The following is a 456,074-nucleotide window of genomic DNA, read 5'->3' as shown; positions in this document are numbered from 1 at the left end:
CTTCCAGCGGTAGTAATCCACCGACAGCGACAGGTTGGCCATCGGTGCCCAGACCACGCCGGCGTTCCACACATCGGCGGTGATCGGTTCCAGCTCCGGGTTGCCCGACTGCACGCCGAAGGTGGACTGGCCTGCATACGGGCAGCCGACGGTGTCGGCGGGCTCGAAGCCGAGCTGGGCACAGCGGTAGTAGTCGGTGGCGGCGGTGTAGAAGCCGCTTTCACCCTGGAATGCATCGGGCAGCGACGGCGCACGGAACGCGGTGCCGTACTTGCCGCGGAACAGCAGGCTTTCAATCGGACGGAACTCGACGCCGATGCTGTACGTCGACTTGTCGACCGTGTTGTCGGCGATCTTGAAGGCGTCATAGCGGCCCGAACCGGTGACGGTGAGCGAGTCGAGCAGCGGCAGGCGCAGTTCGCCGGTCACCGCGTAGTTGCTGCGATGGCCGGCGCCGGCCACCGAAGTGGTGCCCCAGACATCACCGTTGAGCAGGCGCGCATCCGGGCTGTAATCCCAGCCTTCGCTGCCGCCTTCGACGACGATGCCCAGGCCGGCGTCGCCACCGGGCAGGGAGAACAGCCCGCTGTTGGTCAGCTGCACGCGGCCCAGGTTCTGCCAGGTGCGGCTCTGATTGTAGGTGTAGCCGGTGAAGCTCTGGAATGCGCCTGCCGGCAGCTGCGAGTAGAACGCGCCCCAGTTCGGGCTGTAGATGTTGTAGCCATCATCGGTCTGGCCAAGCACCGGGCCGAACACGTTCTGTTCGAACCAGCTGTCGATCGGCTCGGCCCAGCGTGCGAAGCCGCGCTCGGTCAGCTTGTATTCGCCGCGGCTGAAGCTGGCGCTGTAATCCCAGTTGGTGCCGAAGGTGCCGCGGCCGCCCAAGGTGATCTGGTAGGCCTTGTTGCGGTTGGTTTCCTGGATGTCACGGTAGCCCTGGCCGCCGATGTCCTCCGGCGCGAACGCGCGCTGCAGGCTCATGTACTGGTCGGTGTCCTGGTCATAGATGTAACCGAAGCCCGGCCCGGTGCTCCAGAACGTGTAGCCGGAACCGGTGACGTAGTTGATCTCTTCGAGGCTGTAGAGCGCCTCGGCGAACAGTTCGAAGTTCTCGTTCACCTGGAAGTTGAGCGAGGAATAGAACTGGCTGCTTTCCTTGGCGTTCTTGATGGTGCGGTAGCCGGCGCTGTACTTGGAACCGCAGGACTCACCAGCGGCACGCACGCCGAGTTCGGTGGTGCCGCCGAACTGCCCGGCCACGCTGGCGCAGCGGGTCGGGTCCATCATGACGAATGCGTTGTTTTCGTCGGGCAGGTAGACGAGGAAGTCGTTGGACGGCACCTGCGCGCTGTAACCGCCGGGGTTGTTCACCTTGGTCAGGTCGCGCTGGTAGCCCCAGATCGGACTGGATTTTTCGTACTGCACGTTGAACAGCGCGTTGAAGCGGTCATCGGCGCTGTTGAAGCCCTTGGCCACGCTGACGCGGACGTTGTTGCCGCCGCCCTCGGTGTAGGCGCCGCCGCGCACGTTGATCGTGCCGCCATCCATGCGCTTTTTCAGGATGATGTTGACCACGCCGGCGATGGCATCAGAGCCGTACAGCGACGACTGGCCGCCCGGCAGGATCTCGATGCGTTCGACGATGTCGATCGGGATGCCGCTGATGTTGTTGAAGGCGTCGCTGCCGTTGTACAGCGCCGGGTACTGCAGCATCGGGCGGCCGTTGATCAGGTACTTGGTGTAACCCGGATCCAGGCCGAACATGCCGGCCGCTTCGGCACCCTGGGTGAAGGCCGCGGAGGACTGGCCGCCCTGCAGGCCGCCGGTGGTCAGCGAGGACTGCTGCAGGACTTCGGCGATGCTGGTGAAGCCGCGCGTCTGGATGTCCTCGGCAGTGACGGTCAGCACCGGGGTGTGGTTTTCCACCTGGGTCTGCGGGATGAGCGAACCGGTGACGGTCACGCGACCGAGGTCGGTGGTCTCCTTGCTGTCCTGGGCGAGGGCGGGAAGGGCGGTGGCGAGCAGGCTGCCGAGCAGCGCGAGCGAGAGCGGGTGGCGGACGACATTGGTGCGACGACGAGTCATTGCGATATCCCATCCATTAAGTAAGTGCAGGCAGCCCCCGTTACCGGGGCATTCAATCAGCCTTCAGTTTCCAAGCTGTGGAGCCGAACGTAACACGGCATTAACGTTAATGGCACGAAATTGCAAGGAATCTTCGCGTATCGCGCCTAATTCTTAAGCAGAATCAATGAGATGGATATTTATTTGCCGAGTCTGGCGGTTCGTCTTCAAGTCGGCTTAATAATAGATTCACTTATTCTTAACTATTGAATTTAAAATGACTGTCGCGTTTCACCTAAATGCGGTCGACTGAATCAGCGCTGCCGGGAGATTCTGCTGAAGGTGGCATTCCTCGTGCAGCGCGCGTTCAGTGCCTTTCGCCTACGCGCGCAGGACGGGAAGGGCTGCGCGTGGCTGAACTTGTATGATGGGAGGTTGCCCGCCCCATGAACCGCTTCCGGAGTCCGCAGTGAACAGCCCCGCCCGTCGTCCCCATGCCAGCCAGGTGCAGAAGGGCCTTTCGCCCCATGCGCGCATCCGCAACGTCATCGCGGTGGGATCGGGCAAGGGAGGCGTGGGCAAGTCCACCACTTCGGTGAACCTGGCCGTGGCGCTGCAGCAGCTCGGTGCCCGCGTGGGCGTGCTCGACGCCGATATCTACGGCCCCAGCGTGCCGGCCATGCTCGGCCTGTCCGGGCGCCCGGAAAGCCCGGACAACAAGAGCATCGAGCCGATGCGCGCGTTCGGCGTGGACACCATGTCCATCGGCTACCTGGTGGAAGACGAGACGCCGCTGATCATGCGCGCACCGCGGGCGACCGCCGCCCTGACCCAGCTGTTCGAAGACACGCTGTGGGACGACCTGGACTACCTGCTGATCGACCTGCCGCCGGGTACCGGTGACATCCAGCTGACCCTGGTGCAGAAGATTCCGCTGGCCGGTGCGGTCATCGTCACCACGCCGCAGGACATCGCCACGCTGGATGCGAAGAAGGCGCTGAAGATGTTCGAGAAGGTGGAGGTGCCGGTGCTGGGCATCGTCGAGAACATGGCCGTGCACACCTGCAGCAACTGCGGCCACATCGAGCACCTGTTCGGCGAGGGCGGCGGCGAGCGCATGGCCGCGCAGTACGGCGTGCCGCTGCTGGGGTCGCTGCCGCTGCAGATCGACATCCGCGAACAGGGGGATGCCGGCAGCCCGATCACCGTCGCCCAGCCCGAGTCGACCGCGGCCCAGGCCTACCGCCGCGCCGCCGAGCGTCTGGTGGAGGAGGTGGGCAAGCGCCCGCGTGCCTCGATCCAGATCCTGTCCTCGCTGCTGTAAGGCCAGGCCAGCGGGGCTGCGGCGTGCGTGCCCGGCCCCCTGCTAGAATCCACGCGCCCCCTCGTACCCAGGACAAAGCATGAGCATCAAGAGTGACCGTTGGATCCGCCGTATGTCCGAGCAGCACGGCATGATCGAGCCGTTCGAGGCCGGGCAGGTGAAGCACGCCAACGGCGAGCGCATCGTCAGCTACGGCACCTCCAGCTACGGTTACGACGTGCGCTGCTCGCGTGAGTTCAAGGTGTTCACCAACATCAACTCCACGATCGTCGACCCCAAGCACTTCGACCCGGGCAGCTTCGTCGACATCGTCGGTGATGAGTGCATCATCCCGCCGAACAGCTTCGCGCTGGCGCGTACGGTGGAGTACTTCCGCATCCCGCGCGACACCCTGGTTGTGTGCCTGGGCAAGAGCACCTATGCCCGCTGCGGCATCATCGTCAACGTGACCCCGCTGGAACCGGAGTGGGAAGGCCACGTGACCCTGGAATTCAGCAACACCACGCCGCTGCCGGCGCGCATCTACGCCAACGAAGGCGTGGCCCAGATGCTGTTCTTCCAGGCGGCGGCCGACGACGTCTGCGAGACCTCGTACAAGGACCGCGGCGGCAAGTACCAGGGCCAGACCGGCGTGACCCTGCCGCGCACCTGATCAACCTATCGGTAGCGCCGGGCCATGCCCGGCGTTTTCGTATGGGCCGCGTGGTGCATTCGCCGGGCATGGCCCGGCGCTGTCTTATTTGCCGCGTCCGAACAGCATCGCGATGCCGACGCCGACCAGGCCGACCGGCCACCAGGTCAGGAACAGCTTGGACAGGTTCAGGTGCGTCCAGCCCAGGTTGCTGGCGAGCATGAACAAGCCGATCAGGATCAGCAGGATGGCGGCGACGAGATTGAAGCGCATCGGGTCGTCAAAGGCTCAGGGATGGGCCGGATATCCTAGCCGTTCCTTCCAGTAGGCGACATGCTGGTCCAGTGCGGCCGGCTCGTAGCGGTGCGCCGGACCACTGCCCCAGACCGGGCCCGGCCACGCCGGATCGCCGTCGTGGCGGCCGATCACGTGGAAATGCAGCTGGCGCACGATATTGCCCAGCGCGCCGATGTTGATCTTCTCCACCCCGTCCGTGCCGTGCAGGGCCTTGCAGGCGCGGTTGAGTTCGGTGCGCAGTTTGTCCTGCTGTTCACCGTCCAGCTCGATCCATTCGGTGATCCCGGCCAGGCGCGGCACCAGCACCAGCCAGGGGAATCGTTCGTCGTTCATCAACCGCACTTGCGACAACGGGCCTTCTGCTACCAGGACGCTGTCGGTGGCCAGGCGTGAATCCAGTTCGAAATCGCTCATCCAAGATGCTCCGTGAAGAAGTCCAGGGTGCGTTGCAGCGCCAGGGCGGCGCTGTCTGGATCATACGCATGTCCGACCTCCCGGTTGAAGGCGTGGTCGGCCGGATAGACGTAGGTGGCCATCTGCGGCAGCTTCTCGCGGTGGGCCTGCACGGCGTCCGGCGGGATGCTCCTGTCCTGGGCGCCGAAGTGGAAGATCACCGGTGCCTTGGGCGTTTCGTCGAGGAAATTGACGTTGCGGCCGCCGTAGTAGCTGGCCGAGGGCAGGCCCAGGCGCATCGCCGCCAGCAGCGCCACGCTGCCGCCCCAGCAGTAGCCGACGGTGCCGACCTTGCCATGGGGGGCCAGGCGCGTCGCCGCGGCACGGACCACTTCCAGCGCCTTTTCCATGCCCAGGGTGTTGACCCGCTCCAGGCCGTCCTTCACGCCCTCGGGGCTGTAGGGCAGGGCATCGGGGTCGGATTCCGGGCCGTCCACCAGGTCGAAGAACGACGGTGCCAGCACGGCGTAGCCTTCGGCGGCGAAGCGCTCGGCCACCCCGCGCATGTGCGCGTTGACCCCGAAGATTTCCTGTATGACCACCAGCGCCGCGCGCGGCTTGCCTTCGGGCAGGACCTGCCAGGCGCGGACCGGGCCATGATGCGTATCCAGGGTGATCCATTCGGACATCGTCGGGAACCTCGTTGCAGGGGACAGGCCTGCATTGTCGACGCTGGCCGGGTTAGCGGCGTGTCAGCGGCTGTGCCCGATCAGGCGGCTGGCCATTCAGAGCCCGGCCACCAACCCCGTTATACTGGCGCCCTTTCAGGCCCCGGCCCCCAGGTCCCCCTGCCATGCCGGCAGGGGCCCAGGCCCCCAGAGTCCCGCGATTTCCATGTCCCAGCTGAACCCCAAAGTCGGCTTCGTCAGCCTTGGCTGCCCGAAGGCCCTTGTCGATTCCGAGCGCATCCTGACCCAGCTCCGCTCGGAAGGTTATGACATCGTCCCGTCCTACGATTCGGCCGACGTGGTGGTTGTCAACACCTGCGGCTTCATCGATTCGGCGGTGACCGAATCGCTGGACGCCATTGGCGAGGCGATGAACCAGAACGGCAAGGTCATCGTCACCGGCTGCTTGGGCAAGCGCCCGGAGCAGATCCGCGAGGCGTACCCGAACGTGCTGGCGGTGTCCGGCCCGCAGGACTACCAGAGCGTGATGGAAGCGGTGCACGAAGCGCTGCCGCCCAAGCACGATCCCTTCGTGGATCTGGTGCCGGACTACGGCATCAAGCTGACCCCGCGCCATTACGCCTACCTGAAGATTTCCGAGGGCTGCAACCACAAGTGCAGCTTCTGCATCATCCCGTCGATGCGCGGCAAGCTGGTTTCGCGCCCGGTGGATGAGGTGCTGCGCGAAGCCGAGCGCCTGGTGCGCGGCGGCGTGCGCGAGCTGCTGGTGGTTTCGCAGGACACCTCGGCCTACGGCGTGGACGTGAAGTACGCCGAGAAGATGTGGCGCGACAAGGCCTACCAGACCCGCCTGAAGGCGCTGTGCGAAGGCCTGTCCGAGCTCGATGCCTGGGTGCGCATGCACTACGTCTACCCGTACCCGCACGTGGACGAAGTGGTGCCGCTGATGGCGGAGAACCGCATCCTGCCGTACCTGGACATCCCCTTCCAGCACGCCAGCCCGCGCATCCTGCGCCTGATGAAGCGCCCGGGTGCGGTCGAGAAGACCCTTGAGCGCGTGCAGAACTGGCGCCGCATCGCCCCGGACATCACCGTGCGTTCGACCTTCATCGTCGGCTTCCCGGGCGAGACCGAGGCCGAGTTCGAAGAGCTGCTGTCGTTCCTGGACGAAGCACAGCTGGACCGCGTGGGCGCGTTCGCCTATTCGCCGGTCGAGGGTGCTACCGCCAACGACCTGCCCGATGCCGTGCCGGAAGAAGTGAAGCAGGAGCGCCTGGCCCGCTTCATGGAGAAGCAGGCGCAGATTTCCGCCGCGCGCCTGGAAGCCAAGATCGGCACCGTGCAGCAGTGCCTGGTCGATGCCATCGAAGGCGATATCGCCGTGGCCCGTTCCAAGGCCGATGCGCCGGAGATCGACGGCCTGGTGCACATCCAGAACGCCGACCAGGTGCCGCTGCGCGTGGGCGAGTTCGTCGACGTGGAGATCACCGAGAGCGACGAGCACGACCTGTACGGTGACGCGCTGGCCAGCGCCACGCGTCCGGCGTTCGACCTCAAGGTGCTGTGACCGCAGCGACGGCCGCCGGCGGCGACGCAGGCGGCCCTCGTCGCTTCATCCCGCCGCCGCGTGCGGCGGTCGATGCGCGGGTGTTCGAGCATCCGCTGTTCGATGGTGTGCGCGGCTTTGCCGATCTGCTGGCGGGACCGGGTTGGCCGACCGTCACCGCGCTGGATGCCCGGCTGGCCCTGCCTGGGCTGCAGCTGGTCGAGCAGGATGCCGCGCTGCTGGCCGATGGCCTGCACTACGAGGCCCGCATCGCCCAGGGCCGCCTCGCGACCCGTGCGGACAACTGGCACGACCTGTTCAATGCGCTGGTCTGGGCGGGTTTTCCCCGGCTCAAGCGCGTGCTCAATGCACGGCAGTGCCTGCACATCGCGGCGATGGCGCCCGGCCAGCGCAACCGCGCGCAGGCCGCGTTGACCCAGTTCGATGAAACCGGCGTGGTCGTGCAGGTGCGCGATGCCGGCGTGCTGGCCGCATGGGACGCGCACGACTGGCACGCACTGTTCGATGCTTCGCATTGGCAGGGCGGTGGCATCGCTGTGGTGGCGGTGTTCGGCCATGCGCTGATGGAGCAGGCGCTGCTGCCGGGCCGGCTACTGGTCGGCAAGTGCGTGGTGGTGCAGGGCGATGGTGAGGCGGGATGCATCGAGACGGTCACCCGAGCCATCGACGAGGGCCGGGTGCTGGGCGATCCGCTGCAGCTGCGGCCGCTGCCGTTGGCCGGTATTCCCGGCTGGCATGAGGTGCAGGATGCCGCCTTCTACCGCAACGCCGATTACTTCCGCCCGCTGCGCTTCGGCCGCCACTACCCGCCGCCGCTGACGCTGCTTCGGTAGAGTCGACTGTTAGTCGACTGCTCTTCCTGCACCTATGAAAATCCCGCGCTGCGCGCGATAGTCGACCGACAGAGAGTCGACTAACAGTCGACTCTACCGCGGCGCGTACTCCACCCCGACCACCGCGAACGTGAACTGCCCGCCGGGCAGCTCCACCGCGAATTCGTCGTCGATGCGCTTCTTCAGCAGCGCCCGCGCCAGCGGCGAGTCGATGCTGATCCAGCCCAGCCCGGCATCGGTCTCGTCCGGGCCGACAATGCGGTAGCGGCTGGTCTCGCCACTGTCCACGTTCTCCAGCTCCACCCACGCACCGAAGAACACCGCCTGCGGATCGGTCGGCGTGGTGTCGACCACGCGCAGCGATTCCAGGCGCTTGGTCAGGTAGCGCACGCGGCGGTCGATCTCGCCCAGCTGCTTCTTGCGGTAGGTGTACTCGGCATTCTCCGAACGGTCGCCTTCGGCAGCGGCCGCGGCCAGCGCCTTCACCACCTCGGGGCGGCGCACGCGCCACAGGTCATCCAGCTCGGCTTTCAGCCGGGCGTGGCCGGCAGCGGTGATCAGGGCGGTGCTTTTTTCTGCGGGGGGACGCCAGCGGGACATGCAGTACGACTTCTTTTCAGGATGACGAATAGGCAGTGGGGTCGGAGCCCGGGGTCAGATCCCTTTCCAGCGGAAAGGGCTCTGACCCCGGCAATGGAAGATCAACGCTTGCCGCCGAAAATGCCACCGAGGATGCCGCGCACGATCTGGTTGCCCAGCTTGGTGCCGACCGTGCGCGTGGTCTGCTTGGCCATGGTTTCGATCATGCCCTGGCGGCGCTTGGTGCCGAAGATCGCGTCCTTGATCGACTGGCCGAAGCCGCCTTCCTGCGCCTCGTCCTGCTCGCGGCTGCGGGCGGCCGGGGCTGCGGCCTGCTCGGTGGCCTTCTGCGCGCGCTGGGCCAGCAGTTCGGCGGCCGATTCGCGGTTCACCGCGGTGTCGTAGCGGGTGCCGACCGGGCTGCCCGCACGCACCTGCGCGCGCTCGGCCTCGGTGATCGGCCCCATGCGGCAGCGCGGCGGGGCGATCATCGTCTGCTGCACCGGCATCGGTACGCCCTTGTCCTGCAGCGTGGACACCAGCGCTTCCCCGGTGCCGAGCTGGCTGAGGGCCTTGGCCACGTCCAGCTTCGGGTTCGGTACGAAGGTCTCGGCGGCGGTCTTCACCGCCTTCTGGTCGCGCGGGGTGAAGGCGCGCAGCGCGTGCTGCACGCGGTTGCCGAGCTGGCCGAGGATGTTGCCCGGCACGTCGTCGGGGAACTGCGAGCAGAAGTACACGCCCACGCCCTTTGAGCGGATCAGGCGCACCACCTGCTCGATGCGCTGCACCAGCGAGGCCGGTGCGTCGTCGAACAGCAGGTGGGCCTCGTCGAAGATGAAGACCAGCTTGGGCTTTTCCAGGTCGCCCACTTCCGGCAGCTGCTCGAACAGTTCCGACAGCAGCCACAGCAGGAAGGTGGAGTAGAGCCTGGGCTTGAGCACCAGCTGGTCGGCGGCGAGGATGCCGACCACGCCGCGGCCGTCGTGGTTGACCCGCATGAGGTCGGCCAGTTCCACCGCCGGTTCGCCGAAGAAGCCTTCGCCGCCGTCCTGGGCCAGGCGCAGCACCGAGCGCTGGATGGCCGCGATCGACTGTGCGCTGACCAGACCGTACTCGGTGGAAATGTCCTTGCGCTCCTCGGCCACCAGGCCGAGCAGGGCGCGCAGGTCGTCCATGTCCAGCAGCAGCAGGCCGCGGTCGTCGGCCAGCTTGAAGACGATGTCGAGCACGCCGGACTGGGTGTCGTTCAATTCCAGGATGCGCGCCAGCAGGGTCGGGCCCATCTCGCTGATGGTGGTGCGCACAGGGTGGCCGAGCTTGCCGTACAGATCCCAGAACACGGTAGGGCTGGCGGCCGGGGCGTAGTCGGCCACGCCGATCTCGGCGGCGCGCTGCAGCAGGGTATCGGCGCCGGTGCCGGGTACGGCCAGGCCTGACACATCACCCTTCACATCGGCCAGGAACACCGGCACGCCCAGCCGCGAGAAGCCCTCGGCCAGGGTCATCAGGGTCACGGTCTTGCCGGTGCCGGTGGCGCCGGCCACCAGGCCGTGGCGGTTGCCGAGTTTCGGCAGCAGGGTGACAGCCACATCGTCGGTGATGCCTTTGCCGAGCAGAATCGGATCCATGGTCCAGCCCTAGTGGTGAATGCGCCCAATGTTAACCGCCGACGGTAGCGGGCCGACGGCCGGGTTGCCCGGACCTTGGCGGCACCGCTACTCTGCCTGCCTGTTTCGCACACAGTGCCACCAATGCCCGTTCCTGTCCTGATTTCCCGTGGTTGGCCGCTGCTGGCGCTTGCCGGCCTGGTATCCCTGGCGCCCGACGCCCATGCGCAGCGTGTTTCGGCGCGGGACCAGGCCAAGGCCGATGCGCTGCAGCAGCGCATGGCCACCGCCGAGAAACGCTACAGCGATGCCCTGCTGCTGGTCGCCAATGCCGACCCCAAGGGCAGCAACGAAGCCGACGCGGCGCTGGAGGACATGGAAGATGTCATCAGCGAATGCGTGAAGCAGAAGGGCTGCCAGATGAGCAACATGCTGGCCACCTACAAGCGCCTGCTGAAGCGTGATGCCGACGCGGCCGCCAGCGATGACAGCGCCGACGAGGGCGGCGACCGCCTGGAGGCCGACCCGGACCACGTGGGCCCGTTGACCGCCGACGTGCCCGAGGCCGCCCGCGCCGCGGCCCTGCTCAACGACAAGCGCCACGCCTTCGACAACATGGTCGACTACAACCCGGCCGTGCAGGCGGGCATCCGCCGCTGGCTGACCGACATGCGTCCGGCCCTGCTGACCAGCTACGAGAACTACCAGAACCTGCGCGCGGTGATGTGGCCCGAGTGGGAAAAGCGCGGCCTGCCCGAGGCGCTGCTGTTCGGCATCATGGCCAAGGAATCCAATGGCCGCGTACATGCGTCCTCGCGCGCTGGTGCGGCCGGCCTGATGCAGTTCATGCCGGCTACCGGCCGCCGCTTCGGCCTCGGCCCGGACGGCACCGGCTTCGATACCCGCTTCGACGCGCGCAGCGCCGCCGAAGCCAGCGCCAGCTACCTCAACGAGCGCCTGCGCGAACTGAACAACAACGTGGAAATGTCGGTGGCCGCCTACAACGGTGGCGAAGGCCGTGCCGCACGCGTGTTCAAGCAGAGCGGCGGGCAGAGCTTCTGGACCGACAGCGTCTACAACCAGTTCCCCGGCGAGACCAAGGACTACGTGCCGATGGTGATCGCCGCGGCGTGGATCTTCCTGCACCCGCAGCAGTACGGCGTGGAGTTCCCGAAGATCAGCGCGCAGCCGGCCACCCTGCGCCTGGCCAAGTCGACCACCATCTACGAGCTGACCATCTGCCTGGGCAGCCACGGCACGCGTGACGGCTACATGCGCGCGCTGCGCAACCTCAACCCGCGCTATGAGGCCGATGGCTGGATTCCGGCCGGCACGCTGATCAACGCCACCACCCGCATCGCCGGCCTGTACCAGCGCAACTGCGTCAGCGGCCCGCGCGCGGACCTGGCCCGCACCCTGATCACCGCCGATCTGAACGCGGCCATCGTGCGCCCGACCGCCGCCAGCTACACCGGCAGCGTGGCCGTGGGCGGCGTGGTGCCGCTGGCCGACCCGAACGCCAGCGCCACGGTGCCGACCGCACCGACCGCGCCGGTTGCCGCGCCGCGCCCGGCGGCGCCCAAGGCCAAGCCTGCCAAGACCTACAAGGTCGGCAAGGGCGACACCCTGGGCCGCATCGCGGCGAAATTCCAGTGCGAAGTGCCTACCCTGGCGCGCGCCAACGGCCTGAAGGCCCCCAGCTACAGCCTGCGCCCCGGCCAGGTGCTGAAGCTGCAGGGCTGCGACAAGTAACCGAACCGGAAGAGAGCCATGGACCTGGAAGCAACCCGCGATCTGTTCGCCAACCTGCGCGAGAACACCGACTGGGATCTCGCCGCGCCCCTGCTGTGGGGCTATTACTTCGTGCATTCCACCCCGGACCGCCTGCAGGCGCTGGCGACCACCCTGGAAGCCCAGGGCTATGAGGTGGTGGAACTGTTCGAGCAGGAGCCGGAGGAGGGCGATGCGCCCTTCCACGTGCTGCACGTGGAGCGCGTGGAGATCCACGACGAAGCCTCGTTGGACCTGCGCAACCAGGAACTGGCCGCCCTGGCCAGCCAGACCGGCGTGGAAGACTACGACGGCGTCGACGTCGGCCCGGCCCCGACCCTGCAGTGAATCCATCCACGCACGGCGTGGATCTACCTAGGCGGTAGTGCCGGCCGCTGGCCGGCATCCCGGTGAATCCATTCGACCTGGTAGTGCCGGCCGCTGGCCGGCACCACGGTGAATCGATACCGCCCGGTCAGCGCAGCTTTGCCAGCGCCTGGCCCAGCTGCACCGGGCTTTCGGCGCCCAGCTGCGGGGCGAACTCGGCCACGCCCGGCGGCAGCAGCACGATCACGGTCGAGCCGTAGTTGAAGCGCGCCATTTCGGCGAAACGCTCCAGCTGGATGCCCTGGCCGCGGTAATCCTTGCGGGTGATGCGGTCGCCGTAGGCCGGGATCTCTTCGCCGCTCCACACCGTTTCCACGCCGGACACCAGCAGCGCACCGACCATCACGCTGACCATCGGGCCGAAGCTGGTATCGAAGTGGCAGACCAGGCGCTCGTTGCGGGCGAACAGGCGCGGCACGCCGTTCACCGCGGCCGGGCCGACACTGAACAGGCGGCCCGGCACGTGCACGGTCTCGCGCAGGGTGCCGGTCCAGGGCATGTGCACGCGGTGGTAGTCACGCGGGGACAGGTACACCGTGGCATACAGGCCGTCGTTGTACGGCTTGGCGTCCTCGTCGCTGCCCAGCAGCTCGGCGGCGGTGAAGGACTGGCCCTTGGCCTGGAAAATGCGGCCGGCCTCGATCTTCCCCAGCTGGCTGATGCGGCCGTCGGCCGGCATCACCAGGCTGCGCGGATCGGCATCGGCCACGCGCGCGCCCGGCTTCAGGGCGCGGGTGAAGAACTGGTTGAAGGTCGGGTAGCTGCGCGGGTCCGGATTGGCCGCTTCGTCCAGGTTGACGTTGAACTTGCGGGTGACGGTGTCGATCAGCCAGCGCGACACGCGCGGGTCGTCCGAGTACGCCAGCGAGCGCGCCATCGAGGACAGCAGGCGGTGGGGCAGGGCGTACGTCAGGGCGGTGGTCAGGCTCATGGGGCGGATTTCTCGGTCAGCTTCTGCAGGTCGCGGGCGATGGCCGGCGCGTTGAACGGGGGCCGCACCAGGCCGGCAAGGCGGCCCTGCGGGTCGAGCACGGCCAGGCTGGCCGAGTGCTCGACGGTGTAATCCTCTGGATTCTCGTCGAAATGCTTGCCCGGCACCTTCTGGAACACGAAGCCCAGCGAGGTGGCGAAGCGCTCCAGCGAGGGAATGTCGGCGGTGGCGGCCAGGGTGTCCTTGTGGAAACCGTGCACGTACTCGCCCAGGCGGATGGCGTTGTCACGGTCCGGGTCCACCGACACGAACAGCACGCGCGGGCGCAGCGTGTCGGGCAGGGCTTCCCACTGCTTCTGCGCACCGGCCAGCTCGGCCAGGGTGGTGGGGCACACGTCCGGGCAGAACGTGAAGCCGAGGAACACCAGGGTCCAGTGGCCCTTCAGCTCGCCGGGGATCAGCCGGGTGCCGTCGGACTGGGCCAGGTTGAAATCGGGCAGCTCGCGGGTGTGCGGGTACAGGGTGATCGCTTCGGTGGCCGGCTGGTTGGCCGGCGGCTTCGGCGCGAACACCTGCTGCGCGGCCAGCAGGCCCAGGCCCGCCGCCAGGGCGATCAGCAGGATGATGCCGACGTTGCGATTGAACATGGGAGCCCCCGCAGGAAGTAATCCCCATCATACCGGCTGCAGCCTGATCGTTTCCGTCGCAACGGATGCCGCCGCGGGCGCCAGCCTCTATAATCGTGGGCCACTTTGCCCGCAGTACCGCCATGACCGCTGAAACGGCCGCCGAACTCCACACGATCATCGACCTGATCCGCTACGGCACCAGCCGTTTCAACGAAGCCGGGCTGACCTTCGGGCACAGCTACGACAACGCCCTGGACGAGGCCACCCAGCTGGTGCTGCACAGCCTGCACCTGCCGCACGACCTCGGCCCGGCCTACGGCCAGGCGCGCCTGCTGCAGGCCGAGAAGGTCCGCGTGCTGGAACTGTTCCAGCGCCGCATCGACGAGCGCGTCCCGGCCGCCTACCTGACCGGTGAAGCCTGGTTCGCCGGCCTCAGCTTCAAGAGCGATTCGCGCGCCCTGGTGCCGCGTTCGCCGATCGCCGAGCTGATCGAGTGCGGCTTCGAGCCGTGGCTGGCCGGCCGCGATGTCAGCCGTGCGCTGGACCTGTGCACCGGTTCGGGCTGCATCGCCATCGCCATGGGCCACTACTACCCGAACTGGGAAGTGGACGGCGTCGACCTGAGCGATGACGCGCTGTCGCTGGCCGAAGAGAACAAGGAACGCCTGCAGGCGCACAACGTGACCCTGCTGAAGTCGGACCTGTTCAACGGCCTGACCGGCCGCCACTACGACCTGATCGTCACCAACCCGCCGTACGTCACCAACGACGAGACCGATGCCCTGCCGCAGGAATACTCCTACGAGCCGGAAATGGGCCTGCGCGCCGGCGACGACGGCCTGGACCTGGTGTTGAAGATCCTGCGCGACGCCCCGCTGCACCTGAGCGAGGACGGCCTGCTGATCTGCGAAGTGGGTGAATCCGAGCAGCACCTGATCAAGCTGCTGCCGGAAGTCGACTTCGCCTGGGTGGAGTTCAAGGTCGGCCAGATGGGCATCTTCGCGGTCGAATGCCGCGAGCTGATCGCCCACAGCGCACGCATCACCGAACTGGCGGCGCAGCGCCCGTGAGTTCCAATTCGTTCGGCAAGCTGTTCACCGTCACCACGTTCGGCGAGTCGCACGGGCCGGCCATCGGCTGCGTGATCGACGGTTGCCCGCCGGGGCTGGCGCTGGATGCGGCCGAATTCACCCACGACCTGCAGCGTCGCGCCACCGGCAAGAGCCGGCATACCTCGGCGCGCCGCGAGGCTGATGAGGTCGAGATCCTGTCCGGCGTGTACGAGGGCCTGACCACCGGCACCCCGATCGCGCTGCTGATCCGCAACACCGACCAGCGCAGCAAGGATTACGCGAACATCGGCCAGCAGTTCCGGCCGGGCCATGCCGACTACAGCTACTGGCACAAGTACGGCATCCGTGACCCGCGCGGTGGCGGCCGTTCTTCGGCCCGCGAGACCACCATGCGCGTGGCCGCCGGCGTGGTCGCCAAGAAGTGGCTGGCCGAGCGCTTCGGCGTGACCGTGCGCGGTTACCTGTCGCAGCTGGGCGAGATCCGTCCGGGCGGTTTCGACTGGTCGGCGGTGGAAGACAACCCGTTCTTCTGGCCGCACGCCGAACAGGTCCCCGAGCTGGAGGCGTACATGGATGCGCTGCGCAAGTCCGGTGATTCGGTCGGTGCGCGCGTGGACGTGGTGGCCGACAACGTGCCGCCGGGCTGGGGCGAGCCGATCTACGGCAAGCTCGACGGCGACCTCGCCGCCGCGCTGATGAGCATCAACGCAGTGAAGGGCGTGGAGATCGGCGATGGTTTCGCCAGCGCCGCGCAGAAGGGCACCGAACACCGTGACCTGCTGACCCCGCAGGGCTTCGCCAGCAACCATGCCGGCGGCATCCTCGGTGGCATTTCCACCGGCCAGCCGGTGGTCGCGTCCATCGTCCTCAAGCCCACCTCCAGTCTGCGCCTGCCGGGCCCGTCGCTGGATACCGAGGGCAACGTGGTCGAAGTGGTCACCACCGGTCGCCACGACCCGTGCGTCGGCATCCGTGCCACCCCCATCGCCGAGGCGATGATGGCCCTGGTGCTGATGGACCAGGCCCTGCGCCACCGCGCCCAGTGCGGTGACGTCGGCACCATCACCCCGCGCATTCCCGGGCAGATCGATGGCTGATACCCGGCCGACGGTGTGGGTGAGCCAGCCGCTGATCGACGCGGCCATCGCGCCGCTGCGCGATCGCGTGCAGCTGCTGGCCACCGACACCGTCACCGCCTGGTCGCCGCAGCAGATCGCCCAGCGCCTGGCCTCGGTCGACGGCGCGATCATCACCCTCAACGAGCGCATCGGTGCGGCCCAGGTGGCCGATGCCGCGCAGCTGCAGGTGATCGCCAACGTAGGCGTCGGCTACAACAACCTGGATGTCGACGCGCTGAGCGCGGCCGGCATCCTCGCCAGCAACACACCGGACGTGCTCACCGAGACCACGGCCGACCTCGGTTTCGCCCTGCTGATGGCCACCGCGCGCCGCATCACCGAATCCGAGCGCTGGCTGCGTGAAGGGCAGTGGGGGCAATGGTCGTTCCAGACCATGCTCGGCGCCGACATCCACGGCAGCACGCTGGGCATCCTTGGCATGGGCCGCATCGGCCAGGGCGTGGCCCGCCGTGGCGCGCTCGGCTTCGGCATGAAGGTGCTGTACCACAACCGTTCGCGGCTGCCGGCCGAGACCGAAGCCGCGCTCGGCGCGACCTACGTGGACCTGGACACGCTGCTGGCGCAGTCCGACCACCTGGTCACCGTGCTGCCGTATACCCCGGCCTCGCACCACATCATCGATGCGGCCGCGCTGGCGAAGATGAAGCCGTCGGCCACCCTGGTGAACATCGCCCGCGGCGGCATCGTCGACGAACTGGCCCTGGCCGATGCACTGGCCCATAGCCGCCTGGCCGCCGCCGGCCTGGATGTCTACGAAGGCGAACCGAAGGTGCGCCCGGAACTGCTGGCGCTGCGCAACGTGGTGCTGACCCCGCATATCGGCAGCGCCTCGCTGGGCACCCGTACCGCGATGGTGCAGCTGGCCGTGGACAACCTGCTGGCCGGCCTCGGCCTGGCCGGCGAAGCGGCGTGCATGCCGAGCGCGATCAACGCCGACGCGGCCCTCGCCGCGCGTGGCGTGCTGGGCAAAAAAACCGGGAAACGATAGGGAACCTCTGCGCGCCCCGCCTGAGGAGGTTCCCCGAACCCAGCTGTCGTGCGTGAGTTTTCCCCCTTCCCGTTTTCGTGAGAGTTCCCCCATGAGCAATGCACAACGCAGCTTCCACGTCGCCATCGTCGGTGCCACCGGCGCCGTCGGCGAAACCATGCTGGCCATCCTGGCCGAGCGCAACTTCCCGGTCGGTACCCTGAGCCTGCTCGCTTCCGAGCGCTCGGCCGGCGGTGAAGTCGAGTTCGAAGGCCAGAAGGTGAAGATCCAGGATCTGGCCACCTTCGACCCCAGCGGCGTGGAAATCGCCCTGTTCTCGGCCGGTGGCAGCGTCTCCAAGGAGTACGCGCCGAAGTTCGCCGCCGCCGGTGCGGTGGTGATCGACAACTCCTCGGCCTTCCGTTACGACGATGACGTGCCGCTGGTGGTGTCCGAGGTCAACCCGGACCAGGTCGGCAACCGTCCGCGCGGCATCATCGCCAACCCGAACTGCTCGACCATGCAGATGCTGGTGGCGCTGGCGCCGCTGCACCGCAAGTACGGCATCGAGCGCATCAACGTCTCCACCTACCAGTCGGTGTCCGGCGGCGGCCGTTCGGCGATGGAAGAGCTGGGCAAGCAGACCGGCCAGCTACTGTGCTTCCAGGAGATCGATCCGCAGCGCTTCCCGGTGCAGATCGCCTTCAACCTGATCCCGCACATCGACGACTTCCAGGACAACGGCTTCACCAAGGAAGAGATGAAGCTGGTCTGGGAAACCCGCAAGATCCTCGGCGACGAGAGCATCCTGGTGAACCCGACCGCGGTGCGCGTGCCGGTGTTCTACGGCCACTCCGAATCGGTGGCGATCGAGACCCGCGACAAGGTGACCGTGGCCGAAGCGCGCGCACTGCTGGAACAGTCGCCGGGCGTGGAAGTGGTGGACCGCCATGAAGCCGGTGGCTACCCGACCCCGGTCACCCATGCCTCGGGCACCGATGCGGTGTACGTCGGCCGCATCCGTGAAGACCTGTCGCACCCGCGCGGCCTGAACCTGTGGATCGTCTCGGACAACGTGCGCAAGGGCGCGGCATTGAATGCCGTGCAGCTGGCCGAGCTGGTCGCCGCCGAACAGCGCTGATCCCTCGCTGTTGCTTCACCGGTAGTGCCGGCCGCTGGCCGGCATTGCCCTGGTGGGCGGGTCTGCCCTTCGTAGAGTCGAGCTTGCTCGACTGTTTTGCAGGCAGTCGAGCAAGCTCGACTCTACCGGGTGCCGCCCCCTGGGTGGGTGCGGACCGTGGTCCGCACGCTTTATAGTGTCGCCCATGAATAAACGGGCCAAGGGCGCCTCGCGCCCGCTCCTCTATCTCTCTGCCGCGCTGCTGGCACTGGCCAGCAGTTCGGCCATGGCCCTGGGCCTGGGTGACATCCGCGTGCTGTCGCGCCCCGGTCAGCCGCTTCTGGCCGAAATCCCGGTGGTGTCGGCCGATCCTTCCGAACTGCAGAACCTGCGCGTGGCGCTGGCCTCGGCCGTCACCTTCGAGCGGGTCGGCCTGCAGCGGCCCACCGGCCTGGTCAGCGAACTGCAGTTCGAGCTGACCACCAACAGCCAGGGCAGGGCGGTGGTGCGGGTGACCTCGCAGGCACCGGTGGAAACTCCGTCGCTGAGTTTCCTGATCGAGGCCGACTGGGGCCAGGGCCGCCTGGTCCGCGAATACTCGGCGCTGGTCGATGCGCCCGCCAGTGCGCTGGCCGTGGCCGAGCCGGAAATCGTCGCCCCGGCCGGCATGCTGTCCAACACCATCGCCCGCGACACGCCCGCGCCGGTCGCGCCGTCCACGCAGGCCGCATCGCCGGCGGCGCCTGCCGTCGCCGCCCGTGCGCCCGCACCGCGCCCGCGCGCCGCCGCGCCCGCGGCCAAGGCCGGCGCCGACGGCAACATCACCGTTCAGCAGGGCCAGACCCTTTCGCAGATTGCCGGTGAGCTGGCCCGTAGCAACCAGATCAGCCGCGACCGGGCGATGATCGCCCTGCTGCGCGCCAACCCCGAGGCCTTCATCCGCGGCAACGTGAACCTGCTCAAGCAGGGCGCGGTGCTGCGCGTACCCGGCAGCGATGCGCTGGCCGCGATCGATGGCAACGAAGCCGCCGCGCTGGTCCGCGAGCATGCCGCGCAGTGGCGGCAGGCGCGCACCGTGCCGCTGCCGCGACGGCCGGGGCACGTCTTGAGATCGCTCCGGCGCTGGCGTCCGATGCCACGCACGCGGGCACAACCACCGGCACCGGTGCCGGCAGCGAGGGTGACATGCTGGGCAATGAACAACTGCGGCAGGCCAGGGAAGACGTTGCCACCCGCGATGCCGAGATCGGGGAGCTGAAGCAGCGCGTGGCCGAGCTGGAAAAGCTGAAGGAGCAGCAGCAGTCGTTGATCGCGATGAAGGACAACGACCTGGCTGCCGCCCAGCAGCGCCTGGCGTCGCCGCCCGGTGCACCCGCCGGTGGCACGCCGTGGTACTGGCTGGGCCTGCCGCTGCTGTTGCTGGTGGCCGGCGCCGCCTGGCTGCTGCGCCGGCGCAAGCCGTCGCCGCTGCCGCCGCTGCGCGAGGAGGGCGATGCCGTGGCGCTGGCCGCTGCGGTGCCTGCCGGTGCTGCGCTGGATTCGCTGGCCGAACAATCGTCCTGGGTCACCGGCCACGAAGATGACGGCCGCCAGGAACCGTCTATGCCGGCCTGGGCCATCGAAGAGGATCATGTCGTCCACGCGCATGACGCGCAGGCCGACGAGGCGCCGTCTGCACTGGTCGAGCCGGAGGACGAACCGGTGGCGCAGCCCGCTGCCGATGTCGAGGCCTCCTGGCAGGTCGGGGCGCTGGTCACCGACGAGGGCGACGAACTGCCGCCGGCGGTGACCGACGCACCGCGCTGGGACGAACCCGAGGCCGTGGCGCCGGAACCGGCCGACGCGGCCCCCGTGCCCGCCGATGCGATCGGCGTGCCCGACTATGCCCTGCACGCCGAGCAGCAGCCGGAATTCCGTGGCGTGTTCGATCTGCCGGCCGAGCAGGCCGAGCAGGCGCAGCCCGTGGAGGCAGCCAGCGAAGACCTGGACCTGGCCGCAGGCTCCAGCAGCAACGACTGGGCCCCGCGCGCGGGCCAGGAGCGCCTGGAACTGGCCATCGCCTACCTGGACCTCGGCGATGCGCAGACCGCGCGGACCCTGCTGGAAGAAGTCGCCACCGATGGCGACGTGCACTGCCAGGCCCAGGCGCGCGAACTGCTCGCCCGCCTGGACTGACCACTGGACCACAGGGGCCGCCCATGAGCCGCGAAAACCGCATCGACTACGTTGAGTTCGCCTCGGTCGACCCGGCCGCCAGCCGTGCCTTCTTCGAGGCCGTGTTCGGCTGGTCGTTCGTCGACTACGGCGAGGACTACACCGCCTTCGACGATGGCCGCCTGCAGGGCGGTTTCTTCCGCGGCCAGCCGCAGCGTGCCGAGGCCGGCGCACCGCTGCTGGTGCTGTATGCCGACCTGCTGGCACCGGTCGAAGCCGCGGTGCGCGCGGCCGGTGGGCAGGTCGTCCGGCCCGTTTTCTCTTTCCCCGGTGGCAGCCGCTTCCAGTTCGTCGAGCCCGGTGGCAACGAACTGGCGGTCTGGTCCGAACGCGACCCGGCCTGAGCGCCGCTCCACCCGCAACATCGAGGTAGCAGCACATGCGTTACGCGCTCGGCGTCGAGTACGACGGCAGCGATTTCAGGGGCTGGCAGAACCTGGGCGAGGGCGGACCCAGCGTCCAGGCCAGCCTGGAGAAGGCCTTGTCCTCGGTGGCCGACGCGCCGCTGCAGGTGGTCTGTGCCGGCCGCACCGATGCGGGCGTGCACGGCCAGTGCCAGGTCGTGCATTTCGATACCGACGTGGCGCGCGACCCGCGCGCATGGATGCTGGGCACCACCACCCGCCTGCCGCGTTCGATCGCGGTGCGCTGGTGCGTGCCGGTGGCCGATGATTTCCACGCCCGCTTCTCGGCGCGTGCGCGCCGCTACCGCTACCGCCTGCTCAACCGCGAGGTGCGCCCGGCGCTGGACCGGCAGACCCTGAGCTGGGAACGGCGGGCGCTGGACGAGACCCTCATGCATGCCGCCGGCCAGGCCCTGCTCGGCGAGAACGACTTCAGTGCGTTCCGCTCGGTGCAGTGCCAGGCCCTGCATGCGCGGCGTGAACTGCAGTCCCTGCAGGTCAGCCGCCAGGGCGAGGTGATCGAGGTGGCGGTGCGTGGCAATGCATTCCTTCATCACATGGTCCGCAATATCGTCGGTTCGCTGATCATGGTCGGCAGCGGCGAGAAACCGGTGGAGTGGATCGCCGAGCTGCTGGCCGGCCGTGATCGCACCGTTGCCGGCCCTACCGCACCTCCGCAGGGGCTGGTGTTCCTGGGGCCGCTGTACCCCGACAACTGGCAACTGCCTGCCGAGGTCACCTTATGAGCCGCTCCTACTACCGTACCCGCATCAAGTTCTGTGGCATGACCCGCGCCGGCGATGTGCGCCTGGCCGGCGAACTGGGCGTGGACGCGGTGGGTTTCATCTTTGCCCGTGAAAGCAGTCGCCGGGTAGCCCCGGCCGAAGCCCGGGCGATGCGCCAGGCGATCGCACCGATGGTCGACGTGGTGGCGCTGTTCCGCAACAACAGCAAGGAAGAGGTGCGTGAAGTGCTGCGCACCGTGCGTCCAACCCTGCTGCAGTTCCATGGTGAGGAAGACGAGAGCTTCTGCCGCAGCTTCAACATGCCCTACCTGAAAGCCATCGCCATGGGCGGTCGCGAGGACGTCAACGCACGCACGCTGCAGCTGCGTTACCCGAGCGCGGCCGGCTTCCTGTTCGACAGCCACGCCCCGGGCGGCGGTGGCGGCACCGGCGTGGCCTTCGACTGGGCGCGCATTCCCACCGGCCTGCACCGCCCGTTCCTGCTGGCCGGCGGGCTGAACCCGGAAAACGTGAAGGACGCCATCCTCGCCACCCTGCCGTGGGGCGTGGATGTGTCCAGCGGCATCGAGGTCGAGCCGGGCATCAAGGACGGCTACAAGATGCGCACGTTCGTCGAGGAAGTGCGCAGCGCCGACTGCACCGTGCTGGAGTAATCCCGGCGCGGGCCCCGCGCGTGACCGCCTGCGGGCGGCACGCGCCTTCACATTTGTCCCTGCACACCCTCTTCACATAGGATGAAGGGGAAGCCATGGCCATGAGGGCCGTGGTGGGATCGACGGAACCGCCCCCCGGCGGATTCCGAACGGGGGCGTCACGCGCCCACAGCCCGGGAAGGCAAAGCGATGCAGGAATTCCTCACCGTCGTGTTCGGTTACCCGACCTTGCCGTACAGCATCGTGCTGGCGGTATCGCTGGTCTATTGGGGACTTGCCGCTTTTGGCCTGGTAGATGATGGCTTCGGCGATCTCGGTGCCGATGGTGCGCTGGACGGCGGCACCGACCTCAGTGGCCTGTCGGCCCTGCTGCAGCGCTTCGGGCTTGGCGGCGTGCCGGTCATGGTCGTGGTCACCCTGCTGGGGTTCTTCGGCTGGGCGTTGACCTATTTCATCCATCTTTTCATCCTGCTGCCGCTGCCGGACGTGCTGCGCTGGGGCTTCGGCACGCTGGTGGCCGTTCTCGCGCCGCTGCCGGCCGTGCCGATCACCGCAGTGCTGCTGCGGCCCATCCGCAGCTTCCTGCAGCGCCTGCAGCCGGTTGCGCAGGCCTCCCTGCTGGGCCGGGTGGGCGTGGTCGCCTCGCCGCGGGTGGACGCCCGCAGCGGCCATGCCAATGTCGATGATGGCGGCGCCGGGCTGATCCTGCAGGTGCGCAGCGACATCGAACTGCAGCGTGGCGAGCGCATCGTGCTGGTCGAGCACGTGGCCGAACAGCACTACTACCGGGTGGTCCGCGCCGACGCGGTCGCCCTCGATTTCCAGGACAACCTGCTTCCGGGCAACAAGGAGAATCACTGATGAGTTTCGCTGGCGCGGCCCCCTTCCTGATCGGGATCATCGTCGTCGTAGGCCTGCTGCTGGGCCTGGCCGGACTGTTCAAGGCGTTCTACCGCAAGGTCGACCAGGGCGTGGCCCTGATCGTCAACGACATGAGTGCCACGCCCAAGGTGCACTTCACCGGTGCGCTGATCATCCCGGTGCTGTACCGCGCCGAGCTGATGCGCATCAGCCTGATCACCCTGCAGATCGACCGCCGCGGCAAGGAAGGCCTGATCTGCCGCGACAACATGCGCGCCGACATCGCCGTGGCCTTCTACCTGCGGGTGAACGAAACCCAGGCCGACGTGCTGCGCGTGGCCAAGGCCATCGGTGCCGACCGTGCGTCGGACAAGCACGCGGTCGATGAGCTGTTCAACGCCAAGTTCTCCGAGGCGCTGAAGACGGTCGGCAAGAAGTTCGACTTCACCGAGCTGTTCGAGAAGCGCCAGGAATTCCGCGACGAAATCATCGCGGTCATCGGCAACGACCTCAACGGCTACGTGCTGGAAGACGTGGCCATCGATTACCTGGAGCAGACCCCGAAGTCGCTGCTGGACCAGTTCAACATCCTCGACGCGCAGGGCATCCGCAAGATCACCGAGCTGACCGCCGCGCAGAACGTGGTGACCAACGAGCTGGAGCAGAACGAGAAGCTCGCCATCACCAAGAAGAACGTGGAAGCGCGCGAAGCCCTGCTGGCCCTGGAACGCCAGCAGGCCGAGGCCGAGGCGCGGCAGAAGCGCGAGATCGAGACAATCCGCGCACGCGAGGAAGCCGAGACCGCCAAGGTGCAGGAAGAGCAGCGCCAGCTGTCCGAGAACGCGCGCATCGAAGCACAGCAGCTGATCGAGATCCGCGACCAGAACCGCCTGCGCGAAGTGGAAGTGGCCGAACAGAACCGCCAGCGTGCGGTGGCCATCGAAGCCGAGCGCGTCGAGCGTGCGCGCCAGCTGGAGCAGGTCACCACCGACCGCGAAGTGCAGCTGCAGGGCGTGGAGCGCGACAAGGTGGTCGAGCAGGGCAAGATGGACGTGGCCAACATCACCCGCGAACGCATCTCCATCGACAAGACCGTGGCCCAGGAAGAAGAGCGCATCAAGGAAGTGCGCGAGGTCTCCGAGGCCGACCGCCAGAAGCAGGTGCTGATCCTGGAAGCCGAAGCGAAGGCGCAGGAATCGCTGGTGCGCGAAGTGAAGGAAGCGCAGGCCCGCGAAACCGCCTCCAAGCACCGTGCCGTGGAGCTGACCACCCTGGCCCAGGCCGAGCACGAAGCAGCCGGCAAGCAGGCCGAGGCCAAGCGCCTGCTGGCCGACGCATTCCGTGCCGAACAGGCGGCGCCGGGCCTGGCCGAAGCGCAGGTGCGTGAAGCCTCCGCGCTGGCCATCGAGAAGGTCGGCATCGCCGAAGCCCGTGTGATCGAAGCCAAGGCCGAAGCCAACCTGAAGCAGGGCAGCAACGAGGCTCGCGTGCTGGCCGAGACCCTGCAGGCCCAGGCCCAGGGCGAGGAGAAGATGGGCCTGGCCCGTGCCACCGCCACCGAATCGCTGGGCAACGCCGAAGCCGGCGTGGTGCAGAAGAAGCTGCTGGCCGAAGCCGAGGGCCTGGTGCGCAAGTTCGAGGCGATCGCCTCGCTGAGCGACCAGGCACGCGGCCACGAAGAGTTCCGCATGATGCTGGACAACAGCCTGAAGCAGGCGCTGGCCTCCATCGAAGCGGGCAAGGAAGTCTCGCGCGAGAACGCCAACGTCATTGCCAGCGCACTGCGCAACGCCGACATCGACCTGGTCGGTGGCGACGGCGGCATGTTCGAGAACCTGGTCAAGGCGGTGTCGCTGGGCAAGTCGATCGAAGGCTTCGCCGGCAAGAGCCCGATCGTGCAGGAGCTGATGCAGCGCTACCTGGGCGTGGCCGTGGCCGAACCGGCACCGCGGCAGATCGCCGGGGACGCCGAGGTGGCGCCGACCATGTCGGCCGCCGTGGTCGACAGCGCCCGTTGATGCACCGGGCGATGGCCGCTGCGGCCATCGCCCGCCCGCGCCGGCCGCGACCACGGCCGGCCGTCCGTGAGCCGGAAGCCTGCTGATGTCTGAAACCCATCCGTCCGCCGAAACCCCCGCGCCGGAGGCCGGCGGCAACACCGTCGACCAGGCCGTCGCCCAGGGCGGTGCCTACGAAGTCCTGCGCCGCCGCCTCAGCGAGCAGGGCCAGCGCCTGCAGGCCCTGGCCGAGACCCTCAACCGCCAGCGCCTGTCCGAATTCGGTGACAGCCGCCTGGAGGTCATTGGCCGCTTCCGTATCCGCAGCGAAAACAACTGCGTTGGCCGGGATATCGTCCAGGTCGGGCCCGACCGCCTGCTGTTCGGCTACAACGTCTACATCGGGCTGAAGACCCACACCCGCATCGAGGATGTGTTCGGCCTGTACCGGCTGGTGCAGGGCAAGGATGGCTACGACGTGGCTTCGCTGGAGCTGAGGGGCAGCTTCCTCGACCAGCCCGGTTTCGTGCACGACTTCAACGAGCTGTATTCCTACTACAAGCATGCGCGCCTGCTGCAGCTGATCGTGGTCGGCGACAAGCTGCTGGCCTCGTTCCAGATCGGCGAGCGCAGCAGCGATGTGCGCGTGTTCCGCTGGGCGCTGTCGCGCGAAGGCGAGCTGACCTATCTCGATGCGCGCGGCGAACGCGATATCGCGCTGCCGCCGCCGTTCGATTTCGAATGGACCAAGGCCACCCGCGACCTTGCGGTCAACGGCCGCCATTCGCACCTGAACATCCTCGACACCCTGTTCGTGGAAACCACCGGTGGCGACCTGACCATCAAGGTCGAGAACAACACCGAGACCGGGCAGGGCATCTACAGCGAACCGGTGGAGGACAGCACGCAGTCGCTGGACGACGCCCAGTTCGAGTTCGCCCGTGTCGGCTCGCTGCTGCTGCTGAAGGTGCTGCCGTACCGCGAGACCGTCTGGCGCGGGCTGATCTACAACACGCTCACCGGCGACATCGTGCGCAACGACGCCATCGTCCAGGCCTGTGTGCAGCTGCCCGAAGACCACGGCGTGATCTTCCCCGGCGGCTATTACCTGCAGGGCGGCGAGCACAAGGCCTTCGATGCCTCGATGGCCGGCATGCAGTTCAAGCGCAGCATCCGTTCGCCCAATGGCGAGGACGTGCTGTACATCTTCTATGAGCGCGAAGGCGGGCGCTCGGCGCTGTTCGTCTACAACACCATCCAGCGCGTGCTGCAGAACCCCGTGTTCGGCCACGGCTATGCGTTCATGCAGGATGGGCGCATGGTGCTGTTCCATGCCGAGGGCACCGAGCCCACGCGCATCCACCCGATGCAGGTCTGGCAGACGCCGTTCAGCAGCGACGAGTTCGCCGCCAGCCGTCCGCCCGGCAACACCTTCATGGGCCGCATCGGCAATGCCGAGCTGGTGCGCGGCATCTCCAACCTGTTCAACCTGGCCCGCGAGATCGACGGCCAGGATGTCTCGGTGCAGCGCTACCAGCGCCTGGTGGCCGACACCCGCCGCCTGTTCGACGCCCACCACTGGCTGGGCGACGAGGCCTGCGACGGCGCCGAGGCGCTGCTGCGGCAGATCAGCGCCACCGGCGAATCGGTGCTGGACGAATACGAGAAGGTCCAGTCCATCCGCGAGCAGTCGGCGCAGGCGATGGTCGAGGCGGAGGCCAGCTTCAAGGCCCTGCTGGGCCGGCTGCAGCCGCAGAACTGGAACGAGGTGCAGGCCTTCGTCGAGGCACTGAACGAGATCACCGCGCTGCGCGGTCGCCTGCTGACCATCCGCGAGCTGCGCTACATCGACACCGCGCGCATCGAAGCGATGGCCGCCGAACTGGTACAGGCGCAGGACCGGGTCGGCGCCGCCACCGGCGAATTCCTTGCCGGCGATGCCGCGCTGGCGCCGCTGGGCAGCCGCCTGCAGGTGCTGGACGAAGCCGCCCAGCAGGCAGCCAGTGCGCGCCAGCTGGACGAGCAGCTGGACGGCATGCGCGGCATGGCCAGCGATCTGGACATGCTGTCCGAACTGATGGCCGGGCTGAAGGTGGACGATGCTACCGCGCGTACCCGCGTGGTCGAATCGATTTCCGCGCTGTACGGGCGCCTGAACCAGGCGCGCACGCGCGCCGAGCAGCGACGCCGCACCCTCGGTTCGGCCGAGGCCGTGGCCCAGTTCGCCGCGCAGTTCGCCCTGTTCTCGCAGTCCATCACCAGTGCGCTGGCGATGGCCAGCGACCCGGAAAAGGCCGACGAGCAGCTGTCGCGCCTGCTGGTGCAGCTGGAAGAACTGGAAAGCCAGTTCGGCGAGCACGAGCAGTTCCTCGGCGACATCCTCAGCAAACGCGAGGAGCTGGTCGAGGCCTTCGAGACGCACAAGCAGGCGCTGCTGGATGACCGGCAGCGCAAGGCGCGTTCGGTGCTCGACGCGGCTAACCGCATTCTCGATGGGCTGGCCAAGCGCACCGAGCGCTTCGCCACGGCCGATGAACTCAACGCGTTCTTCGCCGGCGATCCGCTGATCCTCAAGCTGCGCGAACTGGCCGAGCGCCTGCGTGCGCTGCGCGACAACGTCAAGGCCGATGACATCGAGGCGCGCCTGAAGGGCGTACGCGACCAGGCGGTGCGCCAGCTGCGCGACCGCAGTGATCTGTACGAGGCCGGTGGCAACGTGGTCCGGCTCGGTCCGCGGCATCGTTTCAGCGTCAACACGCAGGCGCTGGACCTGACCCTGCTGCCGCGTGGCGACACGCTGGCCATCCACCTCACCGGCACCGATTTCCTGGAAACCCTGCACGATCCGGAACTGGATGCGCTGAAGCCGTTCTGGCCGGTGACCCTGGATTCGGAATCCAATGCGATCTACCGCGGCGAGTACCTTGCCGGCAGCCTGCTGCTGGCCGCGCAGGCCGGCCGCGACGGCCTGGACCTGGCCCAGCTGCAGCACGACGTCGCCAGCCCCGAGGCGCTGGACCAGCGCGTGCGCACGTTCGCCGCACCGCGTTACCGCGAAGGTTACGAGCGTGGCATCCACGACCATGACGCCGCGCTGATCCTGCGCGCGCTGCTGCCGCTGCAGCAGTCGGCAGGCGCGCTGCGGCACGCACCTCGCGTGCGCGCACTGGCCCTGCTGTTCTGGGCGGCGCAGCAGCGCGAGGACGCGGTGAAGCAGTGGCCCAGCCGCCAGGCCGGTGCGGAGACCATCGCCCGTCTGTTCGGCTCCGACGAAGGACGCAGCGCCCTGCGCACGGAAATGGCGGCAGCCATCGCCACGTTCGCGCAGGCCGAAGCCTTGCCGTTCGACGATGAAGCCGCCGAGGCGGCGGCCGCTTACCTGGGCGAAGAACTGATCAACGGCGAGCCGGTGTTCAGCACCAGCAAGCATGCACAGGCGCTGCTGGATGCGCTGGCCCAGCAGCTGGAACAGGCCGGGCAGCGCGAGGCGCTGGAGCGTGCGCTGCAGCGTGCACAGGAGCCGCTGGCCGCGCGCTGGGCGCTGGCCGGGCAATGGCTGCGCGCGCTGGCCGGTCTGCCTGCCCAGGCCGCACATGCCGGCTATGCCGACGAGGCCGCGGCACTGCTGCTGGTGCAGCGCCAGCTGCGCACGCGCGGCAGCGACGCACCGCTGCGGGTCGACGTGGCGGGCCTGCTGGGCGAACACCCGCGCATCCACGGCGGCACGCTGTCGCTGTCACTGGATGATTTCCTGGCACGCCTGCAGCACCACCTGAAGCGTTTCGTGCCCGATTTCCACGCTTACCAGGCGGTACGCCAGGGCATCATCAACCGCGAACGACAGACCCTGCGCCTGTCCGAATTCAAGGCGCGGCCGCTGTCCTCGTTCGTGCGCAACAAGCTCATCAACGATGTCTACCTGGGCGTGATCGGCGACAACCTGGCCAAGCAGATGGGCACGGTGGGCGAGAACAAGCGCAGCGACCTGATGGGCCTGCTGATGATGATCTCGCCGCCGGGCTACGGTAAGACCACGTTGATGGAATACGTGGCGCACCGGCTCGGCCTGGTCTTCATGAAGATCAACGGCCCGGCGCTGGGCCACGAGGTGCGCTCGCTGGATCCGGAACAGGCGCCCGACGCAACCTCGCGGCAGGAGCTGGAAAAGCTCAACCTGGCCCTGGAGATGGGCAACAACACCATGCTGTATGTCGATGACATCCAGCACACCCATCCCGAGTTCCTGCAGAAATTCATCTCGCTGTGCGATGGCACCCGCCGCATCGAAGGCGTGTGGCGTGGCCGCACGCGCACCTACGACATGCGCGGCAAGAAGTTCTGCGTGGTCATGGCCGGCAACCCGTACACCGAGTCGGGCGAGGTGTTCAAGATTCCGGACATGCTGGCCAACCGTGCCGACATCTACAACCTCGGCGACGTGCTGGGCGGCATGGAGGCGGCGTTCACCCTCAGCTACATCGAGAACAGCCTGACCTCCAACCCGGTGCTGGCACCACTGGCCACCCGTGACATGGCCGACCTGTACCTGCTGGTCGACCGTGCGATGGGCAAGGACGTGTCGACCAACGGGCTCAGCCACGCCTACAGCGGCGCGGAGGTCAACGAGATCACCGCCACCCTGCAGCGCATGCTGCGCGTGCGCGACGTGGTCTACCGGGTCAACCAGCAGTACATCGCCAGCGCCGCGCAGGATGACCGCTACCGCACCGAGCCGCCGTTTCGCCTGCAGGGCAGCTACCGCAACATGAACAAGCTGGCCGAGAAGATCTCGCCGGTGATGAACGAGGACGAGCTGCAGCAGCTGATCTCCGACCACTACCTGGGCGAGGCGCAGCTGCTGACCACCGGTGCCGAGGAGAACCTGCTGAAGCTGGGCGAGCTGCGTGGCGTGCTGGATGAGGCGCAGGCGCAGCGCTGGGCGCAGATCAAGCGTGACTTCCTGCGCAACAAGGCCATGGGCGCCGACGACAGCGATGTCGGTGGACGCGTGGTCGCGCAGCTGGCCGACATCGCCAGTGCCCTGCAGCTGCCGCCGGCCGCGCCCCTGCCGGCTGCGGAGCCGGCGCCGTGGCCGGCACTGCTGGAGGCGCTGCAGCGCCTGGCCGAAGTGCGCCCGGCAGAGCACCCACCATCAGAGCCCGCACCCACGGCGCCAGTGGAGCCGGTGCAGATCGCTGCGCCCAGCGCTCCGGCCACGCCGCTGGCTGATGACCTGCAGGCCGGGCTGGCGCCGCTGGTGCAGCTGCTGGTCGCTTCGCAGGCACGGCAGGAACAGGTGTCGCAGACCCTGGCCGCATTCGCCGGGTGGGCCCGGCAGCAGGTCGAAGGCGCGGCCGGCAGCAACGCCGCGGCGGTGCGCCGTCCGCGCGTGCGCCGCGCCACCACGCCGGAGGAACGCGCACTGGATGAGGCGCTGATGCGCCACTTCTATGGCGAGTCGCTGCCCGCCGATGCCGATGAGGGCACACCGATGCCGCCGCCGCTGCCGTGACTGACACTGCGCCCCTGCCAACGCCGCAGCGGCCGGACACGGCCGATGTCGCGCGCGTGGGCGAGTACGGCGCGCCGTTGCTGCAGGCGCTGGCCGCTCGCGAAGCTGCGCTGCCTGCGACCGCGGGTGACGGCCTGGTGGCGGCGCTGGCGCGCATCGCGCTGGCCCTGCAGTCGGCCGACCCGGCGCGCCTGCGTCGGCAGGAAAGCTGGTGGGGCCGCCTGCTCGGCCGCGATGTCGAGCGCGAAGCCGAGGGCCGTGGGCTGCAGTCGCAGCTCGGCGTCCTTGCCCTGCAGGCACGCGAACAGGCCCAGCAGCTGCAGCAGCACATGGACCTGCGGGCTGCCGCGATCAGCGCCGCAGGCCAGGCCGCCGAAGCACTGGAGGCCTGGGCGGATGCCGGCGCCGCGTGGCGCCCGACGCTGGATGCCTCCGGCCGCGCCGCGCTGGCGCCGCGCATCGACCACCTGCAGCGGCTGGCGGCACTGCGCCGCATCGAAGCCGGCCAATGGCAGCTGCTGCAGGAACAGGACGCGGTGCTGCTGCAGCGCTTCGCCCGCATCCATGATGTCCTGCTGCCGGCCTGGCGGCAGGCCGCAGTGGCCGCGCAGGCCGCCACCGGCGCGGTCCGCGCCGGGCAGGCGGCCACGCTGCACGCACAGATCGATGACGAGGTCGCGGCGGCTCAGGCTAGACTGCGCTGAGCCGGCCGCCGCTGCCGCTAACCCACCTGCAAGGAGACTGCCCGATGACCCAGGACAGCCAGCACCCCGGCACCCTCGTGCCGACCCCGGCCACCCCTTCCGCACTGGACGAGGGCGCGCTGCAGGCCCTGGGCCTGGTCCGCGAGGATCTTCCCCGCATCGCCGAGATCCGCAAGGAACTGGACGACCTGCGGCCGGGCAACCTGCAGGTGTTCGGCCGCGAAGCCGCGTCGCGCACCGCCGCGTTTTCCAGCCAGCTGCTGGACCAGGTGCGCAACCGCGACCTCGATGCCAGCGGCGACAAGCTCGGCGAAGTGGTGCGCATCGCGCGCAGCCTGAAACTCGATGGCTTCGCCCAGCGTTCGAAGGTGCCGGTCATCGGCGGCCTGATCGACCGCCTGCGCGTGTCCAAGGGCGAGCTGGTGCAGAAATTCAGCGATACCAATGCGCAGATCGAGCAGCTGCTGGGCGACGTCGGCGTGCAGCAGGCGCTGATGGGCAAGCGCGTGGGCGAGTTCGACCGCATGCACGAGATCGTGCGCGAGGAGCGCCACGCGCTGGGCCTGTATGCCGCCGCCGGCAAGCAGCGCCTGGCCGAACTGCAGGCAGAGCAGCTGGCGGGGCAGGGCAGTGATGACCCGCAGCAGCGCATCCGCCAGAGCGAGGTCGACAATGCGATCCGCCTGATCGAAAAGCGCGTGTCCGACCTGCAGTTGATGCAGCACGCCGCCGACCAGTCGCTGCCGATGATCCGCCTGATCCAGGCCAATGCGCTGCAGCTGATCGAGAAGTTCAACACGGTGCGCGAGATCACCATCCCGTCGTGGAAGCGCCAGTTCGCCATCCAGCTGTCGCTGGGCGAGCAGAAGGCCGCGGTCGAACTGTCCACCGCCATCGACGATGCCACCAACGAGATGATGCGCCGCAATGCCGACCTGCTGCGCCAGGCCTCGGTGGATACCGCGCGCAGCAACCAGCGCGGCGTGATCGACGTGGCCACGCTGCGCCACGTCCACGACCAGCTGATCGCCACGGTCGAGGAAGTGCGCAGCATCCATCGCGAGGGCATGCAGCAGCGGCAGCAGGCCGAAGTCGAACTGTCGCGCCTGCGCGAGGACCTGCAGCAACGGCTGGCCGCACCCACCGCGCCCTGATTGCGTGCCGGTTCCTGCTGTCGACCGCGTGCCCAGCACCGGCAGCAAGGCGGTGGCGACGGCGCGGTTCGCGCAGGGCCAGCGGGTCTGCGTGCAGGCCATCGGGCGTGCCGGGCAGAACCCGCAGTACTACTTCGTGACCTCGGTGCCGGCCAGCAGTGTCGCCGCCTGCAAGGCGGGCAGCGCGCTGTGCGGCACCTATGGCGACCGGCCGATCCAGCACCTGCAGCGCGATCGCAGCCACGCCTGCCAACCGGCGTCGGCGCAGTGCGCACAGGGCTGGGTGAGTGCCAAGGCGCTCGACGTGTTCTCCAACGGCCTGTAACGCCGCACTTGCTGCCGATTTCGTAGAGTCGAGCTTGCTCCCGATTTCGTAGAGTCGAGCTTGCTCGACTGGAACGAAAGCAGTCGAGCAAGCTCGACTCTACGCGCGAAGGCGGTCGAGCAAGCTCGACGCTACAGCTGCTGCGTGGCCCAATCAGCCAACGCCTCCACCCGCGGGTCGGCCGGGCCATCCGGCCGCGCCAGCACCCAGAATCCGCCGGTCGCAGAGAAGCCCCACGGCGCGACCAGGCGCCCGGCGGCCAGGTCCTCGGCCACCAGCGGCTCCGGCGCGATGGCCGGCCCCAGTCCGGCAACGGCCGCTTCCAGCAGGTAGTACAGGTGCTCGAAGCCGGTGCCCAGCTGCAACCGCGCCGGGTCCAGCCCGTGCGCCTGCGCCCATGCCGGCCACGCCTGTGGCCGCGAGCTGGTGTGCAGCAGCGTCTCCTGCAGCAGCGCGGCGGGCGCTACATGGCGCAGGCGCTGCGCGGCAGGATGCGAGGGCGCCACCACCACGCCCACCCGTTCCGGCGCCAGCTCGCGCACCTGCCAGCCCCGCGGCCACGGCCCCTGCGCCAGCAGCAGCACCGCATCCAGCGCCGCCTGCGCCTCGGTGAAGGCGCCATCCAGCGCCGACCACTGCAGGTTCACCCCGGGCAGGGCCGCCTGCAGCGCAGGCAGGCGGGGAATCATCCAGCGTGCCAGCACGCTGCCGCTGCAGCCCAGCACCAGCGCCGGGGAACGCGCCGGCTGGCGCAGTTCGCGCACGCAGGCCTCGATGCCGGCGAAGGCTTCGCCGCAGGCCACGTGCAGGCGCTGCCCGGCCTCGGTCAGGCGCAGCCCGCGGCCGGCACGCTGGAACAGCGGCAGCCCCAGGTGGCCCTCCAGCAGCTTCAGCTGCCGGCTCACCGCACCATGGGTTACGTGCAGGGCCTGCGCGGCGCGGCCCACGCCCCCCAGGCGGGCGGTGGCCTCGAAGGCACGCAGGGCGTTGAGCGGTGGCAGCAGGGAGGTGCTCATGTGAGATTTCCTGACGATATGCGCCAGATAATATCGATATTCCGGTCAGGATCCGTGCGCTAGAGTATCCACCTGTCTCGAACCAGCGGTCGCTTCCATGTCTGCCTCCCCCATTGCCGACTACCACGCCTTCCCGGACGCCCAGGGCCACTTCGGCCGCTACGGCGGCAGTTTCGTCGCCGAAACCCTGGTCGGCCCGCTGCAGGAACTGGCCCAGGCCTACGACCAGGCCCGCCAGGATCCGGCGTTCCAGCTGGCCTACGACAAGGACCTGGCTCATTACGTGGGCCGGCCGAGCCCGATCTATCACGCCCAGCGCCTGAGCGACCATGTCGGCGGTGCGCAGATCCTGCTCAAGCGCGAGGACCTGAACCACACCGGCGCGCACAAGATCAACAACACCATCGGCCAGGCCCTGCTGGCCGCGCGGATGGGCAAGAAGCGCATCATCGCCGAGACCGGCGCCGGCCAGCACGGCGTGGCCAGTGCCACCGTCGCCGCGCGCCTGGGCCTGGAATGCGTGGTCTACATGGGCGCCACCGACATCGAACGGCAGAAGATCAACGTCTACCGCATGAAGCTGCTCGGCGCGACGGTGGTGCCGGTCACCTCCGGCTCGGCCACCCTGAAGGACGCGCTCAACGAAGCGATGCGCGACTGGGTGACCAACGTGCAGGACACCTTCTACATCATCGGCACCGTGGCCGGCCCGGACCCGTACCCGCGCATGGTGCGTGACTTCAACGCCATCGTCGGCCGCGAAGCGCGCGAGCAGATGCTGGCCGAGTACGGCCGCCTGCCCGATGCGATCACCGCCTGCGTCGGCGGTGGCAGCAACGCCATCGGCCTGTTCCATGCCTTCCTCAACGATCGCGAGGTCGAGATCTTCGGCGCCGAAGCGGCCGGCGACGGCATCCACACCGGTCGCCACGCCGCCTCGATCGCCGCCGGCCGCCCCGGCGTGCTGCACGGCAACCGCACCTACGTGCTGTGCGATGACGATGGCCAGATCATCGAGACCCATTCGGTGTCGGCCGGCCTGGACTACCCCGGCGTCGGCCCGGAACACGCCTTCCTGTCCGACAGCGGCCGCGCCACCTACCTGGGCATCACCGATGAGGAGGCGCTGCAGGCGTTCCACCTGCTGGCGCACGCCGAGGGCATCCTGCCGGCGCTGGAATCCAGCCACGCGCTGGCCCAGGCCATCAAGCTGGCCCGTGAGCGCCCGCGCGACCAGATCGTGCTGTGCAACCTGTCCGGACGTGGCGACAAGGACGTGCACACCATCGCCGCGCGCGAAGGCCTGGTGCTGTGAACTACGTGCTGCGCCACGGTGGCGCGCTGGTGCTGGCCGTCGGTCTGGGCGGCTGCACGCCGCCCGATCCGCCGGTGCTGGCACCCGCGCCGGCATCGCCCGCAGCGATCGCTCCGGCACGCCAGCTGGCCAGCAATGATGATGACGCCGCGCATCGCCCGATCGAGGATGCGCCGGTAGCCACCACCGCCGACAGCGCCGAGGACGAAACCGCCCCGGCAGTGGTGTCGGTGGCGCTGGACCATGCCGGCGACGTGCTGATCGGCCAGCCTTTCAGCGAGCTGGAGGGTGAGGCGCAGTGGCACTCGGCCGGGCTGGGCGAGGCCACGGCCGGGCGCTGTGAGTATTACGAGCGCGGCACGCTGCCCGAAGGCGTGGCGATGATGGTCCAGGACGGCGACGTGGTTCGCTTTGACCTGGCCCCCATCGACGACTCGGGCCAGGTGGTGGTGCAGCCCGGGCCGTTCGGCCTGCGCCTGGACATGCCGCGTGCGCAGGCCCTGCAGCTGCTGCCACGGGGCGCCCTCGCGCGGCCCTATGGCGAAGATGCCGAGGCCGGCGAGACCCTGCTCTGGCAGGACCCCGGTTCCGACCTGGCGATCCGCGTGGAGATCGTCGACGGCACCGTTTCCCGAATGTACTGGGGCGCCAGCGGCGCCGTTGACCTGATCGAAGGATGTACCTGACATGTCCGTATCCCGACTCGATGCCTGTTTCCAGCGCCTGCGCGAGCAGCAGCGCAAGGCGCTGATCCCCTTCATCACCGCTGGCGACCCGTCGCTGGAGGCCACCGTGCCGGTCATGCATGCGCTGGTCGAGGCCGGTGCCGATGTGATCGAACTGGGCGTGCCGTTCTCCGATCCGATGGCCGATGGCCCGACCATCCAGCGCAGTTCCGAACGCGCGCTGGGCCGTGGTGCCGGCAGCCGCTACGTGCTGCAGGCGGTGGCGCAGTTCCGCCAGCGCGATGCGCAGACCCCGGTGGTGCTGATGGGCTACCTCAACCCGGTGGAGATCCACGGCTATGCGGCCTTCGCCGAGGCTGCAGTGGGCGCCGGCGTGGACGGCGTGCTGCTGGTGGACCTGCCGCCGGAAGAAGCCGGTGAAGCCCAGCAGGCCTTCGATGCGGCCGGCCTAGCGCTGGTCCTGCTGGCCTCGCCGACCACCAGCGAAGCCCGCGCGGACAAACTGCTCGCGCTGGCCCGCGGTTACCTGTACTACGTCAGCTTCGCCGGCGTCACCGGTGCCTCCGAGCGCCTGGACAGCGATGCCGCCAGCGCACGGCTGCAGGCCCTGCGTGCACGCGCCAGCGTGCCGGTGGTGGCCGGCTTCGGCATCAAGGATGCGGCCAGTGCCGCGGCCATGGCCCGCCAGGCCGATGGCGTGGTGGTCGGCAGCGCCCTGGTGGCGGCGCTGGCCGATGCCGGATCGGCCGAGGAGGCCGCCCAGCGTGCCGGTGCCTTCCTGGCCCCGCTGCGGCAGGCGCTGGACGCCTGACCCACGCGTGCGCCAAGGGTTGCCGGCCAGCGGCCGGCACTACCGGCGATGCGCTGGACGCCTTGAAGGTAGCGCCGGGCCATGCCCGGCGACGCTAAACGTACGTCCCAGCATGGTTTTTTCCTGCCGGCCCGTTCCCCACAAGGGGTGCACGGGCGGGCGCAGCAGAGCTAGACTGTCCGCCTTTGCGGCCCTCGGGCCGCCCTGAACGGAAGTGTCCTCCCGCATGAGTTGGCTCAGCAAGTTGATGCCGTCTGGCATCCGCACCGACAACACCCCCAGCAAGAAGCGCAGCGTCCCCGAGGGCCTGTGGGAAAAGTGCAGCAGCTGCGGCAGCGCGCTGTACCGCCCCGAGCTGGAAGAGAACCTGGAGGTCTGCCCGAAGTGCGGTCACCACATGGCGATCCGCGCCCGCGCGCGCCTGGCGGCCCTGTTCGACGCCGACAGCACCACCGAGATCGGTGCCCGCCTGGGCCCGACCGACCTGCTGAAGTTCAAGGACCAGAAGAAGTACAGCGAGCGCATCAAGATCGCGCAGAAGAACACCGGTGAGTACGACGCGCTGATCGCGATGCGTGGTCTGCTCAAGGGTCGTCCGCTGGTCGCCTCGTCCTTCGATTTCGCCTTCATGGGCGGCTCGATGGGTTCGGTGGTCGGTGAGCGCTTCGCGCTGGCCGCTGAAACCGCCGTCGAGATCGGTGCACCCTACGTGTGCTTCTCCGCCAGCGGCGGCGCGCGCATGCAGGAAGGCCTGTTCTCGCTGATGCAGATGGCCAAGACCTCGGCTGCGTTGGGCAAGCTGCGCGAAGCCGGCCTGCCGTACATCTCGGTGCTGACCCATCCGACCACCGGTGGCGTGTCGGCCTCGTTCGCCATGCTGGGTGACATCAACATCGCCGAGCCGCAGGCGCTGATCGGCTTCGCCGGCCCGCGCGTGATCGAGCAGACCGTGCGCGAGAAGCTGCCGGAAGGCTTCCAGCGCTCCGAGTTCCTGCTGGAGCACGGTGCCATCGACCAGATCTGTGACCGCCGTGAAATGCGTGATCGCCTGTCCGACCTGCTGGCCATGCTCGGCCGCCAGCCGGCGCCGGAGGTGGCGTGATGGCGGGCCGCAGGTACTTCGGTACTGACGGCATCCGCGGCCGCGTCGGGCAGAGCCCGATCTCGGCCGACTTCGTGCTGCGCCTGGGCAATGCGCTGGGCCGCGTGCTGGTCGAACAGCGCGGCCCCGGTGGCCGCCGCCCGATCGTGGTGATCGGCAAGGACACGCGTATTTCCGGCTACATGTTCGAAGCCGCACTGGAAGCCGGCCTGGTGGCCGCCGGTGCCGACGTGCAGCTGCTGGGGCCGATGCCGACCCCGGCGGTGGCCTTCCTCACCCGCACCCTGGGCGTGGATGCCGGCGTCGTCATCAGTGCCTCGCACAACCCGCACTACGACAACGGCATCAAGTTCTTCTCCGCCCAGGGCGAGAAGCTCGACGATGCCACCGAACTGGCGCTGGAAGCCGCGCTGGACGTGCCGTTCGTGACGGCCGAATCGGAAAAGCTGGGCAAGGCCGCGCGTGCGCGCGAAGCGGTCGGCCGCTACATCGAATTCTGCAAGGCCAGCGTGCCGCGCACTTTCGACCTGCGCGGCGTGCGCCTGGTGCTCGACTGCGCCCACGGTGCCACCTACCAGATCGCACCGCTGCTGTTCCGTGAGCTGGGTGCCGAAGTGATCGGCATCGGTGCCGAGCCCAACGGCGTCAACATCAATGATGGCGTGGGCTCGACCCACATCGACAACCTGGCCGCCAAGGTGCGCGAGACCGGTGCCGACCTCGGCATCGCCTTCGACGGCGACGGCGACCGCGTGCTGATGGCCGACGACCAGGGCAACCCGGTCGACGGCGACGACCTGCTCTACATCCTGGCCCGTGCGTGGCAGGCCGACGGCCGCCTGCGCGGCCCGGTGGTCGGCACGCTGATGAGCAACTACGGCCTGGAAAAGGCCCTGGGCGAACTGCAGATCCCGTTCGTGCGCAGCAACGTGGGCGATCGCTATGTCCACCAGGCGCTGATCGAAGGCGGCGGCGTGCTCGGTGGCGAAGCCTCCGGCCACCTGCTGTGCCTGGACCGGGCAACCACCGGCGATGGCATCGTCAGCGCCCTGCAGGTGCTGGTGGCACTGCGCCGCACCGGCCAGAGCCTGCGGCAGGCGCTGCAGCCGCTGGCCAAGGTGCCGCAGAAGACCGTCAACGTGCGCCTGGGCGATGTCTCGGCCAAGGCCACGGTGCAGGCCGACAGCGTGCAGTCGGCGCTGGCTGACGCACAGCAGGCCGTGGCCGGCCGCGGACGCGCGTTCCTGCGTCCGTCCGGCACCGAGCCGGTGGTGCGCGTCACCGTCGAGGCCGACGAAGCCACGCTGATGCAGGACACGCTGGATCGCCTGTCCGCTGCGGTGAAGGCGGCGGCATCGGCCTAAGCCACCTGCCGCCGGGCCAGACTGAAAACGCCCCGGGAGACCGGGGCGTTTTTTGTTCCGCAGCGATGGGGTGACGGCCTGGGCCGCTCAGGGCCCCGGCACCATCTTCTTCTGGCGCGCCTTGAAGCCGTTGAAGAACGGCGCGATCAGCGGGTTGTAGCTCTGCGCGATGCGCTTGCGCAGCCAGTTGGCCGGACGGTTGCGGATCGCAAAGCGGTAGATGCGTTCCGGGTCGCCACCGACCACGTTGCGGCCGAACGGGTGGGTGGTGTGCAGGTAACGGAAGCCGTGCTCGCGCGCGACCTCGACGTGGTCCTGGTCGAAATCGCCGTAGGGCCAGCACAGCGTGTCGGACACTTCGCCCAGCTTGTCCTGCAGCACCTGCCGCGAGATCGCCAGGTCCTGGCTGATGCCGGCCCGGCGCTGCGCGCGGTCCAGGTCGTCGCGGCGCAGCCAGCGGGTGTGCGTGTGGGTGTGGCAATGCACTTCGAAGGTGCCCGCCTCGATTGCCTCGCGAGCCTCGCTCCAGCGCATCATCACGTCGTCGCTGCGGTCGTTCTCGAAGATCGCCGCTTCGCAGCCACGGTGGTCCGGCGTCGCAGGCAGCGTCGCACCGGCGACACCCGCATGCGGGCGCACCTCGCCTTCGCCCATCCAGCCGGTCACCACGAACACCACCGCGTGCATGCCGTACTTCTGCAGGATCGGGTGCGCGTACACCCAGTTGTCGAGGTAGCCATCATCGAAGGTGATGACGATGGACCGGCGCGGCACCGGCTTGCCGGCCAGGAAGCCGGCGTACTGGTCCAGGGTCAGCGAGGTCCAGCCGTTGTTGGCCAGCCACGCGATCTGGCTTTCGAAGTTCTCCGGCGAGACGGTGATCATCCCCGGCGAGGGGCTGACGTGATGGTGCATCAGCACCGGAACGGTTCGCGCATCAGCCATGTCCCAGCTCCTTCAGCCACTGGTGGTAGTAGTGTTCGGTGGTTTCGCCATGCCCGGCGGGGCTGAAATCGTGCGCATTGCGCATCCAGTCCCAGCCGGCACGGCCCATCATCTGCCTGCGCTGCGGATCATCCACCAGCAGGCGCAGGGCGGCGGTCAACGCGCCATTGTCGCCCAGCCGGGTGAGGATGGCATTGCTGCCTTCGGCCACCATTTCCGGCACGCCGCCGACCCGCGTGGCGACGATCGGCACCGCCACGTAGGCGGCCTCGAGGAAGACCGTGCCGGCCGCCTCCTTGTGCGAGGCGAGGGCGAAGATGTCGAAGCCGGTCATCAGCCGGCAGGCGCTGTCGCGGTAGCCGAGCAGGTGCACCTGCTGCTGCAGGCCATGTTCCTCGCGCATCTCCAGCAGGCGCTGCATGACGGCCTCGCCGTTGCCGACCACCACCAGGTGCAGGCGAGGGTTGGCCTTGCACAGCGGCGCGATCGCACGCAGCAGGTCGGCATGGCCCTTCGGTTCGCGCAGCACCGCCACGCAGCCGACCACGATGTCCTCGTCGCTGAAGCCGAGCTCGGCGCGGACCTCGGCGCGGACGTCCTGCAGGCATTGCCACGGGTCTTCCTTGCGGATGTCGGTCCAGCGCGGCGGTACCGCGATGGGCGGCACGATGCCGATGGTGTCGCTGGCGATGCCACGCTCGGCCAACAGCTGTTTCACGAAGCGGCTCACGGTGATCACCCGGTGCGGCAACCCGGTATAGGTCAGCAGCGAGTTGACCGGACTCATCAGGTGGCGTGAGCGCACCACCAGCGGCGTTCGGCCCAGGCGTGCACCGGCGGCGGCGATCAGCGTGTCGCGGCGGCTGGTGGTGTTGACCACGTCGTAGCGCTCGCGGCGCACCAGCCGCGACACCGACCAGATACCGCGCATCAGCCGCGCCATGCCGCCCATGCGCAGGGTGTGCACGGTGAAGCCATCATCGCGGGCCAGCGTGGCCAGCCGCGCGTCGGGCTGGCACAGCAGTGCGACCTCGTGGCCGCGTGCACGCATCACCTGCATGTGGCGAAGGATGTAGATCTCCTGGCCACCCATTCCTTTGGCGGCTTCGGTGTGGAGAATGCGCAGCGGGCGGTTCATCGCGAATCAGTCCTGTAATTCAACGGTTGCGGAAGCGGGTAAGGGCATCCCACGCGGTACGCAGGCTGGCCGGGTCCGGCGCCTGCTGCGGAAGGGGCAGGTAGTTCTGGTCCAGTGCGGTCGCGTTGCCGAACTTGTCGAACACGTAGATCGCATCGCCGTGGCGGACCGCGCGCTGCGACCAGCTCTCCACCACCAGCGAGCGTGGGCCCTGCGGCACGGCCAGCAGGTCCTGGCCGGTGCTGAAATCGCCCAGCGCGTTCTCGCAGCCCAGGGCATGCCGCATCAGTGTCGGCACCCAGTCCTCGTGGGAGCTGGTGCGCGCGTCGTGGCCGCTGCCTTCGCCCGGCCAGCGCAGCACGAACGGCACCTGCAGCTGGTGGTTGGAGAAGTTGCCGTTGTGGCCCCAGTAGTTGAGCTTGAGGTCGTTGAATTCCTCGGCGTGGTCACCGGTGACCAGCACGATGGTGTCCTGCTCCAGGCCCTGCGCGCGCAGCTGGTCAAGCAGCTCGCCAACCAGGCTGTCGGCGTAGTGCACGGCGGTGTGGTAGCGGTTGAGCTCCGGCGTCGGGTCATGGTCCGGGCCGAATTTGAGGAAGTCGATGTCGGCCGCCATCGGCGTGGCTACCGGCGGGTAGCCGGCCGGCATGTGGTACGGCGCGTGGGTTGAATCGAGGAACACGAAGCCGAACCACGGGCGCTGCGCGTCCTGGCTGCGGGTGATGTCCTGCTGCAGCGAGGCAACGATGCTGCGGTCGCGCCCGGACGAATCCAGTTCCGTCGGCCCTTGGTGCAGCTGGTCGCGCACGTCGGCAAAGGCGGTGCGGTCGAACTCGGGGCTGTACAGCGGCGCGCTGCCATAGAGGTGCAGGTCGTAACCCTGCTGCTGCAGCACCTTGAACAGCTGCGAGCCGCGCTGCTCATCCAGCATGCTCGGCCAGTAGCCACCGGGCAGGCCGTACAACAGGCCGAACAGGCCGTAACGGGTCGCGTTGCCGGTGCTGAAATGATGGTCGTAAACGCGCGCCGAGTCCGCCAGCGCCGCGGTGTGCGGCATGTACTGCGGGGTCAGTGCGTCGTGCCGCAGCGATTCCAGCACCACCATCAGCACGTTCGGGCGACTGTGGCTCTGGCAGCGCAGCGGCTGCAGCGGGTACTGCAGCTGGGCATGGCGCGGGTCGGGCAGGCCGGCCTGCTGCTGGCTGTGCACGCCGAGCCGGCGCATGAAGCTTTTGGCGGTGATCGGCTGCGCCCAGGGCAGGTAGTTCCACTGGCCGATCACGGCGCGCTCGCCGAGCGCATCGTAGTAGGCGGTGGCGACCTGGCCGCCGCCCATCAGCAGGGCGATGGCGGTCCACGCCTGCAGCACGCGGCGGCGGTGCGGTGCCGGCGACAGCAGCTTCCAGCACGCCCAGGCCAGCAGTGCCTGCGCGGCGAAGATCGCCGCCACCAGGCCGCCCGCCTGCAGCCAGGTCTTCCACGACAGGCTGACCTGGTCGTGCAGCGCGCCGCCGAACACCATGTTGGCGACCATCGCATTGAGGTGGAACCGGTACAGGGCGAACACCTTGGCGTCGACCAGCAGCAGGCACAGCCACAGGCCCTGCACCGTGATGGCTGAAAGCGTCAATGTGCGCGCGCTGCGCGGCCACAGGCCGATCACCAGCGGCAGCGCGCCGGCCAGCGCGCCCAGGGCAAGCAGGTGGCCGGGCAGGGCGACCGCCAGGTAGGCCAGGCCGAGGGCGCCGCCGGGGTTGTCACCCAGCGGCACGTTGCCCAGCGTGATCAGCAGGGCCAGCACTGCGTTGGCGGCGACGAAAAGCGACCACCACGCCAGCCGGCGCCAGCGGCGGTCAGGTGCGGAAAGCGGGGCAGGGGCGGAATCGGGCGAGGCGGCGGACATGGTGCAGGAGCGGGGCAGGCAGGGGGCGGGGGCGTGCTGCATGGGCGCCCGGAGGGGCCGCCTGCTCGCGCGGGTGGCGCATTGTATCGGTTTGTTTCAATGTATCGATGGCGTACTTCGGCCGATCTGTCACAATGTTCAGGCTGGCCGGCAGACAGCTGCCGGCTCTTTGACCCAACGACAAGCCAGGAACCGCTGTGAGCCAGATCCCGACCCTCGACATCACCCGTTTTGACAGCGACCGCGAGGCCTTCGTGGCCGAGCTGGGCGCGGCCTACCGCCAATGGGGATTCGCGGGCATCCGCAACCACGGCATCCCGCAGGCTGACATCGACGCGGCCTATGACGTGTTCAAGGCCTTCTTCGCCCTGCCGGACGAGGTCAAGCGCCAGTACCACGTGGCCGGCAGCGGCGGCGCCCGCGGCTACACCCCGTTCGGCGTTGAAACCGCCAAGGGCTCCAAGCACTTCGACCTGAAGGAGTTCTGGCACATCGGCCGCGAGATCGCCGACGACTCCAAGTACCGTGACGTGATGGCGCCGAACCTGTGGCCGTCCGAGGTCGAGGGTTTCCGTGAGCGCGGCTACGGCCTGTACCAGGCGCTGGACAACCTGGGCTCGCGCGTCCTGTCGGCGCTGGCCCTGCACATCGGCCTGCCGGAAGACTTCTTCGCCGACAAGACCAACTTCGGCAACTCGATCCTGCGTCCGATCCACTACCCGCCGATCACCACCGACGACATCCCGAACGTGCGTGCCGGTGCACATGGCGACATCAACTTCATCACCCTGCTGGTCGGCGCCAGCGCCGCGGGCCTGGAAGTGCAGTCGCATGATGGCAAGTGGGTGCCGTTCACCTCCGATGCCGACACCATCGTGGTCAACATCGGCGACATGCTGCAGCGCCTGACCAACCACGTGTACCCGTCGACCATCCACCGCGTGGTCAATCCCCCGGGTGAGCTGGCCCGCCAGCCGCGCTACTCGGTGCCGTTCTTCCTGCACCCGAACCCGGATTTCCTGATCGACGTGCTGCCCTCGTGCATCACCCCGGAAAACCCGAGCCGGTACCCGGAGCCGATCACCGCCCACGGCTTCCTCGAGGAACGCCTGCGCGAGATCAAGCTGAAGTAATGAAGAAGCCGCCGAAAGGCGGCTTTTTCATTACGGGTAGCGCCGGGCCATGCCCGGCGAGCGCAGCGGAGGGTGTTCGGCAGGGCTGCGCCCTGCACCCGCAGAGGCCAAAGCCAAAGCGGCTCTGGGATATTGCTGGTTGGGCGGGACGGTGTGGGTTGGCAGGACACGCCGTGAACCCGTCCATGGGGGCTCGATGGCGCCATCCATGGCGCCAACGGTCCTGCCAACCCACACCGCCCCACCCCCGACAGTTTCCCGGTGACGGTGGGTATGGGCGGCTCTTGGTAGGTGTCGACCTTGGTCGACACATCTGTCAGATCGACGTGGGGCCGGGGTGCTGCTTTTGCTTTTGCTCTTGTTCTTGCTCTTCTTTTTTCTTTCCGTGGCGGGGGGAGCCGCCGGAATGTGTCAGAGGCCGGGCGGGTGGGTTGCGCAGGGGCGTGAGCCGCATGGATGCGGCGACCGAGCCTCCAGGGACGGATTCACGGCGTCCCCTGCGCAGCCCACCCGCCCGGCCAAGCCGCCGAATCCAACCGGGCTGTTCGCGACGAAGCCAACCCCACCCAACCCATCCCACCCGCCACGAGGGGCTGTGCCGTTCGCTGAAAATCCATGTAACCGCTTACAAGCAAACGGGTTTTTGCCGTAACGGGTATCATGGGCGGCTGACTTCATACAGGAGCCACCCGCTCATGCGCCGCAAGATCGTCGCCGGAAACTGGAAGCTGCACGGCAGCCGTCAATTCGCCACTGACCTGCTGGGCCAGGTGGCTGCGGGGCTGCCCAAGGCCGGGGTCGAGGTGGTGATCCTGCCGCCGCTGCCCTACCTGGGAGAGCTGGTCGAGGACTTCGGCGAGACCGGCCTGGTGTTCGGTGCCCAGGACGTCAGCAGCAACGAGAAGGGCGCCTATACCGGTGAGGTCTGCGCCGCCATGCTGCACGAGGTCGGTGCCCGCTACGGCCTGGTCGGTCACTCCGAGCGCCGCCAGTACCATAATGAAAGCAGCGAGCTGGTCGCGCGCAAGTTCGCCGCCGCCCTGCATGCCGGCCTGGTGCCGGTGCTGTGCGTCGGCGAGACCCTGGAACAGCGCGAGGCCGGGCAGACCGAGGCCGTCATCGCCGGCCAGCTGGCCCCGGTGCTGGCCCTGGTCGGGGGCGAGGGCTTCGCCAATGCCGTGGTCGCCTACGAGCCCGTCTGGGCCATCGGTACCGGCAAGACCGCCAGCAAGGAGCAGGCGCAGCAGGTCCACGCGTTCATCCGTGGCGAAGTGGCGCGCATCGATGCTAGAATCGCTGATTCACTGCCCATTCTTTACGGCGGCAGCGTGAAGCCCGACAATGCCGGGGAACTGTTCGCGCAGCCGGATGTCGATGGTGGGCTGGTCGGTGGCGCCTCCCTGGTGGCCGCGGACTTCCTGGCCATCGCGGAGGCGGCGGTCGCGAACTAATCCTTGTAAGTATTGTCCGAGGGCGGATTCCCAATGCTGATGTTGATCCTCAATGTCGTCTACGTGCTCGTGGCCGTGGCCATGATCGCGCTCATCCTGATGCAGCGTGGTTCGGGTGCGGCGGCTGGTTCGGGCTTCGGCGCTGGCGCCTCGGGCACCGTGTTCGGCGCGCGTGGCGCGTCCAACTTCCTGTCCAAGTCGACCAAGTGGCTGGCCGTCGTGTTCTTCGGCATCAGCCTCTTCATGGCCTGGTATGCCGGCCACGGCAGCCGTCCGGCGGCCGACCAGGACCTGGGCCTGATGTCCGCCCCGGCGGCCAGCGCTCCGGCCGCTCCGGCAGGTGAACTCCCGGCCGTTCCGAAGGCCGATGCGGTCCCGGTCGCCCCGGTTCCGGCCGCGAATGTGCCGGCTCAGGCGGAATCTTCGGTTTCTGGTGAAGAAAAGCCTTCGGAAGGCTCCCAGAAAGACTGAAGACGGTTACAATATGCGGCGCATCGGGTTATCTGACTGATGTGATCGTTTGCCCAGGTGGCGGAATTGGTAGACGCACTACCTTGAGGTGGTAGCGACTTAGGTCGTAGGGGTTCGAGTCCCCTCTTGGGCACCATTTGTAAGTAAAGCGGGTTCTCCTGGCGCGCAATGCGCCAGCCGTTTCCCGTCCACTCCCCCATGCCAAAGCGCCTGCAGGCGCGGCGGCAGAGGCAAGAGAGAATCGCTGTGCTGGCCGAATATTTGCCGTCTCTGCTGTTTCTGATCGTCGCGACCGGTATCGGCATCACGCTGATGCTGATCGGTCGATTCCTCGGTCCCCGCCGCCCCGATCTGGAAAAGCTCTCGCCGTACGAGTGCGGCTTCGAGGCCTTCGAAGACGCGCGCATGAAGTTCGACGTGCGCTACTACCTGATCGCGATCCAGTTCATCGTCTTCGACCTGGAAATCATCTTCATCGTGCCGTGGACCCAGGTCTTCATGGAACTGGGCGCCCGTTCGCTCGTCACCATGGGCCTGTTCGTCGGCATGCTGTTCCTCGGTTTCATTTACGTCTGGAAGAAGGGAGCGCTGGAATGGGAGTGATTCAGACTCTCGATGGCCTCATGAACAATCCGGTCCCGGAAGGGCGGGTTGATGACATCCTGCGGCCGGAGGGCGACAACCCGCTGCTGGAAAAGGGCTTCGTCACCACCAGCGTCGACGCACTGCTGAACTGGGCGCGCACCGGCTCGATGTGGCCGATGACCTTCGGTCTGGCCTGCTGCGCGGTCGAGATGATGCACGCCGGCGCCGCGCGCCTGGATCTTGACCGCTACGGCGTGGTGTTCCGCCCGTCGCCGCGTCAGTCCGACGTGATGATCGTGGCCGGCACCCTGGTCAACAAGATGGCCCCGGCGCTGCGCAAGGTCTACGACCAGATGCCGGACCCGAAGTGGGTCATCTCGATGGGCAGCTGCGCCAACGGTGGCGGCTACTACCATTACTCCTATTCTGTCGTGCGCGGCTGTGATCGCGTGGTGCCGGTGGACGTCTACGTCCCGGGCTGCCCGCCGACCGCCGAGGCGCTGGTGTACGGGATCCTGCAGCTGCAGAAGAAGATCTGGCGTACACAGACCATCGCCCGCTGACCCTTCCACACTACAAGAGCGCGCCAAGCCCCCATGGCAGAGCAAGCATCCTTCATCGACCGACTCTCCGCACGTTTCGCTGGTGCGAAGGTCATCGTGGTCGAACCCCGCGGCGAAGTGACGCTGGAGGTGCCTGCCGCCGAGTGGCATGCCACCGCGCTGGCGCTGCGTGACGAGTTTGGTTTCGAGCAGGCCGTGGATCTCTGCGGCGTCGATTACCTCGGTTATGGCTCCGACGAATGGGACACCGCTGGCGTGTCCTCGCAGGGCTTCAGCCGCGGCGTCGAAGGCAAGGCCCAGGGCCGTTTCGCGTGGGGCGAGTTCCCCACCGAAGAGAACGGTGCCGACGGCGCGAGCCCGCAGCACATGCCGACCCAGCGTTTCGCCGTGGTCGCCCAGCTGCGCTCCTACCAGCACAACCTGATGTTGCACCTGCGCTGCTTCGCCCCTGACGAAGCACTGCCGGTGGTGTCCTCGCTGACCGGCATCTGGCCGGGCCTGAACTGGTTCGAGCGCGAAGCGTTCGACCTGTACGGCGTGATCTTCGAAGGTCACCCGGACCTGCGCCGGATCCTGACCGACTACGGTTTCGTCGGCCATCCGTTCCGCAAGGACTTCCCGCTGATCGGCAACGTCGAAGTCCGCTACGACGAAGAAAAGAAGCGCGTGATCTACGAACCGGTCACCTCGGTGGAGCCGCGCGTCGGCGTGCCGCGCGTGATCCGCGACGACGCCCGTCTGCAGACCGCAGAAGGTGAGCGCGCGCAGGAGGCAGTGAAGTGAGCCACGTACACCAGGCCGGCGAAGCCTTCGCCAGCAACGCCGCCGAAAGCCGGCAGGAAATCCGCAACTACACCATGAACTTCGGCCCGCAGCATCCGGCCGCCCATGGTGTGCTGCGCCTGATCCTGGAAATGGACGGCGAAACTATCATGCGCGCCGACCCGCACGTCGGCCTGCTGCACCGTGGTACCGAAAAGCTGGCCGAGTCCAAGCCTTTCAACCAGTCGATCGGCTACATGGATCGCCTGGACTACGTGTCGATGATGTGCAACGAGCACGCCTACGTGCGCTCGATCGAGACCCTGATGGGGATCGAGGCGCCGGAACGCGCGCAGTACATCCGCACGATGTACGACGAAATCACCCGCATCCTGAACCACCTGATGTGGCTGGGCTCCAACGCCCTTGATCTGGGTGCGATGGCGGTCATGCTGTACGCCTTCCGTGAGCGCGAAGAGCTGATGGACTGCTACGAAGCAGTCTCCGGCGCGCGCATGCACGCGGCCTACTACCGTCCGGGCGGCGTCTACCGCGACCTGCCGGACCACATGCCGAAGTACAAGGTATCGCGCTGGCACAAGGGCAAGGCGCTGAAGCAGCTCAATGCTTCGCGTGAAGGCTCGCTGCTGGACTTCCTGGAGAACTTCACCAACGAGTTCCCGGGTCGCGTCGACGAATACGAAACCCTGCTGACCGACAACCGTATCTGGAAGCAGCGTACGGTCGGCATCGGCGTGGTCAGCCCGGAGCTGGCCCACCAGTGGGGCATGACCGGCGTGATGCTGCGCGGCTCGGGCGTTGCCTGGGATCTGCGCAAGAAGCGTCCGTACGCCAAGTACGATGCCGTCGATTTCGACATCCCGCTGGGCAAGGAAGGCGACTGCTACGACCGCTACCTGTGCCGCGTGGCGGAAATGCGTGAGTCCAACCGCATCATCAAGCAGTGCGTGGCGTGGCTGAAGGCCAACCCGGGCCCGGTGATGGTGAAGAACTTCAAGGTCGCGCCGCCCAGCCGCGAGGACATGAAGGACGACATGGAAGCGCTGATCCATCACTTCAAGCTGTTCAGCGAAGGCTACTGCGTGCCGGCCGGCGAAACCTATTCGGCGGTGGAAGCCCCGAAGGGTGAGTTCGGCTGCTACCTGGTCTCCGATGGCGCCAACAAGCCTTTCCGCGTGCACCTGCGCGCGCCGGGCTTCGCCCACCTGTCCTCGATCGATTCGATCGTGCGCGGCCACATGCTGGCCGACGTGGTGGCGATGATCGGCACCTACGATCTGGTGTTCGGCGAGGTTGACCGGTAATGACGTCTGCCAAGCCAACGCCTGCTGCAGGCAGCCGGCGCAAGCCGGCGCCGCAGTTTCTGCAATTTCACGTTATGCATTTCGCTGAGGTCGGCCGATGAAGGCGACAGGTAATTTCGAGACGGCGCGCGACGTCGACCCGATGGTGGTGTTGAGCGACAAGACGCGCGCTCACATCGATCACTGGCTGTCCAAGTTCCCGCCGGACCGCAAGCGCTCCGCCGTGCTGCAGGGCCTGCATGCGGCCCAGGAGCAGAACCAGGGCTGGCTGACCGACGAGCTGATCGCCGGCGTGGCCAAGTACCTGGATCTGCCGCCGGTGTGGGCCTACGAGGTCGCCAGCTTCTACTCGATGTTCGAGACCGAGAAGGTGGGCCGCAACAACGTGGCCATCTGCACCAACATCAGCTGCTGGCTCAATGGCGCCGAAGACATCGTGCGCCATTGCGAGAAGAAGCTGGGCATCAAGCACGGCCAGTCCACCCCGGACGGCCGCGTCTACCTCAAGCGCGAGGAAGAGTGCCTGGCAGGCTGCGGTGGTGCACCGATGATGGTCATCAACGGTCATTACCATGAGCGTCTGACCCTGGAAAAGGTCGACGAGCTGCTGGACGGGCTGGAGTAAGGGCATGGCACATCACCACGAATCCAAGGGTCCGGTCGGCCCCGCGCCGCTGCCGCACCAGGTGGTCTACACCACCCTGCATTACGACACCCCGTGGTCGTACGAAAGCTACCTGAAGACCGGTGGCTACGCCGCCCTGCGCAAGATCCTCGAAGAGAAGATCCCGCCGGAGCAGGTCATCGAGATGGTCAAGGCCTCGGGCCTGCGCGGCCGCGGTGGCGCTGGCTTCCCGACCGGCCTGAAGTGGTCCTTCATGCCCAAGGGCAACATGCAGAAGTACATCCTCTGCAACTCGGATGAATCCGAGCCGGGCACCTGCAAGGACCGCGACATCCTGCGCTACAACCCGCATTCGGTCGTGGAAGGCATGGCGATCGCCTGCTACGCCACCGGCTCGACCGTGGGCTACAACTACCTGCGCGGTGAGTTCCACCACGAGCCGTTCGAGAACTTCGAGCAGGCCCTGGCCGATGCCTATGCAAACGGCTGGCTGGGCAAGAACGTGATGGGCTCGGGCGTGGACATCGACATCTACGGTGCCCTGGGCGCCGGCGCCTACATCTGCGGCGAAGAAACCGCGCTGATGGAATCGCTGGAAGGCAAGAAGGGCCAGCCGCGCTACAAGCCGCCGTTCCCGGCGAACTTTGGCCTCTACGGCAAGCCGTCGACGATCAACAACACCGAAACCTACGGTTCGGTGCCGGCGATCATCCGCAACGGTCCGGAGTGGTTCAAGGGCCTGAGCCTGACCGGAAACGGTGGCCCGAAGTGCTTCTCCGTCTCCGGCTGCGTGCAGAACGGCGGCAACTTCGAAGTGCCGCTGGGCACCACCTTCGACGACCTGCTGGAAATGGCCGGTGGCCTGCGTCCGGGCCGCACCCTGAAGGGCGCGATCCCGGGCGGCGTGTCGATGCCGGTGCTGACCGCGGCCGAGCTGAAGGGCCTGCCGATGGACTACGACACCATCCGTGCACTGGGCTCCGGCCTGGGTTCGGGCGCCGTCGTGGTGCTGGATGACAGCGTCTGCTGCGTCAAGTTCGCCTGCCGCATCAGCCAGTTCTTCCACAAGGAATCCTGCGGCCAGTGCACCCCGTGCCGTGAAGGCACCGGCTGGATGCACCGCGTGCTGGAGCGCATCGTCGCCGGCAAGGCCACGATGGAAGACCTGCACCAGCTGAAGGCGGTGGCCGGCCAGATCGAAGGCCACACCATCTGTGCGTTCGGCGAAGCGGCTGCATGGCCCATCCAGGGCTTCCTGCGCCAGTTCTGGGACGAGTTCGAGTACTACATCGTCAACGGTCATTCGATGGTTGACGGCAAGAAGGTGGAGGCAGCCGCTGCATGAGCGCGCAACCCGTAAATCCGAGCGTCCCACCCGATCACGTCACCATCGAGATCGATGGCAAGTCGCTGGTCGTGCCCAAGGGCTCGATGATCATCCAGGCCGCCGACAAGGCCGGCATCTCCATTCCGCGCTTCTGCTACCACGAGAAGCTGCCGATCGCTGCCAACTGCCGCATGTGCCTGGTGGACGTGGAGAAGTCGCCGAAGCCGGCGCCGGCCTGCGCCACCCCGGTGATGGACGGCATGAAGGTCGCCACCCGCAGTGAGAAGGCGCTCAAGTTCCAGCGTTCGGTGATGGAGTTCCTGCTCATCAACCATCCGCTGGACTGCCCGATCTGCGACCAGGGCGGCGAGTGCGAGCTGCAGGACGTTTCGCTGGGCTATGGCCGTTCGGTCAGCCGCTTCAACGAGCGCAAGCGCGTGGTGCCGGACGAGGACATGGGTCCGCTGGTCGCCACCGAGATGACCCGCTGCATCCAGTGCACCCGCTGCGTGCGCTTCACCGCCGACGTGGCAGGCACCTACGAACTGGGTGGCATGTACCGCGGCGAGAACCTGCAGATCGGTACCTACGACGGCAAGCCGCTGACCACCGAGCTGTCCGGCAACGTCGTCGACGTCTGCCCGGTCGGCGCGCTGACCAACAAGGTGTTCCAGTTCCGCGCCCGTCCGTGGGAACTGACCGCGCGCGAATCGCTGGGCTACCACGACGCCATGGGTTCGAACCTGTTCCTGCACGTGCGTCGCGGCGAAGTGCTGCGTACCGTGCCGCGCGACAACGAAGCCGTGAACGAGTGCTGGCTGTCCGACCGTGACCGCTACTCGCACCAGGGCCTGTACAGCGAAGACCGTGCGGTCAAGCCGCTGCGCAAGGTCAACGGCGAGTGGAAGGAAGTGAGCTGGGCCGAAGGCCTGGCTGCGGCCGCCGAGATCCTCAAGGCCCACCAGGGTGACCACCTGGGCGTGCTGGTGCACCCGTCGACCTCCAACGAGGAAGGCGCGCTGCTGGCCCGCCTGGCCAAGGGCCTGGGCTCGAACAACATCGACCACCGCATCAACAACCGCGATTTCTCCGACGCAGCAACCGCCGAAGTGTTCGGCCTGCCGCTGGCCGAGATCGAAGGCGCCGACCGCATCGTCGTTCTGGGCAGCAACATCCGCCACGAACTGCCGCTGCTGCACGCCCGCCTGCGCAAGGCGCAGACCACCAGGGGCGCGAAGATCCACGTCGTCAACCCGGTGGACTTCGACTTCGCCTTCAGCATCGCCGGCAAGCAGATCGTTGCCCCGTCGAAGTTCGTCGACGCGCTGGCCAGCGAAGAACTGCGTTCGGCAGTGCAGGGCGGTACCAACACCGTGCTGATCGTCGGTGGCATCGCCGAGAACCACCCGCAGGCCGCCGCGATCCGCGCCGCTGCGCGTGATTTCGCTGCCGCCACCGGTGCCAAGCTGTGCCGCATCCCGCAGGGCGCCAATGCCGTGGGCCTGACCCGCGCCGGCGTGCTGCCGGCTGGCAAGGACGTGGCCACCATGCTGGCGCAGCCGCGCCAGGCCTACGTGGTGTACGGCCTCGAGCCGGGCCTGGACTTCGCCGATGCCCCGGCCGCGCGCAAGGCGCTGGTCGGTGCCAAGGTGGTGGCCTTCAGCCAGTTCGCCTGCGTCTCCACCCGCGACGTTGCCGACGTCATCCTGCCGATCGGCGCGCTGCCGGAAATCGACGCCACCCTGACCAACCTCGATGGTCGCGAGCAGTCGGCCCGTGCCGGCGGCAAGCTGCCGGGCGAGGCCCGCGAGGGCTGGCGCGTGCTGCGCGCACTGGGCGGCGACATGGCGCTGGCCGGTTTCGACTTCACCGACCTGGCCGGCCTGCGTGCCAGCCTGGCGCCGGTGTCGGTCGCCGTGGCGGCCTCGGCCCAGCCGGCCGTTGCCGGCGAAGGCCTGGAAGTGGCTTCGACCGCTGCGATCTACCGCACCGATGCGGTGGTCCGTCGCGCGCCGGCGCTGCAGTCGCATCCGCTGAACAACGCCCCGCGCATCGTGCTGAACGCTGACGATGCCGCGCGCCTGCAGCTGCAGGAAGGGCAGATGGCCAAGGTCGGCACCGATGCCGGCAAGGCCACCCTGCCGGTGGTGGTCGACGCCCGCGTCGCTGCGGGTTCGGTCTGGATTGAATCGGGCCACGGCGCGACCGCGCCGCTGGGTGCCGCTCGCGTATCGGTGGTGGCTGCATGAACGAATTGCTGTTGAACGCGGTCGACCCGCTGCACCAGTGGCTGCTTGCCCTCGGTGATATCGGCGCGCTGATCTGGATCATCCTGAAGATCCTGGTGATCGCCGTGCCGGTGATCGTCTCGGTGGCCTTCTACGTGGTCTGGGAACGCAAGCTGATCGGCTGGATGCACGTCCGCCACGGCCCGATGTACGTGGGCATGGGCATCTTCCAGGCCTTCGCCGACGTCTTCAAGCTGCTGTTCAAGGAAGTCCTGCAGCCGAGCAGCGCCAACAAGGCGATCTTCCTGCTCGCGCCGCTGATCACCCTGGCCCCGGCGTTTGCCGCCTGGTCGGTGGTGCCCTTCGACTCGCAGATCGTGCTGTCCAACGCCAACGCCGGCCTGCTGTACCTGCTGGCGATGACCTCGCTGGGCATCTACGGCATCATCCTGGCCGGTTGGGCATCCAACTCGAAGTACGCGTTCCTGGGTGCCATGCGCGCCTCGGCGCAGATGATCAGCTACGAAATCGCGATGGGCTTCGCCCTGGTCGGCGTGATGATCGCTTCGGGCAGCCTGAACCTGAGCAGCATCGTGATGGCCCAGGCCGGCAGCTCCGGCTTCTTCGACTGGTTCCTGATCCCGCTGTTCCCGCTGTTCGTCATCTACTGGGTGTCGGGCGTGGCTGAAACCAACCGCGCTCCGTTCGACGTGGTGGAAGGCGAATCGGAAATCGTCGCCGGCCACATGGTCGAATACTCCGGCGGTGCCTTCGCCCTGTTCTTCCTGGCCGAATACGCGAACATGATCCTGATCAGCTTCCTGATCTCGATCTTCTTCCTCGGCGGCTGGCTGAGCCCGATCCAGGGCTGGGCGGACTTCGGCGATGTCTCGCCGCTGGTCGACTGGATCTGGAAGGGCGGTGCACCGTGGCTGTTCGTCAAGGTGTTCTTCTTCGCCAGTGCCTACATCTGGTTCCGTGCCAGCTTCCCGCGCTTCCGCTATGACCAGATCATGCGCCTGGGCTGGAAGGTCTTCATCCCGCTGGCCATTCTGTGGATCGCGGTTACCGCCGTCATGGTGTTCTTCGGCGTGATTCAAAAGGGCGTCTAAGTGATGAACAGGATTACCCATTACTTCAAGAGCCTGCTGCTGCTCGAACTGCTGGCCGGTCTCTGGCTGACGCTGAAGTACAGCTTCAAGCCGAAGTACACGATGATGTACCCGATGGAGAAGTTCCCGCAGTCGCCGCGCTTCCGTGGCCTGCACGCCCTGCGCCGTTACCCTAACGGTGAAGAGCGCTGCATCGCCTGCAAGCTGTGCGAAGCGGTGTGCCCGGCACTGGCCATCACCATCGACTCGGCCAAGCGCGAGGACGGCACCCGCCGTACCACGCGCTACGACATCGATCTGTTCAAGTGCATCTTCTGCGGCTTCTGCGAAGAAAGCTGCCCGGTGGACTCGATCGTCGAAACCCACATCCTCGAGTACCACTTCGAGAACCGTGGCGAAAACATCGTTACCAAGCCGCAGCTGCTGGCCCTTGGCGATCGTCTCGAAAACGAGATCGCCGAGCGTCGTGCCGCCGATGCCGCTTACCGCTGAGGTCGAGAGATGGATTGGGTAAATATCGCTTTCTGGGTGTTCGCCATCGCGGCAACGGTTTCGGCCGGTGCGGTGATCAGCGTGCGCAACCCGGTTCACGCCGTGCTCTGCCTGGTGCTGACCTTCTTCTCCATCGCCTGCGTGTGGCTGCTGGTCGGTGCCGAGTTCCTCGGTGTCGCCCTGGTGCTGGTCTACGTCGGCGCGGTGATGGTGCTGTTCCTGTTCGTGGTGATGATGCTCGACATCGATCCCACTAACCTGCGTGAGGGCTGGGTGCGCTACCTGCCGGTCGGCCTGATCGTGGCCGTGGCCATGCTGGTGCAGATGCTGATCCTGATCGGGGTGAAGGGCAGGGCGGTCAACGCCTTCCCGGCGGACAACGCTGCCGCCCTGGCCGCGGACACGTCCAACATCACCTGGCTGGCACGCAGCCTGTTCACCGAGTTCCTGCTGCCGTTCGAGTTCGCCGCCGTCATCCTGACCGTGGCCGTGGTCGCCGCCGTCATGCTGACCCTGCGTCGCCGCACCGGTGTGAAGAGCCAGAACCCGGGTGACCAGACCATGGTCAAGGCCTCGCAGCGTCTGCGCGTGGTCAAGATGGACGCCGAACAGCCGCTGGTCCACACCAACACCAAGCCGGTCGCGGGCGACGAGGAGACCCAGGCATGATCACTCTCGGCCACATCCTGGCGCTGGGCGCGGTGCTGTTCTGCATCAGCCTTGCCGGTATCTTCCTCAACCGCAAGAACATCATCGTCCTGCTGATGTCCATCGAGTTGATGCTGCTGTCGGTGAACATCAACTTCGTCGGGTTCTCGCGCCAGCTGGGCGATCCGTCGGGTCAGCTGTTCGTGTTCTTCATCCTGACCGTCGCCGCAGCCGAGGCCGCCATCGGCCTGGCGATCCTGGTGACCCTGTTCCGTACACGCCGCACTATCAATGTCGGCGAAGTCGATTCGCTGAAGGGCTGATCCACAGATGGAAATCACTCTCTCCAAGAGTCTGTTGATCGCAGTGGTGCTTGCACCGCTGTTCGGCAGCATCATCGCCGGCCTGTTCGGTCGCCAGGTCAAGCGCTTCGGCGCCCAGACCGTCACCATCCTCGGCGTGGCCATCAGCTGCGCCCTGTCGATGTACACGCTGTACCAGCTGGTCTGGGGCGGTGCACAGCCGTTCAACCAGAACCTGTACACCTTCTTCGAAGTCGGCCAGTACTCGGCCCATGTCGGCTTCATGGTCGACAAGCTGACCGCGATGATGATGGTGGTGGTGACCTTCGTGTCGCTGCTGGTCCACATCTACACCATCGGCTACATGGAAGAAGACCCGGGCTACCAGCGCTTCTTCAGCTACATCTCGCTGTTCACCTTCTCGATGCTCACCCTGGTGATGAGCAACAACTTCCTGCAGCTGTTCTTCGGCTGGGAAGCGGTGGGCCTGGTGTCGTACCTGCTGATCGGCTTCTGGTTCAAGCGCCCGACCGCGATCTTCGCCAACATGAAGGCGTTCCTGGTCAACCGCGTCGGTGACTTTGGCTTCCTGCTCGGCATCGCCGGCGTGCTGTGGGTGTTCGGCACCCTGGACTACTCGCAGGTCTTCTCGCAGGCCGGCGCCCTGGCCAGCCCCGAAGCCAAGATGCAGATCTGGGACGGCACCGTGTTCGGCATGCAGCTGCTGAGCGACCCGGTTGTCTGGTCGATCGCCACCGTCATCTGCATCTGCCTGTTCATTGGCGCCATGGGCAAATCGGCCCAGGTTCCGCTGCACGTGTGGTTGCCGGATTCGATGGAAGGCCCAACCCCGATCTCGGCACTGATCCACGCCGCGACGATGGTGACCGCCGGTATCTTCATGGTCACCCGCATGTCGCCGCTGTTCGAGCTGTCGCAGACCGCGCTGAACTTCATTCTCTTCATCGGTGCCACCACCGCGTTCTTCACCGGCCTGATCGGCATCGTGCAGAACGACATCAAGCGCGTGGTCGCGTACTCGACGCTGTCCCAGCTCGGCTACATGACCGTGGCGCTGGGCGTGTCGGCCTACTCGGCCGCCGTGTTCCACCTGATGACCCACGCCTTCTTCAAGGCGCTGCTGTTCCTGGGTGCCGGCTCGGTCATCATCGCGATGCACCACGAGCAGGACATGCGCAAGATGGGCGGCCTGCGCAAGTACATGCCGATCACCTTCGTCACCATGTGGATCGGTACCCTGGCCCTGGTCGGTACGCCGTTCTTCTCCGGCTTCTACTCGAAGGACACCATCATCGAGGCCGCCGAGATCCACGCCCACATGCAGAACACCTGGGTGGCCACCTATGGCTACTGGGCAGTGCTGGGTGGCGTGCTGGTGACCAGCTTCTACAGCTTCCGCCTGCTGTTCCTGACCTTCCATGGTCCGGAGCGCTTCCGTGACGCGCACCACGATGACCACGGCCATGACGACCATCATGCCGCCGATGCCCATCACGCCGATGCGCACCACGGCGATGCCCATGACGACCACGGCCATGGCCACGGTCCGCATGAGCCGCACGAAACCCCGTGGGTGGTGACCCTGCCGCTGATCCTGCTGGCCATCCCGTCGATCGCCATCGGTTTCTTCAGCATCGGTCCGATGCTGCACGGCACCGACTGGGCCGGCCACCACGCCCACGAGGCGATCAAGGGCCAGGCGACCACGTTCTTCACCGGCATCGTCGATTTCTACGATCCGGCCAAGAACACCGTGGCCTTCCTCGGCGAGGAGTTCCATGGTCCGGTCAAGTTCGCCCTGCACGGCATGATGCTGCCGCCGTTCTGGCTGACCCTGGCGGGCTTCCTGCTGGCCGCGCTGTTCTACCTGTGGAAGCCGGACCTGTCGGGCAAGGCCCGCAAGACCTTCGCTCCGCTGGTCTCGGTGCTGGAAAACAAGTACGGCTTCGACAAGCTGTGGATCGACGGTTTTGCCGGTGGCAGCGTCAAGCTCGGCAAGGTCGCTCGCTGGATCGACAGCAACATCGTCGACGGCGTGGTCAATCTCTCGGCACGTGTTGTGGACGTCGCAGCCGGCGTGCTGCGTCGTACCCAATCCGGTTTCCTCTATCACTACGCCTTCGCGATGATCATCGGCCTGATTGCCCTCCTGGGCGTGCTGATGCATTACCTGCGTTGATGACCTGTACGGAATAAGAAGACGTGTCGAACTGGCCCCTACTCAGTGTCCTCATCTGGCTGCCGATCCTCGGCGGTGCCCTGATCCTTGCGATCCGTGATGCGCAGACCGCCCGCTGGGCGTCGATCGGCGTGGCGCTGCTGACCTTCGTTGCGAGTCTCTCGCTGCTCGGCGGCTACAACCCGGCTGCCGATGGCATGCAGTTCGTCGAGACCCATGCGTGGATCCCGGCGTACAAGATCGGCTACAACCTGGGCGTGGATGGCATCGCCATCGCGCTGATCCTGCTGACCACCCTGGTCGGCGTGCTGGCCCTGCTGGGTGCCTGGAGCGCGATCGACAAGCGCGTGAACCAGTACGTGGCGGCCTTCCTGATCCTGGAAGGCGTCACCGTCGGCATCTTCTCGGCCACGGACGCGATGCTGTTCTACGTGTTCTTCGAGGCGATGCTGATCCCGATGTTCCTCATCATCGGTGTCTGGGGCGGCCCGCGCCGCATCTACGCCGCGATGAAGTTCTTCCTGTACACCTTCCTCGGCTCGGTGCTGATGCTGGTGGCGCTGATCTACCTGTACATGAAGGGTGGCAGCTTCCAGCTGGCCGACCTGTACGCGCTGCCGCTGAGCGCCAAGGAACAGACCTGGATCTTCTTCGCCTTCCTGATCGCCTTCGCGGTCAAGGTGCCGATGTTCCCGGTGCACACCTGGCTGCCGGACGCCCACGTGGAAGCGCCGACCGCCGGTTCGGTGATCCTGGCCGCCATCGCCCTGAAGATCGGTGGCTACGGCTTCCTGCGCTTCAACCTGCCGATCGTTCCGGATGCGTCCAACGAATGGGCCTGGCTGGTGATCGCCCTGTCGCTGATCGCGGTGATCTACGTCGGCCTGGTCGCTCTGGTGCAGGACGACATGAAGAAGCTGATCGCCTATTCGTCGATCGCGCACATGGGCTTCGTCACCCTGGGTACCTTCATCGCCCTGTGGCTGGTGCGTGAAGCCGGCAACGCCGATGCAGCCCGCCTGGGCCTGCAGGGCGCCATGGTGCAGATGATCTCGCACGGCTTCGTGTCCGGTGCGATGTTCTCCTGCGTCGGCGTGCTGTACGACCGCATGCACAGCCGCCGCATCGCCGATTACGGCGGCGTGGTCAACGTGATGCCGTGGTTCGCCACCTTCGCCATGCTGTTCTTCATGGCCAATGCCGGCCTGCCGGGCACCAGTGGTTTCGCCGGTGAATTCATGGTCATCCTGGCTGCGTTCCAGCGCAATCCGTGGATCGCCCTGGGCGCCGCCACCACCCTGATCATCGGTGCGGCTTACACCCTGTGGCTGTACAAGCGCATCTTCTTCGGCGAAGTGGCCAACAGCCACGTGGCCGAACTGAAGGACATCAACGGCCGCGAATGGGCGCTGCTGAGCGTGTTCGCCATCGGCGTGCTGGCGCTGGGCATCTACCCCAAGCCGCTGACCGACCTGATGGAGCCCTCGATCGCGAAGCTGGCGATGCAGATCGCATCCAGCAAGCTGCTGTAATTCCAGGATTTGATGATGACCACCTCGCCGCTGCTGCCATTGACCGCCGCTGACCTGCCACCGCTCGCTCCCGAGCTGGTGCTGATCGGCAGCGCCTTCGCCCTGATGATCCTCGACCTGTTCGTCAGCAACCGGAACAAGATCGTCACCCACCTGTTCTCGGTCGCTGCACTGGCCGTGGTGCTGTTCATGCTCGCCACCGGCGTGGGCGGGCAGGGTGAGGTCTTCCACGGCATGTTCGTGCGCGATACCGCCGCGGACGTGATGAAGACCGGGATCGTGCTGCTCAGCGGCCTGACCCTGGTCTACGGCTGGCGCTACCTGCGCGACCGCAACCTGTTCCAGGGCGAGATCCCGGTGCTGATCCTGTTCGGCACCGCCGGCATGATGATCCTGGTTTCGGCCGGCAGCCTGCTGATGGTCTACCTGGGCCTGGAACTGCTGGCCCTCTGCTCCTACGCACTGGTCGCCAGCAACCGCGACAGCGGCCTGGCCTCGGAAGCGGCGATGAAGTACATCGTCCTCGGTTCGCTGGCCTCGGGCCTGCTGCTGTACGGCATGTCGCTGATCTACGGCGCCACCGGCAGCCTGCACCTGGATGCCATCCAGGCCGCCATCCCGCATTCGGATGAGCGCGTGCTGCTGATCACCGGTGCGGTCTTCATGATCGCCGGCGTGGCCTTCAAGCTGGGTGCCGCTCCGTTCCACATGTGGCTGCCCGACGTGTACCAGGGTGCGCCGGCGCCGATCGCGCTGTTCATCAGCTCGGCACCGAAGCTGGCCGCCTTCGGCATGGCTTACCGCCTGCTGGAAATGGGCGTGGGCCCGCTGTCGACTGAACTGCAGCTGCTGATCGCCGGCCTGGCCGCCGTGTCGCTGGTCATCGGCAACCTGATGGCCATCGCGCAGAGCAATCTCAAGCGCATGCTGGCGTTCTCCACCGTGTCGCACATCGGCTTCCTGCTGATGGGCATCGCCGGTGGCGGCGCTCAGGGCTATGCCGCCGCGCTGTTCTACGCACTGGCCTACGCCATCATGTCCACCGCCGCCTTCGGTGCGATCATCGCCCTGTCGCGCGCCGGCTTTGAAGCCGAGAACATCGAGGACTTCAAGGGCCTGAACGCCCGCAACCCGTGGATGGCCGGCCTGGTGCTGTGCATCATGGCGTCGCTGGCCGGCATCCCGCCGTTCCTGGGCTTCTGGACCAAACTGGCCGTGCTCGGCGCTGCCGTCAACGGCGGCCTGCTGTGGCTGGCCATCCTCGGCGTCCTGTGTGCCGTGGTCGGCTGCTTCTACTACCTGCGCGTCATCAAGGTCATGTACTTCGATGAGCCGGTGGGCGAGGCCATGCCGCGCAACAACGACCGCGTGCTGGGCGTGGTGCTGGGCGTGAATGCCCTGGCGCTGCTGGCCCTGGGCCTGGCCTGGAACCCGATCATGGTCTGGTGCCAGCAGGCATTTGCGCATCTTGCATAAAAGTTGACACAAAGCTGCGCGATTCGTGTAATATGCGCAGCCTGAGTTGTCACTGCAGCGGTTCAGCCAGAACATCGTTGCGGTAGCCCTCCTCGAAAGAGCGGGGCAGCAGTTCAAACACTTCCGGTGCGGGGTGGAGCAGTCTGGCAGCTCGTCGGGCTCATAACCCGAAGGTCGCAGGTTCAAATCCTGCCCCCGCTACCAAACTTCAGATCGGCGCCAACCGGTTTGATGAATGAGGGAAAGCTTGCATGTTTTGAAGTTATCACTCATAATTCCGCTTCTGATGCGGGGTGGAGCAGTCTGGCAGCTCGTCGGGCTCATAACCCGAAGGTCGCAGGTTCAAATCCTGCCCCCGCTACCAAGTAAAGAGATCGCCTTCGAAGCCCTGCTTCGGAGGCGTTTTTCTTTGGGCGTACGCTGGATCCGCCGGGCATGGCCTGGCGCTACCACCGCGCGTGGTCCCGGTAGCGCCGGGCCATGCCCGGCGAGCGCAGCGGCCGGTTGCAAGGCGGTCCAAGCCTTGCACCAGCGAGGTGCAGCCGCTATCATCAGCGGCCTAGGCAGTACCCCTGAAGGCGGCCTCCCCACGGGAGACCCGGTCCGGAAGGAGGGCTCGCAACACGCTTACGCAGCGCGTTGCAACCGGAATCCAGTCACCGGAGTCTTTCCGGAAAAAGGGGCCCAGCGGGCCCTTTGTCGTTTCCGGGGCGTCATGTTTTCCCCGCCGGCCGTGGCCGGCACCCAACCAAGAGATCAAGGCAGGCTGTGAGCGACAAGGCAACCGACATCGCGAATCTGCTCGGCCCGACCGTTGTGTCGCTGGGCCTGGAGCTGCTGGGCGTTGAGTATCTGCCGGCCCCCGGCGGTGCGACCCTGCGCCTTTACATCGACGTGCCGCTGGCTGAACAGCCCGAGCGCATCATCAACGTGGACGACTGCGAGCGCGTCAGCCGCGAAGTGTCCGCGCAGATGGACGTCGAAGACCCGATCAGCGGCAACTACACGCTGGAAGTGTCTTCGCCGGGCGTCGACCGTCCGCTGTTCAACCTGGAGCAGTTCGGCCGTCACCTGGGCGAAATGGCCAAGGTCACGCTGAAGCTGCCGCAGGACAACCGTCGTCGCCTGCAGGGCCGCATCGAAGCGACCGACGAGGCTGCGGACACCATCACCTTCATCGTCGACAAGACCGAAGTGGTCGTGTCGGCCGACAACATCGACAAGGCCCGGATCATGCCGGACTGGGTTGCCCTGGGCCTGGCCCCGAGCAAGCCGACCGGCCCGGCGCCGAAGCGTCCGAAGCCGGACAAGAATTCTTCTTCCAACGAGCCGGCGGCAAAGAAGCCGCGCGCGGAGTGAGCCAATGAGCAAGGAACTGTTGCTGGTAGTGGACGCGGTCGCCAACGAGAAGGGCGTGCCGCGTGAAGTGATCTTCGATGCGATCGAGGCCGCCCTGGCGTCCGCAGCGAAGAAGCGCTATGCCGACGAGGAAGTGCTGACCCGCGTGGTCATCGACCACAAGGATGGCAGCTACGAAACCTACCGCCGCTGGGAAGTGGTGGCCGATGACGTGGTCATGGAATCGCCGGACCGCCAGATCCGCCTGATGGACGCCGTCGACGAAGCCGAAGGCGTGGACGTCGGCGACTACATCGAAGAACAGATCGAAAACCCCGATTTCGGCCGCATCGCCGCCCAGGCCGCCAAGCAGGTCATCGTGCAGCGCGTGCGCGAAGCCGAGCGCCAGCAGGTCGTCGATGCGTGGAAGGATCGCGTCGGCGAGCTGATCACCGGTGTGGTCAAGCGCGCCGAGCGCGGCAACATCTACGTGGACCTGGGCGGCAACGCCGAAGGTTTCATCCCGAAGGACAAGGGCATCCCGCGCGACGTGCTGCGCGCCGGTGACCGCGTGCGCGGCTATCTGGCCGAAGTGCGTTCGGAACCGCGTGGCCCGCAGCTGTTCATCAGCCGCGCCGCCCCGGAATTCATGATCGAGCTGTTCAAGCTCGAAGTGCCGGAAGTCGGCCAGGGCCTGGTGGAAATCAAGGCCTGTGCCCGCGATCCGGGCGACCGCGCCAAGATCGCCGTGCTGGCCCACGATACCCGTACCGATCCGATCGGTGCCTGCATCGGCATGCGCGGTTCGCGCGTGCAGGCCGTGTCCAACGAGCTCAATGGCGAGCGCGTGGACATCGTGCTGTGGAACGACAGCCCGGCCAACTTCGTCATCAACGCGATGGCACCGGCTGAAGTGCAGTCGATCATCGTCGATGAAGACAAGCACTCGATGGATCTGGCCGTGGCCGAAGACCGCCTGGCCCAGGCCATCGGCAAGGGCGGCCAGAACGTGCGCCTGGCCAGCCGCCTGACCGGTTGGCAGCTGAACGTGATGACCCAGGACCAGGTCACCGCCAAGTCGGAAGCCGAGCAGTCGTCGGCCCGCCAGCTGTTCATGGACAAGCTGGAAGTGGACGAGGAAATCGCCGGCATCCTGGTCAGCGAAGGCTTCGGTACGGTTGAAGAAATTGCTTATGTCCCGGTCGGCGAACTGCTGGCCGTGGAAGGTTTCGACGAGGACATCGTCGAAGAGCTGCGCGCTCGTGCCCGCGATGCGCTGCTCAATGAGGCCCTGGCAGTCGAGGAAGGCCTTGAAGACGGCCAGCCGGCGCAGGACCTGCTGTCCCTTGAGGGCATGGACGAAGCCACCGCGTACGCGCTGGCCGGCCACGGCGTGCGCACCAGCGAGGAGCTTTCCGACCTGGCCGCCGACGAGGTCATGGACTTCGGCATCGAAGGGCTGGACCAGGAGCGCGCCGCGGCGCTGATCCTGGCCGCGCGTGCCGAGGAGATCGCCCGACTGGAACGCGGCGAATGAGCCGGCAATGAACAGGGCCCTGAGCCGATCAGGGCGTAGAATCCGCGCCACCTCCATCTGCGGGGGGGCGCCCACAAGATCATAGGATCCGAATGTCGCAGCAAACCACCATCCGCAAGCTTGCCGAACTGGTCAACACGCCGGTCGAGAAACTGCTGGAACAGCTGGCCGGTGCCGGCATGAAGTTCAGCGGTCCCGACCAGGTCGTGACCAGCACCGAGAAGGTGAAGCTCCTGGGCTTCCTTCGTCGTTCGCACGGCAAGCCCGAGCAGGCCCCGGAAGAGACTGATCAGTCTGCAAAGAAGATCACGCTCAACCGCCGGAAACAGCAGGAAGTGACGGTCAATTCCGGTCGCAGCAAGACGACCGTGAATGTCGAGGTGCGCCAGAAGCGTACCTACGTCAAGGATGGTGCGCGTGCCATGACGCCGGACGAAGAGCGTGCCGACATCCTGCGCAAGCTGGAAGAGTCGCGCGCCCGCAACCTCGCCGAACAGCAGGCCCTGGCCGAAAAGGATCGTCTGCGCGACGAAGCCATCGTCCGTGCCCGTGAGGAAGAAGTTGCCGCCAAGGAACGTGCCGAGGCCGAGAAGAAGGCTGCCGAGGAAGCTGCAGCTGCCGCCAAGGCCGCCGAGGCCCTGGCTGCCACCAAGCCCAAACGCGCTCCGATCGACGAAACCGCACCGCGCCCGCCGCGTACCCCGGCTGCCGCTCCGGCCGCACCGCGTGGTGCTCCGCCGGCACCGCCGCGCAACGACGACCGCAACAACCGCAGCGCGCCGCGCAGCGAGCGTGGCCCGGGCGATCGTTTCGCCGGCCAGATGCACCTGTCGGCTGCCGACCGTGCGCGTCGTGGCAACAGCAACAACAGCAACAACCGCGGTCGTCCGGGTGGTCGCAACCAGAGTGGCGGCCGTCGCGACATGTCGCGTGGTGGCAACAACGCTGGTCCGCACGCCTTCGAGCGTCCGACCGCACCGGTCGTGCGTGAAGTGGCGATCGGCGAAACCATCACCGTGGCCGACCTGGCGCAGAAGCTCGCGCTGAAGGGCGGCGAGGTGGTGAAGGCGCTGTTCAAGATGGGCGTGATGGCCACCATCACCCAGTCCATCGACCACGACACAGCCGCGCTGGTGACCGAAGAACTCGGCCACAAGGCGATCCGTGCCAATGACAACGACGCCGAAGACGCACTGCTGGCCTCGACCGGTGAAAACCAGGGCGAAGCTGTGCAGCGTCCGCCGGTGGTCACCATCATGGGCCACGTCGACCACGGCAAGACCTCGCTGCTGGATTACATCCGCCGCACCAAGGTCGCCCACGGCGAAGCCGGTGGCATCACCCAGCACATCGGTGCGTACCACGTTGATACGCCGAAGGGCGTCATCAGCTTCCTGGATACCCCGGGCCACGCCGCGTTCACCTCGATGCGTGCCCGCGGTGCCAAGCTGACCGACATCGTGGTGCTGGTGGTTGCCGCCGACGACGGCGTCATGCCGCAGACCAAGGAAGCGATCCAGCACGCCCGTTCGGCGGGTGTGCCGCTGATCGTGGCCATCAACAAGATCGACAAGTCCGGTGCCGACCCGATGCGGGTCAAGAACGAACTGCTCTCCGAGCAGGTCGTGGCCGAAGACTTCGGTGGTGACATCCAGATGGTGGAGATCTCGGCCAAGACCGGCCTGGGCATCGACGACCTGCTGGACGCCGTCTCGGTCCAGGCGGAACTGCTGGAGCTGAAGGCCGTCGACGAAGGCCGCGCCGCAGGCGTGGTCATCGAATCCTCGCTGGACAAGGGCCGTGGCCCGGTCGCCACCGTGCTGGTGCAGCAGGGCCGCCTGAAGAAGGGCGACTACCTGGTGTGCGGCATCCAGTACGGCCGCGTGCGTGCGCTGTTCGACGAAACCGGCAAGCAGCCGGAGTTCGCCGGTCCGTCCATCCCGGTGCAGGTCCTGGGCCTGTCCGGCGTGCCGGAAGCCGGTGACGACTTCGTGGTCGTCGAGGACGAGCGCCTGGCCAAGGACGTTGCCCAGCAGCGTGAGACCAAGCGCCGCGAATCGCGCCTGGTCGCCACCGCTGGCAGCCGCATGGAAGACATCATGGCGACCCTGGGCAAGGGCGAGGGCCAGCAGGTCCTCAACCTGGTCATCAAGGCCGACGTGCAGGGTTCGGTGCAGGCGCTGAGCCAGGCACTGGTCGCGCTGTCCAACGAAGACATCCGCATCAACGTGATCCATTCCGGCGTGGGCGGCATCACCGAGTCGGACGCCAATTCGGCTGCCGCTTCGAAGGCCACCGTCATCGGCTTCAACGTGCGTGCGGACGCTTCGGCCCGTCGCATCATCGAATCCAACGGCGTGGACCTGCGTTACTTCTCGATCATCTATGACGTGATCGACCAGGTGAAGCAGGTGGCATCCGGTCTGCTGGGCGTGGAGATCCGCGAAGAGATCATCGGTATCGCCGAGGTCCGCGACGTCTTCCGCAGCTCCAAGCTGGGCGCGGTTGCCGGCTCGATGGTCATCGAGGGCGTGGTCAAGCGCAACAAGCCGATCCGCGTGCTGCGCGACAGCGTGGTGATCTTCGAGGGCGAGCTGGAATCGCTGCGCCGCTTCAAGGAAAACGTCGAGGAAGTCCGCAACGGTACCGAATGCGGTATCGCGGTGAAGGCCTACAACGACGTCAAGCCGGGTGACCAGATCGAGTGCTTCGAGCGTATCGAAGTGCCGCGCACCCTGTAATGCTGCAAGGTGGCCCGACCAACGGTCGGGCCCTACCGTGAAGTAGAACCCGGCCAATGGTCGGGTACCATGTAGATGTAGCGCCCGACCGTTGGTCGGGCGACAATCGAATCAAAGGTAGCGCCCGACCGTTGGTCGGGCGACATTCGAATCAAAGGTAGCGCCCGACCGTTGGTCGGGCGACAACTGAACCAAGAGCTCCTCGTGCCCAAGACTTTCCATCGAACCGACCGTGTCTCCGCCCAGCTGCGCCGTGAACTCGGCACCCTGGTGCACAACGCCGTGCGCGAGCACGGGTTGCCCTCGGTGAGCGTGTCCGACGTGGAAATCACCCGCGACATGGCCCATGCCAAGGTGTTCGTCACCGCGCTGATGCCGGAACGTTCGGCCGAAGCCGTGGCTGGCCTGAAGGAGCTGGGCTACCGCCTGCGCATGGACCTGGCCCGCGCGATGAAGCTGCGCCATGTGCCGGAGTTGCATTTCCACTACGACGACTCGGTTGACCGTGGTGAGCACATCGACAACATCCTGCGCGACCTGCCCGATACGCTGGCCGCGGAGAAGCGTCGCGAGAGCGACGAAGAATAAGCTTGCGCCGGGTGATGCCCGGCGTTTTTCATTCTGACCGTGCGAGGCCGGACGCTGGCCGCGCTTCGGCAGTCGAGCTCGCCGGGCATGGCCCGGCGCTACCCGTATTTGACATGACCCGAATTCAGTTCCGCCGCCTGGATGGCATCCTGCTGCTCGACAAGTCGACCGGCATGAGCTCCAACGCCGCCCTGCAGGTGGCCCGCCGCCTGTTCCGTGCCGAAAAGGGCGGCCACACCGGCAGCCTCGACCCGCTGGCCACCGGCCTGCTGCCGCTGTGCTTCGGCGAGGCGACCAAGATCGCCGGCCTGCTGCTGGGCTCGGCCAAGGCCTATGACGCCGAGATCCAGCTCGGCCAGACCACCGATACCGATGATTCCGAAGGCCAGGTGCTGCTGCAGCGCCCGGTCCCGGCGATCAGCGCCGAGGCCCTGCAGGCCGCACTGGCACCGCTGACCGGCAGCATCCTGCAGCGCGCCCCGATCTATTCGGCGCTGAAGCAGGGCGGCGAGCCGCTGTATGTGAAGGCGCGCCGCGGTGACGTCATCGAGGCGCCCGAGCGCGAGGTGCAGGTGCATGCCATCGAGGTGCTCGAGCAGCAGGCCGAGCGCCTGCGGCTGCGGGTGACCTGCGGTTCGGGCACCTACATCCGCAGCCTGGCCCGTGACCTCGGCGAGGCGCTGGGCTGTGGCGCCCACATCAGCGCGCTGCGCCGGCTGTGGGTCGAGCCGTTCCTCGCCCCGGCCATGGTCACCCTGGACCAGCTGCGGGCGATGGTCGAGGCCGGCGACGAGGCGGGCATGGAGGCGCTGCTGCTGCCGCTGGCCGCCGGCCTGGCCGAATACCCGCGGGTCGACCTCGACGCTGAACAGGCGCACCGCTTCTGTGTCGGCCAGCGCCAGCGCGACGCCGCCTGGCCGCGCGGCCTGGTGGCCGTGTACGGGCCGGACGATGCTGTCCAGGGCTTGGGGCAGGTCGACGACAGTGGCCTGCTGGCCCCGCAGCGCCGCTTCAACCTCTGACGGGACCCGGCCGGTTCAGCCCCGGTCCTTGTTCCCGGAGCCCCTGACCGTTACAATTTCGCGGCCGTTTTCCGGCAACCTGCCTCGCGCAGGTTTCATCCTCGTAGTCCACGGCGAGCCTGGCGGTGCGCGAAGCGCGTTCCTGCCGGCCACGCATCACAGAGAAAAAAGAAAATGTCGATCGACACCCAGAAGGTCATTGAAGACAACAAGCGCAGCTCGGCTGACACCGGCTCCCCGGAAGTCCAGGTTGCCCTGCTGACCGCCCGCATCGAACTGCTGACCGGCCACTTCAAGACCCACAAGAAGGACCACCACAGCCGCCGCGGCCTGCTGCAGATGGTCAACCGCCGTCGCAGCCTGCTCGACTACCTGAAGAAGAAGGACGTCGAGCGTTACAAGGCCCTGATCGAAAAGCTTGGCCTGCGTCGCTAAGCAAAGAATCCCCCGCGGCGCAGCGATGCGCCGCGGTTTTGTTTTGTAGCACCGGAATACCGATTCAGACCGGAACGATCCGGTCACCCGCTGGCGGCAAGGGTCGCCGACGGTCCAAATTCGCAGACAGCATCCCCAAGGACACCCTCCGTGGCAAAAATCACCAAAACCTTCCAGTACGGCAAGCACACCGTCACGCTTGAAACCGGCGAAATCGCCCGTCAGGCCGGTGGCGCCGTCATCGTCAAGTTCGACGACACCGTGCTGCTGGTCTCCGCCGTCGCCGCCAAGAGCGCGCGCGAAGGCCAGGATTTCTTCCCCCTGACCTGTGACTATCAGGAGAAGTTCTACGCAGGTGGCCGTATCCCGGGTGGCTTCTTCAAGCGCGAAGGCCGCGCGACCGAGAAGGAAACCCTGATCTCGCGTCTGATCGACCGTCCGATCCGTCCGCTGTTCCCGGAAGACTACAAGAACGAAGTCCAGATCATCGCCACGGTGATGTCGCTGAACCCGGAAATCGACGGTGACATCCCGGCCCTGATCGGTGCCTCGGCTGCCCTGTCGCTGGCCGGTACCCCGTTCAAGGGTCCGATCGCCGCCGCCAAGGTCGGTTACAAGAACGGCGAGTACATCCTCAACCCGACCGTGTCGGAGCTGAAGGAATCGGAGCTGGAGCTGGTTGTTGCCGGTACCGCCAACGCCGTGCTGATGGTTGAATCCGAAGCCGCGCTGCTGTCCGAAGACGTGATGCTGGGCGCCGTGACCTTCGGTCACCGCGAAATGCAGAAGGTCATCAACGCGATCAACGAGCTGACCGTGGAAGCCGGCACCAAGCCGTCGACCTGGGTGGCCCCAGCCAAGAACGACGCGCTGATCAGCGCCCTGCAGGAAGCCATCGGCCCGCGCCTGGGCGAAGCCTTCCAGGTGCGCGACAAGCTGCAGCGCCGTGACGCCATCTCGGCGATCAAGAAGGACGTGGTCGAAACCCTGGCTGGCCGCGTGGCCGCTGAAGGCTGGAACCCGGCCGAGCTGTCGAAGGAGTTCGGCGAGCTGGAATACAGCACCATGCGCAACTCGGTGCTGGACACCAAGGTCCGCATCGACGGCCGTCAGCTGGACACCGTCCGCCCGATCGCCGTGCAGACCGGCATCCTGCCGCGTACCCACGGTTCCTCGCTGTTCACCCGCGGTGAAACGCAGGCCATCGTGACCATCACCCTGGGCACCGCCCGTGATGGCCAGGTCATCGATGCCGTGTCCGGTGAGTACAAGGAAAACTTCCTGTTCCACTACAACTTCCCCCCGTACTCGGTGGGTGAGACCGGCCGCATGATGGGCCCGAAGCGCCGCGAAATCGGCCACGGTCGCCTCGCCAAGCGCGGCGTGCTGGCTGTCATGCCGTCGCTGGAATCCTTCCCGTACACCATCCGCGTCGTCTCGGAAATCACCGAGTCGAACGGTTCCTCGTCGATGGCCTCGGTCTGCGGTTCGTCGCTGGCCCTCATGGACGCCGGCGTGCCGGTGAAGGCACCGGTTGCCGGTATCGCCATGGGCCTGGTCAAGGAAGGCGATCGCTTCGTCGTCCTGTCCGACATCCTGGGTGACGAAGATCACCTGGGCGACATGGACTTCAAGGTTGCCGGTACCGCTGAGGGCATCTCCGCCCTGCAGATGGACATCAAGATCGAAGGCATCACCGAAGAGATCATGAAGCAGGCTCTGCAGCAGGCCAAGGCTGGCCGTCTGCACATCCTGGGCGAAATGGCCCACGGCCTGACCGCTCCGCGTGAAGAGCTGTCGGACTACGCGCCGCGCCTGCTGACCATCAAGATCCACCCGGACAAGATCCGCGAAGTGATCGGCAAGGGTGGTTCCACCATCCAGGCCATCACCAAGGAAACCGGCACCCAGATCGACATCCAGGATGACGGCACCATCGTCATTGCTTCGGTCAACGCCATCGCTGCCCAGGCCGCCAAGGCCCGCATCGAGCAGATCACCTCGGACGTCGAGCCGGGCCGCATCTACGAAGGCAAGGTCGCCAAGATCATGGACTTCGGTGCGTTCGTCACGATCCTGCCGGGCAAGGACGGTCTGGTCCACGTGTCGCAGATCTCCAGCGACCGCGTCGAGAAGGTCGGCGACGTGCTGAAGGAAGGCGATGTGGTCAAGGTCAAGGTCCTGGAAGTCGACAAGCAGGGCCGTATCCGCCTGTCGATGAAGGCCGTCGAAGAAGGCGAAGGCGCCAGCGCCGAGTAATCGACCTCCGGTCGATTACGGTAGGTGAGGACCGTTGGTCCTCACGCTTTCGCCGCGGTCGATTACGGTAGGTGAGGACCGTTGGTCCTCACACCTTCGAAAAATGAAAAAGCGGGCTTCGGCCCGCTTTTTCTTTGCCTGTCTTCCGGCGCAGCCGTAACGCTATGCTTCGCCCATGGACACCCTACGCCTGCTCGACCTGGATATCGATCGCCCGGCGCAGCGCGTCAGTCGCAACGGCGAGGTGTTGCCGGTCAGCGGCCTCAGCTGGACCCTGCTCGACGTACTCCTCCGGCACGGCACCGACGTCGTGGATTTCGACACCCTGGCTGCCCAGGTCTGGGCACCGGCGGTGGTCGGCGAGGATGCGGTCAGCCAGCGGGTGAAGCTGCTGCGCCAGGCCTTGGGCGATGACAGCCGGCGGCCGCGGTACATCCGCTCAGTGCGTGGTCGTGGCTACCAGCTGTGTGCGCCGCCGCTGGCGGCCAGCGCACCACCCGCGCCATCCTCGCGCACCCGCAGGCTCGGCTGGGGCGTGGCGGCTGTCGCAGTGCTGGGCGTGGCCGCCACGCTGCTGCTGTGGCCCCGTTCGACGCCGCAGGGGGCAGGGCAGTCGCTGCTGCAGCGTGCCGAGTACTACGCGGGGATCGGCCAGGCCAACAACAACCGCGTGGCCATCACCCTGTACCGGCAGGCGCTGCAGGCTGATCCCGAATCCACGCCGGCGCGGCGCGGCCTGTCCCGTGCGCTGGCGGCGCAGGGCTGCCTGTTCAACGGCACGCCCGAGCAGTTGCGCGAGGCGCTGGCATTGGCCGAGCAGGAGCGCCAGCGCACCCCCGGCGATGCCGCCGCACACGCCCTGTGGGGCTACGCGCAGGACTGCCTGGGCGACATGCGGCAGGCGATCACCGGCTACAGCCGCGCGCTCGAGCTCGAGCCTGGCGACGAGCGCAGCCGCGCATCGCTGGCCTACCTGCAGCAGGAACGCGGCCAGCTCGCCACGGCGCTGCAGGCCAACCTGTCGCTGAAGGCGCCCGAGCGCATCCGCTTCCGTGACGTGCAGGTCGCTCGCGAGCTGGAACTGCTCGGCTTCACCCAGGCGGCTGCGGATCGCCACGCGCGCAATTTCCAGCTGTACCCGGACAACGTGTTCTCCAACATCGCCTGGCCGCGCAGCCTGTACCTGGCCGGCGCGCCACAGCGGGCCCGGCAGGCGCTGGATGAAGCGCTCGCGCGTGGCACCCCGCATCCGCAGCTGCTGCGCCTGCAGGGCGAACTGGCATTGCTGGCGGGCGACGCTGCAGGCGCCGCCGACGCGTTCGAGCGTGGCCGCCAGCTGCGGCCACAGCAGTCGCTGGGCCAGACGCTGGCGGCGTTGCATGGCGCGCAGGCTGCGGACGCCGCGTGGATCGACCAGCGCCTGCAGCAGCTCGCTGCCAGTGCGGGAGCGGGCGATGGCTGGCCCGATGCAGCGCTGGAGCGCGCGTTGCTGCTGCAGGCCCAGGGCCATGCAGGCGATGCGGTGGCGGCACTGCAGCAGGCGGTCGATGACGGCTTCCGCGACGTGGCGTGGCTGCGTGCCACCCCGCTGTTCGTCCCCCTGCGCAGCGCGCCCGGCTGGCCGGTCCTGCTGCAGCGGCTGGATGCCGACATCGCCCGGCAACGTGCGCAGGTGCTGGCCGCCAGCTGGCGGCCGGACGACCTGGCCGCGCTCAGCGCAGCGCCGGCAGCAGGAACTCGGTGAGGATGCGCCGCGACTGCGGATGGGCGAAGTTGCGATTGAACGCCTGGCTGGTGACCACCGCCACCACGCGCTGCTCGGGCAGCACGAACACGTAGTTGCCGCCGTTGCCGGACATCGCCCACACCGTGCGCGGTGAACCCTGCACGTCCAGCTTCAGGCCCCACCACTGGTAGCCGTAGTCGCCGCCGTCGGAGGTGGTCGCCTGCGCTCGCACCATCGCCTCGATGTACTCCTTCGGCACCAGCTGGCGGCCCTGCCAGCGGCCACCGTCCAGCACCAGCTGGCCGAAGCGGGCGAGGTCCTGCGTGCGGTAGCGGGTGCCGCCGCCGCCCATGCCGATGCCCTCCGGTGAGCGGTTCCACTGGCTGCGGGTGATGCCCAGCGGCCGCTCCAGGACGCGCGCGGCGTAGTCGGCCAGTGCTTGGCCGCTGGCTTTCTCCAGTACCGCGCCCAGAACGAACGGATTGGCGGTGCAGTAGGCGAACGCGCGCCCATGCGGGCTGTCCTCCGGCCGCTGCATCCACGGCGCGAAGCCCTTCACCGGCAGACCCAGGGTGAAGTCCAGCCACTTCTCGGACACGTACATGCGTTCCTCGTGGCCGGACGAGAACTGGTTTTCGTCATCGCATTCCCACAGGCTGCTCATGGTCAGCAGATCCTGCACGGTGGTGGCGCGCAGGCGGGGGTCGACCGCGTGCCGGGCGGTGTAGGCCGGAAAGTAGTCGTACACCCGGGCCTGCACGCCGGGCAGGGTGCCCTCACCAATGGCGGCACCGACCAGCAGCGCGGTCACGCCCTTGCTGGCCGAACGCACGTCGTGCAGAGTCTGCGCGTCGGCGCCATTGAAGTAGCCTTCGTAGACCACCTCGCCATCGACCTGCAGCAGCACGCTGCGGATCTGCTTCAGTTCATCGCTGGCGATGGCCTGCTGCAGGGCCTGCAGGCGGGCCGGGTCGGGTGGGGTGGCGCGGGCGGCGAAGGGCAGGGTGCAGACCGCGCAGAGCAGGGCGAGGGCAGGCAGGATCGAACGCATCGTCGGACTCCATCAAAGGGAGCCCGATTGAGCCTGCGCTGCGACTGAAGTGCTGGAAACCGGCCTGAAGAATTCTGAAGGCCCTGTGCCACAAGGCTCGCAGGCATCAACCCTGGTTGACGCGCTCCTCCTCTTCTTCCTCGCCCAGCCACCACACCTGGCCCGGCTCCGGATCACTCAACGGATGCTCGCGCTGCTCGATGGCCTGCAGCACGCGCCCCGGTCCCGCCGCGGTCCAGGTCGCCAGCAGCTTTTCCACCGCGGCCCGACCCTGTGCGGCGATGCCCAGGTCGCGCTCGCGCTTCCAGCCACCGTCGTCATCGTTGCCGGCCTCGTCGTCATGCCGGTGCGGGGTGCCATAGCTGCAGCGGCGGCACAGCCGGCGCACCGTGGCGGTCCAGTCCTCGACCGTGCCGATGCCAGGCAGGGTCAGTGCCTCCAGCGCAGCGACATCGTCGACCGAGTCGCACTGCACGAACACGGTGAAGGTCGCCATGTCCGATGCCTGCAGCCGCTGCATCGCATTGAACACCGGCACATCGCCGTCGCCGTAGGCACGGCGGCCGGTGGAGGCGCCGTCATGCAGCACGATGTCGCCGAAGCGGAAGCCGCTTTCGGGCAGTGGCACGTTGCCGATACGCGCGCGCACCGGGTCGATGCGGTTCATGTACACCACTTCGGCATCCTTCCAGGGCGCCAGGCGCACGCAGGCCACGCCGAAGTTGCCTGCAATCTCGCCGTCACCCTCGGGCAGGGTGATGCCACACCGGCTCCACTGCCGGCGTGCCTCGGTCCAGTCGCCCAGGGCACTGGCCGCGATCCCAGCATTCCAGGCGGCGGCTTCGTCGAATTCGTCGCTCGCCTGCTCCGCACGCAGGTTGTCCTGCAGCGAGGCGGGCCAGTCGCGCAGGTACTTGTGCGCCAGCCCGCGCATGTAATGCAGGTAGGACACCTCGGGCGCGTGCTCGATCAGTTCGCCGAACAGGTGCGCGGCCTGTGCCAGGTCGCCCTCGTCGAAGGCCGCGTATGCGCGGGACTGTTTGGCCCGCAGTGCATCATGGGTGGCGTCCTGGGTGGCGTCGTGGTCTGTGCTCATGTCCGTGTGCGATTGAAGATCCGCGGCTACCTTAGCCGATGCGGGATCCGTGTAGAGTCGAGCCTGCTCGACTCTACCTATCGGGAGTTTCCATGTTGCGCCAGACCCTGGCCGGGCTTGCCCTGCTGATTGCCGCCGCCGTTCCCGCCGCCAGCCACGCGGCGCAGTCGCCGATCTACGGCGCGTACTACCCCGGTGGTTCGGCCGATCGTTACCCGGTGTCGCACATACCGGCCGAGCGCCTGACCCACCTGTTCTATGCGTTTTCCACCATCGAAGCCGGGCGCTGCACGGTGGGTGCCGAAGCGCCGAAGAATTTCGCCGCGCTGGCCGAGCTGAAGATGGCGCATCCGCACCTGCGCACGCTGATCTCCATCGGCGGCTGGGGCGCGGGCGGGTTCTCCGATGCCGCGCTTACCGAGGCCAGCCGCAAGCGCCTGGTTGATTCCTGCATGGCGCTGTTCTTCGACCAGTACGCAGGCAGCTTCGACGGCGTGGACATCGACTGGGAATTCCCGGTCAGTGGCGGGCCGAAGGAACTGGCCCATCGCCCACAGGACCGCGCGAACATGACGAAGCTCGCGCAGGCCTTCCGCGTGGCGCTGGATGCGCGTGGCCGCAAGCGCGGCCAACCGATGCTGCTGACCGCCGCGCTCGCGGCCGGCCGCCTGCAGACCGACGGACCCTATGACCCGGCGGCCAGCTACGATCTGCCGGCGCTGGCCCAGGTGTTCGATTTCATCAACCTGATGAGCTATGACATGGGTACCGGATTCTCGGCGGTGTCGACCTTCAATGCGCCGCTGCATGAAGTGCCGGCCGACCCGCTGGCGCCGGAACTGCGGCGCTGGAACAACGTGGCCGGCGCCGTGCAGTACTACCGCGACCACGGCGTGCCGGCCGACAAGCTGGTGCTGGGCGTGCCGTTCTACGGGCGTGGTTTCAAGGTCACCGGTGACGCGCCCGATGGCCTCTACCAGCCCTACAGCGCACCGGCCGATGCCGGCGACTGGCGGGTGATCAAGGCGCGCTACCTGGACCAGCCGGGCTGGACGAAGCGCTGGCAGCCGCAGGCGCAGAGCCCGTGGCTGTACAACGCGGCCGAGAAGATCTTCATCAGCTACGAAGACCCGCGCTCGATCGGCCTGCGCGCGCAGTTCGCCCGTGAGCAGGGCCTGGCCGGCGTGTTCATGTGGGAGCTGACCGGTGACGACGAACAGGCCAGCCTGCTCAACGCCATGCTCGCACCGTGGCACAAGGCCCGCGTCGGCGACTGACCAGGCGTTTGTAGAGTCGAGCCATGCTCGACTGCCTTTGGCGCGAAACCAACAGCAGTCGAGCATGGCGCGACTCTACAAAGACGGTGTGTAGCGGTAGCGCCGGGCCATGCCCGGCGGTTTCCTCAATTGGCCCACACGCTGTTGGGGTCGCCGTCGCGGGCGCGGCGCTGGCTGGCCACTGCCAGCCGGGCGAAGCCAAAGGCCATCGCCATCACGCCTTTGTAGAGTCGAGCTTGCTCGACTGCTCTTGGCGCGGAGGCAACAGCAGTCGAGCAAGCTCGACTCTACCGGGGCGTTGCGTACCGGTAGCGCCGGGCCATGCCCGGCGGTTTCCTCAATTGGCCCACACGCTGTTGGGGTCGCCATCGCGGGCGCGGCGCTGGCTGGCCACTGCCAGCCGGGCGAAGCCAAAGGCCATCGCCAGGGCCACCATGTCGATCCAGAACAGCGGCCACAACCCGCGTGCGGCGGTCAGCCACGGCCAGTCGCCACTGAGCGCGCCATGCATCACCGGCACCAGCGCGGTGCTGATGGCCGCGGCCCACAGCAGTTCACGCGCGGCCTGTGCCGGCCGGCGCACGGCGGCCCACAGCGCACACGCCGCCCAGGTGCCGAAGCAGGCCCAGCGGATGCCGTGGTCCACCGTCGCCGGGGCCACGTGTTCAAGCACCAGCGCGGTGACGAAGGCCACCGAGATCGCCACGCACAGGCCGATGCACACGCCTACCGTGGCCCGCGCCATGTTCACCCCTGCGCGCGGCTGCTGCGGCTGCCGGCGCTTGCGTCGCGATTCGATCCACAGCAGGTTGCCCGAATAGAACAGGAAGGCACCGCCCAGCCCCAGCAGGAAGTACAGCCAGACCACCACGCCGTTGCCGAATTCGCCGAAGTGCAGGGCATAGGCCGCGCTGAGCGTGGCGTGGTTGGCATCGCGATGGCCCGGCAGCTGGCTGGCCAGCACGCGGCCGCTGGCCACGTCCAGCGCCACCGAGCCGAGCGGGCCCAGCGTGCCGCTGGATTCGCCGGTGATCTCGATGGTGGCGTTGGCATCGCCGCCATTGGCCAGCTTCAGGTAAGCCGGTTCGAAATCGGCCACGCCCTGTGCGCGGGCCACCTCGAGCGCACGCGCATGCAGCTCGCGCAGGCTGCCCGGCGCGGCCGGCACGCCCGCAGCTTCGCGCACCGGCGCGGTATCCATCGCCGCCGGCACCACCTGCATGGCCTTGCCTTCGAAGATGAGCGGGTTGAGCAGGGCGATCTGGATGAAGACCAGGCAGAGCAGGGCACCGGTCACCGCGAACATCAGGTGGAACGGCAGGCTGAGCACGCCGATCACGTTGTGCGCGTCCTGCCACATCTGCTTGAGGTTGCGGCCCGGGCGCAGCGCGAACAGGTCGCCCAGCAGCTTGGGCAGGTGGATGACCAGTCCGCTGAGCAGGGCCATGCCGTACAGCAGGCTGACGATGCCCATCACGTAGATGCCGGCCACCGGCAGGCCCAGGCTGTAGTGCAGTTCGTTGACCAGCTCGGCCAGGCCCGCCTGCGGTGGCGTGGCGCTGCCGCCGGTGTTGCCGGGCCAGGCATAGCGCCAGCCGCCGTCGGCGCCCTGCCAGTAGGCCAGCGGCTGCGGGTGCTCGGCACCGGGGAAGGTCATGCCGACATGGCGGCGTGCTTCCGGGTGCTTGGCCAGCACGTCGTCCAGCAGGTACTGCGCGTCGTCCAGCCCGGCCGGCAGCACGCTGGCTGCCCCCGGCGTCTGCCACACCGGCAGATCGTGGTGGAACAGAGTGAGGGCGCCGGCATAGAACGCCACGAACAGGCCGAAGCCGGCCACCAGGCCGACCCAGGTGTGCAGGGTGGTGAAGGTACGCAGGGTCTGCGAACTGAATTTCATGCGCTCGTTCTCATTGCACCGCGCCGCTCAGGCGCAGCAGCCACAACACGGCGAACCCGGCGGCGGCGCAGCTGGCAGGCACCAGCCAGGCGCGCGCCACGGTGCGGAAACTGAAGGCCCACAGCGCCGCCAGCATCCATAGCGGGACGAAGGCGATCAGGGCCGGCACCACCGCGCTCGGCCACGGCCCCGGCGGCAGCCAGGTCAGCAGGCCGGTGGCAGCGGCGGCAAGGAAAAACCCGACGAAGATGCCGGACAGGGCGCGCATCCACATCAGCGCGGCTCCCGTGCGCTGCCATCCATCGCCGGGCGGTGCCAGGCGGCCAGCGCCGGCAGCAGCAGAGCCACCAGCATCCAGGTGCACAGCATCGCCACCAGGCCGGCGGCAACGCCCAGCTCGGCCATCCACAGCCACAGCGAGGCTACCGCGGCGACCAGGCCGATCTGCCGGCCCAGGCGGCCGGCGCGGCGCAGGCGTGGCCAGCGGCAGTGCGGCGAGGCCGCGTAGAACGCCAGCGCGGAAAACATCGCCGACAGCACGGCCAGGCTGCAGAAGCCCAGCGTCGACAGGCCCACGGTGATCATCGTCGGCTCACCACTGGTAACGCAGGCTGGCGGTGACGGTGCGCGGATAGCCGTAATAGCACCAGGTGGCGCTGTTGCAGGCCGACACGTACTTCTTGTCGGTGGCATTGGCGGCGTTCACCTGCAGGCGCCACGGGCCACGGTCGTAATGCACGCTGGCATCGAACAGGGTGAACGACGGGGTATACCAATCGTTGTAGATGTCGCCGTAGATGCCGCCGTTGTAACGCACGCCCGCACCGAAGCCGAAGCCGCTCAGGGCGCCGGCAGTGAAGGTGTAGTCGGCGCCGAGCGAGGCGCTTTCCTTCGGTACCAGCGCCACCCGCTTGCCCAGCGAGGCGGCATCGGTGCTGCGGCGGACCTTGGCGTCCAGGCGGGTGTAGCTGCCGTACACGCTCAGGCCTTGGCCGATGTTCCAGCGGCCTTCCAGCTCGGCACCGCGCACGCGGGTCTGGCCCTGCTGGATCGAGAACAGGGTGTGCTGCGGGTCGACGGTGAGCGTGTTGTCCTGCTCGATCTGGTAGGCAGCCGCGGTCAGCAGCAGGCGGCCGCCTTCGGGCTGGTACTTCACGCCCGCCTCGAACTGCTCGCCGGTGGTCGGCACGAATGCGCGGCCTTCGAAATCGGTGCCGATGGTGGTCTGGAACGACTGCGACCAGCTGACGTAGGGGCTGACGCCGTTGTCGAACAGGTAGTTCACGCCGACCCGGCCGGAGAACTGGTCATCGCTCTGGTGCGCGGTGCCGGTGCCGCCGATGCGCTGTTCGGTATCGGTGCCGACCCAGTCCTGGCGGCCAGCCAGGGTCACCAGCCAGCGGTCGATGCGGATCTGGTCCTGCAGGTACAGGCCCAGCGTGCCCTGCGTCTGCACCTGTCGCGAGGTGTAGTCGGGCACCTGCACCGGCGCGCCGTACACCGGGTTGTAGGCATCGAGGGTGGGGGCGCCAAACAGGAATGCCGAGGCGTAATCGTCGCGCGCGCGGCGGTAGTCCAGCCCGGCCAGCACGGTGTGCTCGACGCGGCCGCTGTGGAAGCGGAAGGTCAGGTTGTTGTCGATGGACACGCTCTCGGAGGTATCCATGCGCGGGTAGTAATAGCGCACCAGCTCGGTGCTGTCCGGCGCCACCAGGCCGAACAGGCCCAGGCTGCCGTGGCTGGCATCCACTTCGGCCCAGCTGTAGCGCACGTTCTGGTTGAACACGGTGCCGTCGCCGAAATCGTGGCGGAATTCATAGCCCAGCGAAGCGGTTTCCTTGGTGTAGTCGTTCACCCCCGGCTCGCCGCTGAAGAAGTGGCGCGAGATGTAACGCCCATTTGCACCGGGTACCACCGTGCCCTGGTAGGGCAGGAAGCCGCCGGTCTCGACCGTGTCGTTCTTCTGGTAGCGGGCCAGCACGGTCAGCGAATTGGCTTCGTCCGGCGTCCAGGTGATGGACGGGGCGAGGTAGTAGCGGTCGTCATGCACCTGGTCGATGACGTTGTCGCTGTTGCGGGCCAGGCCGACCAGGCGGTACAGCACGCTGCCGCTGTCGTTGAGCGCGCCGCCGATGTCGAAGGCGGCCTGCTTCAGGCCGTAGTTGCCGACCTGCAGTTCCACTTCCTGCAGCGGGTTGGCGCTGGGCCGCTTGCTGACGAAGTTGACCAGGCCGCCCGGCGGCATCGCGCCGTAGTTGACCGAGGCCGGGCCCTTCAACACATCGATGCGCTCCAGGCCGTAGGGCTCGATGCGCGATTCGCCGGTCCAGGTGCCTTCCACCGTGGCCAGGCCATCCAGGTAGCGGGCCGGCTTGAAACCGCGCACCAGCAGCCAGTCGCTGCGGGTGTCCTCGCCGTACTGCCCGCCCTGGGCGCCGGCGGTGTACCACACCGCTTCCTCCACGCCGTGGATGCCACGGTCGCGCATCTGCCGGTCGGTGATGACCGAGATCGACTGCGGAATCTCGCGCAGCGGGGTGACGGTCTTGGTCGCGCTGCCGCTTTCGGTGGCGATCGGCGCGGTTACCTGCACGGTGTCGAGGGTGCGCGCCTCATCGGCCCGGGCCAGCGCCGGAAGCGTGCCGGATGCGGCAACGGCCAGGGCAACCGCGAGGGCGGACAGTGGGGCACGGAACAGGCCGGTACGGACCGGCAGCGACTGCGTAGACATGGGCGGATCCAGGGCCGGGAAGGGGCGCGCCACACGCGAGTGAGAAACGCCTGCGTATGGTAATCATTGACATCTGGCCCCGCCAGCGAACGCCATTCAGCCGTCCCGGCAGGCGCGCGGCCCGGCTGGCTTGGGCTTTGCCGCGCGCTGGTTTAAGATCGACGTAGAACCCTGACTGGAACAAGGTGGCCCGCGCCCAGCGCCGGCCGAGCGTGCGACATGAGCACTACCACCGCCCACCGCTGACCTGCCCCCGAAGGCCCTGTTCCGCAGGCGCCCTCGCGGCGCTTTTTTATTGCCCGGGCACCGCCCGGAACGCTTTCCAGCCCGCCCGAGCGGGCCCCGCACGAAGCCATTGCGATGATCAATATCACCCTTCCCGACGGCAGCCGCCGCGAATTCGAAAATCCCGTCAGCGTCATGGACGTCGCCCAGTCGATCGGCGCCGGCCTGGCCAAGGCCACCATCGCCGGCGCCGTTGATGGCGTGCTGGTCGATGCCAGCGACGTCATCGACCACGATGCCAGCCTGCGCATCATCACCGCCAAGGACGAGGAGGGCGTGGAAATCATCCGCCACTCCTGCGCCCACCTGGTCGGCCACGCCGTCAAGCAGCTGTACCCGGACGTCAAGATGGTGATCGGCCCGGTCATCGCCGAGGGCTTCTACTACGACATCTATTCCGAGCGCCCGTTCACGCCGGAAGACATGGCCGCCATCGAGAAGCGCATGGGCGAGCTGATCGCCCAGGACTACGACGTCATCAAGAAGGTGACGCCGCGCGCTGAAGTGGTCGAGATCTTCAAGGCCCGTGGCGAGGACTACAAGCTGCGCCTGATCGAGGACATGTCCGACGACATCCAGGCGATGGGCATGTACTACCACCAGGAATACGTGGACATGTGCCGCGGCCCGCACGTGCCGAACACGCGCTTCCTGAAGGCCTTCAAGCTGACCCGCATTTCCGGTGCCTACTGGCGTGGCGATGCGCAGAACGAACAGCTGCAGCGCATCTACGGCACCGCCTGGGCCGACAAGAAGCAGCTCGAGGCGTACATCAAGCGCATCGAGGAAGCCGAAATGCGCGACCACCGCCGCATCGGCAAGCAGCAGGACCTGTTCCACCTGCAGGAAGAGGCCCCGGGCCTGGTGTTCTGGCACCCCAAGGGCTGGGCGCTGTGGCAGGTGGTCGAGCAGTACATGCGCAAGGTCTACCGCAGCAGCGGCTACGGCGAAGTGCGCTGCCCGCAGATCCTGGACGTGAGCCTGTGGAAGAAGTCCGGCCACTGGGACAACTACCAGGACAACATGTTCTTCACCGAATCGGAGAAGCGCACCTACGCGGTCAAGCCGATGAACTGCCCGGGCCATGTCCAGGTGTTCAACCAGGGCCTGCACAGCTACCGCGACCTTCCGATCCGCTACGGCGAGTTCGGTTCCTGCCACCGCAACGAGCCGTCCGGCGCGCTGCACGGCATCCTGCGCGTGCGTGGTTTCACCCAGGACGACGGTCATGTGTTCTGCACCGAGAACCAGATCGAATCGGAAGTGACCGCGTTCCACCAGCAGGCGCTGGCGGTCTACCAGCACTTCGGTTTCGACGAGATCCAGATCAAGATCGCCCTGCGCCCGGAATCGCGCCTGGGTGACGACGCCACCTGGGACAAGGCCGAAGGCGCGCTGCGCTCGGCGCTGACCGCCTGTGGCGTGGAATGGCAGGAGCTGCCGGGCGAGGGTGCCTTCTACGGCCCGAAGATCGAGTACCACCTGAAGGACGCGATCGGCCGTACCTGGCAGCTGGGCACCATGCAGGTCGACTTCATGATGCCGGGCCGCCTGGGCGCCGAGTACGTGGACGAAAACAGCCAGAAGAAGCACCCGGTCATGCTGCACCGTGCCATCGTCGGCTCGATGGAGCGTTTCCTGGGCATCCTGATCGAGCACCACGCCGGCCAGTTCCCGGTCTGGCTGGCCCCAACCCAGGTGGTGGTGGCCAACATCACCGACGCCCAGGCTGAATACGTCGCAGGCGTGACCAAAACCCTTGCGGAGCAAGGCTTCCGCGTCAGCTCCGATTTGCGTAACGAGAAGATCGGCTATAAAATCCGCGAGCATACGTTGCAGCGCGTGCCTTACCTGCTGGTCATCGGTGACCGCGAGAAGGAAAATGGAGCTGTGGCGGTGCGTACGCGTTCTGGCGAAGACCTTGGCAGCATGAGCCTGCAGGCCTTCATCGAGCGGCTCCAGGCCGAGGGCGCGTAAGCAAAGGTCCGGTCCGGGCGCACAGGCACCCGGACCGGTTCGATACCCTTGGGAGAACGTAATATCAGCACCCCTGACAACAAACAGAACCGCAAGAATCAGGAAATCCGAGTGCCGCGCGTCCGCGTGATCGGCAGTGACGGAGAAATGATCGGCGTGTTGTCGCGCGACGAAGCGCTGTCCATGGCCGAAGATGAAGGCCTGGACCTGGTTGAAATCCAGCCGCAGGCCGATCCGCCGGTCTGCAAGATCATGGATTTCGGCAAGTTCAAGTTCGAAGCGCAGAAGAAGGCCAGCGAGGCCAAGAAGAAGACCAAGCAGGTCGAGATCAAGGAAGTGAAGTTCCGTCCGGTCACGGACGAGGGCGACTACCAGATCAAGCTGCGCAAGATGCGTGGTTTCCTTGAGGAAGGCGACAAGATCAAGGTCAACATCCGCTTCCGTGGCCGTGAAATGAGCCACCAGGAACTGGGTCGCGAGATGGCCAACCGGATCGAGACCGATCTGGGCGAGGACATCGTCATCGAATCCCGTCCGCGCCTGGAAGGGCGTCAGATGGTCATGATGATCGCGCCGAAGAAGAAGACCTGAGGCCTGCAGGGCTGCCTTTCGGGGCGCCTGGCTGAATGGTTCAGGATGAAGGGACGCCATTGGCGTCCCTTTGCTTTTGCAGCAGGACGGAAAAAGGGTTGCAGGGGCTGGTGACAGGGCGGTTTTGCCTGTATCATGCCCGGCTCGACCCACCCAGGACGGGTCGTACGCCGATCATGGCAGGACGGAAAGAGTGGCCACGGCCACCGCCAGATCAGTCAGAAACCAGGGTCACCCCCATCAAGGACATTGCAATGCCCAAGATCAAGACCAACCGGGCAGCGGCCAAGCGTTTCCGCAAGACCGCCTCGGGCAAGTACAAGTGCGGCCACGCCAACCGTAGCCACATCCTCACGAAGAAAGCGACCAAGCGTAAGCGTAATCTGCGTCAGACGGGCCATGTCCGTGCAGAAGACGCAGGCCGTCTGGACCGCATGCTCCCTTACCTCTGAGGAACTGAAAAATGGCACGAGTTAAGCGTGGCGTACAGGCGCGTCGCCGCCACAAGAAAATCCTTGATCTGGCGAAGGGCTACTACAATGCCCGTCGCAAGGTCTTCCGCGTCGCCAAGCAGGCGGTCATCAAGGCACAGCAGTACGCCTACATCGGCCGTAAGCAGAAGAAGCGCAACTTCCGTTCGCTGTGGATCACCCGTATCAATGCGGCTGCCCGCATCAACGGCCTGAGCTACAGCCGCTTCATGAACGGCCTGCTGAAGGCCGGCATCACCCTGGACCGCAAGGTCCTGGCTGATATCGCCGTGCACGACGCAGCTGGTTTTGCTGCACTGGCCGAAAAGGCCAAGGGCGCACTGGCGGCATAAGTCCTTCCCGATGCCGTTGCCGTTCAACGGGAACGGTGTCAGGTAGAGGCAATGCATGGGGAAGGGCGCAAGTCCTTCCCCATTCTTTTTTGGGTCCCGGCAACGCCGCAGGCGCGCGGTGCGGGGACCGGCGGTGGCGACAGGGGTCGGCCCTTCGCGCATCGCGATGGCAGACCGACTGGAGTTCCGGCCCCCCATGAGCGACATCCAATCCCTCACCACCCAGGCGCTGGCCGATGTGGCCGCCGCACAGAGCCCCGACGTGCTGGAACAGCTGCGCGTGGCCCTGCTCGGCAAGAGCGGCAGCATCACCGCCCAGCTCAAGCAGCTCGGCACCCTGCCGGCCGACGAGCGCAAGGCCGCCGGTGAAGCCATCAACCAGGCCCGTGACGCGCTGTCCAGCGCGCTGGGCGAGCGCAAGGCCGTGCTGGAAAACGCCGCACTGGATGCGCGACTGGCCGCCGAAGCGATCGACATCACCCTGCCGGGTCGCAACGGCGACCGTGCCGGCCTGCACCCGATTACCCGCACCCTGGAACGCATCACCGGCATCTTCGGCCGGCTGGGCTACGAGCTGTCCGAGGGTCCGGAAATCGAGGACGACTGGCACAACTTCGAGGCGCTGAACTTCCCGCCGCACCACCCGGCGCGCGCCATGCACGACACCTTCTACTTCGGCGATGGCCGCCTGCTGCGCACGCATACCTCCGGTGTGCAGGTGCGCTACATGGGCGAGCACCAGCCGCCGCTGCGCATGATCGCCGCCGGCAAGGTGTACCGCAGCGACAGCGACCAGACCCATTCGCCGATGTTCCACCAGGTCGAAGGCCTGCTCGTGGATGAGCACTCCACCTTCGCCGACCTGAAGGGCACGCTGGCCGAATTCGTCCGTGCCTTCTTCGAGCGCGATTTCGAAATGCGCTTCCGCCCCAGCTACTTCCCGTTCGTTGAACCCGGCGCGGAAGTGGACATCGCCTGGCAGCAGCCCGACGGCAGCACCCGCTGGCTGGAAGTGCTGGGCTGCGGCATGGTCCACCCGAACGTGCTGCGCAACGTCGGCATCGATCCGGAGCGCTACACCGGCTTCGCCTTCGGCCTGGGCGTGGAGCGCTTTGCGATGCTGCGCTACGGCGTCAACGACCTGCGCGCGTTCTTCGAGAACGACGTGCGGTTCCTGAAACAGTTCGCGTAAGCCGCAACCATGTAGAGCCGAGCCATGCTCGGCTGCTCCTAAATTCGCAGGCCCAGGCGCATGCGCCGGGCCCACCAGGGTGACACCATGAAATTCTCCGAAAACTGGCTGCGCAGCCACGTCCCGACCTCCGCCTCGCGCGATGAACTGAGCGCGGTGCTGACCGCCATCGGCCTGGAAGTGGAAGAAGTGACCGCGCTCGGCAACGGCCTGCAGCACGTGGTCGTGGCACGCATCGTCGAAGCCGTGCGCCATCCCGAAGCCGACCGCCTGCAGGTGTGCAAGGTCGACGCAGGGCAGGGCGAACTGCTGCAGATCGTCTGCGGTGCGCCGAACGCGCGCCCGGGCCTGGTTGCACCGCTGGCCATGGTCGGCGCGCAGATCGGCGATCTGGCGATCAAGCCGGCCAAGCTGCGCGGCGTCGAATCCAACGGCATGCTGTGCTCGGCCAAGGAACTGGGCCTGGACACCGATGCCTCGGGCCTGCTGGAACTGCCTGATGACGCGTCGGTCGGTCATACCCTGGTCGAGTACCTGGGCCTGCCGGACGCCAGCATCGAGATCAAGCTGACCCCGAATCGCGCCGACTGCTTCAGCGTGCGTGGCATCGCCTACGACGTGGCCGCGGCCACCCGCAGCGAAGTGCTGGATTTCGCCGCCGACGCCATTGCCGCGGTCGGCAGCCGTGAGCTGTCCATCCAGCTCGACGCCGGCGCCGAAGCGCCGCGTTACCTGGGCCGCGTCATCGAAGGCGTCAACGCCGCCGCCAAGACCCCGCTGTGGATGGCCGAGCGCCTGCGCCGCAGCGGCGTGCGTCCGGTCTCGCTGCTGGTCGACATCACCCAGTACGTGATGCTGGAACTGGGCCAGCCGATGCACGCCTACGACCTGGGCACCCTGCAGGGCAGCATCGGCGTGCGCCGTTCGCGCGCCGGCGAAGCCATCAAGCTGCTGGACGGCCGCGATGCGGTGCTGGACGAGAGCTTCCTGGTGGTGACCGACGCCGACCGTGCGGTCGGCCTGGCCGGCCTGATGGGTGGCTTCGACACCCGCGTCACCGACGATACCACCGCCGTGTTCCTGGAGGCCGCGCACTTCGCGCCGGCCGCCATCATGGGCCGTGGCCGCAAGCTGGGCCTGCACACCGATGCCGGCCACCGCTTCGAGCGTGGCGTCGACCCGGCGCTGCCGCGCACCGCCATCGAATACGCCACCCGCCTGGTGCTGGACCTGGCCGGCGGTACCCCGGCGCCGGTTACCGAGGCCGTGCGCGAGGCTGATCTGCCGCAGGCAGCGACGATCACCCTGCGCCGCGCCCGCATCACCCGCGTGCTGGGCATCGCCATTGAAGACGCCGAAGTCGAGCGCATCCTGCGCGCGCTGGGCATGGGTGTGACCGCGGCCGGCGAAGGCTGGCAGGTGACCGCGCCGAGCCGTCGCTTCGACATCGCCATCGAAGAAGACCTGATCGAGGAACTGGCCCGCATCCACGGCTACGAGCAGATCCCGACCACCCTGCCGGGTGGCGCGGCGCGCGTGGCGATGCCGACCGAGACCCAGCTGGACGTGCTGAGCGTGCGTCGCCAGCTGGTCGCCCGCGACCTGCAGGAAACCCTGAACTTTGCCTTCGTCGACGATGCATTGCTGATCCAGTGGCAGCTGCGCGACAACCTGGTGCCGCTGGCCAACCCGCTGTCGGCCGAGCTGGCGGTGATGCGCCCGGCGCTGCTGCCGGGCCTGGTCGCCACCCTGGGCCGCAATGCCGCCCGCCAGCTGGGCCGCGTGCGCCTGTTCGAGGTCGGCCGGGTGTTCGCCCAGCAGACCGGCGAGACGTCGCCCGGCGAAAGCCGGCCCGCACCGCTGGAAACCCCGCGCGTGGCCGCCGCCGTCTGTGGCGATGCGCAGGCCGTGCAGTGGGGCCTGCCGACCCGCAAGGTCGACTTCCATGACCTGAAGGGCGACCTGGAATCGCTGGCCGCCGCCAGCGGTGCCGTGCTCGAATTCCGCCCCTCGACCCGCGCCTTCGGCCACCCGGCCCGCTCGGCCGAGGTGTACCGCGATGGCGTGGTGATCGGCTGGATCGGCCAGATCCACCCGCGCCTGGCCAAGGCCATGGACATCGATGCCGACGTCTATGCCTTCGAGCTGGACCTGGAGGCGCTGTCGGCCCGCGCCCTGCCGCGTGCCGGCGAGCTGTCGCGCTTCCCGGCCGTGCGTCGCGACCTCGCATTCCTGGTGCCTGACCAGGTGGACTGGAGCGACCTGGCCGCGACCATCCGCCAAGCCGCCGGCCCGCTGCTGCGCGAGCTGAACCTGTTCGACCGCTACGTCGGCCAGGGGGTCGAGCCGGGATTCAAGAGTCTCGCTATGGGCTTGATTTTGCAGGACAAGTCGCGCACTCTGACGGACCGCGACGTGGAAGCGGTGGTGGCCGAGGCGGTCACTGCGATCGAGCGTGAACACCACGCACGGATCCGCGGCTGAGCGGGAAGCACTCAGGGGTAGCAGGCAATGGCATTGACCAAGGCGGAGATGGCGGAAAAGCTGTTCGACGAAGTCGGTCTGAACAAGCGGGAAGCCAAGGAATTCGTCGACGCGTTCTTCGATGTGCTGCGTGAAGCGTTGGAACAGGGACGTCAGGTGAAGCTGTCCGGCTTCGGTAATTTCGATCTGCGGCGCAAGAACCAGCGCCCGGGTCGCAACCCCAAGACCGGCGAGGAAATTCCGATTTCCGCCCGTACGGTGGTCACCTTCCGTCCGGGCCAGAAGCTCAAGGAGAGGGTGGAAGCTTATGCTGGATCCGGGCAGTAACCGCGAACTACCGCCGATCCCGGCCAAGCGCTACTTCACCATTGGTGAAGTAAGCGAGCTGTGCGACGTCAAGCCGCACGTACTGCGCTACTGGGAAACCGAGTTTCCCAGCCTTGAGCCGGCCAAGCGCCGTGGCAACCGTCGCTACTACCAGCGCCACGACGTGCTGATGGTGCGGCAGATCCGCAGCCTGCTGTACGAACAGGGTTACACCATCGGTGGCGCGCGCCTGCGCCTGGAGGGTCCGGATGCGCGCGAGGAATCCGCGCTGAGCAACCAGATCATCAAGCAGGTGCGCATGGAGCTGGAAGAAGTGCTGCAATTGCTTCGCCGGTGATCCAAACCCCGCGTAATCCGCTATACTTCACGGCCCGCCGCACTGGCGGGCACATCGCAGCATCAGTCGGGGCGTAGCGCAGCCTGGTAGCGCATCTGCCTGGGGGGCAGAGGGTCGTCGGTTCGAATCCGGCCGTCCCGACCACTGTGATGAAACAGAAAGCCTGCGCAGCGATGCGTGGGCTTTTTTGTCGTTGCGTTGTATCCTGCACACCACTCGTACTACCGCGGCTGCTGAACCCGGTACTCACGAGAAAACATCATGGAAACTGCAAGAACCCGAGCCTGGCGTCGTGCCAGGGCGCGCCTGCACGGCGGTGACCGTCCTGCACCGGTGCAGGCCTTCAAGCCCGAGAAGAACTGGAAGCTGCTGTACACGCGCGGCGCCAAGCTGATCCGCGCGCGCCAGTTGGGGTTTACCTATCCCATCCTCAGCACGACGCAGCTGCTGGAGCAGGGATGATCAACCTTCTGTTTGTCTGCAGCCGCAACCAGCTGCGCAGCCCGACCGCCGAAGCCATGTGGCGACGGCGGCCTGGCTTTGCGGCACGTTCGGCGGGTACCAGCCCGCATGCACGCCATCCCATCAGCCCGGCGGATATCCGCTGGGCCGATGTCATCTTCGTCATGGAGACCAAGCACCAGCATCGTCTTCAGGCAGCCTTCCCTCGGTTGCTGGAACACACGCCGCTGCACTGCCTGGACGTTCCTGACGACTACCGTTGCATGGACCCGGCGCTGATGGCGCTGCTGGAGTTGCGGGTCGCGCCTTACCTGCCCGTTGCCACCTGATACCGGGCGTTCAGGCCCGCGGCCCATGCGGCGCGGTACTTCCCTTATCATCGGCGCACATCCGATCGCATCGGCATCCTCCCGCACCCGACACCGGCTGTTGCGGCGGGCGTGCTGGAAGATGCGCGGACCACGACGACCACAGGGGGTTGCGTTGATCAGCAGTATCGTCATTCATCGCTCGGCTGGCGCAGGCACGGCCGGCGTCCATGTCCTGGACACCACGTTCAAGGACAAGCGTGTCTTTGTGTCCTGGGGCCTGCGCGGCGAGGACCTCAGCCGCGAAGCCGAACCGGCCGAAACCGTTGCCGCGCGCCAGGCGCTGCAGCGCGAATCGCGGCAGGTCGAGGGGCCTCGCAGCACCGAAGTCTTCATTGCCAACCAGGCGGCCACGGCCATCAGCGTGTATCGCATGCTGAGCGAAGCACGCAGCGGCGACGCGGTGTTCTTCCTGTGTGATTCGCCCGCGGTGGTCGAATGGCTGGTGACCGCGCTGGAAATACGCGAAGGCTGAAAGACGGGGTCAGAGCCCTTCGCGTTGCGAAGGGATCCGACCCCTGGCCAGCGCGGCATCCACGGCGGCGCGCGCGTGCAGGGTGGTGGTGTCGAACAACGGCACCGGGCTGTCCTGCGCGCGGACCAGCAGCATGATTTCGGTGCAGCCCAGGATGATCGCTTCGGCGCCACGCGCGACCAGGCGCTGGATCACTTCCACATACACCTGACGCGAGGCCTCGCTGACCACCCCGGCAATCAGCTCGCGGTAGATGATGTCGTGCACGTCGCGGCGGTCGTCGGCGTCCGGCACCAGCACCTCCAGCCCGAAGCGCTCGCTCAGCCGGCCGCGGTAGAAGTCCTCTTCCATCGTGAACGCCGTGCCGAGCAGGCCGACCGTGCGCACGCCCGTGCGAAGGATGGCCTCGGCGGTGGGATCTGCGATGTGCAGCAGCGGCAGCGGGCAGGCGGCTTCCAGCTGCGGCGCGAGCTTGTGCATGGTGTTGGTGCAGACCACCAGCAGCTCGGCGCCACCCGCCTGCAGCCGTCGCGCGGCATCGATCATCTCCGCGCCCAGCGCATCCCAGTCGCCGTCGTGCTGCAGCTGCTTGATGCGGGCGAAATCCACCGACCACAGCAGCAGCTGCGCCGAGTGCGCCCCGCCCAGCCGCTGGCGGACATCCTCGTTGATGAGGCGGTAGTACTGCGCCGAGCTTTCCCAGCTCATGCCGCCGATCAGGCCCAGGGTCTTCATGCGTGTCTCCGTGCTGGAAGCCGCATTGCAGCACAGACCGGCCCTCGCATGCTGGCCGCCTTCTGTAACCGTCGATCGCGCACCCGCCTGTACGTACCGCCGCGCGGCGGCAGCCCGTAAGCTGGTGGGCTTCCCGCGTCGAGAACGGCAATGGCCCTGCAAACCTGGTGGTGGTTCCTCGCCACGGTCTTCGTGCTGTGTGGCACGCCGGGCCCGAACATGCTGCATATCCTCGGCCGCAGCGTCGGCCTGGGTTTCCGCCGCAGCGTGCCGGCCATGGCGGGCTGCCTGCTGGCCATGCTGCTGGTGCTCGCCGCCTCCGCCGCCGGACTGAGCGCGCTGCTGCGTTCCTCGCCGATGCTGTTCGAGGTGCTGCGCTATCTCGGCGTGGCCTACCTGGCCTGGCTGGGCATCAAGGCGTGGCGCGACAGTTGTCGGCCGGCCCCGGCGGCCAGCGCAGGCGAGCCGCCGCTGGAGCCGGTCCACGGTGCAGGGGCGGTCTTCCGTGGTGGTTTGCTGGTGGGCCTGAGCAACCCGAAGCTGCTGTTGTTCGCCGCCGCGTTCCTGCCGCAGTTCGTCGATCCCGCGCGTGCGCAGGGCCTGCAGTACACCGTGCTGGTGGCCACCTTCGCCAGCTGCGAGCTGTTCTGGTACGTGATGTATGCCGCCGGCGGCCACAGCCTGCGTCGCTGGCTGGCCAGGCCCTTCGCGCAGCGCTGGTTCGAGCGCCTGGTGGGCAGCGTGTTCCTGGCCTTCGCGGTGGCGCTGCTGCGTTTCCGTCCGCGCTGAAAGTTCACGCCGCGCGCGCGGCGCGCTCACAGGGCGGGCATCGGAAGCTGCTTAACCTGTTCATACCGTCAGCATTCCCCAAGGGAAAGGATCGACATGATCAAGTGGGCCATCATCTTTGCCATCATCGGCCTCATCGCCGGCGCCCTCGGGTTTGGCGGCATTGCCGGCGCTTCGGTCGGCATCGCCAAGTTCCTGTTCTGGGCCGGCATCATCATCGCCGTTGTGCTGTTCCTGCTCGGCATGACCGTGGCCAAGAAGGTCACCTAGTGGGGCAGGGCGAGAGGGGGCGTTCAGCCCCTCACTCGAGAAATATCGATACACCGAGCCCGGCCTGAAGGTCCGGGCTTTTTTCATCCAGTCCTGCATCAAACGACGCATCGAGCTGTATCCGTGGGGTGAACGCCCAGGTGACCCCCGCGCCCGCCACAGCCTCGTGGGGTTCATCACTCGTTGCCGTGAAGCCTGCCTCGATAAATATCCCGAGGCGTTCGGTTGCCTCAAACGACACGCTGGGAGACCAGGTGGAACTGTGGCTTCCCGCCCCACGCTGGTGGCTGGCATAGAAGGCGCCCGTCCAGCGATCACTTAACTGGTGTTCGACACTGGCAGCCAGCGCATACTGGCGGCCGTCGCTGAATGAGGACCTGCCGGTGTCGACGACCGCCGAAGCACGCAGGGCCCAAGAGGTGGTCTCGCTGCTTCCCGGTCCGGCCCACTTCAGCGACACCGTTGTATCGCCAATGCCTTCGTCGGTTGTTGCCGCAACCCCTGCAGCCGTGATTCGACGCCGGGTCCAAGGCGACGCCTGAACCTGCAGTTCCATCGCCTCGGTCAGGCCGGTGCGGAGCAGGGCAGAGCTGGTCACCTCACGGGAAGTGCCCGACGCATCGTGGGTACGCTCATAGGTGGGAAATCCAAATTCCAGCGCGACTTTCCGGGGCTTGACCGTATCGGTTGAGAAGCCGAGGCCTGGGCGGTCGAAGCCGGGCACGGATGAGTCGTCAGCACGGGCAGAACCGACGGCCGCCACCAGCAGAACCGCGACAGAAGCCAGGCGCATGAGAGCATCACAAGAGGGAGGCGCGCCAGCATGCGCCGGTCTGGCGTGGGAACGATGTGAGGGGCACTCAGTCGTCGATGCGGGCGAAACGCGGCTGCGGGCCGTGCTCGCCCGGTACCTGCTCGACGAACATGGCGTACGGGCGCACCCACAGGCCGCCTTCGCCGTACAGGGCACGGTACAGCACCTGCGGCTGCAGGGTCTCGCTGCTGCGCACGATATCGATTACTTCATACAGACCGCCCTTGAAGTGGCGGTAACGGCCCGGCTCGAGGCGGGGCAGGGGGCTGAGGTCGGGCATGCGGGAAGTTTACTTCCGCGCGGGCGTGGGCGGCAGCGCACACCACGTGTCGATGGCTTCGGCGGTGTTTGCCAGGCCCTGTGCCTGGGCCAGCTCCCACGGCCGTTCGCAGCGTCCGCTGCGCTGGCACCACTGGTAGCCGGCCGAGCCAATGCAGCCGCGCGCGTCGCGATCGCCACCGACAACGGGCGCGGCGGTGGCCGGGTCGCGGACAGGTGCGGGTTCGGGCTGGGCGCAACCGCCCATGGCCAGCATCAGCAGCACCGGCAGGAGGGCGGTCTTCATCGGCGTGGTCTCGGGTGCGGGGGCCTCAGTGTCGGCCGCATCCGCGCGGGCGACAAGCGCTCAACTGATGCTGGCGCGCACCAGTTCCTCGAGCAGGACCAGATAGCTGGCCACGAAGTAGAACTTCAGCAAGGTCGAACGCTGCATCGGAAGCGAGGTGCGCATGTGGGAGGGGCCCCTGTTAGTGACGGTAGTGTGAAGCGCGGCTGACTTCGTGACAAGAGTCACGGAAAACTTTCACTAAACCGACTCAGGGATGTGATGGGGGTGGTGTTCTGACGTTCTGGTCAGGAATTTTCGTACTAATCCGATAGGCACTCCCTGACGGGCTGCCTAGGGTAGGCGGCAACCGCAGGCGCCCCGGCGCCGCAGCCCCTTCCCTTCAAGGAGTCCACCATGGTCATTACCGTCAAATGCAGTGCCGCGCACTGGTCCGTCCTGGATCCGGCGACCGCGGTCGCCGAACCCTTCAGCAGCGGTGCCGCCGCCTTCGATGCCGCCCTGCGGCGCGCCAGCGACCACCACCGCCGCACCGGCCAGGACAGCACGGTGCGTGTGGAGACCCTGGGCAACACCGTCGACGCAGTGCATTTCAGCCACTGAGTCGCCAGCGCACGAAGGTCAGGCGGCTTCGGCCTCCTCCAGGGCCCGGTCGACGAAGCGGCACAGCCAGGTTGCGCTGATGTTCTTGCCGTAGACGTGGGCGATCTGCCTGGGAAACGCCTTGTCGCGCAGCAATTGCTGCGGTTGCCGGGCGAGCACCAGGATCTGCAGGTCGCGGCGCAGGCAGCAGATGCGCCGCAGCAGCGGCACCCCGTCGGTCTGGCCGATGGTTGGCATGCAGGGATCGATCACGAGCACACGGCATCGTGGGTCGGCGATCTGCAGCAGGACGTCCGAGGGGGAGCGGGCTTCGCTGATGGTGCTGATGCCCAGTATTTGGCGGGCATGCAGACTCAGTTCGTGGCGAATCCACGGGTTGGCGTCTGCAATGACGAGAGTGATGGACGGCTGAGAGCATTCCCTGCTTCCGTCAGCCATCAAGATTTCCTGGAGCATTGTTGTCGGCATGTGGCGCTAGGGCGTGTATGGCAGAGCTATCTGGAGCGGCGGCACATTTCAGGCAGGACGCTCTCATCCATGAGGTAGGTCGTGCACTTCCATCCGGGCGTATGCCCGCCGCGTTCAAGCATCAACGAAACCGACGTTCCCAGATACCTGTCGGGCTTTACTCTGCACTGGATGCTGAGGCTGTCAGAGGTGCGGCCTACCAGGAATTGCTCGCAGTATCTGCCGGCCGTCGGTAGACCGAGCTGCTCCGGCGTCGGCACGCTTAGTCCTAGGCCCTGCATGCCTTCGGCGATGATGAGCTCCACCGCCGGCTTGGCGCCTGCGACCTCGGACAGCGCGGCAGTCAATTTGGCTTTGGCGGCGAATCGCTGGTACTGCGGCAGGGCGATCATGCCGAGAATACTGATGATCGCCACAACGACCATCAGTTCGATAAGAGAAAAACCACGGCTCCTGATTGAGCCTTTGATTCTGTAAGTTTCCTGCGGAAATGGAATGTGCATGCAGGTTTCTCGATTGTTGATATTCAAGCGGCCACTTGTAATTGCCGAAAATGGAAGCTCGGGCTGAAGTGGTGCGTGCGGCTCCCTTCGAAGCCATGCCAGACATGGAACGCACCGGTTGGTGGCCGGTGATACGTTCTTTCAGTTGATAAAAATCCGGAAAGATTCAGCGACGCCTACATGCTTGCGGATGCAGGCTCTCATCCATGCCTCTGGCCAGGCAGCTCCACATGTTTGTGTGGCTGTCGCGGGTCAGCGACAGCGAGCCTCCACGTTTCAGGAAACATTCCAAAGTGAAGTTGGTGCCGCCGCCGACTGCGATGAATTCTTCGCAGTGTGTTCCCTTTGAGGGAAGTCCCACCAGAGCGGGGTCATCGACTACGGTGAAGGTGATTCCCTCAGCGATCAGAGCCTCCGCACCAGCCTTGCCTGCCGCAAGCTCCGAGAGCGCGCCGGCGACAACGGCCCTGGCTGCGAACTTCTGGTACTGCGGAAGCGCGATCATGGAAAGGATTCCGATGATTGCTACAACTACCATCAGCTCAATAAGAGAGAAGCCACTGTGGCGGTTGGTCACGGTGGCGGGGCACGATCGTTGTGCGCTCGGCTTGCTCAAATGTCTTTCCTCTGCTCCGGCTCCGGACCGCATTGCTGCAGGTCCGGTCACGTTGCCTACGGGCTTATCCGGTTGAGATGGGGCGTGCCATCCAAGGTTTTTCCTGTTCAGGTCATGAGGACGCGCGGCACGCCTCTGGAAGCAGGCTTTTGTCGTAAACGTCGCTTTCGCAGTTCCACTCTCCGTCACCCGTGCGGATCAGATTGATGCTGAAGCTGCCGATGCCATAGGCAGCATCGTCAACGAGCCTGCATGCGAGAGTGCTCGTGCCGCCCATTGAATCCAGGGAAATGCCAAACGACTCGCAGCGGGAGCCCTGCAGGGGCAGGCCAAGTGTTTGAGCGTCTACACCTGCCAGTTCTGCACCTTCTGCCAGCAGGGCCTCCAGCCCGATCTTTCCAGGAGTGACCTCTGCAAGTGCTGCTGCCAACTTGGCCTTCGCGGAGAACCGCTGGTATTGAGGGAGCGCGATCATCGCCAGGATTCCGATGATCGCGACGACCACCATCAGTTCGATGAGCGAGAAGCCCTTCTGGCCGGGTCTGATTGCGCGCTGGCTGCGATTTTCCAGCTCTTTCATTGTTTTCCTCCCCTGTACGGATGATTGATTGTTCGGCCGGGAATGTGTTGAGTTCCGGCTTGCCAATAGATAATCACCAGTTCGCGGTGGTGGATATTCAATAACTGGTAAAAGCGCGCTTCTATTGCGCTGGTGTCGCGAATTTAGGATTAATTGAATGGTGGCCGGGGCGCAGGGAAAAGTTCCGGCGGCCGCAGGTCAGCGGTCGCTGCACGTTCCTGGAAGCCACCTGGCGTCAGCCACATCGGCCACGCAGAGCCAGGTGCCCTGTGGTTCGCGCTTCAGGATCAAGGTGGCGTCAGCAGATACATCACTCTGCACCTGGCAGGTGAGACGGGCGCGCCCGTTGTCAGGCAGATGGATGCTCAACCGCGCGCAGAACGCCGCGCTGGCTGGCAAGCCGAGATGCCGGTCGCCGGGTTCCAGATCGCCGTCGGCATAGCTGGCTTCCACCCATGAAATCGCTCCGCCAAGAACGGCGAGCGCAGCGTGCAGTTCAGCGCGCTGGCGGTCGCTACCTGCGCTGGGCATGGCCAGGATCACGATGTAAACAGCGATGATCGACGCGGAAATGGCTGCGGCCGCCCAAGACCGAAGCCGGGGCGGCGGTAATTGGTCTGCGTGTGCGGGGGAAGATGCGTGCATGGTTCTGGCTCCACGATGCGAAACCCCACCAGGGAGGCATCCCTGGGCCGGGGCCGCTCTCCCCAGCGGCCCCGGCATTCCCTTCCCCGATTCTGTGTTCGGCTGGCTGTGCGTTACAGCGCCAGCGAGCTTTCCACGTCCAGCACCATGCGGCGGGCGAGGGCCAGGTTGGCCTTCTGCCGGTCCAGCACGACGTAGAAGAACAGGCCCTTCTTGGCCGACACCGGGCGCAGCACGTGATAGGCGCGGCCAAGGGTGATCAGGATGTCCTCGATGCTGTCATTGAGGTTCAACGCCTCGGCCGTCTTCATCTTGGCGCGCAGCACTTCGGTGTTGCCGGCGGCCGCCAGTTCCATGTCAACGCCGGAACCGGCTTCGCCAAGCAGCATTCCGCTTTCATAGTCGACCAGTGCGACGGCTTGCGCGCCGTTGATCTGCATGAGCGTGTCGAGGCATTTGTTGATCGCGGTATTCATTTCAGTGGTCCGTTGCGGGTGTTTGGAGGAAAACAGTCGTCTGAGCAGAGAGAGGGACATTCATCGGGTCGTGTTGTCGGCCAGCGTGCGCACGCACTGCTTGGCGTGCCACAAGACGTTGCCAATGACGCAGCTGTGGTCGCAGGCGGTCATCAGCAGCCGCTGCTGCTTTCCGGGAATGGCCAGCATCAGCACCTTGCCGTCGGCGGCATCGAGGATCAGCGTGTCCAGCTCGCCAAAGCGCAGCTCGCGGCCGAGCGCGCTGGCCAAGCCCAGCATCGAGCTGGTCATCGCGGCCAGGCGATCGGCGACGTTGCCCTTGGGGCCGGCCTGCGCGAGAGCGAATCCGTCGGCGCTGGCGACGACGATGGCCTGTATGCCGGAGACGTCGCGTGCCAGCGCGTTCAATGCCGCAGCGGCATGGAGGGTGTCATTCATCGGCGGTCGCCATGGCGTTGCATTCGATCTGGCTCATCAGCAGATCCATCGCAGTGATGGCCTGCTTCATGTCGCGCGGGTCCAGCGGCAGTGCGGGCAGGTGCGGCGCGTGCTCGCCCAGCCAGGCCTGCCAATGCGGCAGGACCGGGTCGTCGGTGCGCCCGCACTTGGTGATGCCGATGACCACCGGCAGGGTCGGCGCGTGCTCGGCAATCGCCTGCAGGTGCTGGCCGGCGAGGGTGGCGTTGACGCACTTGCTGCCATCGACCAGCACGATTGCGCCTTCGGCACCGGCCAGCAGGATCGGCCAGATGTACGAGAAGCGTTCCTGCCCGGGCGAGCCATACAGGCGCAGGCGGTCGCCGCCGGGCAGGTCGATGTCGCCGTAATCCATCGCCACGGTGGTGTACTCCTTGCCCACGCTGGGGTCGGTGTTGCGCGCTTCGGTCACCACGGCCCGGCCCTGGGTGAGGGTCTGCACGAGGGTGGATTTGCCGGCACCGAGCGGGCCCATTACTACGATCTTGTGCTCACGCACGGTCATGCACTCCAGCGGATACGAAGTTGGCGCCACAGGTTGACGAGGCCGTCGGTGGGCGAGGGGCGTACCGGTGCGTCCTCACCCATGACCGGAAAGGCATAGGCGGTGAGGAAGGCGGCGTTGAAAAACGACTGCACCGGGCGTTGCGGCATGTCGAGAATCTCGCAGCACGCCTGCACCGAGGCGCCCTGTTTGATCAGCAGCGCACAGAGACGGAAGTGGTCGGGGCGGTGCGCGAGGATGCGGAAATCCGGCCAGCGGCGCAGGCGCAGCTTTGCGTCCATCTGCAGCGGTGGCATCAGCCGGTCGAGCCGCGTTGCAGCCAGGCCGATGTTCCACAAGGACGGGCGCAGCGGCAGGTTGCTGGACACGATCGCGCGCTGCTCGAACAACTCCTGCGGTACCGGGGCCAGGCTCAACGCCGGGTGCTCCTCGGCCAGCAGTTTCTGCAGCAGTGTCAGCGCGATCGGCGCGGGTGCCGTCGTCATCATGCGGTCGTTTTTCGCATCCAGCCAGCACACCGTCGCATCGTCATGGATGACCGCGGCATAGGCGGACCGGCGCTGCATCGCGGTGTCGCCGGCGAGGTGGATGCGCAGCTGCTGCACGAACGGCAGGGCGGCCGACGGCAGTGTCGCCGGCGCCATCGGTGGCGGCGCGAACAGCTCGCTGGGATCCTCGAAAGATGAGCGACGGAATCGGACCATGGGGCTCGGCGCAGTGAATGATCTGGGAGCGCCATGTAATCCTCTTTCCGGATTTTACGCCATGAAACTATTGGGAAAGTTTCGCTTTGGTTTTGATTTCCTGTGGTTTATGCAATTAGTTGAAAGTCCGCCGAATAGCTGCGTTCTGAGGAACGTCGAAAAGGCGCGATGTTAAGTTGACGCCGCGCCGATGGATTATTAGCGTTCTCGTTGCGCACTGCGGCGTGGCTACACAGGGATAATCATCATGCTCACTCGAATTGCCATTGCAGACGATCATCCGATCGTGCTGCTGGGTACCCGCGTGGTGGTCGAGGCAGGCGGCCGGCACCGCGTGGTGGCAGAGGCGCACAGCGCCGAACAGCTGCTCTCCTGCCTGGCCAGCGAGCTGGTGGACCTGGTGGTGACCGATTTCTCCATGCCCGGTGGCAGCCGCTCCGATGGCCACGCGATGTTGCAGGCGCTGAGTCGCAATCACCCTGATGTGCCGGTGATTCTGGTCACCATGATCACCAACGCGACCTCGCTGCACATGGCCCTGCGCTCGGGCGTGCGCGGCCTGGTCCACAAGGGCAGTGGCGTGGACAACGTGCGCGAAGCGGTGGACGTGGTGCTGGCGGGGCGCCTCTATCTGGACCCCGTGCTGGCGCCCTGCCTGCAGGAGGCCGGACGCGAGCGGTCGCTGTCGGTGCTGTCGCCGAAGGAGCTGGAGGTGCTGCGCCTGTATGTATCCGGGCCGTCGATCACCGAGATCGCCGCGCAGTTGCGGCGGACCGTCAGCACCATCAGCCGGCAGCGTCTTTCGGCCATGCGCAAGCTCGGCATCAGCAACGACGCAGAGTTGTTTGCCTATGCGTTCGAGGAGAAGCTGGGTACGCCGGACGGCGGCGTTGCGGTCGGCCACTGAACGTGCGCGCGTGCGCTGGTCTGGTCAGGCCCGATTTGGTTGCTTGAACGGATTTGGAACCGCGCCGCTTGCCCCCTCTGTGCGTCGCGCATGGAATCCCGGATGCTTGCGCCATCGTATTCATCGGGAGAAATGGCAATGGGCAAAGGATCGGGCAGGGGGTTGGGGTGGGGTACCGTGGCGTGCCTGGTGCTGCCGATGTTGGCGGCCACCGGTGCCGCGCAGGCGCAGAACTACGGGCATGACGACCGCTACGACAACCGTGGCAGTGGCATCGTGCGCTGCGAGTCGGTCAAGAACCGCAGCAACGAATGCCGCCTGGACGGGCGTCCGCGGCTGATCCGGCAGTTGTCCGGCTCGGCGTGCGTGGAGGGCCGCACCTGGGGCCAGTCGCGCGGTGGTGTGTGGGTGACCCAGGGCTGCCGCGCCGAGTTCGTGGGTGAATCCCGCGGCGGTGGCTGGGGCCATGGCGGCGGCTGGGGCGGCAACGGTGGCCAGGTGATCGCCTGCCATTCCAACGATCGCCGGCAGAAGTACTGCGACGCGCGCATCCGCCGCGACGTGCGCCTGGTCAAGCAGGATTCGCGCAGCCCCTGCGTGGAAGGCCGCACCTGGGGCTGGGACCGCCGGGGTGTGTGGGTCAGCGATGGCTGCCGGGCCCAGTTCCAGATCAACTGATCGGACGACGGTGGCGTTTTCGTCATTCAGATTCAGATTAATCTGATGGCGATCACAGTTCATTCCTCGTATCGTCGGCACCCGGGGGCAGTGCGCCTCCCGGTGTGCCCACCGTCATCGATACGCTGTTCAAGGAGTGAGCAACGCATGTTGATCCGTCTGCAATGTGAGCAGCGCCAGTGGCGCGTGCTGCACCCGGACAAGCCGGAACCGATCGAGTTCCGCGACGGTGTCCGTGCCTTCGATTTCGCCGAAACCCTCGCGCGCCTGCATTTCACCGACACCGGCCAGCGTGCCGCAGTGCGCGTGGAAGCCAGTGGCGCGTTCGTCGAGGCGGTCAGCTACGGCTGAGCGTCTACGTCGGGGTCGGATCCCTTTCCGCAGGAAAGGGCTCTGACCCCTTATCCACGCATGGCGTGGATCTACCGGGGCGTCGAGGTCGGGGTCGGATCCCTTTCCGCAGGAAAGGGCTCTGACCCCTCATCCACGCATGGCGTGGATCTACCGGGGCGTCGAGGTTGGGGTCGGATCCCTTTCCGCAGGAAAGGGCTCTGACCCCTTATCCACGCACGGCGTGGATCTACTGGAGCGTCGAGGTTGGGGTCGGATCCCTTTCCGCAGGAAAGGGCTCTGACCCCTTATCCACGCATGGCGTGGATCTACTGGGGGCGTCATCCACGCACGGCGTGGATCTACTCAGCTCGCCGCGCTCAGCGGCGGCGTACCGTTGGCCAGCTTCGGCCAGCGCTTCAGCACTGCCGCGCGGATGCCGGCGGCATCGATACCGGCTTCGGCCAGCAGGTCCTCGCGGCTGGCGTGGTGCTGGAAGCTGTCGGGCAGGCCCAGGTGCAGGATCGGGCGCAGCACCTCTTCGGCATTCAGCAGCTCGGCCACGGCCGAACCGGCGCCGCCGGCCACCACGTTGTCCTCGATCGTCACCAGGCCGTCGTGGCTGTTGGCCATGGCCAGCACCAGCTCGCGGTCCAGCGGCTTGATGAAACGCATGTTGACCACGCTCAGGCCCAGCTCGCGGCCCACCTGTTCGGCGGCGGCCACGCTGCTGCCGAAGGCCAGCAGGGCGACGCGGCTGCCCTGTACGCGCAGTTCGCCCTTGCCGATCGGCAGGGTCGACAGGTCGCTGCCGGCATCCACGCCGGTGCCGGTGCCGCGCGGGTAGCGCACGGCGGCCGGGCCCGGGTGCTGCAGGCCGGTGCTCAGCATCTGCCGGCATTCGGCTTCATTGGACGGCGCCATCACCACCATGTTCGGCACGCAGCGCAGGAAGCTCAGGTCCAGGTTGCCAGCATGGGTCGCACCGTCCGGGCCGACCACGCCGGCGCGGTCGATCGCAAACAGCACGTCCAGGTCCTGGATGGCCACGTCATGCACGAGCTGGTCGTACGCGCGCTGCAGGAAGGTGGAGTAGATCGCCACCACCGGCTTGCCACCCTGGGTGGCCATGCCCGCGGCCAGGGTCACCGCATGCTGCTCGGCGATGGCCACGTCGAAGTAGCGCTGCGGGTACTCCCTGCTGAAGCGCACCAGGCCGGAGCCTTCGCGCATCGCCGGGGTGATGCCGTACAGGCGCGGCTCGGCGGCGGCGGCATCGCACAGCCAGTCGCTGAAGACGTCGGTATAGGTCGGCTTCTTGGCGCCGGTCTTGGCGACCAGGCCCTTGTCCGGATCGAACGGACCGACCGCGTGGTAACCGATCTGGTCACCCTCGGCCGGCTCGTAACCCTTGCCCTTGGTGGTCATCACGTGCAGCAGCTTCGGGCCTTTGGAGGCGCGCAGCGTCTTCAGCGTGGACAGCAGGGCGGGCATGTCGTGGCCGTCGATCGGGCCGGTGTAGTGAAAGCCCATTTCCTCGAACATGGTGGACGGCACGAACATGCCCTTCCAGTGTTCTTCCCAGCGCTTGACGAAGCGCGCGGGATTGTTCTTCTTGTCGCCAAGGATCTTCTTGCCGCCTTCGCGCAGCGCGTTGAGCGTGCGGCTGCCGGTGGCGCGGCCGAGCATCTTGGTCAGCCCGCCGACGGCCTCGGAGATCGACATGTTGTTGTCGTTGAGGATCACCAGCAGGTTCGGTTCCGGATCCATGCCGCCGGCGTGCATCAGCGCCTCGAAGGCCATGCCGGCGGTCATCGCGCCGTCGCCGATGACGGCCACGACCTTGCGGTCATCGCCCTGCGACTGGCGCGCGATGGCCATGCCCAGCGCCGCCGAGATCGAGGTGGAGGAATGGCCGACGCCGAAGGTGTCGTACTCGCTTTCCTCGCGCTTGGGGAACGGCGCCACGCCGTCCTTCTGCTTGACGGTGTGGATCTCGTCGCGGCGGCCGGTGAGGATCTTGTGCGGGTACGTCTGGTGGCCGACGTCCCAGACCAGCTGGTCGTGCGGGGTCTGGTACAGGTAGTGCAGGGCCACGGTGAGTTCGATCACGCCCAGGCCGGCAGCGAAATGGCCACCGCTCTTGCCCACCGATTCGATCAGGTAGGCGCGCAGTTCATCGGCGACCGCGCGCATTTCGGATTCGTCGAACGTACGCAGGTCATCGGGCGTCTGGATGCGCGCGAGGCGGGGATAGCGGGCAGAGTCGATCATCGTGTTCGCACTTATTCTGAACGCCCATTTTCGCCCTCAATCGGGGGTGGGGCAAGCAAACGCCGCCGCCCGTGACAGGACGGTGAGGGTTGCCGGTGCCGGTGTTCAGGTGCTGAGCTTGGATCGCTTGGGCAGCTGCGCCTTCAGGAAGGCCATCTGGTCGGCCAGGATGTTGCGGTTGGAGAGGATCAGGTGCTCGATCCAGCTGGGCCGGTAGGGGATGGCCAGCAGGGGCATGTTGGCCTGCTGCGGGGTGCGGTTGCTCTTGCGCGAGTTGCACTGGAAGCAGGCGGTGACCACGTTTTCCCAGCAGTCCAGGCCGCCCTTGGACAGCGGCATGACGTGGTCGCGGGTGAGGGTGGGGCGGTTGAACTGCTGGCCGCAGTACAGGCACAGGTGGGCGTCGCGGGCGAACAGGGCCGGGTTGGTCAGGTTCGGCGTGGGGTCCGGGGCGCGCGAGCGGGCGTGGCCGCGGGCGGCGATGATCGGATGCAGGTCCATGCCGCTCTGCAGGCCGCTGAGCCGGTTGGTGCCGCCGTGGATGTGCAGGCACGGGTCGCCCAGTGTCCAGGACACCGCATTGCGGGCGTAGAGACAGGCGGCGTCCTGCCAGGTGATCCAATCCAGGACGCGTCCGTGGGCGTCAAGCGAGAGCAGGCGGACGGTGCCGGGGCGATGCAGCGGGCTGGCATTGGGCGATGACGCGGCGCCCGGAGCAGAAATCGAGGCTCCGGCTTCGATCAGACCCAAGCGTGTAGTGTCTGTCTCCATCGGGAAAACAGCTTATACCCGAATCATTGCGATTTGGATATCGCCTGGAGGGAGATATCCAGGTCGCAATGATTCGGGTCCGCGCGTTCCTCGATCTTCCGGGGCGTGGAAGGAGGGGTCGGATCCCTTTCCGCAGGAAAGGGCTCTGACCCCACATCCAGACCCCACATCCACGCATGGCGTGGATCTACCACTGCCGGCCGGCGGCCGGCACTACCGTTGGGGCCGGGGTCGGATCCCTTTCCGCAGGAAAGGGCTCTGACCCCGCATCCAGACCCCACATCCACGCATGGCGTGGATCTACCACTGCCGGCCAGCGGCCGGCACTACCGGGGTGTCGGGGCTGGGCTCAGGCGCCGAAGCGCTCGTCGTCCATCGCCATCAGCGGGGCGGCGCCGGCCTGCATCGCGGCGGCGTGGGCGAGGGTGCGCGGCAGGACGCGGGCGAAGTAGAAGCGGGCAGTCTCGCGCTTGCCCTGGGCGAAGGCGGCGCCGTGCGCGCTGGCGTCGGCGGCGGCCACGCTGCGGGCCCACCAGTAGGCCAGCACCACGTAACCCGAATAGAACAGGTAGTCGTAGCTGGCCGCGCCCAGTTCGTCCGGGTTGCCGGCGGCGCGCTTGAGCACGTCCATGGTCAGCTTGCCCCACTCGGCGGCCTTGGCCTGCAGCGGGCCGATGAACTCGGCCAGTGCCTCGTTGCCTTCGTGTTCCTTCGCGAACGCTTCGATCTCGGCCAGCATCAGCTTCAGCCCGGCGCCCTGGCTGGACGCGGTCTTGCGGCCGATCAGGTCCAGCGCCTGGATGCCGGTGGTGCCTTCATACAGCGTGGTGATGCGCGCATCGCGGGCCAGCTGCTCCATGCCGTGCTCGCGGATGTAGCCGTGGCCACCGAAGCACTGCAGGGCGTTGTAGGTGTTCTCGATGCCCCATTCGGTCTGGCAGGCCTTGGAAATCGGGGTGAGGAAGCTGACCAGGGTGTCGGCGCGCTCACGCTCGGCGGCATCGTCGGCGCTGTGCGCCACATCGATCAGCGTGGCCGCATGCAGGGCCAGCAGGCGGCTGCCTTCGACCAGCGACTTGATGGTCAGCAGCATGCGGCGCACGTCCGGGTGCACCAGGATCGGGTCGGCCGCCTTCTCCGGGAACTTGGCGCCGCTGAGCGCGCGCGACTGCAGGCGCTCACGGCTGTACTTCAGCGCGTTCTGGTAGGCGCGCTCGGACAGGCCGATGCCCTGCAGGCCGACGCCCAGGCGTGCGGTGTTCATCATGGTGAACATCGCCTGCAGGCCCTTGTGCGGCTGGCCGACCAGGTAGCCCTGCGCACCGTCGAAGTTCATCACGCAGGTGACCGAACCCTTGATGCCCATCTTGTGCTCGATCGAGCCGCAGCGCAGTGCATTGCGCTCGCCGACGTTGCCATCGCGGTCGACCTTGTACTTGGGGGTGACGAACAGAGAGATGCCCTTGGCGCCCGGAGGGGCGTCGGGCAGCTTGGCCAGCACCAGGTGCACGATGTTCTCAGTCAGGTCGTGCTCGCCGGCGGTGATGAAGATCTTGGTGCCGGTGATCGCGTAGCTGCCATCGGCATTCGGTTCGGCCTTGGTCTTCAGCAGGCCCAGGTCGGTGCCGCAATGCGGTTCGGTCAGGCACATGGTGCCGGTCCAGCGGCCTTCGATCAGCGGCTTGAGGAAGGCGTCGTGCTGCCAGGCCTCGCCGTGCTGCTTCAGCGCTTCGATGGCGCCGTGGGAGAGCAGCGGGAAATTGCCCCACGCCAGGTTGGCGGCGTTGATCATTTCGTTCAGCGGCACACCCAGGGTGTGCGGCAGGCCCTGGCCACCCAGCTCCGGTGCGGCGGTCAGGCCGGTCCAGCCGCCATCGACGAACTGGTCGTAGGCCTGCTTGAAGCCGGGCGGGGTGGTCACTTCACCGGTGGCCTGGTCGAGCACGCAGCCGATCTCGTCGCCCACGCTGTTGAGCGGTGCCAGCACGCTGGCGCTGAAACGGCCGGCTTCTTCCAGCACGGCATCGACCACGTCGGCGGTGGCGTCGGTGAAACCCAGGCGGGCGAACAGCGGTTCGACCTTGAGCACGTCGTGCAGGGCGAAACGGAGGTCGGAAAGCGGGGCGGTGTAGCTGCTCATCGGTGACGTCTCGATCAGGACAAAAGGGCGCGGCAGGCAATGCCGCGGCGAATGGGGAATCTCAGCGCAGCACGCCGGGCAGGCCCGGGGCCTGGTTGAGGGTGCTGCGGCCGCTGATGTCGAAGCTGCGCTGCTTCTTTTCCTGCGGGGTGGCGGCCACCGTGCCCTTCAGGCCATAGGCCAGGGTGCGGTTGCCGGCCAGGGCGTCGGCCACGACCAGGCGCGCGCCGGAGCTGGGCACCAGGTTGAGGTTGATGACGTCGGCCGAGGTGCCGCCGATGGAGATGGCCGGCTTGGCCTGCAGGGTGCCCGCTTCGGTGTCGCCGACGGTCAGGGTCAGCGAGACATCGTCGAACGTCATGGGCATCGAGCTGTAGTTCTGCAGGCGCAGGGCCACGGTCCAGTTGCCGTCGGCGCCCACGGTGAGCTGCTGCAGGCTGGCCGCCGGTTCCGAAACACGCTTGACGATGCCATCGCTGCAAGCAGCCAGGGCCAGGGTGCACAGGACGATCAAGGCGAAACGGAAACGGTGGAGCATGGGCGCAGGTCCTTTGTAGGGGGTGCGAGGGATAAGCATACTACGGCGTATGGTGGAATGGATCGCCCGCGGCGACCCGTCGCAGAGGGTAGCGCGTGAACATCAACGTTAGGGGCGCGACGCGCAGCCGCGCGCGAAGCGCCCGCAAGGGTGCTCCGTGGGTGGCGGGAGGGTCCGGGTTCAGTCGGCCGGCGTGGGCGTGGGCGCGGAATCGCGCAGCGGGGCCATCATCTTCAGCGGCGCCAGGTCGTAGCCCATCGCTTCGGCCTTGGCCTTGAGCTGCTCGAACAGCGTGCGGTCCATCTCCGGCAGGCGCGAGAGGATCCACAGATACCTGCGGTCGGGTTCACCAACGACCGCCCACTGGTACTCCGGGTCCAGCGCGATCACCCAGTAGTCGGCCCAGACCAGCGGTACCCAGCTCAGCCAGTCCGGGGCGAAGCGCACCTGCAGCTGGCCGGGTTGGCCTTCAACCGGGCGTGCCACGCCATCGGCCACCACCCGTTCGCCCTCGCGGTTGCGGCAGGCATTGGTGACGCTGATGCGGCCATCGCGGCGCAGCCCGTAGTTGGCGGTGATCTCGCCCACGCACTGCTTCTGGAACGACACCGGCAGGTGCGCGATTTCGTGCCATTGGCCGGCATAGCGGTCGATGTCCAGGGCCTCGACTGCACGCACGGGTTCGGCAGCGAAGGCCGGCGCGGCGGCCAGCAGCAGGCAGGTCAACAGGGCAGGGCGCAGGCGCATCGGCATGGGCAGGCTCCGGGCGAGAGCTTCGAGCGTAGGCGAGTGGCGGCGGTGGGGTGTGAATGCCCCCGGCGGGGAATCCGAGGCTACTGGCCGAATGGCGCTTGGCTGGATTCCTCGCCGTCGTGGGTCAGGGTGCGGGTATGCAGGATGCCGTTGTCCATCTCCCACTTGAACAGATCCACGCCCCCGCCGCCTTCGCCATTCGCGCGCAGGTGCACCACGCCGCGGGTCTGGTTGTCGGTCAACAGAACCTGTGACGAGCCGTCGGCGTCGACCGTCAGGCCGATGCGGTCACGAAGCGGTGCCTCGCCCCGACCCACCGGCGCATCCAGGGCAATGCTGACGCCGCCATCGTCGTAGGTGGTAAAACCGCCGCGCTCGGCGCCGGTGCGGTCAAAGATGAGCAGCCCGGCGGACCGGCTGCGCCTGCCGTCATTCATGGCGGCCTGGCTGATCTCCACACGCACGATTCCACGATCGTCCAGCACCTGCAGCCTGCGGGTGGTCAGCGCATCGATGTGCAGCGGGGCCTGGCGCTGCAGAAGCAGCCAGAGGGTCGTCGCGGCCAGGGCAGCCACCAGCAGGGCAAGGCCGGCGACCAGCCATTGAAGGCGTCGCAGCGATCGCTGCAATCGGGGCAGGGCGGGGTTGTCGTCCATGTCATCGTCGCTCCATGCGGTCAGCCAATGACCGTACTACAGATGCGTGGGCAGCGAAGGGGCAAAAAAAAAGACCTGCATTTCTGCAGGTCTTCAAACTGGTGGCCGAGGACGGAATCGAACCGCCGACACGGGGATTTTCAATCCCCTGCTCTACCAACTGAGCTACTCGGCCAGTTTGGCAGGCCAACCGCGCGGACGCAGTGGCCGGAAAAAAAAGACCTGCATTTCTGCAGGCCTTCGAAAGTGGTGGCCGAGGACGGAATCGAACCGCCGACACGGGGATTTTCAATCCCCTGCTCTACCAACTGAGCTACTCGGCCACTTGTTTCGTTGCAGCGAGGTCGCTGCCGAGGACGCGCATGTTACGGAGGTAGACCGCATTCGGCAAGCGTTTTGGCAAAAAACCTTCACATTGCCGTCTGCGCGCGCGCAAGTGCTTGATCCTGCGTGCGCGGCGGAACGCGGGCCGCTGGTTGGCGGGGGATGCCGGCAGCGCGGGGGCATGCACCGCGAGCGTGCTCCGCGACGGAAATCAGCGGTGCGCCGATATCGGCAAAGTCGCAGCGGCAGGGGCTGTGCCGGGCTGCGTGTGCAGCGGCCGGTGGAACGCTGTTTCCGTCGCCGCCCAAGGCGGGGGCGGAGGCGTACCGTCGGCTTTCCCTTTTCGATGCTGCCCGCAGCAGAGACCCTTGCCATGTCCGATACCCCGACCAACACCACGCGCATCGTCCTGGCCTCACGCCCGCAGGGAGCGCCGACCGATGCCAATTTCCGCCTCGAGCAGGCCCGGCTGCCGGCACTGCAGCCAGGCGAGGTGCTGCTGCGCAACCGCTACCTGTCGCTGGACCCGTACATGCGCGGACGCATGGACGATGGCCCGTCCTATGCTGCGCCGGTCGCGCTGGACGCGGTGATGGAAGGGCAGACCGTGTCTGAGGTGCTGCAGTCCACCGTGGCCGATGTTGCCGTGGGTGACCATGTGCTGGCACCGGGTGGCTGGCAGACCCATGCGGTGCTGCCGGCCGCCGCGCTGGGGCGCCGCCTCGACGTGGCCGGGTTGCCGCTGAGCACGGCGTTGGGCGTGTTCGGCATGCCTGGCTTCACCGCGTATTCCAGCCTGCATGAAATTGCCCGCTTGAAGCCGGGCGAGACGCTGGTCGTGGCGGCGGCGAGCGGGCCGGTCGGCGCCACCGTTGCCCAGCTGGCGCGCCTGCAGGGCGCGCGTGTGGTGGCCATCGCCGGGGGTGCAGCCAAGCAGGCCTACCTGCACACGCTGGGCGTGGACGTGGCGTTGGACCATCGCGCGCCAGACTTCGCCGCGCAGCTGCGCGACGCGGTGCCGGATGGCATCGACGTCTACTTCGAGAACGTCGGCGGCCATGTATTGGACGCGGTGCTGCCTCTGCTCAACGATTTCGCGCGTGTTCCGGTCTGCGGCACCATCGCCACCTACAACGCACGCGGTGTCGAGCAACCGGGTCCGGACCGGTTGCCAGCACTGTTCAGCCAGATCCTGCGCCAGCGGCTGACCGTGCGCGGCTTCATCGTGCATGACTTCAAGCACCTGTGGCCGGAATTCGAGCGCGAGATGGCGCAGTGGCTGCGCGAAGGGCGCATCCAGTACCGCGAGGACGTGGTGGAAGGATTGCAGCGTGCCCCGGAAGCCTTCTTCGGCCTGCTGCAGGGGCGCAACTTCGGCAAGCTGGTGGTGAAGCTTGATTGAACCTGCCACGGCGATTCGGCCGGGCAGGGCGCCGCGCTAGCGGTAGGACAACCCACTGCTGGCCATGAAGCCCTTCGGGTCGAACACTGCCCAGGCCTCGCCCCACTCGAAACGGGCGCGGCCGGCGTTGAGCGGGTGTCCCAGCGCTTTGGCCAGGGCACGGCGCATGAACGTGACTTCGGCATCGATGGCGGCCTGGGTGGGCCAGCCGTCTTCCATCGGCGCGCCGGGCAGCTGCACGCCGATGGACAGCATCGACAGCGCCTGCCCGTGGAAGCACAGGGCGACTGCCGCCGGCACGCCCTGCAGCTGCAGGCTTCGCAGGTGCAGCCACTGGTAGCCGTTGCCGAGGTCGCGGCTGTCCTGCAGCAGCGCGGCAAAACCCGCGTGGGCCTGTGCCAGCGTGAGCGTCGGCCCGATCCTCAGCGGCAGCTCACCCAGGCCGATGCTGCCGTCGGCGGCATCGAAATCAAGCGCCCGCAGTGCGCTGCCGCGCGCACTCACGGGGCGAAACGCACCTGGCGTGGATCACTGACGCTGATCTGCGTCTGGTAGTAGTACTTGCCGCTGGGCTGGCCGCTGGCGTTGATGAAGTCGATGCGGACCCGGCGCGCGGTGCCGCCTACCAGCAGGCGGCGGTTCTGCAGGTAGTCCAGCTTCAGGCCCAGCGCTTCTTCCAGTGCGGGGCGCAGCGCGGCATCCATGCTGAGGGTGATGTTCAGCGGGTGCCGGTAGTCGCGTTCGCTGTTGAGGTAGATGCGGCCAGCGTCGCTGCCGACGGCCTGCACGGACATGGCGAAGGTGCCGGAAATGCCGCGCGCCGGATCGTCCTGCGCGGCACGCACGGCTTCGTAGTTGCCGATGTAGCCGGACACCGGCGGCGGCGCGGCGGCCAGGCGATGGGCGCAGCCGGTCGTCAGCAGCAACGGGACCAGCAGTGAAGCCAGCAGGGCGGGGCGATTCATGGCGCTTCCTTGTGCGTCGGTGGATGTGCCGATTGTGGCCGCGCGCGGGTTGCAGCCACAAGCGCGCTGTCCAATCGGCCCGCCGATGGGTCATGCTGGGCGCCTATCGCATCGACCAGGGAAGGACATGCCAAGGACCGCCGACGTTCATGCCATCGATTGGGGCGCGCTGCAGTGTGCCTATGGCGACGCCTCTGAAGCGGGTGCACTGCTGGCCGCGCTGATGGACCCGCAGCACCAGCAGGACTGGAACGACATCTGGTCGCATCTGTGCCACCAGGGCACGGTCTACCCGGCCAGCCACGCCGCACTGCCGGTGCTGCTCTCGATCGCACGGCAAACCGGGCGCAGCGACAGTGATGATGCCTTGCTGCTGGCCGGTGCGATCGTCGCCGGCTCGGACGTGGGCGACCCGGGACTGGTGCCGCACGGCGATGTCATCCAGGCGTTGCGCAGCAAGGTGCAGAAGCGCCTGCGGGGCAGTGGCCGGGAGGCGGTGCCGCTGTCGCACGATGGGCATGGTGAGCGTGGCTGGCTGCGCCAGGCCTGGCTGGGGCTGAGTGGTGAAAAAGCCTGGTCACAGCACCTGGACCGGCTTGCCGAGGGCGAGATCGTGGGGGAGTGCGTGGCCTGTTCGGCCGATCTGTACTGCACGCTGGATGTTGAAGCCCCGTATGTCTGCCATGAGGACCCGGTGTTCGGTGCCCCGTCGGCGACGTCTGCGCTGCTGCCCGGTGAACCGGTCGGCGTGGCCGAGCAGTGGCTGCTGCAGCAGGTGCGCGGCGATGGCGATATCCGCGCGGAGCAGCTGCTGGAACTGGCCTTCGGTCATTCCGAATGCAGTGCCTGCGGACATCCGTTCGCGGTGCGCGAGTGCGTGCAGGCCTGAGCTGCAGGCGCCCTGCACGCGGCGCTCGCGGCGGCCTGACCATCGCATCACCGGCGCGCGTCTAGCGTGCGTTGACCGGGCCGGCCTGTTGCCGGCCGGAGCGCCCCCATGAACGACAAGCAGAACCCCAACCAGCAGCAGGCCCGCGAAGGTGCCGAGGAAAGCCGCCAGGACCGCCGTCAGGACGAGGTGGCAAAGCAGCGGCCCGGCCAGCAGGACCAGCAGGTGCATGACGCGCATTCGCGCCGGCCGCGGCGCAAGGATGGGAGCCAGGAGCCGGGTTGAGGGCGGCGACGGCTGTGGCTGCCCGGGCGTTCAGTCCTGCAGCGTGAACCCGGCAGGCGCGCGCGGCACAGGTACGGCTGGGCAGTGGTACATGTCCATGTAGACCGCGGTGGTGGTCTCGCCGCAGTGCACGTCGTAACGGTCGATGACGTGGTAGTCGGGCGTGCCTTCGGCCAGCGGCGCGAAGGTCATCATCGCCTCGAACTGACGTGCGCTGACGGCACGGTCGCTGGACGGTGGATTGAGGCTGCCGACGTTGCCGCCACGCTCGAAACGCGGGCGTGTCTGGTCGCTGCAGACCAGCTGTTCGAGATAGGCCTGCTGGCCAGCAGGCTGGCATACCTTGATCGGGCTTTCCTTGCGCAGGCCCCACTGTGCACTGTCTTCCGGCGCGGCATCGGCGGCGAGTGCAGGGGCGGCGAGAACGGCCAGCGCGACCAGCGCCAGCAGGGCAGTGACTGCATGCATCCGTGCATCCTCGGTAGGTGTCGAGATGATGATCCTAGCGCAGGGCGTGGGGATGGGTGACCGCCACCGCGACGGCGGCCCAAAGAAAAAGCCCGCAGATCACTGGGATCTACGGGCTTCTCTGAATAGTGGTGGAGCCAAGGAGGATCGAACTCCTGACCTCGTCATTGCGAACGACGCGCTCTCCCAGCTGAGCTATGGCCCCACGGCGCATCCAGTGTAGCGCTGCCTCCGGGGCTTGCCAAGCAGCGACCCGGCAGCCGTGGCAGGCTGGGCACCTTCACCGCCGAGGGACGCCCCATGACCGATTACCGCCCGATCGAGTGCGACCTGCACGATGTGCTGGAAATCGCCTGCCTGCACCACGCCCTGCTGCAGGTCGAACTGCGCGATGGCAGCCGCTTCGTGGCGCGTGCGCGGACCACTGTCAGCACCGCGGACAAGGAGGAGTTCCTGCTTCTGGATGCGCCCGACGGCGAGCGCCGGGTCCGCCTGGACCAGCTGCATGCTGTAGCGACCGTAGGCGCCGATGGCATTCCCGGCGCGCGCACGGTGCTGGGCCCCGGGCCCACCGACGCCAGTGGCGAAGCTGAACAAGGTTTCTGAATCAATGGCTTGGCAGCGTCAATAGCCAGATCCGGCTAGGCGGGAGGCGTAAAGAGGACCGGAACGGTGCCGTTAACAGGGGACGCTTTCGAGCGCTCCCTTCCACGGATCTGTTTCCCCATGATGACCCCCGCTGCATCCCGTTTTTCCGCCTCGCCGCCGTCGCGTTCGCTGACCATCGCCTCGCGGTTGGCGCTGCTGATGGCCGCGATCACCACCGTCGCTTTCGCCGCGCTGGCGATCCTGATCTACCGCGATACCGCCGACAGCTACCAGCAGCGCGTGAGCGCCGGCCTGGACACCGCCACCGTGCTGATGCGCGATTCGGTGCAGCTGTACGACCGCAGCCTGAGCGAGAGCACCGAGCGCATCGCCGGCACCTTCCGCGCGATGCTGCCGCAGGGCGAGGCACAGGCCGATGGCGCTGCGCCCATCGACGTGGTCGGCCGCAGCGCGCCGACCCTGCGGCTGGGCAGCCAGTCGATCGGGCCGACGTCGACCGAAGTCGATCGCTTCGCCGACGCCACCGGTGGCGTGGCCACGGTGTTCGTGCGCGATGGCGATGATTTCGTGCGCGTCGCCACCTCGCTGCGCAATGCGCAGGGCGAGCGCGTGCTCGGCACCGTGCTCGATCACGCCAATCCGGCCTATGCACGGGTGCGCGCGGGGCAGGGCTATACCGGCCCGGCGCATCTGTTCGGCACCGACTACATGACCCATTACATGCCGATCCTCGCTGCCGATGGCAGCGTGGCCGGCATCGCCTTCGTCGGCCAGGACTATTCGCAGGGCCTGGCCGCGCTGAAGACGCGCCTGCGCGAGGCCACGCTGGGCCGCGAAGGGCGCTTCATCGTGGTGGACACCCGCGCAGGCAAGGAGCGCGGCCGCGTGCTGGCCGCCGCCGAAGGCGAGGGTGGCGTACTGCAGGAACAGGTGGCCGCGCAGGATCTTCCCGCGCTGCAGGCGCTGCTGGACGGCAGCAGCACGCAGGCGCGCCTGCACCTGCGCCCGGCCGCTGGCGGCACCGAGCAGGCCTGGTTTGTCTCGGCGCAGCGCTACGGCGCCTGGCAGTGGCTGGTGCTGGGCCTTGAACCGCAGTCGGTGCTGGACGAGGTACTCAACGGCCTGATGCTGCGCATCGCGCTGATCTCGGCGCTGGCACTGGCGACGGTGGTGACCCTGATCGTGCTGGTGGTGCGCCAGCTGCTGGGCCGTCCGCTGGCTGCGGCCGCGCAGGTCGCGCGCGATGTCGCCAGCGGTCGCCTGGACCGCGAGATCGAGGTGCGCCGCGATGACGAAGTCGGCCGCGTGCTCGGGTCGCTGCAGCAGATGCGTTCCAAGCTGCGGGAAATACTGCAGGCGCAGGCGGTGATGGGCGAACGCCATTCCGCCGGCGTGGTCAGCCATCGCATCGACGAGCAGGCCTTCGAGGGTGAATTCCGCACCATGGTGGCCGGTACCAATGCGCTGGTGGCCGCGCACCTGCAGACCCAGCAGCGCATGGTCGCCCTGGTCGAGCGCTACGCCGAGGGCGACCTGCAGCAGACGATGGACGTGCTGCCCGGTGAGCAGGTGGCGATCACCGGCGCGCTCAATGGCGTGCGTTCGAAGCTGCAGGGCATCAATGGCGAGATCAAGCGCCTGGTGGCCGCCGCTGCCGCCGGCGATTTCAGCGTGCGCGGTGATGCGCAGGCCTTCGCCAACGATTTCCGGCAGATGGTGCAGGGCCTCAACAGCGTGATGGGCACGGCCGATGAGAACCTGATGGCGCTCTCGGGTCTGCTGCGCAACCTCGCCGAGGGTGACCTGCGGCACCGCATCGACGGGCAGTCGCAAGGTGTGTTCGCGCGCATGCGCGAGGACGCCAACGCTACCGTGGGGGCGCTGACCGGCATCGTCGGCCGCATCCAGCAGGCGGCCGGCGCGGTGAGCCTGGCGGCCGCGGAGATCGCCGCCGGCAACGACGATCTGTCCCGTCGCACCGAACAGCAGGCGGCCAACCTGGAAGAGTCGGCGGCGTCGATCGAGGAGATGACCTCGGCCGTGCGCCAGAACGCCGACCATGCGCGCCGCGCCGACCGGCTGGCGAGCGAGGCCGCACAGGTTGCCGGGCGCGGTGGCGCGGCGATGGCGGAGATGCAGGCCACGATGGGCCTGATCGATGCCGCCTCGCGGCGCATCGCCGAGATCATCGCGGTGATCGATGGCATCGCGTTCCAGACCAACATCCTGGCGTTGAATGCCGCGGTCGAGGCGGCGCGGGCGGGCGAGGAAGGCCGTGGCTTCGCGGTGGTGGCCAGCGAGGTACGCGCGCTGGCGCAGCGCTCCACGCTGGCTGCCGCGGAGATCAAGGGGCTGATCGAGGATTCGGTGGCCCGGGTGGCCGAAGGCAACGTGCTGGCCGGTGATGCCGGGCGGACCATCCAGGACGTGGTGGCGTCGGTGACCGAGCTCGGTGGTCTGGTGGGCGAGATCGCCCATGCCTGCCAGGAACAGGCCGCCGGCATCGAGCTGGTCAACCAGAGCATCGTGCAGATGGACGGCGTGACCCAGCAGAACGCGGCACTGGTGGAGGAGGCGTCGGCTTCGGCACGGGCGATGAGCAGCCAGGCGCATGCGCTGCAGGATGCCGCCGGCCGCTTCGTGCTGGATCGCACGCCGGTGGGCGCAGGCGCATAAGGGGAGCAGGGCCCGGGGAGGCGGTGGCATCGGCTGCCGCCTCCCACTTTGCCGCAGCGGGCGGCAACCTGACTGCGACGGGGTGCGCAACGAAATCGTAACAATTCGGGCGATAATGAACGCTTGCGCAGCGTCTCCCTTTTCTACCGCCCGGCTCGCGCAGGCCGCACGGATGCCTCCTCAGAGCTCTCGATGCCTTCCCATACCGATTCCCGCCGTTCGTCGGGCATGTCGTCCGTTGTTTCCTTCCGTCGCCATCCGCTGGCCCTGGCCTGTGCGGGCCTGGCCCTGGCCGCCAGTTTCGGCGCCGCCGCGCAGGACCACGCGCCGAGCGCGACCGCGCTGGACACGATCACCGTGACCGCCGAGCACCGCGAACAGAACCTGCAGGAAGTGCCGGTGTCGGTGGGCGTGGTGCAGGGCGAGCGCATGCGTGACTTCACCGCCGGCGGCGACGACACCCTGCTGGCGCTGTCCGGCCGCGTGCCGAGCCTGTATGCGGAAACCACCACCGGCCGCATTTTCCCGCGCTTCTACATCCGCGGCCTGGGCAACATCGACTTCTACCTGGGTGCCTCGCAGCCGGTGTCGATCATCCAGGACGACGTGGTGCTGGAACACGTGGTGCTGAAGTCCAACCCGGTCTATGACGTGGACCAGGTGGAAGTGCTGCGCGGCCCGCAGGGCTCGCTGTTCGGCCGCAACACCACCGCCGGCATCGTCAAGTTCGACACCATCAAGCCGAGCGAAGACTACAGCGGCCGCGTCAGCGCCAGCTATGCCAGCTACAACAGCGTGTCGATCGACGGCGGCTTCGGCGGCCCGATCAACGATGTCGCCGCGTTCCGCGTGTCGGCCCTGTACCAGCACCGCGACGACTACGTCGACAACACCTACACCGGCCCCAGCGCCGATGGCACGGTCAGCCCGAAGAAGAACGCCATGGGCGGCTTCGACGACCGCAACGTGCGCGCGCAGCTGCTGCTGACCCCGAGCGACCAGTTCTCGATCCTGGCCTCGGCCCACGCCCGCGACTACGAAGGCACCTCGACCCTGTTCCTGCGCAACGCGCTGACCAAGGGCTCGAACCAGACCGACGTGCCGCGCGACAAGGTCGCCTACGACGAAGCCGACAACAACCCGCAGGCCTACAAGACCTACGGCGGCTCGGTGAAGGCGCGTTATGACTTCGGCGCGGTCGACTTCACCTCGATCACCGCCTACGAAACCACCTCCGGCTACAGCCGTGGCGACACCGACGGCGGCGCCGCGGTGAACTTCCCGGTCAACGGCGTGCCGAACGGCTACGGCCAGTCGATGGGCCAGATCCGCGACCTGGACCAGTGGACCCAGGAATTCCGCCTGGCCAGCCATGACGACAATGCCCTGCAGTGGCAGGCCGGCGCGTTCTACTTCAACGGCAGCGACACCACCGATTTCTACCAGCGCGCGTGGTTCCTGCAGGGCGCGGCCCGCAACCCGAACAACTGGGTGCGCCTGCGCAACAAGAACACCTCGTGGGCCGGTTTCGGCCAGATCAGCTACGCCTTCACCGACAAGTTCAGCATCACCGCCGGCCTGCGCCAGACCAAGGACGAGAAGCACACCCGCCTGCTGAAGACCGCTGACACCGCTGCCGGCGTGGTCACCTACAAGGGCCGTACGGACGTGAAGATGTCCGACACCACCCCGAGCTGGGACCTGAGCGCGATGTACCAGTTCACCCCGAACGTGAGCGTCTACGCGAAGGTGGCACGTGGCTTCCGTGGCCCGACCATCCAGGGCCGTTCGGCCGTGTTCAACGCCGACTTCACCACCGCCGATTCGGAAACGATCCTGTCGTGGGAAGCAGGCGTGAAGAGCAGCCTGTGGGACAACCGCCTGCGCCTGAACGCCACCGCGTTCACCTACACAGTCAACGACATCCAGCTCAACGGCAACGATTCGGACGGCAACGGCGTGCTGTTCAACGCCGACAAGGCCAAGGCCTACGGCTTTGAAGCCGACATGGAACTGCGCCCGATCCCGAACCTGACCCTGAGCGCCGGCCTGAGCCTGCTGCACAGCGAGATCCAGGACAAGCGCGTGTATGCGCAGGTCTGCGCGCTGAACGGCGCCGTGGTGTGCACCGTGAACGACCCGACCATCAAGGTCGGTGCGAACACCTTCGCCCAGATCGACGGCAACCCGCTGCCGAACGCGCCGAAGTACAACGTGAACTTCGCTGCGCGTTATGACTTCCCGGTCAGCGATGCCGGCACCATGTTCGTGTCCACCGACTGGAACAAGCAGGGTTACACCAGCTTCGTCCTGTACGACAGCAAGGAGTTCAACTCCAAGGGTGATTTCGAAGGCGGCCTGAAGCTGGGTTACTCCGGCAACTACGGTGCCTACGAAGTGGCGCTGTTCGCGCGCAACATCACCAACGAGAAGAACCTCAAGGGCGTGATCGAGAACTACATGGCCGCGGTCTACAACGAACCGCGCACCGTGGGTGTCTCGCTGAACATGAACTGGTAAGCACCGGTTCCATGCAGCACCCGGCAACGCCCCGCACCCGCGGGGCGTTGTCGTTTCCGCGACCTGCGTGCCATGACGGCGCGGTCGCACATGCTATGGTCGCGCGCCGTGTTGAATGGATCTCGACCATGCTCAAGGCGCTGTACCAGGCCCATGCCGAACCCGCCGCCGCCCTCGCGCTGCAGGCGCGCTGCGAAGCGCAGGTGGTCAGCTGGCGCTGGGCGACTGCATCGATGGGGTACCTCACGCCGTTCCCGCGCGAATCCAGCGGTACGCCGCCGCCGCGCTGGGTGGCCGATGCGAAGGTGGATGCACGCAAGCACGTGCAGCACGGCCTGGATGAGGCGGGGCGCATCGTGTTCGAGCGCAGCCCGTCCGGCCGTGTCGGCGTGTGGCTGCATGCGCCGGGTCATCGCCAGTACCTCAGCTTCCATGACGGTGGTCGGATCAACGCCGCCTGGGAATTCCGCGAGGAAGAGGGACGACTGCAGGCACTGGATCTGGTGGACGAGGGTCGCGGCATCGACCGTACCTACCACTGGGAAGGCGACCGCCTGCTGCGTGAAGTGATGTGCAACTGGAGCACGGCGGGGCGCACGTGGTGGTGCCAGGATGTCTACAGCTATGACGATGCCGGCCAGCTCGACCGCATCGTGCTGGAGTACCTGGACAGGAATGGCCGCGCCACCGGCCAGCGCCGCCTGCAGTACCAGCGGCCACGCCCGGGCGAGACGCTGGCGACGGTCACCGCCGAGGTCGAGCGGCTGCTGGTCGAGGCAATTACCGCGCAGCTGTCCCGCATCCCGCGCGATGAACCGCTGTACTGCCTGCTGCTGTGCTTCACCGAAAGCGACTTCACCGCGGCCTGGCCACCGTTCCTGGTGTGGGGCCGGCAGTCATACCGCGAAGCGGTGCTGTCCCGGGGCGAGGATGTGGCGTACTACCTGTGGGCGCCGGATGAGATGCGCGGCGGGCAGGGCGATGCGGGCGAATGCTGGTTCGATGACGAGGCGCTGGTCGAGGCCTGCAAGCGCCATTCGCAGTACATGGAGCTGCGCCGCAGCGACGTGTCGGCCAAGCGGGTGCTGAAGAGCGTCGCGGCCTGGCTGGACGCGCCCGAGCGCCGCGCACTGCTCAACACCACCGATGATTTCGTGGTGGCCGTGGCCGACAACACGGGCAGCATCGATCCGCTGCCCGGGATGCGCCGGGCGATCGGGCCGGAGCGCTGGGCCCGGTTGAAGGAACGCGGTTACGTCTGAGCGACGGTGCAGGCGGCGGAGCCGAGGTAGAGTCGACTGTCAGTCGACTGCTTTGAACGATGCAGGCGAATACCCGCGCTGCGCGCGATAGTCGACCAACGGTCGACTCTACCGGGCGATGTATATGGTCGACCAGCGGTCGACTCTACCCAGCCGGGCTGCGCTGCGGATGGCGCCGGCACGAGCCGGCGCCGTGCCATCAACGTGCCGGCAGCAAGGCCTGGAGGCGGGCTTCCAGTTCCTGCTGGCGCCAGCCGGCCAGGGCGGCCGGCCACTGGCGGCGCTCCAGGTAGCTTTCCAGGTGCTTGCGCGAGGCCAGCACGCCGTCGGCCAGGCCCAGCTCGCGGCTGCGCTCGGCCACCGCATCCTGCAGTTTCTTCACCAGCTGCTTGTTGGTGTCGGTGGCCTGCATGGCCAGCGGCGCATCGGCTTCGTCGTCCAGCGGCGTGGACAGCGCCTGCCAGACCGCGCCGGCCAACTTGCGCGGTGCCTTCGGGAACTGCTCGAACAGCTTGCCCAGCGAGGCCGCATCGGCCGGCGGCGTGCGCGCCAAGGTGGCGGCCAGTTCGTTGTCCAGGATCCAGCTGCGCGGGCGATCGCTGCTGCGGGCCTGCACGTCACGCCAGCGCAGCAGGCGCAGCAGGCGGTGCTGGGCCGGTGCATCGAGGAACTGCGCCGCACGCATGCCCAGGTGCGGCCAGCGCTCTTCATCGTTGGCGACACTGGCCAGCAGGCGCTCGGCATCGTCGTGCAGCCACTGCTGGCGGCCCAGCGCCTGCAGCTTGCCGTCGATCGCATCATGCAGGGCGAACAGGTGCTCGACATCGTCGGCGGCGTACTGCAGCTGGGATTCGGACAGCGGCCGGCGCATCCAGTCCGAGCGGGTTTCACCCTTGGCCAGGGCGACACCGGTGATTTCCTGCACCAGCTTCTGGTAGCCCATGCCGGCACCGATGCCGGCCAGCGCCGCGCCGATCTGGGTGTCGAACAGCGGCCGCGGCATCACCCCGCAGGTCCACTTGAAGGCCACCAGGTCTTCGCTGGCGCTGTGCATCACCTTGGTGATCGATTCATCGGCCAGCCACGGCGCCAGCGCCTCGGGCATGCCGGGAATCAGCGGGTCGATCAGCAGGATGTCATCGCCGACGGCCATCTGCACCAGCGCAAGCTGCGGCCAGAAGGTGCGTTCACGGATGAATTCGGTGTCCAGGCCGATGCGGCTCGGGCGCTGCTGGCGGTACGTGTCCAGCTCGGCGGGGGTGGTGATCCAGGTTGCCACGGGTCAGGGCCTACTACTCGGGTTTGCTCAGGCAGGGGAGAATAGCCTAACGTCGGTCCGCGTCCGTGTTGAAGGAGCTCCCGCTTGCGTTTTCCGCTGTCGTCCGCGCTGTGCACCGCCCTGGCTGTGGCCCTGGCTGGCTGCACGCCGCCGCCTCCGGTGCCCGCCGACGGGGCCGCTGACGAGCGCCCGGCCCGGGAGCAGCCGGCACAGGCACCGGGGCAGGGCACGGTGACCATCGCCGATGATGATGCGGCCGAGGACATCCAGCAGTGGACGCCGCCGCGGGTGGACCGGCAGCAGCGCAGCCAGGCACAGCTGCGGCGCGCGGCCGAACAGGCCTTCGCCCGCGACCACCTCTATGAGGATGCCGAGGCGGCCATTCCCTTGTGGCTGGCCGTGCAGGAGGTCGATCCGGACGATCGCCAGGCCCGCGCCGGCCTGCAGCGTGCACGGCAGCGCCTGCTGCAGCAGGCCGATGCGCTGCTGGCGCGGCCGCTGAAGCAGCGCGAAGCATTGGCCGAGGCCAGCCGCCAGGCGCTGGTGCTGCTGACCCTCGCCCCGAAGGACGGGAAAGTGCGCGCGCTGCAGGGCCGGGTGGAGACCGCGCAGCGCGTGGTGGCCTACAACCGTGCTGGTGAGGAGGACCTGCGTGCCGACCGCATCGGTGAAGACGGCGACGGTGCGATTCCCAACTTCCGTGAAGCCCTGGCCCTGGACGAGGACAACCAGCGTGCGCGGCAGGGCCTGGCCGCGGCCGAGAGCGGGCTGATCCGCCGTGCCGAGGACGCCGCGCGTGCGCGCGACTTCGCCAGTGCGGGTGCCTGGCTGGCCGAGGCCAGCAAAGTGCGCGATTCCTCGCCGACGATTGCCGATGCCTTCGAGCGCATCGAACAGATCCGTGCCGCCGCCCTGGTGCAGCTGCGCGACGGTGGCCTGCGCGACCTGACCACCCCGCAGGGCCTGAAACCGGCGCGCGAGAAGCTGGCCGAAGCCCTGCGCATCGCCCTGCCAGGTGACCCGGTGGTGGCACAGCTGCGCGAGCGCATCGACCTGGCCACCCATTACGGCAGTTTCCGCCCGGGCCAGGTGTTCAGCGATGCGTTGCGTGACGGCGGCCGCGGCCCGCAGATGATCGTGGTGCCGCATGGCGGCTTCCAGATGGGCGCCGGCGATACCGAGCCCGGCGCCAGCGACGCCGAGCGACCCTCGCACTACGTCCGCTTCGAACGCGGCTTTGCGATGGCCATCACCGAGGTCACCGTGAGTGACTTCGAGCGCTACGTGAAGGCGACCAACGCCCGTCCGCGCGCGACGCGGCGTGGCCATTCGGTGGTCTACGACGAGCGCAGCGGCAACTTCATCCGCCGCAGCGGCGTGGACTGGCGCTCGGATTACGACGGCGGCCGGGCGATGGGCAATTCGCCGGTGATGCATGTGAGCGTGCGCGACGCCGAGAACTATGCGACGTGGCTGTCCGAGCAGACCGGGCGTTCCTACCGCCTTCCCAGCGAAGCCGAGTTCGAATACGCGATGCGCGGTGGCAACAGCGGCCGCTACCCCTGGGGCGATGCCGGCCTGCCTCCGGAAGGCAACGGCAACTACACCGGCAGCCGCGACGTCTCGCCGTCGGGCCGGCACTGGCAGAACGCCTTCGTCGGCTATGGCGATGGCTGGTGGGGGCCGGCACCGGTGGCGACCTTCCAGGCCAATGCCTTCGGCCTGCATGACCTGTCCGGCAACCTCAGCGAGTGGGTGGCCGACTGCTGGCACGCCAGCTACCGGCGCGCGCCGTCCGATGGTGCGGCATGGTTCAACCCGGGCTGCCGTTCGCGGGTGATCCGCGGTGGCAACTGGGCCAATGCCCCGGAACAGACCCGCGCGGCCTGGCGCCAGTCGCAGGATTCGGACACCACCAGTGCGCGTATCGGCTTCCGCCTGGTGCGCGGCATCTGAGGCGGGCCGGACTTCACCCGCCATGGGCGGCGGCGCACTAAGATTGCGCCGTGCCCGCCGGCCGGCGGGGTCTGCTGGAAGACCTGTCGATGCGCAACGATCCCTTTTCCCGCTCGCCGCAACAGGGCCCCCGGCGCGGCCTGTTCGGCAACATCCGCTGGTGGGTGCTGCTGCTGGCGGCCGGTTACGCGGCGTTCTACTGGTTTTCCAACCGCACGGTCGATCCCTATACCGGCGAGAAGGTGCTGATCGACAGCACGCTGGATGCCAGCCAGGAAAAGGCGCTGGGCCTGCAGGCCTACCAGGAGATCCTGTCGCAGGAGCGGCCGCTGGATCCGAACGCGCAGATCTCGCGTGACATCCGCGCCATCGCGCAGCGCTTGATCGCCAAGGTGGACGTGGTGGAGACCGCGCTGGCGCAGGAACACGGCGTGCAGCCGGGGCATTTTTCGCGTGATTTCGACTGGGAGGTCAACGTCATCCAGTCCGACCAGGCCAACGCGTTCTGCCTGCCGGGCGGCAAGATGGCGGTGTACACCGGCCTGGTGCCGGTGGCGCGCACGACCGATGCGATGGCGGTGGTGATGGGCCATGAAATTGCCCATGCGCTGCTGCGCCATGGTGCGCAGCGGATGGCGCAGCAGAAGCTGACGCAGATCGGCCAGGTGGCAGGCGCGGCGAGCGGCATGGATGCGCAGCAGCAACAGATGATGATGTCGGCGATGGGCTATGGCTATCTGCTGCCGTATGCGCGCAGCCACGAGACCCAGGCCGATGAGGTGGGGCTGATGCTGGCGGCAGCGGCATGTTTCGACCCGCGAGAGGCGGTGCCGTTGTGGGAACGGATGGGGCAGGCGAGTGGCGGGCAGTCGCCGCCGGAGTTTTCCTCGACGCATCCCAACCCGGGGACGCGGATCCAGAACCTGCAGGCGCTGATGCCGAAGGCGCTGGAGTACCGGCAGAAGTTCTGCGAGCAGGCGAAGTAGGGTGGTGTTTGTTTTGCAGGGCTTGCAGCCCTGCACCTGCTTCAATCAACGGCAACGTCAACTTCAAAAGCTGGCTATCCGTGGGTTGGCGGGGCGGGTCCGGTTGAGGGGGGCGCCGTAAACCCATCCATGGGGGCTTGGTCGCGGCATCCATGCCGCTCACACCCCCTCAACCGGACCCACCCCGCCTTCGACAGTTTCCTGCGGCTGTGGGTGCCAGGTGCTTTTGGTAGGTGCCGACCGTTGGTCGGCACGGGGTCGGCTCGGGTAGGTGTCGACCTTGGTCGACACGGATGAATTCATTCGGTATCTGACAGATGTGTCGACCAAGGTCGACACCTACCAACAGCCGCGCGTCCCAGTAGAGCCACGCCATGCGTGGATGAATTCATTCGGTATCTGACAGATGTGCCGACCAACGGTCGGCACCTACCAAAAGCACCTGGCACCCACAGCCGCGTGAACCTGTCGAAGGCGGGGCACTGTGGGTTTGCGGGGTGTGAGCCGCATGGATGCGGCGACCAAGCCCCCATGGACGGGTTCACGGCGTCCCCGCAAACCCACAGTGCCCCGCCATCCCACGGAATGCCGCTTCGGCTTTTGACGTTGACGTTGCCTTGGCCTCTGCAGGTGCAGGGCTGCAAGCCCTGCCAAACACACCCCTTATTTGACCAGCACGTCGATCACGCCGTCACCGACGCGTGCCTGCAGCGCATCGCCGGCCTGTACCTGGCCAACCTCACGCACCAGCGTGCCGTCGTCACTGCGGGTCAGGATGCTGTAACCACGTGCCACCGTCGCCAGCGGGCTTACCGCTTCCAGCGAGCGCGCCAGCCCGCGCAGGCGCAGGGCATCACGTTGCAGCAGGCGCTGCAGTGCCACCTGCGGGCGACCGCGCAGGGCCGTCAGGCGCCGCTGCATTTCGTCCAGCTGGCGCTGCGGGTGGTGACCGCGCAGCACCGCTGCTGCATGGCGCAGGCGCGCCGCACGGCGCTCCTGCTGCTGGTTGAAGGCCGCATGCAGGCGCCGGCCGAGGTCGAGCTGGCGCCGGCGCAGCAGGTCCAGGCGCGCCTGCGGGCTCTGCGCGTTCAGCCGCAGCAGGGCGCGGTCGGCGCGCTGCATCGCCTGCTGCATCGTGTGCCGCTGCAGCTGCACCATGCGCGCGGCCGTGCGGCGCAGGCGTAGGGTCAGTTCGCGCTGGTCGGGCACCAGCAGTTCGGCTGCCACCGACGGCGTCGGCGCGCGCAGGTCGGCGGCGAAGTCGCTCAGGCTGAAGTCGGTTTCGTGGCCCACCGCCGAGACCACCGGCGTGCCGCTGGCGGCGATTGCCCGGGCCAGTGCCTCGTCATTGAAGGCCCACAGGTCTTCCAGCGAACCACCACCGCGGGTCAGCAGGATCACGTCGTAGCGGCCACTGGCATCGGCGGCCTGCAGCAGGCGGGTGATCTGCGCGGCGGCGGTGCTGCCCTGGACCAGGGTCGGCAGCAGGTCTACTTCCAGCAGTGGAAAACGGCGGGCCAGCACGCTCAGCACGTCGCGCACGGCGGCGCCGGTGGGCGAGGTGATCACCGCCAGGCGCTGCACGTGGGCCGGCATCGGCCGCTTGCGCGCCGGGTCGAACAGGCCCTCGGCCTCCAGGCGTGCCTTCAGTTCCTCGAAGGCGCGGCGCAGTGCGCCTTCGCCGGCTTCTTCCATGTGGTCCAGCACCATCTGGTACTCGCCACGTGCGTCGTACAGCGTCACCTTGCCGCGCACCAGCACGCGCATGCCTTCGCGCGGCACGAACTTCAGGTACTGCGCCTTCATCCGGAACATCGCCGCACGCAGCTGTGCGCGCGCGTCCTTCAGGGTGAAATACAGGTGCCCGGACGCGGGGCGGGCGACGCTGCCCAGCTCGGCTTCGACCCAGATCGCCGGGAAGCTGCCTTCCAGCAGGTCGCGGGCCAGGGTGTTGAGCTGGCTGGGGGTGAGGACGTCGTTGTTGCGTGGCTGCATGGGTACGGCGGTGACGGGCGGAGCAGGGCGCTCAGGATCGCACGTCAGCGCGCGCCGTGCTGGGCCAGCGCCCACTGCACGTGCTCGCGCACCACGGGTGAGGGATCGTCGACGCGGGTCTGCAGGGCGGCCAGTGCGTCGGTCGAGGCCGGTGCGTTGCCCAGCGCCACGGCGATGTTGCGCAGCCAGCGCTCGTGGCCGCTGCGGCGGATCGGGCTGCCTTCGGTGCGGCGCAGGAATTCGGCTTCATCCCAGGCGAACAGCTGGTCCAGGCGCGCGGTGTCGAGATTGTTGCGCGCGCGGAAATCGGCTTCGTCGGTGCGCTTGGCGAACTTGTTCCAGGGGCAGACCAGCTGGCAGTCGTCGCAGCCGTAGATGCGGTTGCCGATCAGTGGCCGCATGTCTTCGGGAATGGTGCCGTCGTGTTCGATGGTCAGGTAGGAAATGCAGCGCCGCGCGTCCAGCCGCTGCGGGGCGATGATGGCCTGGGTAGGGCAGACGTCGATGCAGCGTGTGCAGGTGCCGCAGTGCGCGGTGGCCGGCGCGTCGATCGGCAGCGGGATGTCGATGTAGATCTCGCCGATGAAGAACCACGAGCCGCCGTGACGGTCGATCAGGCAGGTGTGCTTGCCGATCCAGCCGAGCCCGGCGTTGCGCGCCAGCGCACGTTCCAGCACCGGCGCCGAATCGACGAACACGCGGTAGCCGAGCGGCGCCACTTCGTCGTTGATCTGCGTGGCCAGCTTCTGCAGCCGGTTGCGCATCAGCTTGTGGTAATCGCGGCCCAGCGCGTAGCGGGCGACATAGGCGCGGCCGGGATCGGCCAGGGTCGCCCAGGCTTCGGTGTCGTCCTTGTGGCTGTAATCCATGCCCACCGAAATCACCCGCACGGTGCCCGGCAGCAGTTCTGCCGGGCGCGCGCGCAGGGTGCCGTGGCGGGCCATCCAGTCCATCGTCCCGTACAGGCCCTTGCCCAGCCAGTCGGCCAGGTGCGCCTCATCTTCGCCCAGCTCGATGCCGGCGATGCCGCAGCGCTGGAAGCCGTGCGCACGGGCGAGTTCGCGGATGCGCTGCACGGCCAGGGCCGGATCGAGGGGGGCAGGGGCGGGGAACATGCGCACCAGTATAAAATCTCCGCATGGCCAACCTTGCCGATCTGTTTGATTCCGCTGCTGCGCGTGCGCTGGATGCCCAGGCCTCGGCGCTGGCGGGCGATGGTGGCTGGGAGCTGATGGCCCAGGCCGGGCTGGCTGCCTGGCAGCGCCTGCTGCGGCACTGGCCACAGGCGCTGAACGTGGGCGTGGTGGTGGGCAGCGGCAACAACGGCGGCGACGGACTGGTGCTGGCGCGGCATGCGCTGCTGGCCGGGCGCCGGGTAACGGCGCTGACCCTGCCGGGCAAACCGCCAGCCACCGCGTTGGCGCAACGGGCAACCTCGGATTTCAGGTCCGTCGGGGGAACCCTGGCGGAATTCGACGGCACGCTGCCCGCGGCCGATATCTGGGTGGATGGTCTGTTCGGGCTGGGTTTCGACCGGGCGCCGGAAGGTGCAGCACAGGCTGTGATCGAAGCACTGAACGCACAGGACGCACCGGTATTTGCACTGGATGTGCCCAGCGGCGTCGACGCCGACCGTGGCACGGTGCCAGGCGTCGCGGTGCGCGCAGCGCTGACCCTGCAGTTCATCGTGCCGCACCGCGGCCTGTACACCGGCGACGCGCTGGAGCACGCAGGCGAACCCGCGCTGGCCGCGCTGCAGCTGCCCAAGGCGGCGTGGCAGGGCGTTTGGGCCGCGGCCGAGCACTGGACGGGTGCGCGCTTGCCGGCATTGCTGAAGCCGCGCCGCGCCAATACCCACAAGGGCGAATCCGGCCATGTGCTGTGCGTGGGCGGCAACCACGGCAGCGGTGGCGCCATTGCCCTGGCTGCCGAGGCTGGCCTGCGCGCCGGTGCCGGACTGCTCAGCATCGGCACCCGCGGTGACCACGTCGGTCCGCTGCTGGCGCGCCTGCCCGAGGCCATGGTGCATGCGCTGGAAGATGGCGACGCGCTGCCCGGCCTGCTTGAAAAGGCCAAGGTCGTGGCGATCGGCCCCGGCCTGGGCCAGGACGACTGGGCGCGTGCCCTGTTCGCGCGCGTGCTGGCCTGTGGCAAGCCGCTGGTGCTCGATGCCGATGCGCTGAACCTGCTGGCCCGCGACCCACGCGCGCTGCCCGATGCCATCCTGACCCCGCACCCGGGTGAGGCCGCGCGCCTGCTGGAATGCACCACGGCCGACATCCAGGCCGATCGCTACCGCTGCGCCCAGGCGCTGGCCGAGCGCTACCACGCCGTGGTGGTGCTGAAGGGCGCTGGCAGCATCGTCGCCGCCCCCGGCTGCACCCCGCGCCTGATCGCCGCCGGCAACCCCGGCATGGCCGTCGGTGGCATGGGGGATCTGCTGACCGGCATCATCGCCAGCCTGCGCGCGCAGGGCCTGGATGCCTTCGATGCCGCCGCGTGTGGCGCGCTGCTGCATGCGCTGGCTGGCGACGTCGCTGCCCTCGATGGCGCGCGTGGCCTGCTTCCTACTGATCTGCTGGTGCCCCTGCGGCGGCTGGCCAACCCGGAACCCCTGCAATGACTGAATTCTTCCTGGCCGACAGCGAAGCCACCGAACTGCTGGGCCAGTGGCTGGCCGCCACCCGGCCCCCGCAGGCGCTGGTCGAACTGCGGGGTGACCTCGGCGCCGGCAAATCCACCACCGCGCGTGCACTGCTGCGCGCGCTCGGCGTGCAGGGTGCGATCCGCAGCCCTACCTACACCCTGGTCGAGCGCTATCCGCTGTCCAGTGGCGGCGAAGCGTGGCACCTGGACCTGTACCGCATCGGCCAGGCCGGCGAGCTGGATTTCCTGGGTCTGGACGAGGGCAGTGCGGTGCTGTGGCTGGTCGAGTGGCCCGAGCGCGGCGCAGGCGCGCTGCCGCCCACCGATCTGGTGGTGGCGCTGGAAATCGAAGGGCAGGGGCGGCGCGTCCGTCTCACTGGGGCCAGCGACGTGGGCCGTGAATGGCTGGATCGACTTCCCGATGGGGGCGACTTGCAGGCCATTTCTGTCGGCTGACGAGAACAAACACCGGCAGGTTACGGATTATTAAGGAAAAAGGTGTTGCATTCCGTTCAGCGCGGTGATTGAATCCTGACCATGCGCCTGGGGAACCGTCTCATCGCCATCTGTGCCGCCGTCGGACTAGGTCTGACGAGCGTCTGCGCGTGGGCCGGTGAGGTCCGCCAGGTCCAGCTGAATACCGGCGCGACCGGTACCCGCGCCGAGATCTCCCTGGTGGGCAGCGGCGGTTACAAGACCCTGTCGCTGTCCTCGCCGAACCGCCTGGTGATCGATTTCCCCGATTCCAGCGCCGTGCACAACCTGAAGATGCCGGCCGCGCAGGGCGTGGTCACCGCCGTCCGCACAGGGCAGCCGGTGCCGGGCACGTTCCGTGTCGTTTTCGACCTTACTGCGTCGGTGTCGCCGTTCCGCCCGCAGATGCAGCGTGAGGGCAATGAATCCAAGCTGGTGATCGAGTGGCCGGGCGATGGCCCGGCAACGGCCGCCCGCCCGGCCGCGCCTGCGGCCACCGCAGCGGTCACCCCGTCCGCCGCCGATGCGGCCGCTGCGCAGAACGCGCAGTCGCGGGGTGATGCCGCGCGCGCCACCGCGCTGCTGACCGCCCAGGTGCAGCAGCAGGCCAGCGCCAGTGCCGCCGCTCCGGTTGCGCCGGCGCCGGCGCCGACCACCACCCCCGCCCAGGTGGCCGCTGCTGGCATCAGTGCCAGCAGCACGCCGCCGCCGTCCTCGCCGGCCGCGATCCTCGCCGGCCAGCCGACCCGTGCCGTGGTGGCCGCCGCACCGGCGCCTGCACCCGCGCCTGCCGCGGCACCCGCCGAAGCGCCGCGACCGGCCATGCCCAGCGATGCCTCGCGCATCCGCATGCAGCCGGGCATGCGCCACCTGGTGGTGGCCATCGATCCGGGCCATGGCGGCCAGGATCCGGGCGCCATCGGCCCGACCGGCAAACGCGAAAAGGACGTCACCCTGGCCGTGGCGCGCGAACTGGCCCGCCAGGTCAACGCGACACCGGGCCTGAAGGCCTACCTGACCCGCGACAGCGACGTGTTCATCCCGCTGCCGATGCGTGCGCAGAAGGCGCGCGCGAACAAGGCCGACATCTTCATCTCGATCCACGCCGACGCCGCCGAGAACCGTTCGGCCACCGGTTCGTCGGTGTACGTGCTGTCCACCAAGGGCGCCTCCTCGCAGCGCGCGCGCTGGCTGGCCGACAAGGAAAACGCGGCCGACCTGGTCGGTGGCGTGCGCCTGCAGCAGACCGAGGGCACCCTGGCCAACGTGCTGCTGGACCTGGCCCAGAGCGGTTACATGAAGGCGTCCGAAGACGCGGCCGGCCACGTGCTGGGCGGCCTGAAGCGGATCGGCAACAACCACAAGCCGAACCTCGAGCGCGCCAACTTCGCGGTGCTGCGAACCTCGGACATGCCGGCGATGCTGGTGGAAACCGCCTTCATCTCCAACCCGGACGAAGAACGCCGCCTGACCGACCCGGCCTACCAGCGCAAGGTCGCCGGTGCGGTGCTCGATGGCGTGCATACCTTCTTCAGCCGGCAGCCGCCGCCGGGCACGCTGTACGCAGCCCGCGCCCAGGCCGAGATCGACGCCGCCGCCACCATGGCCGGCGGCAGCAAGTAGAGTCGACCGTTGGTCGACTGCGTGCCTTGCACGCGGTTCATGTTTTCGGCAACCGCGTAGTCGACCAACGGTCGACTCTACCGCGCGCAGCGCGCCATGGCCGCCGAGGCCCGCGGCTCCGTTATCATCCCTGCATGACGTCTGCTCCCCATCCGCGCCCGATCCGGCCGTTGCCGGAAATCCTGATCAACCAGATCGCCGCGGGCGAAGTGGTCGAACGTCCTGCGTCGGTGGTCAAGGAACTGGTCGAGAACGCCATCGATGCCGGCGCCAGCCGCGTCGACATCGACCTGGAAGAGGGCGGTGTGCGGCTCATCCGCATCCGCGACAACGGCAGTGGCATCGCGCCCGAGCAGCTGCCGCTGGCGGTCTCGCGGCATGCCACCAGCAAGATCGCCGATCTCGACGACCTCGAATCGGTGGCGACCCTCGGCTTCCGCGGCGAAGCGCTGCCGTCCATCGCCTCGGTCAGCCGCTTCACCCTGGCCTCGCGCCGCGCGCATGACGAGCACGGTTCGGCGCTGCAGATCGAAGGCGGCAAGATCGGCGAAGTGACCCCGCGCGCGCATGCGCCGGGCACCACCGTGGAAGTGCGCGAGCTGTTCTACAACGTACCGGCGCGCCGCAAGTTCCTGCGCGCCGAGCGCACGGAAATGGGCCACATCGAAGAATGGCTGCGCTCGCTGGCGCTGGCTCGCCCGGATGTCGAACTGCGCGTGTCGCACAACGGCAAGGCCTCGCGCCGCTACAAGCCCGGTGACCTGTATTCCGATGTGCGCCTGGCCGAGACCCTCGGCGAGGACTTCGCCAACCAGGCCGTGCGTGTGGACCACACCGGTGCCGGCCTGCGCCTGCATGGCTGGATCGCGCAGCCGCATTATTCACGGGCCAGCGCCGACCAGCAGTACCTGTACGTCAACGGCCGCTCGGTGCGCGACCGCAGTGTCGCCCATGCGGTGAAGATGGCCTACGGCGATGTGCTGTACCACGGTCGCCAGCCGGCCTACGTGCTGTTCCTGGAACTGGACCCGACCCGGGTCGATGTCAACGTGCACCCGGCCAAGCATGAAGTGCGCTTCCGCGATTCGCGCCTGGTCCACGACTTCGTCTACCGCACGTTGAAGGACGCGCTGGCCGATACCCGCGCCGGTGTGACCGCGCAGGAGATCGGTGCCGGTGCGGTCCATCCTGCGGACATGGGCGGCGCACCGATGCCGTCCAGCGCCGGTGCGTCGGGCTTCGGCCTGGTGCGCGGTGCCGCGCCCGGTTCGGGCGGTGGTGGTGGCGGCGGCTTCTCCGGCTGGCGCCCGCAGCAGCCGCTGGGCCTGCAGGTGGCCGATGCGCCCGCGGCCTATGCCGCGCTGTACGCCGCACCCGGTGCAGGCGAACGCAGCGGTGCGCTGCCGCCGATGCCGAGCGAGAACGGCCTGCCGGTGACCAGTGCCGATGCCGGCGTGCCGCCGCTGGGCTACGCCATTGCCCAGCTGCACGGCATCTACATCCTGGCCGAGAACGCCGAAGGCCTGATCGTGGTGGACATGCATGCCGCCCACGAGCGCATCGGCTACGAACGCCTGAAGAACGCCCACGATGGCATCGGCCTGCAGTCGCAGCCGTTGTTGGTGCCGATCACCCTGGCGGTGGGCGAGCGCGAGGCCGACACCGCCGAGACGGAAGCGGAAACGCTGGCCGCGCTCGGTTTCGAAGTCACCCGCGCCAGCCCGGGCGCGCTGCATGTGCGCAGCATTCCCGCGCTGCTGGCCAACGCCGAGCCGGAAGGCCTGCTGCGCGACGTGCTGACCGACCTGCGCGAGCATGGCCAGAGCCGGCGCATCGCCAGTGCGCGCGACGAACTGCTGTCGACCATGGCCTGCCACGGCGCGGTGCGCGCCAACCGGCGCCTGACCGTGCCGGAAATGAACGCGCTGCTGCGCGACATGGAAATCACCGAGCGCTCCGGCCAGTGCAACCACGGCCGGCCGACCTGGGCACGTTTTTCGCTGGCGGAAATCGACCGCTGGTTCCTGCGCGGCCGTTGAGGCCCGCAACGTTGAGGGGAGCATCCATGCGTCATCGGGGAGTGGGCGGCCTGCTGGTCGCCGTGTTGCTGGCCGCCTGCAGCCCGGCACCGGCGCCGGTGCCTGTGGTGAAGGAGGATCCGGCATTCGCGGCGGGGCAGCAGCAGTGGCGCGTGCAGCGCTATGAGGACCTGACCCGGCCCGATGGCTGGACCGCGCTGGTCGGCCTGCACTGGCTGCAGTACAAGTCGCACTTCATCGGCAGCGGCGCCAGCAGTGGCATCCGCCTGGCGGTGGGCCCGGACAAGCTGGGCCTGCTGCGGCGCGAGGGCGACCAGTGGTGGTTCAGCCCCGAAGCCGGGGTGGATGTCAGCCTGGACGGGCAGCCGGTGCGTGGCCGCGTGCGCATGAACACCGACAAGGATCCGGCGCCCACCGTGCTCAGCTTCGATGGCGGCAAGGGCCAGCTGAGCATCATTCGTCGCGGCCCGCGCGATGCGCTGCGGGTCAAGCATGCCGACGCGGATGCGCGCCGCGATTTCGCCGGCATCCAGTACTGGCCTGGCGGTCCCGACTGGCAGGTGCAGGCGCATTTCATCGCCCATCCCGCAGGCAAGACCCTGCCGATCGTGGACATCACCGGCCTGACCACCGAAATGCCGAATGCCGGCGCGGTGGAGTTCGAGCGCGACGGCCGCAGTTGGCGCATGGAAGCGATCGGCGCGCCCGGCGAGCCCCTGTTCCTGGTCTTCGCCGACCGCACCAGTGGCCACGGCAGCTATCCGGCCGGGCGCTACCTGGACATCGATGCACCGGCCGCCGATGGCAGCGTGCGCATCGATTTCAACCACGCCTACAACCCACCCTGTGCCTTCACCCCGTACGCGACCTGCCCGCTGGCGCCCCCGGAAAACCGGTTGGACCTGCGCGTGGACGCCGGCGAGAAGGCGTACCACCTGCCTGAAGGAGAAGGCTGATCATGTCGATCAGATCACTGATGCGCGGCGCCGTGCTGCTGCTGGCTTGCGCGGTCGCCCCCCTGGCCGCTGCGCGTGGCGCGCCGGCCGAAGCGCCTGCGGCCAAGCCGCCGGTGCCGCTGCTGTGGAAGGTGACCGGCCCAGGCGATGCGCGTGTCTACCTGCTGGGTTCGTTCCACCTGCTGAAGCCCACCGATTACCCGTTGTCGGCCGATGTCGAGCAGGCCTTCACCGCGTCCAAGCGGGTGCTGTTCGAAGTGTCGCCGGAGGAAATGGAATCGACCCAGGCCGCCACCCAGATGGTGCAGACCGCGATCCGCCGCGATGGCAGTGAACTGAAGCGCGACCTGGATGACGCCACCTGGCAGAAGCTGCAGGCCTACGCCACGCAGAACAAGCTGCCGCTGGCGCAGCTGCAGGGCATGAAGAGCTGGTTCGTCGCGCTCAACATCACCATCGGCCAGATGCAGAAGATGGGCCTGGATGCGAACCTCGGCCTGGACCGTCATTTCATGGCCGAGGCGAAGAAGGCGGGCAAGCAGACCGGCGGGCTGGAGGACATGCAGAGCCAGATCAACCTGCTGGACGGCATGAGCCTGCAGGAGCAGCGACAGATGATGGCTGAGGCGCTGGACCAGGCCGACAAGGGCGATGAGCAGTCGCTGATGCTGCACGAGGCCTGGCGCCGCGGCGATGACCGCGTGCTGTGGAACAAGATGGCCGTGGAGATGCGCCAGCAGTATCCGCAGCTCTACCAGCGCATCAACACCGCGCGCAACGATGCGTGGGTGCCGAAGCTGCTGCCGTACCTGCAGGACGGGCAGGGCGGCACCCTGGTGGTCGTGGGTGGCCTGCACCTGCTGGGCAGCGATGGCGTGGTGGAGAAGCTGAAGGCCAAGGGCTACAAGGTCGAACGCGTCTGCACGGGCTGCAAGCTGAAGCGTTGAGGGTAGTAGAGTCGACCGTTGGTCGACTGATTTTCGGTCGGATGGCGGAAATGCCCGCGCTTCGCGCATAAGTCGACCAACGGTCGACTCTACCCGCTGGGATGCCGCCCTCCAGAACAGAAACGGCGCGCCAGAGGGCGCGCCGTTTTCGTGTCAGGCGGGGCAGTCGCCTCAGCGCCGGGTCTTGCCACCGGTGCCGGTGCTGGTGCCCGGCTCGCTCGGCTTGTTGCCGGTGCCGGTGCCCGTACCGCCGGGGCGCGGGCCGCCGAAGCCGGTGCCCATGTTGCGCTGGAATTCCTGCCACAGCTCCAGGTTGCGCTCGGTCAGCTGGTTCATCATCGCCCACGGGGTCTGGCCCAGCAGGTTGCCCATCTGCTGGCGGAACTGCTGCTGCTGGTCGAGGAAGACCTGCATGCTGCGCTCCAGGTAGTTGCCCATGAAGCCCTGCAGCGAATCGCCGTAGAAGCGGATCAGCTGGCTCAGCAGCTGGGTGGACAGCATCGGTTCGCCGTCCTGCTCCTGGTCGGCGATGATCTGCAGCAGGACCGAACGGGTCAGGTCGTCGCCGCTCTTGGCGTCGCGGACCTCGAAGTCTTCACCGTCCAGGATCAGCTGGCGCACATCCTCTATGGTGATGTAGCTGGAAATTTCGGTGTCGTAGAGACGGCGGTTCGGATACTTCTTGATGATGCGGGTCGCAGCCATGAAGCGGTCACTCGTCACAGTAGATGTGCAGCATGGCGCAGTGCACAAGCCTTGGCAACCGCCCCAGCCCCCGCCAGGCTTGGGTTTCACGGCCGATCATGTTGCGCAGCAAGGGTTTGCGTGCTGCGCAGCATGACCAACGGCAGGGGGCCTTGCGTGCCCGCTGCCGCTGCCTGCGGCCTTACCAGCCCATGTGGTGGCCGCCGTTGATGTCCAGGTTGCTGCCGGTGATCCAGGCGGCCTCGTCGGCGACCAGGAAGGACACGCCGTAGGCGATCTCCTCCGGCTTGCCCAGGCGCCCGGTGGGGATGTCGGCGATGATCTTGGCGCGCACTTCCTCCGGCACGGCCATCACCATGTCGGTGGCGACGTAGCCCGGCGAAATGGTGTTGACCGTGATGCCGAAGCCGGCGTTCTCGCGGGCCAGCGAAATGGTGAAGCCGTGCATGCCGGCCTTGGCGGCGGCGTAGTTGGCCTGGCCGTACTGGCCCTTCAGGCCGTTGATCGAGCTGATCTGGATGACCCGGCCCCAGCCGCGGCGGCGCATGCCTTCGATGACCGGGCGGGTGACATTGAACACCGAATTGAGGTTGGTGTTGATCACGTCGTGCCACTGGTCCGCACGCATGCGGTGGAAGGTGGTGTCGCGGGTGATGCCGGCGTTGTTGACCAGGATCTCGACCGGGCCCAGCTCGGCTTCCACCGCGCGGATCAGCGCTTCGGCGCTTTCCGGGTCGGACACATCGCCGGGGAAGATCGACACGTGGTAGCCGCGTTCGGTCATGGCCTGCTGCCAGGCGCGGGCCTTGGCCTCGTCGCGGTAATTGGTGGCGACCCGGTGGCCCTGGTCGGCCAGGCGTTGGCAGATGGCGGTACCGATGCCGCCGGTTCCGCCGGTGACCAGTGCGACGCGAGAAGTCATGGAATGCTGTCCGGGTTTCAGGTGGGGGAAAGGGGATTCTGCAACATCGGCGCGGAAAGTGCGCCGGCTGGCGGCAGGCCCGCTCCGATCAGGATGTCGGATCGTGGCAGGCGCGCCGGGTCGAAGGCCTGGCGAGCGGCGGCCAGCAATGCGGGCAACGCGTCGATGCCATCCAGCGCGGTGGGTGCCTGGCCCAGCAGCTGCCACAGCTGGCGCAGCACCGGCACCGGCCGGCTGCTGTCCACCGGCAGGGCGGCGAGGGACTTGGACAGCTTGTGGCCCGGCGCATCCAGCAGCAATGGCAGGTGCCAGTAGCGCGGAACCGGCAGCCCCAGCGCCTGCTGCAGCAGGATCTGCCGCGCGGTGGAATCGAGCAGGTCGGCGCCGCGGACCACTTCGGTCACGCCCTGCGCGGCATCGTCCACCACCACGGCCAGCTGGTAGGCCCAGCAGCCATCGGCGCGGCGCAGCACGAAATCACCGACCTCGGCATGCACGTCCTGGGTCTGCAGGCCGCGCAGGCCGTCCTCGAACTGCACCACGCTGCCCGCGGGAACGCGGAAGCGGACGGCAGGGTCCGGTCGCGGCTGTCGCGCCACGCAGCGATGGTGGATGCCTCCGCTGGCGGCCACTTCGCTGCGGCTGCAGTGGCAGACGAAGGCCCGGTCGCTGGCCAGCAGCACGTCCAGCGCGGCCTGGTAGGCCTCGCCGCGCGCGCTCTGCCAGAGCACCTCGCCGTCGTGGTCCAGGCCGAATGCGGCGAGCGCCTGCAATTGTGACTGCGCCGCGCCGGCGACCGTGCGCGGTGGGTCGACATCCTCGATGCGCAGCCGCCACAGGCCACCGTGATGGCGCGCAAGCAGCCAGCTGCCGAAGGCGGCGAGCAGGGAACCGGCGTGCAGCAGGCCGGTGGGCGAGGGCGCGAAGCGGCCGCAGGGAATGGGCGAAGTCATGCTGGCTGAATCGTCGGTCAGGTTGGCGCTTGAATTCAAGCTGACTGCACCGCAAATTGGCAGATATCGACCCCTTCCGAGCCGGAATTTCCCATGTTTACCCGCATTGCCCTCTTCCTGGCCACCAACCTTGCGGTGCTGATCCTTGCCGGCATCGTGATGTCCATCCTGGGCGTGGACTCCCGTTCGATGAGCGGCCTGCTGGTCATGGCTGGCATCTTCGGCTTTGGTGGTTCCTTCATCTCGCTGCTGCTGTCCAAGTGGATGGCCAAGCGTTCCACCGGTGCGGTGGTCATCACCGATCCGCGCAACCCAACCGAGCGCTGGCTGCTGGCCACCGTAGAGCGCCAGGCCAAGGCGGCCGGCATCGGCATGCCGGAAGTGGCCGTGTATGACGGCCCGGAGATCAACGCCTTCGCCACCGGTGCCAACCGCAACAACGCGCTGGTGGCGGTGTCCACCGGCCTGCTGCACAACATGAGCGAGGACGAGGCCGAAGCAGTGCTGGGCCACGAGATCGCCCACGTCGCCAACGGTGACATGATCACCATGGCGCTGCTGCAGGGCGTGCTGAACACCTTCGTGATCGTGCTGGCCCGCGTGGTCGGCGGCATCATCGACAGCGCGCTGTCGGGCAACCGCGAAGGCGGCGGCCGTGGCTTCGCCTACTTCATCATCGTGTTCGTGCTGGAGATGGTGTTCGGCCTGTTCGCGACGATGATCTCGATGTGGTTCTCGCGCCATCGCGAGTTCCGTGCCGACGCCGGTGGTGCCTCGCTGGCCGGTCGCCAGAAGATGATCGCCGCGCTGGAGCGCCTGCAGCTCAACCACGGCCAGAGCACCCTGCCGACCCAGATCGCGGCCTTCGGCATTGCTGGTTCGACGGCGAAGAAGCTGTTCATGAGCCACCCGCCGCTGGAAGAGCGCATCGCCGCGCTGCGCGCTTCGACCGCCGCCTAAGCGACGGGTTTCAACCCGGAAACACGAACGCCCGGCCATGTGCCGGGCGTTTTCGTTTGCGGCGCCGTGCGCGGCACAAACAGAAACGGCACCCTCGCAGGTGCCGTTTCAGTGAGCCGCGTTACCGGGACGCTTAGAACTTCGCGTCGAACTCGGCGGCGTAGCCGGTGTTCACCAGCACCTTCTGCAGCGACTCGGCCACCTTCAGGTTGCCGGCCACGACCTGCTGGGTGTCCGGGCCACGGTTGTCCATGCGGGCCAGGGTCGCGCCCTTGAAGTCGCAGACCTTGCCGCCAGCTTCGCGGACCAGCAGCACGCCGGCCGCGATGTCCCAGGCCTTCACGCCTGCTTCGAAGTAGGCGTCGGCGCGGCCGCAGGCCACGTAGGCCAGGTCCAGCGCGGCCGAACCGCTGCGGCGGATGTCCTCGGCCTGCACCAGCAGGGCGTCGACCGCCTTCAGCTGGGCGCTGGCGCGGGCACGCTCGCGCGGGGCGAAACCGGTGTGGATCATGGTGCCGCCCAGGTCCTTGCGGTCGGCCACGCGGATGCGGCGGTCGTTGAGCACGGCACCGGCGCCACGGCTGGCGGTGAACAGTTCATTGCGCAGCGGATCGAAGATGACCGCGTCGGTCGGCTCGCCGTTTTCCACCAGGGCGATCGACACGCAGTAGTGCGGCACGCCGCGCAGGTAGTTGCTGGTGCCGTCCAGCGGGTCGATGACCCACATGTTGCGGTGGCCACCCTGCACGCCGCCTTCTTCGCCGAACACGCCGTACTCGGGGTAAGCGCGCTTGAGTTCCTTGACGATCACCTTTTCGGCGTCGGCATCGACTTCGCTGGCGTAGTCCATCCGGCCCTTCTGCACTACATTGAGCGCCTCGAGCTTGTTGATGTTGCGCAACAGGACGTTGCCGGCGAGGCGGGCGGCCTTGACCATGACGGTGACGGCGGGTTTCTGCATGGCGTGGGCTCCCGGAAAGGCAGAAGAGGTAGGGCTGGCGGGGGAAAAGAGCGGGTCCGGCGCAGTGGCCGGCCGCACAGTTTACCATTGGTCTTCGTCCAGCTCGACATTTCCCTGTTCATGTCCCAGTTTCCTGCCGCCACCCGCCTCCGATTCGTCCTGGTCGGTACCCAGCACCCCGGCAACATGGGCGCCGCCGCCCGCGCCCTGAAGACGATGGGCCTGGCCCGCATGGTCCTGGTCGCCCCCGAAAAGCCGCTGGACGAGGAGGCCTTCCGCCGCTCGGCCGGTGCCGAGGACGTGCTCGGTGACGCGCCGGTGGTGGCCACCCTGGCCGAAGCCGTGGCCGACTGCACTCTGGTGCTGGGCTGCACCGCGCGTGCGCGCCGGGTCCAGCTGGAGGAATACCTGCCATCCGACGCGGCTGCCCGCGCGGTGGCCAAGGCCGGCGAGGGCGCCGAGGTGGCCCTGGTGTTCGGTCGCGAGCGCACCGGCCTGACCAACGAAGAGCTCCAGCTCTGCCACGCGGCGGTGCATATCCCGTCCGACCCGGCGTTCAGCTCGCTCAACCTTGCCGCCGCCGTGCAGGTGCTGGCCTATGAAACGCGCATGCAGCTGCTGGGCGCGCAGCCGGCAGCCGAGGTCGAGCCGGCGGACGCCCGCGAGCCGGTGGCCAGCCACGAGCAGATGGAGAGCTTCTTCGCCCAGCTCGGCGACACCTTGGACGAGATCGATTTCCACAAGGGCCGCGCGCCCGAGTCGGCGATGCGCAAGCTGCGCCGCCTGTTCCTGCGTGGTGAGCCGACCGAACAGGAAGTGCGCCTGCTGCGCGGCATCCTGGCCGATACCCAGCGCATGGCGCGGCTGGCCCGGGAAAACGGCACAGAAGGCTGACGACGGTCTCATTTTTTCGGGTAGTCTGTCTGGATACCTTGGGGGATGAGCTTGTGTCGGCTTCATGTAAGGCAACGCAGTGGGGATTGCTGAGCCTGGTTCCATGGCGGACTGTCCGCGCGGCCACGGCCGTGACGAGCGCGCTGCGGGCGTGGTATCGGATCGACAAGGTCACAGAATCTACGAAGGGCCGGGCGCTGCTGCAGCGTCCGGCAGCCGCGCGTGCGTGGTGCAGTGGATGGGAGTGGGCAGTGCAGTCGGGACCCGTACGGATGGAAGTGGCATGAAGTGGCTCGGCTCGGGAATGCAGGCCCGTTTCCTGCTCGCGATGGGCGGGGCGATGCTGGTGGTGGTGGCGATCCTGGCGGTGATGCTGGGCCGCCAGGCGACGATGCAGAGCGAGGTGAAGAGCCTCAGCGGTGGCGTCATCCACGAATTGTTCGACCGCAGCGTGCGCAGCCGCGGCGAGGCGTTGGCGCGCGAGCTGTCCGATTCGCTGGCCAACCCGCTCTATTACAACGACCTGGGCCAGGTGGGCGTGCTGGTGCGCTCGACCTCAAGGCAGCAGGTGGTGCGCTATGTGCTGGTGTTCGACAGCAAGGGCCGGCTGGTGCATGACGGCTCGGTCGGCGTGCCCGGCTTCGGCAAGCCGATGACCGATCCGTTGGCCAAGGCAGCCACCGCCGCGCAGGGCCTGCTGGTGCAGCAGTCGGCCAGCGTGCTCGACAACACCATGCCGATCATGGTCGGCAAGCAGCGTATCGGCGGTGTCCGCGTCGGCATGGCGCTGGACGAGGTCAGGGAGCGCGAGCTGGCCGCCAATGCCACCCTCGGCGAGCGCCTGCAGCAGGTCGGCAGCCGCCACCTGGGCTGGCTGCTGCTGATGCTGGCCCTGCTGGTGGTGATCGGGGTGACGGTCATCCTCTATGTGCAGCGCACCCTGGTGACGCCGATCCGTGACCTGGCCGCTGCCGCGCGCCGCATCGAATCCGGTGACTACCAGGCGCCGCTGCGGGAAAACACCCGCGATGACGAGGTCGGTGAACTGGTGCGCGGCTTTGCGCGCATGCGTGATGCGATCGCCCGCCACGACCGCGAAGTGCGGCACATGGCCTACACCGATGCACTGACCGGGCTGACCAACCGCCTGGCGTTCCGCGAGGCGCTGGATCACCGGATGATGGCCGCGCGCGCGTCCAAGCACCGGCTGGGCCTGCTGTTTGCCGATATCGATGACTTCAAGCGGGTCAACGACACGATGGGCCACGAGGCCGGCGACGAGGCCCTGCTGCAGTTCGCCCAGCGCATCGGCCATGCCGTGGCCGAGGCTGGCGGCGACGATGCGCTGCTGGCGCGGTTCGGTGGCGATGAATTCGTCATTCTTGTCGGCGACGGCGATGTGGCCACCAATGCCCGCCTGCTGGCCGAAGTGCTGGTGCGCGAGCTGGGCAAGCCGCTGGTGGTGCAGGGCAGGGAGCTGTTCCTGGGCACCTCGATCGGCGTGACGCTGTACCCGGACGACGCCGCCGACGCCACCACGCTGCTGAAGAACGGCGACATCGCCATGTACCAGGCGAAGATGGCCGGCAAGAACTGCTACCGCTACTACAGCCGGGCGATGGACCACGCGGTCGAGCGTCGCGTGCACATGGAACAGGAGCTGCGCGGCGCCTGGGAGCGCGGCGAGCTGCGACTGGCCTACCAGCCGATCTTCCGCATGCGCGACCGCCGCCTGGTGGGCGTGGAAGTGCTGCTGCGCTGGCAGCACCCGACCCTGGGCACGATTCCGCCGTCGGTGTTCATCGAAGTGGCCGAGCAGAGTGGCCTGATCGAGGTGATCGGCCCGAAGGTGCTGCGTGCGGCCTGCATGGAAGCCTCGCAGTGGCCGCGTGGCGCGGCCGGCGACGAGCTGTTCGTGTCGGTGAACGTGTCACCGCGCCAGCTGCGAGGCGGCGAACTGCCGGCGCTGGTGGCGCAGTGCCTGCACGAATCCGGGCTGCCGTCCTCGCGCCTGCACCTGGAGCTGACCGAAACCGCGGTGATCGGCGACGAGATGCTGGCCGCGCAGCTGCTGGACAAGCTGCACCGCACCGGCGTGAAGGTCTGGCTGGACGACTTCGGCACCGGCTTCTCCGGCCTGAGCCACCTGCGCCAGGTGCCGGTGGACGGCGTCAAGATCGACAAGAGCTTCGTGGCCGACATGCAGCGCGACCCGGACGATCTGGCCCTGACCACGGCGATCATCGCCATGGCCCATGCGCTGGGGATTACCGTGGTGGCCGAGGGCATCGAGCAGGAAGCGCAGTACGAACTGCTGGCACAGCGCGGCTGCGACCTGGGCCAGGGCTACTGGCTGAGCCACCCGGTCACCGCCACCGAAGTGGTGCGGATGATCGATTCGGGCCTGTAAGGGACGACGTGGGGTAGTAGAGCCACGCCATGCGTGGCTGCTTCTGCCTGGACCCCCATCCACGCATGGCGTGGATCTACTGGCTGAGCCACTCGGGGTTGTAACGGATGTCCTGGGGTCAGATCCCTTTTTCTGCGAGAAGGGATCTGACCCCGGTCGTGCGATTACACCGGGCGCTTGCTGGGGTCGCCGGGCAGTTCGCGCACCAGCTTGGGAATCAGGTAACCGGACAGGCGGGCGGTCAGGCCGGCGATCAGGGCCTTGGCCCGGGTGTCGTCCACTTCAAAGTGGGCCACGCCCTCGACCTTGTCCAGCTGGTGCAGGTAGTAGGGCAGCACGCCGGCGGCGAAGCTGCGCTCGCTCAGGTCCTGCAGTGCCTGCACGCTGTCATTGACCCCGCGCAGCAGTACGGCCTGGTTCAGCAGCTGCGCGCCGAGGCCGCGCAGGCGTGCCATCGCCGCATCCACGCTGGCATCGAACTCATTGGCATGGTTGGCGTGCACCACGATGGCCAGCGGCCACGGCAGGCTGCCCAGCCAGGCCAGCAGTTCCTCGTCCACGCGCTCGGGCAGCACGATCGGCAGGCGGGTGTGGATGCGCAGGCGGCGGATGTGCGGAATCTGGCGCAGGGCGTCGGTCAGCTCGACCAGCTTGTGCGTGGCCAGCGACAGCGGATCGCCGCCGGACAGGATCACCTCGTCGATGTCCGGGTCGGCCGCGATGGCCGCCACGGCCTCCTGCCAGCCGCCCTTGGCGGCGTTTTCCGCGCCATAGTCGAAGTGGCGGCGGAAGCAGTAGCGGCAGTTGATCGCGCAGCTGCCGGTGGCCACCAGCAGGGCACGGCCGCGGTACTTCTGGATGACCCCGGTGGCCTTCTTGGCCGCGCCATCCCCCACCGCGTCGAAGCTGAACCCGGGTGCGGGGCGCATTTCCTCGTCGATGGGCAGCACCTGGCGCAGCAGGGGGTCGGCCGCATCGCCGGGGCGCATGCGGGCCACGAAGCCTTCCGGCACGCGCAGGGCGAACTGGGCCATGGCCGCCTCCGAGACGCCCAGTGCCGCCGGGTCCAGCTGCAGCCGCGCCAGCAGGGCGTGCGGGTCGCGCAGTGCCTGGCGCCAGAGCTGCTGCCAGCGCGTGGGCGCGCCTGGCGACTGGGGCCGGGGGAAGGCGGAAAGCTGCATGGAGAGGGGGCCTGCGGTTATCATGGGGGCAGAAAAACTGTTGCCCACCGGCTTCCGGTGGGCTTTCCATTCTATCCGGCTCGCCGCACCCGCGGCGGTTTTGCCATTTGAGGAGCTTGAGCATGGCCACTGTGGGCATGAATGACGTCAAGAACGGGATGAAGATCCTGGTCAACAACGAACCGGCAGTCATCACCGACACCGAGTACGTCAAGCCGGGCAAGGGCCAGGCCTTCACCCGCGTGAAGTACCGCTTCATCCGTTCGGGCCGCGTGGTCGAACTGACCATGAAGGCGACCGACGACCTGGAAGTGGCCGACGTCGTCGACACCGACATGAACTACATGTACAGCGATGGCGAGTACTGGCACTTCATGGACCCGGAATCCTTCGAGCAGGTCCAGGCCGACAAGGCGGGCATGGGCGGCGCCGAAAAGTGGCTGAAGGGCGAAGAAGCCTGCATCGTCACCCTGTTCAACGGCGCGCCGATCTTCGTGCAGCCGCCGAACTTCGTCGAACTGAAGATCACCGAGACCGATCCGGGCGTCCGTGGCGACACCTCGGGCGGTGGCGGCAAGCCGGCCACCCTGGAAACCGGTGCCGTGGTCCGCGTGCCGCTGTTCGTCAACCAGGATGAAATCATCAAGGTTGATACCCGTTCGGGTGAGTACTCCTCGCGCGTGAAGTAATCCGGCGCAGCCGGATTACGGTAGTGCCGGCCGCTGGCCGGCAACCCCGGCGCCGGATTACCTGTAGAGCCGAGCCATGCTCGGTTTTCCGGGCACCGCCCGGAACCCGTTGCCGGCGCCGATGGTGCCGCAACGGACAGCCGCCGGGCATGGCCCGGCGCTACCGCCTCCCGCCAGGCCCTTCTTCAATAGCCAAGTGAGCCCGCATGAGCGATAGCCCGCACCTCCCCGAAGCCTGCGACCTGCTCATCGAAGCCGGTTACGTCGTTCCGATCGAGCCGCATGCGGTGGTGCTGGAAGACCATGCCGTCGCCGTGCGTGGCAGCGAAATCGTCGCCATCCTGCCGCGTGCCGAGGCCCGCGCGCGCTTCCGCGCGACCCAGGTGGTCAGCCGCCCCGACGCGGCGCTGATGCCCGGCCTGGTCAACGCGCACACGCACAACCCGATGACCCTGCTGCGCGGCGTCGCTGACGACCTACCGCTGATGACCTGGCTGCAGCAGCACATCTGGCCGGTGGAAGCGGCGGTGATCGGGCCGGAATTCGTGGCCGACGGCACCACCCTGGCCATCGCCGAGATGCTGCGCGGCGGCACCACCTGCGCCAACGAGAACTACTTCTTCGGCGACGTGCAGGCCGCGGTCTACAAGAAGCACGGTTTCCGCGCGCTGGTCGGCGCGGTCATCATCGATTTCCCCACCGCCTGGGCCAAGACCGACGACGAGTACTTCGCCAAGGCCGGTGAACTGCATGACCAGTGGCGCACCGATCCGCTGATCGGCACCGCGTTCGCGCCGCATGCGCCGTACACGGTCAACGACGCCAATTTCGAGCGGGTGCGGATGCTGTCCGACCAGCTCGACATGCAGGTGCACCTGCACACCCACGAGACCGCCCAGGAAATCAACGATTCGATCAAGCTGCACGGCCAGCGCCCGCTGGCGCGGCTGGATCGCCTCGGCCTGGTCAACGACCGCCTGATCGCGGTGCACATGACCCAGCTGACCGACGCCGAAATCCACCTGTGCGCCGAGCGTGGCGTCAGCGTGGTGCACTGCCCGGAATCGAACCTGAAGCTGGCCTCCGGTTTCTGCCCGGCCTGCGCCCTGCAGCGCGCCGGCGTCAACCTGGCCATCGGTACCGATGGCTGCGCCAGCAACAACGACCTGGACATGTTCAGCGAGAACCGCACCGCGGCCATCCTGGCCAAGGCCGTGGCCGACGATGCGACCGCGCTGGACGCGGCCACCACGCTGCGTGCCTCGACCCTGGGCGGCGCCCGCGCGCTGGGCTTCGGCGAGCGCATCGGCTCGATCGAAGTCGGCAAGCAGGCCGACCTGGTCTGTGTCGACCTGTCCGCGCTGGAAACCCAGCCGCTGCACAACGTGCTGTCGCAGCTGGTGTATGCCACCGGCCGCCAGCAGGTCAGCGACGTCTGGATTGCCGGCAAGCCGAAGCTGGTCCAGCGCGAGCTGGTCGGCATGGACCTGCCGGGCATCATCGCCAACGCGCGCCAGTGGCGCGAGCGCATCCGTCATATCCGCGCCTGAACCCCGGCGCTGCAAGGACTTCCCCATGACTGCCCCCCACGCTTCCTCCAATTTCGATCAGGCCGAGCTGGACAAGTTCGCCGCGCTGGCCAACCGCTGGTGGGACGCCGACGGTCCGCAGAAGCCGCTGCACGCCCTGAACCCGGTGCGCCTGCAGTACGTGGCCGACCGCGTGACGCTGCGCGGTGCGCGCGTGCTCGACATCGGCTGCGGTGGCGGCCTGCTGAGCGAGGCGCTGGCCCAAAGCGGTGCCGACGTCACTGCCATTGACCTTGCCCCTGAGCTGGTCAAGGTCGCGCGCCTGCATGCGCTGGAAAGCGGCGCCAAGGTCGACTACCGGGTGCAGGCCGCCGAGGACCTGGCCGCCGAACAGCCGGGCAGCTTCGACGTGGTCACCTGCATGGAAATGCTCGAGCACGTGCCCGATCCGGGCGCGATCATCGAGGCCTGCAAGCGCCTGCTGAAGCCCGGTGGCCACCTGTTCCTGTCGACCATCAACCGCACCGCGGCTGCGTTCGCAGTGGCGATCGTCGGCGCCGAGTACGTGGCACGGCTGCTGCCCAAGGGCACCCACCACTACCAGGAATTCATCAAGCCGGCCGAGCTGGCGCGCTGGCTGCGCGGGGCCGACGTGCAGCTGGTGGATGTGAGCGGCATGGCCTACGAGCCGTGGCGCAACCACGCCCGCCTGAGCAGCCGCACCGACATCAACTACCTGGCCTACGCGGTCAAGCCTGCATGACCACGGCCGGCTTCCCGCGGGCGGTGCTGTTCGACCTGGACGGCACCCTGCTGGACAGTGCGCCGGATTTCGTCGCCACCTGCGATGCGATGCTGGCCGCGCGCGGCCGTGCGCCGATCGATCCGGCGCTGCTGCGCCCGGTGGTGTCCAAGGGCTCGCGTGCGATGTTGACCGCCGCCTTCCCGGATCTGGACGCGGCCGAGCGCGACGCGCTGATTCCAGAGTTCCTGCAGCGCTATGAAGCGCTGATCGGCCAGCACGCGGTGCTGTTCGACGGCGTGGCCGGCATGCTCGCCGCGCTGGATGCCGCAGGCACCGTGTGGGGCATCGTCACCAACAAGCCGGAATACCTGGCGCGCCTGATCCTGCCGCAGCAGGGCTGGCAGCAGCGCTGCGCGGTGCTGGTGGGCGGTGACAGCCTGGCCGAGCGCAAGCCGCATCCGCTGCCGTTGCTGCACGCCGCGCAGGCCATTGGCGTTGCCGCCGAAGACTGCGTGTACGTCGGCGACGACGAGCGCGACATCATCGCTGCACGCGCGGCGGCCATGCCGTCGGTGGCGGCGCTGTGGGGCTACCGCCTGCACAGCGACGATCCGCTGGCTTGGCAGGCCGACGTACTGGTGGAAAACGCCGAACTTCTGCAACTGGCCAGTCTCTGGCCGACCCGGCCGGCAGCCCCGGCCCAGCCGTAAGGAATGACGTAGTGAGCAGTACCGCGCTGGACAGTTTCCTCGACAAGTGGCGCAGCCGTTGGCCGGAATGGTCGGTGGCCGCCCCGTTCGTGGCCGAATCGCAACGCGAGCTCGCGGTGGCGTGGTTCGCGCTGCTGCAGGAATTCGACGACATGCTCAACACCAGCGGCGACCCGATGCCGGCCGACGCCAAGCTGGCGTGGTGGGGCGAGGAGCTGCGCAGCTGGGCCGGGCAGCGCTCGCGCCATCCGCTGGGCCGCCTGCTGGAGCCAGTGCGTGCACCGTGGGCGCAGCTGGCCGAGACCCTGCCGGACCTGGTCGAGGCGCGCACCGTCGCACTCGATGCGGCCAGTGCCGAGCGCGCGCTGGCCAACTACGCCGAGGCGGTTGCCGCCGTGGAAGCGGTGCTGTTCAACGACACGCCGCGCAAGGGCGCCGGACGTGCCGTGCAGCTGCAGACCCTGGCCCAGCGCCTGCAGGATGCCGGCGTGGCCGGTGTGCCCCGCAGCCTGCTGGATGAGGACGCCAGCAACGCCACGCAGCGTTGGGCACAGCACCTGCTGAAGGGCTGGGCGACCCGCGTGCCGGGCCCGCGCGCGCGCCGCGTCTGGTCCAGCCTGGCCCGCGCCCGCGTGGCCGCGCAGGCCGCAGGCAAGCCGATTGAAGCGACCCCGGTGCGCACCCTGCTGCGCGTGTGGTGGGCCGCACGCGGTTGATGCCGCTGCCGCTGCGCTCGCCGGGCATGGCCCGGCGCTACCACGCGCGGTGATCGGGTAGCGCCGGGCCATGCCCGGCGGAGACCCTCAGAACGTCCGGACCTCGTTCATCGCCGCGCGCAGCACCTCGCGGTCGATCACGGCCGTTCCACTGCGCGTCTCCGCCGCATCGACGACGGCCAGCCACGCCGTGTAGATCTGCTCGCGTTCCTCGGTTTCGATGAAGCCGCTGCGGCGATCCAGCGCGTTGAAGCCTTCGGTGTAGGCACGCCCGACCTGCGCCAGCGCCACGGTCAATGTCGCCGCGTCGCGGATTTCCGCGGCAATTTTCAGCGCCTCTGAACAGGCCTTGCGATACAGCGTGGCTGCCTTTTTCGCCTGCGCGGTGCTGACCTGCGCACTGCCGTCCCAGTCGCGGAAGGGATTGTCGAGGTTGGCGGCCAGCCAATCCGGCGTGCGCAGCTGGCCCACATCCAGATCCAGACCCTTTGTCGCTTCGCTTTTGTAAGCCTTGCGGATGGTAGTGCCGAGTGCGGCCGGCAGGCTGTGAAGCCAAAGCCGGCACAGCCGCGGCCACTGGCCGGGTTCGGGAAACACTGCTTCGCCGGCCGGGAATACATCGCTGGCACTGAGCGTATGCAGCTGCCCCAGTTCACCCAGCCGTGGCAGGCCGTGCAGCACGGCAGGGGCGCCGGTAATGCTCAATGCCCGCAGCTGCGGAAAGCGTTCGGCGATGCGTCCGCCATCCAGTTCCCGCACGTCGCGCAGCTGCAGCTCGCCCAGCGCCGGCAGTCCAGCCCAGGCCAGCGTGGCATCGGTGCTGATGAGCGTCAGCCAGCGGCCGTCATCCTCGGCAGTGATGAGCAGGTCGGGCGCGAGCGTACCGTGCAGGGTCAGTTCGGACAGGCCATCGTTGAGATGCAGGTGGCGCAGGCCGCTGGCATCGATGTTGGCCTGGATCAGGCTGGTGCCGCGCAGGTCCAGCGTGGTGTCCTGCAGCTGGCTGATCTCCAGTGAGTGGATCAGCGGACGCGTGCGCAGCCACGGCAGCAGGCCGGGCACTGGTTCGCTGATGTCCAGTTTGGTGAGCAAGGGCAGGGCATCGAACAGCCTCAGCGAAGGCGCGAGGTTCATGGCCGCGGCATCCAGGCGGGTGGCGCAGCGGCGCACCGGATACTCGCCACGTTCCAGCAGCACGCTCCGATCTTCCTGTGCTGCGCTGGCGTGCTTGAAGGCCTCTACGGCAGTCGGATCCAATGCATCCCAGCGGCGTTGGTGTTCAACTTCCGCTCCGTCGGGCCAGCTCCCGTATATCTTCGGTGCGGCCTCGATCAGTGGCGCGCGCCAGCCCACGTGCACGAAATCGCGCGGCGGTCGTTTTCCCGCCCAGCGGTGGTGCAGCGCATCGTCCTGCTGCAGGTCGTTGAAGCGCGCCGGCTGCATGGCGGCGACGGTCGTCGGGTCGGGCAGGGCGGTGCCGGTCCAGTCCAGGGTGAGCACGGCGAGGCTGCCGTCGCGCGCATCCTGGTGGGTCAGCTGGTAGGCGACGAACGCCTGCAGGCGTTCGTTGTGGACGACGTAGATATCACCCGGGGCGGGCATGCAACGTTCCTTGTTTCCTTGTCCGCCGGGCATGGCCCGGCGCTACCACGCGCGGTGATCGGGTAGCGCCGGGCCATGCCCGGCGACGATGCGCGTGCGTTACTTGCGTTCCAGCACCAGCAACGGATCGATGCGGGTGTCGAACCAGTTCATGCCCCAGTGCAGGTGTGGACCGGTGGCACGACCGGTGGCGCCGACGGCGGCGATCACCTGGCCCTGGGTCACCCGGTCGCCGACCTTCACGTCGATGCGCGACAGGTGCAGGAAGTTCGAGCTGACGCCGTAACCGTGGTCGATCAGCAGGGTGCCGCCGGTCAGGTACAGGTCCGGGCCGGCGAAGGTCACCACGCCGGCGGCCGGTGCCTTCACCGGCGTGCCGGTGGGCACGGCGATGTCCATGCCGGAATGGCCGGCGCCGGGCTGGCCGTTGTACACGCGTGCATTGCCGAAGCGGCCGCTGATGCGGCCCTGCACCGGCCAGATGAAGGTCTGGGTGAAGTCAGTGCGGTCGTCATCGCGGGCGCGCGCGGCGGTCACCTGCGCCTGTTCGCGCTTGATCCGTTCGGCAATCGCCGGCGGCGGGTTGACCGTCTTCGGCGGCACGCCATTGACGCGCTCGGTCGGCCAGTCGCGCGGCGTAACGGTGATGGTGGCGGTTTCGCTGCCCCCATCGGGTCGCTGCACCTGTACCTGCAGCGGACCCTTTTCATCACGGCCGATGCCGAACACCACGCTGCCGTAGCCACTCACCCGCAGCTGGCGGCCGGCGTACTGCACGCGGCTACCGGCGGGCACCTTGCCGATCACCAGCGCGCCCTGCGACGCGCTGGCCGGGAACACCACGCGGCTGTCGATCAGGCTGCCGATGCCATCCTGCGCCTGGGCGGCCGGTGCGGTGAACAGGGGCACGGCCAGCAGCAGCGCCCCGAACAGAAGTGCCGGACGCATCAGCGGTCGTAGGTCATGCGCTGGCCGGCCGGTTCGCCCACCAGGTTGCTGCCGTCCCACACCCGCTGGCCGTTGACCCAGGTCGAGGCCACGCGCGAACGGAAGGTGGTGCCTTCGAACGGCGACCAGCCGCACTTGGACAGCACGTCCTCGCGCTTGACGGTGAACGGCACGTCCTCCACCAGCACCAGGTCGGCGAAGTAGCCTTCGCGCAGGAAGCCACGTTCTTCCACGTCGAACAGCTGCGCCGGGGCGTGGGCGAACTTCTGCACCACCTGCTCGCGGGTCAGCTTGCCTTCGTGCACGCGCTCCAGCGCGGCCACCAGTGCGTACTGCACCAGCGGCAGGCCGGACGGTGCCTGCGCGTACGGCTTCTGCTTCTCTTCCCAGGTGTGCGGCGCGTGGTCGGTGGCCAGCACGTCCAGCACGTCATCGGCCAGCGCGGCGGTGATCGCCTCGCGGTCGGCGACTTCCTTGATGGCCGGGTTGCACTTGATCAGGTTGCCCTTGGTCGCGTAATCCGGGCGCGCGAAGTGCAGGAAGTGCACGCAGGTTTCGGCGGTGATCTGCTTGCGGCTGCCGTCGGCGCGGATCAGCGGGCCCTTCTCGAACAGCGCCAGCTCGTCGGCGGTGGAGATGTGCAGCACGTGCAGACGGGTGCCGTGCTTGCGCGCCAGCGACATCGCCAGGCGGGTGGACTTGATGCAGGCCTCGCGCGAACGGATGTCCGGGTGCATGTCCGGGGTCAGCGCGTCACCGTACTTCTCCTGGAAGGCCTTGAGGTTGGCATCGATCATCGGCGTGTCTTCGCAGTGCGTGATGATCGGGGTCGGGCATTCGCGGAAGATCGCGTCCAGCGTCTCCGGGTTGTCCACCAGCATGTTGCCGGTGGAGGCGCCCATGAACACCTTCACGCCCGGTGCCTTCTTCGGGTCGAGCGCGCGGATCGCTTCCAGGTTGTCGTTGCTGGCGCCGTGGTAGAAGCCGTAGTTGGCCCAGGCGCGGCCGCGCGCGAGTTCGTACTTGGCTTCCAGGATGGTCGAATCCAGCGTCGGCGGGTTGGTGTTGGGCATGTCCATGAAGCTGGTCAGGCCACCGGCCACGGCCGCGGCCGATTCGCTGGCGATGTCACCCTTGTGGGTCAGGCCCGGTTCGCGGAAGTGCACCTGGTCATCGATCATGCCGGGCAGCAGCCAGCGACCGGCTGCGTCCACCACCTGTTCTCCGTCGCGCGGGGCCAGGCCACTGCCGATCTGCGCGATGCGGCCGTTCTCGATGCGCAGGTCGCCGTCGAAGGTGCGGCCTTCGTTGACCATGCGGGCATTGGTGATGAGGGTGGAGGACATGTCAGTGTTTTCCTGTGCAACGGCAAGAGGGGGCGTTGGGCGATTCGGGCACCGGGTCGAAGCCGCCGGGATGGAACGGGTGGCAGCGGCCGAGGCGGCGCGCGGCCAGCCAGCTGCCACGCAGCGGACCGTGCATCGAGATGGCGTCCATGGCGTATTCAGAACAGCTCGGCACGAAACGGCAGCGCGGCCCCAGCAGGGGGCTGATGAAGCGCTTGTAGAAGCGCAGCAGGGCAATGAGCAGGCGCGAGATCACCCAGTCATCTTATGCCAGTTGGCATGAAGCCCGCATTTGTGCAGGATGGGCCGTTGGTCGCATGTCGCCCATGGCCTGCGACCGGTACCGGCACCGTGGGGTGCCGGCCAGGTTCCGTACCGCGCAGGGCGGTCCATGTTCGTCGGACCGACACTCTGGGCCGCTGGCTCCAGGACTGAATGGAGCAGGCCCCCAAGGTTGCTGCTGCGGGTCGGGTAGGCTATAAAGGCCCGCTTTCCCGGGCCCCGGGGAATCCAAGGAAGAGCGTTTCGTGGCTGCTAAAAAAACTGCAAAGAAGGCCGTCGAGGCCGCCAAGAAAACCGCCAAGCCTGTTGTGAAGAAGTTGGCGGCCAAGCCTGTTGCCAAGAAGCCGGCCAGCAAGACGGCCGCCAAGGCAGCATCCTCGCAACCGGCGGCCAGGAAGGCCACCGCAACGAAATCGCCGGCCAAGGCCAGCAAGCCAGCGGCGAAGAAGGCCGCTGCGCCGGCCAAGGCCAAGCCCGCGGCAGCCAGCAAGAAGGCGCCGGTGGTGAAGAAGGCAGCCAGCAAGGCCGCACCGGCCAAGAAGGCCGTCGCCAAGCCGGCACCGAAGAAGGCTGTCGCCAAGCCCGCGCCGAAGCCGGTGGCCAAGAAGGCCGCGGCCAAGCCGGTCGCCAAGCCGGCGGCGAAGAAGGCTGCACCGGCTAAACCCGCCGCCACGCCTGCCGCTGTAAAGAAAGCCACCAAGAATGTCGCCAAGCCGGCTGCCAAGCCGGCCCCGGCCCCGGTAGTGAAAACCGCACCGAAGCCCGCCGCCAAGGCAGCTCCGGCCAAGTCTGTCCCGGCCAAGACCGCGGCAGTGGCAGCAGCCAAACCGGCCCCCAAGCCGGCCCCGGCCGCCACCCCTGCAGCATCGACCGCCCCGCAATCCAAGAATCCCGTGCCCGTTTCGAAATCGCCTGCCAAGACCGCCGTGAAAACCGCCGTGAAACCTGATCCCGCTCCGAAGACCGTGTCGCGCCCCGTGGGCAAGGTCGCCGTGGCTGTGGCCGCCCGTTCGGCGGCGCCGGCCCCGCGCAGCAAGTACAAGGTCGTCGAATACAAGACCGACGAGGCCACCGGCCGCCCGATCCTGCCGACCGGCTACAAGCCCGGCTCGGAAGAGGAGTACATGAGCCCGCTGCAGCAGGAATACTTCCGCCAGCGCCTGCAGAACTGGCGCGCCGATCTGGTGGAAGAATCCAAGCAGACCATCGAGAACCTGCGCGAGGAAGTGCGTGACATCGGCGACGAAGCCGAGCGCGCGACCCGCGAGACCGAGAACTCGCTGGAACTGCGTACCCGCGACCGTTACCGCAAGCTGATCGGCAAGATCGACAGCACCCTGAAGCGCCTGGAAGCCGGCGACTACGGTTACTGCGTCGACACCGGCGAAGAAATCGGCCTGGAGCGCCTCGAGGCGCGCCTGACCGCCGAGCGCACCATCGACGCCCAGGAGCGTTGGGAGCACCTGCAGAAGCAGCAGGGCGACTGATTCCAGAGCGTTGTCTGGTCATGCGAAAAACCCGGCCTCGGCCGGGTTTTTTGTTGGGTGATTGGTGGTGCGCGACCGTGGCTGGGGCGGGCGGCTGTGGCCGTTGACTTGGGTCCGCCTTGTAGCGAGCCGAGCACCGCAGGGGAATCAGGGGCGAAGAGGCGGCTCTATCCTGTAGAGCCGACTGCCAGTCGGCTGGCTCTTCGCGCCGTTCCCTGATTCGCCGAGGAGCGCAGGACACCGGTGCGCAGCGCCGGCTCGCGGATGGCGGCGTGTTTCTTTGGTGACTTTCTTGATGGCGCACATCCCTGTGCGCCACCCTTCGGGCCGGCTTCGCCGTTCCGCACTGCTCCTGCAGTGCGGTGCACGAGCAAAGAAAGTTACACCCCACCGCGGTCGCGGAAAGAGTCCGCCGGGCGCGGCCCGGCGCTACCGGTGCGTGGGCGCACGGAAATGCGCAGCCGAGCATCGGCTCGGCTCTACAGAATCACTGCAGGTCGCGCAGATTCAACTTCCGCAGCGTCGGGTTCTTCCACGCGGTGATCCCGGCCACGCTCAGCACCGCGAACCCGCCCAGCACCACTGCTGGCACGAGGCCCAGCAGCTTGGCCATCGTGCCCGCGTAGAACGCGCCCAGCTCGTTGGACGAGCTGATGAAGATGCCGTTGATCGACGACACCCGCCCGCGCATTTCCTCGGGCGTGGCCAGCTGCAGGATGGTCGACCGCACCACCACCGAGACGCCGTCGAAGGCCCCGTAGAACAGCAGGATCAGCGCCGACAGCCAGAAGTGCTGGGACAGGCCGAAGCTGACCACGCACAGGCCGAAACCGGCCACGGCGAACAGCAGCACGCGGCCAGCGTTCTTCTGCAGCGGGTGGCGGGCCAGCCACAGGCCGACCGCGATCGAGCCCAGCGCCGGTGCCGCGCGCAGGATGCCCAGGCCCTCGGGGCCGTAGTGCAGGATCTCCTGCAGGAAGGCCGGCAGCATCGCCACCACGCCGCCCAGCAGTACGGAGAACATGTCCAGCGCCATCGCGCCGACCATGATGCGGTTGCCGACGACGAAGCGGGCGCCCTCGGCGATGCTCTTGAAGATCGGTGCGGCCGGGCCGTCGTGCACCGGTTCGCTCACCTTCAGCGTGGCCAGGCAGCCCATCGCCACTACCGCGAAGGCGGTGGCCACGCCATAGGACAGGCCCTTGCCGCCCCAGCCGACCAGGATGCCGCCCAGCGCCGGGCCGACCACCATGCCCGACTGGAACACCACGCTGCCCAGGCCGGCGCCGCGGGCGAACTGGCTGCGCTCCAGCACGCGGGCAAACAGCGCGTTGTAGATGGGCGACAGGAAGGCGCGGACCATGCCGGTCAGCGCGATGGCGGCATAGATCGGCCACACGCCCTGGAACGGCAGCCAGCCGGTGGCCACGCCGGTCAGCACCACCGCGGTGGCGACCAGGCCGGCGCAGGCGACCATACCCAGCCGACGCCGCGGCAGGTGGTCGACCAGGTAGCCGGCAAACGGCGCCACGCAGAAGAACGGCAGTACCTCGGCCAGGCCGACCAGGCCCAGCGAGAACGGATTGCGGGTGACTTCGTAGATGTGCCAGCCGACGGTGACGGCCACCACCTGGTAGGACAGCATCGCGAAGATGCGGTAGGCCAGCAGCTTGGCAAAGCCCGGCCGGCCCAGCAGGGCCAGCGCGCCTTCGTCTCTGGTGGCGGCCGCGGTCACGGCTGTTCGCGCTGCAGCTGGGCCTGCGCGGTCTCGCGGATGAAGGCCAGCATGGCCGCCACGCCGTTGCTGCGGGTGGGCGACAGGTGGCGGGCCAGGCCGATGTCCTGGATGTAGCTCGGTTCAGTGTCCAGGATCTCCTGCGCCGAGCGCCCGGAATACACGCGCAGGGCCAGGAAGATCAGGCCGGAGACGATGGCCGAATCACTGATGGCGTGGAAGCGCAGCGACTGCGCGTTGCCCTCGGGCACGATCCAGACCATCGACTGGCAGCCGAGCAGGCGGTGTTCTTCGGTCTTCCATGCATCGGGGAAGGCCGGCAGCTTGCGGCCGAGGTCGATCAGGTACTGGTAGCGCTCGGACCAGTCGCCGAAGAAGGCGAATTCCTCGGCGATGGCGGCCTGGGCTTCGGCGGCGGTGGGTTCAAGCGGGAACGGGGAGTCGGTCACAACGGTCTCTACAGTGGGGGCGTGTCCGGACGCGCCGGCCACGGGGCAGGGCGGGTCAGGCGCGCTTTCGCACCCAGCGCACGCCCTGCGGGGTGTCTTCCAGAACGATGCCCTCGGCGGCCAGCTGGTCGCGGATGGCGTCGGAGCGGGCGAAATCACGGGCCTGCTTGGCGGCGGCACGCTCGTCGATGAGCGCCTGGATGCGCGCATCGTCGTCGCCTTCGCTGGCCGCGGTGCCGAACCACTGCGCCGGTTCGGCCTGCAGCAGGCCCAGGGCCAGGCCGGCGCCGAGCAGTTCGCCCTTCAGGCGCGCGCGTTCGGCCGGGTCGGTGGCGCGGCGCGCCTCACCGGCGATGCGGGCCACTTCGGCCAGCGCCTGCGGGGTGTTCAGGTCGTCGTCCAGGGTCGCCTCGACGGCCGCCGGGATCGCCGCCGTGGCGGTGACGTCGGCCAGGTCGCGCAGGGTGCCGTACAGGCGGTCCAGGGTGCGCGCGGACTGTTCGATGAGTGCGTCGGACCAGTCCAGCGGCTGCCGGTAGTGGGCTGACAGCAGGGCCAGGCGCAGCGCCTCGGGCGGGTGCTGGCGCACCAGATCGTGCACGCGTTCGATGTTGCCCAGCGACTTGCTCATCTTGGCGCCGCCGAAGTTGAGCATGCCGTTGTGCATCCAGAAGCGGGCGAAGATCCTGCCGCCGTGGGCGCATTCGCTCTGCGCGATCTCGTTCTCGTGGTGCGGGAACTGCAGGTCCACGCCACCGGCATGGATGTCGATGGTCTCGCCCAGGTGGGCGGCGGCCATCGCCGAGCATTCGATGTGCCACCCCGGGCGGCCACGGCCCCACGGCGATTCCCAGCCGGGCAGGTCGTCGCTGGACGGCTTCCACAGCACGAAATCGCCGGCATCGCGCTTGTACGGGGCCACCTCGACGCGGGCACCGGCCAGCATTTCCTCCGGATCACGGCGCGACAGCTTGCCGTAGCCGTCGAAGCTGGCCACCGCGAACAGCACGTGGCCCTCGGCGGCGTAGGCATGCCCGTTGGCGATGAGCTGCTCGATCATGGTGATGATCTGCGGCATGTGCGCGGTCACCTCCGGCTCGATGTCCGGCGGCACCACGCCCAGCGCGGCCATGTCTTCACGGTAGGCGGCGGCGAACTTGTCGGTGATGGTGCTGATCGGCACGCCCTGCTCACGCGCGGCGTTGTTGATCTTGTCGTCCACGTCGGTGATGTTGCGCGCGTAGCGCAGGCCACCGAAACGGCGCCGCAGCAGGTCGGCCAGCACCCCGAACACCACCGGGCCACGGGCGTTGCCGATGTGCACGTAGTTGTAGACCGTCGGGCCGCACACATACAGGGTCGGACAGGCCGGGTCGATCGGGGTGAACGGTTCGAGCTGGCGAGTCAGGTTGTTGTGCAGGCGCAGGGTCATGGGGCTGTGGCTGGGGGACAAGCCTGTGATTTTAGAACGTGTCGGGCCCCAATGGGGGGATGGCCGACGGCCGCCGGGCGGGGCAGGGGGGGCGCCGAGGGGTGGGCAGGAACTGCGCGGACGGGTAATGTTCAGCCCCTGCCGGTCGTCACTGCCTACACTATCGCCGTGCCCTTTCTTCCATCGCCAATGAAATCCACCGCGTTGCTGACCCTGGCCTGCCTGTCGGCGGCGCCGGTCGTGGTCCAGGCCCAGGAGGCCGAACCCCGCAACCGCGTGGTGATCGTGGAGAACGTGAAGTTCGACTACGCCCAGGTGCTGAACGTCGAGCCTGTGTTCCAGACCCTGCGCGCGACCCGGACCGAGGAGCACTGCGAGCCGATCTCGACCCGCACCCTGGCCCCGGTCAACGTGACCGGCGAGGAGCCGGTGGAAGACAAGGGCCGGATCGGCCGCTTCTGGGACTCGGTGCGCTCGATGTTCAAGCGCAGCGACGAGGAGGCCGCCCAGGAGGTGGCCGCCGAGAATCCGACCCCGGCCCCGGCCAACAACGGCCCCATGCTGACCCGCGACTGCAAGATCGTGCCGGTCGGGCGTGAGTTCCGCCGGCCCATCGCCTATGACGTGGACTACGTCTACAAGGGCACCAAGTACCGCTCGCGGCTGCCGGAAGACCCCGGCAACCGTCTGAAGGTCCGGGTCTCGATCACCCCGTGGGTGGGCCCGGAACAGGCCACCGCCGGTACCCCCTGATCTGCCTGGCCGCAGGGTCTTGCGCCGACCCCGCCCCCATGCAAAGATAATCGACCATGAAGCTCACCGACTTCCAGCACGACAGCAGCGCCGCCCGCCAGGCCACTGGCATGACGTCGCGTGCCCGTCGACCGGAACCCCACATCCTCGCTGGGTAACCGGAGCTTTCTGCTGTTCGTCCGATGAAAACCCAGCCTCCCGGCTGGGTTTTTTCGTTTCCGCGCTTCAAAAATGCATGTTCCGAAAGCTTCATCTGCAACTTTTTCGTCCCACCCTGTTTCCCTGTTCTCCCTTCCACCGCGTCGAACCACCGGCGCCGCCACGCAAGGAAAGATGATGTCCCCCAAGCACTTCCTGAACACCCAGGACTGGAGCCGCAGCGATCTTGACGCGCTGCTGACCCAGGCCGCGCTGTTCAAGCGCAACAAGCTCGGCGACCAGCTCAAGGGCAAGTCGATCGCGCTGGTGTTCTTCAACCCGTCCATGCGCACCCGCACCAGCTTCGAACTGGGCGCGTTCCAGCTCGGCGCCCACGCGGTGGTGCTGCAGCCGGGCAAGGATGCGTGGCCGATCGAGTTCAACCTCGGCACGGTGATGGACGGCGACACGGAAGAGCACATCGCGGAAGTGGCCAAGGTGCTGGGCCGCTACTGCGACATCATCGCCGTGCGTGCGTTCCCCAAGTTTCAGGACTGGGCGTACGACCGCCAGGACATCGTCCTCAACAGCTTCGCCAAGTACTCGCCGGTGCCGGTCATCAACATGGAGACCATCACCCACCCGTGCCAGGAACTGGCCCACGTGATGGCGCTGCAGGAACACTTCGGCACCCAGGATCTGCGCGGCAAGAAGTACGTGCTGACCTGGACCTACCACCCCAAGCCGCTGAACACCGCCGTGGCCAACTCGGCGCTGACCATCGCCACCCGCATGGGCATGGACGTGACCCTGCTGTGCCCGACCGCCGACTACATCCTCGACGACCGCTACATGGGCTGGGCCGAGCAGAACGTCGCCGAGAGCGGCGGTTCGCTGAAGATCAGCCATGACATCGACAGCGCCTACGCCGGTGCCGACGTGGTCTACGCCAAGAGCTGGGGCGCGCTGCCGTTCTTCGGCAATTGGGAGCCGGAAAAGCCGATCCGCGACCAGTTCAAGCACTTCATCGTCGACGAACGCAAGATGGCGCTGACCAACAACGGTGTGTTCAGCCACTGCCTGCCGCTGCGCCGCAACGTGAAGGCCACCGACGGCGTGATGGATTCGCCGCAGTGCATTGCCATCAACGAAGCCGAGAACCGCCTGCACGTGCAGAAGGCGATCATGGCTGCGGTTGCCGGGCGCTGATTCAAACAAGGGTAGAGCCGACCGTTGGTCGGCTGCTCCCCCCGCGGCGCATTCAACATTCCAGCCGACCAACGGTCGGCTCTACCGAATTCCCATCCCCCCAAGTGGACCTGATTCCCATGAGCAACAAAGACGTCGTTCTCGCCTTCTCCGGCGGCCTGGATACCAGCTTCTGCGTGCCCTACCTGCAGGAGCGCGGCTACAACGTGCATACCGTGTTCGCCGATACCGGCGGCGTGGATGATGAGGAGCGCGATTTCATCGAGAAGCGTGCCGCCGAGCTGGGCGTGGCCAGCCACCAGACGGTCAACGGTGGCCCGGCCATCTGGGAAGGCTTCGTCAAGCCGTTCGTGTGGGCCGGCGAAGGCTACCAGGGCCAGTACCCGCTGCTGGTCTCCGACCGTTACCTGATCGTCGATGCCGCGCTGAAGCGTGCCGCCGAACTGGGCACCAACATCATCGCCCACGGCTGCACCGGCATGGGCAACGACCAGGTCCGCTTCGACCTGGCCGTGAAGGCCCTGGGTGACTACCAGATCATCGCGCCGATCCGCGAGATCCAGAAGGAACACACCCAGACCCGCGCCTACGAGCAGAAGTACCTGGAAGAGCGCGGCTTCGGCGTGCGCGCCAAGCAGCAGGCCTACACCATCAACGAGAACCTGCTGGGCCTGACCATGTCCGGCGGCGAGATCGACCGTTGGGAAGCCCCGGGCGAGGGTGCCCGCGGCTGGTGCGCACCGCGCAGCGAGTGGCCGGAACAGGCCCTGACCGTGACCCTGAAGTTCGTCGAAGGCGAAGCCGTCGAACTGGACGGCAAGGCACTGCCGGGCGACCAGATCCTGGCCCAGCTCAACAAGCTGTTCGCCCCGTACGGCGTCGGCCGTGGCGTCTACACCGGTGACACCGTGATCGGCCTGAAGGGCCGCATCGTGTTCGAGGCCCCGGGTCTGGTCTCGCTGCTGGCCGCGCACCGCGCGCTGGAAGATGCCGTGCTGACCAAGCAGCAGAACCGCTTCAAGCCGGACGTGGCACGCAAGTGGGTGGAGCTGGTGTACGAAGGCTTCTACCACGACCCGCTGAAGACCGACATCGAGGCTTTCCTGCAGTCCTCGCAGGCCAAGGTCAACGGTGAAGTGGTGCTGGAAACCCGTGGTGGCCGCGTCGACGCGGTGGCCGTGAAGTCGCCGCACCTGCTCAACACCAAGGGTGCCACCTACGCGCAGTCGGCCGACTGGGGCGTGGAAGAGGCCGAAGGCTTCATCAAGCTGTTCGGCATGAGCTCCACCCTGTATGCACAGGTGAACCGCGGTTGACCTGTGACGGTAGTGCCGGCCGCTGGCCGGCATTCACCACCGACATCGTTGCCGGCCAGCGGCCGGCACTACCAGGATTGTTGATTCATGCTTGAACAGACGCTCGATCACCTGCAGGCCCTGGTGTCCTTCGACACCCGCAACCCGCCGCGTGCGATCACCACCGGTGGCATCTTCGATTACCTGCGCGCGAACCTGCCCGGGTTCAACGTCGAGGTGATCGACCACGGTGCCGGTGCGGTCAGCCTGTATGCCGTGCGCGGTACGCCGAAGTACCTGTTCAACGTGCACCTGGATACCGTGCCGGACTCGCCGCACTGGAGTGCCGACCCGCACGTGATGCGCCGCCTGGACGACCGCGTGGTCGGCCTCGGCGTGTGTGACATCAAGGGCGCGGCCGCTGCGCTGGTGGCCGCGGCCAACGCCAGCGATGGCGACGCCGCGTTCCTGTTCTCCAGCGACGAGGAAGCCAACGACCCGCGCTGCATCGCCGCGTTCCTGGCCCGTGGCCTGCCGTACGAAGCAGTGCTGGTGGCCGAGCCGACCATGAGCGAGGCCGTGCTGGCCCACCGTGGCATCAGCTCGGTGCTGATGCAGTTCGCTGGCCGCGCCGGCCATGCCTCGGGCAAGCAGGATGCGGCGGCCAGTGCATTGCACCAGGCCATGCGCTGGGGCAACCGCGCGCTGGATCATGTGGAATCGCTGGCCTCGGCGCGTTTCGGCGGCCTCACCGGCCTGCGCTTCAACATCGGTCGCGTCGAGGGGGGCATCAAGGCCAACATGATCGCCCCGGCCGCGGAAGTGCGTTTCGGCTTCCGCCCGTTGCCGTCGATGGACATCGATGCGCTGCTGGCCACCTTCGCCGGTTTTGCCGAACCGGACGCTGCGCTGTTCACCGAAACCTTCCGTGGCCCCAGCCTGCCGGCCGGTGACATCGCCGAAGCCGAAAACCGCCGCCTGCTGGCGCGCGACGTGGCCGATGCGCTGGAGCTGCCGATCGGCAACGCGGTGGACTTCTGGACCGAGGCCTCGCTGTTCTCGGCCGGTGGCTACACCACGATGGTGTTCGGCCCGGGCGACATCGCCCAGGCGCACACCGCCGATGAGTTCGTGACGCTGGACCAGCTGCAGCGCTACACCGACGCCGTGCATCGCATCATCACCGCCGGCGCCTGATACCTACCTTCTGACGAAACCGAAATGTCTCCTGCCCTCCAGCCCCACCGCCAGACCCGCCAGACCATCGTGCGCCTGCTTTCCAGCATGGCCAGCGCGAAGGAGATCAGCCAGTACCTCAAGCGTTTCTCGCAGCTGGACGCCAAGCGCTTCGCCGTGGTCAAGGTCGGCGGCGCGGTGCTGCGCGATGATCTTGAAGCGCTGACCTCCTCGCTGTCGTTCCTGCAGGAAGTCGGCCTGACCCCGATCGTGCTGCACGGCGCCGGCCCGCAGCTGGATGCCGAACTGTCGGCCGCCGGCATCGAGAAGCAGACCGTCAACGGCCTGCGGGTGACCTCGCCGGAAGCGCTGGCGATCGTGCGCCGCGTGTTCCAGCAGTCCAACCTGCGCCTGGTCGAGGCCCTGCAGCAGAACGGTGCGCGCGCCACGTCCATCACCGGCGGCGTGTTCGAAGCCGAGTACCTGGACGTGGACACCTACGGCCTGGTCGGTGAAGTGAAGCGGGTCAACCTGGCCCCGATCGAGGCCAGCCTGCGCGCCGGTTCGATCCCGGTCATCACCAGCCTGGGCGAGACCGCCGGCGGCCAGATCCTCAACGTCAACGCCGATTTCGCCGCCAACGAGCTGGTGCAGGAACTGCAGCCGTACAAGATCATCTTCCTTACCGGCACCGGCGGCCTGCTGGACGAGTCGGGCAGCGTGATCGATTCGATCAACCTGTCCACCGAATACGACCACCTGATCGCGCAGCCGTGGATCCACGGCGGCATGAAGGTGAAGATCGAGCAGATCAAGGATCTGCTGGACCGCCTGCCGCTGGAATCGTCGGTGTCGATCACCCGCCCGGCCGACCTGGCCAAGGAACTGTTCACCCACAAAGGCTCGGGCACGCTGGTGCGCAAGGGCGAGAAAGTGCTGCGCGCCACCGGCTGGGACGAACTGGACCTGCCGCGCCTGAAGGGCCTGATCGAATCCAGCTTCGGCCGCACCCTGGTGCCGGATTATTTCGAGAAGACCAAGCTGCTGCGCGCCTATGTCAGCGAGAACTACCGCACCGCGGTCATCCTCACCGACGAAGACGAAGGCGTGTACCTGGACAAGTTCGCCGTGCTCGATGATGCGCAGGGCGAGGGCCTGGGCCGTGCGGTCTGGAACGTGATGCTGGAAGAAACCCCGCAGCTGTTCTGGCGCTCGCGCAACGGCAACCCGATCAACCACTTCTACTACGCCGAATCCGATGGCTGCTACAAGCAGAACACCTGGAAGGTGTTCTGGTTCGGCGCCGATGGCATCGACCGCATCAGGACCTACGTCGACCACTGCGCCGCGCGCCCGCCGAGCCTGAAGGACTGAGCGCGATGAACCACGCCGATGCCTGGTCCACCGTACCCACCCTGCGCGGCCAGCACGTGATGCTGGAGCCGCTGCAGGTTGAGCATGTGCCCGGCCTGGCCGCGGCGCTGCAAGGCAGCGGCCTGGACCAGCTCTGGTACACCCAGGTGCCGTCGCCGGAGCGGGCAGGGCACTACGTTCAGGCCGCGCTGGACGTGCAGGCCGAAGGCAAGGTGCTGCCGTTCGTGATCCGCGATGCGGCCGGCGTGATCGTCGGCAGCACGCGGTTCTATGCGCTGGAGCCGGGCGTGCCGCGGCTCAGCCTCGGCTACACCTGGTACGCCCCGCGCGTGCAGCGCACCGGGGTCAACACCGAGGCCAAGCTGCTGTTGCTGCAGCACGCCTTCGAGACCCTGGGCTGCATCAGCGTGGTACTGGAAACCAGCTGGTTCAACCACACCTCGCGCGCCGCCATCGCCCGCCTGGGCGCGAAGCAGGACGGCGTGCTGCGCAACTACACCCGGCATGCCGACGGCACGCCGCGCGACACCGTCATCTTTTCCATCATCGACGCGGAATGGCAGGGCGTGAAGCGCCACCTGCAGCACCGCCTGGACCATCACGCATGAACGATTCGACTTATACCCTGGGCATCGTCGGTGCCCGCGGCCACACCGGCGCCGAGCTGATCAAGCTGGTCGCCGCGCACCCGCGCCTGCAGCTCGCCTTCGTGTCCTCGCGCGAACTGGACGGCAAGCCGCTCGCCGACCATCACCCGGAGTACACCGGTGAGCTGCACTACGAAAACCTGGACGCCGATGCTGTGGCTGCCAAGGGCGTGGACGCGGTGATCCTGGCCCTGCCCAATGGCCTGGCCGCACCGTTCGTGGCCGCCATCCAGGCTGTCAGGCCGGAGACCGTGATCGTCGATCTGTCGGCTGATTACCGCTTCGACGGCCAGTGGTACTACGGCCTGCCGGAACTGACCCGCGGCCGTTACCAGGGCCAGAAGCACATCAGCAACCCGGGCTGCTACGCCACCGCGATGCAGCTGGCGATCCACCCGCTGCTGGACCTGCTGGCGGGCCCGCCGCAGTGCTTCGGCGTCTCCGGTTACTCCGGCGCCGGCACCTCGCCCTCGGACAAGAACAATCCCGAGCTGCTGGCCGACAACCTGATGCCGTATTCGCTGACCAACCACATGCACGAGCGCGAAGTCTCCGCGCAGCTGGGCGTGCCGGTCGAGTTCATGCCGCACGTGGCCCCGCATTTCCGTGGCATCACCCTTACCGCCAACCTGTGGCTGAACCGCGCGCAGACCCGCGAGCAGATCGTCGAGCGCTTCCAGCAGGCCTACGCCGGTGAGCCGCTGGTGGAGATCGTGGACGAAGCGCCGTGGGTCAGCCACATCGCCGGCCGCCATGGCGCGCAGGTCGGTGGCTTCACCCTGGCCCCGGGCAACAAGCGGGTGGTGGTGGTGGCGACCCTGGACAACCTGCTCAAGGGCGCGGCCACCCAGGCCATGCAGAACCTCAACCTCGCGCTGGGCATCGACGAACTGACGTCGATCCCGCACTGACATCGCCGCACTGACATCGCTTAGTTACCGCATTCCCGGAGCCCCCCATGGCAGACCTTCTTTGGCAGAAGCCCGGCGTCGCCGTCGACGCCCAGATCCAGACCTTCCTCGCCGGCGATGACGTGATCCTCGATCGCGAATTCTTCCTGCACGACATCGCCGCCAGCGCCGCGCACGCGCAGGGCCTGCAGCACATCGGCATCCTCAGCGCCGACGAGCTGGAAGGCCTGTTGCGCGAACTGGAGGTGCTGGCGCAGGACTTCCGCGCAGGCCGCTTCGTGCTCGATACGCAGTACGAGGATGGCCACTCGGCCATCGAAGCGCGCCTGACCGAGCGCCTGGGCGATGCCGGCCGCAAGATCCACACCGGCCGCAGCCGCAACGACCAGATCCTGGTCGCCACCCGCCTGTGGCTGAAGGAAAAGCTGCAGCGCGTGGCCCAGCTCAGCGCCGAAGTGGCCAAGGTCGCGCTGGACCGCGCGCAGGCCGAGAAGGACCTGCCGCTTCCCGGCTATACCCATATCCAGCGCGCCGTGGTGTCCTCGGCGGGCATGTGGTGGGCCGGCTGGGCCGAGGCCTTCATCGACAACGCCGTGCGTGCGCGTGATACCCATGCGCTGGTCGACGCCAATCCGCTGGGCACTGCCGCCGGTTACGGCGTGAATCTGCCGCTGGACCGCGAACACACCACCGCTGCGCTGGGCTTTGCGCGCATGCAGATCTCGCCGATCTACGCGCAGCTGTCGCGCGGCAAGTTCGAGCTCGCCGCACTGGAAGCGCTGGGTGGCGCCACCCTCGACCTGCGCCGCATCGCCTGGGATCTTTCGCTGTTCACCAGCGCCGAGTTCGGTTTCGTCGCACTGCCGGCGCAGTACACCACCGGCAGTTCGATCATGCCGAACAAGCGCAACCCGGACGTGATTGAACTGATGCGCGCCACCCACGCCAGCGTCGCTGCCGCACGCACCGAGATCGAGCAGCTGCTGTCGCTGCCGTCGGGTTACCACCGCGACCTGCAGTCGTCCAAGGGCGCCATCTTCCACGGCTTCGGCCGCGGCCTCGCTGCGCTGGAACTGCTGCCGGCGCTGCTGGCAAACCTGGAATGGCGCGACGACAAGCTGCGTGCGGCGATCGATTCGGGCATGTATGCCACCGACGTGGCGGTGGAAGCCGCCGTGGCCGGCGTGCCGTTCCGTGAGGCCTACAAGGCCGCTGCCGCCGGTGCCGACAGTGCAGGGCAGGGCCGCACGCCGGAAGGCAGCCTGGCGGCGCGCGTGTCGCCCGGTTCGGCCGCCGACCTGCGCCTGGATGAGCTGCGCACGCGCTGGCAGGCGCTGGCCTGATGGCGGGCATCGTCTATCTGGTGCTGGCGATGCGCCGGCCCGACTTCAACGCCGCCGCCGTGCAGCCGCACCTGGATTTCCTCGATGCGCTGCGCGAGCGCGGCCAGCTGCAGCTGACCGGTGGCTTCAGCGATGGCACCGGCGGCGCCTACCTGCTGTGCAACGTAGGCAGTCTGGCCGACGCCCAGGCCATCGTCGCCACCGATCCGCTGGTGACGATGCAGGCCTCGCAGCTGACCGTGCACGAATGGAACACCCGCTGAGGCGCACCTGATGACACTGCACGCCACCCACGTCGCCTCGCCGTTCCCCGAACAAGCGCTGCCGCCGTGGCGGCGTGCCGTGCTCAAGGTCGGCAGCAGCCTGCTGGCCGCCGATGGCGGTGGCCTGTCGCCGCGCCATGCGCTGGGCCTGGCCCAGTTCGTCTCGGCCAATGTGCTGGCCGGCCGCGAGGTGGTCATCGTCTCGTCCGGCGCGGTCGCCGCCGGCCGCGCCATCCTGCCGCGTGCCGATGAGCCCGGTGCGGCGATGGCCGCGCGGCAGGCCCTGGCGGCGCTCGGCCAGGCGCAGCTGATCGGTCTCTGGCAGCGCTTCTTCGAACGCCCGGTGGCGCAGGTACTGTTGACCCATGACGACCTGCGCAACCGCCGCCGTTACCTCAATGCGCGCGCCACGCTGACCGAGCTGCTGCGCCTGGGCGCGTTGCCGGTGGTCAACGAGAACGACACGGTGTCGGTGGACGAACTCAAGCTGGGCGACAACGATAATCTCGCTGCCACCGTGGCCGCGCTGGTCGATGCCGATGCGCTGTTCATCGCCACCGACATCGACGGGCTGTACAGCGCCGACCCGCGCACCGTCGCCGACGCGCGCCCGCTGCACGACGTGCCCGAACTGGATGACGCGGTGCTGGCGATGGCCGGCGGTGCCGGTTCGCGCGCCGGTACCGGCGGCATGCGCACCAAGCTGGAAGCCGCGGCCAAGGCCGGCCGGCTCGGTATCGAAACCTATCTGTTCAACGGCCGCAGCGGCGACGTGGTGCGCGCATTGGCACAGGACCGTCTGTTCGGCACGCGCATCCACGCCGCGCGTAGCCGCGAGGCCGCACGCAAGCACTGGCTGCGTCACGCACCGCTGGCCGAAGGCGCGATCCTGGTCGATGCCGGTGCCGCGCAGGCGATGCGCGAGAAGGGCGCCTCGCTGCTGCCCGGCGGCATCACCGGTGCCGACGGCGATTTCCGCCGCGGCGACATGGTGCAGGTGTGCTGGAACGCGCCACAGGGACGCCTCTGCGTCGCCCGTGGCGTCAGCCAGTACGCCGCCGATGACGTGCGCCGCATCGCCGGCCGCCATTCGCGCGACATCCAGGCCGTGCTCGGCTACAACTACGGCGGTACCGTCGTCCATCGCGACGACCTGGTGCTGCCATGACCGGACTGCAGGACACCCCCATGAGTGAGATCGAAGCGCAGGCACGTGCCTGCCGTGACGCGGCCCAGGTGGTCGCTGGCCTGGACAGCGCCGCACGCGGCAAGCTGCTGCAGGCCATGGCCCAGGCACTGGAAATGAACGCCGGGCTGATCCTGGCCGGCAATGCCCGTGACCTCGCCGCTGCACGCGAGAAGGGCGTCGGCAGTGCGATGCTCGACCGCCTGGCACTGGATCCGGCGCGCCTGTTCGCGATGGCCGAGGCCGTGCGCGAAGTAGCCGCGCTGCCGGACCCGGTGGGGCAGGTGACCCGCGACGACGTGCGCCCCAACGGCATCCGCGTGCAGAAGGTGCGCGTGCCGCTGGGCGTGATCGCGATGATCTACGAAGCGCGCCCGAACGTGACCGCCGAAGCCGCCGCGCTGTGCCTGAAGGCCGGCAACGGCGTGATCCTGCGCGGTGGCTCGGAGGCGATCCAATCCAACACCGCCATCGCGCAGGCACTGGCCGCGGCGATGCAGGCCAACGGCGTGCCGCCGGCCGCGGTGACCGTGCTGACCGACCTGCGTCGCGAGGCCATGCTGGAGCTGCTGCAGCTGCACGAACTGATCGACCTGGCCATTCCGCGTGGTGGCGAAGGGCTGATCCGTTTCGTGGCCGAGCACGCGCGCGTACCGGTCATCAAGCACTACAAGGGCGTCTGCCACCTGTTCGTCGATGCCAGCGCCGACCTGGACAAGGCCGTTGCCCTGCTGGTGGATGGCAAGTGCAGCCGCCCGGCGGCCTGCAATTCGCTGGAGACCCTGCTGGTGCACCGCGACGTTGCCGAGGCGTTCCTGCCGCGCGCGGCGCAGGCGCTGGGGGAACGTGGCGTGCAGCTGCGTGCCGACGAACGCGCGCAGCCGCTGCTGCCGGGCAGCACGGCCGCCACCGATGAGGATTACGCGGCCGAGTTTCTCGATCTGGTGCTGGCGGTGCGCGTGGTCGACGATCTCGACGCGGCCATCGCGCATATCCGCACCTACACCTCCGACCACACCGAAGTGATCGCTACCGAGGACACGGCCAATGCCGAGCGCTTCGTCAACGCACTGCGCTCGGCGGTGGTGATGGTCAATGCGTCTTCGCGCTTCTCCGATGGCGGCCAGCTGGGGTTGGGCAGCGAAATCGGTATTTCCACCACGCGCCTGCATGCCTATGGGCCGATGGGATTGGAAGCGCTGACGGTCGAACGTTTCGTGGTGCGCGGCGAAGGCCAGACGCGGTAGGTGTCGCCCTTGGTCGACAGTAGATCCACGCCATGCGTGGATGATTCATTCGGTATCTGACAGATTTCATCCACGCATGGCGTGGATCTACTGGAACGGGGTCCGGCCTTGTGGATCCACGCCATGCGTGGATGCGTTTCGATTTCAATTCGAAAAATTCGATTCCGATTGAGATTCATCCACGCATGGCGTGGATCTACTGGCCGGGACCCGACCCCAGATTAATTTCGATATCTGACAGATGTGCCGACCAACGGTCGGCACCCACCAACAGCCGCCGTTGCCAACAGCCGCGTGAACCTGTCGAAGGCGGGGCACTGTGGGTTTGCGGGGACGCCGTAAACCCACAGTGCCCCGCCATCCCTCGGAATGCCGCTCTGGCTTTTGAAGTTGACGTTGCCGTTGATTGAAGCAGGTGCAGGGCTGCAAGCCCTGCAAAAACAACACCCAGCCCTTACAACAGCGGCTGCCGCGTCATCCCCACCGGCCGCGCGTTGTCATCCATGTGCAGCGTCACCGCCTTCGCATTCATCAGCTGCTCGGCCAGCGCATCGCTGGCACCCAGCGCATGCGCGATGTCCTCGCGGCTGGAATCCTCGCGCGGCGCGCGCCGTTCCCTGCCGCCAAACCGATAGCGGTTGTATTCCGCCCAGGCGATCAGCAGCAGCGAACAGCAGACCAGGATGACCGGCAGCGCGATCATCACGAACGGATCCACATGCTGGCTGTGCTGGTACAGCTGCACGTAGGCCAGGTGCCCGCCCAGCAGCCAGGACACCAGGGTCACCAGCGGTGCCCACAGGTAGAAGTAGAAACCCCAGAATGCCAGGGTCACGAAGCCCCAGGCCGTGCGCTGCAGGCGCGGCTGCTGGCGCGACTTCTGGATCAACCGCGAATCAAAGCGGTTGGACGACTTTTTTTCGCTCGTGCCACGTACGGCGTTCATCGGATCCCCCGGTCAGGGCTGACCCAGGTGGCACGCTTGCCACGGCGCTTGAACAGCGTCTTCGGCAGCGCCACCAGGGTGGTGAACAGGCTGATCAACCAGTACGCCATCGGGTACCAGATGACCCAGAAGTAGTTGCGTCCAATGTGGGTTTCGTAACGACGGTCGATGATCAGGCTGCTGGCGAACTGCAGCAGGCAGACCAGGGCCAGGATCACGCCGTGCCACTGCGGCAGCAGCGTCTCGATGTACAGCGGGGCCGGCAGCGGCATGAACTTGCCCAGCGCCCACAGCACCACGATAAGCAGCATGGTGTACGCCCAGAACACGCTGAGGATGTACTCCAGCAGCACGCCCCACATGCGTCGCTTGCGCCAGCTGAACAACGACGAGCCGTGCCGCAGCAGCACTTCCACGCCGCCCTGGGCCCAGCGCAGGCGCTGCCGCCACAGTCCCTTCAGCGTCTCCGGCATCAGGATGAAGCACAGCGCGTTGGGTTCGTAGCGGATGTCCCAGTGGTCCAGCTGCAGGCGCCAGCTGATGTCGATGTCCTCGGTCACCATGTCGTCGGCCCAGTAGCCGATGCGGTGCAGGGCCGTGCGGCGGAACGCGGCGATCACCCCGGACACGGTGAAGATGCGCCCGTACACGCGCTGCGCGCGCTTGATCATGCCGATGATCGAGGAGAACTCGGCCACCTGCAGGCGGCCGAGCAGGGTGGAGCGGTTGCGGATGCGCGGGTTGCCGGTCACCGCGCCGACGCGCGGGCCGCTGGTCAGGTGCCAGACCATCCAGTGCATGGCGAACTCTTCCAGCATCGCGTCGCCGTCGATGCACACCAGGTACTCCGAGCGCGAGGCGAGGGCGCCCATGCGCAGCGCATTGGCCTTGCCCAGGTTGCGGTCCAGGTGCACCACGCGCAGGCGCGGGTGCAGGGCGGCCAGCGCGTCCAGGCGGGCACCGGTATCGTCGCTGCTGCCATCGTTGATGGCGATCACTTCGAAATCCGGATAGCGCTGCGCCAGCGCGGCGCCGATGGTGTCGTCCAGGTTGTCCGATTCGTTGTGGCAGGGAATCAGCAGCGTGGCGAACGGGTAGCTGTCCATCGGCGGCGGATCGTTGCGCGGTCGCGACTTCCGCTCGCGGCGGAAGAAGTAGTACAGGCCGCCTGACATCCAGAAGAACGCCATCACCATCGGGTAGAAGAAGGCGAACTGGAACAGGGCATACAGCCAGGGGCTCATGTCCATGTCACTTCTCCGGGTACGGGAAGTTGCGCGCGGACATCGCGGCGCGCGCGTCCGTGGTCGACGGCTTGTCGGCGATGAAATCGTCCGGGTACCACGCGAAATGGCGCACGCCCTGTGCCTGCAGCCGGCGGACCTGCGCGCGCAGGCGCTGGCCGCTGATCGGCGTCTGCGTGCGCCAGTCCACGGTCTGCAGCTCGAACATCGTGTGCTTCAGGTCGGGGTCGTGCGCGCGTACCGCCGTGACCAGGCGGTCGAGCCAGCGCTCGGGGTGCTTGCTGCCTTCCATCCACGGCATCGCCATCAGCGCGGTGCGGTCATAGGCCTGGTTGAACAGGTCCAGGCGCTGGGCGAACCAGCTGGCGCTCTGCGGTTCCAGCACCGGCTGCGCGTACAGGTTGCGCACGGTGCCCAGCTTCGGCCGCCAGCGCTGGGCGGTGTCGCGCAGCTCCAGGGTGAAGTCGATCAGTGCCTGGGTGCGGCCGCCATCGGCGCCTTCCTGCGGCAGCTGTGCCAGCTCGGTGTCGCGTACATAGGCGTCGTCATGGAACAGCAGGCCTTCGAAGTACGAATTGATCGCCAGGTCTTCGTAGATGTCCTTGATGATCTGCCGCGCCTGCGGCTTGGTGAAGTCCAGCCGGTACATGCCGTCGCGTTCCGGGCTGGCGATGCTCAGCGCGGTGCGCTGCGCTGCATCCGGCAGCTCATAGCCGAGCACCGGCAGCCAGGCATAGACCTTCACCCCGGCACGGGTCTTCAGCTGCCAGGCCACGCGGTTGAACAGGTCCGCGCGCATCGGCATGTGGCGGTTGGGGAAGTACAGCGCGTCGGCCGTGTTGTTGCCGTCGGGATCGGCGAAGGCCTGCAGGTAGACGTGGGTCGGGCCCACCTTCTTGACGCGGTCGATCAGCTTGTCGAGGTTGCGTGCCAGCTGTGCCGGGTCCGGGTCGTAGACCGCATCCATGTCGATCTGCAGCGCACGCGTGCCATCCAGGCTGACATTGCGGCGCAGCTCGAAGGCCAGCGAGCTGACGTTCGGGTTGTTGGTCACCAGCAGGCGGGCCAGGCCGTGCAGGTCGGACGTGACCGGCGTGCTGCGGCCTTCCAGGTCGAACGACACCGGCATGCCCAGTTGTTCGGCGATGTCGTTGCTCAGCTTGTTGTAGGCCGCATACGGCCACACGATCGCCTTCGGGGTGACGCCCAGCTCCTTCTGGATGCGCTTGACGCTCAGCGCGAGATCGTCGCGCAGGCGCTTTTCGTACTGCTGCGCGGTCTCATAGTGCTGGGTCTGCGGATCGTAGGTGCGGGTGATCACCGCCGGGGTCTGGTTGCCCTGCGGGTTGGACTGCACGCCGTGGTGCTGGTTGTCGGTATGGCTGGCAAGTTCGATCAGGCCGCTGGACTGCATCTCCCGCAGCTGATCCCAGGTCAGGAAATCATCGTGGCCGAACGGGCGGTAGCCGTAATCGATGGTGCGGCCCGGGGCCATGTCGACGTAGTCGGTGATCACCGCCACCAGCGCGGGGTAGTTGTAGGCACGCAGCAGCGGATAGACGCGGCTGTAGACGCTGCGCAGGCCATCGTCGAAGGTGAGCAGCACCGGCCGCGGCGGCAGCTGGGCTTCGCCGCGCGAGGCCTTGATCAGCTGCGACAGCGAGATCGGGTGGTAGCCGTGCGCGCTGAGCCAGTCCAGGTGCGCAGCGAAGTTCTGCGTGCTGACCGCGTAGGCATCGGCATCGCCCTTCTCACGCACATCGTCGCGGATGTCGTGGTAGCTCAGCACCAGCAGGCCGTTGTCGGCCGAATCCAGGTCGCGCTCCTGGGCAGCGGCCGGCAGGGCCAGCAGCACCAGTCCCAGCAGCAGCACGGTCATCAGGTTTCGAAGCATCCGTTCCATCTCACTCTCCCCAGCGCAGCGCGGCATCGAAGCCGATGTGACGTTCACGTTGGCCGTCGTAGACCGGCCGCGACCAGCTCACGCCGTACTCGAAGATCCTGCCCTGGCCGAACTGCCATTCATGGCGGTAGGCCACCGTGGGAATGAGCGAGCTGCCGAAGCCTTCCTGCCAGTAATCACCCAGCGACACCGTCAGGCGGTGGCGGAAGTGGCGCTCGTAGTGACGCCACAACTGCTGGTCGATGCGCAGGCCGATCTCCACCGAGCGGTCGCGCGAAGGATTGAAGTAGGGCACGTCGTCGCGCGAGCCGCGGCTGGTGTAGAGGCTGCCCAGGCCATCGATGACCACGCGTGGGCGGGTCAGCAGGCGCTGCTCGATCGCAGTGTTGAGGGTGTCGCGGCGGTTGCCGTCGTCGTAGCGGAACTGGCTGCCGCCCAGGCTCCAGTGGGTGAGCTCGTTGCGGGTGTAGTCGACGGCCACTGCCATGCTGTCGGCAGTGATGCCCGACACGCGCGCCTGCATCGAGGCTTCCGGGTCGTTGCGGGCGGCGGTCACGCCGGCGTGCCACTGGTCGTTGAACTGCCAGCCGAAGCCGCCGCGCAGGCCGGTGTCGCCGATGCTGTCATTGGGCCGCACCACGGCGGCCTCGGCATCGACGCGGCCGAAGCGGTAGCGCGCACCGGCGCCGATCCACAGGGGATTGATCTTCTGGTCCTGGAACGTCACCGAGCGCCGGTCGGCGAAGGCGAACAGGCGCCAGCGGTCATCGAGGATGGGCGAGGCCACTTCGGTGCCGTAGTGCAGGTCGTCGTTGCCCAGCGGCGAGCTGCCGCCGCCGCCGGAACTGCGGCCGCCTTCCACGGTAGCCTGCAGCTGCCAGCCGCGGTGCGCACGCCAGTCACGGTCCATGCGCTGGACCGAGGGCTGGTTGGGGTAGCGCTCGAGCAGATCGTCATGCAGCGGCCGCGCGAGGTCGTCGCGCTGCAGCTGCACGTAGGATTCGTACATGCCGATCCGCGGCGAGACATCGCGCGGGTCGAGGGTGTAGGCCATCTGGTGGCGTTCGAGTGCCCGCCGCGGCCAGCCGCGCATCTGGTACACGCTGCCCAGTGCGGTCTGCAGCCCGCCATTGCCGGGCCCGACATCTACCAGGGCCTCCAGCTCGCGCTGCGCGGTGGACAGGTCGCCGCTGTAGGCGCGGATCATCGAAAGGTTGAGGTCGGCCTCATAGCGCGCCCAGTTGGCGTACGGGCTCTTGCCGCCGCCCCAGCGCCATGCCGGCTCGTCCTTCTGCCACGTCTGCAGGTAGCCGATGGCCTTCTCGGCCTGCTCGGTCTCGAGGTAGGCGTAGGCCAGTTCGGAACGCGACTGGAAACGCGACGGATCGTTCTTCACTGCCGCTTCCAGCAGCGGAATGGCCTCGTCCGGGTGCTGGGTGGCCATCATCGAATCGCCGACCGCAGGCAGCACGTAATCGGGCAGGGCATGGCCCTCCTGCTGCAGGGCGCGCGCTTCATCGCGCACCTGGGCATGGCGGGACAGGCGGTTGAGCAGGATCAGGCGGTCCATGCGGATGCGCAGCGGCGCCTGCGCCAGCGGCGTGCCGTCGCGCTGCACGTACTGCTCCATTTCCGCCAGGGATGCTTCGGCTTCGTCCAGGCGGCCGTCTTCGCTCTGGCCGTAGGCCAGGCTCCAGTTCACCCGCTTGGCGATGTAGTTCGCTTCCAGGCGCGCCTTCTGGTCGGCATCGAACAGCTCAGGCCGCGCCTGGTACAGGCGCCAGGCGCGGTCGGCATTGCCGATGTCGCCCAGGGTCAGGACCTGCAGCTTGTACAGCAGCGGGTCGTTGGGCTCCTGCAGCTGCGAGCGCTCGATCGCGGCCAGCGCATCCACCCAGCGGGCCTGGTCGCGGTAGTGGCCGATCTCGGCCATCCGGTCAGCGCGGCTGGCACTGGCCGGCGGCGAAGCAGCATGGGCCCCGAACGCCAAGGCGGCGCAGGCCAGGCCGACGCAGAGCGCCAGCGGACGATGGACAATCATGAAACCCCCTTAGCGTCCCTTCAACGATGTGCTGAAAAGTGTGACGCACATCACATGCCAACTGTATCCGACCCCACCCCACGGCGGCCAGTGCCTCCCTTTACAGCTAAGACGCAACAGTCCCGCCAGACCGGTCAAGCGCATGGCAACTCCCTGACAACCAAGCATTTTTCAGGTATTTCAGCGAGCCATGAAGCACCCGCCGGACGCCGTCGCGCCCTGACCCGGGGTAGAGAGCCGCCCAGAAGGCCAGCCCCTCCGCGTCATGATTGGACACCCTACGTCAGCAGATGCCGAAGCGATGTGTAGAAGCCTCGTGACAGAGACGTGCGCACCCCATCAGATTCCAATCTGACAGATCACATCCACCCGCCACATGGGAAGTCCAACCGTCACACGGAAATTGTCGGGGGTGGGGCGGTGTGGGCTTGCAGGACCGCAGGCGCCATGGGCCCGAGGCATGCCTCGGGCGGGTTGGGCAGGACGCCCAACCCCGGTCTTGCCGCGTGCGCAGGACAGCGCACGCGAGCAAGGCGCCATCGAGCCCCCATGGACGGGTTTACGGCGTGTCCTGCAAGCCCACACCGCCCCGCCCAACCAGCAGCAACCCAGAGCCGCCTTTGATTCTGATTTTGATTTTGAAGTTGAAGTAAGCAGGTGCAGGGCGCAGCCCTGCCGCAGCACCCCAACCCCTTACCAGAGGTCTTCCAGCTTCCGCGGCTTGCACGCCACCCACGACGCCCCCAGCATCAGCGCCGCGCAGCCAAACAGGAACCCGAACGGCAACGTCCAGCCCTCGCTCACCGTATGCAGCCAGCCCACCAGGAACGGCCCCAGGCAGCTGAAGCTGTAGCCCACGCCCTGCATGAAGCCGGACAACGCCGCCGACCCGGTCGGGGTGCGCGTGCGCAGGTTGATCAGCGTCAGTGCCAGCGGGAACGTCGACGGGCCCACGCCCAGCAGCGCCGCCCACAGCAGCGGCGCCTTCAGCGGTGCCAGCAGCAGGCCGGTGAAGGCGATGACGAAGGCGAAGAAACCGATCAGCACCAGCGGGAACGGGTTCGGCAGGCGCACCGCCAGCGAGGGAATGACCAGCGACGGCAGCAGGCCCAGCGCCGAGAACACCGCCACCATCACCCCACCGAACGCCGGCGTGGCACCGGCCTCGACCACGATGCGCGGCAGCCAGGTGAACATCGAATAGGTCATCAGCGAGGTCATGCCGAACATCAGCGTCATGCTCCAGCCCAGCGACGTGCGCCAGACCCTGCCGTGCGGCTGCGCGGTCGGATCACTGCCGTCCTGCACCGGCTTCGGCGCGCGGCGGGCCAGCATCAGCCAGGGCAGGGCGGCGGCCAGGGCCAGCAGTGCCCACATGCCTAGCGACACGCGCCAGCCCGCGGCATTGGCCACCGGCACCGCCAGCAGCGCCGGGGTCATCGTGCCCAGCTGCAGCACGCTGATGTACAGCGTGCTCATCGTGCCCACCTTGTTGGCGAAGTAGCGCTTCACCAGCGGCGGCACCACCACGTTGCCGATGCCCATGCCGGCCAGCGCGATCACCGAGCCCAGCAGCAGGGTGCCGACGTTGCCGGCGCTGGAGCGCAGCAGCAGGCCGGCCATGGCCAGGGTCATCGCCAGCAGCGTGGTGCGCTCCAGGCCCAGGCGCCGGGCCACGGCCGGGGTCGCCACGCCGAACAGCGCGAACGAGGCGGTGGGCAGCATGCCCAGCACGCCGGTCATGGTGGTGCCGAAGCCGAACTGCTGGCCGAGCACGTCCAGCAGCGGAGTGATGGAGGTGACCGCGGTACGCAGGTTGACCGCCGCCAGCAGGATGGCGGCGAACGCCAGCAGGCGGCCGTGCAGCAGCGAGGGTGAGGGCGAAGTCGGGGACGTCATGCGGCGGGTCCTTGCAGGTGGCGCACGCGGCGTCTTGGGCGTGCAGCGCCGGCACCGGGCCAGGCCGGTGCAGGGGTGGGGAAAAGGGTGCCCATTGTACGGGGCCGGGCCGGGCGGGATGCCGCCAAGCGAATGGCACAAAAAAAACCCGGAGGACTGTCGTCTTCCAGGCTTCTTGGTGACCACTGAAGTGGTCGGGGAGACAGGATTCGAACCTGCGACCTCTACGTCCCGAACGTAGCGCTCTACCAGACTGAGCTACACCCCGAAGGGAGCCGCCTATTCTATCCATTCACCCCGATGGCGGCAAGGGGTAAATGGTGTTTCTTCACACTGCCGAAGCAATGGAATCCTTCAGGGAACAAAAAAGCCTGGAAGACTTCACCAGGCTTCAATGCGACCACCGAAGTGGTCGGGGAGACAGGATTCGAACCTGCGACCTCTACGTCCCGAACGTAGCGCTCTACCAGACTGAGCTACACCCCGAAGGAGCCGCCTAAGATACCGTGTGAAGGCCAAGGCGGCAAGGTTTTTTTACAGCTCAGCGACTGTTTTCTTTCTCGAGGCGGTTCCGCTCGCGCGATTCGAACCACATGCCGTTGAGGATGGCCACGGTGGAGGCCAGGCCAGTGCCAAGGATCCAGGCGAAATACCACATGCTCGTATCTCCTTCATTCGGGGCAGGTGCCGACCGTGGGTCGGCACCTGTTGCTCGTGGTGGGTGCCGACCATTGCTCGGCACCTGTTGCTCGTGGTGGGTGCCGACCGTTGGTCGGCACGGATGCAAGCCATCAATACGCGTTCGGGTTGTCGCCCATCTCTTCAACCGTCGTCTTGCCCTTCAGCACGCGGTACACCCAGGTGGTGTAGGCGAGGATGATCGGCAGGAAGATGGCCGTGGCCAGCAGCATGATCCACAGCGTCAGGTGGCTGGACGAGCTGTCCCAGACGGTGAGGCTGGAGGTGGGCTGGCTGGAGGACGGCAGCAGGAAGGGGAAGATGGCGAAGCCGACGGTGAGGATGATGCCGGCGATGGACGCACCCGAGGCGATGAAGGCCAGACCGCCGCGGCGTGCACGCAGCAGCACCGCACTGGCCAGCGCACCCAGCAGGCCCAGCACCGGGAACACGATCGTGGCCGGCATGCTGCTGTAGTTGCGCAGCCAGCCACCGGCAGCCGTGCCGATCGCCGCCGTCTTCAGCAGCGGATTGGTCGGGCCGTCGGTCACCACCTGCGAGGTGATCTGGTAACCGGGCAGGCCGAAGGCCACCCAGAGGCCAGCCACCGCGAACAGCAGAAAACTGATCAGCGCGGCGATGCTGCCGTAGCGTGCGGCACGTTCGGCCACCGGGCCGTCGGTCTTGATGACCAGCATGGCTGCACCGTGCGAGACCAGCATGGCCACGCTGACCAGGCCGGCGATGAGCGCGAACGGCGTGAGCAGGCCGAAGAACGAACCGGTGTAGGTCACGCGCAGCGTGTCATCGAAGTGGAACGGCACGCCCAGCAGCACGTTGCCCACCGCCACGCCGGCAATCAGGCCCGGCAGCAGGCCACCGACGAACAACACGCGGTCCCAGTTGTCGCGCCAGCGCCTGGACGGCATCTTGCTGCGGTACTTGAAGCCGACCGGCCGCAGGATCAGGCCGAACAGCATCGCGAACACCGCCAGGTAGAAGCCGGAGAAGCTGACCGCATACAGCGGCGGCCAGGCGGCGAAGATCGCGCCACCACCGAGCACCAGCCAGACCTGGTTGCCTTCCCAGACCGGGCCGACGGTGTTGATCACCCGCCGGCGTTCCTCGTCGGTTTTCGCAACGAACGGCAGCAGGGTGCCGACGCCGAGATCGAAACCGTCCATCACCGCCCAGCCGATCAGCAGGATGCCGAGCAGCAGCCACCAGATCACGCGGAGCGTGGTGTAATCAAGTGCAATGAATTCCATCTGGATTCTCCTGCCTCAGGCCTGTCCGGCAGCGGCTGCAGTGGGGGAAACAGGGCGGATGTCGGCCTGCAGCGTCGGCAGGATGTCATCCGGGCCGGTGCGGATCGCCTTCAGCATCAGCTTGATCTCGATGACCAGCAGCACCGTGTAGAGCGCGGTGAACACCGCCAGCGTCGTCAGGATTTCATGCAGGGCCAGGCCCGACGCGGCGTAGAAAGTGGGCAGCACGCCATCCACCGCCCACGGCTGGCGGCCGTACTCGGCCACGAACCAGCCGCATTCGATCGCGATCCACGGTGCCGGCAGGCTCCACACGGCGAGCCTCAGGAACCAGCGCTTGTCCTGGAAGTTGTTGCGGCAGGAGTAGTAGAACGCCAGGGCGAAGAACGCGATCAGGTAGAAACCCAGGCCCGCCATGATGCGGAAGGTCCAGAACAGCGGTGCCACGCGCGGCACGGTATCCATCGCGGCCTTGGAGATTTCCTCCGGGGTGGCGTTGAGGATGTCCTCGCGGTAACGCTTCAGCAACAGGCCGTGGCCCAGGTCCTGCCAGTGGCGGTCGAACATCTCCCGCGCCTGCAGGTCGGTCTTGTCCTTCTTGATGCGTTCCAGTGCGCCATAGGCGAGCTGGCCACCGCGGATGCGGTGCTCGGCGCGGTCCACCAGCTCCAGGATGCCGGGAATCGGCTGGTTCAGCGAACGGGTGGCGATCAGGCCCATCAGGTACGGGATCTTGATCGCGTAGTCGTTCTGGTGCGTGGTCTGGTTGGGAATGCCGAAGGCGGTGAAGTCGGCCGGCGCACGCTCGGTTTCCCACATCGCTTCGATCGCGGCCAGCTTCATCTTCTGGTGCTCGCTGGCGGCGTAACCGCTCTCGTCACCCAGCACCACCACCGACAGCGAGGACAGCAGGCCGAACGCCGCGGCCACCGCGAACGAGCGACGGGCCATGTCCTTGTGCTTGTTGCGCAGCAGGTACAGGGCGCTGATCGACATCACGAAGATGGCACCGGTCACGTAGCCGGCGCTGACGGTGTGCACGAACTTGGCCTGCGCCACCGGGTTCAGCAGCACCGCGGCGAAGTCCACCACTTCCATGCGCATCGTGTCCGGGTTGAACACCGCACCGGTCGGGTTCTGCATCCAGCCGTTGGCGATCAGGATCCACACCGCCGACAGATTGGTGCCCAGCGCCATCAGCCAGGTGACGGTGAGGTGCTTGACGGGGGTCAGGCGCTTCCAGCCGAAGAAGAACAGGCCGATGAAGGTCGCTTCGAGGAAGAAGGCCATCAGGCCTTCGATGGCCAGCGGCGCACCGAAGATATCGCCCACGTAGTGGCTGTAGTACGACCAGTTCATGCCGAACTGGAATTCCATCACCAGGCCGGTGGCCACGCCGATGGCGAAGTTGATGCCGAACAGCGTGCCCCAGAACAGGGTCATCTGCCGCCAGACCTGTTTGCGGGTCATGACGTACACGCTCTCCATGATGGCCACCATGAAGGACAGGCCGAGCGTGAGCGGTACGAATAGGAAGTGGTACATCGCGGTCAGAGCGAATTGCAGCCGCGACAGTTCTACGACTGTCTGATCAATCATGGCCTGGCTACCTCGTGGATAGTGCCGTTGCGGGTGGCGGGAAGGGTGGTCTACGGGTGAATGATGTGACCGACTACTTCAAACAGCCTTGATCCAGATCAATGTATGAATGGGAACCCAAGGGGATCGTATGCCATTCCTGTGACCACTGCGACCGACCGCCGCAGGGGCCCGCTGTTGCCTGCGCCTACAATGACGAGCATGCCCGTTGCCAGTGAAGACCTTGAGCGCTGCCGAACCGACCGCCGCCGAGCCCCGTACCGCTGAAGAAGAATCGACCCTGCAGCGGCGTGCCCGCACCGCCTGGCTGGCCGGCCTGGCCCATGCCGCGCGCGGTCGCCAGCGGCTGGCGGCCCTGTGCATCAGCCTGTCCGGCGCCCTGCTGATCGGCCAGGCTGCCGCGATCGCCTGGCTGGTGCAGACGGTGCTGGTGGAGCGCGCGCCGCTGGCCAGCGGCCTGCCGGTGCTGGCGGCGCTGGCGGTCATCCTGGTGCTGCGCACGCTGCTGGGCAGCGCCACCCAGGCCGCCGCCGGTGACGTCGCCGATGCGGCCCGGCTGGCCCTGCGTGAACGCGTATTCGCGCGCCTGCTCGGCCACGGCCCGCTGTGGCTGCGCCAGCGCCGCACCGGCGAACTGGGCGAGCTGATGCTGCACCACGGCGATGCCATCGAAAGCTATTACAGCGGTTTCCTGCCGGTGCGCATCGAAGTGGTGGTGGTGCCGCTGTTGATCCTGGCCGCGGTGGCCTGGGTCGACTGGGTGGTGGCGCTGATCCTGCTGTTCACCGCGCCGCTGGTGCCGTTCTTCATGATGCTGGTGGGCTGGGGCGCCGAGGCCGCCGGTCGCGCGCAGCTGGGTGAACTGGCACGCATGAGTGGTCACTTCGCCGACCGCATCAAGGGGCTGGGCCTGCTGCGCCTGTATGGACGGGGCGAGGCCGAACTGGCCGGCATCGAAGCGGCTGCCGAAGGGGTGCGCGTGCGCACGATGAAGGTGCTGCGCATCGCCTTCCTGTCCTCCACCGTGCTGGAATTCTTCGCCTCGGTGAGCGTGGCGATGGTCGCCCTGTACCTCGGCCTGAGCTACCTGGGGTTGATGTCCCTGCATGCGACGGTGCCGACGCTGGGCGCGGGCCTGTTCTGCCTGCTGCTGGCGCCGGAATTCTATGCACCGCTGCGACGGCTGGCTGCGCATTACCACGACCGCGCCAATGCACTGGCCGCCGCTGCCGAAGTCGAGCGCCTGCTGCTGTCGCTGCCCGAGGAGCCAGCGGTGGCCGAGGTGCCGCCGGCACCGCTGGCAGTGGAGCCGGCCGAGGCCGCGTTGCCGCCGCTGCAGGCGCAGGGTCTGGTGCTGCGCCCGCTCGGTGCCCCGCACGATGTACTGCAGGGCGTGGACCTGCGGCTGGAGCCCGGCCAGCGCCTGGCCCTGGTCGGCCCCAGCGGCTCGGGCAAGAGCACGCTGCTGGAAGCGCTGGCCGGCTGGTTGCCGCCGCGTGCCGGCCGGGTGCAGCAACGCGCCGGCGAGCAGGTGGCCTATGCCAGCCAGCGCCCCTATCTGTTCCATGGTTCGATCGCCGACAATCTGCGGCTGGCCGACCCCGGTGCCAGCGATGCACGCCTGCGCGCGGTGGCCGAGGCGGCGCAGGTGCTGCAGTTCGCCCGGCGCCTGCCGGAGGGGCTGGACACGCTGATCGGCGAGCGCGGCTTCGGCCTGTCCGGTGGCGAGGCGCGGCGCATCGGCCTGGCCCGCCTGCTGCTGCGTGACCCACAGGTGCTGCTGCTGGATGAGCCCACCGCCTTCCTCGATGCCGAGACCGAAGCGGCGCTGTTGAGCAGCCTGGCCGCATACGCGCGTGGCCGCAGCGTGGTGGTGGCCACCCACAGCCCAGCGGTGATCGCCTGGGCCGACCGCTGCCTGTTGTTGCCTGAAGGGCGCCTGGTCGATCCGGCACAGGCGGTGCGCGCATGAGCCGCTCGACCGATTCGCTGCATGCGGTGTTCCTGCGCCACCGTTCGCGCCTGCTGCTGACGGTGTTGCTGCTGTGGATCACGATGCTGGCCGGCACCGCGCTGCTGGGCCTGTCCGGTGGCTTCCTCACCGCCGCCGCGCTGGCCGGTGCGGCAGGGCTGGCGCAGGGCTTCAATTTCTTCTCGCCCTCGGCCGGCATCCGCGGCCTGACCATGGCGCGCATCGTTTCGCGCTATTTCGAGAAGCTTGTCGGCCACGATGCCACCCTGCGCATCGCCCGCGACCTGCGCGTGTGGTTTTTCCGCCGTGCGCTGCCGCTGGCTCCGGCGCGGTTGGGTGCCACGCGCACCGGCGACCTGCTGGCGCGCCTGCTGGGCGACATTGGCGAGGTCGACGGCCTGCTGGTGCGCGCCATCGGGCCGCTGGTGGCGCTGGGCGCGTTGTCGCTGGTGGCGGTGGCTTCGGCTGCCCTGATCCTGCCCTCGGCCGCCGTGCTGCTGGCCGTGCTGGCGCTGCTGATCGGCTTCGGCGTGCCGTGGCTGGGCGTGCGCGGGCATGACGACGAAGAGGCCGACCGTGCCGCACATCGCGCCGCACTGCGTACTGCTGCATTCGAAGGCCTGGAGGGTGCGGGTGACCTGGCCGCGCTGCATGCCGACGCCGCGTGGCAGCTGAAGGTGCGGGTGGCAGCCAAGCAGCTGGCCTCGCGCGACCGGCGTCGACGCTGGCGGCTGATCGCCGCCTCGACCCTGCACGGCCTGGTGGCCGGTCTGGGTCTGGTGGCGATGCTGGCGCTGGCCCTGCAGGCCGCCGAGCAGCAGCGCATTCCCGCGGAAATGGCCGCCGGCCTGGTGTTCCTGACCGTGGCGATGATCGAGTTGTGGGCGGGGATGGGCCTGGCCTGGCAGTCGCTGCAGTCCGGCCGCATCGCCGCGGACCGCCTGCAGTCCATCGTCGAGCAGACGCCGACGGTGGAGGACCCGGTAGTGCCGCAGGCAGTGCCCAGCGCCGCGGCCGTGCAGTGGGAAAACGTGCATTTCCGTTGGCCGGGCGCGGCGCGGCCGGTACTGGCCGGCCTGCAGCTGAGCCTGGCGCCGGGTGAGCGCATCGCCATCTGCGGCGACAGCGGCAGTGGCAAGACCACGCTGTCGAGCCTGCTGCTGCGCCTGTGGGATCCGCAGCAGGGGCGGGTGAGCTACGGCGGTCGCGACCTGCGCGAGTTCGCCCAGGAAGACTGGCACCGGCAGCTGGCGTGGCTGCCGCAGAACGCGCCGGTGTTCGCCGGCACGGTGGCCGAGAACCTGCGGCTGGGTGATCCGGACGCCAGCGATGACGCGCTGTGGGCAGTGCTGCGCCGCGTGCGCCTGGGTGAGTGGGCCGAGCGCAATGGCGGCCTGCAGACCTGGGTGGGCGAGAACGGCGCGACGATGTCGGCCGGCCAGGCAAGGCGGTTGGCCTTGGCGCGCGCGCTGCTGCGCAATGCACCGATCCTGTTGCTGGACGAACCGACCGAAGGGTTGGACGTGGATACCGCGCATGCGCTGCTGCAGGATCTGGCCGGATTGCTGGAGGGGCGCAGCCTGTTGATGATCACCCACGACGATCTGCCCGACGGCGTGGTCGATGCGCAGTACCGCCTGCGTGACGGCGTGCTGGAACGGGAAGCGTAATCGCCGCGGATTTACGTGTGCCGTCCGCCCGAGGTAGCGCCGGGCCATGCCCGGCGGCCGTTTGTGTGATCGCCGTGGTAGTGCCGGCCGCTGGCCGGCAATCGCGCATCCGCGTCGAACGTCATGAGGTTGCCGGCCAGCGGCCGGCACTACCCGTTCAAGCGCTTACCGCGAAAACTCGCGCAGCATCACTGCGATCGACGCCACGTTGGCCAGCACGCACAGCCAGAACACCCACTGGAATTCCGCCTTGCGGTGCTTGTGCCGGAACAGCGCCTGGCCCAGCAGCGCGCCCGGCCAGCCACCGGCGAAAGCCAGCAGCTGCAGGGTGCGCTCGGGAATGCGCCACTGCTTGCGCTGTGCCGCGCGCTTGTCATGCCCGTACAGGCCGAACGACAGCACACTGGCCAGCAGGCACCAGCCACCCAGCCACAGCGGCAGCACGCCGCTGACCGTCAGCGCGATGAGCGCGCCGAACGCGGCCAGCGCCAGGTTGCGCCGCCAGGCCACTTACAGCGCGTCGAGGAAACCGCGCACGGCCGGGCCGAAGCGATCAAAATCGACGAGGAACGCATCGTGGCCCTGCGGTGAGTCCAGGCCGATGAACTGCGCATCGGCACCGCCGGCACGCAGGCCGTCGGCGACCTGTTGCTGCTGCTGCACCGGGAACAGGATGTCGGTGTTGGCGCCGATGGCCAGCGCATTTTCGACACGGATCTTCGCCAGCCCGGCCAGTACGTCACCGTCGGCGTACTCGGCCAGGTCGAACCAGTCCATCGAACGGCTCAGATACAGGTAGCAGTTCGGATCGAAGAAGCGCACGAAGCGCCGAGCATGGCCTTCGAGATAGCTTTCGACCTGGAACTCCAGGCCGAACGGGTCATCGTCGGTCTGGTCCGAATCCAGTCGCACGCGACCGAAGCGGCCATCCCATTCCAGCGCGGAACGGTAGGTGATCACGCCCAGCTTGCGGGCCATGCGCATGCCCGATTCCGGATAGTCGGTTTCGGTGTAGCGTCCGCCGTCCCACTTGGGGTCGAGGCGGATCGCTTCGCGCTGCAGCGAGCGGATGGCGATGGAGAACGGCAATGCCTGCGCGCTGCCGGAGATGTTGATGTGGCTGCGGGCGATGCCCGGCTGCAGCATCAGCACCGCCAGCGCGGTCATGCCGCCCATCGAATTGCCGACCACGCAGGCCAGCTGTTCGATGCCCAGCGCATGCACGACCTCGATGGCCGCGCGCGCGCCGTCTTCCACCGACAGTTCCGGGAAGTCGAGGCGATAGAGCTCGCCGGTTGCCGGGTTCAGCGATGCCGGGCCAGTGGAGCCCTTGCAGCTGCCCAGCGAATTGACGCAGACCACGAACCAGCGGTCGGTGTCGATCGGCTTGCCGGCGCCGACCATCGCTTCCCACCAGCCCGGGGCCGGGTTTTCTGCGTTGGCGGCGGCATGTGCGTCCGGCGACAGGCCGGTGACGATCAGGATCGCGTTGCGGCCGTCGGCGGCCAGCGTGCCCCAGGTCTCGTAGGCCACGCGTGCTCCGTGCAGGGCGCCACCGCGCTTGAACGGGAACGGCGAGGGCAGGGCATGGAAGCGGGTGCCGGGCGGGATGAATTCGGTCATGCGGGCATTCTAGCGGGGCAGACAACGGTAGTGCCGGCCGCTGGCCGGCAAACGCGTGGGTTGCCGGCCAGCGGCCGGCACTACCGGTGGTGGGTGCGCGGGTAGCGCCGGGCCATGCCCGGCGAGCGCAGCGGTTTAAGGGAACCGCAGCTCCACCACGCCGTCATGCGGCAATGTCACCCGCACCACTTCGCTCTGCAGGTCGCCATCGCTGCGGTTGGCGCTGCCACTGCGCGAAATGCGTGCCAGCACTTCCACTTCGGCATGCGCCGACAGCGGTGCGGTCGGCATCGGGCTGTCGCCGTCACCGAGGCCGACCGTGGCCGGGAAACCGGCCAGCGGCAGCCTGCGTGCGGCCACCGGCATCGGCGGGCCACCGACGGCGCGTGCGAGCACGAACACCTGGGTGCTGGCCGGCCAATCAGCCTGCTTCAACGAGGCGGGCAGCTGCACGCGGACCTGCAGCAGGGCGGGCGCTTCCGCCGCCGGTGCATCCACTGCCTGGCCGGCGGCCTCGCGGGCGATGGCGATCTGCGCCTGCAGGGCCTGCGCGGCACCGGGCTCCAGGCGCGGCAGCAGGCTGCTCCAGACATCGGCCGCCTCGGCATTGCGGCCGCGTTGGCGCAGGGCGATGCCAAGCAGCCAGCTAGCGCGCTCGGCATCGGGTGCCAGGCGACGGGCCTGCTGCAGCCAGTCCATCGCGGTGTCATCGAATTGCTTGCCGGCATCGGCCTGAGCGCGCGCCTGCGCGGCTTCCACCAGTACGCCGGCATCATCCGGGGCCAGGGCCACGGCGCGGGCGAAGGCCTCGGCGGCGGCGCGGGTATCGCCCAGTTCGGCCTGCGAGCGGCCCAGCAGTGCCCAGCCATCGGCGCGCTGCGGGTCACGCTGCAGTGCCTGCTGCAGGGCCTTCACTCCATCACGCAGGGTGGTGACCGACGGTGCCGGCTGCACCTGCGCCGCACGCGGGTCGCCCACCAGCAGGTACAGGCAGCCGCCGGCCACGCCCAGCGCCAGCACGCCCAGCACGAAGCCGCGGCGGCCATGCCGACGCAGCGGCCACAGCACCAGCGCGGCCATCAGCGCCGCCACGAGACCGGCCAGCACGGGCAGAAGGTTGCTCACCAGCCATCTCCTTCATCGGCGTTGCCGGCCGCTGCCGGCGCCACGTTGCGGCCACGGCGGCGGACGATGCCCAGCACCACCACGCCACCGGCGCCGAGCAGCAGCAGCGGGCCGCCCCACAGCAGCCAGGTGCCCGGCTGCAGCGGCGGCTGGTACAGCACGAACTCGCCGTAGCGGGCGACCAGGAACTGCTTGATCTGTTCGTCGTCGAGGCCCTGCTGCATCAGCTGCAGCACCTCGCGGCGCAGGTCCTGGGCGATCTGTGCGTTGGAATCGGCCAGTGACTGGTTCTGGCACTGCACGCAGCGCAGCTGCGCGGCCAGGTCATGGAATCGGGCTTCTTCAGCCGCGTCGCGGAAGGCGAGCGGACGCGGGTCGTGCAGCGGCTGCTGGGCAGGCGCGGGCAGCGCCGCCGCCATCAGCAGCGCAAGCAGCAGCCAGTGCAGCGGCTTACGGATTACCGTGCAGGCCGGCATCGGCATTGCCCTGGGCCTTCTCGATCTTCTGCAGCGCGGGGATCAGCTTCTCGTCGACCACCTGCTGGGTCATTGCGCCGCTGTACTTCCAACGCACGATGCCGCTGCCGTCGACCAGGAAGGTTTCCGGCGCGGCGGTCACGCCCCAGTCGATGGCGGTGCGGCCTTCAACATCGCTCAGCACCACCATGAACGGGTTGCCCAGCGTTTCCAGCCAGTGCAGCGCGTCGGTCGGCTCGTCCTTCCAGTTGTAGCCGATCACGCGCACGCGCTTGCTCTCGGCGAAGCGGGTCAGTACCGGGTGTTCCTCGCGGCAGGCCGCGCACCAGCTGCCCCACACGTTCAGCAGGTAAGGCGCACCGCGCAGTTCTTCGCTGCGCACGGTCATGCTCGGGTCGTGCAGCACCGGCAGGGCAAAGGCCGGTGCCGGCTTGTCGATCAGCGCCGAGGGCAGCACGTCGCGCTGCGGGTCGCCCGATTTCATCACCCCGTAGATCATCAGCCCAAGCAGGCCGAAGAAGAACAGTACGCCGATCACGATGGCTACCGGCGGCAGCGGGCGGGACGGGCGCGGGGCGGGGGACTCGGACATGGAAACTCCTACGGACGACGGAAACGACGATCAGCGGCGGTGATGAATCCGCCCAGGGCCATCAGCAGCGCGCCCAGCCAGATCCAGCGCACGAAGGGCTTGATGTGCACCCGTACCGCCCATGCATTGTTGCCCAGCGGCTCGCCCAATGCCACGTAGACATCACCGCTCAGGCGTGCATCGATGCCGGCCTCGGTCATCACCTGGCCGCCGCTGGCGTACTGGCGCTTTTCCGGATGCAGCAAGGCCAGCTCGCGACCGTCGCGGAACACGCGCAGATGGCCGCGGTCGGCGGTGAAGTTGGGGCCTTCGCGATGGTCGACGCCTTCAAAGCGCACTTCATGGCGGCCGACCACCACCTGCTGGCCCGGCGCCAGCGCGACTTCGCGCTGCACGTTCAGCGCTTCCACCAGCAGCGCGCCGGCCAGGAACACGGCAATGCCGGTGTGGGCGACGATCATGCCGAGCATTTCGGCGGTGAAGCGGCCATTGCCGCGCAGGCGCTGCCAGATAAAGCGCGCCGTACCCAGGCCAACCCAGGCCGCTGCAGCGACGCCGAGGCCGGCCTTCCAGCCGTTCTGCGGCGCCTGCCACCAGGCCAGACCGCCCAGCAGCACGGCCAGGCCCAGCCACGGCGCCAGCAGGGCGAATGCGCGCGACGGCTGGTCACGTTGCCACTTCACCAGCGGGCCGAACGGCAGCAGCAGCACCATCGGCGCCATCAGCAGCAGGAACAGGCTGCCGAAATAGGGCGGGCCGACCGAGATCTTGCCCAGCGACAGCGCGTCGGCCAGCAGCGGGTACAGCGTGCCCAGCAGCACCATCGCGCAGGCGGTGGCCAGCAGCAGGTTGTTGGCCAGCAGCAGGGTCTCGCGCGAAGTGGCGGTGAAGCCGCGGCGCGGGTCATCGGCATCCACGCTGAGGCCGCTGGCACGCAGCACGTACAGCAGCAGGCTGCCACCGACCAGCAGCGACAGGAACACCAGGATGAACAGGCCACGCGAGGGATCGGCGGCGAACGAATGCACGCTGGTCAGCACGCCCGAGCGCACGAGGAAGGTGCCCAGCAGCGACAGCGCGAAGGCGGCGATGGCCAGCAGCAGGGTCCAGCTGCCGAAGGTGCCGCGCTTTTCAGTGACGGCCTGCGAGTGGATCAGCGCCGCACCGACCAGCCACGGCATGAAGCTGGCATTTTCCACCGGGTCCCAGAACCACCAGCCGCCCCAGCCCAGCTCGTAATAGGCCCACCAGCTGCCCAGCGCGATGCCCAGGGTCAGGAAGCCCCAGGCCACGTTGGTCCACGGCCGGGTCCAGCGCAGCCAGCGCGCATCCACGCGGCCTTCCAGCAGGGCGGCCACGGCGAAGGCGAACGGCACCGCGAAACCCACGTAGCCCAGGTACAGCATCGGCGGGTGGATGATCAGGCCCGGGTCCTGCAGCAGCGGGTTGAGGTCGCGGCCTTCCAGCGGCGCCGGGGTCAGGCGCAGGAACGGGTTGGAGGTGAAGATCAGGAAGGCGAGGAAGCCGACGCTGACCACGCCCATCACCGCCAGCACGCGCGCCTGCACCGGCGCGGGCAGGTGCCGCGAGAACAGCGCCACCGCACCGGTCCACAGCGCCAGCACCAGCGCCCACATCAGCAGCGAGCCTTCGTGCGCGCCCCAGACCGCCGAGTAGCGGTAGATCATCGGCAGCAGTGAATTGGAATTCTCGGCCACGTAGCGCACCGAGAAATCCTGCTGCACGAAGGCGGCAGTCAGCACCGCGAAGGCACCGGCCACCAGCAGCAGCTGGGCGAAGGCGGCCGGTCGGGCCACCGCCATCCACGCGTCGTTGCCGCGCTGCGCGCCGACCAGCGGCAGGCCGGCCTGCAGCAGCGAGGCCAGCAACGCGCACAGCAGCAGGATCTGGCCGAGTTCAGGCAACACGCCGGGCAGCACTCAGCGCACCTCGGTGGCCGGTACCGGCACGTCGTGCTTGCGATGGGCATCGCCCATCTTGTCGGCCACTTCCTTCGGCACGTACTTCTCATCGTGCTTGGCCAGCACTTCATCGGCGACGAACACGCCGTCCTGCAGGCGCCCGCTGGCGACCACGGCGGTGCCCTCGGCAAACATGTCCGGCAGGATGCGCGAGGTCAGCACGGCCAGCTGCGCGTCGCCATCGGTGACCTCGAAGCGGGCATCGAGCGAGCCGACCGGGCGGTTGAACGAGCCCTTGACCACCATGCCGCCGAGGCGGAAGCGGGTCTGCGCATCGACGTCGCCGCGCAGCACTTCCGACGGCGTGTAGAGGTAGGCGATGTTGCGTTCCAGCGCCATCGCCACCAGTGCGGTGGCCAGGCCGGAGGCGAGCAGCGCCAGCAGCACCCAGGCCATGCGGCGGCGCTGCACCGGCGTCATCGTTCCAGCTCCGCCGACAGCGCCGGCACGGCCTGCTGCGCGCTCTGCCGTGCCTGCTGCCGCTGCTGGCGCGACTGCGCCTGGCGGCGCGCGGCGCGCAGGCGCAGCCACGAGCCGATGGCATCGGCCAGCAGTACCAGCACGAACACCGCATAGGCGCCGATCACGAAGGGCAGGTGGGTCATCGCTGCGTCTCCTCCACGCGCTCGCCGACCCAGGCCTTGCCGGCCTCGCGGTCGAGATTGTCGGCGCGTGCCTTGGCCAGTACCGAGCCGGCGAACCAGAACTTGGTGCCGATCACCATCCACCACAGCGGCGCGATCATCGCGCTGCTGATCGCCGAGTCACCGAACACGTTGATCGACTGGCGCTGGTGCAGGCCGCCCCACCAGTCCACCGAATAGCGGATGACCGGCAGCAGGCTGACCCCGACGATGGCCAGCAGGCCGGCCGCGCGCGCGGCGCTGCGGCGGTCCTCGATGGCGTGGTACAGGCCGATGACCCCCAGGTACAGGAACAGCAGGACCAGTTCGCTGGTCATGCGCGGGTCCCAGTCCCACCAGGTGCCCCAGGTGCCCTTGCCCCAGATGCTGCCGGTGAGCAGGGTGATGAGGGTGAAGCCGGCGCCCATTGGCGCGCAGGCCATGGCCAGGATCTCGCAGATCTTGATGCGCCAGATCAGCGCGATGGCGGCGTAGAGGGCCATCAGCGCGAACACGAACAGGCTCATCCAGGCGCTGGGCACGTGGATGTAGAGGATGCGGAAGCTGTCCAGCTGGCGTGCTTCAGGCGGCACCACCAGCAGCGCCTGCCACAGGCCGACCAGCAGCACCGGCAGCGCGGCGATGTAGAACACACGCGACCAGCGGGCAGCGAAACGATCGAAGGTGGGCGGCGAACCGAGTTGATGGAACCAGCGGACGATCGGATTCATGCGTGACGGCTATCCAGCAGGGGTGGATTGGCTCTCTGCCCGTTCAACTCAGGGAAATACGGATGGCCGCAGCCGTCGCCAGCGGTGCCAGCAGCAGGGCGACCACCAGTCCTGCGCCCAGCATCAGCAGCGCACCGACCGGATCCTGCCCGCGGCTGGCCGCCGCCAGACTGCCCGCACCGAACACCAGCACCGGTACGTACAGCGGCAACGACAGCAACGCCACGAGAATACCAGAGCGCCGGATGCCCACGGTCAGCGCGGCGACCACGCCACCGATCAGGCTCAGCACCGGTGTTCCCAGCAGCAACGATGCCAGCAACATCGGCAGTTGGTCATGTGGCAGATGCAGCATTTCCGCCAGCAGCGGGCTGACCACGATCAGCGGCAGCGCGGTGGTAGCCCAGTGCAGCAGCACGCGCACCAGCACCAGCCAGGCCAGTGGCACCGGGGCCAGCAGCCATTGTTCCAGCGATCCATCCTCGGCATCGGAACGGAACAGCGAATCCAGCGCCAGCTGCCCGGCCAGCAGCACCGCCAGCCACAGCACGGCGCCAGCGGTGGCCGCCAGCGGCTGCGGATCGCGGCCCTGCGCCAGCGCGAACAGCACCACCACCAGCAGGGCGAACAGCACCGGCTGCAGTGCATCGCCACGGCGGCGCCAGAGCAGACGCAGATCGCGCGAGAACAGGGCGCGGGCGGTCTGCCACAGGCCCGGTTCGGTACCGGGGGCGATCATGCGGCACCTCCCTGCACCGTTGCGGCCGCTTGCCCGGGCGCGCGCAGCTCGAGCAGGCGCGTGCGCACCGGCGGTGCGGCATAGGCGCCGTGGGTGGTGACCAGGGCGGCACCGCCGCCGCGCAGATGCGCCGAAATCATCCGGTTGACCAGGTTGATGCCATCCAGATCGAGGTTGGCGTAGGGTTCGTCGAGCAGCCACAGCGGTGCCGGCGACAGCCAGATGCGGGCCAGCGCCAGGCGCCTTTTCTGCCCGGCCGACAGGTGCCGCACCAGGGTGTCCTCATAACCGGCCAGGCCGACGATGGCCAGCGCGCTGCCGGGCATCTGCTTGGCCCGGCGGCCGTGCAGGCCGCAGAGGAAGTGCAGGTTCTCCAGCGTGTCCAGGTCCGGCTTCAGCGCCGGCAGGTGGCTGAGGTAGGCGACATAGCGGGCGCGTTCGGTGTTGCTGGCCTGCTTGCCGTCGATGCGCACCTGGCCGGCGCCGGGGCGGGCCAGGCCGGCCAGCACGCGCAGCAGGGTGGTCTTGCCGGCACCATTGCCGCCCTGCACCAGCAGGGCCTCGCCGGCATCCACGTGGAAGTCCAGCGGGCCGAACACGGGTTCGTCATTGCGGGAGAAGCTCAGGCCGCTGGCGGCCAGCAATGCTGGGGTGTTCAAGGGGCAAGGGTCTTCGTGCCGGAGTGCGGCGGCAATTGTAGCGATGAATGCCCGCGGTAGTGCCGGTCGCTGGCCGGCAATTCCCCCGGCGGCGGTTGCCTGGCCGAGGTTGCCGGCCAGCGGCCGGCACTACCGACGCAGGGATTGCGTAAACTCAGGGGTCTGTCTCCCCATCCCCCCAGGCCGATGCAACCCACCACCAAGCTGCCCAAGGTCGGTACCACGATCTTCACCGTGATGTCCCAGCTCGCCGCCGAACACGGCGCGGTCAACCTGGGTCAGGGTTTCCCGGATTTCTCCGCGCCGCAGCGCCTGATCGACGAAGCCACCAAGGCCATGGCCGCCGGCCTCAACCAGTACCCGCCGATGACCGGCGTGGCCCCGCTGCGCCAGGCCATCGCGCAGAAGTCGCTGGACCTGTACGGCGCGACGATCGACCCGGACACCGAGATCACCGTCACCAGCGGCGCCACCGAGGCAATCTTCAACGCCATCCACGCCGTGGTGCGTGCCGGCGAGGAAGTGATCGTGCTGGACCCGGCCTACGACTGCTACGAGCCGGCCATCGAGCTGGCCGGCGCCGTCGCCGTGCACGTGCCGCTGGACCCGCAGACCTTCGCCGTGGACTGGGACCGCGTGCGTGCGGCGATCACCCCGCGCACCCGCATGCTGATGGTCAACACCCCGCACAACCCGTCCGGTGCGATGCTGGACGAGGCCGACATGCACGCGCTGGCCGACCTGCTGCGTGGCACGCAGATCTACCTGATTTCCGATGAGGTGTACGAGCACATCATCTACGATGGCCGCCGCCACGAATCGGCGCTGCGCTACCCGGAACTGCGCGAGCGCACTTTCGTCATCTCCAGCTTCGGCAAGACCTACCACTGCACCGGCTGGAAGATCGGCTACGCGGTGGCGCCGCCGCTGCTGACGGCTGAATTCCGCAAGGTGCACCAGTACAACACCTTCACCAGCTTCGGCCCGGCGCAGTATGGTTTCGCCGCGATGATCCGCGACGAACCCGAGCACCACCTGGAGCTGGGCGCGTTCTATCAGGCCAAGCGCGACCGCTTCCGCGAGCAGCTGGCCGGCACCCGCCTGAAGCCGCTGCCGGTGCCGGGTGGTTACTTCCAGCTGGTCGACTACTCGGCCATCAGCGATCTGCCGGACCACGAGTTCGTGAAGTGGCTGACCATCGAGAAGGGCGTCACCGCCATCCCGCTGTCGCCGTTCTACGAGACCGCGCCGGTCGGCCAGCGTCTGGTGCGCCTGTGCTTCGCCAAGAACGAAGCGACCCTGGACGCGGCGATCGAACGCCTGCGCCTGCTCTGAGGACGTGACGACCATGCAGGACCTGCGCATTTCCCTCGTCCAGGGCGACACCCGCTGGCATGACCCGGCGGGCAACCGTGAGTACTACGGCGCGCTGCTGGCGCCGCTGGCCGGCAGCACCGACCTGGTGATCCTGCCGGAGACGTTCACCAGTGGCTTCTCCAACGAGGCCATCGCCCAGGCCGAAGGCATGGACGGCCCGACCGTGGCCTGGGTGCGCGAACAGGCGAAGGCGCTGGACGCGGCGGTGATCGGCAGCGTGCAGCTGCGCGATGGCGAAGGCGTCTACAACCGCCTGCTGTTCGCCACCCCGGACGGCGCGCTGCAGTACTACGACAAGCGCCACCTGTTCCGTTACGGCGGCGAGCACGAGCGTTACGCCGCTGGCCGCGATCGCCTGAGCGTGGAATGGAAGGGCTGGCGGATCAATCCGCAGGTCTGCTACGACCTGCGTTTCCCGGTGTTCTGCCGCAACCGCTACAACGTGGAGCGGGCAGGGCAGATGGATTTCGACCTGCAGATCTTCGTGGCCAACTGGCCGTCGGCGCGTGCCTACGCGTGGAAGACCCTGCTGCGCGCACGGGCAATCGAGAACCTGTGTTTCGTTGCGGCGGTCAACCGCATCGGCGTGGACGGCAACCAGCTGCACTACGCCGGCGACAGCGCGGTGATCGACTTCCTCGGCCAGCCGCAGGTGGAGATCCGCGAACGCGAGCAGGTGGTCACCACCACCATCTCGGCCGAGGCCCTGGCCGCGCACCGCGCGCGCTTCCCGGCGATGCTCGATGCCGATGCGTTCCACCTGGACGAACGGGCCTGAGACTGGCCCGGGTGTGGCGGCTGAACGCTTGCCACACCGGCTCGCGCGCCTGCATCCACCGTGCACGCGCGCGCTGCTAGATTCGCGGCCAGTCCGACCTGAAGTGGAAGTCCTGCCGATGAACAAGCCCTTTGTCCTGCTGCTGGCGCTGGCCGCAGCCTCCCTGGCCCCGGCCGCGCATGCCGGTGGCAACCTCGACTGCCAGCTGCGCTACAACCTGTCCGGCTGGTCGCTGATCTACAAGACCGCCTCGGGCAACGGCACCCTCCAGTGCAGCAACGGCGCGACCATGCCGGTGCGCATCCAGCTCAAGGGCGGCGGCCTGACCGTGGGCAAGTCGAAGATCACCAACGGCCGCGGCAGCTTCACCGGCGCGGTGGGCATCAACGAACTGCTGGGCACCTATGCCTCGGTGGGCGCGCACGCCGGCGCGGTGAAATCCAGCAACGCGCAGGTGATGACCAAGGGCGATGTCTCGCTGGCCCTGTCCGGCACCGGCAAGGGCTGGGACCTGGGCGTGGACGGCACCGCCTTCACCATCAGCCGCCGCTGATCCCGGTCCATCCACGCATGGCGTGGATGGACCGGGGATTCGTTCCACCCGATAAAGAAAAACCCCGGCCGGAGCCGGGGTTTTTCATTTCAGACGTATCGGCGATCAGCCGCCGCGCGGGCCGCTGCGACGCGGGCCACCCGGGCCGCGGTTGCCACCCGGGCCGCCGGGACCACGGTTGCCACCGGGACCACCCGGGCCACGGTTGCCGCCCGGACCGCGATTGCCGCCCGGACGTGCATTGGCGTTGCCGCCCGGACGACCGTTGCCGGCCGGACGCGCGCTGCCGTACGGGTTGAAGCCCGGATTGGCGTGGTCGGACGGGAAGCTCGGGGCGTTGCCCGGATGGCCGTACGGGTGCTTGTTGCCCTGGCCCTGCGAGCGGTTGCCCGCACCGGCCGGACGACCCTGGCCGCCACCGGCGCCACCACGGCCTTCGCCGCCGAAGCCGCCGCGACCCTGGCCGCCACCTGCACCGGCGCCCGGACCCTTCGGCTTGCCGTACGGACGGCCCTGGCCGCCCGCGCCTGCGCCCGGACCACGGGCACCCGGGCCACGTGCGCCCGGACCGGCGTTGCGGTGGCCGCTCGGGCCGGTGCTGACGCCATCCGGCACGTACCAGGTACGGAATGCGGCCGGGTTGCCTTCAGGCAGCGAACGGTCATTCTTCGGCGCGCGCTGCTTGAACGGCTTCTGCGACTGCTTGGCTGCAGCCTCACCGCTGACGGTCAGGCCGCCCTTGAAGCCGCCACCCTTGCCGCCGCGACCACGGCCGCGGTCTTCGCGCACGTTGTCGAAGCGACGCAGTTCGCGACCTTCATCGGCGGTGCTGTGGCCGTTGACGTAGGCATTGCCACGACCGCCTTCGCGCACGCGCACGGTGGTCTTGGCGGCGCGACGCTGGCCGATCACCGGCTGCAGGGTCAGTGCCGACGGTGCGCCTTCTTCCAGCTTCAGCTGCGCGCGCAGGGCTTCGACCTGGGCGGTGGGCAGTTCGACCGAATGGCCACGCACCAGTTCGCGCGGCAGGCTGACCTTGCCGTAGCGGGTGCGCTTCAGGCGGCTGACCTGGCAGCCCTGCGATTCCCACAGGCGGCGCACTTCGCGGTTGCGGCCTTCCTTCACCACGACGCGGAACCAGTCGTGCGAATCGGTGCCGCCGATGCGTTCGATCTCGTCGAACTTGGCCGGGCCGTCTTCCAGGGCCACGCCACGGGCGAGGCGGTCGACGATGGCGTCGGAGACCTTCTCTTCGCCTTCCGGGGCGCGCACGCGCACCACGTACTCGCGCTCGACCTCGAACGACGGGTGCATCATGGCGTTGGCCAGTTCACCGTCGGTGGTGGCCAGCAGCAGGCCGGTGGTGTTGATGTCCAGGCGGCCGATGGCGATCCAGCGCGCGCCCTTCAGCGGCGGCAGGGATTCGAACACGGTCGGGCGGCCTTCGGGATCTTCGCGGGTGGTCACTTCGCCTTCCGGCTTGTTGTAGACCAGCACGCGCGACGGCTCGGCCAGGGCGGTGGCGACGAAGCCACGGCCATCCAGCTCGATCTTGTCGCCGCTCTTGACCGACATGCCGGTCTGCGCGACTTCGCCGTTGACCTTGACCAGGCCTTCGGCGATGCGCTGTTCCAGCGCACGGCGCGAGCCGAGGCCGGCCTGGGCCAGCACCTTGTGCAGGCGCTCTTCCAGCTTGAACTGTTCGGAGGTGGCTTCGCGCTTCAGCGAGAGCTTGTTACGGGGGGTGTCACTCATCAGTTTTGCTCCGGCCGACGGTTTCGAGGTCGGCCTCTGGTTCGGAATCGGCTTGGTCAACAGCCACGGTCGTCGTCGCGACGGCGTTGTCTTCGCGTTCGTTCAGGGGCACCGCGCGCTCGCCCGGCGCGGAATCGGGGTGCCCATCATCGAGGGGCGAAGGTGCTTGCTCATCGGTGGCCGGCGCGGCAGCTGCCGCGTCGACGGAATTCTCGGTGTTGCCATCGCCGCCCTGCAGGCTGGCGTCATCGTTGGCGCTGATGTCCGGGCCGGCGGCACCGGCAACGGCGGGACCATCACGGTCCAGCGCCAGCTGCGGTTCCAGCTCGCCCAGGTCTTTCAGTTCCGACAACGGCGGCAGTTCGTCCAGGCGCTTCAGGCCGAAATAGTCCAGGAAGCCCTTGGTGGTACCGAACAGCGCCGGCTTGCCGGGCACGTCGCGGTGGCCGACCACGCGGATCCATTCGCGCTCTTCCAGCGCCTGGATGATGTTGCTGCTGACCGCCACGCCGCGCACCTGCTCGATCTCGCCGCGGGTGATCGGCTGCCGGTAGGCAATCAGCGCCAGGGTTTCCAGGGTGGCGCGGGTGTAACGGGTCTTGCGCTCGGTCCACAGCCGGCTGATCCAGCCGTGCACTTCGCCGGTCACCTGGTAGCGGAAGCCAGAGGCGACCTCGACCAGTTCCACGCCACGCCCTTCGCAGCCTTCGCGCAGGCGCTCCAGCGCACGTTCGATGCTGCCCGGCGGTGCCGGTTCCTCTTCCGGGAACAGGTCTTTCAGCTGGGCCAGGGTGAGCGGCTGGCTGGAGGCCAGCAGGGCACCTTCGACAATGCGGTTGATCAGCGTCTGGTCCATCGGCAGTCAGCGCTCACTCGTTCTCATTGGCGGCGTCGTTGTCGTCGAACTCGCTGCTGAACTGCAGCGGGGCGTTGGTGTTGCCGGCGGCCAGGGACTTCACGTAGATCGGCGCCAGCGGCTCTTCCTGGACCAGGTCCAGCAGCTGTTCCTTGGCCAGTTCCAGCACTGCCAGGAACGTGACCAGCACGCCCAGCTTGCCTTCTTCGGCGGTGAACAGCCCTTCAAAGCGGTAGAACCTGCCGTCTTCCAGACGACCCAGCACTTCACCCATGCGCTGGCGCACGCTCAGGGCCTCGCGCTTGATCGCGTGGCCGCTGAACAGCTCGGCGCGCTTGAGCACGTCGTGCAGGGCCAGCAGCATTTCCTTCAGGTCCACCGGCGGCGGCAGCTTCACCGTCGCCCGCTCGGGCATGAAGGCGTGCGCCACCGTGGTGTCGCGGTCCTGGCGGGGCAGGGCGTCGATATCCTCGGCAGCCTGCTTGAAACGTTCGTACTCCTGCAGCCGGCGCACCAGCTCGGCGCGCGGGTCGGCCTCGTCGCCATCTTCACTGACCGGGCGCGGCAGCAGCATGCGCGACTTCACCTCGGCCAGGATGGCGGCCATCACCAGGTACTCGGCGGCCAGCTCGAAACGCAGCTCGCGCATCACGGTGATGTATTCCACGTACTGCCGGGTGATTTCGGCCACGGGAATGTCCAGCACGTCCAGGTTCTGCCGGCGGATCAGGTACAGCAGCAGGTCCAGCGGACCTTCAAAGGCATCCAGGATGACTTCCAGCGCATCCGGCGGGATGTACAGGTCCTGCGGGATCTGCAGGACCGGTTGCCCATGCACCACGGCCAGCGGCATTTCCTGCTGCTGGGGGGCGGGCGGCCGGGTTGGCGGGTTCGCGTCGAGCGCGAGTTCGGAAGTCATCTAATGGACAATAGGATTGCAACGGACCAGTCGCGGTGCCGGTTCTGCCGGGCCTTCGCCACGGCGCCGCAGGCACCAGACACGCCGGGATCGGCGCGATTCCACACATATCAAACAGCAGGACGCGCCGCAGGAAAACGGCGGCGACGGAACTACGGGGAGGTCGTCTACGTGGCCCGGCCGGTTGGCCCGGTTCGAAGCAGCGGTACGGTCGTCGGGGGCTGCGTTGGCCGCAAAAACCGACGGGCTGCTGCATCACGCCACGTGCAATGGTGTCTAGGGTACGGCTTTGCCTGGCCAGTGTCCAGCCGGGCCGGTATCGGCGGCCCATTGGCTAGAATCGACGCACCGCAACATGAACGAGGAATGCCCGTGTTCTATGTGATTGAAGGTTACGACGGCCAGGATGTGCTGGCGCAGCGGCTGCAGGCCCGGCCCGAGCACCTGGCTCGGCTGCACGCGCTGCGCGACGAGGGACGCCTGCTGCTGGCCGGGCCGTGCCCGGCGATCGACAGCGAGGATCCGGGTCCGGCCGGCTTCAGTGGCTCGGTGGTGATTGCCGCGTTCGAGTCTCTCGCGCAGGCCCGCGAGTGGGCCGATGCCGACCCGTATGTGGCCGCGGGCGTCTACACCCGCGTCGAGGTCCGGCCCTTCCGCAAGGTGCTGCCATGAGCGCGCAGCGCATCGATCTAATGCGTGTTGCATTGCAGCAGGCACTGGCGCCGAGCACGCTGGAGATCGAAGACGACAGTCATCGCCATGCCGGCCATGCCGGCGCACGCGACGGACGCGGTCATTTCAACGTGCTGGTGGTCAGTGAACAGTTCGCCGGCATGGCCCCGTTGGCGCGCCATCGCGCCGTGTATGCCGCGCTGGGTGGGCTGATGGAGACCGATATCCATGCGCTGTCCATCCGCGCATACACCCTGTCCGAGCAGGGCTGATGGCCTGTCCCGCAAAGTCCTGCCAGGTCCAGGAAGAGACCTGTCCACGTCAGATTTCTGTGTCCATCTGGGGACATTCGTCTAACGGAGTGTTTACAAGCGCAGATGGAAACGCTTACATTCCGCGCCAAGCTGGTAGGTCCAAGCCGTGGAGGGCGGCTTCGTGAACAAGGCAGCCATAACAATCAAAGACGTCGCACGAGAAGCCCGGGTCTCCGTGGCCACGGTTTCCCGCGCGCTGAACGGGCATGAGAATGTCGCCGAACCGGTCCGCCAGCTTGTGCTGGAGGTCGCCGCGAGGCTGCGTTACACCCCGCACGCCGCCGCACGCAGCCTGAGCAGCCGCCGTACCAATACGGTGGGCGTGGTGCTGCCTGACCTGTACGGCGAATTCTTCTCCGAGCTGATGCGCGGCATCGACAACGTTGCCCGCAACCGTCGCCAGCACCTGCTGGTGTCCAGCTACCACGGCGACCAGGTACAGCAGGGCGCCGCCCTGCGTGCCATGCGCGGCCGCGTCGATGGCCTGCTGGTGCTCTCGCCCTATGCCGAGAGCCCCGGCTTCCTCACCGACAACCTGCCGCAGTCGCTGCCCACGGTCCTGATCAACACCTATCTGCCGGGGCAGGATCACCCGGTCCTGAGCATCGACGATCACGCCGGTGCGATGGCCATGACCCGCCACCTGCTCGATGCCGGCCACCGCCGCATCGCGTTCATTTCTGGCCCGGACCTCAACTTCGACGCGCGCGAGCGCCTGCGTGGCTTCCGCGACGCGCTGGCGGCTTTTGGCAACGGCGCCGAAGGCATCGAGTTGCCCGGTGATTTCGACGAAGCTTCCGGCCATCGCGCCGGTCAGGAGATGCTGGCAGCCGGCGCGCTGCCCGATGCCGTGTTCGCCGCCAACGACATGATGGCCCTGGGTTGCCTGTATGCCTTCGCGCAGGCAGGCATCCACGTGCCCACCGATGTCGCCCTGGCGGGTTTCGATGACATTCCACTGGCGCGGTTTGTACACCCATCGTTGACCACCATGCAGGTCAGTATCGCCGAGTTGGGCGATAGGGCGATGACGCGTCTGATGCAGTTGATGGACGGCAACACCCCCGAAGGGGCAGGTGACAAGCAGACGCTTGTTCCCCGCCTCATCGTTCGCGATTCCACCACTCCGCCATCGGGCCATTGAAGCCAGAGGCGTTCCTTCTTTTGATTGATCGCAGGTACCGCATCCGCGGATACCGCCACCCGGAGATTGAGTTGATGATGCATTCCACGATCCGCATGCCGGCCCGCCGGCTGCTGAGCACCGCACTGGTCAGCTGCCTGATGCTGGCTGCCGCCCCGAACGTCATGGCGCAGTCGGCCAACGCCAGCCTGCGCGGCCAGGTGGCCGGCGCCCAGGCCGGTTCGGAAGTCACCGCGACCAACGTTGCCACCGGCACCGTCCGTCGCGGCACCGTGCGCGCCGATGGCACCTATTCGCTGATGGGCCTGGATCCGGGCACCTATGACGTGGCCGCCAACGGCCAGACCCAGAAGGTCACCGTCACCGTCGCCTCGACCTCCACGCTGAACTTCAGCGAGGCCGCCGCCGGCGGTACGTCGGGTGGCAGCGCCGCGACCAACCTGGACACCGTCAACGTCGTTGCGCCGACCCTGCTGCAGGAAGTGCGCACCTCCGAAGTCGGCAAGACCGTCAGCCTGCAGCAGATCCAGACCACCCCGCAGGTGTCGCGCAACTTCCTGGAGTTCGCCGACGCGGTGCCGGGCCTGATCTTCACCCGTGATGCCAAGGGCAACACCTCGCTGCGCGGCGGTGCCACCAATGCCGACGGCACCAACGTCTACATCGACGGCGTGGGCCAGAAGAGCTACGTCAAGGGCGGCGGCGTGGCCGGCCAGTCCGGCAGCGCCGGCAACCCGTTCCCGCAGCTGGCGATCGGCGAATACAAGGTCATCAGCGGCAACTACAAGGCCGAGTACGGCCAGGTGTCGAGCGCCGCAGTGACCGCTGCGACCAAGTCCGGTACCAATGAATTCAAGGGTGAGGCGTTCTACCGCTACACCGACGAAGACATGCGCGCCAAGACCCCGGCCGAGCGCCAGGGTGGCAAGGACAAGATGGTCTCGGCCGAGAAGGAATACGGCTTCGCCCTGGGCGGCCCGATCATCCAGGACAAGGCGCACTTCTTCGTGACCTACGAAGCCAAGCGCTTCGACCTGCCGGTCACCATCGCGCCGGACGGCGCCGTCACCGGTGCCGCCAGCCTGCTGCCGGCCGAAGGCGCCGCAGGCCTCGGCCCGGCCAGCCAGCCGTTCCAGCAGGACCTGATCTTCGGTAAGGTCGACTTCGAGCCGACCGACAACGACCGCATCGAGCTGACCTTCCAGGACCGCGACGAAACCCAGTCGCAGTTCAGTGGCCAGACCTCGCCGGAAGCCGGCCGTGAAGTGGTCAACACCGACCGTCGTTACGCACTGCGCTGGAACCACAGCGGCGAGCGTTTCTACAACGAAATGATGGTCACCCACGAAGATTCGTTCAACAACCCGACCCCGCTGACCCTGGCCAACGGCATCACCTACACCGCACCGGACGGCACTGAAGACCGCACCGTGGTGAAGATCGGTGGCGCCTCGGCACTGGATTCGCAGGTGAAGGGCCAGAAGGGCTGGTCGATCGAAGACAACCTGACCCTGGACGGCATCCAGTGGGCCGGCGACCACACCATCAAGATGGGCGTGAAGTACAAGGCCATCGACCTGTACGCCTCCGATGCGGCGCAGATCAACCCGACCTTTACCTACAGCCTGGGCGATCCGGACTTCCCGGACTCCATTCCGTACAAGGCGCAGTTCGTCAAGCCGGTGACCGGCGTGGACGGCGTGTCGGGTGAAGTGCGCTCGAAGTCCAAGCAGTACGGCGTGTTCATCCAGGACGACTGGCAGGTCAACGACCACCTGCAGGTCAACCTCGGCCTGCGCTGGGATTATGAAAAGACCCCGGCGTACCTGGACTTCGTGACCCCGCAGGCCGTGGTCGATGCGATCTACTCGCAGGATCCGCGCGCCCCCGCCGGCCAGACCTACGCCGATTCGCTGGCGCTGGGCGGCCTGGACATCAGCAACTACATCAGCAACGGTCACAACCGCAAGGCGTTCAAGGATGCCTGGCAGCCGCGCCTGGGCTTCTCGTATGACATCAACGCCGACGAGCAGCACGTGATCCACGGTGGTGCCGGCCGTTCGTACGACCGCGACCTGTTCGACAACCTGCAGCTGGAAACCACCAAGCTGGCCCTGCCGCAGCCGACCATCTACTTCCGCAACCCGGCTACCGGCACCTGCATCAACGGCCAGGCCGCCTGCTATGACTGGAACCCGAACCTGCTCAACGGCATCGGCAACCTGCAGGCCCTGGTCGGTTCGACCAGCAATGCCGGCCTGGAAGTCGACCTGCTCAACAACAACCTGAAGGCCCCGTACTCGGATCAGTTCAGCCTGGGCATGAGCAACCAGATCGGTGACTGGCTGACCGACGCCACCATCGCCCGCACCCTGAGCTACGACGGCTTCGCCTTCACCCTGGGCAACCGTTACCCGACCGGCCAGTTCTTCGATGACCCGCGCCTGTGCGGTGGCACCGAGCCGGGCCTGAGCCAGGCCTGGAGCTGCAACGTGCCGGGCTTCGGCAGCCTGATCATCGGCCAGCAGGGCATCAAGACCCGTGCAACCCAGGTCCTGCTGTCGGCGCAGAAGCCGTTCACCAAGGAAAGCGGCTGGGGCACCTCGATCGCCTACACCTGGACGACCGCGCGCCACAACCGCGACATCAATGAGAAGTACGCCTTCGACCGCGGCCTGATCGAGGATTACCCGACCATCCGTTCCAACGGTGCACCGCGCCACCGCCTGGTGGTGACCGGTTCGTACGCTGGCTTCTGGGGCATCACCTTCGGTGGCAAGATCACCCTGGCCACCCCGACCGCCGTCAACGACTGGTACCCGATCCCGCAGGCCAGTGGCTACAACCTGCCGACCCCGCAGGCTGCCGTGCCCAACGCCAACGGCAAGTTCCTGCTGGGCGGCAAGATCTTCGGCTACCGTTCGGTCGACCTGCAGGCGACGAAGACGTTCAAGATGCCGGGCGACACCGAGATGTACGCGCGTATCGACATCATCAACGTGTTCAACTTCGACAACTTCTCCACCTACAACTACATCAAGACCAACGGCAAGCTGCAGGCCAGCTACAACGAGACCGGCGACATCATCGGTACTCCGCGCCAGGTCAAGGCCGAAGTGGGCTTCCGCTTCTAAGCAGTGATGTACGGCAACACCCCGATGCCAGTGGCCTGCCGCTGGCATCGGGACCTGGCAATGGCCGGCCCCCGGGCCGGTCCATTGTCCAGCCCCCTGCACCGTTGCGATGACGGGGCAGGGGACTGGACAATGGCAGCAGTTCTCCGACCACGTTTCGTGGTTTTTTAAGAGTTCGGTTTGTAAACGATTTCAGGCCATTGGACGTTATGCTTTCCCATCGATCAGCTCTCCGGAGGAACCGCGCCATGCAGGCACGCCACCTGTTGACCGCCGCTGCGATGACCCTGGCCATCGCCGCCTGCAAACCGGCCCAGCAGGAGCCTGCCAAGCCCAAGCCGCCGGTGATCCTGCTGGAGGCCGACGCACCGCCGCGGCCGATGAAGCCGGAACTGCCGCCGCTGTTCGATGACATCGAGCGCCGCACGTTCCAGTTCTTCTGGGACACCACCAACGAACTCAACGGCCTCACCCCGGACCGCTACCCGTCGCGTCCGTTCGCCAGCATTGCCTCGGTCGGCTTCGCCCTGACCGCGTACCCGATCGGCATCGAGAACGGCTGGGTCAGCCGCAACCAGGCAATCGACCGCACCCTGACCACGCTGAAGTTCTTCCGCGACGTGCCGATGGGCCCGCAGCGCACCGGCAAGGCTGGCTACAAGGGCTTCTATTACCACTTCCTGGACATGCAGGAAGGCCGCCGCTACGACAGCTGGGTCGAGCTTTCCTCGGTGGATACCGCGCTGCTGATGATGGGCGTGCTGTTCGCCCAGTCGTACTACGACGGCGAGGACCCGCGCGAGAAGGAGATCCGGCAGATCGCCGACCAGCTGTACAAGCAGGTCGACTGGCCGTGGCTGCAGCAGCGTGCGCCGCTGATCTCGATGGGCTGGTTCCCCGAGAGCGGCTTCATCGACCACGACTGGATGGGCTACAACGAGGCGATGATGGTCTACATCCTCGCCCTGGGCTCGCCCAGCCACCCGGTCAGCCCGGATGCGTGGACGGTGTGGACGCGCACCTATGACAACGACTGGGGTGTCTACCAGGGCCAGGAATACCTGTCCTTCGGCCCGCTGTTCGGCCACCAGTACAGCCACGTCTGGATCGATTTCCGCGACATCCAGGATGCGTACATGCGCGAGCGTGGCAGCACCTACTTCCTCAACAGCCGCTCGGCCGCTCTGGCGCACCGCGAGTACGCCATCGCCAACCCGATGCAGTGGAAGGATTACGGCGAGAACGTGTGGGGCCTGACCGCCAGCGATGGCCCGCAGAACACCACCCAGGAGTACCGCGGCGAGCAGCGCCAGTTCCGCCACTACTCCTCGCGCGGCGCCGGCCTGCGCGAGAACTTCGATGACGGCACCATCGCCCCGACCGCGGCGATCTCCTCGATCGTGTTCGCGCCCGAGGAAGTGATCCCGGCCACGCTGGAGATGCACAAGCGCTACGGCGACTACATCTATTCCAGCTACGGCTTCCTGGATTCGTTCAACCCGAGCTTCAACTACGACATCCCGATCAAGACCGGCCGCATGGTGCCGGACCGCGGCTGGGTGGCCAGCGATTACATCGCCATCGACCAGGGCCCGATCCTGACGATGATCGCCAACTACCGCAACGACTTCGTCTGGGAAGTGATGAAGAAGAATCCGTACATCCGCAAGGGCCTGGAACGGGCCGGTTTCAGCGGTGGCTGGCTGGCCCCGGAAGGGTCGTTCCAGCCGCTGGTGCTGGAGAAGGATGAGAAGGCCGCGGCCGCACGCGCGGTCGGTATCGCAGAATCACGCGCGGCTGCCGCGCAGGAACAGAAGAACAATGCCAACCGCAACACGGGCCAGGGGAAGTAACAAGGTGCACGATTGGATTGACCGCCTGCGACGCTGGGCCCTGCCTGCGATGGCCGCACTGGCCATGGCCGGCTGCGCGCGCACCGAGCAGGGCACCACCACGGTCCGCTTCTGGGCCATGGGCCGCGAGGCCGAAGTGGTCAGCGAACTCATCCACGAATTCGAGGCCGAGAACCCCGGCATCAAGGTGGATGTGCAGAACATTCCCTGGACGGCCGCACACGAGAAACTGCTGACCGCGTTCGCCGCCGACGGCCTGCCCGATGTCTGCCAGCTCGGCAACACCTGGGTGCCCGAGTTCGCCGAGCTCAACGCGCTGACCCCGCTGCAGCCGTTCGTGCAGCATTCGTCCGTCGTCGATCCGCAGGATTACTTCCAGGGCATCTGGGATACCAACGTGATCCATGGCGAGCTGGTGGGCGTGCCGTGGTACGTCGATACCCGCCTGATCTACTACCGCAAGGACCTGCTGGCGCAGGCCGGCTTCGACCACCCGCCGCGTACCTGGGCGGAATGGGACGAGCAGATGGCCGCGATCAAGAAGATGCAGGGCCCGAACCGCTATGCGGTGCTGATGCCGATCAACGAGTTCGAGCAGCAGCTGTCGCTGGCCCTGCAGCAGCCCGATCCGCTGCTGCGCGACGACGACACCCGCGGCAACTTCTCCAGCCCCGGCTTCCGTCGCACCCTGGCCTTCTACGGCAACATGTTCGAGCAGGGCTGGGCGCCGAAGATGTCCGAGACGCAGATCTCCAACGTCTGGGATGAATTCTTCCGCGGCTTCAACGTGTTCTACATCTCCGGCCCCTGGAACATCCGCGAGTTCAAGAAGCTGCAGCCCAAGGAACTGGAAGGGAAGTGGGGCACCGCCGCCCTGCCGGGCCCGGACGGTCCGGGCGCCGGCATCGCTGGCGGCACCAGCCTGGTGATCTTCCGCAAGTCGCAGCAGAAGGAAGCGTCGTGGAAGCTGATCGAGTTCCTGTCGCGCCCGGAAATCCAGGCCCGTTTCCATTCCATCATCGGTGACCTGCCGCCGCGCCGCAGCACCTGGAACGCGCCGTCGCTGGCCGACGATCCGCTGGCCGCCGCGTTCCGTGACCAGCTGGAGCGGGTCAAGCCGACGCCAAAGGTGCTCGAATGGGAGCGCATCGTGCAGGAAATGCGCATCGTCACCGAAAAAGTGGTGCGTGGCGGCATGCCGCAGGACAAGGCCGTGGAAGAGCTGGACCAGCGCGTGGACAAGGTGCTGGCCAAGCGCCGCTGGATGCATGAACAACAACGCCTGCAGCGCAGCGAGGCCCCTTCGGGCTCGACCAGTGCAGTCGCGGCCGGGAGCCCGCAATGAAACGTTCGTCCCTCGCCGGCTGGATCTTCGCCGGCCCCTCGCTGCTCGTGCTGGGCGTGTTCTTCGGCCTGCCGGTCGCCTCGGCGCTCGCCCTGAGCGTGACCGACTTCGACCTGTACGCGCTGGCTGACGGTGCCAACCTGCGCTTCGTCGGGCTGGGCAACTACATCGACCTGCTGCAGACGCCGATGTTCTGGAAGTCGCTGTGGAACACCACGTATTTCGTGGTGATCGGCGTCCCGCTGTCGATCAGCGTGTCGCTGGGCGCGGCGATGCTGCTCAATGCGCCCGCCGCCCGCTTCAAGGCGCTGTTCCGCACCGCGCTGTTCGCCCCGGTGGTGACCACCCTGGTGGCGGTGGCGGTGATCTGGCGCTACCTGTTCCATACCAGCTATGGCCTGGTGAACTACGGCCTGGGCCACATCGGCATCAGCCCGATCGACTGGCTGGGCGACCCCAACTGGGCGATGCCCACCATCATGCTGTTCGCCGTGTGGAAGAACTTCGGCTACAACATGGTGATCTTCCTGGCTGGCCTGCAGGCCATCCCGCATGACCTGTACGAGGCCGCGCGCATCGACGGCGCCTCGCGCTGGAAGCAGTTCCTGCACATCACCCTGCCGATGCTCGGCCCGGTGCTGCTGGTGGTCGGCGTCATAACCGTGTCCGGCTACTTCCAGCTGTTCGCCGAACCGTACGTCATGACCCGCGGCGACCCACTGCAGAGCACCGTCAGCGTGCTGTATTTCATGTTCGAGGAAGGCTTCAAGTGGTGGAACCTGGGACGCGCCTCTGCCGTGGCGTTCCTGCTGTTCCTGATCATCCTGGCGGTGACCACCGTGATGCTGCGTTTCGGCCGCAAGAGGCAGTTGGTATGAGTCGTGAGATCGGCCAGTCGCGCTGGCACCCGTGGATGATCAACGGCGCGTTGCTGGTGCTGGCCCTGGTCAGCCTGGCACCGCTGTTGTGGATGCTCTCGGTGTCGTTCATGCCGCAGGGTGAGGCGACCCATTTCCCGCCTCCGCTGCTGCCCTCGCACGTCACCACCCACAACTACACCGAGCTGTTCGCACGCACCGGCATGGGCGGCAACTTCGCCAACAGCCTGCTGGTGTCGGTGGCGATCACCTTCGGTTCGCTGCTGCTCAACACCATGGCCGGCTATGCCTTCGCCAAGCTGAACTTCGTCGGCCGTGAACGCCTGTTCCAGGTGCTGATGGCTGCGCTGGTGATCCCGGCGCAGGTGGCGATGCTGCCGCTGTTCCTGCTGATGAAGCAGCTGGGCCTGGTCAACAGTTTCGGCGGCGTGATCGTGCCGGCGCTGGCCAGCGTGTTCGGCATCTTCCTGGTGCGCCAGTACGCCCGTTCCATCCCGGACGAACTGCTGGAAGCGGCCCGCATCGACGGGGCAGGGGAGCTGCGCATCTTCTTCCAGATCGTGCTGCCGATGCTCAAGCCGGTGCTGGTGACCCTGGCGATCTTTACGTTCATGGGCGCGTGGAACGATTTCATGTGGCCGCTTATCGTCTTGACCGACCAGGAGCACTACACTTTGCCGGTGGCGTTGGCCACCCTCTCGCGCGAGCACATCATGGACGTGGAAATGATGATGGCCGGCGCGGTGGTCACCGTGGTCCCGGTGCTGGCCCTGTTCCTGGTCCTGCAGCGGTACTACATCCAAGGTCTGTTGCTGGGGAGCGTCAAGGGATGAAGCGAGCGATCGCCGTTGGATTGGGCCTGTTGTGGACCTCCCTGGCGATCGCCGCACCACCGGCGCTGCCGGCGCCCAAGGTGCTGGATGACTTCGACGACATCAGCGCGTGGAAGCTGGTGCTGTCCGACCAGGTCAGCGGTTCGCTGCGGCCGGTCAGCGGCGCCGGCGGCGGCCGCGCGCTGTGCCTGGATTACGACTTCCACAAAGTCTCCGGCTATGTGGGCATCCGCCGTGCGCTGAACATCGAGTACCCGGCCAATTACCGGTTCGGGTTCCAGCTGCGCGGTGATTCCCCGCGCAACGACCTGCAGTTCAAGCTGATCGATGCCAGCGGCGACAACGTCTGGTGGGTCAACCGCCCCGGCTACAGCTTCAACAAGGCCTGGACGCCGGTGGAATACCGCCGCCGGCAGATCGACAAGGCCTGGGGCCCGTCGGCCGAAAAGGAGATGGCGCGCAGCGCCGCGGTCGAGTTCACCATCTACAGCAAGGTCGGTGGCCGCGGCACGGTGTGCTTCGACAAGCTGACCCTGCAGGGCCTGCCGCCGCAGGACGACTCGGCGCTGATGCCGTCGGTGATCGCCGATACGGCCACCGCGCTGCAGGACCGCATGATCGACGGCAAGAGCGATACGTTCTGGGTCAGCGGCGGGGTCAAGCAGCAGACCATCAGCCTGGACCTGCACAAGAGCCGCGAGATCGGCGGCGCGGTGATCGACTGGCTGCCCAACCTGGAGGCGACCCGTTACGTCGTGCGCACCTCCGAGGACGGCCGTGACTGGCGCACCGTGCGCGAGGTCACCGGTGGCGGTGGCGGTCGTGACTGGCTGGCGCTGCCCGATACCGATGCGCGTTACGTGCGCTTCGACCTGGAAGACGGACCGAACTGGCGCTACGGCATCCGCGATATCGCGCTGAAGCCGCTGGCGTTCGCGGCCACGCCCAATGCCTTCCTGTCCTCGGTCGCCGCCGACCTGCCGCGCGGTGCGCTGCCGCGCGCCTACGTCGGCGAGCAGCCGTACTGGACCCTGCTCGGTCTCGATGGCGGCCAGGAGCAGGCCCTCATCAGCGAGGATGGTGCGCTGGAGCCGGCCAAGGGCAGCTTCAGCATCGAACCGTTCATCCGCCTGGACGGCAAGCTGCTGGACTGGTCCAGCGTGGCCGCCACGCAGTCGCTGCAGGACCGTTACCTGCCCATCGCCACGGTCGACTGGGTGCATGAGAAGGCCGGCCTGTCGGTGACCAGCTTCGTGCAGGGCACGCCCGATCGCGCCCAGCTGATCGGCCGCTACCGCCTGAGCAACCCGGACAAGGTCGCCCACGAATACACCCTGGCGCTGGCGATCCGCCCCTGGCAGGTCAACCCGCCGACCCAGTTCCTCAACACCACCGGCGGCTTCAGCCGCATCGAAGCGCTGGACGTCGGCGACCAGCTGGTACGGGTGAACGGCGAGCCGCGCATCTACCCGCTGCAGGCTCCGGACGCACGCTTCGCCACCACGTTCGATGGCAAGCTCGATGCGATGCACCTGGCCTCGGGCAAGTTCCCGGCGACCACGGCGGTGAAGGATTCCACGGGCCTGGCGTCCGGCGCCCTGCTGTACACGATCAAGCTCGAACCGGGGCAGAGCCGCGAGGTGGCCGTGGTGCTGCCGCAGACCGGCGGCTGGAAGCCGCAGGCGCTGGACGTGGCCAAGGCGCAGCAGCAGGTCGCGGCGATGTGGCGCGACAAGCTGGGCGTGGTCAGCCTGCAGGTGCCGGCAGCGGGCCAGCCGCTGGTGGAGACCCTGCGGACCGCGGTGGCGCACATGCTGATCTCGCGTGTCGGCCCGCGCCTGCAGCCGGGCACCCGTTCGTATGCGCGCAGCTGGATCCGCGATGGCGCGATGATTTCCGAAGGCCTGCTGCGCATGGGCCGCAGCGATGCCGTGCGCGATTACGTGACATGGTATGCGCCGTTCCAGTTCGAGAACGGCAAGGTGCCGTGCTGCGTCGACTCGCGTGGCAGCGACCCGGTGCCGGAGAACGACAGCCACGGCGAGCTGATCTACAACATCGCCGAGTACTGGCGGTACACCGGCGACGGCACCTTCCTGGAGCTGATGTGGCCGCATGTGCAGGGCGCCTACAGCTACATGGAGCAGCTGCGCGCGAGCGAGCGCACCGAAGAGAACCGCGCGCGCAATCCGGCCTTCTACGGGATGATGCCGGCCTCGATCAGCCACGAAGGCTATTCGGCCAAGCCCATGCACTCGTACTGGGACAACTTCTGGGCGCTGCGCGGCTACAAGGATGCCGCGCAGGTGGCCGCCCAGCTGGGCAAGCTCGAAGCCATGCAGATCAGCGAGTCGCGCGACCAGTTCCGCGACGACCTGCAGGCCTCGCTGCTGTCCGCCATGCAGCAGCACAGGATCGACTACCTGCCGGGCTCGGCCGAGCTGGGTGATTTCGATGCCACCTCCACCACCATCGCACTGGCGCCGGGTGGCGAGCAGGGTCGGTTGCCGCAGGAGGCGCTTGAGGCGACCTTCGAGCGTTACTGGACCGAGTTCATCGCGCGCCGCGATGGCAAGCGCGAATGGAAGGATTACACGCCTTACGAGTGGCGCAACGTGGCGGCCTTCGTGCGCCTGGGCTGGCGCGACCGTGCCTGGCAGGCCACCCAGTTCTTCTTCAAGGACCGCGCGCCGCAGGCCTGGAACCAGTGGGCCGAAGTGGTCTCGCGCACGCCGCGCAAGCCGTTCTTCGTCGGTGACCTGCCGCATGCCTGGGTGGCGTCCGACTTCGTCCGCTCGGCGCTGGACATGTTCGCCTACAACCGCGACGCCGATGAGGCGCTGGTGCTGGCCGCCGGCATTCCCACCGCCTGGTTCCAGGGAGATGGCATCGCGGTACAGGGCCTGCGCACGCCGCAGGGCCAGCTGAACTACCGCCTGCAGCGCAGTGACAAGCAGCTGGTGCTGGACCTGCAGCCGGGCCTGGTGCCGCCGCCAGGTGGCGTCGTGCTGCCGTGGCCGTACAGCGGCGAACCGGGTGCGGCCACCATCAATGGCGAGCCGGCCGAATGGAGCAACCGCGAACTGTGCGTGCACCAGCTGCCGGCGCGGATCGAGATCGACGTGCCAAGCGCGGTGCGCCGCGCAGAACGCAAGGGGCAGTAAGCATGGCGTTGAAGCAGGGGAGGGCGCGCGTGGCACTGCGCGCCCTGGGGCTGGCAATCGCATTGGCGTTGCCGGGGTTGGTTATGGCGCAGCAGTCGAGTGAATCTGCCGTTGCGGAGGTATCGGCCGCGCCCGGCATGGGCATGGTGACCTTCAACCTGCACCATGACCGCGAGGACTGGCCGACCCGGCGGCGCACGATCGTCGCTGAGCTCAAGCGCCTGCAGCCCGATGCCATCGCCCTGCAGGAAGTGATCCAGCGCCGCAACGTGCGCAACCAGGCACAGTGGCTGGCCAGCCAGCTCGGCTACAGGTACGTCTTCGTTTCCACCGATCCGGTGGGTGCGCCCAAGCGCTACGGCAACGCGCTGCTGACCCGGCGCCCGATCCTGGCCCACGGCGAGCACCTGCTGCAGCCGCTGGATGACTACCGCACCGTGGCACACCTGCGCATCGACGTGGACGGGCAGCCGGTGAACGTCTATGCCACGCATCTGAACGAGCGCAGCGACGAGCGTGGCCAGGGCATCCGCCGCAGCCAAGTGGAAGACCTGCTGCGCTACATCACCGAAACCTCGGCCGGTGCGCCAGTGGTGATCGCCGGTGACTTCAACGCACTGGTGGATGCAGGCGACCTGAGCGAACTGCGCAGCCATTACGGCGACAGCTACGGCAGCGTGCACGTGAACACCGACCTGGCCGGTGTGAGCACCTTGAACCGGCACTACTACCAGGCGCCGTCGCGCATCGACCACATCTTCTTCCAGCAGGACCGGATGGTCGCGCGCGAAGCGAAGATTCTGTTCGACCAGCCCGACGACAGCGGTCGCTGGGCGTCGGACCATTACGGGGTCTGGACCCGCCTGCAGTTCGCCCCGGCACGCTGACCCCGCAGGGTTTCTCGTTCTGGCAGGTGCCAACCTTGGTTGGCACGGGAGTGTCCGCGTGCGTTGAATCAACGGCGCCAACCAAGGTTGGCATCTACCGGGGCACAAACAAAAACGGCGGGGATCATCGATCCCCGCCGTTTCGTTTTACGCGATCAAAGAACGATCAGTTCGCCGGCGGCGTGCGCTTGGCGGCTTCTTCGTCTTCGTCCGATGCCTGGGCATCCGCGGCCTGGCTGGCCGAATCGGCATGGCCATCGGCCACCGGCTCGATCGACGGCGTCACCACGGCTTCGGCCACCGGTGCGGCAACTTCGACCGGCGCGGCCGGCTGCTCGACGACCGGTGCGGTTTCGACCACCGGGGCGGCCTCGACGACCGGCTTCGCTTCCACCACCGGAGCGACCTCGGCCACGACCGGAGCGGCTTCAACCACCGGGGCGGCTTCAGCATTCACCGGCTTGGCTTCGACGACCGGAGCCACGTCCACCACCGGAGCGGCTTCGACGACCACCGGGGCCGGCGCGGCCACCACGGCGGCCGCTTCGACCACCGGCTTGGCGTCAGCCACCGGAGCGACCGGTGCTGCCGGCTGGGCCGGGGTTGCAGCGTCGATCTGGTCCAGCATGCTGGTCTGCACCGGCTGCGGGGCCGGCTCGGCCTTGATGACCGGTGCCGGAGCTGCGGCTTCCTGCGAAGGAGCGACTGCTTCGACCACGGCGCTGCTCACGGCAACCACCGGGGCGGCAGCGGCAACGGCGACCGGTGCACGGGCGGGCTTCTCAGCTTCCACGGCCACCGGCTCGACTTCGTCATCGAAATCGAATTCCGGCTGCGAGCGCGACGGCTGCGCGGCGGCGACCGGCGCGGCCTCGGCGGCAGTGTCGGCAGCCTGGTCAGCGCTGTCGTTGTCATCGGCTTCGTCACCGTCGTCCTGGTCATCGCCCAGGGCATCGGTACCGGCGGCATTCTCGGCGCCACCACGGCGGCGACGACGGCCACCGCGACGGCCACGACGGCGGCGGGTCGCGCCTTCGCCGGCCTGTTCGCCCGCGGCGTCGGTCGCGGCATCTTCGCCGGACACGGCAACCGCATCGGCGTCAGCACCTGCTGCAACCGTGGCGTCGGCCACCGGTGCGGCATCAGCCACCACCACATCGGCGACCGGTGCAGCCGGTGCCACCGGAGCGGCCGGTGCGGTGCCTTCCTGCGCGGTCACCGCGTTGGCAGCGACGACGGTCGCGGCCACGGCGGCAGCCGCGGTTGCGGTGTCGACCGGTGCTTCGGCGGCGGCGCGCTGCGGCTTCTCGGCCGGCTTCTCGCCGTCCTGCTGCGGACGCGGCTGCTTCGGCTGCTTCAGCTTCGGCTGCTGCTGCGGGTTCTGGCCCTGCTGCTCGTTGCGCGGCTGCTTCTGCTGCTGCGGCTGCTGCTGGCCGTCCTTCTGCTGGGCGTCCTTCTGCTTGCCCTGCTGCGGCTGCTGCTGGGCATTGCCGTTGTTGTTGCCGCCCTGGCGGCCGTCCTTGCGCTGCTCGCCGCGGTCCTTGCGGTTGCCGCCGTCCTTCTGCTGCTGCGCATTGCCGTTGCCGCCGTTGCCACGGCTGTCGTCGCGACGGTCCTTGCGGTCCTTGTTGCGATCCCTGTTGCGGTCCTTGCGGCCGCCATCCTGCTGCGGCTGGCGGGCAGCCGGGGCCGGAGCGGGGGCCGGAGCGGACTCGCCACCGAAGATGCGCTTCAGCCAGCCAACCACGCCGCCACTGGCGGCCGGTGCCGGGGCAGCGGCGACCGGTGCCGGGGCCGGAGCGGCCACCGGTTCGGCTTCGGCACGCACCGGGGCCGGTGCGGTGTGCTTGACCTGGGTCACGGCCGGCGGCGGGATGTTCAGCTGGCCCTTGGTCAGGGCGTGCACCGGCAGCTTGCGCGGGGTGCCACGCTGGTAGCTCGGCTTGTTGCTGTCTTCACCCAGCTCGTTCTCGCGCAGGCGGGTCACGTTGTAGTGCGGGGTGTGCAGCTGCTCGTCGGCGACGATCACGATCGGCGCTTCGTGGCGCTGCTCGATCTCGCGCAGGGCGCTGCGCTTCTCGTTCAGCAGGTAATTGGCGATCTCCACCGGGGCCTGGACCAGCACCTGCCCGGTGTTCTCCTTCATCGCATGCTCTTCGGCGACGCGGATGATCGACAGCGACAGCGACTCGACGCTGCGCATGCGGCCGTGGCCGTCACAACGCGGGCAGACGATCTGGCTGGATTCACCCAGGCTCGGGCGCAGGCGCTGGCGGCTCATTTCGAGCAGGCCGAAGCGCGAGATGCGGCCGACCTGGACGCGCGCGCGGTCGTACTTCAGCGCGTTGGCCAGGCGGTTCTCGACTTCACGCTGGTGCTTGTTGGAGGCCATGTCGATGAAGTCGATGACCACCAGGCCGCCCAGGTCGCGCAGGCGCAGCTGGCGGGCCACTTCCTCGGCCGCTTCCAGGTTGGTCTGGAAGGCGGTGTCCTCGATGTCGCTGCCCTTGGTGGCGCGCGAGGAGTTGACGTCGACGGCGGTCAACGCCTCGGTCTGGTCGACCACGATCGAGCCGCCCGACGGCAGGCGCACGTTGCGCTCGTAGGCGCCTTCGATCTGCGATTCGATCTGGAAGCGGTTGAACAGCGGGATGTCGTCCTTGTAATGCTTGAGCTTGCGCAGGGTCTGCGGCATCACCTGCTGCATGAACTCGCGGGCGTGCTCGTACATCTCCTCGGTGTCCACCAGGATCTCGCCGATGTCGGCGCGCAGGTAGTCACGCAGGGCGCGCACGATCAGGCGCGATTCCTGGTAGATCAGGAACGGGGCCGGCTTGCTCAGGGCAGCTTCGGCGATGGCGCGCCAGACGTTCAGCAGGTAATCCAGATCCCACTGCAGTTCTTCGGCATCGCGGCCGACGCCGGCGGTGCGGATGATCACGCCCATGTCGTCGGGGATGTTCAGCTTGTCCAGGGCGTCCTTCAGGGCGGCCCGGTCTTCGCCTTCGATGCGACGGGAGACACCGCCCGCGCTCGGCGAGTTCGGCATCAGCACCATGTAACGGCCGGCGAGGGAGATGAACGTGGTCAGGGCGGCGCCCTTGTTGCCACGCTCTTCCTTGTCCACCTGGACGACGATTTCCTGGCCTTCCTTCAGCAGCTCGCGGATGCCGGCCTTGTTGTGGTCGACGCCGGCCTGGAAGTAGTCGCGGGAAATTTCCTTCAGCGGCAGGAAGCCATGGCGGCCACCACCGTATTCGACAAAGGCCGCTTCCAGCGAGGGCTCGATGCGGAAGATCCGGCCCTTGTAGATGTTGGACTTCTTCTGTTCCTTCGCCGGCTGCTCGATATCGATGTCATACAACGACTGGCCATCGACGATGGCAACACGCAGCTCTTCGGCCTGCGTGGCGTTGATCAGCATTCGCTTCATTGTTGCGTTCCTCGCAAGCGGCTACCGCGCGGAACGCCATGGGGTTTCGCCTCTGGACACGGTTCACCGCCCATTCGCGCATGCGCGGGGAGGGCGGCTTGGGTTTCCAGCGCTACGACACCACGGCAGGCCGCGGGAGCGCTTCACTTTTCTGGTTTTGGGGTGTTGCAGGGCCGGAGGCAGCTGTCAGCCAGGCTGGAGCGCCACACGGGACATGTTCAGCACGGTTGCGTGTCAGGCATCCGGCGATGGCCGGGAAGGCCGGTGAGCCGCTAACATGGCCGCCCCGCGGGCGGTGGTCGCGCACTGTGCCGGATTCGTCGGAAGCTGGGCTTCTGGCCCTGAGTAACTTCCAACAAAATCAATCCCTTATCTCGCCCCCCGAGTGTAACAGAATAAACAGCCAGATGACTGCCTCAGACCCCACCAAGCCCGCTGGCGACAAGCCTTCCGTGCGCATGATCACCGTTCCCGAGGACCGTGCAGGCCAGCGCCTGGACAATTTCCTGCTGGGCCAGCTCAAGGGCGCCCCGCGCAGCCTGGTCTACAAGCTGGTGCGCAGCGGCCAGGTCCGCGTGAATGGCGGCCGCGCCAAGGCCGAACGCAAGCTGGAGGCGGGCGACGAGGTGCGTGTGCCGCCGGTTCGTCTCACCGAGGAAGGAGACAAAGCGGGTCCGCCCGAGTCCTTCATGCGCCGGCTGGAGCAGGCCATCGTCTTCGAAGATGCGCGCCTGCTGGCCCTGAACAAGCCGACCGGCGTGGCCAGCCACGGCGGCAGCGGCATCAGCTTCGGCGCCATCGAGACCCTGCGTGCCCTGCGCCCGGGGCAGACCCTGGAGCTGGTCCACCGGTTGGATCGCGACACCTCGGGCCTGCTGATCGTGGCCAAGAAGCGTTCGGCGCTGAGCGAGCTGCAGGCGCTGCTGCGTGAAGACCACGGCGCCGGCATCCGCAAGCGCTACCTGACCCTGCTGGCCGGGCGCATGCCCGACGGCGTGATGACGGTCGACGCGCCGCTGCACGTCGGCCTGCGCCAGGGCGGCGAGCGCCACGTGCAGGTCAACGCGATCGGCAAGGAATCGATCAGCCACTTCCGGGTGCTGGAGCGCAAGGGCGGCCATTCGTACTGCGAAGTGCGCATCGAGACCGGCCGTACCCACCAGATCCGCGTGCATGCCCAGCATCTGGGCCATCCGGTGGCCGGTGACGATAAATACGGCGATCCGGCAGTCAACAAGCGGCTTCGTGAGCAGATCGGGCTGAAGCGCCTGTTCCTGCACGCGGCCTCGCTCGAGTTCGCGCTGGACGCCGGCAAGACCCCGTACGTGCTGAACGCACCGCTTGCCGACGAGCTGGTGGAAGCGCTGGACCGTCTGAAGTAAGCGACCCATGTAGAGTCGAGCCACGCTCGACTCACGCGCGCAGCGCGCGCTTCGCTTTTCAATTTTTATCGCGCGGCCGGCGTGCACGGAAAAATGGCGGGGCACGGGCGGGGTCGGCTTGCAGGGGTGTCTGCGGCATGGATGCCGCGGACAAGCCCCCAAAGGATGGGTTCACGGCGTCCCCTGCAAGCCGGCCCCGCCCGTGACCGCGAGCGATGCCCTCAATGGCCAGCCGCGAGGGGGCTCAGCCCGTTGGCCGGGAACCCCTCACCACTTGAACAGCACCAGGCTGATCGCCAGCGTGCCCATGCCCGCCACCAGCCCGTACACGGTCTCGTGGCCCTTGGCATAGCGCTTGGCCGCCGGCAGCAGCTCATCCAGCGCCAGGAACACCATCACCCCGGCAATCAGCCCGAACACCCAGCCGAACGTGGCGTGCGACAGCGAGCCCTTCAGCAGGAAATAGCCGAGCACCGCGCCCACCGGCTCGGCCAGGCCCGACAGCAGGCTGGCCATGAAGGCGTGCAGCTTGCTCTGGGTGGCGAAGTACACCGGCACCGCGATGGCGATGCCCTCGGGGATGTTGTGGATGGCGATGGCGAAGGCCAGTGGCATGCCCACCGACGGGCTTTCCACCGTCGCGAAGAAGGTGGCCAGGCCTTCCGGGAAGTTGTGCGCGGTGATCGCCACCGCCGTCAGCAGGCCGACGCGCTTGATGTAGGCCTTGCTGTTGTCGCGGAACGCCGGTTCCTTCGAATCCAGCGTCTCGTGCGGGTTCGGGATCAGATGGTCGATGGCCACGATCGCCAGCACGCCCAGCAGGAAGGCGATGGTTCCCCAGGTGAAGCCGCCGCGCGCGCCGTAGGCCAGGGCGAACGATTCGATCGACTTGTTCAGGATTTCCGACAGCGAGACATACACCATCGCGCCGCCGGCAAACGCCAGGCCGAACGCCAGCAGGCGCGGGCTCGGGCGGCGCGAGAACAGGACCAGCAGGCTGCCGATGGCCGTCGCCAGGCCAGCGGCGAGGGTGACCGCGAGCGCGATCCAGAAGTTTTCCGGGGAGATCTGCAGCATTTACCGACGCGTTCCTGATCGTTCAGCAGCCGCCCCGGGTCAGGCCGGGGCGGCGGGGGCAAGGCGGGCATCGGCTGGCCTGGTCGCTACGTCGGCCTTCAGCCGCCGCGGCGCATCCGCTCTTCAACGGCGAAGCACTGGTCCGGCTTCGGCTGCGGCGGGTTGAAGCTGACCGGCACCTGGATGGTGGCGGGCACGGCCTGGCCATTGCGGGTGGCGGCCTTGAATTCCCATGCCTGGACGGCGGTCCTGGCCAGGTCATCCAGCTGCGGGTTGCCGGCGCCGGTCAGCAGCAGAACCTCGCTGGGGCGGCCATCGGTGCCGATGGTGACCTTGAAGGTGCTGGTGCCGCCCACGCCGGTGCAGGCCAGCTCCATCGGGTACTGCGGCGGCGGGGTCTTCACCGCGGCCACCTCGGTGGGCGGCGCGGCCGGCGGTGCCGGCGGCTCGGACGAACCGCAGCCGGCCAGGCCGGTGGCGGCGAGCAGGGACAGGCTCAGCAGTCGAACATTCATTTCACGTGCTCCGTCAGGGCCGAGGTCTTGGCCGCGCAGATGAAGTCGTTCTCGCTCAGCCCGCCCACGTCGTGGGTGGAGTAGCGCACGACGGCGCGGTCGTAGTGCACGCCCAGGTCCGGGTGGTGGTCCTCGTGGTGGGCGATCCAGGCCAGCGCGTTCACGAAGGCCATGGTGGCGTAGTAATCCTTGAAGCGGAACGTGCGCACCAGCGCCTGGCCGGCCTCGGCCAGTTCCCAGCCCGGCACCTGCGGCAGCAGTTCGGCCAGGCGCGCTTCGCCCAGCTTGTGGTCGCTGCCCTTGCGCGGCACGCAACGCGCCTGTGCCAGCGGAATCAGGTCGGACATGGGTTCCTCCACCTCGAATTGACTGAACAATGCGCCGGCCGGTGTATAAACCGAATGAGCGACCGGCGCTGACTTGGCTAGAATAGCCTGATGATCCAGATCTCCGACACTGCCCAGACCCACTTCCGCAAGCTGATCGAACGCGAGGGCGTGCCCGGCATGGGCGTGCGCCTGAGCGCCGTCGATCCCGGCACGCCGCGCGCAGACGCCCGCCTGGAGTTCGCCGAACCCAGGGACCTGCTCGGTGACGAGTGGGCCGTGGACTGCGATGGCTTCACCCTCTATGTCGACGCGCTCAGCGTGGGCTGGCTCGACGGTGCCGAGATCGACATCGTTCCCGGCACCGCCGGCACCCAGCAGCTGACCATCAAGGCCCCGCGCATCAAGGGCGAAGCGCCCGGCGAGGCCGCCTCGCTGGTCGAGCGCGTGCATTGGGTCGTGGAAAACGAAGTCAATCCGCAGCTGGCTTCGCATGGCGGCAAGGTCGCCGTGCAGGAAGTTTCGGCCGATGGCGTGGTGCTGCTGCGCTTCGGTGGCGGCTGCCAGGGCTGTGGCATGGCTGACGTCACGCTCAAGCAGGGCATCGAAAAGACGCTGATGGGCCGCGTGCCCGGCGTGACCGCCGTGCGCGACGCGACCGACCATGACAGCGGACACGCGCCGTACATCCCCCGCGGCAACGCCGCCTGATCGCCAACGCGTGCCTCTGCCCAGAGCCGAGCAACTGATCGATCTGCTGCTGGCGCGCCAGCAGCACCCCCTCATCCTCGAAAAGCGCACGCGCCTGCCGTATGGCTGGGCGATCTGGCTGCGCTCGCTGAAGCCGATCGCGCGGCCGTTCCATGCCAGCGACGTGATCGCGGTGCTGCTGCCTCGGCCATTGCCCGGACGGCCCGGGCCGCTGCCGGCCTTGGGCCCGTGGGGCGCGGCGCGGCGCCTGCTGTGGCAGGGATGGGAACCGGCCCCGCGTGACCAGCGCTGGATGCGCTGGACCTCGGCGGTGGTCAGCGCGCTGCTGCACCTGCTGTTCTTCCTGTTGCTGCTGTGGGTGGCGGTGATCCGCACCACCGCGCCGGACGACGCCGGTGCCGAAGGCGAGCGCGTGCAGATTGAATTTGTCGGCCGCGGCGCGCAGGAAGGCGGCGGCGACCAGCCCGGCGCCGAGGCGGCCGCTGCTGCCGACGCCGGTGCGGTGGCCAGTGGCCAGCCGGCGGGCGAGGCCAGCGCGCCGCGTCCGCAACCGGCCGCACCTGCTGCAGCTGCTCCTGCCCCGGCGAGCAGTGCCGCAGTGACGCCGCCACCGCCGGCGCAGAGCGAGCCCGCACCGCAGGCTGCGCCTCCGCCGACACCGGTGCAGGCCACCGCAGTGGCCGAGGCGACCACCGATTTCGTGGTGCCGCCGGTCAGCGTGCCGCGCACCGAAGTGAACATCGTGCCGCGTGACAGCACGCCCGCCGTGCGCGAGCTCAGCGTGCAGACGGTGCAGGCGCCTGCCGTGACGATGGAGGTGCGCACGCCGCAGCTGGCCGTGCCTGCCCCTGCGGTGCGCGAGGTACAGGTACAGGAGCGCGAGGTCGCCACGGTGGAAGCACCCGTGGCGCCGCAACCGCTGCGCAGCGCCGAGGTGCAGGTACGCCTGCCGCAGCGGCGCGAGGTGCAGGTGCGCGAGCGCGAAGTGCAGGCGGTGGTCGACCCGCAGGTGCGGATGGCGGCCGTGCCTGGGCGCGAACCCAGCGTGCGCGCGCCGACAGGCCGTGACGTGCAGGTGCGCGAACGCAGCGTGGCCAACGCGCCGGTTACGGCGCCGTCTCCCGCCAGTGGTGCCAGCAGTACACCTGCGCCGGCACCGGCCGGCAGTGCGGCCAGTCCGTCCACCGCGAGTGCATCACGCCCGGCCGCCAGCGCGGCGACGCCGGCACAGGCTGGTGCGCGTCCCGCGCCGACGCCGGGCAACTGGGCCACACCGGCCAAGGGCGACGACTGGGGTGCCTCGGACCGCAACCGCGACGGTGCGCGCAGCGGTGCGGCGCAGGCCAGCTCGCAGGGTGCGGGGCAGGGGCTGTTCAATGCCGACGGCAGCGTTAGGGTGCCCGGCCAGGAAGGCAAGGGTGCTGCCGAGCGCGGCGCGCCGGGTGGGGCCAACGATGGCTGGACCAAGGAACGCATCGCCGAATCGGGCCGCTGGCTGAAGCGGCCGCCGTACGACTACACGCCGACCTCGTTCGACAAGTACTGGGTGCCGCAGGAGTCGCTGCTGGCCGAATGGGTGCGCAAGGGCGTCAAGGCGATGGAGATTCCGTTGCCGGGTACCAGCACGAAGATCTCCTGCGTGATCTCGATCCTGCAGGCCGGTGGTGGCTGTGGCCTGAGCGACCCGAACATGCAGGACCAGCCGGCGGTGGCAAGGCCGCCACCGGACATCCCGTTCAAGAAAGAGCTGCAGGAAGATAACGGCAGCCGGTAACGGCGGACTGTCCGCCGCATGCCGCGCTGCGCGCTCGCCGGGCATGGCCCGGCGCTACCAGTAGATCCACGCCATGCGCGGATCAGGTCCTCACTCGCTCTGCGAGAGGAACACCCAGAACGGCACGTCGCGCCCAACCCAGTCGCGGCTGGCTTCGTCCATCACGTCCAGCAGCGTGTCGAAGTCCTTCGCCGCGCCCGCGCGCAGCGCATCCACATCGGCCAGGAACAGGGCGTAGCCCGGTGCCGGCAGCCACTGCAGGTCGCGCAGGTTGTCGGCCAGTGCATCCCAGTTGCCGCCGAAGCCGGCCGGGAAATCCAGCTGCGCGGCCAGCCGCGCCAGCAGGGTGCGCTTGTCGGTCACGCCGTGCAGGTCGATGCGGATCACCTTCAGCGAGGCATCGCGCATGGCCGCCGCCAGGTCGCTGATGTCGCCGGTATCAATGGCATAGACGCCAGCGTTGTTGATGTCATGCAGGCCGAGGCCGAAATCGTCGTGGCTCATGGGCGTTCTCCCGGGGCCGGTACGGTGAAGCTGCGGAACGAATCGTAGTGATCGTCGGTGTAGTACCACGCCTGCGGCGGGTCGCCGCCGGTGATGATGCGGCGCGCGCCGCGGTTGGAGGCACCGGGCGTATCGACCGTGTACTCACGGTAGTAACCACGCGGCCGCTGCGGCAGGCGCTGCTCGCGGTTGCCGAAGGTGGTGCCGTCCTGGCGGTGCGGGAAGGGGCCGCCGCGCTGGATGAGGGCGATGGTCTGCCGCGCCTCGGCAGGCAGGAAACCGGGCAGGCCATCGCTGCGGTCGCTGCCAGCGCCGCGCGCGGCCGGCGCGCTGCGGTTGCTGGCACCCTGCAGGTCCGGCGCGAACTGCGGTGCCGGCGGCCGCTGCAGGAAATGGTTGGCGACCAGCCCAAGCAGCAGCAGGGCGATGGCGGTGATCAACAGCCGGGGATTGCGCATGGGCCGTGGCGGGCGAGGGAAGTGCGTGCACTGTAGCGCCTGCGCGCTGCATCGTGCATGAGGAGCGGTGGCCGCGTCACTGCTGCGTAACAATTGCCAATGCAATCACCCGCAGGACGCAATTTCCTTTACATCCCCCTTGGTAATCTGGCGGTCTGTCCCCATCATTCAACGCGCACCGCCCGACGACGCCGTCGGGTGCCCTCGCTATCAGGAGATGCATCATGGCCTACACCCTGCCCAAGCTGTCCTACGCCTACGACGCTCTGGAACCGAACATCGATGCGGCAACGATGGAAATCCATCACACCAAGCATCACCAGACCTACATCAACAACGTCAACGCGGCGCTGGAAGGCACCGAGTACGCTGACCTGCCGGTCGAAGAGCTGGTGAAGAAGCTGAAGTCGCTGCCGGAGAACCTGCAGGGTCCGGTGCGCAACAACGGTGGTGGCCACGCCAACCACTCGCTGTTCTGGACCGTGATGGCCCCCAACGCCGGCGGCAACCCGGTCGGTGACGTGGCCAAGGCCATCGACAAGGACCTGGGCGGTTTCGACAAGTTCAAGGACGCCTTCACCAAGGCTGCGCTGACCCGCTTCGGCAGCGGCTGGGCCTGGCTGAGCGTGACCCCGGACAAGAAGGTCGTGGTCGAGAGCACCGGCAACCAGGACAGCCCGCTGATGGAAGGCAACACGCCGATCCTCGGCCTGGACGTGTGGGAACACGCCTACTACCTGAAGTACCAGAACCGTCGCCCGGAATACATCGGCGCGTTCTTCAACGTCATCGACTGGAACGAAGTCGAGCGTCGTTACCAGGAAGCCATCGCCTGAGTGCGGTGACAGGCTGAAACGAAGAGGCCGGGGGAAACCCCGGCCTTTTTGTTGTCGTGCGACCGCATCCGCCGGGCATGGCCCGGCGCTACCGGAAACGGGGGTAGCGCCGGGCCATGCCCGGCGAGCGCAGCGGCGCGATCATTCGGTTGCAGCCGGCACACCCTGCAGCCGCAACGTGGCCATCACGCCCAGGCGCAGGCCGGGCAGGTCGCCGTCGGCGGGCAGCTGGATCGCCTGCTGGCGGATGCCGCCGAAATACTTGACCTGGAACAGCACGTCCAGGCCATGGCCGCTGGCGCCGCCACCGCTGGCGGCCGGGGCGTCGGGCCTGCCGCCGGGGTTGCGCCGCGCTGGCTGGAAGCCGGGCGTGCTGCGTACCAGTTCGGGGGTCGCTGCGGCAAAGTCGCCGGCGATCAGGCTGGGCATGCCATCGGACGTGGCGCCGATCCAGGTCATCAGGTCGCTGGTCTGGTGCTGGCGTGCCGTGGCTTCGTCCGGGTCGGGGCGCAGGCGGGCCACATAGACGTTGAGCAGGGCCTCGCCCATCCGCAGGCGCATCATGCCGGCCGCGCTGAAGGTGCCGGGCGGATGCAGCAGGGTCACCCCGTCCTCGCTCACCGGCAGCCGGGTCAGCATCGCGTTGCCGTGCCGCAGCGGCTGGCTGGGCGGGTCGGCGGTGACGAAATCGCAGCTGTAGCGCAACCGGCTGGCCAGCCAGCAGGCGGGGTTGCGGCCCTGCTGCTGCTGCACCTGCTGCACCGAGATCACATCCGGCTGCAGTTCGGTCAGCAGCTGCAGCACCTGTTCGCGGCGCTGCTTCCACTGCGCGTCATCGCGGCTGGGCAGTTCCAGCGCGGCCACGGTCAGCTGCCGGCCCTCGTCAGCGACGGCACCCGCCAGCGGCGCGGCCTGCGGTCGCGCCCACGCGGGCGCAGCCAGCAGCAGCACGAGGCAACCAAGCAGGAGGCGGGCAGGGGGGCGGTGGCGCATAACGATAAGTTTACGCTTTTGCCGTGGAGGTGCCGTGACTTCCGGCAGGGTTGCGATTGCCTGCCATGGATCGGCGGCCCTGTCATGCAGCCGTGCAGCGTGCTTAGCAGCCACTGCTTCCGTAAACTGCGCCTTTCGCTTTGCAGGAATGCCTTACAGGATGAGCCACGACGCAGTCGCCCCCATCGCCGGCCAGGGAAAGATGCCGCGCCAGATCCCCTACATCATCGGCAATGAGGCCTGCGAACGGTTCAGCTTCTACGGGATGCGCAACATCCTGGTGCAGTTCCTGATCACCTCGCTGCTGCTGCAGGAAATCACTGCAGAAGGCCGAGCCGGTGAAGCCAAGGACATCATGCACAGCTTCATGATCGGCGTGTACTTCTTCCCGCTGCTCGGTGGCTGGCTGGCCGACAAGTTCTTCGGCAAGTACCACACCATTCTCTGGTTCAGCCTGGTCTACTGTGCCGGCCATCTCTGCCTGGCGCTGTTCGAGAACAGCCGCGAAGGCTTCTTCCTCGGCCTGGGCCTGATCGCGCTGGGTGCCGGTGGCATCAAGCCGCTGGTGGCCTCGTTCATGGGTGACCAGTTCGACCAGAGCAACAAGCACCTGGCCAAGTTCGTCTTCGATGCCTTCTACTGGATCATCAACTTCGGCTCGCTGTTCGCCTCGCTGCTGATCCCGCTGGTGCTGAAGAACTGGGGCCCGCAGTGGGCGTTCGGCATCCCCGGCATCCTGATGTTCATCGCCACCTTCGTGTTCTGGCTGGGCCGCAGGCGCTACGTGCTGGTGCCGCTGCCGCCGAAGGATCCGCATTCGTTCGCCAACGTGGTGCGCACCGCGCTGACCACGCGCGTGGCCGGGCAGGGCCGTCTGGGCCTGGCCATGGCCGTGGCCGGCGTGGTGCTGGCGGTGGCCTCGCTGGGCCTGGTCGGCAGCCTGGGCATCGTCATCTGCCTGTGCATCGCACTGGTGCTGGTCCTGGCCGGCATCGGCGGCGGCACCTGGATGCAGCTGGACCGCGCCCGTGCCCAGCACCCGGCCGAAGCCGTCGAAGGCGTGCGCTCGGTGCTGCGCGTGCTGGTCATCTTCGCCCTGACCACCCCGTTCTTCTCGCTGTTCGACCAGAAGGCCTCGACCTGGGTCCTGCAGGGCCAGCAGATGCAGATGCCGAGCTGGTTCACCGCCTCGCAGATGCAGGCACTGAACCCGCTGCTGGTGATGATCCTGATTCCGTTCAACAACCTGGTGCTGTACCCGGCCCTGCGCCGCTTCGGCTTCGAGCCGACCGCGCTGCGCCGGATGACCGCCGGCATCGCCTTCAGCGGCCTGGCCTGGATCGTGGTCGGTGGCATCCAGGTGGTGATGGACGGCGGCAATGCCATGTCCATCTTCTGGCAGATACTGCCGTACGCGCTGCTGACCTTCGGTGAGGTGCTGGTCTCGGCCACCGGCCTGGAGTTCGCCTACAGCCAGGCGCCGCAGGCCATGAAGGGCGTGGTGATGAGCTTCTGGAACCTGACCACCACCATCGGCAACCTGTGGGTGCTGCTGTCGAATGCAGCCGTGCGCAACCACACGGTGACCGAGAAGATCGCCGGGACCGGCCTCAGCGAGGCGGCGTTCCTGATGTTCTTCTTCGCCGGTTTCGCGTTCGTTGCGGCGTTGGCCTTCGGTTGGTATGCGAAACGCTATCGTATGGTCGACAACTACCGCACTGCCTGAGCCTGAGCCGACATGACCCCCGTCAATCTGCTGTTGATCGCCATCACCGCCCTCCTGTCGTGGATGGCGTTCAACAACCGCAAGCTGGCTGACCGCCTGATCCTGTGGCCGCCGGCGGTGGACCGCCACCGCCAGTACGACCGCCTGATCACCTACGGCTTCGTGCATGCCGACTGGTCGCACCTGATCTTCAACATGATCACGCTGTTCTTCTTCGGCGGGCAGATCGAGAAGGTGATGCTGTCGTTGACCGGCAGCTGGCTGACCTACCCGGCGTTCTACCTGGGCGCGCTGCTGGTTTCGATCCTGCCGAGCTACCTGAAGAACCAGAAGAACCCGAACTACCTGAGCCTGGGTGCGTCGGGCGCGGTGTCGGCGGTGCTGTTCGCCTTCATCCTGCTCAGCCCGTGGACGATCATCCTGGTGTTCTTCATTCCGGCGCCGGCGATCATCTATGCCGTGTTCTACGTCGGCTACAGCATCTGGATGGACAAGCGCGGCGGCGACCGCATCAACCACAGCGCGCACCTGGCCGGTGCCGCGTTCGGCGTGATCTTCATGCTGGCCATGCAGCCGGCCATCTTTGGCCACTTCCTGGCGCAGCTGTCGAACCCGACGTTCGGGTTCGGCCGCTGAGGGGCGAGGGTCGGATCCCCCGGGATCCGACCCGCGTAGCGGCTCAGGCTGCCCGGATGTTCTGGCCGTAGGTATCGAGCAGGCGCGAGTACACCTCCTCGCCGATCCGCTGGAAGTCCTGGTCGTCGGTCTGACCTTCCACTGCCAGCTGCAGCAGGCCCTCCAGCAGGGCGTGGTCGGTATCGGTACGGGAATCGCTGGGGTGCATGGCGGGCCTCCAAAGGCATGACACAGGGGCAACAATCGCAAGGGGCGTGCCAATCGGGCCGTATCCCTCCAGAGGGGATAGCGGCCGCCATCGCTGCAGCTTGAGGGTCCGGATCTGACGCAGACCGTCCAGACCTGCCCCTGTTCAGGCTTCACACGGTCATGTCGCCCGGCTGCGCACCATGCGCGCAGTCGTCGCAGGAGACAGTCCCATGGCTTCGGTCACGCCCCCCGGTCTGGCCTATGAGGTCGAGCACGACCAGGCCAACCACCGTTTCATCGCCCATGTGCGTGGACAGCGGGCGCTGCTGGACTACCAGATCAAGCGGCGGCGCATGGTCATCACCCATACCGAGGTGCCCGAGCCGATCGCCGGCCGCGGCATCGCCGGTGAGCTGACCCGGGTCGCGCTGCGCTTTGCCCGCGAGCACAAGTACAAGGTGGTGCCGGCCTGCGCCTACGCCGAGGCGTTCCTGCAGCGGCACGAGGAGTTTCACGACCTGCTGGTAGGCTGAAAGCAGCGGGCCACGCTTCAGCCATCGCAGGCGATGATGTACGAACATGAACAGGGGATCCCGATGAAGACTGGAAACAACCGGCTGCTGCGCGTGAGCGCGCTGGCCGGCGCAATGGGCGTGCTGCTGCTGGCCGGTTGCCAGCGTGGTGAAGAGGCGGCTCCGGCCCCCGATGCGGCACCGGCGGCAGAAGCTGCCGTGACCGAGCCGACGCCTGCCACCGAAGCGCCGCTGGACCTGCGCGACGTGGTGGAGAACAACGAGCGCGAAGTGGTCGGCATCAGCTATCCGGCCGGCATCGACCGCTACCCGGGCCTGGCGCGCGCGCTGCAGGACTACGCCACCTCCGCCCGCGGCGACCTGCAGCAGGCGCTGGACGGGCTGGGCAACGACAAGCCGACCATGCCGTACGAGCTGTCGCTGAGCTTCGAGAAGGTGCTGGAGACCCCGCAGCTGGTGGTGGTCAGTGCCGATGGCAGCCGCTACACCGGTGGCGCCCATGGCGAGCCACTGGTGGCGCGTTTCGTGTGGCTGCCACAACAGCAGCAGATGCTCAGCGCCGGCACGCTGGTGGCCGATGACAAGGGCTGGAAGGCGATCAGTGATTTCGTTGCCGACCAGCTGCGCGAGCGCGTGGCCACCCGCCTCAGCAGCGAGGACATGCAGCCGGCCGACCTGCAGGAATCGCTGCGCAATGCCTCGCGGATGATTGCCGAGGGCACCGGCCCGCAGGCCGAGAACTTCAGCCAGTTCCAGCCGCTGACCGACGACAAGGGCCAGATCACGGCGCTGCGTTTCGTGTTCCCGCCCTACCAGGTGGGCCCGTATTCGGATGGTACGCAGACGGCCGATGTACCGGCCGCGGTGCTGCTGCCGCACGTGGCCAAGGATTACGTGGCGCTGTTCGCACGCGGGTAACCGCAGACGGAGGACGCGTGGACACAGGGTTGCAGGAGCGGGTTGCCGGCCTGCTCCAGGAAGCCGGGGTCCGCATCGGCGGCACCCAGCCGCAGGACATCCAGGTGCATGACCCGCGCTTCTTCGCGCGGGTCATGGGCCACGGCTCGCTCGGCCTGGGCGAGAGCTACATGGACGGCTGGTGGGATGCCAACGTCCTGGATGAATTCCTGGTCCACCTGATGATGGCGCACCTGGACGAACGCGTGCATGGCTGGCGCGAGGTGGCCGATGCGCTGAAGGCGCGGCTGTTCAACCTGCAGGCCGGGCAGGGCAGCTATGAAGTCGGCCGCCGCCATTACGACCTGGGCAACGACCTGTACCAGGCCATGCTCGGCCAGCGCCTGGTCTACAGCTGTGGCTACTGGCGCAACGTCGTCGATCTGGATGCCGCGCAGGAGGCCAAGCTCGATCTGGTTTGCCGCAAGCTGGGCCTGCGCCCGGGCCAGCGCGTGCTGGACATCGGCTGTGGCTGGGGCGAGGCACTGAAGTATGCCGCGGTACGTTACGGCGTCAGTGGCGTGGGCGTGACCATTTCGCAGGAGCAGGCCGCGTTCGCCCGCGAGCTGTGCGCGGGCCTGCCGATCGAGATCCGCCTGCAGGACTACCGCGATCTGGACGAGCCGTTCGATGCGGTGTTCTCCATCGGCATGTTCGAGCACGTGGGTGACAAGAACTACGACAGCTTCTTCGAGGTGGCGCGGCGCTGCCTGTCGCCGCGCGGGCTGCTGCTGTTGCACAGCATCGGCACCAATGTGTCGCGGCACCGCACCGATCCATGGATCGCGCGCTACATCTTCCCCAATTCGATGCTGCCCTCGGCCGCGCAGATCACCCGTGCCTTCGAAGGGCGCTTCGTGCTGGAGGACTGGCACAACTTCGGCACCGACTACGACCTGACGCTGCAGGCGTGGCGGCGCAACGTGGAGGCGGCGTGGCCGCAGCTGGATGCGCGCTACGACGAGCATTTCCGCCGCATGTGGCGGTTCTACCTGGCCGGATCGATGGCCACGTTCCGCTGCCGGCATGCGCAGCTGTGGCAGCTGGTGCTGTCGCCGGAGGGTGTGCGCGGCGGATATGTGGCACCGCGTTAGATGGCATGGTCGGGGTCGGAGCCCTTTCCGTTGGAAAGGGATCCGACCCCGGGCTCTGACCCCATCCCAACAAAAAACCGCCCGGTTTCCCGGGCGGTTTTCATTTCACGCTACCGCGCGGGCGATCAGTTGCCGGCGCCGGTCAGGCCACGCTTTTCCAGCAGCGGTTCGATCTGCGGCTCGTGGCCGGCGAAATCGCGGAACAGCTGCATGGCATCCACGCTGCCGCCCTTGGACAGCAGGGTCGCGCGGAAGTGGTCGCCGTTCTTGCGGCTGAGGCCACCGTTGTCCTTGAACCACTTCTGGGTGTTGGCGTCCAGCACTTCCGACCAGATGTAGGCGTAGTAGCCGGCCGAGTAGCCGCCCATGATGTGGCTGAAGTACGGGGTACGGTAGCGCGGCGGAACCGGCGCGTAGTAGATGCCGTCCTTCTCCAGCGCGGCGCGCTCGAAGGCCATCACGTCCTTGGCTGCCGGCACCTTGTCGGCCGCCAGCTGGTGCCAGTTCTGGTCCAGCATCGCCGCACCCAGGTACTCGGTGGTGGCAAAGCCCTGGTTGAACTTGGCCGCGGCCAGCACCTTGTCCAGCAGCGCCTGCGGCATCGCCGAACCGTTCTGGTAGTGCTTGGCGTAGTTCTTCAGGATGGCCGGGTTGTCGGCCCACATTTCGTTGACCTGCGAGGGGAACTCGACGAAGTCGCGCGGCACGGCGGTGCCCGAGAAGTACGGGTACTTCACGTTGGAGAACATGCCGTGCAGGGCGTGGCCGAATTCGTGGAAGGTGGTGCTCACCTCATCCCAGGTCAGCAGGGTCGGCTGGCCGGCCGGCGGCTTGGGGATGTTGAGGTGGTTGGCGACCACCGGCTTGAAGCCGGTCAGCTTGGACTGCGAGACGTAGGAGTTCATCCAGGCGCCACCGCGCTTGGAGGCACGCGCGTACGGGTCGAAGATGAAGATCGCCAGCTGGCTGCCGTCGGCATCGAACACGTCATAGACGGTGACGTCGTCGTGGTACACCGGCAGGTCGGTGCGCTGCTTGAAGGTCAGGCCGAATTCCTGGTTGGCGGCGAAGAACACGCCGTTCTCCAGCACGTTCTTCATCTCGAAGTACGGCTTGAGCTGGGATTCGTCGAAGTTGTACTTGGCCTGGCGCACCTTCTCGCTGTAGAACGCCCAGTCCCACGGCTCCAGGGCGAAGGTCTTCTTGCCGGCGGCCTTCTGTTCCTTGTCGATCATCGCCTGCAGGTCGGCGGCTTCGCGCTTGGCGTTGGCCACGGCGGCCGGGGCCAGCTTGCCCAGCATCGCGTTGACGGCTTCGGGGTTCTTCGCGGTCTGGTTGGTCAGGTTGTACGCGGCGAAGTTCGGGAAGCCCATCAGCTTCGCCTTGTCGGCGCGCAGCTGCATGATGCGCGAGACCAGGGCGGTGTTGTCGAACTCACCGCCGCGGCTGCCACGGGTGATCGAGGCTTCGTAGATCTTCTGGCGCAGCGCGCGGTTGGCCAGGTTGGTCAGCGGCGGCTGGCCGGTGGTGTTGAGCAGGGTGATCACGTACTTGCCGTCCAGGCCGCGGGCCTTGGCGGCTTCGGCGGCGGCGGCGATCTGTTCCTGGGACAGGCCGTCGAGCTGCTTGACGTCGTCGACGGTGATCGCCGAGGCGTTCACTTCGGACTGCACGTTCTGGCTGAACTTGGTGCCCAGGTTGGCCAGCTCGGCGTTCATGGTCTTCAGCGTGGCCTTGTCGGCCTCGGACAGCTTGGCGCCGGAGCGCACGTAGTTGTCGTAGTACTTCTCGACCAGGCGCACGCCTTCGGCGTCCAGGCCCAGCTGGCTGCGGGTGTCATACAGCGCCTGGATGCGGGCGAACAGCTTGCCGTTCAGCGCGATCGCATCGCTGTGCGCGGCGAACTTCGCCGAGTAGTCGGCCTGCAGCTTCTTGCGCGCATCGTTGGTATCGGCGCCGACCAGACTGAAGAACACGGTGGTCGCACGGTCCAGCACGTCACCGCTCTTTTCCAGGGCGATGATGGTGTTGTCGAAGGTCGGCTTGGCCTTGGTGTTGGCGATCGCCTCCACTTCCTTCAGCTGCTGCGCCATGCCGGCGTCGAAGGCCGGGGCGAAGTCGCTGTCCTTGATCTTGTCGAACTGCGGGAAGTGCAGCGGCAGCGGGCTGTCGGCGAAGAACGGGTTGGCCTGCTGGGCGTTGGCGGCAGCGGCCGGGGCGGCGGCGCTGGCCGAATAGGCGGGCAGGGCAAGGCCGAGGGTCATGGCCACGGCAAGGGCAAGGCGGGTGGTCAAGGCGGTACTCCGGTAAGACAGACAAGTGCCCGAGGTTAACCCGCCCGGCCAGCGCGCCACTTGTGTCAAAAGGCATGCCCGGCGGCGCAAACCGGCGCGGCCTGCGATTACCATGGGGCTCCCCCTCCGGACGGTACGCCATGCCCAACGCCTTCGACTTCGGTTTCGTGGACCTGGATGGCCAGCCGCAGGCATTGGCGCAGTACCAGGGCCGGCCGCTGCTGCTGGTCAACGTCGCCAGCCGCTGCGGCTTCACCCCGCAGTACACCGGCCTGGAACAGCTGTGGCAGGACTACCGCGACCGTGGCCTGGTGGTGGTCGGCTTCCCCTGCAACCAGTTCGGTGCGCAGGAGCCTGGCGACGCGGCGCAGATCCGCCAGTTCTGTTCGCTCGATTACCCGGTCAGCTTCCCGCTTTCGCAGAAGATCGAGGTCAAAGGCGAGGGCGCCGATCCGCTGTGGCACTGGCTGTCGCACGAGAAGCGCGGCCTGCTGGGCATCGCCCGCATCAAATGGAACTTCAGCAAGTTCCTGCTCGACCGCCAGGGCCAGGTGGTGGCGCGCTATGCGCCGACCACCGCACCGGAACAGCTGCGCAGCGCGATCGAAGCGCTGCTCTGAACGAGGGTAGTGCCGGCCGCTGGCCGGCATTCCCGTAGAGCCGAGCCCATGCTCGGCTGCTGTTCGGCGAACGATGCAGGCGCGCTTCGCGCGCAAGCCGAGCATAGGCTCGGCTCTACTGACTCATCCGCCGGGCATGGCCCGGCGCTACCGAGGTGCCTTACTTCTCGACGAAGGCGCGTTCGAACACGTAGTGGCCGGGCTGGCCGATACGCGGCGAGACCTGGAAGCCACGCGCGTCGAGCACGGTGCGCAGGTCGGCCAGCATCTGCGGGCTGCCGCAGATCATCGCGCGGTCGTTCTCCGGGCTCAGTTCCGGCAGGCCCAGGGTGCGCTGCATCTCGCCGCTTTCCATCAGCTGGGTCAGGCGGCCCTGGTTGGCGAACGGCTCGCGGGTGACGGCCGGGTAGTACAGCAGCTTGTCGCCGATCATCTCGCCGAGGAACTCGTGCTCACGCAGTTCCTTCTCGAAGTAATCGCGGTAGGCCAGGTCTTTCTCGTAGCGCACGCCGTGGCAGAGGATCACCTTCTCGAAGCGCTCGTAGGTTTCCGGGTCCTTGATGACCGACAGCCACGGCGCCATGCCGGTGCCGGTACCCAGCAGGTACAGGTTCTTGCCCGGGTGCAGGTCGCTGATCAGCAGGGTGCCGGTGGGCTTCTTGCCGACCAGCACCTTGTCGCCCGGCTTGATGTGCTGCAGGCGCGAGGTCAGCGGGCCGTCCTGCACCTTGATGCTGAAGAACTCCAGGTGTTCTTCCCAGTTGGCGCTGGCGATGGAGTACGCGCGCAGCAGCGGCCGCGCCTCGGTCTCCAGGCCGATCATCACGAACTGGCCGTTCTCGAAACGGAAGCCGCTGTCGCGGGTGAGGGTGAAACTGAAGTAGGCATCGGTCCAGTGGCGGACCTCAAGCACCGTTTCGGCGCCGAAAGCGGAAGACATGGGGGCACATTCAGGCAATGGATTCGTCCCGGCCATTCTACCTCAAATGAGAGGGGTTCTCATTATCCGGAACGAGAGGCGTTCTCAGGGCCGGTCAGCGATACCCGGCGGCCTGCAGTTCGAACAGCTCGGCATAGCGCCCGCCTTGGGCCATCAGCTCCTCGTGGGTGCCGCTGGCCTCCAGCCGGCCCTCGGCCAGCACCAGGATGCGGTCGGCCATGCGCACCGAGGAAAAACGGTGCGAGATCAGCACGGCGGTGCGCCGGTCGGCCAGTTCGCGGAAGCGCTGGAACACCTCGAATTCGGCGCGGGCGTCGAGCGCGGCGGTCGGTTCGTCGAGGATCATCACCTGCGCGTCGCGCATCCACGCGCGGGCGATGGCGATCTTCTGCCACTGCCCGCCGGACAGGTCCACGCCCTGCTTGAAGCGGCGGCCGATCAGCTGCTCGTAGCCGCCGGGCAGGGCATCGATCACCTCTTCGGCCATGCCCCGGCGCGCGGCATCGGCGATGCGCGCCTGGTCGGCCATGGCCTCCACCTGGCCAACGCCGATGTTCTCGCCGGCGGTGAGGTTGTAGCGCACGAAGTCCTGGAAGATCACGCCCAGGTTGGCGCGCAGGTCGTCCAGGTCGTAGTCGCGCAGGTCGCGGCCATCGAGCAGGATGCGGCCTTCGTCCGGTTCGTACAGGCGCGCCAGCAGCTTCACCAGGGTGGTCTTGCCGGCGCCGTTCTCGCCCACCAACGCCAGCACCTCACCGGCCTGCAGCTGGAAATCGAGGTGGCGCACCGCCCACTGCTCGGCATCGGGGTAACGGAAGCCGACGTTCTTGAACACGAAGCCCTGCTGGATCGGCCGCGGCACGGCCACCGCGCCCTCGCGCGAATGGATTTCCGGTTCGATCTGGAAGAACGAATACAGGTCGTCCAGGTACAGCGCCTGGCTGGCCACCTGCGAGAAGCCGATCAGCAGGCCCTCCAGCAGCTGGCGCAGGCGCAGGAAACTGCCGGCGAGGAAAGTCAGGTCGCCGATCGAGAAATCGCCGCGCACCGTGCGCCAGGCGATATAGGCATAGGCGGTGTAGTAACCCAGCGTGCCCAGCGCGGCCAGCACCGTGCCCCAGAACGCGCGCCGCCGCGCCAGCGCACGGTTGGCCAGGAACAGCGCCGCCGACAGCCGCCGGTAGCGCTCCACCAGGAAGCGGTGCAGGTTGAAGATCTTTACTTCCTTGGCCGTTTCCACGCTGGCGCCAAGCTGGCGCAGGTAGTCCAGCTGGCGCCGCTCGGGCGTCCACAGGAAGTTGAGGCTGTAGCCGGCGGCGTTGAAATGCGATTCGCCGATGAAGGCCGGCACCAGCGCCAGCGCCAGCAGCAGGATCAGCCACGGCGCATAGACCAGCAGGCCGACCGCCAGGCTGGCCACCGTGATCGCGTCCTGCACCTGGCCGAACAGCTGGCTCATCAGGTTCATCCGGCCCATGGTCTGGCGCCGCGCACGGTCCAGCTTGTCCTGCAGGTCGGGGTCTTCGAAGTCCTCCAGGTCCAGCGTGGCAGCGTGTTCCATCAGGCGCACGCTGGTGGCGTTGGCGAACAGTTCCGACAGCAGCGCATCGGCATAGCTGACCAGCCGGCCGAGCAGGTCGGAGGCGATGGCCAGGCCGAATTCCAGCGCCAGCAGGCCCAGCAGCGGATTCAACAGGCCACTGGAAAGCGCCTCGCCCAGTGGCGGGAAGCCGGCCCCGTGCTGGCTCAGGTGCAGCGCGGTATCGATGATGAGCTTGCCCACGTACAGCATCGCCACCGGCAGCAACGCACGGATCAGGCGCAGGCCGAGGCTGGTGAGGGTCAGCGCAGGGCTGGTCTGCCACACCTGGCGCAGGAAGGGCGGCAGGTTGCGCATCGCCTTGAAGCGCTGGCGCAGGCTGGGTTTGGTGGCCGTGACAGTGCCGACGGTGGAGGGAGCGGGCATACCCGTTATTGTGCGCAGCTGCGACGTGGTGGAGCGATGAACGGTGGGGTCAAGGCTCCAGCACCCCCATCACCTCGGGGTAGTCACCGAACCACTGTTTCAGGGCTGCCGCATCGACCCCGTGCCTGCCGGTCCAGAAATCCACCGGGTAGCTCCAGTCGGAGGAATGCGATCTGGATGGCACCAGCCCCACGTTGACAAAGCGTTGTGCCAAACCTGGATGCTCGGGCGTCCGCAGCAGGCCGGCATGGCCCAGCACCTCGAGGAGGTGGCCGGCCTGCTCCACCGTCACCTTCAAACCTGGAACGCTGCGCACCCGCTTCAGCACGCGCGCGGGGGTGTCGCCCGGTGCCGCGTCATGATGCAGCAGCCGCAGCAGCGCGACCAGCGTGCTGGTGGAGGCGGGACGCCGGTGCGCGGTGCGGTTCTGGTGCTCCAGCACGAAGGTGATGAGATCCATGCCGCCACCGATCACCGCCCCGGCTGTGTATGTCACCGCGCTCAGCCAGGTGGGGTCGAAGGTGTCATTGCTCTGGCGCCCGCACACCCGGCACGCATGCGAGGGATGCGGCGCTTCTTCGTGGCGCGGGAAGTGCTGCATGAACGAATATGCGGACAAGCCAGCGCGCAACTCGGGACGATTCTCCTCCACGCCCAGGATGAAGTTGTCCACCACGTGCGACTGGCTGGCCTGTGCGTAAGCGTTGAACATGCGCGCCTGCAGCGTAGCGTGATCGGGCGTCTCCACCGGCCACAACAGTCCCAGCTCCTCCAGCGTGGCCAGCAGGTCGGGGGGCGCGTCCTCCCGATCTGAATACTGCTGCAGGGCCCTCAGGGCCGCTTTGCTGATCGGGGCATCGGTTCCAGGCTGCATCGGCGGTTTCCATCCGCGGGCGGCCAGCAAAGGTGCCGGCCCCCTGTGATGTTGTCAATTCGCGTGTCAGCGGATCACGGCAGCGGCGGCAGCAGCCCGGCACCCAGCCGGTTCCAGGCATTGATCACCGCAATGCCCATGCTCAGGTCACTGATGCCCTTCTCATCGAAGTGCGGTGCCAGCGCATCGAACGCCGCCTGCGACGGCGCGCCGTCGGTCAAGCGGGTCAGCGCCTCGGCCCAGCCCAGCGCCGCACGTTCGCGCGCATCGAAGAAACGGCTTTCGTGCCAGGCCGGCAGCGTGTCCAGCTTGCGCGGCTCGATGCCTCCCTTGCGCAGCGCGGTGCCGTGCATGTCCATGCAGTAGCCGCAGCCGTTGAGCTGGGACACGCGCAGGAACAGCAATTCCATCAGCGTCGGGTCGATCGAACTGTCATGCACTGCCTTGCTGGTGGCCAGCAGGCCCTTGAACGCATCAGCGGCCAGGCGGGTATAGGGGACGCGGGGAGAGGCATGGTCGGACATTTTCAGCTCCACGACGGCCACGGTGGCCGTCTTTCACTACAAGGACGCCGGGCCGTCCGCGTTCGTGACACGCCCGCGCAGTTTTTCCGGATTGAGCACGCTGTACACGTTGGCGATGCGGCCCTCGGCCACCTCGATGGTGGTCACCGAGTGCAGCTGGTCGCCGAGGAAGCGCAGGATCGCCGGCTCGCCATTGACCCAGCCCAGCTGGGCGGTGTGGCCCAGGCCGCGGCGCGCGATGGCCCAGAACAGGCGGCCGATGCGTTCGGCGCCCAGCAGCGGGCGCACCGCCGCGGTGACCACGCCGCCGCCATCGGACACCAGCCGTGCGTTGGCATGCAGCAGCGCCTGGATGGCCTCGCTGTCGCCACGCTGGGTGGCGTCCATGAAGCGCGCCAGCAGCTGCCGGTGCTGGCCGGTATCGGCGTTGAAGCGCGGCCGGCCCGCCTGCAGGCGCTGCTTCGCCCGGTGCACCAGCTGGCGGCAGTTGGCCTCGGTCAGGCCGAGCAGCGCGGCGATCTGCCGGTAGTCGTGGTCGAAGGCCTCCTTCAGCAGGAAGGCGGCGCGTTCCTCCGGGCCCAGCTGCTCCAGCAGGGTCAGGAAGGCCACCGAGACCTCGTCGGCGCGGGCATGGGCCACCGCCGGGTCGCTGGCCGGTTCTGCGGCCAGGCTGATCTCCAGCGGTTCAGCCAGCCACGGGCCAACGTAGTGGACCCGCTCGCGCCGGGCCGTACGCAGGCGGTCCAGGCCCAGCCGGGTGGTTGTGGTGACCAGCCAGGCCTCGGGGTCGCGCACGGCGGCCGGATCGGCGCCGGACCAGCGCAGCCAGGCATCCTGGACCACGTCCTCGGCATCGCTGCGGCTGCCCAGCAGGCGGTAGGCCAGCGCCATCAGGCGCGGGCGGTGGGTCTGGAAGGCGGATTCAGTGTTCATGTCGACCAGGACGCCGGGGAGGGAGCAATCGTGACAGGTGGGTGGGGTCAGAGCCCCCTGCAGGGGATCCGACCCCATGATTGTGATCCTGCGGGCGGGGGAGGGGGTAAAATGGGGGATTACCCCCCGCCAGCCTCGAGCAAGCGAGCAAGCCGTGACATCGATCAAGCAGGAAGACCTCATCCAGTCCATCGCCGACGCGCTGCAGTACATCTCGTACTACCACCCGGTCGACTACATCAAGAACCTCGCCGCCGCCTACGAGCGCGAGGAGTCGCCGGCCGCGAAGGAAGCGATGGCCCAGATCCTGATCAATTCGCGGATGTGCGCCGAAGGCCACCGTCCGATCTGCCAGGACACCGGCATCGTCACCGTGTTCCTGGAAATCGGCATGGACGTGCGCTGGGACGACGCGACCATGGGCGTGGAAGACATGGCCAACGAAGGCGTGCGCCGCGCCTACCTGCACCCGGACAACAAGCTGCGCGCCTCGGTGCTGGCTGATCCGGCCGGCAAGCGCGTCAACACCAAGGACAACACCCCGGGCGTGGTCAACGTCAAGGTGGTGCCGGGCAACACCGTCGACGTCATCGTCGCCGCCAAGGGCGGTGGTTCGGAAGCCAAGACCAAGTTCGCCATGCTCAACCCGTCCGACTCGATCGTCGACTGGGTGCTGAAGACCGTGCCGACCATGGGCGCCGGCTGGTGCCCGCCGGGCATGCTCGGCATCGGCATCGGTGGTACCGCTGAAAAGGCGATGCTGCTGGCCAAGGAAGCGCTGATGGAGCCGATCGACATCACCGATCTGCAGGCCCGTGGTGCATCCAACCGCATCGAAGAGCTGCGCCTGGAGCTGTACGAGAAGGTCAACGCGCTGGGCATCGGCGCGCAGGGCCTGGGTGGCCTGACCACCGTGCTCGACATCAAGATCAACGATTACCCGACCCACGCGGCCAACCTGCCGGTGGCGATGATCCCGAACTGCGCGGCCACCCGCCATGCGCACTTCACCCTGGATGGCAGCGGCCCGGTGATGCTGGACCCGCCGTCGCTGGAAGACTGGCCGAAGCTGACCTACGACTCGTCCAAGGGCACCCGCGTGGACCTGGACACGATCACGCCGGAAGACGTGGCCAACTGGAAGCCGGGCCAGACCCTGCTGCTCAACGGCAAGCTGCTGACCGGCCGCGACGCCGCGCACAAGCGCATGGTCGACATGCTCAACAGGGGCGAGGAACTGCCGGTCGACCTGAAGGGTCGTTTCATCTACTACGTCGGCCCGGTCGATCCGGTGCGCGATGAAGTGGTGGGCCCGGCCGGCCCGACCACCGCCACCCGCATGGACAAGTTCACCGAGCAGGTGCTGGCACAGACCGGCCTGCTGGGCATGGTCGGCAAGGCCGAGCGTGGCCCGGCCGCCATCGAGGCGATCAAAAAGCACAAGTCGGCCTACCTGATGGCTGTCGGTGGTTCGGCCTACCTGGTGTCCAAGGCGATCAAGGCGGCCAAGGTGGTCGGCTTCGCCGACCTGGGCATGGAAGCGATCTACGAGTTCACCGTGCAGGACATGCCGGTGACCGTGGCGGTCGATTCCACCGGCGAATCGGTGCACAAGACCGGTCCGCGCGAGTGGCAGGCCCGCATCGGCAAGATTCCGGTGGTGGTGGAGTAAGCCCCACCGGTTGCAGGAAAACGGCGCCGCAGGGCGCCGTTTTTCGTTTGACACCGCACGAAGGTCGGCACTGCTAGGCTTCGCTGGGTTTTCCGATGTATTGAACAGGGAGTGTCCAATGTCATTGTTTCGATGCCTTGCGCTGTTGTGTGTCGTTTCCCTTGCCGCCTGCAGCAGCAGCGGCGATCTGTACGACGGCGCACCCGGCAACAACGCCAGCGCGCAATGTGTGATGGCGTGCCAGCAGTACCGCAATGCCTGCCTGGCCCGTTCCGATTCGGACCGTCGCTCGACCTGCGATGCGCAGGCGGCGAGCAAGTGCGACCGGATCAAGGATGACGAGATGCGCCGCTCCTGCATGTCGCAGGCGCAGGCCTGCATGGACCAGTCGCCGTTGATCAGCTGCAGCCAGGACGCCGACAGCTGCATGGCCTCCTGCGGCGGTGGCTGAGCCGTTGGGCGCATAATCGGCGCTTCCCGCAACCGGAGTCGTCGCATGCGCACTACGCTGTATGGGTCTGTCAGCACCGCCTCGCTGGTGGTGCACTGGCTGCTGATCGAACTGGGCATCGAGCACGAACTGGTGCTGCTGGATTTCGACCGGCGCGAGCACAAGTCGGCGCAGTATCTGGCGCTGAACCCGGCGGGCGTGGTGCCGACGCTGATGATCGATGGCCAGGTGCTGACCGAAGCGGCCGCCATCGCACTGTATCTGGCCGATCGCCACCCCGAGGCCGGCCTGCTGCCGGCACCGGGTACGCCCGCACGCGGCGAGGCGTATCGCTGGATGTTCTGGTGCGCCAACACCCTGCAGCCCGCCTACCGCGCGTGGTTCTATCCGCATGAAGCCGCCGGCGAAGCGAATGTCGCCGCCACCCAGGCGATGGCCCGGCAACGCCTGGAGGCCGCCTGGCAGCAGATGGCCGCACACCTGCAGACGCAGGGGCCGTATGTGCTGGGCGAGGCGCCCAGCGTGGTCGATTTCATGCTGGTGATGCTGATGCGCTGGTCGCGCAACATGCCCACGCCCACCGACACCCTGCCGGTGCTGAAGATCTACGCGCAGCGGATGAAGGCACGCCCGTCGTTCGCCGAGACCTACCGCCGCGAAGGCATCACCGACTGGCTGTAATTGCCCGCGTCATGGCGGGGTAGAGTCGACCGTTGGTCGACTCCGCCCTGCGTGCGATATTCGACCAACGGTCGACTCTACCTACAGCAGGTCGAGGACGCGCTCCGGCGGGCGGCACAGGCGCGTGCCCTTGGGGGTGCGCACGATGGGGCGGTTGATCAGCCGCGGGTGTTCGGCCATCGCAACCAGCAGGGTGGCTTCATCGGCACCGGCCAGGCCCAGCTCGGCGAACTGCGGCTCCTTGCTGCGCACCAGGTCGGTGGCGGCAAGGCCGGATTCGGCCAGCACCTGGCGCAGGGTGGCCACGTCAGGGGGGCTGCCCAGGTAGTCGACCACCACCGGCTCGATCCCGGCTTCGCGGATCTGCGCCAGCGCGCCGCGCGAATTGCTGCAGGCCGGGTTGTGCCAGATCGTCACCGTCATCAGAACCACTCCAGCAGCGATACGCCCACGCCCACGTAGGTGGCCTTGTGGTTGTAGTCGATCATGCTCTCGCCGTAGCCGTCGAACACCTGGATGTGGCCGCGCAGCAGGTTGCTGATCGGGAAGCCGTAATCGAGCTGCAGCGCGCCGTGCGAGCGGTCGCCGGTGCGCAGCGAATGGCGCGCCATCAGCGCGATCTCATGGCCGTTGCGGTTCCAGATCAGGGTCGCGTCGCCGCGGCCCATGTAGTCCTCGATGTCAGGATTGTTGTCATCGCTGCGACTTTCCGGGATGCGGTACCAGGGGCGCAGCACCAGCGCCCAGTTCTCGCGGTCCAGGCCGATGTTGAGCATCACCCGGTTCCAGCTGCGCGACAGCGGGTCAGGGCGGCCGTTGGACTGGTGGTTGAGGCTGATCCCGGTCATGCGCCCACGCCAGCCACCGATCGAGTAGCCGTTGCGGAACACCATCATCACTTCCGGCTCGTAATTGGTTTCGCGGAACGGACGCGAGTTCTCGGCGTTGTAGGCCTGCCAGCGCGAGCTCTGGGTGTAGCCGGCCCAGATGTCACCGTTGTCGCCGAACAGGTTCTCGGCGATCTTGGTCTTGAAGCTGATCTGGAACTTCAGCTCGGTGCTGTCCAGCACCTGCGGCGTGGTCACGCTGTTGGCCGGGTTCGGCGACTGCGGCATCTGGTTCTTGTCACTGGTCCAGAAGGCAGGCAACAGGTAGACAGGCTTGTAGGCGCGCAGCTGGAACGGGCCCAGCTTGGAGTCCTCGGCCAGCTCCCAGCGGCTGTCCAGCAGCGAGCCGCGGCCGGCATTGGCCAGGGCACTGTCGTCCGGTGCCGGGCGGAAGATGTCGCCTACGCGTGCGCGCAGGTTCTCTTCGCCCTGGCTTAGGCGAGTGGCGCGCCGCTGGTCGCGCAGGCTCTGGGCGGCCTGCTGGGCGGCGGCGTCTGCCTCGGCGGTGGCCGGGGCGTTGCGGCCGAACAGGCGGTCATAGCAGGCCAGGCGCGCGGCGTCGCTGTCGACGGCGGCGCAGCCAGCCGGCGTAGCGGTGGGAGTGGGCGCGATTTCCTGCGCGGCCAGCGGCGCACTGGCCAGGGCCAGGGCCAGCGCCAGCGGCGCGAAGCGGGGGAGCAGCGTGGGGAGGGTCATTGCAGCAGGCCCTTCAGAGGATGAATACGGGAAGACACACAGTGTGGCGGCTGCCCGCGGCAACGGCCAGCCCCTTGGTTTATGCCCGGCGCGGGCGTGCGCATGGCGTGAAGGCGGCGGCCTCACAGGAACCAGGCGAAGGCGAACAGGCCCAGCATGGCGATCACCACGGCCAGCTTCAGCGCAAGCCCGAGCAGGATGCCCAGCCACGTGGCGAGGCCGACCTTGGTCGAGCGGCCCAGCTCGCGGGTGTGCCAGTACTCGCCCAGCAGGGCACCCAGCAGCGGGCCGGCGAACAGCCCGATGGGCATGAAGAACAGGCCGACGATGCTGCCGATGAAGGTGCCCCAGAGTGCCTTGCGACTGGCCCCGACCCGCTGCGCCCCCACCACCGTGGACAGCACGTCGGCCACCAGGGACAGCGCGGTGAGGACCCCGAGAGCCACCAGCGTGGGCCATCCGACATGGGCAAAGCCGTCAGCCCATGCCGCGAGCAGCAGGCCGACGAAGACCAGCGGCACCCCAGGCAGGGCCGGCAGGATCACCCCGGCGATGCCGACCAGGACGAAAATGACCGCTAGCAGATACAAGATGAATGAGAGGTCCATGCTGTCCCGTATGGTTGTCTTTTTGGGGTTGACACTTTGAAATTTTGGCAGTTGCTTTTTCGTTTTGCTCGGGTTAAGTTGCAGTCGCTGAGCTTGGCAAGGTCACCGTGGATCGTGGCCTGATGAAGCAAGATCTAACCGATCCGCTGCATCGTTGCACCTCGCTTCCCCCTTGCTTGTCAGCCGCCCAACAGGCGTTTCCAACAACAAGAGAGTCACCAGGGAGTGAGTGAGATGGCTGATCGCGAGACCGGTACCGTAAAGTGGTTCAACGATGCAAAGGGCTTCGGCTTCATCAGCCGTGAAAACGGCGAAGACGTGTTCGTGCATTTCCGTGCCATCCAGACCCAGGGCTTCAAGAGCCTGAAGGAAGGCCAGAAGGTCACCTTCACCGTCGTGCAGGGCCAGAAGGGCCTGCAGGCTGATGCCGTAGAGCCGGTCTGACGACCCGCCTGCAATGCATCGCACGAAAAAGGCCCGCGCAAGCGGGCCTTTTTCGTTGCCACCGTCGCCCGCTGGATCAGCGCAGGACGACGCGGCCGTTGACGACGCGGACGTAGGTGTTTTCGCGGATACCGGCCAGATCGCGCTGGTTGACCACGATGGTGCGGCCATCGTCCATGCGCACGGTGATGTCGTAGGTATCGCTGGTCACGTTCTTCTGGATCTGGTTGCCGGCGAGGGCACCACCGACCGCGCCTGCAGCGGCGGCGACGTTCTTGTTGCCGCGGCTGCCGCCGGTGTGGTCGGAGATCTCATGGCCGGCCACGGCACCGACGATGCCGCCAAGGATGGCGCCGGTCGCGCTGGGCGCGGTTCGGCCAGAAGCCACGGTGTTGATGCCGGTCACGATGCCGCAGTCGGCGCAACGGTTCTGGTTGTAGCCGTTGTTGTTGCCGTAGCCACCATTGTTGTAGCCACCGTTGTTGTAACCACCGCCGCCGTAACCGGGCGAGGTGGCGCAGCCGGCCAGGGCGAGCGTAGCAATGACACTGGCGGCGATGAGCTGGATCTTCATGGGGCGTCTCCTGGCCGTGAAGGCGGGTGGAAGGGTGGTACTGCGTCATGCAGCAGGGTGATCGAATCGTCCACTTTTCAACGTGAACAAGGTGCCAATCACGCCAGCCTTCCCCGGCTGGAAGATGAATCAGCGGAAGTCCTGGTGGCAGGCCCGGCAGTCGTCCTGCACGGTCTGCACCACCTTGGCCAGCGCGGCACAGTCACTGGGCGGGGCGGCCAGTGCCGCATTGAGGGCCGCCCGGTACTGGCTGGCATGCTGCTGGAAGCGCGCATCGTCCTTCAGCTTGGGAAACGCCAGGTCCAGGTCGTTGGACAGCAGCCGCAGCGACTGCAGGCGCGGCTGGCTGTCGGCCAGGCTGCAGCGGTTCTGCTGCTGGGCCTGCTGCAGCAGCTCCGCCTGCCGCTGCATCACGTGCATCAGGCTGTGCGGGAAGGGGTCGCGACCGGCCTGCAGGGCGCGGCCGACCATGACCGTGGCGACCAGGCCGATCAGCAGGCCGAGCACGAGCACGAACAGATAGCGCTGGGCGCTGGAAGGACGACGGGACGGGCTGGCGTTCATGCGGGCTCCTCCATGGGTGATGCGCGGGCGTGCAACGGTGGGTTCGATGGCGGCCCGCTATGGCCGCCGCTGCCTGCACGTTAAAATAGCCGCATGAACGAACAGGTCAAACAACGCTTCGCCGGCATCGAACGGCTGTATGGCGTAGGTGCGCTCGAGCGCCTGCAGGGCAGCCGCGTGGCGGTGGTGGGCATGGGCGGCGTCGGCTCGTGGGTGGTGGAGGCGCTGGCCCGTTCGGCGGTCGGCCACCTGACCCTGATCGATGCCGATGACATCTGCGTGTCCAACACCAACCGGCAGCTGCCGGCGATGGAGGGCAACTACGGCCGCAACAAGTCCGAGGCGATGGCCGAGCGCTGCCGCGCGATCAACCCGCAGATCGACGTCGATGCCGTGCAGGCGTTCCTGACCACCGCCAACATGGCCGAACTGCTGGACCGTGGCTTCGACCTGGTCATCGATGCCTGCGACAGCTTCCGGGTGAAGGTGGAGACCATCGCCTGGTGCCGCCGCCGCAAGCTGCCGCTGCTGACCGTGGGCGCTGCCGGCGGCCGTACCGACCCGACCCTGGTGCGCATCCGCGACGTCTCGCGTACCGAGCACGACGCGATGCTGGCGCTGATCCGCAAGAAGCTGCGCAGCGAGTTCAACTTCCCGAAGAACGCCAAGCGCTATTTCGGCGTACCGGCGGTGTATTCGCTGGAAAACGTGAAGTACCCGCAGGCCGATGGCAGCGTCTGCGGCCTGCGCCCGAACCTGGGCGCCGATGCCGCGTTGAAGCTGGACTGCGGCGCCGGGCTGGGCGCGGCCACCCACATCACCGGTGCGTTTGCATTCGCCGCGGTCGGCAAGGCGCTGGAAATGCTGCTGGAGCCGAAGAAGGTCAAGGCCGAAGCCGCCGAGGTTTGACCGGTAGCGCCGGGCCATGCCCGGCGAAGCGGCGATCAGGCGGCCGGCAGCGCGAACAGCCGCCGGGCGTTTTCGCTGGTGGCCGCTGCCACGGTCTCCACGTCGGTACCGCGCAGCGCGGCCACGTGGCGGGCGATCACCGACAGTCGTGCCGGTTCATTGCGCTGGCCGCGGATGCCCGCGTCGGGCTGGTCCGGCGCGTCGGTTTCCAGCAGCAGCTGCTCCAGCGGCATCTCGCGCACCAGGCGCTGCAGGCGCTGCGCTCGTTGGTAGGTCAGCGGTCCACCCAGGCCGAGCAGGAAGCCCAGCTTGTGCAGCTGCGCGGCCTGTTCCGGGCTGCCGGGAAAGCTATGGACCACGCCGCGCAGGCCGCCGATGCGGCGGATCGCGGCGATCACCGCGTCCACCGCGCGGCGCGCATGCACGATCACCGGCAGGTCGAAGTCGCGTGCAAGCTTCAGCTGGCCAATGAAATAGTCCTGCTGCGCCTCGGCATCCAGTCCTTCGACGAAGAAATCCAGGCCGCACTCGCCGATCGCGCAGGGACGCTCGCGCTCGACCCACTCGCGCAGCTGGCCCAGGTGTTCGGGACGATGGTCGGCCAGGAACATCGGGTGCAGGCCATAGGCCGGGTACAGCCCCGGTGCCTGCTGGCAGACCTCGCGCAGCTTCGGCCAGCTGGCTGCGGTCACCGCCGGTACCACCTGGGCCTGCACGCCGGCCGCACGGGCGCGCTCGATCACCGCCGTGCGGTCGGGGTCGAACTCGCTGGCATCCAGGTGGCAATGGCTGTCGATCAGCATGTTCAGCGCTGTTCCAGGGGGGGCGGCGTCGCCGCGCTGCGGTTCTTCCAGTTGGCCAGCAGCAGGGTGCCCAGGCCCAGCATCAGTTCGTCCACGAACGGGATCGGGTCGGGGATGAACAGCGTCAGCGCGAACAGGCCGGCGGTCAGCTTGAACAGGGTGGGGTAGCGCAGCCGGCGTGCCCATTGCAGGACCGGCAGCAGCATCGGGTTGGCCATGGCGGGGCTCCTCGTGGGCGTGCTGCAAACGCTACCACGGGCCCTGCATTTCCCGATGCTGAATGGGTTACGGCCATGAGTACGAAATGTGGAGATTCCGTTCAGGCAGCGCATGCTGCAATCTGCATCGAGAACGTTGCGGACGGTCCGCAGGGAGCAGGTCATGAAAAGCACAACTACAACTGTCCTGGTCGCAGCAGGCGCGCTGCTGGTGGGTGGTATCGCAACCGCCGCCTTCATGAAGAGTGGTGACAAGGCCCCGGATGCACTGGGCGCCGCGAATCCTTCCGAGTCGCGCCTGGTCGATGGCAGCGCTGCCGATGACGGCGCGCGCGGCGACGCGGTCGATGCCTCGGCACCGCGCGGCCTGGAATACGCCGATGTGCTGAAGGTCGACCCGCTGACCGAGAAGCAGAAGGCCTATGCGACCGTCATCGGCACCGAGCCGGTGCGCGAGACCTCCACCACCCAGACCCCGCATGAAGTCTGCGAGGACGTCGTGGTGCAGGAGCGCCTGCCCGAGCGTGATGGCAACGTCGGCGGCACCGTGGTCGGCGCCGTGGTCGGTGGCCTGCTGGGCAACCAGGTGGGCGGCGGCAACGGCAAGAAGGCTGCCACTGCAGCCGGCGCCGTGGCCGGTGGCTTCATCGGCAACCAGGTGGACAAGCGCCACGTCGGTGGCCGCGTGGTCAACCGCACCGAGCGCCAGTGCCACACTGAAACGGCGACCTCCGAGTCGAGCCGCGTGACCGGTTACAACGTGACCTACCGCAACGAGGACGGCACCACCGGCACCATGCGCATGGCCAGCAAGCCGGGCACGCGCATCGCCATGGGCACCAACGATGTGGTCAAGGGCTACAACGTGACCTACCGCTATGACGGCGCCGAGAAGACCGTGCGCATGGACAACAAGCCGGCCAGCGACCGCCTGCCGGTGGTGGATGGCCAGCTGGTGACCCAGACCGCCGCGGCCGGCGACGCAGCGGCCAACCGCCAGTAACGCGGCAACGGAATGCTGTATCGGACGGGCCGGCCTTTGCCGGCCCGTTTCGTTTGCGTGCTGGATCCGATGGCGGGATCGGCGATGATGAGCGGCCACGGTACCCGGCGGGAGCCTGCATGAGCATCTTCGACCTGCGCATCGAAACCGAGCGCCTGATCCTGCGCCCACCGCAGGCGCAGGACCTGGAGCCCTACCTGGCGTTCTGCGCCGATGAAGAAGTGATGCGCAGCCTGGGCGGCGTGCAGCTGCCTTCGGCGGCCTGGCGCAGCTTCTGCAGCCTGGCCGGTGCCTGGCAGCTGTTCGGCTATTCGATGTTCAGCGTCATCGAGAAAGCCACCGGCGAATGGGTCGGCCGCATGGGCCCGTGGCAGCCGCTCGGCTGGCCCGGCCCCGAGGTCGGCTGGAGCATCTGCCGCGCGCGCTGGGGCCGTGGCTACGCCCCCGAAGCGGCGGTGGCCGCCATCGACTGGGCGTTCGACACGCTGGGCTGGGACGAGGTGATCCACACCATTGCCGATGACAACGAGAAGTCCAGGGCGGTGGCGCGCAAGCTGGGCAGCAGCCTGCTGCGGATGGGCCAGTTGCCGCCCCCCTACGAGGGGCCGCCGCTGCAGATCTGGGGGCAGTCGCGCGCGCAATGGCAGCAACGCCGGCGGTGATGCTGCACCCGCGCTTGGCATCGGCCGATGTGCTTGCCAGACTGCGTGCAGCCGGCCGTCGGCCGGGATGTCCTGGAGCAGGCAATGGTGGAAGAGCGCGTTCCGTTGACGGTGCATGGCATGTCGGTGTCGGGCAACTGCCACAAGGTGCGGATGCTGCTGGAGCAGCTCGGCAGCCGCTACCGCTGGGTGGAAGTGGACAGTGCGCATGGGCAGACTCATTCGCCTGAGTTCCTGGCCCTCAACCCGAATGCGAAGGTGCCGCTGATCGTGCGCGACGATGGCCGCGTGCTGACCGAATCCAACGCGATCCTGTTCTGGCTGGCCGAAGGCACGCCGTACCTGCCCACCGATGGCTGGGAACGCGCGCAGGCACTGAGCTGGATGTTCTTCGAGCAGTACAGCCACGAACCCTGCGTGGCCGTGGCGCGCTTCATCCGTGGCTGGACCGATGCCGATTCGCCGCGCCGGGCCGAACTGCCGCGCCTGCATGAGCGCGCCGCCACCGCGCTGGAGGTGATGGAGCAGCACCTGCGGCAGGCGCAGTGGTTCACCGGCAGCGGGTACGGCATCGCCGACATCGCGCTGTTTGCCTACACCGATGTTGCCGCCGATGGTGGCATCGATCTGCAGCCGTTCGTGGAAGTGCGTGCGTGGCTGCAGCGGGTGCGCGAGCAGCCACTGTTCGTGGCGATGCCGGCGGTTACGCCCGAGGTACGCGCGCGGTTGGATTCGCGCGGGTAGAGTCGAGCTTGCTCGACTGGCTTCCAGGGCAGTCGAGCAAGCTCGACTCTACGAAAGCAGGGCCGCGACGCCCGGCGGAACGCAACAACGACACGGAGGGTGTTCGATGTTTGCTGTGGTTCCCGATCCGATCCCCGCACGCATGCGCGTGCTCAACCGCGCCGAAGTGTGCGACGTCAATTTCCTCGAGGCGGTGCGCGCCTGGCGTGGGCTGCCGCGCCCGAAGCCGGCGCCGGATGCGCCGATCCTGCCGGGCAGCACGCTGACCGCAGCGGCGTTCGCCGAGCTGTTCGATTCGCAGCTGGCCAGCCGCCAGCTGGACCTGATGGCGCGCGTACTGCGCGTACAGAACAAGGTCTTCTACACCATCGGCTCGTCCGGCCACGAAGGCAACGCGCTGCTGGCACGGGCCTGCCGGCATACCGATCCGGCGTTCCTGCATTACCGCTCCGGCGCCTTCATGGCCGAGCGCGCGCGGCAGGTGCCAGGCCTGGACCCGTTGCGTGACGCGGCGCTGTCCTTCGCCGCCAGTGCCGACGACCCGGCCAGCGGTGGCCGCCACAAGGTGTGGGGCAGCCGCCCGCTGTGGGTGCTGCCGCAGACCTCGACCATCGCCTCGCACCTGCCCAAGGCGCTGGGTACCGCGCTGGCCATCGAAAGCGGCAAGCGCCTGGGCCAGCCGCTGCCGATCCCTGCCGACAGCATCGTGCTGTGCTCCTTCGGCGATGCCTCGGCCAACCACGCTACCGCGCAGACCGCCTTCAATACCGCGATGTGGTCGGCCTACCAGAAGCTGCCCGCGCCGATCCTGTTCGTCTGCGAGGACAACGGCCTGGGTATTTCGGTGAAGACGCCGGAAGGCTGGATCGCCGAGCGCTTCAGCCGCCAGCCGGGGCTGGACTACTACTACGCCGACGGCCTGGACCTGGCGGCGGGACATGCGCAGGTGCAGGCCGCGGTGGAGCATTGCCGGCGCACCCGTCGGCCGACCTTCCTGCACCTGCGTACCACGCGGCTGATGGGCCACGCCGGCACCGATTTCGAAGTGGAGTGGCGCGCGCTGGCCGACCTGTGTGCGGCCGAAGCCCAGGATCCCTTGCTGCGGTCGGCGCAGATCGCGCTGGAATCGGGCTGGATGGATGCTGCCGGCATCGAGGCTGCGTACGAGACCCTGCGCGTGCGCTGCCTGTCGGCGGCGGCCGACGCCGAAGCGCGGCCCAAGCTGCAGTCGCTGGATGAAGTGGTCGCGCCGCTGGCGCCGTACACGCCGGCGGCGGTGATGGCCGAGGCGCAGCGCCCGGTACCGGCCGAAGCGCGCGAGGCCCTGTACGGCGGAGCCGACGCGCTGCCCGAGCGGCAGCCGCCGCGGCACCTGGCCGTGCAGATCAACCACGGCCTGCAGGAACTGCTGTGCAAGTATCCGCAGGCGCTGCTGTTCGGCGAGGACGTGGCGCAGAAGGGCGGCGTCTACACCGTCACCAAGGACCTGCTGCGCCGCTTCGGACCGCGCCGGGTGTTCAACACCCTGCTGGACGAGACGATGATCCTGGGCATGGCCCAAGGCCTGGCCAACATGGGCCTGCTGCCGATCCCGGAGATCCAGTACCTGGCCTACCTGCACAACGCGATCGACCAGCTGCGCGGCGAGGCCTGTTCGCTGCAGTTCTTCTCCAACGACCAGTTCCGCAACCCGATGCTGGTGCGGGTGGCCGGCCTGGGTTACCAGAAGGGCTTCGGCGGCCACTTCCACAACGACAACTCGATTACCGCGCTGCGCGACATCCCCGGACTGGTGGTGGGCTGCCCGTCGCGCGGCGACGATGCGGTGATGATGCTGCGCACGCTGGCGGCGCTGGCCCGGGTGGACGGCCGGGTGGCGGTGTTCCTGGAACCGATCGCGCTGTACATGAGCAAGGACCTGCACGCGCCCGGCGATGGACAGTGGCTGTTCGATTACCCGGCGGCGGGGCAGGCGCTGGTGCTGGGCGAGGGCCGGGTCTATGCGCCCGACGCCGATGATCTGGTGGTGTTCACCTACGGCAACGGCGTGCCGATGGCGCTGCGCGCGGTGCCGGCCATCCAGGCGCAGACCGGCTGGCAGGTGCGGGTGGTGGACCTGCGCTGGCTGGTGCCGCTGGATGCCGGTTTCATCGCCGCCCAGGCCGCCACGGCGCGGCGGGTGCTGGTGCTGGACGAGGGCCGGCACAGCGGCGGGGTGGGCGAGGGCGTGGTCACCGCCCTGGTCGAGGCCGGCCATGGCCACCTGCCGCTGCGGCGGGTCTGCGGCGCCGATACCTACACGCCGCTGGCGGGGGCAGCAATGTTCGGGCTTCCAAGCGACAATGCGGTGATTGGCGCCGCCCTCGACCTGGCGCAGGAACCCTGATGCATGTGTGGATTGGCGGGAATGTTGTTGCCGGCGCCGCAGTCGCCGGACGAGGTGCTGCAGGCGCAGGCGCTGGCCATGGGGCAGGCGCTGCACCACCGCGGGCCGGATGACGGCGGCACCTGGGTCGACGCCAGCGCCGGCATCGCCCTGGCGCACCGCCGCCTGAGCATTCTCGACCTGTCACCGCTGGGCCACCAGCCGATGGCCTCGGCCGACGGCCGTTACGTGATGGCCTACAACGGCGAGGTTTACAACTTCGCCGCGCTGCGCGCCGAGCTGGAGCCGCTGGGCCATGCCTTCCGCGGCCATTCCGATACCGAGGTGCTGCTGGCCGCGATCCTGCAGTGGGGCGTCGAGGACACCCTGCAGCGCGCCAATGGCATGTTCGCCATCGCCCTCTGGGACCGCCACGAGCAGTGCCTGTACCTGGCCCGCGACCGGGTGGGCAAGAAGCCGCTGTACTACGGCTGGGCCGGCGACACCCTGGTGTTCGGTTCGGAGCTGAAGGCGCTGTGGCAGCACCCGGACTTCGACAACGACATCGACCGCGATGCGCTGACCCTGCTGCTGCGCCTGGATTACATCCCGGCCCCGCACAGCATCCACCAACGCTGCTACAAGCTGATGCCGGGCCGCGTGCTGCGCCTGGATGCGGCAACGGTGGCCGCCGGTGCCGCCGCGCACCGCCCCGAGCAGGCACAGCGCCCGTACTGGGATGCGCGTGCGCGCATGCAGGCGGCGCTGGCCGCACCGTTCCAGGGCCGCATCGAGGAGGCCGAGGAACAGCTGGACGACCTGCTGCGCGATGCCGTGGCGCTGCGCATGGTGGCCGACGTGTCGGTGGGCGTGTTCCTGTCCGGTGGCACCGATTCGTCGCTGGTGGCCGCGCTGATGCAGGCGCAGAGCACGCAGCCGGTGCACAGTTTCAGCATCGGCTTCAGCGGCTCGCACCATGACGAGGCGCCGCTGGCCAAGGAGCTGGCCGGGCACCTGGGCTGCGACCACACCGAGCTGTACGTGAGTGGCGCCGATGCGCTGGCGGTGGTGCCGCAGCTGCCGGCGATGTTCGACGAGCCCTTCGCCGATGCCTCGCAGGTGCCGACCGCCCTGGTCGCGCGGCTGGCGCGGCAGGGCGTGACCGTGGCCCTGTCCGGTGATGGTGGCGACGAACTGTTCTTCGGCTACACCCGCTATGTGCGCGCGCTGCGCAACTGGGAGATGCTGGGCCGCGTGCCGGCGCCGCTGCGGCGCTGGATGGGCGCGCGTGCGCACCAGCAGGGCGAGGCGTCGCGCACCGGCGGCCTGGCCGCACTGCTGGCCGAGACCGGTGCGCGCGGCATCGGTGATGTCTACCGCAACCGCATCTCGCGCTGGCGCGACCCGGCGGCGGCGGTGATCGGTGCGCGCGAGGCCGGCAGCTTCTACGACCTGGCCGACCCGCTGCACGGTGCCGGCACCCCGGCCGACGCGATGATGCTGGCCGACTTCGTCAGCTACCTGCCGGACGACCTGCTGTGCAAGGTCGACCGCACTTCGATGGCGGTCAGCCTGGAGGCACGGGCGCCGCTGCTGGACTGGCGCGTGGCTGAATTTGCCTGGTCGCTGCCGCTGGACTTCAAGCGCAGTGAGGACACCAGCAAGGTGCTGCTCAAGCGCGTGCTCGGCCGCTACGTGCCGCAGTCGATGGTGCACCGCCCCAAGCGCGGTTTCGGTGCGCCGGTGAGTGAATGGCTGAAGGGCGACCTGCGGCCGTGGGCCGATGACCTGCTGCAGCCGGCGCGGCTGGAACGCGAAGGCGTGCTGTCGGCGGCCGCCGTGCAGCCGCTGTGGCAGCAGTTCCTGGGCGGCCAGCGCAAGTGGCATACCCACCTGTGGAACGTGCTGATGTTCCAGGCCTGGCAGGACCACTGGCGGCAGGTGCGGGCGGGCGTGGCACGCGGCTGATCTTCACCGGGGCGCATCGGGCCGGCCGCTAGGCTGGCGCTTTCCCCCGTCAGGAGTGTGTCGCCATGCCTGTTCCCACCATCGCGGTCTTCGTTGGCAGCCTGCGCAAGGAATCCTGCAACCGCAGGCTCGCGCTGGCCCTGGAAAAGCTGGCCGGCGATCGCGCGCGTTTCACGTACGTGCGCATCGACGATCTGCCGCTGTACAACCAGGATTTCGACGGCAGCTACCCGGCCCAGGGCACCCGCCTGAAGGACGAGGTACGCGGTGCCGACGCGGTGCTGTTCGTCACCCCGGAATACAACCGCTCGGTGCCCGGCGTGCTGAAGAACGCCATCGACATCGGCTCGCGGCCGTATGGTGACAGCGCCTTCGCTGGCAAGCCGGCGGCGGTGATCGGCGCGTCCATCGGCCAGATCGGCACGGCGGTGGCCCAGCAGCACCTGCGCAACAGCCTGGCGTTCCTGGACATGCACGTGCTCGGCCAGCCGGAGGCGTTCATCCACTTCAAGGATGAGCTGATCGGCGCCGACGGCACGATCCACAACGAGGGCACGCACAAGTTCCTGCAGGGCTATGTGGACCGCTTCCTGAAGCTGATCGCGGTGCACGCCAAAGGGGACTGACGCTGCATTCGGGGTCAGAGCCCTCTGCTGCGCAGAGGGATCCGACCCCTCTCTGCCGGGGTCGGATCCCGTCGCGCAGCGGCGGGCTCTGACCCCATGCGATAATGGGTCTCCATAGGCCGGGCAGGCACGTCGCACAGCGGCGGATATCCCCCGCTCGTCCACGGCTTATCCACAGGCTTGTCCATGGCCGCCGGGGTCGGCGCATGCCTACACTCGCCTGGCCCACTTTCGCAGGAAACACCGCAGCATGTCCGCCCGTTCCGGCTTCCGTTCCAACCGCAAAGAGCGCGGCGATGGCTTCGACCGCGATCGCGACGAATCGCGCATCGACCAGCTGCGCGTGCCGCCGCACTCGGTGGAAGCCGAACAGGCGGTGCTGGGTGGCCTGATGCTGGCCCCGGAAGCCTACGACCGGGTCAACGACCAGCTGACCGAGACCGATTTCTATCGCCGCGACCACCAGATGATCTACCGGGCGATCCGCGAGCTGTCCGAGCGCGAGCGTCCGTTCGATGCGGTGACCCTGGGCGAGTGGTTCGAATCGCAGGGCAAGATGGAGCTGGTCGGCGATGGCGCCTACCTGATCGAGCTGGCCAGCACCACGCCGTCGGCGGCCAACATCGTGGCCTACGCCGAGATCGTGCGTGACAAGGCGGTGCTGCGGCAACTGATCCAGGTCGGCACCGACATCGTCAACGACGGCTTCCAGCCCGAAGGCCGTGACAGCAGCGAACTGCTGGCCTCGGCCGAAAAGAGCGTGTTCGCCATCGCCGAGCAGGGCGCGCGTGGCCGCACCGACTTCGTGGCCATGCCCGGCGCGCTGAAGGATGCGTTCGAGGAACTGCGCAACCGCTTCGAGAACGGCGGCAACATCACCGGCCTGCCCACCGGTTACACCGACTTCGACGCGATGACCGCCGGCCTGCAGCCGACCGACCTGATCATCCTTGCCGCGCGTCCGGCAATGGGCAAGACCACCTTCGCGCTGAACATCGCCGAGTACGCGGCGATCAAGTCGAAGAAGGGCGTGGCCGTGTTCTCGATGGAAATGTCCGCATCGCAGCTGGCGATGCGCCTCATTTCCTCCAACGGCCGCATCAACGCGTCGCGCCTGCGTACCGGCCAGCTGGAAGACGAGGACTGGAGCCGCGTCACCAGCGCGATCAAGATGCTGAAGGAAACCAAGATCTTCATCGACGATACGCCGGGCGTGTCGCCGGAGATCCTGCGTTCCAAGTGCCGCCGCCTGAAGCGCGAGCACGACCTGGGCCTGATCGTGATCGACTACCTGCAGCTGATGAGCGTGCCGGGCAACAGCGAAAACCGCGCGACCGAAATCTCGGAGATCTCGCGATCGCTGAAGGGTCTTGCCAAGGAACTGAACGTGCCGGTGATCGCGCTTTCGCAGCTCAACCGATCGCTGGAAACGCGTACCGACAAGCGCCCGGTGATGGCCGACCTTCGCGAATCGGGCGCAATCGAGCAGGACGCGGACATGATCGTCTTCATCTACCGCGACGATTACTACAACAAGGAAAATTCGCCGGACAAGGGCCTGGCCGAGATCATCATCGGCAAGCACCGTGGTGGCCCCACCGGTTCGTGCAAGCTGAAATTCTTCGGTGAGTACACGCGCTTCGACAACCTGTCGCACGACTCGGTCGGTTCGTTCGAGTAACGCCCGCGGCGTTACGGTAGCGCCGGGCCATGCCCGGCGGCACGGTAGTCAACAGGTGGCAGACGCCGCTGCCTTCGTCGCTCGCAACACCCCGCGCATGCTGCGTGTAAATGACATGTAACGCGCCGCTTCTACGATTCCGCCGCTGCTGCTCTTCGACGCCGCCTTTCGGTGTCCAGCGTGCCCACGGAATCCGCCTCCATGTCGTCCCATGCTCCGCTCCGCCGCAACCTGCTTGCCCTGCTGGTCTGTGCATCGCTGCCGTCGCTTGCTTCGGCTGAAACTGCGCCTGACACCGAAGCACCGTCGGCCACGACCCTCGATTCGGTCTCGGTGATCGGCCGTGGCGAGGCCCGCCAGGTGCAGCGTGTCACCGCGGAGGACATGAAGGTGCTGCCGCCGGGCGCCAACCCGCTGAAGCTGCTGGCCAGCAAGCCGGGCGTGCATTTCGAATCGGCCGATGCCACCGGCGCCTATGAGTGGTCCACCAGCATCAGCCTGCGCGGCTTCAACCAGAACCGTCTCGGCTACACCCTCGATGGCATCCCGCTGGGCAACATGTCCTACGGCAACAGCAATGGCCTGCACATCAGCCGCGCTGTGATCAGCGAGAACCTGGGCGGTGCGGAAGTGGCCACCGGCATCGGTGCGCTGGGTACGCCGTCCACCAGCAACCTGGGTGGCGTGTTCCAGTTCTATTCGATCGATCCGTCCACCGAGTACGGCGTGGTGCTGGCGCAGGGCTTCGGCAGTGACGGTGCGCGCCGCAGCTATGCGCGACTGGAGACGGGCGAGCACCAGGGGCTCGCCGCCTACCTGTCCGGCGCGTACTCCGAGGGCGACAAGTGGAAGGGCAAGGGATCGCAGGAGTCGAAGCAGTTCAATGGCAAGGCCACCTACCACTTCGGCGAGGACAGCCGGATCACCGCGCTGTTCAACGGATCGCGCCGGGTCGAGGCCGATTACCAGGATCTGTCGCTGGAGATGATCGATCGCCTCGGCTGGAACTGGGACAACTACGCGCCGGACTGGGATCGCGCGGTCGCGGCGGCGAACGGCCAGTACAGTGGCGGCGTCAACAGCCCATGGGACGCGTACTACTCCGGCCATGGCCTGCGCAATGACGACCTGTCCAGCATCGCTGGTGATTTCGGCCTCAACGAATCGATGCGGCTGAAGGTCAACGTCTACAACCACAGCAATCGCGGCCAGGGCCATTGGTTCAGCCCGTCCAATCCCTCCAACCCGGGCACCAGCCGGGAGATTCCGATTTCGATCCGCACCACCGAGTACGCGATCGACCGTACCGGCGTGACCTCTGCGTTCACCTGGAACGTCGGTGGCCACGAACTGGAAGCCGGCCTCTGGTACGAGGACAACGGCCACAGCGTGCAGCGCAACTTCTACTACATCGATGGCCCCATCACCGATGACTTCTTCCTGCGCAATCCGGACCAGCGCGTGTGGAACCAGCAGTACACCACCATCACCCGCCAGTTCTACGTGCAGGACCGCTTCCGCCTGTTCGATGATCGCCTGACCATCGACATCGGCGCCAAGTCGCCGCACACCCGCACCAGCGTGCGTACGCCGCTGGGCAACTACGCGAACAACAGCAGCCTGACCGCGAAGAAGGGCCTCCTGCCGCAGGCCGGCTTCAACTTCAAGCTCAACGAAGGCAACGAGGTCTTCGGCTCGTTCGCAAAGAATGTCGCTGCCTATGCCCTGGGCGTCGGCAGCCCGTTCAACGTGCCGCAGGCCGACTTCGATGCCAGCGCAGGCAACCTGAAGCCGGAACAGTCGCGCACGATCGAGCTGGGCTGGCGCGGCTACGGCCGCGGCTATGAAGCGTCGGTCGCGGTATATGACGTGAAGTTCGACAACCGCCTGCTGGCGATCGCCCAGTGCGTGGGCATCCTTGGCTGCCCGGCACTGTTTTCCAACGTCGGCTCGGTCACCAGCCGCGGCGCCGAAGCCACGCTGCAGTTGAAGCCGATGCAGGACCTGGCCTGGTCCAATGCGCTGTCGTGGAATGACAGCACCTACGACAACGATTACGTGAACAACGAGGTGGTGCCGACCCGCGGCAGGAAGACCGTCGACACGCCGGAATGGATGTTCTCCAGCACGCTCGCCTGGACCCCGGGCCCGTGGGACATGCGCCTGTCGGCCAACCACGTCGGCAAGCGTTACGTGACCTACACCAATGATCTCTCGGTCCCCAGCTACTGGCTGGTCAATGCGTCGGTGGCCTACGACTTCGGTGCGATGGGCCCGGCGCAGAACCTGACGGTCGCACTGAACCTGACCAACCTGACCGACAAGCGTTACCTGTCGTCCATCAACACCAATGGCACCTACGCCAGTGACCCGACCCGCAGCCTGGCCACCATGCAGGTCGGCGCGCCGCGGCAGGTGATGGCGACTGCGACCGTCCGCTTCTGATGCGCGCACCTGTCGATCCGGAAACCCGTCGCCGCCTGCTGCGCCTGGCGTGGCAGGGCACGGGGGCGGCGATCGCACTGGCCGCGATGCCGGGGCTGGCTGCGGCCGGTCCGCGGCCGCGGCTGGGAGGCGATCCGTTCACGCTGGGCGTCGCTGCCGGCGATCCGGATCCGCAGGGCGCGGTGCTGTGGACGCGGTTGGCACCGGACCCGCTCAATGGCGGTGGCATGCCCGCACGAGCGGTGCCGGTGCGCTGGTACGTGGCCGAAGACCCGGGCATGCGCCGGCTGGTGCAGCGCGGCGTTGCGGCTGCCGTACCGGAGCTGGCGCATTCGGTGCACGTGGAAGTCAACGGCCTGCGCCCGGGCCGTGACTACTACTACCGGTTCGCCTGCGATGGTGATGAAGAAAGCGCGGTCGGGCATTTCCGCACCGCGCCGCTGCCGGACACGCAGCTGCAGCAGCTGCGGCTGGCACTGTGCACCTGCCAGGCCTGGAACAGCGGCTACTACCCGGTACTGCGCGATATCGCGCGCAGTGATGTGGATCTTGTGCTGCACGCCGGCGACTACCTGTACGAATACAGCCCGCTGCAGAATGCACGCGGTCGCACGCTGGATGCGGAGCGCTTCAGCGGCGAGACCGTCAGCCTGGAGCGGTACCGCGACCAGTACGCGCTGTACAAGCTCGACCCGGACCTGCAGGCGGCCCATGCCGCGCATGCCTTCGCGGTGATCTGGGATGACCACGAGGTGCAGAACGACTATTCCGGCATCCATCCGGAGAAGCCCGGAGTATCGACCGAGGCGTTCATCGTGCGGCGTGCGGCGGCCTACCGCGCGTTCTACGAACACCTGCCCATGCGCAGCACGCCGGCAGGCAATGGTGGCCTGCGCGTGCACCGGCGGCTGCGTTACGGTGATCTCGCACAGCTCAGCCTGCTCGATTGCCGCCAGTTCCGTCCCGCAAATCCCTGCGGGGTCGGCGAATCGGCGCGCTGCGATGCCGCGCTGGACCCGCGCATGAGCATGCTCGGTGCCGGCCAGGAAGCCTGGTTCGCCCAGTCGATGGTGGCGGCACAGGGGCTGCGCTGGAACGTGGTGGTGCAGCAGTTGCTGATGGCCCAGCTGCAACTGGATGCGGGCACCCCGCGCGAGCGCTTCTGGAACGACGCCTGGGACGGCTATCCGCTTGCGCGCAACCGGCTGCTGCAGGCCCTGCAGACAGGCGGCACGGGCAACGCGATCGTGCTCGGCGGCGACTGGCACTCCACCTTTGTCAACGACCTGAAGCTGGATTTCAACGCGGCCAGCTCGCCGGTGGTCGCCACTGAATTCATCGCCCCGGCGATCAGCAGTGGTGGCGACGATACGCCGTATGGACCGTACTACGGACCGTCGATTCCGCAGAACCCGCACATCCGCTATTTCGACGGCGACCGCCGCGGCTGGTGGAAGCTGCAGCTGAACCGGCAGACCGTGGACGCCGAACTGCGCTTTGCCGACAGCGTGCTGCGTGCCGATGCCGAGGTGCGCACCGCAGCGCGCTTCCAGGTCATCCACGGCCGGCCGGGGGCCGTGCCGGTATAGGAGCCGGCCGGCGCTCAAGTTCGCCCGTGACCTGCCGTTACCTCACCGGTACCAGGGGGAAACATCACCGTCCATGACCCATCGCTGCGCGCGCGGCGATGGACCGGCGCGTGCGCCCCCTTCATTCATGGGGAACGGATCGATGTCGGCGGTAGCAGGGAAGAGTGGGTTGGGGCGCGGTGTCGTCTGGATGTGCGTGGTGCTGTTGCAGTTGCTGGCAGGTACGGGGGTGGCGCAGGCGGCGTCGGCGGCCTGCGAGGCCATCAAACTGATAGGGACCACGACCAACGAGACCCGGACGTTCGCACAGGGGGCCTTTCTGCCGGGCGAGTCGCTGACGGTCAGTTTCAGTGACAGCGGCGAGAACATCGGCAATCTGCCGACATCGGCCGACGCCATCATTTTCCGCAGCTCGAATTTCGCCCAGGTAGGCTACGACTACCGCAGCAATACCGGGTCAGCGGGAGCGCACACCGCAACGATTGCCAGCAGCTTCCTGGCGGCCAACGGCCTGTTCATGAGCATCAAGACCGGAAGGTACATCAGCCCGGTCCAGATCAACTGCATCTCCACCGCCACGCAACCGCTGCAGCTGGCTGCCCCTGCGATGCAGCAGTTCACCGTTGGCACGACGGTTGATGTCAACCTGACCGCCAGTGGCGGCACCCTGCCTTACAGCTTCGGCATCAACATTGGCACCTTGCCCGCCGGGCTGGTGCTTGAACCCTCGGGTCGCCTGCATGGCACGCCGCAGGTCGCGGGTACGTTCAGTGTCAGCGCGGAGGTCACCGATGCCGCGGCCGCCAGCGCGCACCAACCGCTGACAGGCAGCATCGCAGCCATCGCGCCCGATGCCCCCGGCCAGGTCGTGGCCGTCGCCGGCGATGGCGAGGCCGTGGTCAGCTTCACCGCACCGGCGCAGACCGGCGGCGCGCCCATTGTCGAGTACGCCGTGATGGCGTCCACGGGCGAGTGGGCGCTTGGCACGCAGTCGCCGATCACGGTGACCGGACTTGCCAATGGCATGCCCGTGCAGTTCCAGGTGATCGCCAACAACGGCAGCCAGGCCAGCCAGCCGTCGCTGGCAAGCGCCGCGGTCACGCCGATGACCGGGCAGACGATCCAGTTCGATGCGCCTGGTGACCGGCCGTTGGGTTCATTGCTTGCATTGCAGGCCACCGCGAGCAGCGGCCTGACCGTCGAGTACGAGAGCCTGACTCCGCTGGTCTGCGTGCTGGAAAGTGCAGGCAACCTGCGCCTGTCCGCGCTCGGCACCTGCACGGTGCGCGCGCTGCAGCCCGGCAACGCCGGCACGCGCGCGGCGCAGCCGGTGGAGCGCAGTTTCAGCGTCGTGGCCGCCCAGGCGTCGGCGCCGACCCTGCTTCGCGTCCAACGCATCGGCGCGACCAGCGTCGATGTCTACTTCGATGCGCCCGCCAGTGATGGCGGCAGCAGCATCACCAGCTACGAAGTGCTGACACTGCCGACGCGCGCGGTGGTCACGGGTGGATCCAGTCCGGTGCGGGTGAACCGCCTGCGTGCCGGCGAGACCTACACCTTCGCCGTGCGTGCACGCACCGCGACGGGACCGGGGGCGTTCTCCGCCGGCTCCGACCCGGTGACGATGCCGGCCGTGCCGCGCGTGACCAGCCTGCTGCTACCGGCCGACGGCCGCTACCTGGCCGGTGCGAGCCTCGACTTCCTGCTGGTCCTGGACCAGCCGGTCACGGTGCAGGGCGTGCCCGCGCTGCTGCTGTCGATCGGCGGCCAGCAGGTGGCCGCGCGCTATCGCTCCGGCTCGGGCAGCAACCAGCTGGCTTTCAGCTACACCGTGGTGCCGGGCCAGTCCGACGAGGATGGCATCGGCATCGACGGCGTGCAGCTGGCCGGTGGCAGCATCCGCAGCAGCGATGACATCGATGCGGTGCTGACGCTGTCGGGCGTCGGCGCCACCGCCGGCATCCTGGTCGGCGCGCAGCCGGCCGGTGCACCGTCCATCACCGATGTGGTCGCAGGCGATGGCACGGCGACGCTGCAGTTCGCAGCGCCCGCGCAGGATGGCGGCAGCCCGGTGCTGGATTACCTGGTGACCGCGCAGCCGGGTGGCCTGCAGCAGCAGGCAACCGGTTCACCGGTGGTGTTCACCGGCCTGCGCAACGGCGTCGCCTACCGCTTCACGGTCACCGCACGTACTGCGGCTGGGCTGGGCGTGGTGTCCACGGCATCAGACGACGTGGTGCCGATGGCGCAGCAGCAGATCCAGTTCGACGCGCTCGATGCACAGCCGTTCGGCAGCACGCCGCAGGTGCTGGCCATCGCCAGCAGTGGCCTGCCGGTCGCGCTGTCCAGCAGCACGCCCCGGGTCTGCAGCGTCGCTGCCGATGGCCGGGTGACCCTGCTTGCGGCAGGCACCTGCAGCATCGATGCCGACCAGGCGGGTGACACCGCGACCCATGCCGCAGCACGCGTCAGCCGCTCGTTCGCCGTGCTGGCCGTGGTGCCGGGCGCGCCGCGCATCACCGCGGTCGTGCTTGCCGCGGGCAGCGTGGACGTGAGCTTCCAGGCGCCGGCGTTCGATGGCGGCAGCGCGGTCGACAGCTATCTGCTGCAGGCGTTGCCGGGCGGGCAGAGCGTGCGCGGCAGTGGCAGTCCGCTGCGCATCGACGGGCTGCCGGCCGGCATCGCGCATCGCTTTGTGATCACCGCCTTCAATGCGGCGGGTGCCGGCGCGGCATCGCTGCCGTCCGACCCGCTCACCGTGCGGGGCGCACCGGCGGTGACCGCCGTGCAGGTGCCGTCGGTCGGCCGCTACCTTGCCGGCCAGGTACTGTCCTTTGCGGTGCAGTTCGACCAGGCCCTGCAGGTGGGCGCTGCGCCGCAGCTGCTGCTGCGCATCGGCAGCCAGCGTCGGGTGGCCACGCTTTCGACAGTGGAGACGGATGCGCAGGGCAGCGTGCTGCGCTTCCAGTACACGCTGCAGGCCGACGACCGCGACGAAGATGGCATCGAGGTGGAATCGCTGCAGGCCGCCGCCGGCAGCCTGCGCAATGCACAGGGCACCGAAGCGCGTGCGGCGCTGGCCAATGTGGGGGCGACCACGGGCGTACGCGTGGGCGCCGACCTGCCGTCGGCCGTCGCCAACGTGCGCGGCGTGGCCGGTGATGGACAGGTGGAGGTGTATTTCGATGCGCCGTCGGCCGGCAGTGGCGCCATCGTCGATTACACCGTGACCGCGCAGCCGGGTGGCATCAGCGCAACCGGTACGAGCTCGCCGATCACCGTGCGTGGCCTGGCCAACGGCAGCGCCTACCGTTTCGTGGTGGTTGCACGCAGCGAGTACGGCAGCGGCGCGGCGTCGGCTGCCTCGGCAGCGGTGGTGCCGTTGCCGGATCTGGCCGTGGCCGATTCCAGCATCGCCGTGCCTTACGGGGCTGCCGCCGTCGTGCTGCCGCTGTCGGTCGCCGGTGTGGCCGAGCAGGTGCAGGTGGCCGTGGGCCCGCAGCATGGCCGGGTTGACGTGCAGGGCATGACGCTGCGTTACACGCCGGCCGCGGGCTATGCCGGCACCGACAGCATCACCTATACCGTCAGCGATGGCTTCCGCACGTCGGCGCCCGCCACGCTCACGATCATCGTTGGCACGCCGACCGTGGTCCTGCAGTCCGCCGTGTTGCCGCAGGCCGTGGCCGGTACGGCGCTGGACGCGCAGTTGTCCAGCAGCGGTGGCGCAGCGCCTTACACCTACGCGACTGTTGGCGGCAGTCTGCCGACGGGCCTCAGTCTGGATCGCAGCGGGCACCTGGCGGGTACGCCGGTCGCGGCGGGTCGTTTCGAGATCGAGGTCGAGGTGACCGACAGCAGTTCCGGCAGCGGTCCCTTCCGCGCGCGCCGCGCATTCGTGCTGGACGTGGCGGCGCCGCAGATCGAGGAAGTGGAAGCGCCGCTGCCGCCGGCAACCCAGGCCGGCCCGGTCAGCCTGCGCCTGCAGGCGCGTGGCGGTACCGCGCCGTATGCCTTCCGCCTGATGTCGGGCGCGCTGCCGCCCGGCGTGCTGCTGTCCAGCGACGGCCAGCTGCAGGGTGTGGCCACTCTGGCCGGCGTGTTCGATTTCGACGTGGAAGTCAGCGATACCTATGGCTTCACCGGTGTGGCGCGCTACCAGCTGAAGATCGCGCAGGCCGCGCAGGCGATCACCGGCTTCAGCGTGGACCCGGCAACGCCGGTCTACAGCGAGGGCGGCAGCTTCGAGGTCTCGGCACAGGGCGGCGCGTCGGGCCAGCCGCTGCGTTTCGGCAGCAGCAGCCCCGCGGTCTGCAGTGTGAGCGGCACCCGCGTCGCGATGCTGGCGGCGGGGCGTTGCGTGCTGACCGTGGACCAGGATGGCGATGCCAACCATGAAGCAGCGCCGCAGCAGCAACGCATCGTCGAGATCGCGCTGGCCGTGCCGGTGCTGGCGTGGAGTGCCGACCTGCAGCGCCTGCTGGAACAGGGCAGCTTCGAACTGCCGCTGCCGACCAGCGCGAGCCCGGGTGCCTTCAGCTTCCACAGCAGCGACACCGCGGTGGCCAGCATCGAAGGCCGCACCGTGCACGTGCACGGCGAAGGTCGTGCGGTGATCACTGCCGAACAGGCCGCTGCGGGCAGCTATGCCGCCGCCAGTGTCGAGCTGGTGCTGGTGGTGAACGTGCGCCCGGACCCGACCCGTGACCCGGGCGTGACCGGGCTGCTGCAGGCGCAGGTGGACGCCAGCGTGCGCTTCGCCAACGCGCAGCAGGCCAACATCCGCGAGCGCCTGCGCCAGGTGCGTGCCGGCGGTAACGCGGACAGCAATACGTTGTCGGTGTCGACCGGCGCGCGTGGACCGGATGCGGCGTCGCTGCCGCTGGGCCAGGTGATGGATAACGAGCGTCCGCTGCTGCCCGCCGGCTGGGGCACCTGGGCCTCGGGTTCGGCCACCTATGGCCGGGGTGGGCCGACCGGGGCAGGGCGGTACGACCTGCGCAGCGACGGCCTGACCGTGGGCGTGGATCGTCGCCTCGGCGACAGCGCGCTGTGGGGCGTGGCCGGCAGTATCGGCCGCAACGACAGCGAGCAGGATGATGCGCGCACGCGCCTGCAGGCCGACCAGCGTTCGCTGGCGTTGTATGGCCTGTGGCGCGGCAACGAACACGTGTTCGTCGATGCGGTGCTGGCCACCGGCGACCTGCGCTTCGACCTGCAGCGCTGGAGCCGCGATGCCGGTGCGATCGCGGTGGCCCGTCGCGAGGGCTCGCAGTGGTTCGGTTCGCTGGCGCTGGGCTATGAGCAGGTGCTGTCGGGTATGCGCATGAGTGGCTACGCACGGGTGGATGGCAGCCGCAGCACGCTGGATGCCTACCGCGAGCATGGGCTGGGTGAACTGGATCTGGCCTACGGCCGCCATGTCGTCGACAGCCGCGCGCTGGCGTTCGGCCTGGAAGGCAGCGCGGTCGAAACGGCCGAGGCGCGCCTGCGCCCGTTCTGGAGCATCGAGTACCGGCAGGCGCTGCAGGATCGCGGTGAGGCGACGTTGAACTACGCCGAGTGGGCGCGTCCGCAGGACTACCGCCTGACGATGCGCAGCTACAACGACGATCTGCTGTCGCTGTCGGCCGGCGTGGACGTGTCCATCGCGCGCGGCTGGATCCTGTCGCTGCTGCTGGGCCATGAACAGGCCCGGGGCAGTGATCGTTCCAGCAGCGTCGGCCTGCGCCTGAGCAGCGGCAGCCGCTGAGGCCGCCAGCGCGGTAAAGCCTTCGGTGGCGCCGGGTCCGGCCCGGCGACCACCGCTGCACCGCGTTTCATCGCCCCCAGCCCGGTTTCGTCGCAATCCGTTTGCGGCGGCTGCGGGCGGGCGGCACGGTGGTCACAGGCGGCAGGGTGCCGCCCAAGGAGACCGTCATGAAGACCCTGTTCGCGTTGGGCGTGTGGTGCCTGCTGTTCGTGCTGTGCTGGCCGTTGGCGCTGCTGGCGCTGGTTGCCTGGCCGTTCGTCTGGCTGCTGAGCCTGCCGTTCCGCCTTGTCGGCATCACGTTCTCCGCCGTGTTCGCCTTCCTGCGCGCGCTGTTCATGCTGCCCGCACGACTGCTGGGTGGCCGGGCGGTGACGGCATGAAGGCGCTGCTGACGGTTGCGCTGGCCGTGCTGGCGGGACCGGCACTGGCGCAGTCGCCGGCGCCCACCTCGGCGTGGCTGGAGCGCCAGCAGTCGGCCGCTGCCGATGAAGCGGATGCGGCCGGCGCCCGAGCTTCGAAAGCGCCCGCGACGAAGGAGAACTGTCGCGTCGTGAAGCAATGGAAGGTGGGTGACACCGTGGTCAAGCACCGCGTGTGTGACGACGCGCCAAAGCCGGCGGCGCCGGCCCGGCAAGGGTAGAGCCGAGCCGGCGCTCGGCTGCTTTTTACACCGGGTCAGCCGAGCATGGGCTCGGCTCTACAGGGGGCGCGCATCAGGCCGCCTCTGCGCGCAATGCGGCCTGCACCGCGGGGCGCGTGTTGATCCGGCGGACGTAGGCCTCCAGCGCCGGCCACGGCGCCAGATCGATGGCAAAGAAGCGGCACCAGCCGAGCACGGTGAACAGATAGGCGTCGACCACGCTGAAGGCAGCGCCCATCAGGTAGTCATGTGCCGCCAGCGTCTCCTGCAGCAGGTCGAAGCGCTTGAACAGCTTCTGCCGGAAGATGGCCTTGGCCCCATCCGGCAGATCGGCATTGAACAGCGGCGCAGACCCGGCGTGGATCTCGCTGGTGACGAAGTTCAGCCATTCCTGCAGGCGCACCCGTTGCCAGCTGGCAGGCGGCGGCGCCAGGCCGCTGTCCGGCCGAAGATCGGCCAGGTACTGGACGATGGCCGGGCCTTCGCTCAGCACCTGCCCGTCATCCAGTTCCAGCGCCGCCACGTAGCCCTTGCGGCTGATGCTCCGGAAGTCCCGGCCATCACTGGTGCGCTTGGTCGCGTTGTCGACCTTGACCAGTTCGAAGGGCAGGCCGAGTTCGCGCAGCACGATATGCGGCGACAGCGAGCAGGTGTAGGGGGCGTAGTACAGCTTCAAGGGAAACCTCATGGCAGGGAATGGGCAGTGGCAAGCGCCGCTGCAGGCCAGTCTGCCCAGCAGGGCCAGGGTGGTAAAATTAATGTTCGATTTCATTGCCATAAGCTGGGCTACTGCATCCCATGATGAATCTCGCGCATTGGCGGCTGCTGGTGGCGGTGGCTGACGAGGGCACGATCTCGCGCGCTGCCGAGCGCGTAGGCATCAGCCAGTCCGGTGCCAGCCAGGCCATCGGCCAGCTGGAGGCTGCACTGGGCTTCCCGATCTTCGTCCGCGAACGGCGCCAGGTGGATGTCACCGCGCTGGGCGCGCAGGTGGTCGAACACGCGCGCACCATGCTGGGCAGCTTGCAGGCCATCCGCGCGCTGGCCGATGACAACCAGGGCGTGAGCGGTGCGCGTATCCGTCTGGCAACCTTCCCCTCGATCATCTCGACCGTACTGCCGGCACTGCTGCGTGATTTCCAGCGCCGCCACCCGGGCATCGAGGTGGTGGTGGTGGAGGGCACGGACGAGGAGGTCGAGCAGTGGCTGGACGCGGGCGCGGTCGACGTGGGCGTGGTGATGAACCCGGCGCCAGCGCGGTCGCCCCTGGCACTGGGCAGCGACGTGTGGGTGGCGGTGCTTGCACAGACCCATCCGCTGGGGCGTCGTTCAACCGAGCGCGGGATCGCGCTGGATGAGCTGGCCGCCGAGCCCTTCATCCTTGCGACTGGCGGGTGCACGGTGAATGGCCAGCGTCTGATGGAAGACGCTGGCCTGCAACTGAGCGACGTGCGGATCACGGTGCGCGACTGGGCCAGCGCCTGCGTGCTGGTGCGCGAGGGCCTGGGCGTCTCGCTGGTGCCCGAATCGACCCTGCCGTCGGACCGTCAGGGGCTGCGGGTGCTGCCTGTCGCCCCGGTCATCCGTCGCGTGTTCGGCCTGGTCCGTTCCCCGGCGGCGCACGCATCGCGGGCAACGCAGGTGTTCATGCAGGTAGTCGGCGCAGGCGCTGCGGCCAGCGCATCCGGATCAGCGTGAACCCGTTGCCGGCGGCGCAGGCACGACCTGCTGCTGGCCATCGCTGTACATCATCATGATCTTCTCGCCGCGGTAGGGCAGCACGACCACCGGCCGCCACGGATCGTCCTTGGGCGAGGTGGCCTTGGCCGTGACAGTACAGCCGCTGTCCTTGATGCCGCAGCGGCGGATGGCGACCTGCAGGGTGCCATCGGTGGAGCGGTAGTCGACGCCGGGGGAGTGGAACAGGGTTTCGCCCGGCGTGCTGTAGCGGATTTTGATCTGGTTGGCGCCGAGCGGGCTAACTTCGACCGGCTGCACCGAGGCCCTGCGGTAATCGCCTTCCAGCGGTTCGGCTGCGAAGGCCAGCAGCGGAACCAGGGTTGCCATCAACATCACCGCAGCGGTGCGCGACGTGCGGGCGAGGGGAGTCGAGCGCATGGTCGTTCCTTCCTTGGTCAGATGCCCCGATCATTGAACCGCAGCATTGCAGGGTCAAGACACGCGGCGCTGTTGCAGGCAACAAAAAACCCCGCCGAAGCGGGGTTTTTCGTCTGCAGGTGAGTGCCGACCAACGGTCGGCACCTACCATGATGCAGATCAGTTCGCCTTGTGGATGGCGCGCTTGCTGACCGCCATCGCCGCGTCGTGGATCACTTCCGACAGCGACGGGTGGGCGTGGCAGATGCGGGCCAGGTCATCGGCCGAACCGCTGAACTCCATGGTCAGCACACCTTCGTGCACCAGCTCGGAAACGTTGGCGCCGACCAGGTGCATGCCGAGGATGCGATCGGTTTCGGCGTGGGCCAGGATCTTCACGAAGCCTGCCGGCTCGATCATCGCCACCGCGCGACCGTTGGCGGCGAACGGGAAGCTGCCGGCCTTGTACGGGATGCCCTCGGCCTTCAGCTGGGCTTCGGTCTTGCCGACCCATGCCAGTTCCGGCTCGGTGTAGATGACCCACGGGATGGTGTCGAAGTTGACGTGGCCCGGCAGGCCAGCGATCAGTTCGGCAACCGCGATGCCTTCCTCGAAGCCCTTGTGCGCCAGCATCGGGCCGCGCACGCAGTCACCGACCGCCCAGACGCCGTTGACGCCGGTGTGGCAGTGCGCGTCGACTTCGATCTGGCCACGCTCGTTGACCTTGACGCCGGTGCCTTCGGCCAGCAGGCCCTTGGTGGCGGCGCGACGGCCGACGGCCACCAGCAGCTTGTCCACGGTCAGGGTCTTCTCGCCTTCGCTGTCGGTATAGGTGACAACGACTTCCTTCTTCTTGCCCTTGCCGGTGATCTCGGTCTTGGAGACCTTGGCGCCGAGGCGGATGTCCAGGCCCTGCTTCTTGAATTCCTTGGCAGCGGTCTTGGCCACTTCGGCGTCGGCCACGGCCAGGAACTCCGGCAGTGCTTCCAGGATGGTGACTTCAGCGCCCAGGCGCTTCCACACGCTGCCCAGTTCCAGGCCGATGACGCCGGCGCCGATCACGGCCAGGCGGTTCGGCACTTCGGTGAAGTCCAGGCCGCCGACGTTGTCGACGATGACGTCGCCGTCGAACTTGGCGAACGGCAGTTCGATCGAATCCGAACCGGCGGCGATGATGACGTTGGTGCCCTTCAGCTCGACTTCCGAGCCGTCGTGCTGCTTCACCTTGACCACGTTGCCCGGCTGCAGTTCACCGAAACCGTAGTAGGTGGCGACCTTGTTGGCCTTGAACAGCATGGCGATGCCGCCGGTGAACTGCTTGACGATCTTGTCCTTGCGGCCAACCATCGCTTCGACGTCGATCTTGGCATCCTTGAAGCTGATGCCGTGGTCGCCAAAGATGTGGCCCATGTTCCAGAACTGGCGCGAGGAATCCAGCAGCGCCTTGGACGGGATGCAGCCCACGCGCAGGCAGGTGCCGCCCAGGGCCGGCTTGCCGTCCTTGCCCAGCGCTGCGTCGATGCAGGCGGTCTTCAGGCCCAGCTGTGCCGCGCGGATGGCAGCGTGGTAACCGGCCGGGCCGGCACCGATGACGACGACGTCGAATTGTTCAGCCATTGAAATAGTCCTTGTTGCTATACCAGAACCCCTCCGCGCAGGCGCGGAGGGGCGGGAGGTCTCTTACAGGCCGAACAGCATGCGGCCCGGGTTTTCCAGCTGGTTCTTGATGTCCACCAGGAACTGCACCGAGTCCTTGCCATCGATGATGCGATGGTCGTAGGACAGGGCCAGGTACATCATCGGCGCGATCACGACCTGGCCGTTCTGGGCGATCGGACGCTCCTTGATGGCGTGCATGCCCAGGATGGCGCTCTGCGGCGGGTTGATGATCGGGGTCGACAGCAGCGAACCGAAGGTGCCGCCGTTGGTCACGGTGAAGGTGCCGCCCTGCAGTTCGTCCAGGCCCAGCTTGCCGTCACGCGCCTTCTTGGCGTAGTCGGCGATGGTCTTTTCGATGTCGGCGAACGACATGCGCTCGACGTTGCGCAGGACCGGGGTGACCAGGCCCTTCTCGGTGGACACGGCGATCGAGATGTCCGAGTAGCCGTGGTAGATGATGTCGTCGCCGTCGATCGAGGCGTTGACCAGCGGGAAGCGCTGCAGGGCATTGGCAGCGGCCTTCACGAAGAAGCTCATGAAGCCCAGCTTGATGCCGTGTGCCTTGACGAACTCGTCCTGCAGGTCCTTGCGCGCCGCCGACACCTTGGACAGGTCGACTTCGTTGAAGGTGGTCAGCATGGCGGTGGAGTTCTTCGACTCCATCAGGCGCTCGGCGATGCGCTTGCGGATGCGGGTCATCGGCACGCGTTCTTCCGGACGTGCGCCACCGGCCTTGCCGGCGCCGCCGTTGCGGGCGAAGTTGACGATGTCTTCCTTGGTGACCGCACCGCGGCGGCCGGTGCCGTCGACGTCGGACGGGTTCACGCCTTCGGTGATGGCGGTGAAGCGGGCGCCCGGCGGCAGCGCGTCGGCGGCCGACTTGGCGGCCGGGGCCGGAGCGGCGGCAGCGGCCGGAGCAGCAGCGGCCGGGGCAGCGGCAGCCGCCGGAGCAGCTTCAGCGGCCGGAGCCGGGGCAGCAGCCACGGCGCCTTCTTCGATGATCGCCACGACCTGGCTGGAGGTCACGGTGTCGCCTTCCTTGAACTTGATCTCCTTGATCACGCCGTCGACCGGCGACGGCACTTCCAGGACGACCTTGTCGGTTTCCAGGTCAAGCAGGTTTTCGTCGCGCTTGACGGCGTCGCCCACCTTCTTGTGCCAGGTGGCGATGGTGCCGTCGGCGACGGATTCGGGCAGTACCGGGGCTTTGACTTCGGTGGCCATTGCGGGAGCTTCCTGGTTTGTCTTCTAAATAGGGGGAGGAATTATTCAGCGAACGTGTCGTTGAACGGGTTGACCAGCGCATCGGCGACCAGCTGCTGCTGTTCGCGGACGTGGTCAGCCATGTGACCGGCAGCCGGCGAAGCCGAACGTGCGCGACCGGCGTAGTGCAGGCTCTGGCCATCAGCCAGGCAGAACTGCAGGTGGTGGCGGATCTGGTACCACGCACCCTGGTTCTGCGGTTCTTCCTGCGTCCACACCACGTCGGTGGCCTTGCCGTACTTCTTCAGTTCGGCGGCCAGCAGCGCACGCGGGAACGGGTACAGCTGTTCCACGCGGATGATCGCCACGTCGTCCTGGCCACGCTTGGTCTGGTCTTCCAGCAGGTCGTAGTAGACCTTGCCCGAGCACAGCACCACGCGCTTGACCTTCTTGGCATCGGCATTGGTGTCGCCGATCAGGTGCTGGAACTCGCCGTTGGCCAGCTCGTCCAGGGTCGACACGGCCAGCTTGTGGCGCAGCAGCGACTTGGGCGACATCACCACCAGCGGCTTGCGGGTGGTCAGGTGCAGCTGGCGGCGCAGCATGTGGAAGGCCTGTGCCGGGGTGGACGGAACCACGACCAGCATGTTTTCCAGCGCGCACAGCTGCAGGAAGCGCTCCAGGCGCGCCGAGCTGTGTTCCGGACCCTGGCCTTCATAACCGTGCGGCAGCAGCAGGGTCAGGCCGGTGATACGGCCCCACTTGGCTTCGCCGGCGGCGATGAACTGGTCGATCACCACCTGGGCGCCGTTGGCGAAGTCGCCGAACTGGCCTTCCCAGATGCACAGGGTGTTGGGATCGGTGGTCGAGAAACCGTACTCGTAGGCCATCACGGCTTCTTCGCTCAGCAGCGAATCGATGATGGTGGCCTTCTCCGGCGAATCCACCAGCTGCCGCAGCGGCAGGTAGTAGTTGTCGGTCTTCTGGTCGTGCAGGATCGCGTGGCGGTGGGTGAAGGTGCCGCGGCCGACGTCCTGGCCGACCAGGCGCAGGGCATTGCCCTCGTCCAGCAGGGTGGCGTAGGCCAGGTTCTCGGCAAAGCCCCAGTCACCCGGGATCTCGCCGGCGGCCATCTTGCGGCGGTCGTCGTAGACCTTCGACACGCGCGAGTGCAGCTGCACTTCTTCCGGCACGGTGTTGATCAGCTTGGCCAGTTCGACCAGCTTGTCCTTGTCCACCTTGGTGGAGATCTCATCGGACAGCTTGCCTTCCAGCAGCTTCGGCCAATCGACGAACAGGGGGCTGGTCGGCGGGGTCTTCTCGACCTTGGCCAGTTCGGTGGTCACTTCGCCACCGTCCAGCTTGTCGCGGTACGCATCGACCATCGCCTTGCCGGCGCCGGCGGCGATCACGCCTGCCTTTTCCAGCTGCTCGGCGTACAGCTCGCGGGTGGTCGGGTGCTTGCGGATCACCTGGTACATCAGCGGCTGGGTGATCGCCGGTTCGTCGGCCTCGTTGTGGCCCCAACGGCGGTAGCACATCAGGTCGATGACCACGTCCTTGGCGAACTTCTGGCGGAACTCGAAGGCCAGCTGCGCGGCGAACACGACCGCTTCCGGATCATCGCCGTTCACGTGCAGCACCGGAGCGGCGATCATCTTCGCCACGTCGGTGGCATAGCGCGTGGAACGCGTATCCAGCGGGTTGGAGGTGGTGAAGCCGACCTGGTTGTTGACCACGATGTGCACGGTGCCGCCGACGGCGAAGCCGCGGGCCTGCGACATCTGGAACAGCTCCATGACCACGCCCTGGCCGGAGAAGGCCGCGTCGCCGTGGATGAGGATCGGCATGACCTGCTTGCGCGCGGTGTCCTTGCGGCGCTCCTGGCGCGAACGCACGGAACCGGCAACGACCGGGTCGGCGATTTCCAGGTGCGACGGGTTGAACGCCAGCGCCAGATGCACCGGGCCACCGTCGGTGGCCACGTCGGCCGAGAAGCCCATGTGGTACTTCACGTCGCCGGCCGAGGCGTGCTCGTCGTGCTCGAACTTGCCTTCGAACTCGTCGAACAGCTTGCGCGGGTTCTTTCCGAGGGTGTTGACCAGCACGTTCAGGCGGCCACGGTGGGCCATGCCGACGACCACGTCCTTGACGCCATCCTTGCCGGCGCTGCGGATGATGGTGTCCATCATCGGGATCAGCGAGTCGCCGCCTTCCAGCGAGAAGCGCTTCTGGCCGACGTACTTGGTGTGCAGGTAACGCTCGAGGCCTTCGGCGGCGGTCAGGCGCTCCAGTGTGCGGCGCTGGGTGTCAGCGTCCAGCTGGTAGTTGCCACCGGCCAGTTCCAGCTTCTTGTAGATCCACTGGCGCTGCTCGACTTCGGCGATGTGCATGAACTCTGCACCGATCGAGCCGGTGTAGGTCGCCTTCAGGCGCGCCAGCAGGTCACGCAGCTTCATGCGCGGCTGGCCGCCGACGCCGCCGGTGCTGAACTCGCTGTTGAGATCGCCGTCGGACAGGCTGTGGAACGGCAGGCCCAGGTCCGGGGTGTTGACCGGCGTGGTCAGGCCCAGCGGGTCCAGACGCGCATCGAGATGGCCGCGCGAGCGGTAGGCGGTGATCAGACGACCGACATTGCGCTCACGCTCGTCGCCTGCACCCGTGCCGGTGCCGGCTTTCAGCGCATCCTTGGCCGCGTCCGCGATGTGGGAGATGACGGCCGAGTGCGGAATGTCGCCTGCTTCGCGGCCCTTGAAGCCGTCGAAGTAGGTTTTCCATTTGGGATCGACACTATCCGGGGAGACCAGGTACTGCTCGTACAGGTCCTCGACATAGGAGGCGTTGCCGCCGGCGAGTTGCGAAGATTGCGCAAACTGCTTCAGTTGATTGTCCACGATGGAGGGTGCTGATTCGCTTTGTGGGGTATGGCTTCAGAAGGACCCTGCAGGAAAATGAATAGCCCTGCACGGGCGCGTTCAAACGGCCAAATTGTACCCCCATCCGGACACGAAGGGGCACCGCCAGCGGCATTGCGCGTCCCCCGGTGTCGCTCCCAGACAGGTTTGTCCGGGACAGCGCGCTCAGATGCCGAGCGCGCGCAGTTCGCTGCAATCGCGCGAACGGTCCCAGACACGCTGCAATTGCTGCTCGAACGGCTGCGAACGTGCCGGCAGCGAGATCCCGGCTTCGCCGTCCAGGCGATGGCCGATAAGACGAAAGTAGAAGTCGCCCGCGTCATTGACCAGACAGGCCGAGGCCAGCGCACGGTCGATCGGATCGCTGACCTCGCGGAACTGGATCACGCTGGGCAGGCGCTGGGCCAGGGCCAGCAGCGGTGCGCCGGCAGCCGCAATTGCGGCCGCATCGTGCACGATCACCCGCAGCTGCTTGTCGTGGCGGGCGGTCACGAAGCGGCGCAGGGCCGCCTGCACCGGCGGCGCATCCAGCAGGCCGGGGTCGAGCTGGCGGCTGTGCAGCCACAGCTGGCGACGGGCGCGGTGGATGATGGCCGTGGTGATGGCCACCGCCTCGGCGCGGCTGTCGATGGCGCTGGCCACGCCCAGCCGGCGGCGCATCTGCTGGTGGCCGATGCCGGCCTCCTCGAACACCTCGCCTTCGGGCAGGAAGCCCTGGCGGGCGTAGAAATCACGCGCCGGCAGCTGCGCGTGCAGGTGCACCTCGGCTAGGCCGAGCTGGCGACCGGCCTGCACCAGCGCCTCCAGCAGGGCCTCGCCGACGCCCTGGTTGCGCAGGCTGGCCAGCACCGCCATGCGGCCGATGCGGCCATCGGGGGCCAGGCGGCCGGTGCCGACGGGCTGGCCGTCGGCGTCCAGGGCCAGCACGTGGGCACAGACCGGGTCCAGCGCATCACGCTCCAGTTCGGCGGCGATGCCCTGTTCCTGCACGAACACCCGCTGCCGCACGTCGTGGATGGCGACGTGGGCGTCGGCGTGGCTGACCTGCTGGACCCGGATCGTGGCCATGGCTCAGGCGCGACCGGCGTCGCTGTCGTCTTCGTCGTGGTCTTCGAAGTTGACGATGACCTCGATGCCGTCGTCGTGGACGGTCACGGTGTGCACGTCGTCGGAGACCACTTCGTCGTCGAGCTCGGCCACCTGGTCGTGGCCTTCGACCACTTCGCCCAGCACCGCGGCGTCCTCGCCTTCGTCCTCGTCCTCAAACACCTCGTTCGGGTCGATCAGCTGGAACACGCCGCCGACCAGCAGCTGCTGCAGCACCGCGCGGCCCTTGTCGGACAGGCCACGGTAGGCCGCCGCGTCGAGCTGCTCGGCACCGGCCAGGCGCTGCGCGTCCTTCACCGGCAGGGCGAAATCCTGGCCGCTGACATACAGGCTGGCGCCACGCTTGGCCCGGCGCCAGGCCAGGCGCGCCCACGGGTGGCGCTGCAGCAGCAGGCCCGAGGCCAGGGCCTGGACCACTTCCTCCGGGGCCGGGGCGGCCTGGTGGGCGATCACTTCGCCCGCCGCGCGGTAGGTGGTGATGAAGCGGCCGAACCAGTCACCCAGCTTGTCCGGGTCGTTCATGCGGATGGCGTTGAGCGCGGTGATCACCCGCGCCATCGCCACCGTGTCGATTTCGTTCGGGTCGGCCGGCACCTTCAGGTCGGGGTCCTGGTAGCGGATGTTCTCATCGGCATCGGCGATGAGGGTGTCCAGGTAGTCGCTGATCAGCTCGGCCGAGGCCGGCGCGCGCATGCCGAAGGAGAAGGTCAGGCAGGGATCCTCGGCCACGCCGTGGTGCGGCACGTTCGGCGGCAGGTACAGCATGTCGCCCGGCGCCAGCACCCAGTCGTGGGTGGGCTTGAACACCTGCAGCAGCTTCAGTTCCACGTCCGGGCGGAAGCCCAGCGGCGGGCGCTTGCCCTTGATCGATTCGCTGGCGTCGATCTGCCAGCGGCGGTGGCCGTGGGCCTGCAGCAGGAACACGTCGTACTGGTCGACATGGGCGCCGACCGAGCCACCGGTGGCGGCGAAGCTGATCATCACGTCATCCATGCGCCAGCGCGGCAGGAAGTTGAAGTATTCGATCAGCGCGCGCACGTCCGGGTCCCACTTGTCGACGTCCTGCACCAGCAGGGTCCAGTCGTGGTCGGGCAGGGCGGGGAACACGTCTTCCTGGAACGGGCCGCTGCGCACGCGCCAGCCGTCCTGGGCCTTGTCGTGCTGGATCAGGCGCGCGAGCACGCCTTCCTCGCAGGCCAGCCCGGCCAGGTCTTCCGGCTGCACCGGGGTCTGGAAATCGGGGAAGGCGTTGCGGATCAGCAGCGGGCGCTTCTGCCAGAAGTCGCGCAGGAAGGTGGCCGGGGCCATGCCCAGCGGCTTGCCGGGGCGGGCGGTGACTTCGATGAGGGGGGCGGTGGACTTGCGGGCGGCCATGGGGATTCCTTGCAGCGGAAAGCGGGAGGGGCGGCGTGGCGGGCCGCCTGAGATCTCCATTGTCCGCCGTTCGCGGGCATTGCGCACGTGCGCGGGATTGTCGCGGGGGATCCGGCCAACGGCGGAGCCCCTCGTGGCGGTGTTTTGGTGGGGTCGACTGTTAGTCGACCAGCTTCATGGGCTTGGCCGGGCGGGTGGGCTGCGCGGGGGACGCTGCAAGTACGTCCATGTAAGCTCGGTCGCCGCATCCATGCGGCTCACGCCCCCGCGCAGCCCACCCGCCCGGCCCCTGACAGTTTCCTGCGCGGCCCGCCACGGAATGGAAGAAGAAAAGCAAAAGCAACGCGGGTCGCGCGCTGCGCTTGCTCGTGCCGTTGTCCCCGAGAAAGGCAGCCGAGCGTGGGCTCGGCTCTACAACAGCGCCCCAAAAAAAGAGGGACGCGGCGAAGCCGCGTCCCTCTTTCAAATTCCGTCCCGACAACGTCATCCACGCATGGCGTGGATCTACTCATCCGTCACCGGGAAACTGTCAGGGGTGGGGCGGGTTGGGTTCGCGGGACCGCAGGCGCCATGGATGGCGCCTACGAGCCCCCAGGGATGGGTTCACGGCGTGTCCCGCGAACCCAACCCGCCCCGCCCAGCACGGCATAACCCAGAGCCGCTTTTGACGTTGCCGTTGCCGTTGCCCTGGCAGTAAAGCCTGCCGCAGGCAGCGCCGCGGCCGCCGCCGCAAGGAAAACCCCTTAGATCTTCTTCGCCAGCGCCTCAGCCAGACCCGTGTAACTACCCGGGGTCATCTCACGCAGCGACTGCTTGGCATCCTCCGGCAGCGCCAGCGTCTCCACGAACGCCCGCATCGACTCCGCCGTGATGCCCTGCCCACGGGTCAGCGCCTTCAGCTGCTCGTACGGGTTCGGCAGGCCGTGGCGGCGCATCACCGTCTGCACGGCCTCGGCCAGCACTTCCCAGGCCGCGTCCAGATCGGCATCCAGGCGCTGCGGGTTCACTTCCAGCTTGCCCAGGCCCTTGGCCAGCGAATCCAGCGCCACCTGGCCGTGGCCGAAGGCGGTGCCCAGTGCGCGCAGCACCGTGGAATCGGTCAGGTCACGCTGCCAGCGGCTGATCGGCAGCTTCGCGCTGAAGTGCTCGAACAGGGCGTTGGCGATGCCGAAGTTGCCCTCGGCATTCTCGAAATCGATCGGGTTGACCTTGTGCGGCATCGTCGACGAACCGACTTCGCCTTCCTTCAGGCGCTGCTTGAAGTAGCCCAGCGAGATGTAGCCCCAGATGTCGCGGGCCAGGTCGATCAGGATGATGTTGGCGCGGCGCGCGGCATCGCCGATCTCGGCGATGTTGTCGTGCGGCTCGATCTGCGTGGTGTACGGGTTGAACACCAGGCCCAGGCTGGTCACGAAGCGCTCGGCGAAGGCCGGCCAGTCCACCGCCGGGTAGCTGGCGACGTGGGCGTTGTAGTTGCCCACCGCACCGTTGATCTTGCCGGTCAGCTCGACCGCGGCGATCTGCCGGCGCTGGCGCTCCAGGCGGGCGACCACGTTGGCCAGCTCCTTGCCCAGGGTGGTCGGCGAGGCGGTCTGGCCGTGGGTGCGCGACAGCATCGGCTGTGCGGCCTGGGCGTGGGCCAGGGTGCGCAGGGTGGCGGCGATGCCGTCCAGGCTCGGCAGCAGCACTTCGCGGCGGGCCTGTTCCAGCATCAGGCCGTAGCTGAGATTGTTGATGTCTTCGCTGGTGCAGGCGAAATGCACGAATTCCAGCGCCGGGGCCAGCTCGGCGTCGTCCTTCAGCTGTTCCTTGATGAAGTACTCCACCGCCTTGACGTCATGGTTGGTGGTGCGCTCGATCTCCTTCACGCGCGCGGCCTGGGCCGGGGTGAGGTTGGCGGCCAGGGCACGCAGGCGGGCGGTGGCGGCGTCGGAGAACGCGGCCAGCTCGACGATGCCCGGCTCGGCGCCCAGGGCCAGCAGCCACTCGACCTCGACCGTGATGCGGGCCTTGATCAGGCCGTATTCGGAGAAGATCGGGCGCAGGGCATCGACCTTGCCGGCATAACGGCCATCGAGCGGGGACAGGGCGAGCAGGGCGTAATCGGACATGTCGGCAGGGCTGGGGCGAGCGGCGGGGGCCATATTCTACGACGCTGCGGGCTGCCGCGCTTCGCGCTCGCCGGGCATGGCCCGGCGCTACCGATCGGACGGTGCGACCCATCGGACGGTGCGACCCATCGGACGGTGCGACCGATCGGACGAAGTGGTCCATTGGCGTTGTCCCCTGCTGCGGACAAGGGAGTATCGTTGGCACAGCCGCCAGCCCCGGGAAGCGACCCGCTGCCAGCCGCCGCTTCCCTTTCCCCAACAGAAGTAGTGCGGAGTCGATGCAATGAGCAAAGCTGCAAACAAGGGTGGAACCGCGACGTTCCGGATCGAACACGACAGCATGGGTGAGCTGCAGGTACCTGCCGACGCCCTGTGGGGCGCGCAGACCCAGCGTGCCGTGCAGAATTTCCCGGTCTCGGGCCAGCGCATGCCGCGCGGGTTCATCCGTGCCCTGGGCCTGGTGAAGGGTGCCGCCGCCGGCGTCAACGCCGAGCTGGGCCACCTGCCCAAGGTCGTCGCCAAGGCCATCCAGGTGGCCGCCGCCGAAGTGTCGGCCGGTGACTGGGACGCGCATTTCCCGATCGACGTCTACCAGACCGGCTCGGGCACCTCGTCGAACATGAACGCCAACGAGGTCATTGCCACCCTGGCCAACCGTGCCGGCAAGGCGGGCAAGACCGCGGTGCATCCCAACGACCACGTCAACCAGGGCCAGAGCTCCAATGACGTGATCCCGACCGCGCTGCGCGTGTCGGCCGTGCTGGCCGTGCACGAGCAGCTGCTGCCGGCGCTGGTGCACCTGCGCAAAACCCTGGACAAGAAGGGCCGCAGCCTGCGCAAGGTGGTCAAGACCGGTCGCACCCACCTGATGGATGCGATGCCGCTGACCTTCGAGCAGGAGTTCGGTGCGTGGTCGGCGCAGCTGGCTTCGGCGCAGGAGCGCATCGAGGACAGCCTCAAGCGCGTGCGTCGCCTGCCGCTGGGTGGCACCGCCATCGGCACCGGCATCAATGCCGACCCGCGCTTCGGCGCCCAGGTGGCCAAGGCCCTCAAGCAGCAGACCGGGTTCAAGTTCGACAGCGCCGACAACAAGTTCGAAGGCCTGGCATCGCAGGATGATGCCGTGGAACTGTCCGGCCAGCTCAATGCGCTGGCGGTGGCCCTGATCAAGATCGCCAATGACCTGCGCTGGATGAATGCCGGTCCGCTGGCCGGGCTGGGCGAGATCGAACTGCCGGCCCTGCAGCCGGGCAGCTCGATCATGCCGGGCAAGGTCAACCCGGTCATTCCCGAGGCGACCGTGATGGCCTGCGCGCAGGTGATCGGCCACCACACCGCGATCACCGTGGCCGGCCAGACCGGCAATTTCCAGCTCAACGTGACGCTGCCGCTGATCGCGGTGAACCTGCTCGATGGCATCGGCCTGCTGGCCAACGTGTCCACCCTGCTGGCCGACAGCGCCATTGCCGGGCTGAAGGTGCGCGAGGACCGCGTGGCCGAAGCCCTGGCCCGCAACCCGATCCTGGTGACCGCGCTGAACCCGATCATCGGCTATGAGAAGGCCGCGGCGATTGCCAAACGTGCCTACAAGGAACAGCGGCCGGTGCTGGATGTGGCGCTGGAGGACAGCGGCCTGGACGAGGCCGAGCTGCGGCGCCTGCTGGATCCGGCCGCGCTGACCGCCGGTGGCATCCAGGCCGGTGGCGGTGGCGCCGGCGGCTGATCGGCCGGCATCCACGCATCAAACGAAAACGCCGCCCTTCGGGGCGGCGTTTTTCGTGTCAGCGACGGTCGGCGACGATGTTGCCGAAGGTCTCGGTGTAGTCCTTGAACTCCGGAATGGTCTGCACCAGGTCCGGCGGAATCACCTCCATGCCTTCCGGCGGCTGGATCTTCACCGGCTGCATGTTGGGGTCGGCCGGGGCGGCCACCAGCGTGTTCTGGCGCAGCACCTGCAGCTTGCCGAACATGGTCTGCAGCATCTGCCGCTGGCCATCGTTGAGCGGGATCTGGATCTCGTCGACCTTCATCGTGCCGTCGGGCAGGATGATGATGTTCGGCGCCGGCTGGCGACGCACGGTCACCATGCTTTCGCTGACGGAGATCTTGGGCTTGCCGCGCTCGGCGCGGTGGTTGCGGTAGTCCTGGTCGCAGCCGGCCAGGCCCAGGCAGAGCAGGGCGACCAGCAGCAGCAACAGCTTCTTCATGGCGGTTCAATCGGGTGCATCGGGGGCGGCCATTGTAAGCCCGGGCGCCCCGGCGCGGCCGGCAACGGGTCAGGTTGCCGGCCGGGTGCGGCGAAATGTCACAGGCTCAGCGGTTGACGACCTTGTTGGTGTCGCAGTCGTCGATGTCGGACTGGTCCATGCTCGCGTAGGGCTGGAACGCCGGCAGGTCGCGGGCCAGCGCCTGCTGGCTGGCCAGCATCGCCGGCAGGCGGTTGCACAGCTGCTTGGCCTGGGCCTCGAGCTTCTCGGCCTCGGCATTGATGCGCTTCTCAATGCCGTCGGTGTCGCCACTGAAAACACCCTTGATCGCTTCGCTGGCGGCGTTGGCGCCGAGCTTGGCGCCGGCCACGCCGATCTCCATGCCGTCCTGGGCGATGCCGGCGATATGGCCGCGGTAGTCCAGCAGCTGGCGACGCTGCGCCGGCGTGGTCTCTACTTCCTTGCCGGCGATCAGGAAGCGGCCATCCGGGGTGATCTCGGCGCGGGGCTGCTTGTCGGAGGAAATCTTGATGTTGCCCTTGGCGATCTCCTCGCGCGCCTTGTCCGTGGCTTCCTTGACGCTCTTGCCGATCTCGCCGGTGGCATCGGCAACGGCCTTGCCCGGCGAGGTGTCGGTGGCGGAGGCATCGGCGCCGGAAGACGACGACGAGGAGGACGAGGTGCCGCCGCAGGCGATCAGCGGCAGGCACAGCAGGACGGCAGGTATCAGGCGCAGCAGGTTCATGGCGTTCCCCTCAAGGCAATGGATTGATGGCTTACTTGCCGCGCGGCAGGGTGACCTTGCCGCCGATGTCGCGGTGGCGGACCTCGCCGCTGCCGCTGTGGTCGACGGTCAGGTTGCCGCCAGCGCCGTTGACGGTGATGTCCCCCGAGCCGTGGCTGCGCACATGCACGTTGCCACCGGTCTGGTCGATGTCCACGTCGCCGGAACCGACCACGCCGATCTCGACGTTGCCCTTCACCTGGCGGAAGCCGATGTCGCCCGAGCCGACCGTCTCCAGGCGGGCGTTGCCGCGCACGTCGCTGATCTTCAGGTCGCCCGAACCGACGGTGCCGACCACGGCGTCGCCGCCGATGGTGCGGGCCTTGACGTCGCCCGAGCCCAGCGAGAGCAGGTTGAGCGAGGCGGCGCCCTCGATGTCCAGGTCACCCGAGCCGACCGCCGCGTGCACGCTGCCGCGGGTGCCGCGGGCGATGCCATCACCGGAGCCGACGTCCATGCTCAGCGACTGCGCGTTGTCGATGCTGGCATCGCCGGAGCCGATGCGGAACTGCAGCGGCAGGTTGTCCGGCACGCTGCCGCGGATGTCCAGCCACGCATAGCTGTTGCCCATGCTCAGGCCGCTGCGGCCGTCGCGGCGCAGGCTGACCACCAGCTTGTCACCTTCGCGGCGCTGGTCGAGCACCAGCTGGTCCAGCCAGCTCTTGTCCGAGGCACAGGCGCGGCCATCCAGCTGGCCGCCACCGGCATTGGCGATCACCTTCAGGTCGTGCTGGTTGACCTCGAACACCACGGCCTTGGCATCGGCCGCGTCCAGCTTCAGCGAACGCGGGGCGGAGAACTTGCAGTTCGGTGCGTCGGCAGCCTGCACCGACAGCGGCAACAGCAGCAACAGGGCACTACAGGCGAGCAGGGTACGCATGGTGGTTTCTCCGGAAAGGGATCAGATTTCGCCGGCGCGCTTGCGCAGGACGATGGCCAGGACGATGAAGGCGACGCCGAACGCTGCACCGATCCACAGGTCGGGCATGGCCAGGGTCTTCAACTGCTCGGCCGGGCTCATCAGCGCGGCCAGCGACTCGACGTTCTTGGCCTTGTCACTCGCGCTGAGGCGGTAGACCAGGTCCACGCCCGGCACCGTGCCCAGCAGCAGGCGGCCGACGATGTGCTGCCAGAACCAGCCGGTGGTCATGTCGAACACATGCATCAGCTTGGTGGTGCTGACGATGATGCCGGCGAACAGCGGCAGCATGACGGCCCACAGGAACGGCTTGCTCTTGGCCCAGGCCGAGCACAGCAGCAGCCAGCCGGCGGTCGGCAGCGCCCACAGCGCGTACACCGGGATGGCGGCGAGCAGGCCGGCGCTCAGGGACACCGGGCTGGCCGGGCCCCAGATCAGGGTGGTCGCACTGCCGCCGTGGGTGACCGCGACGATGCTGATGATCAGCAGGAAGCCGAACATGGTGGCGACGGCAGCCAGGGTGGCCACCAGCGGTGCCACGATCAGGGCGCTGATCACCTTGGACAGCACGGTCTGGGTGTCCGACAGCGGCAGCGACTTCCAGAACAGGATGCTGCGGTCGCGGCGGTCGTCGTACAGGGCGCCCAGGCAGTAGAAGAACACCACGAAGGCCAGCACCAGGAAGGGCCAGGCGGAGCTCAGCAGCAGGGTCAGGTCCAGGCCGTTGCCGAGGTCGGCCATGTCCTTGGCGCTGATCTTCTGGGTCAGCAGGCCCAGGTCCAGGCCGTTGATGTTCACGTTCTCGCCGTCGACGTGCAGGCCGCCGTCGCGGGCGGCGCGGTGCAGGGCGAACAGGCCCAGGCCGATGCCCACCGCGCTCATCAGCAGCGAGACGATGCCGGCGATCAGCGGTGCGTAGAAGAAGCCGCCGCGGTTTTCCCAGTATTCGCGCTTGAGCAGCCAGCGCAGGGTGCCTGCGGGGCTGACCGGATGGTTGACGGCATTCATGCGTAGGTCCCCTTCATGACAGCGACGAACAGATCGGCCAGGCCCGCGTTGCGGGTCTCGCCCAGGGTGGAAAGCTGGCTGCGCGGCACGCCGTCATACAGCAGCACGGTCTTGCCGAAGGCCTGGCTGCGCTCGTCGATCGGCTTCAGTGCGCGGGCGGTGTCCAGCTGGTCGGCTCCCACCAGCAGTTCGGTATAGCGCTCGCCCACCTCGTCCATCTCCGCGCTGAGCACCACGCGGCCATCGCGGATGAACATCACGTCGCTGAGGATGTGCTCGATCTCTTCCACCTGGTGGGTGGTGACGATGATCGTCTTCTGTTCGTCGAAGTAATCCTCCAGCAGGCGCTGGTAGAACTCCTTGCGGTACAGGATGTCCAGGCCGAGGGTCGGCTCGTCCAGCACCAGCACGCGGGCGTCGATGGCCATCACCAGGGCCAGGTGCAGCTGCACGATCATGCCCTTGGACAGCTCGCGCACGCGCTGCTTCGGCTGCAGCTTGGTGTTGGCCAGGAAGCGTTCGCAGCGGGCGCGGTCGAAGCGCGGGTGCACGCCGGCCACGAAATCGATGGCCTCGCGCACCTTCAGCCAGCGCGGCAGCACGGCCACGTCGGCGATGAAGCAGATGTCCTTCATCAGTTCATCGCGGTGCACGCGCGGGTCGCGGCCCAGCACGGACAGCTCGCCTTCCACCGAGGTCAGGCCGAGGATGGCCTTCAGCGCGGTGGTCTTGCCGGCGCCATTGGGCCCGATCAGGCCGACGATGCGGCCTGCCGGAATGGAGAAACTGGCGTTGTCGAGGGCAACGGTGTTCTTGTAGGCCTTGCGCAGGCCCTTGGCGGTGATGACGGCGTCGCTTGCTACGGTACTCATCAGATCTTCCCCTGGGGCAGCAATTCGTCGAGGCTCAGGCCCAGGCGCTGGATGCGCTCCAGGACGGCCGGCCATTCTTCATTGAGGAAGCGTTCGCGCTCGCTGCTGCGCAGCTGCGTGGCGGCCGGCTCGGTCATGAACATGCCCAGGCCGCGGCGCTTCTCGACCAGGCCTTCATCGGCCAGTTCCTGGTAGGCGCGCGAAACGGTGATGGGGTTGAGCTGGTAGTCGGCGGCCACCTGGCGCACCGAAGGCAGGGCGTCGCCCGGCTTGAGAATTCCGTCGAGCATCATGGCGATCACGCGCTCCTTAAGCTGGCGGTAGATGGGAGCGCCGTCGCTCCACTGGATGTCGCTCATATTCAGCTCCGTGGGGTCAGCGGCTGTGCGAACGAGAAGTACGGCATGGACAGGGAGCTGTGCAGCCGACGCGGGGGAGGGGGAGAGGGTTCGGCGTTCCCGGCCGTGAAGGGTGCTGCGTCCTGCGCTGTATCGGTGGAGGAGGAGGGCGCCGGTGGTGCCGGCAGGGCCAGCCAGAGCAGGGCCAACAGCGTCGATACGGCGGTGACCGCAGGAGCGGCATGGCGGCGTCGCATCAGGATGTTCATGGTTCCCCCTGTCTCAGGTGACTGGTGTTGTATGCAACTATAACACCGGCACGCTGTCGTGCAAGCCCTGCTTCCACCCAACTGATGGCAGGGGTGGTCACAGTTCCGAAATATCATCCCAAGTGATTGATCCGAGGGGAAAAGGCCTCGCACCGCCAGCACGATCCGGCCTGCTTCCATTCAGCAACATCGATGCTATGTCATCAAAGATGCGCTGGCCGGGTGCTCCGGCCGCAGCCGCCACGCCATGCAAAGTGCCGCCCGCCCTGCAACGGCAGGCGCTCCGGGCCCCGGTGCTATAGTTCGGCCGATTCCCGGCCCGAGCTGGCCGGAGCCCTGAAACAGCTACTGCGGAATGACCCTCATGCCTCTGCCGACTGCTTTCCCGCGCCGCCTCCGCGGCCTGTCCCTGTTGACCGTCCTGGCCTTCGGTCTGGCCGGTTCGGCCACCGCCCTGGCCGCCGACCTGCTCGATGTGAGCTACCGCCCGCTGGCCGGCAAGCAGCAGGTCAACCTGGAAAAGCGCTACCACGGCCAGGTGCTGCTGGTGGTCAACACCGCCAGCAAGTGCGGCTATACCCCGCAGTACGAAGGCCTGGAGGCGCTGCACAAGCAGTACGCCAGCAAGGGCTTTGCCGTGCTCGGCTTCCCGTCGAATGATTTCAAGGGCCAGGAGCCCGGTGACGAGAAGCAGATCCAGGATTTCTGCACGCTGACCTACGGCGTCAAGTTCCCGATGTTCGAGAAGGTGCACGTCACCGGTCCGGAGGCCACGCCGCTGTACCAGCGCCTGACGGCCGCCACCGGCGTCGCCCCGGGCTGGAACTTCCACAAGTACCTGGTCGGCCGCGATGGCAAGGTCATCGCCCAGTTCGCCAGCAAGGTCACCCCGGATGATCCGCAGCTGAAGGCGGCCATCGACAAGGCACTGGCCGCACCGGCCGTGCATTGAATGAAAGCACGCACGCCTCGACATCTCCGGCGTGCGTGCGACAATGATCGTTTCGCGCCGACGTCGGCGCCCAGACACTTCCAGGAATGCAGCGAATGAAGATGGGAATGCGCGGCGCAGCGGCGTCGGTTCTGATTCTGGCGATGGGCACCTCCGGTGTCGCCCTGTCGCAACAACCGGCCGCACCGGCGGCCGCCAAGGAGACCGCAACCTTGAATTCCCCCAAGCAGAAGCTCGGCTACGCCATCGGTCTGGATGTGGCCAAGTCGTTCGCGCCGATCGCCGATGAAATCGACGTGGCTGCCCTGCGTACCGCCGTCGAGCGTTCGTTCGAAGGCCTGCAGCCGCAGATCACCCAGGACCAGGCCAAGGCCACCGATGCGGCCCTGCGCCAGGTCGTGATGGCCCGCAACGGCCAGCAGGTTCCGGGGATGGCCCCGGGCTCGCAGCCGGCCAAGGTCGACCGCGTCAAGGTCGCGCAGATGATCGGTTCGTACTCGATCGGCCCGTCGCTGGCCCAGCTGAAGGACGACATCGACACCGCCTCGCTGTTCGAAGCGATCAGCACCGGCCTGACCAAGGGCCAGCCGAAGATGACCGAAGCCGACGCGACCGCGACCATCCAGTCGTTCATGGGCACCAAGCAGGCTGAAATGCAGGCCAAGGCTGCCCAGGCCGCGCAGACCAACCGTCAGGAAGGCAATGCATTCCTGGCCAAGAACAAGACCCAGCCGGGCGTGGTGACCACCGCCTCGGGCCTGCAGTACCAAGTGATCCGCCCGGGTAGCGGCGAGCGCCCGCTGCCGACCAGCAAGGTGCGCGTGAACTACGAAGGCAAGCTGCTGGACGGCACCGTGTTCGACAGCTCCGCCGGTCGTGGCCCGGCCGAATTCGGCCTGGACCAGGTCATCAAGGGCTGGACCGAGGGCGTCGCCCTGATGCCGGTCGGCTCCAAGTACCGCTTCTGGATCCCGGGCGACCTGGCCTATGGCGAGAACGGCACCCCGGGTGGCCCGATCGGCCCGAACGCCGCACTGACCTTCGACGTCGAGCTGCTGGGCGTCCTGCCGTAAGCCGCCAGGAGTCAGCACGGACATGCGCGTTGCGATTTTCGGTACCGGCTACGTCGGTCTAGTGACAGGTACCTGCCTGGCCGATGCCGGCCACCAGGTCGTCTGCGTGGACATCGACCAGGCCAAGGTCGATGGCCTCAACCAGGGCGTCATCCCGATCTATGAGCCGGGCCTGGAGCCGATGGTGAAGGCCAACCATGCCGCATCGCGGCTGGCGTTCACCACCGATGCCGCAGCGGCCATCGGCCACGGGCAGGTGGTTTTCATCGCCGTCGGCACGCCGCCGGACGAGGATGGCAGCGCCGACCTGCAGTACGTGCTGGCCGTGGCCCGCACCATCGGCCGGCACATCAGCGTGCCGACCGTGGTGGTCAACAAGTCGACGGTGCCGGTGGGCACCGCCGACAAGGTGCGTGCGGCGATCGCCGAAGAGCTGGCTGCGCGTGGCGCGGACATCGCCTTCGACGTGGTGTCCAACCCCGAATTCCTGAAGGAAGGCGATGCGGTCGCGGACTGCATGCGCCCGGACCGCATCATCATCGGCGCCTCCAGCGCCGAATCGGTGGCGGTCATGCGCCGCCTGTACGCACCGTTCAACCGCAACCACGACCGCGTCGTGGAAATGGACGTGCGTTCGGCCGAGCTGACCAAGTACGCCGCCAATGCGATGCTGGCCACCAAGATTTCGTTCATGAACGAAATGGCCAACATCGCCGAGCGCGTCGGCGCCGACATCGAGCAGGTCCGCCAGGGCATCGGTTCGGACCCGCGCATCGGCTGGCATTTCATCTACCCGGGCGCCGGTTACGGTGGCTCGTGCTTCCCCAAGGACGTGCAGGCGCTGGCCCGCACCGCGCAGCAGTACGGCCTGGCGCCGAAGCTGCTGGACGCGGTCGAAGCGGTCAACGAGGCGCAGAAGGGCCACCTGTTCGAGCTCATCCAGCGCCACTACGGCGCGGACGCCAGCCTGCGCGGGAAGACCTTCGCGGTGTGGGGCCTGGCCTTCAAGCCGAACACCGACGACATGCGCGAGGCCTCCAGCCGCCGCCTGCTGGCCCAGCTGTGGGACGCCGGTGCGCGCGTGCGTGCCTACGACCCGGAAGCCACCCACGAAGCGCAGCGCATCTTCGGCCAGCGTGACGACCTGGTGTTCTGCAGCAGTGCCGAAGACGCACTGCAGGGCGCCGATGCGGTGGTCGTCGTGACCGAGTGGAAGCAGTTCCGCAGCCCCGATTTCCAGGCGCTGCATTCGCAGCTGCAGGACGCGGTGGTGTTCGATGGCCGCAACCTGTACGACCCGTCTGAGGTCGAGGCTGCCGGTCTGGCTTACTACGGCATTGGCCGGGGACGTTCGTTGCATGTCTGATTCATCGAGTGAACGCGAGCAGGCGCTGGAAGCGCGCCTGGTCGAACTGGAAATGCGCGTGTCCTTCCAGGAACACGCGCTGGCCGAATTGAGCGATGCGCTGGCCGATGCACGCATGCAGGGCAGCCGCAATGCCGATGTGCTGCGCGTGCTGCTGGAAGACCTGGGCAAGGTCCGCAATGCATTGCATTCTTCTGATCCGGCGAGCGAACCGCCGCCGCCGCACTACTGATCTGATTCCTATGAGCGATACCCTCCGCGACCAGCTGATGGGCCTGGGCTTCAAGCCGGCACCCAAGCCCGAGCGCAAGAATGATGGCCCCCGCCGTGATGGCCGCCCGCAGGGCAAGGGTGGCAATGGCAATGGAAAGCCGCAGGGCGCTGGCAAGGGCGAGCACAAGCCTGGCGAGCGTCGTGGCCACGGTAATGGCGGCGCCGGCAAGCCCGGCAAGCCCGGCCAGTCGCGTGGCCCGGGCCAGCAGGGCCCGCGCAAGCCGCGCAGCGCCGAAGAGATGGACCTGGCCAAGGCCTACGCCATCCGCGCGCAGAAGGAAAAGGAAGAGCGCATCGAGACCGAGCGCCTGAAGCAGGAAGAAGCGCGCCAGCGCCGCGAGGCCAAGGCCAAGCTGGAAGAACTGCTGAAGGACAAGGGTCTCAATGACGAGGCGGCCGACATCGCCCGCCACTTCCCGTATGGCGGCAAGATCAAGCGCATCTATGTGACCGCCGCGCAGCTGACCGCACTCAATGCGGGTGAGCTGGGCGTGGTCCAGCTCAACGGCCGTTACCTGCTGGTGACCGCCGAGCTGCTGGCGCAGTCCGAAGCGGTGTTCGCCGCATCGGTAGCGCTGAAGGTCGATCCGAACGCGCCGGCCGAGGAAGATCCGTACGCGGACCCGCAGTTCCAGGTGCCGGACGACCTGGTCTGGTAATGGATTGAGTTGCCTGCCACGCCCGCCGACGTGGCAGTTGGGGGAAGGGCAGGATGACGGCTGAGGCAGGGCGCGGTTACGTACCGCACATCGATGGACTGCGCGCGATCGCCGTATTGGCGGTGATCGTGTTCCACCTGGACCCGGCCTGGCTGCCGGGCGGGTTCACCGGCGTGGACGTGTTTTTCGTCATTTCCGGTTTCGTGGTCAGTGCGTCGGTGCATCGCCTGCCGCCACTGTCGCTGGGTGCTTCGATGCTGCGCTTCTATGCGCGGCGCATCCGCCGTATCGCCCCGGCCCTGGTCACCTGCCTGCTGGTCACTGCGATGGCCAGCGTGATGTTCATTCCCGAATCGTGGTTGAGCGAGGCCAGTGACAAGACGGGCCTGATGGCCTTCTTCGGCCTCAGCAACTGGGTGCTGGCCGCGGTCGGCAACGACTATTTCGCGCCCAAGGCCGAGTTCAATCCCTATACCCACACCTGGTCATTGGGCGTGGAAGAGCAGTTCTACCTGCTGTTCCCGCTGTTGTTCCTGGCCTGGGCACGGGGCGCACGTGGGCGCTGGCTGAGCCTGGGCCTGTTCCTGCTGGTCAGCGCGGCATCGCTGCTGCATGCGGCGGTGCTGGGCCTGCGCGACGTGCCGCCTTCCTGGGCCTTCTACGCCACAACCACGAGGCTGTGGCAGCTGGGCGTGGGCGTGCTGCTGTTCCAGCTGCTGCATGTGCGCGCATCGCTCGACCCGCTGACGCAGCGCTCGCTGGCCCGTGGTGCGTGGGTGTTCTCGCTGCTGGCCGCGCTGTCGCTGGCCCTGCTGGGCTGGGCGCTGTGGACCGCGCGCGCTGGACACTCACCGTGGCCCGATGGCCTGCTGCCGGCATTCGCCACGGCGGGGCTGCTGTGGTCGCTGCACCACCATCCGCAGGCCTGGATCGGCCGCGTGCTGGCCAGCGCGCCCATGCGTCGCATCGGCCTGCTGTCCTACTCGCTCTACCTCTGGCATTGGCCGGTGTTCGTGCTGATGCGCTGGACCGTGGGCCTGGAAACACCGCTGCAGATGCTCTCGGCGACGTTGCTGGTGGCGCTGCTGTCCTGGTTGTCGTGGCGCTGGGTGGAACAGCCCTTCCGTGGCCCGTTGGCGCCGCGCGCGACGTCGCTGCGCTGGGTGGCCAGTGGCGCTGCCGCGCTCGTGCTGGCCGGCGCCCTGCAGATGCTGCTGTACTCGCAGGCATCGCTGCTGTCATTCAGCACCGTCAGCCGGAACGCAGCGGACTGGTACGCCAGCAGCAGGCGCGTGGCCGACGATTTCCCGGGGTGCGCGCTGGTGACCGGCAAGCATCGCTTCGAAGGTGGCAGTGCCCGCACCTATGCGCGCGGGCGCTGTGATCGCCCTGTCCCCGCGGCCGCACCCGCCCGTGTGTTCGTGGCCGGCGATTCGCATGCCATGGCCTACATCGAGCTGCTGCAGCGGCTGGCGCTGGATACCGGTGCGCATGTGTCGCTGTATGGCCGTGGGGGCTGCCCGCAGGTCAGCCTGCAGAAGTGGCGCGGAGCGGGCGCAGGCTGCGAAGCCTTCGACGCGGCCGTGTTCGCCGACATCAGCCAGCGGGCGCAGCCCGGCGACGTGGTGGTGCTGGTGTCACTGCGCGTTCCGCGCCTGTCCGACCAGTTCGTGCTGTTCGATGCCGCGGCGCAGCTCGCGGGCGAACGCACGCCGGAGGCGGCCGCAGGCCGTGACGCTGAGGTGGCCGAGGCGATCGCCCAGTGGAAGCCATTGGCCGAGCGCGGCGTCCGTGTCGTGATGGAGGCGCCCAAGCCCGTGCTGCCAGCACCGCCATACCGGTGTTCGGATGCGTTCAACGCCGACAATGAAGTCTGCCGCAATGGACTGGTCAGCACACGCGCGGACATGGAGGCGCTGCGTGCGCCCATGCTCGGCAGCCTGCAGCAGGTGGTCGATGGCCTGCCGGGTGCGGTGATGTGGGACCCGCTGCCGGTGCTGTGTGACGACACCCTGTGCCCGGCACAGCGCGATGGCCGGCCGCTGTACTTCGATGGCGACCACGTCAGTGGTTATGGCAACCGCGTGCTGCTGCCGTCACTGCAGAAGGTCCTGCGCCAGCCCTGAAGCGGCGCATGGCGTTCACTCCGCGCGGGCGACGCGGCGCCGCGCGCGGATCAGCGGCAGGCTCAGCGCGAAGAAGCACAGCAGGGCGCCGACCAGGGCGAAGCCACTGCCGGCTAGGAACGCGGTGCGGCCGTTGTCGATGGTCCACAGCTGGCCAGCGATGAGTGCGCCCAGCACGCCACCCACACCGGACGAAAAGCCATACAGCAGGCCCTGGCCATGGCCGTTGAGGCGGCCGGGGAAATAGGTCGCCAGCATCTGCATCGCCGCGGCGAAGAACGCGGCAAAGCCCAGCGCATGCGCGGTCTGCGCCACCAGCATCACCGGCAGGTTTTCCGGGAACAGCGCGGTGACCGCCCAGCGCAGACAGGAACTGACCAGTGCGATCAGCAGCATCCAGCTGGCGTCGTAGCGGCGGAAGAAGCGGCCGATGGTGAAGAACACGCCGACCTCGAACACCACGCCGATGGTCCACAGCAGGCCGAGGGTGGAAGTACGGTAGCCGTGGTGGTCCATGTAGACCGAGAAGAACGTGTAGTACGGCCCGAACGACAGCTGTTCCATGAAGGCGGCGAGGAAGAACGCCAGCACCGGCGGGCGGCGCACGATCTGCCAGAAGCCGCTGGCATCACCCTCGGCCTTGCCGATGCCGCGCGCGTACTGGTTGCTGAAGGCCGAGACCACCAGCAGGGCGAATAGCGGCAGCATCATCCACGGCAGCAGCCCGGCGCGGTTGCCGCTGCCATCGCCTTCGATCAGCCAGCCGAACAGGGTGACGATGGCGATGAAGCCCAGCGAGCCCCAGACCCGGATCAGCCCGTAGCGATGACTGTCACTGCCCAGGTGGGTGAGGGTGATCGACTCGAACTGCGGCATCACCGCGTTGTAGAAGAAGCAGAACACCACCATCGCCGGGTACATCCATGGCTGCGGCAGCGGCAGCAGGAACACGGCGAAGCTGAGCAGCGTCAGCACGCAGCCCACCCGCAGCAGGCGGATCGGGCGCGGCGAGGCGGCGGCCAGCGTGGTCCAGGTGCTGGGCGCGACCACGCGGGTGGCGTACCACAGGCCCATCATCACGCTGATGGCGGTGACGCTCATCCCGCGCGCGGTGAGGAACAGGCTCCAGTACGGCGTGAAGGCGCCCAGCGCCGCGTAATAGAACAGGTAGAAGCTGGACAGGCGGGCAGCAGGAACGGTCATCGCGGGAATCATGCACGGTAGCGCCGGGCCATGCCCGGCGGACGGGAGATGACGCCGGGCATGGCCCGGCGCTACCGCCTCATTCGGGGTCGTAGTCGAGGTTGGAGGCCAGCCAGCGCTCGGCCTGGGCGCGGTCGACGCCCTTTCGGCGCGCGTAGTCACTCACCTGTTCGCGGCTGAGGCGGCCGACCACGAAGTACTGGCTCTGCGGGTGGCTGAAGTAGTAGCCCGATACGGCGGCGGTGGGCAGCATCGCGAAGCTCTCGGTCAGCTCCATGCCGGCGTTCGCTTCGGCCTGCAGCAGGTCGAACAGGCGGCGCTTCTCGCTGTGCTCGGGGCAGGCCGGGTAGCCCGGTGCCGGGCGGATGCCGCGGTACTGCTCGTCGATCAGTGCCTCGTTGTCCAGCGTCTCGGCGTGGTCGTAGCCCCAGAACTCCGTGCGTACGCGCTGGTGAAGGCGCTCGGCCAGCGCTTCGGCGAAGCGGTCGGCCAGGGCCTTCAGCAGGATCGCGTTGTAGTCGTCATGGTCGGCCTCGAAGCGCGCGACGTGGGCGTCGATGCCGATGCCGGCGGTCACCGCGAAGGCGCCGATCCAGTCCTGCTGGCCACTGTCGGCCGGGGCGATGAAGTCGGCCAGGCAGAAGTCGGGGCGCTCGGCCGGCTTGTCCACCTGCTGGCGCAGGAAGTGCAGGGTCGTCTCGCCCTCCGGGTGCTGCACGCGCACGTCGTCGCCGACGCTGTTGGCCGGCCACAGGCCGAACACGGCCTTGGCCTGCAGCCACTTCTCGCCGACGATGCGGTCGAGCATCGCGCGGGCGTCGCGGTACAGCTCGCTGGCCTGGGTGCCGACGATCTCATCGGTGAGGATGGCCGGGTACTTGCCGGCCAGTTCCCAGGCCTGGAAGAACGGCGTCCAGTCGATGTAATCAACCAGCTCGGCCAGCGGGTAATCATCGAATACGTGCAGGCCCGGCTGCTTCGGTGCGGGCGGGGTGTAGTTCGCCCAGTCGCCCTGGAACTTCTGCCCGCGTGCGTGTTCCAGCGAGACCAGGCGCTTGGCATCGCCACGGTTGCGATGACGCGCGCGGATCTCGGCGTAGTCGGCTTCGTTGGCGGCGACGAAGGCCTCGCGCAGGTCGCGCGAGATCAACGACTGGGCTACGCCGACCGCGCGCGAGGCGTCCTTCACCCACACCGTGGGCGCCTTGTAATGCGGGTCGATCTTCAGCGCGGTGTGTGCGCGCGAGGTGGTCGCACCGCCGATCAGCAGCGGCAGGTCGAAACCCTGGCGCTCCATCTCGCGGGCGACGTGGCTCATCTCTTCCAGCGAGGGCGTGATCAGGCCGGACAGGCCGATCAGGTCCGCGTGGTGTTCGCGCGCCGCATCGAGGATCTTCTGCGCCGGCACCATCACGCCAAGGTCGACGACCTCGAAGTTGTTGCAGGCCAGGACCACGCCGACGATGTTCTTGCCGATGTCGTGCACATCGCCCTTCACCGTGGCCATGATGATCTTGCCGTTGCTGCGCGCGGTGTCGCCGCTGCGCGCCTTCTCGGCTTCGATGTAGGGCAGCAGGTAGGCCACCGCCTTCTTCATCACGCGCGCGGATTTCACCACCTGCGGCAGGAACATCTTGCCGGCGCCGAACAGGTCGCCGACCACGTTCATGCCGTCCATCAACGGGCCTTCGATCACATCCAGCGGGCGGCTGGAGGCCTGACGGGCCAGCTCGGTGTCCTCTTCCACGAAGGCATCCAGGCCGTGCACCAGCGCATGCGCCAGGCGCTGCGCAACCGGCTTTTCGCGCCAGGCCAGGTCTTCGGTCTTCGCTGCGCCCTTCTTGCCCTTGTAGCGCTCTGCGATCTCCAGCAGGCGCTCGGTCGAATCGCTGCGGCGATTGAGGATCACATCCTCCACGCGCTCGCGCAGTTCCGGTTCCAGCTCGTCGTAGATCGGCATCGCGCCGGCGTTGACGATGCCCATGTCCATGCCGGCGGCGATGGCGTGGTACAGGAACACCGAATGGATGGCCTGGCGCACCGTCTCATTGCCGCGGAACGAGAACGACACGTTGGAGACGCCGCCGGACACGTGGCAGTGCGGCAGGGTCTGCTTGATGATGCGGGTCGCTTCGATGAAGTCGACCGCATAATTGTCGTGCTCTTCGATGCCCGTGGCGACGGCGAAGATGTTCGGGTCGAAGATGATGTCCTGCGGCGGGAAGCCGATTTCATCGACGAGGATGCGGTAGGCGCGCGTGCAGATCTCGACCTTGCGCGCGCAGGTATCGGCCTGGCCGGCCTCGTCGAAGGCCATCACCACCGCGGCCGCGCCATAGCGCAGCACCTTGCGCGCGTGCTCGCGGAACAGCGCCTCGCCTTCCTTCAGCGAGATCGAGTTGACCACGCTCTTGCCCTGCAGGCATTTCAGGCCCGCCTCGATCACGCTCCACCTGGAGGAATCGACCATCACCGGGATGCGCGCGATGTCCGGCTCGGACATGATCAGGTTGAGGTAGCGGGTCATCGCCGCTTCCGAATCGATCAGGCCTTCGTCCATGTTGACGTCGAGGATCTGCGCACCGCTGGCCACCTGCTGGCGCGCGACGTCCACCGCTTCCTCGTAGCGGCCTTCCTTGATGAGCTTGCGGAACTGCGCGCTGCCGGTGACGTTGGTGCGCTCGCCGACGTTGACGAACAGCAGGTCCGGGGTGATGACCAGTGGTTCCAGGCCGGACAGGCGGGTGTAGGGCGAAGTGCTCATGCGGCCTGCTGCTCCTGTGCGCCGGGCAGGGCGCGCGGTGGCAGGCCGGCCACGGCCTCGGCGATGGCGCGGATATGGTCAGGGGTGGAGCCGCAGCAGCCACCGACCAGGTTCAGCAGGCCGTCCTCGGCGAAGCCACGCAGGGTGGCGGCCATTTCCTCGGGCGTCTCGTCGTACTCGCCGAAGGCATTGGGCAGGCCGGCATTGGGGTGCGCGCTGACATGGCAGTCGGCCACCTGGGACAGGGTTTCCACGTGCGGGCGCATGGCATCGGCACCCAGCGCGCAGTTCAGGCCGATCGACAGCGGGCGCGCATGGGCCAGCGAGGCATGGAAGGCATCGGCGGTCTGCCCCGACAGGGTGCGGCCGGACGCATCGGTGATGGTGCCGGAGATCATCACCGGCAGGCGTGCACCGCGCGCATCGAAGGCCTCTTCCAGCGCATACAGCGCGGCCTTGGCGTTGAGCGTGTCGAAGATGGTCTCGACCATCAGGGTATCGGCGCCGCCGTCGATCAGGCCTTCGATGGCTTCGCGGTAGGTGTCGCGCAGCTCGTCGAAACTGGTGTTGCGGAAGCCGGGATCGTTCACGTCGGGGCTGATCGAGGCGGTGCGGCTGGTCGGCCCGATCACCCCGATGACGAAGCGCGGCTTGTCCGGCGTGGTGGCTTCAACGGCATCGCAGCAGGCGCGGGCGACGGCGGCGCCGGCCTTGTTCAGCTCGTACACCAGGTGTTCGAGGTGGTAGTCGGCCTGGCTGACCGAGGTCGCGTTGAACGTGTTGGTTTCCACCAGGTCCGCGCCGGCCTGCAGGTAGGCGGTGTGGATGTCACCGATGACCTGCGGCCGGGTGAGCAGCAGCAGGTCGTTGTTGCCCTTCAGGTCGTGGCCTTCCGGCGCGCCGTGGTCGCAACCGGGGCCATGGTCGTGGTCGTAGCCGCCGGCGAAACGCTGGCCGCGGTAATCGTCTTCCTGCAGGTTGTGGCGCTGGATCATCGTGCCCATCGCACCGTCGATGATCAGGATGCGCTCGCGCAGTGCGGCAAGCAGGGCATGGGCACGTTCGGGATGCAGCCAGGGCAGGGCGGACACGGCGACCTCAGGGCTTGTTGGCGATCAGCGAGATGACTTCAAAATGCGGCGGGCGTTTTTCGCGGGTCACGGTTTCCAGGCTGGAGACCTGCAGGCCGGCCTTGTCGACGAACCTGCGCAGCTCCTTGTCGCTGAAGCCGAGGTTGACGTGGCCATAGGCTTCCACCGCGGCCTTGTGCTCGTGGCGGGCCAGGCTGCACAGCAGCAGGCGGCCGCCCGGGCGCAGCACGCGCGCGGACTCGGCCACGGCCTGCGCCGGCTTGCTGGCGTAGGTCAGGGCGTGCATCAGCACCACCAGGTCGAAGCTGCCGTCCTTGAAGGGCAGGGCGTGCATGTCGCCCTCGCGCACCTCCACGTTGGGCAGGCGGCGCAGGCGCTCGCTGGCGGCGGCCACCACGCGCGCGCTGGTGTCGATGCAGACGTAGCGGCTGGCGTGCGGGGCCACCAGTTCGGCCAGCACGCCGTCACCGGAGGCGATGTCGAGCACGTCGCCGGTTTCCAGCAGCGGCAGCGCGGTGCGGGCCAGGGCTTCCCAGGTGCGGCCCGGCGAGTAGTGGCGCTCCATGTCGCCGGCCACGCTGTCGGCCCAGTTCTGGTCGGCGGCGCGGCTGGCCATCACCGCAGCGACGCGTTCAGCATCCTGGCGCAGCAGTGGATCGTCGCTTCCGTTGCTCAAGGCATGCCACAATGCGCGTTGCGCCGGGTCCAGCTGCGCATCGTCGAAGCGGTAATAGGCCGACACGCCGGCACGGCGGTCGCGGACCAGGCCGGCTTCCTTCAGGCGCGCCAGGTGGGTCGACACCCGCGGCTGCGCCAGCCGGGTGATCGCCGACAACTCGGCCACGGTCAGCTCTTCCTGTTCCAGCAGCGCCAGCAGGCGCACGCGGGTGGCGTCGGCGAACACCTTCAGGCGGGTCGACCAGTCTTCCAGATCCATGAATATCTACCTATCGCGATATAGAGATATATTCGCCGACGGCAGCGGTCCCGGTCAAGCCGCAACACCCTCCAAGTCAGCCGCCGTTGCCCGGCCCCGGTACAATCGAGCCACCTGGGCGCGCAGTGCGTGGCCCCTATCATCATGTACCTGGGAGGGTGTTGTGGATTTCAGCTTTACTGAAGAGCAGTTGATGCTGCAGGACGTGGCGCGGCGCATCGCGCAGGAGAAGATCGCCCCGAGCGCGGAGCACCATGACCGCACCGGCGAATTTCCGCTTGAAAACATCCGCCTGCTGGGCGAAAACGGCCTGATGGGCATCGAAGTGCCGACCGAATACGGTGGCGCGGGCATGGACCCGGTGGCCTACGTGCTGGCGATGGTGGAAGTCGCCGCCGGTGATGCGGCGCACTCGACCATCATGTCGGTCAACAATTCGCTGTTCTGCAACGGCATCCTGACCCATGGCAGCGAGGCGCAGAAGCAGAAGTACGTGCGCGCCATTGCCGAAGGCCAGGCCATCGGTGCGTTCGCGCTGACCGAGCCGCAGTCCGGTTCGGATGCCACCGCCATGCGCTGCCGCGCGGTCAAGCAGGCCGACGGCACCTATGTCATCAACGGCAAGAAGAGCTGGATCACCTCCGGCCCGGTGGCCAAGTACATCGTGCTGTTCGCGATGAGCGAGCCTGACAAGGGCGCGCGCGGCATCACCGCCTTCCTGATCGACACCGACAACGCCGGCTTCGGCCGCGGCAAGACCGAGCCGAAGCTGGGCATCCGTGCCTCGGCCACCTGCGAGATCGAGTTCAACGACTACGTGGCCCAGGCCGACGACGTGCTCGGCCAGGAAGGCGAGGGCTTCAAGATCGCCATGGGCGTGCTCGACGCCGGTCGCATCGGCATTGCGTCGCAGGCCATCGGCATCGCCCGTGCCGCCTATGAAGCGACCCTGGAATACGTGAAGGACCGCAAGGCCTTCGGTGCCGCCATCGGTACCTTCCAGATGACCCAGGCGAAGATCGCCGACATGAAGTGCAAGCTGGACGCCGCCCTGCTGCTGACCCTGCGCGCGGCGTGGGTGAAGGGTGAAGGCAAGCGCTTCAGCAACGAAGCGGCCATCGCCAAGCTGACTGCTTCGGAAGCCGCGATGTGGATCACCCACCAGGCCGTGCAGATCCACGGCGGCATGGGCTATTCCAAGGAAATGCCGCTGGAGCGCTACTTCCGTGATGCCAAGATCACCGAGATCTACGAAGGTACCTCGGAAATCCAGCGCCTGGTGATTGCCCGCAACGAGACGGGCCTGCGCTGAGTTCGAGTGGACGCGCCGCCGCAATGGCGGCGCGTCCGATGGATGTGGATGTGTGCCGAGCCCATGCTCCGGTACGGTAGATCCACGCCATGCGTGGATGCGCCGTGCCTTTGGCCTTCTGTAGAGCCGAGCCCATGCTCGGCTCCGGTAAGAGCAGCCGAGCATGGGCTCGGCTCTACAAAAACGATCGCGCGCCGTTGCCCCCGCTACAATGCAGCCCTTTTTTGCATGGAGCTGCACGATGATCTATCGCGGTTGGGGATTCATGACGCTGGTGACACCGATCGCGGTGATCCTGCTGCTGGCGTACTTCTTCCCGCACGAAGGCCCGAAGGGCAACATTCCGCTGCAGCAGGTGCTGCTGGGCGGTGGCATCGGTGCTGGCGTGAACGTGCTGCTGGGTCTTTGGCTGAACCGTGCGCCGCGGCAGAAGGGTGAGGCGGCACCGCATCATTTCTTCTTCGTGCCGATGCAGTGGGTGGCGCTGGTGATCGTGGCCGTGTGTGCGGTGATCGCGCTGCTGCGCTGAGGGGCGGTGCCTGCTGCTCTGGTAGATGCCAATCTTGGTTGGCGTGTACCGTAGCCCCGCGTTGCGGCAACAAAAAAGGCCCCGGATCGCTCCGGGGCCTTTTCATTTCAACCTGCCGCCGGATCAACGATCCGGACGGTGTGCGGCTTCCGCGTCGCGCTGGCGCTCCATGAACTCCTTGGAGGGTTCATCCAGCTTGTCGCCCAGCATGCGGCGCACGACCACGAAGAACACCGGGATCATCAGCAGGCCCAGCAGGGTGGCGAACAGCATGCCGCCGATCACGCCGGTACCGATGGCGTGGCGGGAGTTGGCGCCGGCGCCGGTGGAGATGGCCATCGGGATCACGCCCATGATGAACGCGAACGAGGTCATCAGGATCGGGCGGAAACGCAGGCGGGCCGCTTCGATGGTGGCATCGCGCAGGGTCTTGCCCGCCGCACGCTGCTCCACCGCGAACTCCACGATCAGGATCGCGTTCTTCGCGGCCAGGCCGATCACCGTGATCATGCCGATCTTGAAGAAGATGTCGTTGGGCAGGCCGCGGATCATCGACAGGCCGATGGCACCCAGCACGCCCAGCGGCACCACCAGCAGCACGGCCACCGGAATCGACCAGCTTTCATACAGTGCGGCCAGGCAGAGGAACACCACCACCACCGACAGCACCAGCAGCAGCGTCGCCGCGTTGCCCGCCAGGATTTCCTGGTAGGACATGCCCGACCAGTCATAGCCGTAACCGGCCGGCAGGTCGTTGGTGACGATGTCTTCCATCGCGGTCATCGCTTCACCCGAGCTCTTGCCCGGGGCCTGCGAGCCGACGATGTTGATGGCCGAGTAACCGTTGTAGCGGCTCAGCGACGGCGGGGCCGACACCCATTCCGACTTGACCACCGTGTTCAGCGGGATCATGGCGTTGGTGCCGTCGGCATTGGTGGTCAGGCTGGAGGGGCTGTAGAAGCTCTTCAGCGATTCCTGGCCGGTGCGGTACGGCGCGTCGGCCTGCATGGTCACGCGCTTGATGCGGCCCTGGTAGAAGAAGTCGTTGACGTACACCGGGGCCAGCATCAGCTGGATGGTGCTGTACACGTCCGACACCGACATGCCCATCGACTGCGCCTGCACGCGGTCGACATGCAGCGCCAGCTGCGGGGCGTTTTCCAGGCCGTTAGGACGCACGCCGACCAGCTTGTCGCTTTCCTGTGCGGCCTTGCCCAGCAGGATGTTGCGCGCCTGCGTCAGCTGTTCGTAGCCCTGGCCACCACGGTCCTGCAGCCACATGTCGAAGCCGCCGAACTGGCCCAGGCCCTGCACGGTCGGCAGGTTGACCACGAAGATCTGCGCTTCCTTGATGCCGTAGAACGCGCCGTTCATGTTCTGGATGAACTCGGGCACGGTGACCTTGCGGTCGGCCCACGGCTTGAGGCGGATGAAGCCCATGCCGACGTTCTCGCCCGAACCGACGAAGCTGAAGCCAGCGATCTGCATCAGGCCTTCGTAGCCTTCCTGGTCCTTCAGGATGCCGCGCATCTGCGAGAAGACTTCGTTGGTCTGGCCCTTGGTCGAACCCGGCGGCAGCTGCACGATGGCCAGTGCGTAGCCCTGGTCTTCTTCAGGCAGGAAGCTGCCCGGCATGCGGGTGAACAGGAAGCCGCACAGCGCGGTCAGCACCACCGCCAGGATCATCCAGCGCGGCGCATGCTTCACCGCCGAGGTGATGTGGCCGACGTAGGTCCCGCTGATCTTGTCGTAGTACTTGTTGAAGGTACGGTAGACGATGTTCGGGTTGTCGTTGTGGGTCGGCTTCAGGAACGTCGCGCACAGGGCCGGGGTGAAGCCCAGCGCCAGGAACGCGGAGAACGCCATCGAGATGGCGATGGTCAGCGCGAACTGCTTGTAGATCTCACCGGCCGCACCGCCCTGCAGGGCCGAGGGGATGAACACTGCTGCCAGCACGACGGTGATCGCCACCACCGCGCCGGTGATCTGGGTCATCGCCTTCTGCGTGGCCGGCTTCGGCGCCAGGCCTTCCTCGGTCATGATGCGTTCGACGTTCTCGATCACCACGATCGCGTCATCGACCACGATGCCGATCGCCAGCACCATCGCGAACAGGGTCAGCTGGTTGATGGTGAAGCCGATCAGCCACATGCCCAGGAAGGTACCGAGCAGGGCCACCGGGATGACCAGGGTGGGGATGATCGTCGCGCGGAAGTTCTGCAGGAAGATCAGCATCACCAGGAACACCAGCAACACCGCTTCGAACAGCGTCTTGACCACTTCCTCGATGGAGATCTTGACGAAGGTGGTGCTGTCGTACGGCGAGAACCAGCTGACGCCGGCCGGGAAGCTCGGCTGCAGCTCGTCCATCTTGGCGCGCACGGCATCGGCCACGTTCAGGGCGTTGGCACCCGGCAGCAGCTGGATGGCGAAGGCGCCGGCGGCCTGGCCGTTGTACTGGGTATCGAAGCCGTAGTTGTTGGCACCGAAGGCGACGCGGGCGATGTCCTTGAGCAGCACGCGCGAGCCGTTGGCATTGGCCCGCAGGATGATGTTCTCGAACTCTTCAGGCGAGCTGAAGCGGCCTTCGGCCGAGACGGTGGCGGTGAAATGACCGTCCGGCGAGGGATCCGAACCCAGCGAACCGGCGGCGAACTGCACGTTCTGCGCGCGCACCGCAGCCAGCACTTCGCTGGCCGACAGGCCGTAGCCCTGCATCTTTTCCGGGTTCAGCCAGATGTTCATGGCGTACTCGGAACCGAACTGCTGGGTGCTGCCGACGCCGGGGATACGCGAGACCTGGTCGAGCACGCGCGAACCGACGATGTCGTTCAGGGCGTCACGGCTGATGGTGCCGGTATCCGAACGCAGGCCGACCACCATCAGGAAGCCGGCGTTGGCCTTGGCCACCACCACGCCCTGCTGGGTCACTTCCGAAGGCAGGCGCGGCGTGGCCAGCGACACCTTGTTCTGCACCTGCACCTGGGCGATGTCCGGATCGGTACCGGTCTCGAAGGTCAGGGTGATCTGCGCACGGCCGTTGGAGGACGAGGACGAGCTGAAGTACAGCAGGTGATCGATACCGGTCAGCTGCTGCTCGATCACCTGGGTGACCGATTTTTCAGTGGTGTCCGCGCTCGCGCCCGGGTAGGTGGCCTGGACGGTCACCTGCGGCGGGGCGATGTTGGGATAGGACTCGACGCCGAGGTTGAGGATCGCGATCACGCCGCTGAGCGAGATCAGGATCGCAACCACCCAGGCGAAGACTGGATGTTCGATGAAAAATTTAGGCATGACGGAAGGTTCCCGTTACTGCTTGTTCGATTCGGTGGCGGCCGGCTCGGCCTTGTCGGCCGCCTCGGGCTTGGCCGGCGCCTTGTCGGCGCCGCCTGCAGCTGCCGCTGCCGGGGCTGCACCGCCGGCGGCGGGCTGGCCGTTGGCATCCTGGCCCGGGGTCCAGGGCTTGGCCGTGGCCGGCGCCCCTTCCTTGACCTTCTGCACGCCTGCGACCACGACCTTGTCGCCGGCGGCCAGGCCGTCGCTGACCATCCAGTTGCCACCTTGTGCGCCTTCGGTCTTCACGTTCTTGCGCACGACCTTGCCGTCGGCGCCGACCACCATCACGAAGCCGCCGGCGCTGTCACGCTGCAGGGCCTGCTGCGGGATCAGGAAGGCGTTGTTGCGCTCGCCCAGGTTGGCCTGGAAGCTGACGAAGGCACCCGGCAGCAGGATCTTCTGCGGGTTCGGCAGCACCGCGCGCAGCGAGACCGCACCGGTGGTCGGGTCGACCGTGGTCGAGGAGAAGTCCAGCGTGCCGGCTTCACCATAGGCGGTGCCGTCGGACAGCTTGACGTTGACGGTGGCCTTGCCGTCGCCGGACAGGGCCAGGGCGCCACGGGCCTGCTGCGCACGCAGCTGGCTCAGTTCGTCCACGCTCAGCGAGAAGTTCACGTACAGCGGGTCCAGCTGGTCGACGGTGGTCAGCAGGGTCACGTCACCCTGGCCGACCAGGGCACCTTCGGTGACCTGCTGCTTGTTGGCCACGCCGCTGATCGGCGAGGTCACTTCGGCATAGCCCAGGCTGATGCGCGAGGAGGTGACCGAGGCTTCGGCCTGCTTCACCGCGGCCAGCGCGGTGCGCTCGGCGGCTTCGGCGCTGTCCAGGTCGGACTTGGACACGTACTGCTGCGGCGCCAGCGAGCGGGCGCGGTCGGCGGCGACCTTGGCGTTGGCATAGGTCGCGCGGGCCGAGGCCAGCTGTGCTTCGGACGCGTTGAGGCTGGCGCGCAGCGGCGCCGGATCGATCAGGAACAGGGTCTGGCCCTGCTTGACCTCGCTGCCTTCCTGGTAGACGCGCTTGAGCAGCACGCCCGGCACGCGCGCGCGCACGTCGGCGCTGCGGAACGGCGACAGGCGGCCGACCAGTTCACGCTGCAGCGGCAGGGTCTGCGGCTTGGCGTCGATCACGCCCACCTCCGGCGGCGGGGGCGTCTGCTGTTCCGGCTTCTTGCAGGCGGCCAGCGCGACAGCAACGGCGCACGTCAAGGCAAGGGTGCGGAGTGGGGCGGTCATCAGGAGGAACTCCGGGGTTGGTTTGTAGTGGGGGCCGGCGACGGCGTTGGCGCGAACGCGCGCAGGAAGCTGTCGACCGAGAATTCTGCCCAGCGCCGACGCAGCTGCGCGTCATCGCGATGGGGGGTATGGAAACGCTGTTTGTCGAAATCCTGACCGGCGATCATGCTCAGCAGCAGTTCGGCCATGAAGTGCGGGTCGTCATGCCGGAGCTGGCCACGCATGCAAACGGTTTCAATCCATTCAGCAAGATGAAGCGTCAAAGCGCCGGCACCATGCCGGTACAGCGTACGCGCCTCGTCGGGGAACTGCGCGGCATCGGCGGCGATCACCCGGCAGGCCTGTCCCACGTGCGGCTGGTTGAAATGCTCCAGGAAGTCGATGGCGAACTGCAGAAGGCTGGCACGCAGGTCGTCAGTGCGGAGTGCACGAACCATGGCCCCGGTGGCGTGGCCGACGTGGCGCTGCATCACCCGCCGCAGCAGATCCTGCTTGCTGCCGTAGCGCGAATACAGCGTCTGCTTGGAGCAGCCGGCGTGCTGGGCCACCGCATCCATGCTGATCTGCATGCCCTGGTGGGCCAGCAGTTCGCGCACGGCATCGAACACGCGCTGATCGCGCGCATCCAGGGCAGCGGGGAGGTAGGCCGGGTTCACGCGGTGGACTATACCGTCCAGTTCAGGATTGTGGAATCGTGCCAATAGTCCTGTCCGTCCCGATACCGGGCGCCGTGCGCGCTTATTCCGGTAACACGGTTTGCCGATCCTGTCGGTAACGCGATGCTGGTGGTGGACGCCATACCCGTGCGAACTGAATAGGCGTCTAAACCGCAGCAAACCCGGCATTTCATTATTCCGTCCTGCAGCAAGGCCTTTTCCTGCAACAGGGCTACAATTTCATTTTCCCAACTGAGCAAGCGCCTCGCTCTGCCATGAAACCGCAAAAAACCGCAGCCAAGACCGTGAAAAACAAAACCAAGCCAGCTGAGTCGGAGGTCGCAGTGACCGCTGGTTTCTCCCTGGAGCCGGTGTATACGGCCTTGCGCAAGCGTTACCCCGCGGCCGCGCAGGCCGAGGCAGTGGCATTCGCATCCGCGTTCTACAAGCGCATGGAGTCGGACGAGTTCCCGCACCACACCGCTGAAGAGTGGGCGGCGCTGGCGGCAGATACCCTGGAGTTCGCCCGTGCACGCAAGGCCGGCAAGGCCAACGTGCGCGTGTTCAACCCCACCGCCAAGGCCAATGGCTGGGAATCGCCGCACACCGTGCTGCAGATCATCAACGACGACATGCCGTTCCTGGTCGACACCGTGACCATGTCGCTGGCCGAGCAGGGCGTGGGCGTGCACGTGCTGGGCCACCCGGTACTGCGCTTCACCCGCGACAAGGCCGGCAAGCTGGCCAAGGTCGGCGAGGGCGATGCCGAGTCGGTGATGCTGATGGAGATCGACCGCCAGCCGGCCGAAGCCATGGCCGCCATCGAGCAGGCCATCAACAAGGCGCTGGATGAAGTGCGCGCCATCGTGCGCGACTGGCAGCCGATGAAGGACAAGGCGCTGGCGCTGGCCGACGACCTGGGCAGCCGCACGCTGCCGGTCGACGATGCCTCGCGTGCCGAAGCACAGCAGTTCCTGCGCTGGGCCGCTGACAACCACTTCACCTTCTTCGGCTACCGCGAATACCGCGTCGAGAAGCAGGGCAAGGAAGACGTGCTGGCGCCGCTGAACGACACCGGCCTGGGCCTGATGCGCGGCAAGGACAAGTCCGCCGCCCGTCCGGTCAAGACGCTGGCCGCGCAGGGACTGAACACCACGTCCGGGCTGAAGGACGCGCTGATCCTGACCAAGACCAATGCCCGTTCGCGCGTGCACCGCGCCGGTTACATGGACTACATCGGCGTGCTGGAGTTCGACGCCAAGGGCAAGATCATCGGCGAGCAGCGCTTCCTCGGCCTGTTCACCTCCAGCGCCTACAACCGTCGCCCGTGGGAAATCCCGCTGGTGCGCCAGCGCCACGAATACGTGATGACCCAGTCCGGCCTGGCCCCGGCCAGCCACAGCGGCAAGGCCCTGCGCCACATCCTGGAAACCCTGCCGCGCGAAGAACTGTTCCAGTCCAGCGAGGACGAACTGTTCCGCACCGCCATGGGCGTGCTGGGCCTGCAGGAGCGCGTGCGCAGCCGCCTGTTCCTGCGCCGCGACAAGTACAGCCGTTTCATCTCCGCGCTGGTCTACCTGCCGCGCGAACGCTTCAACACCGACGTGCGCCTGCGCATCGAAGCGATGCTCAAGGAAGCGCTGCACGGTGAGTACGTCGACAGCTCGGTCGTGCTGGGCGAATCGCCGCTGGCCCAGGTGCACCTGATCGTGCGCCCGAAGCCGGGCGAAATGCTCGACGTCGATACCGCCGAACTGGAGCAGAAGCTGGCCCAGGTGCTGCGCAACTGGCAGGACGACCTGCGTGAAGCGCTGGTCACCCGCCATGGCGAGACCGAAGGCCTGCGCATCGCTGCCCGCATCGGCAAGGCGCTGCCGGCCGGCTACATCGAAGACAACAGCACCGCCGTTGCCGCCAACGATGTCAGCCAGCTCGACGCCCTGACCGGCCCGGACGACCTGCGCCTGAGCCTGCAGGCCGTGCCGCGCGAAAGCGGCGATGGCCTGCGCCTGAAGCTGTACCGCCAGCTGGATGACATCCCGCTGTCGGACGCGCTGCCGATGATGGAGAACATGGGCCTGCGCGTGATCGCCGAGCGTCCGTACCGCCTGTCGGTCGACAACGCCCCGGTGTACGTGCAGGACTTCGAGGTTGAATCGACCGCCGGCACCATCGACGCCGGCCGCGTCGATGAAGCCTTCGGCGAGACCTTCGCCCGCGTCTGGCACGGCGATGCCGAGAACGATGGCTTCAACCGCCTGGTGCTGGCCGCCGGCCTGCACTGGCGTCAGGTCGCCATGCTGCGTGGCTACTGCAAGTACCTGCTGCAGACCGGCGTACCGTTCTCGCAGGCCTACGTGGAAGGCACCTTCTCGCGCTACCCGCTGCTGGCCCGCCTGCTGGTGGAACTGTTCGAAGCCCGCTTCGACCCGGCGACCGGCCACGAGAGCAAGGACGACATCGCGGCCGGCCAGGCCCAGCTGAAGGCCCACTTCGATGTGCTGGCCGCCGGCGACGACGCCACCCTCAAGGTGCTGAAGACCGTGGTCGACGCCCGCAAGGGTGACCGCGATGCGCAGATGCAGGCCGCGCGCGAAGCGCTGCTGAAGCTGATGGACCGGGTGTCCAGTCTGGACGAGGACCGCATCCTGCGCTCGTTCATGGGCGTGATCGACGCGACCCTGCGTACCAGCTACTACCAGACCGACGCCAACGGCCAGCACGGCCACGTCATCAGCTTCAAGTTCGATTCGGCCCTGGTGCCGGACCTGCCCAAGCCGCGCCCCTACCGCGAAATCTTCGTCTACGGCCCGCGCGTGGAAGGTACCCACCTGCGCTTCGGCGCCGTGGCCCGTGGCGGCCTGCGCTGGTCGGACCGTCGCGAAGACTTCCGCACCGAGGTGCTGGGCCTGGTCAAGGCGCAGATGGTCAAGAACACCGTCATCGTGCCGGTCGGCGCGAAGGGCGGCTTCTTCGCCAAGACCCCGCCGGTGAACGGTGATCGTGATGCGGTGTTCGCCAACGGCGTGGCCTGCTACAAGCTGTTCATCCAGGGCCTGCTGGACATCACCGACAACATCGTCAACAACAAGATCGTGCCGCCGGTGGATGTCGTGCGCCACGACATGGACGATCCGTACCTGGTGGTGGCGGCCGACAAGGGCACCGCGACCTTCTCCGACATCGCCAACGGCCTGGCCATCGCGCACGGCTTCTGGATGGGCGATGCGTTCGCTTCCGGTGGCTCGGTCGGCTACGACCACAAGGGCATGGGCATCACCGCGCGTGGTGCGTGGGAATCGGTCAAGCGCCACTTCCGTGCGCTGGGCCGTGACAGCCAGAGCCAGGACTTCACCTCGGTCGGCGTGGGCGACATGTCCGGCGACGTGTTCGGCAACGGCATGCTGCTGTCGCGCCACATCCGCCTGGTCGCTGCGTTCGACCACCGCCACATCTTCCTGGACCCGAACCCGGATGCGGCCACCTCGTTCGTCGAGCGCGAGCGCATGTTCACCGTGCCGCGTTCGAGCTGGGCGGACTACGATGCCAAGCTGATCAGCAAGGGCGGCGGCATCTTCCCGCGCACCCTGAAGTCGATCGAGATCACCCCGCAGGTGCGTGAAGCGCTGGGCCTGGACGAGAACGTCAAGGCGATGTCGCCGAATGACCTGATGAGCGCGATCCTGAAGGCGCCGGTCGACCTGCTGTGGAACGGCGGCATCGGTACCTACGTCAAGGCTGCCAGCGAGCAGCACAGCGATGTCGGCGACCGCGCCAACAACGCCCTGCGCGTGAACGGTGGCGAGCTGCGCTGCAAGGTGGTGGGCGAGGGCGGCAACCTGGGCATGACCCAGCTGGGCCGCATCGAAGCCGCCCAGGCCGGCGTGCTGCTCAACACCGACTTCATCGACAACTCGGCCGGTGTCGACACCTCCGACCATGAAGTCAACATCAAGATCCTGCTCAACGATGTGGTACGCGCCAAGAAGCTGACCGTCGAGCAGCGCAACAAGCTGCTGGCGTCGATGACCGACGAGGTCGCCGACCTGGTGCTCAATGACAACTACCGCCAGAACCAGGCCCTGAGCCTGATGGAGCGGATGGCGGTCAAGCGCCTGGGTTCCAAGCAGCACTTCATCCGCACCCTGGAGCAGCAGGGCCTGCTTGATCGCCAGATCGAGTTCCTGCCGTCCGATGCCGAGCTGTCGCAGCGCAAGGCACGCGGCCAGGGCCTGACCCGTCCGGAACTGTCGGTGCTGCTGTCCTATTCCAAGCTGGTGGCGTTCGCCCAGCTGCTGGATTCGGACATCCCGGAAGATCCGTACCTGTCCAAGGAGCTGCAGCGTTACTTCCCGACCCCGCTGCAGAAGAAGTACGCCGACGCGATGGAGCGTCACCGCCTGAAGCGCGAAATCATCGCCACGGCCGTGACCAACCAGACCATCAACCGCATGGGCGCCACCTTCCTGATGCGCATGCAGGAAGACACCGGCCGCACCATCGCCGAGGTCGCCAAGGCGTACACCATCAGCCGCGAAACGCTGGATGCCCGCGCGCTGTGGGCGCAGATCGACGCCCTCGACGGCACCCTGCCGGAGTCGGTGCAGATCGACGCACTGGAAGTGATCTGGAAGCTGCAGCGTTCGTTCGTGCGCTGGCTGCTGTCGCGCCCGGGCCCGATGCCGGGCATCACCGAGGCGGTCAACCGCTACCAGGGTCCGTTCAACGACATCCGCGTTGCTTCGGGCGTGCTGCCGGATTCGCAGCGTCCGACCTACGAAGCCCTGGTGGCCGAGTGGAAGGAAAAGGGCCTGCCGTCCGCGCTGGCCCAGCAGCTGGCCGAACTGCACTTCCTGGAGCCGGCGTTCGACATCATCGAACTGGCCCGCACCCGCAAGCTGAAGCCGGTGGACGTGTCGAAGATCCACTTCCGCCTGGGCGATGCCCTGCAGCTGCCGTGGCTGTTCGAGCAGATCGACGCGCTGGAGGTCAACGGCCGCTGGCACGCGGTTGCCCGTGGCGTGCTGCGTGACGAACTGGCCGCGCACCACCGCAACCTGGCCGGCCAAGTGCTGGGCACCAAGGGCAGCAGCGCTGAAGCCAAGGTCGCCAGCTGGATCGGTCGTGACGACAGCAGCCTGCGCTTCACCCTGTCGATGCTGGCCGAACTGGCCGAGCAGAAGACCCTGGACTACCCGACCGTTTCGGTCGCGGTGCAGCGCCTGGGTCAGCTCGCGGCACATGGTGTGTAAGTGATGTAACGCCGGGCCTCGCCCGGTGAGCGTGAAACGGAACGGCCCCGCGAAAGCGGGGCCGTTCTGCGTTGGGGCGAAGGTGGTAGTGCCGGCCGCTGGCCGGCAGCCCGATGAACCTGGGTCGTGCGGCTGCCGGCCAGCGGCCGGCACTACCGGGTATGCTCTTGCTGGCACTCCCACCCGGATCCACCGATGAGCGACACCCCCCGCATCGCTTTCCTGGCCAGCACCACCGAAGCGGCGCAGATGGCCCGCGCGGCGATGGTTTCCCGCTATGGCGACCACGCGCCCGACCAGGCCGACGTGCTGTGCCCGCTGGGCGGCGACGGCTTCATGCTGCAGACGCTGCACCGGCACGGCTGCCTGGGCAAGCCGGTGTTCGGCATGAAACTGGGCACCGTCGGCTTCCTGATGAACCAGTACCGCGCCGAGGATGACGTGGTCGCGCGCATCGCCCGCGCCGAGCCGGCCAACCTGCGGCCGCTGGAAATGGTGGCGTTGACCGAATCCGGCGCGAGCACCGGTTCGTTGGCCTACAACGATGTCTCGCTGCTGCGGCAGACCCGCCAGGCGGCGCACATCGGCATCGACCTCAACGGCCAGGAGCGGGTGGCCGAGCTGATCGGCGATGGCGTGCTGGTGGCCACCCCGGCCGGCAGCACCGCCTACAACTATTCGGCGCACGGGCCCGTGCTGCCGCTGGGCTCGCACACCATCGCGCTGACGCCGTTGGCCCCGTACCGGCCGCGGCGCTGGCGCGGTGCCATCCTCAAGGCCGACACCGAAGTGCGCTTCCGCGTGCTCGATCCCTACAAGCGCCCGGTCAGCGTCACCGCCGATTCGCACGAGACCCGCGACGTGGTGGAAGTGACCATCCGCGAGTCGAAGGAGCACCGGGTCACCCTGCTGTTCGACCCGGAACACAACCTGGAAGACCGGATCCTGAGCGAACAGTTCGTTTTTTGACGACAATACGCTGCCGGCCCCCGCCGATCGCTTGAAGGACCCCCACCGATGGGCGACAACTCCCCCCGTCTGCTGACCGTCGCGGTGACCTCGCGCGCGCTGTTCGACCTGGAAGAAAGCCATGCGCTGTTCGAGAGCGATGGCGTGGCGGCGTACGCCGAGTACCAGCGCCAGCACGAGGACGACATCCTTGGTCCCGGCGTGGCGTTCCCGGTGGTGCGCAAGCTGCTGGCACTGAACCAGGGCGCCAGCCCGGAAAACCCGCGGGTCGAGGTGATCCTGCTGTCGCGCAATTCGGCCGACACCGGCCTGCGCATCTTCAATTCGATCCAGCATTACGGGCTGGGCATCATCCGTGCGACCTTCACCGCCGGTGAGCCGACCTGGCCCTACGTGAAGCCCTTCGGCACCGACCTGTTCCTGTCGGCCAACCCCGAATCGGTGCGCAGTGCGCTGCGCCATGGCATCGCGGCAGCGACCATCCTGCCCAAGCCGCCGGGCGAGACCGCCGCGGCCGCGGCCGACCAGATCGACATGGGGCGCCCGGCCGGCCAGCTGCGCATCGCCTTCGATGGTGACGCGGTGATCTTCGGTGACGAGAGCGAGCGCATTTCGCGCGAGCAGGGGGTTGAAGCGTTTGGCCGCCACGAACGCGAGCGCGCCCGCGAGCCGCTCAGTGGCGGTCCGTTCCGCGGCTTCCTGTCGGCGCTGCATACCTTGCAGGAAGTGTTCCCGGTCGGCGACAGCGCACCGATCCGCACCGCGCTGGTGACTGCGCGCTCGGCACCGGCGCACGAGCGGGTGATCCGTACCCTGCGCGAGTGGGGCGTGCGCCTGGACGAGGCCCTGTTCCTGGGTGGTCGCCACAAGGGGCCGTTCCTGCAGGCCTTTGGTGCGGACATCTTCTTCGATGATTCGCAGCACAACATCGACAGCGCCCGCGAACACGTGGCCGCCGGCCACGTCCCGCACGGCGTCGCCAACGAGGGCTGAGGCCGGTAGCGCCGGGCCATGCCCGGCGAGCGCAGCGGCATGGAGCTACGGGCTGCCCGACATCCCCAGCTGCAGGTCCACCACCTTCCAGCGCAGGCCCTGCGGTTCCAGCACCACCCTCATCGGCGGCTCGCCCGGACCGCGCTGCACGTCCACCACGAAGCGGTCCAGCGCTTCGAAATGATGCTCGGCGTTCTTCAGTGGCCGCGCCGGTTCGGTCGCGCCGAACGCATCGCCGCCCTGCAGTTCATTACGGCCACGCTTCCACTGCAGCATCGCGCCGATGCCGGTCGGCGTGACCATGGTGTCCACCGCCGCGCCACCCAGCTGGTCACCCAGCCCGTACAGCAGCGCGCCAAACGGGCTGGACGCCACGTCCGGCCCGGCCTGCCGCACCAGGTAGTCGTTGAGCTGCGCGCGCAGACTGCTGCGCACCCGCGGGAAGTCCACGTAGCGCTCCAGGCGCGCGGTATCGCGCTGTTCGATCGCCTTGGACAGGCCATGCACGGCCAGGTACGGGCCGCTGAACCACCAGGCCACGACGGCCAGGACGAGGGCAACCAGGATGCCGATGAGCTTCTTCATGGCACCCAGACTGCCGCAACTGCGGGCGCCGCGGGTTAAGCGTCAGTGACTGGGCGAGCCGCTGCCATCGCCGAAGGCCGCCACCAGGCGCTGCCGCTCGGCGCCCTGCAGCGCCTGCACGTGGGTCTGCAGCACCTGGTCCAGGCTGGAAACGCGGGTGGTGCCAAGGATGCCGCTGGCCACGCCGGGGTGCTGCAGCACATAGGCAAAGGCGGTCTGGGCCGGGTGCTGGCTGCGCACCGAGGCCACCGCTTGGCGCATCGTGCGGGCGCTGTGCATCAGGGCGCGGCTGCTCGGCTTCAGCCAGGTGCGCGCGAGGTACCAGGCGTCGGCCAGGCGGGGCAGGCGCGGCCGCGCCGGCAGCAGATGGCCCTGGGCCAGCACGGTACCGGCCAGCACACCGATGCCGGCAACGTGCAGCGCGTCGATCAGCGGCTCGCGGTCCTGCTGCAGGGCGTTGTAGTCCAGCAGCACCACGTCGAAGGCTTCGGGGTGCTCGATCATCCAGCGCAGCGTGCTGGCCGAATGGGTGTTGATGCCGGTATGGCGGACCAGCCCGCGCTCGCGCAGGCGCTGCAGCGCGGCCAGCAGCTCATCGTTGATGTTGTGCTCGCTGGCGCCGTGCAGCTGGTAGATGTCCAGATACTCCAGGCCGAGGTTGCGCAGCGAGGCCTCGCAGCTGGCGGTGATCGCCGCGGCGGAGAAATCGCGCTGCTCGGCGCCGCTGATGCCTGCCTGGCCGGTCAGCGTGCCGCCCTTGCTGGACACCACCAGCGACTCGCGTGGCACGCGCGCCAGCAGCGGGCGCAGGATGCGGCCCAGGCGCGGTTCGGCATGGAAGCCCGAATAGTTGTGGCCGGTGTCGAGCAGGTTCACGCCCTGCGCCAGCGCGTGTTCGACCACGGCGGCCGCGTCGCTCTCGGCGAAGCGGCGGTGGCCCCAGAAGCCGGAACAGCCCAGGCCGATCGGCGAGACCTGCAGGCCGGTGCGACCCAGCAGGCGCCGCTGCCGGGCCAGGGGCAGTTCCTGCGACATCAGAATTCCAGGTCCAGCGCAGCGCAGAGGTAATCGACGAACGGGCCCAGTGCGGCCAGGTCCTTGCCCAGAGTGGAGAGCAGGCGCGGGCCGGTCATGGTGTCGTCGTCCAGCGTGCGCCACATCACCCAGTTGCGGTGCTTGAGGTCGTCGATGAACTCGAAGTCGGCCGGGAAGCCGCGCGGCGGCCGCACCAGCTTCTCGGTCTGCTCGAAATCGAAGCGCTTGCGCAGGGCGGGCGCGTGCGCGGCCGCCTTCCAGCTGCCCGGGTTGTCGAGGATGAAATGGCGGATGCGCCGCTGCGTGTCCGGCTCGGGGTGCCACAGGCCGGCGCCGACGAAACTCTCGCCCGGCTGCAGGTGGATGTAGAACGAGGGCGCGGCCACTTCGCGGCGGCGCTCGTGGAACAGGCGGGCACCCTGCCAGGTCTTGTACGGCGACTTGTCGTGGGAAAAGCGCGCGTCGCGGTGGATGCGGAACAGCGAGCCGCCGACACCGCGCGTGTCCGCACGGAAATGGTCGCTGACTTCGGTCAGCGCCGGCTGCAGGTCACCCAGCAGGCGCAGGAACGGCTGCCGCACATGGTCTTCGTACTGCTGGCGATGGTCGTTGAACCAGGTCTTGTCGTTATGCCGCGCCAGGCTGCGCAGGAACTTGAAACTGGCGTCGGAGAAATACGTGCTCACAGCGTCTCCTGCAGGTGGTGGCCCCAGTCGCGCAGCGACTGCAGCAGGCCGGTCCGGCGCGCGTCATCGGGCGCTTCGGCGGCCAGCGCCTCGATCTGCTGCTGGTACTGGGGCAGGTTCAGTTCGCCCAGGCCGCTCTCGCCGAGCAGGCGCTGGCGGCGGTAATCCTGCCAGCGCTCGCGTTCAGCCGGTGCGAGGCTGTCGGGATGGTTGCGTGCGCGGTAGCGGAACAGCAGCTCGGGCAGGCGCGGGTCGCGGAAGCGGCCTTCCAGCGCGGCCAGCTGCTGCGGCGCACTGGTGCGGGCCAGGGCCAGCAGCGGCTTGTCGCCGGCGCCGAGGAAGCCGTCATACAGCGACGCATCCACGTCGGACACCGTGGCTGGCCGCGGCTGGTTGAAGACCTGCCGGGCCTTCTCGGCCAGCTGCGCGGCAACCTCGCGCAGGCGCTCGGCCTTGGCCTCGATCGCCGCCACGTCCAGGCCCAGGCGGGCGTGGTCGTCGGCGCGCAGGTGGTTCCAGGCCACCAGCGCCGGCACCTTGTTCAGATGCACTTCCTTCAGCGGCACGCGTGCGACGCCCTCGGGCAGTTCGCTGGCGCGCATGTACAGGCGCTGCGCGATCACGTCGGCCGACAGCTCCAGCAGGTCGTCGATCTCGCCGTCCAGGTCGAACACGATCACCCGGTTGTTGATGGTCGGGTGCATGGCCAGCGGCAGCACCGGCGCCGCGCACAGGCGGCTGGCCGGGTAGCGCATGGAAATGTGCAGCACCGGCTTGATCGCCGCCACGTCCAGCAGGCTGCCGACGAAGCGCTTGTCGCGCAGCTTCAGCGCGTACTCCCACAGCCGCGGCTGCGACTGCTTGAACAGCCGCGCCATGCCGATGGTGGCGCGCACGTCCGACAACGCCTCGTGGGCATCGCCTTCGCGCACGCCATTGGCCTCGGCCAGGTGCTCAAGCTTGAACGAGGTGGCGCCATCCTCGCGCAGCGGCCACTGGATGCCGTCCGGGCGCAGGGCGCGCATCATCCGCAGCATGTCCAGCAGGTCCCAGCGCGAGTTGCCGTTGCGCCACTCGCGCTCGTAGGGATCGTGGAAGTTGCGGAACAGCCCGTAGCGGATGAACTCGTCGTCGAAGCGCAGGGTGTTGTAGCCCAGTGCGCAGGTGCCGGGGCGCGACAGCTGCTCGTTGATGCGGTCAAAGGCCTCGGCTTCGCTGATGCCTTCGGCCATGGCCTGCTGCGGGGTGATGCCGGTCACCAGGGTCGCCATCGGCGAAGGCACCAGGTCATCGGCCGGACGCACGAAGAAGCTGACCGGCGTGTCGATCACGTTGAGATCGGCATCGGTGCGCATCGCCGCGAACTGGGCGATGCGGGTGCGGCGCGGGTCCTGGCCGAAGGTTTCGAGGTCGTAGAACAGGAAGCTGTCGGCCATCAGTGTGCGCCCTCCAGGACCGGCAGCTGTGCGTGGATCTGCGCTTCCAGCGTGGCCCAGTCGATGTTGTCCAGTGAATCATGGCCGGCGGTGGCCGCCACCAGCAGGTCGCGCTGGATCTCCGTGCGGCGCAGCGCTTCGGCATACGGCGTGTGCAGGAAGGTGACCATGGTGTAGTGCGGCACGAAGCGCGTCGGCCAGCGCCGCTGCAGTTCCTGTTCCAGCTCGCGCTGCAGCAGGAAGGCCGGGTCGGCCACGCGGTCGCGCATCTCCAGGTAGTTTTCCAGCGCCATCTGCTGGATCGCGCGCGCGTTCGGCTTGCGCTCGGCCTCGAAGGCGGCGAAGGCGCCTTCCAGGTCGTCGGCCTCCTGCAGGTGGCGGGCCAGTGACACGCAGTCCTCGAAGGCGCAGTTCATGCCCTGGCCGTGGAAGGGCACCATCGCATGCGCAGCATCGCCGATCAGCACGGCGCGGCCGGCCTGGTGCCAGCGATCCAGGGTGAGCGTGCCGAGCAGGCCGGGCGGATGCTGTTCCCAGTCCGCGCGCAGGTTCGGGATCAGCGGCAGCGTATCGGCAAACTCGCGGGCGAACAGTGCCTCGGCCTGCGCACCGGTGTTGACCGTGGCAAAGCTGGGGTCGCCCTTGTTCGGCAGGAACAACGTGACGGTGAAGGTGCCTTCGTGGTTCGGCAGGGCGATGCACATGTAGTGGCCGCGCGGCCAGATGTGCAGCGCATTGCGCTCGATGCGGAAGCTGCCGTCGGCCGCAGGCGGGATTTCCAGTTCCTTGTAGGAATGGTCGAGGAAGGCGATGTCCTCACCCAGCGGCGCACGCCGGTTCATCGCACCGCGCAGCGCCGAGCCGGCACCGTCGGCACCGATCAGCGTGTCGAAACGGATGTCGTGCGGGCTGTCGTCGCGGTCATCGATGAAGCGCGCGTAGCCGGCATCGAAATCGACGGTGTGCAGGCGGCGGTGGAAGTGCACGGTGGCGCCGGCCTGTTCGGCCAGTTCCAGCAGCGTGGTGTTCAGGTCGCTGCGGTGGATCGACCAGATCACTTCGCTGTCGTCGCGGCCGTAGCGCTGCAGCTGCGGTTCGCCCTCGCGCGGGTGCACCATGCGTCCGCGCATCATCACTGCGCGGGCCATCACCTCGTCTTCGACGCCGGCCTGGCGCAGCGCGTTGCGGCCGCGCTCGGCCAGCGCCAGGTTGATCGAGCGGCCGCTCTCGTAGTCGGCCACGCGCGGGTCGCCGCGGCGCTCGTACAGGGTGATGCGCCAACCCTGCCGGGACAGAAGGATGGCCAGCAGGGAACCGGCCAGGCCGGCACCGATGATGCTCAACGAGCGGGATGCGTGTGCGATCAACGAACTGTCCAGAAGCAGGGGAGGGGGCGGCTTACAGGCCGGCCCAGGCTTCCACTTCCTCGACGAAGTGGTGCACGTCCAGGTAGCGGTTGTAGAGCGGAGTGGGCGAGATGCGGATCACGTCCGGTTCGCGCCAGTCACCGAGCACACCGATGGCGCGCAGGTGTTCGAACAGGGCGCGGCCACGTTCGCGGCCGGCGAGCACCCGCAGCGACAGCTGGCAGCCGCGGCGTTCCGGTTCGGACGGGGTGACGATGTCCAGCACCTGCGGCAGGCGTGCGCGCACCAGTGCATCGAGCAGGCCGGTCAGGGCCAGCGACTTGCGGCGCAGCGCTTCCATGCCGGCACGCTCGAACAGGTCCAGCGATGCGCGCAGCGGGGCCAGGCCAAGGATCGGCGGGTTGCTCAGCTGCCAGCCTTCGGCACCGATGGCCGGGGTGAACTGCGGCGCCATCTGGAAGCGGGTCGCTTCATCGTGGCCCCACCAGCCCGCAAAACGCGGCAGGGTGGTGTCGCGGTGGTGGCGTTCGTGCACGAAGGCACCGGCCACGGCGCCCGGGCCGCTGTTGAGGTACTTGTAGTGGCACCAGACGGCGAAATCCGGTGCGACATCGTGCAGGTGCAGCGGCAGGTTGCCGACCGAATGGGCCAGGTCGAAGCCGATGCGGGCGCCGTGCAGGCGCGCGAGGCGGGTGATCGCATCGAGGTCGAAGGCCTGGCCGGTGCGGTACTGCACGCCCGGCCACAGCACCAGCGCCAGGCGCGCGCCGTGCTCGCCGATGGCGCGCTCGATGGCGGCCATCGAAATCGTGCCGTTGGCTTCGTCCGGCTGCACTTCCACCAGGCAGTCCGCCGGGTCGAACCCGTGGAAGCGGATCTGCGCTTCCACCGCATGGCGGTCGGTCGGGAACGCGCCGGCTTCCATCAGGATGACCGGGCGCTCGGTGGTGGGGCGGTAGAAGCTGACCATCATCAGGTGCAGGTTCACGCTCAGCGTGTTCATCGCCACCACTTCGCTGGGCAGCGCACCGACCACGCGGGCCAGCTGCGCGCTGACCAGGCGGTGGTAGGACAGCCACTGGGTGGGGCCGGTGAAGTGGCCTTCCACGGCCAGCTCGCCCCACTGCTTCATCACTTCCTGCACGGCGGCCTGCGCGCCACGCGGCTGCAGGCCCAGCGAGTTGCCGACGAAGTAGGTCTGTTCACCGCCGCCATGGTGCGGAATCAGGAATTCGTTACGCAGCGGGCGCAGCGGATCGGCGGCGTCCAGGGCGATGGCGTGGGTGCGGCTGAGCAGGTCGGACATGGTCGGGCAACAGGCTGCAACGGGGCTGCCAGTGTAGCGCCTGGGGCCTGCGTGAAGGCTTCCGGGTCACGCACGCTGAATGCCGCGCGGCGCGCTCGCCGGGCATGGCCCGGCGCTACCTGGGAATCACGCGCACCGGTAGCGCCGGGCCATGCCCGGCGACGGTTCAGCCCGCCACCGGCGCTGGCAACGGATCCACGTGCCCGCACTCGCTGCAGGTGCGCAGTTCCAGGCTGGCCTGGTAACGCGCGAACACCTTGGGCAGGTCGGTCTCGATGTTCTGCAGCGGGAAATACTCTTCGTGCAGCTTGTGGTTGCACCGTTCGCAATGCCAGATCACGCCATCCTTCTCGTGGGGCAGGCGCTTGCGCTCGACCACCAGGCCGATGCCGCCCGGCGGGCGCCGCGGCGAATGCGGCACCTTGGCCGGCAGCAGGAAGATCTCGCCGGCGCGGATCGGGATGTCACGCACCGCGCCGTCTTCCTGCACCTTCAGCACCATCTCGCCTTCGAGCTGGTAGAACCACTCCGGGCCTTCGTCGTAGTGGTAGTCGGTGCGCGAGTTCGGCCCGCCCACCACCATCACGATGAAGTCGCCGTTGTCGATCATCTTGTTTCCCACCGGCGGCTTCAGCAGGTGGCGGTGTTCTTCGATCCAGGCGTGCAGGTTGATCGGCGAGGCGAGCATGGTCGGTTTCCCCGGAAGGTCAGTCGCGCTTGCCTTGGCGCGGCACGTAGGACAGGGCCTTTTCGTAGGCCGGCTGCAGTTCTTCCTGCGAACCCACGTCGATGCCCATCTCGCGCACGCGGCCGTCCTTCAGGCTGTACACCCAGCCATGCACCATCAGCTTCTGGCCGCGGGCCCAGGCGTCCTGCACGATGGTCGAGCGGCACAGGTTGGCGACCTGCTCGATCACGTTCAGTTCGCACAGTCGGGCGTGCTTGAGCTCGTCGGTCTCGATCGAATCGATGATCGCGGTGTGCTTCTGCATGACGTCGCCCACGTGGCGCAGCCAGTTGTCGGCAAGGCCGACGCGGGTGTTGTGCAGGCAGGCGTGCACGCCGCCGCAGCCGTAGTGGCCGACGATCAGGATGTGCTTCACCTTCAGCTGGTCCACCGCGTACTGCACCACGCTCAGGCAGTTCAGGTCGGTGTGGGCCACTACGTTCGCCACGTTGCGGTGCACGAACACTTCACCCGGCGCCATGCCGATGATCTGGTTGGCCGGCACGCGCGAATCGGAACAGCCGATCCACAGGTATTCCGGGTGCTGCTGCTTGGCCAGCTGGTGGAAGAACTCGGGGTCTTCCTTCTCGATGCGGTCGGCCCAGTCGCGGTTGTTCTGCAGCAGCTTGTGGATGTCTTTCATGTTCGGGTCCCTGGCGTCGGGGGGGGCGAGGAGCGTGGCCATCCGGCCGCGCCGTCGCGGGAAACAATGCGCTCAGTCGCTGGCGGCGGTCTGCGCGCGATGCCAGCGCATCCACTGCGCCAGCTCGGTGAAATGCGGGGTGTCGAGCTTTTCCAGTTCGGCGATCACCGCCTGCTGGTTGGCCTCGGGGTGGTTCTGGCTCAGTTTCAGCTTCAGCTGCACCTGTTCGACCTGGAAGCGGAAGCCGATGATGCCGCGCAGCTGGCGACGGTGGTCGTCACGCTGCGGTTCGAACTGCCAGTCCTGGCCGACGCTGGCTTCGAAGCGGTCGCCGATGTCGGAGACCAGCTGGGCCAGCTCGTCGGTGTCGTCGAAGCGCTGCAGCTGGCCGCGCAGTTCGGCGGCGGCGTAGTTCCAGGTCGGCACGCGCGAGGCGGCTTCCTTGTCCGGGTACCAGCTGGCCGACACATAGCCGTGCGGGCCGTCGACCAGCACCTTGGCTGCGCCGTCGTGGCGCGACTGCGGGTTGGCGCGGGCCCAGTGGCCGCGCAGTTCAACCTGGTTGCCCTCACGGCGGTACAGCACCGGCACCCGTGTCAGTTCGGGCAGGCCGTCGGCGCCGGTGGTCAGCACGGTGACGAACGGATCACGCGCCAGCAGGCGATCGAGCCAGAGCAGGTCGGTCTCGGCGAAGTCGCGCGGGGTGAACATGGTTTGCGCCTCAGGCGCGCGCGCCCAGCGACTGGATCATGCGCCCGCGCAGGCCTTCATCACTGCCGGCCTGCGGCGGCTGCACTTCGTGCAGGCTGAAGCCACGCACCAGCGCATCTTCCTCGTCCAGGCCGTCGTACTCGACGAATTCGGCGTCGAACAGCTGCGAACGGGCGGTGTCTTCGCTGTCATAGCTCAGCGTGTTGCCGTCGCTGTCGAGCACTTCGGCAGTACCGGCCGGGCGCACGCGCAGGCGGGCCCAGATCAGGGTGTTGCCGAGGCTGGCCAGCCACCAGCTGTCACGTGCGTCGTTGTTGTCGTTCATGTGTGTGTTACCAGAGCGAGACCAGCCAGAGCAGGGCGGCCATGCCCAGTCCGGCCAGCAGGGTCAGCAGCGATACCCAGGCCGGCGTCGCCAGCCCGGACAGCGAACGGTCCGGCTGCTGGCGGTAATCGCGGCGCAGCAGCCAGGCCAGGGCATCGGGCTTGAGGAAGGCGCCATTGCCGAAGCGCGCGGCGAGCGCCGGATGGCGGTCGCGCACGTGTACCAGGGTCAATGGCCAGAAGATCACGAAGGCACTGAACCCGGCCACTGCGACGCCGACGAAACAGAGGGCGAAGAACAGGGTCATGGGGGCAGTACCTCCGTGGTCGTTGGATGGGGCTTAGAAGTCCGCGCTGCCCGGGGCGCGCGGGTAGGGGATCGCATCGCGGATGTTGGACAGGCCGCAGACGTAGACCACCAGGCGCTCGAAGCCGAGGCCGAAGCCGGCGTGCGGCACCGAACCGTAGCGGCGGAAATCGCGGTACCAGCTGTAGTGTTCGCGATCCAGGCCGAACTGGGCCATGCGCGCGTCCAGCACGTCCAGGCGCTCTTCGCGCTGGCTGCCGCCGATGATCTCGCCGATGCCCGGGGCCAGCACGTCCATCGCGGCGACGGTCCTGCCGTCGTCGTTCAGGCGCATGTAGAAGGCCTTGATGTGCTCGGGGTAGTTGGTGACCACCACCGGGCGACCGACGTGTTCTTCGGTCAGCCAGCGCTCGTGCTCGGTCTGCAGGTCCAGGCCCCACTCGACCGGGAAGTCGAACTTCTTGCCCGACTTCTGCAGCAGGCTGACCGCATCGGTGTAGTCGATGCGCTCGAACGGTGCGTTGATGAAGTCTTCCAGCTTGGTGATCGCGTTCTTGTCCACGCGCTCGGCGATGAAGGCCAGGTCGTCACCGCGCTCGTTCAGCACGGCACGGAACAGATACTTCAGGAATTCCTCGGCCAGGCGTGCATCTTCGGCCAGGTCGGCGAAGGCGATTTCCGGCTCGATCATCCAGAACTCCGCCAGGTGGCGGGTGGTGTGGCTGTTTTCGGCGCGGAAGGTCGGGCCGAAGGTGTAGACCTTGCTCAGCGCCAGGCAGTAGGCCTCGACGTTCAGCTGGCCGGACACGGTCAGGAAGGTTTCCTTGCCGAAGAAGTCGCGGCTGAAATCGATCGCGCCCTTCTCGTCGCGCGGCAGGTTCACCATGTCCAGGGTGGACACGCGGAACATCTGGCCGGCGCCTTCGGCGTCGGAGGTGGTGATGATCGGGGTGCTGATCCAGTTGAAGCCGTTCTCGTGGAAGAAACGGTGCACGGCCTGGGCCAGGCAGTTGCGGATGCGGGTGACTGCGCCGAACAGGTTGGTGCGCGGGCGCAGGTGCGCCACTTCACGCAGGAACTCCGGCGACATCGGCTTGGGCTGGATGGGGTAGGTGAGCGGGTCTTCGACCCAGCCGACCACTTCCAGTGCGCTGGCCTGGATCTCGAACGACTGGCCCTTGCCCTGCGACTTCACCAGGGTGCCGGTGGCGATGACCGAGCAGCCGCTGGTCAGGCGCTTGATCTCGTCGAAATTGGCCAGGGTGTCGTCGGCCACGACCTGGATCGGCGCGAAGCAGGAACCGTCGCTCACATTGACGAAGGCCAGATTCGCTGAACCGCGCACCGTGCGCACCCATCCGCGTACCGTGACTTCGCCGCCTTCCGGGATCTTCCCGGCAAGCGCATGTTCAACGCTGACCACCGTCATGACTTGAATCCTCTGCTGATCGACTCGATCTGTGAACACGGGAGTTTACCGGTTGCAGCGTTCTGCTTGCGAGGCATTTTTCGCGACCCTGGCTCCTTATAATGTCCCCGTACCCCTGGAGTGAGCCTCATGGCCGTCAGCCTGACCCCCATCGCCTTCGAGCGCGTGCAGCGCTTTGTTGCCCAGACCCCCGGCGCCCTGGGCCTGCGCTTCGGCGTGACCAAGACCGGCTGCTCCGGCTGGGGCCACGTCACCGACCTGGCCCGTGACGAGCGCGAGGGTGACACCGTGTTCGACCAGGAGGGCGTGAAGATCTACGTCGACGCCAAGAGCCTGGCCCTGGTGGACGGCACCGTGATCGACTTCGGCAAGCACGGCCTGAGTGAGACCTTCACGTTCAGCAACCCGAACGCCACCGCTGAATGCGGCTGCGGCGAGAGCTTCACCACCGACGCCGACAAGGCCTGAGCCTGGTCCTGCGCCCGCCGGGCATGGCCCGGCGCTACCGGGTTCAGGTTCGCCCGCCGCGGCCCGGTTGCCCGGCACCCCCATCTGCGCCATAATGCGCGGCTTCCTGCCTTCCTGGCGGGAACCCTTGCCCCACCGCGGTATCCACGGCGGGGGGCTGTCCGGCCGCAAGGCCACATCCGAAAGGTAGAAAAAACATGAGTCGTCATTACGAAATCGTGTTCATGGTCCACCCGGACCAGAGCGAGCAGGTCCCGGCCATGATCGAGCGCTACAAGTCGCTGGTCGAGAACGGCAACGGCACCATCCACCGTCTGGAAGACTGGGGCCGCCGCCAGCTGGCTTATCCGATCCAGAACCTGGTGAAGGCGCACTACGTGCTGCTGAACATCGAAGCCGACCAGGCCGTTCTGAACGAACTGACCGAAAGCTTCCGCTTCAACGACGCCGTGCTGCGCAACCTGGTCATCAAGCGTGACGAGGCTGACACCGAGCAGTCGCTGATCATGAAGAGCAAGGACGAGAAGGGTGACAAGCCGGAGCGCGGTGAGCGCCGTCGTCGTGACGACGAAGAAGGCGAGTCCACCACCACCGCTGACAACGAAGCCGGCGACGACGCCGCTTCTGCCGCCTAAGGAGCCTTCCCATGTCCAAGTTCTTCCGTCGTCGCAAGTTCTGCAAGTTCACCGCTGAAGGTGTCAAGGAGATCGATTACAAGGATCTCAACACCCTGCGCCAGTACCTGACCGAGAACGGCAAGATCGTGCCGAGCCGCGTCACCGGTACCAAGTCGAAGTACCAGCGTCAGCTGGCGACCGCCGTCAAGCGCGCTCGCTTCCTGGCCCTGATCCCGTACACCGACAACCACGACGTCTGATGCCCGGCGGGGCGGCCCGGTGCCGCCCCCGCTGTGCCAGCTATTCGGACAGCCTTTGTTGCGGGGCTTCGCCTCGCTAACGAATAACTTATCTGGAGCAATACCATGCAGCTGATCCTTCTGCAGAAAGTCACCAACCTCGGCAACCTGGGCGACCTGGTCGACGTGAAGCCGGGCTACGGCCGTAACTTCCTCGTGCCGCAGGGCAAGGCCGTTCCGGCCACCGAGAGCAACAAGGCCGAGTTCGAAGCCAAGCGCGCCGAGTACGAAGCCAAGGCCCAGGCCATTCACGCCGACGCTGACGCCCGCAAGGCCAAGCTGGAAGGCGCGAGCGTGACCATCGCCGCCAACGCTTCGACCGAAGGCAAGCTGTACGGCTCGGTCGGCGCCCGCGAAATCGCTGATGCCTTCACCGCTGCCGGCTTCGAGCTGAACAAGAGCGAAGTCATCCTGGGCGAAGGCGCCTTCCGCAACATTGGTGAGTACGACGTTCTGGTGCACCTGCACGCCGACGTCGAAACCACCGTCAAGGTTGTGGTTGAAGCCGAAAAGGCCTGATCCCAAGCCGAAAGGCCTGGTGTCACCAGAACGGGCGCCCGCAAGGGTGCCCGTTTTGTTTTTGCGGGCCCCTGTCCGCACGGCCGGGCCAGAGGAATGTTCCACGCCCCCTTAGAACATGCCTCGTAGAACCGGCCCACATCGGTATACTCAGGGCGTCACACCCGTTCCACGGTCAGTGATCCCAACAGGATCAATGGCTTGGAGGGTAAGCAGGCCGCTCGCCGGCCCCAGTCCGGAACCTCTATGCGTCTTTCCACGATCAAGCTGTCCGGCTTCAAGTCGTTCGTCGATCCGACCACCCTGCACCTGCCGACCAACATGACCGGCGTGGTGGGGCCCAATGGCTGCGGCAAGTCGAACATCATCGACGCCGTGCGCTGGGTCATGGGCGAAAGCTCGGCCAGCCGCCTGCGCGGCGATTCGCTGACCGACGTGATCTTCTCCGGTTCCAACGCCCGCAAGCCGGTCTCGCAGGCCACCGTCGAACTGATCTTCGATAATTCGGACCACACGATTTCCGGCGAGTACGCCTCGTTCAACGAAATCTCGGTCAAGCGCACCGTCAGCCGTGACGGCAGCAGCAACTATTATCTCAACGGCACCAAGTGCCGCCGCCGCGATATCACCGATCTGTTCCTGGGCACCGGCCTGGGGCCGCGCAGCTACTCGATCATCGAGCAGGGCATGATCAGCCAGATCATCGAGGCGCGCCCGGAAGACCTGCGCGTTTACCTGGAGGAGGCCGCCGGCATCTCCAAGTACAAGGAGCGCCGCAAGGAAACCGAGACCCGCATCCGCCACACCCGCGAGAACCTTGATCGGCTGGGGGACCTGCGCGACGAGATCAGCAAGCAGCTGGAACACCTCAAGCGCCAGGCCAAGCAGGCCGAGCAGTACCAGGCGCTGCAGGAAGAGCGCCGGGTCAAGGATGCCGAGTGGAAGGCCCTGGAATTCCGTGGCCTCGACGGCCGCCTGTCCAAGCTGCGCGAAGGCCTGTCGCAGGAAGAAACCAAGCTGCAGCAGCTGATCGCCGACCAGCGTGAAGCCGAAGCGCGCATCGAAACCTCGCGCGTGCGCCGCGAAGAGGCTGCCGACGCGCTCAATACCGCGCAGGCTGCCGTCTACCAGGTGGGCAGCACGCTTGCCCGCGTCGAGCAGCAGATCCAGCACCAGCGCGAACTGTCGCAGCGCCTGCACAAGGCGCGCGACGAGACCCGCCAGGCACTGTCCGAGCTCGGCCAGCACATCAGCGGCGACGAAGCCAAGCTGAGGGTGCTGCGCGAAGCCGTCGACGACGCCACCCCGCAGCTGGAAGCGCTGCAGGAAGAGAACGAGATCAAGCAGGAAAGCCTGCGCGAGGCCGAAGACCGCCTGGCCAGCTGGCAGCAGCGCTGGGAACAGCACACCTCGCAGAGCTCGGAAGCCTCGCGCGCCGGCGATGTCGAGCGCACCCGCGTGGACTACCTGGACAAGCAGATCCTCGATGCCGACCGCCGCCGCGAAGCGCTGGCCGGCGAGCGCGCCGGGCTGGACGTGGATGCGCTGGAGGAGGCTTTTGAGCAGCTGTTCCTGCAGCACGAAACGCAGAAGACCGCGCTGGACGAACTCGGTGACGACGTCGAACGCCGCAAGCAGGGCGTGACCGCCGTGCAGGAGCAGCAGCGCACCGGGCAGAACGAACTGGCCGAGCTGCGCAAGCAGGCCAATGGCCTGCGCGGCCGCCTGGCATCGCTGGAAACCCTGCAGCAGGCCGCACTCGGCCAGGAGCAGGGCGCTGCCGTGGCGTGGCTGAAAGCCCATGGGCTGGATTCGGCCGCACGCGTGGGCGAACGCCTGGACGTCGACGCGGGCTGGGAAAACGCCGTGGAAAGCGCGCTCGGTCAGTTGATCGAAGGCGTGCTGGTGGATGATCCGGCACGCCTGGTCGATGCACTGGGCGAGCTGGGCGATGGCCGCATCGCGCTGGTGGCCGGCGATGCCGGCGATCTGAAGGTGGCGCCGACCTCGCTGGCCGCACGCGTGCGCGGTCCGGCGGCGATCCGCCGCCTGCTGGCGCACCTGCATGGTGCCCGGGACCTGGCCGAAGCGAAGACGCTGCAGGGCAGCCTGCCGGACGGCGATTCGATCATCACCCAGGGCGGTGAGCGCCTGGGCCAGGGCTGGCTGCGCGTGTCGCGCTCCGGTGCCGCCCAGCAGGGCGCACTGCTGCGCGAACGCGAGATCAACGAACTGCGCGAGCAGATTGAACAGCTGCAGGACCGCGAGGCCGCGCTGGAAGAACAGCTGGCCGGTTTCCGTGAGCAGCTGCTGGCGGCGGAGCAGCAGCGCGAAGACGCGCAGCGCTCGCTGTACCAGGCCCACCGCGCGGTGTCCGAGCTGGCAGGCCAGCTGCAGGGCCAGCAGGGCAAGGTGGAGGCGGCGCGCACGCGTATCGATCGCATCGAAGGCGAGCTGTCGCAGCTGCTGGAAACGCTGGACGTCAACCGCGAACAGGCGCGTGAGGCGCGCTCGCGGCTGGAGAATGCGGTCAGCAGCATGGGCGACCTGGAGTCGACGCGGCAGGGGCTGGAAGGCGAGCGCCGCCAGTTGACCGAGGCGCGAGACCTGGCCCGTGAAGCGGCACGCGCCGTGCGCGAGCGTTCGCACGCATTGGCACTGACCCTGGAATCGCAGCGCGCCCAGGTGGGTTCGCTGAGCCAGGCGCTGGAGCGCATGAGCACCCAGCGCGGCCAGCTGGATTCGCGCCTGGGCGAGCTGCATTCGCAGCTGGACGAGGGCGATTCGCCGGTCGAGTCGCTGCAGGCCGAGCACCAGAACGCATTGGAAGAGCGCGTGCGTGCCGACCGCGTGCTGACCGAAGCGCGCACGCTGCTCGATGGCATCGACGCCGAGCTGCGCAACTACGAACAGACCCGCCACCAGCGCGACGAACAGGCGCTGGCCCAGCGTGAGCGCATTTCCCAGCGCAAGCTCGACCAGCAGGCCCTGGTGCTCAGCGCCGAGACGCTGCAGGGCGCGGTGGAAAAGGCCGGGTTCGTGCTGCAGGACGTGCTCAGCGCGCTGCCCGACGATGCGCGCCTGGGCGACTGGGAACAGGCCGTGCACCAGATCGACGGACGCATGCGCCGGCTGGAGCCGGTCAACCTGGCGGCCATCCATGAGTACGGCGAGGCCTCGCAGCGATCGGACTACCTGGATGCGCAGCACACCGACCTGACCACCGCGCTGGAAACCCTGGAAGACGCCATCCGCAAGATCGACCGCGAGACCCGCGGCCGCTTCAAGGACACCTTCGACCGCGTCAACGCCGGCGTGCAGGCGCTGTACCCGCGTCTGTTCGGTGGCGGCCATGCCTATCTGGAACTGACCGGCGAAGACCTGCTCGACACCGGCGTGACCATCATGGCGCGGCCGCCGGGCAAGCGCGTGTCCAGCATCTCGCTGCTGTCCGGTGGCGAGAAGGCGATGACCGCGGTGGCGCTGGTGTTCGCCATCTTCCAGCTCAACCCCGCGCCGTTCTGCCTGCTGGACGAGGTGGACGCGCCGCTGGACGAGGCCAACGTCGGCCGCTTGGCCAACATGGTCAAGGAAATGAGCGAGAAGGTGCAGTTCCTGTTCGTCAGCCACAACAAGGCAACGATGGAGGCCGCGCACCAGCTCTCGGGCGTGACCATGCGCGAGCCGGGCGTCAGCCGCCTGGTCAGCGTGGACCTGGAAGAAGCCGCGCGATTGGCGGGCGCGGCATGACGTGCCATTCTAGTTACCTGAATGAACTAGCCGGAGTACCTACCGAATGACCGACACGGCACTGTTGCGCATCGGCATCCTGGCCGCCGGCCTGCTGCTGGTGGCTGCGATCTTCCTGTTTGGCCGCCCGAAGAAGAAGCCGCAGGGGCGCCGCGTGGAAAGCGCCGAACCGGCCAGCGGCGAGCGTCGCGAGCCGGTGCTGGGCGAAGACGGCGTGGCCCTGGCCGAGAGCCGTGGCGAACCGGGCCTGGGCGACGAAGGCCAGCAGGCCGAACTCGGCCTGGCCGATACCGATCCGGGCAGCAGCGATCTGGGCAAGCGCGCGACGCAGGACTTCGACAAGATCGTGTCCTTGTTCGTGGCCGCCCGCGCCGGTGAGCAGCTGCGTGGCGAGGACATCGTGGTGGCGGCCGAGAAGACCGGCCTGGTGTTTGGCCACATGAACGTGTTCCACCGCTTGGTGGAAGGCCATCCCGAGCGGGGCCCGATCTTCTCGATGGCCAGCATCATGAAGCCGGGAAGCTTCGACATGGCCAACATCCGCGCCATGGAAACCCCGGCCATCGCCTTCTTCCTGACCCTTCCGGCGCCGCTGACCGCGCTGGATGCCTGGGAAAAGATGCTGCCGACCGTGCAGCGCATGGCCGAGCTGCTCGATGGCGTGGTGCTGGATGACAGCCGCAACGCCCTGGGCCGCCAGCGCATCGCGCACATCCGCGACGAGCTGCGTGCCTATGACCGCCAGCACCAGGCGCCGCCGCTGACCAAGACCCCGCGCTGGTAAAGACGTTTTTCCGGTGTGCCGACCAACGGTCGGCACCCACCCCGACCGACGGTCGGCACCCACCCGGGTAGATCCACGCCATGCGTGGATGGGTTACGCCGGTACGCCGGCGACCTTCGCGAACGCCTGGCGGAACGCCGCCATTTCTTCTTCTGTACCGACGGTCACCCGCACCCGCTGCGGCCAGATCGGCCAGCTGCGGCCGATCACCACGCCGTTGTCGGCCATCGCCTTGGCGAACGCGTTGCCGTCGCGCTGCACATCCACCACGAAGCAGTTCGCTTTGGACGGCACGCAGCTGAAGCCGCGCTTGCCCAGCCAGGCGATGGTGGCCTGGCGCACCTTGGCATTCTGCAGCCGGCGCTGCGCGATCAACTGCGGGTCCTGCAGGCTGGCCAGCGCGGCCGCCAGCGCCGGCACCGGCAGCGGGTTCTCGCCCAGGCTGGCCAGTTCGCGCAGGCGGTCAGGGTGGGCTGCCGCCACGCCCAGCCGCAGGCCGGCCATGCCGTACAGCTTGGAGAACGTCCGCAGCACGATCAGGTCATCGCGCTGGGCAACCTGTGCGATCAGGCTGGGCTGATCGCTGTACTGCAGATAGGCCTCGTCCACCAGCACGCGGGTGGCGGACGGCTTGTTGGCCAGCAGCCACGCCAGCTCGGCCGGCGGGCTGATCGAGCCGGTCGGGTTGTTGGGATTGCAGACGTAGATCAGCCCCGTCGGTTGCGAATGCGCGGCCGCCGCCATCGCGCGAAGGTCGTGCGCACCGTCATTGCGCAGCGGCACTTTCTGTACCTGGGCGCCGCGCGCAGCAGCCATGTCACCGAGGGTTTCGAAGGTCGGGTCGGCCACCACCAGCGCCGCCTGTCGGCCGGTCCACAACGTGGCCGCACGGTTCAGGGGCTCGCTGGAGCCGGGGTACAGGCGCACGTGGTCGGCCGGGATGCCGGCCTGGGCGACGAAGGCATCGCGCACCTGCCCGGCCAGGGCGAACTGGTAGCGACCACTGCCGGCGATGCTGTCGCGTGCGGCCTGCTGGGCGGCGGGCGAGGGGCCGTAGGGACACTCGTTGAAGTTGAGCAGGACCGGGCCGGTGGCTGGAGCCGCGGCGGGCTGGGCGTGGCCGAGGCGGGGCAGGCCGCTGCCAGCGGCGACGAGGCCGACACCGGCCAGTTGCAGGAAGTGGCGGCGGGAAGCGGGCAGGGACACGGGCAGGATTCCGAAGGGCAACCGCCGCACGCTAACGCTGGTGGGGTGCGGGCGGCAAGCGAAGGTTTTGTAGAGTCGAGCTTGCTCGACTGCTGTTGCCCGGCCGGTCGAGCAAGCTCGACTCTACAAGGGCGGCAATCCACGGCCGGGGTCAGAGCCCCTTCGGGGATCCGACCCCGAGCAGGGCGGGCATGACGAGGCCTGACACGCGGGCGCGGTAGAATTCACGGCCATCCCAGAAGTATCGGATCCCGATGAGCTCCAGCCCCGCCGAACGCGCCGAAGACCTTCGCCGGCAGATCGCCCAGGCCAACCGTGCCTACCACGAGCTGGACGCGCCGGAGATCCCCGACGTCGACTACGACCGGCTGGTGCGCGAGCTGGAAGCGCTGGAGCAGGAGCACCCGGAACTGGCCCGCGCCGACAGCCCCACCCAGCAGGTGGGCGCGCGTCCGTCCGGGCGTTTCGCCGAGGTGCGCCACGCGGCGCCGATGCTGTCGCTGTCCAATGCCTTCAGCGATGAGGAAGTGGCCGATTTCGTGCGCCGCATCGACGAGCGCCTGGGGCGCCGCAGCCTGCAGTTCTCGGCCGAACCGAAGATGGACGGCCTGGCGATCAGCCTGCGCTATGAAGACGGCCAGTTCGTGCTGGGCGCCACTCGCGGCGATGGCAGCACGGGCGAGGACGTGACCGCCAACCTGCGCGAGATCGGCGACATCCCCAAGCGACTGCACGGCCAGGACTGGCCGGACGTGCTGGAAGTGCGCGGCGAGGTCTACATGGCACGCGCCGATTTCGAGGCCTACAACGATCGCGCGCGCCTGCACGGTGGCAAGGTGCTGGCCAACCCGCGCAATGCCGCGGCCGGTTCGCTGCGCCAGCTGGATGCAAAGATCAGCGCGCAGCGCAGGCTCAGCTTCTTCGCCTACGGCACCGGCGAAGTGCAGGGCGGTGAACTGCCCGATACCCATTCGGGCACGCTGGCGCAGCTGGGTGCCTGGGGCTTCCCGGTGAGCGAACTGTGCAAGGTGGTCGACGGCACCGACGGCCTGCTCGGTTACTACCGTGACATCGGCGAGCGCCGCGATGGTCTGCCGTTCGATATCGATGGCGTGGTCTACAAGCTGGATGACCGCGCCGGCCAGCAGGCAATGGGCTTCCTGTCGCGCGCACCGCGCTGGGCCATTGCGCACAAGTTCCCGGCGCAGGAACAGAGCACCACCGTGGAGGCGATCGAGATCCAGATCGGCCGCACTGGCGCCGCAACGCCCGTCGCGCGCCTGGCGCCGGTAGCGGTCGCCGGTGTGATCGTGTCCAACGCCACCCTGCACAATGCCGATCAGATCGCACGCCTGGACGTGCGCGTGGGCGACAGTGTGATCGTGCGCCGTGCCGGCGATGTCATTCCCGAAGTGGTCAGCGTCATCCTCGACCGTCGTCCGCATGGCACCACCCCGTGGCAGATGCCGACCCGCTGCCCGGTGTGCGGCTCGGAAATCGTGCGCGAAGAAGGTGCCGCCGCGTGGCGCTGCTCGGGCGAACTGTCCTGCCCGGCGCAGCGCAAAGAAGCCATCGCCCACTTTGCATCGCGCCGTGCGATGGATATCGATGGCCTGGGTGACAAGTACATCGAAACCCTGGTCGACGCCGGCATCGTCACGCGCGTCGCCGATCTGTACCAGCTCACCCGCGACCAGCTGCTGCACCTGAAACTGGTGCTCGACGCGGAGGATCCCTCGGCGCTGGCCAACAACCTGAAGCCGCATCTGCCGGCCGAAGGCAGTGGCGATGTGCTGAAGGCCGTGCTCAAGCTCGACGGCCAGGACCCGGCGTGGCGCGCGCAGGCGCTGGTGCAGCCGGCGGCGTTTGAATGGAACACGAAGAAGATCGCGACCAAGTGGGCCGACAACCTGATCGCCGCCATCGATGCCAGCCGCGAGGCCAGCCTGGAACGGCTGCTGTTCGCACTCGGCATCGAACATGTGGGCGAGAGCACGGCCAAGGCGCTGGCGCTGTGGTTTGGTGATCTGGCCTTGATCCGCCGCCTGCCGTGGCCGCTGTTCAAGCGCGTGCCGGACATCGGTGGCGAAGTGGCGCGCTCGCTGGGCCACTTCTTCGAGCAGCAAGGCAACCAGGACGCCATCGACGCGCTGCTGCAGGTCGGCCAGGTACGCATCCGTGATGCCCATCCGCCGAGCGCGAAGCTGCGTGAGGGCCTGGACCTGGCCCAGCTGCTGGTGGAAGCCGAGATTCCCGGCATTACCCGCCTGCGTGCGGAAAAGCTGGTGGCGGTGCTGCCCAGCGCGCAGGCCGTGCTCGATGCCGAGCATGGCCAGTTCGTCAATGCCGGCCTGCCCGATGACACCGCGCGCGGGGTCGCCCAATGGCTGGACACCGATGGCCATGGCGCGATGCTGCTGGCGGCGGAAACCGAAATGCAGCACATCCTGGCCAAGGCGCCGGCGCTGGCCGAGGTCGTGGCCGGTCCGCTGGATGGGCAGACGGTGGTGCTCACCGGCACGTTGGCCCAGCTCACCCGCGATGCCGCCAAGGATCGCCTGGAAGCACTGGGCGCCAAGGTGTCCGGCAGTGTCTCCAAGAAGACCAGTTTCCTGGTGGCGGGCACCGAGGCCGGCTCCAAGCTGGACAAGGCGCAGTCGCTGGGCGTGCCGGTGTGGGATGAAGACCGCCTGCTGGCCTACCTGGCCGAACACGAATGATGACCCCGCCGGGCGCCACGCGCGCCCGGCCTGATGCATGAGAGGACACCCTATGCAGACCGCCCCGCTGGATTTCCGCCTGGCCACCCGCGCCGATGAGGACGTGCTGATCGCGTTGATGCGCGAGTTCTACGCCGAAGACAAGATCGAATTCGATGACGCGCGCGTACGCCGCGGCGTCGATGCGCTGCTGGCCGACCCCCGCAACGGCGAAGTGCTGCTGTGGCTGGATGAAGCGGGCGAGGTCTGCGGCTACGCGGTGATCGCGATGGGCTTCAGCCTGGAGCAGGGCGGTCACTTCGTGCTGCTGGACGAGCTGTACCTGGCGCACCGCGCGCGCGGCCGCGGCCGCGGCAAGCAGGCGCTGGCCACCTGCGAACAGCGTGCGCGCGGGCGCGGTGTCAGCCGCATGCGCCTGGAGGTGAATCACCACAACGAGCTGGCGCGGCGCCTGTATCTGGCCAGCGGCTACATCGATGACACCCGCGATCTGCTGACCCTGCCACTGGACCATCCGCGCCCGGAGGGCATTCTGTGAGCGAGGCCCTGATGCGCGCGCTGCAGCAGCGTGCCGCGCTCAACGCGCTGCTGCGCCGCTTCTTCGCCGAGCGTGACGTGCTGGAAGTGGAAACGCCGATCCTGTCGGTGGCCGGCAACACCGAGCCGAACATCGACAGCTTCCATACCGATTTCAGTGGCCACGTCGATGCCGGTGGCCGCCGCCGTTGGCTGCGCACCTCGCCGGAATTCCCGCTCAAGCGCCTGCTCGCCGCTGGTGTGGGTGACTGCTACGAACTCGGCCGGGTGTTCCGCAACGGCGAGGCCGGTGGTCGCCACAATCCCGAGTTCACCATGCTGGAGTGGTACCGCGTGGGCTGGGATCACCATCGCCTGATGCAGGAAACCGCCGAGCTGGTGCGCGAAGCACTGGCGCTGGTCGGGCGCACGGCGACCCTGCGCGTGCTCAGCTACCGCGAACTGTTCCAGCAGCACGCCGGCGTCGATCCGTTCGATGCGGACGAAGCGGCGTTGCGCGCGGCGCTGGGTGAGGTGCACATCGACCCGGTCGGCCTGACCCGCGATGACTGGCTGGACCTGCTGATGACCCATCGCATCCAACCGCACTTCGATGACGCGGTCATGACCGTGGTCCATGACTGGCCGGCCAGCCAGGCCGCGCTGGCGCGCATCCGCGCGGGCACGCCAGCGCTGGCCGAGCGGTTCGAGTTGTACCTTGGGGCGGTCGAGCTCGCCAACGGCTATCACGAGCTGAACGATGCAGGCGAGCAGCGTGCGCGCTTCGAGCGCGACCAGCAGCGCCGGCACGAACGCGGCCAGGTGCAGCCTGCGCTGGATGAGGCACTGCTGTCCGCGTTGCCTGCGATGCCGGCCTGTGCAGGCGTGGCGGTGGGCGTGGACCGCTTGCTGATGGCGATGAACCGCACGCCGCGCATCGCTGATGTCCTTGCGTTTGATTTCGCCCACGCCTGAACGACCGCGCGCGATCTGCGCCTGAACAAAAACAACGGATTTCGCGCTTGATTCAGCAAGCACGATGATGGTCTTATCACGCCTGATGCAGGACACTGGCATCGTGGTTCATCCGCTCCGTTGGGGAATGCTTTGGTCAAGTGGTTTGCGGTCGTCGCGGCACCGGTGTACTCCATGGCGATATGGGGCGGCCTGCTGCCGTCGTCGGCGTCTGCCCAGGCAGCGGGCTACGAAGGCGAAGTGGTGACCTGCGAATCGCGCGACATGGGCTGGGTGCACTGCGATATCGACGTCAGCAACGGCGTCGACCTGGTGCGCCAGCTGTCGAGCAACACCTGCATCCGTGGCAGCGAGTGGGGTACCGACCGCAGCGGCGTGTGGGTGACTCTGGGCTGCCGTGCCGAATTCCGTGCACGCGGCGCTGAAGGTGCCGCCAGCTCCGCCGCTGCCGGCGAAGGCAAGAGCAAGCACCTGGTGCGCCGCGTGGTGCGCTGCGAATCCAATGGCCGTCCGCAGAGCTGCCCGGTGCGGCTGGATGGCGCGCCGGTGCGACTGCTGCGCCAGCTCTCGGTGCTGCCGTGCCGCGAAGGGCAGGGCTGGGGCTACAAGCGCAATGAAGTCTGGACCAGCCGCGGCTGCCAGGGCGATTTCGAAGTGGCCGACGATGCCGGGCGTTTCGTAGACGTGGCCCGCAAGCTGACCTGCGAATCCAAGTCCAAGCGGCGGCGCTTCTGCGGCGCCACCATTTCCACCGAGGCCAAGGTCATCAAGCAGCTGTCCGGCACAGCCTGCGAGGAAGGCAAGACCTGGGGCTGGAGCCGCAATGGCATCTGGGTGGACGGCGGCTGCCGCGCCGATTTCTCGGTGAATTGAGCCCGGGCAGGCTCCAACCACGCGGGGCGTGGCCCTACAATGGGCCCATGAACACTGCCACCGACCTCGACTACGCCCGCTACGACCACATCCGCCCGATCCTGTGGACCGGCGATGCCCTGCAACTGCTCGACCAGCGCAAGCTGCCGTTCGTGGTCGAACACGTGGTCTGCCATGACAGCGACGACGTCGCCACCGCCATCCACGCGCTGACCGTGCGCGGTGCGCCGGCCATCGGCATTGCCGCCGCCTGGGGCGTGGTGCTGGCCGCACGCGAGGTGCAGGCCGCCGACGGCGCGCACGCCCTGCAGCAGCTGGAACCGGCCCTGCAGCGGCTGAACGCCTCGCGCCCGACCGCGGTGAACCTGGCCTGGGCACTGGCCCGCATGCGCCGTTGCCTGACCGCCGCCGGCGCCGACTGGAAGGCGTTGCTGGAAGCCGAGGCCCAGGCCATCGCCGAGGAAGACCTGGCCGCCAACCGCCACATGGGCGCGCTGGGTGCCGGCCTGATCGACGCCGGCAGCGGCGTGCTGACCCATTGCAACACCGGCTCGCTGGCCACCGCCGGCTTCGGTACCGCGTTGGGCGTGATCCGCGCCGGCATGGCCCAGCACCGCATCGCCCGCGTGTTTGCCGGTGAGACCCGGCCGTGGCTGCAGGGCGCGCGCCTGACCGTGTGGGAGCTGCAGCAGGATGGCATCGATGCCACCCTGATCGCCGATTCCGCCGCCTCGCACCTGATGAAGACCGGTGCCGTGCAGTGGGTGATCGTTGGTGCCGACCGCATCTGCGCCAACGGCGATACCGCCAACAAGATCGGTACCTACCAGCTGGCCATCGCCGCCCGCCACCACGGGGTGAAGTTCATGGTTGTGGCCCCGTCCTCGACGGTGGACATGGACACCGTGGACGGCAGCCAGATCGAGATCGAGCAGCGCGACCCGGGCGAGCTGTACGGCGTGGGCGGCACCCGCACCGTGGCCGAGGGCATTGCCGCCTGGAACCCGGTGTTCGACGTCACCCCGGGCGAGCTGATCGACGCCATCGTGACCGAGCGCGGGGTCATCCTGAACCCGACCGCCGAGAACATGCGCGCCGCCTTCGGCGGTTGATGCAGGTGCAGGGTCGGATCCCTTTCCGCAGGAAAGGGCTCCGACCCCGGCCCCGGTGGTGCCGGCCGCTGGCCGGCAACCCCCTAAGTTCCTGATTTGTGCCGGTAAAATCCCCGTAAAGGGAGGCGGAAAACGGCCTGTTGTGGTAGTATCCACAGGTTGAATCGAGGTTCCGGCACGACCCCCTCCCGCAGAGGGCTGCGCCGGACTGGACCGCTACCAGACAACGGAACCCGAATGGCAGAAACCGCCAAGGAAATCATCCAGGTCAACCTGGAAGACGAGATGCGCAAGAGCTACCTCGATTACGCGATGAGCGTGATCGTGGGCCGCGCGCTCCCGGATGCGCGCGACGGCCTCAAGCCGGTGCATCGCCGCGTGCTGTTCGCGATGAACGAGTTGAACGCGCACAGCAACAAGCCCTACTTCAAGTCGGCGCGTATCGTCGGTGACGTCATCGGTAAGTACCACCCGCATGGCGATCAGTCGGTGTACGACACGCTGGTGCGTCTGGCACAGCCGTTCTCGCTGCGTTACATGCTGGTCGATGGCCAGGGTAACTTCGGCTCGATCGATGGCGACTCCGCCGCGGCCATGCGATACACCGAAGCGCGCATGTCGCGCCTCGCGCATGAGCTGATGGCCGACATCGACAAGGAAACCGTCGATTTCCAGCCCAACTACGACGAAAAGGAACTGGAGCCGACGGTCATGCCGACCCGGTTCCCGAACCTGCTGGTCAACGGTTCGGCCGGTATCGCGGTGGGCATGGCCACCAACATCCCGCCGCACAACCTGAGCGAGTCGATCAACGCCTGCATCGCGCTGATCGACAACCCGGAGATCGATGTCGACGGCCTGATGGAGTACATTCCGGGCCCCGATTTCCCGACCGCCGGCATCATCAACGGCACCGCCGGCATCGTCGCAGGCTACCGCACCGGCCGTGGCCGCGTGCGCATCCGTGCCCGTGCCGATATCGAAGTGGCCGACAACGGCCGCGAATCGATCATCGTCACTGAAATTCCTTACCAGGTGAACAAGGCGCGTCTGATCGAAAAGATCGCCGAGCTGGTCAAGGAAAAGAAGATCGAAGGCATCAGCGAGCTGCGCGATGAGTCCGACAAGGACGGCATGCGCATCTACATCGAGATCAAGCGCGGTGAATCTGCCGAGGTTGTGCTGAACAACCTGTACCAGCAGACGCAGATGGAATCGGTGTTCGGCATCAACATGGTGGCGCTGGTCGACGGCCGCCCGCAGTTGATGAACCTCAAGCAGATGCTCGAGGCCTTCGTCCGCCACCGTCGCGAAGTGGTCACCCGCCGCACCGTGTTCGAGCTGCGCAAGGCGCGCGCCCGTGCCCACGTGCTGGAAGGCCTGACCGTCGCGCTGGCCAACATCGACGAGATGATCGAACTGATCAAGACCTCGCCGAACCCCAACGAAGCGCGCGAACGCATGCTCGCCCGCCTGTGGGAACCGGGTCTGGTCGGTTCGATGCTGGGCGCCGCCGGTGCCGAAGCCTCGCGTCCGGAAGACCTGCCCAAGGGCGTGGGCCTGATCGAGGGCGGCTACCAGCTGACCGAGATCCAGGCCACCCAGATCCTGGAAATGCGCCTGCACCGCCTGACCGGGCTGGAGCAGGACCGCCTGACCGACGAGTACAAGCAGCTGCTGGAAGTGATCGCCGGGCTGATCCACATCCTCGAAGACCCCGACCGACTGCGCCAGGTCATCCGCGAGGAACTGGTCAACGTCAAGGCAGAATTCGGCGACGAGCGTCGTACCGAGATCCGCCACAGCGAAGAAGACCTGGACATCCTCGACCTGATCGCGCCGGAAGACGTGGTGGTTACCGTGTCCCACGCCGGTTACGTGAAGCGCCAGCCGGTGAGCGTGTACCGCGCGCAGCGCCGTGGTGGCCGTGGCCGCAGTGCCGCGTCGACCAAGGAAGAGGATTTCATCGAACAGCTGTGGCTGGTCAACACGCACGACACGCTGCTGACCTTCACCAGTTCGGGCAAGGTGTTCTGGCTGCCGGTGTACCAGTTGCCCGAAGCCGGTTCCAACGCCCGCGGCCGTCCGATCATCAACTGGATCCCGCTGGAACCGGGCGAACGCGTGCAGGCCGTGCTGCCGGTGCGCGAGTACGCCGATGGCCAGTTCGTGTTCTTCGCCACCAGGAACGGTACGGTCAAGAAGACCCCGCTGGGCGAGTTCGCCTTCCGTCTGGCCCGCGGCAAGATCGCGATCAACCTGGACGAAGGCGATGCTCTGGTCGGCGTCGGCCTGACCGACGGCGAGCGTGACATCCTGCTGTTCGCCTCGAATGGCAAGACCGTGCGCTTCGGCGAGGACAAGGTCCGCTCGATGGGCCGTACCGCCACCGGCGTGCGCGGCATCAAGATGCCGGCCGGCGAGGAAGTGGTCAGCCTGATCGTGGCCGAGAGTGCCGGCGGCAGCGAGGACGAGAACGAGGACGACAATGGTGTCGAGGAAACCGCAGCCACTGGCGATGCGGTGATCGACGGCGCCGACGACGCCAGCGTGCAGTACATCCTGACCGCCACCGAGAACGGCTACGGCAAGCGCACCCCGCTGCCGGACTACCCGCGCAAGGGGCGTGGCACCCAGGGCGTGATCGGCATCCAGACCACCGAGCGCAACGGCAAGCTGGTCGCCGCGGTGCTGATGGGTTCGGATGACGAGGTCCTGCTGATCTCCGACGGCGGCACTCTGGTGCGTACCCGTGGCTCTGAAATCAGCCGCGTCGGCCGCAACACCCAGGGCGTCACCCTGATCCGCCTGTCCAAGGACGAGAAGCTGCAGGCGGTGGAGCGCATGGATGCCTCGATCGACGAGGACGAGGACGAGGTGGCAGCCGCCGCCCCGGCCGCGACCGACGGCGCACCGGCTGCTGCCAGCAGCGAGGACGCCGCGCAGGAGTGATCCTGCCGCGATGACAGGTACCCGACGACGCCGGCCTTGTGCCGGCGTCGTTGTTTGCGGGCAAAGAACGCATTCATTTCACAGGCAGGGGCGGATAACGGTTGGTGAACCAGCGGACGGTGCCGTCCGCAGTGGAGCCCCCCCGTCCAACCGACCGCACGGTCGCGCCCTGGAGCCTGAAATGCCTGCCGCCCCCGCTGCTGTTCCTCCCGATGGCCAGACCCTCCCGCCGCGTCGCCGGCACCCGGTGGCCACCGTTCTCTCCCTGCTGCTGATCCTGCTCGGCGCGGTCATCGGCGGCTTGGGCGTCTGGCTGCTCACGCTGGGCGGTTCCTGGTACTACGCCATCGCCGGCATCGCCATGCTGGTCAGCGGCGTGCTGCTGTGGGGCAACCGCCGCAGCGCCGCGCTGTTGTTCTCCCTCATCTTCGTCGGCACGCTGCTGTGGACGTGGTGGGAATCGGGCAGCACCTACTGGCGCTGGGTGCCACGGCTGGGCCTGGTGACCGCGCTGGCGATCGTGATGGCGCTGCTGGCACCGACGCTGCAGCAGCCTTTCCCGCGTCGCGCATCGCGTGTTGTTGCGGCGGTGTTGATGCTGGTCTTCGTGGCGGCCTTCGCGCTGGCCTTCGTGCCGCATGGCGAAGTGCGCGGCGACCAGCCGTTCCCCGACGCGGCTGCGTCGACCGGCATCGATCCAACCGAGGACACCACGGGCCTGCAGCCCTCCGACCGACCGGCCGACGGTGACTGGGCCGCGTGGGGCCGCAACAACGCCGCGACACGGTTCTCGCCGCTGCAGCAGATCACCCCGGACAACGTGGCCACGCTGCAACCGGCCTGGCAGTTCCGCACCGGCGACCTGCCGGAAAACCGCTGGGGCGCGGAAACCACGCCGCTCAAGATCGGCAACCGCCTGTACCTGTGCACCGCGCGCAACCAGCTGATCGCGCTCGATGCCAGTACCGGCAAGGAAATCTGGCGCTTCAATCCGAAGGTGAAAGACGCTTCGATTCCCTATACCGCAGCGTGCCGCGGCGTGTCCTATTACGAGCAGCCCAGTGGCGCCGCCGTGGTCGATGCCGCGCTGGCCGACGCGGCCGCCGATCTGGCACTGCCGGCGCCGCCGCCGACCCCCGGCGCGGCCAGCGTGCCTGGCAACCGCCCGGCCTGCACCGCGCGCATCATCGAAGGCACCCTGGACGGCCGCATCATCGCGGTGGACGCGGACAGCGGAAAGCCGTGCGCCAACTTCGGCAACAACGGCCAGGTCGACATCACCCTGGGCATGGGCAAGACGCCGCCGGGCTACGTCTCCATCACCTCGCCACCGGCCATCGTGCGCGGCGTCATCGTCACCGGCCACCAGGTGCTGGACGGCCAGCGCCGCGATGCACCCTCGGGCGTCATCCAGGCCTATGACGCAGTGACCGGCAAGCTGCGCTGGGCCTGGGACATGGACCAGCCGGAACTGACCGGCCTGCCGGCGCAGGGCAAGGAATACACGCGCGGTACGCCGAACATGTGGACCACCGCCACCGGCGATGAAAAGCTGGGCCTGGTCTACCTGCCGATGGGTAATTCCGCGGGCGATTACTGGAGCGGCTCGCGCACCGAGAACCAGAACAAGTACGCGACCTCGCTGGTGGCCATCGACGTGACCACCGGCAAGCCGGCCTGGCATTTCCAGGCCGTGCGCAAGGATGTCTGGGACTACGACATGGGCTCGCAGGCGAGCCTGATCGACTACCCGACCGCGCAGGGCAAGGTGCCGGCCATCCTGCTGCCGACCAAGCAGGGCGACATGTACATCCTCGACCGCCGCACCGGCCAGCTGCTGACCCCGGCCGAAGAGCGCAAGGTGCCCGGTGGTGGTGCCGAGCCGGAGCAGCGTTCGCCCACCCAGCTGTTCTCGCTCTACCACACGCTGCGCCGCGAACACGATCTGACCGAGCAGGACATGTGGGGGATCACCCCGATTGATCAGCTGGTGTGCCGCATCCAGTTCCGCAAGGCGCACTACGAGGGCTTCTACACGCCGCCGAGCGCCGACCACCATTCCATTGAATACCCCGGCTACAACGGCGGTTCGGACTGGGGCAGCGTGGCCATCGATACGCGTCGCGGCGTGATCGTGGCCAACTACAACGACATGCCCAACTACAACCGGCTGGTGCCGCGCGCCGAAGCTGACCGCAAGGGCTGGCTGCCGCGCGAAGATATCCGCACCGACAAGGGTGGTGCCGAGGGTGCGGGTGACCCGCAGGTCGGTACGCCGTACGCCATCGACGTCAATGCTGGCTGGCGCCTGCCGTTCACCGGCCTGCTGTGCAAGCAGCCGCCCTACGGTGGCATCCGCGCGGTCGATCTGCGCACCGGCAAGCTGCTGTGGGATCGTCCGTTCGGCAGCGCCCGTGGCAATGGCCCGTTCGGCATCCGCTCCGGCCTGCCGATCGAGATTGGTACGCCCAACAATGGTGGCGCGGTGGTGACCGCCAGCGGCCTGATCTTCATTGCCGCCGCCACCGACGACCTGCTGCGCGCGATCGACCTGAAGACCGGCAAGGAGCTGTGGCACGTCAAGCTGCCGGCCGGTGGCCAGGCCAACCCGATGGTGTACGAGCAGGACGGCCGCCAGTACGTGGTGATCGTCGCGGCGGGGCACCACTTCATGGAAACGCCGAAGGGCGATTACGTGATGGCGTACGCGTTACCGAAGTGACGGGGTAGAGTCGACCGTTGGTCGACTGCCTTTCGCGTCCCAACTAAAACCCCGCGCCTCGCGCGGGAGTCGACCAACGGTCGACTCTACCCAGTCGGCGTCGGGTCATATCCCTATGGGCTGACTGGCGTCACGCCGATGCCAATACGGAACCAAGATGGGCATGTTCAACCACATGCCCAGTCCACAACTCCTCATCGGCCGCCGCTCCCTCATCGGCAACGTATACGCCATCACGATGATCTGCAGAAATCGTCGTCTCATCTTCGAAGATCCAACCAACGCCGGCATCGCCATGCACGTGTTGGAGGCAATGGACCAACAAGGCCTGACCGCGTCGCTTGCGTGGGTGGTCATGCCCGACCACCTGCATTGGCTTGCCCAGCTACGCGAAAATTCACTCGGCTACTGCGTGCAGCGCTTCAAGTCACGCAGCGGTTTGCTCATCAACCAACACCGCGGAAGCGCCGGGGCCCTCTGGCAGGCGGGCTACTTCGACCATGCGATCCGCAGTGAGGAATCACTGCGAAAGCATGCGCGCTACATCCTGGCCAATCCCATAAGGGCAGGATTGGCAACCCGGCTGGGCGAGTACCCCCATGGATGGTGCCGCTGGCCGCTGGATGACACCGCCCCAGGGTAGAGTCGACCGTTGGTCGACTGCACGTTGCGACCAGGCCAGAACCCCGCGCTTTGCGCGATAGTCGACCAACGGTCGACGCTACCCCCTCGGCATGCGAGGGATGGTGCCGCTGGCCGCTGGATGACACTGCACGTTGCGACCAGGCCAAAACCCCGCGCTCCGCGCGGTAGTCGACCAACGGTCGGCTCTACCCACTCGGCACGCGCCAGCGGTGGGATAGGATGGCCGCACGCCTCGTCTGCGAAGGAATCGCCATGTTCGTGCGCTGTCTTCCTGCCCGCCCATTGCTCTGGGCCTTGTTGATGCTGTTGTGCATGGGCGCCGCGCACGCTGCGTCGCCCGCTCCTGAGGCCCGACGTGCGGCTGATGACTGGCTGGCAGCGTTCAATGCCGGCAGCCTGGAGCAGTTGCAGGCCTTCGCTGAGCGTTACGCCAAGAAGGACGGCAGCACTCCGCAGGACTATCTGGAGTTCCGCGAGTCGACCGGCCCGCTGAAGCTGCTGGAGGTGCGTGAGAGCACGCCACTGCAGGTGAAGCTGCTGGTGCTGGCGCAGCAGACCGAGCGTGCGATGCTGGTGACCGCGGAGATGGACCCGGCCCATCCGGCACAACTGAAGCTGTTCCAGCTGGAAGGCATGCCCACGCCGGAAAAATACCAGCCCGCACGCGTCGCCTTGCCGCAGCTGATGGCCGACGCCCGTGCAAAGCTGGACGCCTTGGCCGCTGAGGATGCGCTGTCGGGTAGCGTGCTGGTGGCGCAGAACGGGCGCGTGCTGCTGGACTGGCACGCAGGCCTGGCCGACCGCGGCGTGAACAAGGCAGTCGACGCGCAGACCCGATTCCGCCTGGCCTCGTCCAACAAGATGTTCACCTCGGTGGCCATCCTGCAGCTGGTGCAGGCCGGCAAAGTGAGCCTGGGCGATACGATCGGCAAGCACCTGCCGGACTATCCGAACAATTCCGTCGCCGATACCGTGACCGTGCGCCAGCTGTTGACCCACACCAGCGGCCTGGGCGATTTCTTCGGCGATGATTTCGACCAGTACTCGGCCTCGCTGAAGACGCTGGATGACTACGTGCAGCGCTTCGCCAAGGATGCCCCGCAGTTCACGCCCGGCAGCCAGGATGCCTACTCCAATTACGGCTTCATCGTGCTTGGCCGCATCATCGAGGCCGTTTCCGGGCAGTCGTACTACGACTACGTGGACGCGCACATCCTGCGCCCGGCAGGAATGACCGCTACCGGGTTCGAGCCGGAAACCGTGGATGTTGAGCACCGTGCCATCGCCTATACCAGGAAGGACGGGCAGTGGGTACGCGAAATCAAGACGCTGCCCTGGCGCGGCATGTCGGCTGGTGGTGGTTACAGCACCGCCGCGGACATGCTGAAGTTCTGCGAGGCCCTGCGCAGCGGCAAGCTGGTATCGCCGGCGCTGCTGAAGCAGGCCACCACCGCGCAGAACCACAAGGGCTGGTATGGCTATGGCTTCGTCGTGCAGGGGCAGGGCAGCCAGCGCCAGTACGGGCACGAGGGCGGGGCGCCTGGCTCGAACAGTGCCATCGTGGTGCTGCCCGAGCAGGGCTACGTGGTCATCGGCCTGGCCAACGTGGATCCGGATGCGGTCGGCAACGTGGTCAACTACATCGCACGGCGTTTGCCGCTGTAATGCAGGCGACAAGCCGGACCGGGGGTAGAGTCGACCGTTGGTCGACTATCGCGCGCAGCGCGGGGTTTCAGCGGGTCGCGAGGGACAGTCCGCCGCCGCCCCCCTCAGCGCGGCACCCGCACCATCTTCGTCATCAGGTGCTCGACCACACCCTCCGGATCGGCCGTGCGGCCGACGTGCGTGCTGGACATCTGCACGATCGAACTGCGCTTGGCCGTAAGGAAATGGAAGCGTGCACGCGCGGGCAGCTGCGCGATCGGGCCGGCATTGGCATCACCGCGGCAGATCGCCACGATGGCATCCAGCCACGGCTGCAGCGCTTCCAGGTCCAGTGCCGGCGCGAACGCCTGCAGGCGCCCGGCGTCGATCTCGATCGCGGCTTCCAGATGCCGTGCGCCGGGGCAGGAGACGATCACCCCGACGTTGATGAACTCTTCGCGTTCCACCCGCGGTACCACGCGGATGACCGCATAGTCATACGTGTGCAGCGTGGGCACGGACGGCCTCCTGCACGAACACCGCACGCACCTTCAGGCGGTGCTTGAGGTAGTTGATGTAGCCCTGGCGATAGGCCTGCGGGCTGTCGAACGCCGGCTCGTCCACCAGCCAGCTGTCGGGCACCAGGCCGACGATGCGCTCGATCTCGGCATCGGGCAGGCGCGCGGCGAGCTCGGCATCCACTTCGGCAATGCGGCTGGCAAACGGCAGCAGCACGTGGTCGCGGATCAGCACGAAGGGCTTTTCGCAGGCGTCGCCGGCGTTGGCCCAGTCGTGATGGAAGTACATCGCCGCACCGTGGTCGATCAGGTACAGCTTGCGGTGCCAGACCATCAGGTTGGGGTTGCGCGTGGTGCGATCGACATTGCTGGTGAACGCATCGAACCAGACCAGGCGCGAGGCCAGGTCGGCGTCCACCGGCATCGCGGCAGGATCGTAGTTGATCGCGCCGGGCAGGTAATCCAGGCCCAGGTTCAGGCCCTCGCTCGCACGGATCAGGTCCTGGATTTCCGGGTCAGGTTCAGTGCGGGCGAATTCGCTGTCCAGTTCCACGAACAGGATTTCCGGAATCGGCAGGCCGACCGAGCGGGCCATTTCACCGGCGATCAGCTCGGCGATCAGTGCCTTCGGACCCTGGCCGGCGCCACGGAACTTGAGCACGGCCATGCCGTCGTCGTCGGTCTCGACCACCGCGGGCAGGGAGCCCCCTTCGCGGAGCGGGGTGATGTAGCGGAGGGCGTGTACGGTGCGCATGAACGAATTCTACTGCAGTCTTCACTTCACCCTGCTGCCAGCGGTGGCAGCATCAGAGCCCGGGGAGCATGAACCGGCCAGGATGGCCGTGGTGTACGAGAGCTGCCATCCTTCAAGCGTTTCCACGATGTACTTGCAGGCATTGGAGGTGCACCCATGAATGACGAATCCATTCCCCTGCTGCCGACCCTGGACGACGCCAAGGTCGAACAGATGATCGGCAAAGTGGTGCTGGTGGGCATTACCCGCTACGGCGGCGATGGCCAGATGCGGGACCAGCAGCAGTATTCGGGCACGGTGCTGCGCATCAGTGCCGAGGAAGGCGTGGTGCTGGCCGACGAGGCCGATGGCCATGAACGTTACCTGCCGCCGATGCTCGACCAGTACCGGCCCGCGGAACCGGGTGAATACCGGCTGCGCTCCGGTGGCGCGATCGTGGTCGACCCCGATTACCTGACCACGTGGGACCTCCACGCGCAGCAGTAAGGCAAGGGCCGGTGGGGTTTGCAGCATCCGGCCACTAGTCCTTCCGGCCCATTCACAACCCACCCCGGGGTGCTAGATTCGGCCGATGCCCGCTGTCTGGCGGGTGCCCAATCACACCCCAGGGGATCAAGGATGCTCATCCATCGCACCTCTCTGGCGGCGGCCATTGCCGTTGCCACCGTCGGCCTGTTGGCCGCTGGCCCGGCGCTTGCCGACTACGCAAAGCCGCCGGAGCACCTGCTCAAGGTGCTGAAGGCTCCGCCGCCGCCGGCACCGAACGTCGACCCCAGCGGGCAGCGCCTGCTGCTGACCACTGCGCAGACCTATCCGTCCATCGCCCGCGTGGCCCAGCCGTACCTGAAGCTGGCCGGCGTGCGCCTGGAGCCGAAGAACCGCAGCCGCCATGACACCCCCGGTGGCTACGGCATTCCGGCCTGCGTGGCCGATTTCAGCGTGGTGGAAATCGCCAGCGGCAAGACCACCAAGGTCGACCTGCCGCAGGGCTGCGCCGGTGGGGCCCTGTGGTCGGCCGATGGCAGCCACTTCGCGTTCCAGAACGCGGTGGAAAACAGCGTGCAGCTGTGGGTGGGCGATGCAGCCACCGGCCAGGTCAAGCAGGTGCCGGGCGTGCAGCTCAATCCGATCTTCGGCAGCACCGTGCAGTGGCTGGGTGGCAGCCAGAACCTGCTGGTCAAGCTGGTGCCGGCCAACCAGGGCGCAGCCCCGTCCGACGGCGGCGTGCCGACCGGCCCGGACGCGCAGGAATCGCTGGGCAGCAGCGGCGAAAGCAGCACCTACGAAGCCCGTGACACGCTGACCAGCGTGCACGATGAAAAGCTGTTCGCCTACTACGGCGCCTCGCAGCTGGCCGTGGTCGACACCACCAGTGGCAAGGTGCGCCCAGTCGGCAGCGCCGCCATCTTCAACGATGTCAGCGCCGCGCCCGATGGCGTGCACGTGCTGACCGAATCGATCAAGCCGCCGTTCTCGCACGCGGTGACCTACCAGCGCTTCGCCAACGACGTTGCGGTGCTGGACATCGCCAGTGGCAAGATCACCGCCATCGCCAGCCTGCCGCTGGCCGACCGCGTGCCCGTGCATGGCGTGCCGGAAGGCCCGCGTGGTTTCGACTGGCGCTCCACCGATCCGGCTACCCTGGTCTATGCCGAAGCGCTGGACAAGGGCGACTGGAAGGTGAGCGTGCCGCACCGTGATCGCGTGCTGATGCTGAAGGCCCCGTTCAACGGCAAGCCGGTGGAGATCGCCCGCACCGCACAGCGTTTCGAAGGCCTGGCCTGGTCGGCGGATCCGGCCGTGTCCTTCATGTTCGAGAACGACGAGAACCGCCACTGGGTGCAGACTCGCATCGTCGATGTCGACCAGCCGAAGAAGGAAGGCCGCCTGCTGTGGGACATGTCCAGCGATGAGCTGTACGGCGACCCGGGCAACCTGGTGTTCAAGCGTCTGCCCAACGGCGCCGCAGTCGTGCGCCAGGAAGGCAATTTCGTGTTCCTGCGCGGGCAGGGCGCTTCGCCGCAGGGCGATCGTCCGTTCCTCGACCGCCTGGACCTGGGTTCGCTGAAGAGCGAGCGCCTGTTCCGCAGCGATGCCGATGCCTACGAGCAGTTCCTTGGTTTCAGCAACACCCCGGGCCGGTACCTGACCTGGCACCAGTCGGTGATGGACGCGCCGAACGCGTTCGTGCGCCAGCAGGGCGAGGCGGTTGCCGCAGCAAAGGACGGCGAGGCGCAGTTCGCATCCACCGCCACCGCGCTGACCAAGCTGGTCGACCCGACCCCGGAAGTGCGCCAGATCAAGAAGCAGCTGGTGACCTACAAGCGCGCCGACGGCGTGGATCTGTCCTTCACCCTGTACACCCCGCCGGGCTACAAGGAAGGTCAGCGCGTGCCGGCGATCCTGTACGCGTACCCGGCCGACTTCGCCAACGCCGCCCAGGCCGGCCAGGTGTCCGGTTCGCAGCAGACCTTCACCCGCCTGCAGCCGTACCGCCTGATGCTGCTGGCCGGCTACGCGATCATCGACAACGCCTCGTTCCCGATCGTCGGCGACCCGAAGACCGCCTATGACACCTACCTGGAGCAGCTGGAAGCCGACGCCAAGGCGGCGGTGGACAAGGCCGTGGACATGGGTGTGGTCGACCGCAACCGCATCGGTGTCACCGGCCACAGCCACGGCGGCCTGATGACCGCCAACCTGATCGCCCACACCAACCTGTTCAAGGCCGGCGTGGCGACCAGCGGTTCGTACAACAAGACGTTCACCCCGTTCGGCTTCCAGAACGAGCGTCGCTCGGTGTGGCAGGCGCAGGACGTGTACCTGAAGGCCTCGCCGTTCTTCTACGCCGACAAGATCAAGCTGCCGCTGCTGCTGGTCCACGGCGAAGACGATGCCAACCCGGGTACCGAGCCGTTCCAGTCGCGCAAGCTGTACCAGGCCATCCGTGGCAACGGCGGTACCACCCGCCTGGTGATGCTGCCGAACGAACCGCACTGGTACACCGCGCTGGAATCGAACGAGCAGCTGGTGTCTGAAATGCTGAACTGGTTCGACACCTACGTGAAGAACGCGAAGTAGCGTCGAGCCTGCTCGACAGCTGCATCCAGGGCCGCCTTCGGGCGGCCCTGGCATCCCCGACGATTGCAGGGCGAAGGAGCGCGCGATGAAATTCTGGTGGCTGGTCCTTGCAGGCCTGTGTATCACCGCACCGGTGCTGGCAGCAGAGCCCAACCTGCGTATCGACATCGAGTACCGGTGGTTGGGATGGGGCGATGTGCAGGAACACTGGCGCATCGAACGCGACTCACGTGGCGTGACGACGCGGGTGGATGCCGCTTTGCCGATGAATCGGCGCGACGGTCAGTACGTAACGCTGCCTGCCGCTTCAGTGTCGGCGTTTGAAGCGGCCATTGACGCTGCGCCGGTGACGATGGCGGTGGCCGTCGATGAGGTCGCACGCCGACTGGATCGCGCCGCGATCACACGGCTGGACCCGACCATGACGAGATCGCCGGCGCCATCGTGCGGTTTCGCGCAGCGGCAGGCCTGGGCACGGAAGACATTGACTGAGGTGGAGCTGCGCAAACGGGTTCAGCAGCAGCTGTCGCCCGAGAGTGGTCTATGGACGGACGATTACCCGACGCTATCGGTGACCGTGAGGCGCAAGGGGCACCCGCCGGTCGCATTTGTTTCCACATCGCAGAAGGCGCTCATGCTGCCGTGGAAGCAGATGCCCATGGGGCATTCGCGGTCGATCGACACCGGCACGCTGCCCGCGCAGTGGCGCCCGGCGCTGAGCGACGCCGTGATCGCGCTGCTGCCTCCCGGCGAAAGAAGCCGGGCACGGTTCCATCCCGGCTGGCTGCAGGAAAGGCTCCGCCTGCACCTGGAGATGGACGCGCTGGCCTGCAGGTAGCGTAACCATCTGTGACGCGGACATCGCAGTGCAGCGAAGCTGCGGTACGCTGCAGCTCTGGTGCTTGCCACGGATGTGTTCAATGAAAGCCTTCGTCCTTGCTGTGTCCTTGTCGTTGGGTATCGCGCCGGCCATTACCGCAGCGCAGGAACTGACTGGCGAGCTGGCCGCGCTGGGCATCACCGCCGGCATGCCCTATGCCAAGGCCAAGCGTCTGCTCGATGCAGCGGGCTGGCAGGCCACGCCGCCGGAATCAACGCAGGCCACACTGCCGGATTTCCCCGAGATCGAATGCGGCCAAGGCCGCAATGCGGTGTGTTCGGCCGGCTTCCACAAGAACGATCAATCGGTGGCGATGATCATCGGCACCACGCAGGCGGGGCAGCCGTTCGTGCAGGGCACGTACTGACCGCGCACGGACGTCGCCATGAAAATCGCTGCACGTGGACGTACCGGATGGGGATGGCTGCTGGTCGGCCTGTTGTTCAGCGGCACCGCTGCGGTGGGCTGTACTGCACTGGGCCGGTTTGCGATCCCGCAGTTCGCTCAGCAGTTTGCCGAAGCGGGCCAGCCGTTGCCCGTCATCACCCAGTTCTTCGCAGGCAGCTACGGGCTGGCCTGGCTAGGCCCGCCGCTGGTGATTGCCGCCTGGCTGGCAGGGCAGGCGCGGCTGTCGGCGTTGATCGGCAGCGTGACGCTGATGGTGGCGACCCCGCTGGCGATGTTTGCGGCCTACCTGCCGCTGTTCAAGCTGGGCACGTTGTACTGACCAGCGCGCAGCCCGGTGGCTGCGATCGTGACCGGGTACCGTCAACCATGACCTCCGGCCCGTCGCCGGGCGCTTGGGCGCGTACTACCCTCAGTGGTTCAAGGCGCGTGGGTGCCTCCTTCCACTGGAGTTGTCGATGTCCCGTTCGTTGCTGGTCGTCGTTTCCGCTGTGTTGACGCTGTCCCCGCTGCCGTTGCTGGCCGCCAGGGCACCCGCGCAGGATCTTGCCGCCGAGGTCAATCCTTTCATCGGCACCACCAACGCCGGCAACGTCTACCCGGGGCCGACGGTGCCCTTCGGCATGGTGGCCTTCAGCCCGGAAATGACCGCACTGCCGGGCAAGCGCTTCCCGATTGCCGCGCCCGGTGGCTACGAGTGGCGCAGCAACGGCGTGCGCGGTTTCAGCCTGACCCACGTCAATGGCACCGGCTGCACCGGCGCCAGCGGCGACATTCCGTTGATGCCGGTAACGCTGCCGGTCGAGCTGTCGCCGTCTTCGGCCGATGCCGGCGTGCGCTATACCAGCCTGCTGGACCACGCGAAGGAGAGCGCCAGCCCCGGCGCCTACACGCTCACCCTCGACAACGGCGTGGCCGTGAGCCTGGCAGCCACGGCGCGCACTGCGGTAGGCCAGTTCCAGTTCCCGGCCGACAAGCCGGCCAACCTGCTGTTCCGCACCTCCGACAGCGAAGTGGGCAGCAGCGATTCGACCATCATCATCGACCCGGCCACGCGCACCGTGCGCGGCTCGGTCACCAGCGGCAACTTCTGCGGCTACCTCGCCGAGGACCGCCGCGAGAGCTACTACACCCTGCATTTCGTCGCCGAGTTCGACCAGCCGTTCGAAGTGGGCGGCACGTGGCGCGATGACACCGTGCAGGCCGGCGCGCGCGAGGGCGGCGGTGGCACCACCTATGGCAGCAAGGGCCACCCGCCGGCAGGCAAGGGCGCGGGTGGCTGGATCAGTTTCGATGCCAAGCGCACGCCGCAGGTGACCGCGCGCATCGGCATTTCCTATGTCGATGAAGCCGGCGCGCGGGCCAACCTGCGCCGCGAGAGTCCGCAGGGCACGACCGTGGCGGCCACGCAGGCGGCCACCCGCGCGAAGTGGAACGAACTGCTGGGCCAGGTGCGGGTGCAGGGCGGCACGCCTGACGAGCGCACCGTGTTCTACACCGCGCTGTACCACGCCATGCTGGCGCCCAACCTGCACAGTGATGGCGATGGCCGTTACCGCGGCATGGACGGCAAGGTGCATGCGCTGGCCAAGCGGCAGCAGGCGCAGTACGCCAACTATTCGGGCTGGGATGTGTACCGCTCGCAGCTGCAGCTGCTGACCCTGCTGCAGCCGCAGGTGGGCTCGGACGTGGCGCAGTCGCTGCTCAACCAGGCCGACCAGAATGGCGGCGTCTGGGATCGCTGGACCCACATCACCGGCGCCACCGGCGTGATGAACGGTGATCCGTCGCCGCCGTCGGTGGCCGCCATACATGCCTTCGGCGGTCGCAGCTTCGACCTGCAGCGTGCCTACGCCTCGCTGAAGAAAGCGGCCACCGTGCCCACCGCGCGTGATCTGGACAAGCGCGGTTGCCCGGTGCTGTGCGTGGGCCAGCGCCCGGGCCTGGACCAGTGGCTGGCCCTGAAGTACATGCCGGAAGGCGCGCCGGGCTGGGGCAGTGCGGCTGATACGCTGGAAATGGTCAGCGCCGATTTCGGCCTGTCCGAGCTGGCCCTCGCAGCCGGTGATGCGCAGGGTGCAAAGCTGTTCCGTGAGCGCTCCGGCTGGTGGCGCAATCTCTACAACCCCAAGGCCACTGCGCAGCAGGGCTACATCCAGCCGCGCAACGCCGATGGCAGCTGGCCGGCGTTCGACCCGGCCGCCGACGACGGTTTCGTCGAAGGCAGTGGCGCGCAGTACCTGTGGATGGTGCCGTTCGATCCGGCGGGCCTGTTCGAGGCGCTGGGTGGCCGCGAGGCCAGCATCGCGCGGCTCGATGCGTTCTTCCGCAAGCCCGATGGTGCGTGGGCAGTGACCAAGTCCGGCCCGCTGCACGCCGAGCTGGACAACGAGCCGTCCATCGCCGCCCCGTGGCTGTACAACTTCCTCGGCCAGCCGTGGAAGACCCAGGAAACCGTGCGCCAGGCGATGCGGCAGATCTGGACCAACACGCCCGAAGGCATGCCTGGCAATGATGACCTCGGCCAGATGTCCTCGTGGTACGTGTGGTCGGCGCTGGGCCTGTATCCGGTGTACCCGGGCCGCGCGGACCTGGTGATCGGCAGTCCGCTGTTCACCGAAGCAGTGATCACCCGCCCGGGCGCGAAGATCGTAGTGCGTGCACGCGGCGCAGCGATGGATGCGCCGTACGTGCAGTCGCTGCAGGTGGATGGCAAGGCCAGCAATGCCAGCTGGCTGCCGGCCAGCTTCGTGCAGCGCGGCGGCACGCTGGACTTCGAGCTGGGCAGCACGAAGAACGAACAGTGGGGCGCGCAGGACGTACCGCCGTCGCACGGTCCCCAGTAGATCCACGCCATGCGTGGATGAACCACCACACGGCCGGGCACCCCCGGCCCCGTTGAACGCGCACCATCCGGCCCGGTAGATCCACGCCATGCGTGGATGCGGTGCCACGCCATGCGTAGATGAACCTCCACACGGCCGGGCACCACCCGGCCGTGCTAGCCTGACCGTGCAAGATCCAAGCGGCAGGAGGTTCCCATGGAAATTCCACAGGACGTGTACGAGCACGTACTGGGCGTGGCGGTCGAAATGGCCAATGCCAGCACCCACGGCGATACCCGCAGCCAGTGGCGGCTGCACGACGAGCTGCGGCAGTACTGCGATGCGATGGCGGTGGAAGGCCGCGACCATCCCTTCCTCTGGGAAACCCTGGGTGACTTCACCAGCGACAGCGGCGTGGCGATCGGCTACTACGAGCGTGCGCTGACCCAGGCGCGCCAGCTGGGCGTGATCGAAGGCGAAGCGTCGATCTGCCTGGAACTGGCACGGCGCCACATCGACCAGGGCGAGACCGAGCGCGGTTACGAATTCGCGCTGCTCGCCGACGAAGCCGCGCGGCAGACCGACGACCTTGATCTGCGCCGCGAAATCAGCCAGTTCCTTCTGGAAAACTCATGACCCACCTTCGACGTTCGCGATACTGCGCCACTGCCGTGGCCCTGCTGATGGCCATGGCCTGCGCGCAGGCGCAGCCGCCGATGGCGGTCAACCCGCTGCTGCTGAAGCCGGTGGACCAGGTCACCCCGGATGAGGTGCGCGGCATGCAGCAACGCCTGTCCGACTGGCCCAACCTGGCCCGTTACCGCGAGGCCAACGCGCGCGTACCGGCCAAGCAGGCCGGGGTGCCGCGCGTGCTGTTCTATGGCGATTCCATCACCCAGCTGTGGGGCGAGAAGGATCCGGCACAGTTCTTCCCCGGCAAGGGTTATCTCAACCGTGGCATCAGCGGGCAGACCACGCCGCAGATGCTGCTGCGTTTCCGCCAGGACGTCATTGCGCTGCAGCCGGACGTGGTGCTCATCCTCGCCGGCACGAATGACATTGCCGGCAATACCGGGCCCAGCACGCAGGCGATGATCGAAGACAACCTGCACGCAATGGTCGAACTGGCGCGGGCGCACGGCATCCGCGTGGTGCTGGCCTCGGTGCTGCCGGTGAGCGAGTACCGGTGGATGCCCGGTATCGAACCTGCGCCCAAGGTGCGCGCCCTGAATGCCGCACTCAAGCAGTACGCCGATGCGCAGGGGCTGGTGTACCTGGATTACTACACGGCCATGGCCAATGCAGCCGGCGGACTGGATCCGGCGTTGGCGGCCGATGGCGTGCACCCAACCGCGAAGGGTTATGCATTGATGTCGCCGCTGGCGGAGAAGGCGATTGCGCAGGCGCTGAAAACCACGCCGCCCGGCAAGCACTGATCGTATTCGCTGGGTATGGCGGCAGTGTCCAACAAGGTGGTCGAGACCGTGGCGCGCGCCGTGTTCAAGCGCAGCCCGGTGCTGGTCACCGAGCTCTATTCAAGCGCCGGCGAGCAGCCGCGCCGCTACGATTCCGCCGAGGCGCTGTGTGAGCACGGCAGGGCATTGCAGTGGGTGTCCGGCGGCATGCTGCTGGTGGGCGTGCAGTACGCGGACATGGGCGGCGCCGTGCGCGTTCGCCCGTTCGACAGCGGGCGCGGTGACTCCGCGCGCGTCATGGTGTCCGGCTGGGGGCTGATCTCGATCCTGCTGCCGATGGCCATCGATGCGAACGTCGGCGCGAAAGTGCAGGCCCTGACCGAGCGCGCCGCACTGGCCCGCGAGCGCGGCGCGCTGGACGTTCCGCCGGTGTGCGACTGGAACTGGAAGGCGGTCGAGTCGCACAAGCGCCGCCTGCAGGAAGTGCTCAGGAAAGCCCTGTAAGGCGCCCGCTCAGTCGTCGTCGCGCTTCAGCGCCGTATCCGCCGCCAGCAGCGCCTGCGCGGCCGCACTCAGCGGCGGTGAGGGCGGCGTATCGCAGCCGATGGCCGCCATCATCCGCTCCATGCCGACGAAGCTGCGCGCGCGGCGGTCGTAGATGCCGGTGACCAGCAGCGCGCGGGTGGCGACTTTCTGCTCCGGCCCGACCAGCACGCGCTGCTCCATGATGATGCGCGTTCCGACCCAGCCGGCCAGCCGCGTTTCCAGGGTGAACTGCTGGAAGGGCTTGAGTTCGCGACGGAACTGGATGGTGCCCGCACCAACGATGGGCGCCCACTTCTCGCGCAGCGCCACCTTGCCCAGGCCCATGCGCAGGATCAGGTCCAGCCGGCCCAGGTCGAAGATGTTCCAGTAGCGGCCGTTGGTCATGTGCAGGTTGCTGTCCAGATCGTTGGGCAGCACCCGGAACGGCAGCCGCGAGACCCCGAACGGGGCCTCCAGCTTCGGCCGGAACAGGCTGCACAGCAGCAGGTGGAGCAGGCGGAACCAGAGATTCATGACTATGACGACTGTTATAGGACGGGCGATACGCTAATCTATGACGACTGTCCTAGCAAGGTGAGCGGATGAGCCCGCGAGCGTCCGATGCCCCCCAGCGTGTGATCGATGCGGCCGCCCAGATGCTGGCGCGGGTCGGGCTCAATGCCACCAGCATCCGCGAGGTGACCAAGCTGGCCGAGGCGCCGCTGGGCTCGACCTATCACCATTTCCCGGGTGGCAAGCAGGAATTGCTGGCCCGCGCCACGCAGATGGCAGGCGACAAAGTGGAAGCCCTGCTGGTAGAGCTGCTGCGTGGCGGCGCGGTGCAGGGCCTGCAGCAGTTCCTGGCGATCTGGCGCGAGCGCCTGCTGCGCACGCAGTTCCGCGCCGGCTGCCCGGTGCTGGCCGCGGCGGTGGAAGAACCGGTGGAAGCGGTCGCGAGCCAGCCACGCGCGGCGGCAGCCGAGGTGTTCGCGCGCTGGCAGGGGCATCTGGCCCAGGCCTTCGTGGCCGACGGTCACGCACCGGAACAGGCGGCCGCGCTGGCCAGCCTGGTCATCGCCAGCGTGGAAGGTGCGGTGGCCATGAGCCGCGCGCTGCAGGACATCGCCCCGTTCGACCAGGTGGCCGCCCAGCTGCTGAAGGCAGCCGCGCCGCCCACACGCTAGAATCGACCCGAACGCACCCACGCGTGCCCGGCAAGGATGTCCGCATGCTGCACTCCCTTTGGTCCGGCCCAGTGCCGGCATGAAGCAGACCAAGCGCTTCAACCGCACGCCGTTGAAGCTGCCGATGACACGCAGCAGTGAAGTCGCCCGCGCGCGACGACAGCTGCAGCACCACGGGTGGCCGCGCCTGCAGATGGCGCTGATCGTATTGCTGACCGGCGGCGCCGGCTTCCTCGCCTCGCATGCGCTGCGTCTGGCCGGCCTGGACAGCATGCTGCTGCGTTATCCGCTGGCGGTGCTGCTGGCCTATGCCGTGTTCCTGCTGCTGATGTGGCTCTGGATCCGCTGGCGCTGGGATGCGGTGGCTGACGGTGCTGCCGAGGTCGCTGGTAATGGCGGCGGCGGGGGCAGCTCCCCACGCGCGGGCCCTTCATGGGGCGGCAACGGCGGTAATTCCGGTGGTGGCGGTGCCTCGGCGTCGTGGGCTGAAGCCTCGGCCCCATCCATCACCGACACCGATGGCGCGTCCCTGCTGGAGGTTGCAGACGGTGAGGCCGGGCTGCCACTGCTGGCCGTGCTCGGTCTTCTCGCGCTGGTGGCCACCGTGCTGCTGGCCAGTGTCTGGGTGGTGTGGTCGGCGCCGGTGCTGATGGCCGAGCTGCTGGTGGACGCCGCCATTGTCGGTGGCCTGTACCGCCGCATGCAGGGCATGGGCGCGCAGGGGTGGTGGCGGTTGTGCCTGTCGCACACGTTCTGGCCGCTGCTGGGCCTGGTGGTGTTCTTCGCCGCGCTGGGCTGGGGTGCACAGCAGCTGGCGCCGGACGCGGTCAATCTCATGCAGGTGGTGCAGGCGCTGTAGCGTCGCTGAGTGTGCCCGCAGGGCCGCGGTCCTTCTTCAACACAGGGTGCTCGAGCACCGGTTGGTCATGAGCAGATACGTTGCATGGAAGCGTATATGGGCCATCGCCGCTGTGGTTTCGGCAGTGGCGTTGCTGTGCCTGGCCTGCACGCTGAAGCCCTGGCAGAACGCGTCCCTCGGGCCGCCGACGATGAACCTTGGCACCGCGCAGATGCAGGCGGAGATCATGGCGCTTGCGATCAGGAACCCCATCCTGCCACCACCGCCCCGGTCGTTGCCGGTGCCCATGGCGATGGGGGGCCGTGGGGCTGCGACAGCAGACCGCTGGCGTCCCGAGGTGCAACGGCAGTTGTCCGATCCTGCGCCTGCCGCAACCATCGTGATCGACCACACACTGCCGTACTGCCAGCCGGAAGGCCATGCCCGGTTCTGCCAGGATGTCGATGACCTGGTGGACTGGGTGGAGGAGCGCCCGATGTACCTGCTGCGGCGGCAGCTGCAGGCACAGCTGCCGCTGGCCAACCGGCGCAGCAGGCGGGTGCCGGATGCAGCGCTGGAGGGCGCTGCGCATCTGGGTTTCGTGCAGCTGCGCATGATCCAGAAGCAGGGTTGCCAGCGGTCCGCAACGGAGGAGAGCCTTGAAGAGAGCGTGATCCTCCTGCTGTCGATGCCGGTGTTCAGTGCGGACAACCAATGGGCCATGATTGCCGTGGCCGCTGACTACTGTTCAAGCATCGGGGGCCGGCGTTCCCGTATGCTGTTCCACAGGGAAGAGGGGCGGTGGGTGCTGGAACGACCCGAACTGGCCCTATCGGGAATCCGTCGAGGGCGGGCGCTGTGGCCCGGCCGGGGATGAGTCAATCGCCAAGGAGAGGCATATGCAATCTGCTGCACGCAACAACAGGATGTGGTGTTGGATGATGGGCGCGATGTTCGCGCTGTTGATGCCCTTCACCGTGATGGGGCAGGCCGCGCCTCCTGCGGCGCAACCGGCCGTCGATACCGCCGTCGCAGCCGAAGAGGCGAAGTGCCGCGCCTGCACCTACGAACGCATCGGCCGCAAGGTCGATATCGGTCTGGTGGCCTTGATGGCCACGTTGATCATCGGCGTGCTGTTCGCCGTCTCCCGCGAGTGGGGAACGCCCTCGCAGCGCTGGACCTGCCGCAGCACGGCCCTGTTCCTGGCGGCGATGGGCCTGGTGTTCGTGTGGCGCGCCGGCAGCGTGCTCTACCTGGGCTACAGCCTGTGGCAGGAGGTGCCGTCGCTGGTCATCGCAGGGTGGGTCGATGGCCTGCTGACCACCTCGCCGCGCTGGCTGATGGCCCTGCTGCTGATGGCGGCGGCACCGCTCATCTGGAGGCGCAGCGAGCAGCTGCCACGCTGGCGCATCGCCTGAGGCAGCGCCGGGCATTGCCCGGCGTTTCCACGCGGGCGCTCACTCAAAGCGCCAGCGTACCCCTGCGTACACGCCGCGGCCTTCGCCCGGCGTCGAGCGCGCGACATCCTTGCCCGCGTCGTTGTAGCCCGGCGTGACCGTGGCTGCGTAGTGGCGGTCGCCGATGTTGCGCATCTCCGCCCAGGCCTGCCAGCGGCCGCCCGGCGCGTCGTAGCCGATGCGACTGCCGAAGATCACGTGGCTGTCGGCCCAATAACTGTTGGCGTAGTCCACCGCGATGCGCGAGGCGTACTCGGTGTTCAGTTCGGCATACAGGCCCGAGGCATGGTCGAAGCGCAGTTCGGCCTGGTAGCTGTGCTGCGGCAGGCCGGGCAGGCGGTTGCTGCCGAAGCGCGCGTCGTGGCGGTAGCGGAAATCGCTGAACGTGTAGGCCTGGCGCAGCGACAGGCAGCCCGGCACACCCTGCCACAGCGTGCTGTCCAGGCCGGCCTCGATGCCGCGGTGCACGGTGGGGCTGGCATTGTTCTCGGCCACGAACAGGTTCGGCACCGGCTGCAGCTCGACGCTCAGCAGTTCGTGGTTCACGTGCGCGTAGTAGCCGGTCAGTTCCCAGCGGCCCAGTGCGGCTTCGCCACGCGCGCCCAGTTCCAGCGTAGTGGCGGTCTGGTTCTGCATCGCCACCGGCGTGCTCTGGCGACCGGTCGACGGACCGTTGCCGGCGCCGAAGAACTGGTTCGAACCCCAGATCATCGACCACGGGTGCGGCGCTTCCACCGAGCGGCTGAGGTTGCCGAACCATTGCGTCTGCGCACTGTGCTGCCAGGTGAAGCCCAGGCGCGGCGCGTAATCCCAGTCGTGGTCGCGCAGGCGGCCACCGCTGGTGGGCCAGGTCACCTGCACATCGCTGCGGGTGTTGATCAGCGCCAGGCCGGTCTGCACGCGCAGGCGATCATTCACGGCCAGGTTGTTGCCGATATGCAGCGTGCTCTGCGTGCCGAGATGGCGGAAATCACGCGTGTGCGTGCCGGCCGCATAGCCGTTGCTGGCAAAGCGCAGCGACTCGCGCACGTTGGCATCGAGGTCGTGGGTCACGCGCAGGCCGACGGTGGTTTCGCTGTCCAGCCCGAACAGCGGATGGCGGCGGCGGTAGTCCAGCGTCGCGTTGAGGTCGGCGTAGTCCAGCTGCTGGCGGTACAGGCTCTCGCCCAGGTCCATCGGGTACTTGTGATAGACCAGCCCGGCCTGCAGCGAGGAATCCTCGTCGATCTGCAGCGTGGTCATGTTGCCGATCCAGGTGCTGCCCGGCTGCGGGCGGCGCGCGTCGATGGCGAGGTTGGCCGGGTTGGCCGCACGCGGGTCGTTGCGGATCTGGTCGCGGGTCAGGCGCCCGGGCGTTTCGTGATTGGTCTCGCGGTAGCGCACGAAGAAGCGCGTCTGCAGGTCGGGGCTGATCTGCCAGCCGATGTTGGCCATCGCGCCCTTGCCGTCGCCGCGCGCGTGGCGCTGGTAGCCGTCGAACTCGCTGTCGGTGTAGGCCAGGAAGTAGTCGACATCACCACTGACGCCGCCCCAGCTGATTCCGCGCTTCTGGTAGCCACGGCTGCCGGCTTCGTAATGCAGCTGCACGCCGGCCGAGTCGCGGCCGCTGCGGCTGACATAGTCGATGGCACCGCCCAGCGCCAACGCGCCGCGCTCGAAACCATTGGCGCCGCGCAGCACTTCAACGCGCGACAGCCACAGCGGTTCCAGCAGTTCGTAAGGCGTGCCGCCCGGGCCGGTCAGCGGCAGGCCGTCGAGGGAGACCGCAATGCCCGAGGCATGCGCGCCCGGCCCACGGTTGATGCCCGAGCCGCGGATCGACACCTTGGTGCCCTCGTTGCCCGGCGACTGCGCGCTGATGCCGGGCTGGTAGGCCAGCACATCGGCGCTGCTGGACAGGCGGCTGTCGGCCTTGGCAACGTCGATGACATTGCTGGCACCGGGCACGCGCTTGAGCGCCTCGCGGGCCTGGGCGCTGGCATCGGCGGCAGTGACCTGCACCGCGTCCAGCGTGGTGGCCTGCGGGGCGGCGTGGGCGGTGGCGGCAAGGCCGAGGGAGACGGCCAGGAACAGCAGCGACGGGGTGGGGCGGTAAGACGAGAGCGACATGCGGACAGGCTGTAAACCACTAAAGTGGCGCGCAAGTTAACAGGTCGCGGGCGGTACGTCACCCATCGGCGGCGTATGGGGGCTGCTGCACCTGTAGAGCCGAGCCCATGCTCGGCTTTGCGTCAGAAGCAGTCGAGCAAGCTCGACTCTACGGAGCAGGCTTCGCCAGCGCCTTCGCCTTCGCCTTCGCGTACAGCGCCTTTGCAGTCTCGGCATCGCCCAGCGCCGCATGGCACTCGGCCAGGCTGTCCCAGGCGTTGGCCGAATCCGGGTACAGCTCGGTGTTGAGGGTAAATACCTTCAGCGCCTTGCCCGCACCCAGGCTCTCGCGGATCGCGTAGCCGCTGGCGTTGATGGCGCGCTCGCGTTCGCTGCCGGTAATGCGGATGTTGTCCTGCAACCAGTCGCGCATCGCCTGTGCCGCACCAGCCGTCTCATCCGACGCATAGGCGATCAGGCGCTCGGACAGCACCGCACTCGGAAACTCCTGCGGTGCAGCCACCGCCATCGTGCTCTCCACCAAGGTGCTCGACCACACATTGCGCGCGCTGCCATTGGTCAAGTACACGAACACCCAGTAACCGCTGGCCAGGCTGCCCTTGTAGGCCAGCCGCGCCCGCACGCGGGTACCGCCATCGTGGCCGACCTGGGTGTAGCCATCGCTCCGCGTGGTGTCCCAGCCAGTGGAGAAGAAATTGCTGCCGCCGCTGGCGAGCTTCTGCGGCTGCCAGAGCTTTTCCAGTGTCGCTGTACGCAGCAGCTTGCCGGTGGCCAGCGCCTGCAGGAAGCGGTTCATGTCGCCGACGGTGGTCTGCAGGTCCGCGTGGCCCCAGCCATAGTGCGGCCACGGATCTTCATCGGCCGCCTGCAACGCGCCGTCCTTGCCGGTGTACGGCACTGCCGCGCGTGCTGCCGGCACGCTGTCCAGCCCCCACGAAGTACTGCGCATCTTCAGTGGCTGCAGGATGCGTTCGCGGGCGATGGCCGGGTAGGGCTTGTGGTAGTGCGCTTCCAGCAACGCGGTCAGCACCAGGTAGTTGGCCTGGGTGTACTGCACGCGGCTACCGGTGGCGAACTGCATCGGCGCCGCGCCGGCCACCTTCAGTGCAGCGGCAAGGTCCGGTGCAACGCCGGGGTAGCCCTTGCTCACCCAGCGGTTGTCCACGCGGTCGTAGTACTCGGCGATGCCGGAGCTGTGGTTGAGGAAATCGCGCACATGGATCGCCTGCCAGGCGGCGGGCAGATCGGGGACATAGCGGCTGGCGGGCGCGTCGAGATCCAGCGTGCCCTGATCGACCAGCTGCATCACCAGCGTGCTGGTCAGCAGCTTGGCCATCGACTGCGCGGCGAAGATGCTGTCGACGGTGGCCGCTGCATGCGTGGCCGGGTCGCGTTCACCACTGGCGCCCTGGTAGAGCACGTTGCCGTTGTGGGCGACCAGCACGGCCTGGCCGGCGATGCCGTAGCGCTCGCGGTTGACCTGCAGTTGGGTGTCCAGCCGGCTCGAAAGCCCGTCGCGAACATCACGCGCCGAGGCGGGCAGGGTGACTGCCACGGCGCAGAAGAGTGCAGCAAGGGCGCGATACATCGCGGTGGTCCGTCAGCGGCGATGGCGCATCTTGGTCAGGGCGGGAGATCGGGTCAAGAGCAGCGATTCCCGCCCCAGGGAAAGCCGGCCAGCGACCGGCTCTACCACACGTTCAAGGTAGCGCAGGGCCGTGCCCGGCGACGCTCGATCAGCCCAGGATCCCCGGCAGATCCAGCCCCTTCTCCTTCGCGCATTCCACCGCGATCTCATACCCGGCATCGGCATGGCGCATCACACCGGTGGCCGGGTCGTTCCACAGCACGCGCGCAATGCGCTTCGCGGCCGCGTCGGTGCCATCGCAGACAATCACCATGCCGGCGTGCTGCGAGAAGCCCATGCCCACGCCGCCGCCGTGGTGCAGCGACACCCAGGTCGCGCCGCTGGCGGTGTTGAGCAGGGCGTTCAGCAGCGGCCAGTCGGACACCGCATCGGAACCATCGGCCATTGCCTCGGTCTCGCGGTTTGGCGAGGCCACGCTGCCGCTGTCCAGATGGTCACGGCCGATCACCACCGGCGCCTTCAGTTCGCCGTTGGCCACCATCTCGTTGAAGGCCAGGCCCAGGCGATCGCGGTCGCCCAGGCCGACCCAGCAGATGCGCGCGGGCAGGCCCTGGAACTTGATCTTCTCGGCGGCCATGTCCAGCCAGCGGTGCAGGTGCGGGTTGTCCGGAATCAGCTCCTTCACCTTGGCATCGGTCTTGGCGATGTCTTCCGGGTCGCCGCTCAGCGCTGCCCAGCGGAACGGGCCGATGCCGCGGCAGAACAGCGGGCGGATGTAGGCCGGCACGAAACCGGGGAAGTCGAAGGCATTGGCCACGCCTTCTTCCAGCGCCATCTGCCGCAGGTTGTTGCCGTAATCCACGGTCGGCACGCCCAGCGCGTGGAAGCCGAGCATGGCGCGGATGTGGTTGGCCATCGACGCACGCGCGGCCTTTTCAACCTCCTTCGGCGCGGAAACACGCTTCTCGTCCCACTGCTCGACGGTCCAGCCCTGCGGCAGGTAGCCGTTCACCGGGTCGTGCGCCGAGGTCTGGTCGGTCAGCAGGTCCGGCTTGATGCCGCGTTCCAGCAGTTCGGCCAGCACGTCAGCCACATTGCCCAGCAGGCCTACCGACTTCGGCGTGCCTGCCTTGCAGGCTTCATCGATCAGCCGGAGTGCTTCATCCAAGTTGTCGGTCCAGGTGTCCAGGTAGCCGGTGCGCAGGCGCATGTCGATGCTGCTCTTGCGGCACTCGACGGCCAGGCACGAGGCGCCGGCCATCACCGCGGCCAGCGGCTGCGCGCCGCCCATGCCGCCCAGGCCGCCGGTGAACAGCCACTTGCCGGTCAGGTCGCCACCGAAATGCTGGCGGCCCATTTCCACGAAGGTTTCGTAGGTGCCCTGCACGATGCCCTGCGCGCCGATGTAGATCCAGCTGCCGGCAGTCATCTGGCCGTACATGGCCAGGCCCTTCCTATCCAGCTCGTTGAAGTGGTCCCAGTTGGCCCAGCGCGGTACCAGGTTGGAATTGGCGATCAGCACGCGCGGTGCATCGGCATGGGTGCGGAACACGCCCACCGGCTTGCCCGACTGCACCAGCAGGGTCTGGTCATCGTCCAGCCGCTTGAGCGTTTCGACGATGGCATCGAAGCTTTCCCAGTCGCGCGCGGCACGGCCGATGCCGCCGTACACCACCAGTTCCTGCGGGCGCTCGGCCACGTCCGGGTGCAGATTGTTCATCAGCATGCGCAGCGGCGCTTCGGTCAGCCAGCTCTTGGCGTTCAGCGTGGTGCCGGTGGGCGCGATGATGGTGCGGCTGGGGTCGTTGCGGGTCATGCGGCGCTCCGGTTCGTAGCGAATTCAAGGCAGGCGTTGAGCACCTGCGCCAGGGTGTGGCGCAGCGGTGCGGCGTGTTCGGGGTCGAGCGGGGTGGGCCAGCTGTGCTCGTCCACCTGGTCGGGCAGCGGTTCGTGCATGTAGCCACGGCAGGCCAGTTCCATCTGCAGCGTGTGCACGCCACCGGGGATGTCGCTGTAGTGGCGGGTGATCCAGCCGCCCTTGAAGCGGCCGTTGCGCACCTGGCTCATGCCGCTGATCTTCAAGAGGTTCTCCACCACATCGCTCAGTGCGTTGTCGCAGGAGGTATCCGGTGCACCGGACGGACCGGCCGTGCCCAGGTTGAACTGCGGCAGCTCGCCGTCGAACAGGTGCGGGATATGCGAGCGGATCGAATGCGCGTCATACACCACCACCGTGCCGTGGCGCGCACGCAGGCGTGCGATCTGCGCGGCCAGTGCATCGTGGTAGGGCGCGAAATACGTGTCGCGGCGGCGGTCGATCTCCGCCTCATCCGGCTCGTGGCCGGCGTGGTACAGCGGCTGGTTGTCGAAGGTGGTCAGCGGGCACAGGCCGGTGGTGTTCTGGCCCGGGTACAGCGACACGCCGCTGGGGTCGCGGTTGAGGTCGATCACCGAACGCGAGATCGCCGAGCGCACGGTGGTCGCGCCCATCCCGCGCACGAAGTCGTAGAGGTCGTGCACCCACCAGTCGGCATCGCGCCGCGCCAGCCACGGCGAGTGGTAATCGCCCATCAGCTCGTGCGGCAGCTCGCTGCCGGTATGCGGGAAGCTGACGATCAACGGGGCATCGCCCTCGTGCACCGTCAGCCATTCGGGGCGGGCATTCATGCCTGCGGCTCCACGGTCGGCAGCAGTTCGCCCAGGCCCTGTGCCAGTGCGCCGCTGCGTACCAGGTTCGTGGCGACCACCATGTCCGGGTGGAAGTAGCGGTCTTCTTCCAGCGTCGGCACCTGCGCGCGGAGGGTGGCACGCACGGTTTCCAGCGCAGCGCTGGAGCGTAGCGGCGCGTGGAAATCGCAGCCCTGCGCGGCGGCCAGCAGCTCGATGCCGATCACGTTGGCCGCGTTCTCGGCCATCTGCATCAGGCGGCGCGCGCCGTGTGCGGCCATCGAGACATGGTCTTCCTGGTTGGCCGAGGTCGGGATCGAATCGACGCTGGCCGGGTAGGCGCGCTGCTTGTTTTCAGAGACCAGCGCGGCGGCGGTCACCTGCGGAATCATGAAGCCGGAATTCAGGCCCGGGCGCGGGGTCAGGAACGCGGGCAGGCCGGACAGTGCCGGGTCGACCAGCATCGCCAGGCGGCGCTCGCTGATCGAACCGATCTCGCACACGGCCATCGCCAGCATGTCGGCGGCGAAGGCCACCGGCTCGGCGTGGAAGTTGCCGCCGGACAGTGCTTCGCCCGTGTCGGTGAACACCAGCGGATTGTCGGACACACCGTTGGCTTCGATTTCCAGCGTGGTCGCGGCCTGGCGCAGGATGTCCAGCGCCGCGCCCATCACCTGCGGCTGGCAGCGCAGGCAGTACGGATCCTGCACGCGCACATCGTTGTCGCGATGCGATTCGCGGATGTCCGAGCCCTGCATCAGCGAACGCAGGGTGGCGGCGGTGGCGATCTGCCCGTGCTGGCCGCGGATGGCATGGATGCGCGGATCGAACGGCGTGTCCGAACCCTTGGCCGCTTCCACCGTCAGCGCACCGGTCACCAGCGCGGCCTGGAACACGGTCTCGATCTCGAACAGACCGGCCAGCGCATACGCCGTGGAGAACTGGGTGCCGTTGAGCAGAGCCAGGCCTTCCTTCGCGTCCAGCTCCACCGGCTGCAGGCCAACGCGTTCCAGGGCGTCCATCGCCGGCAGACGCTCCTCGCCGATGAAGGCCTCGCCCACGCCCAGCATCACGCTGGCCAGGTGCGAAAGCGGTGCCAGGTCCCCCGAAGCGCCGACCGAGCCCTGCGCCGGCACCACCGGCAGCACGCCCTTCACCAGCATCGCCTCCAGCAGCAGCAGGGTTTCCTCGCGCACGCCCGAAGCGCCCTGCGCCAGGCTGACCAGCTTCAGCGCCATCATCAGCCGCACCACGCTGGCCGGCATCGGCTCGCCCACGCCGGCGGCATGCGAGAGCACGATGTTCCGCTGCAGGGTGGCCAGGTCTTCGCGCTCGATGCGCACGCTGGCCAGCTTGCCGAAGCCGGTGTTGATGCCATACACCGGCGCGCCCTTGGCGACGATGGCGGCCACCGCGGCGGCGCTGGCGCGCACCACCGGCAGCGCGGCCGGGTCCAGTGCAAGCGGCGCACCGCGGTAGACCTGCCGCCACTGGGCGAGGGTGACATGGCCGGGGCGAAGAACCAGGGTGTTGCTCATGTGTTGCTCCAGGAAGCAGGCAGGTCGGGCTGTCCGCGCACCACGCGCGCGTGCAGCGGGTTGAATCCCATGCGATAGACCAGGTCGGCCGGCGCGTCGATGTCCCAGATCGCCAGGTCGCAGTCCAGGCCCACCGCCAGGCGGCCGATGCGCTCGCTGTGGCCCAGCGCGCGCGCCGCTTCACGGGTGAAGCCCGCGATGCATTCGTCCACGGTCAGGCGGAACAGGGTCGCGCCCATGTTCATCGCCAGCAGCGGGCTGGTCAGCGGCGAGGTACCGGGGTTGCTGTCGGTGGCGAGTGCCAGCGGCACGCCGGCCGCACGCAGCGCGGCAATCGGCGGCAGGGTGGTGTCGCGGGTGAAATAGAAGGCGCCGGGCAGCAGCACGGCCACGGTGCCGGCGGCCGCCATCGCGGCAATGCCGGCATCGTCGAGGTGTTCGATATGGTCGGCCGACAGCGCACCGAAACCGGCAGCCAGTTCGGCGCCATGCTGGTTGCTCATCTGTTCGGCGTGGATCTTCACCGCAAGCCCGTTCGCACGTGCCGCCGCAAAGACCTGCCGTGCCTGTGCTGGAGAGAAGGCGATGTTCTCGCAGAACACGTCCACGGCCTCGGCCAGGCCTTCGGCAGCGATGGCCGGGATCATCACGTTGCACACCTCGTCGGTGTACTCCTGTGCCTCGCGCCCCGGCGGTACCGCATGCGCGCCGAGGAAGGTCGGGACCACATTCACCCGGCATTCCTCGCCGAGTGCGCGGGCCACCTGCAGCTGCTTGCGCTCGTCGTCCAGGGTCAGGCCGTAGCCGGATTTGATCTCGACCGTGGTGATGCCCTCGGCGCGCATCGCCAGCAGGCGCGGGCGGCTCTCGTTGGCCAACTGCTGCGGCGAAGCGGCGCGGGTGGCGCGCACGGTGGAGACGATGCCGCCGCCGGCGCGGGCGATGTCGGCATAGCTGACGCCCTGCAGGCGCTGCTCGAACTCATTGGCGCGGTTGCCGGCGTAGACCAGGTGGGTGTGGCAGTCGACCAGGCCCGGCGAGATCCAGCGGCCTTCGCCATCGATGCGGGTGGTCGGCTGCAGGTGCGCATCGCTGCCGGCCGGGCCGACATGAACGATGTGGCCCTCGGCGCAGGCCAGCACGCCATCGGTGATGACACCCAGCCCCTCGCCATCGAGGGTCATCAGGTGGACGTTGGACCAGAGGGTATCGACGTGCATGGCATCCACAACGCGGCTGTGCTTATATGTCTATACAATATAGGCGTCCATTTCGGGTTGTCCAGCCATGTCCGATTCGCGTTCCCCGCACTGTTTCCATGCCGCCCACGCCCTGCTGGCCGAGGGCTGGGCGCGCGACGTGCGCCTGCAGGTGCAGGGCGGCCGCATCACAGGCATTGAAACGGGGCAGGGCGCGCAGGACGGTGATACCCGCGTCGGCCTGCTGCTGCCGGGCCTGCCCAACCTGCACAGCCACGCGTTCCAGCGCGGCATGGCCGGCCTGACCGAGATCGGTGGCGGCGACGGCGACAGCTTCTGGAGCTGGCGCGAGCTGATGTACCGCTTCCTGGCCCACCTGCGCCCGGAGGCGGTGCAGGCCATCGCCGCCCAGGCCTACATGGAAATGCTGGAAAGCGGCTTCACCCGCGTCGGCGAATTCCATTACCTGCACCACCAGGCCAACGGCCAGGCGCATGACGACCCGGCCGAGATGAGCGCGCGCATCGCCGCCGCCGCCGAGCAGACCGGCATCGGCCTGACCCTGTTGCCGGTGTTCTACGCCCACGCCGATTTCGGTGGCGCGCCGCCCAATCCCGCACAGCGCCGGCTGATCCACGATGTGGATGGGTTCGCGCGACTGCTGGAAGGAGCGAAGACCGCCCTGGCCACGCTGCCCGACGCGGTGCTGGGCATTGCGCCGCACAGCCTGCGCGCGGTCACCGGCGAGGAACTGGATGCCCTGCTGCCGCTGACCACTGGTCCGGTGCACATCCACATCGCCGAGCAGGTGCGCGAGGTCGAGGCCTGCCTGGCCTGGAGCGGGCAGCGGCCGGTGCAGTGGCTGTACGAAAACGCTGCCGTCGATGAGCGCTGGTGCCTGGTGCATGCCACCCACATCACCGATGCCGAGCGTGCGCAGATGGTGGCCAGCAAGGCCGTGGCCGGGCTGTGCCCGATCACCGAGGCCAATCTGGGCGATGGCCTGTTCCCGATGCAGGCGTTCGCGCGCGAGGGCGGCCGCTTCGGTGTCGGCTCGGATTCCAATGTGTTGATCGATGCCGCCGAGGAACTGCGCCTGCTCGAGTACGGCCAGCGCCTGGCGCTGCGCGGACGCAACGTCCTCGCCCCGGATGCCACCCGCAGCAGCGGCCGCTTCTTGTTTGAAGGTGCGCTGCAGGGCGGTGCGCAGGCGCTGGGCGTGACCGCTGGCCTGCAGGTCGGGGCCAGCGCCGATCTGCTTGAACTGGACCCCGCACACCCGGCGCTGCAGTCGCGACAGAATGACGCATGGCTTGACAGCTGGGTCTTCGCTGCACGTAATGGCGCGCTGCGTTCGGTCTGGCGCCACGGCCGCCAGGTCGTGGCCGACGGCCGCCACCTGCAGCGCGAGGCCATCACCACCGCCTTCGCCGCTGCCCTGCGTGGCGTGCTGGGCTGACCGCCTCCCTCTTATCGAGAATCCCCACTCCCGTGAAGGCCAGCAAGTCCGCCACGCTCAACCAGCGTATCCGCAGCGATCTGGAAAGCCGCATCCTCAGTGGAGAGTGGGCGCCGGGTTTCCGCATCCCGTACGAGCACGAGCTGATGGAGCAGTACGGCTGCTCGCGGATGACGGTGAACAAGGTGCTGACCGCGCTGGCCGAGAGCGGCATGATCGAGCGCCGCCGTCGCGCCGGTTCGTTCGTGGCGCGGCAGCCCCCGCACCTGGAACAGGTGGCGCTGGAGATTCCCGACATCGCCATGGAAGTCGGCTCGCGCGGCCATCAGTACGCCTATCGGCTGCTGCAGCGCGAACTGCGCCTGGCCGAGCCGGGCAATGCCGGCGAAGTTGAACTGGCCGGCAGCGAGTCGTTGCTGGCGATGCGCTGCCTGCATCTGGCCGATGGCCGGCCGCTGGCGCTGGAGCACCGGTTGATCAGCCCGGTGGGCGTGCCCGAGGTGCTGGAGATCGATTTCAGTACCACCGCCCCGGGCAGCTGGCTGCTGCAGAACGTGTCCTGGACCCGCGCCCAGCACCGCATCAGCGCCTGGGGTGCGGACGCCGCCTCGGCCAAGCTGCTGGACGTGAAGCCGGGCACCGCCTGCCTGGTGATCGAGCGCCTGACCTGGCGCGGCGACCAGCCGATCACTCGCGTGCGGCAGATGTTCCTGGGCGATGCCTGGGACCTGGTGGCACGCTTCGCGCCGGGTGCGCGGTAAGTCCGACAGCCGGGCGCTTACCTGTCGCCTTGAACTCTGTCGGTGCGTGTGTACGATGTGTATGGTCCGCGTATGAAAAGCGGGGACCTCATCCGGGAGCTGCGCTCGGCGGGTTGGACCTGCCGTCGGATTCGTGGCTCCCACCATGTATTCGTACATCCGCGTTGCCCGCACATCATTACCGTGCCGCATCCCAGGAAAGATCTGGGAATTGGTCTGGTCCAGGCAATCCGGAAGCTTGCTGGGCTGACGTAGAGGGTCCCATGCGATATCCAGTCTTGATTGAAGCCGGTGACGAACGCACAGCCTGGGGCGTGGTCGTGCCTGATCTGCCGGGTTGTTTCTCTGCGGCCGACACGCTTGATGACGCCCTCAGTTCGGCGGAAGAGGCCGCGCTTGCGTGGATTGACGCCGCGCTGGATGCAGGGCGCTCCATCCCGACGCCGTCTGCGCCGCAGAAGCTCGTGGCCGATGCGGGTACTGGGACTCAGTGGATTCTCGCTTACATCAACATTGATCCCGCCCTGCTGGACGATACCGTCGAGCGGGTCAACATCAGCCTGCCGCGGCGGATCCTTGCAAGGTTGGATGCGCAGGCCAAGGCGGCCGGCGAATCGCGTTCGAGTTACATCGCCCACCTTGCCGCGTTGCGTTGACGCCATGGGATGAATTTTCCATCCACGCATGGCGTGGATCTACTTCGCGTAGGTCCACGCCATGCGTCGATGTCAGTAGATCCACGCCATGCGTGGATGTCGCCCCATCAATACGTAGCGCACTGCCGCCAGCGCACCGGCTCATCCACGCCCGGGCGGGCGTTGAGCTGCACGCGCACGTTGCGCAGGGCTGGGTAACGCAGGACTTCCTGGCAGACCCGCGGCCATACCGCCTCCAGTTCGCCGGTGCGGTTGATGGCGAGGGTCTGCCGGGTCAGCCAGACGCCGCTGGCGATACCGGGCTGGTGGGCCAGCGCGCGTGCCAGTTCGGCCTGGTAACGGTCGAGGGTCGCGATATCGGGATTGAGCTCGTTGCGGCCGTTGTCGGCCGGCGCAGCAGGCGCTGCCTCTGCCGGAGCCGCCGGTGCAGGCACGTCCTTCGCGTCTGCCACCGGCGCTGCGGCCGGCTGTACGTCAGGGGTGACCGGCGCCGGTGCAGCTGCCGCGGGCGGCGGCGTGCTGTCGACAGCGTCAGCGCTGGTTTCCACGTGCAGGCCCTGCAGGCCCAGCCCGACCAGCAGGCCCAGTGTCACCGCACCCAGCGCGGAAATGGCGATGCGACGCAGCGCCTCCAGGCGGGCCGTCGAGCGCACGCGGGTTTCAATCTCTGCCGGCAGGTAGGGCTGCAGCAGCGGCCACAGGCGCGGGCCATCCAGCACTTCGACCGACTGCTTTTCGGCAGCGGCCAGGCCATCGCGCTCGACCCGGCCCTCGGTGATCAGCAGGCCACCCTTGGCGCCGCCCAGGCGCGCGACGGCGCCCAGCTCGTTCACCGCGGCCGTACCGATGCGGTAAGCCAGCCCGTGCTTGCAGGAGACCAGCCAGGTATTGGGGCCATCGCTGAGCAGGAAATCACTGCTCGGCTCGCGCACTTCGTCGGTCGGGTCGGCCACTTCGCGCAGGCCGCGCCGCTCGCGCAGCATCCGCTTGATCAGCGTCGAGAACTCGCGCCAATGCATGCCCGCCAGGGCCTGCAGCCCCAGTTGCATTTCCGTTCGCCGCCGCTTGACCCACCACAGATAGACGATTGCCAGGGTGCAGGTAAGCAGGGCCGACAGCAGGGCCAGAATCCAAGGGAGCATGCGGGAAGGGAGCGGAAGGGGCGAAAACGGAAGACGACAGTGTAAAGGCCACGCAGTCATATTGCGTCAGGGCCTTCCTGACATGAATTGTGATGCAGCCCGCAGATCTGCGTGGCGCAGGCACGAAAAAACCCGCCAATCCTGAAGCCGTGAGGGGAGGGAACAAACGGCAGCCGAAGCGATTGGCGGGTTTCTCGCGATTGTCAGCGAATTTTTATTGCATTGCAACAATCGAGGGTCAGGGCACGCTGCCGGGCGATTGGTGGCTGCCCGGTGCCGGCGCATCACTGCCCGAGGCCGCGCGGTTCTCCAGCTTGGCCAGACGCGCGTGCAGCGCATCGAGGCGGGCCTCGAGTGCGGCCACGTCATTGGCGGTGGGGACGTGCAGGCGCTTGAGCACGCCCTGCACCTGGTCGTCGAAGGCCTTTTCCACCTTGTTCCAGGTGCCGGAGGCCTTTTCGCGGGCCTCGTCGAGGGAGGTCTCCACGTTGTCGCGCCAGCCCGGGCCCTCCTCACCGCGGCACTCGCGGCGGCGGGATTCCCAGGCTTCGCCTTCCTTCACCAGGCCATCGAAGAAACGGCTGCCTTCGGCCTGTGCGCGGCCCAGTGCACCCAGGCCGGCCAGCCAGACCTGCTGTGCCGAATTGCTGAACTTGCGCGAAAAGCGCTCGGCCTGTTCGCCGAACGAAGCGTCGTCGTCGCGGCGGTCGTCATTCTCGTACTGGTTCATTGCGCTTCCCGGGGGAGTTGGACCTGCCCCCGAGGGTAGCGCGCACGAACGTTGCAGGGCCGTGATGGCCGCTGCCTGGGTTCAGCCCAGCTTTTCCTTCAGCACGCGCTGGATCTCGGTTTCCACCATGCCCTTCATGGCCGACAGCAGGAAGCCCAGCTTGGCGGTCACGCGCACGGCGCCCGGCTGCAGCTCGATGGCGCCGTCCACGCCGCTGCCGCTGAAGTTCAGCACGTCGGCAGCCCAGCTGGACTTGAGGCCGAAGCGCTCGCCCAGCTTGGCGGCAACCTGTTCGATCGCCTCGCGGGCCTGTGCATCGGGCAGGGCGTGGGCGTGGCGGACATCGATGGTGGACATGCAGGCTCCTGGCGCTGGCGGGGATATCAAAGAGGGCGGCCATTGTGCGCATCGGCGGGCGCCACGCCAAGCGCCCGTCGCCGGTTCTTCTGCGTTGGCGAGCAACCTGCTAGTCTGCGCCGCGTGCAGAACCTGCTTGTTCACTTCAGTCAACAACAACAGCCCGACCAGCCCCTGCGGCCCGGGGTGCAGCGCATCGTGCGCCAGGCAAACGGCAGCGTGCGGCTGGGTGATCCCGGCCATGGCGCGCTGCTGCTGGCCCAGTTCTGCATGGACGACCGCGGCCTCTGGCTGCAGGTCGGCAACGGCATCCGCAGCATCCACGTGAACGGCCGCCCAGTGCGGCGCATGGCCCTGCTGCGTGCAGGCGATGCGGTGTATGTGGATGGCGTGGAAATGGTCCTGCAGGGTGAGGTCGAGAGCCTGCTGCAGGCACCGTCGCCGTCGCCGGCCAGTGATGGCATCGCCGATGAGCAGCGCCTGCTGCGCGGTGTCGGCGGCCTGCACCATGGCCGCAGCTACACCCTGTCGCGCCCGCGCCTGGTCGGCCGTGGTGGCGATGTTGATATCGAGATCGACGACCCCGCCTTTGCCGAGCAGCACGCACGGGTGGAAGTGCATGGCGATCGTGTACTGCTGCGCGACCTGGGCAGTGCCGACGGCACCCGGGTCAACGGCGTGGCCGTGCGCCACTGCTGGCTGCAGCCGGGCGACCAGGTGGTCTTCGATGGGCAGCACCGTTTCGTGCTGGAAGTGCCGCACGATCCGCGCCGGCGCCCGCTGCCGGCCGAGGACGACGCCAGCCAGGATGCCGAGCAGATGGCGGACGCGCCTGTGGCGCCGCGCCGGGTGCGGCGTTGGCCGTGGCTGCTGGTCAGTGCCGTGGCGCTGGCCGGCGTGCTCAGCCTGCTGCTCTGGTTCGGCGCGCGCTGACGATCGCGCAGTGACGGTAGTGCCGGCCGCTGGCCGGCAGCCGCCGCCCCGCATCTCCGAGGCTGCCGGCCAGCGGCCGGCACTACCTGGCCGGGTCGCAAATGGATACCAATGAAACCAAATTTCCCTTGCCGCACTAGGCCGCAAGGCTGGTGCACTGCGGCATACTAGGGGTCTTGCCCCACAGGTGTCACATGACGCGCGCGTTCAACTTCAGTGCCGGCCCTGCAACCTTGCCGGAATCGGTCCTGCGCCAGGCGCAGGCGGAAATGCTGGACTGGCACGGTGCCGGCGCCTCGATCGTGGAAATGAGCCATCGCGGCCCGGAATTCATGTCCGTGGCGGCCGAGGCCGAGGCCGACCTGCGCCGCCTGCTCGATATCCCCGACGACTATGCCGTGCTGTTCCTGCCCGGCGGCGCCACCACGCAGCAGGCGCTCATCCCGCTCAACTTCGCCAATGCCGGCCAGCGTGCCGACTACGTGGTCAGCGGCCACTGGGGAAAGACGGCGGTCAAGCAGGCCAGCCCCTACGTCGGCGTCAACATCGCCGCCAGCAGCGAAGCCAATGGCTACCGCGAACTGCCCGAGCGGAGCAGCTGGCAGCTCTCCAACGATGCCGCCTACGTGCACATCACCGCCAACGAGACCATCCACGGCGTCGAGTTCCGTGATGTGCCCGACACCGGTGACGTCCCGCTGGTGGCCGATTTCAGCTCGTCCATCGCCAGCGAACCGCTGGATGTGCGCCGCTATGGCGTCATCTATGCCGGCGCGCAGAAGAACCTGGGCCCGGTCGGCATCGCGGTGATGATCATCCGCCGCGACCTGCTCGAGCGCAGTGGCCAGGCCCGTGCGGACATCTTCGATTACCGCTCGCACGTCGCCCGCGATTCGATGCTCAACACCCCGCCGACCTGGAACTGGTACCTGGCCGGCCTGGTGTTCAAGTGGATGCTGGCCGAAGGTGGCGTGGTCGAGTTCGCCAAGCGCAATGCCGCAAAGGCCGCGCTGGTGTACGGCGCCATCGATGCCTCCGGCGGCTTCTATCGCAATGAAGTCGCGCACTCGGCGCGCTCGCGGATGAACATCCCGTTCTTCCTGCCCAGCGCCGATCTCGACGCCCGCTTCGTGGCCGAAGCCAAGGCCGCCGGCCTGCTGGCCCTGAAGGGCCACAAGGTGGTCGGTGGCATCCGCGCCTCGCTGTACAACGCCATGCCGCTGGCGGGGGCCGAGGCGCTGGTCGCCTTCATGGCCGACTTCCAGCAGCGCAACGGCTGAGCAATGAACGGCGCGCACCGTCGAGTGCGTGCCCCGCAACAAGGAATTCCGATGGCAAGCAAACCCAGCAAGAAGTCGCCGAAGAAGGGCGAGTCCGCCAAGGCCGAACCGGCCAAGGCCGCCGCCGCGCCCACGGGCAAGGCCGCGTCCAAGACCACCCCGGTGCCGACCCAGGCGCCGCTGGCACTGGCCGATGTGCGCTCGAAGATCGACCAGATCGACCGTGACATCCAGAGCCTGATCGCCGAGCGTGCGCAGTTCGCCCACCAGGTCGGCAAGGCCAAGGGCAAGCTCGCCGCCGCCGTCGATTACTACCGCCCCGAGCGCGAAGCACAGGTGCTGCGCATGGTGGTGGACCGCAACGAAGGCCCGCTCAGCGATGAAGTTCTGGTGCACGTCTACCGCGAGATCATGTCGGCCTGCCTGGCCCAGCAGGAACCGCTGAAGATCGGTTACCTCGGCCCGGAAGGCACCTTCAGCCAGCAGGCCGTGCTCAAGCACTTCGGCCGCTCGGCGATGGGCCTGCCGATGGCCAGCATCGAAGAGGTGTTCCAGGAAGTGGAAGCGGGCAGCGCCGATTTCGGCGTGGTGCCGGTGGAAAACTCGGGGCAGGGCACCATCCAGATCACCCTGGACATGTTCCTCACCTCCAACCTGAAGATCTGCGGTGAAGTGGAACTGCGCGTGCAGCAGTACCTGATGTCGCGCAGTGGTCGCCTGGAAGACATCGAGCGCGTCTACGGCCACCCGCAGTCCTTCATGCAGACCTCGGCGTGGATGCGCGCCAACCTGCCGAAGGCCGAGAAGATCCCGGTCGCCAGCAACGCCGAAGGCGCGCGCCGTGCGCGTAACGCCGACGACGCCGCTGCCATCGGTGGCGAAAGCGCCGGCCACGTGTACGGCCTGAAGAAGGTGGTCACCAAGCCGATCCAGAACGATGCCGACAACACCACCCGTTTCCTGGTGGTGGGCCGCAACATCTTCCCGACCTCCGGCCACGACCGCACCTCGGTGCTGGTGTTCATCCATGACAAGCCCGGCGCGCTGTTCGATGTGCTCAGCCCGTTCGCCCGCCACGGCATCAGCATGAACCGCATCGAGTCGCGCCCGTCGCACCACGGCAAGTGGGAATACGGCTTCTTCATCGACCTGGCCGGCCACATCGACGACGCGCCGATGCAGGCCGCGCTGGCCGAACTGGAAGCGCACTCGGCGCAGATCAAGGTGCTGGGTTCCTACCCGGTGGCCGTGCCCTGATTGCCGTTGCGGCCGCGTGCCGCGCCCTTTGATGCACCGCCGGCGCGCCGGCGTTTACGGAATGATCGAACGATGAGCAACGCGCAACACTGGATCGCCCGCAAGGGCCAGCCGCTGCAGGGCAGCCTGACCATTCCCGGCGACAAGTCGGTCTCGCACCGCTCGGTGATGTTTGCCGCGCTGGCCGATGGCACCTCGCATATCGAGGGCTTCCTGGAAGGCGAAGACACCCGCGCCACCGCGCGCATCTTCAGCCAGCTCGGCGTGCGCATTGAAACCCCCAGTGCCTCGCAGCGCGTGGTGCACGGCGTCGGCATCGATGGCCTGCAGGCGCCCAGCGCGCCGCTGGACTGCGGCAACGCCGGCACCGGCATGCGCCTGCTGGCCGGCCTGCTCGCAGGCCAGGCGTTCGACTGCACCCTGGTGGGCGATGAATCGCTGTCCGGCCGCCCGATGCGCCGTGTCACCGGCCCGCTGTCGCAGATGGGCGCGAAGATCGACACCGAAAGCGATGGCACCCCGCCGCTGCACGTGCATGGCGGCCAGTCGCTGCAGGGCATCGATTTCGCCTCGCCGGTGGCCAGTGCGCAGGTGAAGTCCGCCGTGCTGCTGGCCGGCCTGTATGCACAGGGCGAAACCCGCGTGGTCGAACCGCACCCGACCCGCGATTACACCGAGCGCATGCTCTCGGCGTTCGGCGTGGACATCGAGTTCTCGCCGGGCAAGGCCCGCCTGCGTGGCGGCCAGCGCCTGCGCGCCACCGACATCGTGGTGCCGGCCGATTTCTCCTCGGCCGCGTTCTTCCTGGTCGCCGCCAGCATCATTCCGGGCTCCGAGCTGCGGCTCAAGCAGGTTGGCCTCAACCCGCGCCGCACCGGCCTGCTGCACGCGCTGCGCCTGATGGGCGCGGACATCACGGAAGAAAACCCGGCCGAGCAGGGCGGTGAACCGGTGGCCGACCTGGTGGTGCGCCACGCCCCGCTGAAGGGCGCGCGCATTCCGGAAGAGCTGGTGCCGGACATGATCGACGAGTTCCCGGCCCTGTTCGTGGCGGCTGCCGCGGCCGAAGGCCAGACCGTGGTGACCGGCGCCGCCGAGCTGCGGGTGAAGGAATCGGACCGCCTCGCCGCGATGGCCACCGGCCTGCGCGCGCTGGGCATGCAGGTGGATGAAACCGACGACGGCGCCACGCTGCACGGCGGCATCACCCTGGGCAGCGGCACCATCGAAAGCCACGGTGACCACCGCATTGCCATGGCGTTTGCCATTGCCGGCCAGATCAGCGGTGGCGAAGTGCGCATCAACGACATCGCCAACGTCGCCACGTCCTTCCCGGATTTCGACGGCCTGGCCCGCAGCGCCGGTTTCAACCTGGCCTGAGGTCGCGACGACGCCGCTGCGCTCGCCGGGCATGGCCCGGCGCTACCATTCGGCGCCGCCGCGCATGCATCCCGGTAGTGCCGGCCGCTGGCCGGCAACCCACAACCCCGGCACAAAAAAAGACGGAGGCCGAAGCCTCCGTCTCCCGATCACGAACTCCTCGCTCGCGATCAACGCTGCTCGGTACGGAAGTCCACCGGCACGCGCACCACACTCGCCACGGCGCGGCCATTCTGCACGGCCGGCTCAAACTTCCAGCCCTGAACGGTGCGCAGTACCGAGCGATCCAGATCCCGGCTGCGCTCGCCACTACGCGACACGATGCTCGCCTCGGTCACATTGCCGCGGGTATCCACGTTGAGGCTGGCCACCACGCTGCCCTGCACGCCATTACGCAGCGCAGACGCCGGGTAGGTCGGCTTGTCATTGCTGGCCAGCGGGCTGGCCTCACGGTTGCGAACGGCCGGGGTCGCCTTGCGCTGCTCGCTGGCCGGTGCCGCGTTGCGCGCTGCAGTCACGGTGGCCACTGGAGTCTCGCTGGCCGGCAGCATACGCGCGCCCACCGGGGCCGGCGCCACGTCTTCCTGGTTCGAGAATCGCAGCCACATCAGCGCACCGGCAAACATCACCACGATCAGCGCCAGCCACAGCCAGGGTGACGTGCGCTGCGGGCGCTCGCTCACGTCCTGCTGCAGATGCGGGGAATGAAGGTGTTCCTGGGTAGCAGCACTCATTGCAGACTCCTCGCGTCAGTAACGACGCACAAAGTCTTGCTCGAGGCGATGTAGCGATGTGTCAGTGCTGCGTCAACGCAACCGGCAGGGTTCAGGTTGCCTGCCGGGAAGCGTTCAGTTACTGCGGCTTGAAGTCGAACGGCACTTCAATGGAGCCCGGCACCGGCTGGCCGTTGCTCAGCGCGGGGCTGAAGCGCCAGCGACGCACCGCGTCGGTAGCGGCGCGGTCCAGCTCGCGCGAGCCGCTGCGCTGGATCACGGTGATGTTGTTGGCATACCCGGTGGCATCCACGTCCACCCGCACCACCACGCTGCCAGACTCCCCACGGCGCAGCGCGGCGGCCGGGTAGGTCGGCGGCGGCGACTGGCCCGCCACGGGCATCGGCTGGCTGTTGCCGGTGGCCGGCGCGGTGCTGCCCGGCGCGGCCGGGGCCGGTTCGGTGCTGGCCGGCGGCGGCGCGGCGGTTTCCACCAGCTTCGGTGCTTCTTCCTGCACCGGCGCCGGCTTGGCATCGGGCATGTCGCTGGAGCCGGCCGCGGCGGGCAGGGGCTCGGGCAGCGGCTCGACCTGCGCGGTTTCCTGCGGGGTCTGCGTGGCCGGGTCATCGGCGCGGAAGAATTCCTTGTCGCGGCCGGTCAACCAGACCACCACGAACAGCAGCACGCCCACGCCGAAGGCGATGCCGGCGATCTTCAGGGCGTTACGCGGGATATGCACGGTGAACGACTTGGCAGGCGATGAGCGGGGTGCAGACATGGACCGGACCAGCAGGGAATGCCCCGATTCTGCCACGGCGGGAATGAACCGGGCGGCAGAAATCCGTATAACAGGCGATAATCCCGTTCCTGATACCCACCACGACACCCGCCATGCTTGATCCAGCCCTGCTCCGCCACCAGCCCGCCGACCTCGCCGAACGCCTGCGCACCAGCCGCGGCTTCGAGCTCGACGTGTCTGCCCTGGAGTCCCTGGAGGCTGATCGCAAGCGCATCCAGGTGCGGACCCAGGAACTGCAGAGCCTGCGCAACAGCCGTTCCAAGGCCATTGGCCAGGCCAAGGCCAAGGGCGAGGACGTGTCGGCCATCATGGCCGAAGTGGCCGCGTTCGCTGACGAGCTGAAGGCCTCGGAAGTGGCCCTGGACGAGCTGCGCGAGAAGATCGACACCATCGCCGCCGGCATCCCGAACCTGCCGGCCGATGACGTGCCGGCCGGCGCCGACGAGAACGACAACGTCGAGCAGGCGCGCTGGGGCACCCCGCGTACCTTCGATTTCCCGGTGCTGGACCACGTCGAGCTGGGCGCCCGCAACGCCGGCCTGGACGCCGAGACTGCCGCCAAGCTGTCTGGCTCGCGCTTCACCGTGCTGCGCGGCCAGGTCGCGCGCCTGCATCGTGCCCTGGCCCAGTTCATGCTGGACCTGCACGCAGGTGAACACGGCTACGAAGAAACCAACGTGCCGCTGCTGGTCAATGCCGATTCGCTGCGTGGCACCGGCCAGCTGCCGAAGTTCGAGGACGATCTGTTCAAGACTGCCGTGGGGGATTCCACGCGCTACCTGATCCCGACCTCGGAAGTGCCGCTGACCAACCTGGTGCGCGACGAGATCGTCGACGCCGAGCGCCTGCCGCTGCGCGTGACCGCCCACTCGATGTGCTTCCGCGCCGAAGCCGGCAGCGGCGGCCGTGACGTGCGCGGCATGATCCGCCAGCACCAGTTCGAGAAGGTCGAGCTGGTGTCGATCTGCCGCCCGGAAGACAGCGACGCCGAACACACCCGCATGACCCGCTGCGCCGAAGTCGTGCTGGAAAAGCTGGGCCTGCCGTACCGCAAGGTGCTGCTGTGCACCGGCGACATGGGCTTCTCGGCCATCAAGACCTACGACCTGGAAGTCTGGCTGCCCTCGCAGAACACCTACCGCGAGATCAGCTCGTGCTCCAACACCGGTGATTTCCAGGCCCGCCGCATGCAGGCCCGCTGGCGCAACCCGGCCACCGGCAAGCCGGAACTGGTGCACACCCTGAACGGCTCGGGCGTGGCCGTCGGCCGCGCGATGATCGCGGTGATGGAGAACTACCAGAACGCCGACGGCACCATCACCGTGCCGGACGTGCTGCGCCCGTACATGGGTGGCGTCGAAACCATCGGTTGAACCCGGTAGCGCCGGGCCATGCCCGGCGTTTTTGGGTGGGCCATCCACGCATGGCGTGGACTTACGGGCCGATGCAGTAGATCCACGCCATGCGTGGATGGACCTCGCGATCACCCCACAACCCGCACCTTCTCCAACGGCACCCACCCGGGCTCGCCCGTCTCCGGCACGCACCACGCCCAGCCATTGAGCGTGCGTACCCCACGCAATACCTGTCCCGGATCCACATCCAGCTCCCGCGCGCAGTAATCCTCCGTGGCAAATGCGCCACCCTGCGCATCGCGCCCGATCACCGGCGCCGGCACGAATCCCGGTTCCTGTCCCTCGGCCTGGCACAGAAACCAGTCCTCCCAGCCCTCAGGGCCCTCATAACGCTCGCCCACCACCAGCGCCTGCCCTCGGCGCAGGGTGATCGGGTGCGGGAATTCGCTGCGGTGCGCAGTGGTCACGATGTAGTTCATACCTCAGCCTAGCGTTCTGATGAGTGTCATGCATGGCGCTGCATCCACGCATGGCGTGGATCTACTGCATGTGCTTCGGTAGATCCACGCCATGCGTGGATGGCGCACCGCTCAGGCCAGACACAGAAAAACGGCCCCGCAATGCGGAGCCGTTGGGGTGGGCCGGGATGGGGGAGGGGTTCCCGGCCCGCAATCAGCGACCCCGACGAGGAGGGGGGAGGGCGCCGATCGCTGGAACGCAGTACTTAAGCAGCCACTTCTTCGGCAGCGTGCGACGGCAGGGCCGACAGCGCGCCGGCAATGGCGTCTTCGCGGTGCTTCGGCGAGTAGGCGATGCCCTCGGCACGGACGAACTCGACGTTGTCGATGCCCATGAAGGCGAACACCTGGCGCAGGAAGGGCTCCTGGAAGTCGGCCGGCGAATCGGTGTAGATGCCGCCACGGGCGCTCACCACGATCACGCGCTTGCCACCGGCCAGGCCCACCGGGCCGTTCTCGGTGTACTTGAAGGTGCGGCCGGCCACGGCAACGCGGTCGATCCAGGCCTTCAGGGTGGACGGGATGCTGAAGTTGTACATCGGCGCGCCGATGACCAGGATGTCGGCGGCCAGGAACTGCTGCATCACCTGTTCAGCGTCGGTCGCCTCGGCGGCATCGACACCGGCCAGCGAGCTGCTGCGCAGATGAGGTACCGGATTGGCGTCAAGATCGCGATAATCGACCTGCAGGCCGTCAATCTGGTTCTTGAACTGGGCGACCACGGCAGCGGTCAGCTGGCGGGACACGGAATTGTCGCCAAGCACGCTGGCGTCGAGATGCAGAAGCTTCATGGCAGTCACCTATGTTCTGGAGGGGAGGGGCGCTGTTCGCCGCCGACGGAGAGAACGATAGGTTGTTGCATGGGCGGGATAAAGGTGGTTCAATGCCACGAATTGTTCTAGATATGGAACTCGGGTATGCATGACCTGAATGACCTGTACTACTTCGCCATGGTCGTGGACCACGGCGGTTTCGCTGCCGCCGAACGCGCCCTGGGCATCCCCAAATCGCGCCTGAGCCGCCGTATCAGCCAGCTTGAGACCGACCTGGGCGTGCGCCTGCTGCAGCGCTCCACGCGCCGCTTCGCCGTTACCGACGTCGGCACCAGCGTGCACCGCCACGCACAGACCATGCTGGCCGAGGCCCAGGCCGCGCGCGAGGTGGTCGACCGCCTCAGCGCCGAGCCGCGCGGCGTCGTGCGTGCCAGCGTGCCCGTGTCGCTGGCGCAGATGCAGCTGCCCAAGCTGCTGCCCAAGTTCCTCGAGCAGTACCCCAAGGTCCGCCTGCAGCTGAACATCAGCAACCGCCGCGTGGACATCATCAATGAAGGCTACGACGTGGCCCTGCGCGTGCGTTCGCGCCTGGATGACGACGGCAGCCTGGTGATGCGCAGCTTCGGCCAGGTGCAGGAACTGCTGGTGGCCAGCCCGAAGTACCTGGACCGCGCCGGCCGCCCGAAGGACCCGGAAGAGCTGACCCAGCACGTCACCCTCAGCATCAGTGAAGACGAAGCGCGCCAGCGCTGGGAACTGCATGGCCCGGAAGGCGAAGTACGCCGGGTGGACCTGCAGCCGCGCGTGGCCGGCTTCGACTTCCCGCTGCTGCAGAGCATGGTGAAGGACGGGTTCGGCATCACCATGCTGCCGGAAACCGTCTGCGCCGAGGCCGTGCGCAATGGCGAGCTGGAAGTGGTGCTGCCGGACTGGTCGCTGCCGCAGGGCGTGTGCCATGCCGTGTTCGCCTCGCGCCGCGGCCTGCTGCCGGCGGTGCGCGTGTTCATCGATTTCCTGGCCGAACACCTGCCGCCGCAGCTGGAGGCCTCGCGCCTGGATTGCGGTGGCGCGTGCGAGAAGGCCAAGGAGAAGATCAAGGCCAGTGCGCTGGGTGCGCTGGCGGTGGATGCGGGCTGAGGGCAGCGCTCTCAACACTGATCTCCGAAGGTGCGCCGGGCCATGCCCGGCGTTGCTGTTTCCGGCGTCCGTTACCTTCGCCCAAACAACCTTGCCCAGAAGCCGGGTCGCGCCTGTTCGAGCGTTTCAGGCCTGGCTATGACCGGCGCCTCCAGCACGGCCATCAGCTCCGGGCTGCGTGGCTTCTTCAGGAAGCGCGCATAGTCCAGATAACTGGTCACCTTGCTCGTGTGCAGGCTCTGGGGCATTGCCGGTAGTGCGGCGCCCTGCAGCAGTTCCCGCAGTGCCTGCGGGCGGTCCAGGCGGATCGCCTCGAACACGGCGGTACCGCCGCAGCCGGGCTCGATCTGGTTGGCCCGCTGTGGCGCATCCGTCAGGAGCGCGCGGAGCGCATCCGCGTCATCACGTTTCACCGCTGCCACCAACTGCGCCAATGCCTCGGCTTCCTCGGGCGCAAGACTGTCGCGATAGGCCTGGTCGGCGATCTCACGCGCGTCGCGCCCGTCACCGCCTTCGATGCACAGGAAATCGGTGACCAGTGCCACCGGGGTGCCGGATGTATCCAGCGCCCAGTAACTGGGATAGACGCCATCGCCCCAGCCGCTGGTGAACACGACCAGGCCGTGCGGCGAATCCGGGCCCCAGGGGCGGTACTCAGCGCCTTCATCCAGGCCGTCGTGGTCGATCAGCGCATCGGACCATGCTTCGTTGCCCTGATCGATCAGCGCAAGCAGCGCCTGCTGGGTATCGGTGTCCATGAAACAACCGATGCCGGCGTCGACCGGGTAGCCAATGAAGCTGTCCTCATCCAGGCCGGTCAGGTCCTGCGTGGTCCAGCGCGCCATCTGCCAGTGCAGGGCCGACGCAGTCAGTGCCTCGCGCGGTTTGAACCAGGCCACGGCAAGCGCCGGTCGGCCGCTGTGCACGATGAGATCGACCGGATGCAGGCCCAGCGGGGCGGTGTAGTCGGCCAGTGCAGGGGCCTCGGCCTGGACCAGCGGATCGCAGACCACCAGATGCCCGCTGCTGACCGGCAGATGGCCGGCGAAGCTGCGGGTCAGGGCGACTGCGGCCAGCTGGGTCTCGTCCAGCAGGCAGGCGCGCAGGTTCGCCAGATCGAGGTGGGCCATGATGGCTCCAGTTGCAGATGATGCCCCACCGTGCCGGATGCGAAAGGAAGGGGCAAGGGTGGTCTTGGGCAAATGCGCTTCACGTGCGAGAATACGCCGCTGCCCGGGCAACCGGGACCCCGATTGGAGAGATGGCCGAGCGGTTTAAGGCACCGGTCTTGAAAACCGGCGAAGGGTTAAACCTTCCGTGGGTTCGAATCCCACTCTCTCCGCCAAGGTAACGCCTAAGCCACTGTTCCTAGCGGCTTTTTTGGTGATTATGCCGCACGCCCCATGTTTTCACCCACATTCTGTGGATTCGTCACTTCGGCGATAAAGCGGTCTATGTCCTCTCTCAACCATACGGCACGAGCCTCGATTTTGTACGAGTGCGGGAAGGTGCCTTCCTTCATCCGGCGGTAGATCGACGACTGGCCCAGGCTGGTGCGCACGGCGACAACCTCGATCGGTTGCAGATCCGCGTGCAGTTCCGCGACGGTGATTTCGCGCGTCTTCTTCGGCGGCATGTCGTTCTCCTTCAGTCGGTGACCAGGGCAGCGCGCAGCTGCTCGGCCGGATCTGGGTAGCAGTCCATGTAAGCGCCGATCACTTCCGCGGCGACTTGCGGGACGATGGCGTTGTCATAGGCGCGCAGGCGTCCCACGCGGCCGGGTATCCCATGAGCCAGCAGGGGAATGCTGGGTTCAACCCGACGCCCTTTAGTGTCGTGTCCGGTGATCCGTATGGAGGAACGCCAGAAGTCATCGCCACCGCCTGGTTCAGCGGCACTCCCGTGTCGTGCTGCCGCGGAGGTCGGTACAGCTGCTCACGCGCGAAAAGGCAGCGAGCGCTGCATCTTTCACCGTGCTGTCCAAAGCTGGCGACGCCTTGGTACTGTAGGTTGGTTTTGGCAATCCGGCCTGCATGGAGCTGGAGTTCTGGACTCCGCTGGTTGCTGCCTCGCAAGGAGCTGAGTTAACGCTCGGTTGGATCAGCTTCAAGCGAGGCATGGCCGTTAACTCCACTGTGCTGTTTGAAGCCATTGAAGTGCGTGCGGCATGTAGCGCAGGCCTTCCTCCAGGGCCTTCTCTGCGAGCTTCGATAGCCCTTCTGCCGGGAGGGCTTTGAGTTGGTCAACCAGCTTGCTTTTGACCGACTCGTCCGCGTCGGACGCTTTCACGCGATTGATGAAAATCTGTCGCAGCGTGTCTTCATGGAGCTTCACGGTGACAACTCCGAGCTCTCGGGTCAGGCCACCGTCTTCCGCCAAGTAGTCACGGCCTGCAGCTGTGATCCTCGCCCAAGTGACTTCCCCATCAAATCCTCGGATGTCGGCGGTCAGAAACCTGTGTTCAAGAAGGTACTGAACCAGCTCAGCCAGATGGGCTCCTTCGGCGATGTCGGCCAGTTTCTCGGCAACAACGATGGACGGAGCTGCTGCATCCAGCCGCTCAAGGATAAGCCTCGTTTTCTCTCGATCGATCACCTGTCGCCCTCCTTGTGGGCTTGGTTGTTGGCACATCCAGCGTAGCGCAAGGAGGGCGGCGTCAGTCGTCCCTGAGTAGTAGTCCATGGCGCACATGATGCGCCGCCGCAATGCCCCGAAAAACCTTGAAACACCTGTCTCCCCAAGGTGACCCATGACTTGCCGAACCTCCTCTTTGAACTGGCTGGATGTGCTCTACAACTCCGTGCGCAAGACGCCCGGCGGCGTGGCTGATGCAGCTGCCTACCTGCCCGACCGCCGCGGCAAGTCGATGCACCCGGAGACGCTGCGCGCGAAGCTGCGCGGCCTGGAGGGTGAGTCGCTGACGATCGAGCACGCCGAACTGCTGACCGAGTGGATGCAGGAGAAGGCGGGCGGCGGAGAGTACGCGCTGGAGTGGATGCAGGCGCTGGCCGGCTAGTTCGGCATGGCCGTGGACGTGCTCCCGCCGCCGCCGGAAGGCGGCTGGTCTGACGAGATTGGCGCCATCCAGACGAAGCTGCTGGAGATCACCTCGCGCGTGGGCAAGCTCTCCGGCACGGCTGTGGAGGCCATGTCCGAACCGCCATGGATCATCTGGAGGCCGTTGGCCTGTTGACCCGCGATCGCCGGTTCAACAGCAGCACGGTCTACAACGTCACCCCGGCGAATCTCGACAAGGCAGCAGCACCGTCCAAGGGCTCTCGCAAGGCTGGTAAATCGGGTACTGCATCTGGCGCAGGTCTGGAGGTGCGCCCCGTTCCGCGTAATCGTCATATAACCCCCATTGAACCGTCAGATGAACCGCCAGTTGCGCCGCCGGTGGCGACGCAGCCGACGAAGTCGGAGCTGGAGGAGCAGATGCAGGTGGCCTGCCGAGCAACATGGGCGGCCTACTCGCTGGCCGAGGCGCGCACGGATCTGGGTCTAGCCGAGGTGTGCATCGGGTGGGGCGGCGCGGCGACGGCGGAGCAGCGGGCGAACCACGATGCGGCCCAACAGCGGCTGGGCCGGGTGAAAGCGCAGTGCTGGCCGATCAGCACCCTGGAGTCGCTGCCGACGCTGGCCATGGAGGTGATCAGCGAGATTGCTCACCGACCGCATTGCGCTAGCTGCGAGGGCAGGGGCGAGACGGTGTCGGGTGAGCTGCTGATGACGTGCAAGGTTTGTGGTGGGTCAGGTCTGGGCCAGGTCAGCGACCGCCGGCGCGCGACAGCATTGGGTCGGGACGAGGAAGACTATCGTCGCAGCTGGAGACCTGTCTTCGAGTGGATGCTGGGCAAGATGCAGGAGGCTGAGCAGGATGCAGCCTGGCACCTTGGTGCGGCCATTGGCCAGGCTGCGTTAACCCCACTTACTACGCGGGGCTGTGCTGAATCTCCTCCACGGCCGACACTGCTTCGATAAGCTTGCTACGGTGGTTGGTCACTCGGGTGTTGTCCCCAGTCACCTTAATTATTTGTCCGCCGGTGAGGTGAACTTCGAACCAATGCTCGTTTCCATCATCTTCATGCTGGCCAACGGGAACACCTTCCCTGTTGCGGGGTCCGTGGACATCGCTGATGGCGGAGACATGATCGAGCTGAATCCAGTATTTTCCGATTTGAGGCATGGCGCTATCGTCCAGTGAGTGCGGAGGTGACACCTCCGCACTTTTACCAGTAAATTTGTACCATCGCACGCGACCATTCGCCTGGGCTTGATAGCCCGCACGCCGGGCCTGATACTTGAGCTTCAAAACAGGGAGCGTGTTATGGGCTTGAGCACCAAAGAAGTGGATGCCGCAGTCACTGAGCAGGCAACAAAGATTCTGGTGGCGTTGATTGAAAGCGGCGCAAGGTTTAACGCTAGCACCGCCGAAAACAACGTCGACAAGGTCGTTGAGGCCTACAAGAAGATCCACGGTGTGGTGAAGAGCAATTTCTCCGAGTGACCTAGTAGACCGCTTCGACGACTCGACGTGTTGAATCAAAGCCTCCGGGTAACCTCGGGGGCTTTTTCTCTGCCCGCTTCCAAGATTGAATAAACCCTTGCGCCTACCCGGCAGCGGGTCGGGCACCCAACCGAGACGACCATGGTACGAATCACTCCCCAACAGGCTGGCGGCGTGAACGTCGTGGCGTTCGTGGACATGCTGGCGTGGCTGCAGACGGCAGCGCGCTGGGTGGCGCTGGGTGTAGCGGTAGTCGCTTACGCGTTCGTGGCCGCATGGATCATCGCCATCGCCGGCTGTATCTGGGACAAGCTCGCAGGCGCGCCGCAGCTGCCGCTTGCTGGCCTTTCTAGCGTCCTGATTCGCCGGTTGCTACGCAGCTATGTTCGCCTAGTCGAGAAGGCCACTGGCGCAATCGGAGTCGAAAAGCCATGAGTATTCTGCTGAGGTGTCTCCGCGCGGTATGGGAGCTGGTCATCGGAGCAGCGGCTGATGCTTTCCAGTGGCTGCGAAAGCCAGGAAGCAAGATCAAGCGCGTGTGCGCAGTGCTGGCCTTAGGCTGCCTGGTCTCTGGCCTCTCGGCCTATGAGAGGGAGCAGCGCATCCGCGATCTGAGCGCGGAGGTGGTCAAGGTCAAGGCTGACTGGAAGGAAGATGCCGAGCGCCTGCAGGCCGATGTGGACACGCGCGACCTGCGCCTGGACGAGGCTGCCGCAACGGCGGCTGCTCAGATCAGGGAGGCACTGGAGCCGATCAGGCCGCCGGCGGTGCCCAAACCCAGGGCGAGCGATCCGAAGACGGGGGGCTGAGTGGGAGCGGGCGGCAGCACCCTCGCGTCTGACGGCTTCGCTTCCAGAAGACTCCGCATAGCCCCCTTGCGCCGCAATGGCTCAGGCATCCGGCTTCCAGAAATCAATTCAATGCAAGTCTTTGATTCGTGTCCAGAGTCAGGCGGACTTCTAAGTCGTCGCTCATTCAGGTATTCTCAGGTCGCCGAAACTTGAATATCTGCGAATGGATTATCCTGGTGAAAAATCGCTAATTCATTTTCTCAAAATGCTGGAGCGTAACGGGATAGCTCCAAGTATTGCGGCTTGGAAATTGAGGCGCGAAGGAGCGGCCGCCATTGACGTCCACAGAGCGCAGATGCTCGCCGTGGCGCAAACAGAGATGGATATCTCCCGCATCCAGAGCGGCGAATATGTTGTCGTCTTTGATGGTGGTGGAACCAATTTACCTCGCCTAGTTCCGGTAGCTCGCCCATCAAGCGAGGTTGTACCAGTCGTCTGTGAGTCGCCAGTTTCCGAGGCATTCACCAATCTTGCTATACGCACGCTTCGCAAGGAGTTGAATGTTGCTCGTACGCTAGTGCGCGCAGGCGAAGTGTTGTTGGAGGGCTCGGAACCTCCCCCGTCTGACTACCCCGACCCGGATTGGTTAGAGCGCTGGCGGGAGAATGCCAGTTCTACGTCGGTCGAAAGAATGCAGGATCTGTGGGCTCAAGTCCTCGTTCGGGAGGTGCGCAGGCCCGGCTCGTTCTCATTACGAGCGATGGACTTGCTCAGGTGCATCGATAGTAGAGAAGCCGCCAAGATTGAAAAGGTAGCGCCCCTTGCTGTGAATGGGCGATTCATTTTTGTTCGGCGAACTACAGATGAAAGTGAGCGTTGGATTGCCTTTGGAGAGGCGGTTGAGCTTCAGGAGTTGGGCATCCTTGCGGGTGTTGGTGGCTCTGGAATCGGTTTACAAATGACTTCGACTTCCTCAGATGATTTCTCGCTAGGAGTGAGGGTAGGACCCTATGGCTTGGGGCTGCGGGGCGAAGATGCGTCGCTCACGGTCCAGCTCACTGGCTTCAAGATCACCGCCATCGGGAGCGAAATTCTCCAGCTTGTGGCTGCTGAGCCGGAGGTTTCCTATGTCGAAGACGTGGGGCTTTTCTTAAAGCAACAGGGTTTGAACGTCAGTCTGGGCAGGGTTTTGAGCGATGTTTCGCCTGGCATTAGTCAAGAATTTGAGTTGGATGATGAGAGGGCGCTATAGCAGGCCGTTGCTCGGTGGATACTTCGAGCTGCCAGTTGCTTTGGCTAGGGCTATCTGACGTCTCGGGAGGAGTCGCGGCGCTGCAGAATTTGGACCACTCAGCGATTGGCTTTCAACGTTTTCCCAACATCGTTCTCCGCTTATGGGCCGCCTTGGCCTTATCCCGAATTCTGTGCGCCAGCGCTGCCTCTTAAAGGTCGTCAGGAAAGTATGTAGTTTCGCTCGTCCAGTCTTTGAATGTCGGCCTGAACCCGTGGACGGTGATGTGACCAAATCCCATTCGTTTCAGCAAAGCCAGCATTGCGTTCTCGCTCAGCGGATCGGATGTGAGGTCGTTGCGAAACAGTAGACGCCGGTCCATACGGTGCCGCGCCAGTGCCAATGTCGGAGCAGAAAGGGGAATGGTGTGCTCCAACTTGCCCTTCACCCTGTCCCATGGGACGGTCCACGTACCTGCCGCGAGATCCACCTCTACTGGCACCGCGCCAAGAGTCATGCCGGTTCGGGCGGTCGTGTAGATTGTGAACTCCAAGGCGCGCGCTGCCTCGCCGTGGCGGGATCTCAGCGCGGCCATGAAGCTCGGAAGCTCCGCGTACGGCAGGGCAGAAAAATTCTCGACCTTGGTAACCGCAGTGGGCTTCGGAAGGATCACAGGCAGGTGCCCACGCCAGCGGGCAGGGTTATCGCCAGTTCGCTTCTTCTGGAGCGTAACCGAGTCCATCACGGCTTCCACTCGCTGCCTGACGCGGCTAGCCGTCTCTGTCTTGGTGGTCCGGATGGGCCTGAGTGCGGCTAAGACGTGGTCTGTCTCGATTCGGTCAACCTGAAGGTCTCCCAGCACCTGCTTGGCGTAGGTCTCTAGGGTGCTCGTCCACTGGCCGGCATGCTTCGGGTTCGTCCAGCCAGCTTGGCGCTCTGCAATGTACGCGACAGCCGCCTCCAAAGAGGTCGGGATGGACGACGTGGCAACGGCTGCCGCTCGCCTCCCCGCAAACGGGTCGTGCCAGGCCTAAATCAACTTCCTCGCGGCATCAGCCGCCTCCCGCTCGTCGGCCAGGCCAATCACATGCAGCGGGCCACGCCCCATTTCTGAGCGTCTACCCTCAAAGCGATACCAAAACACCTAGCGCTTTGCCCCAGAGGCGGTAACCTGTAGATACAGGCCACCGCCGTCTGCGTGATATCCAGCCTCTGTCAACGTGGCAACCCGTCTTACCGTCAGGCGATTGATCTTCAAACCCATTTCCTACCCATCCATGTACCCGCCCAGACAGCGCGGTTTTCCGCGAAGGCGTACGAATCAGACCGGATAGTGAAACCTTGCTGGCGCAAGGGCTGAGATTGGTTCCACGAAGGTGTGCGAAAGATGGGGAGCCCCCAGAATTCGGACACTCTCTCCGCCACTTGCCGCCGGACACAATGCTCCAGCCGGCAGCTCCCGAAGCCATCGCTTCACACCACGCTTATAACCCACCGGCAAGACTCATGCCCTCGACAGAAGAGGGATCTTGATGTCCATGAAGCTCAGGTGCTGCGCGTCCCATTCGCTTCCCTTGCTCATAGTGCTGGCCTCGCTGAGCGGTTGCTCGCGAGGGTCAGGTGGTGATGCCAGCCACCCCGCCGATGCCACCGCAGGTCCTGAAAACCGCATTGCCAACGCCAGTGAACCGCCGGCTGAAGAAACGGATGCAGGTGAAGTGCCTGAGTTTCCGATCATCCCGGCTATCGTGGTGCCGCAGATTCTCGGCGTCACGCCTGCACAACAGGCGCTGGAAGCATCCATGCAGTCCATCCTCGACCCTATGGCCGGCATTACCGTCTCACCGGCACGCTGCGATGCGGGTGGCACGCTCATCAACAGTGCGGGCATCACCCGCGTGGACGCCCAGGGCGCGCTGAGCCGCAACAGCAAGGACGGGTTGTTCAAGATCAATCCCGACGGCAGTGGTACCGCCAACTTCGAAGGCGGGCTGGTGCGTGTCAACGCCGATGGCAGCGGCACAATCAATGGTCTGGCCGCCGGTGACGGCGATGGCAGCGCCATCATCCGCGTGCAGGCCGACGGTTCGGGCAGCTACAACGGCCCTGCCGGATTGATCGAGCTGGATGGCAAAGGCGGCGGTACCTGGAACGGCGAGCATGGCCTGATCACCAATACCGGTGATGGCGGTGGTACGTGGAATGGCGACATGGGGCTGGTCCGCATCAACGCCGATGGATCTGGAACATGGAATGGCGAGGCCGGGCTGATCGTGAACAACGGCGATGGCACTGGCACGATAGGGCCGCCCGCGCGTACGGTGAAAATGCCACCGATGCCGCGTCTGCCGCCGGCCGGTCGCTTCCCTCCCTTGAAGACCTTTGCGCCTCCCGGCGCTCCGTGCGGTTATCTGATCACCTTGAATGACCGTGTGCTGTTCGACTTTGACAGGTCCAACATCCGGCCAGACGCCGCGCAGCTGCTGGACACGTTGGCGGCCGCACTGTCCAAGGTGCAGACCACTGGCATGGAAGTGCGTGGCCACACCGATTCCAAGGGCGAAGATGCATACAACCTGCAGCTTTCCGAACGGCGGGCAGGCGCTGTGCAGGCCGCCCTGCGCGAACGTGGTGCGACGCAGCCGATGGATGCCAGGGGCTACGGTGAGAGGGAGCCGGTTGCGCCCAATGAGCTGGAAGGAAAAGACAATCCGAGCGGCCGCCAGCTCAATCGGCGCGTCGAGATTTTCGTTCGCGCCTGACTGCTCCGGTCAAACAGCGGGGCGGGTCGGAGGTGCGCAAAGCGGCCAAGGAATGGTGGCCGCCTCAGCGCACGCTTTACCCCCGCCGGTAACGATCAGGCTTGTTATGGCACAACGGGTAACTAGAGCACGACCGGAAAGCCCCATGCGGCCCATTCCGCTCCACAAACACGCCCACCTTGCACACGGGGCAGCGTTCCTCGTTGATGGCCGCGCCTGAAATCCCGGTCACCTCCACAACCCCTTCCTCCACCAGCTCATCCAGGAAGGGTGAGTGCTTGCCCTGCAGCGTGAACATCACCACGCTTCGCCGCGCACGCGTCAGCGCCACATAGAACAGTCGCCGCTCTTCGCTCAGCGGGTAGGTATCCCCATCCGGCATCGCCAGCGACAGCACCGGGTCATCCGCGCGCAGGCTGGGGAATCCACGATTCACCATGCCCGGCAGGATCACGTAGTCCGCCTCGCGCCCCTTCGATCGATGGGCAGTCAGGAACTCAACGTCCATCGTGCTGCCAAACAACGTCTTACAGTCTGCAGGCAGCGCACTGCGATCCGCCCGGTAGCGGCCCAGCACAAACACGCGAACGCGCCCATCGCGCCCCTGCGGCACCGCCCCGGAAAGCAACTGCTGATGCAGTTTTGCCAGGTACTGGCGCACACCGTCCTGCACTTCCTCGCGCCGGGTCATCTGGAAGGCCTGCAGCACCGGCCCCATCGCTGGCGTAGCCGAGCGGACCGCCTTGGCAATCTGCGCAGGATTGCGGCTGATGAAGCGGCTGGAGATGTCGCACAGTTCTTGCGGGCAGCGGAAGGTCTGCTCGAGCTTCAGCACCTGGGCGTGGCCCATCCACTCGCGGAAGCCGGCCATCACCGAAACATCCGCACCGGCGAAGCGATTGATCGACTGCCAGTCATCGCCCACTGCAAACAGGTGGCGCCCCGGCTGGCTGACCAGCGCACGGCAGAGGCGGGCGCGGGCGCGCGAGGCGTCCTGGAATTCGTCGGCCATCACCAGGTCGTAGGGCGATTCGTAGTGCCCTTGCTCCAGGATGCCGGCGGCCATGTTGAGCATGTCCTCGAAGTCGATGCCGCGCTCGTCCGCCAGCGCCTCGTCCCAGGCCTGGAAGACCGGGGCTGCGATTTCCAGGAACCGCCGATGCCGCTCCTTGAACTGATCCTCGGGCATCTGCTGCAGGCGCGTGGCCAGATCGTCCAGCGTCAGGCAGTTGCTCTTGGCGTGGGCAATGAAGGTCCGCATCAGGCCGATCAGGTCGGCATCCGGCATGGGCTTCGCGCCCTCGGTGGGCAGCTCACGGTCGGGGTTCGGATCGAGCTCGACAGCGGAGTCGCCGAGTTTCTCCGCAAGCTGTTCCAGCGCATGCCCGCTGCGCAGGCCGAACGAGGTCGTCTCCACCAGTGCGGTGCCGCGCGCCACGTGCTGCTGGCGCTTCCACTGCATGCCTTCAGCATAATTGGCGAAGTGCTTCGGCGGCTGGCCATTGGCATCCAGCGCAAAGTGCTCGTGATACAGCGCTGCGTCCGGGTAATAGAAGTCCGGTCGATACTGGCGATGGGTATCGGTGGCGGTATCAAATTCGTAACGGCGCTCGTAGTCATACGTCACGCCGTTGTAGAACAGCCAATCGGCAATGACACACTCTTCCAGGCTCTTCACCCGCTCGCCCTGCAGGGTGCGGATGTAGGGCGTGCCATCGCGGTCGTAGCCATCAGCCATCATCTCGGCGCCGAACGGCGGAAGATCACGCCCGAACACCAGCCGGAACATGTCCCACTGGGTACGGAAGTGGATCGAACGATCCTTCAGGTCGTCCACCAGTTCGGCCAGCTTGTTGAAGCCCAGCGTGGCGTCGATGGCCCATTCGGGAATATCGGGCTTGCGGCCGGTGGCCTTGCCGATGATGGCCAGGCCCAGCGCATGGAAGGTGCGTGCTTCGACCACGGTGTCGCCCATGCCGAGCCGGTTGAAGGAGCGCTGCGCGCGTTCCTCCAGCTCCTTGGCCGCATCCTTGTTGAAGGCGAGCATGACGATCCGCTCGGGCTCGACGAACCCGCGATCGATGGCATAGGCGGCCTTGGCGACCATGGTGGAGGTCTTGCCGGAGCCGGCCGAGGCGACGACCTGCACGCAGTTGTCGAAGCAGATGACCGCACGGGCCTGTTCCTCGGTCAGCGGTTTGCTTTCGACCCGGTCCAGGAAGTCCTTGGCCAGCACCAGTTCGCGTGTTGCCATCGTCGAATTCGCATCGGCCCACACGGCGGGCCAATCCAGCTGCCAGTCGTGCAGGGCATCCAGCGCGACACGATGGCTCTGCGAATGCAGGTCGTCGTGCACATCCTCATCGAGGAACAGCCGTTCCAGCTCGGCCGGTTGCAGGGGCAGGGCGGGGCGCTCGGCCAGCAGTTTCTGCTGCTGCTCGTGCGTGATCCAGCGGCGGCCGGCGCTGCCGCGGTCGGTCAGGGCGTCGGCCTCGGCCAGCCAGGACTGGATCTGCTCAAGGATGTCCGCAAAGAGCGCCTTGCGACCACGCGTTGTGCGCGCAAAGAGCACCTGCTGGACAGCAGCCGAAAGCCGGGAGGCCTCGCGGTTGGGCAGGCCATCCACGGACAGCGTGTCAACTTCCTCGCCCTGCAGCGCAACCCGGGCCCAGAACAGGCCCGGAAGAACTCGCACACGCTTGTCATCATCGACGTGTTGGCGGTACTGCCGGCCTTCAATCAGAAGCTCGACATGCTCGCCATCCAGCCGCAGCCGCCAGTCCGGCGAGCGGGTCACACGCTGGCCCCAGCCCGAGGGGCGCCATTCCATAGACATCCAGATACTGCCTTGCGTACGTCACTGGGCGTAAAGCGCCCTTACAGCTCCATGATAAGGCGGCTTGCTGCCGTGCGCAGACCTTCTGGGTAAGGCAGCCAGCGATGGCGTTGCACCACCGCTGGCCCGATCGCCGTCAGGCGTTCACATCCACCACGATCCGCCCGCGCACCTTGCCCGGGATGATCTGCTCGTACACATCCAGCACCTCGGCCAAGCCGATCAGCTGCACCGTGCTTTCCAGCTTCTGCGTGTCCAGATCGGTGGCGAGGCGATCCCATGCACGCTGGCGCACGTCCTGCGGGGCATTCACCGAGTCGACGCCGGCCAAGGTCACGTTGCGCAGGATGAAGGGCAGCACCGAGCCGTGCAGCGCATCGCTCTGAGCCAGGCCGCAGGCCGCCACGGCGCCGCGGTACTTGGTTTCGGCAAGCGCGTTGACCAGGGTCGGGCCGCCGGCCACATCCACCACGCCGGCCCAGCGCTCGGCGCTGATCGGCTTCTTGCGCGGCTCGGAAAGCTCCGCGCGGTCGATGATCTCCGCCGCGCCCAGGCTGTACAGGTATTCGGCATGTTCCGGGCGGCCGGTGGCGGCCACCACGCGGTAGCCCAGCTTGGAAAGGATGGCCACGGCAATCGAGCCCACGCCGCCGTTGGCGCCGGTTACCAGCACATCGCCCTTTTCCGGTGTCACGCCGGCGTCTTCCAGTGCCAGCACGCACAGCATGGCGGTATAGCCGGCGGTGCCGATGGCCATGGCATCGCGGGTGGTCAGGTTGCCGGGAATCTTGTTCAGCCACTCACCCCGCACGCGGGCGCGCTGGGCCAGGCCGCCATGGTGGCCCATGCTCAGGTCCCAGCCATTGAGCACCACGCGATCACCGGCCTTGAAACCGGCATTGCTGGATTCCAGCACTACGCCGGAAAGGTCGATGCCGGGAATGAGCGGAAACTTCTGGATCACCGGGCGCTCGTTGGTCAGCGCCAGCGCATCCTTGTAATTGAGGGTCGAATAATCAACCTGCACCAAGACATCGCCGTCCATCAGGTCGGCCTCGTCAAAATCCACCAGCTCGGTGGAAACACGGTCGTTCGTCTTGCTGGAAAGCAGTGCCTTGAACTTCATGGTGGGGCCTCACGTTCAGTGGATGAGGCCATGCTAGGCTCGCACCGTTATCGCAACAAGAACGATGATTTTTCGTAGGTACTATGGTTTTCCGGAGTATGTATGCGTAGCAAGCGTTGGGACGGCAAGAGCGGCTGCGCCGTGGAAGTCACCCTCTCGGTGATGGGCGGGGTGTGGAAGCCGGTCATCCTGTTTCACCTGATGAAGCGTAAACGGCGCTTCATGGAACTGACCCGGCTGGTGCCCAACGCCACGCAGTCGATGCTGACCAGCCAGCTGCGCGAACTGGAGGCGGACGGCGTGCTGATCCGCCATGTTTATCCGGAAGTGCCGCCGAAGGTGGAATACGAGCTTTCCGAATTTGGCCGCTCGCTCGTGCCCGTGCTGCTGGCCATGCGCGAGTGGGGCGAAACCTATCGTGGTTACCAGAGTACGCGCGAGGACAGCTGAGGGCGGACGTGTGTCGCTTCTGCCACTGCGCGCACGCAGGATGGCGGCGGACGGCGGATGAATGCTGCAGGCCGAGAGCGCCATTGGATGGTCAATTCGCCATTGCATGACGCAAGCGCCTCAACTACAACGAAGTAGGGAGTTTTCCGGCTTTTCATCGGCCGAGCAGTGCGCCAATCATTGCCTCGCCAAGGCACTCGCCCTGGCCGGGATTGGCGTCCCGAACTTACATGATGCGCGGCGTCTCGGTTGCAGCCAGAGCTGCAGCCGTGACAATGCACCGCCTGCCAGTCCATGGCGGACGGTGCGTGGGGATCCCAGGATCCGCCGGCTTCTTGCATCATGTATCCGGCACGCCAACCCGCACCGTCCGCCACCTTGCATCTGCAGGTGGCCACACCGTGAGGTTGCCGTCATGTCTGACCGTCTTCCCGACTATCCCCGCCTGCACGCGCTGCTCGGCGCAGCCCTGCGCGATCTTCCCAATGCCGTAGCCGAAACGCTCGAGGATGCCCTCTGCGAATCCGCAGAAGGCGCGCCATCATCCGCGTTCTTTGCACACCTCAAAGGCCATGGAAAAAACCTGCGCGCCGATGGCGAGGCGTGGACCGAAACCCGTCTCAGCCCCGGCCGGGCATTCGACCTGGCGCTGGCCACCCGCAGCGCTTCGGGCATCACCGCGTTGACCGCCGTGCTGCATGCCGCGCACGTGGCGCGGGAGAGCGATGACCCCGCGTGCTGCCCCTCCGCGGCTGTGATTGAAGGGCTGTTTCATGCCTGCCAGATGCTGTCGCTGCAGGTGGAGCGCAGCCTGGTGCCGTGAAGGCTGGGACGCCGTCCCTGTCTCGTTGACTCCCGGTTCCCTATAGTGGCTCCGGAACCCTGCTATGGAATGGCCATGCACGTGATGTCCCCCGGCCGATGCCTGGCGCTGGCACTTGCTGTCGCAGCAAGTGCCGGTGCATGCGCACGGTCGCCGTCCAACGAACACGAAAGGAATCCTGCCATGTCGGGCGCAACCCAGACCGGCCGTACCCTCAATGGGCATACCTACACTGACGCACCGGTGGATGTGAAACTCGGTCCGACGACGTTCCGGTCTCCCGCGAACTATCTGGACAGCCAGATCGCGCCCTGGCCGGGCGAGGGCGTTACCCTGGTGATTGAATGGCCGGATATGAAGCCGACTCCTCCCGGAGCACGCGCCCATCCACGCACCAACGATTTTCGAAAGGAAATCAAGGTCCTCATTGACTACATCGATCGTGTCCCCATTGATACGCTATTGGAGCGGTACGCGGGCAATAAGCAGCGGACGGAAGACGATTCGGTCGAGCGAGGTGATCCGACCGCCAGGCTTGATCTGCGTATTGCGCAGCCTGAGACGATGGGCTTGGTCCCGTACGCTATCGATGAAGAGAAGATGGCCGTGTATTCAGAACAATACCAGGCCCGCTATGGCAGCCCGGCACCGCGGAACCCGGCTTCCGAAAGTGACTGGTACGTGGTCCGTGATGCACAGGCTCGCCTGACCACCTTCATCAAGTGCGACAGCAGAAAGCACAGTGCGGATGGCCTGCGTGTGCAAGGCAGCGAGATCACGGACATGCCTGGATCTACAGTGGCAGGTTGTACGCACTACTTCGTGGATGACGAGAGCAAGCTTTCGATCATGCTCAGCTATAACCGGGTGTTTCTGCAGGATTGGAAGCGCATGGAAGACGCTGTCAGGGACGTACTTGCAAGCGCGCGCTCCAGTGATGCGAGGGCGGGCCATGCGCATGGGCTAGGCGGCATGGCGACGTAACCGAAGCCTCACGCCGCCTTTGCAACTCCGCGTGCGGCCATTGCTAAGTTCGCTTGCAACCCATTCAAGGAACCCAGCAATGACCCGGACGTCCCCGCTTGTCCTGCTCGGCCTCTGCCTTTCCCCGGCGCTGGCCTTCGCCCAGTCCGACCGCCAGGTGGCCGAAGACATGGTCACCCGTGCCGCCAACGTGTGCCCCGGGCACAGCACCGAGCGCACTGCGCCTACCGTGAAGAAAGTGCCGGTGGGCGCGCTGCGGGTGATGCTCGACCGCGGCCTGGTGATGTGCCCGGACCGCCGGCTGGATGCTTCGGCGCCGGCGGTGTTCTACGGGCGTGTGGGAGTGTTCGGCTGGAACCCGGAAGTGCCCGCGGCTGCGACGGTCGTCGTGGCGAAGATCGACCAGATGACCCGCAAGGATGAGTACCCGGTGGAGACGCTGGTGTGGGATGCGAAGGGTACGGCGTTGACCCAGCAGACCGTGCCGGCGTTTGAGCCCCGGCCGGGTGCGGCGGTGTTGTACAAGGTGCGTTGATCTATCAGCGTTGCAGGGCCGGTAGATGCCCACCTTGGTGGGCGCCTCGGCTGCCGCGCGCGGTGACGGAACCGTGCCCACCAAGGTGGGCACCTACCAGAGCGCTATGAGGTGGGCGGCCGACGGCGGTGGCGCGATGGAGGACGTGCGCGACGCTGCGGCGCGCAGGTTCAGATCCGCAGCGTAAGCACCGTTCCAGCCCCATCCGAGCTGGTGACGCTCAGCGTGCCGCCGTGGGCCTTGGCGATCTGCGAGGCGATGTATAGGCCCAGCCCGAGGCCGGCATCCAGGCGCCGCTCCTGCGGTCGCGCAAACGGCTCGAACATCTGTGCCAGCTGCGCTGTAGGAATGACGCCCTGGTTGGCGACGCTGATCTCGATGCCGGCGCCGTCGCTGCGCCCATGCACCTGGATCGGCTGGTCCGGCGTGCCGTGCACGGCGGCGTTGATGACCAGGTTGGCCAGCAGCTGGCACAGCCGTGCGGCGTCGCACATGAAGGTCAGTGGCAACTGCAGGTCCACCTTGCAGACGCGCTTTGGATACGGGCGCATGGCCTCGCGGCAGGCCATGGCGAGGATGCCGGACAGGTCCGACCACGGTTCCAGCTTCAGTGCGATGCCGGTGCCGAGGCGGCCCCGCGCGAAATCCAGGGTGACATCGATCAGCTCGGCGATGCGGTCGGCACTGTCGTTGATATGGCCCAGCACCTTCTGCTGCGAATCGGTCAGCGCGCCAAAGCCCAGCAGATCGACACCCGCGCGGATGGCCTGCACAGGGTTGCGCAGGTCGTGCGCCAGCACGCCGATGAACTCCTCGCGCTGCTTGGCCACCCGCTGCAGCTCGGCATTGGACTGCTCGAACTCAATGAGTTGCCGGCTGACCGACGCGCCGTGCGCCTTCAGGCCATCGATCGTGCGGGCATCGGCATCGTGGCAACGGATGGCATCGATCTGCGCCGCCACCATCTCAGCCAGTGCGCCCAGCGACTGCACCCGCTCCTGGTCCAGCGGCCGCGGCTCCGGGTCCAGCGTGCACAGGGTGCCAAAAATGGAGCCGTCTTCGAGCAGCAGCGGCACGGAGATGAAGCTGCGGAAGCCATACAGCCCAGGCAGAGGGCTGCATTTGTACTCAGGATGCGTCAGGAAATCACTGAACCAGATCGGCGTGCGGGTTGCGCGCACGTCCCTGCAGAAGGTCTGGTTCACGTCGAGAGGCATGCCGCTGGAGATACCCAGGCCTGCGCTGTCGATGCTCTGGATGGACCGCGCGGACGTGTCGGTCACCTCAGCCACCAGTGCCACCCGCATGCCGGTCAACGCGCATGCCAGGTCCAGCGAGGGCCGGAAATCGATTCGGGTAGGCATGAGGGTTCCGGGCAGACTGCAGTGTGCAGCCAGTATAGCGAGCGCTACCGGAGTTTCATCACGCCTTCGCGTCTCCATCCTCACACTTCAGCCCCCTTTCCAGACCGCAAGGCATGTCGTGATCAGCAGCGCGCTCCTCCAGACCTTCTCCGCATCCTGTCAGGCTGATGCCCGTATGCTGCGCACCCGGTTCGGCCAGGTGGACACCTATGTGGGCTGCTGCGTGACCGGCACCGAGCATGGCCGACCGGTATTTGATCGGACCGGCGAGCAGATGCTGGATGCGCTGTTCGAGCGCGCCGGGCAGGTGAAGGTGGTGGTGCTGGGCAGCGCCTTCGAGTGCCCCATCCGTTTCCATCAGGAGCTGCAGCAGGTGCCGGCCGACACTGCGCTGTGCTTCGCATTTGGCGATGCCGCAGCGCTGGAGGAGGCGTTGCCGCTGCTGCGTCCGCAGTACACCGGCGGGGTGCTGGAGCGATGCGGCTCGCTCGAGGGTGTTGGCGTGGCTGAACTGGTGGCCGCGCGCGCTGCGTGAGCGAGAGCCAAAACAGTCGAGCGAGCTGGACTCTACGGCCAAAGCAGTCGAGCAAGCTCGACTCTACGCGCCGGGAACCAGCGCTCCGAATCGTTCGCTGAATGCTTCAGCCGCCATCGGCCGGGCCAGCGCGAAGCCTTGGATTTCATCGCAGCCCAGTGCCTGCAGCCGTACAACCTGCTCGGCACTCTCCACGCCTTCGGCCACTGCTGCATATCCCAACCGCTGCGCCAGGCCGATGATCGCTTCCACCTTCAGCGCTGCGCGTGGGTCCACGCACAGGCGGTCGATCACCGTCTTGTCCAGCTTGAGCGTGCTGATTGGCAGCTCGGTGAGGTAGCCGAAGTTGCTGTAGCCGCTGCCGAAATCATCCACGGCGATGCGCAGCCCGGCGGCGGCCATCTGCCGCAGCTGCTGGCCGGCGGGAGAGTCGACGCGCAGCCACTGGCTCTCGGTGATCTCCACTTCGATGTCCGCGCAGGAAAGCCCTTTCTGTTCGATCGCGCGGATCAGCCGCAGCGCGGCGTCCTCCTCGGCCATGTCGCGGGCCGAGTAGTTGATCGACAGCATCAGGTTGATGCCCGCGGCGCGCCAGGCCGCACACTGGTCCAGCGCCTGGTCGATCACCCAGCGGGTGATGCCCTGCATGACCGCCGTGCGTTCGAACACCGGGATGAACTCGGTCGGGCTGACCGCGCCCAGCTGCGGGTGGTTCCAGCGGATCAGTACCTCGGCCGCCACCGGCGTCAGGTCCGAGGCGCGGAAGCGCGGCTGGTAGACCAAGTGGAACTGCTTTTCCTGCAGTGCCTCGCGCGCATCGGTGGCCAGTCGATAGCCCCGCCGCGTGCGCGCATCGCGTGTCTCCGAATACCAGCGGAACACCGAGCGGCTGTTGATGGCGGCGTTCAGCCCCACCAGCATGCGGCGGATGGCCTCGTCGGCGTTGTGCTGGCCCAGGGTGATGCCGCATATCCCTGCGTGGAACGAAGGCGCCATCGGCACCTGCGCGGCCATCATCGGTCGGGTCAGTCGTTCCTGCAGCTCGCCGATCAGGTCTTCCACCGCCTTGGACGACGACAGCTCCACCACGAATGCAAACCGCGCCACGCCGACGTGGTAGACCTCGGCCATGCCGTCGAGCGCCACGCACAGGCGCACGCCGATGCGACGGATCAAGGTTTCCAGCGGTGCCATGCCCAGCACCTGGCCGGCCTCGGTGGCGGTGGTCGCATCGAAGACATCGATCAACACCGCATGCAGGAAGGTGTCCGGTTCGCGCTCGGCGTGGGCGGCAAAATCCAGGGCGAACTGATGCCGGTCAGGCAGGCCGCTGACCGGATCGCGGCGGCCCGTCAGGGCACGCAGCTCCAGTTCGTTCATCGCGGCGCTGGCCAGGGTCTGCAGCTGCCGACGCTCCGCTTCGGACAGCTGCCGGGGAGCGTCGTCCATGATGCAGAACGCACCGATGGCCACGCCGTTGCGCGCAACCAGTGGCGCACCTGCATAGAAGCGAAGCTGCGCTGGACCGGTCACCAGCGGATTGCTGGCGTGGCGTGGGTGCGCGCGAAGATCATCGATCACCAGCGTATCGGCGGAACCAATCGTCGAGGCGCAGATCGAATCGCGGATATGGGTCTGGGTGGTGGCCAGCCCCCTGCGCGAGACCAGCCGCTGGCGATCGACCTCCAGCAGCGAAACGAACGCGACGGGCGCGTTGAAGGCGTGGGTGGCGAGCTCGGTGAGGTTGTCGAGGGCGGCACCGGAGACGGCGCCGAGGGCGTTGAGCCCGGCCAGGGTGGAGAGGCGTTCTTCTTCGGGGGAGGGCATCAGGACCACATCAGAACGTACAGGGGGGCTGCACAGGCGAAGCGACCGCAGCAGCGCAACCCACCATGGCGCGCTGCTGCTATCGGGGGAAGGGGCGCAGGCTGCTGCGTTCTGAATGCTTCAGGCCTGCCGCGCGATGGTAGTGCGCGGCAGATGCGGGCGGTGTGAGTGCCCGCCATGGCCCCTGTCCCTCAGGCCGCGCGCTTGAGGGCCGGTGTTGCCTGGGCCGAGACCCGGAACACGGCCGCCGCTTGGTCCAGGTCTGCCGCCTGTCCCGCCATCGCGCGGGCCGCCGCGCTGGCTTCCTCGACCAGTGCGGCATTCTGCTGGGTGGCCTCGTCCATCTGTGCGATGGTCTGGTTGACCTGCTCGATGCCGGCCGCCTGCTCGATGCTGGCCTGGGCGATCTGCTGCACCAGATGCCCGGTCTGGCCCGCGGCGTCGGTCAGCTGGCCGATGGCGGCCTCGGTCTGGCGGGCGATGCCGATACCGGCCTCGACCCTGCCGGTGGATTCATCGATCAACGCCTTGATGTCCTTGGCCGAAGCCGCCGCGCGCTGCGCCAGGCTGCGTACCTCGCTGGCCACCACCGCAAAGCCACGACCCTGCTCGCCGGCGCGCGCTGCTTCGACCGCTGCGTTGAGGGCGAGGATGTTGGTCTGGAACGCGATGCCGTCGATCAGGCTGACCATTTCGCCGATGCGCAGCGACGAGGCATTGATCTGCCCCATCACCCGCACCACGTCCTGCACCGCCTGCGCGGTCTGCTGCAGGGCTTCGCCGGCGCTGCGCGAGGCTGCATCGGCCTGCTGTGCGTGTTCGGCATTCTGGCGCACGGTAGAGGTCAGCTCTTCCATCGAGGCCGCGGTCTCTTCCAGGTTGGCAGCCTGGCTTTCCGTACGCCGTGACAGGTCGGCGTTGCCCGCGGCAATCTCATCGGACGCGCTGGCGATCGAGCCGGAGGCTTCCTGGATGCGGCGGATGATGGCCGCCAGATTCTCAGCAGTCCGGTTGGTGTCGCGCTGCATGGTAGCGAACACACCCTGGAAGTCGCCCTCGATACGGCGGGTCAGATCCCCTTCGGCCATGGCACCAAGCACCTTGGACAACGCGCCGAGGCTGCCGTCAGCGGTGGCCATCAGGCGGTTGAGGTCTTCAATCATGCGGCGGAAATCGTGACGGTAGGCCGTGGCATCGCCACGCACGCTGAAATCGCCGGCCGCTGCCGCCGTCGCCAGGCGCTGGATGTCCTGGTTGATCGCATGCAGGCTGGCCTTGGCCGCATCCATCGATTCGTGCAGGATCGCGCGGCTGCCCGGCAGGCGTCGTGCGTCGCGGCTCAGGTCACCCTGCGCGTACTGGTTCAGCACGTCGATGGCATCGACGATCGCATCCAGATGCTCGAACACCATCGTGTTCATGCCCTGCGCCAGTTCGCCGTAGACGCCGGGGAAATCGACCGGCATGCGGTGGCTGATGTCCTCGGCGGCATGCTTGCCGATCATCAGCTGGGTCTGCTGCGAGAAGCGCTGCAGCAGGCCGACCATGCTGTCGGTGGCCCGCAGCATCTGGCCCACTTCGTCGGGGCTGTCGTCCTGGTGGCGGACGCTCAGGTCGCCACGGGTGACCGCATTGATCGAAGCCTGCACCTGGGCCAGTGGACGGGTCAGGCTACGCGAGATCAGCCACGCCGCGATGATGCCCAGGCCAAGGCTGAGGACGCCGAACAGGCTGAGCAGTGCCGTGGTCCTGGCAGCCAGCGCCTGCATGTCCCGGGCGGCCTCTTCCACCAGTTTCTGCTGCAGATCGGCGAACTCGGCGAGCGCCGCGTTCCAGTCGGCGGCCGCGGGGCCGGCGCGGGTCAGCAGCTGCGTGCTGGCGGCATCGAAATCGCCGGCCTGCATCGCTGCATCCAGGTCGCGGTTGAGTGCGACGGTGGCCTGCTGCTTCTGCGCGACCTTGCCGCGCATCGACTCGGCCAGCGGGCTGGTGGCCGGGCGCTCGGTGAAGTGGGCCCAGATCTGGTCATAGCGTTCCGACATTGCGTGCGCCTTCGCCAGATCGGCCTCCAGCCCCTGGCCGCGCTTGATCAGCATGTCGCGGCGCAGCAGCAGCAGCTCCTTGTTGATGATGAGCATGTCGTACAGCTCGCCCATGCGGGTCACGCGCACGTTCACCGCGTTGTCGAACTGTTGGCGCTGCTGGTAGTTGCTGTGCAGGGCGATCGCAAGAATGGTGGCGATCAGAAGAAGCAGGATGGAAAAGCCCGCAGTGAGGCGGGTGCCAACCTTGAAGCGGCGCAGCGTGTACATTTTGTGAAATCCGGTAGTCGTTGTAGGCCCGACTGCCGGGCGTGTCTGCACAGGAGAGGGTCCCGGCAAGCAGTACAACGGTAGCGGCGGCGCAGGCTGAAGCTTTAGCGCCACGGTTCGGATTTTTTCTGGAAGCGCCTGCGGATCAGGCGATGCAGAGCACGAAGACCGCTGACAGCGCGAGCATCAGCACGAACACCCGCCGACTCAGGGCCAAGCAGGCGAGGCCCGCGGCCAATGCCCAGGCGCCCAGCAGGACGCAGGCCAGCAGCCACAGGCCCATGCCCATCAGCGAGCCGGACACCACGCCGGACATCGCCAGTGCTTTGAACAGGCCCACGCCCAGCACGCTGCCCAGCATTCCTGCCTGCAAGGCGACGGCATCATGGCGGGCAGGGGCAGGGCGGTGATGCATGGGCTGCACTGTGCAGCAAGCCACATCCACGCCATGTGTTTTTTGCGGTTCAGCGGGAGCGCGACGAAGGGGTCAGAGCCCTTGCCTTCGGCAAGGGATCCGACCCCGGGCCCATCACTCACGCATCGTCATCCAGCGCATCGCCATCCCAGTCGGGCAGCGCATCGTCGGCACCCGCAGCGTCGGGGTCCACCGGCTCCAGCAGGGTGTAGTCATCGCGACGCGGGTCGCGGATGCCCAGGCCGACATACGCAGCCTCGAGCGCCGCGGTATGCGCGTGCCGTCGCAGCTGCGCCGGCGTGGTCAGCTCGCCCCTCAGCCAGGCCGCCGCCGCCGCGGGCTCCACAAACACCGGCCCATCGGCAGACAGCGGGGCCGGGATCGCCGGGTTGCCATCGGTCAGGATCGAAAACGTGTCGCGCATGTCGCCGGCATCGTCCTGCCAGTGCTCCCAGAGGCCCGCTGCCAGTAGCGCCACCCCATCCTGACGCTGCACGAACATCGGCCACGGCGGTCGTCGCTGCCGGTCCCACTTGAAATAGCCCGTCATCGGCACGATGCAGCGTCGCTTGCTCCAGGCATCGGCAAAGATGCGGCTGCGCGGGGCGCGTTCCAGCCGGGCAGTCACCGTGGTGTAGGGCGTGGACGGCTGCTTCGACCAGCGCGGCACCAGGCCCCACTGCATCTCTGCAACGACCGTCGTGGTCTTCGCATCGGCCGCGCCTGCCGCCCAGACCCAGGCGTGGCCGTCCTTGCCGATGTTGTAGCGCGCATCCGCCGTTGCCAGGGCTGCCGACACGTCGCCGGGCAGGGCAGCAGCAAAGCTGTCCACGTCCACGAAGGCCTGCACGAAACGCCGCATGCCCGCTCCGTCGCCGCCTCAGCGCGGCGGATGTCCCTGCAGCACGTCGCGCCCGCGCGGGGTCAGGTCGATGTCGCCGTCTTCCGCCTGCACGGCAAGGCCTGCCTTCACCGCCCAGGTGGCGGCGTCACTGTCCACGCGTTCCGCATCGGCAATGGCCTGCAGGATCCGGCGCTGTGCATCGGTCAGCGGCGCGTCCATGTTCATACACCCAACACGCGCGGCAGCTGCCAGTCGGCCACGCGGGCATTGCTCACTGCCTGGTGGCACCCGCAGTCGTCACAGCGGAACAGGGTGCCGCCGGGCAGGTGCAGCAGGTTGCCTTCGGTGGACGAGGTCGTGGCCTCGCAGTGGTTGCAGGTCACCGTCAGCGACGTGATGCGTTCCACCCCGCCAGCCATGTTGAAGACGGCCTCGAAGGCGCGAATGGCGAAATGACCGGTGTCCGACATGGGGAAGGGGGTGCCAGGAAGAAGGTGTATTCATCGTCACACTTCCACCTGTGATGACCCTGTCAGCCCGATGCAGCGGCGAGGTCAAATCCAGCCGCGTGGCCACAGCCCCTGCCAGCGGCAAGGGCTGCGTGCAGGACCTCAGGCAGCCTTGCGGCGGCGGTCGACCAGCATCGACACGCCCCACAGCAGCAGGCCGCCGATGGCGGTGGCGGCACCGACATAACCGGTGGTGGCCGGGCTGAAGCCGACGCTGATGGCCATGCCGCCCAGCCACGGGCCCAGCGCGTTGGCGGTATTGAACGCCGCGTGGTTGGAGGCGGCGGCCAGCGTCTGCGCCTCACCGGCCACGTCCATCAGGCGGGTCTGCAGCACGGCGGCCAGCGCACCCATGGTGCCCACGGTGATGATCATCGGGCCGATGGTCCACACCGACTGCGCGGCCAGCGGGTACAGCAGCAGCATCACGATGGACCACACCAGCACGACGGCGGCGGCGTTGAAGTGGAACTTGTCCACCAGCCAGCCGCCGGCGATGTTGCCGATGATCGCGCCGATGCCGAACACGCCCACGGCCAGCGGCATCCACGATTCGGCCACGCCGGTCACCTGCACCAGGGTCGGCGCGAGGTAGGTGAAGACACAGAACATGCCGGCAAAGCCGACCGCGCCGATGCCCAGCGCCAGCCACACCTGGGTGGTGTTGAACGCGCGCAGCTCACGCATCGGCGAGGTACGCACCTCGTCCGGATCGGGCAGCAGGAAGCGGGCGATCATCACCACCGTGGCGATGGCCAGCACGCTGACCAGGGCGAAGGCGGTGCGCCAGCTCAGCTGCTGGCCCAGCCAGGTGGTCAGCGGGTTGCCGATCAGGATCGCGATGGACAGGCCCAGCAGCACCCGTGACATCGCCTGGCCACGCTGGCCGGCCGGGCTGATGGCCGCGGCCACCAGCATCGCCACGCCGAAGTAGGCACCATGCGGCAGGCCGGCGACGAAGCGGGCGACCAGCATGGTGCCGTAGTTGGGGGCCAGGGCGCTGGCCAGGTTGCCCACCGCGTAGAAGCCCATCAGCGCCAGCAGCAGCTTGCGGCGCGGGAACGAGGCGCCGATGAAGGCGAGGATCGGCGCGCCGACCACCACGCCGATGGCGTAGGCACTGATCAGGTGGCCGACCTGGGTCTCGCTGATCGACAGGCCGCGGCTGATCTCCAGCATCAGGCCCATGCTGGCGAATTCACTGGTGCCGATGGCAAAGCCACCCAGCGACAGGGCAAGGATGATCCAGGTGCGCTGACGCGGCGTCAGCCGCGCGGCCAGGGGGGAATTGGGGCTCATGCGGGGGGCGGGCAGGGCGGGGGAAGCCGCCCATTGTACTGCTGCACCGCAGCAGCGGTCAGCGCCCGCTGCCAAGAATCAGCGTTTGGCCGGTGGTGCCGTCTGCGCCCCGGCCGCGGTCAGGCCAGCACATGCATGTCACTCCAGAGGATGAATGCCTCCGCGGTCAGCTGTGCTTCCAGTTCGGCCAGTGCGGTGTCACGTGCGCTGATCAGCGCCTTCAGGTGCGGACCGGGCGTGTCGTCGCCGGTGTGGGCGCCGGCACCGGCGTCCTCGGCCTGCCGCACCCGCATGCGTGCGGTCTCCATCAGCTGCAGCACGCGCGCAGGCGCCGGATCGGGCACGACGATGGGCGCGTTGCCGGTGCCCAGCGCGGCCAGCGCGGCGGCGTACTTGCCACGCAGGCGTTCGGCCACCGCCGGCGGCAGCTGCAGCAGCCGGCGTGGGTGGGCGTTGTCGGCAATATCGGCCAGCTTCACTTTCAGCGCACGCGGATGCTGGCGGATGCTGGCGTAGTACTGCGTGGCATCGGGTGCGCTGTGCCGGCTGAGCAGGGTGACGATCTCGCGGACCGGCGCCGGAAACGCCTCCAGCCGCGCCGCATGCTCCGGGCAATCCTCCACCACGTCGTGCAGCCAGGCCGCTGCCTTGGCAGTGTCATCGTCATGGATGGCAGCGGCCACGCGCGCGACATGCTCGATGTAGGGCCGCCCGGCCTTGTCCTGCTGCCCGGCGTGGGCTTCGTAAGCCAACGTGCGTGCCTCGACAACCCAGTCCATCATCACCTCCTGCAGGTAGACGATGCAGTATCGCCCAGGCTGCTGACCTGAACGAGGTGCCCTGTGAATTTCTTCATCCGCCCTGAAACCCCGGCCGATATCGCCGGCATCCATGCGCTGACCGCGGCGGCCTTTGCCAATGCCCCGCACAGCGGGCATACCGAGCCGTTCATCGTTGATGCGTTGCGGGCCCGCGGTGAACTGCAGGTGTCACTGCTGGCGGTGGACGATGGTCTGCTGCTCGGCCACGTGGCCGTATCGCCGGTGTCGATGTCCGACGGCAGCCCTGGCTGGTATGGGCTGGGGCCGATCTCGGTTGGGCCTGCCTGGCAGGGCCAGGGCATCGGTACGGCATTGATGCATGCGGCCCTGGAAGCACTGCGCCAGCAGCACGCCCGCGGCTGCGTGCTGCTGGGCGAGCCGGCGTACTACCACCGCTTTGGTTTCCGTGCGGAAGCGGCACTGGTGCTGCCGGGCGTTCCTGCAGGGTACTTCCAGGCGCTCTGCCTGCAGCCACCGTTGCCACAGGGCGAGGTGCGCTATTCCCCGGCATTCGAAGCGACTGCCTGAGTATCCAGCCCAAGGGCGCGATGCCCCGGGCCGCAATGGTTCAGGGCATTTCGTCGTCGCGCAGCGGCACCCATGGCACCGGCTCGGGTTCCGGCGGCGGAATGCGCCGGCCACCGATATGGGTCAACAGCGCATTGGTGCGCTGTTGTTCGGCCAGCAGCCGGGCCAGCAGCGAGCGGCACGAAAAAATCGCGAAGGGCACGAACAGCCAGATCGCGCCCATTACCACCATCAGCAGGCCCCACATCACTTCGCCTGGTTGCATCGTTCGTCATCCGTGTCGAGGGAGTGCAAACCTAGCATCCAGTGCACGGATTGTGGGCGTGCTCAGCCGCCGTAGCGCAGATGGATCAGCGGATACGGCCGGCCGTGGCCATCGACCGGCGAACGGCCGGTTTCCACAAATCCCATGTGCAGGTAGAAACCGGCGGCCTGCGCGTTCTGCGCGTTGACATCGGTAGTGAGCTGGGGGTGTTCGGCCAGCGCGTGCTGCAGCAGCTGGCGGCCCACACCGGAACCGCGTGCGGCGGGGTCAATGAACAAGGCTTCCATGTGGCTGCCATCCACCAGCATGAAACCAAGCGGGCGGTCCTGGGCGTCGGCGGCGATCAGCAGGGGCGCCTGCGGCAGGAATCCGGCCACTTCGGCATCGATGGCCTGGCGGTCATCGGCACTGAGGAAATCGTGGGTGGCATCGACCGAGCGGCGCCAGAGATCGACCAGGGCAGCGCCTTCGTCGGCGCGGGAGGGACGTAGTGTGGGCATGTGACTGTCCAAGGTGCTTGTGAAGGACGCGTAGTATGCTGCTGCCTCACCCGCAATTGAACAGCCCCCAAGCGGGAGGAGAACCATGGTCGACACCCCGCTGGGCGTGCCTGTGCACGATGCCGATGAACACTGGATGCGCCACGCACTGGCCCTGGCCGAGCGCGCGCAGCACGAGTTCGACGAGATTCCGGTGGGGGCGGTGCTGGTGGGCGCCGATGGCCAGCTGCTGGGCGAGGGCTGGAACCTCAACATCGCCTCGCATGATCCAAGCGCGCATGCCGAGATCGTGGCGATGCGCGAGGGGGGGGAGGCGCTGGCCAACCACCGGCTGATCGGCAGCACCCTGTACGTGACCCTGGAGCCGTGTGCGATGTGCGCCATGGCCATCGTGCACGCGCGGGTGGCGCGGCTGGTCTACGGTGCCAGCGACCCCAAGACCGGCGCCTGCGGCAGCGTGTTCAACCTGCTCGGCGATGGCCGCCACAACCACCGGGTGGAGATCCACGGCGGTGTGCTGGCCAAGGAGGCCAGCCTGCGCCTGACCAATTACTTCCGCGCCAAGCGCGGCAAGCCGCCGCTGCTGCTGGAAGACCATGTGGGCGAGGCCTGAGCAGCGAAAGGGTATGATGGGCGCCTCTTTCCTTTACCGGTGGGCGCCCTGCCTGCCCAGCAACGAGGCGACACGATGGTGGAGAACGGCGCGGCCAACGAACGACTGATCTGGATCGACCTGGAAATGACCGGGTTGGATACCGACAACGATTCGATCATCGAGATCGCCACCGTGGTCACCGATGCCCAGCTGAACGTGCTGGCCGAAGGCCCGGAATTCGCCATCCACCACCCGCTGGAAACGCTGGAAGCGATGGACGAGTGGAACCGCAACCAGCACCGTCGTTCCGGTCTGTGGCAGCGCGTGCTGGACAGCACCACCACCCTGGCCCAGGCCGAAGCGCAGACCGTGAACTTCCTCGCGCAGTGGATTCCGGCCGGCGTCTCGCCGATGAGCGGCAACTCGATCTGCCAGGATCGCCGCTTCCTGCACCGGCAGATGCCGCGCCTGGAAAAGTACTTCCACTACCGCAACCTGGACGTGTCCACGGTGAAGGAACTGGCCAAGCGCTGGGCGCCGACCGTGGCTGCCGGACTGGCCAAGAACAGCAACCACACCGCGCTGAGCGACGTGCACGACTCGATCGCCGAGCTGCGCCACTACCGCCAGTTCATGGGCGCGCTGTCGGGCCTGCCGACCGCCTGAGGTTGCCGCCCGGTGGGGTCGGATGCCTTTCCAGCGGAAAGGGCTCTGACCCCGCGACGATCCGTTCAACTCCAGGGCGCTACTATCGGCCCCATGAACGAGCCCATCCTGCTGCCCCGCGATATCGCCCACGATGCCCAGGACTGGGCCGACCTGCAGCGGGCGGTTGCCCTGCTGGAGGCGCCGACGATCACCGCGCGCATGGCCAACCTGGTCGGCACGCCGCTGGAGTTCGCGGTGAAGGCGCTGCCCAAGTCCATTTCCGGGCGCATCCATGGTGCGGTCGAGGCGGCGCTGTCGAAGTCCGCGCAGGCGGCGCTATGGAGCATGGGCAACACGCCCGGCAAGTCGGCCTCCACCCGCTGGCACAAGCTGGCGGCGGCGACCTCGGGCGCGGTGGGTGGTGCGTTCGGCTTCGCTGCGCTGTTCATCGAGCTGCCGGTGTCGACCACCATCATGATGCGCGCGGTGGCCGACGTGGCCCGCAGCGAGGGCTTCGACCTGGCCCACTTCAGCACCCGCCAGGCCTGCCTGGAGGTGTTCGCGCTGGGTGGCAACTCGCCGCGCGACGATGCCAGCGAAACCGGCTACTACCTGGCCCGTGGCTTTACCACGGATGTGATGCGCCACCTGTCGGCCGAGCTGGCCGGGCGGGTGGTGACCGGCCGCGACCTGACCCTGGGCGTGGCGCCGAAGGAGGCCGGCAAGCTGCTGGCCAAGCTGGTGGAGAAGGTGGCCGCGCGCTTCGGCGTGGTGGTGACCGAGAAGTTCGCCGCGCAGGCGGTGCCGATCGTGGGTGCTGCGGCTGGCGCCACCCTCAATACGATGTTCACCGACTACTACCAGGACATGGCGCGCGGGCACTTCATCGTGCGCCGGCTGGAGCTGAAGTACGGCGAGGATGTGGTGCGCACCTGTTATGACCGGGTGGCGCATGGCGCGTTGAAGATCGAGCCGACGCTGTAGCCGGGGTCCGCAAACGGGGTCAGAGCCCTTTCCTGCGGAAAGGGATCCGACCCCGACCCTTGCCTCCACGGCACAACTGTTTTGCCCATCCGCGCCTGTTGCGGGCCACGGCCGATCCCCATCCTTGCGGTCAGTCCCCCCGCAAGAGAACGCGCCATGTTGTTCACCCCCCACACCCTGGGCCCGCTGTCGCTGCCCAACCGCATCGTGATGCCGCCGATGACCCGTTCGCGGGCGGCCGCCGGCAACGTCGCCACCGCGCAGATGGCGGAGTACTACGCGCAGCGCGCCGGTGCCGGCCTGATCGTCAGCGAAGGCACCCAGATCAGCCCGCAGGGGCAGGGCTATGCCTGGACCCCGGGCATCCACAGCGAGGAACAGGTGCAGGGCTGGCGGCAAGTGACCGATGCGGTGCATGCCGCCGGTGGCCGCATCTACGCGCAGCTGTGGCACGTCGGTCGCGTCTCCCATGTGGCCCTGCAGCCTGATGGCGCCGCACCGGTCTCGTCTTCGGCGCTGCTGGCCGAGGGCGTGAAGGTATTCGTCGACCCGACCGGGGCCGGCCCCGAGGCGGGCGTGGGCGAGATGATCCAGCACTCGATGCCGCGCGCGCTGGCCGAAAACGAGATTCCGGGCATCATCGCCGACTACGCGCAGGCCACCCGCAATGCGCTGGCCGCAGGCTTTGATGGTGTGGAGCTGCACGGCGCCAATGGCTACCTGATCAACCAGTTCATCGATTCGCAGGCCAACCAGCGCACCGATGGCTACGGTGGCGCGCTGCAGAACCGCCTGCGCTTCCTGCGCGAGGTGGTGGAGGCGGTGGTGGCCGTGGCCGGGAGCGAGCGCGTCGGCGTGCGCCTGGCGCCGCTGACCACGCTGCAGGGCGCGGTGGACGATACGCCGCAGGCGACCTATCTGGCCGCGGCGCACCTGCTGGGCGAACTGGGCGTGGGCTACCTGCACATCGCCGAGGCCGACTGGGAGGATGCGCCGCTGATGCCGGTGGCGTTCAAGCAGGCACTGCGCATGGTCTATCCGGGCACGCTGATCTACGCCGGCAAGTACACCGCCGAGCGTGCCGAGCAGGCGCTGGCCGAGGGCTGGGCGGATCTGATCGGCTTCGGTCGGCCGTTCATTGCCAATCCCGACCTGCCGGAGCGGCTGCGGGTGGGCGCGGAATTGAATGCGCCGGATCGCGCGACGTACTTCGGTGGCGGCGCCGCCGGGTTCATCGATTACCCGGCGTTGGAAGAGGCCGTGGAGGCCTGACACCGATCGGTGGCTGCCGGCCAGCGGCCGGCACTACCGGTGCATGGCATGTGGTGGGTGCCGACCGTTGGTCGGCACGCTGTGTCGGGTAGTGCCGGCCGCTGGCCGGCATCGTCGTGTCGGATCAGGGCTTGTCCCGCACCAGCGCCTCTGCCTCGACCACGCCGCCATCCTTGCCATGCAGGTACAGGTGCATGTCCTGCTGCGGGTAGGGCAGGTTGATGCCGGCCTTGTCGTAGCCCAGCTTGATCTGTTCCAGCAGGGTGACCTTGGTGCCGAACTGGTCGGCCGACTTCGTGAAGCAGCGGATGCCCAGCTTGATCGCGTGGTCGCCCAGTTCGTACACCACCACGTCCGGCTCGGGCGAGGGCAGCACGCGGCTGTCGGCCTTCATCAGGGCGATGGCGGTTTCACGTGCCAGCTGGATGTTGTCTTCGTAGCCGATGCCGATCACCAGTTCGACGCGGCGGGTCGGCTCGGCGGTGAGGTTGATGATCGGCGCGGCGGTGATCAGCGTGTTGGGAATGGTGGTGTGCTGGTTGTCGGCGCCGGTGATGACGGTCTGGAAGATGCGTACTTCGCGCACGGTACCGGTCTGCCCGGCCACGGTCACTACATCGCCCACGCGGAACGGACGCAGGGTCACCAGCATCACCCCGGAAGCGATGTTGGACAGCGAATCCTTCAGGGCCAGGCCGACGGCCAGGCCGGCGGTGCCGAGCACGGCCAGCAGCGGGGTGATCTGCACGCCCAGCGTGCCGATGGCCAGCACCACCACGATCACCAGCGAGGCGGCGTAGACCACGTTGCGCAGGAAACTGCCCAGCATCGGGTCCATGCCCATGCGCGAGGTCGCGCGCGGCAGCGCATTGGACAGACGTCGTGCCACCCACATGCCGACCAGCAGCACGACGATGGCCGCCAGCAACGGTACGCCGTAGGTTTCCAGCAGGCGTTCCCAGTTGAGCGAATGGAACCAGGGCGTGGCGGCGGGGGCGGAAGGGACGGCAGCGGCGATCATGCGGGCTCCTTTGCAGCAGTGGTCATGGCGTGTGCGGACGCCAGAAACAGGCACGCCCCGCAGAGGCGGGGCGTGCATGCAGCTGCAGTATGGGCGGACGCCAATGAAAGCGACGTCAGCCCATCAATGGATCAAGCATTGGCCTTGTGCTTGGCCAGCCGCAGCCAGGTGTCGACCACGGTGTCCGGGTTCAGCGACAGCGACTCGATGCCTTCCTGCATCAGCCACTCGGCCAGATCCGGGTGATCGGACGGGCCCTGGCCGCAGATGCCGACGTACTTGCCCTTGGCGCGTGCGGCCTTGATGGCCATCGACAGCAGCTTCTTCACCGCCGGGTTACGCTCGTCGAACAGGTGCGCGACGATGGACGAATCGCGGTCCAGGCCGAGGCTGAGCTGGGTCAGGTCGTTGGAGCCGATCGAGAAGCCGTCGAAGATCTCCAGGAACTCATCGGCGAGCAGTGCGTTGGACGGCACCTCGCACATCATGATGATCTTCAGGCCGTTCTCGCCCTGCTTCAGGCCGTTCTGTTCCAGCACCTCGACGACCTTGCGGCCTTCTTCCAGGGTGCGCACGAACGGAATCATGACCCACAGGTTGTCCAGGCCCATTTCGTTGCGCACGCGCAGCACGGCCTTGCATTCCAGCGCGAATGCGGCCGAGAAGCTCGGATCGACGTAACGGCTGGCGCCGCGGAAGCCGATCATCGGGTTCTCTTCGTGCGGCTCGTAGTTGCTGCCGCCGACAAGGTTGGCGTACTCGTTGGACTTGAAGTCCGACAGGCGCACGATCACCGGGTTCGGTGCGACCGAGGCGGTGAGGGTGGCGATGCCTTCGGCCAGGCGGTCCACGTAGAAGCTGACCGGATCACCGTAACCGGCAATCTTCTCGTCGATCTTCTTCTTGGTCGCCGCATCCTGGCGGTCGTATTCCAGCAGCGCGTTCGGGTGGATGCCGATGTGGCTGGCGATGATCATTTCCAGACGAGCCAGGCCGATGCCGGCGTTCGGCAGCTGGCCGAAGTCGAAGGCACGTTCCGGGTTGGCCACGTTCATCATGATCTTCAGCGGTGCTGGCGGCATGTTGCCCAGATCGGTGGTGGTGCGCTCGAAATCGAGCTTGCCTTCGTAGATGAAGCCGGTATCGCCTTCAGCGCAGCTGACGGTGACCTGCTGGCCATCTTCGATGACCTTGGTGGCGTTGCCCGAACCGACCACGGCCGGCACGCCCAGCTCGCGCGCGATGATCGCGGCGTGGCAGGTGCGGCCACCACGGTTGGTGACGATGGCCGAAGCACGCTTCATCACCGGCTCCCAATCGGGGTCGGTCATGTCGGCGATCAGCACGTCGCCCGGCTGCACGCGGTTCATGTCTTCCAGCGTCTTCACCACGCGGGCGGTGCCCGAGCCGATCTTGGCGCCGACGGCACGGCCTTCGGCCAGCACGTTGCCGCCCTTTTCGGTCAGCGCGAAACGCTCGATCTGGGTGGCGTGGCTGCGCGACTTCACCGTTTCCGGGCGGGCCTGCACGATGAACAGCTTGCCGCTGACACCGTCCTTGGCCCACTCGATGTCCATCGGGCGGCCGTAGTGCTTTTCGATGACCAGCGCCTGCTTGGACAGTTCCTGCACGTCCTCGTCGCTGATGGAGAAGGTGCTGCGCAGTTCGACCGGGGTGTCCTCGATCCTGACGCGCTCGCCGGGGACATCCGAATACACCATGCGGATCGCCTTGCTGCCGAGCGAGCGGCGCAGGATCGCCGGCTTGCCGGCCTGCAGGGTGGGCTTGTAGACGTAGTACTCGTCCGGGTTGACCGCGCCCTGCACCACCATTTCGCCCAGGCCGAAGGACGAGGTGACGAACACCACGTCACGGAAGCCGGACTCGGTGTCCAGGGTGAACAGCACGCCGGAGGAACCGACGCCCGAACGCACCATCAGCTGCACGCCGGCGGACAGGAACACGTCTTCGTGCTTGAAACCGTGGTGCACGCGGTAGGCGATGGCGCGGTCGTTGTACAGCGAGGCGAATACTTCCTTGACCTTGTGCACGACATCGTCGGCACCGGTGACGTTGAGGAAGGTTTCCTGCTGGCCGGCGAAGGACGCATCGGGCAGATCTTCGGCGGTGGCCGAGGAGCGCACCGCAACGGCCACTTCGCCGCCGCCGTTCTCGTCGCACAGCTGCTTGTAGGCGCTGCGGATGTCCTGGTCCAGCTGCGGCTGCAGCGGGGCATCGATCACCCAGGTGCGGATTTCCTTGCCGGCAACGGTCAGCGCGTTGACGTCTTCGACGTCGAGCGTGGCCAGCTTGTCGAAGATGCGCTTGGACAGGTCGTTGTGGGCAATGAAGTCCTTGAAGGCTTCAGCGGTCGTGGCGTAACCGCCGGGGACGGAGACCCCCAGACCGGCAAGGTTGCCGATCATTTCGCCCAGCGACGAATTCTTGCCGCCTACGCGGGCCAGATCGCCCAGACGCAGTTCGTGCAACCACAGGATATTCTCGTTCAAGCGCGATGCTCCGTTTGGCCATCGCCCGAGGCGGGCTGAATGGCCGCGTCCGTAGGAAGAAGCCGATATGATGCCGGTCGCAGTACCGTCGGCACAAGCTTGTGCTGCAACCATTTTCAGCTTCAGAGGGGTGAAAACCGCCTATGTCGACCATCCGTCCGGTGTTCTACGTTTCCGATGGAACCGGTATCACCGCTGAAACCATTGGGCATAGCCTGCTCACGCAGTTCACCGGGTTCAGCTTCATCACTGATCGAATGTCGTTCATCGACGACCCCGAAAAAGCGCGGGAAGCGTGTGTCCGGATCCAGGCGGCGGGGGAGCGGTACCAGGTCCGGCCCATCGTGGTGAACTCCTGCGTCGACCAGAGCCTGAGCCTGATCCTGGCCGAAAGCGGGGCCCTGATGCTGGACGTGTTCGCCCCGTTCATCGAGCCGCTGGAGCGGGAACTGGCCAGCCCGCGCCTGGCCCGGGTCGGCCAGGCCCACGGCATGGTGGACTTCGATACCTACCACCGCCGCATCAACGCGATGAACTTCGCCCTGACCCACGATGACGGCATCGCGGTGAATTACGACGATGCGGATGTGATCCTGGTGGCGGTGTCGCGCGCTGGCAAGACGCCTACCTGCATCTACCTGGCCCTGCATTACGGGGTGCGCGCGGCCAATTACCCGTTGACCGACGAGGATCTGGAGAGCGACCGCCTGCCACCGCGGTTGAGAAACTATCGTCGGAAACTATTTGGCCTGACCATCGATCCGGACCGCCTGCAGCAGATCCGCCAGGAGCGCCGGCCGAACTCGCGCTACGCCAACCTGGACACCTGCAAGCGCGAGGTGGCTGCGGCCGAGGTGATGTTCCAGATGGAACGGATCCCGACGCTGAGCACCACCCACACCTCGATCGAGGAGATTTCCAGCAAGGTGCTGGGCACGCTGGGGCTGCAGCGCGAGATGTATTGAGGTCGCTGGTAGAGCCGGCCGCTGGCCGGCTGCCATGGAGGCCGGCGGCCGCGGATTGCCGGCCAGCGGCCGGCACTACCCGGGTCCCGGCATTGCCGTCGGCGGTTTGGTGGCGGTTGAAGCCCCCTCTGTTTTGAAACGGCTGGTAGAGCCGGCCGCTGGCCGGCTGCCAGGGTTGCCGGCGGCCGCGGATTGCCGGCCAGCGGCCGGCTCTACCCGGGGTTCGGCATGGCGTCCGGGGCGCGGCGGCGGTTGAACGCCCCCCCCCTTTGGCCGGGGCCATGCAGCCCCCACGTTGTATGGCCAACGTGTAGGATCGACCCATGGCCCACGCCTCGCCCCGCACCGAACGCATTCCCCGCCTGAGCCGGCTCAGCTGGCTGATGGGCCTGTATGCCGAGAATTACCGGCATCTGGTGCGCCTGTTCGCCCCGGCCGAACTGACCGCCGGCAGCTACGTCTCCTCGGTCGGCGACGGATTGGACGTGCGCCTGGACGTCATCGAATGCCACCGCTACACGGTGGAGCTGCGCTTGACCTACGACCTGGCCGACCCGGTGACCGGTGAGCCGGACCCCTCGGCCTACGTGCGCCTGTACCGTGACGCCCGCCAGGCCGAGACGACCCACTGCTACGTGGGCCGCCGCTGGCAGGACACGATGGGCCTGTACCCGCCGCCGGCCGAGCTGATCAGCCACCGCATGCGGATGAACACCTTCCTCGGCAAGTGGCTGGAATACCTGGCCGAGCGCGGCCACGGCGTGGCCACCCTGCGCCGCGACCCGGAGGGCAGCGTCGCGCTGCCGGCCGAGCGCCGCCTGTCGCTGGTGCGCTGATCGGCCATAATCCGGGGCTGACCTGCCGCTGGATGCACGCCCATGCCGTATACCCCGATCGTCGCCACCCTGGGCTATGTGCTCTCGCCCGATCGTCGCCAGGTGCTGATGATCCACCGCAACACCCGCCCCGGTGACCACCACCTGGGCAAGTACAACGGCCTGGGCGGCAAGGTTGAACCGACCGAGGACGTGGCCGCCGGCATGCGCCGCGAGATCGCCGAGGAAGCCGGCATCGACTGCACGGCCATGCGCCTGCGCGGCACCATCAGCTGGCCGGGCTTCGGCAAGCATGGCGAGGACTGGTTCGGTTTCGTGTTCGTCATCGACAGCTTCGAAGGCAGCCCGCATGGCGGCAACCACGAGGGCACTCTGGAGTGGGTGGACGTGGACAAGCTGGACACGCTGCCGATGTGGGAGGGTGACCGCAACTTCCTGCCGCTGGTGTTTGATGCCGACCCGCGGCCGTTCCATGGGGTGATGCCGTACCGGGATGGGCGCATGCAGAGCTGGGCCTTCAGCCGCCTCTGAGGCTGTTCCGGTGCCGCTGCGCTCGCCGGGCATGGCCCGGCGCTACCGATGCAGCTGTCTCCGGGTAGCGCCGGGCCATGCCCGGCGGATTGTCGGCCCGCCCCCTCCAGGTAGCGCCGGGCCATGCCCGGCGGACTGTCGGATCGCCGGGGTGCCTCAGCGCCGGTGCGCCAGCAGCAGATGGAAATGCTTGTCGCGCGACTGCCCGTCGTTGCCGGTGGCCGTCTCCCGGTGGCTGCGCCAGGCCGAGACGTTGAAGCCGGACACCCGAAGCGCCAGCTCCACCGCATCGAGCTCATGCAGCTGGAAATCGGCCGCGAACGGCAGGCTGCGCATGAAGCCGGCATCGCCGAAGGCCAGGCACAGGCGGCCGCCGCGGCAGAGCACGCGCGCCAATTCGTCCAGCACCGGGGCCAGGTTCGGCCAGAAATACAGCGTGTCGACCGCCAGTGCGGCGTCCACCGAAGCATCGGCCACCGGCACCGCGTGGGCATCGCCGTGGCGCAGGGCGGCGCGATCGGCCAGGCCAACACCGGCCAGATGCTGGTTGCCGGCGTCGACCATCGCCGTGGACAGCTCGATGCCCAGATAGCGGCTGTCCTCCGCCTGCAGCAGCAGGGGCGCGAAGGCCGCATTGCCCGGGCCGATCTCCAGCACCTGTTCGCCCGGCGCCACCGCCAGCAGGGTAATGGCGGCGCGGTTGAGCTCGCCGTTGCTGCGGTTCATCGATTCGCCCACGGCCAGAGCGGCCTCGCCGTGGGGGTGCCGCAACTGCGCGGCCAGGGTGCGTGCGTCCAGCATCGACAACGTCCATGAAGAAGGAATCGGACGTGGCGTCGGCGGGTCCGCCGGTGACCATAGCGCCGGGTCGGTGGATTGGGAAGTAGGAAAACCCCGCGTCGAGGTGATCAGCAAATGGCCAGCGTCGCAGTCCCTGAGACCAGGTTGTCCACAGGGGGTGTGGATTACGCGTGGGCAACTTTGTGGATAAGCCGCGACAGGCTCCACCCCCCTAGGGTGTCAAGATGGGTGGCGAAAAATTCACCGCCGGTGATGAGGGGTGACGGACGGGTGAAGGCCGGTCGATGCCAACGCTGTCACCGGTAGCGGCGCTCGCGGTACCCTGTCTGCCTTGATGCCCCGTGAGACCCCATGAAACGTCATTTCTCGATGCTGCGTGAGTTCCAACTGGCGGACTGGTTCACCCTGGCCAACGCCTTCTGCGGCACCGGGGCGGTGTTTGCCGCCATGCGCTTCCTGCAGGACGGCGAGCGCGGCTACCTGATGTTCGGCATGGCGCTGATCCCGCTGGCCTTCATCTTCGATGCCCTCGACGGCCGCATCGCGCGCTGGCGCAAGTCCAGCTCCACCCTGGGCCGCGAGCTCGATTCGCTGTCGGATGTGATCTCCTTCGGCGTGGCCCCGGCGGCGCTGGCCTATGCCTGCGGCATGCAGGGCGGCTGGGACTGGCTGGTGCTGAGCTACTTCGTCTGCTGCGGCGTCAGCCGCCTGGCCCGCTACAACGTCACCGCCGAGGCGATGTCTGGCGAAGAGGGCAAGGTCAAATACTTCGAGGGCACGCCCATTCCAACCAGCCTGGCGCTGGTGATCGTGCTGGCCATTGCCGCCGGCACCGATGCCATCGGCCATGACCTCTGGTTCGGCCAGTGGCAGCTCGGCCCGTGGCAGCTGCACCCGATGGTGCTGCTGTTCGCGCTGTCCGGCTCGCTGATGATCAGCAAGACCCTGCACATTCCCAAGCCATGACCCAGCCCAGCGGAGGCCCGCGATGACCAGCTCGGCCCACGACGCCGGCAGCAGCGATTTCGAGAACCTGTCCCGCCAGTACTTCGGCGCCTGGGGCGATGCCCTGCGCCATGCCGCTACGCCGGGGGCACCGGCCGGCGACGACCCGGGCAGCTGGCAGCGCCTGTTCGACTGGTGGGGCCAGCTGCTGCCCGAACAGGGGCAGGGCGCGCCGGAAGATGCGCTGCGCCGCTTCCGCGAGCAGGCCGGCAGCTGGTACGGCACGATGCAGGAAGTGGCCGCGCGCTTCGCCGGCCGCGATGCCAGCAGCGCCGACGTGGCCCAGGCCTGGCGCGAAGCCGTGCAGGGGCAGGGTGACGGCATGCTGCAGTGGATGCTGCAGGGCGCACGTGGCAGCACCCAGGCGGGTGCCGCGCTGCCCGAATTTGCCGCATGGCTGCAGCAGTGGCAGGTACAGGCCGGCCCGTGGCTGCAGAGCCCGGCCTTCGGCCCCGGCCGCGAGCACCAGGCGCGCTGGCAGACCCTGCTGCGCGCGCAGGAGGAATACCAGCAGCATTCGCGCGCCTACGTGGACCAGATCAAGCAGGCGCTGGAAGAGGCCTTCGACCTGTTCGAAAAGCGCCTGGCCGAGCACGAGCAACCGGGCAGCCAGCTGACCAGTGCACGGGCGATGTTCGACCTGTGGATCGAGGTGGCCGAAGAGGCCTACGCCAAGGTCGCCCTGTCCGAGGCGTTCCAGCAGGTCTATGCCTCGCTGGGCAACGCACAGATGCGCCTGCGTGCCGGCCTGCAACGCGAGGTCGAGCAGGTGAGCGAGCGCATCGGCCTGCCCACGCGCAGCGAGATGGATGCCGCCCACCGACGCATCGCCGAGCTGGAGCGCAGCCTGCGCCGCCTGCAGGCGCAGGTGGCCGTGCTGGCCGGGACCGCCGAGGTCGACCCGGTGGCACAGCCGGCGCCGGCCAAGGTGAAGCCGGCCGCACGCAAGCCCGCGAAGAAGGCCGCGCCGGCGAAGAAATCCGCCGCGCCGAAGCCGCCTGCAAAGAGGGCGGCAACAAAGAAAGCACCGGCGAAGCCCGCCGCACGCCGCACCACTGCGCGGAAATAACGACTGATGAAAGGACCGCTGGGCTTCAACGCCGATGACCTGATGCAGGAAACCCTGGCCATGCAGCGCAAGCTGATGGAAGGGCTGAAGCTGCTGCCGCAGGTGGAGGACGTGGACTATGGCGCCACTGCCCGCGAGGAAGTCTGGCGCGACGGCAAGGTGGTGCTGTACCGCTTCGTGGGCGAGCAGGCGCCGACCCGCAGGCCGCCGCTGCTGATCGTCTACGCGCTGGTGAACCGGCCGTACATGGTCGACCTGCAGGCGGACCGTTCGCTGGTGCAGAAGCTGCTGGCGCTGGGCCAGGACGTGTACGTGCTGGACTGGGGCTACCCGGACCGCTCCGAGCGCTTCCAGACCCTGGAGGACTACCTGCTGCGCTACATCGACGGCGCGGTGGATGCGCTGCGCACGCGCAGCGGTGGGCCGGTGGACATGCTGGGCATCTGCCAGGGCGGCGTGTTCGCCCTGTGCTATGCCGCGCTGCGCCGGCAGAAGCTGGGCAGCCTGATCACCATGGTCACCCCGGTCGATTTCCATACCGCCGACAACATGCTCTCGCACTGGGCGCGGCAGGTGGACGTGGACCTGCTGGTGGACACGCTGGGCAACATCCCGGCCGACCTGATGAATGCCAGCTACCTGATGCTCAAGCCGTTCCGCTTGAACGTGCAGAAGTACGTGGGCCTGCTCGACATCCTCGACGACAAGGCGGCGCTGGAGGATTTCCTGCGCATGGAGAAGTGGATCTTCGATTCGCCGGACCTGGCGGGCGAGGCGTTCCGTGACTTCATCAAGCAGTTCTACCAGGGCAATGGGCTGGTGAATGGCACGGTGCGGATCGGCGAGGAAGCGGTCGACCTGTCGCAGGTGACGCTGCCGGTGTTGAACATCTACGCCGAGCAGGACCACCTGGTGCCGCCGGATGCCTCGCGCGCGATGCGCCGGCGCCTGGGCACCGACGACTACACCGAATCCAGTTTCCGCGGTGGTCATATCGGCATCTACGTGTCCGGCCGCGCGCAGCGCGAAGTGCCGGCGACGATCGATGGCTGGCTGAAGGCCCGCGACCGGTAGAGTCGAGCTTGCTCGACTGCCCCTGTAGAGTCGAGCCATGCTCGACTATTGCTGAGGTCCAGATGGCATCACGACATCTACTGATCCTCGCCGCACTGCTGGCAGCGCCATTCGCCCACGCCGCCCCCGGCCCGCAGGCGCAGCGCGAGATCGCGCAGCTGATCGGCAGCCTCGATGGCTCGCAGTGCCGGTTCCAGCGCAATGGCAGCTGGCACGACGCGGCCGAAGCGCGTGCGCACCTGCAGCGCAAGTACGACTACCTGCTGAAAAAGGACAAGGTGGACAGCGCCGAGCAGTTCATCGAGCGCGCCGCCAGCCAGAGCAGCATGAGCGGCAAGGCCTACCGCATCCAGTGCCCGGGACAGGCTGAACAGACCGCCGCCGCCTGGTTCGGCGCCCGCCTGCAGGCGTTGCGTCAACGCACGCCGTAGACATACCCGCGGTGTAGAGTCGGGCCACGTTCGACTGCTCTTTCTGGTTCCCGAGGAGGTGCCACCATGAACACCACGCCACGCACGCTGTCGCGTTCGTTGAACGATCGGATGATCGCCGGCGTGATGGGCGGCATTGCCCATCGCTTCGGCTGGAACCCCACCCTGGTGCGGATTTTGTTCGTGCTGGTCTCGATCGGCTCGGCCGCCTTCCCGGGCATCCTGGTCTACCTGCTCCTGTGGCTGCTGATCCCGAACGAGGCCGATTGAACGCCGCCTCGCGGCCTTGGCCGGTCTGGCTGCGCGCGCTGCAGGTGCTGGGCGCGGCCTGGACCCTGCCCAATACGCTGATCGGGGTGATCGGCGGGCTGGTCGGCCTGCTGGGCGGGGCGAAGCTGCGCTGGAGCGGCCGCGACTGTGCGCTCATCTTCGACAACTGGCCGTGGGGGCCGGGCGGGGCGATCACCCTGGGCAACGTGATCCTGCATACCGGCCACGACCTGGGCATGTCCTGCCGGACCTACGCGCACCAGGCGGGGTGGGGCGTGGAGCCGCTGATCCGTCTGGATGACCACGAGCGGGCGCACGTGTACCAGTACCTGGTGCTGGGGCCGCTGTACCTGCCGGTGTACCTGCTGTGCGGGGGCGTGAGTGCGCGTAACCCGTTCGAGCGGGCGGCAGATCATTACGCCCGGTTCGGGCGCGGCTGGTGGCCGTAGTTTCCAGCCAACGGCGCAGCCCCTCGTGGCTGGGGCGCGGTGATTCATGGGGGCTGGCCGGGCAGGTGGATTGCGCAGGGGACGCTGCAAGTACATCCCTGTAAGCTCGGTCGCCGCATCCATGCGGCTCACGCCCCTGCGCAACCCACCTGCCCGGCCACGGACACGTTCCTGCGGCGTCCAGCCACGGAAAAGAAAAAGAATCAGCAGAAGCGGGTCGCGCGCTGCGCTTGCTCGCAGCCGAGCATGGCTCGGCTCTACACGAAGCAAAGAGCGGCCGGCCAGGCTGCTTTGCTTTTGATCTTCATTTTTTTTTCCGTGGGTGGTGGACGCAGCAGCCATCTGTCAGAGGTCGGTCGGGTCGGGTTCGCGGGGGTGTCCGCGGCATGGATGCCGCGGCCAAGCCCCCAGGGGTGAGGGCGCTTTGCTTGCGAAGCACTGCTTCGCAAGCGCCCGAACGCACAGCCGCCAGCGGCTGGGCCGGACCGCGGAGCGGGGTTCACGGCGTCCCCCGCGAGCCCGACCCGACCGACCAGCGCGACGGTTTTGCCGTTGATCGCCACCCACGAGGGGCTGCGCCGTTGGCTGGAAACCCCCGTTTGTTAGCCGGAGGTTAAAGATCCGTAAGCGTTCTGCAGTGATCGGGCAGTCATCTGCATGCAACCGATCGTCATTAGCCTTCGTGACGTTCCAGTCAGCTTGATCGCGGTAAGCTCTATCCCGATGAGCTCGCAAGTACCGCTCATCGTGTGCAGTACGCAGTAGCAATTTGGAGGAAGACATCACATGGCAATTGTTCTCTATGTCGGTGGTAGCAAGGATGGCGAGAAGGGCGTGGTGCCCTACGGCTTCAGCAAATCCCGCGCCGACACCGCGCTGGGGCCGGAGTTCTACACCGAGCGGTTCATGGAACTGCAAGGTGTCGGCAAGGTCCGGTTGATGGCCCTGGAAAGCCTGCGCGACGACATCGTCATGCAGCGCGCCGCCCGCCACTACCGTTGACCCCGTAACACGCGGCAGGGCGCGCCCACCATCGCGCGCCCGCGCCGGCATCCCAGCCCCCCTCGCCAGGATGCCGGCGTCCCGACCGGCCGCCGGAGGCTGAATCCCGCCCCCTGTCAACGCCTTGTCCCGCTTGGTCGTGGGTTGCCAGAATGGGACCTTCCCGTAATGCGGCCCAGACCTGAAGCAATGCACGACGCCAAGAACGCCCAGAGCGCGCTCGCCCAGCAGATCGCCCAGACCATCGCCGACGAGATCGGTGCCCAGTCCGCCCAGGTACGTGCCGCCGTCGGCCTGCTCGACGAGGGCGCCAGCGTTCCGTTCATCGCCCGCTACCGCAAGGAAGTGACCGGTGGCCTGGACGACACCCAGCTGCGCAACCTGGAAACCCGCCTGACCTACCTGCGCGAGCTGGAAGACCGCCGCGCCGCCGTGCTGGCCAGCATCGGCGAGCAGGGCAAGCTGAGCGACGAACTGCGCAACGACATCCTCGCCGCCGATACCAAGAGCCGCCTGGAAGATCTGTACCTGCCGTACAAGCCCAAGCGCCGCACCCGCGCGCAGATCGCCCGCGAGGCCGGGCTGGAGCCGCTGGCCGATGGCCTGCTGGGCGACCCGACCCGGGATCCGCAGGTGTTCGCCGCCACCTTCGTTGACACCGACAAGGGCGTGGCCGATACCAAGGCCGCGCTGGAAGGCGCGCGCGCGATTCTGATGGAGCGCTGGGGCGAAGACGCCGCGCTGGTCGGCGAGCTGCGCACCTGGCTGGGCGAGGGCGGCGTGATCCGCGCCCGCGTGGCCGAGGGCAAGGAAAACGAAGGCGCCAAGTACCGAGATTATTTCGAACACGCCGAATCGCTGGCGAAGATTCCTTCGCACCGCCTGTTGGCGCTGTTCCGTGCGCGCCGCGAAGAGATCCTGTTCCTGGAACTGGACCCGGGAAGCGATGCCGAGGCGGGCCACCAGTACGCCGAAGGGCGCGTGGCGCGCAAGGCCGGCATCGCCGACCAGGGCCGCGCCGCCGACCGCTGGCTGCTTGATGCCTGCCGCCTGACCTGGCGCGCCAAGCTGCACACGCACCTGCTGCTGGACCTGTTCAACCAGGCGCGCGAGAAGGCCGAGGCCGACGCGATAGCCGTGTTCGGCGACAACCTCAAGGACCTGCTGCTGGCCGCACCGGCCGGGCCGAAGACCGTGCTCGGCCTGGACCCGGGCATCCGCACCGGCTGCAAGATCGCCGTGGTCGATGCCACCGGCAAGCTGGTGGCGACCGAGACCATCTACCCGCACGAGCCGCGCCGGCAGTGGGACCAGTCGCTGCAGACGATCAAGCAGCTGTGTGCGAAGCACAACGTGGAGCTGATCGCGATCGGCAACGGTACCGCCAGCCGCGAGACCGACAAGCTGGCCGGCGAGGCCATCAAGGCCGCCGGCAACCCGAAGCTGCAGAAGGTGGTGGTCAGCGAGGCTGGTGCCTCGGTGTACTCGGCGTCCGAATTCGCCGCCAAGGAATTCCCCGGCCTGGACGTGTCGCTGCGTGGCGCGGTGTCGATTGCCCGCCGCCTGCAGGACCCGTTGGCCGAACTGGTGAAGATCGAACCGAAGGCGATCGGTGTCGGCCAGTACCAGCACGACGTGGACCAGTACCGCCTGGCGCGGGCACTGGATGCGCGCGTGGAGGACTGCGTGAACGCCGTCGGCGTATACGTCAACACCGCCTCGGCCGCGCTGTTGTCGCGCGTCTCCGGCCTGTCGTCGACGGTGGCCGAGAACATCGTGCGCCACCGCGATGACAACGGCCCGTTCAAGCGCCGCAAGGACCTGCTGAAGGTGGCACGGCTGGGCGAGAAGACCTTCGAACAGTGCGCCGGCTTCCTGCGCATCGCCGATGGCGACCAGCCGCTGGATGCCTCGGCCGTGCACCCGGAAGCCTATCCGGTGGTCGAGCGCATCGTCGCCAGCACCGCACGCCCGATCAAGGCGCTGATCGGTGATGGCAGCTTCCTGCGAGGCCTGAAGGCCGAGCAGTTCACCGACGCGACCTTCGGCGTGCCGACCGTGCGCGACATCCTCAAGGAACTGGAAAAGCCGGGTCGCGATCCACGTCCGGAGTTCAAGGCCGCGCGCTTCGCCGAGGGCGTGGAGGACATCAAGGATCTGCGCGAAGGCATGGTGCTGGAAGGCGTGGTCAGCAACGTGGCGGCCTTCGGTGCGTTCGTCGATATCGGCGTGCACCAGGACGGGCTCATCCACATCTCGGCGCTGTCGGACACCTTCGTCAAGGATCCGCGCGATGTGGTCAAGGCCGGTGACATCGTCAAGGTGAAGGTGCTGGAGGTGGACGTGCCGCGCAAGCGCATCGCCCTGACCCGGCGCCTGGACGACACCCCCGGCCAGGCCACCAGCCGGCCCGGCCAGCGCGAGGAGCGCGGCCAGGGTCAGGGGCCGCGCCGCGATGCCGGCGGTCCGAACCGTGGCCAGAACCGCGGACAGGGCAATGGCGGCCGACCGGCGCAGTCGGCGCCACCGGCCAACAACGCCCTGGCCGACGCCTTCGCCCGCGCCAAGCGCAGCTGAGTCCGGCACCCCTCCAGGCGCTCGCCTGCGAGGGGGGACTTGTCGAGGTTCCCCCGCAGTGCGCACACTTGCGCCCAAGGGGGGCCATCGGGCCGTCCCGTCGTCGCCGGGGAGGGCCGTGGCGCCAATCGTTCCCGCCAGCATCCACGAGGGTTGCAGCCTTGCGCTGCGGCCGGCGCGTGCCTGTGCGCGGGGCAGGGAGGGCTGATGGGCGGCCCCGGCAACAACGAAGGCAACCTGGTCGAGCGGCGCCTGGTGGAGCTGGCCGAAGACCGCCGCCGCCTGGCGATGATCATCGAAGGCACCGCAGCGGGCACCTGGGAATGGAACGTGCAGACCGGCCAGATGCGCATCAACGCGCGCTGGGCCGAGATCGTGGGCTATCGGCAGGAAGAACTGGAGCCGGTGAACCAGGATACGTTCCAGACGCTGGTCCATCCCGATGACCTGGCCCGTTCCGATGCCGCGCTGGAGGAGCACTTCCGCGGGCACACCGACCACTATGCGTGCCTGCTGCGCATGCGCCACAAGGACGGCCGCTGGATCTGGATCCACGACCGCGGGCGCGTGTTCGAGCGGGACGGGCAGGGCCGCCCGGTGTGGATGGCCGGCGCCCACGATGATGTGACCGAGCTGCAGCAGGCCCGACAGGACGCAGCGGAAATGCGCCAGCGGCTGCAGGCGCTGGTCGATGCATCCGACGAAGTGGCGGTGATGGCCACCGACCCGCAGGGCATGATCACCCTGTTCAACAGCGGCGCCGAGCGCCTGCTGGGCTATACGGCCGATGACGTGGTGGGCCGGGTCGACCCGGGCGTTTTCCACGAGCCTGACGAGATCGCCGTGTTCCTGGCACCGCTGGCCGATGCCGAAGGGCGCCTGCCGACCGTCTTCCAGGCACTGGCCGCGCAGGCCCAGGGCGGCACGTTCTCACGGCAGTGGACCTTCCTGCGCAAGGATGGCCAGCGCCGCCAGGTGCGGCTGTCGATCAGCCGCATGGACGGTGCCGACGGCCAGCGCATCGGCTACGTCGGCATGGCCATCGACATCACCGAGATGCAGCAGGCCCGTGCCGATGCGCGGCTGGCCGCGGACAAGTTTGCCGGTGCGTTCACCTCGGCGGCGCTGGGCATGGCCCTGGTCTCGCTGGAAGGGCGCTGGCTGGACGTCAACAATGCGCTGTGCCGGATCCTCGGCTACCCGCGCGAAGAGCTGCTGCAGGTGGATTTCCAGCGTCTGACCCATCCGGCCGACCTGCAGACCGACCTGGCGCTGGTGCAGGACCTGCTGGCCGGCCGGCGCAATTACTACCATCTGGAAAAGCGCTACCTCAACCGCGATGGCAACACCATCTGGGCGCGCCTGTCGGTCTCGCTGGTGCGCAACGAGCGCGGCGAGCCGCTGCATTTCGTGTCGCAGATCCAGGACGTCACTTCCCAGCGCAGCAGCGAGCAGCGCCTGTACGAAACCGAGCAGCGCAGCCGCATCACCCTGGATGCGGTGGCCGACCTGGTGCTGAGCGTGACCCTGGAAGGGCGTATCGAGTACGCCAATGCTGCGGCCGTGCGCATCCTGGCGGGTGACAACGCGCTGGCCCTGGCCGGGCACAACGTGCAGGACGTGCTGTCGCTGACCACCGAGTACGCGCCCGGCTCGGTGCTGGATGTGGCCGTGCTGCTCGACCCGGACAGCAACGCGGTGGACCTGCATGCCGACCTGTTGATGCGGCTGGGCGCGGCCACGGTGCCGGTGGACCTGACCCGCGCCTGGCTGCGCGATGACGAAGGCCAGGTGCGTGGCGCGGTGTGGGTGCTGCGCGACGATACCCAGCAACGTGCCCGCCAGCGCGAGGCACGTCACCTGGCCGAAATCGATCCACTGACCGAGCTGGGCAACCGCCGTGGCTTCGAGGCGCACCTGCAGCAGGCGATCACCCGCGTCGAGCGCACCGGCCAGGCGGCCTCGCTGATGTTCATCGACCTGGACCGTTTCAAGCCGGTCAACGATACCTGGGGCCACCTCGCCGGCGATGCGGTGCTGTGGGCGGTGGCCAGCGTGCTGCGCCATGGCGTGCGCGATTCGGACATCGTGGCGCGGCTGGGCGGCGACGAATTCGCGGTGATCCTGCCCGGCTGTGGCCCGCGCCGGGCCGCGCGCATCGGCCGCGAACTGCTGCAGACCCTGGCCGCGCTGTCCATTCCGTGGGACACGGCGCGGCTGCGGATCGGCGCCAGCATCGGCATCGCGCCGCTGGAGGCCGGCATGACCGTGGACGAGGCGGTGGCGTCGGCCGACGCCCAGTGCTACCGGGCCAAGGCCATGGGCCGCAACAACGTGCAGGTGCAGGGCGAGCTGGGTGAACTGCCCGGCGAGGACAACGACGCGGGCTGAACCGGTGCGTACCGCAAGAGGCTTGATACGGTCTCAACCTGTGAGAGGGCGGGGCGGAACAATCGCCCCATCGCCACCTCGACAGGGAGTTGCCATGAGCCGTTGGAACACACAGATCGTCGGCGCCTACGCGCCCGCCTGCATTGGCTGGCTCCTGGCGCTGGCCGGCGGCCTGCGCCTGGAGCAGCTGCGCCTCGATCCCCTGGCGCAGTCACTGGTGCCGGTCCTGCAGTGGGGCGTGGCCAGCGCACTGCTGGCCACCCTGGGCTGCATCATCGGCGCCAGCGCGGTGCTGTGGCGCAATGGGCGGCGCTGACCACGCATCTGTAGAGTCGAGCCATGCTCGACTGCTGTCGGCCAGAATGAGTCGAGCAAGCTCGACTCTACGAAGCTGGCAGGCGAGCAAGCTCGACTCTACAGACAGCGTGGCGGCTCAACGTAGTACCGGCTCCGCATCCACCAGCCGCACATCGTGCATCTGGTCGAGGTAGGCCTCGTAGTAGCCTTTATGCGAGGCACCGACAATGGCGAGCAATCGTGTGCCCGGATGCTGCCCAAGCACGTCACGGATGTTGGCAACCATGCGCAGGTTGCGGGTTTCCCAATAACCCAGATAACTGCGCCCGAATGCCTCGGGGGAGGGGTCCCGCAGCGCAGCGCCGAAGTCTGCACGGTAGGCAAGTTCAGCCCATTCGGGGCGGTTGTAAGCGCGATACAGGGCAAGAACGCCATCTGGCGCGGCAAGCGCCGCATACAGCGGCGTGTCAGCGTCCTTCATCGCCTGCACATGGGGGTTGTCCCACACCGCTTCCATTGCTCTACGGCTGGCGTCCGCCTGTTCCGGCGGCGTGGGTGAATCGGCCGTGTGGTCATCCACCGCCCATAGGCGGTCATGTCCCAGCCGGGCAGCAAGCACCGCAGCAAGCTGGTACGTTTCCTGCCGGCGCGCCCCATGCGCGTTAAGGGTCTGTACCAGAGCCGGCGTCAGCCCATCGCCAGCGTGCCGCTCCGATGCCGGGAGGCGAAGCCACTGCACCTGCGCAGAGCCGGGTTCGCCCGCTGCAAGCAGGATGGCAGCAAGATGGCGTCGTTGTGAGGGCGTTGCATCCTTTGGCAACGCTGCCAGCAAACGCTCTGCTTCGCCGCTTGCGGCCGGGACATCCATGCCGGTGGCCGCCTGTGCCGCCGTGGTATCGAAGCAGTAGGTCTGCGCGGTTTCCGCATAGCGCAGCGGATTGCGGCGCAGGAAGTCGCATTGCCTTCCAGACAGGTTCTCTGTGGCGATGGCGTCAGGCATCCAGGCCGCCAATCGCTCAAGCAGGGGCTGCAGCTGCGCCGGTTCGAAGGTCTTCGGCAACTGCGAAAGGTGTGGCGTGGCGAGAACCATGACGTCATTCAAGCGGCCCGCTGGCGGTCCCTTGTGCTCGCCAGGATGGAAGGCGGGGCGATAGGGCGCATCGGCGGCGCCGGCGGCGGCACTGCACAGGCTCAACAACAGAACACAGGCACGACGTTTGAACATGGGCTTCTCCCTGCAATGGATGCATCCGTGATGACGATGATGCTGCACGCAACGCCGCGCGATGTAACCCCACGTTGGTCATTGCAACCTTCTGGGCGCTGCATGCATCGCAGCCAAGCGGGCATCGCAGCCAGGCGGGGCATGGGTCACAATGGACCTTGCAACCTGGAACGAACAACGACATGGATGCTGCACTGCCCATCGTGACGATCGCCGCACTGCTTGGTGCGATCATCGGCTTTGTCGGGCCGCTGGGCTGGCGCTGGCAGCTGCTGCGGCTGTCGCCACTGCTGATCCTGCCGGTGGCATTGCATTTCCTGCAGAGCAATTCATGGGGCCTGGGTGGCGGCGGCATCTGGGTGACCGCTGCACTAGCAGCCTGCATAGGCGGTCTCGGTTATCTGCCGGCGGTGCTGGCCATCGCCGTGCTGCGCTGGATGATGTGGCGGCAACGCTGACCGCGGAGGAACACGATGCTGGTAAGGGTAGGCACTCTGGACGAAGCCCTGCAGGTGCTGCAGGACGTGGGCGAGCTGGGCCAGGGGCGCACGCACGCCACCTACATGCAGCGCCTGGCTGGCCGTCGCCACCTGGTGCTGGTGGCCGAGCAGGGCGGTGAACTGGTCGGCTTCAAGGTGGGCTACGCGCTGGACCGCCGGCGCTTCTACAGCTGGGTCGGTGGCATCCATCCGGCACATCGCCGCCAGGGCATCGCCCAGGCCCTGCTGGAAACCCAGGAGCGCTGGGCCGCCGCGCAGGGCTACGACAGCATCGAGGTGAAGACCTCGCAGGCCTTCCCGCAGATGGTGGCCCTGCTGGAGCGCAACGGTTACCAGCCCGAGGGCGAGGCCGAGGGCAAGCTGCTGTATCGCCGGGTGCTGTGAAGACGCGGGGGGGCTGCGAATGCCCCTAAAGGCCGCGACCCGCCGGCCGATAACCTGACTGGATCCCGCTCCTGTCCCTCGCTGCTGGACTCCAGGCTGCCCCCGACGGGCGCCCGTGCTGTGTGTACCGCCTTCCGCAGTCCGCAGTCCGCAGTCCGCAGTCCAGAGTTTCACGCGCACAACGAACAAGGACGCTTCCCCCGCGCGTCTGCAAGTCCAGGCAATTGATGGCCCCGCCGGGCATCCGCCCGCCGGATTGCACTTTATTGGACTCCGAGGAACCCACGATGCTGATGCCAGGCTTCACGGCGGGTGAGCAGACACCGGCCGACCCGCACTCCCGTTTTTCGCCCTGGCGCGTGCTGCTGGGCGCGCTGGGCGGTCACCGCACCACCACCGAGCTGTCCGCGCAGGATCGCCGCCAGGATGAGCTGGCCGCGCAGGTGGCTGCGCTGCATCGCGTGCAGGCGGTCATCGAGTTCGCCCTGGACGGCACCATCCTGCAGGCCAATGAGAACTTCCTGCAGGCGGTGGGCTACCGCCTGGACGAGATCCAGGGCCAGCATCATTCGCTGTTCGTCGATCCCGAGCATGCCCGCAGCGCCGAGTACCGCGAGTTCTGGGCGCGGCTGGCGCGCGGCGAGTTCGACGCCGGCCAGTACCGGCGCTTCGGCAAGGGTGGGCGCGAGATCTGGATCCAGGCCTCGTACAACCCGGTGCTGGATCGCCAGGGGCGGCCGTACAAGGTGGTGAAGTTCGCCACCGACATCACCGCGCAGAAGCTGCAGGCCGCCGATTCGGCGGGCCAGCTGGCGGCGATCGACAAGTCGCAGGCGGTCATCGAATTCAGCCTGGACGGACGCATCCTGTCGGCCAATGCCAACTTCCTGGCCGCCACCGGCTACACGCTGGACGAGGTCCGCGGCCAGCACCATTCCCTGTTCGTCGAACCCGACCACCGTGGCAGTGCCGAATACCGGCAATTCTGGGAAAAGCTCGGCCGCGGCGAGTATGACGCCGGCCAGTACCGGCGGCTGGGCAAGGGCGGGCGCGAGGTGTGGATTCAGGCGTCGTACAACCCGATCCTCGACATGAACGGCCGCCCGTTCAAGGTGGTGAAGTACGCGACCGACATCACCGCCCAGGTGCACGAGAACCAGGCCACCCAGCGCGCCGTCGCGCAGACCCGCGAAGTGGTGGCGGCGGCAAAACAGGGCGACCTGACCCACCATGTGGACATGACCGACAAGCGCGGGCCGATCGCCGAGCTGTGCGAGGGCGTCAACGCGCTGGTGGAGGCAATGGCCGGCATTCTTGGCCAGATCAAGTTCGCCGCCGACACCATTGCGGTGGGCGCGAGCGAGATCGCCCAGGGCAACAGCGACCTGTCCCAGCGCACCGAGCAGCAGGCGGCCTCGCTGGAGGAAACGGCGGTGTCGATGAAGGGCCTGGCCGACACCGTGCAGCGCACCGCCACCAACGCACGCCAGGCCAGCGAACTGGCCGGCGGCGCGGCAGACGTGGCCGCGCGCGGTGGCACCGTGGTGCACGAAGTGGTCTCGACCATGGCGGTGATCAACGCCTCCTCGCGCCGCATCGTCGACATCATCGGGGTGATCGACGGCATTGCGTTCCAGACCAACATCCTCGCGTTGAACGCAGCGGTGGAAGCGGCGCGCGCGGGCCAGCATGGTCGTGGTTTCGCGGTGGTGGCCACCGAGATCCGCGAGCTGTCGCAGCGTTCGGCCAGCGCGGCCAAGGAGATCAAGCACCTCATCGACGCATCGGTGGCCAATGTCGGTGCCGGCACCGCGCAGGTGGAAAGTGCCGGGCGCACCATGGATGAGATCGTGCGCGACGTACGCCGTGTCAGCGACCTGATGACCCAGATCAGCACGGCGGCCCAGCAGCAGAGCGATGACATCCAGCAGATGAACCAGGCCGTCGACCTGATCGACCAGGGCACGCAGCAGAACGCGGCGCTGGTGGAAGAGGCCTCGGCGGCGGCACGCAGCATGGAGGAACAGTCCGCGCAGCTGCTGCAGACCGTGGCCGGATTCCGGGTGGATGCGGGGCAGGGCAGTGCGACGGCACAGCGCACGCCGATGCTGCGGGTGGTGCCCTGAAGCGAGGGGCTGAGCCTCCAGAAACGCAAAAGGCCAGGTCAATGACCTGGCCTTTTGTTCGATGGTGCCGGTGAAAGGACTCGAACCTTCATGGGGTCACCCCCGGCTGATTTTGAGTCAGCTGCGTATACCATTCCGCCACACCGGCAGCAGCGAGCTAGTGTAACCGAGCCCGGCGGACCTTCATAGAGCCCTCTTCGGACAGGGCCGGAAGCCCGCCGTCCTGTCGGCAATGGCTGGCTGATGGCTATACTGGATCGGCTTAACAGGTGGGGGGAGGCCCCATGGCGGCGTTGCAGGATCTGCGCGTGTTGGTGGTCGAAAACGACGAGATGAGCGCGGCCCTGCTGCAGATGCAGCTGGTGCAAGCCGGCGCCGTGGTCGTCGGCCTGGCAGCGACGGTCGCCGAGTCGCTGCGCCTGCTGCAGGAAACCTCGCCGGACGTGGCGCTGCTGGATTACCGGTTGGCCCGCAACGAAACCAGTGAACCGGTCGCCGAGGCGCTCGCCGCAGCGGGCGTGCCCTTCGTGCTGGCCACCGGCATGACCGCCGATCAGCTACCTGCATCGATGCGCGACGGCGTGCTGCTGGTGAAACCCTATCTGTCGGTGGATCTGTCGCAGGCCTTGCTGCGCGCGGTCGGCCGTAGCAGCGCGCGGGCCTGAGCGCAGTTTTCCGGCTCAGGCCGCTTCTTCGTAGACGTAACGCAGATCCTCGCGGTCATCGAGGATGGCGTACTGCGTGGCCAGCTGGTCCGGATCGGGATTGAGCCAGGCGTCCAGGTGTTCGCGACGGATCGGTACCACGCCGCGGTCATGGCCGGCGGCGGCCACGTCGGCCGGTGGTGCGTCGGTGATCGCGGCGAAGGACAGCAGGCGCCCCTCCGGTCCTTCCCATTCGGCCCACAGGCAGGCCAGCAGCAGGTCGCGCGGTGGATCGGGGCGGAATTCCAGGACCACGTCCTGTTCCTTTTCATCGGCACCCAGGCTGCGACCGGCGATGGCATGGCGCGGCACATGCTCGTAGAACGCGCTGACCACCACTACGCCGTGGCGCAGGCCGAAGGCGCCGCGCCAGTAGCCTTCCAGGCTGTCGCGGCGCGCGTTGTAGGTGCCCGGGTACAGCACGTCGTTGCGTGCGGGCTTGTCCGGCAGGCGGCATTGGTAGCGCATCGGCTTGATGACCCGCTGCCCGTTCTCGCTGACCATCACCGGTGCGTAGGTGCCGGGGAAGATGCGGTTGTCGCGCGGCAGCAGCTGCACACGATGCAGATCGTCCAGGCGGGCCTGTGCACGCTCGATGCGGTTGCTGGCCACGCGCAGGTCGTTGCGCGCCTTCTGCGTCGGCCGCGTGGCCAGGGTGGCGTTGGCGATGTCGCGCCGCTCGCCCTGCTTCAGCAGCTCGGCCTGCAGCGTCTGCTGCTCCTCGGCATGCCATTGCTGGATCTTCGCCACGATGTCGCGGCCCTGCTCGGTGCGCGCGCCAGCAAAACCATCGTCCATGGCCTTGGGTGTCTTCGGCCGCTTCTTGCCCGGATCGTGCGCATACAGTTCGGCGAATTCTTCCAGCGACAGCACGGCGCCGTACTCTCGGACGAGCTTGGCGTAGTCGGCGCGGATCAGGGCGGAATAGCACATGGGCGTTCTGTGGGCGAAGGTCGCAGCGGCTGCGACGTGACTGCGGCAGGATAGCCTGACCACTTGGAGATGACGCATGAACGATCCAACCACCTGCCAGTTCCGCGATGGCGTGCCGACCGTTGAGGATTACTGCCAGCTGCGTCTGCTGGCTGGGCTCAGTGCCAAGACGCACGAGGCCGCCAGCCGCGCGCTGCCCAATACCCTGTTCGGGGTCTGTGCGTACCAGGGCAGCGAACTGGTGGCGATGGGCCGGATTGTCGGCGATGGTGGCTGCCACCTGCAGGTGTGCGATATCGCCGTCGTGCCCCGGTTGCAGGGGCAGGGCCTGGGCAAGGAGGTGATGCGGCGGCTGGACGCCTGGATGCAGGTAACGCTGCCGCCTTCGGCCTATGTGAGCCTGCTGGCCGATGGTGAGGCACACCGCCTGTATGCGCAGTTCGGGTTTGCACCGACGGCGCCGGCCTCGATCGGGATGTATCGGCGGTTCTGAGTCTGTGGCATCAGGCATTCATCCACGCATGGCGTGGATCTACTTTGATCCTGGTAGATCCACGCCATGCGTGGATAGGGCGACCCGGACAACAGGCAAAGAAAAACCCCGGCCGAGGCCGGGGTCTTCAAGAATTGGCGTCCCCACGGGGATTCGAACCCCGGTCGCCACCGTGAAAGGGTGATGTCCTAGGCCTCTAGACGATGGGGACGCACGAAAACTTCAAGTTGTAGATCTTCGACGGCCTAATGTCGAAGTGGTGGAGCCAAGCGGGATCGAACCGCTGACCTCCTGCATGCCATGCAGGCGCTCTCCCAGCTGAGCTATGGCCCCATGAAACTCCGGATTGTCCCGCATGGGAGCAGGGTCCGTTTTGAAACTGGCGTCCCCACGGGGATTCGAACCCCGGTCGCCACCGTGAAAGGGTGATGTCCTAGGCCTCTAGACGATGGGGACGCACGAAAAACTTCAAGTTGTAGAACCTTCGACGGCCTAATGTCGAAAGTGGTGGAGCCAAGCGGGATCGAACCGCTGACCTCCTGCATGCCATGCAGGCGCTCTCCCAGCTGAGCTATGGCCCCGTGTTACCGAGCCGCCTATCTTACCAACGTATTCACCTTTGTGGAAGCTTTTTTTTCGCTTTCTTCGTTGTGGTTCACCAGGGCCACGAGGGCAGGGGAACCGCAACGCCACAACCTGAACGCCGGTAGGCGGTGAACAAAAAAGACCCGGTTATCGGCCGGGTCCTCGTTGTTCGTGATGAGTTGGCGTCCCCACGGGGATTCGAACCCCGGTCGCCACCGTGAAAGGGTGATGTCCTAGGCCTCTAGACGATGGGGACGCAGATCTCATCAATGTTCTTTTGCGACTCTTCCGACGGCCTAATGCCGAAAGATTGGTGGAGCCAAGCGGGATCGAACCGCTGACCTCCTGCATGCCATGCAGGCGCTCTCCCAGCTGAGCTATGGCCCCACGTCGCTGAGGAGCGAAATAATAGCTGTGCCCCCGGGGGTTGGCAAGCGTTTGTTGCACTTTTCTTCACGTCCGTTGCGAAGTCGATGTCAGCCGCCAGGCAGACGCTGCGCGCGCAGGCGCAACGCGTTGCTGATGACCGATACCGAACTGAGGCTCATCGCCACCGCAGCGAGCATCGGCGACAACGAAATGCCCCATGGCACCAGCACGCCGGCCGCGACCGGAATGCCCAGCCCGTTGTAGAGGAAGGCGAAGCCGAGGTTCTGCCGCATGTTGCGCACGGCTGCACGCGACAACTGGCGCGCACGCAGGATGCCGCGCAGATCACCCTTCACCAGCGTGACCTGTGCGCTGGACATCGCCACGTCAGTGCCGGTGCCCATGGCGATGCCGACGTTGGCGCTGGCCAGAGCCGGTGCATCGTTGATGCCATCACCGGCCATCGCCACCACGCGCCCTTGTGCCTGCAGCTGCTGAACCAGTGCGGCCTTGTCGGCGGGACGACTCTCGCCGTGTACCTCGTCCAGGCCGAGGGTGGACGCCACGGCCTGCGCGGTCAGCAGGCCATCACCGGTGGCCATGATGATGCGCAGCCCATCGCGGTGCAGCGCGGCGATGGCCTCGGCGGTGGTCGACTTGATTGGATCGGCCACGGACAACAGACCGGCAAGCTGCCCGTCCACCGCCAAGTACATCACGCTGGCACCACGACGGCGCAGCGCATCGGCCTGTTCCTGCACGGCGGCCACCTGTACCGATTGCCCGGCCATCAGCGCGGTATTGCCCAGCCACATCGCGCGGCCGTCGACGCGGCCACGCACGCCCAGGCCGGTGATCGAATCGAAATCCTCCACCGCCAGCAGCGGCAGGCCGCGCGTGCGCGCTTCGGCAACGATGGCATCGGCCAGCGGATGTTCGCTGCCCTGGTCGAGGCTGGCCGCCCACTGCAGCACCTGGGTGTCTTCGAATCCCGCGGAGGCATGCACGGCATCGAATGCCGGGCGGCCCTCGGTGAGCGTGCCGGTCTTGTCGATCACCAGCGTATCGACCTTGCCGAGTGCTTCGATGGCTTCGGCATCGCGGAACAGCACGCCATGCTGCGCGGCGCGGCCAGTGGCCACCATGATCGACATCGGCGTGGCCAACCCGAGCGCACAGGGGCAGGCGATGATCAGTACCGCCACCGCGCTCAGCACGCCATGCGTCCATGACGGCTCCGGTCCGAACAGGCCCCAGCCGAACAGCGCCAGCGCGGCCACGGCCAGCACCGCCAGCACGAACCAGTACGCCACCTTGTCGGCCATGCGCTGCATCGGTGCGCGCGAACGCTGCGCCTGCGCCACCAGCTGCACGATCTGCGCCAGCATGCTGTCATCGCCCACGCGCTCGGCTTCGATCACCAGTGCGCCGGAACCATTCAGGGTCGCGCCGATCACGCTGTCGCCCGCCTGCTTGGTCACCGGTACCGGTTCGCCGGTCAGCATCGATTCGTCCAATGAGGAACGGCCCTCCAGCACGCGGCCGTCCACCGGCACTTTCTCGCCGGGGCGCACCCGCAGGCGGTCGCCGGCCTTCACCCGCGCCAGTTCGACGTCATGCTCGCTGCCATCGGCGTCGATGCGCCGCGCGGTCTTCGGTGCCAGGCCCAGCAGGGCCTTGATCGCTGCCGAAGTCTTGGCCCGCGCACGCAGCTCCATCAACTGGCCGAGCAGGGTGAGCGAGATGATCACCGCCGCCGCTTCGAAGTACACGCCGACGTGGCCGTGCTGCTGGAACGAGGGCGGGAACACGCCCGGTGCGACCGTGGCCACCACGCTGTAGCCGTAGGCGGCAATGACGCCGGTGCCGATCAGCGTCCACATGTTGGGGCTGCGGTTGCGGATCGACTGCGCCCAGCGCTCGAGGAACGGCCAGCCTGCCCACAACACCACCGGCGTGGCCAGCGCGCCCTCGATCCACACCCGCAGCGTCGGCGACAAAGCATGCAGCAGCGGCGTCATCGCCAGCATCGCCAGCGCCATGGTCGCCACGCTCAGCGGCAGCGACACCCAGAAGCGGCGGCGGAAGTCGGTCAGTTCCGGATTCTCGCCGTCGTCCAGGCTGGGCATCATCGGTTCCAGCGCCATGCCGCAGATCGGGCAGGTGCCGGGGCCTTCCTGCACGATTTCCGGGTCCATCGGGCAGGTGTAGAGCGTGCCCGCGGGCACCTCGGGGGCGACGTAGGACGAGGGGTCGAGGTAACGCTGCGGATCGGCGATGAATTTCTGCCGGCAGCCGCCACTGCAGAAGTGGTAGTCCTGGCCCTGGTGATGGGTGTGGTGCGCGGTGCTGGCCGGGTCGACGTCCATGCCGCAGACCAGGTCCTTCACCGTGGCGGTGCCGGCCGCTGGCTTGTGCCCGCCGCAGCAGCTGCCGGTGGCCTTCGGCGTGCTGCCATCGAAGGCGCTGGGCGTGGCGATGAAGCGCTCGCGGCAGCGTGCCGAGCAGAAGTGCCACTGCTTTCCAGCGTGTTCCGCGTGGTGGGGGCTGCGGGCCGGGTCCACGTCCATGCCGCAGACCGGATCCTTCACCGTGGCTGGCGCGTTCTTCGCGCGGCCACAGCAGCCGCCTGCAGTGGGCGACGGGCCGTGGCCGTGATGGGAATGTCCGGTGTTCATGCATTGTCCTCGGTCAGTGCGGCGAGGATGGGGCACTGTTCCAGCGCACCATGGCCGGGGCAGGCGTCCACCAGCTGTGCCAGTGCGGCATGCATGCGCTGCAGTTCGGCCATGCGCTGCTCGATGTCGAGCAGGCGCGCCTGTGCCGTATCGCGCACGCTGGCCATGTCCTGCTGGTGGCGGTCGCTCAGTGCCAGCAGCTCGGCGATTTCCTCCAGGCTGAAACCCAGCCCCTTGGCCCGGCGGATGAACCGCAGCCGGCGCAGGTCCTGCTCGCCGAAGATGCGGTAGCCGCCGGCCGAGCGTGCCGCGGTGGGCAGCAGCTGCTGGCGTTCGTAGTAGCGGACGGTGTCGATCGGCACCCCGGCCTCGCGGGCCAGCTGTCCAATATTCATGGCGCACTCCTGGTGGATGTCGCCATTGTCAACCCTGGAGTCTGGTCAAGAGTCAAGGGTTTGTGGGTTTCCCCCATTCAGCGCACTTTGCAACTTTCTTCATAGCCCTGCCGTTGCGGCACTTCCTACCCTTCGCCTGAACCGGCCGCTCGACGGCCTGAACGAATGGAGGAGGGGAGCGTGGAGGGACTGAACAACGACGGTTTCGTCGAGGTTGCCGTGGTGGAGTATCCGGGGGGAGATCCATCTGCAGCTTCGGTATTGGCTGAAATGGCCCACGTGGCCAATCGCCTGGCCCAGCAGCAGCGGCGCCCCAGTGCCCGCGTGCTGGTCACCCGCTGGATCGTGCCGGCCAGCAACCGTGGTGTGAACCGCATCGCTGGTGCGGAAATGCTGGATGCGGCGATTCCTGCCGTGATTGCCCTGCCGGGCCAGGTCAGTCCGGTGGTCTCGGTGCGCGCCGAGGAAGTCCTGCTGGACTGGCTGCGTGCGCATTACGACGGTGGCAGCCTGTTGGCCGCGGCAGCCGACGGCGTCGGTGTGCTGGCACGGGCGGGCCTGCTGGCCGGGCGCACCGTGTCGGGCCCCGATCTGCGGCGCCATCCGGGCCTGCAGGGTCAGGCCGCCAGCTGGGCCCCAAGCGAACGAGCGCTGGTGGATGACGGCGACCTGCTCACCGTGGCCGGTCCGCAGGCATGGCGTTACCTGGGCCTGCGCCTGCTGTATCGCCTGCACGGGCAGGGCGTGGCCAGCGCGGTCGCACAGCAGCTGGGCATCGTCGTACCGGCGGGCGTGCAGCAGGACCTGGAGCGGTTCAGTGCCAACTTCGCCCACGGCGATCGTGATGTGCTCAAGGCCCAGCGCTGGCTGCACACCACGTCTGCACGCGGGGCGACGCTGCCGGCCATCTGCGAGGTCTCCGGTCTTGAGCCGCGGACGCTGCAGCGGCGCTTCCTGAAAGCCACCGGGCTGCGCCCCATCGAGTACTGCCAGCGGCTGCGCGTGGCCAAGGCGCAGACCCTGCTGCAGCAGGGCGCCAGCATCGACGAAGTAGCCTGGGGCGTGGGCTATGCGGACCAGAGCGCGTTCCGTCGCCTGTTCCTGCGCATCGTCGGCATGACGCCGGCCAATTACCGGCGGCACGTGAACTGCAAGCGGCGTGAGCGCGCGTTGCCGGCACCGGCACCGGCAGCGATGGCATCGCGGGCCGTGCCGGTGGTACCGGTTGCGGACTCGCGGCTGGACGCGGCCTGACAACCCCAGGAAGGACGCCGCGCTTGCAACGCGGGCGCGGCGTTCCGACCATGCAGGATTCTGGAATGTGGTGCAGGTGATGTAATGGCGAGTGTGGGGCCGGTGCCGATGCCGGTAGTGGTGATCCTGATCTGTCTGCTGCTGGCGATGGGCCTCGCGCGGCTCTGGCCGTCGCGCGAACCCGTGACACCTCGCCCCTCGGGCGCGGGCCGGGTGCTGGACATGCTGCTGGTGGGCCTGCTCTGCGGCCGCGTGTCGTTTATTGCCGCCAACTTCGCCTTCTATCGTGACGCGCCCTGGAGCATGTTGCAGATTGCCGATGGCGGCTATCATGTGGCCGTGGTGGTGGCTGCGGCACTGGGCTGGGGCGTCTGGAGCCTGCGGCGTCATCCTTCGCTGCGTGTACCGGTGCTGTGCAGCGCCCTGGCAGGCGTACTGCTGTGGGGCGCAGGCAGCTACGGCCTTGCCCAGTGGCAGGCCAACACATTGCCGCTGCCAGCGGTGCAGGTGGTCGACCTGCAGGGCCAGCCACTGGATCTGGCCCAGTTCCACGGCACGCCGCTGGTGCTCAATCTCTGGGCGAGCTGGTGTGGCCCGTGCCGGCGCGAAATGCCGGTTCTGGCCAAAGCGCAGCAGGCGCACCCCGAGCTGCAGTTCGTCTTCCTCAACCAGGGCGAACAGCAGGCGGAGGTCCAACAGTTCCTGGACGCGGAACGGCTTGTACTGCGCAACGTACTGCTGGACGAACCTGCCGCTGCATCGACCGCGCTGGGCGTGCGCGCCTATCCCTCCACCCTGTTCTTCGATGCGCAGGGGCGGCTGCAGGAACTGCATCTGGGTGAACTGACCCAGGCCGGTCTTGAACACAAACTGCGCGGGCTGCGGTAGCCTGCGCGGGCATTTTCTTTCGGAGTTCCCATGCTGTCGATTTCCCTGCGCACCGCGCCTGCGGTCCTGATCCTGCCTGTGCTGCTGGCGATGACCGCCTGCAGCCAGGCCCAGACCCCGCCCGGCAAGGCGCCTGCCAGCACTGCTGCTGCGGCCCCGGCCGCCGGCAAGGGCAACGTTCCTGCCGTGCTGAAGGGCATCGAGAAGCATGGCTTCGAAGTGGTGTCCGAATTCGATGCGCCGGGTGGCCTGCGCGGCTTTGCTGGCGTGGTGGGCGGCCAGCAGCCGGCTGCCGCCTACGTCACTGCCGATGGCAAGCACGTGCTGGTGGGCAGCCTGTTCGATGCCGAAGGCAACGACGTGGCGGCCGAGGCCGTGGAAAAGCTCGTGGCCGCGCCGATGTCGGCGAAGATGTGGTCCAAGCTTGAATCCAGTGCCTGGGTCCGTGACGGCAAGGCCGACGCCCCCCGCGTGGTCTACACCTTCAGTGACGCAAATTGCCCGTATTGCCACAAGTTCTGGGAGGCAGCGCGTCCCTGGGTTGATGCAGGCAAGGTGCAGCTGCGTCACATCATGGTGGGCGTGATCCGTGAGGACAGCCCGGCCAAGGCGGCGGCGATCCTGTCCGCACGTGATCCCAGTGCGGCCCTGATGGAGAACGAGCACCAGTTCGACCGCGGTGGCATCAAGCCGCTGCCGGGCATCAGCCGCGAGGTCGCCGGCAAGCTCGACGCCAACCAGGTACTGATGGTCGAGATGGGCTTCCAGGGCACGCCGGGCATCCTGTTCCAGGATGAACACGGCAACGTCGAGCGACGCGCCGGCCTGCCGCAGGGCGATGACCTGCTGAAGGTGCTTGGCCCGCGCTGACGTCGGCTTCGCTCCGTCATCAACGACACAGGCCCGCATGGCGACATGCGGGCCTGTTGCATTCTGCGACAGTGCAGCGCTTCAGGCCTGCGCAGTCGGCGGCGCGGCATCACTTCTGAACAGTGACTGAGATCAAGCATTGCGGCTTGATCGCAATCAAGGCTGAAAACGACAGCCTGGCTAGCCTTGACGCATGGAATACAGCGTCACTGCGACAGGGACAGCGCCACACATCGCCCTCACGAGGGCGATCCGTGATGCGTCATTCACGACACCCTCACTTCGGGGTTGTTACCCAGACGCCTGCGGTCGCCACCTCGTTGGCAGCGCAGCCTCAGTCGAGCTACCCACGGCAACGACAGGGCGATGTCATCGTCCTGTTGCCTGCAGCGCGCAGGCTGCCCGCGGGCACCGACGCAGTACTCCGCAACCCAGCAACGGCAGGTCGCTGTCGGGATGGCGCACGCGTCGCGCCCGGCAGTGCATGGCAGGTGTTCGTCCAGGGAGGATGCAATGCGCTTGGCAGTACTGAGTCTTGCGTGCATGGCAGCGTTGGTGGCAACGCCGGCCCGTGCCGAGGAGGAGGACGCGCAGGCACTGCGGCGCGAGATCGCGACCCTGCGCCAGGCGCTGGAGGGCATGCAGCAACGCCTGGACCGCCTCGAGCAGCGCGATGCCAGTGCCGCCGCGCCGACGCCGGTGGCGGCAGCAGCCACGCCAGCAGCGACGGCCGTGCTGCATCCCACCCAGGTGCCCGGTGTGGCGCCGCCGGTGCTGCCACAGCGCGAATCGGTGGCCGATCCGTCCACCGCTGCATCGCGACCGGACAGCGCTGCAGGCCCGACCGATCCCGACCTGAAGGGCTTCTTCGCCATACCCGGCACCGACACGGTCATCCGCATCGGTGGCTATGCCAAGCTCGATGCCATCGCCGATTCACGCGCGGCTGGCGACGAGGACCAGTTCATTCCCTCGTCGATACCGGTGGGCGGCAGCCACCGCGACGTGTCCAACTTCAACATTCACGCCAAGCAGACCCGTTTCAGCTTCGAGGCGCGGCGGCCGACCACGCACGGCAACCTGCGTTTCTACCTGGAAAACGACTTCTTCGGCAGCAGTGACGGCTACCAGTTCCGCCTGCGCCACGCCTATGGCCAGCTCGGCAATACCTATGCCGGTTACGGCTATTCCAGCTTCATGGATGCCGACAGCCTGCCCGACACCCTGGACTTTGCCGGGCCGGGCGGCGCGGGCTACCTGCTGGTGGCCGGCATCCACCACAGCTTTGCGATGGGCAAGGGCAACACGCTGACCCTGGCCGCCGAGGATCCGGACACCGAACTGGCCGGCGCCAGCGAGACGCGGGCGGCCGCCAACCGTCTGCCCGACGTCAGCGTCATCGCCCGCATGGAACGCGACTGGGGCCATCTGCAGCTGGGCGCGGTGGCCCGCAGCCTGGCCTATGACGGTGATGGCGAGCGCGAGAGGCGCATGGGCGGCGGCCTGCAGCTGAGCGGCTCGGCCGCGGTGGGCGAGCGCGACCTTCTGTTGTTCGGTGCGCTGGGCGGGCGCGGCCTGAGCCGCTATACCGCCGACCTCACCGGTTCCGGGCTGGATGCGGTGGTCGATGCCAACGGGCGGCTCGATGCGCTGGACCTGCACGGCGGCTTCGTCGGCTACACCCACTACTGGTCCGAGCTGTGGCGTTCGAACCTGATCTTCGGCCAGCTGACCCTGGAGCGGAACAGCGCCCTGGCCGCCGATGCGTTCCGCGAGAGCCGCTACGGCGTGTTCAACCTGATCTGGAGCCCGGCCACGTCGTGGACGATGGGCATGGAGCTGCTGTACGGCCGCCTGGAACAGCAGGGCGGCGCGCGCGGCGACACGGTCCGGGTGCAGGGCAGCCTGCAATACAACTTCATCAGATAGCCGCCAGCGGACCCAGCGCCAGCGCAGCCAGTCCCCATGCCCGGTGCTGCCGGGCCAATGCCAGTTTCAGGAGAGTGCCATGGCAGAAGCAAAAAAGATCGGGGTGGTCGGAGCCACCTTCCTCGTCGCCGGCAACATGATGGGTTCCGGTGTGTTCCTGTTGCCCTCCAGCCTGGCCAAGATCGGCACCGCCTCGATCTGGGGCTGGCTGATCACCACGGCAGGCGCGTTGCTGCTGGCCTTCGTGTTCGCCAAGCTGGGCAAGCTGGCGCCCAAGGCCGGCGGCCCCTACGCCTATGCGCGTGACTGGTTCGGGCCCTACATGGGCTTCCAGACCAACACCATCTACTGGTTTGCCAACTGGATCGGCAACGTTGCCATCCCGATCGCGGCGGTGGGCTACTTCAGCTACTTCTTCCCGATCCTCTCGCAACCGCTGGTGCGCTGCGCCGCGGTGCTGGTGCTGGTATGGGCGCTGAGCTTCGCCAACATGATCGGCCCGGCGTTCGTCAGCCGGGTTCAGACGGTCACCACCAGCTTCGCGCTGGTGCCGATCCTGGGCATCGCCATCTTCGGCTGGTTCTTCTTCGACGCAGAGATCTTCAAGGGCGCGTACAACGTGTCCGGCGAATCGAACTTCGGTGCGATCTCCAGCGCAGCGGCACTGACCCTGTGGGCCTTCATCGGCGTCGAGTCGGCCTCGGTGACCGCCGGCGTGGTCGAGAACCCGGAAAAGAACGTGGCCCGGGCCACCCTGGCCGGCGTGTTCCTGGCGGCCATCGCCTACATCGCCAGCTCGTCAGTGATCATGGGCATGGTGCCGAACGCGGAACTGCAGGTCTCCGATGCACCGTTCGCGCTGGCCGCGGCCAAGGCCGTCGGCGGCTGGGGCGGTGCAGTGGTCAGCCTGTGCGCCTTCGTTGGCGCGGCCGGTTCGCTGGGCGGCTGGATCCTGCTGACCGCGCAGAGCGCCAAGGCCGCTTCCGATGACGGCCTGTTCCCGAGCATTTTCAGCAAGACCAACAAGGATGATGTGCCGGTCAAGGGCGTGCTGATCGTGGCCGTGCTGATGACCCTGGCGGTGCTGGTCACCTCGACCTCCGAGACCGCGTCGGCGCAGTTCGATGTGATCACCTCCGCCGCCGTGGTGCTGACCCTGCTGCCGTACATCTATTCGTGCGTGGCCTGCTACTTCGTGGTCGAGCGCTCGCACACGCTGGTGCATACCGGTGCGTTCTGGACCCTGACCAGCCTGACGGTCGTGTACTGCCTGTGGGCGATCTACGGTTCGTCGGGAAGCATCGTGCAGTACGCCTTCCTGTTCGTGCTGTTCATCACCGTGTTCTATCCCTTCTTCAGCGAGGAGCGCCGCCAGCAGCGGCAGCGCGCCCGTGATGCATCGGCCATCGGTGCCGGCGCCCAGCGTTCCTGAGTTCGACAAGGAGAAACAACGTGTACTTCAAGTCCCTGGATTACCCGGTCATTGTCATCGACAACGACTACGAGTCGCCGCACATCGGCGGCATCCTGATCCGCGCGCTGGTGGAGGAGCTGCGCGGCAACGACCAGCGCGTGCTGTGCGGGCTGAACCTGGATGATGCGCGTGCGGGCGCACGTACCTACGTGGCTGCGTCGGCGGTGCTGATCTCCATCGACGGCAGCGAGGAAGTGGATGGCGAGTTCCAGCGGCTGACCGCGTTCCTGCGCGAACAGAGCGCGCGCCGCGCCAACCTGCCGGTGTTCCTGTACGGCGAGCGGCGCACCATCGAGAAGGTGCCGAGCAAGCTGCTCAAGCACATCCACGGTTTCATCTTCCTGTTCGAAGACACCAAGAGCTTCATCGCGCGGCAGGTGATGCGCGCGGCCGAAGACTACATGAAGAACCTGCTGCCGCCATTCTTCAAGGCGCTGATCCGTCACGCGGCCGAATCGAACTATTCCTGGCATACGCCGGGCCACGCCGGCGGCGTGGCCTTCACCAAGTCCCCGGTCGGCCGCGCCTTCCACCAGTTCTACGGTGAGAACACCCTGCGCAGCGACCTGTCGATCTCGGTGCCGGAACTGGGTTCGCTGCTCGACCATACCGGCCCGATCAAGGATGCCGAGGAAGAGGCGGCGCGCAACTTCGGCGCCGACCACACCTTCTTCGTCACCAACGGCACGTCAACCGCCAACAAGATCGTCTGGCACGGCACGGTGGCCCGCGGCGACGTGGTCTTCGTCGACCGCAACTGCCACAAATCGCTGCTGCATGCGCTGATCATGACCGGTGCGGTGCCGGTGTACTTCACCCCCAGCCGCAACGCGCACGGCATCATCGGCCCGATCAGCCTGGACCAGTTCACCCCCGAGGCCCTGCAGCAGCGCATCGCCGCCAACCCGCTGGCCAACCAGGCCTACAAGGCCGGTTCCAAGCCGCGCATTGCCGTGGTCACCAACTCCACCTATGACGGCCTGTGCTACAACGCCGAGAAGATCGCCGGCGAGATCGGCAGTGCGGTGGATTTCCTGCACTTCGATGAAGCCTGGTACGCCTACGCGGCGTTCCATCCGTTCTACGAGAACCATTACGGCATGGCCAAGGGCAAGCCGCGCGAGCAGGACGCGATCATCTTCACCACCCATTCGACCCACAAGCTGCTGGCGGCGTTCTCGCAGGCGTCGATGATCCACGTGCGCAATTCCGCACAGCGCAACCTGGATGCCGAGCGTTTCAACGAGTCGTTCATGATGCACACCTCGACCAGCCCGCATTACGGGGTGATCGCGGCCTGCGACGTGGCCTCGAAGATGATGGAGGGCGATGCCGGCCGTTCGCTGGTGCAGGAGATGCATGACGAAGCGATCGCCTTCCGCCGCGCGATGCTGCACGTGCGCGACGACCTGGGGCGCGACGACTGGTGGTTCAGCGTGTGGCAGCCGACCCAGGTCGAGCGCAGCCTGGGCAAGGGCGATTCGCCGGCCCCGCTGGTGGCCAAGCGCGAGGAGTGGTACCTGCAGCCCGATGGCCACTGGCACGGCTTCGAGAACCTGGTCGACGATTACGTGCTGATCGACCCGATCAAGGTGACCCTGCTGACCCCGGGCCTGTCGATGGACGGCAGCATGGGCCAGCTGGGAATTCCCGCGGCGGTGCTGAGCAAGTTCCTGTGGAGCCGCGGCATCACGGTGGAGAAGACCAACCTGTACTCGGTGCTGTTCCTGTTCTCGATGGGTATCACCAAGGGCAAGTGGAGCACCCTGGTGGCCGAGCTGATGGCGTTCAAGGAACTGTATGACCGCAACGCGCCGCTGAGCCAGGCACTGCCGACGCTGGCCGCCGACTATCCGGTGGCCTATGCCGGCTGGGGCCTGCGCGACCTGTGCGATGCGCTGCACGCGTTCAACCAGGAATTCGCGGTGGCCAAGGTGATGCGCGAGATGTACGTGGACCTGCCGGCCCCGGTGATGACCCCGGCCGATGCCTACAACCACCTGGTGAAGGGCGAGATCGAGCGGGTTGATATCGAGGAGATCAGCGGCCGTATCGCCGCGACGATGCTGGTGCCGTACCCGCCGGGCATTCCGACCATCATGCCGGGTGAACGCTTTGGCGCCAGCGATGAGCCGATCATCCAGTCACTGCGGATTGCCCGTGAGCAGAACGCGCGGTTCCCGGGCTTCGAGTCGGATGTGCACGGCTTGATCATCGAGCACGACGGCAATGGCGTGTCTTACCGGGTGGAGGTGCTGAAGGCCTGAGCGGCCTTCGCCGCCGGGTAGAGTCGAGCCATGCTCGACTGCTTTTTACGGCAGTCGAGCGCTATGCCTGGTGCAGGTAGTACTCCACCGGCACGACCAGTTCCTGTGGCGCGCTCATTTCATCGGGAATGGGCGGCAGCGGCTGTGCGCGGCGGAAGGTCTGCAACGCGGCTTCATCCAGCAGCGCCTGGCCGCTGGACTGCTCCAGCCGCAGTGCGAGCAGGCGGCCTTCGCGATCCAGGCTGACCCGCACCCACGCGGTGCCCTGCTGCCGTCGCGCGCGCGCGGCGGCCGGGTAGAAGCGGTAGCGCTGCAGGCGTGCCATCAGGCGGGCTTCCCACTGGTCACTGACCGCGCCGGCCTGCTGGTCTGCAGGCGGCGCATCCGGCGTGGGCGGTGCCGCAGCGACCGAGGCGATGGACGGTGCTGCGTTGGTCGCGGCCGCAGGCGGGGCAACCAGCAGCGGTTGGCGGCCGGTGCCGCCGGTTTCGCTGGCGGCCCGTTCGCCCTCGCGCGCTGCCGTGGGCAACGGCGGCGGTGGCGCCTTGCTCGGCTGCGGTGCGCTGGCCTGCTGCGCCGGGCGCGGCGTATCGGCGTGACGTTCCTCCACCGGCTGCGGTGGTGCGGCCGGGGCCAGCAGGCGCAGGCTGATGCGCATGTCCTGTTCCGGCGGCGGCAGGGGCGGCGGTGCCGCCACCCAGTGCACCAGCAACAGCAGCGGCAGCAGATGCAGGCCGGTGCTGATGGCGATGGCCAGCCAGTGGCGGCGGCGCTCACTCATCGCCGGCGACCCACAGCAGGTCGGCATCGCGCCCATCGACCGCTTCACCGGGCGCAGCCAGGGCGATCACCAGTGCCGGCGTGGTGGGCGGCAGATAGCCGGGCACGCCGGTGCCGCGCAGTGCGTGCCAGCGCCCGGCGACCAGCAGGGCCGGTGCAGGCGCGGTAGCAAGCACCCCGGCCATGCGCGTGTCGCGCGCGTGCTGCACGGCCAGCATGCCCTCCAGCATCGGCGCAGCGCCGGCATGCTGGGCGAGCACGACCGCCGACAGCCGCTGCCGCGCATCGGCCACCGGGAAGGTGACCGGGCCCATCGAAGCCAGCAGGGTATCGACTTCGGCGCGCGACAGGTTGCCGCCGTGCAGTGCAATGCCGGCGGCAGCGGCGTCCTGCACCAGTCCGCCATAGGCCTGCCAGGGCCAGCGCGGGTCCCAGCCCAGCAGTTCCTGCAGGCGAGTGCCGTCGGCCCGGTTGCCCTTGGCCAACCAGTGCTGCACGCGCTGCAGGCGCGCCTGGCGTTCCTGCGCGATCATCTCCAGCACCAGGGCGCCCTGCGGGCGCTGTTTCTGCAGGGCCGCCAGCAGCCAGCGCTGGGCAGCATGGTCGGCCTCAACATCGTGACGTTCGCCCAGCAGTACGCGCTGCGCCGTGGCCACGCGCTGGACGAAGCCGGCTTCATCCAGCGCCTCGCCCGTGGCCAGGTCGATGACGCTGCCCGGCATCGGCTGCGCGCCGGCGATGCCCGCCAACGCGAGCAGGCACAGCAGCAGCCAGCGGCGCTCAGAACGCCACATTGACGCCCATCGAGACCGTCCGGCCACGGCCGTTGCCGCGGTCCAGGATCGGGCTGAAGATGCTGTCGATCGAGGCATTGTTGTCATAGGCTTTGTTCTTCAGGTTTTCGATGTTCAACCACAGCGTGGTGTTGGGCTGCGGCTTGAAGCTGGCGTAGAAGTCCAGCAGCACGCCGGTGCCGCCGGTCTTGCGGGTCTGGAAGAAGTCGTAGCCTTCCTCGGTGGGGCCGGAGTATTCGGAGCGCACGCCGGCCTGCACGCGCTGCTGCCACCAGCTGCCACCCACATCCAGCGTCCAGTAGCGGTCGGGCAGGGCGGTGATGTCTTCCAGGTTGACGTATTCGATGGTGGGCGCGCTGGTATGCGAGCGGGTCCAGCTCAGCGTGGCGTGGTAGTGCTCGCTGCTGTAGTTGGCTTCCAGTTCGATGCCACGCATGCGCACGATGCCGGGCTGGTTCATCCAGCGGGTGGTGGTGGTGAAGTCATCGGCATCGAGCACGTCGGTCCAGGCACTCAGCTGCTCGTCGCTGTCGATGGCCACCACCAGCGGCGCCACTTCCGGCGGGTGCACCACCAGCAGGTACTGCGGCTTGATGTAATCGCGGATGCGGTTGTCGAAGCGGGTCACCCGCAGCTGGGCCAGATCGCCGTCGACCAGCAGAGAGTCGGTACTGAGGTTGGCGCCGAACTGCAGGTTGCGTGAACGCTCGCGCCTCAGGAACGGATTGGCGCCCACGCCATCGGCGTCGCTCATGCCTTCCAGCGGGATCTTCTCGAAGAACATTTCCTGCACCCGCGGCGCGCGCGAGGTGCGCGAGGCTTCGACGAACAACTGCAGCCAATCGGTGGCCTGCACCGAGAATGCAAGGTTCGGGCTGAGCGCATGCTGGGTGCGGCGCACGTCGATGCCGCCGCCGCCGATGTCCGCACACTGGCCCGGCACATCGGAACAGACCGGGATTTGGCCGCTGATGCCGTAGCGTTCCTGGCGCAGGCCGGCCGTCATCGCGTAGCGGTCGTACTGCAGCTCCAGCGTACTGAACACACTGTCCAGCTGGCTGCGGCCCTGCGGGTTGGCGCCGCGCAGGGTGGGGGTGTCGGCCACGAAGATGTCCGACTGGTGCTTGATGCCGGTGTTCCAACGCGCCTGCACGGCGCCGATCTCGAAGCGGCTGGTGTTGTCCGCGGTCCAGCTGCTCAGGCTGCTGTGCGTGCGCCGGCCGATGAAGCTGGAATCCTCCACGGGCGGGTAGTACAGATGAGTCTTGTTGCCTGCGAAGGTGACGCGCACGTCCAGCCACGGGGTGTAGGGCGTGTAGTGGTAGCTGGCGCGTTGGTTGCGCGCGGAAATCTGCCACGGGTAGTTGTGGTAGAAGTCGTTTTCATAGCGCATGTGGCTCAGGTCCAGCCGATGCTGGTCACTGGGCTGCAGACGTGCCTTCAGCAGCCAGCTGCTGGGTTGCTGGCTGGCCGGATCGGCGCTGTTCTTCTGCCCGTTGGCGGTTGCGTATTCGCCGCTGCGGCTGCTGCTGGCCGCTGCCAGCAGGCCGAACTGGCGGTCGCCACCGTCCTCGCTGTGGCGCCAGGCACCGGCAAAGGTGCGGCCATCGCCGTAGCCGTTGTTGCCGTGGCGGTAACCGGCACGCAGGCCCCAGTCGCGACCTTCGCCAAGCAGATCGTCGATGTCCAGCGTGCGGAAGTTGGCACTGCCGGCCAGCGTGCCGGCGCCGTCAGCACCGGCCACTGCGCCGCGCTGCACGTCAACGCCGGCCAGCAGGAACGGATCGACATAGGCGAACGGGCCACCGGAGCCATGCCCGGCGTTGTTGCGGAAGGTCTGGGTCACGCCGTCGATCATGGTGTTGACCCGGCCGGCGCCGGTCATGCCGCGGATGTTGACCTGCAGGCCCGGCTGGCTGCGCGAGTGGAAGCTGTGGCTGCCGGGCATCGAGCGCAGCAGGCTGTTGCCGTCCTGGCGTTCGGCCATCGCCACGCGTTCGCTGCCGACCTTAGGGGTGAAGCCATCGGCGGTGGGGGCGACGTACTGGCTGGCGCTGGCAGCGGTATCGGCGACGGGTCCGCGCGCGCTGTCACTCTGCACGCGCAGTGGACCGGTGCGGCGGCTGCCGTCGTCGTGCTGGGGCGGCGCCGGTTCCAGGGTGGCATGGCGGGCGTCGATGAAGCGCGGCCGCAGGTTGCTGCCGGCCAGCAGGCGGCTCAGCGCCTGGGTGTCATCGAAGTCACCCTGCAGGGCGGGCGCCATCTGGCCCGCGGGGAGTGCGGTGGCCATCACCAGGTCCACGCCGGTGAGGCGGCTGTAGGCATCCAGTGCGCGGGCCAGAGGCTGCGCGGGCAGATCGTAGTGGCGCGTCGCAGCCTGTGCGCGGGCGGGTGCGGGCAACAGCGGCAGGGCGCCGGCACACGCCAGCGACAGGGCAAGAACAAAGGGGCGGTGGCACAGCATCGAAGGCTCCAGGGGATGACGCGGGGCGTCGTTCACCTGGGTAGACGCGGCGATGGGGCCGATGTCAGGGTGCATCGCGCGGCTCGCCGTGCGGCGCCATCCAGACCTGCATGCCAGCGGGCAGGCGCAGCACGCGCACGTGCAGCTGCGTGGCGAGCTGGTCACGGCTTTCGGCAGCGCCGTCGGCACTGCCGAGCACGCTGACCGGCTGCTGCCGGAGTGCGCTGCCGATGATCCAGGTGTGGCCGCCGTGCCAGGCATCCAGCCCCTGCGCGACCGTGGCCAGCGGCGCGGAGACCCAGTGCAGGCGCCGCTCGCGCCAGGCCAGTGCACCGCTTTCCATGTCGGTGGCCTCGGTCGTGCCGTTACCATCAAAGCGCATCTGCTGGCCCTGCTGGGCTTCGGCATGGCCCGGGCCACTGTCCACCTGCACGGTGTGCTCGGTGACGACGACCCTGCTGGCGTGTTCCCCGACGGCGACATCAAAGGCGGTGCCCAGCGCGGTGACCGTGCCGTGCGGTGTGTGTACCTGGAATGGCCTGGCGGCGTCGCTGGCGACCTTGAACCACGCCTGGCCCTGCTGCAGCTGCAGCTGGCGACGCTTGCCATCGATGCGGACGTGGATCTCGCTGCCGGGCGCCAGCTGCAACTGCGAGCCATCAGGCAGGGTTTCCTCGCGGATCTGGCCCGCAGCCGTGCGTACGACCTGTGCCGGGGGCGGGGTCACGTGCCGGCTGTACAGTCCCAGCGCGCACAGCAGCAGCACCGCGATGCCAGCTTCGCGCAGGCGCCTGCGCTGCCGACGCTGCTGCTGCCGCTGCATGCTGGGCAGGCCCGTGCCGGCCTGCCAAAGCGCCTGCAGGTGCTGGTACTGCGTGGCATGGCGCGGATCGGCCGCGATCCAGCGGGCGAACGCGTTCTCGTCGCGGTGGCCGTCATGGCCGTCCAGCCACCAGCGGGCGGCCTCCTGGGCGATGGCGTCGTGGCTCACGCCTGCGGTACCTGCTGCACGGCGACCAGTGCACGCAGCAGGTGGCCGTGCGCGGTCTGCCGGGTGATGCCGAGCAGGCGGCCGATCTCGGCCAGCCCTCTCTGTTCCACCCGCGCCAGCAGGAACACCTGGCGCGAACGTGCAGGCAGGGCGGCGATGACCGCGTCGAGATGGCGCAGCTGTTCGGCGTCGAGCAGACGTTGTTCGGGCAGCGGCGCCGGGTCGGCGATGGCCAGCAGCTGGGCATCGTCCAGCACGTCCTCGCGGCGGCGCGCGCGCTGCCGGTAGTGGTCGGCGATCAGGTTGTGGGCGACGCGGTACAGATAGGCGCGACCGTTGCCCAGCAGTCCGCTGGCCGCGACCTTGACGACGCGCAGCCAGGTTTCCTGGACGACGTCATCGGCGTCGCTGCGTTGTGGGAGTTTGCGGCGGACGTGGGCATGCAGCGGCCGGTAATGGGCTGCGCACAGATGCGCGACATCCGTCTGTTCGACAGGCGTGGACACAAGGCGGGCGGGGGCAGGGTGGAGGAACAGCCCGCGGCGGCAAGGGCAGCGGCTGCACCTTACAGTAAAGGAGAATCATTTGCATCAATGACAGCCTCGGGGCCGCCCCTCAGCGGCCCCGCTTGCCGGTTTTCAGAGGGGCTTGTACTGGATCTGCGCCGCCAGCACGCGCAGGCCGTCGGCGCCGCTGGAGAGGATGCGTTCCTCGCCCACGCCCTTCAGGCGCTGCAGCTGGAAGCCGTGTTCGACGGGCAGGCGCGCGGCGAGGGCGTCCAGATGCTGCAGGGCTCCCGGGCCCTCGCAGTCGAACTGGCCCCAGTACTGGCCGTGGCGATGGATGGTCAGGCGGTAATGCATCAGGGGTTCTCCGGCAGGTGCTGCAGCCACTGCGCGAACATGGCGTTGGCTGCAGCGGCCAGCGGCGCACCATAGCGGCGGGCCTGCGCGCGCAGGTCGTTGGGATCGATGCCGGCCTGGGCCAGTTCGAGGGTATGGCCGATCAGCCAGCGCTCGAACTGGTGTGCATCCAGTTCCGGATGGCATTGCAGCGCGAGGGCATGCTGGCCGATGGCAAAGGCCTGGTGGCGGCAGGCCGGCGTGCTGGCCAGGCGCTGCGCACCGTTGGGCAGTTCGAAGGCTTCGCCATGCCAGTGCAGCACCGGGATGCCCTGCAGGGCCTGCAACGGCGAGTGCTGGCCGTCTTCGGTGAGCAGCAGCGGCGCGAAGCCGATTTCCTTGCCGCCACTGGCCGCGACCGTGGCGCCCAGGGCGCGCGCCATCAGCTGCGCGCCCAGGCAGATGCCCAGCGTCGGCCGCTGCTGCCGCAGGCGGTGTTGCAGCAGGGCGATGCTGTCGGCCAGGAACGGATAGAGCGCTGTGTCATTGACGCTGATCGGGCCGCCGAGCACCACCAGCAGGTCGGCCGCTTCGGCGGGCTCCAGCGGATCGACGCCGGCCTGCAGGACCTGCAGGCTCCAGCCCTGCGCGAGCAGCAGCGGCTGCAGCGTGCCCAGGTCTTCGAAGGCAACGTGCTGCAGCACCACGGCATGCTTGCCGGCAGCGGTGGTCATGCGGGTTCCCCTGCGCTGGGCCAGTAGAAGCTGTCCGGCGTCGCGCGCGCGCCGAAGATCGCCTGGCCGACACGCACCACGGTGGCGCCTTCCTCGATGGCGATCTCGAAATCACCGGACATGCCCATCGACAGTTCTGACAGGTCGATGCCCGCCGGTGCGCTGTGCTGCAGCTGGTCGCGCAGTTTGCGCAGGCGCACGAAGCAGGCGCGCACGCGTTCGACGTCGGTGGTGAAGATCGCCAGGGTCATCAGCCCGCGCACGCGCAGGCGGTCGAAGGCGGGCAGCTGCTGCACGAAGGCCGCGACGGCGTCCG

At 67.4% G+C, this 456,074-nt stretch carries 418 protein-coding genes, 17 tRNA genes and 1 pseudogene (2 of these 436 cut by a window edge); 243 read left to right on the top strand and 193 right to left on the bottom strand.

The features are described 5' to 3' along the window. Positions 1-2,085 carry the 5' portion of a TonB-dependent receptor gene (locus tag C1925_RS14490; protein WP_108769492.1) on the bottom strand. Its footprint begins 726 nt before the window's first position, so only the first 2,085 of its 2,811 coding nucleotides appear in the window; the start codon lies at positions 2,083-2,085; the stop codon falls past the left edge of the window. A 448-nt stretch (positions 2,086-2,533) separates the two neighbouring features. Here C1925_RS14490 and apbC point away from each other — a divergent pair, with 448 nt between their 5' ends. Beyond that, positions 2,534-3,388 (top strand): iron-sulfur cluster carrier protein ApbC, encoded by an 855-nt coding sequence (apbC, locus tag C1925_RS14485; protein WP_108769491.1) that lies wholly within the window; start codon positions 2,534-2,536, stop codon positions 3,386-3,388. Positions 3,389-3,467: 79 nt separating this feature from the next. Beyond that, the gene (gene dcd, locus C1925_RS14480) at positions 3,468-4,040 is read left to right on the top strand and encodes a dCTP deaminase (RefSeq protein WP_079222647.1); all 573 of its coding nucleotides are present in this window, start codon (positions 3,468-3,470) and stop codon (positions 4,038-4,040) included. An 84-nt stretch (positions 4,041-4,124) separates the two neighbouring features. On the opposite strand, the gene C1925_RS21140 is transcribed toward dcd, so the two are convergent. Genes C1925_RS21140 through C1925_RS14470 form a run of 3 tightly spaced genes read right to left on the bottom strand, consistent with a single transcriptional unit; the run spans position 4,125 to position 5,398 of the window. Continuing rightward, positions 4,125-4,292 (bottom strand): DUF5668 domain-containing protein, encoded by a 168-nt coding sequence (locus tag C1925_RS21140; RefSeq protein ID WP_165835665.1) that lies wholly within the window; start codon positions 4,290-4,292, stop codon positions 4,125-4,127. Between the two features lie 15 nt (positions 4,293-4,307). Next, the gene (locus tag C1925_RS14475; RefSeq protein WP_108765801.1) at positions 4,308-4,730 is read right to left on the bottom strand and encodes an HIT family protein; all 423 of its coding nucleotides are present in this window, start codon (positions 4,728-4,730) and stop codon (positions 4,308-4,310) included. Next, positions 4,727-5,398: a dienelactone hydrolase family protein gene (locus C1925_RS14470; RefSeq protein WP_108769490.1), complete on the bottom strand. Its 672-nt coding sequence runs from the start codon at positions 5,396-5,398 to the stop codon at positions 4,727-4,729. The genes C1925_RS14475 and C1925_RS14470 overlap by 4 nt, the downstream gene beginning before the upstream one ends. Positions 5,399-5,603: 205 nt before the next feature. On the opposite strand from C1925_RS14470, the gene rimO reads away from it, so the two are divergent. Beyond that, a complete protein-coding gene (gene rimO / locus C1925_RS14465) occupies positions 5,604-6,965 on the top strand; it encodes a 30S ribosomal protein S12 methylthiotransferase RimO (RefSeq protein WP_108769489.1) in 1,362 nt (453 codons plus the stop codon). Further along, the gene (locus tag C1925_RS14460; RefSeq protein ID WP_108769488.1) at positions 6,962-7,798 is read left to right on the top strand and encodes a DUF3025 domain-containing protein; all 837 of its coding nucleotides are present in this window, start codon (positions 6,962-6,964) and stop codon (positions 7,796-7,798) included. Before rimO ends, C1925_RS14460 begins: the two co-directional genes overlap by 4 nt. A gap of 93 nt (positions 7,799-7,891) precedes the next feature. Here the strand turns inward: C1925_RS14460 and greB are convergent, their stop codons facing one another. After that, positions 7,892-8,398 carry a transcription elongation factor GreB gene (gene greB, locus C1925_RS14455; RefSeq protein WP_108769487.1) on the bottom strand — a complete coding sequence of 169 codons (507 nt, stop codon included), beginning with the start codon at positions 8,396-8,398 and terminating at the stop codon, positions 7,892-7,894. Positions 8,399-8,499: 101 nt separating this feature from the next. After that, positions 8,500-10,005 carry a helicase HerA-like domain-containing protein gene (locus C1925_RS14450; RefSeq protein WP_108769486.1) on the bottom strand — a complete coding sequence of 502 codons (1,506 nt, stop codon included), beginning with the start codon at positions 10,003-10,005 and terminating at the stop codon, positions 8,500-8,502. A 123-nt stretch (positions 10,006-10,128) separates the two neighbouring features. Between C1925_RS14450 and C1925_RS14445 the strand changes: the two genes are divergently transcribed. Beyond that, the gene (locus C1925_RS14445) at positions 10,129-11,736 is read left to right on the top strand and encodes a transglycosylase SLT domain-containing protein (RefSeq protein WP_108769485.1); all 1,608 of its coding nucleotides are present in this window, start codon (positions 10,129-10,131) and stop codon (positions 11,734-11,736) included. A gap of 18 nt (positions 11,737-11,754) precedes the next feature. Then, positions 11,755-12,102: a ribonuclease E inhibitor RraB gene (locus C1925_RS14440; RefSeq protein WP_108769484.1), complete on the top strand. Its 348-nt coding sequence runs from the start codon at positions 11,755-11,757 to the stop codon at positions 12,100-12,102. A 127-nt stretch (positions 12,103-12,229) separates the two neighbouring features. Here the strand turns inward: C1925_RS14440 and asd are convergent, their stop codons facing one another. Together asd and C1925_RS14430 are read right to left on the bottom strand one after the other, a co-directional pair. Further along, entirely contained in the window at positions 12,230-13,072 is an 843-nt protein-coding gene (gene asd, locus C1925_RS14435; RefSeq protein WP_108769483.1) for an archaetidylserine decarboxylase, read from the bottom strand. After that, the gene (locus C1925_RS14430; RefSeq protein WP_108769482.1) at positions 13,069-13,719 is read right to left on the bottom strand and encodes an SCO family protein; all 651 of its coding nucleotides are present in this window, start codon (positions 13,717-13,719) and stop codon (positions 13,069-13,071) included. The genes asd and C1925_RS14430 overlap by 4 nt, the downstream gene beginning before the upstream one ends. A gap of 122 nt (positions 13,720-13,841) precedes the next feature. Between C1925_RS14430 and prmB the strand changes: the two genes are divergently transcribed. The 14 genes and pseudogenes from prmB to C1925_RS14360 all read left to right on the top strand — a co-directional run bounded on the left by prmB (position 13,842) and on the right by C1925_RS14360 (position 32,570). Beyond that, the gene (gene prmB / locus C1925_RS14425) at positions 13,842-14,771 is read left to right on the top strand and encodes a 50S ribosomal protein L3 N(5)-glutamine methyltransferase (RefSeq protein ID WP_108770725.1); all 930 of its coding nucleotides are present in this window, start codon (positions 13,842-13,844) and stop codon (positions 14,769-14,771) included. Further along, the gene (aroC, locus tag C1925_RS14420) at positions 14,768-15,871 is read left to right on the top strand and encodes a chorismate synthase (RefSeq protein WP_108769481.1); all 1,104 of its coding nucleotides are present in this window, start codon (positions 14,768-14,770) and stop codon (positions 15,869-15,871) included. Before prmB ends, aroC begins: the two co-directional genes overlap by 4 nt. After that, a complete protein-coding gene (locus C1925_RS14415; protein WP_108769480.1) occupies positions 15,864-16,901 on the top strand; it encodes a D-glycerate dehydrogenase in 1,038 nt (345 codons plus the stop codon). Before aroC ends, C1925_RS14415 begins: the two co-directional genes overlap by 8 nt. Positions 16,902-16,992: 91 nt before the next feature. Next, positions 16,993-18,021 carry an aspartate-semialdehyde dehydrogenase gene (locus C1925_RS14410; protein WP_108769479.1) on the top strand — a complete coding sequence of 343 codons (1,029 nt, stop codon included), beginning with the start codon at positions 16,993-16,995 and terminating at the stop codon, positions 18,019-18,021. Positions 18,022-18,205: 184 nt separating this feature from the next. Next, positions 18,206-20,175, top strand: a pseudogene (locus C1925_RS14405) (FimV/HubP family polar landmark protein). Positions 20,176-20,198: 23 nt separating this feature from the next. After that, complete coding sequence (locus C1925_RS14400) at positions 20,199-20,558, top strand: VOC family protein (RefSeq protein WP_108769478.1); 360 nt, start codon at positions 20,199-20,201, stop codon at positions 20,556-20,558. A 35-nt stretch (positions 20,559-20,593) separates the two neighbouring features. Further along, on the top strand, positions 20,594-21,364 hold the full coding sequence (truA, locus tag C1925_RS14395) for a tRNA pseudouridine(38-40) synthase TruA (RefSeq protein ID WP_108769477.1): 771 nt from the start codon (positions 20,594-20,596) through the stop codon (positions 21,362-21,364). Beyond that, complete coding sequence (locus C1925_RS14390) at positions 21,361-22,017, top strand: phosphoribosylanthranilate isomerase (protein WP_108747095.1); 657 nt, start codon at positions 21,361-21,363, stop codon at positions 22,015-22,017. The genes truA and C1925_RS14390 overlap by 4 nt, the downstream gene beginning before the upstream one ends. Positions 22,018-22,206: 189 nt before the next feature. Further along, a complete protein-coding gene (locus C1925_RS14385) occupies positions 22,207-22,878 on the top strand; it encodes an OB-fold-containig protein (RefSeq protein WP_108769476.1) in 672 nt (223 codons plus the stop codon). Then, the gene (locus C1925_RS14380) at positions 22,878-24,896 is read left to right on the top strand and encodes a hypothetical protein (protein WP_108769475.1); all 2,019 of its coding nucleotides are present in this window, start codon (positions 22,878-22,880) and stop codon (positions 24,894-24,896) included. The genes C1925_RS14385 and C1925_RS14380 overlap by 1 nt, the downstream gene beginning before the upstream one ends. A gap of 85 nt (positions 24,897-24,981) precedes the next feature. Continuing rightward, entirely contained in the window at positions 24,982-30,387 is a 5,406-nt protein-coding gene (locus C1925_RS14375) for a DNA repair ATPase (RefSeq protein ID WP_108769474.1), read from the top strand. Then, entirely contained in the window at positions 30,384-31,091 is a 708-nt protein-coding gene (locus C1925_RS14370; RefSeq protein ID WP_108769473.1) for a hypothetical protein, read from the top strand. Before C1925_RS14375 ends, C1925_RS14370 begins: the two co-directional genes overlap by 4 nt. A gap of 44 nt (positions 31,092-31,135) precedes the next feature. Next, complete coding sequence (locus C1925_RS14365) at positions 31,136-32,245, top strand: toxic anion resistance protein (protein ID WP_108769472.1); 1,110 nt, start codon at positions 31,136-31,138, stop codon at positions 32,243-32,245. Between the two features lie 4 nt (positions 32,246-32,249). Beyond that, complete coding sequence (locus C1925_RS14360) at positions 32,250-32,570, top strand: hypothetical protein (RefSeq protein WP_159097531.1); 321 nt, start codon at positions 32,250-32,252, stop codon at positions 32,568-32,570. Between the two features lie 131 nt (positions 32,571-32,701). On the opposite strand, the gene C1925_RS14355 is transcribed toward C1925_RS14360, so the two are convergent. Next, a complete protein-coding gene (locus C1925_RS14355) occupies positions 32,702-33,586 on the bottom strand; it encodes a LysR family transcriptional regulator (RefSeq protein ID WP_108769470.1) in 885 nt (294 codons plus the stop codon). 97 nt (positions 33,587-33,683) lie between these two features. Between C1925_RS14355 and trpB the strand changes: the two genes are divergently transcribed. The 5 genes from trpB (at position 33,684) to glmM (ending at position 38,864) form a co-directional block, all read left to right on the top strand. Beyond that, on the top strand, positions 33,684-34,901 hold the full coding sequence (gene trpB / locus C1925_RS14350; RefSeq protein WP_108769469.1) for a tryptophan synthase subunit beta: 1,218 nt from the start codon (positions 33,684-33,686) through the stop codon (positions 34,899-34,901). Next, entirely contained in the window at positions 34,898-35,587 is a 690-nt protein-coding gene (locus C1925_RS14345; RefSeq protein ID WP_108769468.1) for a hypothetical protein, read from the top strand. Before trpB ends, C1925_RS14345 begins: the two co-directional genes overlap by 4 nt. A 1-nt stretch (position 35,588) precedes the next feature. After that, positions 35,589-36,398 (top strand): tryptophan synthase subunit alpha, encoded by an 810-nt coding sequence (gene trpA, locus C1925_RS14340; RefSeq protein WP_108769467.1) that lies wholly within the window; start codon positions 35,589-35,591, stop codon positions 36,396-36,398. Between the two features lie 226 nt (positions 36,399-36,624). Next, a complete protein-coding gene (gene accD / locus C1925_RS14335) occupies positions 36,625-37,500 on the top strand; it encodes an acetyl-CoA carboxylase, carboxyltransferase subunit beta (protein WP_108769466.1) in 876 nt (291 codons plus the stop codon). Further along, complete coding sequence (glmM, locus tag C1925_RS14330) at positions 37,500-38,864, top strand: phosphoglucosamine mutase (RefSeq protein WP_108769465.1); 1,365 nt, start codon at positions 37,500-37,502, stop codon at positions 38,862-38,864. Before accD ends, glmM begins: the two co-directional genes overlap by 1 nt. Positions 38,865-38,951: 87 nt before the next feature. Here glmM and C1925_RS14325 read toward each other — a convergent pair whose 3' ends face one another. The 3 genes from C1925_RS14325 to C1925_RS14315 are packed head-to-tail and all read right to left on the bottom strand — an operon-like array spanning position 38,952 to position 42,850. Further along, a complete protein-coding gene (locus C1925_RS14325; RefSeq protein ID WP_108769464.1) occupies positions 38,952-39,809 on the bottom strand; it encodes a polysaccharide deacetylase family protein in 858 nt (285 codons plus the stop codon). Continuing rightward, the gene (locus C1925_RS14320; RefSeq protein ID WP_108769463.1) at positions 39,802-40,947 is read right to left on the bottom strand and encodes a glycosyltransferase family 4 protein; all 1,146 of its coding nucleotides are present in this window, start codon (positions 40,945-40,947) and stop codon (positions 39,802-39,804) included. Before C1925_RS14320 ends, C1925_RS14325 begins: the two co-directional genes overlap by 8 nt. Before the next feature lie 19 nt (positions 40,948-40,966). After that, positions 40,967-42,850: a sulfatase-like hydrolase/transferase gene (locus tag C1925_RS14315; RefSeq protein WP_108769462.1), complete on the bottom strand. Its 1,884-nt coding sequence runs from the start codon at positions 42,848-42,850 to the stop codon at positions 40,967-40,969. 197 nt (positions 42,851-43,047) lie between these two features. On the opposite strand from C1925_RS14315, the gene C1925_RS14310 reads away from it, so the two are divergent. The 28 genes from C1925_RS14310 (at position 43,048) to C1925_RS14175 (ending at position 72,746) form a co-directional block, all read left to right on the top strand. Next, on the top strand, positions 43,048-43,983 hold the full coding sequence (locus tag C1925_RS14310; RefSeq protein WP_108769461.1) for a 2-oxoglutarate and iron-dependent oxygenase domain-containing protein: 936 nt from the start codon (positions 43,048-43,050) through the stop codon (positions 43,981-43,983). A gap of 695 nt (positions 43,984-44,678) precedes the next feature. Next, complete coding sequence (gene tpiA, locus C1925_RS14305) at positions 44,679-45,434, top strand: triose-phosphate isomerase (RefSeq protein WP_108769460.1); 756 nt, start codon at positions 44,679-44,681, stop codon at positions 45,432-45,434. Positions 45,435-45,467: 33 nt separating this feature from the next. Further along, positions 45,468-45,905: a preprotein translocase subunit SecG gene (gene secG / locus C1925_RS14300; protein ID WP_108769459.1), complete on the top strand. Its 438-nt coding sequence runs from the start codon at positions 45,468-45,470 to the stop codon at positions 45,903-45,905. A gap of 51 nt (positions 45,906-45,956) precedes the next feature. Then, a tRNA-Leu gene (locus C1925_RS14295) sits at positions 45,957-46,041 on the top strand. A gap of 110 nt (positions 46,042-46,151) precedes the next feature. After that, positions 46,152-46,508 (top strand): NADH-quinone oxidoreductase subunit A, encoded by a 357-nt coding sequence (locus tag C1925_RS14290; protein ID WP_079222613.1) that lies wholly within the window; start codon positions 46,152-46,154, stop codon positions 46,506-46,508. Next, positions 46,499-47,053, top strand: a complete 555-nt coding sequence (locus C1925_RS14285) for an NADH-quinone oxidoreductase subunit B (RefSeq protein WP_079222612.1) — start codon at positions 46,499-46,501, stop codon at positions 47,051-47,053. The genes C1925_RS14290 and C1925_RS14285 overlap by 10 nt, the downstream gene beginning before the upstream one ends. Before the next feature lie 33 nt (positions 47,054-47,086). Beyond that, the gene (locus tag C1925_RS14280) at positions 47,087-47,836 is read left to right on the top strand and encodes an NADH-quinone oxidoreductase subunit C (protein ID WP_108769458.1); all 750 of its coding nucleotides are present in this window, start codon (positions 47,087-47,089) and stop codon (positions 47,834-47,836) included. Continuing rightward, positions 47,833-49,140, top strand: a complete 1,308-nt coding sequence (locus C1925_RS14275) for an NADH-quinone oxidoreductase subunit D (protein ID WP_108769457.1) — start codon at positions 47,833-47,835, stop codon at positions 49,138-49,140. The genes C1925_RS14280 and C1925_RS14275 overlap by 4 nt, the downstream gene beginning before the upstream one ends. A gap of 97 nt (positions 49,141-49,237) precedes the next feature. Next, positions 49,238-49,765: an NADH-quinone oxidoreductase subunit NuoE gene (nuoE, locus tag C1925_RS14270; RefSeq protein ID WP_108769456.1), complete on the top strand. Its 528-nt coding sequence runs from the start codon at positions 49,238-49,240 to the stop codon at positions 49,763-49,765. 4 nt (positions 49,766-49,769) lie between these two features. Next, positions 49,770-51,110 carry an NADH-quinone oxidoreductase subunit NuoF gene (gene nuoF, locus C1925_RS14265; RefSeq protein WP_108769455.1) on the top strand — a complete coding sequence of 447 codons (1,341 nt, stop codon included), beginning with the start codon at positions 49,770-49,772 and terminating at the stop codon, positions 51,108-51,110. Next, positions 51,107-53,341 carry an NADH-quinone oxidoreductase subunit NuoG gene (gene nuoG, locus C1925_RS14260; RefSeq protein WP_108769454.1) on the top strand — a complete coding sequence of 745 codons (2,235 nt, stop codon included), beginning with the start codon at positions 51,107-51,109 and terminating at the stop codon, positions 53,339-53,341. The genes nuoF and nuoG overlap by 4 nt, the downstream gene beginning before the upstream one ends. Next, entirely contained in the window at positions 53,338-54,432 is a 1,095-nt protein-coding gene (gene nuoH, locus C1925_RS14255) for an NADH-quinone oxidoreductase subunit NuoH (RefSeq protein ID WP_108769453.1), read from the top strand. The genes nuoG and nuoH overlap by 4 nt, the downstream gene beginning before the upstream one ends. Before the next feature lie 3 nt (positions 54,433-54,435). After that, complete coding sequence (gene nuoI / locus C1925_RS14250; protein ID WP_005410456.1) at positions 54,436-54,924, top strand: NADH-quinone oxidoreductase subunit NuoI; 489 nt, start codon at positions 54,436-54,438, stop codon at positions 54,922-54,924. A 9-nt stretch (positions 54,925-54,933) separates the two neighbouring features. Continuing rightward, positions 54,934-55,593: an NADH-quinone oxidoreductase subunit J gene (locus C1925_RS14245; protein WP_108769452.1), complete on the top strand. Its 660-nt coding sequence runs from the start codon at positions 54,934-54,936 to the stop codon at positions 55,591-55,593. Continuing rightward, a complete protein-coding gene (gene nuoK / locus C1925_RS14240; protein ID WP_053519917.1) occupies positions 55,590-55,895 on the top strand; it encodes an NADH-quinone oxidoreductase subunit NuoK in 306 nt (101 codons plus the stop codon). Before C1925_RS14245 ends, nuoK begins: the two co-directional genes overlap by 4 nt. A 7-nt stretch (positions 55,896-55,902) precedes the next feature. After that, positions 55,903-58,074: an NADH-quinone oxidoreductase subunit L gene (gene nuoL, locus C1925_RS14235; RefSeq protein ID WP_108769451.1), complete on the top strand. Its 2,172-nt coding sequence runs from the start codon at positions 55,903-55,905 to the stop codon at positions 58,072-58,074. A 23-nt stretch (positions 58,075-58,097) separates the two neighbouring features. Continuing rightward, positions 58,098-59,606: an NADH-quinone oxidoreductase subunit M gene (locus C1925_RS14230; RefSeq protein ID WP_108769450.1), complete on the top strand. Its 1,509-nt coding sequence runs from the start codon at positions 58,098-58,100 to the stop codon at positions 59,604-59,606. A 15-nt stretch (positions 59,607-59,621) separates the two neighbouring features. Continuing rightward, positions 59,622-61,082: an NADH-quinone oxidoreductase subunit NuoN gene (gene nuoN, locus C1925_RS14225; protein ID WP_079222602.1), complete on the top strand. Its 1,461-nt coding sequence runs from the start codon at positions 59,622-59,624 to the stop codon at positions 61,080-61,082. Positions 61,083-61,209: 127 nt separating this feature from the next. Next, positions 61,210-61,286 (top strand) — tRNA-Met (locus C1925_RS14220). 83 nt (positions 61,287-61,369) lie between these two features. Continuing rightward, a tRNA-Met gene (locus tag C1925_RS14215) sits at positions 61,370-61,446 on the top strand. Positions 61,447-61,850: 404 nt separating this feature from the next. Next, the gene (gene rimP / locus C1925_RS14210; protein WP_108769449.1) at positions 61,851-62,441 is read left to right on the top strand and encodes a ribosome maturation factor RimP; all 591 of its coding nucleotides are present in this window, start codon (positions 61,851-61,853) and stop codon (positions 62,439-62,441) included. Between the two features lie 4 nt (positions 62,442-62,445). Further along, positions 62,446-63,957 carry a transcription termination factor NusA gene (nusA, locus tag C1925_RS14205; RefSeq protein ID WP_108769448.1) on the top strand — a complete coding sequence of 504 codons (1,512 nt, stop codon included), beginning with the start codon at positions 62,446-62,448 and terminating at the stop codon, positions 63,955-63,957. A gap of 92 nt (positions 63,958-64,049) precedes the next feature. After that, complete coding sequence (gene infB, locus C1925_RS14200) at positions 64,050-66,698, top strand: translation initiation factor IF-2 (RefSeq protein ID WP_108769447.1); 2,649 nt, start codon at positions 64,050-64,052, stop codon at positions 66,696-66,698. Positions 66,699-66,902: 204 nt separating this feature from the next. Then, the gene (rbfA, locus tag C1925_RS14195) at positions 66,903-67,286 is read left to right on the top strand and encodes a 30S ribosome-binding factor RbfA (RefSeq protein ID WP_005410447.1); all 384 of its coding nucleotides are present in this window, start codon (positions 66,903-66,905) and stop codon (positions 67,284-67,286) included. A gap of 113 nt (positions 67,287-67,399) precedes the next feature. Then, a complete protein-coding gene (gene truB / locus C1925_RS14190; RefSeq protein ID WP_108769446.1) occupies positions 67,400-68,308 on the top strand; it encodes a tRNA pseudouridine(55) synthase TruB in 909 nt (302 codons plus the stop codon). Positions 68,309-68,482: 174 nt separating this feature from the next. Beyond that, entirely contained in the window at positions 68,483-68,743 is a 261-nt protein-coding gene (rpsO, locus tag C1925_RS14185; RefSeq protein WP_005410445.1) for a 30S ribosomal protein S15, read from the top strand. A gap of 150 nt (positions 68,744-68,893) precedes the next feature. Then, positions 68,894-71,002: a polyribonucleotide nucleotidyltransferase gene (gene pnp / locus C1925_RS14180; protein WP_108769445.1), complete on the top strand. Its 2,109-nt coding sequence runs from the start codon at positions 68,894-68,896 to the stop codon at positions 71,000-71,002. Between the two features lie 175 nt (positions 71,003-71,177). Then, on the top strand, positions 71,178-72,746 hold the full coding sequence (locus C1925_RS14175) for a winged helix-turn-helix domain-containing protein (protein WP_108769444.1): 1,569 nt from the start codon (positions 71,178-71,180) through the stop codon (positions 72,744-72,746). Here C1925_RS14175 and C1925_RS14170 read toward each other — a convergent pair. Both C1925_RS14170 and C1925_RS14165 read right to left on the bottom strand, forming a co-directional pair. Next, the gene (locus C1925_RS14170) at positions 72,715-73,779 is read right to left on the bottom strand and encodes a serine hydrolase (protein ID WP_108769443.1); all 1,065 of its coding nucleotides are present in this window, start codon (positions 73,777-73,779) and stop codon (positions 72,715-72,717) included. The genes C1925_RS14175 and C1925_RS14170 overlap by 32 nt on opposite strands. Positions 73,780-73,885: 106 nt before the next feature. Further along, positions 73,886-74,875 carry a hypothetical protein gene (locus C1925_RS14165; RefSeq protein ID WP_108769442.1) on the bottom strand — a complete coding sequence of 330 codons (990 nt, stop codon included), beginning with the start codon at positions 74,873-74,875 and terminating at the stop codon, positions 73,886-73,888. A gap of 92 nt (positions 74,876-74,967) precedes the next feature. Between C1925_RS14165 and C1925_RS14160 the strand changes: the two genes are divergently transcribed. Continuing rightward, on the top strand, positions 74,968-76,152 hold the full coding sequence (locus C1925_RS14160; protein ID WP_108769441.1) for a glycoside hydrolase family 18 protein: 1,185 nt from the start codon (positions 74,968-74,970) through the stop codon (positions 76,150-76,152). A 337-nt stretch (positions 76,153-76,489) separates the two neighbouring features. On the opposite strand, the gene C1925_RS14155 is transcribed toward C1925_RS14160, so the two are convergent. The 4 genes from C1925_RS14155 to C1925_RS14140 are packed head-to-tail and all read right to left on the bottom strand — an operon-like array spanning position 76,490 to position 80,780. Then, positions 76,490-78,049 carry a PepSY-associated TM helix domain-containing protein gene (locus tag C1925_RS14155; RefSeq protein WP_108769440.1) on the bottom strand — a complete coding sequence of 520 codons (1,560 nt, stop codon included), beginning with the start codon at positions 78,047-78,049 and terminating at the stop codon, positions 76,490-76,492. A 10-nt stretch (positions 78,050-78,059) separates the two neighbouring features. Beyond that, positions 78,060-78,323 carry a hypothetical protein gene (locus tag C1925_RS14150; protein ID WP_108769439.1) on the bottom strand — a complete coding sequence of 88 codons (264 nt, stop codon included), beginning with the start codon at positions 78,321-78,323 and terminating at the stop codon, positions 78,060-78,062. After that, positions 78,323-78,634: a hypothetical protein gene (locus C1925_RS14145; protein ID WP_108769438.1), complete on the bottom strand. Its 312-nt coding sequence runs from the start codon at positions 78,632-78,634 to the stop codon at positions 78,323-78,325. Before C1925_RS14145 ends, C1925_RS14150 begins: the two co-directional genes overlap by 1 nt. A gap of 7 nt (positions 78,635-78,641) precedes the next feature. Continuing rightward, the gene (locus tag C1925_RS14140; protein ID WP_108769437.1) at positions 78,642-80,780 is read right to left on the bottom strand and encodes a TonB-dependent siderophore receptor; all 2,139 of its coding nucleotides are present in this window, start codon (positions 80,778-80,780) and stop codon (positions 78,642-78,644) included. 360 nt (positions 80,781-81,140) lie between these two features. On the opposite strand from C1925_RS14140, the gene thrS reads away from it, so the two are divergent. From thrS to C1925_RS14080, 12 genes are all read left to right on the top strand, one after another. Continuing rightward, on the top strand, positions 81,141-83,042 hold the full coding sequence (thrS, locus tag C1925_RS14135) for a threonine--tRNA ligase (protein WP_108769436.1): 1,902 nt from the start codon (positions 81,141-81,143) through the stop codon (positions 83,040-83,042). 63 nt (positions 83,043-83,105) lie between these two features. Continuing rightward, positions 83,106-83,633: a translation initiation factor IF-3 gene (gene infC, locus C1925_RS14130; protein ID WP_075076340.1), complete on the top strand. Its 528-nt coding sequence runs from the start codon at positions 83,106-83,108 to the stop codon at positions 83,631-83,633. Between the two features lie 254 nt (positions 83,634-83,887). Then, entirely contained in the window at positions 83,888-84,085 is a 198-nt protein-coding gene (gene rpmI / locus C1925_RS14125) for a 50S ribosomal protein L35 (protein ID WP_005410436.1), read from the top strand. An 11-nt stretch (positions 84,086-84,096) separates the two neighbouring features. Beyond that, on the top strand, positions 84,097-84,456 hold the full coding sequence (gene rplT / locus C1925_RS14120; protein ID WP_005410435.1) for a 50S ribosomal protein L20: 360 nt from the start codon (positions 84,097-84,099) through the stop codon (positions 84,454-84,456). Between the two features lie 196 nt (positions 84,457-84,652). Then, complete coding sequence (pheS, locus tag C1925_RS14115; RefSeq protein ID WP_079222585.1) at positions 84,653-85,648, top strand: phenylalanine--tRNA ligase subunit alpha; 996 nt, start codon at positions 84,653-84,655, stop codon at positions 85,646-85,648. 87 nt (positions 85,649-85,735) lie between these two features. Next, positions 85,736-88,132, top strand: coding sequence for a phenylalanine--tRNA ligase subunit beta (pheT, locus tag C1925_RS14110; RefSeq protein WP_108770724.1), 2,397 nt, complete (start codon positions 85,736-85,738; stop codon positions 88,130-88,132). Positions 88,133-88,159: 27 nt separating this feature from the next. Next, positions 88,160-88,459: an integration host factor subunit alpha gene (locus C1925_RS14105; RefSeq protein ID WP_005410432.1), complete on the top strand. Its 300-nt coding sequence runs from the start codon at positions 88,160-88,162 to the stop codon at positions 88,457-88,459. Beyond that, positions 88,440-88,796, top strand: a complete 357-nt coding sequence (locus C1925_RS14100; protein ID WP_053518690.1) for a MerR family transcriptional regulator — start codon at positions 88,440-88,442, stop codon at positions 88,794-88,796. Before C1925_RS14105 ends, C1925_RS14100 begins: the two co-directional genes overlap by 20 nt. Positions 88,797-88,863: 67 nt before the next feature. Continuing rightward, a tRNA-Pro gene (locus C1925_RS14095) sits at positions 88,864-88,940 on the top strand. Positions 88,941-89,057: 117 nt separating this feature from the next. Further along, on the top strand, positions 89,058-89,258 hold the full coding sequence (locus C1925_RS14090; RefSeq protein ID WP_108769435.1) for a hypothetical protein: 201 nt from the start codon (positions 89,058-89,060) through the stop codon (positions 89,256-89,258). Further along, complete coding sequence (locus C1925_RS14085; RefSeq protein ID WP_108769434.1) at positions 89,255-89,587, top strand: phosphotyrosine protein phosphatase; 333 nt, start codon at positions 89,255-89,257, stop codon at positions 89,585-89,587. The genes C1925_RS14090 and C1925_RS14085 overlap by 4 nt, the downstream gene beginning before the upstream one ends. Before the next feature lie 121 nt (positions 89,588-89,708). Next, positions 89,709-90,101, top strand: a complete 393-nt coding sequence (locus tag C1925_RS14080) for a hypothetical protein (protein ID WP_108769433.1) — start codon at positions 89,709-89,711, stop codon at positions 90,099-90,101. A gap of 9 nt (positions 90,102-90,110) precedes the next feature. On the opposite strand, the gene C1925_RS14075 is transcribed toward C1925_RS14080, so the two are convergent. Continuing rightward, a complete protein-coding gene (locus C1925_RS14075; RefSeq protein WP_108769432.1) occupies positions 90,111-90,836 on the bottom strand; it encodes an aspartate/glutamate racemase family protein in 726 nt (241 codons plus the stop codon). Positions 90,837-90,986: 150 nt separating this feature from the next. On the opposite strand from C1925_RS14075, the gene C1925_RS14070 reads away from it, so the two are divergent. Both C1925_RS14070 and C1925_RS14065 read left to right on the top strand, forming a co-directional pair. Next, positions 90,987-91,625 carry a LysE family translocator gene (locus C1925_RS14070; RefSeq protein WP_108769431.1) on the top strand — a complete coding sequence of 213 codons (639 nt, stop codon included), beginning with the start codon at positions 90,987-90,989 and terminating at the stop codon, positions 91,623-91,625. Between the two features lie 96 nt (positions 91,626-91,721). Next, positions 91,722-91,895 carry a DUF1328 domain-containing protein gene (locus C1925_RS14065; protein WP_108769430.1) on the top strand — a complete coding sequence of 58 codons (174 nt, stop codon included), beginning with the start codon at positions 91,722-91,724 and terminating at the stop codon, positions 91,893-91,895. Positions 91,896-91,926: 31 nt separating this feature from the next. Here C1925_RS14065 and C1925_RS14060 read toward each other — a convergent pair whose 3' ends face one another. The 3 genes from C1925_RS14060 to C1925_RS14050 form a co-directional block, all read right to left on the bottom strand. Continuing rightward, positions 91,927-92,688, bottom strand: a complete 762-nt coding sequence (locus tag C1925_RS14060; protein ID WP_108769429.1) for a transporter — start codon at positions 92,686-92,688, stop codon at positions 91,927-91,929. 67 nt (positions 92,689-92,755) lie between these two features. Further along, complete coding sequence (locus tag C1925_RS14055) at positions 92,756-92,989, bottom strand: DUF1653 domain-containing protein (RefSeq protein WP_108769428.1); 234 nt, start codon at positions 92,987-92,989, stop codon at positions 92,756-92,758. Positions 92,990-92,998: 9 nt separating this feature from the next. Then, the gene (locus C1925_RS14050; RefSeq protein WP_108769427.1) at positions 92,999-93,274 is read right to left on the bottom strand and encodes a hypothetical protein; all 276 of its coding nucleotides are present in this window, start codon (positions 93,272-93,274) and stop codon (positions 92,999-93,001) included. Between the two features lie 396 nt (positions 93,275-93,670). Here C1925_RS14050 and C1925_RS14045 point away from each other — a divergent pair, with 396 nt between their 5' ends. Beyond that, on the top strand, positions 93,671-93,877 hold the full coding sequence (locus C1925_RS14045) for a hypothetical protein (protein WP_108769426.1): 207 nt from the start codon (positions 93,671-93,673) through the stop codon (positions 93,875-93,877). 18 nt (positions 93,878-93,895) lie between these two features. On the opposite strand, the gene C1925_RS14040 is transcribed toward C1925_RS14045, so the two are convergent. The 9 genes from C1925_RS14040 to C1925_RS14000 all read right to left on the bottom strand — a co-directional run bounded on the left by C1925_RS14040 (position 93,896) and on the right by C1925_RS14000 (position 98,752). Further along, complete coding sequence (locus C1925_RS14040; protein ID WP_159097530.1) at positions 93,896-94,315, bottom strand: hypothetical protein; 420 nt, start codon at positions 94,313-94,315, stop codon at positions 93,896-93,898. Positions 94,316-94,371: 56 nt separating this feature from the next. Next, positions 94,372-94,875, bottom strand: coding sequence for a prepilin-type N-terminal cleavage/methylation domain-containing protein (locus C1925_RS21470; protein WP_301553958.1), 504 nt, complete (start codon positions 94,873-94,875; stop codon positions 94,372-94,374). Positions 94,876-95,014: 139 nt separating this feature from the next. Next, entirely contained in the window at positions 95,015-95,464 is a 450-nt protein-coding gene (locus tag C1925_RS21465; RefSeq protein ID WP_301553957.1) for a pilin, read from the bottom strand. Between the two features lie 112 nt (positions 95,465-95,576). Beyond that, complete coding sequence (locus C1925_RS14025; RefSeq protein ID WP_108769422.1) at positions 95,577-96,044, bottom strand: pilin; 468 nt, start codon at positions 96,042-96,044, stop codon at positions 95,577-95,579. 198 nt (positions 96,045-96,242) lie between these two features. After that, entirely contained in the window at positions 96,243-96,689 is a 447-nt protein-coding gene (locus tag C1925_RS14020; protein ID WP_254051325.1) for a pilin, read from the bottom strand. A 113-nt stretch (positions 96,690-96,802) separates the two neighbouring features. Beyond that, on the bottom strand, positions 96,803-97,129 hold the full coding sequence (locus tag C1925_RS14015) for a hypothetical protein (protein ID WP_216822007.1): 327 nt from the start codon (positions 97,127-97,129) through the stop codon (positions 96,803-96,805). Between the two features lie 96 nt (positions 97,130-97,225). Then, on the bottom strand, positions 97,226-97,603 hold the full coding sequence (locus C1925_RS14010) for a roadblock/LC7 domain-containing protein (RefSeq protein WP_108769420.1): 378 nt from the start codon (positions 97,601-97,603) through the stop codon (positions 97,226-97,228). Then, the gene (locus tag C1925_RS14005; RefSeq protein ID WP_108769419.1) at positions 97,596-98,147 is read right to left on the bottom strand and encodes a GTP-binding protein; all 552 of its coding nucleotides are present in this window, start codon (positions 98,145-98,147) and stop codon (positions 97,596-97,598) included. The genes C1925_RS14010 and C1925_RS14005 overlap by 8 nt, the downstream gene beginning before the upstream one ends. Then, entirely contained in the window at positions 98,144-98,752 is a 609-nt protein-coding gene (locus C1925_RS14000) for a hypothetical protein (RefSeq protein WP_254051324.1), read from the bottom strand. Before C1925_RS14000 ends, C1925_RS14005 begins: the two co-directional genes overlap by 4 nt. Before the next feature lie 346 nt (positions 98,753-99,098). On the opposite strand from C1925_RS14000, the gene C1925_RS13995 reads away from it, so the two are divergent. The 3 genes from C1925_RS13995 to C1925_RS13985 all read left to right on the top strand — a co-directional run bounded on the left by C1925_RS13995 (position 99,099) and on the right by C1925_RS13985 (position 100,787). Beyond that, complete coding sequence (locus tag C1925_RS13995; RefSeq protein ID WP_108769418.1) at positions 99,099-99,758, top strand: response regulator transcription factor; 660 nt, start codon at positions 99,099-99,101, stop codon at positions 99,756-99,758. A 198-nt stretch (positions 99,759-99,956) separates the two neighbouring features. Next, entirely contained in the window at positions 99,957-100,436 is a 480-nt protein-coding gene (locus C1925_RS13990) for a DUF3011 domain-containing protein (RefSeq protein WP_343125657.1), read from the top strand. A gap of 147 nt (positions 100,437-100,583) precedes the next feature. Continuing rightward, positions 100,584-100,787 (top strand): hypothetical protein, encoded by a 204-nt coding sequence (locus C1925_RS13985; protein ID WP_108769416.1) that lies wholly within the window; start codon positions 100,584-100,586, stop codon positions 100,785-100,787. 345 nt (positions 100,788-101,132) lie between these two features. On the opposite strand, the gene dxs is transcribed toward C1925_RS13985, so the two are convergent. The 8 genes from dxs to C1925_RS13945 all read right to left on the bottom strand — a co-directional run bounded on the left by dxs (position 101,133) and on the right by C1925_RS13945 (position 108,221). Next, positions 101,133-103,040 carry a 1-deoxy-D-xylulose-5-phosphate synthase gene (gene dxs, locus C1925_RS13980; protein WP_108769415.1) on the bottom strand — a complete coding sequence of 636 codons (1,908 nt, stop codon included), beginning with the start codon at positions 103,038-103,040 and terminating at the stop codon, positions 101,133-101,135. A gap of 105 nt (positions 103,041-103,145) precedes the next feature. Beyond that, positions 103,146-103,811 carry an HNH endonuclease gene (locus tag C1925_RS13975; RefSeq protein ID WP_079222565.1) on the bottom strand — a complete coding sequence of 222 codons (666 nt, stop codon included), beginning with the start codon at positions 103,809-103,811 and terminating at the stop codon, positions 103,146-103,148. 349 nt (positions 103,812-104,160) lie between these two features. Further along, on the bottom strand, positions 104,161-105,951 hold the full coding sequence (locus C1925_RS13970) for an acyl-CoA dehydrogenase C-terminal domain-containing protein (RefSeq protein ID WP_108769414.1): 1,791 nt from the start codon (positions 105,949-105,951) through the stop codon (positions 104,161-104,163). Positions 105,952-106,012: 61 nt separating this feature from the next. Beyond that, positions 106,013-106,489, bottom strand: a complete 477-nt coding sequence (locus C1925_RS13965) for an LEA type 2 family protein (protein WP_108769413.1) — start codon at positions 106,487-106,489, stop codon at positions 106,013-106,015. A gap of 180 nt (positions 106,490-106,669) precedes the next feature. Then, entirely contained in the window at positions 106,670-107,236 is a 567-nt protein-coding gene (locus tag C1925_RS13960; protein ID WP_108770721.1) for a lipocalin family protein, read from the bottom strand. A gap of 86 nt (positions 107,237-107,322) precedes the next feature. Continuing rightward, positions 107,323-107,898 carry a hypothetical protein gene (locus tag C1925_RS13955; RefSeq protein WP_108769412.1) on the bottom strand — a complete coding sequence of 192 codons (576 nt, stop codon included), beginning with the start codon at positions 107,896-107,898 and terminating at the stop codon, positions 107,323-107,325. Between the two features lie 99 nt (positions 107,899-107,997). Beyond that, positions 107,998-108,073: transfer RNA gene (locus tag C1925_RS13950), tRNA-Phe, on the bottom strand. A gap of 72 nt (positions 108,074-108,145) precedes the next feature. Beyond that, a tRNA-Phe gene (locus C1925_RS13945) sits at positions 108,146-108,221 on the bottom strand. Between the two features lie 374 nt (positions 108,222-108,595). Between C1925_RS13945 and C1925_RS13940 the strand changes: the two genes are divergently transcribed. After that, positions 108,596-109,624, top strand: coding sequence for an NADP-dependent oxidoreductase (locus C1925_RS13940; protein WP_159097529.1), 1,029 nt, complete (start codon positions 108,596-108,598; stop codon positions 109,622-109,624). 36 nt (positions 109,625-109,660) lie between these two features. Here the strand turns inward: C1925_RS13940 and C1925_RS13935 are convergent, their stop codons facing one another. Both C1925_RS13935 and C1925_RS13930 read right to left on the bottom strand, forming a co-directional pair. Further along, positions 109,661-110,128, bottom strand: a complete 468-nt coding sequence (locus C1925_RS13935; protein ID WP_108769410.1) for a hypothetical protein — start codon at positions 110,126-110,128, stop codon at positions 109,661-109,663. Further along, positions 110,125-110,589 (bottom strand): hypothetical protein, encoded by a 465-nt coding sequence (locus C1925_RS13930; RefSeq protein ID WP_108769409.1) that lies wholly within the window; start codon positions 110,587-110,589, stop codon positions 110,125-110,127. Before C1925_RS13930 ends, C1925_RS13935 begins: the two co-directional genes overlap by 4 nt. Positions 110,590-110,716: 127 nt before the next feature. Between C1925_RS13930 and C1925_RS13925 the strand changes: the two genes are divergently transcribed. Further along, entirely contained in the window at positions 110,717-111,478 is a 762-nt protein-coding gene (locus tag C1925_RS13925) for a hypothetical protein (RefSeq protein WP_108769408.1), read from the top strand. 108 nt (positions 111,479-111,586) lie between these two features. Next, positions 111,587-111,763 carry a hypothetical protein gene (locus C1925_RS21135; RefSeq protein WP_174213512.1) on the top strand — a complete coding sequence of 59 codons (177 nt, stop codon included), beginning with the start codon at positions 111,587-111,589 and terminating at the stop codon, positions 111,761-111,763. Between the two features lie 30 nt (positions 111,764-111,793). Here C1925_RS21135 and C1925_RS13920 read toward each other — a convergent pair whose 3' ends face one another. Beyond that, positions 111,794-112,231, bottom strand: a complete 438-nt coding sequence (locus C1925_RS13920) for a hypothetical protein (RefSeq protein WP_108769407.1) — start codon at positions 112,229-112,231, stop codon at positions 111,794-111,796. 129 nt (positions 112,232-112,360) lie between these two features. Beyond that, positions 112,361-112,436 (bottom strand) — tRNA-Ala (locus tag C1925_RS13915). Positions 112,437-112,531: 95 nt separating this feature from the next. On the opposite strand from C1925_RS13915, the gene C1925_RS13910 reads away from it, so the two are divergent. From C1925_RS13910 to C1925_RS13895, 4 genes are all read left to right on the top strand, one after another. Then, positions 112,532-112,837 carry a Rho-binding antiterminator gene (locus tag C1925_RS13910; protein WP_108769406.1) on the top strand — a complete coding sequence of 102 codons (306 nt, stop codon included), beginning with the start codon at positions 112,532-112,534 and terminating at the stop codon, positions 112,835-112,837. A gap of 120 nt (positions 112,838-112,957) precedes the next feature. Then, the gene (locus C1925_RS13905) at positions 112,958-115,516 is read left to right on the top strand and encodes a Cache 3/Cache 2 fusion domain-containing protein (RefSeq protein ID WP_108769405.1); all 2,559 of its coding nucleotides are present in this window, start codon (positions 112,958-112,960) and stop codon (positions 115,514-115,516) included. 192 nt (positions 115,517-115,708) lie between these two features. Continuing rightward, positions 115,709-118,036, top strand: a complete 2,328-nt coding sequence (locus C1925_RS13900; RefSeq protein ID WP_108769404.1) for a TonB-dependent receptor — start codon at positions 115,709-115,711, stop codon at positions 118,034-118,036. A 128-nt stretch (positions 118,037-118,164) separates the two neighbouring features. Continuing rightward, positions 118,165-119,298: a hypothetical protein gene (locus C1925_RS13895; protein WP_216821972.1), complete on the top strand. Its 1,134-nt coding sequence runs from the start codon at positions 118,165-118,167 to the stop codon at positions 119,296-119,298. Between the two features lie 199 nt (positions 119,299-119,497). Here C1925_RS13895 and rnd read toward each other — a convergent pair whose 3' ends face one another. Beyond that, a complete protein-coding gene (gene rnd / locus C1925_RS13890; protein WP_108769403.1) occupies positions 119,498-120,577 on the bottom strand; it encodes a ribonuclease D in 1,080 nt (359 codons plus the stop codon). 84 nt (positions 120,578-120,661) lie between these two features. Here rnd and C1925_RS13885 point away from each other — a divergent pair, with 84 nt between their 5' ends. Together C1925_RS13885 and C1925_RS13880 are read left to right on the top strand one after the other, a co-directional pair. Further along, positions 120,662-122,533: a formylglycine-generating enzyme family protein gene (locus C1925_RS13885; RefSeq protein WP_108769402.1), complete on the top strand. Its 1,872-nt coding sequence runs from the start codon at positions 120,662-120,664 to the stop codon at positions 122,531-122,533. Positions 122,534-122,622: 89 nt separating this feature from the next. Next, entirely contained in the window at positions 122,623-123,519 is an 897-nt protein-coding gene (locus tag C1925_RS13880; RefSeq protein WP_108769401.1) for a M48 family metallopeptidase, read from the top strand. A gap of 663 nt (positions 123,520-124,182) precedes the next feature. Here C1925_RS13880 and xseA read toward each other — a convergent pair. Together xseA and queG are read right to left on the bottom strand one after the other, a co-directional pair. After that, positions 124,183-125,514, bottom strand: coding sequence for an exodeoxyribonuclease VII large subunit (gene xseA / locus C1925_RS13875; protein ID WP_108769400.1), 1,332 nt, complete (start codon positions 125,512-125,514; stop codon positions 124,183-124,185). A 44-nt stretch (positions 125,515-125,558) separates the two neighbouring features. Next, positions 125,559-126,629 carry a tRNA epoxyqueuosine(34) reductase QueG gene (gene queG, locus C1925_RS13870; RefSeq protein ID WP_108769399.1) on the bottom strand — a complete coding sequence of 357 codons (1,071 nt, stop codon included), beginning with the start codon at positions 126,627-126,629 and terminating at the stop codon, positions 125,559-125,561. 23 nt (positions 126,630-126,652) lie between these two features. Here queG and C1925_RS13865 point away from each other — a divergent pair, with 23 nt between their 5' ends. From C1925_RS13865 to C1925_RS13840, 6 genes are all read left to right on the top strand, one after another. Further along, positions 126,653-128,137, top strand: a complete 1,485-nt coding sequence (locus C1925_RS13865; RefSeq protein ID WP_108769398.1) for an NAD(P)H-hydrate dehydratase — start codon at positions 126,653-126,655, stop codon at positions 128,135-128,137. Continuing rightward, positions 128,134-128,616 carry a tRNA (adenosine(37)-N6)-threonylcarbamoyltransferase complex ATPase subunit type 1 TsaE gene (gene tsaE, locus C1925_RS13860; protein ID WP_108769397.1) on the top strand — a complete coding sequence of 161 codons (483 nt, stop codon included), beginning with the start codon at positions 128,134-128,136 and terminating at the stop codon, positions 128,614-128,616. Before C1925_RS13865 ends, tsaE begins: the two co-directional genes overlap by 4 nt. An 81-nt stretch (positions 128,617-128,697) precedes the next feature. Then, the gene (locus tag C1925_RS13855) at positions 128,698-130,257 is read left to right on the top strand and encodes an N-acetylmuramoyl-L-alanine amidase (RefSeq protein WP_108769396.1); all 1,560 of its coding nucleotides are present in this window, start codon (positions 128,698-128,700) and stop codon (positions 130,255-130,257) included. 134 nt (positions 130,258-130,391) lie between these two features. Next, a complete protein-coding gene (gene mutL / locus C1925_RS13850; protein ID WP_108769395.1) occupies positions 130,392-132,296 on the top strand; it encodes a DNA mismatch repair endonuclease MutL in 1,905 nt (634 codons plus the stop codon). 26 nt (positions 132,297-132,322) lie between these two features. Further along, on the top strand, positions 132,323-133,252 hold the full coding sequence (locus C1925_RS13845; RefSeq protein WP_108769394.1) for a DUF1684 domain-containing protein: 930 nt from the start codon (positions 132,323-132,325) through the stop codon (positions 133,250-133,252). Between the two features lie 2 nt (positions 133,253-133,254). Beyond that, a complete protein-coding gene (locus C1925_RS13840) occupies positions 133,255-134,199 on the top strand; it encodes a TraB/GumN family protein (protein ID WP_108769393.1) in 945 nt (314 codons plus the stop codon). A gap of 171 nt (positions 134,200-134,370) precedes the next feature. Here C1925_RS13840 and phaR read toward each other — a convergent pair whose 3' ends face one another. The 3 genes from phaR to gluQRS form a co-directional block, all read right to left on the bottom strand. Continuing rightward, positions 134,371-134,904 carry a polyhydroxyalkanoate synthesis repressor PhaR gene (gene phaR, locus C1925_RS13835; RefSeq protein WP_108769392.1) on the bottom strand — a complete coding sequence of 178 codons (534 nt, stop codon included), beginning with the start codon at positions 134,902-134,904 and terminating at the stop codon, positions 134,371-134,373. A gap of 181 nt (positions 134,905-135,085) precedes the next feature. Then, the gene (locus C1925_RS13830; protein WP_108769391.1) at positions 135,086-135,826 is read right to left on the bottom strand and encodes a beta-ketoacyl-ACP reductase; all 741 of its coding nucleotides are present in this window, start codon (positions 135,824-135,826) and stop codon (positions 135,086-135,088) included. Between the two features lie 17 nt (positions 135,827-135,843). Continuing rightward, on the bottom strand, positions 135,844-136,779 hold the full coding sequence (gluQRS, locus tag C1925_RS13825; RefSeq protein WP_108769390.1) for a tRNA glutamyl-Q(34) synthetase GluQRS: 936 nt from the start codon (positions 136,777-136,779) through the stop codon (positions 135,844-135,846). A 93-nt stretch (positions 136,780-136,872) separates the two neighbouring features. On the opposite strand from gluQRS, the gene htpX reads away from it, so the two are divergent. After that, positions 136,873-137,739, top strand: a complete 867-nt coding sequence (gene htpX, locus C1925_RS13820; protein ID WP_108769389.1) for a protease HtpX — start codon at positions 136,873-136,875, stop codon at positions 137,737-137,739. A 133-nt stretch (positions 137,740-137,872) separates the two neighbouring features. On the opposite strand, the gene C1925_RS13815 is transcribed toward htpX, so the two are convergent. Further along, positions 137,873-138,700, bottom strand: a complete 828-nt coding sequence (locus C1925_RS13815) for an inositol monophosphatase family protein (RefSeq protein WP_079222538.1) — start codon at positions 138,698-138,700, stop codon at positions 137,873-137,875. A 120-nt stretch (positions 138,701-138,820) separates the two neighbouring features. On the opposite strand from C1925_RS13815, the gene C1925_RS13810 reads away from it, so the two are divergent. Together C1925_RS13810 and C1925_RS13805 are read left to right on the top strand one after the other, a co-directional pair. Continuing rightward, a complete protein-coding gene (locus C1925_RS13810; RefSeq protein WP_108770719.1) occupies positions 138,821-139,594 on the top strand; it encodes an RNA methyltransferase in 774 nt (257 codons plus the stop codon). Positions 139,595-139,877: 283 nt separating this feature from the next. Further along, positions 139,878-142,004 (top strand): bifunctional diguanylate cyclase/phosphodiesterase, encoded by a 2,127-nt coding sequence (locus C1925_RS13805; protein WP_108769388.1) that lies wholly within the window; start codon positions 139,878-139,880, stop codon positions 142,002-142,004. A 164-nt stretch (positions 142,005-142,168) separates the two neighbouring features. Here the strand turns inward: C1925_RS13805 and epmB are convergent, their stop codons facing one another. After that, on the bottom strand, positions 142,169-143,185 hold the full coding sequence (gene epmB / locus C1925_RS13800; protein WP_174213511.1) for an EF-P beta-lysylation protein EpmB: 1,017 nt from the start codon (positions 143,183-143,185) through the stop codon (positions 142,169-142,171). A gap of 122 nt (positions 143,186-143,307) precedes the next feature. Between epmB and efp the strand changes: the two genes are divergently transcribed. The 5 genes from efp (at position 143,308) to C1925_RS13775 (ending at position 147,574) form a co-directional block, all read left to right on the top strand. Next, entirely contained in the window at positions 143,308-143,874 is a 567-nt protein-coding gene (gene efp / locus C1925_RS13795; RefSeq protein ID WP_108765696.1) for an elongation factor P, read from the top strand. Positions 143,875-144,080: 206 nt separating this feature from the next. Beyond that, entirely contained in the window at positions 144,081-145,424 is a 1,344-nt protein-coding gene (locus C1925_RS13790; RefSeq protein WP_108747050.1) for a TRZ/ATZ family hydrolase, read from the top strand. Between the two features lie 25 nt (positions 145,425-145,449). Next, positions 145,450-146,166, top strand: a complete 717-nt coding sequence (gene ubiG, locus C1925_RS13785; protein ID WP_108769386.1) for a bifunctional 2-polyprenyl-6-hydroxyphenol methylase/3-demethylubiquinol 3-O-methyltransferase UbiG — start codon at positions 145,450-145,452, stop codon at positions 146,164-146,166. Further along, the gene (locus C1925_RS13780; RefSeq protein ID WP_108769385.1) at positions 146,163-146,858 is read left to right on the top strand and encodes a phosphoglycolate phosphatase; all 696 of its coding nucleotides are present in this window, start codon (positions 146,163-146,165) and stop codon (positions 146,856-146,858) included. The genes ubiG and C1925_RS13780 overlap by 4 nt, the downstream gene beginning before the upstream one ends. Positions 146,859-146,869: 11 nt before the next feature. Further along, positions 146,870-147,574 carry a phytoene/squalene synthase family protein gene (locus C1925_RS13775; protein ID WP_108769384.1) on the top strand — a complete coding sequence of 235 codons (705 nt, stop codon included), beginning with the start codon at positions 146,870-146,872 and terminating at the stop codon, positions 147,572-147,574. 87 nt (positions 147,575-147,661) lie between these two features. On the opposite strand, the gene C1925_RS13770 is transcribed toward C1925_RS13775, so the two are convergent. The 4 genes from C1925_RS13770 to yidD form a co-directional block, all read right to left on the bottom strand. Next, positions 147,662-149,176 (bottom strand): gliding motility protein, encoded by a 1,515-nt coding sequence (locus C1925_RS13770; RefSeq protein WP_108769383.1) that lies wholly within the window; start codon positions 149,174-149,176, stop codon positions 147,662-147,664. 99 nt (positions 149,177-149,275) lie between these two features. Beyond that, the gene (locus C1925_RS13765) at positions 149,276-150,124 is read right to left on the bottom strand and encodes a M23 family metallopeptidase (RefSeq protein ID WP_174213510.1); all 849 of its coding nucleotides are present in this window, start codon (positions 150,122-150,124) and stop codon (positions 149,276-149,278) included. Continuing rightward, the gene (locus C1925_RS13760) at positions 150,124-151,470 is read right to left on the bottom strand and encodes a dihydroorotase (protein ID WP_108769382.1); all 1,347 of its coding nucleotides are present in this window, start codon (positions 151,468-151,470) and stop codon (positions 150,124-150,126) included. The genes C1925_RS13765 and C1925_RS13760 overlap by 1 nt, the downstream gene beginning before the upstream one ends. Position 151,471: 1 nt before the next feature. Continuing rightward, positions 151,472-151,726, bottom strand: coding sequence for a membrane protein insertion efficiency factor YidD (gene yidD, locus C1925_RS13755; protein WP_108747043.1), 255 nt, complete (start codon positions 151,724-151,726; stop codon positions 151,472-151,474). Positions 151,727-151,997: 271 nt separating this feature from the next. Between yidD and dksA the strand changes: the two genes are divergently transcribed. Continuing rightward, positions 151,998-153,239: an RNA polymerase-binding protein DksA gene (dksA, locus tag C1925_RS13750; protein ID WP_108769381.1), complete on the top strand. Its 1,242-nt coding sequence runs from the start codon at positions 151,998-152,000 to the stop codon at positions 153,237-153,239. A 487-nt stretch (positions 153,240-153,726) separates the two neighbouring features. Here dksA and C1925_RS13745 read toward each other — a convergent pair whose 3' ends face one another. Genes C1925_RS13745 through cysS form a run of 3 tightly spaced genes read right to left on the bottom strand, consistent with a single transcriptional unit; the run spans position 153,727 to position 156,855 of the window. Then, positions 153,727-154,974, bottom strand: coding sequence for an MFS transporter (locus tag C1925_RS13745; protein ID WP_108769380.1), 1,248 nt, complete (start codon positions 154,972-154,974; stop codon positions 153,727-153,729). Beyond that, a complete protein-coding gene (locus tag C1925_RS13740; protein ID WP_108769379.1) occupies positions 154,971-155,423 on the bottom strand; it encodes a SufE family protein in 453 nt (150 codons plus the stop codon). The genes C1925_RS13745 and C1925_RS13740 overlap by 4 nt, the downstream gene beginning before the upstream one ends. Before the next feature lie 55 nt (positions 155,424-155,478). After that, a complete protein-coding gene (cysS, locus tag C1925_RS13735; protein WP_108769378.1) occupies positions 155,479-156,855 on the bottom strand; it encodes a cysteine--tRNA ligase in 1,377 nt (458 codons plus the stop codon). A gap of 189 nt (positions 156,856-157,044) precedes the next feature. Here cysS and C1925_RS13730 point away from each other — a divergent pair, with 189 nt between their 5' ends. The 11 genes from C1925_RS13730 (at position 157,045) to C1925_RS13680 (ending at position 168,397) form a co-directional block, all read left to right on the top strand. Further along, positions 157,045-157,608, top strand: coding sequence for a hypothetical protein (locus tag C1925_RS13730; RefSeq protein WP_108769377.1), 564 nt, complete (start codon positions 157,045-157,047; stop codon positions 157,606-157,608). A gap of 336 nt (positions 157,609-157,944) precedes the next feature. Beyond that, positions 157,945-158,955, top strand: coding sequence for an N-acetylornithine carbamoyltransferase (locus C1925_RS13725; protein WP_108769376.1), 1,011 nt, complete (start codon positions 157,945-157,947; stop codon positions 158,953-158,955). Between the two features lie 119 nt (positions 158,956-159,074). Beyond that, positions 159,075-160,271, top strand: a complete 1,197-nt coding sequence (locus C1925_RS13720; protein WP_108769375.1) for an argininosuccinate synthase — start codon at positions 159,075-159,077, stop codon at positions 160,269-160,271. Positions 160,272-160,358: 87 nt separating this feature from the next. After that, on the top strand, positions 160,359-161,447 hold the full coding sequence (locus tag C1925_RS13715; protein ID WP_108769374.1) for an acetylornithine deacetylase: 1,089 nt from the start codon (positions 160,359-160,361) through the stop codon (positions 161,445-161,447). Between the two features lie 24 nt (positions 161,448-161,471). Next, the gene (locus tag C1925_RS13710) at positions 161,472-162,800 is read left to right on the top strand and encodes an acetylglutamate kinase (protein ID WP_108769373.1); all 1,329 of its coding nucleotides are present in this window, start codon (positions 161,472-161,474) and stop codon (positions 162,798-162,800) included. A gap of 5 nt (positions 162,801-162,805) precedes the next feature. After that, positions 162,806-163,408: a GNAT family protein gene (locus tag C1925_RS13705; protein ID WP_108769372.1), complete on the top strand. Its 603-nt coding sequence runs from the start codon at positions 162,806-162,808 to the stop codon at positions 163,406-163,408. Then, positions 163,405-164,358 (top strand): N-acetyl-gamma-glutamyl-phosphate reductase, encoded by a 954-nt coding sequence (gene argC, locus C1925_RS13700; protein WP_108769371.1) that lies wholly within the window; start codon positions 163,405-163,407, stop codon positions 164,356-164,358. Before C1925_RS13705 ends, argC begins: the two co-directional genes overlap by 4 nt. Positions 164,359-164,405: 47 nt before the next feature. Further along, positions 164,406-165,701: an argininosuccinate lyase gene (gene argH, locus C1925_RS13695; protein ID WP_108769370.1), complete on the top strand. Its 1,296-nt coding sequence runs from the start codon at positions 164,406-164,408 to the stop codon at positions 165,699-165,701. Continuing rightward, positions 165,701-165,964 (top strand): YciI family protein, encoded by a 264-nt coding sequence (locus C1925_RS13690; protein WP_108769369.1) that lies wholly within the window; start codon positions 165,701-165,703, stop codon positions 165,962-165,964. Before argH ends, C1925_RS13690 begins: the two co-directional genes overlap by 1 nt. 10 nt (positions 165,965-165,974) lie before the next feature. Then, positions 165,975-167,132, top strand: a complete 1,158-nt coding sequence (gene proB / locus C1925_RS13685) for a glutamate 5-kinase (RefSeq protein WP_108769368.1) — start codon at positions 165,975-165,977, stop codon at positions 167,130-167,132. Continuing rightward, on the top strand, positions 167,129-168,397 hold the full coding sequence (locus tag C1925_RS13680; protein WP_108769367.1) for a glutamate-5-semialdehyde dehydrogenase: 1,269 nt from the start codon (positions 167,129-167,131) through the stop codon (positions 168,395-168,397). Before proB ends, C1925_RS13680 begins: the two co-directional genes overlap by 4 nt. Positions 168,398-168,851: 454 nt before the next feature. On the opposite strand, the gene pgaD is transcribed toward C1925_RS13680, so the two are convergent. From pgaD to C1925_RS13625, 10 genes are all read right to left on the bottom strand, one after another. Continuing rightward, positions 168,852-169,343, bottom strand: coding sequence for a poly-beta-1,6-N-acetyl-D-glucosamine biosynthesis protein PgaD (pgaD, locus tag C1925_RS13670; RefSeq protein ID WP_108769365.1), 492 nt, complete (start codon positions 169,341-169,343; stop codon positions 168,852-168,854). Then, a complete protein-coding gene (gene pgaC, locus C1925_RS13665) occupies positions 169,340-170,593 on the bottom strand; it encodes a poly-beta-1,6-N-acetyl-D-glucosamine synthase (protein WP_108769364.1) in 1,254 nt (417 codons plus the stop codon). The genes pgaD and pgaC overlap by 4 nt, the downstream gene beginning before the upstream one ends. Position 170,594: 1 nt before the next feature. Continuing rightward, positions 170,595-172,490: a poly-beta-1,6-N-acetyl-D-glucosamine N-deacetylase PgaB gene (gene pgaB, locus C1925_RS13660; RefSeq protein ID WP_108769363.1), complete on the bottom strand. Its 1,896-nt coding sequence runs from the start codon at positions 172,488-172,490 to the stop codon at positions 170,595-170,597. Position 172,491: 1 nt separating this feature from the next. Beyond that, entirely contained in the window at positions 172,492-174,531 is a 2,040-nt protein-coding gene (gene pgaA / locus C1925_RS13655; protein ID WP_108769362.1) for a poly-beta-1,6 N-acetyl-D-glucosamine export porin PgaA, read from the bottom strand. 693 nt (positions 174,532-175,224) lie between these two features. Next, complete coding sequence (locus C1925_RS13650; RefSeq protein ID WP_108769361.1) at positions 175,225-176,430, bottom strand: MFS transporter; 1,206 nt, start codon at positions 176,428-176,430, stop codon at positions 175,225-175,227. 191 nt (positions 176,431-176,621) lie between these two features. Then, a tRNA-Pro gene (locus tag C1925_RS13645) sits at positions 176,622-176,698 on the bottom strand. A gap of 141 nt (positions 176,699-176,839) precedes the next feature. Further along, positions 176,840-176,916: transfer RNA gene (locus tag C1925_RS13640), tRNA-Pro, on the bottom strand. Positions 176,917-176,971: 55 nt separating this feature from the next. Continuing rightward, positions 176,972-177,088 (bottom strand): cytochrome bd-I oxidase subunit CydX, encoded by a 117-nt coding sequence (gene cydX / locus C1925_RS13635; RefSeq protein WP_079222503.1) that lies wholly within the window; start codon positions 177,086-177,088, stop codon positions 176,972-176,974. 133 nt (positions 177,089-177,221) lie between these two features. After that, a complete protein-coding gene (gene cydB / locus C1925_RS13630; protein ID WP_108769360.1) occupies positions 177,222-178,376 on the bottom strand; it encodes a cytochrome d ubiquinol oxidase subunit II in 1,155 nt (384 codons plus the stop codon). Between the two features lie 15 nt (positions 178,377-178,391). Then, positions 178,392-179,975 (bottom strand): cytochrome ubiquinol oxidase subunit I, encoded by a 1,584-nt coding sequence (locus tag C1925_RS13625; protein WP_108769359.1) that lies wholly within the window; start codon positions 179,973-179,975, stop codon positions 178,392-178,394. Positions 179,976-180,198: 223 nt separating this feature from the next. On the opposite strand from C1925_RS13625, the gene cydD reads away from it, so the two are divergent. Beyond that, a complete protein-coding gene (cydD, locus tag C1925_RS13620; protein ID WP_108769358.1) occupies positions 180,199-181,947 on the top strand; it encodes a thiol reductant ABC exporter subunit CydD in 1,749 nt (582 codons plus the stop codon). Next, positions 181,944-183,617 carry a thiol reductant ABC exporter subunit CydC gene (gene cydC, locus C1925_RS13615; RefSeq protein ID WP_108769357.1) on the top strand — a complete coding sequence of 558 codons (1,674 nt, stop codon included), beginning with the start codon at positions 181,944-181,946 and terminating at the stop codon, positions 183,615-183,617. The genes cydD and cydC overlap by 4 nt, the downstream gene beginning before the upstream one ends. Before the next feature lie 165 nt (positions 183,618-183,782). On the opposite strand, the gene C1925_RS13610 is transcribed toward cydC, so the two are convergent. The 11 genes from C1925_RS13610 to ccmA all read right to left on the bottom strand — a co-directional run bounded on the left by C1925_RS13610 (position 183,783) and on the right by ccmA (position 192,167). Next, on the bottom strand, positions 183,783-184,127 hold the full coding sequence (locus C1925_RS13610; protein WP_108769356.1) for a DUF1294 domain-containing protein: 345 nt from the start codon (positions 184,125-184,127) through the stop codon (positions 183,783-183,785). After that, positions 184,128-185,240: a homoserine O-acetyltransferase gene (locus C1925_RS13605; RefSeq protein ID WP_108769355.1), complete on the bottom strand. Its 1,113-nt coding sequence runs from the start codon at positions 185,238-185,240 to the stop codon at positions 184,128-184,130. Positions 185,241-185,375: 135 nt separating this feature from the next. Next, entirely contained in the window at positions 185,376-186,368 is a 993-nt protein-coding gene (locus C1925_RS13600) for a tetratricopeptide repeat protein (RefSeq protein ID WP_108769354.1), read from the bottom strand. Next, entirely contained in the window at positions 186,362-186,811 is a 450-nt protein-coding gene (locus C1925_RS13595; protein ID WP_108770717.1) for a cytochrome c-type biogenesis protein, read from the bottom strand. The genes C1925_RS13600 and C1925_RS13595 overlap by 7 nt, the downstream gene beginning before the upstream one ends. A 4-nt stretch (positions 186,812-186,815) precedes the next feature. Then, positions 186,816-187,433, bottom strand: coding sequence for a DsbE family thiol:disulfide interchange protein (locus C1925_RS13590; protein ID WP_079222496.1), 618 nt, complete (start codon positions 187,431-187,433; stop codon positions 186,816-186,818). 8 nt (positions 187,434-187,441) lie between these two features. Continuing rightward, positions 187,442-189,361, bottom strand: a complete 1,920-nt coding sequence (locus tag C1925_RS13585; protein ID WP_108770716.1) for a heme lyase CcmF/NrfE family subunit — start codon at positions 189,359-189,361, stop codon at positions 187,442-187,444. A gap of 12 nt (positions 189,362-189,373) precedes the next feature. Next, on the bottom strand, positions 189,374-189,835 hold the full coding sequence (gene ccmE, locus C1925_RS13580) for a cytochrome c maturation protein CcmE (protein WP_108769353.1): 462 nt from the start codon (positions 189,833-189,835) through the stop codon (positions 189,374-189,376). After that, positions 189,832-190,020 carry a heme exporter protein CcmD gene (gene ccmD / locus C1925_RS13575; protein WP_108769352.1) on the bottom strand — a complete coding sequence of 63 codons (189 nt, stop codon included), beginning with the start codon at positions 190,018-190,020 and terminating at the stop codon, positions 189,832-189,834. The genes ccmE and ccmD overlap by 4 nt, the downstream gene beginning before the upstream one ends. Then, positions 190,017-190,769, bottom strand: coding sequence for a heme ABC transporter permease CcmC (gene ccmC / locus C1925_RS13570; RefSeq protein ID WP_108769351.1), 753 nt, complete (start codon positions 190,767-190,769; stop codon positions 190,017-190,019). The genes ccmD and ccmC overlap by 4 nt, the downstream gene beginning before the upstream one ends. A 43-nt stretch (positions 190,770-190,812) precedes the next feature. Continuing rightward, positions 190,813-191,508: a heme exporter protein CcmB gene (gene ccmB / locus C1925_RS13565; RefSeq protein ID WP_108769350.1), complete on the bottom strand. Its 696-nt coding sequence runs from the start codon at positions 191,506-191,508 to the stop codon at positions 190,813-190,815. Continuing rightward, positions 191,505-192,167, bottom strand: coding sequence for a heme ABC exporter ATP-binding protein CcmA (gene ccmA, locus C1925_RS13560; RefSeq protein WP_108769349.1), 663 nt, complete (start codon positions 192,165-192,167; stop codon positions 191,505-191,507). Before ccmA ends, ccmB begins: the two co-directional genes overlap by 4 nt. 186 nt (positions 192,168-192,353) lie before the next feature. Here ccmA and C1925_RS13555 point away from each other — a divergent pair, with 186 nt between their 5' ends. The 3 genes from C1925_RS13555 to C1925_RS13545 all read left to right on the top strand — a co-directional run bounded on the left by C1925_RS13555 (position 192,354) and on the right by C1925_RS13545 (position 194,875). Then, a complete protein-coding gene (locus C1925_RS13555) occupies positions 192,354-193,502 on the top strand; it encodes a pyridoxal phosphate-dependent aminotransferase (RefSeq protein ID WP_108769348.1) in 1,149 nt (382 codons plus the stop codon). Between the two features lie 13 nt (positions 193,503-193,515). Continuing rightward, entirely contained in the window at positions 193,516-194,322 is an 807-nt protein-coding gene (locus tag C1925_RS13550; protein WP_108769347.1) for an amidohydrolase, read from the top strand. A gap of 118 nt (positions 194,323-194,440) precedes the next feature. Next, positions 194,441-194,875 carry a hypothetical protein gene (locus tag C1925_RS13545; RefSeq protein ID WP_108770715.1) on the top strand — a complete coding sequence of 145 codons (435 nt, stop codon included), beginning with the start codon at positions 194,441-194,443 and terminating at the stop codon, positions 194,873-194,875. Between the two features lie 105 nt (positions 194,876-194,980). Here the strand turns inward: C1925_RS13545 and C1925_RS13540 are convergent, their stop codons facing one another. From C1925_RS13540 to C1925_RS13530, 3 genes are read right to left on the bottom strand one after another with little or no spacing between them, the layout of a single operon-like run. Beyond that, complete coding sequence (locus tag C1925_RS13540) at positions 194,981-196,630, bottom strand: pseudouridine synthase (protein ID WP_108769346.1); 1,650 nt, start codon at positions 196,628-196,630, stop codon at positions 194,981-194,983. Next, on the bottom strand, positions 196,623-197,486 hold the full coding sequence (scpB, locus tag C1925_RS13535) for an SMC-Scp complex subunit ScpB (protein WP_108769345.1): 864 nt from the start codon (positions 197,484-197,486) through the stop codon (positions 196,623-196,625). The genes C1925_RS13540 and scpB overlap by 8 nt, the downstream gene beginning before the upstream one ends. 13 nt (positions 197,487-197,499) lie before the next feature. Further along, positions 197,500-198,405 carry a ScpA family protein gene (locus C1925_RS13530; protein WP_108769344.1) on the bottom strand — a complete coding sequence of 302 codons (906 nt, stop codon included), beginning with the start codon at positions 198,403-198,405 and terminating at the stop codon, positions 197,500-197,502. Positions 198,406-198,777: 372 nt separating this feature from the next. Here C1925_RS13530 and C1925_RS13525 point away from each other — a divergent pair, with 372 nt between their 5' ends. From C1925_RS13525 to C1925_RS13480, 10 genes are all read left to right on the top strand, one after another. Then, positions 198,778-199,077, top strand: a complete 300-nt coding sequence (locus C1925_RS13525; RefSeq protein WP_108770714.1) for a YciI family protein — start codon at positions 198,778-198,780, stop codon at positions 199,075-199,077. Further along, positions 199,074-199,349, top strand: coding sequence for a BolA family protein (locus C1925_RS13520; RefSeq protein WP_108769343.1), 276 nt, complete (start codon positions 199,074-199,076; stop codon positions 199,347-199,349). The genes C1925_RS13525 and C1925_RS13520 overlap by 4 nt, the downstream gene beginning before the upstream one ends. Positions 199,350-199,497: 148 nt before the next feature. After that, positions 199,498-200,535 (top strand): LacI family DNA-binding transcriptional regulator, encoded by a 1,038-nt coding sequence (locus tag C1925_RS13515; protein WP_079222482.1) that lies wholly within the window; start codon positions 199,498-199,500, stop codon positions 200,533-200,535. 74 nt (positions 200,536-200,609) lie between these two features. Then, entirely contained in the window at positions 200,610-203,669 is a 3,060-nt protein-coding gene (locus tag C1925_RS13510) for a TonB-dependent receptor (protein WP_108769342.1), read from the top strand. Between the two features lie 248 nt (positions 203,670-203,917). Further along, positions 203,918-205,522, top strand: a complete 1,605-nt coding sequence (locus tag C1925_RS13505) for a glucoamylase family protein (RefSeq protein WP_108769341.1) — start codon at positions 203,918-203,920, stop codon at positions 205,520-205,522. A gap of 4 nt (positions 205,523-205,526) precedes the next feature. Next, a complete protein-coding gene (locus C1925_RS13500) occupies positions 205,527-206,867 on the top strand; it encodes a sugar ABC transporter substrate-binding protein (RefSeq protein ID WP_108769340.1) in 1,341 nt (446 codons plus the stop codon). After that, a complete protein-coding gene (locus C1925_RS13495; protein WP_108769339.1) occupies positions 206,864-207,745 on the top strand; it encodes a sugar ABC transporter permease in 882 nt (293 codons plus the stop codon). The genes C1925_RS13500 and C1925_RS13495 overlap by 4 nt, the downstream gene beginning before the upstream one ends. Next, the gene (locus tag C1925_RS13490) at positions 207,742-208,578 is read left to right on the top strand and encodes a carbohydrate ABC transporter permease (protein ID WP_079222477.1); all 837 of its coding nucleotides are present in this window, start codon (positions 207,742-207,744) and stop codon (positions 208,576-208,578) included. Before C1925_RS13495 ends, C1925_RS13490 begins: the two co-directional genes overlap by 4 nt. Next, complete coding sequence (locus C1925_RS13485; protein WP_108769338.1) at positions 208,575-211,742, top strand: discoidin domain-containing protein; 3,168 nt, start codon at positions 208,575-208,577, stop codon at positions 211,740-211,742. The genes C1925_RS13490 and C1925_RS13485 overlap by 4 nt, the downstream gene beginning before the upstream one ends. A gap of 2 nt (positions 211,743-211,744) precedes the next feature. Further along, positions 211,745-212,629: an endonuclease/exonuclease/phosphatase family protein gene (locus C1925_RS13480; RefSeq protein WP_108769337.1), complete on the top strand. Its 885-nt coding sequence runs from the start codon at positions 211,745-211,747 to the stop codon at positions 212,627-212,629. 166 nt (positions 212,630-212,795) lie between these two features. Here C1925_RS13480 and C1925_RS13475 read toward each other — a convergent pair whose 3' ends face one another. Continuing rightward, positions 212,796-216,062: an Rne/Rng family ribonuclease gene (locus C1925_RS13475; RefSeq protein WP_108769336.1), complete on the bottom strand. Its 3,267-nt coding sequence runs from the start codon at positions 216,060-216,062 to the stop codon at positions 212,796-212,798. Between the two features lie 407 nt (positions 216,063-216,469). On the opposite strand from C1925_RS13475, the gene C1925_RS13470 reads away from it, so the two are divergent. Then, positions 216,470-217,444: an RluA family pseudouridine synthase gene (locus C1925_RS13470; RefSeq protein ID WP_108758233.1), complete on the top strand. Its 975-nt coding sequence runs from the start codon at positions 216,470-216,472 to the stop codon at positions 217,442-217,444. A 267-nt stretch (positions 217,445-217,711) separates the two neighbouring features. Here C1925_RS13470 and zupT read toward each other — a convergent pair whose 3' ends face one another. The 3 genes from zupT to C1925_RS13455 form a co-directional block, all read right to left on the bottom strand. After that, a complete protein-coding gene (gene zupT, locus C1925_RS13465; RefSeq protein ID WP_108769335.1) occupies positions 217,712-218,521 on the bottom strand; it encodes a zinc transporter ZupT in 810 nt (269 codons plus the stop codon). Positions 218,522-218,619: 98 nt separating this feature from the next. Beyond that, positions 218,620-219,036, bottom strand: coding sequence for an energy transducer TonB (locus C1925_RS13460; RefSeq protein WP_108769334.1), 417 nt, complete (start codon positions 219,034-219,036; stop codon positions 218,620-218,622). Further along, positions 219,033-219,383 (bottom strand): 4a-hydroxytetrahydrobiopterin dehydratase, encoded by a 351-nt coding sequence (locus C1925_RS13455; RefSeq protein ID WP_079222470.1) that lies wholly within the window; start codon positions 219,381-219,383, stop codon positions 219,033-219,035. Before C1925_RS13455 ends, C1925_RS13460 begins: the two co-directional genes overlap by 4 nt. A 90-nt stretch (positions 219,384-219,473) precedes the next feature. Between C1925_RS13455 and C1925_RS13450 the strand changes: the two genes are divergently transcribed. Both C1925_RS13450 and C1925_RS13445 read left to right on the top strand, forming a co-directional pair. After that, the gene (locus C1925_RS13450; RefSeq protein ID WP_108769333.1) at positions 219,474-220,073 is read left to right on the top strand and encodes an NfuA family Fe-S biogenesis protein; all 600 of its coding nucleotides are present in this window, start codon (positions 219,474-219,476) and stop codon (positions 220,071-220,073) included. A gap of 10 nt (positions 220,074-220,083) precedes the next feature. Continuing rightward, positions 220,084-221,847, top strand: a complete 1,764-nt coding sequence (locus C1925_RS13445; protein ID WP_108769332.1) for a hypothetical protein — start codon at positions 220,084-220,086, stop codon at positions 221,845-221,847. 90 nt (positions 221,848-221,937) lie between these two features. Here C1925_RS13445 and C1925_RS13440 read toward each other — a convergent pair whose 3' ends face one another. Then, positions 221,938-222,351, bottom strand: coding sequence for a barstar family protein (locus C1925_RS13440; RefSeq protein ID WP_108769331.1), 414 nt, complete (start codon positions 222,349-222,351; stop codon positions 221,938-221,940). Further along, a complete protein-coding gene (locus C1925_RS13435) occupies positions 222,348-222,809 on the bottom strand; it encodes a ribonuclease domain-containing protein (RefSeq protein WP_108769330.1) in 462 nt (153 codons plus the stop codon). The genes C1925_RS13440 and C1925_RS13435 overlap by 4 nt, the downstream gene beginning before the upstream one ends. 224 nt (positions 222,810-223,033) lie before the next feature. Here C1925_RS13435 and C1925_RS13430 point away from each other — a divergent pair, with 224 nt between their 5' ends. Then, positions 223,034-223,645: a superoxide dismutase gene (locus C1925_RS13430; protein ID WP_079222465.1), complete on the top strand. Its 612-nt coding sequence runs from the start codon at positions 223,034-223,036 to the stop codon at positions 223,643-223,645. A gap of 141 nt (positions 223,646-223,786) precedes the next feature. Here the strand turns inward: C1925_RS13430 and C1925_RS13425 are convergent, their stop codons facing one another. Beyond that, the gene (locus tag C1925_RS13425; protein ID WP_108769329.1) at positions 223,787-224,638 is read right to left on the bottom strand and encodes an endonuclease/exonuclease/phosphatase family protein; all 852 of its coding nucleotides are present in this window, start codon (positions 224,636-224,638) and stop codon (positions 223,787-223,789) included. Positions 224,639-224,798: 160 nt separating this feature from the next. Between C1925_RS13425 and C1925_RS13420 the strand changes: the two genes are divergently transcribed. Together C1925_RS13420 and C1925_RS13415 are read left to right on the top strand one after the other, a co-directional pair. Further along, on the top strand, positions 224,799-226,364 hold the full coding sequence (locus C1925_RS13420) for an oligopeptide:H+ symporter (RefSeq protein WP_108769328.1): 1,566 nt from the start codon (positions 224,799-224,801) through the stop codon (positions 226,362-226,364). Between the two features lie 12 nt (positions 226,365-226,376). After that, positions 226,377-227,000, top strand: coding sequence for a rhomboid family intramembrane serine protease (locus tag C1925_RS13415; protein WP_108769327.1), 624 nt, complete (start codon positions 226,377-226,379; stop codon positions 226,998-227,000). 43 nt (positions 227,001-227,043) lie between these two features. Here C1925_RS13415 and C1925_RS21130 read toward each other — a convergent pair whose 3' ends face one another. Beyond that, positions 227,044-227,208 carry a hypothetical protein gene (locus C1925_RS21130; protein WP_174213509.1) on the bottom strand — a complete coding sequence of 55 codons (165 nt, stop codon included), beginning with the start codon at positions 227,206-227,208 and terminating at the stop codon, positions 227,044-227,046. Between the two features lie 211 nt (positions 227,209-227,419). Between C1925_RS21130 and C1925_RS13410 the strand changes: the two genes are divergently transcribed. The 3 genes from C1925_RS13410 to cfa are packed head-to-tail and all read left to right on the top strand — an operon-like array spanning position 227,420 to position 229,773. Continuing rightward, positions 227,420-227,722, top strand: a complete 303-nt coding sequence (locus C1925_RS13410) for a GNAT family N-acetyltransferase (protein WP_079222461.1) — start codon at positions 227,420-227,422, stop codon at positions 227,720-227,722. A gap of 36 nt (positions 227,723-227,758) precedes the next feature. Continuing rightward, entirely contained in the window at positions 227,759-228,640 is an 882-nt protein-coding gene (locus C1925_RS13405; RefSeq protein WP_108770713.1) for a DUF3298 and DUF4163 domain-containing protein, read from the top strand. A gap of 17 nt (positions 228,641-228,657) precedes the next feature. Next, positions 228,658-229,773 carry a cyclopropane fatty acyl phospholipid synthase gene (cfa, locus tag C1925_RS13400; protein WP_108769326.1) on the top strand — a complete coding sequence of 372 codons (1,116 nt, stop codon included), beginning with the start codon at positions 228,658-228,660 and terminating at the stop codon, positions 229,771-229,773. A 125-nt stretch (positions 229,774-229,898) separates the two neighbouring features. Here cfa and C1925_RS13395 read toward each other — a convergent pair whose 3' ends face one another. Further along, positions 229,899-232,067 (bottom strand): M3 family metallopeptidase, encoded by a 2,169-nt coding sequence (locus C1925_RS13395; RefSeq protein WP_108769325.1) that lies wholly within the window; start codon positions 232,065-232,067, stop codon positions 229,899-229,901. A gap of 140 nt (positions 232,068-232,207) precedes the next feature. Between C1925_RS13395 and C1925_RS13390 the strand changes: the two genes are divergently transcribed. Next, the gene (locus C1925_RS13390; RefSeq protein ID WP_108769324.1) at positions 232,208-232,687 is read left to right on the top strand and encodes a glutathione peroxidase; all 480 of its coding nucleotides are present in this window, start codon (positions 232,208-232,210) and stop codon (positions 232,685-232,687) included. Between the two features lie 160 nt (positions 232,688-232,847). On the opposite strand, the gene C1925_RS13385 is transcribed toward C1925_RS13390, so the two are convergent. The 5 genes from C1925_RS13385 to C1925_RS13365 form a co-directional block, all read right to left on the bottom strand. Further along, positions 232,848-233,627 carry a ferredoxin--NADP reductase gene (locus C1925_RS13385; protein ID WP_049434844.1) on the bottom strand — a complete coding sequence of 260 codons (780 nt, stop codon included), beginning with the start codon at positions 233,625-233,627 and terminating at the stop codon, positions 232,848-232,850. 94 nt (positions 233,628-233,721) lie between these two features. After that, positions 233,722-235,593, bottom strand: coding sequence for an ABC transporter ATP-binding protein (locus C1925_RS13380; RefSeq protein ID WP_108769323.1), 1,872 nt, complete (start codon positions 235,591-235,593; stop codon positions 233,722-233,724). Positions 235,594-235,642: 49 nt separating this feature from the next. After that, positions 235,643-236,467 carry a hypothetical protein gene (locus C1925_RS13375; protein WP_108769322.1) on the bottom strand — a complete coding sequence of 275 codons (825 nt, stop codon included), beginning with the start codon at positions 236,465-236,467 and terminating at the stop codon, positions 235,643-235,645. A gap of 74 nt (positions 236,468-236,541) precedes the next feature. Then, positions 236,542-236,991 (bottom strand): carboxymuconolactone decarboxylase family protein, encoded by a 450-nt coding sequence (locus tag C1925_RS13370; RefSeq protein WP_108765615.1) that lies wholly within the window; start codon positions 236,989-236,991, stop codon positions 236,542-236,544. Positions 236,992-237,027: 36 nt separating this feature from the next. After that, complete coding sequence (locus tag C1925_RS13365; protein WP_108769321.1) at positions 237,028-237,924, bottom strand: RNA polymerase sigma-70 factor; 897 nt, start codon at positions 237,922-237,924, stop codon at positions 237,028-237,030. A gap of 154 nt (positions 237,925-238,078) precedes the next feature. Between C1925_RS13365 and C1925_RS13360 the strand changes: the two genes are divergently transcribed. From C1925_RS13360 to C1925_RS13350, 3 genes are all read left to right on the top strand, one after another. Next, positions 238,079-239,596, top strand: a complete 1,518-nt coding sequence (locus C1925_RS13360) for a fumarate hydratase (protein ID WP_108769320.1) — start codon at positions 238,079-238,081, stop codon at positions 239,594-239,596. A 118-nt stretch (positions 239,597-239,714) separates the two neighbouring features. Continuing rightward, the gene (locus C1925_RS13355; RefSeq protein WP_133249421.1) at positions 239,715-240,047 is read left to right on the top strand and encodes a hypothetical protein; all 333 of its coding nucleotides are present in this window, start codon (positions 239,715-239,717) and stop codon (positions 240,045-240,047) included. 45 nt (positions 240,048-240,092) lie between these two features. Next, on the top strand, positions 240,093-240,728 hold the full coding sequence (locus C1925_RS13350; RefSeq protein WP_108769318.1) for a glutathione S-transferase family protein: 636 nt from the start codon (positions 240,093-240,095) through the stop codon (positions 240,726-240,728). A gap of 81 nt (positions 240,729-240,809) precedes the next feature. Here C1925_RS13350 and arsC read toward each other — a convergent pair whose 3' ends face one another. From arsC to C1925_RS13335, 3 genes are all read right to left on the bottom strand, one after another. After that, positions 240,810-241,151 carry an arsenate reductase (glutaredoxin) gene (arsC, locus tag C1925_RS13345; RefSeq protein WP_108769317.1) on the bottom strand — a complete coding sequence of 114 codons (342 nt, stop codon included), beginning with the start codon at positions 241,149-241,151 and terminating at the stop codon, positions 240,810-240,812. Beyond that, positions 241,151-242,311: a phospholipase A gene (locus tag C1925_RS13340; protein WP_108769316.1), complete on the bottom strand. Its 1,161-nt coding sequence runs from the start codon at positions 242,309-242,311 to the stop codon at positions 241,151-241,153. Before C1925_RS13340 ends, arsC begins: the two co-directional genes overlap by 1 nt. Positions 242,312-242,433: 122 nt before the next feature. Beyond that, positions 242,434-242,919: a DUF456 domain-containing protein gene (locus C1925_RS13335; RefSeq protein WP_108769315.1), complete on the bottom strand. Its 486-nt coding sequence runs from the start codon at positions 242,917-242,919 to the stop codon at positions 242,434-242,436. Positions 242,920-243,153: 234 nt separating this feature from the next. Between C1925_RS13335 and C1925_RS13330 the strand changes: the two genes are divergently transcribed. Beyond that, the gene (locus tag C1925_RS13330) at positions 243,154-243,363 is read left to right on the top strand and encodes a cold-shock protein (protein ID WP_108769314.1); all 210 of its coding nucleotides are present in this window, start codon (positions 243,154-243,156) and stop codon (positions 243,361-243,363) included. 76 nt (positions 243,364-243,439) lie between these two features. On the opposite strand, the gene C1925_RS13325 is transcribed toward C1925_RS13330, so the two are convergent. Together C1925_RS13325 and C1925_RS13320 are read right to left on the bottom strand one after the other, a co-directional pair. Next, the gene (locus tag C1925_RS13325) at positions 243,440-243,937 is read right to left on the bottom strand and encodes a glycine zipper 2TM domain-containing protein (protein ID WP_108769313.1); all 498 of its coding nucleotides are present in this window, start codon (positions 243,935-243,937) and stop codon (positions 243,440-243,442) included. Positions 243,938-244,066: 129 nt separating this feature from the next. Then, entirely contained in the window at positions 244,067-244,501 is a 435-nt protein-coding gene (locus tag C1925_RS13320; RefSeq protein WP_108769312.1) for a cytochrome c, read from the bottom strand. 93 nt (positions 244,502-244,594) lie between these two features. Between C1925_RS13320 and C1925_RS13315 the strand changes: the two genes are divergently transcribed. Then, complete coding sequence (locus tag C1925_RS13315) at positions 244,595-245,410, top strand: tRNA threonylcarbamoyladenosine dehydratase (protein WP_108769311.1); 816 nt, start codon at positions 244,595-244,597, stop codon at positions 245,408-245,410. A gap of 35 nt (positions 245,411-245,445) precedes the next feature. Here C1925_RS13315 and C1925_RS13310 read toward each other — a convergent pair whose 3' ends face one another. Together C1925_RS13310 and C1925_RS13305 are read right to left on the bottom strand one after the other, a co-directional pair. Next, the gene (locus C1925_RS13310; RefSeq protein WP_108770712.1) at positions 245,446-246,219 is read right to left on the bottom strand and encodes a TatD family hydrolase; all 774 of its coding nucleotides are present in this window, start codon (positions 246,217-246,219) and stop codon (positions 245,446-245,448) included. Beyond that, positions 246,216-246,431, bottom strand: coding sequence for a DUF6116 family protein (locus tag C1925_RS13305; RefSeq protein WP_108770711.1), 216 nt, complete (start codon positions 246,429-246,431; stop codon positions 246,216-246,218). Before C1925_RS13305 ends, C1925_RS13310 begins: the two co-directional genes overlap by 4 nt. Positions 246,432-246,594: 163 nt before the next feature. Between C1925_RS13305 and C1925_RS13300 the strand changes: the two genes are divergently transcribed. The 12 genes from C1925_RS13300 to C1925_RS13245 all read left to right on the top strand — a co-directional run bounded on the left by C1925_RS13300 (position 246,595) and on the right by C1925_RS13245 (position 265,906). Beyond that, positions 246,595-247,434, top strand: coding sequence for a glycine zipper 2TM domain-containing protein (locus tag C1925_RS13300; RefSeq protein WP_108769310.1), 840 nt, complete (start codon positions 246,595-246,597; stop codon positions 247,432-247,434). Positions 247,435-247,553: 119 nt separating this feature from the next. After that, positions 247,554-248,096 (top strand): GNAT family N-acetyltransferase, encoded by a 543-nt coding sequence (locus C1925_RS13295; RefSeq protein ID WP_108769309.1) that lies wholly within the window; start codon positions 247,554-247,556, stop codon positions 248,094-248,096. Positions 248,097-248,180: 84 nt separating this feature from the next. After that, positions 248,181-248,840, top strand: coding sequence for a glutathione S-transferase family protein (locus C1925_RS13290; protein ID WP_108769308.1), 660 nt, complete (start codon positions 248,181-248,183; stop codon positions 248,838-248,840). 106 nt (positions 248,841-248,946) lie between these two features. Then, on the top strand, positions 248,947-251,226 hold the full coding sequence (locus tag C1925_RS13285) for a transketolase C-terminal domain-containing protein (RefSeq protein ID WP_108769307.1): 2,280 nt from the start codon (positions 248,947-248,949) through the stop codon (positions 251,224-251,226). Positions 251,227-251,229: 3 nt separating this feature from the next. Then, positions 251,230-253,173 (top strand): asparagine synthase (glutamine-hydrolyzing), encoded by a 1,944-nt coding sequence (asnB, locus tag C1925_RS13280; RefSeq protein ID WP_108769306.1) that lies wholly within the window; start codon positions 251,230-251,232, stop codon positions 253,171-253,173. Between the two features lie 65 nt (positions 253,174-253,238). Further along, positions 253,239-253,799 (top strand): NAD(P)H-dependent oxidoreductase, encoded by a 561-nt coding sequence (locus C1925_RS13275; protein ID WP_108769305.1) that lies wholly within the window; start codon positions 253,239-253,241, stop codon positions 253,797-253,799. Positions 253,800-254,049: 250 nt separating this feature from the next. Continuing rightward, positions 254,050-255,480, top strand: a complete 1,431-nt coding sequence (locus C1925_RS13270) for a replicative DNA helicase (protein WP_108758252.1) — start codon at positions 254,050-254,052, stop codon at positions 255,478-255,480. A 201-nt stretch (positions 255,481-255,681) separates the two neighbouring features. Then, complete coding sequence (locus tag C1925_RS13265; protein ID WP_108769304.1) at positions 255,682-257,925, top strand: TonB-dependent receptor; 2,244 nt, start codon at positions 255,682-255,684, stop codon at positions 257,923-257,925. After that, complete coding sequence (locus C1925_RS13260; protein WP_108769303.1) at positions 257,925-259,514, top strand: alkaline phosphatase D family protein; 1,590 nt, start codon at positions 257,925-257,927, stop codon at positions 259,512-259,514. Before C1925_RS13265 ends, C1925_RS13260 begins: the two co-directional genes overlap by 1 nt. Before the next feature lie 199 nt (positions 259,515-259,713). Then, positions 259,714-265,266, top strand: coding sequence for a fibronectin type III domain-containing protein (locus C1925_RS13255; protein ID WP_159097528.1), 5,553 nt, complete (start codon positions 259,714-259,716; stop codon positions 265,264-265,266). Positions 265,267-265,433: 167 nt separating this feature from the next. Beyond that, positions 265,434-265,646 (top strand): hypothetical protein, encoded by a 213-nt coding sequence (locus C1925_RS13250; RefSeq protein ID WP_108769301.1) that lies wholly within the window; start codon positions 265,434-265,436, stop codon positions 265,644-265,646. Beyond that, a complete protein-coding gene (locus C1925_RS13245) occupies positions 265,643-265,906 on the top strand; it encodes a hypothetical protein (RefSeq protein WP_108769300.1) in 264 nt (87 codons plus the stop codon). Before C1925_RS13250 ends, C1925_RS13245 begins: the two co-directional genes overlap by 4 nt. A 73-nt stretch (positions 265,907-265,979) precedes the next feature. On the opposite strand, the gene gstA is transcribed toward C1925_RS13245, so the two are convergent. Then, positions 265,980-266,582, bottom strand: coding sequence for a glutathione transferase GstA (gstA, locus tag C1925_RS13240; protein ID WP_108769299.1), 603 nt, complete (start codon positions 266,580-266,582; stop codon positions 265,980-265,982). A gap of 125 nt (positions 266,583-266,707) precedes the next feature. Between gstA and C1925_RS13235 the strand changes: the two genes are divergently transcribed. Next, the gene (locus tag C1925_RS13235) at positions 266,708-267,604 is read left to right on the top strand and encodes a LysR family transcriptional regulator (protein ID WP_254051322.1); all 897 of its coding nucleotides are present in this window, start codon (positions 266,708-266,710) and stop codon (positions 267,602-267,604) included. Here C1925_RS13235 and C1925_RS13230 read toward each other — a convergent pair. The 7 genes from C1925_RS13230 to purB all read right to left on the bottom strand — a co-directional run bounded on the left by C1925_RS13230 (position 267,596) and on the right by purB (position 278,372). After that, positions 267,596-268,024: a hypothetical protein gene (locus C1925_RS13230; RefSeq protein WP_108769297.1), complete on the bottom strand. Its 429-nt coding sequence runs from the start codon at positions 268,022-268,024 to the stop codon at positions 267,596-267,598. The two genes, C1925_RS13235 and C1925_RS13230, sit on opposite strands and share 9 nt — an antisense overlap. 159 nt (positions 268,025-268,183) lie before the next feature. Next, complete coding sequence (lpdA, locus tag C1925_RS13225; RefSeq protein ID WP_079222428.1) at positions 268,184-269,620, bottom strand: dihydrolipoyl dehydrogenase; 1,437 nt, start codon at positions 269,618-269,620, stop codon at positions 268,184-268,186. 63 nt (positions 269,621-269,683) lie between these two features. Then, a complete protein-coding gene (sucB, locus tag C1925_RS13220; RefSeq protein ID WP_108769296.1) occupies positions 269,684-270,886 on the bottom strand; it encodes a dihydrolipoyllysine-residue succinyltransferase in 1,203 nt (400 codons plus the stop codon). 41 nt (positions 270,887-270,927) lie between these two features. Beyond that, positions 270,928-273,759, bottom strand: coding sequence for a 2-oxoglutarate dehydrogenase E1 component (locus C1925_RS13215; protein WP_108769295.1), 2,832 nt, complete (start codon positions 273,757-273,759; stop codon positions 270,928-270,930). 186 nt (positions 273,760-273,945) lie between these two features. After that, the gene (locus C1925_RS13210; protein ID WP_108769294.1) at positions 273,946-274,848 is read right to left on the bottom strand and encodes a GNAT family N-acetyltransferase; all 903 of its coding nucleotides are present in this window, start codon (positions 274,846-274,848) and stop codon (positions 273,946-273,948) included. Positions 274,849-274,851: 3 nt separating this feature from the next. Continuing rightward, the gene (locus C1925_RS13205; protein WP_108769293.1) at positions 274,852-276,261 is read right to left on the bottom strand and encodes a cupin domain-containing protein; all 1,410 of its coding nucleotides are present in this window, start codon (positions 276,259-276,261) and stop codon (positions 274,852-274,854) included. A 743-nt stretch (positions 276,262-277,004) separates the two neighbouring features. Next, positions 277,005-278,372, bottom strand: a complete 1,368-nt coding sequence (gene purB / locus C1925_RS13200; RefSeq protein ID WP_108769292.1) for an adenylosuccinate lyase — start codon at positions 278,370-278,372, stop codon at positions 277,005-277,007. A gap of 283 nt (positions 278,373-278,655) precedes the next feature. On the opposite strand from purB, the gene C1925_RS13195 reads away from it, so the two are divergent. Continuing rightward, on the top strand, positions 278,656-280,095 hold the full coding sequence (locus C1925_RS13195) for a class II fumarate hydratase (RefSeq protein ID WP_108769291.1): 1,440 nt from the start codon (positions 278,656-278,658) through the stop codon (positions 280,093-280,095). A gap of 58 nt (positions 280,096-280,153) precedes the next feature. Here the strand turns inward: C1925_RS13195 and C1925_RS13190 are convergent, their stop codons facing one another. The 6 genes from C1925_RS13190 to C1925_RS13165 form a co-directional block, all read right to left on the bottom strand. Next, a complete protein-coding gene (locus C1925_RS13190) occupies positions 280,154-280,579 on the bottom strand; it encodes a hypothetical protein (RefSeq protein ID WP_108769290.1) in 426 nt (141 codons plus the stop codon). Positions 280,580-280,685: 106 nt separating this feature from the next. Next, the gene (locus C1925_RS13185) at positions 280,686-281,324 is read right to left on the bottom strand and encodes a hypothetical protein (RefSeq protein WP_108769289.1); all 639 of its coding nucleotides are present in this window, start codon (positions 281,322-281,324) and stop codon (positions 280,686-280,688) included. 31 nt (positions 281,325-281,355) lie between these two features. Beyond that, positions 281,356-282,243, bottom strand: a complete 888-nt coding sequence (locus tag C1925_RS13180; RefSeq protein WP_108769288.1) for a DUF2807 domain-containing protein — start codon at positions 282,241-282,243, stop codon at positions 281,356-281,358. A 21-nt stretch (positions 282,244-282,264) separates the two neighbouring features. Further along, positions 282,265-283,290, bottom strand: a complete 1,026-nt coding sequence (locus C1925_RS13175) for a hypothetical protein (RefSeq protein ID WP_108769287.1) — start codon at positions 283,288-283,290, stop codon at positions 282,265-282,267. After that, positions 283,287-284,162: an ABC transporter ATP-binding protein gene (locus C1925_RS13170; RefSeq protein ID WP_108769286.1), complete on the bottom strand. Its 876-nt coding sequence runs from the start codon at positions 284,160-284,162 to the stop codon at positions 283,287-283,289. Before C1925_RS13170 ends, C1925_RS13175 begins: the two co-directional genes overlap by 4 nt. After that, the gene (locus C1925_RS13165) at positions 284,162-284,521 is read right to left on the bottom strand and encodes a GntR family transcriptional regulator (RefSeq protein ID WP_108769285.1); all 360 of its coding nucleotides are present in this window, start codon (positions 284,519-284,521) and stop codon (positions 284,162-284,164) included. The genes C1925_RS13170 and C1925_RS13165 overlap by 1 nt, the downstream gene beginning before the upstream one ends. 612 nt (positions 284,522-285,133) lie before the next feature. On the opposite strand from C1925_RS13165, the gene C1925_RS13155 reads away from it, so the two are divergent. The 6 genes from C1925_RS13155 (at position 285,134) to C1925_RS13130 (ending at position 291,218) form a co-directional block, all read left to right on the top strand. Next, positions 285,134-285,721 carry a glutathione peroxidase gene (locus C1925_RS13155; RefSeq protein ID WP_108770710.1) on the top strand — a complete coding sequence of 196 codons (588 nt, stop codon included), beginning with the start codon at positions 285,134-285,136 and terminating at the stop codon, positions 285,719-285,721. A 95-nt stretch (positions 285,722-285,816) separates the two neighbouring features. Next, positions 285,817-286,794: an FKBP-type peptidyl-prolyl cis-trans isomerase gene (locus C1925_RS13150; RefSeq protein ID WP_108769283.1), complete on the top strand. Its 978-nt coding sequence runs from the start codon at positions 285,817-285,819 to the stop codon at positions 286,792-286,794. A 22-nt stretch (positions 286,795-286,816) separates the two neighbouring features. After that, entirely contained in the window at positions 286,817-288,160 is a 1,344-nt protein-coding gene (locus C1925_RS13145; protein WP_108769282.1) for a UDP-glucose/GDP-mannose dehydrogenase family protein, read from the top strand. Further along, positions 288,153-288,392 carry a SlyX family protein gene (locus tag C1925_RS13140; RefSeq protein ID WP_108769281.1) on the top strand — a complete coding sequence of 80 codons (240 nt, stop codon included), beginning with the start codon at positions 288,153-288,155 and terminating at the stop codon, positions 288,390-288,392. The genes C1925_RS13145 and C1925_RS13140 overlap by 8 nt, the downstream gene beginning before the upstream one ends. Before the next feature lie 10 nt (positions 288,393-288,402). Then, on the top strand, positions 288,403-289,092 hold the full coding sequence (locus tag C1925_RS13135) for a DUF2058 family protein (protein ID WP_108769280.1): 690 nt from the start codon (positions 288,403-288,405) through the stop codon (positions 289,090-289,092). Positions 289,093-289,145: 53 nt separating this feature from the next. Continuing rightward, the gene (locus C1925_RS13130) at positions 289,146-291,218 is read left to right on the top strand and encodes an acyltransferase family protein (RefSeq protein WP_108769279.1); all 2,073 of its coding nucleotides are present in this window, start codon (positions 289,146-289,148) and stop codon (positions 291,216-291,218) included. Between the two features lie 15 nt (positions 291,219-291,233). Here C1925_RS13130 and C1925_RS13125 read toward each other — a convergent pair whose 3' ends face one another. The 4 genes from C1925_RS13125 to C1925_RS13110 form a co-directional block, all read right to left on the bottom strand. Then, entirely contained in the window at positions 291,234-292,421 is a 1,188-nt protein-coding gene (locus C1925_RS13125; RefSeq protein ID WP_108769278.1) for an MFS transporter, read from the bottom strand. Positions 292,422-292,500: 79 nt separating this feature from the next. After that, on the bottom strand, positions 292,501-295,185 hold the full coding sequence (gene metH / locus C1925_RS13120; protein ID WP_108769277.1) for a methionine synthase: 2,685 nt from the start codon (positions 295,183-295,185) through the stop codon (positions 292,501-292,503). Next, complete coding sequence (locus C1925_RS13115; protein WP_108769276.1) at positions 295,182-296,276, bottom strand: homocysteine S-methyltransferase family protein; 1,095 nt, start codon at positions 296,274-296,276, stop codon at positions 295,182-295,184. The genes metH and C1925_RS13115 overlap by 4 nt, the downstream gene beginning before the upstream one ends. 7 nt (positions 296,277-296,283) lie before the next feature. Continuing rightward, positions 296,284-297,213, bottom strand: coding sequence for a metalloregulator ArsR/SmtB family transcription factor (locus C1925_RS13110; protein WP_108769275.1), 930 nt, complete (start codon positions 297,211-297,213; stop codon positions 296,284-296,286). A gap of 163 nt (positions 297,214-297,376) precedes the next feature. Between C1925_RS13110 and C1925_RS13105 the strand changes: the two genes are divergently transcribed. Both C1925_RS13105 and C1925_RS13100 read left to right on the top strand, forming a co-directional pair. Beyond that, positions 297,377-298,525, top strand: a complete 1,149-nt coding sequence (locus C1925_RS13105; protein WP_108769274.1) for an acyl-CoA dehydrogenase family protein — start codon at positions 297,377-297,379, stop codon at positions 298,523-298,525. A 241-nt stretch (positions 298,526-298,766) separates the two neighbouring features. Then, on the top strand, positions 298,767-299,054 hold the full coding sequence (locus C1925_RS13100) for a hypothetical protein (protein ID WP_108769273.1): 288 nt from the start codon (positions 298,767-298,769) through the stop codon (positions 299,052-299,054). A 123-nt stretch (positions 299,055-299,177) separates the two neighbouring features. Here C1925_RS13100 and C1925_RS13095 read toward each other — a convergent pair whose 3' ends face one another. The 3 genes from C1925_RS13095 to C1925_RS13085 are packed head-to-tail and all read right to left on the bottom strand — an operon-like array spanning position 299,178 to position 304,282. Beyond that, a complete protein-coding gene (locus C1925_RS13095; protein WP_108769272.1) occupies positions 299,178-302,348 on the bottom strand; it encodes a multidrug efflux RND transporter permease subunit in 3,171 nt (1,056 codons plus the stop codon). Between the two features lie 15 nt (positions 302,349-302,363). After that, positions 302,364-303,626: an efflux RND transporter periplasmic adaptor subunit gene (locus C1925_RS13090; RefSeq protein ID WP_108769271.1), complete on the bottom strand. Its 1,263-nt coding sequence runs from the start codon at positions 303,624-303,626 to the stop codon at positions 302,364-302,366. Next, the gene (locus C1925_RS13085) at positions 303,626-304,282 is read right to left on the bottom strand and encodes a TetR/AcrR family transcriptional regulator (RefSeq protein WP_108769270.1); all 657 of its coding nucleotides are present in this window, start codon (positions 304,280-304,282) and stop codon (positions 303,626-303,628) included. Before C1925_RS13085 ends, C1925_RS13090 begins: the two co-directional genes overlap by 1 nt. A gap of 275 nt (positions 304,283-304,557) precedes the next feature. On the opposite strand from C1925_RS13085, the gene C1925_RS13080 reads away from it, so the two are divergent. From C1925_RS13080 to C1925_RS13070, 3 genes are all read left to right on the top strand, one after another. After that, complete coding sequence (locus C1925_RS13080) at positions 304,558-309,534, top strand: NAD-glutamate dehydrogenase domain-containing protein (RefSeq protein ID WP_108769269.1); 4,977 nt, start codon at positions 304,558-304,560, stop codon at positions 309,532-309,534. A gap of 195 nt (positions 309,535-309,729) precedes the next feature. Next, positions 309,730-310,503, top strand: coding sequence for an NAD kinase (locus tag C1925_RS13075; RefSeq protein WP_108769268.1), 774 nt, complete (start codon positions 309,730-309,732; stop codon positions 310,501-310,503). 48 nt (positions 310,504-310,551) lie between these two features. Beyond that, complete coding sequence (locus C1925_RS13070) at positions 310,552-311,496, top strand: 5'-nucleotidase (RefSeq protein WP_108769267.1); 945 nt, start codon at positions 310,552-310,554, stop codon at positions 311,494-311,496. A gap of 45 nt (positions 311,497-311,541) precedes the next feature. Here C1925_RS13070 and C1925_RS13065 read toward each other — a convergent pair whose 3' ends face one another. The 12 genes from C1925_RS13065 to asnS form a co-directional block, all read right to left on the bottom strand. After that, on the bottom strand, positions 311,542-312,081 hold the full coding sequence (locus C1925_RS13065) for a DUF2939 domain-containing protein (protein WP_108769266.1): 540 nt from the start codon (positions 312,079-312,081) through the stop codon (positions 311,542-311,544). Between the two features lie 42 nt (positions 312,082-312,123). Beyond that, positions 312,124-313,116, bottom strand: a complete 993-nt coding sequence (locus C1925_RS13060; RefSeq protein ID WP_108769265.1) for an aldo/keto reductase — start codon at positions 313,114-313,116, stop codon at positions 312,124-312,126. Beyond that, positions 313,116-313,802 (bottom strand): DUF2461 domain-containing protein, encoded by a 687-nt coding sequence (locus C1925_RS13055; protein ID WP_108769264.1) that lies wholly within the window; start codon positions 313,800-313,802, stop codon positions 313,116-313,118. The genes C1925_RS13060 and C1925_RS13055 overlap by 1 nt, the downstream gene beginning before the upstream one ends. Then, complete coding sequence (sbcB, locus tag C1925_RS13050; RefSeq protein WP_108769263.1) at positions 313,799-315,238, bottom strand: exodeoxyribonuclease I; 1,440 nt, start codon at positions 315,236-315,238, stop codon at positions 313,799-313,801. The genes C1925_RS13055 and sbcB overlap by 4 nt, the downstream gene beginning before the upstream one ends. Beyond that, on the bottom strand, positions 315,238-316,605 hold the full coding sequence (locus tag C1925_RS13045; protein WP_108769262.1) for an NAD(P)/FAD-dependent oxidoreductase: 1,368 nt from the start codon (positions 316,603-316,605) through the stop codon (positions 315,238-315,240). Before C1925_RS13045 ends, sbcB begins: the two co-directional genes overlap by 1 nt. Positions 316,606-316,636: 31 nt before the next feature. Then, a complete protein-coding gene (gene kynU / locus C1925_RS13040; RefSeq protein WP_108769261.1) occupies positions 316,637-317,911 on the bottom strand; it encodes a kynureninase in 1,275 nt (424 codons plus the stop codon). A 166-nt stretch (positions 317,912-318,077) separates the two neighbouring features. Next, the gene (locus C1925_RS13035; RefSeq protein WP_108769260.1) at positions 318,078-318,599 is read right to left on the bottom strand and encodes a 3-hydroxyanthranilate 3,4-dioxygenase; all 522 of its coding nucleotides are present in this window, start codon (positions 318,597-318,599) and stop codon (positions 318,078-318,080) included. A gap of 19 nt (positions 318,600-318,618) precedes the next feature. Next, positions 318,619-319,281, bottom strand: a complete 663-nt coding sequence (gene can, locus C1925_RS13030) for a carbonate dehydratase (RefSeq protein WP_108769259.1) — start codon at positions 319,279-319,281, stop codon at positions 318,619-318,621. 72 nt (positions 319,282-319,353) lie between these two features. Continuing rightward, positions 319,354-319,992, bottom strand: a complete 639-nt coding sequence (locus C1925_RS13025) for an FMN-binding negative transcriptional regulator (RefSeq protein ID WP_108769258.1) — start codon at positions 319,990-319,992, stop codon at positions 319,354-319,356. Between the two features lie 10 nt (positions 319,993-320,002). After that, entirely contained in the window at positions 320,003-320,317 is a 315-nt protein-coding gene (locus C1925_RS13020; protein WP_108769257.1) for a hypothetical protein, read from the bottom strand. Between the two features lie 7 nt (positions 320,318-320,324). Then, complete coding sequence (locus C1925_RS13015; protein ID WP_108769256.1) at positions 320,325-320,624, bottom strand: hypothetical protein; 300 nt, start codon at positions 320,622-320,624, stop codon at positions 320,325-320,327. Between the two features lie 33 nt (positions 320,625-320,657). Beyond that, the gene (gene asnS / locus C1925_RS13010) at positions 320,658-322,052 is read right to left on the bottom strand and encodes an asparagine--tRNA ligase (protein WP_108769255.1); all 1,395 of its coding nucleotides are present in this window, start codon (positions 322,050-322,052) and stop codon (positions 320,658-320,660) included. A gap of 129 nt (positions 322,053-322,181) precedes the next feature. Here asnS and C1925_RS13005 point away from each other — a divergent pair, with 129 nt between their 5' ends. The 6 genes from C1925_RS13005 to zipA all read left to right on the top strand — a co-directional run bounded on the left by C1925_RS13005 (position 322,182) and on the right by zipA (position 328,489). Then, positions 322,182-322,520 carry an iron-sulfur cluster assembly accessory protein gene (locus C1925_RS13005; protein ID WP_108769254.1) on the top strand — a complete coding sequence of 113 codons (339 nt, stop codon included), beginning with the start codon at positions 322,182-322,184 and terminating at the stop codon, positions 322,518-322,520. Positions 322,521-322,717: 197 nt separating this feature from the next. Continuing rightward, positions 322,718-323,155 carry a 30S ribosomal protein S6 gene (gene rpsF, locus C1925_RS13000; RefSeq protein WP_049445625.1) on the top strand — a complete coding sequence of 146 codons (438 nt, stop codon included), beginning with the start codon at positions 322,718-322,720 and terminating at the stop codon, positions 323,153-323,155. An 11-nt stretch (positions 323,156-323,166) separates the two neighbouring features. Beyond that, positions 323,167-323,397: a 30S ribosomal protein S18 gene (gene rpsR, locus C1925_RS12995; protein WP_002804494.1), complete on the top strand. Its 231-nt coding sequence runs from the start codon at positions 323,167-323,169 to the stop codon at positions 323,395-323,397. A gap of 105 nt (positions 323,398-323,502) precedes the next feature. After that, positions 323,503-323,955, top strand: a complete 453-nt coding sequence (gene rplI, locus C1925_RS12990) for a 50S ribosomal protein L9 (protein WP_079222386.1) — start codon at positions 323,503-323,505, stop codon at positions 323,953-323,955. 246 nt (positions 323,956-324,201) lie between these two features. Then, on the top strand, positions 324,202-327,705 hold the full coding sequence (gene smc / locus C1925_RS12985; protein WP_108769253.1) for a chromosome segregation protein SMC: 3,504 nt from the start codon (positions 324,202-324,204) through the stop codon (positions 327,703-327,705). Positions 327,706-327,751: 46 nt separating this feature from the next. Continuing rightward, complete coding sequence (gene zipA, locus C1925_RS12980) at positions 327,752-328,489, top strand: cell division protein ZipA (protein ID WP_108769252.1); 738 nt, start codon at positions 327,752-327,754, stop codon at positions 328,487-328,489. A gap of 93 nt (positions 328,490-328,582) precedes the next feature. On the opposite strand, the gene C1925_RS12975 is transcribed toward zipA, so the two are convergent. Then, positions 328,583-329,695, bottom strand: coding sequence for a pyridoxal phosphate-dependent aminotransferase (locus tag C1925_RS12975; protein ID WP_108769251.1), 1,113 nt, complete (start codon positions 329,693-329,695; stop codon positions 328,583-328,585). Between the two features lie 254 nt (positions 329,696-329,949). Between C1925_RS12975 and ligA the strand changes: the two genes are divergently transcribed. The 9 genes from ligA (at position 329,950) to C1925_RS12930 (ending at position 343,875) form a co-directional block, all read left to right on the top strand. Further along, complete coding sequence (ligA, locus tag C1925_RS12970) at positions 329,950-332,415, top strand: NAD-dependent DNA ligase LigA (RefSeq protein WP_108769250.1); 2,466 nt, start codon at positions 329,950-329,952, stop codon at positions 332,413-332,415. Between the two features lie 52 nt (positions 332,416-332,467). Then, positions 332,468-332,953 carry a GNAT family N-acetyltransferase gene (locus C1925_RS12965; RefSeq protein WP_108769249.1) on the top strand — a complete coding sequence of 162 codons (486 nt, stop codon included), beginning with the start codon at positions 332,468-332,470 and terminating at the stop codon, positions 332,951-332,953. An 11-nt stretch (positions 332,954-332,964) separates the two neighbouring features. After that, the gene (gene epmA, locus C1925_RS12960; RefSeq protein WP_174213550.1) at positions 332,965-333,906 is read left to right on the top strand and encodes an EF-P lysine aminoacylase EpmA; all 942 of its coding nucleotides are present in this window, start codon (positions 332,965-332,967) and stop codon (positions 333,904-333,906) included. Positions 333,907-334,038: 132 nt separating this feature from the next. After that, complete coding sequence (locus C1925_RS12955; protein ID WP_108769247.1) at positions 334,039-334,779, top strand: DUF3011 domain-containing protein; 741 nt, start codon at positions 334,039-334,041, stop codon at positions 334,777-334,779. A 47-nt stretch (positions 334,780-334,826) separates the two neighbouring features. Continuing rightward, positions 334,827-335,891 (top strand): S-methyl-5-thioribose-1-phosphate isomerase, encoded by a 1,065-nt coding sequence (gene mtnA, locus C1925_RS12950; protein ID WP_108769246.1) that lies wholly within the window; start codon positions 334,827-334,829, stop codon positions 335,889-335,891. Positions 335,892-336,128: 237 nt separating this feature from the next. Next, a complete protein-coding gene (gene gyrA / locus C1925_RS12945; RefSeq protein WP_108769245.1) occupies positions 336,129-338,843 on the top strand; it encodes a DNA gyrase subunit A in 2,715 nt (904 codons plus the stop codon). Positions 338,844-339,024: 181 nt separating this feature from the next. Beyond that, positions 339,025-341,565, top strand: a complete 2,541-nt coding sequence (locus C1925_RS12940) for a membrane-bound PQQ-dependent dehydrogenase, glucose/quinate/shikimate family (RefSeq protein ID WP_108769244.1) — start codon at positions 339,025-339,027, stop codon at positions 341,563-341,565. A gap of 175 nt (positions 341,566-341,740) precedes the next feature. After that, positions 341,741-342,208, top strand: coding sequence for a transposase (locus C1925_RS12935; RefSeq protein ID WP_108770709.1), 468 nt, complete (start codon positions 341,741-341,743; stop codon positions 342,206-342,208). A gap of 314 nt (positions 342,209-342,522) precedes the next feature. Next, entirely contained in the window at positions 342,523-343,875 is a 1,353-nt protein-coding gene (locus tag C1925_RS12930) for a serine hydrolase (RefSeq protein ID WP_254051321.1), read from the top strand. Between the two features lie 104 nt (positions 343,876-343,979). Here C1925_RS12930 and C1925_RS12925 read toward each other — a convergent pair whose 3' ends face one another. Together C1925_RS12925 and C1925_RS12920 are read right to left on the bottom strand one after the other, a co-directional pair. Then, the gene (locus C1925_RS12925) at positions 343,980-344,372 is read right to left on the bottom strand and encodes a DUF3037 domain-containing protein (RefSeq protein WP_108769242.1); all 393 of its coding nucleotides are present in this window, start codon (positions 344,370-344,372) and stop codon (positions 343,980-343,982) included. Beyond that, positions 344,350-345,126: a HipA family kinase gene (locus C1925_RS12920; protein ID WP_108769241.1), complete on the bottom strand. Its 777-nt coding sequence runs from the start codon at positions 345,124-345,126 to the stop codon at positions 344,350-344,352. Before C1925_RS12920 ends, C1925_RS12925 begins: the two co-directional genes overlap by 23 nt. A gap of 156 nt (positions 345,127-345,282) precedes the next feature. Between C1925_RS12920 and C1925_RS12915 the strand changes: the two genes are divergently transcribed. The 9 genes from C1925_RS12915 to C1925_RS12875 all read left to right on the top strand — a co-directional run bounded on the left by C1925_RS12915 (position 345,283) and on the right by C1925_RS12875 (position 354,236). Next, positions 345,283-345,612: a hypothetical protein gene (locus C1925_RS12915; RefSeq protein WP_108769240.1), complete on the top strand. Its 330-nt coding sequence runs from the start codon at positions 345,283-345,285 to the stop codon at positions 345,610-345,612. Between the two features lie 132 nt (positions 345,613-345,744). Beyond that, positions 345,745-348,207, top strand: a complete 2,463-nt coding sequence (locus C1925_RS12910) for a prolyl oligopeptidase family serine peptidase (RefSeq protein ID WP_108769239.1) — start codon at positions 345,745-345,747, stop codon at positions 348,205-348,207. An 85-nt stretch (positions 348,208-348,292) separates the two neighbouring features. Next, entirely contained in the window at positions 348,293-349,045 is a 753-nt protein-coding gene (locus C1925_RS12905) for a hypothetical protein (protein ID WP_108769238.1), read from the top strand. Between the two features lie 82 nt (positions 349,046-349,127). Beyond that, complete coding sequence (locus C1925_RS12900) at positions 349,128-349,454, top strand: hypothetical protein (RefSeq protein ID WP_108769237.1); 327 nt, start codon at positions 349,128-349,130, stop codon at positions 349,452-349,454. A gap of 18 nt (positions 349,455-349,472) precedes the next feature. Continuing rightward, positions 349,473-349,814 (top strand): hypothetical protein, encoded by a 342-nt coding sequence (locus C1925_RS12895; RefSeq protein ID WP_108769236.1) that lies wholly within the window; start codon positions 349,473-349,475, stop codon positions 349,812-349,814. 136 nt (positions 349,815-349,950) lie between these two features. Further along, positions 349,951-352,338 carry a GH92 family glycosyl hydrolase gene (locus C1925_RS12890; protein ID WP_108769235.1) on the top strand — a complete coding sequence of 796 codons (2,388 nt, stop codon included), beginning with the start codon at positions 349,951-349,953 and terminating at the stop codon, positions 352,336-352,338. A 195-nt stretch (positions 352,339-352,533) separates the two neighbouring features. Beyond that, positions 352,534-352,953 carry a hypothetical protein gene (locus C1925_RS12885; protein ID WP_108769234.1) on the top strand — a complete coding sequence of 140 codons (420 nt, stop codon included), beginning with the start codon at positions 352,534-352,536 and terminating at the stop codon, positions 352,951-352,953. A 47-nt stretch (positions 352,954-353,000) separates the two neighbouring features. Beyond that, positions 353,001-353,753: an SGNH/GDSL hydrolase family protein gene (locus tag C1925_RS12880; protein ID WP_254051435.1), complete on the top strand. Its 753-nt coding sequence runs from the start codon at positions 353,001-353,003 to the stop codon at positions 353,751-353,753. Positions 353,754-353,768: 15 nt separating this feature from the next. After that, positions 353,769-354,236: a hypothetical protein gene (locus C1925_RS12875; RefSeq protein WP_108769232.1), complete on the top strand. Its 468-nt coding sequence runs from the start codon at positions 353,769-353,771 to the stop codon at positions 354,234-354,236. A gap of 9 nt (positions 354,237-354,245) precedes the next feature. Here C1925_RS12875 and C1925_RS12870 read toward each other — a convergent pair whose 3' ends face one another. Continuing rightward, complete coding sequence (locus C1925_RS12870) at positions 354,246-354,791, bottom strand: thioesterase family protein (protein WP_108769231.1); 546 nt, start codon at positions 354,789-354,791, stop codon at positions 354,246-354,248. Positions 354,792-354,859: 68 nt separating this feature from the next. Between C1925_RS12870 and C1925_RS12865 the strand changes: the two genes are divergently transcribed. From C1925_RS12865 to C1925_RS12850, 4 genes are all read left to right on the top strand, one after another. Further along, positions 354,860-355,441 carry a TetR/AcrR family transcriptional regulator gene (locus C1925_RS12865; RefSeq protein WP_108769230.1) on the top strand — a complete coding sequence of 194 codons (582 nt, stop codon included), beginning with the start codon at positions 354,860-354,862 and terminating at the stop codon, positions 355,439-355,441. 79 nt (positions 355,442-355,520) lie between these two features. Further along, on the top strand, positions 355,521-356,300 hold the full coding sequence (locus C1925_RS12860) for a hypothetical protein (protein ID WP_108769229.1): 780 nt from the start codon (positions 355,521-355,523) through the stop codon (positions 356,298-356,300). Positions 356,301-356,367: 67 nt separating this feature from the next. After that, positions 356,368-357,156, top strand: a complete 789-nt coding sequence (locus tag C1925_RS12855; RefSeq protein WP_159097527.1) for a hypothetical protein — start codon at positions 356,368-356,370, stop codon at positions 357,154-357,156. 22 nt (positions 357,157-357,178) lie between these two features. Continuing rightward, positions 357,179-357,697, top strand: a complete 519-nt coding sequence (locus C1925_RS12850; protein ID WP_108769227.1) for a hypothetical protein — start codon at positions 357,179-357,181, stop codon at positions 357,695-357,697. A gap of 39 nt (positions 357,698-357,736) precedes the next feature. Here the strand turns inward: C1925_RS12850 and C1925_RS12845 are convergent, their stop codons facing one another. The 6 genes from C1925_RS12845 to hutI form a co-directional block, all read right to left on the bottom strand. Continuing rightward, positions 357,737-359,845, bottom strand: coding sequence for a TonB-dependent receptor (locus C1925_RS12845; protein ID WP_108769226.1), 2,109 nt, complete (start codon positions 359,843-359,845; stop codon positions 357,737-357,739). Between the two features lie 148 nt (positions 359,846-359,993). Beyond that, positions 359,994-361,433, bottom strand: a complete 1,440-nt coding sequence (locus C1925_RS12840; protein WP_108769225.1) for a serine hydrolase domain-containing protein — start codon at positions 361,431-361,433, stop codon at positions 359,994-359,996. A gap of 148 nt (positions 361,434-361,581) precedes the next feature. Then, on the bottom strand, positions 361,582-363,249 hold the full coding sequence (gene hutU / locus C1925_RS12835) for a urocanate hydratase (protein WP_108769224.1): 1,668 nt from the start codon (positions 363,247-363,249) through the stop codon (positions 361,582-361,584). Then, positions 363,246-364,100, bottom strand: a complete 855-nt coding sequence (hutG, locus tag C1925_RS12830; RefSeq protein WP_108769223.1) for an N-formylglutamate deformylase — start codon at positions 364,098-364,100, stop codon at positions 363,246-363,248. The genes hutU and hutG overlap by 4 nt, the downstream gene beginning before the upstream one ends. Beyond that, on the bottom strand, positions 364,097-365,638 hold the full coding sequence (gene hutH, locus C1925_RS12825) for a histidine ammonia-lyase (RefSeq protein ID WP_108769222.1): 1,542 nt from the start codon (positions 365,636-365,638) through the stop codon (positions 364,097-364,099). Before hutH ends, hutG begins: the two co-directional genes overlap by 4 nt. Further along, the gene (hutI, locus tag C1925_RS12820) at positions 365,635-366,858 is read right to left on the bottom strand and encodes an imidazolonepropionase (RefSeq protein WP_108770708.1); all 1,224 of its coding nucleotides are present in this window, start codon (positions 366,856-366,858) and stop codon (positions 365,635-365,637) included. The genes hutH and hutI overlap by 4 nt, the downstream gene beginning before the upstream one ends. Before the next feature lie 67 nt (positions 366,859-366,925). Between hutI and C1925_RS12815 the strand changes: the two genes are divergently transcribed. From C1925_RS12815 to C1925_RS12800, 4 genes are all read left to right on the top strand, one after another. Continuing rightward, on the top strand, positions 366,926-368,296 hold the full coding sequence (locus C1925_RS12815; protein ID WP_108769221.1) for a formimidoylglutamate deiminase: 1,371 nt from the start codon (positions 366,926-366,928) through the stop codon (positions 368,294-368,296). 32 nt (positions 368,297-368,328) lie between these two features. Continuing rightward, complete coding sequence (gene hutC, locus C1925_RS12810; RefSeq protein WP_108769220.1) at positions 368,329-369,057, top strand: histidine utilization repressor; 729 nt, start codon at positions 368,329-368,331, stop codon at positions 369,055-369,057. A 72-nt stretch (positions 369,058-369,129) separates the two neighbouring features. Next, positions 369,130-369,312 (top strand): type II toxin-antitoxin system HicA family toxin, encoded by a 183-nt coding sequence (locus tag C1925_RS12805; protein WP_108770707.1) that lies wholly within the window; start codon positions 369,130-369,132, stop codon positions 369,310-369,312. A gap of 8 nt (positions 369,313-369,320) precedes the next feature. Continuing rightward, the gene (locus C1925_RS12800) at positions 369,321-369,713 is read left to right on the top strand and encodes a type II toxin-antitoxin system HicB family antitoxin (protein WP_108769219.1); all 393 of its coding nucleotides are present in this window, start codon (positions 369,321-369,323) and stop codon (positions 369,711-369,713) included. A gap of 107 nt (positions 369,714-369,820) precedes the next feature. Here C1925_RS12800 and C1925_RS12795 read toward each other — a convergent pair whose 3' ends face one another. From C1925_RS12795 to C1925_RS12785, 3 genes are all read right to left on the bottom strand, one after another. Further along, a complete protein-coding gene (locus C1925_RS12795; RefSeq protein WP_108769218.1) occupies positions 369,821-370,855 on the bottom strand; it encodes a restriction endonuclease in 1,035 nt (344 codons plus the stop codon). Positions 370,856-371,093: 238 nt separating this feature from the next. Beyond that, the gene (locus tag C1925_RS12790; protein WP_108769217.1) at positions 371,094-371,585 is read right to left on the bottom strand and encodes a phasin family protein; all 492 of its coding nucleotides are present in this window, start codon (positions 371,583-371,585) and stop codon (positions 371,094-371,096) included. A gap of 81 nt (positions 371,586-371,666) precedes the next feature. After that, a complete protein-coding gene (locus C1925_RS12785; protein ID WP_108769216.1) occupies positions 371,667-371,942 on the bottom strand; it encodes a polyhydroxyalkanoic acid system family protein in 276 nt (91 codons plus the stop codon). 123 nt (positions 371,943-372,065) lie between these two features. On the opposite strand from C1925_RS12785, the gene C1925_RS12780 reads away from it, so the two are divergent. From C1925_RS12780 to aroA, 4 genes are all read left to right on the top strand, one after another. Beyond that, on the top strand, positions 372,066-372,875 hold the full coding sequence (locus tag C1925_RS12780) for an FHA domain-containing protein (protein ID WP_108769215.1): 810 nt from the start codon (positions 372,066-372,068) through the stop codon (positions 372,873-372,875). A gap of 194 nt (positions 372,876-373,069) precedes the next feature. Continuing rightward, positions 373,070-374,155, top strand: a complete 1,086-nt coding sequence (gene serC, locus C1925_RS12775; protein ID WP_108769214.1) for a 3-phosphoserine/phosphohydroxythreonine transaminase — start codon at positions 373,070-373,072, stop codon at positions 374,153-374,155. Between the two features lie 51 nt (positions 374,156-374,206). Continuing rightward, positions 374,207-375,412, top strand: coding sequence for a prephenate dehydratase (gene pheA, locus C1925_RS12770; RefSeq protein WP_108769213.1), 1,206 nt, complete (start codon positions 374,207-374,209; stop codon positions 375,410-375,412). Between the two features lie 72 nt (positions 375,413-375,484). Continuing rightward, positions 375,485-376,792 (top strand): 3-phosphoshikimate 1-carboxyvinyltransferase, encoded by a 1,308-nt coding sequence (aroA, locus tag C1925_RS12765; protein WP_108769212.1) that lies wholly within the window; start codon positions 375,485-375,487, stop codon positions 376,790-376,792. A gap of 170 nt (positions 376,793-376,962) precedes the next feature. On the opposite strand, the gene C1925_RS12760 is transcribed toward aroA, so the two are convergent. Beyond that, positions 376,963-377,526 carry an energy transducer TonB gene (locus C1925_RS12760; protein ID WP_108769211.1) on the bottom strand — a complete coding sequence of 188 codons (564 nt, stop codon included), beginning with the start codon at positions 377,524-377,526 and terminating at the stop codon, positions 376,963-376,965. A gap of 118 nt (positions 377,527-377,644) precedes the next feature. Beyond that, the gene (locus C1925_RS12755) at positions 377,645-378,283 is read right to left on the bottom strand and encodes an energy transducer TonB (protein ID WP_108769210.1); all 639 of its coding nucleotides are present in this window, start codon (positions 378,281-378,283) and stop codon (positions 377,645-377,647) included. Positions 378,284-378,396: 113 nt separating this feature from the next. Between C1925_RS12755 and serS the strand changes: the two genes are divergently transcribed. Continuing rightward, complete coding sequence (gene serS, locus C1925_RS12750) at positions 378,397-379,677, top strand: serine--tRNA ligase (RefSeq protein WP_108769209.1); 1,281 nt, start codon at positions 378,397-378,399, stop codon at positions 379,675-379,677. Between the two features lie 110 nt (positions 379,678-379,787). Here the strand turns inward: serS and C1925_RS12745 are convergent, their stop codons facing one another. Together C1925_RS12745 and C1925_RS12740 are read right to left on the bottom strand one after the other, a co-directional pair. Further along, positions 379,788-380,138 (bottom strand): ligand-binding protein SH3, encoded by a 351-nt coding sequence (locus tag C1925_RS12745; RefSeq protein WP_108769208.1) that lies wholly within the window; start codon positions 380,136-380,138, stop codon positions 379,788-379,790. 245 nt (positions 380,139-380,383) lie between these two features. Next, on the bottom strand, positions 380,384-380,968 hold the full coding sequence (locus tag C1925_RS12740) for an NAD(P)H-dependent oxidoreductase (RefSeq protein ID WP_079222337.1): 585 nt from the start codon (positions 380,966-380,968) through the stop codon (positions 380,384-380,386). Between the two features lie 126 nt (positions 380,969-381,094). Between C1925_RS12740 and C1925_RS12735 the strand changes: the two genes are divergently transcribed. Beyond that, the gene (locus C1925_RS12735; protein ID WP_079222336.1) at positions 381,095-382,087 is read left to right on the top strand and encodes a LysR family transcriptional regulator; all 993 of its coding nucleotides are present in this window, start codon (positions 381,095-381,097) and stop codon (positions 382,085-382,087) included. A 71-nt stretch (positions 382,088-382,158) separates the two neighbouring features. Here C1925_RS12735 and C1925_RS12730 read toward each other — a convergent pair whose 3' ends face one another. Beyond that, on the bottom strand, positions 382,159-383,217 hold the full coding sequence (locus C1925_RS12730) for a DUF4241 domain-containing protein (protein WP_108769207.1): 1,059 nt from the start codon (positions 383,215-383,217) through the stop codon (positions 382,159-382,161). Positions 383,218-383,342: 125 nt separating this feature from the next. On the opposite strand from C1925_RS12730, the gene C1925_RS12725 reads away from it, so the two are divergent. Then, positions 383,343-383,432, top strand: a tRNA-Ser gene (locus C1925_RS12725). Between the two features lie 42 nt (positions 383,433-383,474). Here the strand turns inward: C1925_RS12725 and C1925_RS12720 are convergent. The 3 genes from C1925_RS12720 to C1925_RS12715 form a co-directional block, all read right to left on the bottom strand. Further along, entirely contained in the window at positions 383,475-383,723 is a 249-nt protein-coding gene (locus tag C1925_RS12720) for an AlpA family phage regulatory protein (RefSeq protein WP_108769206.1), read from the bottom strand. An 11-nt stretch (positions 383,724-383,734) separates the two neighbouring features. Further along, a complete protein-coding gene (locus tag C1925_RS21460; protein WP_301553956.1) occupies positions 383,735-383,860 on the bottom strand; it encodes a hypothetical protein in 126 nt (41 codons plus the stop codon). 351 nt (positions 383,861-384,211) lie between these two features. After that, positions 384,212-384,682 (bottom strand): hypothetical protein, encoded by a 471-nt coding sequence (locus C1925_RS12715; protein ID WP_108769205.1) that lies wholly within the window; start codon positions 384,680-384,682, stop codon positions 384,212-384,214. 154 nt (positions 384,683-384,836) lie between these two features. Between C1925_RS12715 and C1925_RS12710 the strand changes: the two genes are divergently transcribed. From C1925_RS12710 to C1925_RS12680, 7 genes are all read left to right on the top strand, one after another. Then, a complete protein-coding gene (locus C1925_RS12710) occupies positions 384,837-385,103 on the top strand; it encodes a hypothetical protein (protein WP_159097526.1) in 267 nt (88 codons plus the stop codon). A 6-nt stretch (positions 385,104-385,109) separates the two neighbouring features. After that, on the top strand, positions 385,110-385,280 hold the full coding sequence (locus C1925_RS20990; RefSeq protein WP_159097525.1) for a hypothetical protein: 171 nt from the start codon (positions 385,110-385,112) through the stop codon (positions 385,278-385,280). Next, the gene (locus tag C1925_RS21240; protein ID WP_216821971.1) at positions 385,250-386,068 is read left to right on the top strand and encodes a hypothetical protein; all 819 of its coding nucleotides are present in this window, start codon (positions 385,250-385,252) and stop codon (positions 386,066-386,068) included. Before C1925_RS20990 ends, C1925_RS21240 begins: the two co-directional genes overlap by 31 nt. 352 nt (positions 386,069-386,420) lie before the next feature. Next, the gene (locus C1925_RS12695) at positions 386,421-386,594 is read left to right on the top strand and encodes a hypothetical protein (RefSeq protein WP_159097524.1); all 174 of its coding nucleotides are present in this window, start codon (positions 386,421-386,423) and stop codon (positions 386,592-386,594) included. A 174-nt stretch (positions 386,595-386,768) separates the two neighbouring features. Next, the gene (locus tag C1925_RS21335) at positions 386,769-387,029 is read left to right on the top strand and encodes a hypothetical protein (RefSeq protein WP_254051320.1); all 261 of its coding nucleotides are present in this window, start codon (positions 386,769-386,771) and stop codon (positions 387,027-387,029) included. Then, entirely contained in the window at positions 387,026-387,403 is a 378-nt protein-coding gene (locus tag C1925_RS12685; protein WP_108769201.1) for a hypothetical protein, read from the top strand. The genes C1925_RS21335 and C1925_RS12685 overlap by 4 nt, the downstream gene beginning before the upstream one ends. 205 nt (positions 387,404-387,608) lie before the next feature. Continuing rightward, the gene (locus tag C1925_RS12680) at positions 387,609-388,637 is read left to right on the top strand and encodes a DUF2806 domain-containing protein (protein WP_108769200.1); all 1,029 of its coding nucleotides are present in this window, start codon (positions 387,609-387,611) and stop codon (positions 388,635-388,637) included. 190 nt (positions 388,638-388,827) lie between these two features. Here the strand turns inward: C1925_RS12680 and C1925_RS21330 are convergent, their stop codons facing one another. Continuing rightward, a complete protein-coding gene (locus tag C1925_RS21330) occupies positions 388,828-389,358 on the bottom strand; it encodes a hypothetical protein (RefSeq protein ID WP_254051319.1) in 531 nt (176 codons plus the stop codon). A 796-nt stretch (positions 389,359-390,154) separates the two neighbouring features. Here C1925_RS21330 and C1925_RS12670 point away from each other — a divergent pair. After that, entirely contained in the window at positions 390,155-391,378 is a 1,224-nt protein-coding gene (locus tag C1925_RS12670) for an OmpA family protein (RefSeq protein WP_108769199.1), read from the top strand. A 76-nt stretch (positions 391,379-391,454) separates the two neighbouring features. Here C1925_RS12670 and C1925_RS12665 read toward each other — a convergent pair whose 3' ends face one another. After that, a complete protein-coding gene (locus tag C1925_RS12665) occupies positions 391,455-394,208 on the bottom strand; it encodes a UvrD-helicase domain-containing protein (protein WP_108769198.1) in 2,754 nt (917 codons plus the stop codon). Positions 394,209-394,350: 142 nt separating this feature from the next. Further along, positions 394,351-395,340, bottom strand: coding sequence for an MDR family oxidoreductase (locus C1925_RS12660; RefSeq protein WP_108769197.1), 990 nt, complete (start codon positions 395,338-395,340; stop codon positions 394,351-394,353). Positions 395,341-395,442: 102 nt separating this feature from the next. On the opposite strand from C1925_RS12660, the gene C1925_RS12655 reads away from it, so the two are divergent. From C1925_RS12655 to C1925_RS12640, 4 genes are all read left to right on the top strand, one after another. Next, positions 395,443-395,790, top strand: coding sequence for a winged helix-turn-helix transcriptional regulator (locus tag C1925_RS12655; RefSeq protein WP_108769196.1), 348 nt, complete (start codon positions 395,443-395,445; stop codon positions 395,788-395,790). 415 nt (positions 395,791-396,205) lie between these two features. Continuing rightward, positions 396,206-396,613, top strand: a complete 408-nt coding sequence (locus tag C1925_RS12650; RefSeq protein ID WP_108769195.1) for a hypothetical protein — start codon at positions 396,206-396,208, stop codon at positions 396,611-396,613. A gap of 75 nt (positions 396,614-396,688) precedes the next feature. After that, positions 396,689-397,597, top strand: coding sequence for a hypothetical protein (locus C1925_RS12645; protein WP_108770706.1), 909 nt, complete (start codon positions 396,689-396,691; stop codon positions 397,595-397,597). A 79-nt stretch (positions 397,598-397,676) separates the two neighbouring features. Further along, positions 397,677-398,132 carry a hypothetical protein gene (locus C1925_RS12640; protein WP_108769194.1) on the top strand — a complete coding sequence of 152 codons (456 nt, stop codon included), beginning with the start codon at positions 397,677-397,679 and terminating at the stop codon, positions 398,130-398,132. 170 nt (positions 398,133-398,302) lie between these two features. Here C1925_RS12640 and C1925_RS12635 read toward each other — a convergent pair whose 3' ends face one another. After that, positions 398,303-399,496: a GAF domain-containing sensor histidine kinase gene (locus C1925_RS12635; RefSeq protein ID WP_159097523.1), complete on the bottom strand. Its 1,194-nt coding sequence runs from the start codon at positions 399,494-399,496 to the stop codon at positions 398,303-398,305. A gap of 118 nt (positions 399,497-399,614) precedes the next feature. Here C1925_RS12635 and C1925_RS12630 point away from each other — a divergent pair, with 118 nt between their 5' ends. Further along, a complete protein-coding gene (locus C1925_RS12630) occupies positions 399,615-400,031 on the top strand; it encodes a hypothetical protein (protein ID WP_159097522.1) in 417 nt (138 codons plus the stop codon). A 63-nt stretch (positions 400,032-400,094) separates the two neighbouring features. Here the strand turns inward: C1925_RS12630 and C1925_RS12625 are convergent, their stop codons facing one another. The 8 genes from C1925_RS12625 to C1925_RS12590 all read right to left on the bottom strand — a co-directional run bounded on the left by C1925_RS12625 (position 400,095) and on the right by C1925_RS12590 (position 408,016). Then, a complete protein-coding gene (locus C1925_RS12625; protein ID WP_108769191.1) occupies positions 400,095-401,858 on the bottom strand; it encodes a sensor domain-containing phosphodiesterase in 1,764 nt (587 codons plus the stop codon). Positions 401,859-402,049: 191 nt separating this feature from the next. Next, positions 402,050-404,170 (bottom strand): methyl-accepting chemotaxis protein, encoded by a 2,121-nt coding sequence (locus tag C1925_RS12620; protein WP_108769190.1) that lies wholly within the window; start codon positions 404,168-404,170, stop codon positions 402,050-402,052. A gap of 145 nt (positions 404,171-404,315) precedes the next feature. Next, entirely contained in the window at positions 404,316-404,585 is a 270-nt protein-coding gene (locus C1925_RS12615) for a hypothetical protein (RefSeq protein WP_108769189.1), read from the bottom strand. 118 nt (positions 404,586-404,703) lie between these two features. Beyond that, positions 404,704-405,447 (bottom strand): SOS response-associated peptidase family protein, encoded by a 744-nt coding sequence (locus C1925_RS12610; protein ID WP_108769188.1) that lies wholly within the window; start codon positions 405,445-405,447, stop codon positions 404,704-404,706. An 18-nt stretch (positions 405,448-405,465) separates the two neighbouring features. After that, positions 405,466-405,654 (bottom strand): hypothetical protein, encoded by a 189-nt coding sequence (locus tag C1925_RS12605; RefSeq protein WP_108769187.1) that lies wholly within the window; start codon positions 405,652-405,654, stop codon positions 405,466-405,468. Continuing rightward, positions 405,651-405,899 carry a hypothetical protein gene (locus C1925_RS12600; protein ID WP_108769186.1) on the bottom strand — a complete coding sequence of 83 codons (249 nt, stop codon included), beginning with the start codon at positions 405,897-405,899 and terminating at the stop codon, positions 405,651-405,653. The genes C1925_RS12605 and C1925_RS12600 overlap by 4 nt, the downstream gene beginning before the upstream one ends. Positions 405,900-406,040: 141 nt before the next feature. Beyond that, on the bottom strand, positions 406,041-407,237 hold the full coding sequence (locus tag C1925_RS12595; RefSeq protein ID WP_108769185.1) for an MFS transporter: 1,197 nt from the start codon (positions 407,235-407,237) through the stop codon (positions 406,041-406,043). 119 nt (positions 407,238-407,356) lie between these two features. Continuing rightward, positions 407,357-408,016 (bottom strand): HD domain-containing protein, encoded by a 660-nt coding sequence (locus C1925_RS12590; RefSeq protein ID WP_108770705.1) that lies wholly within the window; start codon positions 408,014-408,016, stop codon positions 407,357-407,359. Between the two features lie 63 nt (positions 408,017-408,079). On the opposite strand from C1925_RS12590, the gene C1925_RS12585 reads away from it, so the two are divergent. Next, positions 408,080-408,586 carry an N-acetyltransferase gene (locus tag C1925_RS12585; RefSeq protein ID WP_108769184.1) on the top strand — a complete coding sequence of 169 codons (507 nt, stop codon included), beginning with the start codon at positions 408,080-408,082 and terminating at the stop codon, positions 408,584-408,586. A 40-nt stretch (positions 408,587-408,626) separates the two neighbouring features. On the opposite strand, the gene C1925_RS12580 is transcribed toward C1925_RS12585, so the two are convergent. Together C1925_RS12580 and C1925_RS12575 are read right to left on the bottom strand one after the other, a co-directional pair. Next, on the bottom strand, positions 408,627-408,833 hold the full coding sequence (locus C1925_RS12580; protein ID WP_234456202.1) for a hypothetical protein: 207 nt from the start codon (positions 408,831-408,833) through the stop codon (positions 408,627-408,629). Between the two features lie 80 nt (positions 408,834-408,913). Next, positions 408,914-409,351, bottom strand: coding sequence for an acetyltransferase (locus C1925_RS12575; protein ID WP_108769182.1), 438 nt, complete (start codon positions 409,349-409,351; stop codon positions 408,914-408,916). Positions 409,352-409,436: 85 nt separating this feature from the next. Between C1925_RS12575 and tadA the strand changes: the two genes are divergently transcribed. The 4 genes from tadA to C1925_RS12555 all read left to right on the top strand — a co-directional run bounded on the left by tadA (position 409,437) and on the right by C1925_RS12555 (position 412,850). Next, a complete protein-coding gene (tadA, locus tag C1925_RS12570) occupies positions 409,437-409,964 on the top strand; it encodes a tRNA adenosine(34) deaminase TadA (protein WP_108769181.1) in 528 nt (175 codons plus the stop codon). 75 nt (positions 409,965-410,039) lie between these two features. After that, complete coding sequence (gene orn, locus C1925_RS12565) at positions 410,040-410,612, top strand: oligoribonuclease (protein WP_108769180.1); 573 nt, start codon at positions 410,040-410,042, stop codon at positions 410,610-410,612. A gap of 93 nt (positions 410,613-410,705) precedes the next feature. Next, the gene (locus C1925_RS12560) at positions 410,706-411,578 is read left to right on the top strand and encodes an EcsC family protein (RefSeq protein WP_108769179.1); all 873 of its coding nucleotides are present in this window, start codon (positions 410,706-410,708) and stop codon (positions 411,576-411,578) included. Between the two features lie 156 nt (positions 411,579-411,734). Beyond that, positions 411,735-412,850, top strand: coding sequence for an alkene reductase (locus C1925_RS12555; protein ID WP_108769178.1), 1,116 nt, complete (start codon positions 411,735-411,737; stop codon positions 412,848-412,850). Between the two features lie 124 nt (positions 412,851-412,974). Here C1925_RS12555 and C1925_RS12550 read toward each other — a convergent pair whose 3' ends face one another. Next, the gene (locus tag C1925_RS12550; protein WP_108769177.1) at positions 412,975-413,871 is read right to left on the bottom strand and encodes a mechanosensitive ion channel domain-containing protein; all 897 of its coding nucleotides are present in this window, start codon (positions 413,869-413,871) and stop codon (positions 412,975-412,977) included. Positions 413,872-414,002: 131 nt separating this feature from the next. Then, a complete protein-coding gene (gene ppsA / locus C1925_RS12545; RefSeq protein WP_108769176.1) occupies positions 414,003-416,381 on the bottom strand; it encodes a phosphoenolpyruvate synthase in 2,379 nt (792 codons plus the stop codon). Between the two features lie 143 nt (positions 416,382-416,524). Between ppsA and C1925_RS12540 the strand changes: the two genes are divergently transcribed. From C1925_RS12540 to C1925_RS12530, 3 genes are all read left to right on the top strand, one after another. After that, positions 416,525-417,346: a pyruvate, water dikinase regulatory protein gene (locus tag C1925_RS12540; protein WP_108769175.1), complete on the top strand. Its 822-nt coding sequence runs from the start codon at positions 416,525-416,527 to the stop codon at positions 417,344-417,346. Between the two features lie 323 nt (positions 417,347-417,669). Further along, positions 417,670-418,182 (top strand): DUF1249 domain-containing protein, encoded by a 513-nt coding sequence (locus tag C1925_RS12535; protein ID WP_108769174.1) that lies wholly within the window; start codon positions 417,670-417,672, stop codon positions 418,180-418,182. A 42-nt stretch (positions 418,183-418,224) separates the two neighbouring features. Continuing rightward, a complete protein-coding gene (locus tag C1925_RS12530) occupies positions 418,225-418,713 on the top strand; it encodes an 8-oxo-dGTP diphosphatase (RefSeq protein WP_108769173.1) in 489 nt (162 codons plus the stop codon). Between the two features lie 156 nt (positions 418,714-418,869). Here the strand turns inward: C1925_RS12530 and C1925_RS12525 are convergent, their stop codons facing one another. Beyond that, on the bottom strand, positions 418,870-419,520 hold the full coding sequence (locus C1925_RS12525; RefSeq protein WP_108769172.1) for a class I SAM-dependent methyltransferase: 651 nt from the start codon (positions 419,518-419,520) through the stop codon (positions 418,870-418,872). Between the two features lie 345 nt (positions 419,521-419,865). Here C1925_RS12525 and C1925_RS12520 point away from each other — a divergent pair, with 345 nt between their 5' ends. The 10 genes from C1925_RS12520 (at position 419,866) to C1925_RS12475 (ending at position 430,098) form a co-directional block, all read left to right on the top strand. Beyond that, positions 419,866-420,480, top strand: coding sequence for a phosphatidylcholine/phosphatidylserine synthase (locus tag C1925_RS12520; RefSeq protein ID WP_079222297.1), 615 nt, complete (start codon positions 419,866-419,868; stop codon positions 420,478-420,480). 22 nt (positions 420,481-420,502) lie between these two features. Continuing rightward, positions 420,503-421,588, top strand: coding sequence for a class III poly(R)-hydroxyalkanoic acid synthase subunit PhaE (gene phaE / locus C1925_RS12515; protein ID WP_108769171.1), 1,086 nt, complete (start codon positions 420,503-420,505; stop codon positions 421,586-421,588). Between the two features lie 6 nt (positions 421,589-421,594). Beyond that, positions 421,595-422,662 (top strand): class III poly(R)-hydroxyalkanoic acid synthase subunit PhaC, encoded by a 1,068-nt coding sequence (phaC, locus tag C1925_RS12510; protein ID WP_108769170.1) that lies wholly within the window; start codon positions 421,595-421,597, stop codon positions 422,660-422,662. 62 nt (positions 422,663-422,724) lie between these two features. Next, positions 422,725-423,093, top strand: coding sequence for a YfeK family protein (locus C1925_RS12505; protein ID WP_108769169.1), 369 nt, complete (start codon positions 422,725-422,727; stop codon positions 423,091-423,093). 66 nt (positions 423,094-423,159) lie between these two features. Further along, positions 423,160-423,363 (top strand): PspC domain-containing protein, encoded by a 204-nt coding sequence (locus tag C1925_RS12500; protein WP_108769168.1) that lies wholly within the window; start codon positions 423,160-423,162, stop codon positions 423,361-423,363. Then, positions 423,360-423,812: a hypothetical protein gene (locus tag C1925_RS12495; protein ID WP_108769167.1), complete on the top strand. Its 453-nt coding sequence runs from the start codon at positions 423,360-423,362 to the stop codon at positions 423,810-423,812. The genes C1925_RS12500 and C1925_RS12495 overlap by 4 nt, the downstream gene beginning before the upstream one ends. 786 nt (positions 423,813-424,598) lie before the next feature. Then, positions 424,599-424,814 carry a hypothetical protein gene (locus C1925_RS12490; protein WP_025879252.1) on the top strand — a complete coding sequence of 72 codons (216 nt, stop codon included), beginning with the start codon at positions 424,599-424,601 and terminating at the stop codon, positions 424,812-424,814. Positions 424,815-425,003: 189 nt separating this feature from the next. Next, the gene (locus C1925_RS12485) at positions 425,004-427,391 is read left to right on the top strand and encodes a Tex family protein (protein WP_108769166.1); all 2,388 of its coding nucleotides are present in this window, start codon (positions 425,004-425,006) and stop codon (positions 427,389-427,391) included. 207 nt (positions 427,392-427,598) lie between these two features. Beyond that, positions 427,599-429,782 carry a PAS domain-containing protein gene (locus C1925_RS12480; RefSeq protein WP_108769165.1) on the top strand — a complete coding sequence of 728 codons (2,184 nt, stop codon included), beginning with the start codon at positions 427,599-427,601 and terminating at the stop codon, positions 429,780-429,782. A gap of 94 nt (positions 429,783-429,876) precedes the next feature. Then, positions 429,877-430,098: a hypothetical protein gene (locus C1925_RS12475; RefSeq protein ID WP_108769164.1), complete on the top strand. Its 222-nt coding sequence runs from the start codon at positions 429,877-429,879 to the stop codon at positions 430,096-430,098. 117 nt (positions 430,099-430,215) lie between these two features. Here the strand turns inward: C1925_RS12475 and C1925_RS12470 are convergent, their stop codons facing one another. Then, a complete protein-coding gene (locus C1925_RS12470) occupies positions 430,216-431,304 on the bottom strand; it encodes a DUF5694 domain-containing protein (protein ID WP_108769163.1) in 1,089 nt (362 codons plus the stop codon). Between the two features lie 182 nt (positions 431,305-431,486). On the opposite strand from C1925_RS12470, the gene C1925_RS12465 reads away from it, so the two are divergent. The 3 genes from C1925_RS12465 (at position 431,487) to C1925_RS12455 (ending at position 434,314) form a co-directional block, all read left to right on the top strand. Next, positions 431,487-431,762, top strand: a complete 276-nt coding sequence (locus C1925_RS12465; RefSeq protein WP_108769162.1) for a hypothetical protein — start codon at positions 431,487-431,489, stop codon at positions 431,760-431,762. A 15-nt stretch (positions 431,763-431,777) separates the two neighbouring features. Then, positions 431,778-432,188 carry a GNAT family N-acetyltransferase gene (locus C1925_RS12460; protein ID WP_108769161.1) on the top strand — a complete coding sequence of 137 codons (411 nt, stop codon included), beginning with the start codon at positions 431,778-431,780 and terminating at the stop codon, positions 432,186-432,188. 287 nt (positions 432,189-432,475) lie between these two features. Then, the gene (locus C1925_RS12455; protein WP_108769160.1) at positions 432,476-434,314 is read left to right on the top strand and encodes a methyl-accepting chemotaxis protein; all 1,839 of its coding nucleotides are present in this window, start codon (positions 432,476-432,478) and stop codon (positions 434,312-434,314) included. A 62-nt stretch (positions 434,315-434,376) separates the two neighbouring features. On the opposite strand, the gene C1925_RS12450 is transcribed toward C1925_RS12455, so the two are convergent. After that, positions 434,377-434,462, bottom strand: a tRNA-Leu gene (locus C1925_RS12450). Positions 434,463-434,598: 136 nt separating this feature from the next. On the opposite strand from C1925_RS12450, the gene C1925_RS12445 reads away from it, so the two are divergent. Beyond that, complete coding sequence (locus C1925_RS12445) at positions 434,599-434,979, top strand: response regulator (RefSeq protein ID WP_108769159.1); 381 nt, start codon at positions 434,599-434,601, stop codon at positions 434,977-434,979. Positions 434,980-434,994: 15 nt separating this feature from the next. Here C1925_RS12445 and C1925_RS12440 read toward each other — a convergent pair whose 3' ends face one another. Beyond that, on the bottom strand, positions 434,995-435,951 hold the full coding sequence (locus tag C1925_RS12440; protein ID WP_108769158.1) for an SOS response-associated peptidase family protein: 957 nt from the start codon (positions 435,949-435,951) through the stop codon (positions 434,995-434,997). A gap of 76 nt (positions 435,952-436,027) precedes the next feature. On the opposite strand from C1925_RS12440, the gene C1925_RS12435 reads away from it, so the two are divergent. Next, positions 436,028-436,444 (top strand): GNAT family N-acetyltransferase, encoded by a 417-nt coding sequence (locus C1925_RS12435; protein ID WP_108769157.1) that lies wholly within the window; start codon positions 436,028-436,030, stop codon positions 436,442-436,444. Between the two features lie 135 nt (positions 436,445-436,579). On the opposite strand, the gene C1925_RS12430 is transcribed toward C1925_RS12435, so the two are convergent. From C1925_RS12430 to C1925_RS12395, 8 genes are all read right to left on the bottom strand, one after another. Further along, positions 436,580-436,655, bottom strand: a tRNA-Glu gene (locus C1925_RS12430). A 46-nt stretch (positions 436,656-436,701) separates the two neighbouring features. Next, positions 436,702-436,777: transfer RNA gene (locus tag C1925_RS12425), tRNA-Ala, on the bottom strand. Positions 436,778-436,824: 47 nt separating this feature from the next. Beyond that, positions 436,825-436,900 (bottom strand) — tRNA-Glu (locus C1925_RS12420). 49 nt (positions 436,901-436,949) lie between these two features. Then, a tRNA-Ala gene (locus C1925_RS12415) sits at positions 436,950-437,025 on the bottom strand. 184 nt (positions 437,026-437,209) lie between these two features. After that, a tRNA-Glu gene (locus tag C1925_RS12410) sits at positions 437,210-437,285 on the bottom strand. A gap of 55 nt (positions 437,286-437,340) precedes the next feature. Further along, positions 437,341-437,416 (bottom strand) — tRNA-Ala (locus C1925_RS12405). 89 nt (positions 437,417-437,505) lie between these two features. Further along, positions 437,506-440,076: a heavy metal translocating P-type ATPase gene (locus tag C1925_RS12400; RefSeq protein WP_108769156.1), complete on the bottom strand. Its 2,571-nt coding sequence runs from the start codon at positions 440,074-440,076 to the stop codon at positions 437,506-437,508. Continuing rightward, positions 440,073-440,471, bottom strand: coding sequence for a heavy metal-responsive transcriptional regulator (locus C1925_RS12395; protein ID WP_108769155.1), 399 nt, complete (start codon positions 440,469-440,471; stop codon positions 440,073-440,075). The genes C1925_RS12400 and C1925_RS12395 overlap by 4 nt, the downstream gene beginning before the upstream one ends. 180 nt (positions 440,472-440,651) lie before the next feature. On the opposite strand from C1925_RS12395, the gene C1925_RS12390 reads away from it, so the two are divergent. The 6 genes from C1925_RS12390 (at position 440,652) to C1925_RS12365 (ending at position 449,153) form a co-directional block, all read left to right on the top strand. After that, positions 440,652-441,725, top strand: coding sequence for a helix-turn-helix domain-containing protein (locus C1925_RS12390; protein WP_254051318.1), 1,074 nt, complete (start codon positions 440,652-440,654; stop codon positions 441,723-441,725). An 84-nt stretch (positions 441,726-441,809) separates the two neighbouring features. Next, entirely contained in the window at positions 441,810-442,613 is an 804-nt protein-coding gene (locus C1925_RS12385) for a TlpA disulfide reductase family protein (RefSeq protein WP_108769154.1), read from the top strand. 30 nt (positions 442,614-442,643) lie between these two features. Beyond that, on the top strand, positions 442,644-443,483 hold the full coding sequence (dsbG, locus tag C1925_RS12380) for a thiol:disulfide interchange protein DsbG (protein WP_108769153.1): 840 nt from the start codon (positions 442,644-442,646) through the stop codon (positions 443,481-443,483). Positions 443,484-443,996: 513 nt separating this feature from the next. Next, positions 443,997-445,412 (top strand): DcaP family trimeric outer membrane transporter, encoded by a 1,416-nt coding sequence (locus C1925_RS12375; RefSeq protein ID WP_108769152.1) that lies wholly within the window; start codon positions 443,997-443,999, stop codon positions 445,410-445,412. A 79-nt stretch (positions 445,413-445,491) separates the two neighbouring features. Then, complete coding sequence (adiC, locus tag C1925_RS12370; protein WP_108769151.1) at positions 445,492-446,844, top strand: arginine/agmatine antiporter; 1,353 nt, start codon at positions 445,492-445,494, stop codon at positions 446,842-446,844. A gap of 20 nt (positions 446,845-446,864) precedes the next feature. Next, positions 446,865-449,153: an Orn/Lys/Arg decarboxylase N-terminal domain-containing protein gene (locus tag C1925_RS12365; protein ID WP_108769150.1), complete on the top strand. Its 2,289-nt coding sequence runs from the start codon at positions 446,865-446,867 to the stop codon at positions 449,151-449,153. Between the two features lie 61 nt (positions 449,154-449,214). Here the strand turns inward: C1925_RS12365 and C1925_RS12360 are convergent, their stop codons facing one another. From C1925_RS12360 to C1925_RS12325, 8 genes are all read right to left on the bottom strand, one after another. After that, positions 449,215-449,934 carry an energy transducer TonB gene (locus C1925_RS12360; RefSeq protein WP_108769149.1) on the bottom strand — a complete coding sequence of 240 codons (720 nt, stop codon included), beginning with the start codon at positions 449,932-449,934 and terminating at the stop codon, positions 449,215-449,217. After that, positions 449,927-450,727: a ChaN family lipoprotein gene (locus C1925_RS12355; RefSeq protein WP_108769148.1), complete on the bottom strand. Its 801-nt coding sequence runs from the start codon at positions 450,725-450,727 to the stop codon at positions 449,927-449,929. Before C1925_RS12355 ends, C1925_RS12360 begins: the two co-directional genes overlap by 8 nt. Continuing rightward, positions 450,714-453,191: a TonB-dependent receptor gene (locus C1925_RS12350; RefSeq protein WP_108769147.1), complete on the bottom strand. Its 2,478-nt coding sequence runs from the start codon at positions 453,189-453,191 to the stop codon at positions 450,714-450,716. Before C1925_RS12350 ends, C1925_RS12355 begins: the two co-directional genes overlap by 14 nt. Before the next feature lie 64 nt (positions 453,192-453,255). After that, positions 453,256-454,182 carry a FecR domain-containing protein gene (locus tag C1925_RS12345; RefSeq protein WP_108769146.1) on the bottom strand — a complete coding sequence of 309 codons (927 nt, stop codon included), beginning with the start codon at positions 454,180-454,182 and terminating at the stop codon, positions 453,256-453,258. Next, entirely contained in the window at positions 454,179-454,688 is a 510-nt protein-coding gene (locus tag C1925_RS12340) for an RNA polymerase sigma factor (protein WP_108769145.1), read from the bottom strand. The genes C1925_RS12345 and C1925_RS12340 overlap by 4 nt, the downstream gene beginning before the upstream one ends. Before the next feature lie 132 nt (positions 454,689-454,820). After that, a complete protein-coding gene (locus C1925_RS12335) occupies positions 454,821-455,045 on the bottom strand; it encodes a hypothetical protein (RefSeq protein ID WP_108769144.1) in 225 nt (74 codons plus the stop codon). Continuing rightward, positions 455,045-455,758 carry a glutamine amidotransferase gene (locus C1925_RS12330; protein WP_108769143.1) on the bottom strand — a complete coding sequence of 238 codons (714 nt, stop codon included), beginning with the start codon at positions 455,756-455,758 and terminating at the stop codon, positions 455,045-455,047. Before C1925_RS12330 ends, C1925_RS12335 begins: the two co-directional genes overlap by 1 nt. Further along, positions 455,755-456,074: the 3' end of a YggS family pyridoxal phosphate-dependent enzyme gene (locus C1925_RS12325; protein ID WP_108769142.1), read on the bottom strand. It continues 454 nt past the right edge of the window; only the last 320 of its 774 coding nucleotides appear in the window; its start codon lies beyond the right edge, outside the window — the gene reads right to left on this strand; the stop codon is at positions 455,755-455,757. The genes C1925_RS12330 and C1925_RS12325 overlap by 4 nt, the downstream gene beginning before the upstream one ends.

It is taken from the genome of Stenotrophomonas sp. SAU14A_NAIMI4_5 (assembly GCF_003086795.1).
GTDB lineage: Bacteria > Pseudomonadota > Gammaproteobacteria > Xanthomonadales > Xanthomonadaceae > Stenotrophomonas.
This window is presented reverse-complemented; position numbering and strand designations above follow the sequence as displayed.

Coding starts and splice junctions, on each gene's coding strand:
- dcd (WP_079222647.1), top strand. CDS start 3,468: ATGAGCATCAAGAGTGACCGTTGGATCCGCCGTATGTCCGAGCAGCAC.
- C1925_RS21140 (WP_165835665.1), bottom strand. CDS start 4,292: ATGCGCTTCAATCTCGTCGCCGCCATCCTGCTGATCCTGATCGGCTTG.
- C1925_RS14475 (WP_108765801.1), bottom strand. CDS start 4,730: ATGAGCGATTTCGAACTGGATTCACGCCTGGCCACCGACAGCGTCCTG.
- C1925_RS14470 (WP_108769490.1), bottom strand. CDS start 5,398: ATGTCCGAATGGATCACCCTGGATACGCATCATGGCCCGGTCCGCGCC.
- rimO (WP_108769489.1), top strand. CDS start 5,604: ATGTCCCAGCTGAACCCCAAAGTCGGCTTCGTCAGCCTTGGCTGCCCG.
- greB (WP_108769487.1), bottom strand. CDS start 8,398: ATGTCCCGCTGGCGTCCCCCCGCAGAAAAAAGCACCGCCCTGATCACC.
- C1925_RS14450 (WP_108769486.1), bottom strand. CDS start 10,005: ATGGATCCGATTCTGCTCGGCAAAGGCATCACCGACGATGTGGCTGTC.
- C1925_RS14445 (WP_108769485.1), top strand. CDS start 10,129: ATGCCCGTTCCTGTCCTGATTTCCCGTGGTTGGCCGCTGCTGGCGCTT.
- C1925_RS14440 (WP_108769484.1), top strand. CDS start 11,755: ATGGACCTGGAAGCAACCCGCGATCTGTTCGCCAACCTGCGCGAGAAC.
- asd (WP_108769483.1), bottom strand. CDS start 13,072: ATGAGCCTGACCACCGCCCTGACGTACGCCCTGCCCCACCGCCTGCTG.
- C1925_RS14430 (WP_108769482.1), bottom strand. CDS start 13,719: ATGTTCAATCGCAACGTCGGCATCATCCTGCTGATCGCCCTGGCGGCG.
- prmB (WP_108770725.1), top strand. CDS start 13,842: ATGACCGCTGAAACGGCCGCCGAACTCCACACGATCATCGACCTGATC.
- C1925_RS14415 (WP_108769480.1), top strand. CDS start 15,864: ATGGCTGATACCCGGCCGACGGTGTGGGTGAGCCAGCCGCTGATCGAC.
- C1925_RS14410 (WP_108769479.1), top strand. CDS start 16,993: ATGAGCAATGCACAACGCAGCTTCCACGTCGCCATCGTCGGTGCCACC.
- C1925_RS14400 (WP_108769478.1), top strand. CDS start 20,199: ATGAGCCGCGAAAACCGCATCGACTACGTTGAGTTCGCCTCGGTCGAC.
- truA (WP_108769477.1), top strand. CDS start 20,594: ATGCGTTACGCGCTCGGCGTCGAGTACGACGGCAGCGATTTCAGGGGC.
- C1925_RS14390 (WP_108747095.1), top strand. CDS start 21,361: ATGAGCCGCTCCTACTACCGTACCCGCATCAAGTTCTGTGGCATGACC.
- C1925_RS14385 (WP_108769476.1), top strand. CDS start 22,207: ATGCAGGAATTCCTCACCGTCGTGTTCGGTTACCCGACCTTGCCGTAC.
- C1925_RS14380 (WP_108769475.1), top strand. CDS start 22,878: ATGAGTTTCGCTGGCGCGGCCCCCTTCCTGATCGGGATCATCGTCGTC.
- C1925_RS14375 (WP_108769474.1), top strand. CDS start 24,982: ATGTCTGAAACCCATCCGTCCGCCGAAACCCCCGCGCCGGAGGCCGGC.
- C1925_RS14365 (WP_108769472.1), top strand. CDS start 31,136: ATGACCCAGGACAGCCAGCACCCCGGCACCCTCGTGCCGACCCCGGCC.
- C1925_RS14355 (WP_108769470.1), bottom strand. CDS start 33,586: ATGAGCACCTCCCTGCTGCCACCGCTCAACGCCCTGCGTGCCTTCGAG.
- trpB (WP_108769469.1), top strand. CDS start 33,684: ATGTCTGCCTCCCCCATTGCCGACTACCACGCCTTCCCGGACGCCCAG.
- trpA (WP_108769467.1), top strand. CDS start 35,589: ATGTCCGTATCCCGACTCGATGCCTGTTTCCAGCGCCTGCGCGAGCAG.
- accD (WP_108769466.1), top strand. CDS start 36,625: ATGAGTTGGCTCAGCAAGTTGATGCCGTCTGGCATCCGCACCGACAAC.
- glmM (WP_108769465.1), top strand. CDS start 37,500: ATGGCGGGCCGCAGGTACTTCGGTACTGACGGCATCCGCGGCCGCGTC.
- C1925_RS14325 (WP_108769464.1), bottom strand. CDS start 39,809: ATGGCTGATGCGCGAACCGTTCCGGTGCTGATGCACCATCACGTCAGC.
- C1925_RS14320 (WP_108769463.1), bottom strand. CDS start 40,947: ATGAACCGCCCGCTGCGCATTCTCCACACCGAAGCCGCCAAAGGAATG.
- C1925_RS14315 (WP_108769462.1), bottom strand. CDS start 42,850: ATGTCCGCCGCCTCGCCCGATTCCGCCCCTGCCCCGCTTTCCGCACCT.
- tpiA (WP_108769460.1), top strand. CDS start 44,679: ATGCGCCGCAAGATCGTCGCCGGAAACTGGAAGCTGCACGGCAGCCGT.
- secG (WP_108769459.1), top strand. CDS start 45,468: ATGCTGATGTTGATCCTCAATGTCGTCTACGTGCTCGTGGCCGTGGCC.
- C1925_RS14285 (WP_079222612.1), top strand. CDS start 46,499: ATGGGAGTGATTCAGACTCTCGATGGCCTCATGAACAATCCGGTCCCG.
- C1925_RS14280 (WP_108769458.1), top strand. CDS start 47,087: ATGGCAGAGCAAGCATCCTTCATCGACCGACTCTCCGCACGTTTCGCT.
- nuoE (WP_108769456.1), top strand. CDS start 49,238: ATGAAGGCGACAGGTAATTTCGAGACGGCGCGCGACGTCGACCCGATG.
- nuoF (WP_108769455.1), top strand. CDS start 49,770: ATGGCACATCACCACGAATCCAAGGGTCCGGTCGGCCCCGCGCCGCTG.
- nuoG (WP_108769454.1), top strand. CDS start 51,107: ATGAGCGCGCAACCCGTAAATCCGAGCGTCCCACCCGATCACGTCACC.
- nuoH (WP_108769453.1), top strand. CDS start 53,338: ATGAACGAATTGCTGTTGAACGCGGTCGACCCGCTGCACCAGTGGCTG.
- nuoI (WP_005410456.1), top strand. CDS start 54,436: ATGAACAGGATTACCCATTACTTCAAGAGCCTGCTGCTGCTCGAACTG.
- C1925_RS14245 (WP_108769452.1), top strand. CDS start 54,934: ATGGATTGGGTAAATATCGCTTTCTGGGTGTTCGCCATCGCGGCAACG.
- nuoK (WP_053519917.1), top strand. CDS start 55,590: ATGATCACTCTCGGCCACATCCTGGCGCTGGGCGCGGTGCTGTTCTGC.
- nuoL (WP_108769451.1), top strand. CDS start 55,903: ATGGAAATCACTCTCTCCAAGAGTCTGTTGATCGCAGTGGTGCTTGCA.
- nuoN (WP_079222602.1), top strand. CDS start 59,622: ATGACCACCTCGCCGCTGCTGCCATTGACCGCCGCTGACCTGCCACCG.
- nusA (WP_108769448.1), top strand. CDS start 62,446: ATGAGCAAGGAACTGTTGCTGGTAGTGGACGCGGTCGCCAACGAGAAG.
- infB (WP_108769447.1), top strand. CDS start 64,050: ATGTCGCAGCAAACCACCATCCGCAAGCTTGCCGAACTGGTCAACACG.
- truB (WP_108769446.1), top strand. CDS start 67,400: ATGACCCGAATTCAGTTCCGCCGCCTGGATGGCATCCTGCTGCTCGAC.
- rpsO (WP_005410445.1), top strand. CDS start 68,483: ATGTCGATCGACACCCAGAAGGTCATTGAAGACAACAAGCGCAGCTCG.
- C1925_RS14175 (WP_108769444.1), top strand. CDS start 71,178: ATGGACACCCTACGCCTGCTCGACCTGGATATCGATCGCCCGGCGCAG.
- C1925_RS14170 (WP_108769443.1), bottom strand. CDS start 73,779: ATGCGTTCGATCCTGCCTGCCCTCGCCCTGCTCTGCGCGGTCTGCACC.
- C1925_RS14165 (WP_108769442.1), bottom strand. CDS start 74,875: ATGAGCACAGACCACGACGCCACCCAGGACGCCACCCATGATGCACTG.
- C1925_RS14160 (WP_108769441.1), top strand. CDS start 74,968: ATGTTGCGCCAGACCCTGGCCGGGCTTGCCCTGCTGATTGCCGCCGCC.
- C1925_RS14155 (WP_108769440.1), bottom strand. CDS start 78,049: ATGAAATTCAGTTCGCAGACCCTGCGTACCTTCACCACCCTGCACACC.
- C1925_RS14150 (WP_108769439.1), bottom strand. CDS start 78,323: ATGTGGATGCGCGCCCTGTCCGGCATCTTCGTCGGGTTTTTCCTTGCC.
- C1925_RS14145 (WP_108769438.1), bottom strand. CDS start 78,634: ATGATCACCGTGGGCCTGTCGACGCTGGGCTTCTGCAGCCTGGCCGTG.
- C1925_RS14140 (WP_108769437.1), bottom strand. CDS start 80,780: ATGTCTACGCAGTCGCTGCCGGTCCGTACCGGCCTGTTCCGTGCCCCA.
- thrS (WP_108769436.1), top strand. CDS start 81,141: ATGATCAATATCACCCTTCCCGACGGCAGCCGCCGCGAATTCGAAAAT.
- rpmI (WP_005410436.1), top strand. CDS start 83,888: ATGCCCAAGATCAAGACCAACCGGGCAGCGGCCAAGCGTTTCCGCAAG.
- rplT (WP_005410435.1), top strand. CDS start 84,097: ATGGCACGAGTTAAGCGTGGCGTACAGGCGCGTCGCCGCCACAAGAAA.
- pheS (WP_079222585.1), top strand. CDS start 84,653: ATGAGCGACATCCAATCCCTCACCACCCAGGCGCTGGCCGATGTGGCC.
- pheT (WP_108770724.1), top strand. CDS start 85,736: ATGAAATTCTCCGAAAACTGGCTGCGCAGCCACGTCCCGACCTCCGCC.
- C1925_RS14105 (WP_005410432.1), top strand. CDS start 88,160: ATGGCATTGACCAAGGCGGAGATGGCGGAAAAGCTGTTCGACGAAGTC.
- C1925_RS14100 (WP_053518690.1), top strand. CDS start 88,440: ATGCTGGATCCGGGCAGTAACCGCGAACTACCGCCGATCCCGGCCAAG.
- C1925_RS14090 (WP_108769435.1), top strand. CDS start 89,058: ATGGAAACTGCAAGAACCCGAGCCTGGCGTCGTGCCAGGGCGCGCCTG.
- C1925_RS14085 (WP_108769434.1), top strand. CDS start 89,255: ATGATCAACCTTCTGTTTGTCTGCAGCCGCAACCAGCTGCGCAGCCCG.
- C1925_RS14080 (WP_108769433.1), top strand. CDS start 89,709: ATGCGCGGACCACGACGACCACAGGGGGTTGCGTTGATCAGCAGTATC.
- C1925_RS14075 (WP_108769432.1), bottom strand. CDS start 90,836: ATGAAGACCCTGGGCCTGATCGGCGGCATGAGCTGGGAAAGCTCGGCG.
- C1925_RS14070 (WP_108769431.1), top strand. CDS start 90,987: ATGGCCCTGCAAACCTGGTGGTGGTTCCTCGCCACGGTCTTCGTGCTG.
- C1925_RS14065 (WP_108769430.1), top strand. CDS start 91,722: ATGATCAAGTGGGCCATCATCTTTGCCATCATCGGCCTCATCGCCGGC.
- C1925_RS14060 (WP_108769429.1), bottom strand. CDS start 92,688: ATGCGCCTGGCTTCTGTCGCGGTTCTGCTGGTGGCGGCCGTCGGTTCT.
- C1925_RS14055 (WP_108769428.1), bottom strand. CDS start 92,989: ATGCCCGACCTCAGCCCCCTGCCCCGCCTCGAGCCGGGCCGTTACCGC.
- C1925_RS14050 (WP_108769427.1), bottom strand. CDS start 93,274: ATGAAGACCGCCCTCCTGCCGGTGCTGCTGATGCTGGCCATGGGCGGT.
- C1925_RS14045 (WP_108769426.1), top strand. CDS start 93,671: ATGGTCATTACCGTCAAATGCAGTGCCGCGCACTGGTCCGTCCTGGAT.
- C1925_RS14040 (WP_159097530.1), bottom strand. CDS start 94,315: ATGGCTGACGGAAGCAGGGAATGCTCTCAGCCGTCCATCACTCTCGTC.
- C1925_RS14025 (WP_108769422.1), bottom strand. CDS start 96,044: ATGAAAGAGCTGGAAAATCGCAGCCAGCGCGCAATCAGACCCGGCCAG.
- C1925_RS14020 (WP_254051325.1), bottom strand. CDS start 96,689: ATGCACGCATCTTCCCCCGCACACGCAGACCAATTACCGCCGCCCCGG.
- C1925_RS14015 (WP_216822007.1), bottom strand. CDS start 97,129: ATGCAGATCAACGGCGCGCAAGCCGTCGCACTGGTCGACTATGAAAGC.
- C1925_RS14010 (WP_108769420.1), bottom strand. CDS start 97,603: ATGAATGACACCCTCCATGCCGCTGCGGCATTGAACGCGCTGGCACGC.
- C1925_RS14005 (WP_108769419.1), bottom strand. CDS start 98,147: ATGACCGTGCGTGAGCACAAGATCGTAGTAATGGGCCCGCTCGGTGCC.
- C1925_RS13995 (WP_108769418.1), top strand. CDS start 99,099: ATGCTCACTCGAATTGCCATTGCAGACGATCATCCGATCGTGCTGCTG.
- C1925_RS13990 (WP_343125657.1), top strand. CDS start 99,957: ATGTTGGCGGCCACCGGTGCCGCGCAGGCGCAGAACTACGGGCATGAC.
- C1925_RS13985 (WP_108769416.1), top strand. CDS start 100,584: ATGTTGATCCGTCTGCAATGTGAGCAGCGCCAGTGGCGCGTGCTGCAC.
- dxs (WP_108769415.1), bottom strand. CDS start 103,040: ATGATCGACTCTGCCCGCTATCCCCGCCTCGCGCGCATCCAGACGCCC.
- C1925_RS13975 (WP_079222565.1), bottom strand. CDS start 103,811: ATGGAGACAGACACTACACGCTTGGGTCTGATCGAAGCCGGAGCCTCG.
- C1925_RS13970 (WP_108769414.1), bottom strand. CDS start 105,951: ATGAGCAGCTACACCGCCCCGCTTTCCGACCTCCGTTTCGCCCTGCAC.
- C1925_RS13965 (WP_108769413.1), bottom strand. CDS start 106,489: ATGCTCCACCGTTTCCGTTTCGCCTTGATCGTCCTGTGCACCCTGGCC.
- C1925_RS13960 (WP_108770721.1), bottom strand. CDS start 107,236: ATGCGCCTGCGCCCTGCCCTGTTGACCTGCCTGCTGCTGGCCGCCGCG.
- C1925_RS13955 (WP_108769412.1), bottom strand. CDS start 107,898: ATGGACGACAACCCCGCCCTGCCCCGATTGCAGCGATCGCTGCGACGC.
- C1925_RS13940 (WP_159097529.1), top strand. CDS start 108,596: ATGTCCGATACCCCGACCAACACCACGCGCATCGTCCTGGCCTCACGC.
- C1925_RS13930 (WP_108769409.1), bottom strand. CDS start 110,589: ATGAATCGCCCCGCCCTGCTGGCTTCACTGCTGGTCCCGTTGCTGCTG.
- C1925_RS13925 (WP_108769408.1), top strand. CDS start 110,717: ATGCCAAGGACCGCCGACGTTCATGCCATCGATTGGGGCGCGCTGCAG.
- C1925_RS21135 (WP_174213512.1), top strand. CDS start 111,587: ATGAACGACAAGCAGAACCCCAACCAGCAGCAGGCCCGCGAAGGTGCC.
- C1925_RS13920 (WP_108769407.1), bottom strand. CDS start 112,231: ATGCATGCAGTCACTGCCCTGCTGGCGCTGGTCGCGCTGGCCGTTCTC.
- C1925_RS13910 (WP_108769406.1), top strand. CDS start 112,532: ATGACCGATTACCGCCCGATCGAGTGCGACCTGCACGATGTGCTGGAA.
- C1925_RS13905 (WP_108769405.1), top strand. CDS start 112,958: ATGATGACCCCCGCTGCATCCCGTTTTTCCGCCTCGCCGCCGTCGCGT.
- C1925_RS13900 (WP_108769404.1), top strand. CDS start 115,709: ATGCCTTCCCATACCGATTCCCGCCGTTCGTCGGGCATGTCGTCCGTT.
- C1925_RS13895 (WP_216821972.1), top strand. CDS start 118,165: ATGCTCAAGGCGCTGTACCAGGCCCATGCCGAACCCGCCGCCGCCCTC.
- C1925_RS13880 (WP_108769401.1), top strand. CDS start 122,623: ATGCGCAACGATCCCTTTTCCCGCTCGCCGCAACAGGGCCCCCGGCGC.
- xseA (WP_108769400.1), bottom strand. CDS start 125,514: ATGCAGCCACGCAACAACGACGTCCTCACCCCCAGCCAGCTCAACACC.
- queG (WP_108769399.1), bottom strand. CDS start 126,629: ATGTTCCCCGCCCCTGCCCCCCTCGATCCGGCCCTGGCCGTGCAGCGC.
- C1925_RS13865 (WP_108769398.1), top strand. CDS start 126,653: ATGGCCAACCTTGCCGATCTGTTTGATTCCGCTGCTGCGCGTGCGCTG.
- tsaE (WP_108769397.1), top strand. CDS start 128,134: ATGACTGAATTCTTCCTGGCCGACAGCGAAGCCACCGAACTGCTGGGC.
- C1925_RS13855 (WP_108769396.1), top strand. CDS start 128,698: ATGCGCCTGGGGAACCGTCTCATCGCCATCTGTGCCGCCGTCGGACTA.
- mutL (WP_108769395.1), top strand. CDS start 130,392: ATGACGTCTGCTCCCCATCCGCGCCCGATCCGGCCGTTGCCGGAAATC.
- C1925_RS13845 (WP_108769394.1), top strand. CDS start 132,323: ATGCGTCATCGGGGAGTGGGCGGCCTGCTGGTCGCCGTGTTGCTGGCC.
- C1925_RS13840 (WP_108769393.1), top strand. CDS start 133,255: ATGTCGATCAGATCACTGATGCGCGGCGCCGTGCTGCTGCTGGCTTGC.
- phaR (WP_108769392.1), bottom strand. CDS start 134,904: ATGGCTGCGACCCGCATCATCAAGAAGTATCCGAACCGCCGTCTCTAC.
- C1925_RS13830 (WP_108769391.1), bottom strand. CDS start 135,826: ATGACTTCTCGCGTCGCACTGGTCACCGGCGGAACCGGCGGCATCGGT.
- gluQRS (WP_108769390.1), bottom strand. CDS start 136,779: ATGACTTCGCCCATTCCCTGCGGCCGCTTCGCGCCCTCGCCCACCGGC.
- htpX (WP_108769389.1), top strand. CDS start 136,873: ATGTTTACCCGCATTGCCCTCTTCCTGGCCACCAACCTTGCGGTGCTG.
- C1925_RS13815 (WP_079222538.1), bottom strand. CDS start 138,700: ATGCAGAAACCCGCCGTCACCGTCATGGTCAAGGCCGCCCGCCTCGCC.
- C1925_RS13810 (WP_108770719.1), top strand. CDS start 138,821: ATGTCCCAGTTTCCTGCCGCCACCCGCCTCCGATTCGTCCTGGTCGGT.
- C1925_RS13805 (WP_108769388.1), top strand. CDS start 139,878: ATGAAGTGGCTCGGCTCGGGAATGCAGGCCCGTTTCCTGCTCGCGATG.
- epmB (WP_174213511.1), bottom strand. CDS start 143,185: ATGCAGCTTTCCGCCTTCCCCCGGCCCCAGTCGCCAGGCGCGCCCACG.
- efp (WP_108765696.1), top strand. CDS start 143,308: ATGGCCACTGTGGGCATGAATGACGTCAAGAACGGGATGAAGATCCTG.
- C1925_RS13790 (WP_108747050.1), top strand. CDS start 144,081: ATGAGCGATAGCCCGCACCTCCCCGAAGCCTGCGACCTGCTCATCGAA.
- ubiG (WP_108769386.1), top strand. CDS start 145,450: ATGACTGCCCCCCACGCTTCCTCCAATTTCGATCAGGCCGAGCTGGAC.
- C1925_RS13780 (WP_108769385.1), top strand. CDS start 146,163: ATGACCACGGCCGGCTTCCCGCGGGCGGTGCTGTTCGACCTGGACGGC.
- C1925_RS13770 (WP_108769383.1), bottom strand. CDS start 149,176: ATGCCCGCCCCGGGTGATATCTACGTCGTCCACAACGAACGCCTGCAG.
- C1925_RS13765 (WP_174213510.1), bottom strand. CDS start 150,124: ATGCGTCCGGCACTTCTGTTCGGGGCGCTGCTGCTGGCCGTGCCCCTG.
- C1925_RS13760 (WP_108769382.1), bottom strand. CDS start 151,470: ATGTCCTCCACCCTCATCACCAATGCCCGCATGGTCAACGAAGGCCGC.
- cysS (WP_108769378.1), bottom strand. CDS start 156,855: ATGACCCTGCGCCTGCACAACAACCTGACTCGCCAGCTCGAACCGTTC.
- C1925_RS13730 (WP_108769377.1), top strand. CDS start 157,045: ATGAAATCCACCGCGTTGCTGACCCTGGCCTGCCTGTCGGCGGCGCCG.
- C1925_RS13725 (WP_108769376.1), top strand. CDS start 157,945: ATGTCCCCCAAGCACTTCCTGAACACCCAGGACTGGAGCCGCAGCGAT.
- C1925_RS13720 (WP_108769375.1), top strand. CDS start 159,075: ATGAGCAACAAAGACGTCGTTCTCGCCTTCTCCGGCGGCCTGGATACC.
- C1925_RS13715 (WP_108769374.1), top strand. CDS start 160,359: ATGCTTGAACAGACGCTCGATCACCTGCAGGCCCTGGTGTCCTTCGAC.
- C1925_RS13710 (WP_108769373.1), top strand. CDS start 161,472: ATGTCTCCTGCCCTCCAGCCCCACCGCCAGACCCGCCAGACCATCGTG.
- C1925_RS13705 (WP_108769372.1), top strand. CDS start 162,806: ATGAACCACGCCGATGCCTGGTCCACCGTACCCACCCTGCGCGGCCAG.
- argC (WP_108769371.1), top strand. CDS start 163,405: ATGAACGATTCGACTTATACCCTGGGCATCGTCGGTGCCCGCGGCCAC.
- argH (WP_108769370.1), top strand. CDS start 164,406: ATGGCAGACCTTCTTTGGCAGAAGCCCGGCGTCGCCGTCGACGCCCAG.
- C1925_RS13690 (WP_108769369.1), top strand. CDS start 165,701: ATGGCGGGCATCGTCTATCTGGTGCTGGCGATGCGCCGGCCCGACTTC.
- proB (WP_108769368.1), top strand. CDS start 165,975: ATGACACTGCACGCCACCCACGTCGCCTCGCCGTTCCCCGAACAAGCG.
- C1925_RS13680 (WP_108769367.1), top strand. CDS start 167,129: ATGACCGGACTGCAGGACACCCCCATGAGTGAGATCGAAGCGCAGGCA.
- pgaD (WP_108769365.1), bottom strand. CDS start 169,343: ATGAACGCCGTACGTGGCACGAGCGAAAAAAAGTCGTCCAACCGCTTT.
- pgaC (WP_108769364.1), bottom strand. CDS start 170,593: ATGGACATGAGCCCCTGGCTGTATGCCCTGTTCCAGTTCGCCTTCTTC.
- pgaB (WP_108769363.1), bottom strand. CDS start 172,490: ATGGAACGGATGCTTCGAAACCTGATGACCGTGCTGCTGCTGGGACTG.
- pgaA (WP_108769362.1), bottom strand. CDS start 174,531: ATGATTGTCCATCGTCCGCTGGCGCTCTGCGTCGGCCTGGCCTGCGCC.
- C1925_RS13650 (WP_108769361.1), bottom strand. CDS start 176,430: ATGACGTCCCCGACTTCGCCCTCACCCTCGCTGCTGCACGGCCGCCTG.
- cydX (WP_079222503.1), bottom strand. CDS start 177,088: ATGTGGTATTTCGCCTGGATCCTTGGCACTGGCCTGGCCTCCACCGTG.
- cydB (WP_108769360.1), bottom strand. CDS start 178,376: ATGGAATTCATTGCACTTGATTACACCACGCTCCGCGTGATCTGGTGG.
- C1925_RS13625 (WP_108769359.1), bottom strand. CDS start 179,975: ATGATTGATCAGACAGTCGTAGAACTGTCGCGGCTGCAATTCGCTCTG.
- cydC (WP_108769357.1), top strand. CDS start 181,944: ATGAGCCGCTCGACCGATTCGCTGCATGCGGTGTTCCTGCGCCACCGT.
- C1925_RS13605 (WP_108769355.1), bottom strand. CDS start 185,240: ATGACCGAATTCATCCCGCCCGGCACCCGCTTCCATGCCCTGCCCTCG.
- C1925_RS13590 (WP_079222496.1), bottom strand. CDS start 187,433: ATGTCCGAGTCCCCCGCCCCGCGCCCGTCCCGCCCGCTGCCGCCGGTA.
- ccmE (WP_108769353.1), bottom strand. CDS start 189,835: ATGACGCCGGTGCAGCGCCGCCGCATGGCCTGGGTGCTGCTGGCGCTG.
- ccmD (WP_108769352.1), bottom strand. CDS start 190,020: ATGACCCACCTGCCCTTCGTGATCGGCGCCTATGCGGTGTTCGTGCTG.
- ccmC (WP_108769351.1), bottom strand. CDS start 190,769: ATGAATCCGATCGTCCGCTGGTTCCATCAACTCGGTTCGCCGCCCACC.
- ccmB (WP_108769350.1), bottom strand. CDS start 191,508: ATGATCGCCCCCGGTACCGAACCGGGCCTGTGGCAGACCGCCCGCGCC.
- C1925_RS13555 (WP_108769348.1), top strand. CDS start 192,354: ATGCAACCCACCACCAAGCTGCCCAAGGTCGGTACCACGATCTTCACC.
- C1925_RS13550 (WP_108769347.1), top strand. CDS start 193,516: ATGCAGGACCTGCGCATTTCCCTCGTCCAGGGCGACACCCGCTGGCAT.
- C1925_RS13545 (WP_108770715.1), top strand. CDS start 194,441: ATGAACAAGCCCTTTGTCCTGCTGCTGGCGCTGGCCGCAGCCTCCCTG.
- C1925_RS13540 (WP_108769346.1), bottom strand. CDS start 196,630: ATGAGTGACACCCCCCGTAACAAGCTCTCGCTGAAGCGCGAAGCCACC.
- scpB (WP_108769345.1), bottom strand. CDS start 197,486: ATGGACCAGACGCTGATCAACCGCATTGTCGAAGGTGCCCTGCTGGCC.
- C1925_RS13530 (WP_108769344.1), bottom strand. CDS start 198,405: ATGACTTCCGAACTCGCGCTCGACGCGAACCCGCCAACCCGGCCGCCC.
- C1925_RS13520 (WP_108769343.1), top strand. CDS start 199,074: ATGAGCGCGCAGCGCATCGATCTAATGCGTGTTGCATTGCAGCAGGCA.
- C1925_RS13510 (WP_108769342.1), top strand. CDS start 200,610: ATGATGCATTCCACGATCCGCATGCCGGCCCGCCGGCTGCTGAGCACC.
- C1925_RS13505 (WP_108769341.1), top strand. CDS start 203,918: ATGCAGGCACGCCACCTGTTGACCGCCGCTGCGATGACCCTGGCCATC.
- C1925_RS13495 (WP_108769339.1), top strand. CDS start 206,864: ATGAAACGTTCGTCCCTCGCCGGCTGGATCTTCGCCGGCCCCTCGCTG.
- C1925_RS13490 (WP_079222477.1), top strand. CDS start 207,742: ATGAGTCGTGAGATCGGCCAGTCGCGCTGGCACCCGTGGATGATCAAC.
- C1925_RS13485 (WP_108769338.1), top strand. CDS start 208,575: ATGAAGCGAGCGATCGCCGTTGGATTGGGCCTGTTGTGGACCTCCCTG.
- C1925_RS13480 (WP_108769337.1), top strand. CDS start 211,745: ATGGCGTTGAAGCAGGGGAGGGCGCGCGTGGCACTGCGCGCCCTGGGG.
- C1925_RS13475 (WP_108769336.1), bottom strand. CDS start 216,062: ATGAAGCGAATGCTGATCAACGCCACGCAGGCCGAAGAGCTGCGTGTT.
- C1925_RS13470 (WP_108758233.1), top strand. CDS start 216,470: ATGACTGCCTCAGACCCCACCAAGCCCGCTGGCGACAAGCCTTCCGTG.
- zupT (WP_108769335.1), bottom strand. CDS start 218,521: ATGCTGCAGATCTCCCCGGAAAACTTCTGGATCGCGCTCGCGGTCACC.
- C1925_RS13460 (WP_108769334.1), bottom strand. CDS start 219,036: ATGAATGTTCGACTGCTGAGCCTGTCCCTGCTCGCCGCCACCGGCCTG.
- C1925_RS13455 (WP_079222470.1), bottom strand. CDS start 219,383: ATGTCCGACCTGATTCCGCTGGCACAGGCGCGTTGCGTGCCGCGCAAG.
- C1925_RS13450 (WP_108769333.1), top strand. CDS start 219,474: ATGATCCAGATCTCCGACACTGCCCAGACCCACTTCCGCAAGCTGATC.
- C1925_RS13440 (WP_108769331.1), bottom strand. CDS start 222,351: ATGAGCCACGACGATTTCGGCCTCGGCCTGCATGACATCAACAACGCT.
- C1925_RS13435 (WP_108769330.1), bottom strand. CDS start 222,809: ATGCGCAATCCCCGGCTGTTGATCACCGCCATCGCCCTGCTGCTGCTT.
- C1925_RS13430 (WP_079222465.1), top strand. CDS start 223,034: ATGGCCTACACCCTGCCCAAGCTGTCCTACGCCTACGACGCTCTGGAA.
- C1925_RS13425 (WP_108769329.1), bottom strand. CDS start 224,638: ATGCGCCACCGCCCCCCTGCCCGCCTCCTGCTTGGTTGCCTCGTGCTG.
- C1925_RS13420 (WP_108769328.1), top strand. CDS start 224,799: ATGAGCCACGACGCAGTCGCCCCCATCGCCGGCCAGGGAAAGATGCCG.
- C1925_RS13415 (WP_108769327.1), top strand. CDS start 226,377: ATGACCCCCGTCAATCTGCTGTTGATCGCCATCACCGCCCTCCTGTCG.
- C1925_RS21130 (WP_174213509.1), bottom strand. CDS start 227,208: ATGCACCCCAGCGATTCCCGTACCGATACCGACCACGCCCTGCTGGAG.
- C1925_RS13410 (WP_079222461.1), top strand. CDS start 227,420: ATGGCTTCGGTCACGCCCCCCGGTCTGGCCTATGAGGTCGAGCACGAC.
- C1925_RS13405 (WP_108770713.1), top strand. CDS start 227,759: ATGTACGAACATGAACAGGGGATCCCGATGAAGACTGGAAACAACCGG.
- C1925_RS13390 (WP_108769324.1), top strand. CDS start 232,208: ATGCCCAACGCCTTCGACTTCGGTTTCGTGGACCTGGATGGCCAGCCG.
- C1925_RS13385 (WP_049434844.1), bottom strand. CDS start 233,627: ATGTCTTCCGCTTTCGGCGCCGAAACGGTGCTTGAGGTCCGCCACTGG.
- C1925_RS13380 (WP_108769323.1), bottom strand. CDS start 235,593: ATGCCCGCTCCCTCCACCGTCGGCACTGTCACGGCCACCAAACCCAGC.
- C1925_RS13375 (WP_108769322.1), bottom strand. CDS start 236,467: ATGCAGCCTGGAACCGATGCCCCGATCAGCAAAGCGGCCCTGAGGGCC.
- C1925_RS13370 (WP_108765615.1), bottom strand. CDS start 236,991: ATGTCCGACCATGCCTCTCCCCGCGTCCCCTATACCCGCCTGGCCGCT.
- C1925_RS13365 (WP_108769321.1), bottom strand. CDS start 237,924: ATGAACACTGAATCCGCCTTCCAGACCCACCGCCCGCGCCTGATGGCG.
- C1925_RS13355 (WP_133249421.1), top strand. CDS start 239,715: ATGTCATTGTTTCGATGCCTTGCGCTGTTGTGTGTCGTTTCCCTTGCC.
- C1925_RS13350 (WP_108769318.1), top strand. CDS start 240,093: ATGCGCACTACGCTGTATGGGTCTGTCAGCACCGCCTCGCTGGTGGTG.
- arsC (WP_108769317.1), bottom strand. CDS start 241,151: ATGACGGTGACGATCTGGCACAACCCGGCCTGCAGCAATTCGCGCGGC.
- C1925_RS13340 (WP_108769316.1), bottom strand. CDS start 242,311: ATGACCCTCCCCACGCTGCTCCCCCGCTTCGCGCCGCTGGCGCTGGCC.
- C1925_RS13335 (WP_108769315.1), bottom strand. CDS start 242,919: ATGGACCTCTCATTCATCTTGTATCTGCTAGCGGTCATTTTCGTCCTG.
- C1925_RS13330 (WP_108769314.1), top strand. CDS start 243,154: ATGGCTGATCGCGAGACCGGTACCGTAAAGTGGTTCAACGATGCAAAG.
- C1925_RS13325 (WP_108769313.1), bottom strand. CDS start 243,937: ATGAAGATCCAGCTCATCGCCGCCAGTGTCATTGCTACGCTCGCCCTG.
- C1925_RS13320 (WP_108769312.1), bottom strand. CDS start 244,501: ATGAACGCCAGCCCGTCCCGTCGTCCTTCCAGCGCCCAGCGCTATCTG.
- C1925_RS13315 (WP_108769311.1), top strand. CDS start 244,595: ATGAACGAACAGGTCAAACAACGCTTCGCCGGCATCGAACGGCTGTAT.
- C1925_RS13305 (WP_108770711.1), bottom strand. CDS start 246,431: ATGGCCAACCCGATGCTGCTGCCGGTCCTGCAATGGGCACGCCGGCTG.
- C1925_RS13300 (WP_108769310.1), top strand. CDS start 246,595: ATGAAAAGCACAACTACAACTGTCCTGGTCGCAGCAGGCGCGCTGCTG.
- C1925_RS13295 (WP_108769309.1), top strand. CDS start 247,554: ATGAGCATCTTCGACCTGCGCATCGAAACCGAGCGCCTGATCCTGCGC.
- C1925_RS13290 (WP_108769308.1), top strand. CDS start 248,181: ATGGTGGAAGAGCGCGTTCCGTTGACGGTGCATGGCATGTCGGTGTCG.
- C1925_RS13285 (WP_108769307.1), top strand. CDS start 248,947: ATGTTTGCTGTGGTTCCCGATCCGATCCCCGCACGCATGCGCGTGCTC.
- asnB (WP_108769306.1), top strand. CDS start 251,230: ATGTGTGGATTGGCGGGAATGTTGTTGCCGGCGCCGCAGTCGCCGGAC.
- C1925_RS13275 (WP_108769305.1), top strand. CDS start 253,239: ATGCCTGTTCCCACCATCGCGGTCTTCGTTGGCAGCCTGCGCAAGGAA.
- C1925_RS13270 (WP_108758252.1), top strand. CDS start 254,050: ATGTCCGCCCGTTCCGGCTTCCGTTCCAACCGCAAAGAGCGCGGCGAT.
- C1925_RS13265 (WP_108769304.1), top strand. CDS start 255,682: ATGTCGTCCCATGCTCCGCTCCGCCGCAACCTGCTTGCCCTGCTGGTC.
- C1925_RS13260 (WP_108769303.1), top strand. CDS start 257,925: ATGCGCGCACCTGTCGATCCGGAAACCCGTCGCCGCCTGCTGCGCCTG.
- C1925_RS13250 (WP_108769301.1), top strand. CDS start 265,434: ATGAAGACCCTGTTCGCGTTGGGCGTGTGGTGCCTGCTGTTCGTGCTG.
- C1925_RS13245 (WP_108769300.1), top strand. CDS start 265,643: ATGAAGGCGCTGCTGACGGTTGCGCTGGCCGTGCTGGCGGGACCGGCA.
- C1925_RS13235 (WP_254051322.1), top strand. CDS start 266,708: ATGAATCTCGCGCATTGGCGGCTGCTGGTGGCGGTGGCTGACGAGGGC.
- C1925_RS13230 (WP_108769297.1), bottom strand. CDS start 268,024: ATGCGCTCGACTCCCCTCGCCCGCACGTCGCGCACCGCTGCGGTGATG.
- lpdA (WP_079222428.1), bottom strand. CDS start 269,620: ATGGCTGAACAATTCGACGTCGTCGTCATCGGTGCCGGCCCGGCCGGT.
- sucB (WP_108769296.1), bottom strand. CDS start 270,886: ATGGCCACCGAAGTCAAAGCCCCGGTACTGCCCGAATCCGTCGCCGAC.
- C1925_RS13210 (WP_108769294.1), bottom strand. CDS start 274,848: ATGGCCACGATCCGGGTCCAGCAGGTCAGCCACGCCGACGCCCACGTC.
- C1925_RS13205 (WP_108769293.1), bottom strand. CDS start 276,261: ATGGCCGCCCGCAAGTCCACCGCCCCCCTCATCGAAGTCACCGCCCGC.
- purB (WP_108769292.1), bottom strand. CDS start 278,372: ATGTCCGATTACGCCCTGCTCGCCCTGTCCCCGCTCGATGGCCGTTAT.
- C1925_RS13195 (WP_108769291.1), top strand. CDS start 278,656: ATGAGCAAAGCTGCAAACAAGGGTGGAACCGCGACGTTCCGGATCGAA.
- C1925_RS13190 (WP_108769290.1), bottom strand. CDS start 280,579: ATGAAGAAGCTGTTGCTGCTGCTGGTCGCCCTGCTCTGCCTGGGCCTG.
- C1925_RS13185 (WP_108769289.1), bottom strand. CDS start 281,324: ATGAACCTGCTGCGCCTGATACCTGCCGTCCTGCTGTGCCTGCCGCTG.
- C1925_RS13180 (WP_108769288.1), bottom strand. CDS start 282,243: ATGCGTACCCTGCTCGCCTGTAGTGCCCTGTTGCTGCTGTTGCCGCTG.
- C1925_RS13175 (WP_108769287.1), bottom strand. CDS start 283,290: ATGAATGCCGTCAACCATCCGGTCAGCCCCGCAGGCACCCTGCGCTGG.
- C1925_RS13170 (WP_108769286.1), bottom strand. CDS start 284,162: ATGAGTACCGTAGCAAGCGACGCCGTCATCACCGCCAAGGGCCTGCGC.
- C1925_RS13165 (WP_108769285.1), bottom strand. CDS start 284,521: ATGAGCGACATCCAGTGGAGCGACGGCGCTCCCATCTACCGCCAGCTT.
- C1925_RS13155 (WP_108770710.1), top strand. CDS start 285,134: ATGCCTCTGCCGACTGCTTTCCCGCGCCGCCTCCGCGGCCTGTCCCTG.
- C1925_RS13150 (WP_108769283.1), top strand. CDS start 285,817: ATGAAGATGGGAATGCGCGGCGCAGCGGCGTCGGTTCTGATTCTGGCG.
- C1925_RS13145 (WP_108769282.1), top strand. CDS start 286,817: ATGCGCGTTGCGATTTTCGGTACCGGCTACGTCGGTCTAGTGACAGGT.
- C1925_RS13140 (WP_108769281.1), top strand. CDS start 288,153: ATGTCTGATTCATCGAGTGAACGCGAGCAGGCGCTGGAAGCGCGCCTG.
- C1925_RS13135 (WP_108769280.1), top strand. CDS start 288,403: ATGAGCGATACCCTCCGCGACCAGCTGATGGGCCTGGGCTTCAAGCCG.
- C1925_RS13130 (WP_108769279.1), top strand. CDS start 289,146: ATGACGGCTGAGGCAGGGCGCGGTTACGTACCGCACATCGATGGACTG.
- C1925_RS13125 (WP_108769278.1), bottom strand. CDS start 292,421: ATGACCGTTCCTGCTGCCCGCCTGTCCAGCTTCTACCTGTTCTATTAC.
- metH (WP_108769277.1), bottom strand. CDS start 295,185: ATGAGCACTTCGCCCTACACCCGCCTGTCCGGCCTGGAACCACTGGTC.
- C1925_RS13110 (WP_108769275.1), bottom strand. CDS start 297,213: ATGGATCTGGAAGACTGGTCGACCCGCCTGAAGGTGTTCGCCGACGCC.
- C1925_RS13100 (WP_108769273.1), top strand. CDS start 298,767: ATGATCTATCGCGGTTGGGGATTCATGACGCTGGTGACACCGATCGCG.
- C1925_RS13095 (WP_108769272.1), bottom strand. CDS start 302,348: ATGCCTAAATTTTTCATCGAACATCCAGTCTTCGCCTGGGTGGTTGCG.
- C1925_RS13090 (WP_108769271.1), bottom strand. CDS start 303,626: ATGACCGCCCCACTCCGCACCCTTGCCTTGACGTGCGCCGTTGCTGTC.
- C1925_RS13080 (WP_108769269.1), top strand. CDS start 304,558: ATGAAACCGCAAAAAACCGCAGCCAAGACCGTGAAAAACAAAACCAAG.
- C1925_RS13075 (WP_108769268.1), top strand. CDS start 309,730: ATGAGCGACACCCCCCGCATCGCTTTCCTGGCCAGCACCACCGAAGCG.
- C1925_RS13070 (WP_108769267.1), top strand. CDS start 310,552: ATGGGCGACAACTCCCCCCGTCTGCTGACCGTCGCGGTGACCTCGCGC.
- C1925_RS13065 (WP_108769266.1), bottom strand. CDS start 312,081: ATGAAGAAGCTCATCGGCATCCTGGTTGCCCTCGTCCTGGCCGTCGTG.
- C1925_RS13060 (WP_108769265.1), bottom strand. CDS start 313,116: ATGTCGCAGGAACTGCCCCTGGCCCGGCAGCGGCGCCTGCTGGGTCGC.
- sbcB (WP_108769263.1), bottom strand. CDS start 315,238: ATGGCCGACAGCTTCCTGTTCTACGACCTCGAAACCTTCGGCCAGGAC.
- kynU (WP_108769261.1), bottom strand. CDS start 317,911: ATGTCCGACCTGCTCAGCCGCACCCACGCCATCGCCCTGGACGCCGCC.
- C1925_RS13035 (WP_108769260.1), bottom strand. CDS start 318,599: ATGCTCGCCTCGCCGATCAACCTGCACGCCTGGATCGAAGAACACCGC.
- can (WP_108769259.1), bottom strand. CDS start 319,281: ATGAAAGACATCCACAAGCTGCTGCAGAACAACCGCGACTGGGCCGAC.
- C1925_RS13025 (WP_108769258.1), bottom strand. CDS start 319,992: ATGTTCACCCCGCGCGACTTCGCCGAGACCGACCTGCTCTGGCTCGAT.
- C1925_RS13020 (WP_108769257.1), bottom strand. CDS start 320,317: ATGAACGACAACAACGACGCACGTGACAGCTGGTGGCTGGCCAGCCTC.
- C1925_RS13015 (WP_108769256.1), bottom strand. CDS start 320,624: ATGACCCTGTTCTTCGCCCTCTGTTTCGTCGGCGTCGCAGTGGCCGGG.
- asnS (WP_108769255.1), bottom strand. CDS start 322,052: ATGACGGTGGTCAGCGTTGAACATGCGCTTGCCGGGAAGATCCCGGAA.
- C1925_RS13005 (WP_108769254.1), top strand. CDS start 322,182: ATGGCCGTCAGCCTGACCCCCATCGCCTTCGAGCGCGTGCAGCGCTTT.
- rpsF (WP_049445625.1), top strand. CDS start 322,718: ATGAGTCGTCATTACGAAATCGTGTTCATGGTCCACCCGGACCAGAGC.
- rpsR (WP_002804494.1), top strand. CDS start 323,167: ATGTCCAAGTTCTTCCGTCGTCGCAAGTTCTGCAAGTTCACCGCTGAA.
- rplI (WP_079222386.1), top strand. CDS start 323,503: ATGCAGCTGATCCTTCTGCAGAAAGTCACCAACCTCGGCAACCTGGGC.
- smc (WP_108769253.1), top strand. CDS start 324,202: ATGCGTCTTTCCACGATCAAGCTGTCCGGCTTCAAGTCGTTCGTCGAT.
- zipA (WP_108769252.1), top strand. CDS start 327,752: ATGACCGACACGGCACTGTTGCGCATCGGCATCCTGGCCGCCGGCCTG.
- ligA (WP_108769250.1), top strand. CDS start 329,950: ATGAGCTCCAGCCCCGCCGAACGCGCCGAAGACCTTCGCCGGCAGATC.
- C1925_RS12965 (WP_108769249.1), top strand. CDS start 332,468: ATGCAGACCGCCCCGCTGGATTTCCGCCTGGCCACCCGCGCCGATGAG.
- epmA (WP_174213550.1), top strand. CDS start 332,965: ATGCGCGCGCTGCAGCAGCGTGCCGCGCTCAACGCGCTGCTGCGCCGC.
- mtnA (WP_108769246.1), top strand. CDS start 334,827: ATGAACACTGCCACCGACCTCGACTACGCCCGCTACGACCACATCCGC.
- gyrA (WP_108769245.1), top strand. CDS start 336,129: ATGGCAGAAACCGCCAAGGAAATCATCCAGGTCAACCTGGAAGACGAG.
- C1925_RS12940 (WP_108769244.1), top strand. CDS start 339,025: ATGCCTGCCGCCCCCGCTGCTGTTCCTCCCGATGGCCAGACCCTCCCG.
- C1925_RS12935 (WP_108770709.1), top strand. CDS start 341,741: ATGCCCAGTCCACAACTCCTCATCGGCCGCCGCTCCCTCATCGGCAAC.
- C1925_RS12930 (WP_254051321.1), top strand. CDS start 342,523: ATGGGCGCCGCGCACGCTGCGTCGCCCGCTCCTGAGGCCCGACGTGCG.
- C1925_RS12920 (WP_108769241.1), bottom strand. CDS start 345,126: ATGCGCACCGTACACGCCCTCCGCTACATCACCCCGCTCCGCGAAGGG.
- C1925_RS12915 (WP_108769240.1), top strand. CDS start 345,283: ATGAATGACGAATCCATTCCCCTGCTGCCGACCCTGGACGACGCCAAG.
- C1925_RS12910 (WP_108769239.1), top strand. CDS start 345,745: ATGCTCATCCATCGCACCTCTCTGGCGGCGGCCATTGCCGTTGCCACC.
- C1925_RS12905 (WP_108769238.1), top strand. CDS start 348,293: ATGAAATTCTGGTGGCTGGTCCTTGCAGGCCTGTGTATCACCGCACCG.
- C1925_RS12900 (WP_108769237.1), top strand. CDS start 349,128: ATGAAAGCCTTCGTCCTTGCTGTGTCCTTGTCGTTGGGTATCGCGCCG.
- C1925_RS12895 (WP_108769236.1), top strand. CDS start 349,473: ATGAAAATCGCTGCACGTGGACGTACCGGATGGGGATGGCTGCTGGTC.
- C1925_RS12890 (WP_108769235.1), top strand. CDS start 349,951: ATGTCCCGTTCGTTGCTGGTCGTCGTTTCCGCTGTGTTGACGCTGTCC.
- C1925_RS12885 (WP_108769234.1), top strand. CDS start 352,534: ATGGAAATTCCACAGGACGTGTACGAGCACGTACTGGGCGTGGCGGTC.
- C1925_RS12880 (WP_254051435.1), top strand. CDS start 353,001: ATGGCCATGGCCTGCGCGCAGGCGCAGCCGCCGATGGCGGTCAACCCG.
- C1925_RS12875 (WP_108769232.1), top strand. CDS start 353,769: ATGGCGGCAGTGTCCAACAAGGTGGTCGAGACCGTGGCGCGCGCCGTG.
- C1925_RS12870 (WP_108769231.1), bottom strand. CDS start 354,791: ATGAATCTCTGGTTCCGCCTGCTCCACCTGCTGCTGTGCAGCCTGTTC.
- C1925_RS12865 (WP_108769230.1), top strand. CDS start 354,860: ATGAGCCCGCGAGCGTCCGATGCCCCCCAGCGTGTGATCGATGCGGCC.
- C1925_RS12860 (WP_108769229.1), top strand. CDS start 355,521: ATGAAGCAGACCAAGCGCTTCAACCGCACGCCGTTGAAGCTGCCGATG.
- C1925_RS12855 (WP_159097527.1), top strand. CDS start 356,368: ATGAGCAGATACGTTGCATGGAAGCGTATATGGGCCATCGCCGCTGTG.
- C1925_RS12850 (WP_108769227.1), top strand. CDS start 357,179: ATGCAATCTGCTGCACGCAACAACAGGATGTGGTGTTGGATGATGGGC.
- C1925_RS12845 (WP_108769226.1), bottom strand. CDS start 359,845: ATGTCGCTCTCGTCTTACCGCCCCACCCCGTCGCTGCTGTTCCTGGCC.
- C1925_RS12840 (WP_108769225.1), bottom strand. CDS start 361,433: ATGTATCGCGCCCTTGCTGCACTCTTCTGCGCCGTGGCAGTCACCCTG.
- hutU (WP_108769224.1), bottom strand. CDS start 363,249: ATGACCCGCAACGACCCCAGCCGCACCATCATCGCGCCCACCGGCACC.
- hutG (WP_108769223.1), bottom strand. CDS start 364,100: ATGAATGCCCGCCCCGAATGGCTGACGGTGCACGAGGGCGATGCCCCG.
- hutH (WP_108769222.1), bottom strand. CDS start 365,638: ATGAGCAACACCCTGGTTCTTCGCCCCGGCCATGTCACCCTCGCCCAG.
- hutI (WP_108770708.1), bottom strand. CDS start 366,858: ATGCACGTCGATACCCTCTGGTCCAACGTCCACCTGATGACCCTCGAT.
- C1925_RS12815 (WP_108769221.1), top strand. CDS start 366,926: ATGTCCGATTCGCGTTCCCCGCACTGTTTCCATGCCGCCCACGCCCTG.
- C1925_RS12805 (WP_108770707.1), top strand. CDS start 369,130: ATGAAAAGCGGGGACCTCATCCGGGAGCTGCGCTCGGCGGGTTGGACC.
- C1925_RS12800 (WP_108769219.1), top strand. CDS start 369,321: ATGCGATATCCAGTCTTGATTGAAGCCGGTGACGAACGCACAGCCTGG.
- C1925_RS12795 (WP_108769218.1), bottom strand. CDS start 370,855: ATGCTCCCTTGGATTCTGGCCCTGCTGTCGGCCCTGCTTACCTGCACC.
- C1925_RS12790 (WP_108769217.1), bottom strand. CDS start 371,585: ATGAACCAGTACGAGAATGACGACCGCCGCGACGACGACGCTTCGTTC.
- C1925_RS12785 (WP_108769216.1), bottom strand. CDS start 371,942: ATGTCCACCATCGATGTCCGCCACGCCCACGCCCTGCCCGATGCACAG.
- serC (WP_108769214.1), top strand. CDS start 373,070: ATGACGCGCGCGTTCAACTTCAGTGCCGGCCCTGCAACCTTGCCGGAA.
- pheA (WP_108769213.1), top strand. CDS start 374,207: ATGGCAAGCAAACCCAGCAAGAAGTCGCCGAAGAAGGGCGAGTCCGCC.
- aroA (WP_108769212.1), top strand. CDS start 375,485: ATGAGCAACGCGCAACACTGGATCGCCCGCAAGGGCCAGCCGCTGCAG.
- C1925_RS12760 (WP_108769211.1), bottom strand. CDS start 377,526: ATGAGTGCTGCTACCCAGGAACACCTTCATTCCCCGCATCTGCAGCAG.
- C1925_RS12755 (WP_108769210.1), bottom strand. CDS start 378,283: ATGTCTGCACCCCGCTCATCGCCTGCCAAGTCGTTCACCGTGCATATC.
- serS (WP_108769209.1), top strand. CDS start 378,397: ATGCTTGATCCAGCCCTGCTCCGCCACCAGCCCGCCGACCTCGCCGAA.
- C1925_RS12745 (WP_108769208.1), bottom strand. CDS start 380,138: ATGAACTACATCGTGACCACTGCGCACCGCAGCGAATTCCCGCACCCG.
- C1925_RS12740 (WP_079222337.1), bottom strand. CDS start 380,968: ATGAAGCTTCTGCATCTCGACGCCAGCGTGCTTGGCGACAATTCCGTG.
- C1925_RS12735 (WP_079222336.1), top strand. CDS start 381,095: ATGCATGACCTGAATGACCTGTACTACTTCGCCATGGTCGTGGACCAC.
- C1925_RS12730 (WP_108769207.1), bottom strand. CDS start 383,217: ATGGCCCACCTCGATCTGGCGAACCTGCGCGCCTGCCTGCTGGACGAG.
- C1925_RS12720 (WP_108769206.1), bottom strand. CDS start 383,723: ATGCCGCCGAAGAAGACGCGCGAAATCACCGTCGCGGAACTGCACGCG.
- C1925_RS12710 (WP_159097526.1), top strand. CDS start 384,837: ATGACTTGCCGAACCTCCTCTTTGAACTGGCTGGATGTGCTCTACAAC.
- C1925_RS20990 (WP_159097525.1), top strand. CDS start 385,110: ATGGCCGTGGACGTGCTCCCGCCGCCGCCGGAAGGCGGCTGGTCTGAC.
- C1925_RS21240 (WP_216821971.1), top strand. CDS start 385,250: ATGGATCATCTGGAGGCCGTTGGCCTGTTGACCCGCGATCGCCGGTTC.
- C1925_RS12685 (WP_108769201.1), top strand. CDS start 387,026: ATGAGTATTCTGCTGAGGTGTCTCCGCGCGGTATGGGAGCTGGTCATC.
- C1925_RS12680 (WP_108769200.1), top strand. CDS start 387,609: ATGGATTATCCTGGTGAAAAATCGCTAATTCATTTTCTCAAAATGCTG.
- C1925_RS21330 (WP_254051319.1), bottom strand. CDS start 389,358: ATGGACTCGGTTACGCTCCAGAAGAAGCGAACTGGCGATAACCCTGCC.
- C1925_RS12670 (WP_108769199.1), top strand. CDS start 390,155: ATGAAGCTCAGGTGCTGCGCGTCCCATTCGCTTCCCTTGCTCATAGTG.
- C1925_RS12665 (WP_108769198.1), bottom strand. CDS start 394,208: ATGGAATGGCGCCCCTCGGGCTGGGGCCAGCGTGTGACCCGCTCGCCG.
- C1925_RS12660 (WP_108769197.1), bottom strand. CDS start 395,340: ATGAAGTTCAAGGCACTGCTTTCCAGCAAGACGAACGACCGTGTTTCC.
- C1925_RS12655 (WP_108769196.1), top strand. CDS start 395,443: ATGCGTAGCAAGCGTTGGGACGGCAAGAGCGGCTGCGCCGTGGAAGTC.
- C1925_RS12650 (WP_108769195.1), top strand. CDS start 396,206: ATGTCTGACCGTCTTCCCGACTATCCCCGCCTGCACGCGCTGCTCGGC.
- C1925_RS12645 (WP_108770706.1), top strand. CDS start 396,689: ATGCACGTGATGTCCCCCGGCCGATGCCTGGCGCTGGCACTTGCTGTC.
- C1925_RS12640 (WP_108769194.1), top strand. CDS start 397,677: ATGACCCGGACGTCCCCGCTTGTCCTGCTCGGCCTCTGCCTTTCCCCG.
- C1925_RS12635 (WP_159097523.1), bottom strand. CDS start 399,496: ATGCCTACCCGAATCGATTTCCGGCCCTCGCTGGACCTGGCATGCGCG.
- C1925_RS12625 (WP_108769191.1), bottom strand. CDS start 401,858: ATGCCCTCCCCCGAAGAAGAACGCCTCTCCACCCTGGCCGGGCTCAAC.
- C1925_RS12620 (WP_108769190.1), bottom strand. CDS start 404,170: ATGTACACGCTGCGCCGCTTCAAGGTTGGCACCCGCCTCACTGCGGGC.
- C1925_RS12615 (WP_108769189.1), bottom strand. CDS start 404,585: ATGCATCACCGCCCTGCCCCTGCCCGCCATGATGCCGTCGCCTTGCAG.
- C1925_RS12610 (WP_108769188.1), bottom strand. CDS start 405,447: ATGCGGCGTTTCGTGCAGGCCTTCGTGGACGTGGACAGCTTTGCTGCT.
- C1925_RS12605 (WP_108769187.1), bottom strand. CDS start 405,654: ATGAACATGGACGCGCCGCTGACCGATGCACAGCGCCGGATCCTGCAG.
- C1925_RS12600 (WP_108769186.1), bottom strand. CDS start 405,899: ATGTCGGACACCGGTCATTTCGCCATTCGCGCCTTCGAGGCCGTCTTC.
- C1925_RS12595 (WP_108769185.1), bottom strand. CDS start 407,237: ATGAGCCCCAATTCCCCCCTGGCCGCGCGGCTGACGCCGCGTCAGCGC.
- C1925_RS12590 (WP_108770705.1), bottom strand. CDS start 408,016: ATGGACTGGGTTGTCGAGGCACGCACGTTGGCTTACGAAGCCCACGCC.
- C1925_RS12580 (WP_234456202.1), bottom strand. CDS start 408,833: ATGTGGGGCCTGCTGATGGTGGTAATGGGCGCGATCTGGCTGTTCGTG.
- C1925_RS12575 (WP_108769182.1), bottom strand. CDS start 409,351: ATGCCCACACTACGTCCCTCCCGCGCCGACGAAGGCGCTGCCCTGGTC.
- tadA (WP_108769181.1), top strand. CDS start 409,437: ATGGTCGACACCCCGCTGGGCGTGCCTGTGCACGATGCCGATGAACAC.
- orn (WP_108769180.1), top strand. CDS start 410,040: ATGGTGGAGAACGGCGCGGCCAACGAACGACTGATCTGGATCGACCTG.
- C1925_RS12560 (WP_108769179.1), top strand. CDS start 410,706: ATGAACGAGCCCATCCTGCTGCCCCGCGATATCGCCCACGATGCCCAG.
- C1925_RS12555 (WP_108769178.1), top strand. CDS start 411,735: ATGTTGTTCACCCCCCACACCCTGGGCCCGCTGTCGCTGCCCAACCGC.
- C1925_RS12550 (WP_108769177.1), bottom strand. CDS start 413,871: ATGATCGCCGCTGCCGTCCCTTCCGCCCCCGCCGCCACGCCCTGGTTC.
- C1925_RS12540 (WP_108769175.1), top strand. CDS start 416,525: ATGTCGACCATCCGTCCGGTGTTCTACGTTTCCGATGGAACCGGTATC.
- C1925_RS12535 (WP_108769174.1), top strand. CDS start 417,670: ATGGCCCACGCCTCGCCCCGCACCGAACGCATTCCCCGCCTGAGCCGG.
- C1925_RS12530 (WP_108769173.1), top strand. CDS start 418,225: ATGCCGTATACCCCGATCGTCGCCACCCTGGGCTATGTGCTCTCGCCC.
- C1925_RS12520 (WP_079222297.1), top strand. CDS start 419,866: ATGAAACGTCATTTCTCGATGCTGCGTGAGTTCCAACTGGCGGACTGG.
- phaE (WP_108769171.1), top strand. CDS start 420,503: ATGACCAGCTCGGCCCACGACGCCGGCAGCAGCGATTTCGAGAACCTG.
- phaC (WP_108769170.1), top strand. CDS start 421,595: ATGAAAGGACCGCTGGGCTTCAACGCCGATGACCTGATGCAGGAAACC.
- C1925_RS12505 (WP_108769169.1), top strand. CDS start 422,725: ATGGCATCACGACATCTACTGATCCTCGCCGCACTGCTGGCAGCGCCA.
- C1925_RS12500 (WP_108769168.1), top strand. CDS start 423,160: ATGAACACCACGCCACGCACGCTGTCGCGTTCGTTGAACGATCGGATG.
- C1925_RS12490 (WP_025879252.1), top strand. CDS start 424,599: ATGGCAATTGTTCTCTATGTCGGTGGTAGCAAGGATGGCGAGAAGGGC.
- C1925_RS12485 (WP_108769166.1), top strand. CDS start 425,004: ATGCACGACGCCAAGAACGCCCAGAGCGCGCTCGCCCAGCAGATCGCC.
- C1925_RS12480 (WP_108769165.1), top strand. CDS start 427,599: ATGGGCGGCCCCGGCAACAACGAAGGCAACCTGGTCGAGCGGCGCCTG.
- C1925_RS12475 (WP_108769164.1), top strand. CDS start 429,877: ATGAGCCGTTGGAACACACAGATCGTCGGCGCCTACGCGCCCGCCTGC.
- C1925_RS12470 (WP_108769163.1), bottom strand. CDS start 431,304: ATGTTCAAACGTCGTGCCTGTGTTCTGTTGTTGAGCCTGTGCAGTGCC.
- C1925_RS12465 (WP_108769162.1), top strand. CDS start 431,487: ATGGATGCTGCACTGCCCATCGTGACGATCGCCGCACTGCTTGGTGCG.
- C1925_RS12460 (WP_108769161.1), top strand. CDS start 431,778: ATGCTGGTAAGGGTAGGCACTCTGGACGAAGCCCTGCAGGTGCTGCAG.
- C1925_RS12455 (WP_108769160.1), top strand. CDS start 432,476: ATGCTGATGCCAGGCTTCACGGCGGGTGAGCAGACACCGGCCGACCCG.
- C1925_RS12445 (WP_108769159.1), top strand. CDS start 434,599: ATGGCGGCGTTGCAGGATCTGCGCGTGTTGGTGGTCGAAAACGACGAG.
- C1925_RS12440 (WP_108769158.1), bottom strand. CDS start 435,951: ATGTGCTATTCCGCCCTGATCCGCGCCGACTACGCCAAGCTCGTCCGA.
- C1925_RS12435 (WP_108769157.1), top strand. CDS start 436,028: ATGAACGATCCAACCACCTGCCAGTTCCGCGATGGCGTGCCGACCGTT.
- C1925_RS12400 (WP_108769156.1), bottom strand. CDS start 440,076: ATGAACACCGGACATTCCCATCACGGCCACGGCCCGTCGCCCACTGCA.
- C1925_RS12395 (WP_108769155.1), bottom strand. CDS start 440,471: ATGAATATTGGACAGCTGGCCCGCGAGGCCGGGGTGCCGATCGACACC.
- C1925_RS12385 (WP_108769154.1), top strand. CDS start 441,810: ATGGCGAGTGTGGGGCCGGTGCCGATGCCGGTAGTGGTGATCCTGATC.
- dsbG (WP_108769153.1), top strand. CDS start 442,644: ATGCTGTCGATTTCCCTGCGCACCGCGCCTGCGGTCCTGATCCTGCCT.
- C1925_RS12375 (WP_108769152.1), top strand. CDS start 443,997: ATGCGCTTGGCAGTACTGAGTCTTGCGTGCATGGCAGCGTTGGTGGCA.
- adiC (WP_108769151.1), top strand. CDS start 445,492: ATGGCAGAAGCAAAAAAGATCGGGGTGGTCGGAGCCACCTTCCTCGTC.
- C1925_RS12360 (WP_108769149.1), bottom strand. CDS start 449,934: ATGAGTGAGCGCCGCCGCCACTGGCTGGCCATCGCCATCAGCACCGGC.
- C1925_RS12355 (WP_108769148.1), bottom strand. CDS start 450,727: ATGTGGCGTTCTGAGCGCCGCTGGCTGCTGCTGTGCCTGCTCGCGTTG.
- C1925_RS12350 (WP_108769147.1), bottom strand. CDS start 453,191: ATGCTGTGCCACCGCCCCTTTGTTCTTGCCCTGTCGCTGGCGTGTGCC.
- C1925_RS12335 (WP_108769144.1), bottom strand. CDS start 455,045: ATGCATTACCGCCTGACCATCCATCGCCACGGCCAGTACTGGGGCCAG.
- C1925_RS12330 (WP_108769143.1), bottom strand. CDS start 455,758: ATGACCACCGCTGCCGGCAAGCATGCCGTGGTGCTGCAGCACGTTGCC.